Raw genomic sequence first — 461,373 nt, 5'->3', positions numbered from 1 at the left:
CAGAGTGATTTTTACAGCACCGCGAATGGCCGTTTCCTCAACGATCTGGTGCGTGATGCGCAGGATGCAGAGAAGGTCGCACTTCTGTATAAGGTGTGGCGTCAGCGCCTGAGCTACCGCGTGGTGCGCACCGCCGAAGAGAGCAAAATTGCCCTTTCCGATCGTCCAGAGCATGCGGTTTCGCTGCCGTTTATCAGTGACGATCTGGCTACGGCAATCACCCAGGAAGGGCTGGAAATGGCGCTGACTCAGCCGCTTCAGCGTATTCTGGAGCAGGTGCAACTGGCGCTTGAGAACGGCAACGTGAAGCCGGACGTAATTTACCTGACTGGCGGTAGCGCCCGTTCGCCGCTGATCAAGAAAGCGCTGGCGGAACAGCTGCCGGGGATCCCGATTGCCGGCGGCGACGACTTTGGCTCCGTTACGGCAGGGCTGGCGCGCTGGGCGCAGGTGGTGTTTAGCTAATGGGGTTGTGCCGGGTGGCGGCTTCGCCTTACCCGGCCTACAAGATCCTCCAACCGTAGGCCGGGTAAGCGCAGCGCCACCCGGCGAAGGCGAAACAGCGCGCCACACTCAGACAATTCCCGACAGTCTTCCATATTTCCTCCATTTTTTCGCTGTGTTAGCTGACTAAACTAGTATCATTCCCCGAAAGAGTTTCAGGATGAGAACGTATAACGATGAAAGGCAGTAACAAATCCCGCTGGGCAATCGCCGTTGGTCTGATTGTGGTGGTCCTGGCCGCCGCCTGGTACTGGCACAGCCAGTCCGCGAACTCCACGGCACCTGCTGGCGCTAATAGCCCCTCACAACGCTCAACGGGCGGCGGGCGCCACGCTATGCGCGGCGGTGCGCTGGCACCGGTGCAGGCGGCAACGGCGGTGAATAAAGCGGTGCCTCGTTATCTCTCCGGGCTGGGAACCATCACCGCCGCCAACACCGTGACGGTACGTAGCCGCGTGGACGGTCAGTTGATGGCCATCCATTTCCAGGAAGGTCAGCAGGTAAAAGCCGGCGATCTGCTGGCGGAAATCGATCCAAGCCAGTTTAAGGTGGCCCTGGCGCAGGCGCAGGGGCAGCTCGCGAAAGACAAAGCCACCCTCGCCAATGCCCGCCGCGATTTAGCCCGCTATCAGCAGCTGGTAAAAACCAACCTCGTGTCGCGCCAGGAGCTGGACACCCAGCAGTCCCTGGTCAGTGAATCTCAGGGCACCATCAAGGCCGACGAAGCCGCGGTCGCCAGCGCCCAGCTCCAGCTCGACTGGAGCCGGATCACCGCGCCGATTGACGGCCGCGTGGGCCTGAAACAGGTTGATATCGGGAACCAAATCTCCAGCGGCGATACCACGGGCATCGTGGTGATCACCCAGACGCACCCTATCGATCTCGTCTTTACCCTGCCGGAAAGCGACATTGCGACGGTGATACAGGCGCAGAAGGCCGGAAAAGCGCTGGTGGTTGAAGCCTGGGATCGCACCAACAAGCAGAAGCTGAGCGAAGGTTCGCTGTTGAGCCTGGATAACCAGATCGACACCACCACCGGCACCATCAAGCTAAAAGCACGCTTCAACAATCAGGACGATGCCCTGTTCCCGAATCAGTTCGTCAACGCGCGAATGCTGGTCGCGACCGAAGAAAACGCGGTGGTGATCCCGACGGCGGCCCTGCAAATGGGCAGTGAAGGCAACTTTGTCTGGGTGCTGAACAGCGAAAACAAGGTCAGCAAACACCTGGTGAAAACCGGCATCCAGGACAGCCAGACGGTGGTGATCAGCGCCGGGCTGTCCGCTGGCGACCGCGTCGTGACCGACGGTATTGACCGTCTGACCGAAGGGGCGCAGGTCGAGGTGGTGGAAGCACAGGATACAGGAGCAAAAGCCTGATGCAGGTGATGCCGCCGAGCTCTACAGGTGGGCCATCACGCCTGTTTATCTTACGTCCGGTTGCGACGACCCTGTTGATGGTGGCGATCCTGCTGGCCGGGATCATTGGCTACCGTTTTCTGCCCGTGTCGGCGCTGCCGGAAGTGGACTACCCGACCATTCAGGTTGTCACCCTCTATCCGGGCGCCAGTCCGGATGTGGTGACGTCCGCCATCACCGCCCCGCTGGAGCGTCAGTTTGGCCAGATGTCTGGCCTGAAGCAAATGTCGTCCCAGAGCTCCGGTGGCGCTTCGGTCGTCACGCTTCAGTTCCAGCTCACGCTGTCGCTGGACGTCGCTGAGCAGGAGGTGCAGGCCGCGATTAACGCCGCCACAAACCTGCTGCCGTCTGACCTGCCGAATCCACCTGTTTACAGCAAGGTCAACCCGGCGGATCCGCCGATCATGACCCTTGCCGTCACCTCCTCCGCCATGCCGATGACCCAGGTGGAAGACATGGTTGAAACCCGCGTGGCGCAGAAGATTTCGCAGGTGACCGGCGTGGGGCTGGTGACGCTGGCGGGCGGTCAACGCCCCGCCGTGCGCGTCAAACTGAATGCCCAGGCCATTGCCGCGCTGGGGTTAACCAGCGAAACCATCCGCACCGCCATCAGCAGCGCCAACGTCAACTCAGCGAAGGGTTCGCTGGACGGCCCGACCCGCGCGGTCACGCTCTCCGCCAACGACCAGATGCAGTCCGCCGATGAGTACCGTCAGCTGATCATTGCCTACCAGAACGGCGCGCCGATCCGCCTGGGCGACGTGGCAACCGTTGAACAAGGCGCGGAAAACAGCTGGCTCGGGGCGTGGGCCAATAAGCAGCAGGCGATTGTCATGAACGTTCAGCGCCAGCCGGGCGCGAACATTATTGATACCGCCGACAGCATTCGCACCATGCTGCCGCAGCTGGTGGAAAGCCTGCCAAAATCGGTCAGCGTGAAAGTGCTCTCTGACCGCACCACGAATATTCGCGCGTCAGTGACCGACACCCAGTTCGAGCTGATGCTGGCGATTGCGCTGGTGGTGATGATCATCTACCTGTTCCTGCGCAACGTCCCGGCAACCATCATTCCCGCCGTCGCCGTGCCGCTCTCGCTGGTCGGAACGTTCGCGGTGATGGTGTTCCTCGACTTCTCGATTAACAACCTGACGCTGATGGCGCTCACCATCGCCACCGGGTTTGTGGTGGACGACGCCATCGTGGTAATCGAGAACATCTCGCGCTATATCGAAAAAGGTGAAAAGCCGTTAGCCGCCGCGCTGAAGGGCGCGGGGGAGATCGGCTTTACCATTATCTCGCTCACCTTCTCGCTGATTGCGGTGCTGATCCCGCTGCTGTTTATGGGCGATATCGTCGGGCGGCTATTCCGCGAGTTTGCCGTGACGCTGGCGGTCGCCATTCTGATCTCTGCCGTGGTGTCGCTGACGCTGACGCCGATGATGTGCGCCCGCATGCTGAGCCACGAGTCCCTGCGCAAGCAAAACCGCTTCTCGCGCGCCTCCGAGCGGATGTTCGAGCGCATTATCGCCGCCTACGGCCGCGTGCTGGCGAAAGTGCTGAACCATCCGTGGGCAACGCTCGGCGTGGCGCTCGGCACCCTGGCGCTCAGCGTCATGCTGTGGATTTTCATTCCGAAAGGCTTCTTCCCGATTCAGGACAACGGCATTATTCAGGGCACGCTTCAGGCGCCGCAGACGGTCTCCTTCGCCAACATGGCGCAGCGCCAGCAGCAGGTGTCTGAGATCATCATGAAAGATCCGGCCGTGGAAAGCCTGACTGCCTACGTGGGCGTGGACGGCACCAACCCGTCGCTCAACAGCGCGCGCCTGCAAATTAACCTTAAACCGCTCGATGACCGCGACGATCGCGTTAACGCGGTGATTGAACGCCTGCAAAGCGCGGTGGCGCGCGTGCCGGGCATTGAGCTGTATCTGCAACCGATCCAGGATTTAACCATTGATACGCAGGTGAGCCGCACGCAGTACCAGTTTACGCTCCAGGCCACCTCGCTTGAGGCACTGAGCACCTGGGTGCCGCAGCTGGTGGACAAGCTGAAAGCACTGCCGCAGGTTTCTGACGTCAGCAGCGACTGGCAGGATAAAGGGCTGGCGGCGTACGTGAACGTCAACCGCGATACCGCCAGCCGTCTGGGCATTACCATGTCCGACGTGGATAACGCCCTGTATAACGCCTTTGGCCAGCGCCTGATCTCCACCATCTATACCCAGGCCAACCAGTATCGCGTGGTGCTGGAACATAACACCGAAAACACGCCCGGGCTGGCCGCGCTGGACACGGTGCGCCTGACCAGCAAAGACGGCGGGATTGTGCCGCTCAGCGCCATTGCCAGCGTGGAAGAGCGCCACACCCCACTGTCGATTAACCATCTCGATCAGTTCCCGTCCACCACCATTTCGTTCAACGTGCCGGACGGGTATTCCCTGGGCGAAGCGGTGGAGGCCATTCTGGGCGCGGAGAAAGAACTCAGCTTCCCGTCCGATATTCAGACCCAGTTCCAGGGCAGTACGCTGGCGTTCCAGGCCGCGCTGGGCAGCACCGTCTGGCTGATTGTCGCGGCGGTGGTGGCGATGTATATCGTGCTTGGCGTGCTGTATGAAAGCTTTATCCATCCGATCACCATCCTCTCCACCCTGCCGACAGCGGGCGTGGGGGCGTTGCTGGCGCTGATGCTGGCGGGGAGCGAGCTGGACGTCATTGCGATCATCGGCATCATCCTGCTTATCGGCATTGTGAAGAAAAACGCCATCATGATGATCGACTTTGCGCTGGCCGCCGAGCGCGAGCAGGGTATGGCGCCGCGCGAGGCCATTTACCAGGCCTGTCTGCTGCGTTTTCGTCCGATCCTGATGACCACCCTCGCCGCCCTGCTGGGCGCGCTGCCGCTGATGCTGAGCACCGGCGTGGGGGCCGAACTGCGCCGTCCGCTGGGCATCGGGATGGTGGGCGGCCTGCTGGTGAGCCAGGTGCTGACGCTGTTTACCACGCCGGTTATCTACCTGCTGTTTGACCGTCTGGCCCTGTGGACGAAAAGCCGCTTCCCGAAACGTGAAGAGGAGGCGTAAGTGAAGTTTTTCGCCCTCTTCATTTACCGTCCGGTGGCGACGATTTTACTCTCCGTCGCTATTACCCTGTGCGGCGTGCTGGGCTTCCGGCTGCTGCCGGTGGCCCCGCTGCCGCAGGTCGATTTCCCGGTGATCATGGTCAGCGCCTCGCTGCCGGGTGCCTCGCCGGAAACCATGGCGTCATCGGTGGCGACGCCGCTTGAGCGCTCGCTTGGGCGAATTGCCGGGGTTAACGAGATGACCTCCAGCAGTTCGCTGGGCAGCACGCGCATCATTCTGGAATTTAACTTCGACCGGGACATCAACGGCGCGGCGCGTGACGTGCAGGCCGCGATAAACGCCGCCCAAAGCCTGCTGCCAAGCGGCATGCCGAGCCGTCCAACCTACCGTAAGGCTAACCCATCCGACGCGCCGATCATGATCCTGACGCTCACGTCAGAGACCTACTCCCAGGGCGAGCTGTACGATTTTGCCTCCACCCAGCTGGCGCAAACCATCGCCCAGATTGACGGCGTGGGCGACGTGGACGTCGGCGGCAGCTCCCTGCCCGCCGTGCGCGTGGGGCTGAATCCGCAGGCGCTGTTTAACCAGGGCGTATCGCTGGACGACGTGCGTTCCGCCATCAGCAACGCCAACGTGCGTAAGCCGCAGGGCGCGATTGAGGACAACAGCCACCGCTGGCAGATCCAGACCAACGACGAGCTGAAAACCGCCGCCGAGTATCAGCCGTTGATTATTCACTACAACAACGGTGCGGCGGTGCGCCTGAGCGACGTCGCCAGCGTCACCGATTCGGTGCAGGACGTGCGTAACGCCGGGATGACTAACGCCAAACCGGCGATTTTGCTGATGATCCGCAAACTGCCGGAAGCCAACATCATCCAGACGGTGAACAGCATCCGCGCGCGCCTGCCGGAGCTTCAGGAAACGATTCCGGCGGCCATCGACCTCCAGATTGCGCAGGACCGCTCCCCTACCATTCGCGCCTCGCTTGAGGAGGTAGAGCAAACGCTGATTATCTCCGTCGCGCTGGTGATCCTGGTGGTGTTCCTGTTCCTGCGCTCGGGGCGCGCCACGCTGATCCCGGCGGTGGCGGTTCCGGTATCGCTGATAGGCACCTTTGCCGCCATGTACCTGTGTGGGTTTAGTCTTAACAACCTGTCGCTGATGGCGCTGACGATTGCCACCGGGTTTGTAGTGGATGACGCCATCGTGGTGCTGGAGAATATCTCGCGCCATCTGGAAGCGGGCATGAAGCCGCTCCAGGCGGCGCTTCAGGGGACGCGCGAAGTGGGCTTCACGGTCCTGTCCATGAGCCTGTCGCTGGTGGCGGTGTTCCTGCCGCTGCTGCTGATGGGCGGCCTGCCGGGGCGACTGCTGCGCGAATTTGCCGTCACGCTTTCCGTCGCCATCGGTATCTCCCTGGTGATTTCGCTGACGCTGACGCCGATGATGTGCGGCTGGATGCTAAAGCGCAGCCAACCGCACTCGCAGCCGCGCAGGAAAGGCTTTGGCCGCGTCCTGATAGCGATGCAGTCAGGCTATGGCAAATCGCTGAAATGGGTGCTGAACCACTCGCGTCTTGTCGGGCTGGTGCTGATCGGCACCATCGTCCTCAACGTCTGGATGTATATCACCATCCCGAAAACCTTCTTCCCGGAGCAGGATACCGGCGTGCTGATGGGCGGTATTCAGGCGGACCAGAGTATTTCGTTCCAGGCGATGCGGGGCAAACTGCAAGACTTTATGAAAATCATCCGGGAAGATCCGGCCGTGGATAACGTCACCGGCTTTACCGGCGGCTCGCGCGTTAACAGCGGGATGATGTTTATTACCCTTAAGCCGCGCGGTGAACGTCACGAAACGGCGCAGCAGATCATTGACCGCCTGCGGCTGAAGCTTGCCAAAGAGCCGGGGGCAAATCTGTTTTTGATGGCCGTTCAGGATATCCGCGTCGGCGGACGACAGGCTAACGCCAGCTATCAGTACACCCTGCTCTCAGATGACTTAGCCGCCCTGCGCGAGTGGGAGCCTAAGATCCGTAAAGCGCTGGCCGCGCTGCCGCAGCTGGCGGACGTGAACTCCGACAGCCAGAATAACGGCGCGGAGATGGCGCTCACCTACGATCGCGAAACCATGTCCCGCCTGGGCATTAACGTTGAAGCGGCCAACAGCCTGCTTAACAACGCCTTCGGGCAGCGTGAAGTCTCCACCATCTATCAGCCGATGAACCAGTACAAGGTGGTGATGGAAGTTGATCCGCGCTACACCCAGGACATCAGCGCGCTGGACAAGATGTTTGTGATCAATAATGACGGCAAGGCGATCCCCCTGTCGTACTTCGCCAGCTGGCAGCCGTCGAACGCGCCGCTGTCGGTGAACCACCAGGGGCTTTCCGCCGCCTCGACCGTGTCGTTTAACCTGCCAACCGGCTCGTCGCTGTCTGAGGCCAGCGACGCCATCAACCGCGCCATGACCCAGCTCGGGGTGCCCTCCTCCGTGCGCGGCAGCTTTGCCGGTACGGCGCAGGTGTTCCAGGACACCATGAACTCGCAGGTCATTTTGATCCTGGCGGCTATTGCCACGGTTTATATCGTGCTGGGCGTGCTGTACGAAAGCTATGTGCACCCGTTGACCATTCTCTCCACGCTGCCTTCTGCGGGCGTGGGGGCGCTGCTGGCGCTGGAGCTGTTCGGTGCCCCGTTCAGCCTAATCGCGCTCATCGGGATCATGCTATTAATAGGTATTGTGAAGAAAAACGCGATTATGATGGTCGACTTTGCCCTGGACGCCCAGCGTAACGGCAACCTGACGCCGGACGAGGCGATATTCCAGGCCTGTCTGCTGCGTTTTCGCCCGATCATGATGACCACGCTGGCCGCGCTGTTCGGTGCGCTACCGCTGGTCATATCCGGTGGTGACGGCTCTGAACTGCGCCAGCCGCTGGGGATCACGATTGTCGGCGGCCTGGTGATGAGCCAGCTGCTGACGCTCTACACCACGCCGGTAGTCTATCTGTTCTTTGACCGACTGCGGCTGCGTTTTTCGCGTAAAAAGAGAACCACGGTGACCGAGTAAATGACCGACCTACCCAGTAACGTTCGCTGGCAATTGTGGATCGTCGCGTTCGGCTTCTTTATGCAGTCGCTGGACACGACCATCGTGAACACCGCCCTCCCCTCGATGGCGAAAAGCCTGGGGGAGAGCCCGCTGCACATGCATATGGTGATTGTCGCCTACGTGCTGACGGTCGCCGTGATGCTGCCCGCCAGCGGCTGGCTGGCGGATAAAGTCGGTGTGCGAAACATCTTCTTCACCGCCATTGTGCTGTTTACCACCGGGTCGCTGTTTTGCGCCCAGGCCAATACCCTCGACCAGCTGGTGATGGCGCGCGTGCTACAGGGCGTCGGCGGCGCGATGATGGTGCCCGTCGGGCGGTTAACGGTGATGAAAATTGTTCCGCGCGCGCAGTATATGGCGGCGATGACCTTCGTCACCTTGCCCGGTCAGGTCGGCCCGCTGCTTGGCCCGGCGCTGGGCGGTATTCTGGTGGAGTATGCCTCCTGGCACTGGATCTTCCTGATCAACCTGCCGGTCGGTATTATCGGCGCGATTGCCACCCTGACGCTGATGCCGAACTATAAAATGCAGACCCGGCGCTTTGATTTCGTTGGCTTTATCCTGCTGGCGGCTGGCATGGCGACGCTCACCCTGGCCCTCGACGGGCAAAAAGGGTTGGGGATCTCCTCCCTGTCGCTCGCCCTGCTGGTGGCGCTGGGGATCACCGCGATTCTCTGGTATCTGTGGCATGCCAGAGGCAACGCTAACGCGCTGTTCAGCCTGAATCTGTTCAGGAATCCCACCTACCGTCTTGGTCTCTTCGGCAGCTTTGCCGGACGCATCGGCAGCGGCATGTTGCCGTTTATGACGCCGGTATTTTTACAGATTGGGATGGGCTTCTCGCCGTTCCACGCCGGGCTGATGATGATCCCGATGGTGCTCGGCAGCATGGGGATGAAGCGTATTGTGGTGCAGGTGGTGAACCGCTTTGGCTATCGACGGGTGCTGGTGGCCGCCACGATCGGGCTGGCGTTGGTTTGTCTGCTGTTTATGGCCGTGGCGCTGCTGGGCTGGTACTACATCCTGCCGCTGGTGCTGTTCTGCCAGGGGATCATCAACTCCATGCGCTTCTCGTCGATGAACACCCTGACGCTAAAAGATCTGCCGGACGAGCTGGCGAGCAGCGGTAACAGCCTGCTGTCGATGATCATGCAGCTCTCCATGAGCGTGGGGGTCACGGTCGCCGGATTGCTGCTCGGCATGTACGGGCAGCACCATCTCAGCGCCGACACCCCCGTCGCGCATCAGGTATTTTTATACACTTACCTCAGCATGGCGGTAATTATCGCCCTGCCCGCTTTTATCTTTGTCAGAGTACCGAATGACACGACCAAAAACGTCGTGATCCGACGCGGCAAAAGGAGTGCACCATGAAATTCTGGCGTCCGGGGATCACCGGTAAGCTTTTTGTGGCGATTTTCGCCACCTGTATCGTTCTGCTGATTACCATGCACTGGGCGGTGCGGGTCAGCTTTGAGCGCGGCTTTATTGACTACATTAAGCACGGTAACGAACAGCGACTACAGGGCTTAAGCGACGCGCTGGGCGAACAGTATAGCCTGCACGGTAACTGGCGTTTTCTGCGCAATAACGATCGCTTTGTGTTTCAAATCCTGCGCTCGCTGGAGCACGATAATGACGACGACCGCCCGGGGCCGGGCATGCCGCCGCACGGCTGGCGCACCCAGTTCTGGGTGATAGATCAGGAGATGCGCGTGCTCGTTGGCCCACGCTCTCCGGTACCGCCGGACGGTACAAAGCGCGCCATCACCTCGAACGGCGCGACGGTGGGCTGGGTTATCGCCTCGCCGGTCGAGCGGCTGACGCGCAACACCGACATCAACTTTGACCGCCAGCAGCGTCAGACCAGCTGGCTGATTGTCGCGCTTTCTACCCTGCTTGCGGCGCTCGCCACCTTCCCGCTGGCGCGCGGCCTGCTGGCGCCGGTTAAGCGCCTGGTGGAAGGCACGCACAAGCTGGCGGCGGGTGATTTCTCGACCCGCGTGGACACCCGCAGCCAGGATGAACTGGGCAAGCTGGCGCAGGACTTCAACCAGCTCGCCAGCACGCTGGAAAAAAACCAGCAGATGCGCCGCGATTTTATGGCCGACATTTCGCACGAGCTGCGCACCCCGCTGGCGGTGCTGCGCGGCGAGCTGGAGGCGATTCAGGACGGCGTGCGGCAGTTCACCCCCGAATCCGTGGCCTCGCTACAGGCGGAAGTCGGCACGCTGACCAAGCTGGTGGACGATCTGCATCAGCTTTCCATGTCCGACGAAGGCGCCCTGGCCTACCAGAAAGCCCCAGTCGACGTGATTAATATCCTTGAAGTTGTGACCGGCGCATTCCGCGAACGCTTCGCCAGCCGTGACCTGAAAATCAACCTCTCGCTGCCGGACAGCGCGGTGGTATTTGGCGACAGAGATCGCCTGATGCAGCTGTTCAATAATCTGCTGGAGAACAGCCTCCGCTACACCGACGGCGGCGGCGCGCTGCATATCTCCGGCAGGCAGGAAAACGGGCGCTTTGCCCTGACCTTTGCGGACTCCGCCCCTGGCGTGAAAGATGCGCAGCTGGAAAAACTGTTCGAGCGCTTCTATCGCACCGAAGGTTCACGCAACCGCGCCAGCGGCGGCTCCGGCCTTGGCCTGGCGATTTGCGTTAACATTGTGGAGGCCCACGGCGGCACCATCCGCGCCGCCCATTCGCCTTTTGGCGGGGTTAGCATTACAGTAGAGTTACCTCTGGAACGGGATTTATCGAGGGAAGCATGACCGAGTTACCGATTGACGACAACACACCGCGTATTTTGATCGTGGAAGACGAGCCTAAACTTGGGCAACTGCTGATCGACTATTTGCGCGCTGCGAGCTACGCGCCAACGCTTATCAGCCACGGCGACCAGGTGCTGCCCTACGTGCGCCAGACGCCGCCGGATCTGATCCTGCTGGATCTGATGCTGCCGGGTACCGACGGCCTGACCCTGTGCCGGGAAATTCGTCGTTTCTCCGATGTGCCCATCGTGATGGTGACGGCCAAAATCGAAGAGATCGACCGTCTGCTGGGGCTCGAAATCGGCGCCGACGATTACATCTGCAAGCCTTACAGCCCGCGGGAGGTGGTCGCTCGGGTGAAAACCATCCTCCGCCGCTGTAAGCCGCAGCGTGAATTGCAGGTGCTGGATGCGCAAAGCCCGCTGATCGTCGATGAAAGCCGCTTCCAGGCGAGCTGGCGCAGCAAACTATTGGATCTCACCCCAGCGGAGTTCCGCCTGTTGAAAACGCTCTCCCACGAGCCGGGAAAAGTGTTTTCCCGCGAGCAGCTGCTCAACCATCTGTATGACGATTACCGCGTGGTGACCGACCGCACCATCGACAGCCACATCAAAAACCTGCGCCGCAAGCTGGAGGCGCTGGACGCCGACCAGTCGTTTATTCGCGCGGTGTACGGCGTGGGTTATCGCTGGGAAGCGGATGCGTGCAGGATTGCCTGAATAACCCTCCCTCACCCTGCCCTCTCCCCAAAGGGGAGAGGGTTAGGGTGAGGGGCAAAGCTTTACCTCTCTTCCCCGCAGCGCTACAATGCCCGCCCTTAAAGTGGGGGATCTCCCCTTACCGCTGCACCAGGTGCACGCGGATCTGACCTGTCATCAGAACGAGAACAAACATGTTTAAACCGGAACTCCTTTCCCCGGCGGGAACGCTGCAAAATATGCGTTACGCTTTCGCCTATGGTGCCGACGCCGTTTACGCGGGCCAGCCGCGCTACTCGCTGCGCGTGCGTAACAACGAATTCAACCACGAGAATCTTCAGCTCGGCATCAATGAAGCGCATGCCCTGGGCAAAAAATTCTACGTGGTGGTGAACATCGCGCCGCACAACGCCAAGCTGAAAACGTTCATTCGCGACCTGAAGCCGGTCGTGGAGATGGGGCCGGACGCGCTGATCATGTCGGACCCGGGTTTAATCATGCTGGTTCGGGAGAACTTCCCGGAGATGGACATTCACCTCTCGGTGCAGGCTAACGCCGTCAACTGGGCAACGGTGAAATTCTGGAAACAGATGGGGCTGACCCGCGTCATTCTGTCCCGCGAGCTGTCCCTCGAAGAGATCGAAGAGATCCGCACCCAGGTGCCGGATATGGAGATCGAAATCTTCGTTCACGGCGCGCTGTGCATGGCCTACTCCGGCCGCTGCCTGCTCTCTGGCTACATCAACAAGCGTGACCCGAACCAGGGCACCTGCACCAACGCCTGCCGCTGGGAATATAACGTTCAGGAAGGCAAAGAAGATGACATCGGCAATATCGTGCACAAACACGAGCCGATCCCGGTCACCAACGTTGAGCCAACGCTGGGTATCGGCGCGCCTACCGACAGCGTGTTTATGATCGAAGAAGCCAAACGTCCGGGCGAATACATGACCGCCTTCGAAGACGAGCATGGCACCTACATCATGAACTCCAAAGATCTGCGCGCCATCGCACACGTCGAGCGTTTAACCCAGATGGGCGTACACTCCCTGAAAATCGAAGGCCGCACCAAGTCTTACTACTACTGCGCCCGTACCGCACAGGTGTATCGCAAAGCCATCGACGATGCCGCCGCCGGCAAACCGTTCGACACCAGCCTGCTGGAAACGCTGGAAGGTCTGGCGCATCGCGGCTATACCGAAGGTTTCCTGCGCCGTCACACCCACGACGACTACCAGAACTACGAGCATGGCTACTCGATTTCCGAACGCCAGCAGTTTGTAGGCGACTTCACCGGCGAACGTAAAGGTCCGCTGGCCGCCGTCGCCGTAAAAAACAAATTCACTAAAGGCGACAGCCTGGAGCTGATGACGCCTCAGGGCAACATGAACTTCCGCCTCGAGCACCTGGAAAACAAAAAAGGTGAGGCGATAGAGGTCGCACCTGGCGACGGCCATGTGGTCTGGCTGCCGGTTCCTGAAGAGGTAGAACTGGAGTTTGCGCTGCTGATGCGTAATTTTGAAGGTGAAAATACCCGAAATCCACACGGCAAATAGTCAATCAACGGGATTTTTTCACGCTGGGATAATTCTTAGAATCGGATCACATACCGCTTCGTTCAATACGGGTATTATCCCCCCGCTGAAAAACATAACCCATAAATGCTAGCTGTACCAGGAACCACCTCCTTAGCCTGCGTAATCTCCCTTACGCGGGCTTATTTTTTGCCTTTCATCCTGTTCTTACCCGCTTTTTCCTTCTCTGGGATACACTCTTTCTATAGTTAAAAAAGGGAGCAACCCGGATGGCATCCTATCCAGACAGTTTATTAATTCTCAATGGCAAAAGTGCAGGCAACGATCTGTTGCGCCAGGCGATCACCGAATTGCGTGAAGATGGCGCGCGCATTCACGTGCGGGTGACCTTTGAAAAAGGCGATGCGGCACGCTATATCGACGAAGGCATCAGGTTAGGTGCTGAGACCATCATTTCAGGCGGCGGTGACGGAACAATCAACGAGATCGCTGGCGCGCTTATTGACCTCAACACAGCACATCGCCCGGTGATGGGCATTTTACCGCTCGGTACCGCCAATGATTTTGCCACCAGCGCCGGCATACCTGAGGATTTAGGCAAAGCGCTGCAACTGGCTATCCTCGGGAAAGCGACCGCCGTCGACATTGCGCAGGTGAATGAAAGAACCTGCTTTATCAACATGGCAACGGGCGGTTTCGGCACGCGGATCACCAGCGAAACGCCGGAGAAGCTGAAAGCCGCGCTGGGCGGCGTCTCGTACCTCATTCACGGCCTGATGCGCATGGACACCCTCAAGCCCGACAGCTGTGAAATCCACGGTGAGAACTTCCACTGGCAGGGCGACGCGCTGGTGATTGGTATCGGCAACGGACGTCAGGCAGGCGGCGGACAGCAGCTTTGCCCGGAAGCCCTGATTAATGATGGTCAGCTACAGTTGCGCATTTTTACTGGCGACGGGCTGCTGCCCGCGCTGTTTACGACGCTGACGCAGCCAGAGGAGAGCCCCAATATTATCGCCGGGAAATCCGCGTGGTTTGAAGTGATCGCCCCACACGGCATGACCTTTAACCTTGATGGCGAACCGCTGAGCGGAGAGAAATTCCGCATCGAAGTGGTTCCGGGCGCGTTGCAGTGCCGATTACCGCCGGATTGTCAGCTCTTGCGCTGATGGTTTGCCGGGTGGCGGCTACGCCTTACCCGGCCTACAGGACCGATCGCGTAGCCGCCACCCGGCTACCTAATACACCGCCACCTCCCGCGCCATCTCGCGGGAATACTGCTGTGAGGCATTGACCAGCATCCGCGTATAGTCGGTTTTGGCCTGCCCGGCGACCAGTTCGTCCACCGTCAGGCTTTCAAGGATTTTGCCATACTGCATTACCGCCACCTTCTGACACAGATGGGCAATCACGCCCAGATCGTGGGTGACCATCAGGTAGGTCAGGTTCGACTCACGCTGAAGTTCCGCCAGCAGGTTGAGGATTTCCGCCTGAACCGAGACGTCCAGCGCCGAGGTAGGTTCATCCAGCAGCAGCACCTGCGGCTCCAGAATCAGCGCCCTGGCAATCGCCACGCGCTGGCGCTGCCCGCCGGAAAGCTGGTGCGGATAGCGATCGCGAAACGCCCGGCTAAGCCCAACTTTATCCAGCAGGGCGTGAACGCGCCGCTCCCGATTTTTTATGCGGTGAATGTGCAGCGGCTCTTCCAGAATATCGCCGATGGTGTGACGCGGATGCAAAGAGCCGTACGGATCCTGAAATACCATCTGCACCCGGCGGCAGCGTTCCTGGCTGATACGTTTTCCCAGCCGCTTGCCGTTAATCGCCAGCTCGCCCTCCCAGTGGGTAAACAGCCCGGCAAGGCATTTCAGCACCGTGGTTTTGCCCGAACCGGACTCCCCCACCAGGCCGTAAATCTCGCCGTCCCTCACGCTGATATTCACATCGTCCAGCACCTGATTACGCTTCTCGCCCTCGCCAAACGTCAGGTTAAGGTGTTGTATCTCGATCATCTCTGCTCCTTACTCGTTGAGCCAGCTGGCCTGACGCTGTAATACCGGCAGCGTCGGTCGGCGATGGTTGATTTCCGGTAGCGCGCTGATGAGCCCCTGGGTGTAGGGATGCCTGGCGTTGTGCAGATCCTTCGCGGCAATCGACTCCACCACCCGTCCGGCGTACATCACCAGCACCCGGTCGCAGAAGCTGCGCACCAGGTTGATGTCGTGGCTGATAAAGATCAGCCCCAGACCACGGGACTGCACCAGGTCGTCGAGCAGGCCCAGCACCTGCAAACGCACCGACACGTCCAGCGCCGAAGTCGGCTCGTCGGCAATGACCAGCTCCGGATCGGCGATCAGCATCATGGCGATCATGATGCGTTGCCCCTGCCCGCCGGAAATCTCGTGCGGACAGAGGTGATACACCCGCTCCGGCTGGCGAATGCGCACCACGTCGAGCATCTCCAGCACTCTGGCTTTGGCTTCCGCCTTGCGCCCCGGATGATGGGTCAGCCAGGCTTCGGCAATTTGGTCGCCCACGCACACCACCGGGTTAAGGGAGTATTTCGGGTCCTGCATGATCATCGAGATGCGCTTGCCGCGAATGCCGCGCATCTGCGCCTCGCTGACGGCCTGTAAATCGACATCGCCAAACTGCATCCGCGCGGCGCGGATCTGCGCTTTGGCCGGATGCAGGCGTAGCAGCGCCCGCCCGACGGTGGATTTACCGGAACCGGATTCACCGACAATCGCCAGCTTTTCGCGTCCGAGCTGGAAAGAGACGCCGCGCACCGCGTGGGTGACCGCGTCGCCGTTGATAAAATCGACGTGGAGATCGCGCACGTCGAGCATCGGGTTATTCGCTACGAGGATCGAGGATGTCACGCAGGCCATCTCCTAAGAAGTTGAACGCCAGACTGTTGATCAGGATCGCCAGCCCCGGAATAGTCACCACCCACCAGCACTCCATCATGTAGGTACGACCGCTGGAGATCATCGCTCCCCACTCCGGCTCCGGCGGCTGTGCGCCAAGGCCAAGAAAGCCCAGCCCGGCGGCGGTGAGAATGATCCCCGCCATGTTCATGGTGATGCGGATAATCACTGACGGCAGGCACAGCGGGACGATGTGACGCCACAGTACGCGCACCGGGGAAGCACCCTGAAGCCGCACGGCGGAGATAAAATCGGCCTGGCGCAGAGAGAGAGTTTCGGCGCGCGCCAGACGGGCAATCGGCGGCCAGGCGGTGAGCGTAATCGCAATCACCACGTGCTCCAGCCCCGGCCCGAGCGCCGCGACAAACGCCAGCGCCAGCACCAGGCTCGGGAAGGAGATAAAGATATCGGTGACGCGCATCAGCACCGCGTCCACCCTGCCGCCGAAGTAGCCTGCGGTGACGCCCAGCAGCAGCCCCAGCGGGCCAACGGTCACGGAGACCAGCAGCACGATGTAGAGCGTGATGCGCGCGCCGTACACCAGCCGGCTGAAGATGTCCCGGCCAAACTCGTCGGTGCCGAACCAGTGCAGTGCGTTCGGGGCGACCAGCGCGTTATTGAGGTCCTGCACCAGCGGGTTGTACGGCGCGATCAGCGGGGCAAACGCCGCCACAATCAGCAGCAGCAGGATAATCCCGCCGCCGATGGCGGTGAGCGGATTGCGCGCCATCTTGCCGATGAAGCCCGCGGCGCGGCCCAGCGTGCGTCTGATACGCTGGCGGCGTTCGGATGGCCCGGTCCCCAGCGGCGAATCCAGAGAAACGGTCATGATTTCGTCCTCGGGTCAAAGAGTTGATACAGCATGTCGGAGAGCAGGTTCAGCATCACGAAGATGACCCCCACCAGCAGCACGCAGCCCATGACCGCGTTCATATCCCCGAGCAGCAGGCTGCCGGTGAGATACGAACCGAAGCCCGGCCAGGAGAAGACGGTTTCAATCAGCACCGCCCCCTCCAGCAGCGAGCCGTAGGCCAGCGCCACTACCGTCAGGAGCTGCACGAGAATGTTGCGAAACGCGTGATTCCAGATCACCTGACGTTCAGTTAAGCCCTTCACCCGGGCAGTGATAATGAACTCCTGCGACAGCTGCGCCAGCATGAAGCTGCGGGTCATGCGGCTGATATAGGCCAGCGAGTGGAAGCCAAGCAGCGACGCGGGCAAAACCAGATGGTTAATGGCGTTCCAGAACACCGCGCCGTTCCCGGCCAGCAGCGCATCCACCGTCATCAGTCCGGTGCGGCGTGGGACTACCCCCTCCAGTCCGAGATCCAGACGTCCCGCGCCTCCCACCCAGCCAAGCCAGGCGTAGAACAGCAGCAGCCCCATCATCCCGACCCAGAAAATCGGCGTGGAATAACCCGCCAGACTGATGATGCGCACCACGTAGTCGGAAACGCTGTTGCGCCGCGCCGCCGCCAGTACGCCCAGCGGAATGCCCAGACCCGCACCGACGATAATCGCCATCGTCGCCAGCTCGAGCGTCGCCGGGAAGACGCGCAGAATATCGGCAGTTACCGGTTTACCCGTCAGCAGGGCATTGCCCAGATCGCCGTGCAGCAGGTTATTGAGGTAAATACCGAACTGAGCCAGCAGCGACCGGTCGAATCCCAGCTGGTGATAGACCTGCTGATAGGTGCTGTGGTCGGCATCCGGTCCGACAATCGCCAGCACCGGATCGACGGGCATTACGCGGCCGATGAAAAAGGTCAGCAGCAGAAGGCCGAACAGCGTCACCACCACCTGCGTTAACCGCTTTGAGAAGCGCCGGGTCCGTGAGCCGGGCGCGAGAATTGCCACACTCATTTGTCACCTCCGGTTTTGTAGACCTCACGCAGGAAGGTGGTGGCCGACGGGTGCGACTGGAAGTTCTTCACCTCGTTACGCACCACCACCGAATCGACCATCTGTGACAGGGGGATCATCGCCGGGATCAGCGCGTCGTAGCGGACCTGGATCTGCTGGTAGTCGGCGATCTGTTTTTCCGGATCGCGCTCCAGCAGGGCCTTGTCGATCATTTCGTTGAGCGGCTTGTCGTAGAAGCTGGTACGCCAGCCCTGGAAGTTGGTCAGACGGGCTTCATCGCTGTTGTCCGGGTTATAGACCAACGCCCGCAGGCTGGAGTGCGGATGGGGTTCGACGCCGCTACCGCCGCGCCCCACCAGCATGTCGAACTTGCGCTCGCGCATTGCGCCGTAAATCTGGTTCCCGGTGCCGGTGATGATTTTGGCGTTGATGCCCGCCTGCATCAGCGTCGACTGCACGGCGATGGCGATATTGAGGAACGGCTGATCCGCCAGCACCCGCAGGGTGGTGTCAAACCCGTCCGGGTAGCCCGCCTCCGCCAGCAGCTTTCTGGCGCGCGGGATATCGAGCCTATAGCCCGGGTCCGGCAGCGTGGACGGCATACCCGCCTTGATCGGGCGCTGGTGCAGCACGCCGTAGCCCGGCATCAGCGCGCTGTTGATGCCCTGATAGTCAATCAGATAGCGCACCGCTTCGCGCACCTTCGGGTTAGCGAAATGGGCCTCTTTCATGCTCATCGCCACGTAGTAGACCGTGCCTTTCTGCACGGCTTCGACGGTGAGCTGCGGGTCTTTGCGCAGGGCGTTAATGTCCGCCACCGCCATGTTGTTGGCAACGTCGAGGTCGCCTTTCTCAATCATCAGGCGCAGGGTTTGTGACTCCTGGAAATGACGCAGCACCACCCGGCTCATTTTGGGTTCTTCCCGCCAGTATTGCGGGTTGCGCTGCATGCGCAGCACATCCTTCGCCTGCCAGGTTTCCAGCATAAACGGGCCGGAACCCGCTTCGTTGATGGTAAGCCAGCGGTTGCCCCAGTCGTTATTCACCGCGTGCTGCTGCACCGTTTTGCTGTCGAGCACGCCGAGGTTGCCGAGCGCGCCGAGGGAGTAGATCACCAGCTGCGGATCGTTAGGCTTAGGCAGAACAATTTGCACCGTGTAGGCATCGGGGGCGCTGATTTGGCTGTCGATGTTTTGCTTAGAAAATCCATACGACTTCCACACCGAGGCCTGGGCAAGGTTGAGGTGCAGCAGACGGCGCATCGACCAGACCACATCCTCCGCCGTGAGCGGGTTGCCAGAGTGGAATTTAACGTCGTCACGCAGGTGAAAGGTCAGGGTTTTACGGTCCGGCGAAATATCCCAGGACGTCGCCAGCGCGGGCCTGACGTTGGTGAGCGCGTTCGGGTCCAGCTCCACCAGCGAGTCGTAGAGATTGACCACAATGCCGACCACTTCGTTACCGGTCATTGCCGCCGGATCGAGGGTCAGCAGGTTATTCATGTTCATGCCGATGATGAGCTGGTCGGGCGGCGTTTTCGCGTACGCCGCACCGCTCCCCATCATCAGCGAGAGCGCGAGCAAGCACGCCCCGGCTAAGGGAGATCGTTTCATGTATATATCGCCTGTAGGGTACGTTTTTATCTGTCAGTCGTGGCTGACGGTATTGGCTTCGATATATGCAAAATTAATGTCTTCGCCCAGTCCCGGGCGGGTCGGCAGACTGACCATGCCGTTTTCGTCCATCGGGTCCACCAGGCTGTTGAGGTACGCCGCCGGTTGGTCGTAGTCGAGGAACGGGTGCAGCAGGCCGCGCTCGTACCAGCGGCAGTTTTTGATGGCGCCAATCACCGCCAGGCTGGCCGCGCCGTTGCCGTGTATTTCGCAGTCCATGCCAAAAGATTCCGCCAGGTTCGCCACCTTCAGCGTTGGGGAAATGCCGCCCACGCCGTTCGACCCTGCGCGCAGGATGTCGCAGGCCCCGGCTTTGATCCAGTCAGCACGGCTGTGGTGCTTTCCGCCCAGGCTTTCCGGCCCGATAACCGGAATCGAGAGGTTCTCCGCCAGCCACGCGTAGGAGGCCATGCTCTCCTCTTCCATCGGCTCTTCAAACCAGGCGAAGTCAAGCTTTTCCAGCGCTTTGCCGATGTACAGCGCCTCGGTACGGCTGTACCAGTGGTAGCCGTCAATCATCAGGTCAATGTCCGGGCCAACCGCTTCACGCACGGCGGCACAGGCTTTGACGTCCATCTTTGGATTGGGGGCGAAAGAGACCGGCGGCATCCAGGTGTGCAGCTTGATGGCCTTGTAACCGCGCGCCACCAGCTTTTCGGCAAAGCTGGCGTACTCCTCCGGCGTGGATAATCCGCCCGGCAGATCGTCGCCGCACATGGTGCTGCCATAGGCCGGCACCTTATCGCGATAGCCGCCAAGCAGTTTCCAGACCGGCAGGTTGAGCTTACGGCCAATCAGATCCCACAGCGCCTGTTCAACGAAGCCCAGCGCACGCTCGGTCAGCTGATGCGCGCTTCCCCGCTGCCAGTGTGCCAGATCCTGCCAGATGCGTTCCCGGTTGAATGCGTCCTGCCCCACCAGCACTTTGCGAAAGAAGGTATTGACCACAAAGGGGCGCACCACTTCCGGCGGCGCGAACGAATATCCGCGGGTGCCCTCTTCTGCCGTGATGGTCAGCATTGCCATTTTGGCCATGCTCTCCGGCCCAGGATGCGAATGCCCCGCGGCGTCAGAGACCCGACGCGTCGGGTACTGAAAAACGGTGACGTTTACAGATTCAATTTTCATTATCGGTCCTTAAGTCCGGCGATAAGCCCAGAAGCAGAAAATGACAAAGGGGTTTTATGATTTTAAAAATGCGTTTCAGTATGTAATTTAAGCATAAAAAATCAGCACGTCCTCGGACAAAACGCGTTAAGGAGAGGCTATTTTTTGGGCATATGCACAGTCGGACGTGACAATTTTCACAAAAGCGCGGGGAAATGTGAGGTTGATCGGGAGACGTTATTTGAAGGTAAGCGCAGAAGCAGGAATATGCTGACCGGCAACAACCCGCGGAAACTTCTGCGCTTACAAATCAGTCAACTAACCCGCTTCCGGGGCTGGAACGGCAAGCGTTTCCAGCAGCGCATGCATAGACGCATACCGGCCACTGGCATTGTTAAAGCTGGCATGATGGCACGCTGGCGAGACGATGAGGGTTTTGAGCCCCGCACTAAGGGCGGCACGGTAGCCGCTCTGGCTGTCCTCAATCACTATGCACTGCGAGGCCGTCAGGCCTAATTTTCGCAGCGCCGAGAGATAGACGGCAGGGTGCGGTTTTCCGTAGCGTTCATCGTCGGCGCTGCAAATGACCTCAAAATAGTGACCCATCCTGAGTTTCTTAAGCACCGCATGCACGATTTCATGCGACGAAGAGGTGGCAAGTGCAATCCGGTAACCTGCCTCACGAAAATACGACATCACGTCGTAGATGCCCTCTATCGCTTTGCCTTCCCGGCCAATCAGTTCGATGATGCGCAGACGAATGGCTGCTTCAATCATTTCAGGATCGGCCTCAAGTTTGCAGTATTCGCACCAGGTCCGGGCAATCTCATCCAGCCGCTTGCCTTTCGTCAGTGACTCACACTCTTCGTCGCTGACCTCAGCACGCCAGCCTGCCAGAGCTGCTTTTTGCGCCTGACGCCACAGGCCTTCGGAGTCAATGATGACGCCATCCATGTCAAAAATTACCGCCTTAACATCCATCATACGTCTCCGTGAATGGCCCGACGCTGCCGTCAGGCCTTAATAAATTACGAAATTCCGACCGTTTCACCCTTGCAGGTTTCCTGACGAACAAACCCAGGCTGTTCAACCCGAATAAACGGACACAGGATAAAGGCCACGACATACAGCGCCGTGTAGGCAATGACCACGCCGAGCGTGCTGAACCAGGGCAGCAGCACCACGGCAATCGCCGGCGCAAGGAAGTTAGACAGGCCGGCTGACAGGTTATACACCGAAATCGCCGCCCCCTTGTGCCGCGGCTCCAGCGCCGGGAACACCGCCGCCATCGGTACGAAGGCCGCCACAAAAATCCCCAGCGCGATAGCCGGCACCAGTGCCATGGCAAAGTTATGCCCGAAGTGCTGCGGAATGTAGTAAAACGCCAGGCTCGAAAGCGCCATCCCGATGCAGCCAAACCAGCGCACCACCCGCATCCAGCCCATTTTTTCCGCCACCACGCCCCAGAAGACGTTCGAGAAGATGGTGGTGAAGAAGAATACTGCCCAGACCTGAAGCCACTCGGAGGTGGTGAAGCCCAGTTCGTCAACAAACATCATCGGCATGATGACGGCAAACCCGAACAGGGAGAGGGTGTTGATGATACGCACCATGCTGGAGAGCAGAATACTGCGGTTGGTGTAGAGCAGCGTCGCCGCACGGCCCAGCTCGGCGAATTTTTCCCGGGTGGAGAGAGTCTGCATATGCCGTGGCGTTTCCACCTTACGCATAGAGACCAGCGCAATGATCCCGCCGGTTACGCAAAACGCCAGTGCCAGCCACAGGGTGCCCATCTCCCCGATGTGCGGAATGGTAAAGCTAGGAATGTAGCTGCCGAACACGCCGATGCCGATAGAGTAAACCGCCCAGAACCAGCCCAGCGCCGCGCTGGTACTGTCACTGCGAACGTTATGCACAATGGCGACGATAAAGGCATAGAGGAACAGCGGATAGGCCAAGCCGCGGATCCCGTAGAACAGCAGAATTAATGCGTAATTTGCCTGACCCAGACCAAAAACGAGAAACAGGACGTGGAAAACGCACCACAGGACGAAGCCAATCAGCATGGTTTTTTGCGGGGTGATGATTTCAGCCACCACGCCGGAAATCCATGCGGAGAGCGCCGCCGCGAGACCGTAAAGCGTGAAGGCGAAAGAGGCTTCAGCAGGCGTGAAGCCCAGCGCCTTAATATAGTGCGACAGGAATGCCAGCTCGAAACCATCGCCCGTCATAAAGACCGCGATAGCGATATACCCCCAGACCAGACTCAGGGGTAATCCCAGCCATTGTTTGTTATTTAACGACATATTGACCTCGTTTTTAGGGTACAGGGAACCGCTCCGGCAGCATCGCCGGAGGGTCTTTGCCACAGAATTATGGGTTTCGGTAGTTCAGGTCGTTTTGGTAAAGCGCGTTAAACTGCTGGTAACGCGTCATCAGCGCACGGTGGCGCGCCGGATCGCTGCGCCAGGTTTTATAGACTTCAGGTTTTTCGCACACGGAAGCCAGCGGCTTACCGGCTGCGAGACAGGCCAGCCGTGCAGCCCCCAGCGCACCGCCGGTTTCGCCGCCCTTATGCGTCACCACCGGCATCGCCAGAATATCGGCCAGCAGCTGGGCCCAGAAGGGGCTCCGCGCCCCGCCGCCGACGAGGGAGCACTGTTCAATCTGCGTGCCGCTCTCCTGCAACACGCGAAGGCCATCGGCAATACCGAAGCTGACGCCTTCCAGCACCGCATACCCCATCAGCGCACGCTGGCTGGAGTGCGTTAGCCCCCAGAACATGCCCCGTGCACAGGGATCGTTATGCGGCGTACGTTCCCCGGAAAGGTAGGGCAGGAACATCGGCGCGCTCGCTTTCTCCGCATCGCTTAGCTGGGCGATCTCCTCAAGCAATGCCAGCTCCGTGACGCCCACCAGACGGCAAAACCACTGTAGACAACTGGCGGCGCTTAACATCACGCTCATCTGATGCCACAGGTTTGGCAGCACGTGACAGAACGCGTGCACGGCAGACTGGGGCGCCGGACGGTAGGCATCCGTGACCACAAACAGCACGCCGGAGGTTCCCAGCGAAATAAACGCATCGCCCGGCGAAACGGCCCCAACCCCTATCGCGCTGACGGCGTTATCTCCCCCGCCGCCGGCAACGATAACCGAGGGGTTCAGACCCCACCGCTGCGCTACCGCAGGTTCGAGTAGCGCCGAGACCTCACACCCTTCCACCAGCGCAGGCATGGCGGCACGCGACAGCCCACATTTTTCCAGCAGTGCATCCGACCAGTCTCGTTTTCCCACATCCAGCCACAGCGTCCCTGCCGAGTCCGACATATCAGAGATTTTTTTTCCGGTCATTTTGAAGCGCAGATAATCCTTCGGCAGCAGCACGGTGGCGAGACGGCTGAAGTTCTGCGGCTCATGACGGCGCACCCAGAGCAGCTTTGGTGCCGTAAACCCCGGCATTGCCAGGTTCCCCGCCACCTGGTGCAGCTCGGGCGCCATCTCTTCCAGCTCTGCGCACTCCTGCGCGCAGCGGGTGTCATTCCACAGGATGGCCGGACGCAGGGGTTCACCCGCGGCATCCAGCAGTACCGCACCGTGCATCTGTCCGGAAAGGCCAATGGCTTTTATCGCCTGCCAGTGGTGGCCGCACTTCTCCCGGAGGGTGGCAATCAGGTATTCGGTTGCCTCCCACCAGGCTTCCGGCGATTGTTCAGACCAGTGCGGCTTCGGACGCTGTATCGTCAGCGGCGCGCTATGGGTGGCGACAACGCCGTTGTTTTCGTCAATGACCAGCGCCTTTACTTCTGATGTGCCAAGATCGATGCCCAGATACATACCCACCTCTCACTTAATCAGCGCGTAGACGTCAGCGATTTTTTCACGCAGAAGCGCGGCAAAATCTTCCCGGCCGGTCAGATCGCCAAACAGGGCGGTATCGCTGGCATATCGGGCTATCGGATCGTCCGATTCGAACATCGCATGTACCGCAGAGGCGTTGAGGATACCGTCCTGGTATTCATATGGCAGCTTGCCGTGATGCCACTGCTCCATATAGACGTAGAACAGCGCAGGCAGCATAGCGGTAGCGTCAGGACGTACGCCGCGCTGGTAACATTCACGCAGCGTTGGGGCTATCATCGCCGGGATCTTCGAGAACCCGTCGGCCGCGACGCGCTGGTTGGTGTCCTGAATCCAGGGGTTGGTAAAACGCTTAAGCACCACGTCGCGGTAGGCTGGCAGATCGATGCCATTATCTCCCAGGCAGGGAATGACATCTTCCGTCACGTAGCGGTCGGCAATCTTGTAGATAAATTCTGTCAGCGTGCTTTCATGGATATACTGCTGCCCGACCAGAGTACCCGCCCAGGCGATACAGCTATGGGAGGCATTGAGGATGCGGATCTTCGCCTCTTCATAAGGGATGACGGATCCCACCAGCTCCACGCCCACCGTTTCCAGCGCGGGACGAACGTCGCGGAAATTGTCTTCAACCACCCACTGAATAAAGCGTTCCCCCATAACCGGGGCGTTATCGTCTATGCCCGTCCGGGCCTTAATGCGCGCCGGGAGATCGGCCGCCGGACGCGGTGTGATGCGATCCACCATGGTATTCGGACAGGTCGCATTAGCGCTCAGCCAGTCGATGACCCTCTGTTTGCCGCTGAGGGTTAAGAATTCAATCAACCCGTCGTGGAAGCGCTCGCCGTTATGCCGCACGTTGTCACAGTTAAGCAAGGTTACCGGACCCGCTCCGTTCGCCATACGCGCTTCGAGGATGCGGGCAATTGTCCCGTAGATGGTTTTACAGCCGCCCTTAATATCGCTCGCCAGATCGGCATTGGCCACATCCAGCCTGTGGCTGGTATCCAGATAGTAGCCCCCCTCCGTCACGGTAAACGCGATGACCCGAGTCTGCGGGTTCGCCCCTTCGGCAATCAGCGGCTGCAAATCCGCCTGCCACGGGATCAGCGTCTGAATCGAGGCGATCTCTTCATAGTCTCTCTCGCCTTCCGGGCTGACGGTCTCCAGTACATATCGCCCCTTCTGCGCGGCCAGCGCCTGCACCACATGTTCAGCATCGTTGCGTATGTTGCCCGCAGCGATGTGCCAGCGCGTATCGCCGCCGGCAATCAGGCGGTGCAGATACCACGCCTGATGCGCACGATGAAAAGACCCCAGCCCAATATGTAGCCATGTGTATTTCTCGGTCATTGTTCTGTTCTCCAGTGAGGTTATGGCTGAACTGTAGATGATCATTTGATTAAAATAAGAGCTACAGATCACAAAAGAACAAATGACCATTCAAATAACAAATGACCAATAAAGAGCAAACCGCTTGCCTCAGCGCGGAGCACCCGCCAGAATGACAGACAATTGTTGTGGGTGTTGACCGCCCTCAACCCCACTCTTGAGGCAGGGAAACGTGAGCAAAGAAGATGACATCAGGCTCGATCAAAAAGTGCGGGCGGCATGGATGTATTACATCGCCGGGCTTAATCAAAGCGAAATTGCCAGCCAGCTCGGCACATCAAGACCGGTGGTGCAGCGGCTGATTGCCGCCGCGAAAGAGGAAGGCATTGTCTCGATTGGGCTTCATCACCCTGTCGCTAACTGCCTCGATTATGCGCAACTTCTCGCGGAAAAATATCACCTGACCCACTGCAACATTGTGCCCGTCTACCGCAATGAAAGCGCGCTGGATAGCGTGACGTTTGGCTGTTATCAGCTGATGGCCCGCTACCTGCAAGGTGATAAACCCACGGTTGTCGGAATTGGCTCCGGACTGACGCTAAAAAAAACCATCAAGCGTATCGATTTTGACAGCCACAACACCCGCTGTGTCGCCCTGATCAGCGCCATGAACGAGCACGGGCAATGTAACTATTACGATGATGTGCCGTTGCTGCTGGCGCGTAAAATTCAGGGAAAATATTACCAGTGGCCGGCGCCGCGCTATGCTCAGTCCAGCGAGGAGCATGAGATGTGGTGCTCAAACCGCCTGTTCCGTAACGTCTGCGCCGTGGCGGATGCAGCCGATGTGATTTTTGTCGGCATCGGGGCGCTGGGCAGGCAGAGCCCTATCTTCAAAGACGGGTTTATCGATGAGGCACAGCTGGAAGAGCTGACCCAGCGCGGTGGCGTTGGCGAAATACTCGGACGCTTTATCGATGCCGACGGCAAGGTCATCGACAGCCAGATTAATTGCTTTATTACCAGCTACGATATTCGCCAGAGCCAGTGTCCACGTATTGCGGCCGCCTGCGGCGAGGATAAACGCCCGGCGATCCTTGCCGCCCTCAAAGGCGGCTGGGTAAACGGTCTGGTGACGGATGAACAGACCGCGCGCTGGCTGCTGACGCGTCAGGGCTAGGCCGTGACGCTCTGGCTGCCAATCAGTTCCGGTGGGATCTCAATACGCCTGACCGAGGTATCACCGGAATCGAGAATTTCAAATACCTTCTCCAGCATCGCCGGGACGTCCTGGCGCACCATGTCGATATCATGTCCCAGCAGAGAGACAAATGGGTCCCAGTCAAAACAACCCATCGGCGGCTGATTTTGGCCGGTCTGCCCGTATTGGGCCAGCCAACGTACCACCCCCTCCAGCGAAATGGTCGAATTGACAAACAGCCCCTTTAGCGCCGTCGATGGCGACGGGAAGGTGGCTCTGAGCTGCTCCTCCACGCGCGATGACGAGTACCCGGTGACCAGCAGCTGCTGTTCCGGAACGGTCAGCCCATGGGCCTGATGGGCATCAAGGAACCCGCGCAGGCGCTCTGTGGTGTTGTTATCACTCCGGCGTCCGCCAACGAAGGTCAGCGGAGCCAGCGAACCAAACCGTTTAAAGCTGCTGGCGAGGATCCGCTCTGTCAGCATCTTCGCGCCGCCGTAGTTATCCGAAATGATAGAGGGCGCCAGGGTACCCGGCAGATCAAGATTTAGCGTAGGTACGCCCGCCTGATGACAGAGTTCAGCAATTTTGTCCGGGTGTGTCGCCCCCGTGGCAATGACCCAGTCAACCTGCCAGGAGAGCATGGCACGGGCGGCATCCAGCTCGAGTTCCGGCTGTCGGCGTGTGCAGGTAATAATCGGCAACAGCCCTCTGGCACGCGCCATCTCTTCGAATTTTTCCGCTATAGAGCCGAAATAGCGGTTGTCATATTTCGGCACAATCATGCCGATAACGTTCGATTTCTTGCTGCGCAGCAGGCTTGCCTGACGGTTAACCGCGTAGCCCTGCTCTTGTGCAATGCGGGTTACCTTCTCTGCCAGGCTGGCGCTGATGCGGCGTTTCTTCCAGTTGCCATTCAAAATAGCACTCACCGCGCTGGCAGAAACGCCGGTGAGTTCCGCCAGATCGTAAATGGTCGTTTTCTTCGTTTTCTCAACGCGCGTCACAAAATCGCCTCTTCATTTTGAATGTCTCTTGCTGGAGAAATAAGCAAGTGCTAGATCTGCTTCATCGATTGAGCAGTTTGCTTCACGCGTCAGTCAGAACCCCCGTTCTTCACGCGAAAGCAGACACACCCTAAAAATCATCTCTGCATAAAGGATTATAAAATGAATCACTCTGTCCCCTCCATGAATAGTTCCCTTCAGGGCAAAGTCGCTGCTATCACTGGCGCCGCCTCAGGTATTGGCCTGGAGTGTGCAAAAACGCTGCTCGGCGCTGGCGCTAAGGTGGTGTTAATCGACCGGGAAGGCGAAAAGCTTCAGCGCCTTGTCGCCGAGCTGGGCGAGAACGCGTTTGCCCTGCAAATCGATCTGTTCAAACCCGAGCAAGTCGACGCGATGCTGAGCGACATTGTCGGCCTCGCCGGCGGCCTGGATATTTTTCACGCCAATGCAGGCGCCTACATCGGCGGGCCGGTTGCTGAAGGCGACCCGGACGTCTGGGATCGCGTACTGAACCTGAATATCAACGCCGCCTTCCGCTGCGTTCGCGCCGTACTGCCGCATATGATTGCGCAGAAGTCAGGCGATATTATCTTCACCAGCTCCATTGCGGGCGTGGTGCCGGTTATCTGGGAGCCGATCTACACCGCGTCCAAATTTGCCGTTCAGGCGTTCGTGCATACCACCCGTCGTCAGGTCGCGGAACATGGCGTACGCGTCGGAGCCGTTCTGCCTGGGCCGGTAGTGACGGCTCTGCTCGACGACTGGCCGCAGGCCAAAATGGATGAAGCGCTGGCAAACGGCAGCCTGATGCAGCCGATTGAAGTCGCAGAATCGGTGTTGTTCATGGTGACCCGTTCGAAGAACGTTACCGTCCGGGATCTGGTGATTCTGCCTAACAGCGTCGATCTTTAAGGGCCGTAAGGATGAAGAGTACACCAGAAACCGTTATCGGCGTAGACGTCGGCTCCGGCAGCGTTCGCGCGGGCATTTTCGATCTCAGCGGCAGGCTGCTTTCCCACGCGACGCAGAAAATTGCCACCGTGCACCGCAGCGGAAGCCGCGTGGAGCAGTCCAGCGCCGAGATCTGGCAGGCCGTTTGCCGCTGCATCCGCGAGGCGCTGGCGCGCTCCGGGACGACTCCGCAGAGCGTTGCCGGCATCGGGTTTGACGCCACCTGCTCGCTGGTGGTGTTGGACAACAATGGCGAACCGCTGGCGGTCAGCCCTGACGGTGAAGCGGAAAACAATATCATCGTCTGGATGGATCACCGTGCGACAGACCAGGCGGAGCGCATCAACGCCACCCATCATCCGGTGCTGGACTACGTTGGCGGGAAAATATCGCCCGAAATGGAGACGCCCAAGCTGCTGTGGCTGAAAGAAAACCACCGAGAGGTCTACGATCGCGCCTGGCAATTTTTCGATTTGGCCGATTTCCTGACCTGGCGCGCGACCGGCGATGTCACCCGTTCCATCTGTACCGTAACCTGTAAATGGACGTGGCTGGCCCATGAGAATCGCTGGGACCCGGACTATTTCCGCACCGTTGGCCTGGACGAGCTGGCCGGAGAAGATTTTGTCCGCATAGGGCAGCATATTGCCGCCCCCGGCACCCCTTGCGGCGAGGGCTTAACGGAGCAGGCCGCGCGTGAGATGGGCTTGCTGCCAGGCACGCCGGTGGCGGTAGGGTTAATTGATGCCCACGCTGGCGGCATCGGGACGTTGGGCGTTGGCGGCGGCGCGCTGAACAATCTTGCGTATGTCTTTGGCACCTCATCGTGCACCATGACCAGCGCCGAGAGCGCCGTTTTTGTGCCCGGCGTTTGGGGGCCTTATTTTAGCGCGATGGTACCTGGACTGTGGCTGATTGAGGGCGGACAAAGCGCCGCGGGTGCCGCTATCGATCGGTTATTAAGTTTCCATCCTGCCGCACCGCAAGCGCGCCAGCTGGCACAGGAGTCAGACCTGCCGCTGCCGGTTTACCTGGCGGACAGGCTTTTACAGACCTTCGCCACCGCCTCAGAGGCGGTGAACCTGGCAGCAGGACTGCACGTGGTACCCGAATTTCTGGGTAACCGCGCGCCCTTTGCCGATCCCCATGCGCGGGCCACGATCTGCGGGCTGGGCATGGAGAACGATATCAATAACCTGATCGCACTGTATGTGGCCGGTCTGTGTGGTATCGGTTACGGTTTGCGACAAATCATTGACGCCCAGCGTGAATGCGGCGTACAGACCGAAAATATCGTTATCAGCGGCGGCGCGGGCCAGCACCCTTTCGTTCGCCAGCTGCTGGCAGATACCTGCGGGCTGCCGGTGTTAGCGACCCAATGCAGCGAACCGGTATTACTGGGTTCGGCCATTCTCGGGGCGGTGGCGGGAAATATAGCGCCTTCAGTGACCGATGCCATGAAACAATTTACCCACGTGGATAAATATTTCTATCCGCAAGCGAACTTTCAGTCCCTTCATCTGCGTCGATACGAGGCTTATAAGCAGTTACAACAAACTGCGACAGTAATCAGAGAATAAATACACGTCAGTATATTTAGAGAAAAAGACAATAAGAAAACTCACGCCGGAATATTTCCGGTGTGGGCTTACCTGTACGCTACAAACGAGGTCAATATGTCCGAAATAAATAAACAGTGGCTGGGATTGCCGCTGAACCTGCTATGGGGATATCTGGCGATCGCGGTCTTTATGACGGGTGACGGTTTCGAGCTGGCATTCCTGTCGCACTATATTAAATCACTGGGCTTCACGCCTGCTGAAGCCTCTTTCGCCTTCACGCTTTACGGTCTCGCGGCGGCGCTCTCCGCGTGGATCTCCGGCGTGGTGGCTGAAATCATCACCCCGCAAAAAACCATGCTGATTGGCTTCGTCCTGTGGTGCGTTTTCCACGTCCTGTTTCTCGTTTTTGGTCTGGGTCAGGCAAATTACGCATTAATTCTGCTGTTCTATGGGATCCGCGGTCTGGCCTACCCGTTATTTTTGTACGCCTTCATCGTGGTCATTATTCATAATGTGCGTAGCGATAAATCCAGCTCGGCGCTGGGCTGGTACTGGGCGGTTTATTCCGTAGGTATTGGCGTGGCGGGCAGTTATATTCCGAGCTTTACCATTCCGCACATCGGGGAGATGGGCACCCTGTGGCTGGCACTGGCGTTTTGTCTGGCGGGGGGAGTCATCGCCATGGTATCCCTGCGCAGCGTCAAAACCCCAACGCACATGCATAATCTCTCCACCCGGGAAAAATTCGCCGAGCTGGGCCGTGCGGCGACGCTGCTCTACACCAACCGCAGTATTCTGCTCTCCAGCATGGTGCGTATCATCAACACCCTCTCCCTGTTCGGGTTTGCCGTCATCATGCCGATGATGTTTGTTGACGAACTGGGCTTCACCACCTCCGAGTGGCTTCAGGTCTGGGCGGTATTCTTCTTCACCACCATCTTCTCGAACGTCTTCTGGGGCGTGGTGGCGGAAAAAATGGGCTGGATGCGGGTGGTGCGCTGGTTTGGCTGCATCGGGATGGCGCTCTCGAGCCTGGCGTTTTACTACATTCCGCAGCACTTCGGGCATAACTTTGCCATGGCACTGGTGCCGGCCATCGCGCTGGGGATTTTTGTGGCGGCCTTCGTACCGATGGCGGCGGTGTTCCCGGCGCTGGAGCCGCGGCACAAGGGGGCGGCGATTTCGGTGTATAACCTGTCAGCCGGTCTGTCAAACTTCCTTGCGCCGGCGATTGCCGTGGTGCTGCTGCCCTGGTTCAGCACGCTCGGCGTGGTCATCGCCTATACGGTGCTTTATCTGCTGGCTTTTGTTCTGTGTGCCTTTATCCGCGTCACGCAGCCGGGCTTAGAAAAAGCAAATAGCAGCAAGAGAGGGATGGCGGGTCTGCTGAATACTCCTCATCCTGAAACGCTGAAGGAGTAAGCGAGAGAACTTTCCTGCCGGGTCACGCTTATCCCGGCAGGAAGATGCGTGCGATTAGGCAATCGTCACTTTATTGTCCAGATAGACATCCTGAACCGCATTAATCAGCTTCACGCCGTCGGCCATGGATTTTTTAAACGCTTTGCGGCCCAGGATCAGCCCCATTCCGCCGGCGCGTTTGTTAATCACCGCCGTGCGCACCGCGTCGGTCAGATCGGTTTCACCGCCTGCTGCACCGCCGGAGTTAATCAGCCCGGCGCGGCCCATGTAGCAGTTAGCCAGCTGGTAGCGCACCAGATCGATAGGGTTGTCGCTGGTCAGCTTGCTGTAGACGCGGTCGTCGGTATAGCCAAAGTTCACCGCTTTATACCCGCCGTTATTCTCGGCCATTTTCTGTTTCACGATGTCCGCGCCGATGGTTGCCGCCAGGTGATTTGCCTGACCGGTCAGATCCGCTGATACGTGGTAATCCACGCCGTCTTTCTTAAACGCGTTGTTACGCAGATAGGCCCACAATACGGTCACCATCCCCAGCTCGTGCGCGCGCTCAAACGCGGCAGAGATCTCTTCTATCTGCCGACGCGACTGCTCAGAGCCAAAATAGATAGTCGCCCCGACCGCTACCGCACCCATGTTGAACGCCTGTTCGACGCTGGCGTACAGTGTCTGGTCGTATTCGGTTGGGTAGCTCAGGGTTTCGTTGTGATTCAGCTTGACGAGGAACGGAATGCGGTGAGCATAGCGGCGGGAAACGGAGGCCAGCACGCCATAGGTCGATGCCACACAGTTACAGCCCGCTTCAATCGCCAGCTCGACAATGTTTTTCGGGTCAAAGTAGAGCGGGTTAGCAGCAAACGACGCTCCCGCCGAGTGCTCTACGCCCTGGTCAACGGGCAGAATGGAGAGATACCCGGTCCCGCCCAGACGACCGGTATTGTAAAGCGTCTGCATGTTTCGCAGTACGGCAGGCGGACGGTTGTTGTCGACCATGACGCGGTCTACGTAATCATGGCCAGGCAGATAAAGCTGATCGGCTGGAATGGTCATACAACGATGCTGTAAAAGGCTGTCGGCGTCTTTGCCAAGCAGTTGCGCAATATCAGTCATAGTGATGCTCCCGTAAGTCCGACATGATGTCGGAGCGTGTGATCCAAGCCCACGTTTTTGCAGGCAGACTAAGCCTGGTACCGACTTAACCTATTTTCCACCATTTGCAACTTTTTTAAGCACAATCTGCTGGCTCGTTTCGTGTACAACATTTTTGTTACACTGATCAAACAATCGCCTTAAAGGTATTTAAAAGGTATTATCACATGGTATGTTACATGCGTACCTCTGACATGCAGGATTAAAAAATGAAAACGAAAGTCCAACTGTCATTCATGATGTTCGTTGAATGGTTTATCTGGGGCGCATGGTTTGTGCCGCTGTGGCTGTGGCTGAGTAAGAGCGGGTTTACCGCCGGGGAAATTGGCTGGTCGTACGCCTGTACCGCGATTGCCGCGATCCTCTCTCCCATCCTGGTCGGCTCGCTGACGGACCGTTTCTTCGCCGCCCAGAAAGTGCTGGCCGTGCTGATGTTCGCTGGCGCGATTCTGATGTATTTCGCAGCACAGCAAACCCAGTTCAGCACCTTCTTCCCGCTGCTGCTGGCCTACTCCCTGACCTATATGCCGACCATCGCGCTGACCAACAGCATCGCCTTCGCGAACGTCGATGACGTGGAGGCTGATTTCCCGCGCATCCGCGTGATGGGCACCATCGGCTGGATTGCCTCCGGCCTGGCGTGCGGCTTCCTGCCGCAGATGATGGGCTATAGCGACATCTCTGACACCAATATCCCGCTGCTGATGACCGCTGCCAGCTCCCTTCTGCTTGGCGTCTTCGCGCTGTTCCTGCCGAATACCCCGCCGAAGAGTACCGGCAAGCTGGATTTCAAAGTGATGCTGGGGCTGGATGCGCTGATCCTGCTGCGCGATAAAAACTTCCTGGTGTTCTTCTTCTGCTCGTTCCTGTTCGCCATGCCGCTGGCCTTCTACTATATCTTTGCCAACGGCTATCTCACCGAAGTGGGGATGAAAAACGCCACCGGCTGGATGACCCTCGGCCAGTTCTCTGAAATCTTCTTCATGCTCGCTCTGCCATTCTTTACCAAACGCTTTGGTATTAAGAAGGTCTTGCTGCTGGGCCTGATCACCGCCGCCATTCGCTACGGTTTCTTTGTTTACGGCGGCGCCGAGCAATACTTCACCTACGCCCTGCTGTTCCTCGGTATTCTGCTGCACGGCGTAAGCTATGACTTCTATTACGTCACCGCGTACATCTACGTGGATAAAAAAGCGCCAGTGCACATGCGCAACGCGGCGCAGGGCTTGATCACGCTGTGCTGTCAGGGCTTTGGTAGCCTGCTGGGTTACCGTCTCGGCGGCGTGATGATGGAAAAAATGTTCGCATATAAAGAGCCGGTGAATGGGCTGACCTTCAACTGGGCCGGAATGTGGACGTTTGGTGCAATCATGATTGTGGTGATTGCCGTACTGTTTATGCTGTTTTTCCGCGAATCGGATAAAGAGATCACCGCAATTGAGGTGGTTGATGGCGATACCGCGCTGACACGAGGGGAAGTTAAATGAAACAAGACCGTATTCTCGGTGCTCTTTACGGGCAGGCGTTAGGGGATGCGATGGGGATGCCGTCGGAGCTGTGGCCGCGTAAGAGGGTGAAAGCACACTTCGGCTGGATCGACCGTTTCTTACCCGGCCCGGCTGAGAATAATGCCGCCTGTTACTTTAAGCAGGCCGAATTTACGGATGATACGTCGATGGCGCTGTGCCTGGCCGACGCGATTATCGAATGCGACGGGGAAATTAACCCTGACGTTATCGGTAAGCATATTCTGGACTGGGCGCTGGATTTTGACGCGTTCAATAAGAATGTGCTCGGCCCGACCTCCAAAATTGCCCTGAACGCCATCCGTGACGGCAAGCCGGTAAGCCAGCTGGAAAACAACGGCGTCACCAACGGGGCGGCGATGCGCGCCTCCCCGCTGGGATGCCTCCTGCCAGCCACGCGTCTGGCGCACTTTGTGGAACAGGTTGCGTTAGCCTCCAGCCCGACCCATAAATCGGATCTCGCCATCGCCGGTGCGGTGGTAATCGCCTGGGCGGTTTCACGCGCTATCGACGGCGAACGCTGGCATCACATCGCCGATGCCCTGCCGGGTATTGCCCATGCGGCGCAGGAGGCGAACACGACCACCTTCAGCGCATCGCTTTCCGCTCGTATTGAGCTGGCCCTGAAAACCGTGCGCGAAGCCAACGGTACCGAGTCCGCCAGCGAGCAGATCTATCAGCTTATTGGCGCGGGCACGAGCACCCTTGAGTCCGTTCCGGCGGCGATTGCGATGGTCGAACTCGCGGGTACCGATCCGAACCGCTGCGCGGTGTTATGCGCCAACCTGGGCGGTGATACTGACACTATCGGCGCGATGGCAACGGCCATCTGCGGCGCGCTGCACGGTGTACAGGCCATTGATCCGGCACTCAAAAACGAACTTGATGCCGTAAACCGGCTCGATTTCAGCCACTACTGCGAAAAACTGCTGCACTTCCGGGAGCAAAGGGAGGGCGTATGAGTGCTTTTGCCCGCCGTCTCGAAACCCTTCACGCCACGCGCCCCGTAACGGTACTCGGCGCGGCGGTCATCGACGTGATTGCCGACGCCTACGCCCTGCCCTGGCGCGGGTGTGATATCGAGCTGAAGCAACAGGGAGTGAATATTGGCGGCTGCGCGCTGAATATCGCCATCGCCCTGAAGCGGCTCGGCATTGCTGCGCAAAACGCCCTTCCCGTCGGCCACGGCGTGTGGGCCGATATTATCCGTAACGCCATGGCGAAGCAGGATCTGCACAGCGCCGTGGAAGCGGAAACGGGCGATAACGGCTGGTGCCTGGCGCTGGTGGAGCCTGACGGTGAACGGACCTTTATGTCGTTTAGCGGCGTGGAGAACCAGTGGCAGCAGCGCTGGCTGGACGGGTTAAGCGTGCCGGCAGGGAGCCTGATCTCTTTGTCCGGCTACCAGCTGGCGTCCCCCAGCGGTGAGCTGCTGACGGCCTGGCTGGAAAGTCTTCAGGATGCGACGCTCTTTATCGATTTCGGTCCGCGCATCGCGGATATTCCCGACCCGCTGATGGCGCGGATCATGGCCTGCAAACCAATCGTCTCGCTCAATCGTCAGGAGGCGGAACTTGCCGCCGAATGGCTTGGCGTAAACGTGGAAGAGCTCGGCCCACGGTGGCAGCAGAGGTTTGGCGCTGCGCTGATCGTACGCCATGATAAAGACGGGGCGGTCTGGTACGACGGTGACGCTTCCGGACACGTTCCGGCGTTTCCTGCTACCGTGGTCGATACCATCGGCGCGGGTGACAGCCATGCGGGAGGTACCCTTGCCGGGCTGGCCGCGGGATGGTCACTGCCAGAGGCGGTGCAGCTTGGCAATGCCGTAGCCGCCTGGGTAGTCAGCCATCGCGGTGGCGACTGCGCCCCCACGCGCGAGGTCCTACTCCTCGCACACAAAGACGTATAGGTCGCTGCGGCAGTAGCTGATGCTGTACTCAATTGGCCGGTGCTGTTGATCGAGCGCGACTTGCTTGATCACCAGCACCGGTATCTTATCGTCCATCTTGATATGCGCCTGAAACTCGCTGTCCGGCATCCGGGCGCTGACGCGGGAACGGGTGCGCTGCGGAAAGATATTCTGGCTGCGGAAGTAATCGTAAAGCGAGACGCCGATGTCGTCCGGATTGGGGATTAATCCTACCGGTACCCAGGACTCCTCTATTGATACCGCATCGTCATCCACGTAGCGGATGCGCTTAAGCAGAAATACATCGCTGTCCGGCGTAAGGGAAAGGTGGCGGGCGATCTCCTCCGGACATTTCACGACGCGTTTATTAACCCACAGCGTGTTGGGCGTTTTGCCCCGCAGCACCACCTGCTGAGAAAACCCGCGCGCCTCTTTTAGCGAATATTCAAAGATATTGTTGATTTGCGTACCGTATCCACGCGCGCGGGTGACGACGCCGGCCTCTTCCAGCGCCTGCATCGCTTTACGCACAGTAATGCGCGACACACCGGCCAGCTGGCTCAGATCGCGCTCGCCAGGCAAAATATTACCGTGCGCGAGCACGCCGCTGCGTACCGCGTTTTTAACCGTTTCGGCAAATTTCAGGTACAACGGCGTGTTGTCCGGTGCGGCAATTCGTTCCTTGAGTTGAGCAATTAACCGGGTATGCGCTTGTTCCATCTCTGTTTTTCTCTGGCATAAGGTTTTATGCCAGTATACGGCTTACCACCATGCATGAAAATGGTGAACCGGCCCAATACCGTGACCCACTTCCAGAGAATCGGCTTTTGCCAGCGCGCACGAGAGCCAGATCTTCGCCTCCTGCACCGTATCCGCCCAGTTCGCGTTTCGGGGACGCAGCGCCGCCAGCGCCGCCGAGAGCGTACATCCCGTGCCGTGGGTGTTTTTGGTCTGTACCCGCGGGGCGGTGAAACGTTGAGCGCCATCGCGGGTGAAGAGCCAGTCCGGGCTTTCTGCATCATCAAGATGACCGCCTTTCATCAGCACCGCGCTGCATCCCATCGCCAGCAGCGCATTGCCCTGCTCTTTCATCTCACGTTCGTTTTGCGCGTGTGACGCATCCAGCAGCGCGGCGGCTTCAGGGAGGTTTGGCGTGATCAGCGCCACCTGCGGCAGCAGCTTTTTACGCAGGGTGTCGACGGCAGAGGCGGAGAGCAACGGATCGCCGCTTTTGGCCAGCATCACGGTATCGAGCACCACGTTTTTTATCTGATAACGTTTGAGACGTTCAGCGACCGCTTCAACAATGTCCGCCTCTGCTAGCATGCCGATTTTGGTGGTGTCGATGCGTACATCGCTGAATACCGAATCCAGCTGTGCGGCGACAAAATCCGGCTCAATACGATATACCGACTGTACACCGCGCGTGTTTTGCGCCACCAGCGCGGTGATAACCGAGCATCCGTAAGCGCCGAGCGCAGAGAAGGTTTTCAGGTCTGCCTGGATCCCCGCTCCGCCGCTGGGATCGGTTCCCGCAATAGTCAGGGCATTAATGCGTGTCATACCAGCTCCTCCAGCGCGTAAAGCGCATCCAGAAACGCCGGGGCAAAGCTGCCGGGGCCGCGGCTGTGAGTCAGTGCAGCTGACCCTGCGCGCTTCATAAAGCCGCAGGCTGCCGTCGCATTATCAAGCCTGTCGCCAGGCAGCGAGCAGCAGGCGGCGACGACCGCCGAGAGCGCACAGCCTGTTCCCACCACGCGGGTCATCAGCGGGTCGCCGCCCGCGACCGTACGGGTTCGCTGACCATCAGTGATGTGATCCACTTCTCCCGTGACGACCACAACGGCGTGGGTCTGACGGGCGAGCGTCTGCGCAGCGGTCAACGCGCTCGCCGCCGTATCGGTGGAATCCACCCCGCGCCCGCCCGCACTCATTCCGGCAAGGGCAAGGATTTCGGAGGCGTTTCCACGAATGGCCGCAGGTTTAAGGGACAATATTTGCTGGCAAAAGCGGGTGCGGTACGCCAGCGCGCCAACCGCAACCGGATCCAGAACCCAGGGCGTACCCGCGGCTACCGCGCTCTCAATGGCCCGACGCATCGACTGGGCGCGCGGCGCGGTGAGTGTACCCACGTTGATGAGCAGGGCATCGGCAAGCGCGGCAAACTGTTCCGCTTCCTCGGCTTCGATCACCATTGCCGGGGAAGCGCCCAGCGCGAGCAGAACGTTGGCGGTGAAGGTCTGCACGACATCGTTGGTCATACAGTGCGTGAGCGGGGAACGGGTTCGGAATTGATGTAAAACGTGTGAGTCGAGCAGGTCAGGCTGCATGGTTTCGCTCCTGCCGTGCGTGAAGAAGCGATGACCGGGTAGGCATCTGACTTCCCTACGCTGGCATTATCCAGATCAGGTAATACGGGTATTTCTCAGCCTTCACAAAGAAGGGCACCCCGAGTCAAATTACTTATAAAACAGCTATTTACGAAATAGCAATTCGTAGTCATGTAGTGTAACCGGGGGGTAGCCCGGGTGCAAGGGGTTTTGGGCTGTCCGTTAATCCCCTGTAACGAACAATAAACGACAAGATATTAACTACCCTCTATATGTATACATTATTGTTCAGTTAATTATCCCGCCAGATTTGTTAAGAACACATGAAAAATATTATTTACTCACTGTGCTGAGAAATATTATTTTTATCCATAATGACGCACCGGGAGTGCTTTTATAAGACAGCCCACCTTCTTTCGTATGAAATAAACCCACATATTAATGTAAACATTTATTTTGCAGAATTTTATCTCTGTCAAACACTTAATTTAACTCTCTCATTTACCACCTCATTTTCACCTTAATGTTTACATTAATAACAACCGCAAAATGACTTTTACGCCGTCGGAACTATTCATAATATTTATGACTTAGATCAACATCATTGGTTTGCGTTTAATTGATAGTTTACTCGCGTTACTAAATAAGATTTAGACAACGTTCACCCGTTTTTTAAATCCACAAAACAAAGCGATTCAGCTTCAGTATTTTTCGACAATTAATGATGTGAGCTTTTCAAATGAAATCTATGAATAAAACCTTTATTGCTATTTTTGTAATGGGCGTTGTCTTAGCGGGTACAATGAGCCAGGCTGAAGCCGCGAATACGGTTTGGGACGATCGGCAAATCACTAATATTGTAAATGACCATCAGGATCAGATTACACAAAACAACGCTGATAGCATTAACCGTGATATCGCAACGGATAACCGCTTAACGCAGGTTAATGACGACCTTCAGTCCACAAAACCAGGCGTGTTAGTCGTGGATAAAATGGCTAACGACGCACATCAGAAAGCGTTGCTTGTCGATACCGCCAGTCTGAAAAGTGAGACGGCCCTACAGGGTGTAGCGACTAACGGCACAGCCATTATCAACCTTCAACACGTCGATAATATTCAGGATAGCCGCCTTACTGCTCTCGAAAATGCACCTAAACCCATCAACGGTACAGATGGAGCGAAAGGTGATAAAGGGTGATACTGGCGCACAAGGCATTGCGGGAAGAAATGGGCGCGACGGTGTAGACGGTCATAACGGTAAAGATGGTGTGACAACCACCATAACACAACGATAGCTGGATACGGCTACCCAGGCGAAGGTCGCTAAAAATAGCCTGGCTGTTACCGCCGCCACGCAGGATCTGCAAGCCACCAGGCAGACATTACTGGCAATGAATACTAACACCAGCCAGCAATTTAAATCTCTGCGTGATGAAGTGGACAATAATAAGAAGCAGGCCAATGCCGGTATTTCAGGGGCGATGGCGGGTTTGCCACAAGTGCAAACCAATCAACGCGTCATGTTCTCTGCTGGCGGCGCGACTTACAACGGCGAGAGCGCGCTTGCTGTCGGTGCATCCGTTAACTTTAATTCCCATGTCATCGCGAAAGTGAGCTTCTCAGATGATACCGCGAATAATATGGGCGCTTCGGTTGGGATTGGAATGGGCTTTTAAAGCGTAAAACAATCATCGGGACAAATATAAAGCCTCATTTTAGCGGATGAGCATTTCGTTGATACAAAAAGATGTCTAAATATATTTTTATTTCGGTAGCCCTGTATCTGATGCTGATTTCGGTCGGGATCTGGATCGGCGTGATGTATGTCTCCTGGTATTTGTGTCGTTTTTAAGGCGGTAAAATGAAAAAAGTAATGATGTTCGTTATAGGTACTGCGGTGCTTGCAGGTTGTGTCTCGCCGGCGCACGCCATAAACGCCCATTATCGCGCTCAATTAGAGCGTTCGGGATGCACGCAAATGAGCGCTGGCGATGGCTCTTGTGATATCAGCAAAACCAAAGCGGAAAACGCGGCACAACACGAACCAACGACATCCGTTCACGATCCCCTGCGTGAAGCCTCGTTCTCGTCGGATACGGTTAACGCCACGCTTTCTAACGGCTTTTTTAGCGCCACCGTTAACGGCAAGAAAGCCAGCGTTAAACGCCTGAATGCGAATTTCTATGAGATCCGTGGTAATGGTTTTGTGATATCGCTAAGCCTGGATGAAAACGGTATTACGGACGCGTCGTGGAATAAAACGAAGGGACGCGAACACGGTATTTTACGCGTTAGCCAGAAATAAACAGCGTAAGGAGGCTCACTGCCTCCTTTTCACCTGACAATCGCACGATTTGTCACACTCTTTTGTCTGATTTTACAATGCGGATAAATCATACGTAAGCTACTGTTTTTATTTAGCATAAAGTGCAATCCCCCCCATACAAACGGCGATCTTCCCTGCCCTGTGCCCTGTGTCACAAAACAGTAAGCAAATTAACCATTGAGCCCGGTGACAAAAGGCTCTATATTGGCGGCGTTTTTTTCAGGCCCCATCTGTTTTTTAACTTTTTATTCAATCGTTGCTCATAACGAAGCGGCGGTTGTAGGAGTGATATGATGACGGATAAAGTCCGTATTGACACCGTAGATGCCCACAAAAGCAACGAAACCTATCTGGCCCGTCAGGCCGAATTTGAATCTAACGTCAGGAGTTATCCGCGCAAATTGCCTTTAGCGATTACGAAAGCAGAAGGCGTGTGGATCACCGATGCAGATAATAAAGAATACCTTGACTGTTTAGCAGGCGCAGGCACCCTCGCGCTTGGACACAATCATCCTGATGTGCTGAAAAGCATCCAAAATGTCATTACCAGCGGCTTGCCGTTACATACCCTGGATCTGACTACGCCGTTGAAAGACGCGTTTTCAGAATACCTGCTCTCTCTGTTGCCTGGTCAGGGCAAAGAGTACTGCCTGCAATTCACTGGCCCGTCCGGGGCTGATGCCGTTGAAGCGGCGCTGAAGCTGGCGAAAAAAGTGACCGGTCGTAGCGGTATCATCAGTTTCTCTGGTGGTTACCACGGTATGACCCACGGCGCACTGTCCGTCACCGGCAACCTGTCTCCGAAAGAAGCGGTTGACGGTATGATGCCAGAAGTCCAGTTCATGCCTTACCCACACGAGTACCGTTGCCCACTGGGTATCGGTGGTGAAGCGGGCGTGAAGGCGCTGACCTACTACTTCGAAAATCTGATTAACGACGTCGAAAGCGGCGTGCGTAAACCTGCCGCGGTGATCCTCGAAGCCGTTCAGGGTGAAGGTGGCGTGAACCCGGCGCCTGTTGAGTGGTTGCAGCGCATCCGTAAAGTCACTCAGGAACACGGTATCCTGCTGATCCTCGACGAAGTCCAGGCTGGCTTTGCCCGTACCGGTAAATTCTTTGCCTTCGAACACGCTGGCATTGAGCCAGACATCATCGTGATGTCTAAAGCAGTCGGTGGCGGTCTGCCGCTGGCCGTGCTCGGTATCAAAAAGCAGTTCGATGCATGGGCGCCAGGTCACCATACCGGTACTTTCCGCGGCAACCAGCTGGCGATGGCTACCGGTCTGACCACGCTGAAGATCCTGAAAGACCAGAACATCGCGGGCAAAGTAGCTGCACAGGGCGAATGGCTGAAAGGCCAGCTGAAAGAGATGGCGAAACGCTATCCGGTGATCGGCCACGTTCGCGGTCTGGGCATGATGATCGGTATTGAAATCGTTAAGCCACATGAAGCCGCCGATCACATGGGTTGCTTCCCGGGCGATGGCGAGCTGTCTGCACTGATCCAGAAGAAATGCTTCGAAGCCGGCCTGATTCTGGAGCGTGGCGGCCGTAACGGTATCGTTCTGCGTCTGCTGCCTTCTCTGCTGATCAGCGATGACGAGCTGAAAGTCTTCCTGGATAAATTCGAGCAGGCACTGCTTGCTGCGGGCGTTAGCCCGGCGTAACCGGAGTTGTTGAATACGATGTCTGATTCAAACCCAATTTTGTTCTCCTCTGCGCAGAGCATTGAAGCTTACCAGCAGGTGATTGAACAAAGCACTCAGGCTGTGATGCAGTGGCTGAAACAGCCTGAGATGTACCAGGGCAAAACGGTCGCGGAGCTGCGCGACCGTATTAAGCTGGATTTCAACCCGAAAGGGCTGGGCAACGAAGCGGCGATCGAACGCGCCGTGGAGTTCTTCCTGAAAGACAGTTTGTCCGTTCATCACCCGCAGTGCGTGGCGCACCTGCACTGCCCAAGCCTGGTGGTTAGCCAGGCGGCGGAAGTGCTGATCAACGCCACTAACCAGAGTATGGACTCCTGGGATCAAAGCCCGTCCGCAACCATCATTGAGATCAAACTGATCGAATGGCTGCGTACCCGCGTGGGTTATCAGGCTGGCGACGCAGGCGTCTTCACCAGCGGCGGCACCCAGAGTAACCTGATGGGGCTGATGCTGGCGCGTGACGCGTTCTTTGCGCGTCAGGGCCACTCGGTTCAGCAGGACGGTCTGACAGGCGATCTGCGTAAGATCCGCGTGCTGTGTTCGGAAAATGCCCACTTCTCCGTGCAGAAAAACATGGCGCTGATGGGTCTGGGCTACCAGTCCGTGGTGCAGGTGAAAACTGACGAATTCTCCCGCATGGATCTCACCGATCTGGCGGCGAAAATCGAACAGTGCAACGCGAACGGCGAGCAGATCCTGGCGATTGTGGCCACGGCCGGTACGACCGATGCGGGTGCTATCGATCCGCTGCGTGCTATTGCTGAGCTGGCTGCGAAACAGAATATCTGGGTGCACGTTGATGCGGCCTGGGGCGGCGCGCTGCTGATGTCTGAGCAGTATCGTCACTACCTGGACGGTATCGAGCTGGTGGATTCCGTCACCCTGGACTTCCACAAGCAGTTCTTCCAGACCATCAGCTGCGGTGCGTTCCTGCTGAAAGAAGCGCGTCACTATGAACTGATGCGCTATCAGGCGGCCTATCTGAACTCTGAGTTCGATGAAGAAGCTGGTGTACCTAACCTGGTCTCCAAATCTCTGCAAACCACGCGCCGTTTCGACGCGCTGAAACTGTGGATGAGCCTGGAAGCGCTGGGTCAGGAACAATACGCGGCAATCATCGATCACGGCGTGACGCTGGCACAGCAGGTTGCGGCTTACGTGAAAGAGCAGTCTGCTCTGGAACTGGTGATGCAACCCCAGCTGGCAAGCGTGCTGTTCCGATTCCGTCCGCAGGCGCAGATGGATGACGCCGGTATTGCCCTGCTGAACCAGAAAATTGGCGATGCGCTGCTGGAGTCTGGCCGTGCAAACGTCGGTGTGACCGAGCATAACGGTATCACCTGCCTGAAGCTGACCCTGCTGAACCCAACCGTGACGCTGGAGGACGTAAAAATCCTGCTGTCCCTGGTTGAGCGTACCGCGCAGGAAGTGATGGCGAAGTAATACTTATCCCTCTCCCACCCGGGAGAGGGATTGTTTTTCCCGCGCTAACGCCTTTCCCCTTTTTTCCTCGAAGCATAACCGTATTCATACTGGCTGTACCCCGAGCTGTAATACAGCGCTGCGGATTTAACAATATCGTTGAGGATTGTGCCGCTGACCTTCACGCCGACGTGCTGTAACCGTTTAACGGTATTCTCCATCTCTTTCACGCTGGTTTTATCGAAACGGGCAACCATTAGCGTTGTTCCGGCTGCTCTGGCGACCAGCGCGGCATCGGTGACGGCCAGGACCGGCGGAGTATCAATGATGACAATGTCATATTGCTCGTTAACCCAGGACATGACGGAAAGGAATCGTTCGCTTAACAGCAATTCTAACGGGCGCAGGGGGTCCGGGCCGCAGGTGATGACGTCAATTCACCCTTTTTCAGCATGCTGAATGACCTCCGCTAAGTCGCGTTTCCCTTCGAGCAGGCAGGACAATCCGTGGCGGTTCTCCAGACCAAAAATATTATGAACATAGCCCTGGCGCATATCCGCATCAATAAACAGCACCCGCTGACCGCTCTGCCCGGCGATGGCCGCCAGATTCGTCGCCACCAGCGTTTTTCCGCAGTCCTGCGTGGGGCCAGAAATCATCACAATGCGGTTCTCAGCCTCCATCATGGTGAAATGCAGACTGGTCCGCAGCCCGCGTACTGCTTCAACAAACATATCAGCAGGGCGATCGACGGGCAGGAAAGGCACATCCGAGGTTTTGTGTTTCCAGCGACGAGAAAACGGATTTTTTCTGCGCAACTGCGTTTTACTCCACAGCCACTGTGAACGTGGCAACGTAGCCAGAACCGGCATCCCCTGCGCTTCCAGCTGTTCGGAAAGCGTGATCCCACGTTTGAACGCCTGACGTACCAGCACGGTCCCCATTGAGAGCATTAGCCCGAACAGCGCGCCAAGAACGATGATTAACGCTTTACGCGGCTTTATCGGGTCCGGCAGCGTAACAGCCTCATCAATGATCCTCACGTTTCCGACAGCGCTGGAGCGGGAAATATTCAGCTCCTGCTGGCGCGTCAATAGCTGTAAATAAATCGTGCGACCCGACTCAACATCGCGGCTCAGGCGTAAAATCTCCTGCTGCGTGGAGGGCATAGCTGACACACGGTTATTGAGACGCTCCCGTTCCCGCTCAAGGGTCTGTCTCTTTTCATGCAATGCACGATAGGTAGGGTGACTCTTTTTAAAGAGCTGGGAGATCTCTGCCTCCCGGAACGTCAGCTCATTTAGCTGATTCTCAACGTTAACAACCTGATCCAGGACAGATTTTGCCTCCAGAGACAGGTCCACCGAGTCTCGCTGCGCCCGGTAGGCATTCAGCCGCGCTTCTGCCTGATCAAGGTCCGCGCTGATTTTCGGCAACTGCGCCTGTAAAAAATCCAGACTACGAGAATCCTGAGCCTCCTGGCGCGCGATATTTTGCTGGAGATAATTTTCAGCAATTGCATTCAGCACCCGGGCGATGCTGTCAGGATCTTCGCCCGTCAGGGTTAAGGTCACGATACCGCTCTGTTTCTCCGATTCCGCAACCGTGAGACGCTTCTTCAGCGCGTTGATCGTCTCAAGCCGCGTCAACGACTTAAGCGAAAATTGCGTGCCTGGCATCGCCTCAATCGACGTCACCAGCAGAACGATCCCTTGCGTAACCAGCGTTTTCCCAACCTGGCCGTCGGCCTCAATGTTTTCGCCCGTCAGGTGATATTTTCCCGCTTCCTGTACGGTCAGCGTGAGCTCTTGCGCTTTGCCTTCCACCTGCGGGATCTGGAGTTCGCCTAACGTGATTTTGCCCTGCTCACGCCCTTGCAGACGCTGCCAGAGACGCCCCACCACAGGCAAAACGCGCTGCTTTGCCTGCTGTGTCAGAGCTAATTTGTCAACGGTCTCGCCGAGGATCATGCGTGATTTCAGCAGTAAAATTTCAGGGGCAACATCCGGCGACACATCGGTGCCCAGCTGGCTCAAACCTTTGAGCAGGTTGTTATTCTGTTTGTTTTCAATTTGCACCATGGCATCCGCCTGATAAACAGGTGGCGCAATCCAGGCATAGAGACCGGCGCACAGGATGAACAGGAACGTCACGCACAGAATCATCGTGCGGTGGTCGATCATCTCGACGAGCAAACGAACGAGATCGACTTCATGTTGTTGGGGTGCCGCTGCACCATAATTGTCTGTTGTGTAAGACGACATTAATGCTTCATTCCTTTCTGACCTAAACGACGTGCCCATTCCTGACTGGCTTTACCCAATAGCCCAAACACATATTCAAACGCTTCCCGGCTTTGACGGTAGGGATCGGGGATCTCCTGCGGCTCCAGCCATTGCCCAAAAAGCAGCGACTTTCCTCGAATCTCCGGCGCCATGGCCGCAATGAAGCGAAGATGTTCCGGCTCCATAACCAGGATAAGATCGGATCCCTGCATCAAATTGCGTGTCAGCCTGCGCGCCACATGACCGTCGAGGGAAATCCCATGCCGCCAGGCTACGTCCTGGGCGCTGTCATCCGCCGGGCACCCTTCAAGCCCGAATATGCCCGCCGAGGCGATATATCTGTCGGGCAGGTGCTGGCGTAAAAGCCGCTCCCCAATCGGAGAACGGCAGACATTTCCGGTGCAAACCACGAGTATTGATTTGAACATTATTGCGGCCACGATCTGATGTAACGAACCGTTTCGGTAAGGTCATGCACCCCGCTGATGGTCGGAACAAGCTGTGATATCACGCGATTCCAGCGGGACAGTGGTGCAGTGGTGACATAGACAATGTCATAGGGCTCAAGCTGAAACTCGGTGCCTAACACCATGGCTGATGCGTCCTGAGCATTGAGCTGGTAGAGGTTGGCAATTTTTTCTGAACGCTCGCTTTTCGGCAGCGAACGAATGACAAAAATTCCGGTGGCATCGGCCATATTCTGGTTCAGCCCACCGGCATTGCCCAGCGCTTCGGCCAGGGTCATGCCGCTGCGATCCATTTTCAGCGTGCTCTGTTTAACGACCTCGCCCATGACGAACACTTTCAGCGCATCGTTACGGGGGACAAACAGAATATCGCCGGGATAGAGCAGCTTATTTTGCGTGAGATCGCCATGCTGCATCAGCGCATATAGCGAGAGGCGCGTGTCCTTCCCATTATGCGTCAGCACGACATTGCGCCAGTCCGCGTCGGCAGAGAGCCCCCCAGCGGCGTTCACGGCATCCATGACCGTTAACGGGATATTGGTAATAGCCTGCTGCCCTGACTTCACCACCTCGCCCGTCACATAGGCTTTTTGTGAGCGAAAAGAGGCGACGCTGCATCCACCTGCGGGCTTTCAATAACATTGTTCAGCCGGGCCGTGATCTCCTCGCGTACCCGTGCGACCGTTTTGCCAGCCACCGGCAATTTACCGACATAGGGATAGAAAAGTGTGCCGTCGGCATTGACCCAGTTACCGGTGTCACTGGCGCTACGATACTGCCCTGCCGGGGTTGTCAGTTCAGGGTGATCCCAGACGGTGACGGTCAGAATATCCCCAACGCCGATACGGTATTCCCAGTTTTTGACCTGTTCATCCAGATTAGGATTTGCCTGAGATTTCAAAACCGATGGCCGCAATTTTTCAATTAACGAAGGCGTAAGAGGATAAACATCAATCCGTTTCTCAAGACGATCATTTGCATCTTCTGCGGCAATTATCTTTTTCCCAGCGAGATCGAGATGCTGGCCAGGGTAAAATACGCAGCCAGATAAGGGGGTAATAATTAAAAATAATATCGATACAACTGTTGTGTTTTTCATTTATTACATAATATCTTTTATAGTAGTGATTATCGTATACAGGATAAAACAGTAACATTTCACTCAAGCACAAGTTGCTGTTATTCAATGAATTAACAGAACCACAAAGAGTATTTATAAAACCACACGACATTCCTTTGGACAGACTTTTACAGCCCTGCATTGTCTTAATCAGGCATTCGGAAAGAGGGTTTCAGGCAATCTTAAATGTTCTATTTGTTGAATGCATGCCTGAATCTTAGTAAATTTGCCTTGAAAATGTTTTTTCAGAATTAATTAATAAACCAATAATTATGTTATCTGTATAAGCTCATATTTATTCGTCGAAGTAATAATTAATGACGGTTGCGACTACACAAAACCGTGCACTTTTGTTACATTTTTTGCAAACTCACCCTGTGAGGATACTTAAAATGAACTGTCTGCCATCCGTTAGCGGATCTGCACACAAAAAGTATCAGTAACGATATGACTGGAGAAAAAATGGCTAAGCGTAAATTGTTGCTTCTGGGTGTATTACTGTCACTGGCGGGGGCCGCGCACGCTGCACCGCAAACATCGACAGCGCCTTCCGGCATCAAGGCCTATGAAGAGCAAGAGTTTATTGCCGATTTTACGAAGTTTAAAATCGGCGACACCGCGCCCGCGCAGTATCAGACGCCTGAGTACACCATCAAACAGTACCAGCTGCGTAACCTTCCCGCGCCCGATGCCGGCACACACTGGACCTACATGGGTGAGAATTATGTTCTGATTGGCGATGCCGATGGCAAAATCTACAAAGCCTATAACGGAGATATTTTCTATCACCGCTGATACGATCCTAATCCGTCCGTGGCAGGAGAGCGATCGCCCTTTCCTGCGCACGCTCTTCCTTCACGCCCGACGTGAAGCCTGGCCGTGGATGGACAGTTCTGCGTGGCAGCTTGAAGATTTTGACGCGGCAACCCTGGACGAAGGGATTTGGGTGGCGGAGCAGGATGGGCACCGACTTGGCTTTGCCTCAGTCTCGACGAACGATAATTTTCTGCACAACCTGTTTGTCGATCCGAACTATCAGAGCCTGGGCGTCGGACATGTGTTGCTTGAACACGTGCAGAAGACGTTTACCAGCACGGGTTCACTCAAGTGTCTGGTGAAGAATGAGCGGGCGGTTGCGTTTTACCAGCGCCACGGCTGGCACATTGAGGCGACGGGAGATTCTCCGGACGGAGAGTATTATTTGATGCACTATCGGCTTGGGTAAAGTCAGGTGGCGCTACGCTTACCTGACCTACAAAATCGAGGTAGGCCGGGTAAGGCGAAGCCGCCACCCGGCACTAACGCGCAGAGGCGTTACACCGCGCGGAAGGCGATTTCACCCGGAATGACTTCGCCCTGCCAGTAAAGCTGCGCCGCAACGCGCCCCGCCAGCTGACGATAGATTTCCGTGAATTCGCTATCCGGACGGCTGACCACCGTCGGCTTACCGCTATCCAGATCTTCACGCAGTGTGATATGCAGCGGCAGTTGCCCCAGCAGTTGCGTGTGGTATTGCGCCGCCAGCTTTTCGGCGCCACCGGTACCAAAGATAGGCTCATGGTGCCCGCAGTTGCTGCAAATGTGCATGCTCATGTTCTCGACGATACCCAGTACCGGCACCTCCACCTTCTCGAACATGACGATGCCTTTTTTGGCGTCGATCAGCGCGATATCCTGCGGCGTGGTGACCACGACGGCGCCGGTAACCGGAATGTTCTGCGCCAGCGTCAGCTGGATATCACCGGTGCCCGGCGGCATGTCCAGTACCAGATAATCGAGGTCAGGCCACATTGTCTCCTGCAACATTTGCAGCAGCGCCTTGCTGGCCATCGGGCCACGCCAGACCATTGCGTTATCGTCCGTGACCAGGTAACCAATGGAGTTGGTCGCCAGACCGTGCGCCACGATTGGCGCCATGTGGGTGCCGTCCGGCGAGGTTGGACGCTGGTTTTCCGCCCCCAGCATGTTTGGAATGGACGGGCCGTAGATATCCGCATCCAGAATGCCGACTTTCGCCCCTTCAGCCGCCAGCGCAAGCGCCAGGTTCACGGCGGTCGACGATTTACCCACCCCGCCCTTGCCCGAGCTGACGGCGATGATGTTCTTCACGCCGTTAACGCCCGGCTGATTTTTCACGCGCTTGAGCGTGGCGATGCTGTGGCTTAGCTTCCAGTCAATTGCTTTTGCGCCGGTAATGCGCAGCAGCTCAGAGCTGGTTTGCTCTTTCAGGGCATCAAAGGCGCTGGTCCAGACGAACGGCATCTGTAGCTCAATGTGCAGCGTATCGTCCAGCCATGCGACGTGATGAAGCGCTTTCAGCGTCGTGAGATTGTGCTTCAGGGTTGGATGCTGAAAATTAGCCAGCGTCCCGGCGACCATTGCTCGTAAGGCTTCCGGTGATTTGGCCTGGGATTGAGAACTCATCCCGACTCCTTTGTTCTTGTGAATAAGACCTTAGACAAACAAGTTTACCTGAAAGGCCGCGGTTTGTGCTTACTTAATAATGCCCCTTTTGGTAATATCGAAAACCCTTTTCACAGTTAAAAGAAGTAATGCCTACTATGACTCAAGTCGCGAAAAAAATTCTGGTAACGTGCGCCCTGCCGTACGCCAACGGCTCAATCCACCTCGGCCACATGCTGGAGCATATCCAGGCTGATGTCTGGGTCCGTTACCAGCGAATGCGCGGCCACGAGGTGAACTTCATCTGTGCGGACGATGCCCACGGCACGCCGATCATGCTGAAAGCGCAGCAGCTGGGCATTTCCCCGGAACAGATGATCGCCGAAATGAGTCAGGAGCATCAGACCGATTTTGCTGGCTTTGACATCAGCTATGACAACTATCACTCCACGCACAGCGACGAAAACCGCGAGCTGTCAGAGCTGATCTACACCCGTCTGAAAGAGAACGGTTTCATTAAAAACCGCACCATCTCTCAGCTGTACGATCCGGAAAAAGGCATGTTCCTGCCGGACCGTTTCGTCAAAGGCACCTGTCCGAAATGTAAATCCCCGGACCAGTACGGCGATAACTGCGAAGTGTGCGGCGCAACCTACAGCCCGACCGAGCTTATCGAACCGAAGTCCGTGGTCTCCGGCGCGACGCCGGTAATGCGTGACTCCGAGCACTTCTTCTTCGACCTGCCGTCGTTCAGCGAAATGCTGAAGGCGTGGACCCGAAGCGGTGCGTTGCAGGAGCAGGTCGCGAACAAAATGCAGGAGTGGTTCGAATCCGGGCTGCAACAGTGGGATATCTCCCGCGATGCGCCCTACTTTGGCTTCGAAATCCCGAACGCGCCGGGCAAATATTTTTACGTCTGGCTTGATGCGCCGATTGGCTACATGGGGTCGTTCAAGAATCTGTGTGACAAGCGCGGCGACACCGTAAGCTTCGACGAATACTGGAAGAAAGATTCCGATGCCGAGCTGTATCACTTCATCGGTAAAGACATCGTTTACTTCCACAGCCTGTTCTGGCCAGCAATGCTGGAAGGCAGCAACTTCCGCAAGCCGACCAACCTGTTCGTACATGGCTACGTAACGGTGAACGGCGCGAAGATGTCTAAATCTCGCGGGACGTTTATTAAGGCCAGCACCTGGCTGAACCACTTTGACGCGGACAGCCTGCGCTACTACTACACCGCGAAGCTCTCTTCCCGCATCGACGATATCGACCTGAATCTGGAAGATTTCGTACAGCGCGTGAACGCGGACATCGTCAACAAGGTGGTGAACCTGGCGTCCCGTAACGCAGGTTTTATCGCCAAACGCTTTGACGGCGTGCTTTCTGCCGAACTGGCCGATCCTGAGCTGTATAAAACCTTCACCGACGCCGCCGCTGCGGTTGCCGAAGCCTGGGAAAGCCGTGAATTCGGTAAAGCCATTCGCGAAATCATGGCGCTGGCAGACGTGGCCAACCGCTATGTGGACGAGCAGGCGCCGTGGGTGGTGGCGAAACAGGAAGGCCGCGACGCCGACTTGCAGGCGATCTGCACCATGGGTTTGAACATGTTCCGCGTGCTGATGACCTGGCTGAAGCCGGTTCTGCCGCAGCTGGCAGCCCGCGCGGAAGCATTCCTGAACACCGAACTGACCTGGGATGCCATCCAGCAGCCGCTGCTCGGCCACAAGGTGAACACCTTCAAGGCGCTGTATAACCGCATCGAGATGAAGCAGGTTGACGCGCTGGTGGAAGCATCCAAAGAAGAGGTGAAAGCGGCTGCCGCACCGGTGACCGGCCCGCTGGCGGACGATCCGATTCAGGAGACCATCACCTTTGATGATTTCGCCAAAGTCGACCTGCGCGTGGCGCTGATCGAAAACGCGGAGTTCGTGGAAGGTTCTGACAAACTGCTGCGTCTGACCCTGGATCTGGGCGGCGAGAAGCGTAACGTCTTCTCCGGCATTCGTTCCGCGTATCCCGATCCGCAGGTGCTGATTGGTCGTCAGACCGTGATGGTGGCAAACCTGGCGCCGCGCAAAATGCGCTTCGGCATCTCTGAGGGGATGGTGATGGCCGCAGGCCCGGGCGGGAAAGATATCTTCCTTTTAAGCCCTGACGAAGGCGCGAAGCCGGGTCAGCAGGTGAAGTAATAAAAAAGCCGGATGAGAATCCGGCTTTTTTTTGCCCGGCGGCGCTACGCTTGCACGGGCCTACGGGTTTTGTAGGCCGGGTCAGGCGAAGCCGCCACCCGGCTAAAATTACCCCTTCTGGTTATGCACCCGCTGCGTCAACCCACGCAGGAAATAACGCAGAAACTGATCCCCACACTCGCGGTAATTCTTATGATCCGGGGCGCGCATCATGGCAGTGATTTCCGGCATCGACACGCGAAATTTCTGCTCGGTCATGATCGCCAGAATGTCGTCAGTTTTCAGGGAGAAAGCAATACGCAGCTTTTTCAGCACCGTGTTGTTATTCACCCGACGCTCCAGCGCCAGCTCAGGCGCAGATTCATCTTTGCCGCGCTTGTCGTAGATCAGGCCATTCAGAAAGCCCGACAGAATAATGTCCGGGCAGCGAACAAAACCTTCTTCATCTTCTTTAGTCATCCAGGTGTCGAACCCGGCGGACGTGGATTCCATGTCGGAGAGCGCAAGAATGCGCACCATGTCATTATTGTTCGCTTTCAGGGTGTAGCGCAGGCTACGAAGAATATCGTTACTTAGCATAGAGCCTTCGAATGTCGATGATGCAATGGCGCGCAGTGTACCAGTTTTACAGCCCTATCGCCTCTTTCAAACTTTTCAGGTAGCGACGACTGACGGGAACGGTTTGCCCGGCACGTAACACCAGCTCGGCCTGGCCGTTATCTTCCAGACGGATCTCTTTCAGGTGCGCCATGTTCACCAGATACTGACGATGGCAGCGGATTAGCGGCGTGCGGCTCTCCAGCGTGCGCAGGGTCAGCTCGGTAAAGCCTTCGTTACCTTCAGCGCTGGTGACGTATACCCCGCTCAGACGGCTGCTGACAAAGGCAACGTCGTCCATTTGCAGGAGGTAAATCCGGCTGTGCCCGGTACAGGGTATAAACTTCAGGGGCTGCTGATGCTCCGGCAGCAGCGTCACGTCCTGCACGGTACGCTCCTGATGCAGGCGGGTCAGGGTCTTTTCAAGGCGTTTCTCTTCAATCGGCTTCAGCAGATAATCAAATGCGTGCTCTTCAAACGCCTTTACCGCGTACTCATCAAAGGCCGTCAGAAAGACGATATAGGGACGGTGCTCCGGGTCGAGCATGCCGACCATCTCCAGCCCGCTGATGCGCGGCATCTGAATATCGAGGAACAGCACGTCCGGGCGCAGTTTATGCACCGCACCGATGCCTTCAATCGCATTGGCACATTCCGCCACAACCTCGATATCACTCTGCTCCTGCAACAGAACACGCAGGTTTTCCCGTGCTAACGGCTCATCATCGACAATCAGCACTCTTAACATGCGTTCTCCTCCAGCGGCAATCGTAAAGTAATTCGGGTATAGCGGTCTGGCTCACAGGCGACGGTGATACCGCAGTCGTCACCAAAATGCGCGCGCAGGCGTTTATCCACCAGGCTCATGCCCAGACCGCCTGACGCGGAAGCTTCATATAGCCCCGCGTTGTCTTCAATATCCAGCACCAGATGGTGGTTAAAACGGGAAGCGGAAATCATAATCTCTCCACTTCCCAGCAGCTGCGACGTCCCATGCTTAATGGCATTTTCTACAATCGGTTGCAGGGTAAAGGCCGGAAGATGCTGATACGCCAGATCGTCCGGGACGGATAACGACACCTGTAAACGTGACTGGAAGCGCGCTTTTTCAATTTGCAGATAGGCGTTTACATGCTCAATCTCGTCCGCGAGGGTGACGATCTCCGAGGGTCGCTTCAGATTTTTGCGGAAAAAGGTCGAGAGAAATTGCACCAGCTGCGCGGCCTGATCGCTGTCGCGGCGGATCACCGCCTTCAGCGTGTTGAGCGCGTTAAACAGGAAATGCGGGTTCACCTGAGCGTGCAGGAGCTTAATTTCTGACTGCGTCAGCAGCGCTTTTTGCCGTTCATACTGCCCCGCCAGGATTTGCGCCGAAAGCAGCTGGGCGATCCCCTCCCCCAGCGTGCGGTTGATGGAGCTGAACAGGCGGTTTTTGGCTTCGTAAAGCTTAATAGTGCCCATGACGCGCTGGTTTTCACCCCGCAGGGGAATGACCAGCGTAGAGCCGAGTTTGCACTGCGGATGCAGGGAACAGCGGTACGGCACTTCATTTCCGTCGGCATACACCACTTCACCCGTTTCAATAGCGCGCAGGGTATAGGCCGAGGAGATCGGTTTGCCCGGCAGATGGTGGTCGTCGCCGGTACCGGTAAACGCCAGCAGCTTCTCGCGATCGGTAATCGCCACGGCTCCGATATCCAGCTCTTTATACAGCACCTGCGCCACCTTCATGCTGTTCTCCTCGTTGAATCCCTGCCGCAGGATCCCTTCCGTCGACGCCGCAACTTTTAAGGCGGTGGCAGAAAATGCCGAGGTGTATTTTTCGAACATGGCGCGTTTGTCGAGCAGAATGCGCATAAACAGCGCCGCACCTACGGTATTGGTGACCATCATCGGTGCGGCAATGCTGCTGACCAGATGTAACGCATCGTCAAACGGGCGCGCGATCAGCAGGATGATCGCCATCTGCGCCATTTCCGCCACGAAGGTAATCGCCCCTGCGGTAAAGGGACTGAACACTTTATCCGGGCGACCGCGCTTAATCATATAGCTGTGGACGAGACCACCGAGCAGCCCTTCGACGATGGTGGAGATCATGCAGCTCAGCGCCGTCATACCGCCCATCGAATAGCGGTGCAGGCCGCCGGTTAACCCCACCAGACCGCCGACAACCGGGCCTCCGAGCAGCCCGCCCATTACCGCGCCGATGGCGCGCGTATTGGCGATGGAATCTTCGATATGGAGACCAAACCAGGTCCCCATAATGCAGAATATGGAAAATACGACGTAGCAGAGGAATTTGTGCGGCAGACGGACGGTGACCTGCATCAGCGGGATAAACAGGCGCGTTTTGCTCATCAACCAGGCGATGACAAGGAACACGCACATCTGCTGAAGCAACAGCAGCACCAGATTAAACTCGTACATACTCACAAACCGCACATTCTAAAAACGCGTAACATACACTGATAGCGGTTAACTTTCTTTGAAACGTGCCAAAAAAGCGATAAATCGTGTCCGCCATCACACCTTTTGCCGGAGATAACCTGTCTTTCGTATAATTTGTACAAAAAAGAATCAAATCTTCCTGGTTCCGCAAAGTGGGTCTACAGTTAAGCTGGGGACGCGCAAGCCTGGGGGCGAAAATGGCGCTTTACACAATAGGTGAAGTGGCACTCCTGTGTGATATCAATCCCGTTACGCTACGGGCGTGGCAGCGACGGTATGGATTGCTTAAGCCGCAAAGAACGGACGGCGGGCACCGCCTGTTTAACGATGCGGATATTGACCGGATCCGCGAGATCAAAAGCTGGATCGACAATGGCGTACAGGTCGGCAAGGTAAAATCGCTTCTGAGCCAGGACGATCCAGATACGCAACTTCTCTGGCGCGAGCAGCAGGAAACGCTGCTGAGGCTGTTGCAGAGTGGCAATTTGCAGCGTTTGCGCGGCTGGATCAAAGAACAGGGTCGAGACTACCCGGCGCAAACCTTGATCACCCATCTTTTTATTCCCCTACGGCGTCGGCTTCAGTATCAGCAAACCACCTTACAGGCACTGCTCAGCATGCTTGATGGCGTGCTGATTAACTATATTTCCGTCTGTCTTGCCTCAGCGCGGAATAAAAACAGCAAAGATGCGCTGGTGATCGGCTGGAACGTACACGATACCACCCGGCTGTGGCTCGAAGCCTGGATTGCCACCCAGCAGGGCTGGCGCGTTGACGTGCTTGCCCACTCCCTGGCCCAGCTCAGACCGGAACTGTTTGAGGGACAGACGCTGCTGGTCTGGTGCGGCGAAGTCCCCTCCGCTTCCCAGCAGCAGCTCCTGACGGAATGGCGCGAACATGGTTATCCCGTTTACTCGCTGGGGCCAAATGCGTCGTAACGGCATTTAATGGTTCATTAACAGCTGCGCTTCACCGTATAATTGTTCCGTTAACAACAGGAGCACATGATGAAGGCAACGAAACTGGCCGTAATTACCCTCTTTGCACTGATGGCCATCAGCGGTATCGGTGGCGTTATGCTTGCAGGTTATTCATTTATTGTTCGCGGCGGTGTTGGCTGAGGTATCCGGCCAGGCGTTCAAACAGGCGATCCACCACAATCGCCGCCAGCGCAACCAGAACCGCCCCCTGAATAATGTAAGCCGTATTAAACCCGCTTAACCCGATAATGATCGGCGTTCCCAGCGTATTGGCTCCGACCGTCGAGGCGATGGTTGCCGTACCAATGTTGATAATCACGGACGTTCGCACGCCGGCGATAATCACCGGTGCGGCCAGCGGCAGTTCGACCTTCACCAGCCGCTGCCAGGCGCTCATCCCCATCCCTTCCGCTACGCTCAGCACCGATGCAGGCACCGCCGCAATCCCCGCCAGCGTCCCTTGCAGAATGGGCAACACGCCGTACAAAATCAGCGCAATGATGGCAGGCTCCTGCCCAAAACCGATCGCCGGCACGGCAATCGCCAGCACGGCCACCGGCGGGAAGGTCTGCCCCGTTGCGGCGATGGTCTCCACCAGCGGACGAAACTCCCTGCCCGCGGGTCTCGTCACCGCAATCCCGGCGCCTGTGCCCAGCACGATGGCAATCACGCTTGACACCGCCACCAGCCAGAAGTGCGCCAGGGTGAGATTAACAAAGCTCTCCTGCTGGTACACCGGGCGCGGCAGCCCGGGAATAAGCGCATTAAACAGCGCCGCGCTGTGCGGCATCAGGTAGAGTAAGGCGATAAACAGCCCTGTCAGCCAGAGTAACGGATCACGGACCCACTTCACGCGTCACCTCCCCCGCCAGCAGATCGCGAAAATGGATCGTCCCGCATGGCGTCCCCTGCCCGTCCGCAACGGGTAACACCTCGCACTGCCGGGCGACAAACGCCGACAGGGCATCGCGCAGGCTCATCCCATCGTGCAGCGGTTCACCACCGATTTGCGCATCCTGCGGACGCAGATAGTCCCTGACGGTGCGCAGCGAGAGCAGCCTGACGCCAAGCTCGCTGCGGCCAAAAAATTCACGCACAAAATCATTCGCTGGCGAGGTTAACAGCTCAAGCGGCGTACCCTGCTGGACGACTTCGCCGTGATCCATCAGTATCAGACGATCGGCCAGCCGCAGCGCTTCGTCGATATCATGCGTCACCAGCACGATGGTGCGCCCTAGAATACGGTGGATGCGACTCATCTCCGCCTGAAGTGCGCCGCGGGTGACCGGATCCAGCGCGCCGAAGGGCTCATCCATCAGCAGCACCTGCGGGTTAGCGGCCAGCGCGCGCGCCACCCCGACCCGCTGCTGCTGTCCGCCGGAAAGCTGGTGCGGATAGCGGTCGCGAAGCGACGCGTCCAGGCCCAGCAGCGCCATCAGCTCGTCGACACGCTCATTGATCTTCCCCCGGGACCATTTTTCCAGCTGTAGCACGGTGGCAATGTTCTGGGCCACCGTCCAGTGGGGAAACAGGCCGATGGACTGAATGGCGTAGCCCATACGCCGCCGCAGTTCCAGCACCGGCAGGCTGCGGATCTCCTCTCCGGCAAAGCGAATCGTCCCGCTGTCATGTTCCACCAGCCGGTTGATCATCTTCAGCGTCGTCGATTTTCCCGACCCCGACGTCCCGATCAATACCGAGAACGCCCCCTCGGCAAAATGCAGATTGAGGTGGCTTGCCGCCGGACGGCCCGCAAAGGTTTTACTCACATCATGAAATTCAATCATTGGCTCTTCTCCTGAGCAGCGCGAGCCACAGGGCAAACAATGCATCCAGTACGACCGCCAGCGCAATCGTCGGCACAACGCCCAGCAGCACCAGATCCAGCGCGCTGCTGAGCAGCCCCTGGAAGACCAGTGCCCCAAAGCCGCCCGCCCCGATCAGCGCGGCAATCACCGCCATCCCCACGGTTTGCACCGTCACCACCCGCAGGCTGCGAACCAGCAGCGGAAGCGCAAGCGGCAGCTGTATTTTCCAGAAACACTGGCGCGCACTCATCCCCATCGCATGGGCGCTTTCCAGCACGTCAGGCGGAACCTGGCTTAACCCCGCCACCACGCCGCGCACCAGCGGCAGCAGCGCATACAGCACAAGGGCGATAAGGGCAGGCGTCAGCCCGGTTCCGGCAATGCCTGCCGCGGCCAACGCAGGGAAGGATTTCACCAGACCGGCCAGGGGGGCAATCAGCAGGCCAAACAGGGCAACGGAGGGGATGGTCTGAATAACGTTGAGCACGGTAAAGACGGCACCCTGGCGGCTGGGATGCCGGTAGCACCCGATGCCCAGCGGCACGCCCAGCAGCAGCGCCGGGATCAGCGTCCCGAACAGGATCGTCAGATGTTGCGCCAGCGCGTTGTCAAACACCTCCTGGCGGTTGGCGTACTCTTTTAACAGCGAGAGTTGATTCAGATCGCCGCTGAAGAGGATCAGCAGAGGGATAACCCAGAATTGCGCGTTCAGCAGCCAGCGCCAGACGGGTAGCGGTGTGAGACGGCGAATGGCATCGCTACAGACCAGCAGACAAAGTGCCAGCCACAGCCACAGCCCGCTGCCAATCGACGTGCGCGCCAGCGGGCTTTCAACCGAGGCCATCTGCGTTGCCGCCTGTCCCGCGCTCCAGAACAGCACGATAAACAGTGCTTCGCTGAGCAGAAGCGTCAGCCAAAGGGCGGCTCGCCCTGGCCAGAAGGCTAAGGCTACAGTACTCGCCAGCGCCGCGCCCAGCAGTAGCGGCGTAAATGACCAGATCTGCCAGAGCGCGCGCGGTTCGCCCGACACCAGACGGTTTGGCGCGACATTTACAAAGGGTAACGCGACCGCCGCAATGGCCACACAGGCCAACAGCAGCAGGACGCGGTTATGACATTTTATTGGCACAGCCTTGTCCCGTTACTTCACAAGCCCTTGTTGTTTCAGGAAGTCGGCAGCCACCTTTTTGGCATCCAGCCCCTCAACGGCAATGCTGGCATTCAGCTGTTGCAGCGTTTTCGCATCCAGTTTTTCAAACACCGGTTTGAGCCATTCCGCAATATCCGGGTAGGCTTTCAGCACCGCCTCGCGCACGACCGGGGTTGGAGCGTAAATGGGCTGAACGCCTTTCGGGTCGGTCAGGGTTTGCAGACCAAGCGCCGCGACCGGGCCGTCGGTGCCGTAGGCCATCGCCGCGTTGACGCCGGAGGTTTGCTGCGCCGCCGCCTTAATGGTCACCGCCGTGTCGCCGCCCGCCAGCGAGAGCAGCTGAGACTGATCGAGCTTGAAATCATAGGCTTTTTCAAACGCTGGCAGGGCATCAGCGCGCTCGATAAACTCTGCCGAGGCCGCGAGCTTAAACTCGCCCTTCTCTTTCAGGTAGCGGCTGAGATCGTCAAGCGAGGTGAGCTTGCCTTTCTCGGCAATATCTTTACGCACCGCGATGGTCCAGGTGTTGTTGGCCGGTGCCGGCGTAAGCCAGACCAGCTTATTTTTTTCCGCGTCCAGCTTTTTGACTTTTTCGTACCCGGCTTTGGCATTTTTCCAGGCCGGATCGTTTTCATCCTTGAAGAAGAATGCCCCGTTGCCGGTGTATTCCGGGTAGATATCCAGCTCGCCGGACGTGATGGCACCGCGTACGACAGGTGTGGTGCCAAGCTGTACTTTATTGACCGTTTTCACGCCGTGGCTTTCGAGTACCTGCAAAATGATATTGCCGAGCAACGCGCCCTCGGTATCAATTTTGGAACCCACCTTAACCGGCTCTGCGGCCTGTAGCGGCAGGCTTAGCGCCGCCAGAAGCACCGCCGATCCTGTTATCCCCTTAATAATCGTCATTCTGCTTTCCTCATTATTTTGTGGCCTTTTTCATAGGCTTGAGACAAAAGCGTAGCTTAAAACAGCGAATTTAACCGTTTTTCGTACAAGATGAGAGGCATCCCCCGCCAGGCGGGGGATGGGGAGGAAGGTAAGATTATTGCAGCTCGAATTCGGCTTTGTTCACGCGGGCGGAATCCACGCCAATGAAGACGTTGAATTTGCCAGGCTCGGCATCGTATTTCATCTGCTGGTTCCAGAACTTCAGCGCATTCACGTCAATCGGGAAGCTGACCGTTCTGGTTTCGCCCGGTTTCAGGTTGACCTTCTCGAAGCCGCGCAGCTGTTTCACCGGACGGCTCATGGAGGCCGTGACATCCTGAATGTACATCTGGATCACCGTCGCGCCTTCGCGTTTGCCGCTGTTGGTCACCTCCACGCTGGCGGTCACTTTGCCGTCATGCTTCATCGTAGGCGCTGACATTTTCACGTCAGAGACCTTAAAGGTGGTGTAGCTCAGGCCATAGCCAAACGGATACAGCGGGCCGTTCGCCTCATCGAAATAACGAGACGTGTACTTGTTCGGCTTGTCGGCGTTATACGGACGACCGGTGTTCAGGTGGCTGTAGTAAACCGGGATCTGCCCGACGGAGCGCGGGAAGGACATCGGCAGCTTGCCGGACGGGTTGTAATCGCCAAACAGCACGTCGGCAATGGCGTTACCGCCTTCGGTACCGGCGAACCAGGTTTCCAGAATGGCGTCAGCCTGCTGGTCTTCTTTCACCAGCGCCAGCGGACGCCCGTTCATCAGCACCAGCACCAGCGGCTTGCCGGTGGCTTTCAGGGCCGCGATCAGATCGCGCTGGCTTTGCGGGATGGTAATGTCGGTACGGCTGGAGGCTTCGTGCGCCATCCCCTGCGCTTCACCCACCACCGCGACCACCACGTCGGACTGCTTCGCGGCGTTCACCGCTTCGTCGATCATCTCTTTCGGCGTGCGCGGATCCACCTTCACCGCTTCCTCGTACTGGTTGAGGAAGGTCACGATGTCTTTATCGTTGGTGACGTTCGCGCCTTTGGCGTAAACCACTTTTGCATTATCACCCACGGCGCTCTTAATGCCGGTCAGCACGGTAACGGACTGATCCGCCACGCCTGCGGCGGACCAGCTGCCCATGACGTCGCGCTTGCTGTCGGCCAGCGGACCAACCACGGCAATGGTGCCGGATTTTTTCAGCGGCAGCGTGTCGAGACGGTTTTTCAGCAGCACCAGGCTTTCGCGCGCTACTTCCCGGGCTTCCTTACGGTGCAGACGGCTTTCGGCGTTAGTGTCCGCCGGGTCTGAATCCTTCGGCCCCAGATGGCTGTAAGGATCGTTAAACAGCCCCATGTCATATTTCACGTTCAGCACGTGGCGAGCGGCGTCGTCCAGCTCTGCCATCGTCACTTTGCCGCTCTTCACCAGCCCCGGCAGGTATTTGCTGTAGTACTCGTCGCTCATGCTCATGTTGATGCCGGACTTGAGCGCCACGCGTACCGCGTCTTCCGGATCGGACGCCGTGCCGTGTTTAATCAGCTCTTTAATCGCGCCGTGGTCAGAGACGGTAATGCCCTTAAAGCCCCACTGGTCGCGCAACACGTCTTTCAGCAGCCACGAATCGGAGGTGGCAGGCGTGCCGTTGAGAGAGTTCAGCGCTACCATCACCGCGCCGCTCCCCGCGTCCAGCCCTGCCTTGTATGGCGGCATGTAGTCGTTAAACAGGCGCTGTGGGCTCATGTCGACGGTGTTGTACTCTTTACCGCCCTCCACCGCGCCATAGGCAGCGAAGTGCTTGACGCTGGTCATGACCGAGTAACGATCTGCCGGGCTTTTGCCCTGCATCGCTTCCACCATGGTTTTGCCCATCGTGGCGGTTAAATACGTGTCTTCACCGAAGCCCTCCGAAGCGCGGCCCCAGCGCGGATCGCGGGAGACGTCAACCATCGGCGCCCAGGTCATATTCAGGCCGTCGTCTGCGGCTTCATATGCCGAAACGCGCCCGACGGTTTTCACCGCATCAAGATTAAAAGAGGAGGCTAAGCCGAGGCTAATCGGGAAGACGGTACGCTGGCCGTGCACCACGTCATAAGCGAAGAACAGTGGAATTTTCAGGCGGCTCAGCTCCATCACCTGATCCTGCATCTTGCGGATATCCTGGCGGGTAACGGTGTTAAAAATGGCCCCTACCTGCCCGTCTTTGATCATCTCGCGAATGGCTTCTTTCGGGTTATCCGGACCGACGCTGATCAGGCGCAGCTGGCCGATTTTCTCATCGACCGTCATCTTTTTGAGTAAATCCGTGACAAAGGCGTCGCGGGCTTCGGGCGTGAGCGGGTGATTACCAAACAAATCCTCTGCCAGCGCAGGTTGCAGCGCCAGGCTGACGGCGACACCTACAGAACATAGCCATTTCATGTTGTTATTCTCTCTCATCAATAACCGCGGGAAGCACCCGGCCAGACCGTGCGAAAAGCGCAGTGTGCCATAAAGCCTGAAAACCTTGCAGGGTTATTCTCTGATTTTTCTCATGAATACCCGACCGCTCAACGGCTAATCGCGCTATGCTTTACAGCGAGAAATTTGCCCCACCACAAGGAGTGGAAGATGTCTTCTGTTCGAACTGACGATAACACTACATTTATTAACGAACTGTCTCGCCTGGTTGGTCACTCTCACCTGCTTACCGACCCGGCCAAAACCGCCCGCTATCGGAAGGGCTTTCGCTCCGGCCAGGGCGACGCGCTGGCGGTAGTCTTCCCCGGTACGTTGCTCGAACTGTGGCGCGTGCTCAGCGCCTGCGTTGCGGCAGACAAGATTATTTTAATGCAGGCTGCGAATACCGGCCTGACCGAAGGCTCCACGCCGAACGGCAACGATTACGATCGTGACATCGTGATTATCAGCACCCTGCGCCTCGACAAACTGCACCTGCTGGACAAGGGCGAACAGGTGCTCGCCTTCCCCGGCACCACGCTTTACTCGCTGGAAAAAGCGCTTAAGCCGCTGGGACGCGAACCGCACTCGGTGATCGGCTCATCGTGCATTGGCGCCTCGGTGATCGGCGGGATCTGCAATAACTCCGGCGGCTCGCTGGTGCAGCGCGGCCCGGCTTACACGGAAATGTCGCTGTTCGCCCGTATCGATGAAAACGGCAAGCTGACGCTGGTTAACCATCTGGGGATCGATCTGGGCGTAACGCCAGAGCAGATCCTCAGCAAACTCGACGATGACCGCGTAAAGGACGAAGACGTTCAGCACGATGGCCGTCACGCGCATGACCACGATTACATCACCCGCGTGCGCGATATCAATGCCGATACGCCGGCGCGCTATAACGCCGATCCGGATCGCCTGTTTGAATCCTCCGGCTGCGCGGGCAAGCTGGCCGTTTTTGCGGTGCGCCTCGATACCTTCCCGGCAGAGAAAAAGCAGCAGGTGTTTTACATCGGCACCAATCAGCCGGAGGTGCTGACGGAGATCCGTCGTCATATTCTGGCCGAGTTCACTCACCTGCCGGTGGCAGGCGAGTATATGCACCGGGACATTTACGACATCGCAGAGCGCTACGGCAAAGATACCTTCCTGATGATCGACAAGCTCGGCACCGACAAAATGCCATTCTTCTTCACTATGAAGGGCCGCACCGACGCGATGCTGGAGAAAGTATCGTTGTTCAAACCGCACTTCACCGACCGCTTTATGCAGAAGCTGGGTAACGTCTTCCCGGCGCATTTACCGGAGCGGATGAAGACCTGGCGCGACAAGTATGAGCACCATCTGCTGCTGAAAATGGCCGGGGACGGAATTGCCGAAGCGCAGAGCTGGCTCACCGAATTCTTCAAAACCGCCGACGGGGATTTCTTTGCCTGTACGCCGGAAGAAGGCAGCAAAGCCTTCCTGCACCGCTTCGCCGCGGCGGGTGCTGCCATCCGTTATCAGGCGGTGCATTCCGAAGAGGTGGAGGATATTCTGGCGCTGGATATCGCCCTGCGTCGCAACGATACCGAGTGGTTTGAACATCTGCCGCCGGAGATCGACAGCAAGCTGGTGCATAAGCTCTATTACGGCCACTTTATGTGCTATGTCTTCCATCAGGATTACATCGTCAAAAAAGGGGTTGATGCACACGCGCTGAAAGAACAGATGCTGGCGCTGCTGCACGAGCGTGGCGCGCAATATCCTGCCGAGCACAACGTAGGACACCTGTACAAAGCGCCGGAGACGCTTAAACAGTTTTATCGCAAAAATGACCCTACAAACAGTATGAACCCGGGCATTGGTAAGACAACGCGGAAGAAATACTGGAAAGAGAGTGCCGAAACAGAGGAACACGATACGCAAGCCTCTGATGAACTCTTATAGCCAAATTTAAGAGATTGTTAAGCCCTCCTCAAACGTACTAGAGTATCTGCCTGTTGCCAGAGAAACGTTTCTCTGGCTTTCCAAACAAGGAGCGGGCAGAACATGTCGGCTGTAGAAATTTTCCCCGAAACTGAAATCGAGGTGCGCGACGCCCTTCCTGACGATGCGCATGCCATCTCGGCGATATACGCCTGGCATGTGCTTCATGGCCGTGCGTCCTTCGAGGAAGTTCCTCCCACCGTCGATGAGATGCTTCAGCGGATGAAGAGCGTGACCGACAGCGGTTTACCGTGGCTGGTTGCGCTGTATCGCGGCATTGTTGTCGGCTACTGCTACGCCACGTTTTATCGTCCACGCCAGGCCTACCGGTACACCCTTGAGGAATCCATCTATGTGGATGCCAGCACTACCGGGCGCGGGTTTGGCTCGGCCTTACTCCAGGCACTGATCGCCCGTTGTGAACAAGGACCCTGGCGGCAGATGATTGCCGTGGTTGGTGACGGAAACAATAATGCGGGATCGTTACGGCTGCATAAAAAACATGGCTTCGAGGTTGTCGGTCAACTGCGCAGCGTGGGGTATAAGAAGGGGGACTGGCGGGATACGTTGATCATGCAGCGTCCACTCAACGATGGTGACTGGACGCTGCCGGAGTAGGCGCTTTCGCCCGGTGGCGCTTCGCTTACCGGGCCTACGTATCGGGGCCGCTTTAGGGCCGTAGGCCGGGTAAGGCGAAGCCGCCACCCGGCACAGACAGGCGGCTCAGTCGTTCTGCGCCGTCGCCATCTGTTCCGCTTTCTGCTTTTTATACGCCAGCGCTGAAGCCGGCACCGGCTGCACTTTCCCGGTTTCAATCCAGGTGCGCAGGCGGCTGGCGTCCGCAAAGTGGGTATATTTGCCGAAGGCATCCATCACCACCAGCGCCACTGGCTTACCGTTAAACACGGTGCGCATCACCAGGCAGTGCCCTGCCGCATTAGTGAATCCGGTCTTGGTTAACTGAATATTCCAGTTATCGCGATACACCAGATGGTTAGTGTTGCGGAACGGCAGCGTATACGCCGGGTTCGAGAATGTCGCCATCTCCTCACGCGTGGTACTGAGCTGACCGATCAGCGGGTATTGCTTACTGGCGATCAGCAGCTTGGTTAAATCACGCGCCGTCGAGACGTTATGAATCGACAGACCGGTTGGCTCTACGAAATGGGTATTTTTCATCCCCAGCGCTTTGGCTTTGGCGTTCATCGCGCGGATAAACGCGTCGTAACCACCAGGATAATGGTGGGCAAGGCTTGCCGCCGCGCGGTTCTCAGAGGACATCAGCGCCAGCAGCAGCATATTTTTACGGCTGATTTCACTGTTCAGACGCACGCGAGAGTAGATCCCTTTCATCTCTGGCGTGTGGCTGATATCCACCTTCAGCTTTTCGTCCAGCGGCAGTCGTGCATCAAGCACCACCATCGCGGTCATGACTTTGGTTATGGAAGCGATCGGGCGCACCAGATCCGGATGACTGGCGTAGATCACCTTGTTGGTATTCAGGTCAACGATCATCGCGCTGCCGGACGCAATCTGGGGTTGCGCAGCAGCGGTGGCGACTGCGGTCGTTTTGGCGATGGCTGGCGCGGTAGCGGAGACGCCCAGCAGCAGCGCAAGACTAAGGAGTGACACTCGAAATTTCAGCATGATGAGACTTCTGATAATAATTCACGCACGTTATGACGTACACCGCCTGTGTCAACGGATAAACACAGGCTGGCTTCGGCATCATAGCGGTCACCGTGCGTTGTCGCCAGCGGAGAATCATAACCAGATGCTGCATTGCTGGCATTTACGCCAGCAATGCAGGGAACTTAAAAGAGACGGTATCCATAACCCCAAAGAATAACTGTCAGGGCCAGTAGCGCCTCAAGGACCAGTACGCCGATGGCAAGCGTAGAGCTGGAGAAGCTCAGGCCCTCTTCTTTATTGATATTGAGGAAGGTTGGCACCCCTACATACAGCAGATAACCGGTGTAAAAGAGGGCAACCGTACCGATCAGCGCGCACAGCCAGACCAGTGGATAGAGCGCGACAATACCGCTCAAAAACAGCGGGGTCGCGACGTATCCGGCGAAGACCATACAGTGTGCCAGCGACGGGCGCTGCGGATAGTTGCGCGCCATCCAGTGGATGACCCGCCCCATCACCGCCACCCCGGCCAGCATCAGGCCATAAAACAGAATGGCCAGGTACAGTCCGGTAAACCAGGAAAGCTGAACCACGGTGCCGTCACCAAAGTTCCAGCCTATCTGCGTAGTACCAATAAACGCGCAGACCACCGGCACCGCTGCCATCAGCAGGACATGGTGGGTATAGTGATGCGCGACCGTTTCGTTCTCGTTACGGATCACCTGCATTTCACGATCGGGATGGGAGAAAAGTCCCCAGACATGGTTCATAACGCCCCCTTGTTGTCGGCCCGTCAGCGATAGCTTAAGTATAATGCAGGCTTTAGATTATTTTATGTACAGTGGGAAATTTCCGTTGATTGCCGCGCGGTTGATGGATGGGGTATATGATTAACGCAGGCACAGTAAGGGAGATGACGTTTACGTAATGGATATCAACGGTCTTATTGAACAATATGGATACGCCGCGCTGGTGATCGGCAGCGTCGCGGAAGGCGAAACCATCACGCTGCTGGGCGGGGTGGCCGCACATCAGGGATTGCTGAAATTCTCGCTGGTGGTCGCCGCCGTCGCGTTGGGCGGTATGATTGGCGATCAGCTGCTCTACTTTCTGGGGCTGCGCTTTGGCCCGACGCTTTTGCAACGTTTTGCTAAGCATCAAAAGAAAATTCGCCGTGCTCAGCGGCTTATCCAGCGACGTCCCTGGCTGTTTGTGATTGGTACCCGCTTTATGTACGGCTTTCGCATCATCGGGCCAATACTGATTGGCGCGAGCCGCTTACCGCCGAAAATCTTCCTGCCGCTGAACATTCTCGGGGCGATTGCCTGGGCACTGATTTTCACCACGCTTGGCTACGTGGGTGGCGAAGTAATAGGTCCGTGGCTGCATAATCTCGATCAGCATCTTAAACACTGGGCCTGGTTGATCCTGGTTGTTGCGGTGGTGATTGTGGTACGGCTGTGGCTCAAGCATCGCGAAAAGCGGCGGGATGAAGAGTGAGTGCGGCCTGATGCCCTCACCCCGGCCCTCTCCCACAGGGAGAGGGGGTTTTTAGTTCCCTCTCCCACAGGGAGAGGGTTAGGGTGAGGGGAACCTATCCCTCCGGCTTAAACTGCGGATTCGCCAGCATAAAACCGCCGTCGACGATAAACGACTGCCCGGTGGTGTAGCTGGCGTCGCTGTCACACAGCCACGCCACCAGGCTGGCAATTTCTTTGGTATGCCCTGGCCGTGCCAGCGGGATTTCCGGCATTGCGCCTTCTTTCACTTCGCTGTCGTCCATATCATTCATCGGCGTGGCGATCGCTCCGGGCGCAACGGCGTTCACCAGAATCTTATGTTTAACCAGCTCCAGCGCCATCGACTTTGTTAACCCGCCCAGCGCATGTTTGGCCGCCGTATAGGCGCTGGCGTCCGGCAATGGCGTATGTTCATGCACCGAGGTGATATTCACGATCCGCCCCCCTTCCCCCTGCTTCACCATCTGACGCGCCGCGATTTGCGAGCAGAGAAACGCGCCGTCCACGTCAACGGTGAATATGTGCCGCCAGTCGTCAAACGACAGGTCCAGAAATGGCGCTTTCTTCATCGCCCCGGCATTGTTAACCAGCACATCCAGCCGCCCGAAACGCGTAATCAGGGTTTCAATGGCCTTTGCGCCTTCCGGCAAATTGCTTAAGTCGAGATGAATGGCCTCGGCACGCTGCCCGCGCGCTTCAATTTCACGGCAGGTTGCCAGCGCCCCTTTCTCATCTGAATGCCAGGTTACTCCGACATCAAACCCGCGTTCGGCCAGCATCAGGGCCGTCGTTTTGCCAATTCCTGAATCCGATGCGGTAACAATTGCGACTCGCGTCATACTCACCTCCTGATAATCTGCAAAGAGGTAAGTATAGATAATGCGCAATGTTAGCCGTGATGATATCCGCCACCCAGCGCGGAGGTGAGCTGGAGCGTGGCATCCACGTACTGACCTTTCAGCATCAACCCGGTAATACGCTCTTTGAGCGCCGGAATTTTTGCTTCACTCACCCGGGAGCCGGCAATGATCCCGGCGCTGAAGCGCGCCTGTGCCAGCGCAACGACGCGCGCCGCATCTTTTTCGATCTGCTGCTGGTGCTGATTTTTGGCGGTCAGCGTTTCCACTTCGCTGGCCGTCCGGGCAACCTGGTTTACGGCATCTACCACGGCCTTGTTGTAGTTCGCCACGGAGAGGTTGTTTTGCGCCTGGGCGATATCCAGGTTCGCATTCAACCGACCGCTGTCAAAAATTGGCAGCGTCAGCCCGGCGGTTACGCCCATTTGCTGCGCAGATGAGCGGAACAGGTCACTCAGGTGCAATGCATCCTGCTGCAAGAATGCCATCAAATTGATGTCAGGGTAGAACGCGGCTCTGGCGGCATCCACTTCGCTCATGGATGCTTCGATATACCAGTGCGCCTCCTGCAAATCCGGGCGCCGAGCCAGCAGTTCATAACCGAGCGTTGATGGCAACGACGCCTCTGCGTCAGGTAAGGCATGCCGGGCGAGCGTGACTGAAGGGGTATGGGTCAACGCATTCAGACGCGCCTCAATGACCTTCATTTTGCCGTGCACGTCAGCGAGCTGTTCATCGGTTTTGCTGGCATTAATATCCGTTTCAACGCCTTCCACCGAGGAGGTAATGCCGTGCTGATAAAGCTCACGATCGGCACCGATGATATTTTCCTGCTCCCGTTTGATTTGCGCGAGTACGTCACCCACCGCGGCCTCGGTCTGCCAGTCCCAGTACAGCCGCGCGACGCTGCTGGCGAGCAGCTGGCGGGTCTGCTCCAGCTCCGCTTTTTGCGCATTCACCTGACCGATGCGGGCCTCAATTTGGGCGCGGTTTTTACCCCATAAATCCAGATCCCAACCCGCCGTCAGACCAAAGGTGCCGTTGGTGTACCAGGGGCCGGTTGTCCCCGCCGCCGGGTCGGTCAGCGCAAATGGCCCCATCAGCCCCTCTGCCGACATTTTTTGCCGTTCAACATCTGCGGAAAAATCCAGCTGTGGACCCTCAGCAGCGACAGCGGCTTTCGCCTGTGCTTCCGCCAGGGTGATACGCTGACGGGCAATTTGCATATCCGGCGCATCCGCCAGCGCTTTGTCGATCAGCGCGTTGAGCTGGGGGTCGTTAAAGTCTTTCCACCATTCGCTTTTTGGCCAGTCGGCATGACGCAGTTGGGTATTTACAGCTGCGGCGGCGGCTTGCGTTTTTACTGGAGACACCGTGGCATGTTCCGGCGCGCAGGCGGCCAGCATAAAAACAAGAGGAGCACTCAGAGATAAAGTAAGAGAACGTTTCATTACGCCATGAACTCAAAAAAATAAAGGCGCAACTTACGCTTACTGACGTTCCGTTTTTTAGTAACGCGTGGCAATCCGCATATTGTTATACATTTTCATATCCGGAAATTTATTCTCCAAGACAATGATTTAATTTCATGTATTCATGCTAATTATGAATTGGCTGCTACACTTACTTCGACAGACATACGCAGGAGAGGCGAATGAAAATATTGTTGTGGGTTATTTTGATTATATTTCTGATAGGGCTGCTGGTGGTAACCGGCGTATTTAAGATGATTTTCTGATTCTGTTGCCCGGCTCCGCGCCGGGCAAACACTTCACACTTCGCTCAGGATTTTGACTGGATCACCCGGGCAATATCCGCAGACGTCTGTAGGGTACGGATCTCCTGAAATAATCCCAGCGCGTCGTCGTACTCTTTACGCAAATAACTCAGCCACTGCTTAATGCGCGCGACGTGATACAAGCCGGTATCGCCCTGCTTTTCCAGCCGCGTGTATTTTTGCAGTAGTTTCACCACATCCGCCCACGGCATCCGCGGCTCATTATATTTCACCACCCGGCTGAGGTTCGGCACGTTCAGCGCACCGCGGCCAATCATCACGGCATTACAGCCGGTCTCTTTGAGGCAGGCCTGCGCGCTCTCATAATCCCAGATTTCGCCGTTGGCAATCACCGGGATCGTAAGCCGTTTGCGGATCTCGCCAATCGCCTGCCAGTTAATGCGCTCGGCTTTATAACCATCCTCTTTGGTTCGCCCGTGCACCACCAGCTCGGTGGCGCCCGCCTGCTGCACCGCGTCAGCAATTTCAAACTGCTTATCGCCGCTGTCCCATCCCAGACGCACTTTGACCGTCACCGGCAGATGCGATGGAACCGCCTCACGCATGGCCTTTGCGCCGCGATAAATCAGCTCCGGATCTTTAAGTAGCGTCGCCCCCCCGCCGCTGCCGTTGACCAGCTTTGACGGACAGCCGCAGTTAAGATCGACGCCGTACGAACCAAGCGCTACCGCGCGGGCGGCGTTTTCAGCCAGCCACTCAGGATACTGGCCGAGCAGCTGGACGCGCACCAGCGTACCGGACGGAGTGCGGCTCTGACGATGCAGTTCCGGGCAGAGACGATAAAATGATTTTTCTGGCAGCAACATATCGACCACGCGCAGAAACTCCGTCACGCAGAGATCGTAATCGTTCACCTCGGTAAGCAGCTCGCGCACGAGAGAGTCGAGCACACCTTCCATCGGGGCCAGTAAAACACGCATTCTGAGTACCTGTGAAAAAAGACGCGCTATAGTAGCTGCTCTCTATGTATGTTGAAAGCCCGGCGTTCCATTGCGGAATGTCTGGTATGCCCAAAATTCATGATGTGATCCGTGGCACATTTTCAGGTTTAATTGTATGATGAATACGTCTCAGCAAGGACTTTCACCATGAGCAAATCACTGAATACTATCTGGCAATACCTTCGCGCCTTCGTCCTCATTTATGCCTGCCTGTACGCCGGCATTTTTATCGCTTCGCTGCTGCCGATTACGATACCCGGCAGCATTATCGGCATGCTGATCCTGTTTGTGCTACTGGCATTACAGGTGCTGCCCGCGAAATGGGTTAATCCAGGGTGCTTCGTTCTCATTCGCTATATGGCCCTGCTTTTTGTGCCTATCGGCGTTGGGGTGATGCAGTATTACGATGTGCTTAAAGCGCAGTTCGGCCCGATTGTGGTCTCCTGCGCCATCAGTACGCTGGTGGTATTCCTGGTCGTCAGCTGGAGTTCACACATTGTGCATGGCGAACGCAAGGTCGTCGGGGAGAAAACAAAAAAATGATGGCGAATATCTGGTGGTCCCTGCCGTTAACCCTGGTGGTGTTCTTTGCTGCGCGTAAGCTTGCGGTGCGTTTCAAAATGCCGTTGCTCAATCCGCTGCTGGTCGCCATGGTGGTGATTATTCCTTTTCTGCTGCTCACCGGCATTCCTTATGAGCGTTACTTCGCCGGGAGCAAGATCCTCAACGATTTGTTGCAGCCTGCCGTGGTGGCGCTGGCGTTTCCTTTATATGAGCAACTGCATCAGATCCGCGCGCGCTGGAAATCCATCATTACCATCTGCTTTGTGGGTAGCCTTGTTGCGATGATCACCGGTACCTCGGTGGCCTTATTGATGGGCGCGTCGCCGCAGATCGCCGCCTCTATCCTGCCTAAATCCGTCACCACGCCGATTGCCATGGCCGTGGGCGGCAGCATCGGGGGCATTCCGGCCATCAGCGCCGTGTGCGTGATTTTTGTCGGTATCCTGGGCGCGGTGTTTGGTCATACGCTGCTGAATATCATGAAAATTCGGACCAAAGCGGCACGCGGTCTGGCGATGGGTACCGCCTCGCACGCGCTGGGCACCGCACGCTGCGCGGAACTGGATTATCAGGAAGGGGCATTCAGCTCGCTGGCGCTGGTCATCTGCGGGATTATCACTTCCCTGGTCGCGCCGTTTATCTTCCCGATTATTCTGGCAGTCATGGGCTAAAATTTGCGATGCGTCGCGCAATTTTCATTTTCATTTCATAAGTTGCACACATAATGAGATTTGGATCACATATAAAGGCCGTACGGCTCCGTACACTACCGATCCATTAACCTTGATGAGGCAACGTCATGCATCCACGTTTTCAAGCTGCTTTCTCTCAGCTTGCAGAGAATTTGCAATCAGCCCTGGCTCCGGTTCTGGCGGATGCGCATTTCCCCGCCCTGCTGACGGCAGATCAGGTCACGGCCCTTAAACAGGCAACGGGGCTGGACGAAGACGCGCTGGCTTTCGCCCTGCTGCCCCTGGCGGCTGCCTGCGCCCGCGCTGACCTTTCCCATTTTAACGTAGGCGCAATTGCGCGCGGCGTGAGCGGAACCTGGTACTTCGGCGGAAACATGGAGTTTCTTGGTGCGACCATGCAGCAAACCGTCCACGCGGAGCAGAGCGCCATCAGTCACGCCTGGCTGCGCGGCGAAAAAGCCCTGCGCGCCATCACCGTCAACTATACCCCTTGCGGCCACTGCCGCCAGTTTATGAATGAGCTGAACAGCGGTCTTGAACTGCGTATCAACCTGCCAGGACGCGCACCGCATACGCTGGGTGATTACCTGCCGGATGCTTTCGGCCCGAAAGATCTTGAGATCAAAACCCTGCTGATGGACGAGCAGGACCACGGTTATGCGCTCTCGGGAGATGAGCTGAGCGAAGCGGCCATTGCCGCCGCCAATAAAAGCCACACGCCCTACAGCAAATCTCCAAGCGGCGTCGCCCTTCAGTGCCGCGACGGCCGCATCTTCACCGGCAGCTATGCAGAGAACGCCGCATTTAACCCGACGCTGCCTCCGCTCCAGGGTGCCCTGAACCTGCTGAGCCTGAACGGGTATGACTACCCGGATATTCAGCGCGCAATCCTGGCTGAAAAGGCCGATGCGCCGCTGATCCAGTGGGACGCGACCGCAGCCACGCTGAAAGCGCTGGGCTGTTCAACCATCGACCGCGTGCTGCTGGCATAATCTGTTCGGCGGGCAGAGTTGCCCGCCAGTCTGACGAAAAACCCCTCAGTTGAATCGCTGTTTCTTGCGCTAACCAGGCGGGTACAGTAGCCTGAGGGAAATTTCATCATCGGTACGAGCCATCTGCATGTTAAAGCGCGTGTTTTACAGCCTGTCTGTCCTGGTCGGCATACTGCTGTTGATCGTGCTGGGTCTCGACCGCTGGATGAGCTGGAAAACAGCCCCCTACATTTTTGATGACCTACAGGATCTCCCCTACCGTCAGGTTGGTGTGGTGCTTGGCACCGCCAAGTATTACCGCACTGGCGTCATAAATCAGTATTACCGGTATCGTATTCAGGGCGCGCTGAACGCCTATAACAGCGGCAAGGTGAACTATCTGCTGCTGAGCGGCGATAACGCGCTGCAAAGCTATAACGAGCCGGTGACGATGCGCAAAGATCTGATTGCCGCAGGCGTCGACCCAGCCGATATCGTGCTCGACTACGCCGGATTCCGCACGCTTGATTCCATCGTGCGTACCCGCAAGGTGTTCGACACCAATGATTTCATCATCATTACCCAGCGTTTCCACTGCGAGCGGGCGCTGTTTATCGCCCTGCATATGGGCATTCAGGCGCAGTGTTATGCGGTGCCATCGCCAAAGGATATGCTGAGCGTGCGCGTACGTGAGTTTGGCGCTCGTTTTGGCGCGCTGGCTGACCTGTACTTATTCAAACGTGAACCGCGCTTTTTAGGCCCGCTGGTGCCGATCCCAACGATGCACGAAGTGCCGGAGAATGCACAGGGTTACCCGGCGGTAACGCCAGAGCAGTTGCTGGAAATTCAGAAGAAGTAATAACTTTTGTCGGGTGGCGGCTTCGCCTTACCCGACCTACGATCGCGATTTTGTAGGCCCGGTAAGCGTCGCGCCACCGGGCAAAAAAAGGCCCGCTACGTGAGCGGGCCTTTTCATTCTGAAGATCTTACTTCTTACGCGCGTACTTCAGTGAATCCAGCGCAACCGCGAAGATGATGATGGCGCCCTTGATGATGTACTGCCAGTAGGGGTTCACGCCGATGTAGGTCAGGCCGTAGTTGATAACGGTGAAGATGATCACACCGGTCACCACGCCCAGCACGGTCCCCACGCCGCCGCTGAAGGAGACGCCGCCAACCACGCAGGCTGCAATCGCATCCAGTTCGTACATAAAGCCGAGGTTGTTGGTTGCAGAGCCGATACGGCCCGCTTCCAGCATCCCGCCGAAGGCGTAGAAGACCCCGGACAGGGCGTAAATCATCAGCAGGTTCAGAGCCACGTTGACCCCGGATACTTTCGCCGCTTCAGGGTTACCGCCGATAGCAAAGATGTTTTTACCGAAGCGGGTTTTGTTCCACAGGATCCAGACGAACGCCACCGCAATCAGCGCATAGAAGGTGATGTAGGAGAGACGGAAGCTGCCCAGCGCAACAAACCCCTGCGTGAAGGTCGAGAAGCCGCTGTCGAAGCCAGAGATTGGAGACGCGCCGACGAAATCGTAGTACAGGGAGTTGATACCATAAACGATGATCATCGTGCCAAGCGTGGTGATGAATGGCGTAACGTTCAGGTAAGCAATGATGATGCCGTTAATCAGGCCAATTACCGCGCCGATGGCGCACACGATCAGGATCACCACGAAAATCGGCATGGTCGCCATCTCCGGGAACACCTTGTTGGCGTTTTCCATCGACTGCAACAGGGTTGCCGCAATGACCGCCGCCAGACCCACCTGGCGCCCTGCCGAAAGGTCAGTCCCCTGGGTAACGATAAGTCCCGCCACGCCAAGCGCGATAATAATACGTACGGAAGACTGGGTCAGAATGTTACTCAAGTTCAGCAGACTTAAGAACGTAGGGTCCTGGAAAATAATAATCGCCAGCAAGACTAAAAGAACAACGTAAATACCGCCTTCTTTCAGATAAGTGAGAAAACTTTTTTTATTTAACGCACTCATGAGGAGCCCCTGATCTTAAAGGTGCAAAGACGCAAGACGCAAAATTTCGTTTTGCGTTGTCGTTTTGGTTTCAACAATACCGGCAACGAGACCATTGCTCATAACCAGAATACGGTCTGTGATCCCTAACAATTCCGGCATTTCGGAAGAAATAATAATGATCCCTTTATCTTTTTTCGCCAGCTCGGCGATCAGCTGGTAAATCTCAAATTTTGCACCCACGTCGATACCGCGCGTAGGTTCATCCAGCATCAGAATTTCAGGCTGGGTTAATAGCCAGCGACCAATAATGACTTTCTGCTGGTTCCCTCCCGAGAGTGAGCCAATTTGCGTGCGGTGGCCCGGCGTTTTCACGCGCATGGAGTCAATCACCCACTGGGTATCGCTCTTCATGCGGGAATTATCCAGCAGCCCGACTTTATTTTTATAATTGCGAATATTAGAAATTAACGAGTTAAAGTTAATATCCAGATAAGCGTAAATACCGGTGGAACGACGCTCTTCCGTCACCAGCGCAAAGCCATTATTAATGGCTTCGTTGGCGTTGTGGTTGTTGATCTTCTTACCGTGCAGCGTAATGGTGCCTTCGGCTTTCTCACGGATACCAAACAGGGTTTCCACGATATCGGTGCGCTTGGCGCCCACCAGCCCTGCGATGCCAAGGATCTCCCCCTTGTGCAGATCGAAAGAGACATCGCGGATAGACGGCTGACGCAGCGAGGTCAGGTTACGCACCTCCAGAATCACTTCGCCTGGCTTGTTTTCTTTATCCGGGAAACGCTGGTTCAGAGAACGGCCAACCATCATGGCAATGATCTTGTCCATATCCAGCCCTTCCAGCGGCTGGGTGGCGATCCACTGGCCGTCGCGCAGGATGGTGATTTCATCGCACAGCTGGAAGATCTCTTCCATTTTATGTGAGATATAGACAATGCCGCAGCCGCGATCTTTCAGCTTACGAATAATGGTAAAAAGATGGTTAACCTCTTTTTCCGTTAATGACGATGTCGGTTCATCCATGATCACGATTTTCGCATCATAGGAGAACGCTTTGGCAATTTCGATCATCTGCATCTGGGAAACGGATAATGTCCCGACGCGTGCGCGCGGGTCGATATCAATATCCAGCTCATCAAAAATGGCTTTGGTGTCGCGATACATTTTATCCTGATCAACAAAGACACCTTTGGTTGGATAACGACCCAACCACATATTATCCATAACTGAACGTTGCAGAACCAGGTTTAATTCCTGGTGTACCATCGAGATACCGTTCTCCAGCGCTTCTTTCGCTGAATGGAAGTCGATCTCTTTTCCCTGAAAAAGAATGCTGCCAGAATCTTTTTGATAGATCCCAAAGAGGCATTTTAATAATGTTGATTTACCCGCACCGTTTTCACCCATTAACGCATGAATAGAGTGTGGACGAACTTTTAAATTAACATTATCGAGCGCCTTAACACCGGGGAATGACTTGTTGACACCGGTCATTTCCAACAAGTATTCACCGGACGATTGAGTAGTTGTGCTGACCATAATTATACCTTGTTGGCCTCGCATATCGCGTTATAAAAGGGCGCAACGAATTGCGCCCAGTGAAGACAATGCAGATAACTTATTTACCGATAAACTCAGCCAGGTTGGACTGGTCTACGCCCACGTAAGGAACGCGAACGATTTTGTTGTCAATTTTCCAGTTAGTCCCGTCAGCGGCGCCTTTACCGTCGGCCAGGTTTTTCGCCAGATCGAAGGTGGCTTTCGCCTGGTTGTTGGCATCGTTCAGCACGGTACCGGCCATAGCGCCAGATTTCACCAGCGCCAGCGCTTCTGGCAGGGCATCCACACCGAATACAGGAATGGCGGATTTGTTGTGGGCTTTCAGCGCTTCTACCGCACCCATTGCCATCGCATCGTTGTTGGCGATGACCACTTCAATTTTGTTGGCGTTCGGACCAGACAGCCACGCGTCCATCTTATCTTTCGCCTGAGCGGTGTCCCACATTGCGGTGTCTAACGCCAGCTGCTGGGTTTTCAGGCCCTTGTCGTTCAGCTCTTTAATAACGTAGGTGGTACGTGCTTCAGCATCCGGATGGCCCGGTTCGCCTTTCAGCAGAACGAACTGAATCTGACCATCTTTGTTCAGATCCCAGTTCGGGTTCGCCGCCCAGTGTTTCGCAATCAGATCGCCCTGGATAATCCCGGACTCTTTGGAGTCGGTACCCACGTAATACGCTTTATCGTAGCTGTCCAGCGCCTTACGGGAAGGTTCTTTGTTGAAGAAGACAATTGGCACGTTCTGGCCGCGCGCTTTCTCGATCACCGTGCCTGCCGCCGCCGGGTCAACCAGGTTGATAGCCAGCGCTTTCACGCCTTTTGCCAGAAGAACGTCAATCTGATCGTTCTGTTTGGACTGGTCATTCTGGGAGTCATTCATCAGCAGCTGCACGTCTGGCGCTGATTTAGCATCTTTTTCAATTGCTTTACGCACAACGGACATGAAGTTGTCGTCGTATTTATAGATAGTCACGCCAATACGGGTATCCGCTGCGTGCGCTGCTGCGCCAAAAAGCATGCTTGCCATGACAGCAGACAGAGTCAACACCTTCTTATTCATGGTATCTCCGGTTTTTTTTATGCAGGGTAGTTCTTGTGAAAAACGGTCGGCGGGCAGATGTTAATAAAACGTTACTGATCGCCGAAGTTCACTTATAAAATGTCCAGCTTCCGTGTTCGGTAACGCTCCAGAAATGCGTTTTATTCGTTGTTTGAGGCATGCTGGTAACGGTAAAAGTGAATAATCACCGTTACATTGTGTTTCAGCCCCTAAAACGCTGACATCATAGACAGCGGCTTGTTAAGATACTGTGAATTTACTCACAGATTGAAAACGGTTACATCACGTGATGTTATCAGTTAGTGATCGGAGCCACAGTTTGTCGGATAGCGACCGAATGGCGGCGAACTAAAGTCGGCATAAAACAATGCGTTGCGTCAGGATCTAACAGCCCTGCCGCCCCCTGTAACGCCAGCTCTGTCGCCAGTTTCGCCATCGACGCAATGGGGTAACGCACCGTTGTCAGCTGCGGATCGGTGTAACGGGCAATCGGGATATCGTCAAAGCCGATCAGCGATAAATGCTGTGGCACCGCAATGCCGTTGTCTTTCAGCGCGGTAAGCGCACCTGCCGCCATGCTGTCGTTATAGGCAAACACGGCCGTCAGCTGAAGATTACGCCCCAGCAGTTCCACCATTGCCGCTTCACCGCCCTGCATGTCCGGCGAACCGGTACCTACCCAGCTTTCCAGCGGCGCAATGCCCTGCTCTTTCAGGGCGTTTTGCCAGCCCTCGCGGCGCATCATGTCGTCTTCAATACCGTGGCTGGAGGCCAGATAACCAATGCGCTGATGGCCGTTGCTGATGAGCATCCGCGTCGCCATCATCGCGCCGCTGATGTTATCCAGACCGACGCAGCGGTGCGCGTAGCCGGGGACGATACGATTGATCAGCACCATGCCGGGGATTTGCTCCATAAACCCGGCCAGCTCTTCATCGCTCAGGGCTTTAGAGTGCACAATCAGGGCGTTACAGCGCTGGCGGATCAGTACCTCAATGGCATAACGCTCTTTTTCAGCCTCGTGATAGCTGTTGCCAATCAACACATATTTCTGGTGCTGCTGGGCAACGACGTCCACCGCTTTGACCAGCGCGCCGAAGAAGGCGTCCGACACGTCCATCACCACTACGCCAATGGTATCGCTGACCTGCGTCGCCAGCGCCTGGGCATTAGCGTTTGGCCGGTACCCCAGTTGGGTCACGGCTTTCATTACGGTTTCACGCGTTTCAGGGCTGACCAGCGCACTGTTGTTCAGCACGCGGGAGACAGTAGCAACAGAAACACCCGCCTGGCGGGCGACGTCACGAATGGTGATCATATTCACCACCCTTTAAAGGATTGCAGCAACTCACAGACACCCCCTGTGTTTAGCAAGGTGGCTATTCTGGCAGCGAGAGAGAGGAGACTACGTGAAGAAGCTCACACAGATGAAAACGCTTACATCCGTTTTGTTAATGATTGTGATCCAGATCGTTATCTGGATGTATTACGCAATGACACGCCCGAAGCACGGACGGTTAACCGTCGCCATGCCCATTCCAGCGGCCCCTGGCGGAAAAAACGCAGCCAGATAACCGAAAACACCACGTTAACAATCCAGACCGGAATAACAAACGCCAGCAGCGTCAGGCGGTCGAATTTCATAAACAGGCCGAATCGGTAGAAAAGCGTGGTGCATATCAGCGTTTGCAGGATGTAATTGCTTAACGCCATCCGCCCAACGCAGGCCACCGCACTGACGATCCACAGGCGGGAAAGCTGGGGCCAGAAGCCGTAGATCAGCGCCGCATAGCCAATAGTCTGGAACGGCGCGCTCAGTTCGCGCGGCACCTGCAACAGGAATGCACACCAGCGGTAATCCCACTGAAGATGCCACTGCATCATCACCGCCGGGAGGTTGATGATCACGCCGAGCAGCACCAGCCCTGCTCCCGTACGACGATAGTGTCGCAGGCTAAATTCCCCTTTCAGCCAGCCGGTGCGCATCAGGGCTGCGCCCATCAGCATCATCCCCGCCAGTTGCCAGCCGTATTGCGCGCCCAGCGCCAGCAGATTATCGCCGAGCATATCGGCCCGGTTGCCTATCGCTTCCATGCCGCCTTTCAGCTTCCAGAACTGCTCATATTGCAGGTTGGCCGCATCCGGGATCCATGAACGACTGGTGGAAGCATCGGCAATCATGCCAAGCAGCAATAACACGGTCAGTCCCATGACATAGAGCATCACGCCGGTATTAAACAGGCTTTTCACACCGGGCGCGTCGCGGATCAGCCGCCAGCAAATCAGCCCCACCAGACCATACGCGAGCAGAATATCGCCGTCCCAGAACAGCAGCCCGTGAATAAAACCGAGGATAACCAGCAGCGTTAAACGCGACTGGATCCAGCGCGTACCGCGTTTAAGGAGAAGCTGAAGTCCCGCGCCAAACAGAAGCGCAAAGAGGGTCAGGAATTTAACCTGTGCAAAGAGATCGAGGATTGCCCACGTCCAGGCGTCGCTGCGCGTGATGTCGCCATACCACGCAGGATTCAGATAAGCGGCCTTCGGCAGACCGAAGGCGCTGATATTCAGCAGCAGGATACCGAGAATGGCGACGCCGCGAACAAAATCGAGCGTGACGTTTCGCTCCATGGTCCCTGCCCTGTCTGATTAGTTGTGGTGACGCACGGCGCGCAGGAACTCCTGGCGGGTGTTCTGGCTCGATTTGAACAGGCCACCCAGCGAAGTGGTGGTGGTTGCGCTGGTTGCATCACGCACGCCGCGCGCTTTCACGCAGTAGTGCACCGCGTCGATAGACACTGCCACGTTGTTAGTACCCAACAGAGTTTGCAGTGCGGTCAGGATCTGCTGCGTCAGACGCTCCTGCACCTGCGGACGCTGGGCAAAGAACTGCACGATGCGGTTGATCTTGGACAGGCCAATGACCGTATCTTTTGGAATATAGGCCACCGTCGCTTTACCATCGATGGTCACAAAGTGATGCTCGCAGGTGCTGGTCAGCGTGATATCGCGTACCGTCACCATCTCATCGACCTTCATCTTATTTTCAATGACGGTGATTTTCGGGAAGTTCGCGTAATCCAGGCCGGAGAAAATTTCGTCGACGTACATCTTCGCGATGCGGTGCGGCGTCTCCATCAGGCTGTCGTCGCTCAGATCGAGATTCAGCAGTTGCATGATCTCCGTCATATGGCCGGCGATCAGACTCTTGCGGGTATCATTGTCCAGCTCCTGCACGGGCGGGCGCAGTGGCGTTTCAAGACCGCGCGCAACCAGCGCTTCATGGACAAGGGCTGCTTCTTTACTGAGTGATGACATTCTTTTCTCCTGCAGGTGTGGCGTCTTTTGCCCTCGTTGTGGCAAAAGTGTGCGCTCATTGTGCGTGAGGCGACGCACATAATCCAGTATTCACGACGATAATTATTGCAATTGCTGTTGCCTTTCAGCCTGACGGTTCCAGACTAACGCTCCGCCAACGAACAGCGCGATCCCCGCCAGCCCCAGCGCAGGTTCCAGCCGATGCGTGAGCCAGGTCGACAGTGCCGACGTGACCGGACCCACCAGCTGACCAATGGCATACCCGGTGGTGAGCAGTCCCGCCATATAACGCGTGTGGTCTGGCGCCAGCTCGCGACCGTACAAAAGAGAGAGCTGCACGGCGCAGAGGAACCCGCCGCCCACCAGCAGCCCACCCGTCAGCAAGCCGCCTATGCCCGGCAGCAGCCAGGCCGCCAGCACGCCAATCCCCTGTAACCACAGAACAATCGCCAGCCTGCGGTTAGCGCTTGATGTATGCCGCAGGGCAATGCTGAGCGCAATTCCCACCACCGAGGCGGCGCCAAATATCGGCCAGACAAACTGGGCAAACAGGCTGCCGGGAAAACGCACCGCCGCCATTTGCGATAAAAAGGTCGCCGGGAGGATATAGCCGAACCCTGCCAGGCTGTAGCTCCAGACCAGACGCTTGAGATCTGCGGTCAGCAGCAGCGGTTCAGGCGCGGTACCGGGCCGATGGAGCTGCCCGGACCGCGGCAGGTAGCGCGCCACCAGCACAATCAGCACCAGCGCCAGTACGCCGTAGATTTGCCATGCCGCCCCGGCGGACAAGGATTTCGCCTGAATATAGACCGCCAGCAGGCCGCTCAGGGCGATGCCGGCCCCGGGTCCGGCAAAGACGGCCGCACTGAGTCCCGGTTTGCCCAGCTGCCCCAGCCGCTCGTTGGTCCAGGCGGCAATCAGCACCATCGACCAGCCGCTCATGCAGCCGATCACAAAGCGCAGCAGACCGTGAACAACGGCATTATCTGCCGCCGCGGAGAGCAGCGTTAGCGCCACCGCACCGGTGATGCCAAGCCAGAGACGCGTTTCAACGAAGCGATGGGCGCGCATGGCATCCCATGCCCCCACCAGATAGCCCAGATAGTTCATTGCCGCCACCAGCCCCGCGCTGGTAAGCGTGAGTTGCCCGGCGGCTATCATCAGCGGCACCTGAGGCGTGAAGGCGAAGCGCCCTATCCCCATCGCCACGACCAGAACCACAAATCCGCTGAGCGCGATACGCAGCGCCATGATCGCTCCAATTGTTAAAGAAAAGTAAATTTATGATGCAACATCTCGCCGTCCTGCGAAAGTGAAAGTTGCTCACAGGTCAATGAAAACTCTGTATTATGCGTTTTATGAATCGTCTTACCTTTAAGGAGCCCTGCATGGAACTGCTCGAAGAGCATCGTTGTTTTAAAGGTCGACAGCAGCGCTGGCGGCACGACTCCACCACGCTGAATTGTGCTATGACGTTCAGCATTTTCCTGCCCCCTGCGGACAATCCACCGGTGCTGTACTGGCTTTCAGGCCTGACCTGCAACGACGAAAACTTCACCACCAAAGCGGGTGCCCAGCGTATTGCCGCCGAACTGGGCATTGCGCTGGTGATGCCAGATACCAGCCCGCGTGGCGATGACGTGGCCGACGATGCCGGATACGATTTGGGTAAAGGCGCCGGGTTCTATCTCAACGCCACGGAACAACCGTGGGCGAGCCATTACCGCATGTATGACTACATTCGCGATGAACTGCCTGCCCTGGTGCACTCTCAGTTCGCGGTCAGCGAGCGCTGCGCGATAAGCGGACATTCGATGGGGGGCCACGGGGCGCTGATAATGGCGCTGAAAAATCCGGGGAAATACACCAGCGTGTCCGCATTTGCGCCGATTGTGAACCCAACGCAGGTGCCGTGGGGGCAAAAAGCCTTTACGCACTATCTGGGTGAAGATGCAGAAAAATGGCAGGAATGGGACAGCTGCGCGTTGATGCTGGCGAGCGATTCGGTGAATGCGATCCCAATGCTTATCGATCAGGGCGATGCGGATCAGTTCCTCGCCGGACAACTACAGCCTGCGGTGCTGGCGGAAGCCGCGCGCCAGAAGGACTGGCCGCTAACGCTGCGCATTCAGCCGGGATACGACCACAGCTATTACTTCATGGCGTCCTTTATTGAGGATCATCTCCGCTTCCATGCGGAGCATCTGTTCAGATAAGTTCCGCCTTTTGCCCGGTAGCGCCTCCTGCCTACCGGGTCTTCCCCTCCCCCTCTTTACATACTTCTATCCGCTTGAATCCAGCCTGATTTCTGTCGCCGACACCCAAACACAAATGATTTCAATTATCATTTGTGTTTACAATTCTACATTCTTTTGTACAATTCCAGGCTCTTCTCCATCTCAAAGAGTTCTTACAAGACAAAAACATACAGTTCTCAGGGTTATCCCGATGGAGTTTTATTCATTTTTATACGGAATGTACAAATGACAATACCGCGCATTAAGCTCCTGGCCGTCGCCATTGGCGCTGCCACATGTTCCCCCTTCGTTCACGCAGCCGATCAGGACACCGTTGTCGTCACCGCGACGGGTTTTGAACAAAAAATCCAGAATGCCCCCGCCTCCATCTCTGTGATTTCAAAACAGCAGATTGAAGATAAAGCCTACCGTGATGTTACCGATGCCCTGAGAGACGTCCCGGGCGTTGTCGTCACTGGCGGCGGGAGCAGCAGTGATATCAGTATTCGCGGCATGGCCTCTCAGTACACCCTGTTCCTGGTGAACGGCAAACGCGTCAGTACGCGAAGCACCCGCCCCAACAGCGACAACTCGGGTATTGAACAAGGCTGGCTGCCGCCGCTGGAGTCCATTGAGCGCATCGAGGTCATCCGCGGCCCGATGTCCTCGCTTTACGGCTCCGATGCTATGGGTGGCGTAATTAACGTCATTACCAAAAAAGTCTCGAACACTAAAGCCTGGACCGGTTCGTTGCATGGCGATGCGACCTTCCAGGAAAACAATGATTCCGGCGATATCTTCCAGACCAACGCCTACGCTTCTGGTCCCCTGATCGACGGACTGCTGGGCGCAAAAGTGACGGGGCTGTTGTCACGCCGCGCAGAAGATAAAATCGTGAACGGCTATAACGAGCAGAAAATGCGTAACGGTGGCATTACGCTGAACTTCACGCCGGACGAGAAGAACGATTTCGACCTCGACTTTGCTCGCGAGCTTCAGGACAGAAACAGCACCCCGGGGATGTCGAAAGCGGCTGAAACCTGCCGGGGAACAACCTGTACGCCAAATACCAAAAGCGACTCGCGCTATGAGCACACGACCTACTCCTTAACGCACAGCGGGTATTACGACGACTTCAATACCACCAGCTATATCCAGCAGGAAGAGACCAATAATCCAGGTCGCAAAATGCGCTCCTATAACACCACCTTCAACAACCAGAACCAGATTTTCCTCGGCGATCATACGTTGACCCTCGGCGGGCAGTATCGTTATGAGAAACTGCGCGACAAGGGTAATCAGCTGGAAGCTGCTGACGGCCTGAACAAACTGACGCGCTGGAGCTGGGCCCTGTTTGCCGAAGATGAATGGGCAATGACGGAAAGCTTTACGTTGACCGGCGGCCTGCGTATGGACAAAGACCAAAACTACGGTACTAACTGGACGCCGCGCGGTTACGGCGTATGGCACCTGGCCGATCAGTGGACGTTAAAAGGCGGGGTTTCGGCTGGCTATCGTGCGCCGGATCTGCGTCAGTCGTCTGCCAGCTGGGGCCAGGTAACGGGTGGCGGCCGTCTTGACGGTATCATCGTTGGCAACCCGGATCTGAAACCAGAGAAGAGCCTGAGCGAAGAGCTCGCCCTGCTCTGGGATAACAACGATAACCTGAATGCCGGCGTAACGCTGTTTAATACCGACTTCAAGGACAAGATTACGGAAGTTCGCCGCTGTAACAGCAGCGCCGATCCCGCCTGTACGATTGGCGATCACAGCTATGATTTCGTCAGCGATCGCGTCAACGTGGACAAAGCCAACATGCGCGGTGTGGAGTCCTCCTTCGGGTGGAAAATCACGCGCGATGTGAACTGGACTGCAAACTACACCTATACGGAGTCTGAGCAGAAGAGCGGCCAGTTCTCCGGCAAGCCACTGAACAAAATGCCGAAACACATGTTCAACACCACCCTGGACTGGCAGGCGACGCCAGATGTCGGATTCTGGAGCCGTCTGAACCTGCGCGGTAAAACGTCTGAGTACCTGAGCCGCACGTCAATGTCCCAGGGTACGCCGTCCTACACTCAGGTTGATGTCGGTATGCGCTACAACGCCAACAAAAACCTGCTGGTTACTGCCGGTGTGTATAACGTGCTCGATAAGCAGATTGATTACGATACGTATGACACCGTGCTGGATGGCCGTCGCTATACCGTCGGCATGACCTACAGCTTCTGATCTGCCCATAAAAAAGCCCGCTCAACTGAGCGGGCTAAAAGAGAGGAAGTGCGGTTATTGTTTAAATCGTTCCGGGAAATCCATTTCACTGTAGCGAACGAAGCGTGTTCCTTTCGTCAGTTTGTAGCCAAACCAGATGATCAGGAACAGCGGAATGCCAATATAGGTGGCCGTGACGGCGCCCCAGTCAATGGTGTCCGCAAGGAAGGCCTCATAGTTCTGACCCAGGGTAATAATCAGGCACAGAACGAAGGCGAAGATCGGCCCCAGCGGGAAGAACCCTGACCGGTACGGCAGATTATTCAGATCATGACCCTGCTTGACGTACCCGCGACGGAAACGGTAGTGGCTGATGGCAATGCCCAGCCAGGCAATGAAGCCCGTCATACCAGAGGTGTTAAGCAGCCACAGGTAGACCGTCTGATTGCCGAACATGGAGGTCAGGAAACAGAGACCCGCAATCACCGTGGTCGCATACAGCGCGTTGCGCGGCACGCCACCGCGAGACAGTTTCGAGAAAATACGCGGCGCTTTACCGTCGCAGGCCAGGGTGTAGAGCATGCGGGTGGAGGCGTACATCCCGGAGTTACCCGCAGACAGTACCGCCGTCAGGATCACCGCGTTCATCACCGCCGCGGCAGAGAGCAGACCCGCGTGCTGGAAGACTAGCGTGAACGGGCTGACGCTGATGTCTTTCACATCATTACGCAGCAGGCTTGGGTCGGTATACGGAATGATCAGGCTGATAATCAGGATCGCGAACACATAGAACAGCAGGATACGCCAGAACACCTGACGCACCGCGCGCGGAATGTTCTTCTCCGGGTTTTCGGATTCACCGGCCGCGATACCAATCAGCTCGGTACCCTGGAAGGAGAAGCCGACAATCATCGCCACGCCAATCATCGCCGAGAAGCCCCCGGCAAACGGCGCATCGCCTATAGTCCAGTTACTCCAGCCCGCCGGTTCAGCCCCTTTGAAAATACCAACGATCATCGCCACACCGACGACGATAAAGATGATGACGGTTGCCACTTTAATCAAAGAGAACCAGTATTCCGCTTCGCCAAAGCCGCGCACGGAGATGTAGTTCAGCAGGAAGATGACCGCCAGGAACAGGGCGCTCCAGATCCAGCCTGGCGTGTCCGGGAACCACCAGGTCATCACCAGCTGTGCGGCGACGAGGTCAACGGCGATGGTCACCGCCCAGTTGTACCAGTAGTTCCAGCCCAGCGCGAAGCCGAAGCCTTCCTCAACGTATTTTTGTCCGTAGGTCGAAAAGGAACCAGACACCGGCATGTATGCCGCCAGTTCACCCAGGCTGGTCATCAGGAAGTAGACCATCAGGCCAATCAGGATATAAGAGAATAGTGCCCCACCCGGGCCGGCTGCCGAAATTGTTGCGCCAGAGGCAACGAAAAGACCCGTACCGATGGAGCCGCCAATGGCGATCATCGTCAGGTGACGCGCCTTAAGTGCGCGACGTAGCGCGGGCGCTTCTGTGGTTTTAGTTTCTGAAACCATGTGAAAATGCTGTCCATTCAATAAATGAGGCGCGATTGTAGCAGACGATCTGCGTTGCTTCCGGCAGAAATGCTCAGTTATAAGAGAGCTTCATGACTCGGCCAGGATTATAAGTAAAGCATAAAAATGTGGGGTGATAAGCGCACATAGCCCCGGTAAGCGAAGCGCCACCGGGGAACGTTAAATGGCGCAGTAGCGCAGAAAACGCTGGAGCGAGCTGGAAAGGTGTTTCTGACGATGATGGATGCACCACAGCGTGCGCACCAGCTTCGGCAGCGGAACGGGGATCTCAACCAGAGAGCCGGTCTCCAGCTGTTCGGCAATCACCCGTCGGGAAAGACAGCTAATGCCCAGGCCATGACGCACCGCATGCTTAATCGCCTCGGAGTTACCTAACTCCATCCCTAACTGGAACTGCGGCAGATGGGACAGCAGCAGATAATCGACAATCTCACGCGTGCCGGAGCCCTGCTCTCGCAAGATCCACTGCGCCTGCGCCAGACGCTCCAGCGTCACCTCGCCCTGGAGTAAAGAAGAGGCCGGGGAGGCAAACACCACCAGCTCATCCTCCAGCCAGGGTTCCGCAATGATATCCACGTTGTGGCACGGCCCTTCGATAAGCCCGATGTCCACGCGGAAATCGATCACCGCGTTGATCACATCCTGGCTGTTGCCGACGCTCATTTCCAGCGGCAGGGTCGGAAAATCCCGGCGGTAGCGGGCAATCACTTCCGGCAGGATGTAGTTACCGATCGTGCTGCTGGCGTAGACGCGAATAGCGCCGTTGTCCTCGCGGAACAGCTGTTCGATCTCCGTTGCCTGCTCCAGCAAGGCCAGGGCACGCGGGTACAGCAGGCGGCCATGCTCGTTCACCACCAGCCGCTTTCCTACCCTGTCGAAAAGCTGAACGCCCAGTTGCCCTTCAAGATCGGTCAAGGCCGCGCTAACGGCGGACTGCGAGAGCGCCAGCATTTGTGACGCCTGGGTTGTCGAGCCGCTTTTCAGCACCTCGGCAAAAACTTCCAGCTGACGCAATGTAATGTGCATGGTTGCTTACCACTTATAAAGATTGATTATAAATATATAATCAATTTTATTTTTAAGCCAGAGCGCCGTAACCTTTAGCCAGACAAAGGAGAAGGTTATGTCAGAAATCACCTTACAACATCATCGTACAGTGTGGCACTTCGTGCCGGGTCTCGCGCTCAGCGCCGTGGTGACCGGCGTGGCTTTATGGGGCGGGAGTATACCGGCGGTTGCCGGCGCAGGGTTCAGCGCCCTGACGCTGGCCATTCTGCTTGGCATGGTGGTCGGGAATACCGTTTACCCGCACATCTGGAAATCCTGCGACGGCGGGGTAATCTTTGCTAAACAGCATTTGCTGCGCCTCGGGATTATTCTTTACGGTTTCCGCCTCACCTTTTCGCAGATTGCGGACGTTGGCGTCAGCGGGATTGCCATTGACGTCCTGACCCTTTCGAGCACTTTTTTACTGGCGTGCTTTATCGGCCAGAAGATCTTTGGGCTGGACAAACAGACCAGCTGGCTGATCGGTGCGGGTAGCAGCATCTGCGGCGCGGCGGCGGTACTGGCAACAGAACCCGTCGTTAAAGCCGAAGCCAGTAAAGTCACGGTTGCCGTCGCGACGGTAGTTATCTTCGGTACGCTGGCGATCTTCCTGTATCCGGCCATGTATCCGCTGGTGGCGCACTGGTTTAGTCCGGAAACCTACGGCATTTATATCGGCTCAACCATGCACGAAGTGGCGCAGGTGGTGGCGGCAGGTCACGCCATTAACCCGGAAGCGGAAAACGCGGCGGTCATCGCCAAAATGCTGCGCGTGATGATGCTGGCCCCGTTCCTGATTTTCCTCGCGGCGCGGGTTAAACAGCTTGCTCCGGCAGGCGGCAGCGAGAAAAGCAAAATCACCATTCCGTGGTTTGCGATCCTGTTCATCGTGGTCGCTGTCTTCAACTCTTTCCACCTGCTGCCAAAAGCAATGGTGGATATGCTGGTGACGCTGGATACGGTCCTGCTGGCGATGGCGATGGCGGCGCTGGGCGTCACCACACACGTCAGCGCGCTGAAAAAAGCCGGCGCGAAACCGCTGCTGATGGCGCTTGTGCTGTTCATCTGGCTAATCGTTGGCGGTGGTGCGATTAACCTTGCGGTACACAGCCTGTTGGCATAAACCATCTCGTCCTTCTCCTGTTAACCCGCTATCATAGGCATTTCGGGTTAACAGGAGTCTTTTTATGAAATATGTTGGAGCGCACGTCAGCGCTGCCGGTGGCCTTGCGAATGCCGCCATTCGCGCCGCCGAAATCGAGGCGACCGCTTTCGCCCTGTTCACCAAAAACCAGCGCCAGTGGCGCGCCGCAGCGCTCACCGCTGAAGTGATTGATGATTTCAAAGCCGCCTGTGAGAAATACCACTACGGGCCTGGCCAAATCCTTCCCCACGACAGCTACCTCATTAACCTCGGTCACCCGGTTGCCGAGGCGCTGGAAAAATCCCGCGAAGCGTTCCTGGATGAGGTTCAGCGCTGTGAACAGCTGGGGCTGACGCTGCTGAACTTCCATCCCGGCAGCCATCTGATGCAGATTGACGAAGACGCCTGTCTGGCGCGCATCGCCGAGTCCATCAACATGACGCTGGATAAAACCCAGGGCGTGACGGCGGTGATTGAGAATACTGCCGGTCAGGGCAGCAACCTCGGCTTTAAGTTTGAGCATCTGGCGGCGATCATCGACGGCGTGGAAGATAAATCCCGCGTGGGGGTGTGCATCGATACCTGTCACGCCTTTGCCGCCGGCTATGACCTGCGCACAACCGAGGCCACGAAAAATACCTTCGAGGAGTTCGAGCGTATTGTCGGTTTTAAATACCTTCGCGGTATGCACTTAAACGATGCGAAAAGCGCGTTCGGCAGCCGCGTTGACCGCCACCACAGCCTGGGCGAAGGCAACATCGGCCATGATGCGTTCCGCTTTATCATGCAGGACGCCCGCTTCGACGGTATTCCGATGGTGCTCGAAACCATTAACCCGGATATCTGGGCGGAAGAGATTGCCTGGCTGAAGGCGCAGCAAACCGCTGAACAGGCGGCATAAAAAAAGCCGGGCTGCTTACGCACCCGGCTTTTTTTGTAGGTCGGGTAAGGCGAAGCCGCCACCCGACACCGCTTTTAGGCTGCTTTTGCGACCACTTCCGCTTCCGGGCGCTTCAGCACCGCGTAAGACAGGCCTGCCACCAGCGTACCGGCAACAATCGCCAGCAGATAACCCAGCACCGGCGTGATGGCGCCAGGGATGAGCAGGACGAACAGACCGCCGTGCGGCGCCATCAGTTTCGCACCTACCGCCATGGAGATAGCTCCCGTCACCGCACCACCCACGATACAGCACGGCAGAACACGCATTGGATCGCGTGCCGCAAACGGGATTGCGCCTTCGGTGATGAAGCACAGGCCCAGCACTAGCGCCGCTTTACCGCCTTCCTGCTGCGCTTTATCGAACTTACGGCGGGCAATAATCGTCGCCAGACCGAGCGCCAGCGGAGGCACCATACCGGCCGCCATGATCGCCGCCATCGGCGCGTAGGTCTGGGTACTCAGCAGGCCAACGCCAAACGCATATGCCGCTTTGTTCACCGGACCACCCATGTCGGTACACATCATACCGCCGAGGATTGCGCCCAGCAGCACCGCGTTCGCCGTCCCCATGGTTTGCAGCCAGTGGGTCAGACCTTCCAGAATGCCCGCGACCGGCTTACCAATCAGGTAAATCATCGCCAGACCGACCACCAGGCTGGAAATCAGCGGGATGATCAGGATAGGTTTCAGCGCCTCCATACTCTGCGGTAGCTTCAGCTTCGAGCTGATCAGCTTCGCCACATAACCGGCGAGGAAACCGGCAATGATACCGCCGATAAAGCCAGAACCGGTGCTCACGGCGAGCATACCGCCGATAAGACCCGGCGTCAGACCCGGACGGTCAGCAATGGAGAAGGCGATAAAGCCCGCCAGCACCGGCACCATCAGCGCAAACGCGGAGCCGCCGCCAATCTGCATCAACGCAGCCGCCAGCGTGCCCGGCTCTTTAAACGCCTCGATACCAAAGGCGAAGGAGAGCGCAATGCACAGGCCGCCCGCCACTACCATCGGCAGCATGTAAGACACGCCCGTTAACAGGTGACGATAGGCACCGGCAGACTCTTTCTTGCCTTCGGTCGGCGTTTTTGCCGCACCGGTTGCCTGATACGGTTTGGCTTCTGCCAGCGCCTTATCAAACTCCTGCGCGGTCTTCTTCAGCGCCAGGCCGGTAGAGGTACGGTACATCGGCTTGCCGGCAAACTTCGCCAGATCCACTTCGATATCCGCCGCCACAATCACCAGATCGGCTTCCGCCACCTCTTCCGGCGTGATGGCATTGCCCGCACCAACAGAGCCGCGGGTTTCAACCTTCACCCACCAGCCACGTTTTTTCGCTTCGGTTTCAATGGCTTCAGCCGCCATAAAGGTGTGCGCCACGCCTGTCGGACAGGCCGTTACCGCAACAATGCGTTTCGGCCCAGCGGCGGCAACCGGCGCCGCCTCAACAGGTGCGCTGTAAACCGTCGCATGACCTTTTGCTTCGCTCAGAAACAGTTCAGGGTGTGCCACCGCGCGATTAATATCACCCAGCCACACTTTTTTACCGTTCAGGGCGCTGTCCGCGGGGATTTTGTCGCCCAGAACAATCGCCATTTCAGCATCACCCGGGTTATCAATGATATCCAGGTGCGCTTTTTGTGCCGCCGCGCCCAGCAGGGTCTTCGCCATATAGGCACGAGCCTGTCCGAGACCGGAGTCAATGATCAGCAGCGTTTTCATTATTCCTCTCCTGCTGTTAGTTAAAAGGTTTTAAGTCAACGCGCGCCATCATCGCGGCTAACTGGGTACGATCGGTAATACCGACATTGCTCTGGCTCACGGCCAGGGCCGCAACGGCGGTAGCAAGACGTAAGGTATGTTCACTGGATTCGCGCATCAGCAGACCGTAGATCAGGCCGCCAACCATCGAATCCCCGGCACCCACGGTGCTGACCACCTCCATTGAAGGCGGTTTGGCAATCCATTCCCCGGAGGCGTTAACCCACAGGGCACCTTCTGCACCCAACGAAATCACCACGTGAGCGATACCCTGCTCGCGCAGCGCATGGGCAGCGTCAATCACATCCTTTAATTCTGGCAGCTTACGGCCCGCCCAGATCTCCAGTTCGCGGCGGTTAGGCTTAACCAGCCATGGCGAGGCTTTCAGACCGGCGACCAGCGCGTCGCGGCTGCTGTCGAAAATAATGCACGGGCACTGGCTGCGCAGGCGCGTCATCCAGTCGGTGAACGCTTCCGGGCTGACGCCGGACGGCAGACTGCCGCTGACGCACACCATGTCAAACTGGCCCAGCCAGCTCAGGGAATCGGCAACAAAGCGCTCCCAGTCAGCCGGGGTCACTTCGAAGCCGGAGAAGTTCAGATCGGTCACTTCACCGTCTTTCTCGGTCAGCTTAACGTTGATGCGGGTACGGCCTTGCACAACCTGAAAACGGTTAGCGATGCCCAGTTCACTGAACAACTGCTGAAAACCGTCCTGGTTGTCTTTACCGAGGAAGCCGCCAACGGTGACGTCGATGCCGAGATCTTTCAGCACCTTCGCCACGTTAATCCCTTTTCCTGCGGCATGCAGGCCGGTCGTCCGCACCAGGTTGACTTCGCCACGCTCAATTTCCGGGCAGAAACCCACCAGATCGTAAGCCGGGTTCAGCGTAATGGTCGCAACACGTCTGCTCATTATGCGCCCTCCCCCAGACCGGCCGCGATGGCGTCGCCAATCGCTTTCAGCGCCTGTTCAGCATCCTCCCCCTGCGCGGTAAAGCGCAGACGATGGCCTTTCTTCACGCCCAGCGCGACAACTTTCATCAGGCTGCGCCCGTTGGCTGGTTTACCCGAACCGTCCAGATTGGTCACGGTGATCTCACTTGCAAATTGTTTAATGGTATTCACCAGCATGGTGCCCGGACGGGCATGCAGGCCGTGTTCGTTACGCACCACGTACTCTGCGCTCAGCAGGTCATCCGTCAGCGCATCGTCGCTGGTCAGCAGGGCCAGCACCGTCGCCGCGTCTGCGTTCAGCAGTTTTTCAGCTTTATTGTTCAGCAGCAGTTCGCCCAGACGCTTCAGCACGGATACCGGCTGATCGTCCGCCATGGCGACCGTTACCAGCATCGCGGCGCGTTCGCCGTCTGTCTCAAAGGCAACCGCAGCACGGCTGACCGCGATAGCGCTACGCAGGTTGCCTTCAGCACTGTCGTTCAGCCAGATGCCCTGACCCAGGTTTAATGGCTTATCATTGATGGCGCACGTCACAAAAGTGGTATCTGCCGCTCCCACTTCTTTCAGGCGGGCCGCGTTCAGCGCCTGGAGCGTCAGCAAATCGGACGCAACGACGTCCAGCGTCAGGGTTTCATTATCCAGCTTCAGCGCTTCGCTCTGTTTTTCGCCCATCAGCAGGGCACGCAGCTCTTCAGCAGTGGTGGCGGATTTAAGCTGTTCCGCGACGGCATCATCGCTCAGCACGTGCGTCAGCTGACGCAGCAGGCCCAGGTGTTCGTCACCGCTGGCCGCGATGCCAATCGCCACATAAGCCACCTGCCCCTCGCCCCACAGCACGCCCTGCGGGAACTGGAAGACCTGCACGCCGGTTTTCAGCACCTGATCGCGGGTGTCCGTGGTGCCGTGCGGAATTGCAATACCGTTACCGAGGAAGGTGGAGGTCTGCTGTTCACGCGCCAGCATGCCGTTGACGTAGCCGTCAGCCACGTTGCCAGCCTGCACGAGCGCAGCGGCGACCTGGCGAATAGCCTCTTCTTTATTCCCGGCCTGTTCGCCCGGGTGAATATCCTGAACAGATAACTGGAACATGATTCTCCTCTCCTGCTGAAATTGAATCGTTTCAGCTTAACTGAGAAACCAGGCGCTAACCTGCTTCTTCAGGACAGGCAAGATAGCGCTGAAACGTTTCAAGAAGTCTTGTCTTTTCTACAAAAGGTTGCAAGAAAAGTTACATTTCTTGTTGCAGAATTTAGAAGTGCAGCACATTTCTTCTTCAGTCGGGAGGTTTTTGCTGATGTTCAGCAAACAGGTTCAGCACGCTTCAGCGAAACGGCGATAAACTGAAATGCTATTTTGATTTATTGTGGCAATCTTGATTTTGCCCTCTGTTTATTTAATGACAGGCGGCGTAAACTCCGCCTCTCTCTGTTACTCGCAAAGACTGAACATGCATAACACCCCCGCTGCCGCCTCACCAAAGCCTTTTGATTTGACGTCAACGGCGTTTTTGATCGTTGCTTTTCTCACCGGTATTGCCGGTGCGTTACAAACGCCTACGCTGAGCCTGTTTCTGACCAACGAAGTTCACGCCCGCCCGGCGATGGTTGGCTTCTTCTTCACCGGGAGCGCCATCATCGGCATTTTCGTCAGCCAGTTTCTAGCCGGGCGTTCAGACCGCAAAGGCGATCGCAAAAGCCTGATCGTTTTTTGCTGCCTGCTCGGGGTGTTTGCCTGCCTGCTGTTTGCCTGGAACCGTAACTACTTCATTCTGCTGTTCGTGGGCGTCTTCCTGAGCAGTTTCGGCTCGACCGCCAACCCGCAGATGTTCGCCCTTGCCCGCGAGCATGCCGACCGCACCGGGCGAGAAGCGGTGATGTTCAGCTCGATACTGCGCGCGCAGGTGTCGCTGGCCTGGGTGATTGGCCCCCCGCTCGCCTACGCGCTGGCGATGGGTTTTGGCTTTACGGTGATGTACCTCAGCGCAGCCGTGGCCTTCGTGGTATGCGGCGCAATGGTCTGGTTCTTTCTGCCCTCCATGCGCAAAGAGCCGAAAGTGGCGACCGGTACGCTGGAAGCTCCGCGACGTAACCGGCGCGACGCGCTGCTGTTATTCATTATCTGTACGCTAATGTGGGGAACCAACAGCCTCTATATCATTAATATGCCGCTGTTTATTATTGATGAGTTGCATCTGCCGGAGAAGCTGGCCGGGATCATGATGGGAACCGCCGCGGGGCTTGAGATCCCCACCATGCTGATTGCGGGCTATTACGCGAAGCGCTTCGGCAAGCGCTTTTTGATGCGCGTCGCCGCCGTAGCCGGGCTGCTGTTTTATGTCGGTATGCTGACGGTTCATACGCCAGCCCTGCTTCTTGCTTTACAGCTGCTGAACGCCATTTACATCGGTATCCTGGCCGGTATCGGCATGCTCTACTTCCAGGATCTGATGCCGGGTCAGGCTGGCTCTGCCACCACCCTTTATACTAATACCACCCGCGTGGGCTGGATTATTGCAGGCTCACTGGCGGGCGTTGTGGCTGAAATCTGGAACTATCATACGGTGTTCTGGATTGCGCTGGTGATGTGCGTCCTGACGCTGAGCTGCCTGACGCGAATCAAAGACGTTTAAGGCGCGGTGAGCGCTTCCAGCTCAAGCAGATAAGTGATGGCCTGCTGGCGCGTACTGCCGCACATTTCGGCGGTTGGCTGGAGCCCGGAGCACACCTTCGGGCGCAGGGGCGAGCCAAAGATCATGCACAGGTTAGTGTCAGAGAGCTGAACGCAGCGGGTATTGGCAGGCTTGCCCTCCGGCATGCCTGGAATGGGACTTGAGATGGACGGTGCGGTACAGCACGCGCCACAGTCGGAACGACAATCCATACATGCTCTCTGTTGGTGGCAGATGCCCGCGCAGTCGGGCATTGCGCGCACAGTAACACCTTTTATGTATTGATAGCAAAACCCACGAATTCCGCTTGCCTGAAAGGCCGCGCGCGAGTAATTTGGCGCGATATTTTTTACCTCCCGTAAACAGGATTACTGCAATGCCAAGAGCGAACGAAATTAAGAAAGGTATGGTACTGAATTACAACGGCAAACTGCTGATTGTGAAAGATATCGACATTCAGGCACCCAGCGCCCGCGGCGCAGCAACGCTGTACAAAATGCGTTTCTCCGATGTCCGCACCGGCCTGAAAGTGGAAGAACGTTTTAAAGGCGACGATATCGTTGATACCGTGACCCTCACCCGTCGCTACGTTGATTTCTCCTACATCGACGGCAACGAATACGTGTTCATGGATAAAGAAGATTACACCCCGTATATCTTCACCAAAGATCAGATCGAAGAAGAGCTGCTGTTTATTCCTGAAGGTGGGATGCCGGACATGCAGGTGCTGACCTGGGATGGCGTGCTGCTGGCGCTGGAGCTGCCGCAGACCGTTGATCTGGAAATTGTTGAAACGGCGCCGGGCATCAAAGGCGCGTCTGCAAGTGCGCGTAACAAACCGGCTACCCTGACTACCGGTCTGGTCGTACAGGTGCCAGAGTACCTGTCAGCGGGCGAGAAAATCCGTATCCATATCGAAGAAAAACGCTATATGGGTCGTGCTGACTGATTGCGGCGTTTGCCGGGTGGCGGCTGCGCCTTACCCGGCCTACAAAAACACAAAAACCGGCCTCAGAGCCGGTTTTTCGTAGGCCCGGTAAGCGTAGCGCCACCGGGCGATCAGGCTTAAAGAAGTTCAGGATACTTCGTCATTTTCAGCGCCAGCTCGATACCGCGCACTTCCGCCATCCCTTTCAGACGGCCAATCGCCGAATACCCTGGATTCGTTTTCTTGCGCAGATCGTCCAGCATCTGGTGCCCGTGATCCGGACGGAACGGGATAGGACGCACATCCCCCGCCTGCTTACGACGTACCTCTTCAGAGAGAATGGCATCCACCACCGCAACCATGTTCACGTCGCCGCCAAGATGGGCTGCTTCGTGGAAGGTTTTCGGGTTCTCTTCACGGCAGGTTGCACGCAGGTGGGTGAAATGAATGCGATCGCCGAAGGTTTCGATCATCCGCACCAGATCGTTATCCGCCCGCACGCCATACGAGCCCGTACACATGGTAAAGCCGTTGTAGATGCTGTCCACCGTCTCTTTCAGCCACTGCATATCTTCAATGGTCGACACGATACGCGGCAGGCCAAGAATAGGACGCGGTGGATCGTCCGGATGAACCGCCAGCCGCACGCCGACTTCTTCTGCCACCGGCACGATAGCGCGCAGGAAGTGCGCCATGTTTTCACGCAGCTGGTTTTTATCGATATCGCCATATTCCGCCAGGCGCGCGCGGAACTGATCGAGGGTATAACCCTCTTCCGCACCGGGCAGGCCCGCGATGATATTGCGAACCAGCTTCTCAATGTCCGCTTCACCGGCGGCATTGAACCACGCCAGCGCCTGCTGCTGCTCTTCGGCGGTGTAGTCTGCTTCCGCCCCCGGACGCTTCAGAATGTGCAGTTCGAAAGCCGCAAAAGCGATTTGATCGAAACGCAGCGCCTTCGAACCATCGGCCATTTCATATTCCAGGTCGGTACGCGTCCAGTCCAGGATCGGCATAAAGTTGTAGCAGACGGTATCAATACCACAGGCTGCCAGGTTACGAATGCTCTGCTGATAATTCGCAATCCAGGTATCACACTCACCGGAGTGGGTTTTGATATCTTCGTGAACCGGAATACTTTCCACAACAGACCAGGTTAACCCCTTCTCTGCCAGCTGAGCCTGACGCTTTTGGATTTCCTCTACCGGCCACACTTGACCGTTCGGAATATGATGCAGCGCCGTGACCACACCCGTTGCGCCAGCCTGACGCACATCATCAAGAGAAACCGGATCGTTCGGCCCGTACCAACGCCAGGTTTGTTCCATTGCCCCACCCTCTCAAGTTGTTATACCAATATGTGTTACTTCAATGACGACTACCATACATGTTTAATCGAAGTGGTCAATACAGCACGCGACATTGATTGATCAAACTCACATAACAGGGATATTTACGGCTTACCAATTTAATTTGTTGTCATATAACTTTACACTGGCATTGTTAATTAATGGTTAATCAGGTGTGTATTACATGAAGACTATTGCCTCCACCGCGCTTCCTGCTCATGTCCAGCAGCCCCGCTACGATCGCGAGCAGTTACGCTCCCGCATCGTCCATTTCGGTTTTGGCGCGTTCCACCGGGCGCATCAGGCGTTGTTAACAAACCGGGTACTGAATGCCAAAGGAGGCGACTGGGGAATTTGTGAGATTAGCCTCTTTAGCGGCGATGTCCTTATGGGCCAGCTCCGGGCGCAGGATCATCTGTTTACCGTGCTGGAGAAAGGTGCCGAAGGCAATCAGCCCATTATTATCGGTGCGGTAAAAGAGTGCCTGAACGCCAAACTCGACTCGCTGGCAGCCATTATTGAGAAATTCTGCGAACCGCAGGTGGCAATTGTCTCCCTCACCATTACCGAAAAAGGCTACTGTATCGATCCGGCGACGGGAAAACTGGATATGCGGAACAGCCGCATCCTGCACGATCTTGAGCACCCGTCTGAGCCGCATTCCGCACCGGGTATTCTGGTTGAAGCCCTTCATCGCCGCCGCGAGCGGGGCCTGCCGGCGTTTACCGTGCTCTCCTGCGACAATATTCCCGACAACGGCCATGTGGTGAAAAATGCCGTTCTCGGCATGGCCGGAAAGCGTTCCGCAGAGCTGGCCGCATGGATCGAGGCGCACGTGAGCTTCCCTGGTACCATGGTCGACCGAATCGTGCCCGCCGCCACCGACGCCTCACTCGCGGAAATCACCCAGGAACTTGGCGTTGAGGATCCCTGCGCCATCAGCTGTGAACCGTTCATTCAGTGGGTAGTGGAAGATAACTTTGTCGCCGGGCGTCCGGAGTGGGAGGTGGCAGGCGTACAGATGGTTGAGGATGTCCTGCCCTGGGAGCAGATGAAGCTGCGGATGCTGAACGGCAGTCACTCCTTCCTCGCGTATCTGGGCTACCTTGCCGGCTACGCGCACATAAATGAATGTATGCAGGACGACAGTTTCCGCGAGGCGGCCGGCAGGCTGATGCTGAATGAGCAGGCCCCTACGCTGCGCATCACCAACGTTGATCTGACAGCCTATGCTGACAGCCTGCTTGACCGCTTCGCCAACCCGGCCCTACAGCATCGTACATGGCAAATCGCCATGGACGGCAGCCAGAAGCTGCCTCAGCGCATGCTGGATGGGATCCGCGTGCATCTTGAGCGTAACACCGCCTGGCCATTACTGGCGCTGGGGGTGGCGGGCTGGATGCGCTACGTCAGCGGTACGGACGAACAGGGCAACGCCATTGACGTACGCGATCCGCTGAGCGACAAGTTTCAGGCCATTGTCGCTACCAGCAGCGACGCAGAACGCGTTAGCGCCCTGCTGACGCTAAATGAAATCTTTGGCGACGACCTGCCGCAAAACCCTGTCTTTGTCGAGGCAATCACCAGCGCGTACCAGCGCCTCGTCCGGCTCGGCGCGCGCCAGGCCGTTATCGAAACGTTAAAAATTTAGCGATTATTGCGTTTAAGGCGAACGGTTTTGTGCTCCGTTCGCCCTCCCTCTTCTCAATGCCCGATTTTTTCGTCAGGATGATAGATAGTTGTTACTACATCACAATTATTTATCGGAGCGCACGTGACCAAAACCAACCTGATCACCGGTTTTCTCGGCAGCGGTAAAACTACGTCCATTCTGCATTTGCTGGCCAATAAAGACCCGGCGGAAAAGTGGGCCGTGCTGGTCAACGAATTTGGCGAAGTGGGGATCGACGGCGCGTTGCTCGCCGACAGCGGCGCGATGGTGAAAGAGATCCCGGGCGGGTGTATGTGCTGCGTGAATGGTCTGCCGATGCAGGTCGGGCTGAATACGCTGCTGCGTCAGGGCAAGCCGGACCGTCTGCTGATTGAGCCCACCGGGCTGGGGCATCCTAAGCAAATCCTTGATTTACTGACCGCCCCGGTATACGAGCCGTGGCTTGAGCTGCGTGCGACGCTTTGCCTGCTCGACCCCCGCCAGCTGCTGGATGAAAAAGCGATCAATAATGACAATTTCCGCGACCAGCTCGCCTCGGCAGATATTATCGTGGCGAATAAATCCGATCGCGCGACGGCTGAGAGTCAGGCCGCGTTCCAGTCCTGGTGGCAGCAGGCTGGCGGTGGACGTCAGTATGTGCAGACGACCCAGGGCAACATTGATGGCGCCCTGCTCGACCTTCCCCGCCTCAACCAGACGCAACTGCCTGCCAGCGCTGAGCATTCGCATAGTCACGGCGCGAAGCAAGGCCTGGCTGCACTGAGCCTGCCGGAGCATCAGCGCTGGCGTCGCAACCTGAACAGCGGCCAGGGGCATCAGGCCTGCGGGTGGATCTTCGATGCCGATACGGTTTTCGACACCATTGGTATACTGGAATGGGCGAGACTCGCGCCGGTTGAGCGGGTAAAAGGGATCATGCGCACTCCGGATGGTCTGGTGCGCATTAACCGTCAGGGCGAGGATTTCTTTATTGAAACCCAGAACGTCGCGCCACCCGACAGCCGGATAGAGTTAATTAGTGCGGTTAATACCGACTGGAATGCCCTCCAGTCAAGCCTGTTGAAGCTTCGTTTAAGTTTGGGCGGCTAACGTTGCCCCTGATTTCACACATTGCTGAAGACTATGACGACTCGACTTCCTGCTATTTTATTGCTCAACGCTGCCGGCCTGGCGATCTTTTTCTCCTGGTATATCCCGGCGGATCACGGTTTCTGGTTCCCGCTGGATTCCGGGCTGTTCCACTTCTTTAACCAGGCGCTGGCGAAGAGTGAAGCCTTCCTGTGGCTGGTGGCGATCACCAACAACCGCGCGTTTGACGGCTGTTCGCTGCTGGCAATGGGCTGTCTGATGCTCTCCTTCTGGCTGAAGGAAGACAAAACGGGTCGTCGCCGTATTCTGATTATCGGCCTGGTGATGCTGCTGACGGCCGTGATTATCAACCAGCTGGCGCAGCATCTGATGCCGGTTAAACGCGCCAGTCCTTCGCTCTTTTTCCCGAATATTAACCGCGTCAGCGAGCTGCTTCATATTCCAACCAAAGATGCCTCGAAGGACAGTTTCCCGGGCGACCACGGTATGATGCTGCTGATTTTTGCAGGCTTCATGCTGCGCTATTTTGGTAAAAAAGCCTTCACCATCGCCCTGGTTATTGTGGTGGTATTTGCATTCCCGCGGGTGATGATTGGCGCTCACTGGCTGACAGATATCGCCGTAGGCTCCCTCACGGCGGTGTTAATTGGTTTACCGTGGGTGCTGATGACCCCCCTGAGCGATCGCATAATAGACATTTTTGATCGCTATCTTCCTGGCAAATTTAAACAAGCTGGAAACAAATAAATAACGAAAATTAACACCATTCATCAGGGATCGTTTTCGATCCCTGCGTCACTTCTTTTCGGCGTCATTCAACGCTGTCATCATCCCGTCATACAATTCGTGATAAAAATGAAGCAATTGCAGGGATTACCGATATGAATGGCGGCATTTTGAGCAATTCCGCGCTGTAACTTTGTGTATCACATTTTCTTATAAAAAAACGGACTTTTTTGCTCGCAATACCCCGTGCAATCGGTTAACCTCGAACTCGTTTTGCCCCACTGAGATAATTATTATCATGGTGAATAATTTTGTGCGTTGAGCCACAGTTTTCACCATAAAGAATTGTCTCATTGTGAACAGATTATTAGTCTCGTCACGGTTGGCATTTTTATAACGATATTTTCGTTAAGGACTTCAAGGGAAAACAAACAAAATGGTCAAATCTCAACCAATCTTGAGATATATCTTGCGGGGGATCCCGGCGATTGCAGTGGCGGTTCTGCTTTCGGCATGTAGTACGACGAACACCGCGAAGAATATGCATCCTGAGACGCGTGTTGTGGGAATGGAAGATTCCTCTTCACTGCAAGCCTCTCAGGATGAATTTGAAAATATGGTACGTAATCTCGACGTTAAGTCGCGTATTATGGATCAGTATGCTGACTGGAAAGGCGTGCGTTACCGTCTGGGCGGCAGCACCAAGAAAGGCATCGATTGTTCCGCGTTCGTACAGCGTACGTTCCGTGAGCAGTTTGGGTTAGACCTTCCGCGTTCTACTTATGAACAGCAGGAAATGGGTAAATCCATTTCGCGCACTAAACTGCGCACGGGCGATTTAGTCCTGTTCAGAGCGGGTTCAACCGGTCGACACGTTGGCATCTATATCGGTAACGATCAGTTTGTCCATGCTTCCACCAGCAGTGGTGTGACGATTTCCAGCATGAACGAACCTTACTGGAAGAAGCGCTACAACGAAGCTCGCCGCGTTCTGAGCCGTAGTTAATATTGCTGTCGTATCGTTGGTTATCCCTTGGCTGGCGATACGATAAAAAAAGCACTGCTCCGGCAGTGTTTTTTTTTGCCCGTTACACTGATAACTATCCAGCGGCATTTCAGGAATCACGACATCTATGTTTACCCGCTACTTCTCCAGCAACCGCAAGATTCTGTTTCTCAGTTTCCTTACGGGGTTATTCACTGCCCTGCTCCTGGGAGCATTACAGTTTTACTGGAGTTATCACAAGCGAGACGTCAGATTCGATACCCTTATTACCGATTTAAGCGTCTACATGGAGAGCTATTTCGATGAGCTCAAAATGTCGATTGATACACTCCAGCCACTCACGCTAAACAGCTGCGAGGAAGTGAGTGCCGCCCTGACCTCCCGGGCGGCCTTTAGCATCAATGTGCGCGCCTTTTTGCTGGTCAGGGATAAAAACGCCTACTGCTCTTCCGCCACCGGCCCGATGAATGTCCCTCTGGAAGCGCTTATTCCTGAACTGCACATCAATAAACAGGTTGATATGGCGCTCCTGCCGGGCACTCCCATGCTGCCGGACAAGCCCGCGATTGCCATCTGGTATCGCAACCCACTGGTGAAGGACGGCGGTGTATTTACCTCCGTTAATCTTAACCTGACTCCTTATCTCCTCTACACCTCAAGGCAGGATGAGTTTGCCGGTATTTCCATCATTATTGGCGATTATGCGTTATCAACCCATTCCGGAACGCTGGTCCCTGCACGTGATTTGCCTGATATCCCGGTCCGTACCGCCACGCTGAAAAATGTGCCTCTGACCATCCATGTTTATGCGGAAGCCTGGACGACCGATGATGTGCTGTACGCCCTGTTTTTCGGCCTGGTCTGCGGTATCGCGGCGGGCCTGTTGAATTTCTATATTCTTACTATCCGTCTTAATCCGGGGAAAGAGATCCTAACGGCCATCAAACGCGACCAGTTTTACGTGGTCTATCAACCCGTCGTGGATGCGCAGTCGCTCAAAATGACCGGGCTGGAAGTCCTGATGCGCTGGAAGCATCCGGTGATGGGAGAAATTCCACCGGATGCCTTTATTAATTTCGCTGAAGCGCAGAAGCTGATTGTCCCACTGACGCTGCATCTTTTTGACCTGATTATCCGCGATGCCCCTGTCCTGCAAACGGTGCTCCCGCCTGGGGCCAAGTTTGGGATCAACATAGCGCCCGGGCATCTGCATGCGGAAAGCTTTAAAGAGGATATGCGCGCGTTTGCCGCCGCCCTTCCACCCGATCACTTCCAGATTGTGCTGGAAATAACCGAGCGCGATATGATCAACCACCGCGAGGCTAATCAGCTGTTCGAATGGCTGCACGAAGAAGGTTTTGAAATTGCCATCGATGATTTTGGCACCGGCCACAGCGCGCTGATCTATCTGGAACGCTTTACGATGGATTACCTGAAAATTGACCGTGGCTTCGTGAATGCCATCGGGACTGAAACCGTCACCTCGCCAGTGCTTGACGCGGTGCTGACGCTGGCAGAACGCCTGAATATGTTAACCGTTGCCGAGGGTGTTGAAACGCCGGAGCAGGCGGCGTGGCTGCGCGAGCATGGCGTGAACTATCTTCAGGGCTACTGGATCGGCCGCCCGATGCCGCTGGAGCAGTTCAGGACGTGGCAACCCGACATCACGCTCGGGGAATAATTTCACAATCACGGCGCTGTCCCTTATTATTCTGTTCAACCGAGCCTGCCTGTGAACAAAGGGATCCGCCGCACTATGATTATGCGCGTTGTGTTGACGCTATTGGCGCTGGTGAGCCTGTCGAGCCAGGCGCAGACCATCAAAGAGAGCACGGCCTTTGCCGTCATTGGCGAGCCGAAGTACGCGGTTAACTTTAACCACTACGATTACGTTAACCCCGCCGCCCCGAAAGGCGGAAACGTGACGCTTTCCGCCACGGGAACGTTTGACAACTTTAACCGCTTTGCCCTGCGCGGCGTGGCGGCAGCGCGTACCGAATCCCTCTATGACACGCTGTTCGTCACCTCCGACGACGAGCCCGGCAGCTATTATCCCCTGGTTGCTGAGAACGTGCGTTACGCCGATGATTTCAGCTGGGCAGAAATCGCGATTAATCCGCGGGCGCGTTTTCACGACGGTACGCCGGTTAGCGCCCGTGACGTGGCATTCACCTTTCATAAATTTATGACCGAAGGCGTGCCGCAGTTTCGTCTGGTGTACAAGGGCACCACGGTGAAAGCCATCGCCCCGCTGACCGTGCGAATCGAACTCCCTGAGCCGAACAAAGAGAATATGCTGAGCCTGTTCTCCCTGCCCGTCATGCCCGAATCCTTCTGGAAAAATCATAAGCTGAGCGATCCCCTCTCTACCCCGCCGCTGGCCGGAGGGCCGTATCGCATTACCGACTGGCGAATGGGCCAGTACGTGATCTATTCCCGGGTGAAAGATTACTGGGCAGCCACGCTGCCGGTAAACCGGGGCCGCTGGAACTTCGATACAATCCGCTACGACTACTACCTGGATGATAACGTGGCCTTCGAGGCATTTAAGGCGGGCGCGTTTGATTTACGTGTCGAGAACAGCGCCAAAAATTGGGCGACCCGCTATATCGGAAAAAATTTCGCGAAAGGCTATATCGTTAAAGACGAACACAAAAACGAATCCGCGCAGGACACGCGCTGGCTGGCGTTTAATATTCAGCGCCCGGTTTTTTCCGATCGTCGGGTGCGTGAAGCCATTACCCTGGCGTTTGATTTCGAATGGATGAACAAAGCGCTGTTTTACGGAGCCTACAGCCGGGCGAACAGCTATTTCCAGAATACTGAATATGCCGCCCGTGATTATCCCCACGCGGACGAGCTGGTTTTGCTGGCGCCAATGAAAGCGGAGCTCCCGCCGGAGGTGTTCACCCGCGTATTTGAACCGCCCAAATCCGACGGAAACGGGTTCGACCGGGACAACCTGCTGAAAGCCAGCAACCTGCTGGATGATGCTGGCTGGGTGCTGAAAAATCGGCAACGGGTTAATGTGCAAACCGGTAAACCGCTCAGCTTCGAACTGCTGATTGCCTCCGGCGCAAACGATCAGTGGGTGCTGCCATTTAAGAAGAACCTTGCCCGGCTTGGCGTCACCATGAATATCCGCCAGGTCGATATGGCCCAGTTAACCAACCGCAAGCGCAGTCGCGATTACGACATGATGCAGACCCTGTGGGCCGCGCAGCCGTGGCCGAGTTCAGATCTGCAAATCTCCTGGGCATCGGGGTATATCGACTCCTCCTACAACGCCCCGGGCGTAAAGAGCCCGGTGATAGATGCGCTGATTGCAAAAATTGTCGCCGCTCAGGGCGATAAGAACAAGCTTCTGCCGCTTGGCCGCGCGCTCGATCGGGTCTTAACCTGGAACTATTACATGCTGCCGATGTGGTATATGGGCGAAGATCGCGTGGCCCGCTGGGATAAATTCTCCCTGCCTGCCGTTCGCCCGGTCTACACCCTCGGCTTTGACACCTGGTGGTATGACGTGAATAAAGCCGCAAAACTGCCCGCAGAGCGGCGTTAAGGAGTGACGATGGGCGCTTATCTTATCCGCCGGCTGCTGTTAGTGATCCCGACGCTGTGGGCCATCATTACCATTAACTTTTTTATCGTCCAGATCGCCCCCGGCGGTCCGGTGGACCAGGCAATTGCGGCTATAGAATTTGGTCACGCTGGCGGCATGCCGGGCGGCGGCGGTGAAGGAATGGGGGCCAGCCATGCCCGGACGGGCGTGGGCAACATCAGCGAAAGCCACTACCGGGGCGGTCGCGGACTGGATCCGGAGGTGATCGCCGAGATCACCCATCGCTATGGTTTTGACAAGCCGCTGCACGAGCGTTATTTCAGGATGCTCTGGGATTATGTCCGTTTCGATTTTGGCGACAGCCTGTTTCGCAGCGCCTCGGTGTTAACCCTGATCAAACAAAGCCTGCCGGTTTCCATCACGCTCGGACTGTGGGGGACGCTGATTATTTATCTGGTCTCCATTCCGCTGGGGATCCGAAAAGCGGTCTACAACGGTAGCCGTTTCGATATCTGGAGCAGCACATTCATTATCATCGGCTACGCTATCCCGGCGTTTCTGTTTGCCGTGCTGCTGATTGTCTTTTTCGCCGGCGGCAGTTATTTCGACCTCTTCCCGCTGCGCGGGCTGGTCTCTGCGGATTTCAGCACCCTGCCGTGGTATCAGAAAATCACCGATTACTTCTGGCACATCACGCTTCCGGTGCTGGCGACGGTCATCGGCGGTTTTGCGGCGCTTACGATGCTGACCAAAAACGCCTTTCTTGATGAGATCCGCAAACAGTACGTCGTCACCGCGCGCGCCAAGGGTGTCGGTGAAAGGCAGATCATGTGGAAGCACGTTTTTCGTAACGCCATGCTGCTGGTGATTGCCGGTTTCCCCGCCACGTTCATCAGTATGTTTTTTACCGGCTCGCTGCTGATAGAGGTGATGTTCTCGCTCAACGGATTAGGGCTGCTGGGCTATGAGGCCACCGTCTCCCGTGATTATCCGGTGATGTTTGGCACGCTCTACATTTTCACCCTGATCGGCCTGCTGCTGAACATCATCAGCGATATCAGCTATACGCTGGTCGATCCCCGTATCGATTTTGAGGGCCGCTGATGTCGCGTTTAAGCCCCGTCAATCAGGCCCGCTGGGCGCGTTTTCGCCACAACCGTCGCGGCTACTGGTCGCTGTGGATCTTCGCCGTCCTGTTCGCCTTAAGTATGTGTTCGGAACTGATTGCCAACGATAAACCCCTGCTGGTGCATTTCAAAGACCGCTGGTATGTGCCGGTGCTGACCACCTACAGCGAAAGCGATTTTGGCGGCCCGTTTGCGACGCCAGCCGAGTACCAGGATCCCTGGTTACGTGAACAGATAGCGCAGCACGGCTGGGCTATCTGGGCACCGATTCGTTTTGGCGCGAACAGTATTAACTTCGCCACGTCCACCCCCTTCCCTTCGCCGCCTTCCGCGCAAAACTGGCTGGGAACGGACGCCAACGGCGGCGATGTGCTGGCGCGCATTCTCTATGGCACCCGCATCTCGCTCCTGTTTGGGCTACTGCTGACGCTCTTTAGCAGCGTAATGGGCGTTGTGGCGGGCGCCGTGCAGGGCTATTACGGGGGTAAAATAGATTTATGGGGACAGCGCGTGATTGAAGTCTGGTCCGGTATGCCGACGCTGTTTCTGATTATCCTGCTGTCCAGCGTGGTACAGCCTGGCTTCTGGTGGCTGCTCGGGATCACCGTCCTGTTCGGCTGGATGGCGCTGGTCGGCGTGGTGCGCGCGGAGTTTCTGCGTACGCGGAATTACGACTATATTCGCGCTGCGCAGGCGTTAGGCGTGAGCGATGGCGCAATCATCTTCCGTCACATGCTTCCCAATGCGGTGGTGGCGACCCTCACCTTCCTGCCGTTTATTTTGTGCAGCTCCATTACCACCCTGACGTCGCTTGATTTTCTTGGTTTCGGTTTGCCGCTGGGCTCACCGTCCCTTGGCGAACTGCTGTTGCAGGGCAAAAACAATCTCCAGGCCCCCTGGCTGGGCATCGCCGCATTCCTCTCCGTGGCGGTGCTGCTTTCCCTGCTGATTTTTATTGGCGAAGCCGTGCGCGATGCCTTCGATCCCAACAAGGCGGTATGACATGACCCGGCCTCTTCTGAGCATAGAGAATCTGTCGATTGCGTTTTCAAAACAGGGCGAATCACGCACGGTGGTGACGGACTTATCGTTGCAGATCCAGCGCGGAGAGACGCTGGCGCTGGTCGGGGAATCCGGCTCCGGTAAGAGCGTTTCGGCGCTGTCGGTGCTGCGCCTGCTCCCTTCCCCGCCGGTCAGCTATCCGCAGGGGGATATTCTGTTCCATGGACAATCGCTGCTGAACGCTGACGAGCAAACCCTGCGCGGCATTCGTGGCAACACCATCGCCATGATTTTTCAGGAGCCGATGGTGTCGCTCAACCCACTGCATACGCTGGAAAAACAGCTCTATGAAGTGCTGTCACTTCATCGGGGAATGCGTAAAGAGGCAGCGCGGGGTGAAATTCTGGACTGCCTTGAACGCACCGGTATCCGTAATGCGGCGAAACGGCTGAACGATTTCCCGCACCAGCTTTCCGGCGGCGAGCGCCAGCGCGTGATGATTGCAATGGCCCTGCTCACGCGCCCCGAACTGCTGATTGCCGATGAACCTACTACCGCGCTGGACGTCACGGTACAGGCACAAATTCTGCAACTGCTGCGCGAACTGCGCGACGAGCTGAACATGAGCCTGCTGTTTATTACGCACAACCTGAGCATCGTGAAAAAGCTCGCTGACACGGTGGCCGTGATGCAAAACGGCCGCTGCGTGGAACAGAACCGGGCATCCGCCCTGCTGAGCGCGCCTCAGCACCCGTATACACAGCGCCTGCTCGATAGCGAACCCGCTGGCGACCCGGTTCCGCTTAACGCTGACAGCGCGCCGTTGCTGAGGGTTGAGGGGCTGTCGGTGTCATTCCCGATCCGCAAAGGCATTTTGCGTCGCGTGGTCGATCACAATCATGTTCTGAAAGACATGAGCTTCGCTCTGCGTCCGGGCGAATCGCTTGGGCTTGTGGGCGAGTCCGGTTCAGGCAAAAGCACCACCGGCCTGGCGCTGCTGCGCCTGATCGCCTCTCAGGGAAGCATTGTTTTTGACGGCATGCCGCTGCAAAACCTGAATCGCCGGATGATGCTTCCCGTGCGTCCGCGGATGCAGGTGGTATTTCAGGATCCAAACTCTTCGCTTAACCCGCGCCTGAGCGTATTACAGATTATTGAAGAGGGCCTGCGCGTCCACCAGCCGACAATGACGGCGCAACAGCGTGAAATCGACGTGATGCGGGTGATGGCGGAAGTGGGTTTAGATCCCGAGACCCGGCACCGGTATCCGGCTGAGTTTTCCGGCGGACAGCGCCAGCGTATAGCGATTGCCCGCGCGCTGATCCTGAAACCGGAGCTGATCGTGCTGGACGAGCCAACCTCTTCCCTGGACCGCACCGTGCAGGCGCAAATTCTGGCGCTGCTGAAGGGGCTACAGGAAAAACATCGGCTGGCCTATATCTTTATCAGCCACGATTTACAGGTGGTGCGTGCGCTTTGCCATCAGGTGGTGGTATTGCGGCAGGGAGAAGTCGTTGAGCAGGGAGAGTGCCAGCGCGTATTCACCGCGCCGACGCAGGATTACACGCGCCAGCTATTGTCCGCTGACTAGCACTCAGAAAGGATATTGACCGGAGAACGGCTCGGCAATGGCCACGCCGAAGTTTTTCAGACGACAGGTGGCGGCAAACTCATCCTGGCTGTTAACAAACAGGCACGGCTCACCTTCGCATTCCAGCACGGAGCTGTCCACTTCGATGTCCGTCAGCGCCTGGCTGAGACGTTCCATGACCGGCCACGCATTTTCATCGCTCGGGCTGAGCAGTTTGAGGGCCACCAGACAATTATCCTCCCCGGCAACGCTTTGCGGAATCGGTTCAACTTTCGAACCTGCAAAACCCGTCGACCAGCGATAGCTCTGGGGCAAGCGATGGACAATGGAGAGTTGTAATGTATTCACGTTCAGATCCCCGGAAGCAAATTTACTTCACAATTTATTTACATTTATAGTAACACATCATCGCCAACCTGCACTGTTTAGCGGATTTTATAGGCGTTGCAGGCTCGCGTCGGCGCTATATGTACCCGTTTCTGCGATCTAACTCAACCTTTTTAAATACAATGATGTGACTTTTTACATAAATAGATTTTACATAAAAGAAACAAACACAGGGTAAACGAACGGAGGGTTGGTTGATATGGGTCAACAAAAAGGCCCGTCACGGGCCTTAAGTGGTCATTTATGCGCCGTCTTTCGCGGCCGGCTGGCGTAAAGATAGAAGAGAATGGAGCAGGTCGCGCAGAGGGCAATCGCCCACAGCATCGGCCAGGCGGTATTAAACGTCGCCGTCGAGAGCAGCGCCCCGACTATCGCGCCAATTCCGAAACGGAACGTTCCTGCCAGCGACGAGGCGGTGCCCGCCATATGCGGAAATTCGTCGAGGATCACCGCCATCGCGTTGGATGAAACCATCGACACGCAGCCGACAAACGCCGCCACGCCCACCACCAGCGCCCAGAAACCGACGCCCAGCAACGCGCTCAATACCAGCCAGATAGCCATCACGAACTGGATCCACAGCCCGGCGCGGAACATATTCAGCGCCCCAACCCGCCGGACAAAGCGGCTGTTGATAATGGTCATCACAAACAGGAACACAATATTCAGCGCGAAGTAGTAACCAAAATGCTGGGGTGACACATGGTTCAGTTCGATGTACACAAACGGCCCCGCGCTCAGGAACGAGAACATTCCGGCAAAGCTGAAGCCGCTGGCCAGCATATAGCTGAGCACACGCTTATGGCGAAACAGCGAGGCAAAGTTGCCAAGCGTGGTGCGAATGTGGAACTTCTGACGTCGCTCGACCGGCAGCGTTTCATCGATAAAGACGAAGATCATCACCGAGGCCAGCAGCGCGGCAATCGCCAGGATCCAGAAAATCGCATGCCAGCTGAACCACACCAGGACCGCCCCGCCCACCATGGGGGCGACCAGCGGCGCAATTGTCGTGACCAGCATGACGAACGACATCATGCGTGAGAACTCTTCCTTCGGGTAGACGTCGCGCATCAGCGCGTTAATCACCACGCTTGCCGCAGCCGCCGCCAGGCCATGGAAGAAGCGCATCACAATCAGCTGATCGATACTCTGCGCCAGCGCGCAGGCCACCGCCGCCGCGGCAAATATCAATGTCCCGCCCAGGATAACCGGTTTACGCCCCAGGCTGTCGGCCATTGGGCCATAAAAGAGCTGACCGAGGGCAAAACCAAGAATGTAGGTGCTGAGCGTCATCTGCGCGCTGCCTGCCGGTACGCCAAACTGAGCGGAAATCACCGGCAGCGCGGGCAGATACATATCGATAGACAGCGGCATCAGCATGGCCAGCAGGCCAAGGATAAATACAATTTTAAACGACGAGTGTGGCCTGGTGGTCACAGGGTTCTCCTGAATTTAGCGTGAAGGCAGCCCGACGCTGGCAATCTCTTCTTCCGTCAGCGGGCGATATTCCCCTGGGGCCAGGTCTGGATCGAGTTCAATCGCGCCGATACGTTCACGATGCAGCCCCACAACGTGGTTGCCCACGGCGGCAAACATCCGCTTCACCTGATGGTAGCGGCCTTCACTGATGGTCAGACGGACGTCCGTGGGGGTGAGGATTTCCAGCACCGCCGGTTTGGTCAGATCCTTCTCATTATGCAGCTGAACGCCTTTCGCGAATTGCTCTGCCGTGTCATCCGAGACCGGAGACTCAAGCATCACCCGATAGGTTTTCTCACAGTGATGGCGCGGGGAGGTGATGCGGTGCGACCACTGGCCGTCATCGGTCATCAGCACCAGGCCGGTGGTATCGATATCCAGTCGCCCTGCCGCATGCAGCTTGTGCGCCACAGGTTCGTCGAGGAAATAGAGCACCGTCGGGTGATCCGGATCGTCCGTTGAACAGACGTAACCTTCCGGTTTGTTGAGCATGAAGTAGCGCGGGCCATTCTGCTGGGTCAGCGGGTTGCCGTCATACTCCACCTGGTGCTCAGGCTGGAGTTTAAAAGCGCTGTCTTTCACAATGTCGCCGTCCACGGTTACGCGGCTGGCGCGAATTTCACGCCCGGCAATAGCGCGGCTTACGCCGAGTTGCTGAGCGATAAACTTATCAAGTCGCATGAAATCTTTTTAGCCTTAATGGTGCTGGAAGTCGGACTACGCGTCCGAAAAAGAAGCAGTCAGAAACAGTTCAGTATAATGGTCTGGTTGCGCCACTCAAGGGAAAAAGTTTCGTGGCATACTATATGCGAGTTAACTGAATAGAGAAGCCATGACGTTCACATTACGCCCCTATCAGCAGGAAGCCGTTGATGCCACCCTCGCCTGGTTTCGCAAGCATCGGGAGCCCGCCGCCATCGTTCTCCCGACCGGAGCCGGTAAAAGCCTGGTGATTGCCGAACTGGCGCGCCTGGCCCGCGGACGCGTGCTGGTGCTGGCGCACGTCAAAGAGCTGGTGGCGCAAAACCACGCCAAATATTGCGCGCTCGGCCTGGAGGCCGACATTTTTGCCGCCGGACTGAAGCGCAAAGAGAGCCACGGAAAAGTGGTGTTTGGCAGCGTACAATCCGTTGCGCGCAACCTGGAACTGTTTCGCAGCGAGTTTTCCCTGCTGATTGTCGATGAGTGTCACCGCATCAGCGATGACGACGACAGCCAGTATCAGCAAATCCTCACTCATCTGAAAAAGGTGAATCCTCACCTCCGTCTGCTTGGCCTCACCGCCACGCCGTTTCGTCTGGGCAAGGGCTGGATTTATCAGTTTCATTATCACGGCATGGTGCGTGGCGATGAAAAGGCCCTGTTCCGCGACTGTATCTATGAGCTTCCGCTGCGCTACATGATCAAGCACGGCTACCTGACGCCGCCGGAGCGGCTGGATATGCCCGTCGTGCAGTACGATTTCAGCCGCTTACAGGCGCAGAGCAACGGGCTGTTCAGCGAGGCAGATCTTAACCATGAGCTGAAAAAACAGAAGCGGATCACGCCGCATATCATCAGCCAGATTGAAGAGTTCGCACAAACGCGCAAAGGGGTGATGATTTTTGCTGCCACTGTCGAACACGCGCGCGAAATTACGGGGCTGCTGCCCGCCGACGACGCGGCGTTAATTACCGGTGAAATCCCCGGCCCGGAGCGCGACAGCCTGATTGAGGACTTCAAAGCTCAGCGGTTCCGCTATCTGGTGAATGTCTCCGTACTAACCACCGGCTTTGACGCCCCGCACGTCGACCTGATTGCGATTCTTCGCCCGACGGAATCCGTCAGCCTGTATCAGCAGATTGTTGGCCGCGGGCTGCGTCTGGCGCCGGGCAAAACCGACTGTCTGATCCTTGATTACGCCGGTAACCCGCACGATCTCTTTTCGCCGGAAGTCGGCACGCCAAAAGGCAAGAGCGACAACGTGCCCGTTCAGGTTTTTTGCCCTGCCTGCGGGTTTGCCAACACCTTCTGGGGGAAAACCACCGCCGACGGCACGCTGATCGAACATTTTGGCCGCCGCTGTCAGGGCTGGTTTGAAGACGATGAAGGCCATCGCGAACAGTGTGACTTCCGCTTCCGCTTCAAAAACTGCCCGCAGTGCAATGCCGAAAACGACATTGCCGCCCGCCGCTGTCGGGAGTGCGACACGGTCCTGGTCGACCCGGACGACATGCTGAAAGCGGCGCTGAAGCTGAAAGATGCGCTGGTGCTGCGCTGTTCCGGCATGGCCTTACAGCCCGGCGCGGATGAAAAAGGCGAGTGGCTAAAAATTACCTACTACGACGAGGATGGCGCAGACGTCAGCGAGCGGTTCCGGGTCCAGACGCCCGCCCAGCGCACCGCGTTCGAGCAGCTCTTTATCCGCCCGCATACCCGCACGCCTGGCGTGCCGCTGCGCTGGATAACCGTGGCCGATATCGTGCGCCAGCAGGCGTTACTGCGCCATCCTGATTTTGTTGTCGCCCGTAAAAAAGGGCAGTTCTGGCAGGTGCGTGAGAAGGTCTTTGACTATGAAGGACGCTTTCGCCGGGCAAACGAATTGCGCGGTTAACGGGACTTTTCGTTGATGCGCGAGCCATTTGAGTATAAAATGCCGCCCGCTTCACATCCGTGAGGCAGAACACTCACCTGCTGCTGGGTCGCCTGTAGTAGGGTTTTAAATACAGAGAGAAATCAATGTTCACTATCGAAGCAGAAGTACGTAACGTGCAGGGTAAGGGTGCGAGCCGCCGCCTGCGTACCGCAAACAAGTTCCCGGCTATCGTTTACGGTGGCGAAGCTGCTCCAGTTGCTATTGAACTGGATCACGACAAAGTATGGAACATGCAGAACAAAGCTGAATTCTACAGCGAAGTTCTGACCATCGTTGTTGACGGTAAAGAAGAAAAAGTGAAAGTTCAGGCTGTTCAGCGTCACGCGTTCAAGCCAAAACTGACTCACATCGACTTCGTTCGCGCGTAATCGCAAACCTGTCGAGAAAAACCCCGCGTTTGCGGGGTTTTTTTATGGCTGTTACTTACCGCCTGAAGTGCGACGCTGAAGCTGGTCGCGCAGATTCGGCGGTGTGCCTTTAATGGTCAGCGTGTCGGTGGCCGGGTCCCAGAAGATACGTTCCCCGAGCAGCATGGCATCAAAGTTAATGGTTAACCCACCGCCGCTACCGGCAAATTTCGTCAGCTGACGCAGCGTACTGCGATCCGCCGGGAAGCTCTCTTCCAGCTCATAGCCTTTTTCCGCAGTAAATTCCTGGAAGCTGACTTCGCTGACGCCTGCCAGCTCTTTGGACAGCGACTCCAGCTCAATCTCTTCTCCAGCCTGTAGCTGCTCGTTGCAGTAGCTGTAAACCTGCTGACGCACGGTCTGACGCTCAGATTTATCAAGCTGCGCCTCAGCCGTAAAGTCATCCACCGCCTGGAGGAGACCTTTGTTCTGCGCTTTGGCATTCAGCCCTTCGCTGGCGCCGAGGAAGTCCATAAAGAAATCCGCCACTTTGCGGCCCACGCGGCCTTTAAGGAAGGTCAGATAGCGCGTTGATTCCGGGTTGGTTTCCCATTCGGTTAAATCGATACGCGCCACAATATCCGCATGGTTGATATCCAGGTAGTGCGTTGAGCTGATATCCAGCTGCTCGTTCACGCGCATACTGCTTAAGTTATTCAGCACGGTGACCAGCAGATACTCTACCGCCAGATAGCGGTAGTGGCAGAACAGGACGATACCGCCATCGGCGAAGGGATATTTCGCCAGCTCGTCACGCAGACGGCCAGTAGCAGCGCGGCTGAATGCCAGGAAATCCTCTTCGCCCTGACGTTGCAGGCGCAGGCTATCCGCCAGTTCGCTCTCTTCGCTGAACAAGCCATAGGCTTTATTTTTCGCGCTGTAGACGCGATGCAACTCCGCCATCATCTCGACAACGGTAGGCGTTGGTTCCAGTAACGAATCGCGCAGCACCACTTCAAGGGTTTGCTCATCACGCTTGATAAGCTGGTGCAAGGCAATCTGGTTGATTTCCAGACTCATGATAAACTCTCCTTTTAGACCGGGCGGTATTCAACCACCACCAACGCATGTGTGCAACAGAAGATAAAAAAGGGGAAAAAAAGCTGTTGCTACGGTAATATGTCGCCCTTCTCTCAACAAACTGATTTTGATTTATGCCACAACATTCCCGCTACAGTGACGAACACGTTGAACAATTGCTCAGTGAGCTGGTCAACGTACTGGAAAAACATAAAACGCCAACCGATCTCTCCCTGATGGTTTTGGGAAATATGGTTACCAACCTGATCAATACCAGCGTTGCTCCGGCTCAGCGTCAGGCGATCGCCAAATCTTTCGCCCAGGCTTTGCAGTCCTCCGTTAGCGACGACCAGGCACACTAAGGGAAACGAACAACAGTTTATGGTGACGAATCGTCAGCGCTACCGTGAAAAAGTCTCCCAGATGGTCAGCTGGGGGCACTGGTTTGCCCTGTTCAACATTCTGTTGGCGATGGTGCTCGGCTGCCGTTATCTGTTTGTGGCGGACTGGCCAACCACGTTAACCGGGCGCATCTACTCGTGGATGAGCCTTGTTGGTCACTTTAGCTTTCTGGTCTTCGCCACCTATCTGCTGATCCTGTTCCCACTGACATTTATCGTCATGTCGCAGCGGCTGATGCGCTTCCTGTCCGCCATTCTTGCGACGGCGGGCATGACGCTGTTGCTGATCGACAGCGAAGTCTTTACCCGCTTCCACCTGCACCTGAATCCTGTTGTCTGGGAGCTGGTGATTAACCCGGATCAGAACGAGACCGCGCGCGACTGGCAGCTGATGTTTATCAGCGTGCCGATTATCCTGCTGATCGAAATGCTGTTCGCCACGTGGAGCTGGCAAAAACTCCGCAGTCTGACCCGACGCCGCCATTATGCGAAGCCCGTCGCGGCGCTCTTTTTCGCCTCATTTATCGGTTCGCACCTGATGTATATCTGGGCAGATGCGAACTTCTACCGCCCGATTACCATGCAGCGCGCAAATCTGCCGCTCTCCTATCCGATGACGGCGCGTCGTTTCCTCGAAAAACACGGCCTGCTGGACGCGCAGGAGTATCAGCGTCGTCTGGTCGAACAGGGTAATCCGGAAGCGGTCAGCGTGCAGTATCCCCTGAGCGATCTGAAATATCGCGACATGGGCCGCGGTCAGAACGTGCTGCTGATTACCGTCGATGGCCTGAACTATTCCCGCTATGAGAAGCAGATGCCAGCGCTGGCTGAATTCGCTGAGAACAACATCGTATTCACTCAGCATATGAGCTCCGGTAATTCGACCGACGCGGGTATTTTCGGCCTGTTCTACGGCATTTCACCGAGCTATATGGACGGCGTGCTGTCGGCCCGTATTCCGGCGGCATTGATTACCGGGCTTAATCAGCAGGGCTACCAGCTGGGGCTGTTCGCCTCTGATGGTTTCAACAGCTCGCTGTACCGCCAGGCGCTGCTGTCTGATTTCTCACTGCCCGCCGCGCAGAGCCAGTCTGACGATCGGACCGCTGACCAGTGGATAGACTGGCTGAAGCGCTATGCGCAGGAAGATAACCGCTGGTTCTCCTGGGTTGCGTTTAACGGCACAACGCTTGATGACAGCAATCAGAAAGGCTTCGCGCGCCGCTATAGCCGTGCGGCGGGCGATGTCGATGCGCAGATCGGCCGCGTGCTGACCGCCCTGCGCGACGCGGGCAAGCTGGATAATACGGTCGTGATTATCACGGCGGGGCATGGCGTGCCGCTCGGCGACGAGGCGAAGGGCATGGAGTGGTCGCGTCCGAACCTGCATGTTCCCCTGGTGATCCACTGGCCGGGCACTCCCGCGCAGCGCATCAACATGCTCACCGACCATAAAGACGTCATGACCACGTTAATGCAACGGCTGCTGCACGTCAGCACACCGGCAATTGAGTACTCGCAGGGACAAGACCTCTTTAGTGCCACGCGGCGTCATAACTGGGTCACGGCTGCTGGCGGAAACACGCTGGTGGTGACCACGCCAACGTTGTCCCTGGTGCTGAACAGCAATGGCAATTACCAGACGTATAACCTCGAAGGTGAGAAGCTGAAAGACCAGAAGCCGCAGCTCAGTTTGCTGTTGCAGGTGCTGACAGACGAGAAGCGCTTTATCGCTAACTGATTATTTATGAATCAGTTAGCGTTGCTTGCCCCTTGCATTCAAAAAGGAATCGAGTAGTATTCCTTTTATGCGTCGGCACGTAGCGCAGCCTGGTAGCGCACCGTCATGGGGTGTCGGGGGTCGGAGGTTCAAATCCTCTCGTGCCGACCAAAACTACACAAAAAACCAGCCGCTTATGGCTGGTTTTTTATTGCCTGTCTCCGCATGCGCAATGCTTAGTGTTTTTCACGCCCACCGAGAAAGAAAATCCCCAGCGGAATCGCCAGCAGGACGGTGAACACCAGGCTGTAAACAAAGATCATCGCCGATTGCAGGACAAACATGCTGGTTGTCCAGGCAGAGAGCGGGATGTTGTACTGCTCAATCACACCGACAATGGTTGCTCGCCCCACGCATGCAGCAGCAATCATAAACACAACCAGTAACGCCAGCAGGAACTTGCGGCCTTCAGGTGTCTTCAGTTTTTCCCGTACCATCTCCCCTCCCTTTACAGATGAATAACAATAATTAACGCGTAAAATAACACGATTGCCGCATCGACTCCAACACAGCATTAAACACCAATAAATGAACATAAAAGCAGTGCATTACTCCGTTTAAAATGAAAATATGAGTAAATTGCGCCAACTATTCACGTGCTATATGTTAGTCTTTCCAGGATCGTTTTAACAAAAAGGAATGACAGTGAAAAACGCACCTAAATTTGCCATCGCCCTCATCGCCGCTGCGTGCGCCAGCACCAGTGTTTTCGCCAGCGAAACCCGGAAAGAGCAGCCGCTGGAAAAAGTTGCTCCGTATCCGCAAGCGGACAAAGGGATGAAGCGCCAGGTTATTCAGCTCCCGGCTCAGCAGGATGAAGCAAATTTCAAAGTTGAGCTGTTAATCGGCCAGACGCTGGAAGTGGACTGCAACCAGCATCGCCTGGGCGGCCAGCTGGAAAGCAAAACGCTGGAAGGCTGGGGCTATGACTACTATGTCTTCGACAAAGTAACCTCGCCAGTCTCCACCATGATGGCGTGCCCGGACGGCAAGAAAGAGAAGAAATTTATTACCGCGTATCTGGGTGATAACAGTCTGCTGCGCTATAACAGCAAGCTGCCGATCGTCGTATACACGCCGGAAAACGTGGATGTGAAATATCGCGTATGGAAGGCGGATGAGACGGTAGGACAAGCGGTAGTTCGTTAAAAATAAGTCGGGTGGCGCTCTCGCTTACCCGACCAGGAAAGGGTGCGTTCTGGTGCCCTCACCCCAGCCCTCTCCCTCAAGGGAGAGGGGGCCGTCTTTGTGGGGAACCCTCAGCCCACCGGGAGAGGGAGAAAACACTAAAAACGGTAACGGATGTTACCGTTTTGCGTTTACCTTACAGCGCGATATCCGCTACCGGCTTGCTTTCCGCCTGAGGCTTCAGCTCTGCCTTTGGCGCAGAATCCGCAGCCTGCGGTTTGACGTATTGTAGTTGCAGAACGCGGCTGGTGTATTCCAGCTCTTGTTCCGTGGCTTCAACGTTACCGTTCAGCTTCGTACCGTAGGATGGAATAATGGTTTTCAGCTTCGCCTGCCATTCCGGGCTGGATACTTTATCCTTAAACACTTTTTCCATCAGGTGCAGCATGATTGGCGCAGCGGTAGACGCCCCCGGAGATGCCCCCAGCAGCGCGGCAATGGTGCCATCCTTATCGCTTACCACTTCGGTACCCAGGCGCAGCACGCCGCCCTCTTTCGGATCGCGTTTGATAATCTGCACGCGCTGACCCGCCTGCCACAGACGCCAGTCTTCTTTCTTCGCCTGCGGATAGTACTCTTTCAGCGCCTCGAAGCGTTCTTCATCAGAGAGCATCACCTGGCTAATCAGGTATTTCACCAGATCGAAGTTATCCAGCCCCACGTCCATCATTGGCTTAACGTTTGACGTCGTGGTCGCGCTCAGCAGATCCCACAGGGAACCGTTTTTCAGGAATTTGGTGGAGAATGTGGCGAACGGCCCGAACAGCACTACGCGCTTACCGTCCAGCATGCGGGTGTCGATATGCGGAACGGACATCGGTGGTGCGCCCACAGAGGCCTGACCGTACACTTTAGCCAGATGACGGTTAACCACTTCCGGGTTTTCCGACACCAGGAACTGGCCGCCGACCGGGAAGCCCGCGTAGTCGTCCGCTTCCGGAATACCGGACTCCTGCAACAGTTTCAGCGCCGCGCCGCCCGCACCAATAAACACGAACTTCGCCTTAATCACATGCTCGGCTTCGTTGTTTTTCAGATCGGCAACGGTCACGCTCCAGCTATTATCCGCGTTGCGCTTGAAACCACGCACTTCGGAGCTGAGTTGCAGGTTAAAGTTCTCTTTTTTCTTCAGAGAGGACACCAGCTGACGGGTGATTTCACCGTAGTTAACGTCAGTACCAATTTCAGTGCGGGTCGCCGCTACTTTCTGGTTCGGATCGCGGCCTTCCATGACCAGCGGCGCCCACTCTTTGATTTGAGCGTGATCTTCAGAGTATTTCATCCCGCGGAAAAGCGTGCTCTGTTGCAGGGCAGCGTAGCGCGCGCGCAGGAAGTTGACGTTTTGATCGCCCCACACAAAGCTCATGTGCGGTACGGTGTTGATGAAGGAGTGCGGATTGTGCAACACACCGCTGTTCACCTGGTGAGACCAGAACTGACGTGAGATCTGGAACGCTTCGTTGATCTCTACCGCCTTCTCGATACTAATGGAACCGTCCTTTTTCTGCGGCGTATAGTTCAGTTCCATGAGTGCCGAGTGCCCCGTCCCGGCGTTGTTCCAGCCGTTAGAGCTTTCCTGTGCCACGCCATCGAGGCGCTCGACCATGGTCATGGACCAGTTCGGCTCTAATTCCTGAAGATACGTTCCCAGCGTGGCGCTCATGATGCCGCCACCAATTAAAAGGACATCCGTTTCCTGCTCTTTTGGTGCGTCAGCCTTCGCCGCCAGCGAGACGACGTTCAGCCCCACGGCCAGAGAAAAGAGCACGGCAGTCATTTTTTTCATCATTTATGCCTTAGTTGAATAGTGCTTGATGCGTGGAAATTACAGGTGAAACACGCTGCGGTGGCACGGTAGCAACTTTTAAATATTGTTTAAAGGTTACGAAATTATTGTAATTGTGAAATTTAATGATGGATTGTTTGTAGGGATTTGGCAGACAGGCTGGCACCCGACGATTTTCCTGGCTATCATGCTGCACTTTGTGATCGCGCGCACGGAAGCCTGCCCCTACCAGCGAATTGTTATGTCATTACCCCACTCGTCTGTACCTCAAGAAGGCCATGTCGCCACTGTTTTACGTTCGCCTCACCGTCTGATGCGCGAAACCCTGGCCGGTGTGATTACCGCGCTGGCGCTGATCCCGGAAGTGATTTCGTTTTCCGTGGTCGCGGGCGTGGATCCGAAAGTGAGCCTTATCGCCTCCGTGGTGCTCTGTTTCGCCCTTTCCCTGCTCGGCGGGCGTCCGGCCATGGTGACGGCGGCGGCAGGTTCCGTCGCGCTGGTGATTGGGCCGATGGTCCATCAACACGGCGTACAGTACATTCTGCCCGCGGTGGTGATGGCAGGCGTGATTCAGATCCTGTTCGGCGCGCTGGGTATGGCGCGGCTGATGCGCTTTATTCCCCAGTCGGTGATGACCGGGTTTGTTAACGCCCTTGGCATTTTGATTTTCTTTGCCCAGGTGCCCCATTTCTGGAGCCGAAGCCCGCTGATTGTGGGCCTGTTCGTGCTGACGCTGCTGATTGTGCTCTGGGTGCCACGCTATATCAAAAGCGTGCCCTCCCCGCTGATTGCCATTGTGCTGCTGACTTTGTTCACCGTCACCAGCGGGCAAATCCTGCCGACGGTAGGGGATGAAGGTTCCATGGGCGGCGGTTTGCCGGGCTTTACGCAACTGCTGGTGCCGCTCAATCTGGAAACCCTGAGCATCATCTGGCCGTGCGCGCTAAGTATCGCTTTCGTTGGCCTGCTGGAATCCTTGTTGACGGCAAAACTGGTGGACGAGCTGACCGCTACCCCCTCCAGTAAGCGCCGCGAGAGCATCGGACTGGGCGTGGGCAATATTATGGCCGGGTTCTACGGCGGCATTGCGGGCTGCGCGATGATTGGGCAGACCATCGTTAACGTGGAGATGGGGAAAGGCAGAAGCCGTATCTCCACCCTTGCGGCGGGCATCGTATTGCTGGTGCTGGTTACGGCGCTCAGCGAGGTGATGGCCAAAATTCCGATGGCGGTACTGGCGGGAATTATGGCCATTGTGGCCGTCAAGACCTTTAGCTGGCATAGCGTTCAGCCCGGAACGCTGAAAAACGCGCCGGTGGCTGAAACCGTCGTGATGCTGGTGACGGTTGTGGCAACGGTTTTCACCGGCAACCTGGCGATTGGCGTGCTGGGCGGGATTGTGATGATGTTCATCCTCCCTGCCCGACTTAAGCAAAAAGCGCTGGCTACAGAAGAAAAATCGTCGCCAGTCCAAGAAAAATAAAGAAACCGCCGGTATCGGTAATGGCGGTGATCATCACGCTCGACCCCACCGCGGGGTCGCGCCCCAGCCGGGTCATGGTCAACGGGATAATCACGCCCATCATCGCCGCCACCAGCAGGTTCAGCACCATCGCCAGCATCATGACCCCGCCCAGCGCCATATCATCATACAGCCACCAAGTAATGCCGCCCATGATGCCGCCCCAGACCAGGCCATTAATCAGCGCAACGCCCATCTCCCTGAAAATCAGCCACGAGAAATTACCCGGCTGTATGTTTTCCAGCGCCAGGGCGCGAACGATCATGGTGATAGTCTGGTTACCGGTGTTCCCGCCGATCCCCGCCACAATCGGCATCAGCGACGCCAGGGCCACCAGCTGGGAAATGGTATGTTCGAAGCCGTCAATAACGCGGGACGCCACGAACGCGGTGCATAAATTGATGGCGAGCCACGCCCAGCGCGTTTTGACGGCCTTGCCGACGGAGGCATGAACGTCATCTTCGGCACTGATCCCGCCAAGGGCACGCAGGTCGTTATCGGTCTCTTCATAGACCACGTCAACGATCTCATCGATGGTCAGACGCCCCATCAGCTTGCCCACCGAATCCACCACCGCCGCGCTCACCAGGTCATCACGTTCGAAGGTACGCGCCGCTTTTTCGGCATCGTCTTCCGGCGAGAAGACCATCGGCTCGGTTTCCATGACCTCACTCACCCGCTGCTGGGTGCTGTTCAGCAGGATCGTTTTCAGCTCCAGCTCCCCGAGCAGGGTTTTATCCCGCGAGGTGACGAACAGTTTATCGGTGTTGTCCGGCATACTGCCCAGGCGACGAAGATAGCGCTGCACCGTACCCAGGGTGACGTCCGGGCGCACGGTGATGACGCCAAACTCCATGATCGCGCCGACGCTGTTTTTCTCGTAGTGCATCACCTGACGCACGCGCGCCCGCTCTTCAGCAGGCAGGGAAGCCAGCAGGCGTCCGGTCAGGTTGCGCGGAAGATGCTGAACGAGGTAAATCTGCTCATCGATATCCAGCGTTTGCAGGGCGTCAAGGATGTCCCGGTCGCTCATCTCATCGATAAGGTCATCCCAGACGTTTTCCGAGGCTTCAAGCAATACCTGACCGCGCTCGTGATCCTGCACCAGCCGCCACAGGGCGTGGCGCTCCTCGGAAGGCAATGCCTCCAGGGTGTCCGCCAGGTCCGGGGGCGGTAAATGTGCAACCAGCGCACCTACCTCAGCAATATCGTCGGCCAGCGTGCCGACATCATATTGCTCAGCCAGGGTTAGCTTACCCAATAACGTTGACGTGACCGCTTTATCGGTCGTCAGGAGCCAGATGAGCCGCGCACGCTCCTGGTCACGCTGCCTGGCGCTGTTTTTCTTTAATACCGACATCAATCATAAATCCATTAAATGAGTTGGCGTTAAGCATAGCGCGGGGATATGTAAATAAGAATAAACGGCGGGTCGGGATGGAGAAAAAAACGGCATATATGAAAAATTAGTGTGCCGGGCGCCACCCGGCACAATTGCAATCAGGCCGTACGCGCCACCGCGTCCCGTGACGCCGCATCGCGCTCATCGCCGGTCAGCTCGCTCAGCTTGCCGTCGCGCATCTCCAGCAGACGGTCGGCGTGAATGAAGTAGTGATCGTCATGGCTGATGGCAAAAATGGTTTTTCCCATCGCCTGCATCAGCGGCAGCAGGACCTGATAAAACTCGCGACGGAAGTGCGGGTCCTGATCGGCGGCCCACTCATCCAGCAGGATGATGTCACGCTCCTCGGCCAGGGCCAGCAGCAACGCCACGCGCTTCTTCTGCCCTTTCGACAGCTTCAGATTCAGGATTTTGCCATCCTGGAGCTCCAGCTTGTGCGACATTTGCAGGTGCGCAAGCCACTTCTCCACCAGCGCCGGATCCGCCTGCTGCCCTTCCGGTCCCAGCAGCCGGTCGAACAGCCAGACGTCGGTAAATACCGCCGAGAAGAGCTTGCGGTAGTCCTCCGGTTTCTCCGCGCTCAGCGCTTTACCATCCAGCAAAATTTCACCCGCCTGCGGCTGGTAGAGGCCCGTCAGCAGCATCGCCAGCGTAGATTTGCCGCTGCCGTTGCCGCCGATAAGGAACAGCAGTTCGCCGCGGTGAATGGTCAGGTTTATCGGCCCTACGGAGAAGGCGTTATCCTGATAGCGGAAGGTAACGTTACGCAGCTCCAGCGTTTGCCAGTTCGGGAAGGCCTGCGGGCGCGGGAACTCAGCCTTAAACGGCGCAAGGTCGAATTTCTTCAGCTTGTTGAAGGCCACCTGAGCACTCAGCAGCGTTGGCAGTGCGCCAACGGCCGAGAGCAGCGGCGTGCGTAAAAACAGCAGCGTCAGGGAGTACGTTGCCGCCACGTTGGTATCCGCCCACCCCAGGCTGTTCGCCATCCAGAATACCAGGCCAATCGCGCCCAGCATCATGATGTTGGACCAGTTCACGGCGCTCAGGTGGAACGTATCGGCTCGAATAATGTGATGACGATATTCGTGCGCATCCGGGATATAGAGGTGGTTGAAGATATGCTCGGCGCGCTCGCGGTTCAGCGTCAGCTCTTTGCGCCCTTCCAGCACCGTCTGGTAATCGTTATAGAGCTTGTCTTCCGTTTCGCGCAGCACCGCCATGTGCTTATAAACGCGTGATACCAGCAGGAACCCGCCCCAGATGGTAATAACAATCCACAGCGCAGTCACCGCCAGCATCTTGCTGGAGAGCCAGGCGAGATAGGCTGCCGAGCCAAAGGTCAGGATGATCCCCTGCACCAGCTCCGGCAGGCGCACAAAGGCGATGGTAATGGCGCGCACATCGCTGGTCAGCCCCGCCAGCAGAGAGGCACTTCCCAGCTGTTCGATGCGTTCCACCTGAGTATCAAGGATCCGTTTGATGAACTCGCTGCGCAGACGGAAAACGAAATGGTGGCCGAGGGCGGTCAGCGCCAGCTGTGACCCGAGCGTGACTGCCATCAGCAGCAGCAGTAAACCCAGAAATTCCGGCAGGACGGAGAGTGACGTGTCGACCATTTCGATCAAACGCACGTTAATGAAGGCAATCAGGCCGATCCCCAGCGCCGCGCTGGCAAGGCTTAACGCCATCACCGCGATAAAAGGCCAGCGATACTGCCGCCAGACAAGAAGAAGTAGTTGCATGCAGAGCAATCCGGACAAGAAAAATCAGCCAGCAGTGTAAACTGCCTTTCACACACATCAAGAATAATTCTTATTTTTATTCTCTGTATGCCGCCTGACGGAACGTGAGGTTGTAGCGAAATGCCCCCGCCACCGGGTGATCGCCAGGTTTAAGCGGCTGAATACCGTGGTAAAAAAGCCGTGATTCACCGCCCCAGACCACCACATCACCATGCTCCAGCATCAGCCGTTTGAGCGGGTCGTTGCGCCGCAGGCCGCCAAACTGAAAGACAGCGGGCAGCCCAAGGGATACCGAGACGATCGGCGCGCGCAGGTCCGGCTCGTCCTTATCCTGATGCAAGGAGAGCTTTGCCCCAACGGCATAGCGGTTGATAAGACAGGCATCGGGTCGAAAATCAGGATAACCGGCCGCCACGGCGGCGTCATGACACAGCGCCTGAAACGCCTCCGGCATCGGCGGCCACGGCTGATCCGTCAGCGGATCGTTCGCGGCATATACATAGCCCCGCTCATTCGTCGCCCATCCCAGTTCGCCGCAGTTGGTCATCGCCACGGACATGGTATACCCGCCCGGCGTAACCATATGGCGAAACGGTGAACAAGCGGTAACGGCATCAATACCGTCGAACAGCGCCGCCGCGCGGGAAAGCGCGAAGCGTCTCAGGATCGTCGCCCCCGGCGCGAGCGGCTCGTGCCAGGGTTCAGCATCAGCAAAAAGATCGAGCATTATCCCTCCGGGTTGTTCGCCTCACGTTTCAACAATAGCATCTTACGCGCTGCGCCCCAGCGATAACCCGACAGCGCACCGTCGTTACGCACCACGCGGTGACAGGGGATGACTATCGCCAGTTTGTTGGCACCGCAGGCCCCCGCCACGGCACGTACGGCATTGGGTTTACCAATGGCCTTCGCCACCTGCTGATAGCTTGCCGTTTCACCGCAGGGGATATCCCGCAGCGCCTGCCAGACCTGCTGCTGGAAGGCGGTACCACGGATATCCAGCGGCAGCATCAGCGGCGTCGCGCGGCTGTCGACAGAGGCAATAACCTGCCGAACACGCCCGGCAAACGCGCCTTCCATCGGTTCACGGACGGCAAGCGGAAACAGTGACAGCAGCTCAGCCGTCAGCCCGGCGTCGTCATCACCAAGCAGTATTGCGCAGATCCCGCGCTCGCTTTCCGCCACCAGACAGCGGCCCAGCGAGCAGTCACTGATGGCATAGCGGACCGCAGCCTCTCCGTTGCGGTACTGTTTTGCCGTCATGCCCAGCGCGCCGTTGGCTTTACGGTAGTAGCTGCTGCCGTCCGGAAAGCCAGCGGCCAGTACGGCGTCGGTGATTTTACCGCCCTGTGCAAGCAGGGTGCGCAGGCGTTGTTCACGCGCGGCCTGCTGCCATGCTTTCGGCGTCATGCCGGTGACGGATTTAAACAAGCGGTGGAAATGGAACGGACTCATGGCAACCTGCTGCGCCAGTGCCTCCAGGTTCAGCGCGGCATCCTGTTCAAGCAGTCGACAGGCCAGTGCAATGTTGGCCTTTTTCTGCGCCATAGGGTCGACCTGGTCCGGCCTACAGCGCTTACAGGGGCGGAAACCCGCCTGCGCGGCCTGGTGAGCATCAGGATAAAAGCAGACATTTTTACGCAGCGCGTGGCGGGCGCGGCAGGACGGACGACAATAAATGCCGGTCGTCTGCACGGCAAAGACAAACTGGTTATCCGCACGCGGATCGCGGGCCAGTACGGCCTGCCAGCGATCCTCATCGGTAAGATAGGTTGTGTTTTTCATTATCGGCTCCTCTTACAAGCATACGCTCAGCTTGCCTGAACGCCACCGAACAAAAACCCGCAACCTTGCTTTTTAATTTTTTTCGCTCACCAGGAAGCTATTGAACTGCGGCGAACTCCAGGTTTTAAATCCGTCAGCCTCTTTGGTGATCATATAGACGGCCAGCCCTTCCTGACGCACCACCTCTTTGGCCTTCTCCGTGCCGAGCACCATCAATCCGGTATCCCAGGCATCCGCTTCCAGCGCGGTTGGGGCTATCACCGTCACGGACACCAGGTTGTGGATAATCGGGCGTCCGGTTTGCGGATCAATCACGTGCGAGATACGTTTGCCATCCAGCTCGTAATAGTTGCGGTAGCTTCCGGAGGTGCTTATACCGTGCCCGTTGATGTCGACAATCGCCTGCACCGCGTTCTGCTGATCGGTTGGTTTTTGGATGGCCACTCGCCACGGCCTGCCGCTGGCGTTCATGCCCCGGCTGACGAGCGCGCCCCCGACGGAAACCAGATAACGCGGAATGCCTTCCTGCGCCATCAGGGCCGCGAGATGATCCGCAGCATACCCCTCGCCTACCGTGGAGAGATCCACAAACAGGTCGGGAATATCTTTTTGCAGGTATTGCTGACCGTACTGGGAGATCACCGCCAGATGCTGTAACCCTGTACGGGCGCGGGCGTCGTCGATGGCGGCTTGATCGGGTGTAGTCACCGGCTGCTTGTTGGGGCCAAATCCCCACAGGTTCACCAGCGGCCCCACGGTCACATCCATTGCGCCGTTGGTTTTGTAGCCCACGCGCATCGATTCCGTGACGATATCGGCCATCGCTTCGCTCACCGGCCACAGCGAGGTGCTGCTGGAGCGATTGAAACGCATCAGCGCTGAGTCATTTTTATAGGTAGAGAGTAGCTGATCGTCGGCATCCAGCTGCGCCTGAATTTTACCGCGTAATTCTTCAGCGCGGGATTTATCAATATCCATCACGCTGACGCGCCAGAAGGTCCCCATGGTTTTCCCTTCCAGCACCGTCGCGGCGGGTGCGTCGATTTTTGCGGGCTGTGTGGAAGAGTCACACGCGGTCAGGAGTAAAAAAGTCGCCAGAACGCTGGCGCGTAAAAAAGTCATATCCATTGGTTTTTATCCTCATGCCAGGGCGGCAAGAGTACACTAAAACAGCGTATTTGTAAGACCCTAAAAAAGCATGAAAAAAGGGGCCTGTTGGCCCCTTTGTCGCTGTATGAGCAATTAGAACTGGTAAACCAGACCCAGCGCGACGATATCGTCAGTACCGATACCTGCTGCGCGAGTGAAGTCGTTCTCATCAACCAGGTTGATTTTGTAATCAACGTAGGTGGACATGTTTTTGTTGAAGTAGTAAGTCGCGCCAACATCAACATATTTCAGCAGATCCTGGTCGCCGTAGCCGTTTTCCAGGTCCTTACCTTTAGATTGCAGGTACGCCACGGATGGACGCAGACCGAAGTCGAACTGATACTGCGCAACCACTTCGAAGTTCTGCGCTTTGTTAGCCCAGCCCAGGTCGCCCGCACGGGTCGCGTTGTAAGTCTGAGTATACTGTGCAGCCAGGTAGATGTTGTTCGCGTCGTATTTCAGACCACCGGTATAGGTCTCTGCACGATCGCCTTCACCGTAGTAGCCCGCAGCGTTCTGGTCAGCAGTACGTTTAGAACTGGTGACTGCCGTACCGATAGCGAAGCCTTCGCCCAGATCGTAGGTCAGAGAGCCGCCGTAGCCATCACCGTTCTGACGCAGCGCGTCACGACCGTTGTTGGTCTGGCCTTCGCCGCTTGCGCTGCCGTTTTTACCCTGGTACTGCAACGCGAAGTTCAGACCATCAACCAGACCGAAGAAGTCCTGGTTACGGTAGGTCGCGAAGCCGTTACCACGCTGCTGCATGAAGTTGTCAGAACCGTAGGTATCGCCGCCGAATTCCGGCAGAACGTCGGTCCAGGAAGTCACATCGTAAACAACGCCGTAGTTACGACCGTAGTCGAATGAACCCGCATCAGCGAATTTCAGACCTGCGAACGCCACACGCGTCCATGAGTTGTTTTCGTTCTCACCAGAGTTACCCTGGATCTGGTATTCCCACTGGCCGTAACCGGTCAGCTGGTCGTTAACCTGAGTTTCGCCTTTGAAGCCCAGACGCATGTAGGTCTGGTCGCCGTCTGCACTGTCGTCATCAGAGAAATAGTGCAGACCATCCACTTTACCGTACAGATCTAATTTGTTGCCGTCTTTGTTATAAATTTCAGCCGCATTTGCTGCGCCTGCCACCAGCAGAGCTGGTACCAGGAGGGACAGTACTTTAACTTTCATTTTATTAACCCTCTGTTATATGCCTTATTATTTACCACTGCTTACTGATCAACCCTCTTAACCAGTCGGCAAGTTCATTCTCCTCAAAAATGCAGAATAATCCAACAGGAATATGATACGAAAACTTTGAAGATGTTTCACTTTACCATCAACATGTTTCAATTTGTAAATTTGAAGGAACTTTTACAGAGCATAAATAGTTTAAAAATATAGCACGGATAATCAAAACAAAAATATATTCTATTTAATACAAGTAATTAGCTTAAAAAACGGTACAGCACTGAATGACAAAAAAATTCCCTTCAACACCACTAAAATAACTCTCGCTATCATCATTAACTTTATTTATTACCGTCATTCAGTTCTGAATGTCTGTTTATCCCTAATTGAACCGGATGCTTCGCATTCGGTTTTTTTTTACCTTTCTTTACGTCAGCCTACATTTTATGTGCTATCCCTCAGAAATGATAACGACTATTAACTAAATCCAGCATCCGGCTTTCGCTGAATTCTTTTTTATGCTATTGAAATTAATTTCTTGTTTATTCGTGCTATTTTCCTGCCGGTGCGATCGCGTATTTATACATTTCACGGGGTTTTGTACACCTTTCATCCGGGGACGTTGAAGCCGCTTACCCGGATAAAAAGTCAAGGTCATACCGTTAACGACGCTGGAAATTCAGTTATTACCCTTTATACTGCCCTCTCCCATTACCGCGCGGCCATTACGGGTTAAACACATCGATGAGTCAGACTGAAACTACCGCCCCGAGCAAATTCTCCCTTCTACCGGGCAGCATCACCCGTTTCTTTCTTCTGTTGATCGTTGTGCTGTTAGTCACAATGGGGGTGATGGTTCAGAGCGCCGTTAATACCTGGCTTAAAGATAAAAGCTATCAAATCGTCGATATCACCCATGCGGTGCACAAGCGCATTGATACGTGGCGCTATGCGACCTGGCAAATCTACGACAATATCGCTGCCGCGCCTGCCACCTCGTCAGGCGAAGGGTTGCAGGAAACGCGCCTTAAGCAGGATGTGTATTACCTTGAAAAACCGCAGCGCAAGACGGAAGCCCTGATTTTCGGCTCGCACGACAGCGCAACGCTTGAGATGACGCAGCGGATCTCCTCCTATCTGGACACCCTGTGGGGCGCCGAGACCGTACCGTGGTCAATGTATTACCTGAACGGTCAGGACAACAGCATGATCCTGATCTCGACCCTGCCGCTTAAGGATCTTTCGTCCGGCTTTAAAGAGACCACCGTTGGCAGTATTGTGGATTCCCGTCGGGCAGAAATGCTGCAACAGGCCAACGCGCTGGACGAGCGAGAAAGTTTCTCGTCACTACGCCGTCTTGCCTGGCAGAATGGCCACTACTTTACGCTGCGAACCACTTTTAACCAGCCGGGCCATCTGGCGACCGTGGTTGCCTTCGACCTGCCGATTAACGATCTCATCCCACCGGATATGCCGCTGGACAGTTTCCGTCTGGAGCCAGACAACAGCACCCAAAATATGCGCACGCCGTCGGATAAAGAAGGCGCGGACAGCGTAGCGATCTCCTTTAATGGCTCAAAGATTGAGATTGCCTCATCGCTCAACTCAACCGGTATGCGTCTGGTGTGGCAGGTGCCTTTTGGCACCCTGATGCTTGATACTCTGCAAAACATTCTGCTGCCGCTGTTGCTGAATATTGGCCTGCTGGCGCTGGCGCTGTTTGGCTACAGCACCTTCCGTTTCCAGTCGGGCCGCCAGAGCGACTCGACGTCGGTATCAGCCGGGACCAGCAACGAGTTGCGCATTCTTCGTGCCCTGAATGAAGAGATTATTTCTGTGCTACCGCTTGGGGTGCTCGTTCACGACCAGGAGGCTAACCGCACGGTAATGAGCAATAAAATTGCCGATCACCTTCTGCCGCATCTTAACCTGCAAAATATTACGGCCATGGCGGACCAGCACCAGGGCGTTATTCAGGCCACCGTCAATAATGAACTGTATGAGATCCGCCAGTTCCGCAGTCAGGTCGCCTCGCGCACGCAAATCTTCATCATTCGCGATCAGGATCGCGAAGTGCTGGTGAATAAAAAGCTCAAGCAGGCGCAAAGGCTGTACGAGAAAAACCAACATGGCCGCGCGGCGTTTATGCAAAATATTGGCGATGCCTTTAAACAACCGTTGAAGTCACTCGCCACGCAGATTGCTGATCTGAGCACGCCGGAAAGCCGACAGCTAAGCAGCCAGGCCGATTCACTGGTTCGTCTGGTGGACGAAATCCAGCTTGCGAACATGCTGGAAAATGATATCTGGAAAGGCACCCCTACGCTCTTCTCTATCCAGGACCTGATTGATGAGGTGGTGCCGGAAGTCCTGCCGGTGATCAAGCGCAAGGGACTCCAGCTGCTGATCAACAACCATTTACCGGCCAACGACGAACGTCACGGCGATCGCGATGCCCTGCGTCGCATCCTGATGATGTTGATACAGTATGCCGTCACCACGACGCAGATCGGCAAGATCACCCTTGAAGTCAGCACCGATGAGTCCACCGACGATCGTCTGACGTTCCGCATTCTGGATACGGGCGAAGGCGTCACAGTGAGCGAAATTGATAACCTGCACTTCCCGTTCCTGAACGATACCCAGCGCGACCACTACGGCAAGGCGAATGCCCTCACCTTCTGGCTCTGCGATCAGCTGGCGCGTAAGCTGGGCGGTCATCTGAACATCAAGGCGCGCGAATCCCTCGGCACCCGCTACTCTTTACACGTGAAAATGGCGGCGAATCCCCAGGAAGAGGATGAAGAGCGTCTACTGGACGATGTGGTGGTGATGGTGGATGTGACCTCCAGTGAGATCCGTAATATCGTCGTTCGTCAGCTGGAAAACTGGGGGGCGTCCTGCATTACCCCGGACGAAAGGCTCGCGAGTCAAGAATTTGATCTATTTTTAACTGATAATCCGTCTAATCTTACTGCCTCAGGCTTGCTTTTAAGCGATGATGAGCCAGGCGTGCGGAAAATCGGCCCTGGGCAGCTGCGCGTCAACTTTAATATGAGCAATGCAATGCAGGAAGCTGTATTACAACTGATTGAAGAGAATCTGGCGCAGGAAGAGATCCTGGAGTCACCGTTAGGCGGCGATGAAAATGCCGAACTCCATGCCAGCGGATATTATTCGCTCTTCGTTGATACAGTACCAGATGATGTTAAGCGGTTGTATACTGAGTCCGCTGCGCAGGATTTTGCAGCGCTGGCACAGACAGCACACCGGCTTAAAGGGGTGTTTGCCATGCTTAATCTGGTTCCCGGCAAGCAGTTATGTGAAACGCTGGAACATCTAATTCGTGAGAAAGATGCCTCTGGCATTGAAAAATACATCAGCGACATTGACGCTTACGTCAAGAGCTTGCTGTAGCAAGGTAGCCTTATACATGAACAATATGAACGTAATTATTGCCGATGACCATCCGATTGTACTGTTCGGTATTCGCAAATCACTTGAACAGATCGAGTGGGTGAATGTAGTCGGTGAATTTGAAGATTCCACAGCCCTCATTAACAATCTGCCTAAACTTGATGCGCACGTGCTCATTACCGATCTCTCCATGCCTGGAGATAAGTACGGTGATGGGATCACGCTCATCAAATACATTAAACGCCACTTCCCGGACATTTCGATCATTGTTCTGACCATGAACAATAACCCGGCGATCCTGAGCGCCGTTCTGGATCTCGATATTGAAGGGATTGTGCTGAAACAAGGCGCACCTACCGATCTGCCAAAAGCGCTGGCGGCGCTACAGAAAGGGAAGAAATTCACTCCTGAGAGCGTCTCACGCCTGCTTGAAAAAATCAGCGCGGGTGGTTATGGCGACAAGCGTCTCTCGCCTAAAGAGAGTGAAGTTCTGCGTCTGTTCGCTGAAGGTTTCCTGGTCACTGAAATCGCCAAAAAGCTGAACCGCAGTATTAAAACCATCAGTAGCCAGAAAAAATCCGCGATGATGAAGCTGGGTGTGGATAACGATATCGCCCTGCTGAACTATCTCTCTTCCGTGACGCTGAGCGCAACGGACAAAGATTGATCTTCGCTGTCTACGCCGGGTGGCGCTCGCGCTTACCCGGCCTACAGCCGCCGGAGAAATAAAAAAGGCCCTTTCGGGCCTTTTTTATTGTCTCGCTTTTCGTACCCGCTCCGCATACACGGATAGCGTCTGCTTCAGTACATCCAGCGTGACCGGCTTCGACAGGCAGCTGTCCATTCCCGACTCCAGACAGCGCTGCTTTTCCTCCGCCAGCGCGTTGGCTGTCACCCCTACCACCGGCAGCGTCAGCCCCAGCTGTCGGATACGCTGCGTCAGACGATAGCCGTCCATGTTAGGCATGTTCACATCGCTGAGCACAATATCAATATGGTTCTTACTTAAGACATTCAGGGCATCCACGCCATCATTGGCCGTTTTACACTGATAGCCCAGAGAGCCAAGCTGATCTGCGAGCAGACGACGGTTAATTGGATGATCGTCGACGACCAGAATCATCATATCGTCGTTCACCGACGCCAGTTCATCAGGGGAAGCCAGCACGGTCGCGCCGTCGCTGTCCTCAAGCTGCACGCTGTAAATACGCGCCAGCAAGCCCAGCAGCTCGTGCGGTGTCGCCACGCTGTGCACCCATACCCCAGGCGAACGCTCAAGCGGAATACCGATATGACGGCGGCAGAACATCACTACGCCGCGCCCCGCCCACGCCTGCTCCGGCTCAACGTCGGTGATCAGCATGTCATCCGCGTCCGGCGTCTGGCCTTCGTAGCGTGAAACCCGCACGCCGCTGCTGGTCAGCATCGAGGTCAGGAAATCATGTAAGGAGGCGTTGTGCACCGCCAGCCAGCAGTGCTTATCGCTCAGCCCGTCGACGGTGGTTTTCGCCGGATAGTGCGCCGAATAGAGCGGAATACGAATGGTGAACTGGCTGCCCATGCCTGGCTCTGTATCGACGGAGATATCTCCATCCATCATACTGATAAGCTTCTCGCAAATCGCCAGACCTAGCCCGGTCCCCTGGAAATTACGCTGGACGCCGGTTCCCACCTGGAAGAACGGATCGAACAGGCGAACGACCTCTTTCGCCGGAATGCCAACACCCGTGTCGCGCACGCGAATGGTCAGGTACTCCCCTGCCCGACAGACGTGCAGCACAATACAGCCGATATCGGTGAATTTGATGGCGTTGCTCAGCAGGTTTGAGATGACCTGTTGCAGACGCATCGGATCGCCATGCAGCGTCAGCGGCACATCCGGCTCGATAAAGCAGTACAGCCCAAGCTGTTTACGCACCACCAGCGGCAGGTAGTTAGCGCAGATATGGTTCATCACTTCGCGCGGGGAGAACTCGCGCGGCTCTATTTTCAACTGCTCGGATTCAATTTTAGAGAAGTCGAGAATATCGCTGATGATTTTCAGCAGCAGGCTGGACGAGTTGTTCATGGCCGTCACCAGCCGGTCGACCCCTTTCGGCAGCTCTTTGGTCTGGAGCAGATCGAGGTTACCGATAATGCCGTACAGCGGCGTACGCAGCTCATGGCTGACGGTCGCGAGGAACATCGATTTCGACTGACTGGCCTGCTCCGCCGCCTGCGCCATATCCTGCAACGACTCTTCCATTTTCACGCGCGCAGAGACGTCCACCAGCACGCAAATGGCCACGTTTTCATTGCGGTAGCGAGAATGGACGAAGCTGATTTGCAGGTTGGTGTGGGTGCTGGTCAGCACATCCACAAAGTTAACCTGCTGACCGCAGATGATCTGCGTTAACCGCTGGCGGTCTTCATGCGTGAGCATGTTCAGGTAGTTATGGGCAAGCTCGTTACTGAGGATATTTGTCCCGTCCTGAGTACGCAGGATGCAGATCCCTACCGGCGCCGAGGCGACAATTTTACGGTTAAACTGCTCATGCTCTTCCAGACGCTGAGCATCCGCTTCTGCCGGAATAAAGATCCGCCGCTCATACATTCTCGCCAGCATAAACAGCGCGACGCCTACCGCGATGTTCAGCAAAATGGCGTTAAGGATCAGGATGCGAATGCGCTCCAGGACCTTGTCCACCGGCAGCGAGTAGACAATGCTCAGCGACGATGGCGGTAAACTTTTCTTCAGCACCAGCTCGCGGAACCCGGAGGTATAGCCAAACCATGACCGCTCCTGCATCCAGCTGGGTTCCACCTTCAGGCGGTTTTCAGGCCCGGTAAGGGAGATGAGCGGATGGCCGTTTTCATCCAGAATGGTCACGCCCATCGGCAGACTGCCCGGTGTGAAGAAGTTTTCCATGCGGATGGTTTGTTCAATCCCCAGCAGCGCTTGCAGGCGGTTTCCGAGGTAAACCGGAGTCAGGGCATAGAAATAGCCGACGCCCATGCGCGGCCCCTGGCTTATCCAGAAGATGTTGTTCCCGCGCTCTTCCTGAGGCGCATTGCGGTATTTCACTATACGCTCATGCAGGCTTTTCAGCGCGTCTTCGCGTTCGACGGGCATATCCCGCAGGCCGAAATCCGCCATGCAGAGATTTTCGTTGCCAATCAGGTAGACGCGGTTCAGATCGTAGGCGGCCGAGAAATTATCGCGCCAGTAGCGCATAAACCATGAGAGGGACTCCAGTGAACCACGCCAGGCTTTGCTCATGGCGGAACAATCGGAGTCCGGGAAGAGCGGTTCGAAATCAGGTACTTCGGTTTTTTCATCCCGACCGCGGATAGCAAGAATGCCGTTCTCCGCCGTGAGTCGATTCTCAGCAATATACTTAAGCTCTTTCATCACGTCAGACGTGCGCTGGATATAGCGCTGAGCCTGATCCGAGCTTAAGTTAAACTCCTGGCGGATCTCCGCTTCTTTCTGGTGTAACGCGTTAACGATGTAAAACACCGAGAGCAGTGCCACCAGCAACCATAGCAGTAGCGCAAGCGCCCGAAACAGATAGCGAGAGACTTTTAACGTGGTACGAAAGGAGACGAGGTATTTCAAAGGGGCGAGGCTCCGCCGTCGGGGTCAAAAAGAATGTGGTTAAGGTAGCGGTAAACGCGGCTTGTCGCAACGTTCACTTGTCTGCTTGCGCAAAACAAAAGGGCCGGAAACCGGCCCTTTATGCGTCAGGAGACGTTACTCGTCAGCGTCATCCGCTACTTCATCATCGGTGTCCGCTTCCGGGGCGATTTCATCATCCCCTTCCGCAACGCTGCCGTCGATAGAGTCGAGCTCTTCGTCATCCACCGGCTCAGCAACGCGTTGCAGACCGACGACGTTTTCATCTTCCGCAGTGCGGATGAGGATAACGCCCTGGGTGTTACGACCCACCACGCTGATCTCAGACACGCGGGTACGCACCAGCGTACCGGCATCGGTGATCATCATGATCTGGTCCGCGTCGTCCACCTGCACCGCGCCAACAACGGAACCGTTGCGCTCGGTCACTTTGATGGAGATAACGCCCTGCGTGCCGCGTGACTTGGTCGGGTATTCGCTTTCCGCCGTACGTTTACCGTAGCCGTTCTGGGTGACGGTCAGGATTGCGCCTTCGCCACGAGGAACGATCAGGGAAACCACGCTGTCTTCACCCGCCAGCTTGATACCACGCACGCCGGTCGCCGTACGACCCATTGCGCGCACGGCGTTCTCTTTAAAGCGCACCACTTTACCGGCGGCAGAGAACAGCATGACTTCATCAGAACCGGAGGTCAGATCCACGCCGATCAGCTCATCGCCTTCGTTCAGGTTCACCGCGATGATCCCGGCAGAACGTGGACGGCTGAACTCGGTCAGCGCGGTTTTCTTCACGGTACCGCTCGCGGTCGCCATAAAGACGTTCACGCCCTCTTCGTACTCGCGTACCGGCAGAATGGCGGTGATACGTTCGTTCGCTTCCAGCGGCAGCAGGTTGACGATTGGTCGACCCCGCGCGCCACGGCTCGCTTCCGGCAGCTGATAGACTTTCATCCAGTACAGACGGCCCCGGCTGGAGAAGCAGAGGATCGTGTCGTGGGTGTTGGCCACCAGCAGACGGTCAATGAAGTCTTCTTCTTTAATACGCGCCGCAGATTTGCCTTTACCGCCACGACGCTGTGCTTCGTAGTCGGTCAACGGCTGATACTTCACGTAGCCCTGGTGAGACAGCGTCACTACCACGTCTTCGCGGTTGATCAGATCTTCAATGTTGATATCAGAGCTATTGGCTGTGATTTCGGTGCGACGCTCGTCGCCGAACTGATCGCGAACCAGTTCCAGCTCTTCACGGATCACTTCCATCAGGCGCTCTGCGCTACCCAGGATATGCAGCAGCTCGGCAATCTGCTCCAGCAGCTCTTTGTACTCGTCGAGCAGTTTTTCATGCTCAAGGCCGGTCAGTTTCTGCAAACGCAGATCCAGAATCGCCTGGGCCTGCTGTTCAGTCAGGTAGTACTGGCCGTCACGCACGCCGAATTCCGGTTCCAGCCACTCAGGACGCGCAGCGTCATCACCGGCACGTTCCAGCATTGCCGCCACGTTGCCCAGATCCCATGGACGCGCAACCAGCGACGCCTTCGCTTCTGCCGGCGTCGGCGCACGGCGGATCAGCTCGATGATCGGGTCGATGTTCGCCAGCGCAACGGCCAGTGCTTCAAGGATATGGGCACGGTCGCGCGCTTTGCGCAGTTCGAAGATGGTACGACGGGTCACCACTTCACGGCGGTGACGCACGAACGCGCTCAGGATCTCTTTCAGGTTCATGATCTTCGGCTGGCCATGGTGCAGCGCAACCATGTTGATACCGAAGGAGACCTGAAGCTGAGTCTGGGAGTAAAGGTTGTTCAGCACAACTTCACCCACCGCGTCGCGCTTGATTTCAATCACGATGCGCATACCGTCTTTATCAGACTCGTCACGCAGCGCGCTGATGCCTTCAACGCGTTTTTCTTTTACCAGCTCGGCGATTTTTTCAATCAGTCGCGCTTTGTTCACCTGATACGGGATCTCGTGAACAATAATGGTTTCACGGCCGGTTTTAGCGTCCGCTTCCACTTCGGCGCGGGCACGGATGTAAATCTTGCCGCGACCGGTGCGGTACGCTTCTTCAATACCGCGACGGCCATTGATGATTGCCGCCGTCGGGAAGTCCGGGCCCGGGATGTGTTCCATCAGCCCTTCAATGCTGATGTCTTCATCGTCAATGTAGGCCAGGCAGCCGTTGATCACTTCCGTGATATTGTGCGGTGGAATGTTGGTTGCCATACCGACGGCGATACCGGACGAACCGTTCACCAGCAGGTTTGGGATCTTCGTTGGCATAACGTCAGGAATTTTTTCCGTGCCGTCGTAGTTATCAACGAAATCAACCGTCTCTTTTTCCAGGTCAGCCATCAGCTCATGGGCAATCTTCGCCAGACGGATTTCCGTATAACGCATTGCCGCGGCGGAGTCGCCGTCGATAGAACCAAAGTTACCCTGACCATCTACCAGCATGTAACGCAGCGAGAAGGGCTGCGCCATACGGACAATGGTGTCGTACACCGCGGAATCACCATGAGGATGGTATTTACCGATTACGTCACCAACGACACGGGCAGATTTTTTGTAGGCTTTATTCCAGTCATTGCCCAATACGTTCATGGCGTATAGTACGCGACGGTGTACCGGCTTCAGGCCATCGCGGACGTCCGGCAGCGCACGGCCAACAATGACCGACATCGCATAGTCCAGATAGGAGCTTTTCAGCTCTTCCTCGATGTTAACCGGTGTAATTTCTCTCGCAAGGTCGCTCATCTAACCGCTATCCCTCTACTGTATCCCGGATTCAAAGGTCGCAAATTATAACACAGCCGCGGTGATACAGGTAAACCTATACGCTTTATTCACAGGGATTGCCTGATATACTCATTTGTCTTGCTAAATAAGGAGTAAAAGCGCCCATGAATGCCGAAAAATCCCCGGTGGCTCACAACGTTGACCACGAAGAGATTGCCAAATTTGAAGCGGTGGCGTCCCGCTGGTGGGATCTCGAAGGTGAGTTCAAACCTCTGCATCGTATTAACCCGCTGCGTCTGGGCTATATCGCGGAGCGTTCCGGCGGTCTGTTCGGTAAGAAAGTGCTCGACGTCGGCTGCGGCGGCGGCATCCTGGCGGAAAGTATGGCGCGTGAAGGGGCCACCGTCACCGGTCTGGACATGGGCTTCGAACCTCTACAGGTTGCGCGTCTTCATGCGCTGGAGTCCGGGGTACAGGTAGAATATGTCCAGGAAACCGTGGAAGAGCACGCGGCAAAACATGCGCACCAGTATGACGTGGTGACCTGCATGGAGATGCTGGAGCACGTTCCCGATCCGCAGTCGGTGGTCAGCGCCTGTGCAAAACTGGTGAAACCGGGTGGACAGGTCTTCTTCTCGACCATCAACCGCAACGGCAAAGCCTGGCTGATGGCCGTGGTAGGCGCGGAATACGTGCTGCGCATGGTGCCGAAAGGGACGCACGACGTGAAGAAGTTCATCAAGCCTGCCGAACTGCTGGGCTGGGTTGACCAGACATGGCTTAAGGAGCAGCACATGACGGGCCTGCACTACAATCCGCTGACGGATAAATTCAAACTTGCCCCGGGCGTGGATGTTAACTATATGTTGCACACAACCGCCAAAAACGACTAACGTCATCCGTTATTCTTATAATGATTGCGCGACATCATGTTGCGCAATTCTGACCTCCCGTTGAAGAAATCAGCACTCGATCAAATTTTGAATTTTTTTTCTTAATTATTGACATCTCTTCCAGGCCTTACGGCACGAGGACTTAGCCTTTTTTACCCTTTCACAACCTCAATTTAACGTCAAAATCAACCCTTGTGCTGAAAAGATTCGATACTAGAATACTCACCATATAGCGTTCTTCTTATCGCAAAACCCCTATATGTAGTATTTATCCACAGAGTTAGTCACAAGACGGTTCTGTGGATAAGCGGGGGATATTTTTTTATTTCACGGACAGGTAAAAACCCACATGAATCAGAGTCTGCTGGTGACAAAGCGCGACGGTACCACCGAGCGTATCAATCTGGACAAAATCCATCGAGTTCTCGACTGGGCAGCAGAAGGACTGAACAACGTATCTATCTCCCAGGTTGAACTGCGTTCTCACATTCAGTTCTACGACGGCATCAAAACGTCTGATATCCACGAAACCATTATCAAAGCCGCGGCAGATCTGATCTCCCGCGACGCACCGGATTATCAGTACCTCGCTGCGCGTCTGGCGATTTTCCACCTGCGTAAAAAAGCCTACGGCCAGTTTGAGCCGCCGAAGCTTTACGATCACGTGGTGAAAATGGTTGAGCTGGGCAAATACGACACGCATCTGCTGGAAGACTATACGGAAGAAGAGTTCGAGCAGATGAACGGGTTTATCGATCACTGGCGCGACATGAACTTCTCCTACGCGGCGGTGAAGCAGCTCGAAGGCAAATACCTGGTTCAGAACCGTGTGACGGGCGAAATCTACGAGAGCGCCCAGTTCCTCTATATTCTGGTGGCCGCCTGCCTGTTCTCTAATTACCCGCGTGAAACCCGTCTGGACTACGTGAAGCGTTTCTACGATGCGGTCTCTACGTTCAAGATTTCTCTGCCTACGCCAATCATGTCTGGCGTGCGTACCCCTACCCGTCAGTTCAGCTCCTGCGTACTGATCGAGTGTGGTGACAGCCTGGATTCTATCAACGCGACCTCCAGCGCCATCGTGAAATACGTCTCCCAGCGTGCCGGTATCGGCATCAACGCCGGCCGTATCCGTGCACTGGGCAGCCCGATCCGCGGCGGTGAAGCGTTCCACACCGGCTGTATTCCGTTCTACAAGCACTTCCAGACGGCAGTAAAATCCTGCTCTCAGGGCGGCGTGCGTGGTGGTGCAGCGACCCTGTTCTACCCGATGTGGCACCTGGAAGTGGAAAGCCTGCTGGTTCTGAAAAACAACCGCGGCGTGGAAGGCAACCGCGTGCGTCACATGGACTACGGCGTGCAGATCAACAAGCTGATGTACACCCGTCTGCTGAAAGGGGAAGACATCACCCTGTTCAGCCCGTCCGACGTCCCGGGTCTGTACGACGCCTTCTTCGCCGATCAGGACGAATTCGAGCGTCTGTACACCAAATATGAAAAAGACGACAGCATCCGCAAGCAGCGCGTGAAAGCGGTCGATCTGTTCTCCCTGATGATGCAGGAACGTGCTTCTACCGGCCGTATCTACATCCAGAACGTTGACCACTGCAACACCCACAGCCCGTTCGATCCGGTGGTTGCCCCAGTGCGCCAGTCCAACCTGTGCCTGGAGATCGCCCTGCCGACCAAACCGCTGGAAGACGTGAACGACGAAAACGGTGAAATCGCGCTCTGTACGCTGTCCGCGTTCAACCTGGGTGCGATTAAGAGCCTGGACGAACTGGAAGAGCTGGCGGTGCTGGCGGTTCGTGCGCTCGACGCCCTGCTGGACTACCAGGATTACCCAATCCCGGCGGCAAAACGCGGCGCAATGGGCCGTCGCACTTTAGGTATCGGCGTGATCAACTTCGCCTACTGGCTGGCGAAAAACGGCAAGCGTTACTCCGACGGCAGCGCCAACAATCTGACGCACCAGACGTTCGAAGCGATTCAGTACTACCTGATGAAAGCCTCTAACGAGCTGGCGAAAGAGCAAGGCGCGTGCCCGTGGTTCAACGAAACCACCTACGCGAAAGGCATTCTGCCGATCGACACCTACAAAAAAGACCTGGATGCGATCGTCAGCGAGCCGCTGCACCTCGACTGGGAAGGCCTGCGCGAGTCCATTAAAACTCACGGCCTGCGTAACTCCACGCTCTCTGCCCTGATGCCGTCCGAGACCTCTTCGCAGATCTCCAACGCCACCAACGGTATTGAGCCACCGCGTGGCCACGTCAGCATCAAAGCGTCGAAAGACGGCGTGCTGCGTCAGGTGGTGCCGGATTACGAAACGCTGGGTGACAACTACGAGCTGCTGTGGGAAATGCCAAACAACGACGGCTATCTGCAACTGGTGGGTATCATGCAGAAGTTTATCGACCAGTCGATCTCTGCCAATACCAACTACGACCCAACGCGCTTCCCGTCTGGCAAGGTTCCGATGCAGCAACTGCTGAAGGACCTGCTCACCGCCTACAAATTTGGCGTGAAAACGCTGTACTATCACAACACCCGTGATGGTGCGGAAGACGCCCAGGACGACCTGGTGCCGTCAATTCAGGACGATGGCTGCGAAAGCGGCGCATGTAAGATCTAAGCACTTCGCCGGGTGGCGCTACGCTTACCCGGCCTACGGTTTTGTAGGCCCGGCAAACGCAGTGCCGCCGGGCAATAAAATCTCAACAGGACTCACCGCAATGGCATATACCACCTTTTCACAGACGAAAAACGACCAGCTCAAAGAGCCGATGTTCTTCGGCCAGCCGGTCAACGTGGCACGCTACGATCAGCAAAAATATGACATCTTCGAAAAGCTGATTGAAAAGCAACTCTCCTTCTTCTGGCGTCCGGAAGAAGTTGACGTTTCCCGCGACCGTATCGATTTCCAGGCGCTGCCGGAACACGAAAAGCACATCTTCCTCAGCAACCTGAAGTACCAGACGCTGCTGGACTCCATTCAGGGCCGTAGTCCGAACGTGGCGCTGCTGCCGCTGATCTCGATTCCTGAGCTGGAAACCTGGGTAGAAACCTGGGCGTTCTCCGAGACGATCCACTCCCGCTCTTACACCCACATCATCCGCAACATCGTGAACGATCCGGCGGTGGTGTTTGACGATATCGTCACCAACGAGCAGATCCAGAAGCGCGCGGAAGGCATTGCGCACTACTACGACGAGCTGATCGAGATGACCAGCTACTGGCATCTGCTGGGCGAAGGCACGCATAACGTGAACGGCAAAACCATTACCGTAAACCTGCTGGCCCTGAAAAAGCAGCTGTACCTGTGCCTGATGAGCGTTAACGCGCTGGAAGCGATCCGCTTCTACGTGAGCTTCGCCTGCTCCTTCGCCTTTGCCGAGCGCAAGCTGATGGAAGGCAACGCCAAAATCATCCGCCTGATCGCCCGTGACGAAGCCCTGCATCTGACCGGGACTCAGCACATGCTGAACCTGCTGCGCAGCGGCGCGGACGACCCGGAAATGGCTGCGATTGCCGAAGAGTGCAAGCAGGAATGCTACGATCTGTTCGTGCTGGCCGCCCAGCAGGAGAAAGAGTGGGCAGACTACCTGTTCCGCGACGGCTCCATGATTGGCCTGAACAAAGACATTCTGTGCCAGTACGTGGAGTACATCACTAACATCCGCATGCAGGCTGTGGGTCTCGATCTGCCATTCCAGACGCGCTCTAACCCGATTCCGTGGATCAACACCTGGCTGGTGTCCGATAACGTGCAGGTTGCGCCGCAGGAAGTGGAAGTGAGTTCTTATCTGGTCGGTCAGATTGATTCTGAAGTCAACACCGACGACCTGAGCGATTTCCAGCTCTGATGAGCCGCGTAACGCTGAGCCTTTCTGGTACAGAGGTGTTGTGCCAGGAAGAGCACCCTTCTCTGCTGGTGGCGCTTGAAGCGCATCAGGTAGAAGTAGAGTACCAGTGTCGTGAAGGCTACTGCGGCTCCTGCCGCTGCCGTCTGGTCGCAGGCCAGGTAGACTGGCTGACCGAACCGCTGGCCTTTATCAGTGAAGGGGAGATTTTGCCCTGCTGCTGCCGGGCAAAAGGCGATATTGAGATCGAGATGTAATTATGTCGGGTGGCGCTTCGCTGACCCGACCTACAAAACCGCAGTTCGTAGGCCGGGTAAGGCGCAGCCGCCACCCGGCAATTTCAGCGTTTATCCTTCAAAAAGCTCACCGCTTTATCCGGGAAATCCGTAAACACCCCGTCCACATCCGCCTGGTTATACAGTACGTCGTAAAGCTGATTCACGTCCGTCGCATACTCCGGCAGCTGGTCTGCGCGTACGGTATACGGATGCACCTGCATCTTGCTCGCATGCGCCTCTTTCACCATCGCCGTCAGCTTCACGTGACCCGGCGTTGAGCCTTCCGCCACCAGCATGTGGTAATCCGGCCCGATGCCGTCGGCGTACTGCGCAATCTGCTTCATCGCGCCCGGCTTAAACATCCAGTCGTAGGTGTAGTTCACCCACTTCCCGTCCGGCTGTTTTTCCTGGGTTTCATTCCAGTCGGTATACGCAATCAGCTGCACCAGATTGAGATCCATCCCCATTTTCGGCTCCAGCTCGGTTTTGATGCGCTTCAGTTCCGCGGCGTCGAAACATTGCAGGAAAACCTTATCCTGCTTGCTGGTGTAGCCGTACTTTTTCAGTACCTCCAGCGTCTTCGCGGCAATGTCCTTCCCTTCCTGATGGTGGAACCACGGCGCTTTGATTTCCGGGTAGATACCGATATTTTTTCCTGTCGAGTGGTTCAGCCCCTGAACAAACTCGATCTCCTCTTCGAAGGTGTGAATACGGAAGTCAGACTTGCCCATCGGGAAACGTCCCGGATAGACCTGTACCTTCTTACCGTTTTCAATCTCGAAGCCCTCGGTAAACTTCAGCGAGCGGATCTCCGCCAGCGTGAAGTCGATGGCGTAGTAGCGACCATCTTTACGGGCGCGATCCGGGAAACGTTCCGCCACGTCCGTCACGCGGTCAAGATAGTGGTCATGCAGAACGACCAGCTGGTCGTCCTTCGTCATCACCAGATCCTGCTCCAGATAATCCGCGCCCTGGGCATAGGCCATCGCTTTTGCCGGCAGCGTATGCTCCGGCAGATAACCGCTGGCGCCACGGTGGGCGATCACGATCTTATCCGCCGCCAGCGCGGAGCCTGTCATCAGGCCCGCCAGCAGCAGACCTGTCGCTAACTGAGTTAATTTCATCGCAATGCTCCTTATTGACGACGCGCCAGCACTTCGGCGTGGTGACGTTTTTCACCAATCATCACAACAACCAACAGCAGAACAGCCAGCACGCTGCCGCCAATCATCACCATAAAGCCGCCGTCCCAGCCGAAGAAGTCGACGGTGTAACCGACGATGGCGCTTGCCGCCACTGAACCGCCGAGGTAGCCAAACAGACCGGTAAAGCCTGCCGCCGTGCCTGCCGCTTTCTTCGGCGCCAGCTCCAGGGCATGCAGACCAATCAGCATAACCGGACCATAAATCAGGAAGCCGATGACGATCATACAGGCCATATCCACACCCGGATTCCCCGGCGGGTTGAGCCAGTAAACGACCGTCGCGATGGTGACCAGCGTCATAAAGAACACGCCCGTCGCCCCACGGTTGCCCTTAAACACTTTGTCCGACATCCAGCCACAGATCAGCGTGCCGGGAATGCCCGCGTATTCATACAGGAAATAGGCCCAGGAGGATTTATCCAGCGCGAAGTGCTTCACCTCTTTCAGGTAGGTTGGCGACCAGTCGAGGATGCCGTAGCGCAGCAGGTAGACAAATACGTTTGCCACCGCGATGTACCACAGCAGCTTGTTCGGCAGCACGTACTTCATGAAGATCTGCTTTGCCGTCAGCTCTTCTTCGTGCTTCTCGCTGTAATCATCCGGGTAGTCGTTTTTGTACTCTTCAATCGGCGGCAGGCCGCAGGACTGTGGGGTGTCGCGCATCAGAGCGAAGGCGATAATCGCCACCAGAATGGCGCCAAAGGCTGGCATATAGAGCGCGGCATGCCAGTCGTTGAACCAGGCCATCCCCAGCAGGAACAGCAGCGGTGGAAGCCCGCCCCCGACGTTATGCGCACAGTTCCAGACCGAAACAATTCCACCACGCTCTTTCTGTGACCACCAGTGAACCATGGTGCGTCCGCATGGCGGCCACCCCATCCCCTGGAACCAGCCGCAGAGGAACAGCAGCACGAACATGATGGCAATGCTGGAGGTCGCCCACGGCACAAAGCCCATGAACAGCATCACCGCTGCCGCGAGGATCAGACCGGCGGGCAGGAACACGCGCGGATTCGAACGATCCGACACCGACCCCATAATAAACTTCGAAAAACCGTACGCGATGGAGATCCCCGACAGCGCAAATCCCAGATCGCCGCGAGAGAAGCCCTGCTCCACCAGGTACGGCATGGCGAGCGCAAAGTTTTTACGTACCAGATAGTACGCCGCATACCCGAAGAAGATCCCGAGGAAGATTTGCCAACGCAGACGGCGGTAGAGAGGATCAATCTCTGCCTCTGGCAGTCGCGCCCGATGTGGCGCAGGTTTAAAGATACTGAGCATAACAGCCTCCGTGGCCTTTCAAAAAATGACCGGGCATCTCGCGCCCGGCTACAGAGGCGGCGATGTTAAGAAATCACGGTGAATGTTACTGTGAATCAACGCACAGATTGTTACAGAAATATGACAGAATGCGCAAAAAAGCGCATGAAATCACGTTTCACTTTCGAATTTCGCGCGTTTATGTTCGAAATCAAACAAACCACACGATCAATGTGGCTAAATGCTAAAAAACGAACATAGAGGAAAGGCAATGACAATTCACGATCCACGCTTCAGCGATGTGATTATCATTGGCGGTGGCGCGACGGGTGCCGGCATCGCACGCGACTGCGCCCTGCGGGGATTGAGCGTCACGCTTCTGGAACGCCACGATATCGCCACCGGCGCGACGGGACGTAATCACGGTCTGTTGCACAGCGGCGCCCGCTATGCGGTCACTGACGCTGAGTCAGCACGCGAGTGTATCGCTGAAAACCAGATCCTCAGGCGCATCGCCCGCCACTGCGTTGAACCGACCAACGGTCTTTTTATCACCCTTCCAGAAGATGACCTCGGCTTTCAGCAAACCTTTATCACCGCCTGCACGGCGGCAGGCATTCAGGCCGAGGCGATCGATCCTGCGCAGGCGCGCCGTCTTGAACCCTCGGTAAACCCGGCGTTACTGGGCGCGGTAAAAGTACCGGACGGAACCGTTGATCCTTTCCGCCTGACCGCCGCCAATATGCTCGACGCGCGGGAACATGGCGCCCAGATCCTGACCGGGCATCACGTCACCGGGCTTATTCGTGAAGGTAATAGCGTGCGCGGGGTGCGCGTGTTTGATGTGCAGTACAACGAACACCGCGAGCTGTATGCCGCCGTCGTGGTCAACGCGGCGGGGATCTGGGGCCAGCGCATCGCGGAATACGCGGACCTGTCGGTGCGCATGTTCCCGGCGAAAGGCTCGCTGCTGATCCTCGACCACCGCATCAATAACCATGTCATCAACCGCTGCCGTAAACCGTCTGACGCCGATATCCTCGTGCCGGGGGACACCATTTCGTTAATCGGCACGACCTCAATGCATGTGGACTACAGCGAAATTGATTACAACCGCGTCACCGCTGAAGAGGTGGATATCCTGCTGCGCGAAGGGGAAAAGCTGGCCCCGGTGATGGCGCAGACGCGTATTCTGCGTGCCTACGCGGGCGTGCGTCCCCTTGTCGCCAGCGATAACGATCCGAGCGGGCGTAACGTCAGCCGCGGCATCGTGCTGCTCGATCACGCCGAACGTGACGGCATGGACGGGTTTATCACCATTACCGGCGGCAAGCTGATGACCTACCGGCTGATGGCCCAGTGGGCCACCGATGCCGTCTGCCGTAAGCTCGGCAACACCGCACCGTGCGTGACGGCGGAACAGGCTCTGCCCGGCTCGCAGCAATCGACAGAAAAAACGCTGCACAAAATCATTTCACTCCCTGCCCCGCTTCGCGGTTCAGCGATTTACCGTCACGGCGACCGCACCCCAACCTGGCTCGGTGAAGGGCGACTCAGCCGCAGCCTGGTGTGCGAATGCGAAGCCGTGACCGCAGGCGAGGTGCAGTATGCCGTGGAAAACCTGACGGTGAACAACCTGCTCGATTTACGCCGCCGCACGCGCGTCGGGATGGGCACCTGTCAGGGGGAGCTGTGCGCCTGCCGTGCCGCCGGGCTGCTGCAACGTTTTCACGCCACCACGTCAACCCAGTCGCTTGCCCAGCTCAGCGATTTTTTAAACGAGCGCTGGAAAGGCATTCAGCCCGTCGCCTGGGGCGATGCCCTGCGCGAAAGCGAGTTTACCCGCTGGGTCTATCAGGGGCTTTGCGGTCTGGAGAAGGAGCACAACCATGAAATTTGATACCGTGATTGTGGGTGGGGGACTGGCGGGCCTGCTGTGCGGCCTCAAACTGACGCAGCGGAGTCTGCGCTGCGCCATTGTCACTCGCGGTCAGAGTGCCCTGCACTTCTCTTCCGGCTCGCTGGATTTACTGGGCGCGCTATCGTTCGCCGATCTGCCGCCTGAACATCCCTACCGCCTGGCGGGCGCAGAGAATATGGCCCGCTTTGCCTGCGAAACCGAACACCTGCTCACCACCTGCGGCGCACGCATGCAGGGTGACGCCGAGCAAAATCATCAGCGCGTCACGCCGCTCGGCACCCTGCGCGCCGCCTGGCTTAGCCCGGAAGAGGTGCCTGTCGCCCCCATCGCTGCCGAGCGCGTGCGGGTGGTGGGGATCAGCGGCTTCCTCGATTTCCAGCCGCATCTGGCCGCCGCGTCTCTCAGACAGCAGGGTGTTCAGGTGGATACGGCGGAGATTGATCTCCCCGAACTCGACGTGCTGCGCGAAAACCCCAGCGAGTTTCGTGCGGTGAACATTGCCCGCCTGCTGGATAATGAAAGTTACTGGCCGCAGCTGTACGCGGCGCTTCAACCGCTCGGCGAGACCTGCGACGCCCTGTTTATGCCCGCCTGTTTTGGCTTAACGGACAACCGGCTCTGGCGCTGGCTCTCGGCGCGCCTGCCCTGTACGCTCGGTTTACTGCCGACGCTCCCCCCTTCCGTGCCCGGCATTCGTCTGCACACCCAGCTTCAGCGTCAGTTTGTTGCCCAGGGTGGCGTCTGGATGGCAGGCGACGAGGTGAAAAAAATCACCCTGGCTGAGGGCGCGGTAAGCGAAATCTGGACCCGCAACCACGGCGACATCCCGCTTCGCGCACGCTTTACGGTGCTGGCAAGCGGCAGTTTCTTCAGTAACGGTCTGCTGAGCAGCCGGGATGGCGTGCGTGAGGCGATCCTCGGTCTGGACGTCCGGCAAAGCGCTTCCCGCGCGGACTGGTATCAAAGCGATTTCTTCACCCCGCAGCCCTGGCAGCAGTTCGGCGTGATCGTCGACAGCCAACTGCGCCCGCGGCTGGGCGGGGAACCGGTTGAAAATCTTTACGCCATCGGCTCGGTTCTGGGCGGGTACGATCCCGTGGCGCAGGGCTGCGGTGGCGGCGTCTGCGCCGTCACTGCGCTGCATGTCGCGGAGCAGATTCTCCAGCGCAGGGAGGGAGCACAATGAACGACACCCGATTTGAAAGCTGTATCAAATGCACGGTCTGCACCACGGTTTGCCCGGTCAGCGGCGTCGATCCGCGCTATCCCGGCCCGAAACAGGCCGGTCCCGACGGGGAGCGTCTGCGCCTGAAGGATGGCGCGCTGTACGACGAGGCGCTGAAATATTGCATCAACTGTAAACGCTGCGAAGTGGCCTGCCCGTCAGATGTGAAAATCGGCGATATCATCCAGCGCGCCCGCGCCCGCTACAGTACGCAAAAACCGACGCTGCGTGACGCGATACTGAGCCACACCGATCTGATGGGCAGCCTCTCAACGCCTTTCGCGCCGGTCGTCAATGCCGCCACCGCCCTGAAGCCGGTGCGCAGGCTGCTGGATGCGACGCTCAAAATCGACCACCACCGCAGCCTGCCGAAATATTCTCACGGCACCTTCCGCCGCTGGTTTAAATCCGTGGCGGCAGAACAGGCGCAGTTCACTGAGCAGGTCGCCTTCTTCCACGGCTGCTACGTGAACTACAACCATCCGCAGCTGGGAAAAGACCTGCTGAAAGTCCTGAACGCCATGGGAACGGGCGTTCAGCTGCTGAACAAAGAAAAGTGCTGCGGCGTTCCGCTGATTGCCAACGGCTTCATCGACAAAGCGCGCAAGCAGGCGAGCAGCAACGTCACCTCTTTACGCGAGGCGATCGTCGACAAAGGGATACCGGTACTGGCGACGTCTTCAACCTGTACCTTCACGCTGCGCGATGAATATCCGCATCTGCTGGATGTGGATAACACCGGCCTGCGCGAGCACATTGAGCTGGCGACCCGTTTTCTCTGGCGCAAACTGGACAGCGGTCAGACGTTACCGCTGGGCAAATTGCCGCTGAAGGTGGTGTATCACACGCCATGTCATATGGAGAAGATGGGCTGGTCGATCTATACGCTTGAGCTGCTGCGGCTGATCCCCGGGCTGGAGCTGACGGTGCTGGACTCACGCTGCTGCGGCATCGCAGGCACGTACGGCTTCAAGCGTGAAAACTACCCAACGTCACAGGCCATTGGCGCGCCGCTGTTCCGGCAGATTGAAGAGAGCGGCGCAGATATCGTGGTGACGGACTGCGAAACCTGCAAGTGGCAGATCGAGATGTCCACCAGCAAACGCTGTGAACATCCCATTACCTTGCTGGCAAAAGCGCTGGCGTAACCGTTGCCGGGGACTCTGCCCCGGCACACTTTCACTCTACGAACAGCGATTCGACGACGTTGATCCAGCCGTGCTCGCTGGCGACCTCTTTCCCGTTCAGCCAGCGGCGCAGCATGTTCAGTGCCATCATCGCGCACATCTCCTGACGCACGGCCAGGCTGTGGCGGGTAATGCTCATCCTGACCCGCAGGGCGTGCGTCCCTTCCGGCGTTGCAAGGGCAAAGTTGAGATGCTCCTCATCCAGCCCGCCCACAAACAGCGCCAGCCCGGCGAAATGCTTCACTCTGCGCTCGGACGCCCAGCGCGCGGTCTGCGCCAGCGTCTCCTGCTGGAACGGCACCACTTCACTGGCCAGCAGCGGCGCACCCGCCCGGGTAAGCTGAAGCGCCAGAAGCCCACCGGTAAACTGCTCGCTTAACGTCACGCTCAGCTGGCGGGACTGCAAATGCGCTGCGATCTGCGCCGGCAGCCCTTCCGTTCCTTCGAAAATCAGGCTTTCCCCGGCGACGCGCTGCACTTCCGGCCACAGCGCCAGCATGCCGGCTTTCTCTGACGCCGGTCCGGTCAGCTTCAGTTCAATAATCGGCATGGAGGAGCGATAGCCCATCGACACGCCAGGAGGCAGTTGCAGGTGATCGAGGCTCTGGGCCAGATCGCTTTCCGAGCGACCAAAGGTGGTCAGACGCAGGCACAGCGGCGGTTCAGGCAGCGTAAAGCGCGCGCGCAGGCGCGGCAGGATCTGCTGCTCGACCATCACTTTAAATTCCGACGGCACGCCCGGGGTGAAGAACATCAGGCAGCGGTTCAGCTGAACGGCAAACCCGCAGGCGGTGCCGACCGGGTTATCAATCAGTTCCGCGCTGGCGGGAATTTCAGCCTGCTTGCGGTTGCTGGGGGCCATCACGCGGCCACGCCCGGAGAAAAAGCGCTCCATCTGTGCCAGCCACGCCTCGTGCAGAACCAGGCCTTCGCCTTTGGCCGTGGCGGCGGCCAGCGCGCTGAGATCGTCGCTGGTGGGTCCCAGCCCGCCGTTCACAATCAGCACGTCGCAGCGTTCGCTGCGCTCGCGCAGAACGTTGACCAGCGACTCAAGATTGTCACCTACGGTGTTGCGGCGCGTTAACGGTAATCCTTGCTCAAAGAAGAGATCGGCGAGCCAGGCGGCATTGGTATCAATGATTTGCCCATGCAGCACTTCGTCGCCAGTGGATAACATTTCCACATTTATCATTGTGTTCTCCCATTTCAATGGTCAAAACACTATAGCGCAATCGAGGACCGGGGGAAGAGAGAAACTGGCGCGACTGAACGCCGCGCCGAGAGGATTAGAAACCGGCGCTCACGCCGACGTACGGACCGTCTGCCAGGGCGTTGTCGCGGTTGCCGTCTTTACCGGCCAGGTTCAGATAGCGATAGCCCGCTTCGATGGTGATCGGACGCATGATGGTCCAGCGCGCGCCGGCATTAGCTTCCTGATAGCTGTCGATACCGCTGGAGAGGGAATCCGGGGAGTAGTAGTACTCACCGAACAGGCCAAAGCTGTCGCCAATTTTCCACTGCAAGCCGCCGCCCACTGCCGCCGCGTAGCCTTCGTCGCCGTCGTTCGGGTTGGTGTAAATGCCTTTACCGCCGACGGTCGCCAGGAAGGGACCCAACGGCACGTTGAAGCCGAGGCCCAGGCTTGCCGCATCCCCATCGTCGTCGTTGTGCGTCCAGCCGCCGGTCATTGCCAGGCCTGCGCTATCCGTGCCAAGACCAAAGCCCAGATGGGTATAATCTTGTCCCGCCGAGCCGTTGAAGGAAATTGCGTTTGCCGCTGCTGAAACAAACATCAGGCCGCTTAAGCCCATTAATGCCACTTTTTTCATTGTCGTGATCCCGCACAATTTATTCAGAGATGTCCAAAAACCGCGAGATTTTAACCTGACTGCCTGTGTGATCAATGGACTCCGCGTGCGGCGGGCAATTAGTTTGTAACGATTTGATAATATCGGCATTTATACCAGCATCAGAAAGCGCATTTTCACGCTCAGCCCACCCAGATTTTCACTGGGCATCAGCTGAAGATGGCTGCGGTGCAGGCGGGCAATATCGTTAGCCAGCGCCAGGCCAATGCCGGACCCGGCGGCATCGCCCACGTTATCCAGCCGATGAAACGGCAGCATGGCCTGGGAGATCTGGTCTTCAGCAATGCCCGGTCCGCTGTCCTCCACGCTCAGCTCAACGGCATCGTTAGCCGTGCGCAGGTACACCGTCACGACGCCCTGCTCCGGTGTGTATTTGATTGCGTTCTCCAGCAGGTTGGCGCAAAGTTCGCCCAGCAACACGTCATCCCCCTCAATCATTACCGACTGCTGTACGCCGTCATAACCGAGATCGATACCCTTGCTGCGCGCCTGCGCCAGCCGGGAAAAGCAGCAGTTTTGCACCACCTGTACCAGATCGACAGGCGCAAACTGTCGCTCCCCCTGCTCTTTTCGCTTCACCGCCGAAAGCTGCAACAGCCTTTCCGTCAGCACGATGGTGTTATCCAGCGTGACGTTCATCGCCCGTAAGCTCTCCTGCCACAGCGCCGGATCGTTACGCGTCAGGGCAACCGATACCTGGGTTTTCAGCACCGCCAGCGGCGTTTTGAGCTGGTGTGAGGCGTCGGCGTTAAAGCGCGCCTGCCGCGAAAGTACGCCGCGCAACCTGTCGATATAGCGGTTAAATGCCACAATCAGCAGCCGCGTTTCCGACCAGGGCAGCAGCTCCGGCAGCGGAGCCAGCAGCCCGGGCTCACGGCGCACCATCAGGGACGAGAGCTGCCGCATCGGGCGCAGCACACGACGCAGCAGCCACGCGGTCAGGACCAGCGTAAGCAGCACCAGCAGCCCCTGCGACACGAGCGAGGAAAACAGCAGCTGAGTGGCCAGATAGCGCCGCGACTGCAACGTTTCGGCGACGTAGATCTCCGCCATCCCGAACACACTGTCCTCGTTAACCGGCTGGAGCAGCTTCGCCACGCGGATCGCCTGCCCGCGATACTCGGTATGATAAAACCACGCCAGCGCCGGATAGTGTGTAGTGCGCGACGTGGAGGGAGGCATATTCGGCAGATCGTCGTAGCCGGAGATCGTCCGCCCGTCAGGGTCCACGACCTTGTAATAGAGGCGATCGTTCATGTTCAGCTCGAAGCTGTCGAGCACGACCCAGGGCACGTTCACCTGGAGCTTGCCGTTGTGCACCACCAGCCGCTCTGACACCGTGCGCGCCGAGGATAACAGCGTGCGGTCATAGGCCTGCGTCGCCGCCTGTAACGCGCTAACGTAGCTGTTAAAGGCTGACAGCCCCCATAACAGCAGCAGCGGCAAACCCAGAAAAAGCAAAAGTTGCAGGTAAAGCGACTGCGGCTTAACCCACCTCATCGCCGCACTCCAGCACGTAGCCCAGCCCCCGGAGGGTAATGATCCGCACCCCGCTGCCGGTCAGCTTCTTACGCAGGCGGTGAATATAGAGATCGATGCTCTCGGGGCTGACGTCGTCGTTCAGGCTGAATACCTGGTCGAAAAGCTGTTGCCGGGAGACGGGACGGGTCCGGCGGTGCATCAGCACCTTCAGCAAAGAGAGTTCGCGCGGCGTGAGGGAAAGGGGTTCATCGCGCAGCAGAAAAAAGCCTTCATCATCGTACTCCAGCTCTCCCAGCCGCTGGCGCTCCTGGGTTCGTCCTTCGCTGCGGCGCAGCAGCGCGCGCAGGCGGGCATCAAGCTCCTCCAGCTCGAACGGTTTCGGCAGGTAGTCATCCGCCCCGGCATTCAGCCCCTTCACCCTGTCTGCCACGTTGCTGCGGGCGGTAAGAAACAGCACCGGCAGCGTCTGCCCGCGCTTTCTCAGGCGATGCACCACCTCCAGCCCGTCGAAGCCGGGCATGCCGATATCAAGGATCGCGACGGCATAGTTTTCTCCCTGCAAAAGATGATCGGCCGCCCGTCCATCGTTGACGCAATCCACGGCAAATCCGTTTTGTACCAGCGCTTTTTCCAGCCAGTGAGCCAGCTCACGATTATCTTCCGCCAGTAAGAGACGCATATCACATCCTGTAAAGTTGGTGTCGCAGTGAAAGGGAAATGAAAGGTTATTGTTTTAACAATCACGCAACGGAACCGCTACAAGGTGGTTCACATAATCAGAAAAAATACACCCGTACCCGTACTCCCGGTTCTCCGGCGTGAGGATAAACGATGAAAAAACAATTACTTTCTACCCTTGCTGCAAGCGTATTGCTGTTGAGTGCCTCTGTCGTCCAGGCGCAGGACGCGCCATCCCGTACCGAATGTATCGCCCCGGCCAAACCCGGCGGCGGCTTCGACCTGACCTGTAAGCTGATTCAGGTCAGCCTGCTGGAGACGAAGGCCATCGAGAAACCGATGCGCGTCACCTACATGCCCGGCGGCGTGGGCGCGGTAGCCTATAACGCCATCGTCGCGCAGCGCCCTGCCGAAGCGGGCACCGTGGTGGCCTTCTCCGGCGGTTCGCTGCTAAACCTGTCGCAGGGGAAATTTGGTCGTTATGACGTGAATGACGTGCGCTGGCTCGCCACCGTAGGCACCGATTACGGCATGATCGCCGTGCGCGCGGACTCCCCGTGGAAATCCCTGAAAGATCTGCTGACCGCCATGGAAAAAGATCCGAACAGCGTGGTCATTGGCGCGGGCGCCTCTATCGGCAGCCAGGACTGGATGAAAGCCGCGCTGCTGGCGCAGCAGGCCAAAGTGGATCCGCACAAGATGCGTTACGTGGCCTTTGAAGGCGGCGGCGAGCCGGTGACGGCGCTGATGGGCAATCACGTCCAGGCGGTATCGGGCGATCTCAGCGAAATGGTGCCCTACCTGAGCGGGGATAAGATCCGCGTGCTGGCGGTCTTCTCGGAAAACCGTCTGCCGGGCCAGCTGGCAGACGTCCCAACCGCTAAAGAGCAGGGTTATAACCTGGTCTGGCCGATCATCCGCGGCTTCTTCGTCGGGCCAAAAGTGACCGACGCCGAGTACCAGTGGTGGGTGGATACCTTCGCAAAACTTCAGCAAACCGAGGAGTTCAAAAAACAGCGCGATCTGCGCGGGCTGTTTGAGTTCAACCTGAACGGCAAGCAGCTGGACGAGTATGTCAAAAAACAGGTGAATGACTACCGCGAACAGGCGAAAGCCTTTGGTCTGGCGAAATAACCGGAGGCGCTATGAGCGATCGCATTTTTGCCGGGATATGGCTGCTGCTCTGCATTGGCGGCATGTTCGTCGCCTGGCAGATCCACAGCGAATACAGCTATGAACCCGTGGGGCCACGCCCCTTCCCCGTCGGCATAGTCGGCCTGATGCTGCTCTGCTCGGTGGCGCTGCTGCTGCGCCATCCGGATACCGTGGAGTGGCCGCCACGCCGTACGCTGCAACGTCTGCTGGTAATGGTAATTGTCCTGCTGATGTATGCGTGGGGCTTTGAGTGGCTCGGCTTCCCGATTGCCACCGCCCTGCTGACGATGGTGATTGGCATACTGTTTAACGCCTCGCTGCCTGCGGCGGGGATCTCCGGGGTCGTACTGGGCATTTTACTCTGGTACGCCTTCGACCGCCTGCTGGACGTGACCCTGCCGCTCGGCGCATGGTTTAACTAACGGAGCACGCTATGGATACCTGGATCTATCTCTCTCAGGGGTTCGCGGTAGCGATGACCCCGGAAAACCTGGTGATCGCCCTGATCGGCTGTTTCGTCGGGACCATCGTCGGCCTGCTGCCGGGCCTTGGCCCTATCAACGGCGTGGCGATTTTACTGCCGCTGGCCTTTGCGCTACACCTGCCTGCGGAATCGGCGCTGATCCTGCTGGCGACGGTTTATATCGGCTGCGAATACGGGGGGCGTATTTCCTCGATTCTGCTTAACGTGCCCGGCGATGCCGCCGCCATTATGACCGCGCTGGATGGCTACCCGATGGCGCAGCAGGGGCGCGGCGGCGTGGCGCTCTCTATTTCTGCCGTCAGCTCGTTCTTTGGCTCCATGATCGCCATTGGCGGCATCATCCTCTTCGCCCCGGCGCTGGCCCAGTGGTCGCTGGCGTTTGGTCCGGCCGAGTATTTTGCCCTGATGGTGTTCGCCATCGCCTGTCTCGGCAGCATGATGGCGCAGAATCCGCTGAAGTCGTTTTTGTCTGCGTTGATTGGCCTCAGTCTGGCCACCGTCGGCGTGGATGCCAACACCGGGGTTTATCGTTTTACCTTCGACAGCGTTCATCTCTCCGACGGCGTGCAGTTTATCGTCGTGGTGATTGGTCTGTTCTCTGTCTCAGAAATCTTACTGATGCTGGAGCATACCAGCAGCGGGCAGACGCTGGTGCGTAAAACCGGACGTATGCTCTTTAATGCCAAAGAGGGGGCGCAGTGTATTGGCGCCACCCTGCGTTCGTCGGTGATCGGTTTCTTCGTCGGCATTCTGCCCGGCGCGGGGGCGACTATCGCCAGCGCTATCACCTACATGACCGAGAAAAAGCTGAGCGGTAACAGCGACAGCTTCGGCAAAGGCGATATCCGCGGCGTGGCGGCGCCGGAGGCGGCGAATAACGCCTCGGCCTGCGGCTCGTTTATCCCGATGCTGACCCTCGGCGTGCCGGGCTCCGGCACCACGGCGGTAATGATGGGCGCGCTGACGCTCTATAACATCACCCCGGGTCCGGCGATGTTTACCGAGCAGCCCGATATCGTCTGGGGTTTGATTGCCGCCCTGCTGATCGCCAACGTGATGTTGCTGGTAATGAACATCCCGCTGATCGGCCTGTTCACCCGCATGCTGACCATTCCCCTGTGGTTCCTGGTCCCGGCCATCGCCGCCGTCTCTGCGGTTGGGGTGTACGCGGTGCACAGCACCACCTTCGACCTGGTGTTGATGGTGCTGCTCGGCGTGCTGGGCTACATTCTGCGCAAGATGCACTTCCCGATGTCGCCGCTGATTTTAGGGTTTGTGCTGGGGGAAATGCTGGAGCAGAACCTGCGCCGCGCCCTCTCCATCAGCAATGGCAACATGGGGATCCTGTGGGAGAGCAGCGTGACGAAGATCCTGCTGGCAATGGCGATTATGGTGATTGTCGTGCCGCCGGTGCTGCGCTGGGTCCGCCGACGCCAGCACAAACCGCAGCCGGATATCGGCTGATTAGCCCCTCAACAGGGCATTGACCCACTGCTTTAACGCCTGGCGGGAGATTTTAATCCCGCCATTTTTCAGTTCTGACGGCAGCGCCAGCCAGTGTACCGGCTGCTCAAAGCGCGCCAGCCTGCCCTGAACCCACTCCGGCAGCAGCGTGATATCCGTGCCCGGCTCGCATTCCACTACCGCCACCGGACGTTGCCCGTACTCGGCATCATCCAGCGGAACGACAAACGCCTGGCTTACCTGCGGATGCGTGGCGATAACGCGCTCCAGCGCTTCGGGCTGGATCCCTTCTCCACCGCTGAAAAAGAGATTGTCCATTCGGCCCAGAATGGTCAGGCGTCCGTCATGCCACTCGCCGCGATCGCGGGTGGCAAACCAGCCCTGCTCATTGACCAGCGGCAATAATGCGCCATCTCGCCAGTAGCCCGCCGCCATGCTTTCCGCCCGGAGCCAGACTTCACCGTTCACCACCTGAACGTCTCTGCCCGGCAGCGCGCTGCCCACGTCCGGCGCGCCGTCGGCCTCTTTGGCGCAGACGGTGGAGGCGAACTCGGTCAGACCGTAGCCGCAGAACGTACGGATCCCCTGCTCGCGCGCCTGTTCGGTCAGCGCAACGGGGATTTCCGCCCCGCCGAGCAGCACGGCTTTCAGCGCGACGGGATGGTGTGAATTAAGCAGCCGCCACAGCTGCGTTGGCACCAGCGAGGCGTGGGTACAGCCCTGTAGCGCCTGCTCCAGCGGCTGTTTTTCACGCACGGTGAGACGGCCTCCGCCCTGCAACCAGCGCCACAAAATCCCCTGACCGGAGACGTGAAATAGCGGCAGAGAGAGCAGCCAGTCATCGCTACCGCCGTAAGGCATCAGCGCCAGCACGCCCTTTGCGCTGGCAAGGTGGGCGGCACAGGTGTGCACCGCCGCTTTCGGCAAGCCGGTGGAGCCAGAGGTGAGCGTCATTGAGGCCAGCCGTTCTGCCCGCCACGTCACGCCGCCCTGCCCCTCGCCCTCTCTTAATACTAGACCGGGCAGACCGTCATACTCACCGTTAAGCACCAGCGCAAAGCGCAGGGTCATCTGCGGCAGGAGGACGTCCAGCAGCGGACGGGGAAGCTGAGGGTTCACCGGCAAAATGCGGGCGCCGCACTGAAGCAGCGCCAGCCAGGCCAGCAGGGTCTGCGGGTGGTTGTGGGCGAGCAGCATGACGCCGTCACCGTCCGTAACGCCCTGAGACTGAAAACCGGCTGCGAGACGATCGATACGCTTGCCCAGCTGAGACCAGCTGAGCGTTACATCGTCTAAACGCAGCGCGGGTTTATTGGCACTCCGGGTGCGCCAGTGCCGCCACGGCCAGTCGGTAAAACTCATCGCAGTGGCTCCAGCGCCCCGACGTCGAGGCACGGCAAGGTGCTGCCAGGCCACTGACGAATCAACTGGGCCTGCATCAGGTTTAGCGTATCGAGACCGGGAACGGTGTCCGGCGTTAACCATACAGCGATGCGCGCCAGCTGCGTCAGGCCGAGGCTGGATTCGATGGATGAACTGATCACCGCCGTCAGCCCTGCGGCATGGGCCGCCGCAACCTGCTCGCGCACCTTGTCGAGGCTGCCGGTCAGCGTTGGCTTAATCACCACTGCCCTGACGCCCGGCTCGGCGGCAAACGCGAAATCGGCTTCGCGCAGGCTCTCATCCCAGGCAATGGCAATGCCGGTTTCCCGGGCAAAGGCGCGCGAATCGTCGCGCGTTTTGCACGGCTCTTCGAGAAACGCGATGCGGCTGCGGTACGCCGGGTTGACGTACTTCGCAAACTGTTGCGCCCTGAGCGGCGTCCAGGCGCGGTTGGCGTCCAGGCGCAGGTGCAGATCGGGAATGGCCTCCAGTAACAGATTAACCACCATTCCGTCGCGCACTGCTTCGTACAGGCCAACCTTTATTTTCGCCACCTTCTCGCCAGGCATCGCGGAAAGGAGCGCGAAAAGTTCATCCGGATCGCCGGTACAGAGCGGCGCGGCGCAATAGTTCGCCGCGTCCGGTAAACTGCCGTCCAGCTCTGCCAGCGCACAGCTGATGCCGAACGCGGCGGAAGGAACGTCCGGCAGCGCCGGATATGCTCCCTCACGCCATTCGTACGTCCAGGCCATCAGCGCAGCCTGCGCCTCGTCCAGCGTTTCCAGGCTAAAACCCGGAAGCGGGGCGATTTCGCCCCACCCTTCCCGCTCGCCCTGCCGGAGATGCACGCAAAAGCCGTCACGGGTTTTTAACCGCCGTTCACGCAGCACCACGCCCGCGTCCATCGGTATCTGCCAGCGGTAAACCTGCGCGCAACGCATTACGGGTTCCGTTTGTATTTGCTGAAGTCCGGCTGGCGTTTTTCGTTGAACGCGTTGCGCCCTTCCTGACCCTCTTCGGTCATATAGAACAGCATGGTGGCGTTACCTGCCAGCTCCTGAAGGCCCGCCTGACCGTCACAGTCGGCGTTGAGGGCCGCTTTCAGGCAGCGCAGCGCCATTGGGCTGTTTTGCAGCATTTCGCGACACCAGCGCACGGTCTCTTTTTCCAGATCGGCGATCGGCACCACGGTGTTAACCAGCCCCATATCCAGCGCTTCCTGGGCGTTGTACTGACGGCACAGGAACCAGATTTCGCGGGCTTTTTTCTGACCGACAATGCGCGCCATATAGGACGCGCCCCAGCCGCCGTCGAAAGAGCCGACTTTCGGGCCAGTCTGACCGAAAATGGCATTTTCCGCCGCGATCGTCAGGTCACACATCATGTGCAGCACGTGACCGCCGCCGATGGAATACCCTGCCACCATCGCGACCACCGGTTTTGGACAGGTGCGGATCTGGCGCTGGAAATCCAGCACGTTCAGGTGGTGCGTGCCCGCATCATCCTGGTATCCGCCGTAGTCACCGCGGACTTTCTGATCGCCGCCGGAGCAGAAGGCTTTCTCCCCTTCCCCGGTGAGGATGATGACGCCGATAGTGTCATCGTAGCGGGCATCCGCCAGCGCCTGGATCATCTCTTTTACGGTCAGTGGACGAAACGCGTTGCGCACCTGTGGACGGTTGATGGTGATTTTGGCGATACCATCGGCGGATTTGTGGTAACGAATGTCGGTGTAGCCTTCGGAGCAGTCCTGCCATTCAACCGGCGCGTAAAGCATGTGTTCATCAGGATAGATCATAGCGTGTCCTTTGTTCGATAACGCAGTATCTGAGCCAGACTCGCGGCAACCGCGTCCGGGTTGTCCCGGTGGGCGTTGTGTCCGGCGTGAGGGATAGCATGACGCGTGGCGTTAAGTTCAGCGGCGATAGCTGCAAACTTCCCGTCACGTTCGCCATAGAGATAGTCAAAAGAAAAATCACGCGCGATGAGCGCGGGACGTAAATCAGGCTGAACGGCAAGCGAGGTGGCCTCCAGCATCTCTGCCAGCCTCGGGCCGTTGTTCCGGCTGCGCAGCGCGATCAGCGCCCTGCGCTGATCATCCGTAAGTGAGGCAAAGACCGGCTGTTGATACCAGTCGGCAAAGACGGCCTCCAGCGGCTCACTGCGAAACCGTGACGCCCAGCGGCGGTCAGAGATCAGCCGGGCCTGGCGCGCATCGGCGTCTTGCAGGCCCGGGTGTCCACCTTCCACAATCACCCCGTCTAACCCCGCAGGATGCTGGCAGGCATGGAACATCGCAATGCGGCCGCCGAGGGAGTACCCCACGAGCCAGTATCTTAGTATGTTGTAACTAACAAGGGTATGCGAGAGCAATTCACTTACCTCTGCAAACCCCGTCACGCCCGTATCCGCTGAACCACCGTGCCCAGGCAGGTCAAGGTAGAGCCGGGGGTAGTCATGCAGCGACGCCCCGACAGCCTGCCACTCGCGACAGTCGCCGGAAAAACCGTGCAGGAAAACCAGCCAGGGGTAGCCTGGTTTTCCTGGCTGGGAGAGGCCTGCGAGGATCACAGGTGACTCACCTGCGCAAGCAGATGTTGCAGCTTCTGCGCGCCGTCAGCATCGTTTACCACCAGCTCAATCAGCGTCGCGCCAGGCTGCCGCCAGGCGGTGTTCAGCGCCGTCTCCAGCGCGTCCCAGTTTTCCGGGCGATGGTACTTGAGGCTGAACATGGCGGCGGCGTGTTCGAACTGCACGTTTTGCGGCATCAGATAGAAGCGCTCACGCTCGCTTTGCGGCGTCGGCAGCAACGAGAAAATCTGCCCGCCGTTATTGTTCACAACAATCAGCACGAACGGGGCCGACGCCCGACGCAGGAGCGCCAGCGCGTTGAGATCGTAGAGGGCTGAGAGATCCCCCACAATCGCCAGCGTGGATTTCGCGCTGGCCCGCTGTACGCCAGCGGCAGTGGAGATCAGGCCGTCAATGCCGCTCGCGCCCCGGTTGCTGTACACCGGATAACCCGCCGGCAGCTGCGAAAAGGCGTCAATCAGGCGCACCACCAGGCTGTTACCGACAAAAAGTTGTCCCTGCTCGGGAAGATATTTGCGGATACGGTGCGCCAGCCCGGCTTCACTGAACGCCTCGCACTGCGTTTTGGTGAGTTCCCACGCCTGACGTGACAGCGCCGGGATCTCCACCGCCCAGGGTTTGCGTTTTTCCGCCGGATGCAATTCCAGCCAGCTGTCAATGTTGCTCACCAGGCGGCGGCCGCGATGGTGCGCCGGGTCAAGGCGTCCTTCGAGCGGATCCACCAGCCAGTACTCTTCTGGGGTACAGGTGGCCTGCCACTGGAGCAGACGCTTCCCCGTCAGGCTCGATCCCAGCTGGACGACAATCTGCGCCTGCGCCAGCTCGGTAACCGCTTTCGCGTTACCCAGCCAGAGGTCGGCGCAGGGCAGCGGCTGGCCCGTCTGGGAAAGCACGTCACCAATCAGCGGCCAGCCAAGCGTTTGTGCCCACTCCGCCGCCAGCTTGCCTTCCGCCGCACTCATCCGCCCGGCAATCACCACGCCGCGCTTCTGGCGCCAGAAGAACCAGTCGCGCTGTTTTGCGCTTTCCAGATGCGTCTGCTCGCGCAGCCAGGGTTTTTCGCTCTCCCACCAGTCTCCCAGCTGCTGTTGCCAGACGAGGCCAGTATCGTTCATTTCACCGTACAGCGGCTCGGCAAACGGGCAGTTAATGTGCAGCCCGCCGCTGCGCAGTGCGTTCATGGCGTGGTCGAGGGTTGAGACCAGCCAGCTGGCGGGAATATCCTGGGTGGGGCGCGGCAACGAGACCGTCTGTGAAGGATGCGAGGCAAAAATGCCAGGCTGACGAATCGCCTGGTTAGCGCCGCAGTCAATAAGTTCCGGGGGACGGTCGGCAGTGAGTAAAATCAGCTTTTCGCCGGTTAATCCCGCTTCTATCAGCGCCGGATAGAGGTTCGCCACCGCCGTGCCGGAGGTGACTATCACCGCCACGGGCGCTTTGCTGACTTTCGCCAGCCCGAGCGCCAGATGGCCCAGACCCCGCTCATCAAAATGGGTGTGGTGAATAAAAGCCCGGTTTTCCGCGGCAGCAAGGGTGAGCGGCGTGGAGCGAGAGCCCGGGGCAATACACACATGCCTGACACCATGACGGGTCAGGGCTTCAAGGATCACCGCCGCCCAGCGTCGGTTAAAAGAACTTACTGACATGAGATTGTCCAGTATCAAGAATGCGACACAGTATAAATAATAGAAAAAGTCAGAATTTTGATATGAATCGGGATTGCACGAATCAGTATTAATCCCTTAGGAGAAGGGAACGCAGCCCGGCGGCCTTGTTTTCGATCTCCTGCCACTCCTGCTCCGGATCGGAGCCGCTGACGATGCCCGCCCCCGCATAAAGACGCAGCGCAGCGTCGTGAACGCGGGCGGAGCGTAATGCCACACAGAATTCGCTTTGATCGCGCGATAAATAGCCCGCCGACCCGGCGTACCACTCCCGGTCAAACGGCTCCACTTTCGCAATAAATTCTCGCGCCGCCTGTCGCGGCAGCCCGGCCACCGCCGCCGTCGGTTGCAGAATATGCAGGCACTGCTCGTCGTCAGGCTGTTTAAGTTCGGTCCAGATACAGCGACGTAAATGCTGCACCTTGCGCAGACGCAGCACCTGCGCAGGCAGGATCTCCAGCGTCCGGGTATGGTGCTGAAGACGCTGGCAGATATCTTCCACCACCAGCATATTTTCCCGCTGATTTTTGTCGTCGTTCATCAGCCAGTCGCCCAGACGCTGAGCCTGCTTATCGTCAGAATGGCTGGCGACGGTGCCTGCCAGCGCTTCAGTGCGCAGCAGCGTGCCGCGTCGCCGCCACAGGCGTTCAGGCGTCGAGCCGAGGAACGCGTTGCTGGCGTCAAAGACCATACAAAAATGATAGCAGTTGAGGTTTAGCGCGCGGCTGGCAGCCATCAGCGCGATGGCGTTCACGGGCTGCTGGCAATGCACGTCTGTAGCACGTGCGAGGACCACTTTCTCAAAATCGCCGCGAGCAAGGGTATCCGTCGCCTGACGAATCAACGCCAGCCATTCCGGTTTTTCTGGATGATGGGTTTCCTGCACAATCTGCACGGACAACGGGCGGATCGGCGCGGCGTCGCGCAGGTTATCGACAAAATACAGCGCTTCACGGGCATCTTCCCGCAGCGACGTTTCGCTCCACAGTTGCAGACGCAGCGTGGCGACCCCGGCAGACCGTCGCCAGAGAAGACGCGGTAAAAACAGCTTGCCCTGCGCCGGGTTGAAGGCGTTCAGGCCGCAGATACGGGTGTCATTGGCTACGTCGTGGGTGTGCAAAAACCATGAGGCCGAAGCCAGAGAATCAAACTGGGCGAGGCTTCCGAGCGCGGCAAGTTCTTCATCGCCGCTGCGCTGTTGCCAGTAAAACTGAGGATAGCATCGCTGCACGCCCAGCCAGGCCAGCGGATCGAAGGCGTCGTTTAACGGGAAAGAGACATCGAAATGGCGTAAACCGGGTGTAGCTGGCAATGCTTGCGCAAGCTGAGTACGCAGGCTTTGCAGCGCGAGGAAAATCGAGTGCACGCGAACCTCTCCCTGTTAAAGCCTTATATTATACGGGGTACTGACGATAAATAGCAGTACCCACGTGTAGGGAGTGGTTTACCGGCTTAACGACGGGCTAACAGCAGACCCAGCACCAGCCCTACGGCCGCACCGACCCCAATGCCCTGCCACGGTTTTTCATGCACATAATCGTCGGCACGATAAACCGCCTGCTTGGCGCGGTAGTAGTAATTGTCGGATGCGTTACTGACGCGGTTTTTCACGTCATGCAGCGCCTGCTCGGCGCGGGCTTTGAGCTCAATGTACTTCTGATCGGCAGGATCGCCTGAAGAGCGCAGCACTTCTTCCAGCGTTTCGCTTAGCAGTGTCAGGTCGTCGTCGACTCGGGTATCCCAGGATTGAAATGACATATTTTTCTCCATGTTAGTACACCAGTCCGGTAACTATAGACAACGTATTGCTATTGCGCCTGTTTCGCTTCGCGTGCCATGCCGATGTGTGGGATGCCGTCTTCGTCGTAAATGTCCGTGACCGGGGTAAAACCAAAATGGCCATAGAATGATTGCAAATGCGCCTGCGCGCCCAGGTATAACGCCTTGTCCGGCCACTGTTTCTGGCATGCGTCCAGCGTTTTTTCCATCAGCTGATAGCCCAGCTTTTCACCGCGCGCGCGGCCGCTGATAATGACGCGGCCAATGACGACAGGGTCAAAATCCTCTTCGCTTTTCAGAATCCTCGCATACGCCACCAGCTCGTTATCGCGCCAGCCAAGGATGTGCCGGTTCTCGCCGACCAGGTCATCGCCGTCGATATCCTGATACGGGCAGGTTTGTTCAACCACAAAAACTTCGCAGCGCAGCTTGAGCAGGGCGTAGAGTGAATGCACGGACAGTTCGCTGTGGTGTAGATCTTGCCACTGGATCATGTGTTTCTCCTTCCTGGGGTTCATCACGTTATACTAAACCCCTTCCCATTCGGCAAAGGGCTGATTGCGTTATGGAACTGATTTTTCTGGGTACGTCCGCCGGGGTGCCAACCCGCTCACGAAACGTGACGGCGATTCTGCTGGATCTTAAGCATCCTACCCGCGGTGGGCTGTGGCTGTTTGACTGCGGTGAGGGTACGCAGCATCAGCTGCTGCATACCTCCTACCACCCGGGGAAAGTGGATAAAATATTTATCACCCATCTGCACGGCGACCATCTGTTTGGCCTGCCGGGCCTGCTGTGCAGCCGTTCGATGGCCGGTAACGCTAACCCGCTGACCATTTATGGCCCCGCGGGTATTCAGGAATTCGTTGAAACCACGCTGCGCCTGAGCGGCTCGTGGACCGATTATCCGCTGGAGGTGTTAGAGATCGGCGAGGGTCTGGTGTTCGATGACGGAGATTACCTGGTGCGCGCTTACCCGCTTAACCATCCGGTGGAATGCTACGGCTATCGCGTTGAGGAGCATGACAAGCCCGGGGCGCTGAACGCCGCCGCGTTGCAGGCCGATGGGGTGAAACCAGGCCCGCTGTTCCAGCGTCTGAAGCACGGCGAGACCGTCACGCTGGAAGACGGGCGCGTCATCAACGGTCAGGATTACCTCGCCCCGCCGCAGCCGGGCAAAAAACTGGCTATTTTTGGGGATACCGCCCCCTGCCCTTCGGCGCTCAGGCTTGCCAGGGGTGTAGATGTGATGGTGCATGAGGCGACGCTGGAAGCGGCGATGGAAGAAAAAGCCAACAGCCGGGGGCACAGCTCTACGCGTCAGGCGGCGCAGCTGGCACGTGAGGCTGGCGTCCGGAAACTGATTGTCACTCACGTCAGCTCACGCTATGACGTCCGCGGCGCTGAAAGCCTGCTGGCAGAGTGCCGGGAAGTATTTCCGGCATGCGAGCTGGCGGAAGATTTTGCTCAGGTCAGCGTTTAGTCCTTCATTTTTCCCTCAGCGTGCCGATAACGATTAAAAGGCCAGCATTTCTCTTGAGGGTAGAATGGATAATTTCCAGAAAGATATTGATGACAGGGCGAACCTGACCCTGTCCAACCGTTTTGAACTGTTGCTGTTCCGTCTTGGCACCTCTCTGAACGAAAATAAATCCGAGCTGTTCGGCATCAACGTGTTCAAATTGCGCGAAATTGTGCCGATGCCGACCTTCACCAAACCGGCGGGAATGAAGTCTCCGCTGATGGGGATGGTGAACATTCGCGACCAGGTGATCCCGGTGATCGATCTGGCCGCCGTCGCCGGCTGCAAGCCAGCCACCGGGCTGAACATCCTGCTGATCACCGAATATGCCCGCAGCGTGCAGGCGTTTGCCGTAGAATCGGTGGAAAACATCATGCGTCTGGACTGGAAGCAGGTGCACGCCGCGGAAACCGCCGTCAGCGGTCGCTACATCACCAGCATTGCCTGTCTGGACGAGAAGACCGATACCAACGATCTGGCGATGGTGCTGGACGTGGAGCAGATCCTGTACGACATCACCCCGGCGAACCACGATCTGCACGCCACCCATCTGGAAACCACCAAATTTAACATCAAGCCTGGCTCTGTCGCGATTGTTGCAGAAGATTCAAAAGTAGCGCGCTCAATGCTGGAGAAGGGATTGCAGGCGATGGAGATCCCGGCCCAGCTGCATATCACCGGCAAAGACGCGTGGGAGAAAATCACTCAGCTGGCCGCGCAGGCACAGGCCGAGGGCGTTCCCGTTACCGATAAGATTGCCCTGGTATTAACCGACCTCGAAATGCCGGAGATGGACGGATTTACGCTGACGCGAAAAATCAAATCCGACCCGGTACTGAAAGATATTCCGGTGGTGATCCACTCGTCTCTTTCCGGCAACGCGAACGAAGATCATATTCGCAAAGTGAAGGCGGACGGCTATGTGGCGAAGTTTGAGCTGAACGAGCTGTCGTCGGTGATTGAAGAGGTGCTGGACCGCTCGATGAAGAAGATTGACGGGCCGTTGATTAGCCGCAAGCAGCTGGCTTAGTCGGGTGGCGCTACGCTTACCCGACCTACAAAACCCGTAGGCCCTGCAAGCGTAGCGCCGCTGGGCATGTTTTACTCTGTGCGGGCTGGTGCCCTCACCCCGGCCCTCTCCCACGGGGAGAGGGAGAAAACAATAAAAAACCCGCCGAGGCGGGTTTTTTGTTTTTACATCAGCGGCATCGCGCGCTGCACGATATCAATCAGCGGCTGCGGATAGATACCGAAGATCAGCACCAGCAGCGCGGAGATCAGCACCACAATGCCCCCCGCGCTATACTGCCAGTTGGACGGCGCATCGCGGTTGAGCTGCTGAGGCGCGCTCAGGTACAGGCTCACGGCAACGCGCAGGTAGTAGTAGAGACCAATCGCGGAGCCGATAACGACACCCGCCGTCAGCCACCACAGACCCGCCTGCACACCGACGGCCAGCACGTAGAACTTACCGATAAAGCCCAGCGTCATCGGGATACCCGCCAGAGAGAGCATCATCACGGTCATTACCGCAGACAGAATCGGACGGTGCCAGAACAGACCACGGTAGGAGAACAGGGAATCCGCATCCGGGCCACGGTACGGGCTGGACATCAGGCTCACCACGCCGAACGCGCCGAGGCTGCTAAACAGGTAACCGGCCAGATAGACGCCCACAGTTTCCATCGACATCTCACCGCTTTGCAGCGCAATCAGCGCCACCAGCAGGTAACCCAGATGGGAGATAGAGGAGTAGCCCAGCAGACGCTTGATGTTGGTCTGGCTCAGCGCCATCAGGTTACCGAAGATGATGGACACGAACGCGATAATGCCCAGCACCACGCGGACCGCTTCGCTGTCACCCACCGGGGCGTACAGGAACAGACGCATGACCACACCGAAGATAGCGATTTTGCTCGCCGTCGCCAGGAAGGTCGAGACTGGTGCAGGGGCACCCTGGTATACGTCTGGCGTCCACAGGTGGAACGGAACCAGTGAGAGTTTAAAGCCAAGGCCAACAATCATCATGCCCAGACCCGCCAGCAGCAGCGGCTCATGCATCATGCCGTCGCCAAGGCTCTTACCGAGCGCCATGAAGGAGAGATTACCCGTCTGTGCGTACAGCAGCGCGATACCAAACAGCAGGAACGACGACGCGGCAGCAGACAGGATCGTGTACTTGATTGCCGCTTCCAGAGAGCGCTTCTGGCGGAAAGCGTAACCAATCAGGCCGAACAGCGGGAGTGAGATCAGCTCAATACCGAGGAACAGCGCGGCCAGGTGGTTCGCGTTCGCCAGCAGAATACCGCCCAGTGCGGCAATCAGTACCAGCAGGTAAAACTCTTCTTTGTTGTCGTTGTAACCTTCGAGCCACGGGTACGCAAAGGTACAGGTTGCCAGGCTCGCCAGCAGCACCAGACCGGTGTAGAGCATGGCGTAACCGTCAACGCGCATCAGCGGCGTGACGTCCATCGCTCCCGCCTGGCCAACAAACCAGAGGGAAACTAACGCAGCGTTCAGACCCAGAACGGACAGGGTCGCATTCAGGAAGTGATTGCGTCGCCACGCAATGGAGAGCATCACAACCACCACCGTCAATCCGACGATCAGCAGCGGTAGCAGCGCGATCAGTTGTTGTGGAGTTATTGTCATGGCGAATTACGGCCTTGTAGTAGAAGCAGAATTAACAAACCACTGCTGGATGTTACCCATCGCGGAGTGCGAGGTATCCAGAATCGGCTGCGGATAGAAGCCCAACAGCACCAGCAGTACGACCAGCAGCAGGATGATGAACAGCTCACGCAGCGACATCCCCGGCAGTTCTTGTGCAGCAATTTCACTCTTCGCTTTACCGAAGTAAGCGCGGTGCAGCATCGCCAGCGAGTACACGGAGGCAAATACCAGACCAAAGGTGGAGATGATGGTGATCGTCGGTACCACGTTGAAGCTGCCGAACAGGATCATAAACTCGCCGACGAAGTTACCGGTACCCGGCATACCCAGAGTCGCCACCGCGAAGAACATGGAGAGCGCCGGCAGCCATTTCATTTTGCCCCACAGGCCGCCCATCATACGCATGTCGCGGGTATGCAGACGTTCGTACAGCTGACCACACAGGATGAAGAGACCGGCAGCAGACAGGCCGTGCGCAATCATCTGGATCACCGCCCCCTGGTACGCCAGCTGGCTGCCGGTGTAGATGGCAATCAGCACGAAGCCCATGTGGGAAACGGAGGTGTAAGCAATCAGACGTTTGATGTCGTACTGCGTGAAGGCCATCCATGCACCGTAGAAGATACCGATCACGCCAAGCCACATGGCAATCGGCGCGAACTCTGCGGAGGCGTTCGGGAACAGCGGCAGGGAGAAACGCAGCAGACCGTAGGCCGCCGTTTTCAGCAAGATACCCGCCAGGTCAACGGAACCCGCCGTCGGCGCCTGAGAGTGCGCGTCCGGCAGCCAGCCGTGCAGCGGTACGACCGGCATTTTCACCGCGAAGGCGATGAAGAAGCCGAGCATCAGCAGGTATTCCACACCGTGAGACATCGGGGTCTTCAGCAGGTCTTCGTAGTTGAAGGTCCACACGCCGGTCGCATTGTAATGCACAAATACCAGCGCCAGGATGGCAATCAACATCACCAGACCACTCGCCTGGGTGTAGATGAAGAACTTGGTGGCCGCCGTGATACGCGTTTTACCGTCGGATGCCTTGTGGCCCCACAGCGCGATCAGGAAGTACATCGGCACCAGCATCATCTCCCAGAAGAAGAAGAACAGGAACATGTCGATGGCCAGGAACACGCCGATCACGCCGCCCAGGATCCACATCAGGTTCAGGTGGAAGAAGCCCTGGTATTTTTCGATTTCTCGCCAGGAGCAGAGTACCGCCAGAACGCCGAGCAGACCGGTCAGCACGACCATCAGCAGCGACAGACCGTCAATCGCGAGGTGGATCGTGATACCGAAACGTGGGATCCACGGCAGAATGAACTCAGACTGCCACTGCGGAAGGCCCGCAGACTGGGTCAGTGAGTAGCCACCCTGCAACCACAGTTGCAGGCCAAGCGCGAGCGTCAACCCCATGGTGATCAGCGCGATCCAGCGCGGCATCTTCACGCCAAAGCGTTCGGTCTGCCAGCACAGGAAGCCGCCGATGAAGGGAATTAATATTAGCCAGGGTAGTAACATGGCGATTTACATTCCTTTTTAAGGCCCCCAGCAGGGGCCTGATTTTCAACGAATTCGAATAAAATTCACGTTTGAGTGCGGGGCCTTTTGCCCGGTGGCGCTTCGCTTACCGGGCCTACGGTCCGTAGACAATCCCCGCTAACTCAAAATCAACGCAACACCATCAGCAGCGCCAGTATGACAACCGCACCGATGCTCATGGACGCCACATACCAGCGCAGATAACCGTTCTCGCTGAACAGCAGGCCTTTACCTGCAAAGCGAGAGAGGATCGCCGGGATATTCATCAGGCTGTTCAGTGGATCGCGCTTCAGCAGCCACGCAATGCCCAGGAACGGCTTCACGAAGATCATGTCGTACAGCCAGTCGAAGCCCCATGCGTTGTACCACCAGGTGCCCAGCAGACGGCCCGGCGCGCTGTTGGCAACGGCTGTCACCAGCGTGCGTTTACCCAGCCACAGCCATGCGGCAATCAGGATGCCCGCGATAGCCACTACGCCGGAGGTGATTTCAAGCGTCAGAACGCGACCGTGCTCAAGCTCGGTTGTCGCCGGCAGTACGCCCTGCAACGGTGGCACAATCATCGCGCCAACGAAGGTGGACAGGACCAGCAGCACAATCAGCGGCAGGTGGTGGGTAATCCCCTTCCCTGCGTGAGCGTGAATTTGTTCTTTACCGTGGAAGACGATGAAAATCATACGGAAGGTGTACAGGGAGGTCATAAACGCACCGACCAGACCCGCAACCATCAGATTGATATGACCATTCGCCATGGCGCCCGCCAGGATTTCGTCCTTACTGAAGAAGCCCGCGGTGATCAGCGGCAGTGCCGCCAGCGCCGCGCCGCCTACCAGGAAGCAGACATAAACCAGCGGGATGGACTTACGCAGTCCGCCCATTTTGAAGATGTTCTGCTCGTGGTGGCAGGCCAGAATCACCGAACCGGATGAGAGGAACAGCAGCGCTTTAAAGAACGCGTGCGTCATCAGGTGGAAAATGGCCGCGTCCCACGCCTGAACGCCCAGCGCCAGGAACATGTAACCAATCTGGCTCATGGTGGAGTACGCGAGCACGCGCTTGATGTCGGTCTGCACCAGCGCGGCAAAGCCAGCCAGCACCAGCGTAACCGCACCGACGATACCCACCAGATGCAGAATTTCCGGGGTCATCAGGAACAGGCCATGGGTACGCGCAATCAGGTAGACACCGGCGGTAACCATGGTCGCGGCGTGGATCAGCGCGGAGACAGGGGTTGGACCCGCCATCGCGTCGGCCAGCCATGTCTGCAACGGCAGCTGCGCGGATTTACCCACAGCGCCACCCAGCAGCATCAGCGTTGCCCACCACAGCATGTTGTTGCCTGCTTCGAAGTGCGCCGGCGCCAGTTCCACCATTTCGCGGAAGTTCAGCGTGCCCAGTTCGTTGTAGAGAATGAACAGCGCGAAAGCGAGGAACACGTCACCCACGCGGGTCACGACGAACGCTTTCATGGCCGCTGCGCCATTCTTCGGATCGGTGTAGTAGAAACCGATCAGCAGGTAAGAACACAGACCCACGCCTTCCCAGCCCAGATACATCAGCAGCAGGTTATCGGCCAGCACCAGAACCACCATGCTGGCGATAAACAGGTTGGTGTAGGCGAAGAAGCGGGAGTATCCCTCTTCACCGCGCATGTACCAGGAGGCGAACATGTGGATCAGGAAGCCGACGCCGGTGACCACGGAGAGCATGGTCAGAGACAGACCATCCAGCACCAGGTTGAAACCGATGTTGAAGTTACCGACCGACATCCAGTTCCACAGCGGTACGCTGTAGGCCTGACGTCCATTGTTAAAGAAGTCGATACCCGCATACGCTGTGACCAGCGCAGCCAGGCCGATAGAGCCAATGCCCACGGTGGCAGACAGATTCTCAGACCAGCGGCCGCGAGAAAACGCCAGCAGCACGAAGCCAATCAGCGGAAAAATAATGGTTAAGGCAAGCATGTTCATCCACGCAACTCACTTACTGAATCGATGTTCAGGTTCTGGCGGCGACGATGGAGCTGTAGCAACAGCGCCAGGCCAATACTCGCTTCAGCAGCCGCGAGGCTGATGGCGAGAATGTACATCACCTGACCATCGGTCTGGCCCCAGTAGCTACCGGCGACCACAAAGGCCAGCGCGGAAGCGTTGATCATGATTTCCAGACCGATCAGCATAAACAGCAGATTGCGGCGGATAACCAGACCGGTTAAGCCCAGAACGAATAAAATTGCAGCGAGGATCAGTCCATGTGTTAAGGGGATCATGCGCGTTCCTCCGTTTTTCTTTTCGCGCGGTCGTCAGTGCGGTTGCTCAGCACCTCGCCGACACGCTCTTCGCGGCCAACGTGGAAGGCCACAACCAGACCCGCCAGCAGCAGCATTGAGGCCAGCTCAACCGCCAGAACGTACGGACCAAACAGGGTGATACCCACGGCTTTCGCGCTGATTGGCGTCCCGTCGATACCCTGGTCGTTGACGCCCAGAATGGCGTAAACAATCACCGCCAGCATGATGGCCGACAAAATTGCCGGACCAATCCACACCTGCGGTTTTAACCACTGACGTTCCTGCTCAATTTCAGAGCCGCCCAGGTTCAGCATCATCACCACGAACACAAACAGCACCATGATGGCCCCGGCGTAGACGATGATTTCCAGCGCACCGGCGAAGTGCGCGCCCAGCGCAAAGAACACCCCGGAAATAGCCAGCAGCGAGATGATCAAATACAGCAGCGCATGCACCGGATTGGTGTGCGTGATCACTCGCAGCGTAGCCAGGATGGCGATAAGGCCACAGATATAAAAAGCGAATTCCATTGCCCTCTCCTTACGGTAACAGGCTCTTGACGTCGATAGGCTTAGCTTCGTTCTCTGCTTCGCCTTTATCTTTGCCGTCGATTGCCATACCCGCCATCCGGTAGAAGTTATATTCCGGGTATTTGCCCGGACCGGAAATCAGCAGATCCTCTTTCTCGTACACCAGATCCTGACGCTTGTACTCACCCAGCTCGAAGTCTGGAGTCAGCTGAATCGCCGTGGTTGGGCACGCTTCTTCACACAGACCGCAGAAAATGCAGCGTGAGAAGTTGATGCGGAAGAACTCAGGGTACCAGCGGCCGTCTACCGTCTCTGCTTTTTGCAGAGAGATACAGCCCACCGGACACGCTACCGCACACAGGTTACAGGCAACGCAACGCTCGGAACCGTCCGGGTCGCGCGTCAGCACGATACGTCCACGGTAGCGCGGCGGCAGATATACCGGCTCTTCCGGGTACATCCGGGTTTCGCGTTTGGCAAACGCATGCAGGCCGATCATCCAGATACTGCGTACCTGGGTGCCGAAACCTACCAATAATTCTTTTAAGGTCATGATCTCAAAGCCCCTTATGGCTGCTGCCAGAGAATGACAGCCGCCGTTACCAACAAGTTGACGAGCGTCAGCGGCAGGCACACTTTCCAGCCGAAGGACATTACCTGGTCATAACGCGGACGCGGTAACGCTGCGCGAATCAAAATGAACATCATCATGAAGAACGCGGTTTTCAGCGCGAACCAGATGAACGGCGGTAAGAACGGGCCATGCCAGCCACCAAAGAACAGCGTTACCATCAACGCGGAAATGGTGACGATACCGATGTACTCGCCCACAAAGAACAGACCGAACTTCATACCGGAATATTCAATGTGGTAACCGTCGGCCAGTTCCTGTTCGGCTTCTGGCTGGTCAAACGGGTGACGGTGACACACCGCCACGCCCGCGATGGCAAAGGTAATAAACCCAAAGAACTGCGGGATAACGTTCCAGATGTCGGCCTGGTTGTTGACGATGTCGGTCATGTTAAATGAACCGGCCTGCGCCACCACGCCCATCAGAGAGAGACCCAGGAACACTTCGTAGCTCAGCGTCTGCGCGGAAGCACGCATCGCACCCAGCAGCGAGTATTTGTTGTTACTGGACCAGCCTGCGAACAGCACCGCGTAAACCGCGAGGCCTGCCATCATCAGGAAGAACAGAATGCCGATGTTCAGGTCAGCCACCACCCAGGTCGGGCTGACCGGAACGATAGCAAACGCCAGCAGCAGCGAGGTGAAGGCGATCATCGGCGCCAGCGTAAAGATCACGCGGTCCGAGAAGCGCGGAACCCAGTCCTCTTTAAAGAACATCTTGATCATGTCCGCGACCAGCTGGAGTGAACCACCCCAGCCCACGCGGTTCGGTCCGTAACGGTTCTGGAACAGACCGAGCAAACGACGTTCACCAAAGCTCATGAACGCGCCGCAGGTGACGACCACCAGCAGAATCACAACCGCTTTCAGAATGCTCAGCAGGATGTCGATAAGATCCGGCGTTAACCAACTCATGCTTTTGCCTCCTGAAGGTTATCAAGATGCGCACCCGCCAGGACCGGCGCGATGCCAGGCATACCCATCGGCAGACCCACCTGCCCTGCTGACAGGCGTTCAGAAATAATCAGCGGCAGGCTGATTGTCTGGCCGTCGTAGCTAAAGGCAATGTTCGCACCCGCGTTAACGCCAAGCTTCGCGGCATCCGCCGGGTTGAGCTTGATGTACGGCTGCGGCATACGCTGCTGGAATACCGGAGAACGCTGGGACATTTCGTCGCTACCGAACAGATGGTAGTACGGTGCAATACGCCAGTGACCTTCCTGCGCCTGGAAGCTCGCCGGAACGGTGGTGAAGAAGTCCAGACCGGTTTCGGAGGCTTCAATCAGACGCACGCCCGGATCGCCGTGGCGCAGGTGACCGCCCACTTCAGCCTGGAACTTGTTCCATGCCTGCGGGGAGTTCCAGCCCGGTGCCCATGCAAACGGGATTTGCGAACGCGGCGCAGACGGCTGGTTGTTCCCTTCCATCGAGAAGGCAAACATGGTGTCTTTATCCTGCGGCTGACGCGGTTCGTGCACGCTGATGTTGGCGCGCATCGCGGTACGACCGCTGTAGCGGTGCGGCTCACGCGCCAGTTTCTGGCCGCGAATGCGGAAGCTTGCGTCAGGCGCGGCGTCTTTAATGCCCGCCAGCTGAGGCAGTTTCTCAACAACCGCGTCAATAACGTGGTCGAGCTGCGTCCAGTCCACTTCACGGCTCTGCACGGTGCTGTGCAGAGAGTGCAGCCAGCGCCAGCTTTCCAGCATCACGGTGTTGCTGTCGTAGTAGGCCGGGTCATAAACCTGGAAGAAACGCTGGGCGCGGCCTTCGTTGTTGATCACCGTCCCGTCGCTTTCTGCGAAGCTTGCCGCAGAGAGCACCAGGTGCGCTTTGTCCATGATCGCGGTGCGCTGATGGTCGATAACCATCACCAGCGGCGCTCTGGAGAGCGCGGCGTCAACGCGAGCGGCAGAAGCATGGCGATGCAGGTCGTTTTCCAGCACCACAACGGCGTCAGCGGCACCGGATTCCAGTTCGCTTAACGCGTCTTCCAGCGAGCCGCCGCCAATCATACCCAGACCGATGCTGTTCACCGCACGGGCAATCATAGTCACACCGACGTCAGCGCCGCGGCCCTTCAGGGCTTTGGCAACGTTCGCTGCGGCCTGAATGATTTCAGCGCTACCGGCGTTGGTACCGGAAATAATCAGAGGTTTCTTCGCCCCCGCCAGTGCCTGAACAATCACATCGACCTTGTTTTGCAGGTCGCGATCCAGTTCAACGGCCGGCGAGTTGCTGTCCAGCGCGTGGGCAATGGCAAAGCCGAGACGCGCCTGATCTTCAACCGGCGCGCAGTAGGTCCACGCGGCGATATCGTCCAGACGAGTGTTATCAACGTTAGTCACAAACAGAGGATGCTTCGCGCGCTGACCGATGTTGAGAATGGCCGCAATTTGCCAGTCAGCCACTTTTTGCGCCGCTGCCATTTCACGTGCTTTACCTTTCACCGCCTGACGAACCGCCAGAGCCGCGCGTGCGCCGGTCTGCGTCAGGTCTTCACCCAGCACCAGAACCGCATCATAGGATTCGATTTCGCGCAGCGCAGGCGTATGAATGCCGCCTTCACGCAGCACTTTCAGCACCAGCTGGAGACGTTCCTGCTCGCCCTGGGCGATACCGGTGTAGAAGTTTTCCGCCCCAACCAGCTCGCGCAGCGCGAAGTTGCTTTCGATGCTGGCGCGCGGGGAGCCGATGCCGATCACTTTCTTCGACTGACGCAGAATATCCGCCGCGCCCTGCATCGCCTGCTCGGCGTTGAGGGTAATGACGTCATCGCCACGGCGCTGTACCGGCTGACGCGGACGGTCTTTCAGGTTCACATAGCCATAGCCGAAACGACCGCGGTCGCAGAGGAAGTAGTGGTTAACGGTACCGTTGTAACGGTTTTCGATACGACGCAGTTCGCCGTAACGTTCACCCGGGCTGGTGTTACAGCCGAGGGAGCACTGCTGGCAGATGCTTGGCGCAAACTGCATGTCCCATTTACGGTTGTAACGTTCAGAGTGGGTTTTATCCGTGAATACGCCAGTCGGACAGATTTCTACCAGGTTACCGGAGAATTCGCTTTCCAGCGTACCGTCTTCCGGACGACCGAAGTAGACGTTGTCATGCGCGCCATATACGCCCAGATCCTGTCCGTCTGCATAATCTTTGTAGTAACGCACGCAGCGGTAGCAGGCGATGCAGCGGTTCATTTCGTGAGAGATGAACGGCCCCAGATCCTGGTTACGGTGGGTACGCTTGGTAAAGCGATAGCGACGGAAGCTGTGACCGGTCATGACGGTCATATCCTGAAGGTGGCAGTTACCGCCCTCCTCACACACCGGACAGTCGTGCGGGTGGTTGGTCATCAACCACTCCACCACGCTTTCACGGAACTGTTTGGCTTCTTCGTCATCAATCGAAATAAAGGTGCCTTCGGCGGCTGGCGTCATACAGGACATCACCAGGCGACCACGCGTGTCTTCCGCGTTTTGATATTGCTTCACCGCACACTGGCGGCAAGCACCGACGCTGCCCAGCGCCGGATGCCAGCAAAAGTACGGAATATCGAGGCCAAGAGACAGACAAGCTTCCAGCAGGTTGTCCGCCCCGTTGACTTCGTATTCTTTGCCGTCTACATGAATCGTAGCCATTAGCATGCTTCCAGTTGGCTCGGCCGAAACCGAGCGTTAATCAAAATTCTGTTTTTACCAGCGCGCTTTCAGCAGGTTCGGCTGAATACCATTGATCGAATGGGTATTGCTGAACGGCTGCTTGATGCCTGCTTCGAATTCGTCGCGGAAATATTTAATCGCGCTTTGCAGCGGCTCGACGGCGCCCGGTGCGTGGGCACAGAAGGTTTTACCCGGCCCTAAGAATCGACACAGTTGCTCAAGTGTCTCGATATCGCCAGGCTGGCCTTCGCCACGTTCGATAGCACGCAGGATCTTCACGCTCCACGGCAGACCATCACGGCACGGTGTACACCAGCCGCAGGACTCGCGGGCGAAGAACTCTTCCAGGTTACGCACCAGGGATACCATGCCGATCTCATGGTCGACGGCCATCGCCAGCGCCGTACCCAGACGGCTGCCTGCTTTACCAATGCTTTCGAACTCCATTGGCAGGTCAAGGTGGGCTTCGGTCAGGAAGTCCGTCCCTGCCCCACCCGGCTGCCAGGCTTTGAATTTCAGGCCATCGCGCATGCCGCCGGCGTAGTCTTCAAGAATTTCGCGTGCGGTGGTGCCGAACGGCAGCTCCCAGACGCCAGGGTTCTTCACGCGACCGGAGAAGCCCATCAGCTTGGTACCGGCATCTTTGCTTGAGGAGATGCCCTGATACCACTCCACGCCGTTCGCGAGGATCGCCGGGACGTTGCACAGGGTTTCGACGTTGTTGACGCAGGTCGGTTTACCCCACACGCCGGAGCTTGCCGGGAACGGTGGCTTGGAGCGCGGGTTCGCGCGGCGGCCTTCCAGGGAGTTAATCAGCGCGGTTTCTTCACCGCAGATATAACGCCCGGCACCGGTGTGCACGAACAGCTCGAAGTCAAACCCGGTGCCCAGGATGTTTTTACCCAGCAGACCGGCTTCAGTGGCTTCGGCAATCGCGCGACGCAGGTTTTCAGCCGCTTCGATGTATTCACCGCGCAGGAAGATATAGCCACGGTACGCTTTCAGCGCGAACGCGGAGATCAGCATGCCTTCAACCAGCAGGTGCGGCAGCTGTTCCATCAGCAGGCGGTCTTTATAGGTACCCGGCTCCATTTCATCGGCGTTACACAGCAGGTAACGGATGTTCATGGATTCGTCTTTCGGCATCAGGCTCCACTTCAGACCGGTGGAGAAGCCCGCGCCCCCGCGGCCTTTCAGGCCAGACTCTTTCACCGCGTTAACGATGTCGTCCGGCGCCATGCCGCCGAGGGCTTTACGCGCGCCGGCATAGCCGTTTTTGCTCTGATATTCGTCGAGCCAGACCGGCTGTTTGTCATCACGCAGACGCCAGGTCAGCGGATGCGTCTCAGCAGTACGAATTACAGTTTTCATTTGTACTGCTCCAGCAGGTCAGGAATCGCTTCCGGCGTCAGATGGCTGTGAGTGTCCTCATCAATCATCATGGTCGGCCCCTTGTCGCAGTTACCCAGGCAGCAGGTTGGCAGCAGAGTAAAGCGTCCGTCGAAGGTGGTCTGGCCCGGCTTGATATTGAGTTTCTTCTCAATCGCAGCCTGAATGCCCTGATAACCGGTGATGTGGCAGACCACGCTGTCACAGTAGCGGATCACATGGCGGCCTACCGGCTGACGGAAGATCTGGCTGTAGAACGTGGCTACGCCTTCTACGTCACTCGCCGGAATACCCAGCACTTTTGCGATCTCGTAGATCGCCCCATCCGGCACCCAACCACGCTGTTTCTGTACGATTTTCAGCGCTTCAATGGACGCCGCACGTGGGTCTTCGTAGTGGTGCATCTCGTGCTCAATGGCGGCACGCTCTGCTTCACTCAGCTCAAAAGCCTCGGTTTGTGGTTGTTGATTCTCGTGCATAATTAGCGGTCCACATCTGACATAACAAAATCGATACTACCCAGATACACAATCAGGTCGGAGACCAGACTGCCGCGAATGGCGGCCGGGATCTGCTGCAAGTGCGCGAAGCTTGGCGTACGCACGCGGGTGCGGTAGCTCATGGTGCTGCCGTCGCTGGTGAGGTAGTAGCTGTTGATACCCTTGGTCGCTTCAATCATCTGGAAGGATTCCTGTGCCGGCATGACCGGGCCCCAGGAAACTTGCAGGAAGTGGGTGATCAGGGTTTCGATATGTTGCAGCGTGCGCTCTTTCGGTGGCGGCGTCGTCAGCGGGTGATCCGCCTTGAACGGGCCTTCCGGCATGTTGTTGAGGCACTGCTCAAGGATGCGCAGGCTCTGGCGCAGCTCTTCCACTTTCAGCATCACGCGGGTATAGCAGTCGGATACGCCGCCGCCAACCGGGACTTCAAAGTCGAAGTTCTCGTAACCAGAGTAAGGACGGGCTTTACGCACGTCGAAATCAATACCCGTCGCACGCAGACCTGCACCTGTGGTTCCCCACTCCAGCGCTTCTTTCGCGCCGTAGGCAGCAACGCCCTGAGAACGGCCTTTCAGGATGGAGTTACGCAGCGCGGCTTTCTCGTAAGACGCCAGACGTTTCGGCATCCAGTCGAGGAATTCACGCAGCAGGCGGTCCCAGCCGCGCGGCAGATCGTGCGCCACACCGCCGATGCGGAACCAGGCCGGGTGCATACGGAAACCGGTAATCGCTTCCACCAGATCGTAGATTTTCTGACGGTCGGTAAAGGCGAAGAAGACCGGCGTCATCGCGCCGACGTCCTGAATGAACGTGGAGATGTACAGCAGGTGGCTGTTAATACGGAACAGTTCAGACAGCATCACACGAATCACGTTAACGCGATCCGGGACGGTGATGCCTGCCAGCTTCTCAACGGCCAGCACGTATGGCATTTCGTTCACGCAGCCGCCGAGGTATTCGATACGGTCGGTGTACGGAATGTAGCTGTGCCAGGACTGACGCTCGCCCATCTTCTCGGCACCACGGTGGTGATAGCCGATGTCAGGCACGCAGTCGACAATCTCTTCGCCGTCAAGCTGAAGAATAATACGGAATGCACCGTGCGCAGACGGGTGGTTTGGACCGAGGTTGAGGAACATGAAGTCCTCGTTTTCGGTGCCGCGCTTCATGCCCCAGTCTTCCGGCTTGAAGGTCAGCGCTTCCATCTCCAGATCCTGCTTGGCTTTGGTCAGCTCAAACGGGTCGAATTCGGTGGCGCGTGCCGGGTAGTCTTTACGCAGCGGGTGGCCGGTCCAGGTCTGCGGCATCATGATGCGCGTCAGATGCGGGTGACCGTCGAAGGTCATGCCGAACATTTCCCAGGTTTCACGCTCGTACCAGTTGGCGTTCGGGAAAAGTTTGGTGATCGTCGGCAGATGCATGTCGTTTTCAGACAATGCCACCTTGAGCATGATATCCGTGTTGCGGTCTATTGAGATCAGGTGGTAGAAAACGGAAAAATCCGCAGCAGGGAGACCCTGGCGGTGCGTTCTCAGACGTTCGTCCATGCCGTGTAAGTCAAACAGCATGACGTAAGGTTTTGGCAATTTCTTGAGGAAATCGACAACTTCCAGTAATTGCTCACGCTTCACCCAAACAACGGGTACCCCGGTGCGGGTGGCCTGAACAGTAAAGGCATCCGGCCCAAAACGGTTGCGCAGTTCGCCAATGACGGGGTCATCGAGATGATCCCGGGTCTGCCAGGCGGCTTCTTGCGCGGTTAAGTCGGTCATATTGTTCACCATTGCAAATGGTCCGTGGTGACTGTTAAGCCTGGCTTCGCGCTATTTGAGTAGTGATATGCGAAGGTGTTCTCCAGGCCCACAGGCGCAAATTAAATTTCGTCAGGCGTACGCAGGTTGGTGACGGCAATACGTTCACCACGTTTACGCTCGCGCTCAGACTGCATGTTCGCGCGATAAACACCCTGATCGCCAACAACCCATGAAAGCGGGCGGCGTTCTTTACCAATTGACTCCTGGAGCAGCATCAGCGCCTGCATATAGGCCTCTGGACGCGGCGGGCAGCCCGGGATGTACACATCCACCGGAATGAACTTATCAACGCCCTGCACAACGGAATAAATGTCGTACATACCGCCGGAGTTTGCACATGCGCCCATGGAGATAACCCATTTTGGCTCCAGCATCTGGTCATAAAGACGCTGAATAACCGGTGCCATCTTGGTAAAGCAGGTCCCGGCCACCACCATCAGGTCAGCCTGACGTGGAGAAGCACGCAGTACCTCGGCCCCAAAACGCGCAACGTCATGCACCGCAGTGAATGACGTCACCATTTCAACGTAGCAGCAAGAAAGGCCAAAGTTGTATGGCCAGATGGAGTTCTTACGACCCCAGTTGACCATGTCGTGCATGGCATGTTCGAGCTTGCCCATGTACACGCTTTTGTTGACTTCTTGCTCCAGGGGGTCGGTTACGATCTCCTGTTTTTGCAGGGGGTAACGGTCATTCTCACCGTTAGGATCTATGCGGGTGAGCGTATAATCCATCTTATTGCCTCGCTGTTACTGCTGACGATTAGAGATACTGTTTTCCGGGTTGATGTGTTCACGGCGTGAACGCACAGGTGTCCAGTCCAGCGCGCCAATACGCACCAGATAAACCAGACCGGCCAGTAACACTAAAATGAAAATTGCGGCCTCGACAAAGCCCACCCAACCACTTTCGCGAATGGAGGTAGACCACGCGAAGAGGTAAAGCGCTTCCACGTCAAAAATGACGAAGAACATGGCTACCAAGTAGAACTTGGCAGACAGGCGTAAGCGAGCGGTACCTACTGAATCAATACCTGATTCGAAAGGTGTGTTTTTGTGCCTTGCGCGGGCGCGACCGCCCAGGAACCAGCCGCCGACTAACATCAGGCAGCACAGGCCAATGGCTACAATAAGAAAGATTGCGAATGCCCAGTGATGAGCGATGACTTCTGTGGATGTTGACATACTCATTGCTTACTCATCAAAAGTGATACCGACGACACTGCTCTTGCTGGCAGATGGGCATCACATCGATTCATGGGGAGGAACAAAATAACCTTACACTAACTGTCAGAAATGAGACATAGACAGCAAAATGATGGGGTTTTTTACTCCTTTCTATAACCTTTTGTCAACTTTAACAAAGGTTTCTTCACATTAAATTACAACGTGCGATTCTCATTAACATTTGGTGCCCTTTAACCCTGGTGGGTACATGACTTTCCGTCAAATGCATCTTGTTGAATCGTGTCCGTTTTGGAAGTAAAAAAAATAACCCTCCTATTTTGACAGGATTTGCCAACGATTCCTCCCCCCAAATGGGAGTATTTTCTTGATCTGAGACACGCTTTTGTTAATTCAATCAAAAAAACAGCAACATATTTCCTGTTTTTTTAACATCGGCGGGGTATGAGGTAAGTTAGAACAGGTATTGTTTACATCTTAACCAAAAACATTTTCTGCATTGATAAATAAGCGTTATTTGCTTTATCCCTGCTCCGTTCACGGTTATGAATAGCAAAAAAAACCACTCGCAGGAAAAAATCATGCGAGTGGCTCTTTTTTGCACTTACATTTTGTTACGAGAATTTTGAGGGAATGATCACTCAAAATCCCCTTCCACGATCAGGGAGTCGTCCCCACCTTCGGGAGTAACAGGCGCGTACTGCCATGGATTGTGGTAGTTTTCCATTGCCTCGAACACCACTTTTGCCAGCTCGTTGTTGCTGGCGGCGTTATGGCACAGCAGGTACTCCGTATCCGGCAACGACGGGAGTCCCTCGGATTGACCCAGCACACGCAGATCGGGGCTCATCATCTCCACCGGACGGGCCGTTACGCCAAGCCCGGCCTTCACCGCCGCTCGCACTGCGGGCAAGGTTGACGCCACGTACGCCAGGCGCCATGGAATACTGGCTTCGTTGAGCGCAGCCAGCACCATATCGCGGAACGGACTCGGATCGTCCAGCAGGACCAGGGGTATCGGCTCACCTTTCTGCAATACATACTCCGCGGCACAGTACCAGTGCGTTGGAGAAGTACGCAGCGTCAGGCTGTCAAACTGGCCAGGTCGATGCGTGGTGACCACCAGGTCAACCTCGTTTTCTTTCAGCATCTCAACCATGAAGGCATTGCGTTTAACGCTAACGTCCAGGGCAAGCTTCGGATAAACCGAGCTAATTCGGTTGAGAAGGAAGGGTAAAATGGTATCTGCTGATTCATCTGACGCCCCTAATGTTAACACTCCCTGAAGGTTGCTAAACATTAATGACATACAGGCTTCATCATTAAAGCGCAGTATCTTTCTGGCATAACCCAGAAGCTGAATACCATGTTCTGTTAAAAGCTTATTACGTCCATGACGCGCAAAAAGCTCTTTACCAACCAGTTGTTCCAGCCGCTGCATTTGCTGACTCACGGCGGACTGGGTACGGCAAACGGCGGCAGCAGCTGCTGCAAAAGTGTTGAGATCGGCGACCGCAACAAACGTTCTCAGCAGATCGAGGTCGAGATTCATTATCGGACGATTTGCATTTATCATATCTTTTCACTTTCAGGTTGCTCGTGCGGAGCTGCCCGGGTTGAAGCTGTGTGTAACAGTTAAGCAATTCCTTCTGAAGAGTTTCCCTCGCATCCCGGCCCGGCAGACTGCCTGACAGATAGTTATTGTACTGCGGTATATCACCAGTCAGAAATCACGTTTCATGACGTTATTTTTATTCTCTTGCGTCCAGGATATTTCGTTGTTTGCAGGTCGATGTTAATACCATAAAGAGTAAGACATGTTTTCTGCCATCTATATCGCAGCGTTGGCAACGTAGCAAGATGTGACTTACCCAATCAGCCAGAGATAATTTTAACAATAACAATCGATTAATACAGGAAAGCAGTATCCGATATACGTAACAGGCCTATCGCTATGCTGCATTCCCGAAACACATCTTAACCCAAATCCACTATATTTATAAGTCTTATTGCAATATTAAGGATTTAACGCCAATGATAAGCAACTACACTCTTTTTATTAAAATTAACGAAAGTTGCATTTTCGTCGTTAATAATAAATAAAGTTTAATTTAGATTCAGGCCATTCATTAATAACCCTTAACATTAATTTCACATGAGTAACTTTTAACCTGGCTTTGCTAATATGGCAATCGGTATCTCAGCATTCAGGTTTTACGAATGGTCACTCAGGGGGACTAATGCATCAGCCAGAATCGTCTTTTTATTTATTCCAGAATAATATTCATCTTTATATGAAATTTTTAGCACAAACAACCCAACACCCCTCTTTATCACGATAAATTCAGGCGCAAAATCACTCCGTCGTTAGAGTAAGCGATCACCGCGGCATTGCCCGGTTGGACGAAATCTTCTTCTGTGCGCCCTTCAAAACGAAGCGCGGTGGGAGTACATTGTTCCGTGCTCACTTCCACGGCAGGAAGTTGCAATAATAGCGAAAAGGTTAAAGGTTCATGTCCCCTATCGAAAAATCCAGCAAGCTCGACAACGTCTGTTACGACATCCGTGGCCCGGTACTCAAAGAGGCAAAACGCCTTGAAGAGGAAGGCAATAAGGTTCTGAAACTCAACATCGGCAACCCCGCGCCATTTGGTTTTGAAGCGCCGGATGAGATCCTGGTGGATGTGATCCGTAACCTGCCCACTGCACAAGGCTACTGCGATTCAAAAGGGCTTTATTCCGCCCGTAAAGCCATCATGCAGCACTATCAGGCTCGCGGTATGCGCGACGTCACCGTTGAAGATATCTACATTGGCAACGGTGTCTCGGAGCTGATCGTTCAGGCGATGCAGGCGCTCCTGAACAGCGGCGATGAAATGCTGGTTCCTGCCCCGGATTATCCGCTGTGGACAGCTGCGGTGTCCCTGTCCAGCGGTAAAGCGGTGCACTACCTGTGCGACGAATCCTCTGACTGGTTCCCGGATCTGGATGATATTCGCGCCAAAATTACCCCGCGCACCCGGGGTATCGTGATCATTAACCCGAATAACCCGACGGGTGCGGTCTATTCAAAAGAGCTGCTGATGGAGATCGTCGAGATCGCCCGCCAGCACAACCTGATCATCTTTGCCGACGAGATTTACGACAAGATCCTGTACGACGCGGCGCAGCACCACTCTATCGCCGCGCTGGCACCCGATCTGCTGACGGTCACCTTTAACGGACTGTCTAAAACTTACCGCGTTGCCGGTTTCCGTCAGGGCTGGATGGTACTGAACGGTCCGAAAAAACATGCGAAAGGCTACATTGAAGGGCTGGAGATGCTGGCATCCATGCGTCTGTGCGCCAACGTACCGGCGCAACATGCGATCCAGACGGCGCTCGGTGGTTATCAGAGCATCAGCGAGTTCATCGTGCCTGGCGGCCGCCTGTATGAACAGCGCAACCGCGCATGGGAATTGATTAATGATATTCCGGGCGTCTCCTGCGTGAAGCCTAACGGCGCGCTGTACATGTTCCCGAAAATCGACGCGAAGCGCTTCAATATTCACGACGACCAGAAAATGGTGCTCGACTTCCTGTTGCAGGAAAAAGTGCTACTGGTTCAGGGGACGGCGTTTAACTGGCCGTGGCCGGATCACGTGCGTATCGTCACCTTGCCGCGCGAAGACGATCTCGAGATGGCCATCAGCCGCTTCGGGCGCTTCCTCTCCGGGTACCATCAGTAACGCTGACTTTTCGCCGGGTAGCGCTGCGCTTACCCGGCCTGCAACATCCGCAAATTTGCAACTTCCCTCCCCTCCCCGCACAATGAAGTCTGTCGCAGTGAAGACATAAGGTAACCTATGAGTCAGAGTCATTTCTTTGCCCACCTCTCCCGCCTGAAACTCATCAACCGCTGGCCGCTGATGCGCAATGTGCGTACTGAAAATGTGTCTGAGCACAGTTTGCAGGTTGCCATGGTCGCGCACGCGCTGGCCGCGATTAAAAACCGCAAATTCAACGGGCAGGTGAATGCCGAACGTATCGCCCTGCTGGCGATGTATCACGATGCATCGGAAGTGCTGACCGGGGATCTGCCTACGCCGGTGAAATATTTCAACTCGCAGATTGCCCAGGAATATAAGGCCATTGAGAAGATTGCCCAGCAGAAGCTGATCGACATGGTGCCTGAAGAGCTGCGCGATATCTTCGGGCCGCTGATCGATGAGCATCAGTATACGGAAGAGGAGAAATCCCTGGTTAAGCAGGCCGATGCGCTGTGCGCCTACCTGAAGTGTCTGGAAGAGTTATCCGCCGGGAATAACGAATTTTTACTGGCAAAAACGCGTCTGGAAAAAACGCTGGAATCCCGTCGCAGCGAAGAGATGGACTACTTTATGCGCGTGTTTGTGCCGAGCTTCCATTTGTCGCTGGATGAGATTAGCCAGGATTCGCCACTCTGATTTTCGCCCAGCGGCGCTGCGCTTGCAGGGCCTACGGGGTTGTAGGCCGGGTAAGGCGTAGCCGCCACCCGGCAAAATGCTCAGAACGGAAACAGGACCGGTATCAATACCACGCACACCACCATCACAAGCACGGTGAACGGCACACCCAGCTTCACGAAATCTCTGAACCTATAATTCCCGGGCCCCAGCACCAGCGTATTGACCGGGGAAGAGACCGGCGTCATAAATGCCGCGGACGCCGCCATCGCAACCATCATCGCAAACGGATACGGCGAAACGCCCATCGATTTTGCCATCGCCAGCGCAATGGGCGCCATCAGCACCGCCGTTGCGGTATTGGAGATGAACAAACCGATGGTGGCACACATGACGAACAGGCAAACCATCATCAGGTACGGACCATATCCCCCGCCCGCGTCCATTAAGCCTTTCACGATCAAATCCACCCCGCCGGTTTTCTGTAGCGCCAGGGCGAAGGGCATCATCCCGACGATGAGAATGATGCTCGGCCAGTGAATCGCTTTGTAAGCGCTTTCGGCGTCAATACAGCGGAATTTGCCCATTAACAGACAGGCGATTATCGCCGCCACCGGGTTAGGGATCTCGTCCGTCAGCATCAGCGCGACCATCAATACCAGGCAAAAAATCGCATGGGGCGCCTGGCTGTGCGCCGGTGATGCATCGTTCTCTTCAATCGGCATATTCAGCACCACAAAATCGCGGCCTTTCTGCCCGAGCTGGCTAATCAGTTTCCAGTTGCCGACCACGAGGAAGATATCCCCCAGCAGGATCGGCTCATCCACCACCGCCCCTTCAAGGGCTACGCCATCGCGCTTCAGGCCCACCACGTTGAGGCCATAGCGGGTACGAAAGCCGATTTCACGCACGGTTTTGCCCAATAACTCCGATTCCGGGATCAGCGACACCTCGGCCATTCCCACATCCAGCGCCTGGTCAGAGAAATACTCGCCGCGCAGGACCATCGGCTCCAGCAGCTGCTCGCTACAAAACTCCCGCAGATCCACGTCTGCGGTGGACATATCAATCAGCAGGACGTCACGCGCGCGAAACTCTGACACCCCGTTCACGTTAACGATCACCCGACGAAAACGACGCCAGCGCTCAACCCCGATGACGTTCGCGCCATAGCGTTCACGTAGCTTAAGGTCATCCAGCCGCTGCCCCACCATAGGCGATCCCGGGCGGATAGCCAGACGTCGGGCACGCCCGGTCAGACGATACTCTTTAATCAGATCGCGGAAAGAGCGCCGCTTCCAGCCCTCTTTGGCTTTATCCTGCTTCTCCCCTTTCAGCGCGAAACGGGTCAATAGCATATAGATAATGCCCATCACCAGTACCACCAGCCCGATCGGCGTAACGCTGAAAAAGCTAAACCCCTCAAGCCCCTCACGGATCAGTTCGCTGTTCACGACGAGGTTCGGCGGCGTCGCGACCAGCGTCATCATGCCGCTGATGAGCCCGGCGAAGCTCAACGGCATCATCAGCCGCGACGGGGAGATCTGCATCCTCATGCAGACGCTCAGCACGACCGGAATAAAGATGGCCACGACGCCCGTAGAGCTCATAAACGCGCCCAGCCCGGCGACCGTCAGCATCAGGTAAATCAGCATTTTGGTTTCGCTGCTGCCCGCCACCTTAACCAACCACGACCCCATCATCGTCGCCACGCCGGTGCGTACCAGCCCGTCGCCAATAATAAACAGGGCGGCAATCAAAATAACGTTGGGATCGCTAAACCCGGAAAAGGCTTCCGGCAGGGAAAGGGTACCGCTCAGAATGAATGCGACAATCACAAACAGGGCGACGGCATCCATGCGCACCTTGCCCGTGGCAAAAAGAATGATGGCGATTAACAGCAGGCTCAGGACCCAAATCAGTTCACCGTTCACAACATGTCCTTGTCAGTGGAGGAGAAGCAATTCTGCCATAAAAAAGCCCCGGTAATGCGGGGCTATATCATGGGATTACATTTTTAGCGAGACGGTTACAACTCCGTCTGACGCCTTCGAGACGTCGATGGCGGTCAGGGTGTTAAGCACAAAATCCGCCTCCTCCAGCCGGGGGGAACCCGCCGGGACGTTAACGGCAATGACGTGGCTTCCGGCGTTCAGCCCGGCCAGCACGCCTGCCGCCGCGTCTTCCACCACCACGCACTCCGCTGGCGCAAGGCCAAGCAGTTCAGCGCCGAGCAGAAACGCATCCGGTTCAGGCTTGCCGCGCTTCACGCGCTCAGCGGTAATGAATACGTCCGGCGTCGGTAAACCTGCCGCCTTATGACGGGCATGCGCGACGGGAACCGAGCCGGAGGTGACGATAGCCCACGGGATCTGCGCTTCATTCAGGTGCTCAAGCAGTTCACGCGCACCGGGCAGCGCGGTGATGCCTTCGGTATCGGTAGCTTCAATCTGCTCAAGATAGCGGAACTCCGCCTGAATCTCTTCCTCAGAACGTCCCGCAAGGAAGTGCCGCAATGAGGTAATGGCCTGTTTGCCATGGATGAAATTCAGTACGTCCTGATGGTCGATGTCGTGCCGGTCGGCCCAGTGGCACCACGAGCGCTCCACCACCGGTAGCGAATCCACCAGCGTACCGTCCAGATCAAACAGAAAACCTTTACACTGCACACGCACCTCCGTCAGGCATTAATGATTTGTTGAATTTCGTTGCTGCTTAAATGGTACTGACGCGGACAGGCGTGCCACGCGCTCAGCATACGTTGATACTTATCCCACATCGGGGTCTGGGCGTTGAAGCCGTGCGTACCCGCATCAAAATGGGTGTAACGCCCTTCGGTATTCACCATAAAGCGTACATAGCTCAGATAGCGCGCTTCCGTCGCAGCATCAAAGCCCAGGAACGTCACGCGGCGCTCGTCAATGGTCTGCTGGTCCTTCAGATTGGTCCAGGACACATGCAGCGCATGGTACATCTCCATGATGTCGATAACGATACGGCAGGTTTCCTCTTTCAGTTCGCCAAATTCGCGATCCAGTTCGCGCATCTGCAAGCCAAAACCACGTTCAACAATGGTTTGCAGGCGGCTGTAGCGTGCAGCGTTATCGGGATCAAGCATAGTCATCATCTTGTACTGGTTAGACAAAATCAGACGTTGAGCATGGGTCATTTCCATCTTTCGACTCCTGTAGCGCATTGCACTGTAAAAAAAAGACACGGTAACTGATTGTTACTGTGCCTTCTTTTGGTCGTCGTTTCGATGATCAATCACAAGTCATCGAGGAATGTTTTATCAAGCTGTTTAAACGCACGCTTGAGGGTATCCGCCAGCGCCTGATAGTCTGGCTTGCCTTCAACCGGTGCCAGCGCCTGGCCCGCCTCCTCCAGTTTTCCACGCACTTCATAAAACCAGTGTAAAACAGAAGGCGGAAGTGGCGTGACGGAACGTTTGCCTAACCACCATAGCCCCTGCATCGGCAGGCTTAACGCAAAAAGCGCCGTCGCGACGGCAGGGCCAAGCTGTCCACCTAACGCTATCTGCCAGCACAGGGTAAAAACGGCAATCGGGGGCATAAAGCGAATCGCATAGCGCGTGGCGCGAATAGTGCGATTTTCAATAAACATGGGCGCGAGGCGCTTTTCCATCGGCCATGTCTTTGCGTAATGCTGTCCCCGACGAAACAGACTAAAAAAGTTCACGGACGGGATTTCGGGTGTCGACATGGCTGTACCTCAACTTCACATATAAAAATTAAAATTTTCGTGCAAAACCACAACAGGCTATGACAACGTTCAAAATATTTTGTCATCGCTACCCCGTATCGGGTATCCTGTGCCAGCCTGATAGGGCCGTAGACGATAAGCGTTAACTCGTCAAATTATCGCATATTATGCCATTGTCTGAAAAATGTTCAAAATGGCTTAAAATCATAGGTATTTCTTCCATCCTGCCAGAATGTTTGTTTGGCATGATGTTAATCATAAATGTCTGGGTCAGCATGCGTTACGCTTTTAGACTCACTGACGTTTTTTTAGCCACGTATCAATAATAGGTACTTCCATGTCGAGTAAGTTAGTACTGGTTCTGAACTGCGGTAGCTCCTCACTGAAATTCGCCATCATCGATGCGCTCAACGGTGACGAGTACCTCTCTGGTTTGGCCGAATGTTTCCATCTGCCTGAAGCACGTATCAAGTGGAAGATGGACGGCAGCAAACAAGAAGCGGCTTTAGGTGCAGGCGCCGCTCACAGTGAAGCGCTGAACTTTATCGTTAACACTATTCTGGCACAAAAACCAGAACTGTCTGCTCAGCTGACCGCAATTGGTCACCGTATCGTCCACGGCGGCGAAAAATACACCAGTTCCGTGGTAATCGACGACTCCGTGATCCAGGGTATCAAAGACTCTGCGTCTTTCGCACCGCTGCATAACCCGGCGCACCTGATCGGTATCGCTGAAGCACTGAAATCCTTCCCGAGTCTGAAAGACAAAAACGTGGCCGTGTTCGATACCGCGTTCCATCAGACCATGCCGGAAGAGTCTTACCTCTATGCCCTGCCATACAGCCTGTACAAAGAGCACGGCGTCCGTCGTTACGGCGCACACGGCACCAGCCACTTCTATGTGACTCAGGAAGCCGCAAAAGTGCTGAACAAGCCGGTTGAAGAAGTCAACATTATCACCTGCCACCTGGGCAACGGTGGTTCTGTTTCCGCTATCCGCAACGGTAAGTGTGTTGACACCTCTATGGGTCTGACCCCGCTGGAAGGTCTGGTGATGGGTACCCGTTCCGGTGATATCGACCCGGCGATCATCTTCCACCTGCACGACACCCTGGGCATGAGCGTTGACGACATCAACAAAATGCTGACCAAAGAGTCTGGCCTGCTGGGCCTGACCGAGGTCACCAGCGACTGCCGTTACGTTGAAGACAACTACGCAGAAAAAGCTGACGCTAAACGTGCAATGGACGTTTATTGCCACCGTCTGGCGAAGTACATCGGTTCTTACACCGCGCTGATGGAAGGCCGTCTGGATGCTGTTATCTTCACCGGCGGTATCGGTGAGAACGCGGCAATGGTACGTGAACTGTCCCTGGGCAAACTGGGCGTTCTGGGCTTCGAAGTTGATCATGAGCGTAACCTGGCTGCCCGCTTCGGCAAGTCTGGCTTCATCAACAAAGAAGGCACCCGCCCTGCTATCGTTATCCCAACTAACGAAGAGCTGGTCATCGCGCAAGACGCGCACCGCCTGACTGCCTGATTCCACACCGCCAGCAATGCTGGCGGTGCTGTTTTGTAACCCGCCCAACGCGGCGGTAACGAAAGAGGATAAACCGTGTCCCGTACTATTATGCTGATCCCTACCGGAACCAGCGTCGGCCTGACCAGCGTCAGCCTCGGCGTGATCCGCGCTATGGAACGCAAAGGCGTTCGTCTGAGCGTCTTTAAGCCTATCGCCCAGCCACGTGCCGGTGGCGATGCGCCAGACCAGACCACCACCATCGTTCGCAAGAACTCCAATCTGCCAGCGGCTGAACCGCTGAAGATGAGCCACGTTGAATCTCTGCTCTCCAGCAACCAGAAAGACGTGCTGATGGAAGAGATCATTGCCAACTACCACGCAAACGCGCAGGACGCGGAAGTGGTGCTGGTTGAAGGCCTGGTCCCGACCCGTAAACACCAGTTTGCCCAGTCTCTGAACTTTGAAATCGCGAAAACCCTGAACGCAGAGATCGTTTTCGTGATGTCTCAGGGCACGGATACCCCAGAGCAGCTGAAAGAGCGTATCGAACTGACGCGCAGCAGCTTCGGCGGTGCGAAAAACACCAGCATCACCGGCGTGATTGTTAACAAGCTGAACGCGCCAGTAGATGAGCAGGGCCGTACGCGTCCTGACCTGTCCGAAATTTTTGACGACTCTTCCAAAGCGAAAGTCATCAAAGTTGACCCGGCTAAGTTGCAGGATTCCAGCCCGCTGCCTGTTCTGGGCGCGGTGCCATGGAGCTTCGATCTGATTGCCACCCGTGCAATCGATATGGCGCGTCACCTGAACGCCACCGTGATCAACGAAGGCGATATCAACACCCGCCGCGTGAAGTCCGTAACTTTCTGCGCACGTAGCATTCCACACATGCTGGAGCACTTCCGTGCAGGTTCCCTGCTGGTAACCTCCGCAGACCGTCCGGACGTGCTGGTTGCAGCCTGTCTGGCCGCGATGAACGGCGTGGAGATCGGCGCGATCCTGCTGACCGGCGCCTACGAGATGGACCCACGCGTAAGCAAGCTGTGCGAACGTGCGTTCGCCACTGGCCTGCCAGTCTTCATGGTGAACACTAACACCTGGCAGACCTCCCTGAGCCTGCAAAGCTTCAACCTCGAAGTGCCGGTTGATGACCACGAGCGTATCGAGAAAGTTCAGGAATACGTTGCGGGCTACATCAACGCAGACTGGATCGAATCCCTGACGGCGACCTCCGAGCGCAGCCGTCGTCTATCTCCTCCAGCCTTCCGTTACCAGCTGACCGAGCTGGCGCGTAAAGCGGGCAAACGCGTGGTTCTGCCAGAAGGCGACGAACCACGTACCGTTAAAGCGGCAGCCATCTGTGCAGAGCGCGGTATCGCGACCTGTGTGCTGCTGGGTAACCCGGATGAGATCAACCGCGTTGCGGCGTCTCAGGGCGTTGAGCTCGGCGCGGGCATCGAAATCGTTGATCCTGACGTGGTCCGCGAAAGCTACGTTGCCCGTCTGGTTGAGCTGCGTAAGAACAAAGGCATGACCGAAGCCGTTGCGCGCGAGCAGCTGGAAGACAACGTGGTGCTGGGTACGCTGATGCTGGAGCAGGACGAAGTTGACGGTCTGGTTTCCGGTGCGGTTCACACCACCGCAAATACCATCCGTCCACCGTTGCAGCTGATCAAAACTGCACCGGGCAGCTCTCTGGTCTCCTCCGTGTTCTTCATGCTGCTGCCTGAACAGGTTTACGTTTACGGCGACTGCGCGATCAACCCGGACCCAACCGCAGAGCAGCTGGCAGAAATCGCTATCCAGTCTGCGGACTCCGCGATTGCCTTCGGTATCGAACCACGCGTCGCGATGCTCTCCTACTCCACCGGCACCTCTGGTGCAGGTAGTGACGTAGAGAAAGTCCGTGAAGCGACCCGCATTGCACAGGAAAAACGTCCGGATCTGATGATCGACGGCCCGCTCCAGTACGATGCCGCGGTAATGGCTGACGTGGCGAAATCCAAAGCGCCGAACTCGCCGGTTGCAGGTCGCGCTACCGTGTTCATCTTCCCGGATCTGAACACCGGTAACACCACCTATAAAGCGGTACAGCGTTCAGCAGACCTGATCTCCATCGGGCCAATGCTGCAAGGCATGCGCAAACCTGTGAACGACCTGTCCCGTGGTGCGCTGGTTGACGATATCGTCTACACCATCGCGCTGACCGCGATCCAGTCTTCGCAGCAGCAGTAATTGTAAGGTCTTGCCGGATGTCGCTTCGCTTATCCGGCCTACAGGACCGTAGGCCCGGTAAGCGCGAGCGCCACCGGGCAACAAAAAGGCGACCACAAATGGTCGCCTTTTTTATTACAGCAGCTCCCGCGCCGCCGACACAATGTCATGTGCCGTCAGGCCATACTCCTTCTGCAAGAAGTCCTGCGTACCCACCTGACCATACCGTTCCTTCACCCCCACCCGCCGCATAGGCACCGGACAGGTTTCCACCAGCACTTCCGCCACCGCCGACCCCAGCCCGTTGTGAATGCTGTGATTTTCGCAGGTCACAATACGCCCGGTTTTCTCGGCATAGTTTTTCACCAGCATCCGATCGATGGGCTTCAGGGTAAACATGTCGATGACCGCTGCGCTTACCCCCTCCTGCTCCAGCTGGCGCGCCGCCTCCAGCGCTTCCGCCACCATAATGCCGTTAGCAATCAGGGTAATATCGGTTCCCTCGCGCAGCACGTTGCCCTTGCCGATGGTGAAGGTTGACCCCGGGGCATACACGCTCGGCGCCTGTTTACGGATGGTCCTTACCCAGTAAAAGCCTTCCAGGTCGATGAGCTGACGCAGCACATCTTCGAACATCACCGCATCGGTCACCTCCAGCACCACTGAATGCGCCAGACCGCGCACGATGCCCATATCCTCAAACGACATATGCGTCCCGCCGTTGTGACAGGCCGTCACGCCCGCATCCGAGGCAATCACCTTCACGTTATTGCGCTGGTAGTCCAGGGACATAAACAGCTGGTCAAAGCAGCGACGGCTGGCAAAAGCGGTAAAGGTATGAACGAACGGCTTACGTCCGGTGAGCGACAGCCCGGCGGCCGTCCCAATCACGTTGGCCTCCATAATGCCGCAGTTGATGACGTGCTGTGGGTAATCACGCGCTACGCCGTCCATCGCCATCGAACTCATCAGATCCGCTTCGAGCGCAATGATCTCGCTCCCGGCCTCAATCTGTTTTGCCACAAAACCCGCGTAGACCTTACGCATCTCAACGGCATCTTTCTGTCCTGTCGGTGCAACCTTAATCATGTGAAGCCTCCAGTTGGCGAATCGTCTCGTTAAGCGCCGCTTTGCTCTCCTCGGTTAATCGCAGGTGATGCGAGTTGCTGAGCTGTTCAAGGTATGGCACCCCCTGCCCTTTAATGCTGTCGAGGATCACCACCCGCGGACGCGCATCAGCCTCAGGGATCGGCGCGGTCACCTCCAGCAGCGCCGGAATGTCATCCCCTTTCACCGTCACCACGTCAAAACCAAAGGCGCGGAATTTGCCTTCCAGGTCGAAGGCGCTGATGATTTCGTCCAGCTCGCCGTCGAGCTGCTGTTTGTTCCAGTCCACGAATACCGTCAGGTTGTTCAGTCGATGGTGAGCAATAAACTGGAAGGCTTCCCAGCACTGCCCTTCATTCAGTTCTCCGTCGCCAACGATGCAAAACACCCGGTTTGGCCTTCCTGCCAGCTTGTGCGACAGCGCCATGCCGCCAGCGATGGAGATCCCCTGTCCCAGTGATCCGGTGGTGGCATCCACGCCGCGTGTTTTCAGGCGATCCGGGTGACTTGGCAGACGCGTCCCGTTCTGGTTCAGCGTGCTCAGCTCTTCAATCGGGAAGTAGCCCTTAATCGCCAGCGTGCTGTACAGCGCCGGCCCCGCATGGCCTTTCGACAGCACAAAGTAATCGCGCTCTGGCCAGTCCGGATCGGCCGGGTCAATTTTCATTACCGCGCCGTACAGAACGGCCAGCGTTTCAACGACTGACATACTGCCGCCGTAGTGCCCAAAACCCAGCTGCGTAAGGGATTTCAGCGTCTCAATGCGGATCTGACGCGCCAGTTCGGTTATTTCATTCTCATTCATGATTTGGCTCCGGGGTTTTCCTGCGCGTTACCGCTGGCAGGTTTGTTTTTAGCGAAGACGTTGTAGGCCACCAGCAGCGCGAACAACACAACAACCAGTCCGGTGATGGCAAGCGGCGACAGGAAGCGTGCCAGGTTGCCCAGCACAATCCCGACCGCACCAAAATCAGCGTCCGAGAAGGTCGTATTCGCAAAGCCAATTGCGCCCAGAACAGGCAGCAGCAGGACCGGGAGGAAGGTGATCAGCAGGCCGTTAGCAAAGGCGCCAATCATTGCCCCGCGGCGTCCACCGGTGGCGTTACCGAACACGCCCGCCGTTGCGCCGGTGAAGAAGTGCGGCACAACGCCCGGGAGGATCAGCACCCAGCTAAACTGACCGCAGATGAACAAGCCCACAATCCCGCCGAGGAAGCTAAACAGGAAGCCAATCAGCACCGCGTTTGGCGCATACGGGTAGACCACCGGGCAGTCCAGCGCAGGCCGCGCATTGGGCACCAGTTTTTCCGAGAAGCCGGTAAAGGCCGGGACGATTTCCGCCAGAATCAGGCGCACGCCCTGCAAGATGATGAACACGCCTGCCGCGAAGGTGATGGCCATAATGATGGCGTACACCAGGTAGTTTTGGCCGCCGCTGAAGGTGGCCTCCACGTACTCACGTCCGGCGCTCACCGCCATGATCAGGTAGATAATCATCATGGTCAGGGAGATGGAGATTGAACTGTCACGCAGGAAGCTAAGGTTCTTCGGCAGGTTCATCTCTTCGGTGGAGCGCGAGCCTTTCCCGACCTTGCTGCCAATCCAGCCGGACAGCACGTAGCCCAGCGTGCCGAAATGACCGAAGGCGATCTCATCGTTGCCGGTAATACGCTTCATATAGCGCTGCGCAATCGCCGGGAAGAAGGCCATAATCAGGCCGAGGATCAACGAACCGGTAAAGACCAGCCCGACCCCCTCGAAGCCTGCAACCGTCAGGATCACGCCGATCATGCATGCCATGTAGAAGGTGTGATGCCCGGTGAGGAAGATGTATTTCAGGCGGGTAAAGCGCGCAACAATAATATTCGCCACCATCCCGAAGGCCATAATGAGCGCGGTGGAAGCGCCATATTTTTCCAGGGCAATCGAGACAATAGCTTCATTGTTGGGAATAATGCCCTGAATATTAAAGGCGTGCTCAAACATACCGCCGAGCGGATTTAAAGAGCCCACCAGCACAGTTGCGCCGCCGCCCAGTACAATAAAGCCGAGAATGGTTTTAATTGTGCCTTTTACCACATCCGAAAAGGCTTTTTTCTGCGCCACAAGACCAATCAGAGCAATTAACCCGACCAGCACTGAAGGGACTTTTAAAATATCAACAACGAAATTCAGCGTTTCAAGGATAAACATATCCACCTCGCCTTATCAGGATTATTGTCTTTCGAACCAGGCGCGCAGCTGCGCTTCGAGTTCGTTGATATCGATGATATTGTTGATTACCACCAGCTGGCTTTCCGGCACGCTGGCGCTGGCGGCAATGTCTTTCGCCATTACAAACAGGTCCGCCGCGCCCGGCGTGGCCGAGGAGAGATCGGAGTGTTCAACCTCGGCCTCAATTTCCAGTTTTTTGAGCACCTTTTTAATATTCATTTCGACCATAAAACTGCTGCCCAGGCCGGAGCCGCAAATAGCCATGATTTTCATTGTTATCCCCTTTTTTGAGTAGAGTACGTCCCATCACGCTGACGCGTAATGTTGAGATGAATCGGATTAAATAATTAAATCAGAAGCGATCGATAACGGTTTTTATCTCCTCCAGCGTATTCGCCCGATGTAATTCAGCCATATCTTCGTCGCTGGAAAATAATTCCGCTAAGGCTGAGATCATTTCGATATGGCTATGCTTGTCCGGCGCCGCCAGCATCACAATCACATCGACGGGGTCAAACTCACCGGCACCAAAAGAGACGCCCTGTTTTAGTTTTAATAATGACAGGCCAAGTCCTTTCGCCCCTTCTTCCGGTCGCGCATGTGGCATTGCCAGCCCTGGAGCCAGCACATAGTAGGGACCTAACGTCTGGTGCTGCTCGATGATAGCCGTGACATATTCCGGCGCAATGACCTGCAAATCCAGCAGCGGTTTCGCGCACAGTTCCAGCGCCTGGGGCCAGCTTTCAACGCTATCCTGTAGGATGATGGTTGTATCATATATCCACTTTTTGAGCATTTTTCACTCCCGCTAAAGACCAGACATGGGCAAACTCTATTCAACCCATCAATCAATGACTGCGATCGCGATCACAAAGATAGCGCTACCAACGACTAACATGCAGAACTGTGATAGCGCTATCAAATTGCTATCATGGTGCGAAATCACAGCAAAAAAAGGGATTTAAGGCGTATACTGCCTGTCACGTAAAATGAAGGATGAAACTGAATCGCGTCCTGTCAGCAGGAAGATGTATGTCTTTAACCCGAAAACGGCGCAGTACCGGAAAAGTAACGCTCGCGGATGTCGCACAGCTTGCCGGCGTAGGCACGATGACTGTTTCCCGTGCCCTCCGCACGCCCGAACAGGTTTCCGATAAACTGCGTGAAAAAATTGAAGCCGCGGTGCAGGAGCTGGGTTATATGCCCAATCTTGCCGCCAGCGCACTGGCATCGGCGTCGTCATGGACGATCGCGATGGTAGTTCCCAATCTTTCCGAAGCTGGCTGTTCCGAGATGTTCGCCGGGCTACAGCAGGTGCTCCAGCCAGCCGGATATCAGATCATGCTGGCGGAATCTCAGCATCGTCTTGAACAGGAAGAGAAACTGCTCGAAACGCTGCTGGCCTCGAATATCGCCGCGGCGATACTGCTCAGCGTCGAGCACTCCGATACCGTACGCCACTGGCTGAAAAACGCCTCTATCCCGGTGATGGAAATGGGTGCAATGCGTGCCGATCCGATTGATATGAATATCGGGATTGATAACGTCGCCGCCATGTATGAACTTACCGAGATGGTGATTCAGCGTGGCTACCAGAATATCGGCCTGCTGTGCGCTAACCAGGAGCAGTGGATTTTTCAGCAGCATTTGCAGGGCTGGTACAAGGCGATGCTGCGCCACCACCTGTCGCCGAACAGAGTGATTAATGCCGCCATGCCGCCGAACTTCTCCACCGGCGCGGCACAACTGCCAGAGTTCCTGCTGGCGTGGCCGGAACTGGATGCGCTGGTGTGCGTATCAGATGAACTGGCCTGCGGCGCGCTGTATGAGTGCCAGCGTCGACGCATCAAAGTGCCGGACGATTTAGCGGTCGTGGGCTTTGGTGACAGCGACGTCAGCCGCGTCTGTCAGCCGCCGCTGACAACGATGGCAGTACCGCATCGCAAGATTGGGATTGAAGCCGGGAAAGCGTTACTGGAACGTCTGAATGACGGAGACTGGCGCGATCATAAACCCATCGCGTCCAGCCTGTGTATGCGGGAAAGCTGTTAAGGCTTACTCAGCCTCTTCCTCTTTTTCCGCCTTATTTTCCGGTTTAGCGGATTCGTTTTTGGCGTTGCGGGTCATCCACAGCGCCAGTGCTTTAAGGGAATCTGGCGTGAACTCGTCGCAACGCGCGGTGATCTCTTCCGGCGTCATCCAGCACACTTCGCTCACTTCCTCTTCCTGCAATGCGAAAGGTCCGTGGGAAACGCAGCTAAACAGCCCGCCCCAGACGCGACAATGTTCATCTTCGAAATAAAATTGCCCGTGCTCGGCAAACGGCACGCCAGCGATACCTAACTCTTCTTCCGCTTCACGACGCGCGGAATCCAGCAATACTTCATCGGCCTGCACAACGCCACCTGCTGTGGCATCCAGCATACCAGGAAGAAAATCTTTGGTGTCGGTGCGACGCTGGACCAGAATCTTGCCCATGCCATCATGAACAACGATGTACGTCGCGCGGTGACGCAGACGCTCCGCACGCATTTGTTCGCGGCTGGCCTGCGCGATCACTTCATTCTCTTCGCTGACAATGTCAACCCACTCAGTACTTGCCAAATGATTCTGCTCCACCATCGGGAAACCTTCTCGTCTAAGCGCTCTTTCGGCGCGTTTGCAGTTGTGGTGTAACTTACGGATTAATCGCTATCTGCGCAATAACTTGCTGATCATTAAGTGCGATAACGCTTAATGTCCCGTCTTCATACATGCCGTAGCTTGCCGGATTGCCGCCTTTAGGAATGCTGACAGACCCGGGATTAAAGTGATAAAACGCCCCGCGTTTTTCCGCCACCGGAATATGAGTATGACCATAAACCAGGACATCGCCAGCGGCGAGTGACGGCAGGTTATCCGGGCCGAACAGGTGCCCGTGGGTCAGGAACAAACGGCTGTTTTCCATCAACACCTGTTGCCAGGGAGCGGTGATGGGAAAATGCAGCAGCATCTGGTCAACTTCGCTGTCACAGTTGCCGCGAACGGCGATAATGCGCGAGGCAAAATGATTAAGTTTTTCCGCCACCTGCGCGGGAGCGTAGCCTTCCGGCAACGCATTGCGTGGGCCGTGGTTTAACACGTCGCCCAGGATCACCAGCCATTGCGCTCCGCTTTGGGCGAACAGAGAAAGCACGCGTTCGGTCGCGGGCAGCGATCCATGAATATCCGACGCAAACATCAGTTTCATCAGTTACTCCTCAGGAATTCAGACTGCCCCTATCATACCTCAAGCGCCCCGTCTTATCAGCCCGCGCGCTTAGCAGAGAGTGCCAGATAGCGCTGTACCGACGCGCGTTGCCACTGGAATGTGGCGTAATCCACCAGCAGCTGTGGGACGTCATCGCCATTGAGGATCAAGCGATTGAGCATCAGCGCCAGATCGGTGTCGGCAATACACCACTCGCCAAACAGGTTGGGGTTACCCTGCGCCAGCAGCGATGAGGCAGTTTCGATCAGCTTCCGGGCGCTGGATAAGCCTTCCTCGCTGAGGGCGGGCTTTTTGACGCCAGCGAACACCACGTCCGTAGAGCGTTCTGTGCGAATCGGCACCAGGTCGCTACGCAGCCATGCCTGGATCTGGCGAGCGCGGGCGCGCTTTTGCAGATCGTGAGGATAGATGCGTTCCCACTCTGGCGGGGCAAAGCGGTCCTCAAGATACTCGTCAATCGCCGAGGATTCACTCAACTCAAAACCGTCGATCTCCAGCACAGGGACTCGGCGAGTGAGCGCGTAGCCCTGCCACTGGGGCTTCAGATGTTCGCCGCTGTCCAGGTCGACGGTTTTCAGACTAAAAGTAAGCCCCTTTTCTGCCAGCGCCACATAAACGCTCATGACATAAGGAGAAAAAAAGTTCGCATCGGACCACAACGTTATTACAGGCTGGCTCATAACATCCTCATCGGCTGATCGGTTTTCACTCAACATATAATCTCTTTGCCTCGCTGTCACTTGATGAAAACTCACGATTTACAACAAGCACCTATACTGATTTTTTATGGCAACACTATTCGCACTGACAGGAGTTGAGAATGATAGATCTCTATTATGCCCCCACCCCTAATGGCCATAAGATCACCCTCTTTCTCGAAGAAGCCGAAGTGGACTACCGGATCATTCGCGTGGATATCAGTAAAGGCGACCAGTTCCGCCCCGTTTTTCTGGCCATATCGCCCAACAATAAAATTCCGGCCATCATTGATAACCTGCCTTCTGACGGCGGCAAACCGTTAAGCCTGTTTGAGTCTGGAGAGATTTTGCTCTATCTGGCAGAGAAAACCGGCAAGCTCCTGAGCGGTGAGTTGCGCGAGCGTCATCACACGCTGCAATGGTTATTCTGGCAGTCGAGCGGCCTGGGGCCAATGCTGGGGCAGAATCACCACTTTACCGCCTATGCGCCGCAGACGATCCCTTACGCCATTGAGCGATATCAGGTCGAAACCCAGCGCCTGTACGGGGTCCTGAACCGTCGGCTGGAAAAATCACCGTGGCTGGGAGGTGAGCATTACAGCATTGCAGATATCGCCTGCTGGCCGTGGATTAACACCCATGAACGCCACCGGATCGATCTGGCCACTTATCCGGCAGTGAACAACTGGTTTGAGCGCATCCGGACGCGCCCGGCCACCGAACGCGCCATGCAAAAAATCCATCAGATTTGAGCCTGCGCCCCGTTGGGTGCAGGTGTTTTCCTCATGTATGATGAGGTGAAAATACTGACACGGAGAAGACCTGCAATGTCCCAGCATGACGCTATTATTCGTATAAAAAACTTACGCTTACGCACGTTCATTGGTATCAAAGAGGAGGAGATCGCGAATCGCCAGGATATCGTGGTGAATGTAGTGATCCACTACCCGGCAGACAAGGCGCGTGCCAGCGAGGACATCAATGACGCGCTGAACTATCGCACGATCACCAAAAGCATCATCCAGTACGTTGAGAACAACCGTTTTGCGCTACTGGAAAAATTAACTCAGGATGTGCTCGACATCGCACGCGAACACCACTGGGTCACTTATGCTGAAGTGGAGATCGATAAACTTCACGCCCTGCGCTACGCCGACTCCGTCTCCATGACGTTAAGCTGGCAGCGCCAGGCGTAAACCTGGAGGTTGTATGAAGATCCTGCTCACCGGCGGTACGGGCCTGATTGGTCGCCATCTCATTCCACGTTTGCAGGCGTTGCATCACGACATTACCGTGGTCACGCGCAGCCCGGAGAAAGCGCGCCAGGTGCTGGGCGCCGGCGTTGAGATCTGGAAAGGCCTGGCGGAAAGGCAGGATCTGAACGGCTTTGACGCCGTCATCAACCTTGCTGGCGAACCTATCGCCGATAAACGCTGGAGCGAAGAGCAAAAACAGCGTTTATGCAGCAGCCGCTGGAACATGACCGAAAGGCTGGTTGAGCTGATTCGCAACAGCGAGACGCCGCCTTCGGTGCTGATTTCAGGCTCTGCTACAGGCTACTATGGCGATCTCGGTGAAGTGGTGGTGACAGAAGAGGAGCCGCCGCACAACGAGTTTACCCATAAACTCTGCGCCCAGTGGGAGCGCATCGCCTGCGCGGCGCAAAGCGATCGTACCCGCGTCTGCCTGCTGCGCACCGGCGTGGTACTTGCGCCGAAGGGCGGTATTCTCGGTAAAATGCTGCCGCCGTTTAAAATGGGGCTTGGCGGGCCCATCGGCAACGGTCGTCAGTATCTGGCGTGGATCCATATCGACGATATGGTCAACGGCATTCTCTGGCTGCTGGATAACGATCTGCGCGGGCCATTTAACATGGTATCCCCTTACCCCGTACGTAATGAACAATTTGCTCACGCCCTGGGGCATGCCCTGCATCGCCCGGCGGTGCTGCGTGTGCCTGCAACGGCGATTCGTCTGTTGATGGGTGAGTCTTCGGTGCTGGTGCTGGGCGGGCAACGCGCGCTGCCAAAACGGCTGGAAGCGGCCGGGTTCACGTTCCGCTGGTATGACCTGGAAGAGGCGCTGGGGGATGTGGTGCAGTGAATATGTTAGAGTTATACGCCATGTCTGGATGAGATGGCGTAACTATGGCAACCATTACCACAACCCGGCTTCACCTCACCCCTTTCGAACCTTCTGACTGGGCGTTCTTCCGCTCTCTGCGTGAAGACCCCGCCATCATGCGCTATATGGCCGCTATCACGCCGGAAAAAGAGACGCGCCGCGTATTTGCCGCGCGCCTGATGGCGGAGCATGTCTTTGTGGTCCGTCTGCATAACGACGTTACGCCGCTCGGGGATATCGGCCTGCAAATCAGTGCGGCGAACCGTGAAGAGGCGGATATTGGCTACACGGTTGTGACTGCCGCGCAGGGAAAAGGCATTGCCAGCGAGGCGCTGCACGCGGTGTGCGAGTATGCATTTAACCAGACGGGCGTGAAGGCGATAAACGCGTACGTGCTGGCAGATAACGTTGGGTCGGTGCGGGTCCTTGAGAAAGCGGGTTTTGTGCGCACGCAGGTGCTGGAGAAGGCGTACGAGATTAACGGCGTACGGTATGACGACTGGGTGTATCGGCTGGAGTGTTGAATGCCGGGCGGCACTGCGTTTGCCCGGCCTACGGGTTTTGTAGGCCCGGTAAGCGAAGCGCCACCGGGCAATTGGGCGGCTCTGCGGCCTGATGCCCTCACCCCGGCCCTCTCCCACAGGGAGAGGGAGAAAGGCCAAACCTACTTCAACGAGCCTTTCAGGAACTGCTGCAACCGCGTGCTTTGCGGGTTCGCCAGCACCTCATTCGGATGACCCTGCTCTTCAATTTTCCCCTGATGCAGGAAGATAACGTGGTTAGAAACGTTACGGGCGAAGCCCATCTCGTGCGTCACCACCACCATCGTTTTGCCCTCTTCCGCCAGCTTTTGCATGATGCGCAGCACTTCGCCAACGAGTTCAGGATCCAGCGCGGAAGTCGGTTCGTCAAACAGCAACACTTCCGGCTCCATCGCCAGCGCACGGGCGATGGAAACACGCTGCTGCTGCCCCCCTGACAGGTGCACCGGATATTTGATCTGCTGCCGCTCGTCGATACCCACTTTCGCCAGGTATTTGACCGCACGCTCGCGGGCTTCCTGCTTGCTTAAGCCGAGCACCTGAACCGGCGCTTCCATCACGTTCTCCAGCACCGTCATGTGGCTCCAGAGGTTGAAGTGCTGGAACACCATCGTCAGGCGTGTACGCAGCAGGCGCAGCTGGTTTTTATCCGCCACTTTAAGCTGGCCGTCTTTATCACGGACCATGTTGATGTTCTGTCCGCTCACCACAATCGATCCTTCGCTCGGCTTTTCGAGGAAGTTGATGCAGCGCAGGAAGGTACTTTTACCCGAACCTGATGAGCCGATAATACTGATCACGTCGCCCGCGTTAGCCTCCAGCGACACCCCTTTCAGCACTTCATGTTCGCCGTAGCGCTTGTGCAAATCAATTACGTTTAATTTGTTCTCAGCCATCATAAATTCTCAGTGCGTCGACGGTTTTATATGCTGCAACCAGCGTTTTTCAGCCTTACGGAACAGACTGATCAGGACGTAAGAAATGATCAAATAGAGCACTGCCGCAATGCCAAACGCCGTAAACGGCTGGTAGGTGGCAGAGTTAATATCGCGGGCAATCTTTAACAGATCAGGTACCGTGGCGGTAAACGCCAGTGCCGTCGAATGCAGCATTAAAATCACTTCGTTGCTGTAGGCCGGCAGCGCAATACGCAGCGCCGAAGGCAGAATAATACAGCGGTAGAGCTTCACGGACGAGAAGCCGTACGCGCGCGCCGCCTCGATCTCACCGTGCGGCACAGAACGGATGGCCCCGGCGAAGATCTCGGTGGTATATGCGCAGGTATTGAGGGTCAGCGCCAGCACCGTACAGTTCAGACCGCTGCGGAAGAACGCGTTCAGCATCTCGGTGCCTTTCACGATCTCCAGCGTGTACATCCCGGAATAGAACACCAGCAGCTGCACGTACAGCGGAGTACCGCGAAACACGTAGGTGAACAGCCAGATAGGGAACTGGATAAATTTATTGTTCGACACGCGGCCAATGGCAAGAAACACCGCCAGAATGCCGCCCATTACCACCGAGGAGATCAGCAGCCACAGCGTGATCGCCACGCCAGTAAAGCGGTAGCCATCCGTCCACAGCAGGGATTTCCAGTACTCCTGAATAATCTCAATCACAGGTCAGCCCTCTTCACACCCACGGAGTAGCGACGTTCGAGCAGAAGCAGCACACCATTGGAGACGGTCGTAAAGACCAGATAAATTACGCCGCAGACCACCGCAAAATAGAACGGTTCCCAGGTGCTTTTACCCGCCAGCTGCGTGGCCTTCACCACATCTTCCAGACCCAGCAGGGAGACCAGCGCCGTTGCCTTGAGAATAACCTGCCAGTTGTTACCGATGCCCGGCAGCGCGTAGCGCATCATGGCCGGGAACATGATCCGGCGAAACGTTTGTGAGGAGGTAAAACCGTAGGCGGTTGCCGCTTCAATATGCCCTTTCGGCACGGCCATGTAAGCGCCGCGGAAAGTCTCAGTGAAATAGGCACCGTAGATAAAACCAAGGGTAATAATACCGGCCACCATCGGGTCGATATCGATCTGCTCCATGCCGATGGCATCCGTCACGCCGTTAAGTGCGATTTGCAGGCCGTAAAAGATCAGCAGCATCAGCACCAGGTCAGGCACGCCGCGAATCAGCGTGGTATAGCCTTCAAATATCAGCGCCAGCGGTCTGTTGGCGGATAATTTTGCCCCCGCGCCCGCCAGGCCTATCAGCACCGCCAGCACCACGGAGCTGATAGCCAGCTCAAGGGTGACAAGCGCGCCCTGTAAAATAACGCCAGAAAATCCGTACAGCATACCGCGTGCCCTGTCGTCTCGTGAGTGGTGGAACCGTGTCTTTTCCCCTCCCGCAACGGGAGGGGCCGCACGTTATCAGACGGGGCGATTAGCCGCCGTAAACGTTAAAATCGAAGTACTTTTTCGCCAGCTTGTCATAGGTGCCGTCCGCACGCATCTCGGCGAACGCTTTGTTCAGGGCTTCACGCAGTTCGTTGTCTTCTTTACGCAGGCCCATACCGGTACCGACGCCAAAGAGTTTTTCGTCCTTAATGGACGGACCGCCGAACTTGTAATCTTTACCCACAGGCTGTTTCAGGAAGCCTTCGCTTGCCGCCACTTCATCCTGGAATGCCGCGTCAATGCGGCCTGCCGTGAGGTCTGCGTAGATGTTTTCCTGGCCCTGGTAAGAGACAATTTCAATCCCCTTTGGCGCCCAGTGCTCGTTGCCGTAGGTTTCCTGCGTCGTACCCTGCAACACGCCCACGCGTTTGCCTTTCAGAGATTCAAGGGTTGGCTGAATGTCAGAGGATTTGGCCACCACCAGACGGGAATCTGCCGCGTAGAGTTTGTCCGTAAAGGCAATCTCCTGCTGACGTTTCTCTGTGATGGACAGGGAGGACATGATCACGTCAATTTTCTTCGCTTTCAGGGACGGGATCAGCGCATCCAGCGGGTTTTCAACGTAGGTACATTGCGCTTTAATGCGTTTGCACAGCTCGTTAGCCAGATCGATGTCAAAACCGACCAGTTCCCCCTTCGCATTCTTCGATTCGAAAGGTGCATAGGTTGGGTCAGTTCCAATACGAATTTTCTGCGGAATTGCTGCGAATGCCGCGGTGGCGCTGGAAAAAGCCAGTACCAGAGAAAGTGACAACACCAGTTTTTTCATATCTGTCCTCAACAAACTGTCTTAATACGAGATTTTTACGACGACGGGGTGTTGTTAATGTGCCATTAATCCCCTCATTCAGGCAAAGATTAATGCCTTTGAACGGGAATTTTTGCATTTTAAATGCTTAACTATGCACACAGCGATCCAGTATGGTGCATGTGTTGCACCACACTGGAACATAACCCCGTTAAGATGCACCACTTCAGTGCATCTTATTCAGGCATTAATCACCGTAGACGTTGAAATCGAAGTATTTCTTCGCCAGTTTGTCGTAGGTACCGTCTTTACGCAGCTCATTAAACGCTTTGTCGAAGGCGGCTTTCAGCTCGGTATCATCCTTACGCAGGCCAATACCGGTACCGTCGCCAAAGTATTTTTTGTCTTTTACCGACGGGCCGGCAAAGGCGTACTCTTTACCCGCAGGCTGTTTCAGGAAGCCTTCGCTCGCGGCGACTTCATCCTGAAACGCGGCATCCAGACGGCCTGCCGCCAGGTCAGAGTAGATTAGATCCTGGTTCTGGTAAGCCACAACATCGACGCCCTTCTCGCGCCAGTTAGCATTGGCGTAACCTTCCTGGGTCGAGCCCTGAAGCACGCCAACATGTTTGCCTTTCAGCGAGTCGATGGTCGGCTGGATTGGCGAGCCTTTCGCGGCAATCAGACGTGAGTCGGCAGCGTAGAGCTTCTCAGAGAAGGCGATCTCCTGCTGACGTTTTTCCGTGATGGAGAGAGAAGAGATAATGGCATCAATTTTCTTGGCTTTCAGCGACGGGATCAGCGCGTCAAAGTCACTGCCCACCCATGTGCATTTCACTTCCATGCGTTTGCACATCTCATTTCCCAGATCGATATCAAACCCCACGAAGTCGCCTTTCGCATCCTTGGAGGAGAATGGCGCGTAGGTTGCGTCTGTACCGATACGAACTGTCTGTGGAAGCGCTGCATAGCTACTTGCTGCTGCACTCAAGCCCACGAGCAAAGACAGAGCCAGAACCGTCTTCTTCATACATTTACCCTCAAGAACCGTGATTTTATTATGGTTTATGTTGTGTGTTGTGTTGCAGGCTGTTCTTGCAGGTCTTATGCCACATTGTCGTCGGGTTAAAACTACGACGTTAAATATGTTAATAAAACGTTGCGATACGGCCTTAATGGTGAAAGATAGCAGGTCTGCCGAACGAACCGGAAAGAGAAAAAGGGAAAAAGCGAATTAAATGTCGAGGATATGATCGCGGTTGCAGTTTTGCCCTGAAACAGGGCAAATTGTCTTTTCATGCACCTTGTTTGTGCACAGCTTCACGCCCCCTGCCAGCGGGTAAAGAGATCTTCCGGCAGGTCGATATCGAACTGATCCAGTACGCGGTTAACGGTCTGGTTGATGACATCGTCCAGCGTTTGCGGACGATGATAGAACGCGGGGACCGGCGGCATAATCACGGCCCCCAGTTCGGCTGCCTGCGTCATTAAACGCAGATGTCCCAGGTGCAGCGGCGTTTCCCGCACGCAAAGCACCAGAGGACGACGCTCTTTCAGCACCACATCCGCTGCACGCGTCACCAGCGTGTCGGTATAGCTGTTTACAATGCCGGAAAGGGTTTTAATCGAACAGGGCAAAATAACCATGCCGGCCGTTTTAAACGAGCCCGAAGAGATGCTGGCGGCGATATCGCGGGCATCGTGGACAACGTCAGCCAGGGCCTGAACGTCGCGCAGGGAGAGATCGGTTTCAAGAGAGAGGGTCTGACGCGCCGCCTGGCTCATCACCAGATGGGTTTCTACGCCTGCAACGTCACGCAGCACCTGTAAAAGCCGGACGCCATAAATCGCGCCGCTGGCACCGCTGATCCCTACAATGAGTCGTTTCATGATTTTCGCCCTTGCTGATTTCAGGGCAGACTGTGCAGGATTTTACGGGGAGTTGCAAGTGAGGGCGAGCGCCCTCACCTGCATACGCATCAACCTTCGTTGTGCATCTCTAAGCTTTCGAGATCGTTTTGCAGCTGGACGGCTTTCGCATCGTCGTTACGCAGCGAATCCAGATAGTCGAGATACTGCTGGTCAACGTCTTTCGTTACGTAGATCCCATTGAATACCGAGCATTCGAACTGCTGAATATCCGGGTTCTCGGCGCGCACCGCGTCGATCAGATCGTTCAGATCCTGGAAAATCAGGCCGTCGGCACCGATGATCTGCCGAATTTCGTCTACTTCACGACCGTGAGCAATCAGCTCGTTAGCGGTTGGCATATCAATGCCATACACGTTCGGGAAGCGAATTTCCGGCGCTGCGGAGGCGAGATACACTTTCTTCGCCCCGGCCTCACGCGCCATCTCGATGATCTGCTCAGACGTCGTGCCGCGCACAATGGAGTCGTCCACCAGCAGCACGTTCTTGTCGCGGAACTCGGCACGGTTAGCGTTCAGCTTACGACGTACGGACTTACGACGCAGCTGCTGGCCCGGCATGATAAAGGTGCGGCCCACGTAGCGGTTTTTTACGAAGCCCTGACGGTACGGCTTGTCCAGAATACGGGCAATTTCCAGCGCGATATCACAGGAGGTTTCAGGGATTGGGATCACGACATCAATGTCGAGATCGTCCCACTCGCGGGCAATCTTCTCGCCCAGCTTCGTCCCCATGTTGACGCGCGCGCTGTAAACGGAAATCTTGTCGATGAACGAGTCCGGACGCGCGAAGTAAACGTATTCGAACAGGCACGGGTTGCTCACCGGGTTGTCGGCGCACTGACGGGTAAACAGCTGGCCCTTCTCAGTGATGTAGACCGCTTCGCCTGGCGCGACATCACGCAGGAATTCGAAGCCCAGAGTGTCCAGCGCCACGCTTTCGGAGGCAACCATGTACTCGGAACGGCCATCGCCGAGGTCACGTTTGCCGAGCACCAGCGGGCGAATGCCATTTGGATCGCGGAAGGCCACCATGCCGTGACCGATGATCATCGCCACGCAAGCGTACGCGCCACGGATCAGGCGGTTAGTCGCGGCAACGGCGGCAAAAATGTTGTCTGCTTCCAGCGGATAATGGCGGAAGTTATCCAGTTCGCTGGCAAAGATATTGAGCAGGATTTCAGAATCAGAGGTGGTGTTAATGTGGCGACGTTTCTCTTCGAACAGCTTTTTACGCAGCTCGTGGGCATTGGTCAGATTGCCATTGTGGGCAAGCGTGATGCCATACGGGGAGTTAACGTAAAAAGGCTGAGCCTCAGAGGCGCTGGAACTGCCAGCAGTAGGATAACGAACGTGACCGATCCCCATATTACCTTGCAGACGCTGCATATGGCGGGCTTCAAACACATCGTTTACCAGGCCATTCGCCTTGCGTAAACGGAAGCAGTTGTTTGCATCAATGGTGATGATACCCGCAGCATCCTGCCCACGGTGCTGAAGCACCGTTAACGCGTCATAAATCGACTGGTTTACCGGCATGAAACCGGCGATACCGACAATACCGCACATTCGTCTTTTCCTCGTTAAGCCACATCTCAGGGTTTATGCCCTGGGCAAGAAACTCGACGAGCTTTGCAGATAGTCAAAGAACCATCTGATAATGAAGCTGAACTCCGGAATGAGCTGCGATTTTTGCCAGTCTTCACTTTTGGAGAACCCGGTAAAGGTATCCAGGAAGAACAGGATCGCGGCCACAATGAGCACGCCTCGCAACGCGCCGAAACAGATGCCGAGTACCCTGTCCGTTCCTGACAGACCGGTTTTCTCGACCAGCTGACCTATCACGTAATTGACGATAGCGCCGACAATCAGCGTCGCGATAAACAGCACCGCGATGGCGATTCCGTTTCGGACCAGTTCATCTTCAAAGCCCGTGAACCAGACAGACAGGTAAGTGTAGTAATGACTGGCAACAAAGAAAGCACAACCCCAGGTTACCAGCGATAACGCTTCACGAACAAAGCCACGGATCAGGCTAACCAGACAGGAAAAACCAATCACCGCAATGATGGCGTAATCAATCCAGACCATATGTGTCCCACGATTAAACGCCCTGTCATCCAGTTCGGGGCGAATTCTAACAGAAAAAGAAAACGTTTGCGTAGGGATTTCCTTCCCACGCGTAAATAAAAAAGGCGCTGAAAAAATGCTCAACGCCACCGCACCGTTGACGTTTCTGTGAACGTCTGCCTCCCCCTCACCCCGGCCCTCTCCCCTTTGGGGAGAGGGTTAGGGTGAGGGGGTAATTTCTATCAGTTTGCGCTGTAGTTCATCACCACACCGCTCAGGCCGGAGATTTGCTTCAGCTCGCCAAGCGAACCTTTGAGCTTATCTTTAGACGCATCCGGCCCCACGAGGATACGGGTAATTTTACCCTGTACCGGCGTGGTGGGTGAAGTATAAACACGGTATCCCGCGCCGCGCAGTTTACTCACGATCTCATTGACCTTATCTGCATTTTTCAACGCACCGAGCTGAACGACATAGGCTTTACCCGTAGGGGCGGCCTCCTGCTGGGTCTGTTTGGCCGGTGGCGGCGTTTCCGTTGCCGCAGCCAGCTGCTCGTCGGCTTTGTCACGCTGCGGTTTAGGCTGCGTTTTCTCTACCGGCTTCGGTTTTTCAACCGGTTTGGGTTGCTCTACCGGTACAGGATCGATTTCAACGTTGTTATTCGCGGCCAGACGCGACGGATCAAGAGACGGCGCGGCTGCATCACCTGCGCGCACCTCTTCCGCTGCGCCTTCTGGCGGCTGGGCAGGCAGCGCCTGCGTTGCCGCTGGCAGCATATCGGGCTCGTCGCGATCGCCCGGTTTGGGTACCAGCGGAATGGCCGCAAATTCATCCTGGTAATGCTTTTTTTGCCCGTCGAGCAGTCCCGGGAGAATAATCACCCCGAGCGCGACCAGCACAATGGTTCCTGTTAAACGGTTCTGAAACTTACTCGCCACCGGTTCTCCCCGCGTCCATCACTTCCATGACATGTGCCACCGTGTGGAATGACCCACACACCAGCACGGTATCTTCTGGTTTAGCCTCCGCCATCGCGGCACGCCAGGCCGAAACCACACTGCTGTAGATTTCGCCTTTGCCGAGATGTTCCATCAACTGCTCAGCAGTCGCGCCGCGCGGCCCTTCCAGAGGAGCACAATACCAGCTATCGACCACACTCTCCATGCAGGCCAGCGTGCCGCCGATATCTTTATCATGAAGCATACCGATAACCGCCAGCACGCGCCCGGTTTTTGGTAACGATTTGAGACGTCCTGCGAGGTACGCCGCCGCATGCGGGTTATGTGCAACATCCAGAATCAGACGCGGTGACTCACTCACAATCTGAAAACGTCCCGGTAACAGTGCGTTCTGAATGCCGTCGCGGATTGCCTGCTCGCTTACCGCTAATCCGCTGGCGCGCAGGGCTGCCAGCGCAGTCGCCGCGTTAGGCTGTGGCACCTGCGGCAGGGGCAGATTCTCCAGCACGCCCTGCGCATCGCTGAAGCGCCAGCCTTTGTCCTGCACCTCATACTGCCAGTCCACGCCGCGACGCAGCAGACGAGCGCCCTTCTCTTTCGCTACCTCAGCAATGGTATGCGGCATGTCCGGTTCGCCTACCACGGCAGGCTTATTGGCCCGGAAAATACCGGCCTTCTCACGGCCAATGCTCTCGCGGTCCGGGCCCAGCCAGTCGGTGTGATCCAGCGCGATGCTGGTGACGACGGCGACATCCGCATCCACCATATTGGTGGCATCCAGACGCCCGCCCAACCCCACTTCCAGGATCACCACATCCAGCTGCGCCTGCTTAAACAGCCACAGCGCCGACAGGGTGCCGTATTCGAAATAGGTTAATGAGGTTTCGCCGCGCGCAGCTTCGATAGCGGCAAACGACGCCGTATGGGCGGATTCCGCCAGCTCGGTGTTTTGCACGCGCACGCGCTCGGTATAGCGCACCAGATGCGGCGAGCTGTAAACGCCAACCTTGTACCCCGCCGCCATCAGGACAGATTCCAGCGTGCGGCAGGTGGTGCCTTTACCGTTAGTGCCGGCCACGGTAAATACGAAAGGCGCGGGTTTCAACACGTCAAGACGCGCGGCAACCTGGCTTACGCGCTCAAGGCCCATGTCGATAGTTTTACTGTGCAGGTTTTCCAGATAAGAAAGCCACGCGGCCAGGGGCGACGTGGCTTGAGGAATGCTTTTATTTTCCATGATGCCCGGTTGTCATTAACGGTTTAGAAAGCAAAAGGGCAGCGCCATTCGGCCCTGCCCTTTTCAGTTATCAGGCCTCGGGTTCCTGATCCGGTACCACCACGCCTTCGCGCGGCTCGTCCGGGTTCGGCGCCGGCAGATTCATCAGCTTCGCCAGGACGCTTGCCAGTTTCAGGCGCATTTCCGGACGGCGGACGATCATGTCGATGGCGCCCTTCTCAATGAGGAACTCACTGCGCTGGAAGCCCGGCGGCAGTTTCTCACGTACGGTCTGCTCGATAACGCGAGGACCCGCAAAGCCGATCAGCGCTTTTGGCTCAGCGATGTTCAGGTCGCCCAGCATCGCGAAGCTTGCAGAAACGCCGCCCATGGTTGGATCGGTCAGTACCGAGATGTACGGCAGACCGCGCTCCTGCATTTTCGCCAGCGCCGCAGAGGTTTTCGCCATCTGCATCAGGGACATCAGCGCTTCCTGCATACGTGCGCCACCGGAGGCGGAGAAGCAGATCAGCGGGCAGTTGTCTTCCAGCGCCTGCTCAACGGCACGCACGAAGCGCGCGCCAACCACAGAGCCCATTGAGCCGCCCATAAAGGAGAACTCAAACGCGGCAGCAACCACCGGCATCTCGTGCAGGGTGCCTTTCATGACGATCAGCGCGTCTTTCTCGCCGGTCTCTTTCTGTGCAGAGGCCAGACGATCTTTGTATTTTTTGGAGTCGCGGAACTTAAGCACATCTTTTGGCTCCAGTTCGCTGCCCAGTTCTACCAGAGAACCTTCGTCCAGCAGGCTATGCAGGCGGTTGCGCGCCGACATACGCATATGGTGGTCACACTTCGGACACACCTCAAGATTGCGTTCCAGCTCTGCGCGATACAGAACCTGGCCGCAGCTATCACACTTCGTCCATACCCCTTCAGGAATGCTCGCTTTACGCGTTGGGGTAATGTTGCTTTTAATTCGTTCAATCCAGCTCATTGATAACCTTTCTGCCTGAACCTGGTCGTATGCCAGTTTTGCTGTAAGAGGCGAATAATGCCATTTTTGCCTCCAACAGACCATGAATGTTGCACATTAAAACATAACAGCCCGAAACTTTGGATAAAAAAGTGGTCGAACCGCCAGCGTGCATTTACTTCGCTTGCTTTGCCGCCGCGCGTTTGTGACGGATAATTTCGATGACGCCAGGCAGTACGGAAAGCACAATAATCGCTACAATCAGTAACTTAAGGTTTTCCTGAACCACCGGCAGATCGCCAAACAGGTAGCCTGCATAGGTGAACAGCAGCACCCACAGCAGCGCGCCCACCACGTTATACATGGCAAAATGACGATAGGACATGTGACCCATTCCCGCCACAAACGGTGCAAATGTACGCACAATAGGCACAAAACGGGCAAGGATAATGGTCTTACCGCCATGGCGCTCATAGAACGCATGGGTCTTATCTAAATAACTGCGGCGGAAAATCTTCGAGTCCGGATTACTGAACAACCGCTCGCCAAACACCCGCCCGATGGTGTAATTGACCGCATCACCAACAATCGCGGCGATGATCATCAGGACCACCATCAGATGGACATTCAGGTCATTTGTTGGCAGTGCGGATAACGCGCCCGCCACGAACAGCAGTGAATCTCCCGGCAGGAACGGCGTAACCACAAGGCCGGTTTCACAGAACAGAATGAGGAACAGAATGGCGTACACCCAGACGCCGTACTGCGCGACCAGCTCCGCCAGGTGAACATCAATATGCAGGATGAAATCAATCAGAAAACGTATTACGTCCATATTGTCTAAGCCCTAATTGCACCTTTGTTTAGTCCGCTAAAAACAGCGGGCCCATTGGCGGTTTTGGCAGGTCGAACCGGTCCGGATAATCCACCGAAACCAGATACAGCCCTTCCGCTTTCGCCGTTGCTGCCGCAAGCGTTCTGTCCTTCGCTGCCAGCAGTTCTGCAATCCAGCTCTCCGGCTGGTGTCCGGCGCCCACTTCCATCAGGCTGCCTACAATATTCCGCACCATATGATGTACAAAGGCATTGGCTTTGATATCCACCACCACATACGCGCCATAACGACTGACGTTAATGTGCATGACGTTACGCCACGGCGTACGGGACTGACACTGCACCGCACGAAACGACGTAAAATCATTCTCTCCAATCAGATACTGCGCCGCACGCTGCATACGTTCTGCATCCAGCGGTTCATAAAAATGCGTCACGCCCTGGCTTAACACCGCCGGGCGCAGGCGCTGGTTATAGATGACATAACGGTAGCGCCGCGCCGTCGCGCTGAAACGCGCGTGAAAATCATCCGGCACAGCTTTCACCCAACGTACGGCAATGTCACCAGGCAAATTCGCATTTACACCCAGCGTCCAGGCCGCGTCTTTGCGCACGGCGGTGGTGTCAAAATGCACCACCTGCCCCGTGCCGTGAACGCCGGCATCGGTGCGGCCCGCACAGAAGACGCTTATCGGTTCGTTCGCCACCTGAGAGAGCGCTTTCTCCAGCTTCTCCTGGACGCTGCGCACCTCATTCTGCCGCTGCCAGCCATAGTATTTACTGCCATCGTATTCAATGCCGAGGGCAATTCTGTGGACCGGCTTTTGTTCCACATCTGACATCAGTACAGATACTCCTGCACCAGTTTTTCCGCGATTTTGACCGCCATCAGCGCGCCGCCAAAACGCACGTTGTCGGCAACGGACCAGAACTGCACCTGCTCCGGCATACCGTAATCGTTACGCACGCAGCCCACAGAGAGATGCGCGCTGCCGGTGGCGTCGCCCACCTGCGTCGGGAATTCGCTCTCTTCGGACAGGACAATGTCCTCACCGCGGCCAAACGCGTCGCGGGCTTCTTCAGCCGCCAGCGGACGCAGGGCTTCAAACCCGACCATCTGCGCGTGGCCGTAAAAGACCGGAGACTGCACGACATTCGCGGAGATCATCAGCCCGTCATCCTGCAAAATTTTGCGTGCTTCATCGACGATACGACGCTCTTCCCGCACCGAACCTTCACGATCCGGCAGCAGCGGCAGCATGTTGAACGCCAGCTGGCGGCCAAAGAAATCATCTTCGTCGATCGGGATACCGTTCAGCAGCTTCGCGCTCTGCCCTGCCAGTGCGTCTACGGCTTTTTTACCGTTAGCGGAGGCTGAAAGCAGGCTGGTCACGGAAATACGCGACAGGCCACCGTCGTCGATCAGCGGCTTCAGCGCGGTCAGCAGCTGGCTGGTGAGGCTGTTCGGTACTGCAATGATGTTGCGGTTGCGGTAGTCAGCCAGCACAAACGGGTTGACGTCCGGCACCACCAGCGGCACATCCGGCTCCAGGGAGAACAGGCCGCTCAGGTCGATCACCAGACAGCCTGAATTTGTCGCTTCTTCAATGTAAGACGCCGTGGCTTCCGCACCTGCGGCAAAAAACGCCAGCTGAGCCTGCGTCCAGTCAAACGCGGCGGCATCCTGCACCATCACGGATTTGCCGCCGAAACGCAGATGTTCTCCTGCGCTGTCGGTACGCGCCAGTGCGTAAATCTCACCCACCGGGAACTGACGCTCAGCAAGGGTTTCAAGCAGGGCTTCGCCCACGGCGCCAGTGGCACCCAAAATGGCAATGTTCCAGCCTTCAGACATGGTGGTTTACTCCAGAAATAAAAAGCGTCCCTGCCGGAGCATCCGACAGGGAGCATTAAGAAGACATTAACGTGCCGGGTGGTGAACGGCGTTAAATCCCAGTTTATGCAGCAGCCCCGCCGCTGACGCGTCATCGCACATGACATACAGGGAAGACCACTCGCGGCGCTCAAGGTAATTTTTGCGCAGCTTGTCAAACTCACCCGGAATACCCGCCACTTTACGCAGCAGCGCGTCATCGCGGCGCACATCATACACCAAATGCACCAGTCTTTTCAGCGTTGCCTCATCCAGCGGGCCATGAAGGGTAATGCGGCCGAATTCCGGGGCGGGCAGCAGCGTATCCAGCGCCACCTGCTGCGGATGGCCGATAAAGGCGCTGTAAGCCTCAAACACCTGGGTTGTGCCACGCGCTTTGCCTTCAAGGGTATAACCCGCAATATGCGCGGTACCCACGTCCACCTTATTCAGCAAGGCGACGTTGAGATCCGGCTCGGGTTCCCAGACGTCCAGCACGACGCTAAGCTCTTGTCCTTCGTCGAGACATGCCAGCAGCGCCGCGTTATCCACCACCGGTCCCCGGCAGGCATTTATCAGAATAGTGCCAGCCTTCAGACGGCGGATCAGCTTTTCGTCGGCCAGGTGCAGAGTCTTGTACGGCCCCTCTTTAAAGAGCGGCGTATGGAAGGTGATGACGTCGCACTCGTCGACCAGCTCATCCAGCGTGCGGAAGTCGCCTTCATCGCCGTTATCCTTACGCGGCGGATCGCACAGCAGGGTGCGGATACCCCAGGCTTCCAGACGCTTTTGCAGACGTCCGCCCACGTTGCCCACCCCCACAATCCCGACGGTGCGGTCTTTCAGCGCAAAACCATCGCGCTCGGCCAGCATCAATAGTGAGGAGAAAACATATTCCACGACGGCAATGGCGTTACAGCCTGGCGCCGCGGAAAAACCAATCCCCGCCTGCTTAAGCCACTGGTCATCCACATGATCGGTCCCGGCCGTTGCCGTCCCGACAAATTTAACCCCTTTGCCGGTGAGCAGTGCCTCATTTACTTTGGTCACCGAGCGCACCATCAGGGCGTCTGCATCGTCCAGTTCGCTGACCGGAATCGGGCGACCAGGGACAGCCTTAACCTCACCCAGGCGGCTGAACAGCTCACGGGCGTAAGGCATATTTTCATCAACGAGGATTTTCACGTCTGAGTACCTGTTTGAGAGGAAGTAAACCTGCCAAGTGTGCCATAATCTCGCCGCCGGGCATATATCTCCGCCCGGTTACGCAGAGTTTGACTTTAAGGATTTTTGACGATGCAGCCCATTTCAGGTACGCCTCCGCGCCCTCCGGGTGAAGGCCCCGTAACGCCCAACACGCCAGGCGAACAACCGCTCTCCACGCAGCAACGCACCGTACTGGAGCGTCTGATCACGCGTCTTATTGCGTTAACCTCACAGCAAAACGCAGAGGTATGGGCCGGCGTTAAGCACGATTTGGGCGTCAGAAACGATGCGCCGCTACAGTCGCGCCATTTCCCTGCCGCCGAACAAAACCTTAACCAGCGTCTTACCAGCGCACAGCAGCAACATACTACCCGCCAGATTATCTCGCAGCTGACCGAGCTATTGGGCCAGGGGAATAATCGCCAGGCGGTGAGTGATTTTATCCGTCAACAGTACGGTCATACCGCCCTGAGCCAGCTTTCTCCGGAACAGCTGAAAACCGTGTTGACCCTGCTGCAAAGCAATCAGCTTTCTATCCCGCAGCCGCAACAGCGCCCGTCTACAGAGCGGCCATTGCAGCCTGCGGAGCATAATACGCTCAAGCAGATGGTCACTAAGCTGGCTGCCGCTACCGGCGAACCCACAAAGCTTATCTGGCAATCCATGCTGGAACTTTCCGGTATGAAAGCGGGCGAGATGATCCCGGCAAAACAGTTTACCCATCTGGTCACCTGGCTCCAGGCGCGTCAGACGCTCAGCACCCAGAGCGCCCCGACCCTGCACAGCGTACAGGCGGCGCTGAAACAACCGCTGGAACCGCACGAGTTCGATATGATTCGGGATTACGCTCAGCAGAGCTGGCAGGCTACGCCGCAAACGGTGCTGACCACCGCGCAGGTGCAGGATGTGCTCAATCAGATCTTCATTCGCCGCGCCGAGCGGGAAGGCGGCGTGCCGGAGGTAAGAAACATTCAGCCGATCTACAGCCCGCTGTTTGCCCCCGTAGTTGATACGTTCAAAACGCTTTCTGCCCGTCCGGGATTGATGTTTATCGCGTTGGTGATTGCGCTGGCGATTTTCTGGCTGGTTGCTTAAAACTGCCGGGTGGCGGCTACGCCTTACCCGGCCTACGGTTCGCGCGGTTGTAGGCCCGGTAAGCGAAGCGCCACCGGGCAAAAAACTACGACCTGCGAAACGCCACCAGCGTCACCACAATTCCCACCACCGCTGACACCGCACCGGCCAGGAAGACGGAAGGATAGCCAAACGACGTTGCAAGCAGCCCCGCGAGCGGCCCGGTGATGCCGTATGAGATATCCTGAAACGCCGCATAGCCGCCCAGCGCCGTGCCGCGCACCTGCGGAGCGACGCGCTTCACCACTTCAACGCCCAGCGCCGGGAAGATCAGCGAGCAGCCGCAGCCGGTTAACGCCGCACCCAGCAGCGCAACGGATGCAGAGGGCGCCTGCCAGAGCAGTACCAGACCCATGGTCTCAATGACAAGTGACGCCACGGCCACCTTCACGCCGCCAAAGCGATCCGGCATCCAGCCAAACAGCACGCGCATCAATACAAACGCGCCGCCAAAGGCCGTCAGCGTAAAGCCCGCCATCGCCCAGCCGCGGCTCATGAAATAGAGGGAGACAAAGGTACCAATAACCGCGAAGCCCACCCCCTGAAGCGCCAGCCCAAGCCCCGGCTGCCAGATTTGCCCCACCACGCTCCACAGCGAAGGACGCTCGCCTTTATGGGCGGGCACCTTACGTACCGAACCGTTAAACGCCCACGCCAGCAGCGGCAATACCATGGTGGTGCCTGCCAGCGCCGCAAAACCAAACTGGCTGTGGATCAGCAGCCCCAGTGGAGCGCCTGCCGCCAGCGCGCCGTAAATCGCCATTCCGTTCCAGGACATCACTTTTCCGGAACGCGCAGGCCCCACCAGCCCCATTCCCCAGGTCAGGGTGCCGGTCAGCAGCTGGCTTTCGCCAAAGCCGAGGATCAGGCGCCCTGCCACCAGCAGCGCGAATTTATACGCTGCATCTATCGGCAACAGCGCCGCCAGCAGCCAGGCTCCCCCCGCCAGCCCGCAGGCAAACATGCCCTGCAACGCCGAGCGTTTTGCGCCGTGCTGATCCGCCAGGCGACCGGCGTAGCCCCGGGTTAATACCGTCGCTAAAAACTGAATGCCCACCGCAATACCGACCATGGTGTTGCCATAGCCCAGCTCCTGGTGAACGAACAAGGGGATCACCGGCAGCGGCAGGCCAACTGTCATATAGGTCAGAAACACCGCAAAGGCGATGCGGAAAAGGGAAAGGTTCCCGGAAGGAGCGCTCTTCTCAGGGGTAACAGCCTTCATGCATAACTCCGTGTTCAGGCATAAAAAAGGGAGCCGCGCGGCTCCCTTCTACTATACCTTCAAACGCTTACGCTTTCAGCTTACGCATCACCAGCGTGGCGTTGGTGCCGCCGAAACCGAAGCTGTTGGACATAACGGTCGTCAGCTCACGTTCGGTGGTTTCGGTCACGATGTTCAGGCCAGCCGCCTGCTCGTCCATCTCTTCGATGTTGATGCTTGGCGCGATAAAGCCGTTTTCCAGCATCAGCAGAGAGTAGATCGCTTCCTGCACGCCCGCCGCTCCCAGAGAGTGACCGGTCATGGCTTTGGTTGCAGAGATAGCCGGGCTGTTGTCGCCGAACACTTCACGGATCGCACCCAGCTCTTTCACGTCGCCTACCGGAGTAGAAGTACCGTGGGAGTTCAGGTAGTCGATTGGGGTGTCAACGCCGTGCATCGCCATCTTCATGCAGCGCACCGCGCCTTCACCGGATGGAGCAACCATGTCAGCGCCGTCAGACGTTGCGCCGTAGCCCACGATCTCAGCATAGATGTGCGCGCCACGCGCCAGCGCGTGTTCCAGCTCTTCAACCACAACCATACCGCCGCCGCCAGCGATAACAAAACCGTCGCGGTGTGCGTCATAAGTACGGGACGCTTTGTCTGGCGTTTCGTTGTATTTGGTGGACAGTGCGCCCATTGCGTCAAACTCACAGGCCATTTCCCAGCCCAGCTCTTCGCCGCCGCCAGCAAATACGATGTCCTGTTTGCCCAGCTGGATCTGCTCAACCGCATTACCGATACAGTGTGCGGAGGTCGCACATGCGGAGCTGATGGAGTAGTTCACACCGTGGATTTTGAACGGCGTTGCCAGGCACGCGGAAACCGCTGACCCCATGGCTTTGGTCACAACGTATGGACCGACCGCTTTCAGGCCGCGCGGGCTGCGCATGGCGTCAGCACCGAACACCTGAGCTTTAGAGGAACCGCCGGAGCCTGCAATCAGGCCCACGCGTGGGTTGTTCTGGTAAGCGTCTTCGCTCAGACCAGAATCCTTGATCGCTTCCTGCATGGAAAGATAGGCGTAGATAGAGGCATCGTTCATGAAACGAACCACTTTACGGTCAATTAAACCGGTGGTGTCCAGTTTAACGTTACCCCATACGTGGCTACGCATTCCAGAATCTTTAAACTCTTCAGAGAAAGTGATCCCGGAGCGTCCTTCACGCAGAGATGCCAGGACTTCCTGCTGGTTATTACCGATGCTGGAAACGATGCCCAGGCCAGTAATCACTGCACGTTTCATTCAATACCTCTGTAAGTCGCACTATAAAAAGTTTCGAGTCGCACAATAGCGTACACTTGTACGCCGAACAAGTCCGATCAGCCATTTTCTGTGGAAATTTGCACCGATGGGCTCACATCGCTAAGATCGTGCCACTGCCTGTCGGACGAGTAACTTACGTGAAACAAAACGCCATACAACCTGCCAACCTCGAATTCAACGCTGAGGGTACACCTGTTTCCCGAGATTTTGATGACGTCTACTTTTCTAATGATAACGGACTGGAAGAGACGCGCTATGTCTTCCTCGAAGGAAATCATCTCAGCACCCGCTTCCCTGAGCATCCGCGCAGCCTGTTTGTCGTAGCGGAGAGCGGTTTCGGCACCGGGCTGAATTTTCTGACCCTCTGGCAGGCGTTCGACCAGTTTCGCGCTGCCCACCCCGAGGCTACCTTACAAAGATTACATTTCATCAGTTTCGAAAAATTTCCGCTTACCGCGCACGATCTGCGGCTTGCCCATCAGCGCTGGCCGGAGCTTACCCACTGGGCGGAACAGCTTCAGGCCCAGTGGCCTCCGGCTATCGGCGGCTGCCATCGTCTGATTCTGGACGACGGACGCGTCACCCTCGACCTGTGGCTGGGCGACATTAACGACCTGACCGATAAGCTCGATGACTCAATGAATCAGAAGGTGGACGCCTGGTTCCTGGATGGTTTTGCGCCCGCCAAAAACCCGGACATGTGGAGCCCGCACCTGTTCAGCGCCATGGCACGTCTGGCGCGCCCGGGCGCGACGCTTGCTACCTTCACCTCGGCGGGATTTGTTCGCCGTGGGTTGCAGGAGGCGGGGTTTACCATGCGGAAAACCAAAGGCTTTGGCCGCAAACGCGACATGCTGGTCGGGGTGATGGAACAGGATCTGGCGATCCCGGCGCAGGCCCCCTGGTTTGCCCGTCGCGCCAGCACCTCGCGTGAGGTCGCCATTGTGGGCGGGGGTATCGCCAGCGCCCTGCTCTCGCTGGCGCTGCTGCACCGTGGCTGGCAGGTGACGCTCTACTGCGCTGACGAGGCGCCGGCGACGGGCGCATCAGGCAACCGTCAGGGCGCGCTTTATCCCTTATTAAGTTCACACGATCCGGCACTGTTCCAGTTCTTCCCGGCGGCGTTTACGTTTGCTCGCCGCCTTTACGATAGCCTGCCGGTTGCGTTCGACCACAACTGGTGCGGCGTGACGCAGCTCGGCTGGGACGAGAAGAGCCAGCAGAAAATCACACAAATGCTGTCGCTGGGTCTGCCGGAGGCCATCGCCCATGCCGTCACGGCGCAGCAGGTTGCAGAGACCGCTGGCGTCGACACCGGCTGCGGGGGTATTCAGTATCCACTCGGCGGCTGGCTGTGTCCGGCTGAACTGACTTCTGCGGCGATAGCCCTCGGGCAGTCGCGTGGGTTGACAGTGCATTATGCCCATAAGGTTCAATCGCTAAGCCGCACTGCGCACTGGAATTTGCGTTTCGCTAACGGCAAAGAGGCGCAGCATGCCAGCGTTGTGCTGGCCAACGGGCATCATATCAGCCAGTTTACCCAGACAGCGTCATTGCCGGTTTATCCGGTCGGCGGCCAGGTAAGCCATATTCCTGCCGCCCCCCAACTGAGCAAACTGCGTCAGGTGCTGTGTTACGACGGCTACCTGACGCCGCAAAACCCGTCCAACGGCCATCACTGCATCGGTGCCAGCTACCATCGCGGTGAAACAGATATGCAGTACAGCGAAGCGGATCAGCAGCAAAACCGCCAGCGCCTGCTCGACTGTTTCCCGGATGCGTCGTGGGCAAAAGAGGTGAATGTCGGTGAGGGTCAGGCGCGCTGCGGCGTACGCTGCGCGACCCGCGATCACCTGCCGATGGCGGGAAACGTGCCGGACTATGACGCCACGCTTGAAGTCTATCAGGATCTTGCTGACAACAAAGAAACGGCGGTAAGTGCTCCCGTTCACCCCGAGCTGTTTATGCTGGGTGGCTTAGGCTCGCGGGGATTATGCTCCGCGCCGCTGCTGGCTGAAGCGTTAGCCGCGCAAATGAGCGACGAGCCGGTTCCGCTGGACAGGGTTACGCTCGCGGGGCTGAATCCAAACCGACTGTGGGTGCGGAAATTGCTGAAGGGGAAAATGGTCAAGTAGGGTGCGGTCTGGTACCCTCACCCCGGCCCTCTCCCTGTGGGAGAGGGCGGTGATACACTTACTTCGCTTTCGCCTGCTGGAACAAATTGTCCCACATGCCCAGCACTAAAGACTGGTCGCGCGGAGAGAGTTCCCCGGCCAGAATGGCTTTTTCCAGGCTGCGAGTGACTTCCGCGTGAACGGCGTCGGCAGAGTGATCGTCCCCGGCTTCCAGCGCGGCTACCGCCAGCGTCAGGTGACCACGCAGATAACCGCTGGCGAACAGCTCATCATCACTGGCGTGTTCCACCATGTCATCAATTAACGCCAGAATGCGTGATTCAAATTCTGCGATCATCTTCTTTCCTCTGTTAAAGATCTTCCGGCCAAGGGAAGCATTCCGCCGTGATCTCCGGCGTGTGGTAATAATTCTGTAAAGCCTCGATCAAGCGTGCCGGACGTGCCGGGATGCCTTTCTCAAGATATTCCATCACCTGCGCATGAACGCGGCGCTGGAAGACGATACGGTCTGGCTCGAAGTCGCCTTCGAGATTGTCACAGCTTACGTTGAACGGGAAACCCGCCGCTACGCAGAACAGCCATTCGAGCGCCTGAGGTTTCACCTCCACATCTTCGAACTGCCCCTGGGTGGCGGCGTCGCGCCCGTCCGGGCAGTACCAGTAACCAAAGTCCACCAGCTCGCGACGCGCTTTCCCGGCGATACACCAGTGCGAAATTTCGTGCAAACCGCTGGCGTAAAAGCCGTGGGCAAAGATGATGCGGTTATACGGAACCTCGTCATCAGCTGGAAGATAGATCGGTTCGTCGTCGCCTTTAATCAGACGGGTATTAAAATCATCAGCGAAACAGCTATCGAAGATCTCAATCAGCTGTTCGTAGTTATGCGTACTGTTCATTAGTTCATCCCCAACCAGGTGAGGATCTCCTGTCCATGGCTGTCATAAAGAAGTTTGGCGCTCATCACCGCCGAGACGACAACAATCATCGGGCGGATCAGCTTTTGTCCTTTGCTTAATACCAGACGCGAGCCTGCGCGCGCGCCCAAAAACTGCCCTGCCATCATCACAAACCCGGTTGCCCATATAACCTTGCCGCCAATGATAAACAGCAGCAGACCGCCAACGTTGGAGGTCGCGTTGAGGACTTTGGCGTGGGCGGTGGATTTGGCGAGGTTGAATCCGGCCAGCGTCACGAATGCCAGCGCATAAAACGAACCTGCCCCCGGGCCAAAGAAGCCATCGTAAAAACCGACGCAGCCACCGGCAATCAGCGCAAACGGCAGGCCGTGAAGACGACGCTGTCGATCTTCTTCCCCGAGCTTTGGCATCAGCAGGAAATAGAGGCCGATACAGATAACCAGCAGCGGCAGGATCTGGCGCAGAATGTCGGACTGTACGTGCTGGACCAGCAGCGCACCCGCCGTTGAGCCAATAAACGTCATCAGGATATTGAGCTTCTGATCGGCGAGATTCACCACTTTGCGCCGGATAAAATAGAGCGACGAGGAGAGCGAACCGCCACACGCCTGGAGTTTGTTGGTGGCAAGCGCCTGGGCAGGGCTCATGCCTGCCGCCAGCAGCGCCGGAACGGTGAGCAACCCGCCGCCGCCCGCCAGGGCATCGATAAATCCGGCTAACATCGCAACAAAAAAGAGCACTGCCAGCAGCAGCGGTGACACCATGAACAGATCGACGAAATTATCCATTAAAGTACATGCTCATCCAGTAGCGCCTGGCAGGAAGGCGGCAACGGAGGCGGTGTCTTCTTCTCAGGCTTAGAGGTTCCAGGCTTGGCCGGTTCAAACCAGCTTTGCAGTTCGTAACCACAACCATCGCCAGGCGGTGGCAGCGGCTGATCTTCACATTCCAGGCTGTTCGCCGGACAGCGCAGGCGAACATGCATATGCGCCCGGTGCTGGAACCACGGGCGCACTTTACGCAACCAGTCGCGATCCGTTCCCGCATCCAGGCAAAGCTGCTGCTTGATGGCCGGATTAACAAAGATCCGCGTGACGTCGTTATCCTCTGCCGCCAGCTTAATCATGCTGGAAATTTCCGGCGACCAGCGCGAGGCGACGACCCGTTTACCGTCGGCCGAGACCAGATCCAGCGCCTGCGGTTTCAGCAGCTGCGCTGAGCTCCAGCGCGTTTTCGGCAATTGCAGGAAGATATCCACATCCAGTCCGGTCTGGTGGCTGGCGTGACCGCCGTTGAAGCGACCACCGGCAGGCATCCCCATATCGCCAATCAGCACCGTCCCCAGCCCCAGGTTATGCACCTGGTTGCCAAGACGCTGAATAAACAGCAGCAGGTCAGGATGGCCGAAATAACGGCGCTGATCGGTACGCATCACCTGATAAGTATCCGACTGCAACGGCAGCGCCTGCGCACCGACGATACACCCGTTGGAGAAAGCGCCAATGGACTGCGCACTCCCCGCTACCGGGTGGGTGATTTTCTGCCACGGCGTAGCGGCCAGGCTTGCTCCACTGGCCAGCAGCGCCAGCAGAGCGATTGCGGTTTTTTTCATAGTTACCAGCGTGGAATGGTGGTCGTCACATCCGCATTCTGCGCGCGCTGGCGCAGGAAGTGATCCATCAGCACGATTGCCAGCATCGCTTCTGCGATCGGCACCGCGCGGATCCCCACGCACGGATCGTGACGCCCTTTGGTGATCATCTCAACTTCATCGCCAGCGCGGTTAATCGTGTGGCCCGGGACGGTAATGCTGGACGTTGGTTTCAGCGCAATATTGGCAATAATTTGCTGCCCGCTGCTGATGCCACCCAGAATGCCGCCCGCATGGTTGCTCTGGAAACCCGCCTTCGTGATTTCGTCGCGGTTCTGGCTGCCGCGAAGCTTGACCACGTCAAAACCGTCGCCGATTTCAACGCCTTTCACCGCGTTGATGCTCATCAGCGCGTGGGCGATGTCGGCGTCAAGGCGGTCAAATACCGGCTCGCCCCAGCCAGCCGGCACGCCGTCGGCCACCACGGTGACTTTCGCACCAATGGAGTCGCCCTCTTTTTTCAGGCCACGCATCAGCTCATCCAGCGCGTCCAGCTTGTCGGCATCGGCGCAGAAGAACGGGTTGAGCTCTACTTGATCCCAGTCTTTGATTGCCAGCGGAATGTCGCCCATCTGGGACAGACAGCCGCGGATAACGATGCCGAATTTCTGCTGGAGATATTTTTTGGCAATTGCCCCTGCCGCCACGCGCATCGCGGTTTCACGCGCGGAAGAACGTCCGCCGCCGCGATAGTCGCGAAAGCCATATTTTTGTTCGTAGGTATAGTCGGCGTGACCAGGACGGAAAACGTCCTTGATAGCACCATAGTCCTGAGAACGCTGATCGGTGTTTTCGATCAGCAGACCAATGCTGGTCCCGGTGGTGCGGCCTTCAAAGACGCCAGAGAGAATTTTAACCTGGTCCGGCTCGCGACGCTGCGTGGTGTAGCGAGAGGTACCCGGGCGACGACGGTCAAGGTCATGCTGTAAATCGGCTTCGGTCAGTTCGATGCCTGGCGGGACGCCATCAACGATACAACCCAGTGCCAGACCGTGCGACTCGCCAAAGGTGGTCACACGGAATACCTGTCCAATACTGTTTCCTGCCATCACGGCTCCGATGTTGTTGTTTGTGTTTGAGCGTTGTGAAACGGGCCGAAGCCCGCTGGATTAATCTTTGTAAATGCTGAAGTATTCGCGTGCATCAAGCAGTTGCGCCTTGGTCAGCATAAAGACGCCGTCACCGCCGTTGTCGAACTCAAGCCAGGTGAACGGCACATCCGGGTACTGCTCTATCAGATGTACCATGCTGTTGCCTACTTCACAAATCAGAACGCCGTCGTCGGTCAGATAATCCGGCGCGCACGCCAGGATGCGGCGGGTCAGCTTCAGCCCGTCAGAACCTGACGCCAGGCCCAGCTCCGGCTCGTGACGATACTCGTTCGGCAGGTCGGACATATCTTCTGCATCCACGTACGGCGGATTGGTGACGATCAGGTCGTATTGCAGCGTCGGCAGGTCGCGGAACAGGTCAGAGCGGATAGGCGTGACGTGATGAATCAGCCCGTGCTCTTCAATGTTGTGTTCGGTGACGGCCAGCGCGTCGGTGGAGATATCGACGGCGTCCACTTCCGCTTCCGGGAAGGCGTACGCGCAGGCAATGGCGATGCAGCCGCTGCCGGTGCACATATCAAGAATGTGCTGCGGCTGATGGTTAATCAGGCCGTCAAAATGGTTGTTGATCAGCTCGCCAATCGGCGAACGCGGCACCAGCACGCGCTCATCAACGTAGAATTCGTGGCCGCAGAACCAGGCTTTGTTGGTCAGGTAAGCCACCGGAATGCGCTCGTTTACGCGACGGATCACGCGCTCAACGATGCGGTGTTTTTCACTGGAGGTCAGGCGCGCGGTGCGCATGTCTTCCGGAATATCCAGCGGCAGGTAGAGAGACGGCAGCACCAGCTGCACGGCCTCATCCCACGGATTGTCGGTACCATGTCCGTACCAGATATTGGCGGCGCTGAAGCGGCTAACCGACCAGCGCAACATGTCCTGTATGGTATGCAGCTCGTTTACTGCTTCATCGACAAAAATTTTATCCACTCTTTCCTCCAGGGCATGCTCGCATAATTTTCGGCGGCTAGTTTGCCATGAAGACGGCGATAAATCAGCAATGACGCGTACCGCTTGAGGTTAAAAAATGCGTTTAGTCGGGTACACTATCGGAAATACGAGATGAGAATGACGAATGAAAAAGAAAACATCGCTCAGCGAGGAGGATCAGGCTCTATTCCGCCAGCTGATGACCGGGACGCGTCAAATCACGCACGACACCATTGTCCATCGCCCGCAGCGTAAAAAAGTCAGCGAGGTACCGGTCAAACGGTTGCTCCAGGAGCAGGCCGATAACAGCCACTATTTTTCAGATGAGTTTCAGCCGCTGCTAAATACGCAGGGTGCGGTGAAATACGTGCGCGAAGACGTCAGCCATTTTGAACTGAAAAAATTACGCCGGGGAGATTATTCGCCGGAGCTGTTCCTCGATCTGCATGGGTTGACCCAGATGCAGGCGAAACAGGAGCTGGGGGCGTTGATCGCGGCATGTCGTCGCGAGCATGTTTTTTGCGCCTGCGTGATGCACGGCCACGGCAAACATATTCTTAAGCAACAGACACCGCTGTGGCTGGCTCAGCATCCACATGTGATGGCTTTTCATCAGGCGCCAAAAGAGTACGGCGGAGATGCCGCATTGCTGGTATTGATTGAGGTGGAGGAGTGGCAGCCGCCAGAATTGCCCTGACAGGATGGCGGGAGGCACGCTGCACCCCGCCATATCGCACGTCACGTCAGATGGCTTTTGCCATCTTCAGGTTGCACGGACTCATTTGCCAGTTAAAGACCCCTTTGCCGGTTTCGTCGAGGGTGACGTTGGCAATGGCGGACGTTGTGAACATCGGTGGCGTTTCGCCCGGGCACAGCTCAGATACCAGATAGCCGACCAGCGGCAGGTGGGAAATGACCAGTGCGGAAGCGACGCCTTCATTGCACAGCGCCTGAAGGTAAGCACTGACAAGGCCAACATCGCCACACGGCGTGAGTTCAGGGAGAACATCCACACTGGATGGCAGGTTCATACACTCCCCTACCACATCCAGCGTCTGTTCTGCCCGCAGGAACGGACTCACCAGAACGCGTTCAATGTCCACTTTTTGACCTTTAAGCCATGTCGCCATCTGACGGGATTCGTCGCAGCCACAGACGGTTAAAGGACGTACTGAGTCACTGGCGGCATCGAGTGCCGCGTCGCCGTGACGCATGATAAAAACTTGCATATTGCACCGCTTTTGTTAACCAGAATCACCGGCGTTAACTACCCGCGATTAATGCTCTGAGGTAGAAAACCCGATGGCCGGGCATTGTGCCTGATCCATTCGGTGAATGAAACGCTGTTTTTTACCTCAATGGCGTAAGTATAGTCAATCTCTGTTTACAATTTCGCCAGAACAGGTTCCATCACCTCAGGATTTACCCTTCTTTGACTTCAGTTTACGCAATCAGTTTCCCTTGCGGGCCAGAATGTCTGACCCCGTTCCGCCATCTGCAATAATTCGTCACAAGGTGTAAACCGTGGACCATATTGCGAGGCCAGACGTTGCAGGATCGCAACCACTTCACCCGCCCCGAGGGTATCCATATACCGGAACGGACCGCCAAGGAATGGCGGAAAACCGATACCAAACACGGCGCCGATATCGCCGTCGCGCGCGCTTTTGATCACCTGCTCACCAAAGCAGCGCGCCGCTTCATTGAGCATCATCATCACGCAGCGCTCAGCACACTGAACCGCCGACAGTTTTCCCTGACCCGTGACAGGAATAAGCGCATAAACCGAAGGGTCGACCTGTTTCTTGCTTTTACGCCCTTTCACGGCGTAAAGATAGAAACCGCGTTCATTTTTTCTGCCTTTGCGATCGTCCTTCAAAATTGCAGAAACAAAGTTTGCAGGCGGCGCAAAACGATCGCCATAAGCCGCTTCCAGCACAGGGATAATTTTAGTCCCCGTATCAATTCCTACCTCATCCAAAAGTTGGATTGGGCCGACGGGGAAGCCAAACTTCACCAGGGCGTCATCGACGTGCTCAATTTTCTCCCCTTCCGTCAGCAACCGCATCGCTTCGTTAATGTACGGCGCCAGAATGCGGTTGACGTAGAAGCCGGCTTTGTCCGCGATCACAATCGGGGTTTTGCCCTGTTTTTTCGCCAGCTTCACCACGGTGGCAATAGTTTGCGGGCTGGTTGTGGCATGTGGAATAACCTCCACCAGCGGCATTTTTTCGACAGGGCTGAAATAGTGCAGCCCTATCACCTGCTCCGGGCGCACGGCTTTCGCCGCGATGTCGCCGATCGGCAAAGACGAGGTGTTTGACGCGAAAATAGTGTGCGGCGCGCAATGCTGTTCAACGTCCGCCACCATCTGCTGCTTAAGGGCGAGATCTTCGAACACGGCTTCAATCACCAGATCGCGGTGTGCAAACCCACTGTAGTCGGTGGCGCCAGTGATCATCGCGAGGGTTTTATCACGCTCACTGGCCTTGATATGGCGGCGCTTCACTTTGCGATCAAGGTTCTGCCAGCTGTACTGCAACGCGTGGTTGATACCCTTTGGGTTGATATCTTTGATACGTACGGGCAATTTGCCTTTGCTGGCGGTGACAAATGCGATGCCGCCGCCCATCAGCCCACCACCCAGAACGCCAACGGCGCGCAGCGGAGCCGGTTCAGCTTCACTGCCCGGATCTTTTTTAACCTCCGTGCTGGCAAAGAAAATGCCGCGCAGCGCCTGCGACTGCGGCGTCATCGCCAGCTCGCCAAAGGCTTTCGCTTCCGCAGCATAACCGCTGCTGCTGCCCTGCGATAAACCGGTTTCAATCACCTTCAGAATGCGCGTCGCTGCCGGATAGTTCCCTTTGGTTTTTTGCTCGGTTTTTTTACCCACCATATTGAACAGCAGCGTACGCCCCAGCGGCCCGGCGAGGATACGCTCGCGCACCGGCAGAGGGCGTTTCGCCTGACGACCTTTCAGCGCCCGCTCAACGGCGGCCTCAAGCAAGATGGCGTGCGGAACGACCTCATCAACCAGACCCGCCTTTAACGCCTGACGGGCGCGCAGCTGTTTACCGGTTAAAATCATCTCCAGCGCCGTACTGACGCCCACCAGACGCGGCAGGCGCTGCGTGCCACCTGAACCGGGCAGCAATCCAAGCTGTACCTCCGGCAGTCCGAGTACGGTTTTCGCATCGTCGGTACAAATGCGGCTGTGACAGGCCAGCGCCAGCTCAAGCCCACCGCCCAGGCAGGCCCCGTGGATCGCAGCGACAACGGGTATCGACAGCGCATGGATCTCCGCCATTACCTGCTGCCCCTGACGCGCCAGGTCTTCTGCTTCCTGAGCGCTTTTCGCCCGGGCAATCATGTTGATATCGGCCCCGGCAATAAAGTTATCCGGCTTTGCCGAGATAAATACCAGGCCACGTATCGCTTTGTTTTCGCGGATCTGTCTGAGCATCGCACGCACCTGAACGCCGAACTCGGCCTTCAGGGTGTTCATCTTTTCGTCGGGTACATCAATGGTGATAACAGCCACGTTATCAAGGCGAACAGCCAGATTAAATGCAGATGTCGTTTCCATTATTCAGCCTCCAGAACCATTGCTGCACCCAGGCCACCCGCCGCACAGGCGGTAACGAGACCAAAACCGCCGCCGCGGCGACGCAGCTCGTGCAAAGTCTGAGTTATCATTCTCGCGCCGGTCGCCGCAAATGGATGGCCGTAGGCGATGGATCCGCCAAGCACGTTAAACTTACTCTGATCCACTTCGCCGGTCGCGTGGGCGCGGCCCAGTACATCGCGCGCGAAGCGCTCGCTTGCCAGCAGCTGAATGTTTGCCAGGGTTTGTGCGGCAAAGGCTTCGTGCATATCGATCAGGGTTAAGTCAGCCAGCGTCAACCCCGCACGCTCCAGCGCCAGCGGCGTGGACCAGGCCGGACCGAGCAGCATGTCCTGCCAGACATCAATGGCGGTAAAGGCGTAGCTACGCAAATAGCCCAGCGGTGTTATGCCAAGCTCTTTCGCCCGGGATTCCGTCATCAGGATCACGGCGGCGGCACCGTCCGTCAGTGGCGTACTGTTGGCCGCCGTAACGGTGCCATGTTTACGATCAAACGCCGGGCGCAGTTTTGCGTAATCCTCCAGCGTCGAGGTGCCACGGATATTGTTATCTTCCACCAGCGGTTCGCGGAAAGGCGGGATGTAAGCCGTCATCACCTCGTCGGCAAGTTTGCCTTCCGACCACGCCTTCGCAGCGAGCTGATGCGAGCGATGCGCCAGTGCATCCTGCTGTTCGCGGGTAATACCGTAGGTTTTTGCCATCTGCTCGGCAGTGTCGCCCATACGCAGGCCGGTGGAGTATTCAGCAACGGCAGGTGGCACGGGCATGAGGTCGCGCAGACGTAAACGCGAGAAGAGTTTGAGCTTCGCACCGGTGGTCCGGGCTTTGTTGGCATCCACGAGGATGCGGGCCAGCTGTTTGCTAACACCGATGGGCAGCACGGATGAGGAATCCGCGCCGCCGGCGATCCCCGCGCGAATGGTCCCCGCCATCAGGCTTTCCGCCACGTTCGCCACCGCCTGGAAACTGGTGGCGCAGGCGCGGCTGACGCTGTATGCGTCGGTGTGAACATTCATGCCGGTGCCCAGCACGATTTCACGTGCGATATTGGGCGCTTCCGGCATTTGCACCACCTGGCCGAAAACCAGTTGCTCAATAACCTCTGGCGGGATCTCGCTGCGAGCAAGCATCTCCCCCACCACCATTTTTCCCAGATCGACAGCCGGTATACCGTGAAACGCGGTTGCCTGACGCGCAAACGGCGTACGTAACCCGCTGACAATGGCAATGCGGTCACCGTGTCGGGTGATAAGCGGTAATGCCTGACTCATAACACTCCCCTGTAAAAAAATTTTGCGCACACATTAAGTGGTCTGACCTGATAATAGTCTTAACTATTTTTTTACATTGAGCCAATCGGGGAAGCGAAAAATTGCGAGCTAAGGCACAGAGAAGAAAAAGAAAATGCCCCTGCATGGCAGAGGCATTTGTGAGATTTGTTGCCGGGTTGCGGCGTTGCCTTACCCGGCCTACACGATCGTAGGCCCGTGCAAAAAGTATTAACGCAGGCCCAGCTGGAAGATCAGCGTTTCTGCTTCGCAGGCGAACACAAAGTCGATATCCAGCCGCACGCCGCCTTCCACTTCCGTGAAGGTGGATTTGATTTCACACGGATCGGATTCGACTTCACGCGCGCGCTGGCTCAGCGCGGCCAGCGTCTCTTCCGCTTCAGCGCGGTTAGGGAATACGCGGCTGTAAGAGGCGGTGCAATCGGTGTTGTCCATAATGGTGCCAACATCCATACAGCAGCAAACCGGGGTTTCATCAGCACTGCATTTACTCATAGCTCAATTTCCTCTGTATTCGCGCAGGGCGCGAGATAAACACGATGCGTCTATTTTACGCCCCCGGACGAGCCCCCTCCAGCCGTTAATGGCGCAAAATCGGATAAGTGAGCAATATCACACTAAAAAATGATCTTAAACAAAATTCTCCTTTTCAGGGGAATCGCACTGGTCACAATTTTGCCAACCAGATCTCGTTTCAAGAAACATATCTGAAAATATTAATAAACAAACTTGCAACATCCCAGCTGGTCAGACCTATACTCTCGCCACTGGTCTGATTTGTAAGTCATACCTCAGACCCTACACTTCGCGCTCCTGTTACGGTATGTAACAATTATTGAATAAAAATAACTCAATGAGGTTATGGTCATGAGCCAGAAAACCCTGTTCAAACAAACTGCTTTAGCAGTTGCAGTGGCAATCGTCTCAACGTCCGCCTGGTCAGCGGGCTTCCAGTTAAACGAATTTTCTTCCTCTGGCCTTGGCCGTGCGTATTCCGGGGAAGGTGCGATTGCCGATGACGCAGGCAACGCGAGTCGTAACCCGGCACTGATCATGATGTTTGATCGCCCTACCTTCTCTGCCGGTGCGGTTTACATCGATCCTGATGTCAATATTTCTGGCAAATCTCAGTTCACCGGCGCAGATCTGAAGGCGGATAACATTGCGCCGACCGCGTGGGTGCCTAACCTGCACTTTGTTGCGCCAATCAATGAACAGTTTGGTTGGGGTGCCTCTGTCACCTCTAACTATGGCCTGGCAACGGAGTTCAATAACAACTATCCGGCCGGGGAATACGGCGGTAAAACCGACCTGACGACCCTGAACCTCAACCTGAGCGGCGCATATCGTCTGAACGATAACTGGAGCTTTGGTCTGGGCTTTGATGCTGTCTACGCCGATGCAAAAATCGAGCGTTACTCCGGGGAGCAAACTGCTGCACTGCCGAAAAACAGCAATAAAATTGCCAGCCTGAAAGGTGATGAATGGGGTTACGGCTGGAACGCCGGTATCCTGTATGAACTGGATAAAAACAACCGCTGGGGTCTGACCTATCGCTCAGAAGTGAAAATTGATTTCGATGGCGATTACAAAAGCGGCATCCTGAGCCCAGTCAACGGTATGGTCCCAGGCGCGGGCACCACCATTCCATGGGGTACCTCGAATCAAACCGTACCGGGTTCACTGTCGCTGCATCTGCCAGAAATGTGGGAAGTGTCAGGTTATAACCGCGTTGCGCCGCAGTGGGCAATTCACTACAGCCTCGCGTATACCAGCTGGAGCCAGTTCGAGGAGCTTAAAGCCACCGGCAGCAACGGCCAGACGCTGTTCTATAAAGACGAAAGCTTCCACGATGCTTACCGTATCGCGCTTGGTACGACCTATTATATGGATGACAACTGGACGTTCCGTACCGGCGTGGCATTTGATGACAGCCCGGTACCGGCCGATAAACGTTCTATCTCCATTCCGGATCAGGACCGTTTCTGGGTGAGTGCGGGGGCAACCTACGCGTTCAACGAGAATGCCTCTATCGACGCGGGCGTGTCGTACATGCATGGCCAGAAGGTGACCTTCCAGGAAGGCCCGTACGAGTTTTCCTCTGAAGGTAAAGCCTGGCTGTTTGGTACCAACTTCAACTACGCGTTCTAATCCCAACACGATTAAAAAAGGTGAGCATTGCTCACCTTTTTTTTATTCCGAATCGATATCTTTTAATTCGTTCTCGATGGCTTTCGCGTTCGGATTATCTTCCGGCTTCAGCTTACCGCCGTTGGCAATAAAGTCATGGTTCTGGAAGTAGGCCTCGCGGACCATGATGTACGGATCGGAAGACTGACGCAGCAGACCATCAGAATCCAGCAGTTGCGCACGCGTTTCAATTCCTTCCACGGTCCATTTACCAATCGACAGCGGCCAGGTGAGCCATGACAGTACAGGATACAGCGTATCCACCATGTCGCCGCCATCATCACGCACGGTAAAGCTGCCGTAGAATGGCAGGTGCACATACGGACCATAACCTACGCCATAGTGACCCAGCGTGCTGCCGAAACGGTGCGGCTGTTCACGCTGTAATTTCGGGTTCGCCATGCCCGCGACATCAATTAAGCCGCCCATACCCAGCAGGGAGTTCAGGAAGAAGCGGGTGAAATGCACCATCCCCTGATACGGGTCGCCCTGGAGGAAGTAGTTCACCATAACCGCTGGCTCTTCCAGGTTACTGGTAAAGTTGCTCAGCCCGTTACGCGCCGGCTGCGGAACATAGTCACGCCATGCCACGGCAACCGGACGAACCAGATATGGATCCAGCACATTATAGTTAAAGCTGTACATTGAACGGTTAAATCCTTCGAGAGGATCGGAGCGTCCCGTTTGCTCGCCAGAGCTGGCGCAGCCCACAAGCATTGTTACGCCCAGCGCAAGCGCCGACAGCCGAAGCTTCATAAATTTCTCCCTGTTCAATATGGCTATCGTTGAATGCCATCTGTGACGGAGCCTGAGATGCTCCGCCTGAAACGTGCAAGTGATTGTAACAGCACGCTTACCGATGTCTACGAGGACAATGACGACCCGCTCGCGTCATCACGCTAATTTCAGCATAGCCTGTCTTTCGGAATTCGTTTCGCTGGCAATTTTATATTGGCTTTGAAAGAGATGTCTCACCTTTATTGCCATTTTCAGCAATTTAAGAGCATCCCCACGGGGAAAGCGCTAAAAGCCGCTACGCTTAAATGAGCAATTACCCCGAAGGAGCTGTTATGAAAGACATTAGCGAAGAGAAAATTGGTGAAAGCAAAGAGGAACATGAGATTGAAAGCGAGGAGAAAGACCGGGGAGAAGAGATAGAAGTCGATGAAGATCGCCTGCCGTCGCGCGCCATGGCTATTCATGAGCATATTCGCCAGGACGGGGAAAAAGAGATGGAGCGCGACGCGATGGCCCTGCTGTGGTCAGCCATTGCAGCCGGTCTGTCGATGGGTGCCTCTCTGCTCGCCAAAGGGATATTTCACGTTCAGCTGGAAGGCGTACCGGGCGGGTTTTTGCTGGAAAATTTAGGCTACACGTTCGGCTTTATTATCGTCATTATGGCGCGACAGCAGCTTTTTACGGAGAATACCGTCACTGCCGTACTGCCCGTCATGCAAAATCCGACCCTCGGTAATTTCGGTTTACTGATGCGCCTGTGGAGCGTCGTGCTGCTGGGGAACCTGATCGGTACGGGCATAGCCGCCTGGGCGTTCGAGTATATGCCAATATTTGATGAACCGACCCGCGACGCATTTGTGAAAATTGGCATGGATGTGATGAAAAACACGCCGGTTGAAATGTTCTCTAATGCCATAATTTCCGGCTGGATCATCGCCACTATGGTCTGGATGTTCCCGTCAGCGGGCAGCGCGAAAATCGTGGTGATTATCCTGATGACCTGGCTTATCGCACTCGCCGATACCACGCACATTGTTGTCGGAACCGTGGAGATCCTTTATCTGGTATTTAACGGCACACTCCACTGGAGCGACTTTTTCTGGCCGTTCGCCCTGCCAACCCTCGCAGGCAACATTTGTGGCGGGACCTTTATCTTTGCGCTGCTGAGCCATGCGCAAATCCGTAACGACATGTCCAACAAGCGTAAGGCCGAGCTTAAGGCTCAGGAAAAAAAGGATAAAACTGCCGAAAAATCGGCGTGAACGGTGACTCTTTGACCAGTCAGGCGGCAATGCGCTTAACGAAAAGTGTAAATAACGCTATACTCTTGCCGCTTCGTCCCCTTAGTTAAATGGATATAACGAGCCCCTCCTAAGGGCTAGTTGCAGGTTCGATTCCTGCAGGGGACACTTCTGTCTTTCCTTACGCCCCCTTCCAAAGCTCCACGCAGTTTCGGCCACGCCGTTTCGCGCCGTATAAGGCTTCATCCGCCGCCTGAATCAATCGCTCGTAATCGGGATGCCCGTTGAACATCGCAACGCCTATCGAGAGGGAGAGCGGGATAATATCGCCGGTTGGGGAGTTAACCTTGATTTTTTCCACCCGCCTGCGGATACGCTCGGCAATTCGCAGCGCGTCCACCTCTGAGATTTCCGTTAGCACAATCAGAAATTCATCGCCGCCGTAGCGAAAAACGTAATCACAGGTTCGCACGTTGTCGTAGAACGCGCCGGAGACTTTTCGCAGGATCTCGTCCCCGGTATTGTGCCCCCAGGTATCGTTGATTTGTTTAAATTTGTCGACGTCAATCAGCAGCGTCGAGAGCTTTGTTCCCGCCCGGGTGGCGTGCAGGATTTCGCGTTTGAAGATGGTTGGCAGAAAACGGCGATTCAACAGGCGGGTCAGGACATCAACCCCCACCTCGTGTCGCGACACTTCGTCAAACAGTTCGCGCAAAAGCGTGATGATTTGCGAGAGGGTATTACGCATTCGCTGCAAGAATTTATCCCGCTGCGCTTTATTACTCAGACCCTGCCCTGCAAGACGGACCTCGTTAAAAAGGTCATCGAATTCCTGAATCAGACGAGAGATATGACCGGCCTCAGCGATGCCGCTGAAATAGTGCCGACCTTTATGGCTAAACCACAGTCCAAATTCAGACTGCCCCAGCGGCAGACTGTTGCCGATACTGGAATTAAGCGTGATCTTATACAGAAGCACCATTTCCCATGACAGCAGCGCCGCGGTCTGTCTCTCCTTCTCCTCTTCTGCGTTCTCCATTAAGGAAAAGATGCGATAATTTTCGTCCTCTTTCGCCGCATTGTTCTCGCTAAATACATAGGCCCGCGACATCACTTCCATGGCCAGATCGATACTGTTTATCGCGTAGTGATAAATATGCAGCTTCACCTCAGGCGAATGGGCGCTGGTAGTAATGACAGGTAACAGCAGCTTTTTCAGAACACGGAAGCCCATTTCAACTAAATCAACCGAAATACCAATACGGGCATGAACATCCGCAGCGCGCTGCTGCGCCCGCATCTGCTCTTCAACCTGATCCACACGGCATGAGAGCACATCAATAAGCCAGCGACGAAGCGCCTCCTGAAGCTGCCTCTCCACCTGTTCGGTTGTCAGGAATTCAGCTGCCGATGGATCTGCCAGCACAACACGATAGAATTCAGCGACCAGGGGAGTTGCGTTGTCTCTGGCAAGCTCAGTCGCAAGCCGATGCACATCGGGATCGGTTTCATTAATCAGCTTCACCCACTCTTCTTTCACCGTTTGCAGGTAGGTTTCCATGGTCTGCACCTTCAGGAGACATGCGGGAACGCAGATTTAACAATAGCAAAATCAAACCACTCCGCAATTGCCGCTTTTTTAAACAAAAACGAGTGATGGCTCATAATGTATAACGGTGCTACATTATGCCGCCCACCCAAGTCAGCAATGGCCAGGCAACGTCGTAAAGAACGGTAAAGCCTGCAACCATGACCTCGTCCTACGGTCTCAATGGCACGTGGTATCGCGAAGTCTGCGCTACCTTCACAGGCTTCACATAGGTTCCACTATTTTGTCTCAATCCAAATTTCAGCGGGCGTTTCTGCACCCGCGCTACTGGTTTACATGGTTCGGCCTTGGCGTGCTTTGGCTGCTGGTTCAACTTCCATATCCCGTGATCCGTTTCCTGGGTTCTAAGCTCGGCAGCGCATCGCGTTACTTTCTTAAGCGTCGTGAATCCATTGCCCGAAAAAATCTCGAACTTTGCTTTCCGCATTACAATGCCCAGCAGCGCGAAACGCTGATTGCGGAAAACTTTAAATCTATCGGTATGGCGCTGCTTGAAACCGGTATGGCCTGGTTCTGGCCAGACGAGCGTGTCCGTAAATGGTTTGACGTGGAAGGCCTGGATAACCTGAAACGTGCTCAGATGCAAAACCGCGGCGTGATGGTTGTGGGTGTGCATTTTATGTCGCTTGAGCTGGGCGGCCGCGTTATGGGTCTTTGTCAGCCAATGATGGCAACCTATCGCCCGCATAACAGCGCGCTGATGGAATGGGTACAAACGCGGGGCCGCATGCGTTCAAATAAGGCGATGATCAGCCGTAACAATCTCCGCGGTATGGTTGGCGCCCTGAAAAAAGGGGAAGCCGTCTGGTTTGCCCCGGACCAGGACTACGGTCCTAAAGGCAGCAGTTTTGCTCCTTTCTTTGCGGTTAAAGATGTCGCTACGACGAACGGTACCTTTGTGATTTCACGTCTCTCAGGCGCCGCGATGTTGACGGTGACCATGGTCAGAAAAGCGGATAAGTCAGGCTATCGTCTGCATATCTCCCCAGAGATGGCGAACTATCCTGAAGATGAGAGTGAAGCCGCGACCTTTATCAATAAGGTGATTGAGTTTGAGATTATGCGTGCACCTGAGCAGTATCTGTGGATGCACCGCCGCTTTAAAACCCGTCCCCTGGGCGAAGCCTCACTCTATATCTGACCCCTTTCGAAGGTTAGTTTCGCTAAGAAACTAACCTTTTCAAACACCTGTAATCGCAGTGCGTAACGGCTTTTTTCGACCGTCGCTCAACAGGCATTTATTGCGTACCGAAATCAAACTGTCGCCGTTCCACGACACTCGTAAGTGTAGGAAAGTATTTAAAAAAATGCCTCTTGTCACTCCTGAAATTTAGGCGTACATTAGCGCCGTCTGGCGACAGGAAAGCACAGAATTCAGAGCTGAAGTTAGCGACGTCACGGGATAATTCCGATTTCCCCTTTCGCATGATTTCAACTCTCTATACTCAGTTGGACTCTGTTTTTTTAATGCGTACCGGAAGATACGCGGAGCGATGAAACGTGAAATATTTCTTTATGGGCATTTCGGTTATTGTTTTAGTTTGGGCCGGAACGTTTGCTCTGATGATCTAGTTAAGAAAATGCAGTCAAAAAAACAGGCGCCGTTGGCGCCTGTTTTTTTTGTTGTCCGTTACGACTCGGGTTGTTCCGCAACGCTCTTCGCTGCAAGCAGGCCATCCGCGCGGAACATGCTTTTAATGCCCCGCACTGCCTGACGGATACGGTCGCTGTTTTCAATCAGCGCGAAACGCACATGCGTGTCACCGTAGTCACCAAAGCCAATGCCTGGAGAGACGCAAACCTTCGCGTCCTGAAGCAGTTTTTTAGCAAATTCCAGAGAACCCATCGCCGCATACGGCTCAGGGATTTTCGCCCAGACGTACATAGAGGCTTTAGGCATTTCCACCATCCAGCCTGCTTCATGAAGCCCTTTTACCAGCACATCTCGGCGGCGTTTATACTGAGCGGCAATATCGAGCACGCATTGCTGATCCCCTTCCAGCGCCGCGATGGCCGCGACCTGTAACGGCGTAAAGGTGCCATAGTCATGGTAGCTTTTAATACGCGCCAGGGCGCTCACCAGCGTTTTGTTTCCCACCATAAAACCAATTCGCCAGCCCGCCATGTTGTAGCTTTTCGACAGGGTGAAAAACTCAACCGCCACATCACGGGCACCCGGTACCTGCATAATTGACGGCGCTTTCCAGCCATCATAAACGATATCGGCGTAGGCGAGATCGTGTACCACCAGCACGTCGTAACGCTTAGCCAGCGCGACCACTTTCTCGAAGAATTCAAGTTCAACGCATTGTGCTGTTGGGTTTGACGGGAAACCGAGGATCATCATTTTCGGCTTCGGATAGCTTTCACGAATCGCCCGTTCCAGCTCGTTAAAGAAGTCGACGCCTTCCACCAGCGGGACAGAACGCACCTGCGCGCCAGCGATCACCGCCCCATAGATGTGAATCGGGTAGCTTGGATTCGGCACCAGTACGGTATCGCCGTGATCCAGCGTCGCCAGCATCAGGTGGGCCAGCCCCTCTTTGGAGCCAATGGTCACAATCGCTTCACTTTCAGGATCGATATCGACCTGATAACGATCCTGATACCAGCGGGAGATCGCCCGACGTAAGCGTGGAATGCCGCGTGAGGTGGAATACCCATGGGTATCAGGACGCTGCGCAACCGTGCAGAGTTTCTCAACGATATGCGGCGGCGTTGGGCCGTCAGGGTTACCCATACTGAAATCGATAATGTCTTCGCCGCGCCGACGCGCAGCCATTTTCAGTTCAGCAGTGATATTGAAAACATAAGGGGGGAGACGATCGATACGCGTAAAACGGCGTTCAGGACTGAATTCAGCCATAGATTCCTCAGAGTCACGTTAGCGCCCGGACCGTCCGAGCGACGCTGCCACCCGTGTGGCGTGCTTAGAAAATAACCTGAAGAAAAAGACGCTGTCGAGAGGATAACGGCAAAACAATATTTTGCGCTAAAACGGGAATGTGATTGCAGTGAAAAGCGGAACTCTTATCGCGAACAGGCAGTTTTAAGCGCTACGATTTAACACAATATTTTCAGTATCGTTACCTGACGTTTCTCCCCAAACGGAAAAGCACCGGCTTTCAGTCAAAAGCCAGCAATCCCCTTTGAGAATTATGGTTTTTCCCCATTTGATAAATCTGATGGATAGCTGGTCATCAGGCCCTATGTTTTCTATCATAGATTTTTCCCGTTTTCCCAGGCCTGACCGTGCACGAAATCTTCAATATGCTCCTGGCGGTGTTCGACCGCGCGGCATTAATGCTGATCTGTCTCTTTTTCCTTATCCGCATCCGCTTGTTCCGCGAACTGTTGCATAAATCTGCCCATTCGCCAAAAGAGCTGCTGGCCGTCACGTTTATCTTTTCGATGTTTGCCCTGTTCAGCACCTGGTCCGGGGTGCCGGTAGAAGGCTCGCTGGTGAACGTGCGCATCATCGCCGTCATGTCGGGCGGGATCCTCTTTGGTCCCTGGGTTGGGATTATCACAGGCATCATCGCCGGCACCCATCGATACCTGATTGATATTGGCGGCGTGACGGCAGTCCCCTGCTTTATCACCAGCATTATTGCCGGGCTGCTCTCGGGCTGGATTAACCGCAAAATCCCGAAAAAGCAGCACTGGCGTGCAGGGATTATCGCGGGGATGGTCTGCGAAACGCTGACCATGATCCTGGTCATCGTCTGGGCGCCAACCGTTGCGCTGGGTCTGGATATCGTCTCGAAGATCGGTATTCCTATGATCCTCGGGAGCGTCTGTATCGGTTTTATCGTGCTGCTGGTGCAAAGCGTGGAGGGCGAAAAAGAGGCCAGCGCCGCGCGTCAGGCCAAGCTGGCGCTGGATATCGCCAACAAGACGCTGCCGCTTTTCCGACACGTTAACGCCGAATCTTTACGTCAGGTTTGCGATATCATCCGCCGTGATATTCACGCCGATGCGGTCGCCATCACCAATATTGACCACGTGCTGGCTTACGTTGGCGTCGGGGAGCACAATTATCGCGACAGCGACGATACCATCAGCCCGACCACCAGACAGGCGATTAACTACGGAAAAATCATCATTAAAAACAATGATGAAGCCCACCGGACGCCAGAGATCCACTCAATGCTGGTGATCCCGCTGTGGGAAAAAGGCGTGGTCACGGGGACGCTGAAAATTTACTACTGCCATGCGCACCAAATCACCTCCTCGCTCCAGGAGATGGCGATTGGCCTGTCGCAGATTATCTCCACTCAACTTGAGGTTTCGCGTGCAGAGCAGCTGCGCGAGATGGCAAATAAGGCAGAGCTGCGCGCCCTGCAAAGCAAGATCAATCCCCATTTCCTGTTTAACGCGCTGAACGCTATCTCCTCTTCCATCCGTCTGAATCCGGATACCGCGCGGCAGCTGATATTTAATCTGTCGCGCTATCTGCGCTACAACATTGAGCTAAATGACGACGAGCAGATCGACATCAAAAAAGAGCTGTATCAAATCAAGGATTACATCGCCATCGAGCAGGCACGCTTTGGCGATAAGCTCACGGTCATTTACGATATTGATGAAGAGGTCAGTTGCGTGATCCCAAGCCTGCTGATCCAGCCTCTGGTGGAAAACGCCATTGTTCACGGTATTCAGCCGTGTAAAGGCAAAGGCGTAGTAACGATTAGCGTGACGGAAAGCGGTAACCGCGTGCGCATCGCCGTGCGCGATACCGGGCACGGCATCGATCCGAAAGTCATCGAGCGCGTCAAATCAAACGAAATGCCGGGCAACAAGATCGGACTGCTGAATGTGCATCACCGGGTCAAACTGCTGTACGGTGACGGGCTGCATATTCACCGTCTTGAGCCGGGCACCGAAATTGCCTTTTATGTTCCGAATGAGCGAACGCCCGTGAATGCCCCGATATCCTTGTTGCCGTAGGCCGGAGTAACAGATGAAAGTCATCATCGTAGAAGATGAATTTCTGGCTCAACAGGAGTTGAGCTGGCTTATCAAAACCCACAGCCAAATGGAGATTGTTGGCTGTTTTGAGGATGGTCTGGACGTGCTGAAATTTTTACAGCATAACCGGGTCGACGCGATATTCCTCGATATTAATATTCCGTCGCTGGACGGCGTCCTGCTGGCGCAAAATATCAATCAATTCGCCCACAAGCCGTTTATTGTGTTTGTCACCGCGTGGAAAGAGCATGCCGTGGAAGCCTTCGAGCTTGAGGCGTTTGACTATATTCTGAAGCCGTACCAGGAGTCGCGTATTATCAGCATGCTGCATAAGCTGGAAGCCGCGTGGCAGCAGCAAGCATTACCCGCCAGTGCCAGCCCGGTAGCGCGGGAAAACGACACGATTAATCTGGTGAAGGACGAACGGATCATCGTCACGCCTGTCGACGATATTTACTATGCCGAAGCGCATGAAAAAATGACGTTTGTCTATACGCGGCGTGAATCCTACGTCATGGCGATGAACATCACCGAATTCTGCAATAAACTCCCGGCCGCTCACTTCTTCCGCTGCCACCGCTCGTTCTGCGTCAACCTGAACAAGATCCGCGAAATCGAACCCTGGTTTAATAACACCTATATTTTGCGGCTGAAGGATCTGGATTTTCAGGTGCCGGTAAGCCGCAGCAGGGTGAAAGAGTTCCGCCAGCTCATGCACCTGTAGCGCGTTCCCTCTCCCGCAGGAGAGGGGAATGAGCATCAGAGGATCTGACCCAGTACCTGACGCAGATGCGCCCCGGAGCCCAGTAAGCCTGGGTTGTCGTGGACAATCAGGTAAACAGGAATGTCCTGGACATAGCTCCTGAAGCGGCCTTTGTCTTCGAAGCCGCCACGGAAGCCGGAGGCGGTAAAGAAATCGAGGAAGCGCGGCACGATCCCGCCCGCAATATAGACCCCGCCAAAGGTGCCAAGGTTCAGAGCCAGGTTGCCGCCGAAACGCCCCATGATGACGCAGAACAGCGACAAAGCACGGCGGCAGTCAATACAGCTGTCGGCCAGCGCGCGTTCGGTCACATCTTTAGGTTGCAGATTTTCCGGCAGACGACCGTCTGATTTTACAATCGCCCGATACAGGTTCACCAGGCCCGGGCCAGAAAGCACCCGCTCGGCCGACACGTGCCCAATCTCGGCGCGTAACTCCTCTAGAATAATGCCCTCTTCTTCGCTGTTCGGCGCAAAATCCACGTGACCGCCCTCGCCCGGCAGGCTGACCCAGCGTTTGTCGACGTGGACCAGGTGCGCCACCCCCAGGCCGGTGCCTGCGCCGTAAACGGCAATCGGTTTGCCTTCAACCGGGGCCGTACCGCCGAACTGAATCAGATGCTCTGGTTTAAGCATTGGGATAGCCATGGAAACCGCAGTGAAGTCGTTGATAATTTCAAGGTGCGAGAAGCCGAGGTTTTTCCGCATTTCGGCAATTGAGAAGGCCCACGTATGGTTGGTCATCGCCACCCAGTCGCCGGTGATCGGACAGGCGATAGCGATACAACCGTCTTCAACGCTCACTTTATGCTCTTCCAGATAGACGCGAACCACCGCTTCCAGGCTTGGGTAATCCAGCCCTGAATAGGTTTTCGCCTGAGAAATTTCACCGCTGTTCACATCGCACAGGGCAAGGCGCGCGTTGGTGCCGCCTACATCACCTACCAAAGCATACTTTGTCATTCTTCTACTGCTCCGCTAAAGTCAGAATAAATCTTTGGGACACTGTAAATTCAAGGCGTGATAACAACAACGACCAGAAGGTGACTGCCCATGGATTATCGATCTTCGTCACATTATAACTTTACCGTTTCAGCACCTTTTGCACTATTGCCACAATGCTGATTGTGCAAAGTAACGTTAAGCCGTTTTGTACAAGGAAATCATCATGCTCCATCCGCGAGCCAGAACCATGCTGTTATTGGCTGTCCCGGCGCTGATTATTGGCGTGGCGTCGAGCCTGGTGCTCATCGTCGTCATGAAAGTGGCGGCGGTGCTGCAAACAATTTTATGGACCGCGCTTCCGGTAAAACTCGGCATCAGCATTGACTCGCCGGGCTGGATCATGATGATGCTGACCCTGACCGGGATTGCCGTAGGGCTGGTGATCCGCTATAGCCCGGGTCATGCCGGGCCGGACCCGGCACTGGAACCCTTGATTGGCGCTCCTGTCTCTCCCTCTGCTCTGCCGGGGCTTATTATCGCGCTGATTATCGGTCTTGCGGGCGGCGTAAGCCTCGGGCCTGAACATCCCATTATGGCGGTTAATATCGCGCTGGCGGTCTTTCTGGGGGCGCGTCTTTTTCCGCGCGTTGGCGCGCTGGACTGGACGATCCTGGCGTCAGCAGGCACCATCGGGGCGCTGTTTGGCACTCCGGTCGCGGCTGCGCTCATTTTTTCGCAAACCCTCAGCAGTGATCATGAAGTACCGCTGTGGGATAAACTCTTCGCGCCGCTAATGGCCGCCGCTGCGGGAGCCCTCACCACCAGCCTGTTTTTCCATCCCCATTTTTCACTCACCATCCCCCACTACGGCCAGATGCAACTCACCGATATTTTCAGCGGTGCCGTCGTCGTCGCGATCGCCATTGCGCTGGGGATGGTCGCGGTGTGGTGTCTCCCTCGCCTGCATCGCCTGATGCACAGGCTGAAGCATCCGGTGCTGATTCTGGGCATGGGGGGGTTTATTCTGGGCGTTTTAGGCGCCATCGGCGGGACGGTTACGCTGTTTAAGGGGCTGGACGAGATGCAGCAGCTGGCCTTCAGCCAGGTCTTTAGCGTCTCCGATTATCTGCTGTTCGCGCTGGTAAAACTGGCGGCGCTGGTGGTCGCTGCGGCCTGTGGTTTCCGGGGAGGTCGTATCTTCCCGGCGGTATTTGTTGGCGTCGCGCTGGGGCTAATGCTGCATGAGCATGTCGACGCTGTCCCTGCGGCGATTACCGTCTCCTGCTCCATTCTGGGACTGGTACTGGTGGTCACGCGCGATGCGTGGCTGAGCCTGTTTATGGCGGCCGTTGTCGTGCCGGATACCACGCTTCTGCCGCTGCTCTGTATCGTGATGTTGCCCGCCTGGCTCCTGCTGGCGGGCAAACCGATGCTGATGGCATGGCGAAACGACAGGTAATCAGGCGTTATTGCGCGCCTCCAGCGCTTTGGTCAGCGCGCTCAGCAGCGGCGGAATGTCGGCTTTCGGCAGCATCACCTCGATCAGCGAAAGCCGCTCATGGTGTGCCACTTTATCCAGCACCTCCGCCAGCGCTTCCGCTTCGCTGACGCGCCAGCACTCTGCCTGAGGCGCCAGACTCAGCGCCTGCGGGATCTGCGTCCAGTTCCAGAGGGCAATATCGTTATAGCGCTGCTCCGGCCCGTGGATGGCCCTTTCCACCGTGTATCCTTCGTTGTTAAGCACCAGAATAATCGGGCGCTGCTTGTCGCGCAGCATCGATCCCAGCTCCTGAATGGTCAACTGCGCGGCGCCGTCACCCGTCAGGACAATCACGCGTCGGTTCGGACACGCCGTTTGCGCGCCAAACGCCGCCGCCAGCGTGTAGCCAATCGATCCCCACAGCGGCTGGACGATAAAGTTCACGTCCGCCGGTAAACGCAGATCGATAGCGCCGAAAGCAGACGTTCCCTGGTCAGCCAGAATAATGTCTCCGGGGCGGATAAACGTTTGCAGGGTACGCCAGAAGCTCTCCTGAGTCAGCGCCCCTTCGATAGTCGGGAACGAAAAGCCGCTGTGATCCAATGGCGCTCGCGTATCACGAACATAGGTTTTACACAGCGCTGTCAGCGTTTCAATGGCCTCCCTCATCGGGATACCCGTAAACCAGACGTCGCCGACGCGGGACGCGTGTGGCTGAACCTCTATCGTCTGGTCTGGCGTCAGCTGGTGGGTAAACCCGGCAGTGAGCGTATCGGTAAAGCGCGTGCCAATACACAGCACCGTATCAGCCCCCTCGATGGCCTCTTTGACCGGCGCGGCGCTCGCCGATCCGCTGTAGGTGCCGTAAAAACCGCTCTGTCGTTCGTCAAAAATGCCCTTGCCCATCAGCATGGTGGCGTGTGCCATCGGCACCTCTTTCACCCACGTCTGAAGGGCCGTGCGCAGACCATGGCGGAGTACGAGGAAGTCCGCTAACAGCGCGGTGCGTTTGCTCGTGGACAAGCGCTTTTCGGCAGCCTCACGAAACGCCTGCAAGCAGGCTGAATCAGCCGGTGCGGGGTTAACATTGAGAGCGCTTACAGGGGGCGTAGCGGCTTTTTTCGCCACATCAGCGGGCAGCATCAGGTAGCCCGGACGGCGCTCCCGCAGCATAGTGGTCAGGACTCTGTCAATTTCATAGCAGGCGTTTTGTTCGGTAAGCACCGCCTGTGCAACGGTGATGCGTTCGCTCATATGATAGAAATGGCGGAACTCGCCGTCGCCCAACGTATGGTGCAATAACTCTCCTCGCTGCTGCGCCGCCATACCCGGGGCCCCCACAATATGGAGGACGGGAACATGTTCGGCAAAGCTGCCCGCCACACCGTTCATGGCGCTTAACTCCCCAACGCCGAATGTCGTCAGGAGCGCGGCAAAGCCCTTACAGCGGGCATAGCCGTCTGCGGCGTAAGACGCGTTCAGTTCATTGGCACAGCCCACCCAGCAGATGTCCGGGCTGTCTATTACGTGATCGAGAAATTGCAGGTTATAGTCGCCTGGCACGCCAAACAGATGATCGGCACCACAATCTGTTAGTCGGTCCAGCAGGTAATCGGCGACGCAATAGGGGGTACGCATATTATAAGTGTCCTTCTGACGTTGACCTCACTCTGAGTATTAAATAAGCGTGAAGCGTGTCCAGAATTGGCGACAATCAGGGTCTGGAAAGAATGCTTTACGAAAAAAGCTGAGCTATGCTCATTTTCTTCAGGTTAGTGTAAACGTATACACTGATGTTTCTTTCCAGCGCCAGAGGTCTCGCCAATGGGTTATCAGCCTGACAAAAATCGTTATCAGACAATGCAATATCGCCGCTGTGGGCAAAGCGGCCTTAAGCTTCCCGCCATCTCGCTGGGGCTTTGGCATAATTTTGGCGACGCGACGTTACTCGAAAACAGCCGTCAACTTTTACAGCGTGCTTTCGATTTGGGTATTACGCATTTTGACCTTGCCAATAATTACGGCCCGCCTCCTGGTTCGGCCGAACGTAATTTCGGGCGCATTTTGCAGGAGGATTTCCTGCCCTGGCGCGATGAGCTAATCATCTCCACCAAAGCGGGCTACACCATGTGGGACGGGCCTTACGGCGACTGGGGCTCACGTAAATATCTGATCGCCAGCCTGGACCAGAGCCTCAGGCGTATGGGGCTGGAGTATGTCGATATTTTCTATCACCACCGCCCGGATCCACAAACGCCGCTACGTGAAACCATGAAAGCGCTTGAACATGTGGTGCGTCAGGGCAAGGCGCTGTACATCGGTCTGTCCAACTACCCGGCAGAAGTGGCAAGGCAGGCGATTGAAATACTGGAGGATCTGGGCACGCCATGTCTGATCCACCAGCCGAAGTACTCCATGTTTGAACGTGCGCCTGAAGAGGGGTTGCTGGACGTGTTGCAGCATAAAGGGGTGGGATGTATCCCCTTCTCCCCCCTGGCGGGCGGACAGTTGACCGATCGCTATCTGAACGGTATCCCGGCGGATTCTCGCGCAGCAAGCGGCAGTAAGTTCCTTAACCCGGAGCAGATCACCGACAAAAAGCTGGAAAAGGTACGCAAGCTGAATGCGCTGGCGGAAAACCGGGGGCAAAAGCTATCGCAAATGGCACTGGCCTGGATCCTGCGCCACGATGCGGTGACATCCGTGCTCATCGGCGCAAGCAAGACCGGACAAATTGAAGATGCAGCAGGCGTGCTTGAAAATTGTCGGTTCACGGCAGAAGAGCTGAAGACGATAGATACGATCCTGTCCAGTTCAGATTAAAAACACTTTTAGCAAAAAGTGCTCTCGTTCCTGATTTAGGAGTTGAGGCGATGAAACGAATGTTTACCAACTCGTAAAATTGCGTTAACAGGTCGCACAGCGGCCCCGATCGTGAAGGAGAAGAGTATGTTCAGGTCACTGATTCTTGCAGCGGTATTACTGGCTTCGGCCCCGCTGGTCGCCAGTGCGGGCGAAATCACCCTGTTGCCATCGATTAAATTACAAATTGGCGATCGTGATGACTACGGCAGATACTGGGACGGTGGCTACTGGCGCGACCGTGACTACTGGCACCGCCATTATGAATGGCGTCAAAACCGCTGGTGGAAACACGATAACGGCTATCACCGTGGCTGGGATAAGCGTAAGGCTTACGAACGCGGCTACCGTGAAGGCTGGAACGATCGTGACGACCGCCGTGGCGGCTGGGGTCATGGAAAAGGCAGAGGCCACGGTCACGGCCATCACCATTAACAACAAAAAGGAGCCTTCCGGCTCCTTTTTCTTTTACAGGCCTGCGGCTGTGCCTATCAGCAACCACAAGTTTAACGCCACCACCACGACCACAATGGCCCACCCGGCGCGCTTCACCCACGTCGAATTCACCAGTTCGCCCATCAGCGATTTATTACTGGTGAAGATCAGCAGCGGCACCAGCGCCAGCGCAATTCCGAAACTCAACAATACCTGACTCATCACCAGAATGCGGGTCGGATCCAGCCCCATCAGGATCACAACAAAGGATGGCAGCATCGTGACCGAGCGGCGAACCCACAGCGGAATATGGAAACGTACGAACCCCTGCATCACCACCTGCCCGGCCAGTGTCCCCACAACCGTAGATGAAAGACCCGCAGCAACCAGGCTTAAACCAAAAATAGTGGCAGCGGCATGGCTCAGTAGCGGCTCCAGCGTCAGGTAAGCCTGGTCAAGATCGGCAACCCCGGTATGCCCGTTAAAGTGGAACGCGGCGGCGGCGGTCGCCATCATCGCCAGATTCACAAATCCGGCAATGGTCATCGCGATAGCCACATCCCATTTCGAGGCGGAGTAGCGCTCTTTACTCGTCCCGCCATGCAGATTCTGGGTTAATGAAGAGTGCAGATAAATGACGTGCGGCATAATGGTCGCCCCCAGCACCCCGGCAGCCAGAAAAACGGCTTCAGAAGTGGGTAACGACGGGATCACCATCCCTTTCGTCAGCTGCGCCAGATTCGGCTGGGAGAAAATCAGCTCAACAATATAGGCGGCAGCGACAAACAGCAGCAGGCCGCCGATGACTTTCTCCAGCGGTTTTTGTCCCCGCCGCTGGAGCATCAGAATCAGGAAAGTGGCGATACCGGTCAGCACGGCCCCCTGAAGCAGGGAGACGCCCAGGATAAGCTTGAAGCCGATCGCCGCCCCGATAAACTCGGCGAGATCGGTGGCCATGGCGATAATTTCCGCCTGAACCCAGTAAAACCAAACCGCCGGACGTGGATAATGATCGCGGATTTGCTCCGCCAGGTTTTTTCCGGTAGCAATACCCAGCTTCGCGGAGAGCATCTGAATCAGCATCGCCATCAGGTTGGCCCAGACCACAACCCACAGCAGTTTATAGCCGAAACTGGCCCCGGCCTGAATGTTGGTCGCAAAATTACCCGGATCGATGTAGCCAATCGCGGCAATGAATGCCGGTCCCATTAATGCGAACCGCAGCTTGCGTGCCGCTCTGCCGCTGCTACTCTCTACGCGACTATTCGTCATTTCTGCCTCTGGAAATATAGCCTTTGCTATGTTTTATGCTATCAAAATGAGAATGATTATCAAGTTCATTTGTAATGGTTAACATGATTTCTCTGATAGCCAGGAACGATAGACAGGCAGGTGGAGCAAGGTCACAGAATGTGAAAATGCGCAGACATTTGTGAAGCGTAGCACACAAACTTAACTTTTCACTCATTTACCTAACATAACAAAAATGTATTGTTGATCACTATTTTTGAGACTCGTCACAGGATGTAACTATAGTGTGGGCTTGATCTCGTTTTCTTTGTGCTTGTTACATAGAATGTGCACGGAAATTAAACCTGCCTCATATTTGGAGCAAATATGGACCGCGTCCTTCATTTTGTCCTGGCACTCGTTGTCGTTACTGCACTTGCATTGCTGGTCAGCACAGACCGCAAAAAAATTCGTATCCGCTATGTTGTCCAACTGCTGGTCATTGAAGTTTTACTTGCGTGGTTCTTCCTGAACTCCAACGTAGGCCTGGGCTTCGTGAAAGGCTTCTCCGAAATGTTCGAAAAACTGCTCGGATTTGCCAACGAAGGGACAAACTTCGTCTTTGGCAGCATGAACGATCAGGGTCTGGCCTTCTTCTTCCTGAAGGTGCTCTGCCCTATCGTCTTCATTTCTGCCCTGATCGGTATCCTTCAGCACATCCGCGTTCTGCCGGTGGTTATCCGTGCGATCGGCTTCCTGTTATCGAAAGTTAACGGCATGGGCAAACTGGAATCCTTTAACGCAGTCAGCTCGCTGATTCTCGGTCAGTCTGAGAACTTCATTGCGTATAAAGATATTCTCGGCAAGATGTCCCGTAACCGCATGTACACCATGGCGGCAACCGCAATGTCTACCGTTTCCATGTCTATCGTGGGCGCGTATATGACCATGCTGGAACCAAAATACGTAGTTGCGGCGCTGGTTCTGAACATGTTCAGCACCTTTATCGTGCTTTCGCTGATTAACCCGTACCGCGTGGATGCCAGCGAAGAGAACATTCAGATGTCAAACCTGCACGAGGGACAGAGCTTCTTCGAAATGCTGGGTGAATACATTCTGGCGGGTTTCAAGGTTGCAATTATCGTCGCCGCGATGCTGATTGGCTTTATCGCGCTGATCGCTGCGCTGAACGCCCTGTTTGCGGCCGTACTCGGTATCTCCTTCCAGGGCATTCTGGGCTACATCTTCTACCCGATTGCCTGGGTGATGGGCGTGCCCGCTCACGAAGCGTTGCAGGTGGGCAGTATCATGGCAACGAAACTGGTTTCCAATGAGTTCGTGGCGATGATGGATCTCCAGAAGATTGCCAGCACACTCTCCCCTCGTGCGGAAGGGATCCTGTCCGTCTTCCTGGTCTCCTTCGCGAACTTCTCTTCCATCGGTATTATCGCTGGTGCGATTAAAGGCCTGAACGAAGAGCAAGGTAACGTCGTTTCTCGCTTTGGCCTGAAGCTGGTTTACGGTTCAACACTGGTGAGCGTCCTGTCTGCCTCTATCGCAGCACTGGTTCTGTAATTCATACCGCGTAATAAAAACCGGGAGTCCTCGCTTCCGGTTTTTTTATGCCTCCAGCGCCGTCAGGGGCAGTGGTTTACCAATCAAATAGCCCTGCAAATAGTCCACGCCGAATCGCAGCAACATCTCGCGTTGTTCAGCCGATTCCACATATTCAGCCACCACACAAAGCGATTTCGTTTTGGCCATGTTGCAAATGGACTGCACGATCATCGCATCCATGCTGTCGGTGCAGATATCTTTCACGAAGCAGCCATCGATCTTAATGATATCGGCCTCCAGCCGCTTCAGGCGCTCAAAGTTGGCATAGCCGGTACCAAAGTCATCAATAGCAATCCGGAAGCCGTAATCCCGCAGCTGCTGGATATTGTTGATGCTGCTTCCCGAGTCAGAGAAAGCCTGTTCCTCGGTGATCTCAATGACGATATCTTGCGGCGCAATGGTGTAGCGTTCAAAAAGCGCGATGATCTCAGCCGCTATCTCATTTTGCATCAGCGTCAGCGGCATCAGATTAACGGAGAACCGCGTTCCGGCCCGTTCGGACGGATGGCTGCGCATCCACATCAGCAATTTTTCCACCACGTTCAGGTCAAATCGGTGGCTCAGGTTAAACTGAGCAATCAGCGGAATAAAGCGATCAGGCGTGATGATCTCACCCTCGCTTTCAAGCCTTGAGAGGATTTCAAAGTACCCTTCCCCACGCGCGTTATGGATTGGCTGGGCGTAAAGGTGAAGCCCACCGATATCAAGGGCGCGTTTTATGCGGGCCAGCATCAGCACTCTGTCCGTCGTCTGACCGGAGACATCATCCAGACTGTTGGTTAACGCCAGGACGTTGTGCCCGGCACAGGACTGCTCGGAGAGCCAGCTCAGCTGACCCAGCGTGTGATGCAGGCTTTCTCCATCCGGCACTTCACCCCAGGAGGCGCCAAACTCGATGTCGAGCTCAGTCTTGTTCCAGATAATCTTACGGCTGTTCAGATGATCAACCATATATTGCAGACGTTCAGCCGTGCCCGGACCCAGCAAGACCACTACCAGCTCACTGCCCGGCAACTGGAAGAGCTTCTCGTCTTTTTGCAATAACGGTTGCAGCGACGCGGTTATCATCTTTTTACAATGTACACGCATGAGGATGCCGTAGTGACGGCTCAGGAATTCGAGATTATCCAGGCGCAGGCAGCAGACTTTGGCCTCGGGATGGTGCTGTAAAAACACTTCCAGCGCACGAATGTTAGGCAGACCGGTGAGCGGATCGGTAAGCGCCCTCTCCTGCCACCCCTGTTTCAGCCATTCACTTTTCTGATAGATCCGCGACATGTAAAGCAGGCAGATGGCGAAAGAGATTAGCACCGACAGGATAAAGGAGAGCGAGTGGCCCGATTCAACGCCATTAAGAAAATTATAATTATAGGTCAACAGCATGAGCGCCGAGGCCGCCCAGAATAAAGAGATGAGCGCATAGCTCAGACGACCAATCCCCAGGGTGAAAAGAATGAAAACGATTGGCATCAAATAACCCGCAATAAACTGCGACTCAAAAGGCGCGCATAAAATAGCGATCATCGAGATCAACAGCATCAGCCACACAACGATAAATAACGCTTTTTTGTGACAAAAGAGGGGCTTCACGCTTCGCCGCCAGAATGTTCGGGCATAGCGAGGATTAATAATCATTCTTAACGGATAATAGAACATCATGGTGAAAATCAGGGCGGCACAAATCAGACTCTGAATATCGATAACGTTATAAATTGCAGAGCCTTCGCCGAAATATGAGGAGATTGTCACCGGGAAATCAAATAAATATCCCGCCAGATACATCGATAATTTGATGCCCACAGGCACCATAAATCCGAGCCAGAAAATACGTATGCCAATGTACTTATTAGGTATGCTGTGTCGCCAGCGCTTGCCCAGCACCAGACGGATGACGCCACAGGCGGCGAAGACGGTAAACGTCTGACAACATAATAATATGGCAGATTGTAGTGGTGCTAAATCAAGATTATAAATATTAGTAATACTAAAACTTAACAGCAAAGGAATGATTGCCCGCCGTCCAAATAACAACACGATGGCGAGCATGGCACTTAAGGGCAACCACGCCAGATAAACATCATTTTCGCTGACGATGGCCCGTGGAGAGATATAACGAGAAAAGGGAATCGCAATCAGGCTTAGCGCCAGGGCAACCATAAATATCTTTACATTATTGTAAATTTTTCTATTCATTAATCCGGATAATCTATTTTACCATCGTCTCATTGACCGCATGGATAATAGGTTTATTAATAACACGAATCAAGTTCAGGTCTATTTATAGACTTGTTTATTGATTTGGATTGAGGTGAGGTGTAGAAAACGACGTTAATTGCAACAAAAACAGTCTAAAATATTTTACAAGATATAAAAAAACCCCCGTCTTGCGACGAGGGTTTAAATTTTGGTGGAGCTAAGCGGGATCGAACCGCTGACCTCTTGCATGCCATGCAAGCGCTCTCCCAGCTGAGCTATAGCCCCACATGTTACTTTACCTACCGCACTCTGTTGGGTTCAGAGTTTGGTGGAGCTAAGCGGGATCGAACCGCTGACCTCCTGCATGCCATGCAGGCGCTCTCCCAGCTGAGCTATAGCCCCGTCGTAAAGCTGTCATGTTGACGGGCGGCATAATATGAATTCCGCCGCAGAGTGTCAACGGCAAATTCAGCCTCCGCCTTTCAATCGCCGAAAAATCATGCAAATGAATCACTTTGCGAGCCTGCTCGCAGCCAGGAGTTAAGCTTGTCACGTTTTCACGTAAAACGGTGCTATAAAATGAACCACTAATTAACCCCACAGATATTCAGGAAATTGTATGATCAAGGAACGAATGACGCCAGAAGAGTTAGCCCTGCTCACTGGTTATAGCCGACAGACCATCAATAAATGGGTACGCAAAGAGGGTTGGATTACATCGCCAAAGCCAGGCGTTCAGGGTGGCAAAGCGCGTCTGGTACACGTCAATGAAAAAGTGCGCGACTTTATTCGCAGCGCGCGCAGGGCAACAGAGACGCCGGAACTGCCAGATAAGACGTACCACGAGGGCTCGCTTCATGCCCTGCTCCTGACGCTGGCGAATGAAATGACGCCGGAAGAGCAAAAGCAGATGACATCGCTGTTACTGCGGGAAGGGATTACCGGCTTGTTACAACGTTTAGGGATTCGCGACCAACGCTGATATGAAAAGATTACGCAGCAAAATGACCACGGAAGAGCTGGCGGACAGTCTGGGCGTAGCCCGACAAACCGTTAATCGCTGGATACGACAGAAAGGATGGAAAACGGAGGGTATCAACGGTGTAAAAGGCGGAAGAGCGAGGGTGATATGTATTGATGCGCACGTTAAGGAGCACATCATTAGTCTTCCCGCCATTCGTAACCGTCGGGCTGTTTACCATGTGGCGGAAAGCCCTTCCCACTACGGCGTGGCAACCTCATCCAGCCTGCTTCCACAAATTATCGACTCGCTGGAAAACATGACGACTGTCGAACAGGAACGTTTGCACAAGTTGCTCGCTCGTGAAGGGTTGCAGGGTTTTCTCACGCGTCTTGGTATTGCTGAATAACAGGCATAAAAAACGGCAGGTTACCCTGCCGTTTTTTGTATTACACGAGTATTACTGCTGGCTTTCACGCTCAGCAATAAAGCCCAGCGCTTTGTTGATACGCGCAACGCTACGTGATTTGCCGATGGCATGAACGGTCACGTCCAGCGCCGGAGACTGGCCTGCCCCCGTCACCGCAACGCGCAGCGGCATACCGACTTTACCCATGCCAATTTCCAGCTCATCAGCGGTAGCCTGAATCGCGTGGTGAACATTTTCCGCAGTCCATTCGGTAATGGCTTCGAGTTTATCACGCACCACTTCCAGCGGCTGACGCGCAACCGGACGCAGGTGTTTCTTGGCCGCGTCGGCGTCGAAAGCGTCAAACTCTTCATAGAAGTAACGGCAGCTTTCAGCAATTTCTTTCAGCGTTTTGCAACGCTCGCCAAGCAGCTTCACCAGATCCGCCAGTTCAGGGCCCGTACGGGTATCGATGTTTGCCTGTTCAATGTGCCATTGCAGATAAGTCGCCACATATTCTGGCTGCATGGTATTGATGTAGTGATGGTTCAGCCACAGCAGTTTGTCAGTGTTGAACGCGCTGGCTGATTTGCTGACCGAGTTCAGAGAGAACAGCTCGATCATCTCTTCGCGGCAGAAGATCTCCTGGTCACCATGAGCCCAGCCCAGACGCACCAGGTAGTTCAGCAGCGCTTCCGGCAGATAGCCGTCATCACGGTACTGCATCACGCTCACCGCGCCATGACGTTTGGACAGCTTTTTACCGTCGTCACCGTTGATCATTGATACGTGCGCATACACCGGTACAGGCGCGTTCAGCGCTTTCAGAATGTTGATCTGACGCGGGGTGTTATTGATATGGTCTTCACCACGGATCACGTGAGTGATTTCCATATCCCAGTCGTCCACTACTACGCAGAAATTATAGGTTGGCGATCCGTCAGTACGACGAATGATAAGGTCATCCAGCTCCTGGTTGCTAAATTCGATCGGGCCGCGGATCTGGTCATCAAAGATAACAGAGCCATCCTGTGGGTTAGCAAAACGCACTACGCAAGGCTCATCCGCAGCATGCTCGCTGTGGTCATGGCGGCAACGACCGTCATAACGCGGTTTTTCGCCTTTTGCCATTTGCTCTTCGCGCAGCGCATCCAGACGCTCCCTGGAGCAGTAGCACTTATAGGCCGTGCCTGCCACCAGCATCTCGTCAATTACGGCGTTATAGCGGTCAAAACGTTTGGTCTGGAAGTATGGGCCTTCGTCCCACGCCAGATTCAGCCAGTTCATCCCATCCATAATGGCTTCAATTGCTTCCGGCGTTGAGCGCTCCAGATCGGTGTCTTCAATACGCAGCACAAACTCACCGTTGTTGTGACGTGCGAAAAGCCAGGAGTAGAGAGCGGTACGTGCACCACCGACATGCAGATAGCCTGTCGGGCTCGGCGCGAAGCGAGTTTTGATTTTCATGAAATGGCCTTACGTTATAAAGATGCCGGTAATCGGCAAATTCCGGGAAGAAAACAATGGGCAATATTCTATCACTGTGGGCCGATTCCTCAATGTCGATCACTTTATCCGGTTCGAGATTGCTGTTTTTGTTTATAAATCATGCGCCACAGTCCGTTTTGCGATCGTTTTGACTAATTTTACGACGAACGAATAAAAACTTTAGAAAATGCGTTGACTCATTTTCAACTCTCCCTATAATGCGACTCCACACAGCGGGGGTGATTAGCTCAGTTGGTAGAGCATCTCCTTTACACGGAGGGGGTCGGCGGTTCGAGCCCGTCATCACCCACCATCTACTTCGGTAGACTCGCAGTGTAGATAAGCATTGAGATTGGGCGATTAGCTCAGTTGGTAGAGCATCTCCTTTACACGGAGGGGGTCGGCGGTTCGAGCCCGTCATCGCCCACCATTCTCACCTTATCGCAGCAGTTCCGAAATGGGCGATTAGCTCAGTTGGTAGAGCATCTCCTTTACACGGAGGGGGTCGGCGGTTCGAGCCCGTCATCGCCCACCATTTCGGGTCGTTAGCTCAGTTGGTAGAGCAGTTGACTTTTAATCAATTGGTCGCAGGTTCGAATCCTGCACGACCCACCAATGTAAAAAAGCGCCCTAAAGGCGCTTTTTTGCTATCTGCGATATAGCACATCCCCATTGCAGCCAGATCGCTTGTTTTACTCAAGCTCACGCCTTCTTTGCCGATACCTCTATTTTATGGCGAAAAGGATCTCAATATGACAACTCTTAAGCCCGTTTCTCTGTCGGCGATGGAAATCGGCAGCGTAGATAACAGCTCCGGCGGAAACGACATTGCTTCTCAAATCACCCGTCTGACCAAACAGATAACGAAAGTCACTCAGCAGCTCAAAGAAGTGGCCATGGGTGATGCCACAGCAGAAGAGAAGCAAAAGCAGCAGGAATTACTCGAATCTCAGCTGGCTATGTTGCAGGCACAACTGGCGCAATTGCAGCGTCAGCAGGCAGAAGAGGCGATGCCAAAACAGGAAAAAGGTCAGGCAGTCGCGGAAGGCATCAATAAGCCCTCCGCGGAGCATCAGATTAATATCTACATCTGATTATTGGTTTCGTTAAAAAGTGGATCGCGTGTGCGGGCCTCCATCAAACGTTCGGCCTGCATACGCACCACATCCCAGCAGGCATGCGCCGCGCCGGAAAGTGACCTGTTTTTACGGCGTACCAGCATCAGCTGGCGTTCGACACAGGGTACGAAACGCTTCACCGTTAAACGACTCCCCTGCGGCAGTGGCAGCGCCAGCGCCGGCAGAACGCTGATGCCAATCCCCGCTTCGACCATCGGGAAGAGCGTGGCAGGATGCCCAATCTCCTGCACAATGGTTGCCTTAACGCCCTGCGCGGCCAGAGCGGCATCTATCAGCGGACGGCTGCCTGATGCATAATCCTGTAACACCAGGTTTGCCCCCTGCAAGGCCTGCCAGGCCACGTGTGGCAGCGATGCCAGCGGATCATCATCGCGGCAGAGCAATAAAAAGGGCTCCGAGAGCACCACTTCACATTCCAGGTCGCTTACCGCTCCGGGATCAATAACGATGCCAAAATCCACATCCCCCTGACGGATACTCTCCAGAACCCACTGCTGCGGCCTGTCATGCAAAACAAAATCGATATCCGGATAGCGGTGATTACTTTCAGCGATGCACTGGGGAATAAGATGCGCCGAAATCGTCTGGCTCGCCGCCACTCTCACGGTGCCGGAAAGCTGTTGTCCGAGCCGGCCGACATCCCTGAGCGTACTGTGCAGTTCATCCAGCAGCCTCTCCAGACGCATTGCCAGCTGCTGTCCCGCTTCGGTGAGTACCACTTCTCGCGTCGTACGGTCGAGCAGCTTCACTCCCGTTTGCGTTTCAAGCTCCTTAACGCTATGGCTCACCGCCGACTGGCTGAGGCCAATGATCTCCCCTGCCCGGCTAAAGCTGCGGGCCTGCGCGACGGTGACGAAAACGCGAAGCTGACGTAACGAATAATTCATCTGTTTAATTCATGAATGGATGCAATAAATCAATTTTATTTCTCAAAGGGAAGAAAGCACAATAGCGGCATCTGTTTTCAGGAGTGATTATGAAACTTTTTCGTATCCTTGATCCGTTTACGCTGACCCTGATTGGTGTCGTCTTGCTGGCCTCGTTCTTCCCGGCGCGGGGCAGTTTCGTTCCGGTTATTGAAGGACTGACCACGGCAGCCATTGCCCTGCTGTTCTTTATGCATGGCGCCAAACTCTCCCGGGAAGCCATTATTGCAGGCGGTAGCCACTGGCGACTGCACCTGTGGGTAATGTGCAGCACCTTTATCCTTTTCCCGGTTCTGGGCGTGCTGTTCGCCTGGTGGGCGCCGGTGAATGTCGATCCGGCGCTGTATACCGGTTTCCTTTATCTGTGCATTTTACCGGCCACCGTGCAGTCTGCTATTGCCTTTACCTCGCTGGCGGGCGGTAACGTCGCGGCGGCGGTCTGTTCTGCTTCTGCTTCCAGCCTGCTGGGGATCTTTGTTTCACCGCTGCTGGTCGGTCTGCTGATGAACATGCACGGGGCGGAAGGCAATCTGGAGCAGGTGGGTAAAATTTGTCTGCAACTGCTGCTGCCGTTTGTGCTCGGACACTTATCCCGTCCCTGGATTGGGGCGTTTGTGGCGAAACATAAAAAATGGATCGGGAAAACGGACCAAAGCTCAATTCTGCTGGTGGTTTACACGGCCTTCAGCGAAGCCGTGGTGAACGGTATCTGGCACAGGGTGGGCGCTGGATCGCTGCTGTTTATTGTGGTGGTAAGCATCGTTTTGCTGGCCATTGTCATCGCGGTTAACGTCTTTGTGGCCCGCAAATGCGGCTTCAACAAGGCCGATGAAATCACCATTGTATTTTGCGGATCGAAAAAGAGCCTGGCCAACGGGATCCCGATGGCCAATATTCTGTTCCCGACGTCCGTCATTGGGATGATGGTGTTGCCGCTGATGATTTTCCATCAGATCCAGCTGATGGTGTGTGCGGTACTGGCGCGGCGTTACAAGGCGCAGACTGAAAAGCTGGCGCAGGAAGAGACCCGCGCCGCGAAAGTTTAAGGACGTTTCAGGGGCTGAACCAGCTGGGTCAGCCCCTCCGTTTTGATCAGTAACGTGATAGCCATCAGCTCGCCCAGACGCCCGGCGGGGAACTCATCCTTACGGGCAAACCACAGCAGATACTCTTCCGGTAGATCAATCAGCCTGCGACCCTTATATTTACCGAACGGCATCTCCGTATTGGCGATCTCAACGAGCTGCTCTTTTTCCACGTCACTCTCCTAACAGGCGCATCATTTCCGCTTCGTCGATTACCTCGATGCCAAGCTCCTGCGCTTTTGCCAGCTTCGAACCGGCCGCTTCCCCGGCAATCACCAGGTCGGTTTTCTTCGATACGCTGCCCGCCACTTTTGCCCCCAACGCCACCAGGCGCGCTTTCGCGTCATCGCGCGAGAGCTGGCTCAGGCTGCCGGTCAGCACCACCGTTTTACCGGCAAACGGGCTGTCGATCTCTTCGGCATTAACCACTACCGGTGCAGGCCAGTGAATGCCCTGTTCCAGTAATTTACCGATCACTTCACGGTTGCTCTCTTCGGCGAAGAAGTTGAAAACGTGGGTAGCGACCACAATGCCGACATCAGGGACTTTCTGTAGCTCGTCGATGGTGGCTTTCTCCAGCGCGTCCAGCGTGCCGAAATACGCCGCCAGCCCTGCCGCCGTCGCCTCTCCGACTTCACGAATGCCAAGCGCGTAAAGGAAACGGGCAAAGGTGGTGTTTTTGGCCGCCTCGAGCGCGTTAACGATGTTCTGGGCAGATTTCGGCCCCATACGATCAAGACCGGTCAGCTTACCTGCCGTCAGGGTAAAGAGGTCCGCTGGCGTATGGACGTACTCTTTCTCAACTAACTGGTCGATAATCTTGTCACCCATTCCGTCGACGTCCATCGCCCGGCGGGAGACAAAGTGCTTCAGGGACTCTTTACGCTGCGCGCCGCAGATTAACCCGCCCGTACAGCGCGTTACCGCTTCACCTTCCACGCGCTCAACGTCCGAACCACATACCGGACAGTGGGCTGGAAACTCGATGGCACGGGTATCGGCAGGACGTTCAGACTCAACAACGTTAACCACCTGTGGGATCACGTCGCCCGCGCGGCGAATCACCACTTTGTCACCAATGCGCAGGCCCAGGCGGGCAATTTCATCGGCGTTATGCAGCGTGGCGTTACTTACCAGCACGCCAGCCACCTGCACAGGCTCCAGACGCGCCACAGGCGTAATCGCCCCCGTACGCCCTACCTGAAACTCCACGTCGCGAACGAAGGTCATCTGCTCCTGCGCCGGGAACTTAAAGGCCACCGCCCAGCGCGGCGCACGGGCCACAAATCCTAACTGTTCCTGCAACGCCAGCGAGTTAACCTTGATCACCACGCCATCAATATCAAACCCGAGCGTGGGACGATCCTCTTCAACCTTGTGATAGAACGCCAGCACCGCCTCCGGAGAGTCGCAGAGCTGCACGCGGTTGCTAACCGGTAACCCCCACTCTTTGAACTGCATTAAACGACCCAGGTGAGTATCTGGCAGGTCACCGCCTTCCAGGATCCCGACGCCGTAGCAGAAGAAAGTAAGCGGTCGCTTCGCGGTGATTCGTGGATCGAGCTGACGCAGCGAACCTGCCGCCGCGTTACGCGGGTTTGCAAACACTTTCCCACCGGTACGACGCGCTTCTTCGTTGATCTTCTCGAAGCCCGCCTGCGGAAGGAACACTTCCCCGCGCACTTCCAGCCGGGCGGGAATGTTATCGCCACGCAGTTTCAGCGGGATCGCACGAATAGTGCGCACATTAGTGGTGATGTCTTCCCCGGTAGTGCCGTCGCCGCGCGTTGCGGCACGCACCATCACGCCGTTCTCATAAAGAATGCTAACGGCCAGACCATCCAGCTTTAGCTCGCAGCACCAGCTCAGATTGTCGATGCTCTTCAGGCGATCCTGCACACGCTTGTTGAAAGCCAGAAAACTCTCTTCATCAAACACGTTATCCAGCGACAGCATCGGCACTTCATGGCGCACCTGGCTGAAAGCGCCCAGCGGTTCCGCGCCGACGCGCTGCGTTGGGGAATCGGGCGTAATCAGTTCGGGGTGCTGCGCTTCCAGCTCGCGCAGTTCACGCATCAGGCGGTCATATTCCGCATCCGGCACTTCCGGTGCGTCCATAACATGATAGAGATATTCATGATGGCGAAGCGTGGTTCGCAGTTCAGTAAGTTGTTGTTCGATTGAGTCCATATCGCACCATCAATGAGAAAAACCCCCGACAGGCGGGGGTTGAGGAGGAGGTGAAGTTAACGCGACGATTACGCGTTCGCTTCCTTAACTTCGCGGATGCGGTCCTGATACTCGCGCAGTTTCTGCGGCGTCATCATTCGACGCTGATCGTCGAGCACCACACCGCCCACTTCGTCGGCGATGTGCTGAGCGGACTGTAGCATCAGCTTAAAGTTTTGCAGCTCGTCACCGTAGGACGGCACCTGCATAAAGATCGTAACCCCCGGCGTGACGAAATCACCGGTCATTTCCGGGTCAAACGTGCCTGGATTGACCATATTGGCCAGGCTAAACAGCGCCGGACCGCTACCGTCAGGACTCAGGTGGCGATGGAAAATATTCATGTCGCCGAACTTGAAGCCTGCCTGTTGGATGCTGTTAAGCAGCACGTCACCGTTCAGATGGGTGCCATGATGAGCAGCCACGTTCATGATGATCACTGCTTCTTTACGCTGCGGCTTTTCAACAACCGGTTCTGGCTCTGCGACCGGCTCTGGCTCAACGCGCGGAGCGGGCTGTGGCGCAGGCGGTTCAGGCTGCGGCTGCGGTTGTTGTACCGGCTGCGGCTGCTGAACAGGCTGTGGCTGATGCACTGGCTGTGCAGGCTGTTGCACAGGTTGCGGCTGTACAGGCTGTGGCGCAACGGGCTGCTGTTGCACAGGCTGCTGCGGCGGATGACGAACAGGTTCTTCCACTGGCGGCGGCGCTGGCTGGCGCGGCTGGGCAGAAGCATACGGTGGTTGATACTGGTGCTGCGGAGCGCGGGGGGCTTCATGCTCTCCATGCGCTGCGCCGGGCGCAGTATTGACCCGATGAACACGAACTTCACCCACGCCGTCGTCGTCAGGACCGTCGATGTCGTCTTCAACGTCATCGTCGTCACGACTGGACTTCATGCGCTTCAGTGGACGATCGCGAAACATAGAGGAACGCTCTTTACGGCTGGTCCAGAAACCATGTACCAGTAAAGCGATTATGGCGATCGCGCCAACAATGATTAATATCAGACGCAAATCCTGCATCATTATATTCTCTGTTGTTCTAACACCTTGCCACCACGGCAAACATTTACTCACTAAGAGTATTTGCCGTTTACGTCAAGTGCAAGTGTATGCAGAGCATTCACAGCATAAAGATGAACTAAATCGTGCTTTTTGCTGGTTTTTCGAACATTTCCGAACTGGTCATTGGCCCGTAACTGGATAATATAGGCGGGCAATTCCACTGGTTGTGTAAAAAGGAGTACAGCCTGGTATGGTTTCAACATCTTCTTCTGCCCCACGCAGCGGGGTCTGGTACTTTTCTCAGGGCTGGAAACTGGTCTCCCTGCCGGGCATTCGACGCTTCGTTATTTTGCCGTTACTGATCAACATTATTCTGATGGGCGGGGCCTTCTGGTGGCTGTTCACCAGACTGGAAAGCTGGATCCCTTCCCTGATGAGCTATGTGCCGGACTGGTTACAGTGGCTAGACTACCTGCTCTGGCCGATTGCGGTTATCTCTGTGCTGCTGGTTTTCGGTTATTTCTTTTCGACGATAGCAAACTGGATAGCCGCGCCGTTCAACGGTCTGCTGGCCGAACAGCTGGAAGCGCGCCTTACCGGTGCGACGCCACCTGACACGGGCGTACTCGGGATCGTGAAAGATCTCCCCCGCATCATGAAGCGTGAATGGCAGAAGTTCGCCTGGTACCTGCCGCGGGCGATTGTGCTGCTTATTCTTTATTTTGTACCCGGGATTGGCCAGACGGTCGCGCCCGTGCTGTGGTTCCTGTTCAGCGCCTGGATGCTTGCTATCCAGTACTGTGATTATCCGTTCGATAACCACAAAGTGCCGTTTAAAGAGATGCGCACTGCCCTGCGCACTCAGAAGGTTGCCAACATGCAGTTTGGCGCGCTGACCAGCCTGTTCACCATGATCCCTTTCCTGAATTTGTTCATCATGCCCGTTGCCGTTTGCGGCGCGACGGCGATGTGGGTGGACTGCTACCGTGCTAAGCACGCGTTATGGAAGTAATGCAAAAATGTGTAAAAGAGGGGTGGCTTATGCCGCCCCTTATTCCATACTGATCCCCATTATTTCCTTGCAGCATATAGATATGCGATTTCCTTACTTCCCCATACCTGTTCAACAGGTATGCTGGGTCGGTATCCCAATTTCATACAGTTAAGGACAGGCCATGAGTAAGATTTATGAAGACAACTCGCTGACTATCGGTCATACGCCCCTGGTTCGACTGAACCGTATCGGTAATGGACGCATTCTGGCGAAGGTCGAATCTCGTAACCCAAGCTTCAGCGTTAAATGCCGTATCGGTGCGAATATGATTTGGGATGCTGAAAAGCGTGGCGTGCTGAAACCTGGCGTTGAGCTGGTTGAACCCACCAGCGGCAATACCGGTATCGCTCTGGCCTATGTTGCGGCGGCGCGCGGCTATAAGCTGACGCTGACTATGCCTGAAACCATGAGCATTGAGCGTCGTAAGCTGCTGAAAGCGCTGGGTGCGAACCTGGTCCTGACCGAAGGCGCAAAAGGCATGAAGGGCGCGATTCAGAAGGCCGAAGAAATTGTTGCCAGCGATCCGGCAAAGTATCTGCTGCTCCAGCAGTTCAGCAACCCGGCCAACCCGGAAATTCATGAGAAAACCACCGGCCCGGAAATCTGGGAAGATACCGACGGTCAGGTTGATGTGTTTATCTCCGGCGTAGGCACCGGCGGTACGCTGACCGGTGTGTCTCGCTATATTAAAGGCACGAAAGGTAAAAAAGATCTGATTACCGTTGCCGTTGAGCCAACCGACTCACCGGTTATCGCTCAGGCGCTGGCAGGCGAAGAGATCAAACCTGGCCCACACAAAATCCAGGGTATCGGCGCTGGCTTTATTCCAGGCAACCTAGATCTGAAGCTGATCGATAAAGTCGTCGCCATTACCAATGAAGAAGCCATCTCCACGGCGCGTCGCCTGATGGACGAGGAAGGCATTCTGGCGGGTATCTCTTCCGGTGCGGCGGTTGCGGCAGCCCTCAAACTGCTGGAAGATGAAACCTTTACCAATAAGAACATTGTGGTTATCCTACCGTCTTCGGGTGAGCGTTACTTAAGCACAGCACTGTTTGCCGATCTCTTCACAGAGAAAGAACTGCAACAGTGATGCCAGCATGTTAAAAACGCGTAAAAAAGCACCTTTTCAGGTGCTTTTTTGTGGCCTGCTTCAAAGTTTTACCCCTCCTGGCATTGCTTCACCCCGTTGGGTCTGGTATTTAAACCAGCAATTATTTTGATGCGCGAAATTAATCGGTGAACGAAATAGCGCTGCTGAATCGATTTTATGATTTGGTTCAAGTCTTGCTTTCACTGCATAATGTTTAATGACGATTGAAACGTCAGCGCTAACTATACAGGCTAAAGTTAAGTCGCCAGGCTAGACTTTAGTTCCACAACACTAAACCTATAAGTTGGGGAAATACAATGTTCCAGCAAGAAGTTACCATTACCGCTCCGAACGGTCTGCACACCCGCCCTGCTGCTCAGTTTGTTAAAGAAGCGAAAGGCTTCACTTCTGAAATCACTGTGACTTCCAACGGCAAAAGCGCTAGCGCAAAAAGCCTGTTCAAGCTGCAAACTCTGGGCCTGACTCAGGGTACCGTTGTTACCATCTCCGCTGAAGGTGAAGACGAGCAGAAAGCAGTTGAGCATCTGGTTAAGCTGATGGCTGAACTCGAGTAAGTTTACCGGGTTCTTTTCAATATCAGTCACAAGTAAGGTAGGGTTATGATTTCAGGCATTTTAGCATCCCCGGGTATCGCTTTCGGCAAAGCATTGCTGCTGAAAGAAGACGAAATCGTCATTGACCGGAAAAAAATTTCTGCCGACAAGGTTGATCAGGAAGTTGAACGTTTTCTGAGCGGTCGTGCCAAGGCATCTGCGCAACTGGAAGCGATTAAAACTAAAGCTGGCGAAACTTTCGGTGAAGAAAAAGAAGCCATCTTCGAAGGGCACATTATGCTGCTCGAAGATGAGGAGCTGGAGCAGGAAATCATAGCCCTGATTAAAGATAAAGGCATGACGGCCGACGCGGCTGCGCATGAAGTTATCGAAGGTCAGGCATCTGCCCTGGAAGAGCTGGACGATGAATACCTGAAAGAACGTGCGGCTGACGTACGTGACATCGGTAAGCGCCTGCTGCGCAACATCCTGGGTCTGGCCATCATCGATCTGAGCGCGATTCAGGACGAAGTCATCCTGGTTGCCGCTGACCTGACCCCGTCTGAAACCGCACAGCTGAACCTGAACAAGGTGCTGGGTTTCATTACTGATGCAGGTGGACGTACCTCCCACACCTCAATCATGGCGCGTTCTCTGGAGCTGCCAGCCATTGTGGGTACCGGTAGCGTTACCTCCAAGGTTAAAAACGACGACTATCTGATTCTGGATGCCGTAAACAATGTGGTTTACGTCAACCCAACTAACGATGTGATCGAGCAGCTGCGTTCCGTTCAGGAGCAGGTTGCTACCGAGAAAGCGGAACTCGCTAAACTGAAAGATCTGCCAGCTATCACGCTGGACGGCCATCAGGTTGAAGTGTGCGCTAACATCGGTACCGTACGTGACGTTGACGGCGCTGAGCGCAACGGCGCGGAAGGTGTGGGTCTGTATCGTACTGAATTCCTGTTCATGGATCGCGACGCTCTGCCAACGGAAGAAGAGCAGTTTGCAGCGTACAAAGCGGTTGCGGAAGCGTGCGGCTCGCAGGCTGTAATCGTCCGTACCATGGACATCGGTGGCGACAAAGAGCTGCCGTACATGAACTTCCCGAAAGAAGAGAACCCGTTCCTGGGCTGGCGTGCCGTGCGTATCGCCATGGATCGCAAAGAGATCCTGCGTGACCAGGTTCGCGCTATTCTGCGTGCCTCCGCTTTCGGTAAACTGCGCATCATGTTCCCGATGATCATCTCTGTTGAAGAAGTGCGTGCACTGAAGAAAGAGATCGAAATCTACAAACAGGAACTGCGCGACGAAGGTAAAGCATTTGACGAATCCATTGAGATCGGCGTGATGGTGGAAACACCGGCAGCCGCGACCATTGCGCGTCATTTAGCCAAAGAAGTTGATTTCTTTAGTATCGGTACCAATGATTTAACGCAGTACACCCTGGCAGTTGACCGTGGTAATGATATGATTTCACATCTCTACCAGCCAATGTCACCGTCCGTACTGAATTTGATCAAGCAAGTTATTGATGCTTCTCATGCAGAAGGTAAATGGACTGGCATGTGTGGTGAGCTTGCAGGCGACGAACGTGCTACACTTCTGTTGCTGGGTATGGGTCTGGACGAATTCTCTATGAGCGCCATTTCCATCCCGCGCATTAAGAAGATTATCCGTAACACGAACTTCGAAGATGCGAAGGTGTTAGCAGAGCAGGCTCTTGCTCAACCGACAACGGACGAGTTAATGACGCTGGTTAACAAGTTCATTGAAGAAAAAACAATCTGCTAATCCACGAGATGCGGCCCAATTTACTGCTTAGGAGAAGATCATGGGTTTGTTCGATAAACTGAAATCTCTGGTTTCTGATGACAAGAAAGACTCCGGAACTATTGAGATTGTTGCTCCGCTCTCCGGCGAGATCGTCAACATCGAAGACGTGCCGGATGTAGTGTTTGCTGAGAAAATCGTTGGTGATGGCATTGCTATCAAACCAACTGGCAACAAAATGGTTGCTCCAGTTGACGGCACCATCGGTAAAATTTTTGAAACCAACCATGCGTTCTCTATCGAATCCGATAGCGGTATCGAACTGTTCGTTCACTTCGGTATCGACACCGTTGAACTGAAAGGCGAAGGCTTCAAGCGTATCGCAGAAGAAGGCCAGCGCGTTAAAGTTGGCGACCCGGTAATTGAATTCGATCTGCCGCTGCTGGAAGAAAAAGCGAAGTCTACTCTGACTCCGGTTGTTATCTCCAACATGGACGAAATCAAAGAACTGATCAAACTGTCTGGCAGCGTCACCGTGGGTGAAACCCCGGTTATCCGCATCAAGAAGTAATTCTTGCCGCACAGAAAAATGGCGCCTTCGGGCGCCATTTTTGTTTATGCCGGCAGGATAAGCTCGTCATAGCCTTTCGACTGCGTATAGATCATAACGTCAGTCACCCGATCGCCCGCCATGCGAATGGCATCGGCAACGGTTTTCCCTCCCACAATGCCGCTGACCAGCTCCGAACAGAACAGATCGCCCGTTCCTTTCAGATCCGTCTCTACGCGCGGGTGCGCGCTTACGGTAACACCTTCTTCGCTCACCAGCACAACGTGGATATTCTGCGGATCGTCAGACACTGGCGCACTGGTGATCGCTACCCATTTCAGCGAGTCGGACAGCAGCCCCTGCGCGGCGGCAATGGCGCTCTCCGGCGTACGGCACGGTTTGCCGCTCAGCACTTCCAGTTCATACACGTTGGGCGTAATGCCCTGGGCCAGCGGGAGCAGATGCTCACGGTAGGCTTCAGGAATATCCGGCTTCACGTACATCCCGCTATCGATATCCCCAATTACCGGGTCGACCAGCACCAGCAGATCGGGATGTTGCACTTTGATTGCCTTCAGCCACTGCGCCAGCAGCGCGATCTGGCTGGCGCTGCCCATATAGCCGGTGGTGACCGCTTTAAGCTCGCGCAGGATCTCGCGCTCTTCCAGCGCCTTAAGGTAGCCGCTGAACCACTCGTCCGGGATCACCCCGCCGTAGAAGGTGTCGTAGTGCGGCGTATTGCTGAACAGCACCGTTGGCACGGCGGTAACGTTCAGCCGGTGGGTTCGAATATTCGGCACCGCGATGCTGTTTCCCACGCTGCCGTACACCACCTGCGACTGTACGGCGACAATATCGGTTTGCTGCGCCCGGGTGTTATCCCGGAATAAAATCATCTCCATGACGCTTAAATCCCCGCCCCCTGCGAATAACTCTCTTCACCAAAGACGCCGGTAGACAGATAACGGTCGCCGCGATCGCAAATAATCGCTACGACCACCGCCCCCGGCGTGGACTCAGCCACCCGGATCGCACCCGCTACGGCACCGCCAGAGCTGACGCCGCAGAAGATACCTTCACGCACGGCCAGCTCACGCATGGTATTTTCCGCCTCGCGCTGATGAATATCCAGCACCTGGTCCACAAGCTGCGCATTAAAGATGCCCGGCATATACTCCGCCGGCCAGCGGCGGATGCCCGGAATGCTGCTCCCCTCTTCCGGTTGCAGGCCGACAATCGTCACCGGCTTCTCCTGTTCGCGCAGAAAGCGTGACACACCGGTGATCGTGCCCGTGGTCCCCATGCTGGAGACAAAGTGGGTGATGCGCCCGTCGGTTTGCTGCCAGATTTCCGGGCCGGTGGTGGTGTAGTGCGCGTACGGGTTGTCCGGGTTGTTGAACTGGTCGAGAAGCTTGCCTTCCCCGCGCTCCGCCATCGCTAACGCTAAATCTCGCGCCCCTTCCATCCCCTGCTCTTTGCTCACCAGAATCAGCTCGGCTCCATAGGCGCGCATGGCGGCCCGGCGCTCCTGGCTCATGTTATCCGGCATCAGCAGCTTCATGCGGTAGCCTTTCAGGGCGGCAATCATTGCCAGCGCGATACCGGTATTTCCGCTGGTGGCCTCAATGAGCACGTCGCATGGCTTAATTTCACCGCGCTTCTCGGCCTGGACAATCATCGACAGTGCCGCCCGGTCTTTCACCGACCCCGCCGGGTTATTGCCTTCGAGTTTGACCCAGATTTCGCTGCCGTTATCAGGCCCCATGCGCTGAAGTTTGACCAGAGGGGTGTTGCCAATGGTGTGTTCGAGTGTATTCACGATTTTTACTCAATAAAAAAGCCGGGTGGCGCTTAGCTTACCCGGCCTACAAGACGCAGTGATAACTGTAGGCCCGGTCAGCGCAGCGCCACCGGGCGATAAACATACTAATAACCTATCAGGCTGACTCCGCCAGAGCAATATCCTCGCGCGTCTCAATGCGCTCGTTGCCATGATAAATGCGCGCGTGTTGCAGCCCGACAAACAGGCGCTCCCCCCGGTACGGCGGCACGTCGTCACGCATAACCACGGTCAACGGCTCGGTGTACCAGCCCAGGGGCTGTACCACTAATTGGGTGTAGTGCCCTTTAGGGCTAGCTTCCAGCACCTGCACCGGAAGCGGTGAATCCAGGCTGGTACGGCGGCTGACGTCCACTTCCCACGGACGCAGGAACAGATCCACCGGCCCCTGATGCGCGGAGGTATACCCCAGCGGCCAGCGGTGCGCGCCAACGTGGAACTGACCGCCGCGAATGGTGCCCTGAAGGCGGTTTACTTCCCCCATAAACTCCAGCACAAAGCGGGTCGCCGGTTCACGCCAGAGCTGCTCTGGCTCGTCAACCTGCTCAATGTTGCCCTGACTCATTACCACCACGCGATCGGCCACTTCCATCGCCTCTTCCTGATCGTGGGTCACGAAAACGCTGGTGAACTGGAGTTCCTCATGCAGCTGACGCAGCCAGCGGCGCAGCTCTTTTCGCACCTGTGCATCCAGCGCGCCAAACGGTTCGTCCAGCAGCAGGATTTGCGGTTCAACGGCTAACGCACGCGCCAGCGCCACGCGCTGCTTCTGCCCGCCGGAAAGTTGAGCCGGGAAGCGGTCCGCCAGATGCGCAAGCTGCACCATCTCCAGCAGTTTGGTCACTTTCGCTTTGATGGCGGCGGCATCTGGACGTTCACGACGCGGCAGCACGGTCAGGCCAAACGCGATGTTGTCGAATACCGTCATGTGGCGGAACAGCGCATAATGCTGAAATACAAAGCCCACTTTACGGTCGCGGGCGTGCAGGCGGCTAACGTCCGTACCGTGGAAGCGAATATGTCCGCTGGTCTGGTGTTCAAGCCCGGCGATAATGCGCAACAGCGTGGTTTTACCGGAGCCAGACGGCCCCAGCAGCGCCACCATTTGTCCGGAAGGGATATCCAGCGAGATATCATTCAGCACCTGGGTGCGACCAAAAGACTTCTTAATATTGGCAATCTCAATGCTCATGATTTCCCTCCTGATGCTGACGTTTTTCCTGATTCTCTAAACGCCACTGCACCACACTCTTCAAAAACAGGGTCAAAATCGCCATCAGCGTCAGCAACGCTGCGGCAGTAAAGGAACCGACGGTGTTGTAGTCCTGTTCCAGTAATTCAATCTGTAACGGCAGCGACAGGGTTTCGCCGCGAATCGAGCCGGATACCACCGACACCGCGCCAAACTCACCGATCGCACGGGCGTTGGTCAGCACCACGCCGTAAAGCAGTGCCCAGCGGATATTAGGCAGCGTGACGCGGCGGAACATCTGCCAGCCGGAAGCGCCGAGCAGCACCGCGGCTTCATCTTCATGGCTGCCCTGGCTGAGCATCACCGGCACCAGCTCGCGCACCACGAACGGACAGGTGACAAAGACGGTCACCAGCACCATTCCCGGCCAGGCGAACATGATTTGCAGGTCGTGTTCATCCAGCCAGCCGCCCAGCGGGCCATTGGAGCCGTAGAAGAGCAGATAAACCAGACCCGCCACCACCGGAGACACCGCAAACGGGATATCCAGCAGGGTCAGCAGCAGCTGACGCCCCGGGAAGTTAAAGCGCGTTACCAGCCAGGCCAGCAATACGCCAAACACCAGATTCACCGGGACGGTGATCAGGGCAATCATCACCGTCAGCCAGATGGCGTGGAGCATGTCCGGATCGGCCAGGTTTTGCAGCGCGGGCATAATCCCTTTGCTGAAGGCCTGCACGAAGATGTACACCATCGGCACGACGAGAATGAATGCGGAGACCAGCACGCCGGTACCAATCAGAAACCATTTGCCCCAGTTGATGCGGGGCGCGTCATAGCGCTTCAATTGCGTAACTTCCGCCATCAGTGACCTACCACACGTCGACCAAAGCGACTTTGCAGAGTGTTAATCGAAAACAGTAGCAGCAGCGACGCGGCAAGGATCACCGAGGCAATCGCGCTCGCCGCCGGATAATCAAACTCCTGCAAACGGACAAAAATCATCAGCGAGGTCACTTCGGTTTTCCACGCGATGTTCCCGGCGATAAAAATGACCGCGCCAAATTCACCGAGGCTGCGGGTAAAGGAAAGCGCCACCCCCGCCAGCAAGGCCGGAGAAAGTTCCGGCAGCACAACCTTACGGAAACTCTGCCAGCGCGTGGCGCCCAGAGTTTCCGCGGCCTCTTCGTATTCGGGGCCTAACTCTTCCAGCACCGGCTGCACGGTACGCACCACAAACGGGATGCTGGTAAAGGCCATCGCCACCGCGATACCGATCCAGGTATAGGTCACTTTAATATCAAACTTCGCCAGCCATTCGCCGTAAAAGCCGTTCACGGAGAACAGCGACGCCAGCGTCAAACCGGCCACCGCCGTCGGCAGGGCAAACGGCAGATCCATCAGGGCGTCGAGCAGCGTGCGGCCCGGGAAGCGATAGCGGGTTAAGATCCATGCCATCAGCAGGCCAAACACGCCGTTAAAAATCGAGGCCACGAACGCAGACAGCAGCGTGACCTTGTAAGCCGCCACCACCTGCGGGTTGGTGACCACTTCCCAGTACTGGGACCAGCTCATCTCAGCGAGCTGCATCACCAGAGCGCTGAGCGGTAACAATAAAATCAGACAGACGAACAGCAGGCTGGTCCCGAGGCTTAAGGTAAAACCCGGCAGCACACGTCTTGTTGATCCTGCAAACATTACTTACGCCCCGCCGCCAGCAATTTGTCTAACTCACCGCCGCTGGCAAAATGCGTTTTCATCACCTCAGGCCAGGCGCCGAAATGATCTTCCACGCGGAACAGCTCGGTCTGCGGGAATTTGTCTTTCAGCTTGTTCATCACGTCCGGATTATTAACGCGGTAGTAATAGTCAGTAATCACCGTCTGCGCCTGCGGGCTGTACAGATAGTTGAGATAGGCTTTTGCCGCTTTCTCAGTGCCGTTGGCTTTGACGTTTTTATCCACCCACGCCACCGGGAACTCGGCCAGAACGTTAGTTTTCGGGATAACCACTTCGAAGCCCTGCGCTTCGTACTGTTTACGAATATTGTTCACTTCGGATTCAAAGCTGATCAGCACATCGCCCAGCCCGCGCTCGGCGAAAGTGGTGGTTGCGCCCCGGCCGCCGGTGTCAAACACTTCGACGTTTTTCAGGAACTGGGTCATAAACTGTTCGGTTTTCGCTTTATCGTCACCGTCAGCTTTGTCCGCCGCGCCCCACGCCGCCAGATAGGTATAACGCGCGTTGCCGGAGGTTTTCGGATTCGGGAAAATCAGCTTGACGTCAGAACGCACCAGGTCGTTCCAGTCGTGAATGTTTTTCGGGTTGCCCTTGCGCACCAGGAAGCCCATGGTGGAATAGAACGGCGAACTGTTGTTCGGCAGGCGGCTTTGCCAGTCCGCCGGGATCAGCTTGCCTTTGTCGTGCAGGATCTGCACGTCCGTGACCTGGTTGTAGGTCACCACATCCGCTTTCAGCCCCTGCAAAATGGCCAGCGCCTGCTTGGATGAGCCAGCGTGCGACTGTTTGATGGTCAGCTTGTCGCCGTTGTTCTCTTTCGCCCACTGCTGTTCAAATGCGGGATTAAGGGCGGCAAACAGCTCGCGCGAAACATCATAAGAACTGTTCAGCAACTCGGTTGCCTGCGCCTGCGCCACCAGCAGTAAACCTGCCAGTGCCAGCGATCCTTTTTTCAGTACAGTAACGGCCATTGCGCACCCTTATAAATGTGATGACTATCTTATAGTCATAATATTTATAACGGAGTCTAAAGGAGTAACGGTTTTATATACCGTTTGGTGATTTAGAAGCAGAAAAGGGAATAAGGGGTGCGGGAGAAATTGCCGGGTGGCGCTAACGCTTACCCGGCCTACGAATGGAGAGCGATTTACAGCGCCAGCAGGCGCTCAACGGACGGCGCAAAGTAGTAGCCGCCGGTCACCGGACGGGTGAAGCGCAGCATGGCGTCACGCTTGCCGTCGGTATCGCCAAACATGCTCAGCAGCTGCTGTTCGATGTTGTAGAGGCGCGCACAGTAAGCGCAGAAGTACAGGCCGTGCGTACCGCTCGCGGTGCCGTACGGCAAGCTCTGGCGAATAATCTTCAGCCCCTTACCGTCTTCTTTAAGGTCAACGCGGGTCAGGTGGGACGTGACCGGACGCGCATCGCCGTCAATCTCTTCATTGGCGTCTTTGGTGCGGCCAATCATCATCTCCTGGTCATGCACGCTCATGCGGTTAAGCTGCCTGAGGTTATGCTCCCAGCGCTGGACGAACACGTAGCTGCCGCCTGCGTCCACGCCATCCTTGATTACAGCCACCTCGCGACGCGTCTCTTCCCCGGCCGGGTTTTCGGTGCCGTCGACGAAGCCGCTCAAATCGCGCTCTTCCACCCAGCGGAAACCGTGGATCTCTTCCTGCACGTCGATGCTGTCACCAAAGGCCTCAATCGCTGCCTGAGCGACGGAGAAATTCACGTCATGGCGCAGGGAGAGGATATGGATCAGGACGTCATACTGGGTGGCGGGCGCAAGACCTTTGCCATAAGGAATAAAGTCTTTCAGCTCTTCTGCGCCTTCGCCGCCGCTCAGCTGACGCCAGACGGTGTTGCCAAAGGCAACCACCGCGCCCAGATGGGCTTCGGGGAATTTGGCCTGAAAGGTGGCCAGTTTATCAACGAAAATTTTGCTGGCCGCGCGCAGGGCATCCACGTCCCCTTTGACGTTGGCTTCAATCCAAATCGCCGCGCGGCAATGTTCTGGCAAAATGCCACTCTGAACCTGAGACATCGCTCCTCCTGAAAAAAAGATGCCACGACAGCGTGGCATTGATGGCGGCTATTATACCTGGATTTCAGCGAGGCGGCTTGCTCAGGCGCAAATTACTGCTTCCAGATAATTTTGCTCACTTTCCACTTTTTCAGGGTGTCGTCAGAGGGCATTAACCCTTCCGGACCGTTCCAGCTGCCGCTGAATACATAGCTAATGTGCTGGCTGCCGTCGGCCTTACACTCGACCGCCACGCTATCATCCGACGGCACGCTGGCGCAGTGGCCAAACGCTTTCTGGTAGAGCTCGCCAAACGGCGTACCTACCTTCACGCCACCTGAGGTCGGGATCTCTTCATCCATCACCGCAATGCGGTTGACCGTACCTTTATCGCCGTTGATGACCATCGCCACCTTGTCGTCTTTCAACGCTTCGAAATAGCGCACGATGTTGCCGTTCTCGGTTTTCATGCCGCTGCGCAGGCGATAATCACTGCCGATGGCCTCCTGAATGGCATCCTGATCCAGCGCCGTCGACGCGGTGATTTTGCCCACGCCCTGCTCGGTCACTTCCGTTGAGGAGCCAAACCAGTTCCACGGATAGGCCGCAGACCAGTTGATGGATGAGAGCGTGGAACAGCCGGTTAACGCCAGCGGGAGAGCGCATAAAAGTAAACGCAGCGATTTCATTGAGACGTCCTTACGTAGTAAATCAACGCTTGTTGGAGTGCAGTATCGGCAAAAAGTGCCGTTTTAATCTGACTCTTGCGTAAAACAGGCGCGTAAACGGGGATTCGTGACCAGCCACAGCAGCGCGACAATATCCGCCACCACCAGCGCAATCCCGATACCGGAAAGCGGCTCGCCGTACAGCCAGAGTACGGGTTGCCAGGCCAGGAGCACAACCTGCGCCAGAATCAACAGCCAGCGAAGCGCGCGCCAGAAGCGCGGGAGGAACTGCCGCCGACCGCTGCACAGGAACGCCAGCACCGCCGGTACACCGGGTAGTAACCCCAGCCAGAACGCATCGTGATCGGGATAAAAGAGATTCAGTAGCGTATCGCCCTGCCCGCGCGACGCGCCAGCCATCACGAATAGCACCCAGGTGCGGGCCTGCAACAGCAGAACGCACCAGAACAAAAAAGGCAGACGCAGACGACCGTGAACATCATAGTCGCCAGGGTGGAACTCAGTACTCTTCATCTTCGATCAGGCGCTTACCCAGCGTCAGTACATCCGCGTGCTCGTAGCCCAGACGTTCATACATGCCCAGCACCACGTCGTTATCTTCCCGCACCATAATCTGGATTTTCGGGCAGCCACGGGCGATCAGCTTCTTTTCCAGACGGTTAAGCAGCGCGTTGGCGATGCCGCGCGCGCGGTATTCCGGGTGCACGCCCAGATAGTAGGCCGACCCGCGGTGGCCGTCGTACCCGCCCATTACCGTCCCGACCACCTCGCCGTTGACCTCAGCGACCAGAAACAGACTGACGTCGTGATTCACCTTCCGTTCGATGTCCATTTCCGGATCGTTCCACGGACGCAGCAGATCGCAGCGCTCCCAAAGGGTGATCACCTCTTCGAAATCTTCCTGGCGAAAAACGCGTATCTCCATGGTATTAACCGCCTTTTCGGGTTTAAAAACAGTGATTATGGCGTGAACAGGGCATTTAGCCAATAACCGGGGAAAAACTCGCCAAAATTTGGCATAATGTCACTTTGTCACGTATTGAAATGAAAAGTAAAACAATTCTCAATAAGGAATGTCGTCACGCAAAACGCGATACGATATAACACCAGGACCCCAATTTTTACAATTCAGGCCGCATGAGCACATTCAAACCATTAAAAGCACTCACATCGCGTCGTCAGGTTCTCAAAGCGGGGCTGGCGGCCTTAACGTTAACGGGCATCGCAAAGCAGGCTCAGGCAAAAGAAGAGAGCTCGCTTAAAACCAGTAACGGACACAGCAAGCCGAAAACCAAAAAAGCTGGCGCAAAGCGTCTGGTCATGCTCGATCCGGGCCACGGCGGGATCGACACCGGCGCCATTGGCCGAAACGGGTCGAAAGAAAAACACGTCGTGCTGGCAATTGCAAAAAATGTGCGCGCAATTTTACGCAGCAACGGCATTGACGCCCGCCTGACGCGCACGGGCGACACGTTTATCCCGCTGTACGATCGCGTGGAGATTGCCCATAAGCACGGCGCCGACCTGTTTATGTCCATTCACGCGGATGGCTTCACAAACCCTTCCGCCGCAGGCGCCTCGGTGTTCGCCCTCTCCAACCGTGGCGCCAGTAGCGCCATGGCGAAATACCTCTCCGATCGCGAAAACCGGGCGGATGAGGTGGCCGGGAAAAAAGCCACCGACAAAGACCATCTGTTGCAGCAGGTTCTGTTTGATCTGGTACAGACCGATACCATCAAAAACAGCCTGACGCTCGGCTCGCATATCCTTAAACGGATTAAGCCCGTGCACCGTCTGCACAGTAAAAGCACCGAGCAGGCCGCGTTTGTGGTGCTGAAGTCCCCGTCCATTCCGTCCGTGCTGGTTGAAACCTCGTTCATAACCAACCCGGAAGAGGAGCGTTTACTCGGCACCACGGCGTTTCGTCAGAAGATCGCGAACGCTATCGCCTCCGGGGTCATCAGTTATTTCAACTGGTTCGATAATCAAAAAGCGCACTCCAGGAAACGTTGATGAAACCGAATGCACAGCTGGTCAAAACTTTCCTGATGCAGCTACAGGACGCGATTTGCCAGAAACTGGCCGCCGCAGACGGCGGTGAATTCCAGGAAGACACCTGGCAGCGCGAAGCGGGCGGCGGCGGGCGCAGCCGCGTGCTGCGTAACGGTGGCATTTTTGAACAGGCCGGGGTCAACTTCTCCCACGTCCACGGTGATGCAATGCCGGCGTCCGCCACGGCGCATCGGCCTGAACTGGCGGGCCGCAGCTTCGAGGCGATGGGCGTCTCGCTGGTGGTGCATCCGCATAACCCGTTTGTGCCAACCAGCCACGCCAACGTGCGCTTTTTCATCGCGGAAAAACCGGGAGCCGATCCGGTCTGGTGGTTTGGCGGCGGTTTCGACTTAACGCCTTACTATGGCTTCGAAGAGGACGCCGTGCACTGGCACACCACCGCGCGCGACCTCTGTCTGCCGTTTGGCGAAGACGTTTACCCGAAATACAAAAAGTGGTGCGATGATTATTTCTATCTGAAGCATCGCGACGAGCAGCGCGGCATCGGCGGGCTGTTCTTTGACGATCTCAACACGCCGGATTTTGATACCGCGTTCAGCTTTATGCGCGCGGTGGGTGAAGGCTTTACCGACGCCTATCTGCCGATTGTCGAACGCCGCAAAAACACCGACTACGGCGTTCGCGAGCGTGAGTTCCAGCTGTACCGCCGCGGGCGCTACGTGGAGTTTAATCTGGTATGGGATCGCGGGACGCTGTTTGGCCTGCAAACCGGTGGGCGCACGGAGTCCATTCTGATGTCGATGCCGCCGCTGGTGCGCTGGGAATACAGCTTTGAACCCAAAGAAGGCAGCCCGGAGGCTGCCTTGCGTGAGTTTATTCGGGTTCGGGACTGGGTGTAACTGCCGGATGACGCTGGGCTTATCCGGCCTACGAGTCCCGTAGGTCGGGTAAGCGAACGCGCCACCCGACATAAAGCGCTTACAGCGGCTGCGTCTGTGCCTCAACCACCGCCAGCGCCACCATGTTGACGATACGACGCACGGAGGCAATCGGCGTTAACACATGTACCGGTTTTGACACCCCCATCAGCACTGGCCCTACGGTCACCCCTTCAGAACTCGACACGCGCAGCAGGTTGTAGCTGATACGCGCCGCTTCTACGTTCGGCATGATCAGCACGTTCGCCGAGCCTTTCAGCGGGCTGTCCGGCATACGTTCATTACGAATGGTCTCCACCAGCGCGGCGTCGCCGTGCATCTCGCCGTCGATCATCAGCTCCGGCGCACGCTCGCGCACCAGGTCCAGCGTCTGGCGCATTTTGCACGCCGCCGCGGATTTGGATGACCCGAAGTTAGAGTGCGACAGCAGCGCCACTTTCGGCTCGATACCAAAGCGGCGCACGGTTTCCGCCGCCATCACGGTGATTTCCGCCAGTTCGTCCGGGGAAGGATCGTCGTTGACGTAGGTATCGGCGATAAAGGTGTTACCGCTTGGCAGCAGCAGCGCGTTCATTGCGCCGGCAGTATGGACACCCTCGCGATAGCCGAAGATCTCCTGCACCACGCTGAAATGCTCATGGTACTCGCCGATGGTGCCGCAGATCAGCGCATCCGCCTCACCGCGGTGAACCATGATCGCGCCGATCACCGTGGTGTTGCTGATCACCGCCCGCTGCGCCTGCTCCTGGGTGATCCCGCGACGCTTCATGATCGAATAGTATTCGTTCCAGTACTCTTTGAAGCGCGGATCGGATTCGTTATTGACGATCTCAAAGTCGACGCCCGGCTTAATTTGCAGGCCCAGCTTCTGGATACGCATCTCGATCACGCTCGGACGACCAATCAGGATCGGTTTCGCCAGCCCTAAGGTGATCAGCTCCTGCGTGGCGTGCAGCACGCGCGCCTCTTCCCCTTCCGCCAGCACCACGCGCTTCGCGTCAGCGCGCGCCTGGGAGAAGATCGGCTTCATAAACAGGTTGGTTTTGTAGACGAACTCGGTGAGTTTATCGACGTAGGCATCGAAATCTTCAATCGGCCGCGTCGCCACGCCTGAGTCCATCGCCGCTTTGGCCACCGCTGGCGCGATCTTCACGATCAGACGCGGGTCAAATGGTTTAGGGATAATGTAGTCCGGGCCGAAGCTCAGATCCTGATCGCCGTAGGCGGAGGCCACCACTTCGCTCTGCTCGGCGTGCGCCAGCTCTGCGATAGCATGAACGGCGGCAAGCTTCATCTCTTCGTTGATTGCCGTAGCGCCAACGTCCAGCGCACCGCGGAAGATGAACGGGAAGCAGAGCACGTTGTTCACCTGGTTCGGGTAGTCCGAACGTCCGGTACAGATGATCGCGTCTTCACGCACTGCCTTCGCCAGCGGCGGCAGAATTTCCGGCTCCGGGTTCGCCAGGGCCAGGATCATTGGCGCGCGCGCCATCTTCTGCACCATTTCCTGGGTCAGTACTTTCGGGCCTGAACAGCCGAGGAAAATGTCGGCACCTTCAATGACGTCTTCTAGCGTGCGCTTGCCGTCGTCTTCCACCGCATAGGCCGCCTTGGTTTCAGCCATGTTTGGCTCGCGGTCTTTGTAAATCACGCCTTTGGAGTCGCAGACCACGATGTTGTGTTTCTGCATGCCCAGCGCCACCAGCAGGTTCATACAAGCGATGGCCGCGGCGCCAGCGCCGGAGACCACCATGCGCACGTCGGAGAGGTTTTTCTCCACCACACGCAGACCGTTCAGAATGGCGGCGGTACTGATAATCGCCGTGCCGTGCTGGTCGTCATGGAACACGGGAATGTTCATACGCTCGCGCAGCTTCTGCTCGATATAGAAACATTCCGGCGCTTTGATGTCTTCCAGGTTGATGCCGCCGAAGGTCGGCTCCAGCGCCGCCACCACGTTGATGAATTTATCCGGGTCCAGTTCGTCCACTTCGATATCGAAGACGTCGATACCGGCAAATTTCTTAAACAGAACGCCCTTCCCTTCCATCACCGGCTTACCGGCCAGCGCGCCAATGTTCCCTAACCCCAGTACCGCCGTACCGTTAGAGATAACGGCCACCAGGTTGCCACGGGCGGTGTATTTGTACGCTGCCAGCGGATCTTTTTCGATTTCAAGGCACGGGGCAGCTACGCCTGGCGAGTAGGCCAGCGCCAGATCGCGCTGGGTCGCCAGCGGTTTGGTCGGGGATACCTGGATTTTACCCGGAACAGGAAACTCGTGAAAATCGAGAGCGCTTTGTTTTAACTGATCATCCATCTTGTTATTCCTTTCACGTTTCGGTCAAAAAGGGTGATGTTGACGTTCCTATGCACACCCTGGTGTGCCGCATAGTATCGCCGCAGGCAGGCTCCTAAACTTTGAAGGCTGCCAAACTCTCACCATTGCAGAATAAAAATTGTTATCAATTTATAACAGCCATGTTACCCGTCTCAGACAGCAATGCCTCCCCCGTCTGCTATGCTTTTTTGTTAAGTCCATCATGATTTTCTCAGAAGTGTGACCTGACGCACTCGACTAACTCTTTTATTTCCAAGGAGTAATTATGAACCAGCTAGACGGCATCAAACAATTTACCACCGTGGTTGCAGACAGCGGCGACATCGAATCGATTCGTCACTACCAGCCTGAAGACGCGACCACCAACCCCTCGCTGCTGCTCAAGGCGGCCGGTCTTGCGCACTTTAGTCATCTGATTGATGACGCCCTTGCCTACGGCAAACAGCGCGGGAAAACGCAGGAGCAGCAGGTCGCCGAAGCCAGTGACAAGCTGGCGGTCAATATCGGTGCGGAAATTCTTAAAAGCATACCGGGACGCGTCTCCACCGAAGTGGATGCCCGCCTCTCATTCGACCAGGAAAAGAGCATTAGCAAGGCTCGCCGCCTGGTGGAACTCTACCAGGAGCAGGGGATCGATAAATCACGCATCCTGATCAAGCTTGCCTCCACCTGGGAAGGCATCCGCGCGGCGGAAGTGCTGGAGAAAGAGGGGATCAACTGTAACCTGACGCTGCTGTTCTCCTTCGCCCAGGCGCGTGCCTGCGCCGAAGCGGGCGTGTTCCTGATTTCACCGTTTGTCGGACGTATCTACGACTGGTATCAGGCGAAACAGCCGATGGATCCGTATGTGGTGGACGAAGATCCCGGCGTGAAATCGGTGCGTAATATCTACGATTATTACAAGCAGCACCGCTACGAGACCATCGTGATGGGGGCCAGCTTCCGCCGCACCGAGCAGATCCTCGCGCTCGCGGGCTGCGACCGGCTGACCATCTCCCCAGACCTGCTGAAGAAGCTTCAGGAGAGTGAAGAGACGGTGATCCGCAAGCTGGTGCCAACCTCCACCGTTCTGCCAAAACCAAAACCCATGACCGAAGCGGAATTCCGCTGGGAGCACAATCAGGATCCAATGGCCGTGGAAAAACTGGCGGACGGCATCCGTCAGTTCGCCGTCGACCAGCGCAAACTCGAAGATCTTCTCGCCGCCAAACTTTAACCTTGCCACGGAGTGAACTATGTCCCGTAAAGAGCTCGCCAACGCCATTCGCGCCCTCAGCATGGATGCCGTACAAAAAGCCAATTCCGGCCACCCTGGCGCCCCCATGGGTATGGCTGATATCGCCGAAGTGCTGTGGAACGACTTCCTGAAGCACAACCCTACCGATCCGACCTGGTACGACCGCGACCGTTTTATTCTTTCCAACGGGCACGCCTCGATGCTGCTCTACAGCCTGCTGCACCTTTCCGGCTACGATCTGCCGCTTGAGGAATTAAAAAACTTCCGCCAGCTGCACTCCAAAACGCCGGGCCACCCGGAGATCGGCTATACGCCGGGCGTTGAAACCACTACCGGCCCGCTGGGCCAGGGGCTGGCGAATGCGGTTGGCCTGGCGATTGCCGAACGTACGCTGGCCGCGCAGTTCAACCAGCCCGACCACGAGATTGTCGATCACTATACCTATGTCTTTATGGGCGACGGCTGTCTGATGGAGGGAATCTCTCACGAGGTCTGTTCTCTGGCGGGCACCCTGGGGCTGGGCAAGCTGATTGGCTTCTACGATCACAACGGTATCTCCATTGACGGGGAAACCGAGGGCTGGTTTACCGACGATACGGCGAAACGCTTTGAAGCCTATCACTGGCACGTGGTGCACGAGATCGACGGTCACGATCCAGAGGCGGTGAAAAAAGCGATTCAGGAAGCGCAGAGCGTGAAGGACAAACCGTCCCTGATCATCTGCCGCACCACCATCGGCTTCGGCTCGCCGAACAAAGCGGGCAAAGAGGAGGCGCACGGCGCGGCGCTGGGTGAAGAGGAAGTGGCGCTGACCCGCCAGAAACTGGGCTGGAAACACCCGGCCTTTGAGATCCCAAAAGAGATCTACAAGGCCTGGGATGCTCGCGAAACAGGTGAAAAAGCGCAGCAGGCCTGGAACGAGAAGTTTGCCGCCTACAAAAAAGCGTATCCGGAGCTGGCGGCTGAGTTTACCCGCCGCATGAGCGGCGGCCTGCCGGAAGACTGGGAAGAGAAAACTCAGGCGCTGATTGAAAACCTGCAATCCAACCCGGCGAAAATTGCCACCCGTAAGGCATCACAAAACACCCTGAACGCGATTGGCCCAATCCTGCCCGAACTGCTGGGCGGCTCGGCGGATCTGGCGCCAAGTAACCTTACCATCTGGTCCGGCTCTAAATCCCTGAAGGAGGACATTGCCGGGAACTACATCCACTACGGCGTGCGCGAGTTTGGGATGACCGCCATTGCCAACGGCATCGCCCACCATGGCGGCTTCGTGCCGTACACCGCCACCTTCCTGATGTTTGTCGAATATGCCCGTAACGCGGCGCGTATGGCGGCCCTGATGAAGGCGCGGCAAATCATGGTGTACACCCACGACTCTATCGGGCTGGGTGAAGATGGGCCGACGCACCAGGCGGTAGAGCAGCTGGCGAGCCTGCGCTTAACGCCAAACTTCAGCACCTGGCGTCCTTGCGATCAGGTGGAAGCGGCAGTGGGCTGGAAGCTGGCCGTAGAGCGTCATAACGGACCCACGGCGCTGATCCTGTCGCGCCAGAACCTGGCGCAGATCGAGCGCACGCCGGAGCAGGTGAAAAATATCGCCCGCGGCGGGTACATCCTGAAAGACAGCGGCGGCAAGCCAGACGTGATCCTGATCGCCACCGGTTCCGAGGTGGAAATCACGGTAAAAGCGGCGGAGAAACTGACCGCCGAGGGTCACGCGGTGCGCGTGGTTTCACTCCCTTCAACGGATATCTTTGATGCTCAGGATGAGGCGTACCGCGAATCGGTGCTGCCTTCAAACGTCGCGGCGCGCGTGGCGGTTGAAGCTGGCATTGCCGACTACTGGTACAAATACGTGGGCCTGAAAGGGGCAATTGTCGGGATGCATGGTTACGGTGAATCCGCTCCGGCCGATAAGCTGTTCCCATATTTCGGCTTTACCGTTGAGAACGTGGTGGAGAAGGCGCTAAGCGTGCTGTAGTGCTTTTGCCGGGTGACGCTGTCGTTTACCCGGCCTGCGGTTCGAGGCTTTGTAGGCCGGGTAAGGCGTAGCCGCCACCCGGCTTTTTCACACCACTCTTACCCCTGCCGCCATCACCCGCTCCGGCGTTAATAACACACTTTCTCGGGCGTCATCGGTTTCCGCGCAGAGCAACATGCATTCAGATGTTTCACCGCGCATTTTAGCCTTTGCCAGGTTACACAACACCACCACCGTTTTGCCCATCAGCTCCTCTTCCCGGTAATACGGCACCAGGCTGGTGACGGTTTGCAACGTTCTGTCTCCCACCTCTATCTGCGCAATATAGAGCTTGTCCGCATTGGCGTGACGTTTAACGTCAACAATCTTCCCCACGCGGAGCTCGAGCTTTGCAAAATCATCGTATGCTACCGTTTCCACTTTTGCCTCCTTGGTAAAATTTTACTAAATAATAACACGGTAACTGGCGAGGGCAACAGGGATGTTATTTACTAAAAATTAATGCATGTCCGAACGCATCCTTTACAATAAGCTATCTCGTGGGGAATAAGGACAAACATGGCAACGCTGAAAGACATCGCGACGGAAGCTGGCGTCTCGCTGGCAACGGTATCCCGGGTTTTAAACGATGACCCGACGCTGAATGTGAAAGAAGAGACGAAACACCGCATTCTGGAGATTGCCGAGAAGCTGGAATACAAAAGCACGACCTCCCGTAAAATGCAGTCTGTCGCTGCCGGTCAGCAACATATTCTGGCGCTCTACAGCTACCAGCAGGAACTGGAGATCAACGACCCTTACTATCTTGCCATTCGCCACGGCATTGAGACGCAGTGCGAAAAACTGGGGGTCGAACTGAGTAACTGCTACGCTAATGCCACCCTGCCGGAGCTGAAAAAGCTCACCGGGGTGTTGATTGTAGGCAAACCCTCCCCTGCGCTTCGACGTGCGGCAATGTCGTTGACCGACAACGTCTGTTTTATCGACTTTCACGAGCCAGGCAGCGAGTACGATTCTGTCGATATTGACCTTTCGCGCATCAGCAAGCAGATCGTGGATTTCTTTATTGCTCAGGGAGTTAAGCGGATTGGCTTTATCGGCGGCGAAGATGAGCCAGGCAAGGCTGATATTCGGGAAGCCGCCTTCGTGGAGTACGGGCTCCTGAAAGGGGTGGTATCGGAACAGGACATCTGGCGCGGCGGTTTTTCCAGTTCGTCCGGTTATGAACTGGCAAAAATCATGCTGGCACAACAGTGCTGGCCTTCCGCCTTGTTCGTGGCCTCCGATTCCATCGCCATCGGGGTGTTACGCGCCATCCACGAAAAAGGGCTGGCGATCCCGGAAGATATTTCACTGATCAGCGTGAACGACATTCCAACCGCCCGCTTTACCTTCCCGCCTCTTTCCACCGTGCGCATTCACTCTGAAATGATGGGCAGCCAGGGCGTTAATCTGCTGCTGGAAAAGGCCCGAGATGGCCGCGCGCTACCGCTTCAGGTCTTTGTCCCGAGCGTACTGAAGCTGCGCGGCACCACCCGCTGATTTCCACCTGTTAACTCTCCCGCCGGGCACGCCCGGCTTTTTTAATTTCGTGATCGAGTTAAAGCAAATCGGTTTTACTGATTTTATTTAGTAAAATATTTACTAAAATCTCCAGCAATGATGTTTTACCCCTACAGGGAGATCACATGAATCGCTGGGAAAATATTCAACTCACGCATGAAAACCGGCTCCCGCCGCGTGCGTACTTCTTCTCTTATGACACCGTTTCCCGGGCGCGCACGTTTGCGCGTGAAGCCAGCAGCCACTTTCTGTCGCTAAGCGGAAAGTGGAACTTTCGCTTCTTCACGAACCCGCTGCTTGTCCCGGAAAACTTTACCTCAGAATACATGGCCGACTGGGGCGATATTACCGTGCCGGGCATGTGGCATATGGAAGGTCACGGTCAGTTGCAGTACACCGACGAAGGCTTTCCTTTCCCAGTGGACGTACCATGGGTGCCGTCAGACAACCCGACCGGGGCATACCAGCGCTGGTTTACGCTTTCTGAAAGCTGGCAAGAGAAACAGACCCTTATCAAGTTTGACGGCGTCGAAACCTATTTCGAAGTCTACGTGAATGGCCGCTATATAGGCTTTAGCAAAGGCAGCCGACTGTCTGCCGAGTTTGATATCAGCGATGCGGTACACAGCGGGCAAAACCTGTTGTGCGTGCGGGTTATGCAGTGGGCAGATTCCACCTACATTGAGGATCAGGACATGTGGTGGACGGCGGGGATATTCCGCGACGTCTACCTGCTGGGAAAATCACTCACGCATGTCCGCGATTTCACGGTTAAAACCACCTTCGACGAGGCATACCGGGATGCCACCCTCTTCTGTCAGCTTGAGCTGGAAAACCTTGCAGCACGCCCTGGCTGTGTTCAACTGGATTATACCCTGTACGACGGCGAGACAGTGCTGCACAAGGGAACAACCGACAACCTGACCGTCAGCGAGCGTGCGGAAACCGCCTTCAGCATTGAGGTGAGGCAACCCCGCCAGTGGTCCGCTGAATCGCCGGATCTTTATCATCTGGTCATGACTTTAAAAGATAACCATGGCCAGACGCTGGAAATCATCCCGCAGCGCATCGGGTTTCGGGATATCAAGGTGAAAGACGGCCTGTTCTACGTTAACAACCGTTATCTGAAGCTGCACGGCGTCAATCGTCATGACAACGATCATCTGAGGGGCCGCGCGGTGGGGATGGATCGCGTGGAGCGCGACCTGATCCTGATGAAGCAGCACAATATCAACTCGGTACGTACCGCCCACTACCCGAACGACCCGCGCTTTTACGAGCTTTGCGACCTGTACGGCCTGTTTGTAATGGCTGAAACGGATGTGGAGTCTCACGGCTTCGCCAACGTCGGCGACCTGAGCCGCATTACGGACGATCCGGTCTGGGAGCCGGTCTACGTTGAGCGTATCGAACGCCATATTCACGCGCAGAAAAATCATCCGTCGATCATCATCTGGTCGCTCGGAAATGAGTCCGGCTACGGCTGTAACATCCGCGCGATGGCCCGTGCGGCAAAAGCGCTGGATGATACTCGCCTGCTTCACTACGAAGAAGATCGCGACGCCGAGGTGGTGGACATTATCTCCACCATGTATACCCGCGTACCGCTGATGAATCTGTTTGGCGAATACCCGCACGCCAAACCGCGCATTATCTGCGAATACGCCCATGCGATGGGCAACGGTCCCGGCGGGTTGACCGAGTATCAGAACGTATTCGATCGCCACGACTGCATTCAGGGGCATTATGTCTGGGAGTGGTGCGACCACGGTATTCAGAAAACAGACGCCAGCGGCAATATCTGGTACGCCTATGGCGGCGACTTCGGTGATTACCCCAATAATTACAACTTCTGCCTCGACGGGCTGATCTACTCCGATCAAACGCCCGGGCAAGGTTTGCGTGAGTACAAGCAGGTGATCGCCCCGGTCAAACTGCGCTGGCAAAACGGTGAGCTGCACGTTGATAACCGCTTATGGTTCACCAGCCTGGATGATTACACCCTGCTCACGGAGGTGCGTGCGGAAGGTGAAACGCTGCACAGCGAGCCACTGAACATCACCGGGTTGGCCCCCAACAGCTCCCGCAGCGTCAGCCTGCACGTGCCGGAACTGGACGAGCGCGAAGCATTCCTGACTGTACGTATTATCAAAAACAGTCCCACGCGCTACAGCGAGGTCGGGCACGAGATCGCGGTGTATCAGTTCCCGTTAAAAGGCCGCACGGCACGCCCGACACCGTTTATCAACACCAGTGCCACTCCGCTGCGTCTGGAGGAAGATCGCCTGAGCTGCACCGTGACCGGGCATAACTTCCGCGCGACCTTCTCTAAAGTATCGGGAAAACTCAGCGCCTGGCAGGTGAACGGTGAGGAATACCTTACCCGTGAGCCGAAGATTAACTTCTTCAAGCCCATGATTGATAACCATAAGCAGGAGTATGAAGGGCTGTGGCAGCCGTATCATTTCCAGATCATGCAGGAGCATCTGCGCGGTTTCGAGGTTGAGCAGCATAACGATGCGATCATCGTCACCACCCGTACCCTGATTGCCCCGCCAGTGTTTGATTTTGGCATGCGCTGTACCTATCGCTGGCGCATCGCCGCCGACGGGCAGATCAACGTTGAGCTATGCGGTGAGCGCTACGGCGAGTACCCACACATTATTCCGTGCATCGGCTTTACGCTTGGCATCAACGGCGGTTTCGATCAGGTGAGCTACTACGGGCGAGGGCCGGGTGAAAACTATCCGGACAGCCAGCAGGCCAGCACCATCGACCTGTGGCACACCACGGTTGATAAGATGTTTGAAAATTATCCGTTCCCGCAAAACAACGGCAACCGTCAGCAGGTGCGCTGGGCCTCCCTCGCGGATCGTCATGGCAGCGGCGTGCTGGTCGTACCGCAACAGCCTCTCCACTTCAGCGCCTGGCACTACACGGCTGAGAACATTCACGCCGCACAGCACTGCAACGAACTGCGCCGCTGCGATGACATTACGCTTAATCTTGACCACCAGGTGCTGGGCTTAGGCTCCAATTCCTGGGGAAGTGAGGTACTGGAGAGCTGGCGCGTCTGGTTCAGTCCGTTCCGCTACGGCTTCACATTGCTCCCGCTCAATGGCGGCCGCATCGCCTCGATGGCGCTGGCACGCCAGCAATTCGGCACCGGTTTCTTCTCCATGGATTTGCACAGCGAGGCAGACAAATGATCGTTCTTGAGAGCCTGGAACAGTTTCAACAGCATTACCGCACGGGTCGCAAATGGCAGCGCTGCTCAGAAGCCATTAACAATATCGATAATATCTCGCCCGGCGTAGCCCATTCGATTGGCGATTCGCTGGCCTACCGTGTGACCAATGATGCCAGCACCGACGCGCTGTTTGTCGGGCATCGCCGCTATTTCGAGGTGCATTACTACCTTCAGGGCGCGCAGAAAATTGAATATGCCGCCAAAGATGCGCTTCAGACAGTGGAGTGTTACCGCGATGAGACCGATCGAGAATACCTGAAAGGCATGGGTACCACCGAACAGGTGCGCGAGGGGCAGATCGTAATTTGTGAGAACCATGAGGCGTATCGCTTTATCAGCGAGGAGCCGGTCAAAAAAGTCATTCTCAATGTGACCATCGAAGACGGTTATTTCCATAACAAATAAAAAAACGAGCGGTGCCAATGAAGCACCGCTAGCCTCTTACCCGGAGAAACGTTATGTCTGAAACCACCAAACGCAATACCATCGGCAAATTCGGCCTGCTGTCGCTGACCTTTGCCGCCGTGTTTAGTTTTAACAACGTGATCAATAATAATATCGAACTCGGACTTGCCTCCGCGCCGATGTTCTTTTTAGCAACCCTGTTCTATTTTATCCCGTTCTGCTTAATTATCGCTGAGTTTGTCTCGTTGAATAAAAACTCAGAAGCTGGAGTTTATGCCTGGGTAAAAAGTTCACTCGGCGGGCGCTGGGCATTTATTACCGCTTATACATACTGGTTCGTGAATTTATTCTTCTTCACCTCGTTATTACCGCGCGTCATTGCCTATGCCTCTTATGCCTTTCTTGGCTATGAGTACATTCTCACACCATTTGCCACAACGGTGCTAAGTATGGTGCTGTTCGCCTTCTCAACGTGGGTCTCCACCAACGGGGCGAAGATGCTGGGGCCAATTACGTCTGTAACCTCCACGCTGATGCTGCTGCTGACGCTCTCTTACATTCTGCTGGCGGGCGCGGCGCTAATGGGTGGGGTGCAGCCCGCTGATCCGATTACCGTCGACGCGATGATCCCGCATTTTAACTGGGCATTCCTCGGCATTACCACCTGGATATTTATGGCTGCCGGGGGCGCGGAATCCGTCGCGGTGTACGTAAACGATGTGAAAGGCGGTTCGAAATCTTTCGTTAAAGTGATCATCCTGGCGGGGATCTTTATCGGCGTGCTGTACTCCATCTCCTCGGTACTGATCAACGTCTTTATCAGCAGCAAAGCGTTGAAGTTTACCGGGGGTTCGGTGCAGGTGTTCCACGGTCTGGCGGTGTGGTTTGGCCTGCCGGAAGTGTTGATGAACCGTTTCGTCGGTCTGGTTTCCTTTACCGCCATGTTCGGTTCCCTGCTGATGTGGACGGCGACGCCGGTCAAAATCTTTTTCTCGGAGATCCCGACCGGCATTTTTGGTCCGAAAACCGTGGCGCTGAACGAAAACGGCGTACCGGCGCGCGCGGCCTGGATCCAGTATTTGATTGTGATCCCACTGATGATTATCCCGACCATGGGCTCCAGTACCGCGCAGGAGCTGATGAACACCGTCATCAATATGACCGCTGCGGCCTCCATGTTACCGCCGCTGTTTATTATGCTGGCCTACCTCAACCTGCGTCGTAAGCTCGATCACCTGCCGCGCGATTTCAGGATGGGTTCACGAACCACGGGTATAACCATAGTGTCGATGCTGATTGTTATTTTCGCCATTGGTTTTGTGGCATCCACTTTCCCTACCGGTGCCAATATTCTGACGATTATTTTCTATAACGTCGGTGGCATTGTTTTATTCCTCGGATTTGCCTGGTGGAAATACAGCAAATACGTAAACGGATTATCAAAAGAACAACAAAAAATTGAAGCATCACCTGCCTCGAATATTAACTGAAATAAAAGGCATGGATTTTATCTCATTGGGATGAGTTTATGAAAATTAAACAAAAAACATTTTGGGCACTCGCTGCCCTCTCTTTCTGCTGCCCTGCTATTGCCGCAGAAGATGCCCGGCCCGCTGAACATGACGATACCAAAACACCGGCAATAACCTCCCCGTCATTTCGTTTTTATGGCGAGATGGGCGTCGGTGGGTATATGGATTTAGAAGGTCAGGATAAACATAAATACAGCGACGGCACTTATATTGAGGGCGGTCTGGAGATAAAACAGGGGAACTGGTTCGGCCTGATTTACGGCGAAGGCTGGACCGTACAGGCGGATCATCAGGGCAACGCCTGGGTGCCCGATCACAGCTGGGGCGGGTTTGAAGGTGGGATTAACCGCTTCTACGGCGGTTACAAAACCGATAACAGCACCGAGATCATGCTCAGCCTGCGCCAGGACTCGTCTCTCGATGACCTGCAATGGTGGGGCGATTTTACGCCGGATCTGGGTTATGTGATCCCCAACACCCGCGACATCTTGTACGCACTAAAGGTGCAAAACCTCTCCGGCAACCTGCGCTATAGCGTCACCGCCACGCCAGCGGGTCACCATGACGAAAGCAAGGCCTGGCTGCACTTCGGCAAATACGATCGTTATGACGACAAATATACCTATCCGGCAATGGCGAATGGCTATATTCAGTACGACATCATGAAAGATGTCACCTGGATGAACGGTCTTGAAATTACCGACGGTACAGGCCAGCTCTTTTTAACAGGCGTTTTGACACCCAACCTGGCGGCACGCGCGTGGCATCATACCGGACGGGCAGATGGACAGAACGTCTCCGGCACGGAGAGCGGATTTATGGTCAGCGCCATGGTGGAAGCCCTGAAAGGCGTTTATCTCTCCACTGCTTACAGCTACGCGAAACATCGTCCGGACGATGCGGCTGAAAAAACTACCTCGTTTATGCAGTTCGGGATCTGGTACGAGTACGGCGGCGGGCGTTTTGCCACCGCTGCCGACAGCCGCTTCTATATGAAAAATGCCTCCGGCGACCCGAGCGATCAGGTCTTCCTGATGCAATACTTCTACTGGTAAAAAGGATCTACCACCATGAAATACGTCCTCACGCCGCTGGCCTGCGCGCTGGCGCTCAGTTTTTCGGCTCACGCCGCCACCGCAACTGACTTCAAAAACGTCATCAACCGTACCGGCGCGCCGCTCTTCATGCAGGATTTCGACTACGACGACCACCAGCGGTTTAATCCCTTTTTTGATATGGGTGCCTGGCATGGGCATTTGCTGCCGGACGGGCCGCAGACCCAGGGCGGATTTCCCGGCGTAGCGCTGCTCACCGAAGAGTACATCAACTTTATGGCGACGAATTTTGATCGCCTGTCCGTGTACCAGAACGGCAAAAAAGTGGATTTCACCCTTGAAGCCTACAGCCTCCCTGGCGCGTTGGTGCAGAAACTGAGCGCCAGGGATGTTCAGATCGTGATGACGCTGCGCTTTGCTTCTGCGCGTACTTCGCTGCTTGAAACCCGTATTACCAGCAAAACGCCGCTGGAGCTGGTGTGGGACGGCGAGCTGCTGGAAAAACTGGAGGCCAAAGAGGGCAAGCCGCGTTCGGATAAAACCATCGACAGCGCATATCCTGATTATCAGCGTAAAATTGTAGCCACGCGCGACGGCCTGAAGGTGACCTTCGGCAAGGTACGCTCCACCTGGGATCTGCTCACCTCCGGCAGTTCCGAATATCAGTTACACCGCTCTCTTCCTGCCGAGACCACCGTTGACGGACATCGCTTTACCAGCCGGGCACAGATTTCCGACAGCACCACGCTGTACACTACCTACTCCCATCTGCTGAACGCCGATGACGTCGCGCGTGAACAGCCGCAGATCCGCGACATTCTGGCGCGTCCGGCCTACTTTATGGCCGCCTCGCAAGCGCGCTGGGAGAGGTATTTACAACAAGGGTTAACCAACCCGCACGCGACTCCAGAACAAACGCGCGTGGCGGTGAAAGCCATCGAGACGTTGAACGGTAACTGGCGTTCGCCAGGCGGCGCGGTGCGTTTTAACACGGTGACGCCCTCCGTAACCGGACGCTGGTTCTCCGGCAACCAGACCTGGCCGTGGGACACCTGGAAACAGGCATTTGCCATGGCGCATTTCAACCCGGAGATCGCCAAAGAGAACATCCGCGCGGTCTTCTCCTGGCAGATCAAACCCGACGATCCGGTGCGCCCGCAGGATGCCGGATTTGTGCCGGATTTAATCGCCTGGAACCTGAGCCCGGAACGAGGCGGCGACGGCGGTAACTGGAACGAGCGTAACACCAAGCCGAGCCTGGCGGCATGGTCGGTGATGGAGGTGTATAACACCACGCAGGATAAAGCCTGGCTTGCCGAGATGTATCCAAAACTGGTTGCCTATCACGACTGGTGGCTGCGTAACCGCGATCATAACGGCAACGGCGTGCCGGAGTACGGTGCGACGCGTGATAAGGCCCATAACACCGCTACCGGCGAGATGCTGTTCACGGTGAAAAAAGGTGATAAAGAAGAGTCGCTTTCCGGCCTGAATAACTACGCACGGATAATCGATAACGGCCAGTACGACAGCCTGGAGATCCCCGCGCAGGTGGCCGCCTCGTGGGAGTCCGGGCGCGATGATGCCGCCGTATTCGGATTTATCGATAAAGCGCAGCTGGATAAGTACGTTGAAAACGGCGGGAAACGCAGCGACTGGACGGTTAAATTTGCCGAAAACAGGAGTAAAAAAGGCGATCTGTTAGGGTATTCCTTATTACAGGAGTCCGTTGACCAGGCAAGCTATATGTACAGCGACAATCACTATCTGGCGCAGATGGCGAGCCTGCTGGGTAAAGAGCAGGAGGCCAGCCACTATCGCCAGCTGGCAGATAAGCTCGCAACCTATATCAACACCTGCATGTTCGATGCGAAAAGCGGGTTTTACTATGACATTCGTATCGAGGATAAGCCGCTGGCGAACGGCTGTGCGGGCAAACCTATCGTCGAGCGTGGTAAAGGGCCGGAAGGCTGGTCTCCGCTGTTTAACGGTGCCGCGACGCAGGAACATGCGGATGCCGTGGTCAAGGTGATGCTGGATCCGAAGGAGTTCAATACCTGGGTACCGCTCGGCACCGCCGCGCTGACAAACCCGGCGTTCGGCGCAGACATATACTGGCGCGGCCGGGTCTGGGTCGATCAGTTCTGGTTTGGACTAAAAGGCATGGAACGTTACGGCTATCGTGAGCAGGCGCAAACCCTCGCCGAAACCTTCTTTAAGCATGCGAAAGGGTTAACCTCGGACGGCCCGATTCAGGAGAACTATAACCCCCTGACCGGAGCACAGCAGGGCGCACCTAACTTCTCCTGGAGCGCGGCGCATTTGTATATGCTGTATAACGACTTTTTCCGTAAGAGCGATCGGTGATGCCCTCGTGCCCGGTGGCGGCTACGCCTTACCGGGCCTACGGTTCTAAAAAGTAGGCCGGGTAAGCGACAGCGCCACCCGGCAAAACCCTACCTTGTGATCCACAGCGTGGGCCAGGCATCTGCCCCATTCCAGTTATCACAGCTTGGCTCTTCCGCGTAGCGTACCAGGCGGAAGCGCTGGCCGTTAAAACGCCAGCGGGTCTGGATCCCACAGTCGCCAATCCCGCGTCCCAGCGCCAGCGTGGTCAGCTCGCGCGTTTTTTCGTCGAAGCTGGCATTCATCAGCTCCATGTCGCTACTCTGGCTGGAAGGGGTAAACGGCAGGCGCAATCTCACGCTCCTGGCCGAAAATGGTTTTTTACGCGACACCAGCCACGCCAGGTCGACGGTGTTGTACGCCCCTGCCTCACAGCTGATGATCATCAGCGCTTTGTCATCGGTCAGCGCGGTCACGCGCACTTCACGCCGGTTCGGATCGAGAGAGCACTGGCTGTGGTTCATGCGCCAGGTACCGTAATCCAGCAGATCGTTGAGTTCGTTATGCGTCAGCGGCGTTGGCGTGGGGTTCACCACCGCCACCTTTTTTAATGCCGGCGCAGGCGGCACGCTTAGCGGTGGACTATCCCCTTTTTTAATCCACGCCGTTTCACTTCCGACGCGTTTTTGCTGGGCATCGATAAACAGCAGCGCCGCTTTCAGACCGGCCAGAGAAATTGTCTGCTTCCCCCCGCGCAGGGTCAGCGCCTGCCCTTCCTGAATGGTTTTCAGAAACGTGGTGATGGTGGCCGTATCGTCTGTTTTAAGATGCCAGGGGGCTAACTGCCAGTGTTGCGACGTGAGTTTAAGCGGCACATTGTCGAGCAGCAGGCGCGGGGCGATGTCAGGCTCTTTCACCGGAGGCGCCGAAAGCCCGCCGAGATCGATGCGCAGGCTGGCGTCCGTTTTTGCCCCCGCACTGCGGCTCAGCGTCATGACCAGACCGCGATGCTCGCCGGTATTGCGCGCTACGCAGAAGTTCTGGTTATTGCAGGTCACCTGCCAGTCTGAAAAAGACTGCTGCGCAGGCGCAGCCCACACCAAAGGCGCGGGAAGCACGCAAATGAAGAAGAGAAGATAAACGCAGTAGCGCATGAACGGCACAGCCCCGGAAACGAATAGGTCAATCTGGGGCGTATCTTCGTGCCCTGGGCGGGCTGGCTCAATCGGATTTATCGGATAGATTTATCTGAAATACAACTTATCGCGCTTCCGCCGCCGCATTCATCAGCCCGCTGGTTTGCAGATACTGCAACAGGATCACCGCTTTACCGTCGCGGATCTCGCCGCGTTTCACCATGTCGACAGCCTGAGCGAAAGGCATTTCCAGCACTTCAATGTCTTCATCGTCCACGCCGCCGCCCCGGTGCGTGCGCTGAGCATCGGTATATTCCGCAATGAAGAAGTGAACCAGCTCGGTAACCCCGCCAGGGGACATAAACAGCTCAAAGACTTTCTGCACCGCACCCACTTCAAAACCCGTCTCCTCAATGGCTTCTTTGCGGATACACACTTCCGGCTCATCGTCATCAAGCAGACCTGCACAGGTTTCAATCAGACGTCCGTCCGCGTTGCCATTGACCCATGTCGCGATGCGAAACTGGCGGATCAGCACCACGCTTTGCTTTTCACGGTTATACAGCAGGATGGTTGCACCATTGCCCCGGTCGTAGACTTCGCGTTTATGGCGAATGACGTCCCCGTTCTTACGGGTGAGATCGTAAGTGATGTTACGCAGGACAAAGTAATTTTCAGAAAGGATTTTGTCTTTAATAACGGTAATGTTCAGGGACATACGGGCTCCACGGCAATATGAGTCTGTTTATACTACGCCGTGAAGCCCGCTTTGTCGCCCGTCTGCATTAATGCAAGTTGCGCGGCGGCACGCCAAGCCAGTCCATGATCCCCTGCGCGGCATGGCGCCCTTCCGCCATCGCGGTGACCACCAGATCCGCACCGCGTACCGCATCACCGCCAGCAAAAATCTGCGGATTCGAGGTCTGGTAGCGATAACGGCTCTCCACGGAGGCCCTGATGCGCCCCCAGTCGTCGGTGTCGACGCCCTGCGCCTGAAGCCACGGCATGGCGTGCGGATTAAAACCAAACGCCATGATCACCGCATCCGCTGGCATGACAAACTCACTGCCCGCCACCGGGACAGGACGCCGCCGCCCCTGCGCATCCGGCTCGCCCAGCCTGGTGCGCAGCATCCGGATACCGTTAACCTTCCCGTCGGTATCCAGCGTGAGCTCAACCGGCTGGACATTAAATTCAAACGCTGCGCCCTCTTCTTTCGCGTTTTTAACCTCTTTCTTTGAGCCCGGCATGTTGGCCTCGTCCCGCCGATAGGCGCAGGTTACTTTCGCCGCACCATGCCGCAGCGCGGTGCGCACGCAGTCCATCGCCGTATCGCCCCCGCCGAGCACCACCACGTTTAAACCCTGTGTGTCGATAAACGGTTCGTCTGCGGCAGGATCAAGGCCCATCACGTTCCGCGTGTTTGCCACTAAAAACGGCAGCGCGTCGTACACGCCCGGCGCGTCTTCGTGAGGGATACCCGCTTTCATGGAACGATAGGTCCCTACGCCGATGAACAGGGCATCGTAGTCGTTTTGCAGTTGGGCCATCGACACGTCTTTTCCCACCTCGCAGTTCAGCTCGAAGCGGATGCCCATCGCGCTGAATATCTCTCTGCGCCGCGCTAACAGGGATTTATCCAGCTTGAAGGCCGGAATACCAAAGGTCAGCAATCCGCCGATTTCCGGATGGCGGTCGTAGACCGTCACGCCGACGCCGCTGCGCACCAGCACGTCGGCGCAGGCCAGCCCTGCCGGACCGGCGCCGATGATGGCGACGCGCTTACCGACCGGCTTAACGTGGCTGACGTCCGGCGTCCAGCCCATCGCCAGCGCCCGATCCGAGATATACCGTTCGATATTACCGATGGTTACTGCCCCTGACGCATCCCGCAGGGTGCAGGCGCCTTCACATAATCGATCCTGTGGGCAGACGCGGCCGGTAATTTCCGGTAAACAGTTAGTCTGGTGTGAAAGCTCAGCCGCACCGACGATATCCCCCGCCCCGATCCGCTGAATCCACTGGGGAATGTGGTTATGCAGCGGGCAGGTCCACTCGCAAATGCTATGCTCGCCACATTTCAGGCACCGGGATGCCTCACGCTGCGCCTGTTCCGGGCGAAACGGCAGGTAGATCTCGTTAAAATGGTATGCGCGTGCTTCGGGGCTGAGCTTATCCGGCTCACCGCGCGCCGGGGTGTTTTGCATCTGTTGCCGTTTGGTTTGCGGAGGGGCTGACTGAACCGCCTCGCTGTGCCACGGCAGCGCGTCCAGCCTTGCGCTGCGCTGTCGGCGCTGCTTAACCAGCTTATCCAGTACGGCTGGGGTGGCGAGCGTAAGCACCTCCGCCGGGCAGTTTTCCACGCAGGCCGGGCCTTGCGGCCTTTCCAGGCAGAGGTCGCATTTGTGCGCCGAGGCCTTTACGCTGTCGTTTTCCAGCGGGGCGATCAGCATGTCCATCGTGCCAAACGGACAGGCCACCACGCAGGCTTTACAGCCAATGCATTTTTGTTGATTGACCTGTACGCTGTCGCTGTGTTGCGTGATGGCTCCGTTCGGGCAGCTTTGCGCGCAGGGCGCGTTTTCACAGTGGTGGCAGGTCACGGGGCTTTTTCGCAAGCCTGAGGTAAGGACCGTAATGCGGGGATGAAAATGGCGCTCGCTCAGCGCGTGCTGCTCCCCGTTGTGCGCCATCACACAGGCAACTTCGCAGGCGCGACAACCGATACACTGTTGAGCGTTGGCCATAATAAAACGATTCATAACAACACCTGTTTTTGGTTCAATAACCTTATTCTTTCTATTGTTATCGTATTTACCCACAGCGGCATGGCGACGCAATGTTCAAATGCCCAGGAAGCCGAACTATTTCCAGTGAACCTGTGGCAGATCAATTTAATTCAGGAAGCTGATGAGTGACCGTTAAACGCCCCGTATCGGGAAGCCTGGCTCGGGCTTTCTTTTCGATGATTGTCTTGTCCGTTCTGATCAGCGCCATTGCGCTGGTCACACTCGCCAGCAGCCAGCGCGACGCCGAGGCGATTAACATCGCCGGCTCGCTGCGTATGCAGAGCTACCGCCTGGGCTACGAAATGCAGCGCGCCGGCCCATCGCTGGCAGAGCACCGCGCGGTCTGGCAAAAAACGCTGAGCGCGCCTGCGTTGCAGAAGCTAAACCGCTGGTATGTGCCAGAGGACGTCAAACAGCGTTACCAGCAGTTGCACCTTGGCTGGCAGGAGATGGACACGCGCATCGCCAGCGGCGATACCGGGTGGTATCAGAACCACATTGAGGATTTCGTGGGCCGGATAGATTCCTTTGTGCTGGCGCTACAGCACTACACCGAACATAAAATTCAGCTGGTGATTTTCATGTCGCTGACGGGTGGCCTGGGCATCCTGCTGCTGGCGGTGGTGACCCTGCGGCGCATCCGCCGTCAGGTTGTGCTGCCGCTGAATAATCTGGTGGCGGCGAGCGAGCGTATCGAACAGGGGCAATTCGACACTCCCGCGCCGGATACTACGCTTCCCAACGAGCTGGGCCAGCTTTCCCGCGCCTTCAACCATATGTCGGCGGAATTACACACCCTGTACCGTTCACTTGAGCGCTCCGTTGCTGAAAAAACCCGCCACCTGAATGAAGCGCATCAGCAGCTCGAAATGCTGTTTAAATGCTCACAGGCGTTGAATACCGGGCAGATAGACAGCCACTGTTTCCGGCATATTTTGCAGATTGTGCATGACTATACGCAGATGAATTACCTGCAATTGCGCACCAGTGACGACTGGCAGCTTTACGAAGGACAGGAGTCCCCGGGCGAGAAAATGCACAATTTACCGGTGTTAATGCAGGACACCCTGTACGGCGAACTGCGCTGGCAAAGCGCGACCGGGGATGTTCCGCTGCCGCTCATGGAAAGCGTGGCGACGATGCTGGGCCGGGGGCTCTATTTCAATCAGGCGCAGAAACATTATCAGCAGCTGCTGCTGATGGAGGAGCGCGCCACCATCGCGCGCGAGCTGCATGATTCGCTGGCGCAGGTGCTCTCCTATTTGCGTATTCAGCTTACGCTGCTGAAGCATGCCGTGCCGGGCGACAATGCTCCGGCGCAGACCATCATTACGGACTTCTCCCGCGAGCTGAATAATGCCTGGCATCAGCTACGCGAGCTGCTCACCACCTTCCGCCTGACGCTCAATCACGCCAATCTTCCTGCCGCGCTACAGGAGTCTCTCGACGGGTTGCAAAGCCAGACCCGCGCGAAGCTGGTGCTCGACTGCCGTCTCTCATCGCTGGCGCTGGACGCACAAAAACAGGTGCACCTCTTACAGATTGTGCGTGAGGCAGTGCTGAATGCGATTAAACATGCCGACGCGAGCGAGATTGTGGTCAGCTGCGTCACCACCGCGGACGGCACTCACACGGTCACGATCCGCGACAACGGCATTGGTATCGGCGACGCCAGCGAACCGCCGGGGCATTACGGGCTGAATATCATGCGCGAACGCGCGGGACGGCTCGGCGGGACATTACACTTTTCTCAGCCGCCACAGGGCGGGACACAGGTCAGCGTAACGTTCCAGACGCCTGCGGCCCAGGCTGAAAAATAGCGAGAAAGAAGGCGCGCTGAAAAAAGCGCATGATAATTTACATTATCTCCTTTATTTCTCCACGTTTGACCTGGGCCTTACCGCTAAAGTTAGGCGGGCAATAAACAATAATGACGTGCAGCAAAACGAGGTCACACTTTAATGGCGAATTTTTTCATCGATCGCCCCATTTTTGCCTGGGTGCTTGCAATCCTGTTGTGTCTGACGGGTGTCCTGGCGATTACGTCCCTTCCTGTTGAGCAATACCCTGACCTCGCGCCCCCCAACGTGCGTATCACGGCGAACTACCCTGGCGCCTCGGCACAGACGCTGGAAAATACCGTCACCCAGGTTATCGAGCAGAACATGACGGGTCTCGATAACCTGATGTACATGTCCTCACAGAGCAGCGCCACGGGCCAGGCGACGGTAACCCTGAGCTTTACGGCGGGCACGGATCCGGATGAAGCGGTGCAGCAGGTGCAAAACCAGCTGCAATCGGCCCTGCGTAAACTGCCTCAGGCGGTGCAGAACCAGGGGGTGACCGTGCGTAAAACCGGTGACACCAATATTTTGACCATCGCGTTTGTTTCAACCGATGGCTCAATGGATAAGCAGGACATAGCGGACTACGTCGCCAGTAATATTCAGGACCCGCTCAGCCGTATCAACGGCGTGGGTGATATCGACGCCTACGGCTCGCAGTACTCCATGCGTATCTGGCTGGATCCCAACAAGCTGAACAGCGTGCAGATGACCGCCAAAGATGTCACCGACGCTATCGAATCGCAGAACGCCCAGATTGCCGTGGGGCAGCTCGGCGGTACGCCGTCCGTGGACAACCAGGCGCTTAACGCCACCATCAACTCCCAGTCGCTGCTCCAGACACCTGAACAGTTCCGCAATATCACGCTACGCGTGAATCAGGACGGTTCGGAAGTGCGTCTGGGGGATGTCGCCACCGTGGAGATGGGGGCGGAAAAATATGACTACCTGAGCCGCTTCAACGGCAATGCCGCGTCCGGGCTGGGGGTGAAACTGGCCTCCGGCGCCAACGAAATGGCGACCGCGCAGCGGGTGCTAGAGCGTCTGGATGAGCTGTCGCATTTCTTCCCGCACGGACTGGAGTACAAAGTCGCCTACGAAACCACCTCGTTCGTAAAAGCCTCCATCGAAGATGTGGTGAAAACCCTGCTCGAAGCTATCGCGCTGGTGTTCCTTGTGATGTACCTGTTCCTGCAAAACTTCCGCGCTACGCTGATCCCCACTATTGCGGTGCCGGTGGTGCTGCTGGGTACCTTTGCGGTGCTGTATGCCTTCGGTTACAGCATCAACACCCTGACCATGTTCGCCATGGTGCTGGCCATCGGTCTGCTGGTGGATGATGCCATCGTGGTGGTGGAAAACGTTGAGCGCATCATGAGCGAGGAAGGGCTTTCGCCCCGCGAGGCCACGCGCAAATCGATGGGACAGATTCAGGGCGCGCTGGTCGGTATCGCCATGGTGCTGTCGGCGGTATTTATCCCGATGGCGTTTTTTGGCGGCACCACGGGCGCGATTTATCGCCAGTTCTCGATCACCATCGTCTCTGCAATGGTGCTCTCCGTACTGGTGGCGATGATCCTTACCCCTGCCCTGTGCGCGACGCTGCTGAAACCGCTGCATAAGGGCGAACACCACGGTCAAAAAGGCTTCTTCGGCTGGTTTAACCGCATGTTTAACCGCAATGCGGCGCGCTATGAAGCGGGCGTGGGTAAAGTACTGCACCGCAGCGTGCGCTGGATGGTGGTTTATGTCCTGCTGCTCGGCGGCATGGTCTTTCTGTTCCTGCGGCTGCCAACCTCGTTCCTGCCGCTGGAAGATCGCGGCATGTTTATCACCTCCGTACAGTTACCCAGCGGCTCGACCCAGCAGCAGACCCTGAAAGTGGTGCAGAAGGTTGAGAACTACTTCCATACTCAGGAGAAAGATAACGTGGTCTCCGTCTTCTCCACCGTCGGCTCTGGCCCTGGCGGTAACGGGCAGAACGTGGCGCGTATGTTTGTGCGCCTGAAAGACTGGGACCAGCGCGACAGCGATACCGGCTCCTCCTTTGCCATCATTGAGCGTGCAACCAAAGCGTTCAACAAAATCAAGGAAGCGCGCGTTTTCGCCAGCAGCCCGCCCGCCATCAGCGGCCTGGGCAGCTCAGCCGGGTTTGATATGGAGCTTCAGGATCACGCGGGTGCCGGGCATGACGCGTTGATGGCTGCTCGCGACAAGCTGCTGGAGCTGGCCGGGAAAGATCCGCAGCTTACCCGCGTTCGTCATAACGGTCTGGATGACAGCCCTCAGCTACAGGTGGATATTGACCAGCGTAAAGCGCAGGCGCTGGGCGTCTCCATCGACGACATTAACGACACCCTGCAAACGGCATGGGGCTCAAGCTACGTGAATGACTTTATGGATCGCGGCCGCGTGAAGAAGGTCTATGTTCAGTCTGCCGCCAAATACCGCATGCTGCCGGACGATATCAACCGCTGGTATGTGCGCAATAACACCGGCGGCATGGTGCCGTTCTCGGCATTTGCGACGTCACGCTGGGAGACCGGTTCACCGCGTCTGGAGCGTTACAACGGCTATTCGGCGCTGGAGATTGTTGGTGAAGCCGCGCCGGGCGTCAGTACCGGTACCGCAATGGACATTATGGAAAAACTGGTTCAGCAGTTACCGACCGGCTTTGGCCTGGAGTGGACGGCGATGTCCTACCAGGAACGGCTTTCCGGCGCTCAGGCGCCTGCCCTGTATGCCCTTTCGCTGCTGGTAGTGTTCCTCTGTCTGGCGGCGCTGTATGAAAGCTGGTCAGTGCCGTTCTCGGTGATGCTGGTGGTGCCTCTCGGGGTCATCGGAGCGCTGCTGGCAACCTGGATGCGCGGCCTGGAAAATGATGTCTATTTCCAGGTCGGACTCCTCACCGTAATCGGATTGTCGGCGAAAAACGCCATTCTGATCGTCGAATTTGCCAATGAGATGAATGCCAAAGGTCACGAACTGATGGCCGCCACGCTGCACGCCTGTCGTCAGCGCCTGCGCCCGATCCTGATGACTTCTCTGGCGTTTGTGTTTGGCGTCCTGCCGATGGCCACCAGCTCCGGCGCAGGCTCCAGCAGCCAGCACGCGGTGGGAACGGGCGTTATGGGGGGAATGATTTCGGCGACGATTCTGGCTATCTATTTCGTACCGCTGTTCTTTGTGCTGGTACGCCGTCGTTTCCCGCTGAAGGATAAGCCGGAATAACACGTTGAAATAAAAAAGGCGGCTTTACAGGCCGCCTTTTTATTGTGTGATTCTTTCACACTATGGTTATTTTAGTTAATTAAGTGCTCTTGCATTTCTTACCGGAAATTCATTTACGAAGCATGCCTTCGATAAAATCTTTCCAGTTCCCCAGTTCACGTTCAATCATAACAACCTCTCTTATTATTATGTGCATTCTACGAAAACGTATCATCATTGTGAAGCCACTTTAACCGTTTGCTGTGATTGAGCCCCGCTGTGCTGGTAGGTTTAGGATCACTATGAGCGTTGTCGGGTAAATTTTATGTGACCTACAGCAATATTTTGAAATAGTCGGAAAAATGACAGCATTTTTAATTTCCCCCTGAGTTTATTGGCAATTTAAACAGGGTGGACAACTATGCTTAAAAGATGAAAGACTATTCAGCTTACAGCTGTTCGTTGAATTATGGAGAATTGTAAATCCCGAAAAATTCCGAATGTGTTATATTCCACTTAAGGATATATCTTCGAAAATATTGAACATTTAATCCACAAAAGAACAAAAGGATTCACTATGGTTGTGATGTACGGCATTAAGAATTGCGACACGATTAAAAAAGCCCGCCGCTGGCTGGAAGCACACAACATCGACTATCGCTTCCACGATTACCGTGCCGACGGGCTTGACCCCGCGTTTCTCCATTCCGCCATCAACGAACTGGGATGGGAAGCGCTACTGAATACCCGCGGGACCACCTGGCGAAAACTGGATGAATCTCTCCGGGCCACGATCAACGACGCCGACAGCGCAGCCAAACTGATGCTTGAAATGCCGGCAATCATCAAACGCCCATTGCTCTGCAAGCCAGGTCAGCCTATGCTGCTGGGTTTCAGTGAAACCCTTTATTCAGATTTATTCGTTGAGGTGTAGTCTATGTCATGCCCGGTCATTGAGCTGACTCAGCAGCTTATTCGCCGTCCTTCCCTTAGCCCGGACGACGCAGGTTGTCAGGCATTAATGATTGAGCGCCTGCGTGCGATCGGTTTTACCGTGGAGCACATGGATTTTGGCGATACGCAGAACTTCTGGGCATGGCGCGGTCAGGGGGAGACGCTGGCGTTTGCCGGTCATACCGACGTAGTTCCCGCGGGGGACGCAGACCGCTGGATCAACCCGCCTTTTGAGCCGACCATCCGCGACGGCATGCTTTTCGGACGCGGCGCTGCGGACATGAAAGGTTCTCTGGCTGCGATGGTCGTGGCGGCAGAGCGTTTCGTCGCCCAGCATCCGAACCATAAAAACCGTCTTGCGTTTTTGATTACCTCCGATGAAGAAGCCAGCGCCCACAACGGCACCGTGAAGGTCGTTGAGGCCCTGATGGCGCGCAATGAACGTCTGGACTACTGTCTGGTGGGCGAACCGTCCAGCACCGAAGTGGTGGGCGATGTGGTGAAAAATGGCCGCCGTGGATCCCTGACCTGTAATTTGACTATTCATGGCGTGCAGGGCCACGTTGCCTATCCGCACCTGGCGGATAACCCGGTACACCGCGCCGCGCCGATGCTGAACGAACTGGTAGGCATTGAATGGGATAAAGGCAACGAATTTTTCCCGCCAACCAGCATGCAGATAGCCAACATCAAGGCCGGCACCGGCAGCAACAACGTCATTCCCGGCGATCTCTTCGTCCAGTTTAACTTCCGCTTCAGCACCGAACTGACCGACGAGATGATCAAAGCGCGCGTGATTGCGCTGCTCGAGAAATATCAGCTGCGCTATACCCTCGACTGGTGGCTGTCTGGCCAGCCGTTCCTGACGCAGCGCGGTAAACTGGTGGATGCGGTGGTGAACGCCATTGCGCACTATAATGAAATTAAGCCACAGCTGCTGACAACGGGCGGCACGTCTGACGGACGCTTTATCGCCCGCATGGGCGCACAGGTTGTCGAACTGGGTCCGGTTAACGCGACGATTCACAAAATCAATGAATGCGTGAACGCTGCCGATTTACAACTGCTGGCCCGCATGTATCAACGTATTATGGAGCAGCTCGTCGCCTGACGGGTGCTTAAAGAGGATTAGCGAATGGACTGGCTTTCAAAGTACTGGTGGATTCTGGTGTTGGTATTTCTGGTAGGCGTGCTGCTTAACGTGATTAAAGATCTCAAGCGCGTTGACCACAAAAAGTTCCTTGCCAACAAACCGGATCTTCCGCCGCACCGTGATTTTAACGACAAGTGGGACGATGAAGACGACTGGCCGAAGAAGGACCAGAAGAAGTAATCGCTCTGTTTCCCCTCTCCCTAAAGAGAGGGGGACACCTCACATAAACTCGACGATATCATCGTCATTCGGCTTACCGCCGCTGAGCGCTTCATCAAAGTAATGTTTCGGTACGGTATAACGCAGATGATCGAGCGCGAACTGCATGCTGCGATCGTCAATGGCATGCCCCAGATCGTCTACGATATCCAGCGTCACATCTCCGCCCTCGCGCATCAGCGTCTCCTGGGCAGCAACCGCATGCGAAAGCTCAATTACCCGGTCTTCCCCCCCATGAATGAGATGGATCGTGGTCTGCGTGGTCGCGCTTTGCGGTAACGTCGCAAAACGCCCGTTAAAGGCAATCACGCGGGACACCAGTCCGGGCTGCGCTTTTACGCTTTCCAGCGACATGATTGAGCCCTGAGAGAAGCCAATCAGCGCCGTTGCGTCGGCGCCTACGCCGCTCTGCTGCTGCCAGTAACGCACGGTATCGATAAAGGCTGGCATAGCGGCATCAATACGCGCCTGACGATTCTCCTCCGTCACGCCCTCGACGGAAAACCACTGCCGCCCGTCCGGACCGCACGGCTCCACGCCGCCGATGCTGACGATCAGCGCGTGTGGGAAAACGGGTGCAAACCAGCTGCCAATCTGTCCCATATTGACGGCATTGTCGCCCACGCCATGAAACAGAAGCAGTAGCTGTTTAGCAGGTGTATCCGGGCTTTGCACAACAAAATGGTCATGTTTCATGGCGATCTCCTTAATTGATAAGCAGGATTTTACGCCTCTGCGGGGTAATGACCATGCCACTTTACTGAAGAACTCATTGAAAAAATTGCCATTGCAAAATGTCGGCTTTCAGCTGCTGGCTACGGGAGTAATCAAGCCTTTCAAGCGCGTGAGCGGTTTCCTCGCGTAGCTTCGCCAGCAACGCTTTGCGCCCGAAATCGTGCGTATTCCCTTCCATTTTCCCCCGCAGTGCCGGGAGCGGCATGTCCACGGCTAACAACAACCGCGTCAGCGCCGCAACCGAAGTTGAAAACGCCCGGTGAGCAAAGGCAAACCCCGTCAGCTCCAGCCAGTCGTCACTATTAAGGGTAGCTTCCCATGCATCCGTCACCGGGATCTTTTCGCCATTCCAGGCCGACAGGACGCGCATATCACGACATAACCGCTGATGCGCCTGTTCGCAGAGCTGATGCCCCGCCTCGCTCAGCGGCAGCAACGCCATCGCCGTATAGCACCCGCTGCTGGCTTCCCGGTGGCTGCCCATTCGCACCAGCACAAACCCGCACTGCCGCCAGAAACGCCACAGCTCGTCGGTATAGCCAAAGCTGACCGAGAGATAATCTTCTCCGCTGGCACTGCGGATCAGCCGCTGGCCGATGCCTTCCCGCTGGCGATGGGGATGAACCGCAATGCGGCTGACGCGTCGGCCTTTCAGCGTCGCCGCGAGCGGCGAGCCGCCGTGCGCTGCCAGCGACTGCGCCACCAGATTTCCACGCGGCCGACGAAAGCCCGCCCAGACTGCGCGGCTAAGTTCAGGGGGTAATCCCCCCTCCTCCACCAGCCAGAGCGCGCCCGCGATCTCCGCGCCCGCCTGAGCAACAGCAAAGTGCTGGCCGGGGGCGTCCATCATCCGGCGTAAATCGAGGGGTGACGTCCGGTAGTGCGCGGCACACAGCAGTTCATACACGCCTGCCCCGCGCGCCGGATCGCTCTCCCACATCCCGGGCTCCAGCGACGTTAAACGTACCTCGCCTTCCGGTTTGCGATCGATAAGCGCATCGTCGAACAGCAGCGCGTTCGCCACTATCCGCTCAAGGGGACATCCGGCAGCCCAGCGAACTGGCGTGGATAAGGTATAACGCCGCAGCCCGCTAAACCGGGCGCAGAACTTCAGCAGGAATCCCCTGCCCGTGCCTTCATAACCCTGCACCGTGGTGGTCAGCAACACGCGGGGAAAGCGCGACGCCAGCTTCTCCAGCAGCGGGCCGGGGATGGCGGCCGCCTCATCGACAATCAGCCAGTCAGCTTCTGTTGTGGAGGCCAGCAGCGCATCCGGGGCCATAAAGTGAAAATGTTCCCCGGCGAAACGCGCGATGACATCCGTCGCCCCTTTTGCCGGTGCCGTCACGACTGCACTCCCCTGAATGCCGTTGAGCAACATGCCCGCCAGGGCGGACTTTCCGCGTCCGCGCGGTGCCGTCACGGCGGCCACGCCCGCAGGCATGGTCAGAAGAGCGTCGAGGATCTCAGCTTGCTCGCGCTGCGGTTCACCGCTGGCAGGCTGCCAGGCGGGTAAATCTGACGTAACGGGAAGGCACAGAGGACGATGTTGATGCCAGACGATGGCATCTGAATCGGCGGCAAGCGTCCGGCAAAAGTGGTGAACAAAGTGCGGGGTGGCGATCGGCTCGGCGCTGTCGCTCCAGCGTAGAGAATCCGCGTCGGGCCTGTTAGCCCAGACGGAGAACGGCGGCACCAGCAGCATCAGAAGGCTTCCGGCGCGCAGGGTCCCGCTGAGGGCGGCGAAGGCCGAGACGTCAAACCCGCGACGCGCGTCAAAAACGGCGTGCAGGTATTCACGTCCCAGCAGGCCGCTGATGGTCTTAGAGGGGTTTTCCTCCAGCCACAGCCAGTCTCCTGGTAACGTATCGCGCAGAATGGTCGCCTGGCTCAACGTCCACGCTTCATCGCCGCTGAGCACCACCAGCCGGCGGTGCCCGGTACGCTGAAGCTGGTTGACCAGCTGTTCAAACCCCAACATCACATAGCTTTGCCGAAGGTATTACACTGCGACGGGTTGCCGCTGTCGAAGCCACGCTTAAACCAACTGTAGCGCTGCTCTGAGGTGCCATGGGTAAAGCTGTCCGGCACAACGCGCCCCTGGCTCTGCTGCTGCAAGCGATCGTCACCAATCGCCTGTGCGGCATTCAGGGCCTCTTCCAGATCGCCTGTTTCCAGCACGCCCTGCTGCTGCATGCTGTGTCCCCAGACGCCAGCGAAGCAGTCGGCCTGAAGCTCCATGCGTACGGACAGACGATTCACCTCCGCCTGAGAAGCATTCTGCTGCATCTGACGCACTTTAGGCTCAATGCCGAGGAGCTTCTGCACGTGGTGGCCGACTTCATGCGCGATCACGTAGCCCTGGGCAAAATCGCCGTCGGCGCCCAGCTTGCTTTTCATGTCGTCATAGAAGGAGAGATCGATATAGACGGTGCTGTCCGCCGGGCAGTAGAACGGCCCCATAACGGACTGCCCGGTGCCGCAGCCGGTGCGGGTTGCGCCCCGGTACATCACCAGTTTTGGCGGCTGATAAGTCCGCCCCATTTTCTCGAACTGCTGACCCCAGGTATCTTCGGTCGTCGCGAGAATAACGGAAGTAAATTTCGCCGCTTCATCTTCATTCGGGCTGATGGAGCGCTGAGAATACTGCTGCTGTTGCCCGGTTTCACCGGTCATCAAACCGGTCAGGTCGACGCCGTAGTAGCCCGCCACCAGCACGACGACCAGCAGAATAATGCCGCCCTTGCCGCTGGGTAACCGGAAACCTGGCCCGCCCATAGACGGACCACCGCCACCACTGCTGCGTCTGTCTTCTACGTTGTCACTTTCACGACGCCCTTGCCAGCGCATAAACACCTCGAACTATTCCATTTATAATAGCTATGATCGTAGGCGGTTAATGAAAGGATTACCATAGTAAACAAGGATAAGACGCCAAAGGATGCCAACATCCTTTGGCAAATGCGCAGTTTAGTCGAGCTTAACGCCTAAACGGTGAGCAACCGCTTCGTACGCTTCGACCACGCCACCCAGACTCTGGCGGAAACGGTCTTTGTCCATTTTATCCAGCGTCTCTTTGTCCCACAGGCGGCTGCCGTCCGGCGAGAATTCGTCGCCCAGCACCACTTCGCCCTTGTACAGACCGAACTCCAGCTTGAAGTCGACCAGGATCAGGCCCGCGTCATCAAACAGCTTTTTCAGCACGTCATTGGCTTTGTAGGTCAGTTCCTGCATGCGCGCCAGGTTCTCTTTGCTTACCCAGCCGAAGGTTTCGCAGTAGGATTCGTTGACCATCGGGTCATGCATGGCGTCGTTTTTCAGGAACAGATCGAACAGCGGTGGATTCAGTTCGATACCCTCTTCAATGCCCAGACGCTTCACCAGGGAGCCTGCGGCACGGTTACGGATCACGCACTCAACCGGCACCATATCCAGTTTTTTTACCAGACATTCCGTATCGGACAGCAACGCTTCCATCTGAGTCGGGATACCGGCTTCGGCCAGTTTGGTCATAATGAAGTGGTTGAACTTGTTGTTCACCATGCCCTTACGATCGAACTGCTCAATGCGTGCGCCGTCTCCTGCTGACGTATCATTGCGGAATTCGAGCACCAACAGATCCGGGTTTTCCGTGCTGTATACGGTTTTCGCTTTGCCACGATACAACTCAGCTTGCTTCTGCATCTTCATTACTCCTGGTGTGATGATTTGTATTCAAAACTGGCCATATTATGCCACGCACACGTTTGCGTAGCACGAAAATAAAAAGGGCTGGATTAACCAGCCCTCACTATTATTTGCTGAATGCGGCCTGGAAGGCAGCGACCAGCGCATCGTTCTGCGCCTGGGTCAGCGTGTGTCCTTTCGGATCGATAAATTGCAGGCTGCTGCGGTTATCGAGGTCGCCAACCTGGATTTTGTAGTCACCGGAAGGCAGCTGTGGATCGCTTGCCCCCAGCTCCTGCCAGGCGCTATCAGACAGCGGCTTATAGGTCGCTGTGATGCTGCCCGTTGAACGGGTGCTGTCGGTCACCTTCATGCCCACTTTTTCAAGCGTTGCTGGCAGGCGCTGCCAGGTCTGGTTAAACGGCGCACGCACCACCAGCATTGGCAGGCCGGTATCGTCTGCACCGCTCTGCACATCAAACGTTGAACCGTTACGGTTCTGCGCGGCGTTTGCGGCATCGGTAGCGTTCTTATCCAGACCAGCGGCAATCACGTTCAGCATTTCAGTGCTGTAGCGCTGCATGGCGGCCGGATCGGCAACCGGTTTACCTGCCTGCTCAAGATTCAACAGCTTGACGGTAACCGCCTGCTGATAACCCTGCGGCTTAACGGAGACTTGATAACGACCACGATACTGCTGGTCTTCATCGAGACGGTTCCACTCAATCCAGTCGGTGGTTAAAGTCTGGCTGGCGTCGTCGCGTTTATCAATCGTATAGTTTTTCGACTGAATAACGCTCACAACCTGCGGCCACAGCGTGGTACCGCGTGCGCTTTCCACCAGCAGAGAGGCCGTATCACCGGTAAACTGCGTGCGCGCGCCACTCACCAGCGCCAGAGGCTGAGCCGGCGGACGAATATCAAGCGCTTTACCCACCAGGCCACTGCCGTTGGTAACCGGAATATTATAATCACCGTTCTGGATCGGCAGGATCATGCCGGCAGGCGCGTGAAGTTCAGCAAGCGGCGGCGCATCCAGATAGGATTCATCACCGCTCACCTGGCGCTTGTAGCGCGAGTCTGAACTACAGGCAGCGAGGAGCATAACAAGCGAAACACCCGCAACCTTCGCCAGGCGCGACTTCTGTACTGAATAAGCCATCAAATCTCCCTAAACTTTACAGCAAACCGGCATGCTTCAGCGCGCCAGCGACAATTTCACGACCGTGGTCGGTAATCGGTGTCATTGGCAGACGCAGCGTGTCGGTTGCTACAAGCCCCAACTCCTTACATGCCCATTTCACTGGGATCGGATTGGGTTCGACAAATAATTTATTGTGCAACGGCATCAAACGCTGATTAATCACGCGAGCTTCATCAAAGTGACCGGCTGCGGCCAGTTTGCACATGTCAGCCATATCACGCGCCGCCACGTTCGCCGTAACGGAAATCACGCCATTACCACCGAGCTGCATAAAGTCCAGCGCGGTCGCATCATCACCGCTCAACAGGATAAAGTCGTCTGAAACCAGCTCTTTGATCTGATGAACGCGGCTTAAGTTCCCTGTCGCCTCTTTAATCCCGATAATATTTTTTACTTTCGAGAGACGGCCAACGGTTTCCGGCAGCATATCGCAACCGGTACGGGACGGCACATTATACAGAATTTGTGGCAAGTCAGTATGTTCAGCGATGGCTTTGAAATGCTGGAACAAACCTTCCTGAGTAGGACGGTTGTAATAAGGGGTCACCGTCAGGCAGCCGACAATGCCGCTGTCGTTAAAACGCTGAGTCAGGCTAATCGCTTCTGCCGTTGCGTTTGCGCCCGTCCCCGCGATGACCGGAATACGCCCGTCCGCCAGTTCCAGGGTCAGCATCACAACGTCGCCGTGCTCTTCGTGGCTCAGCGTAGCGGATTCACCGGTAGTCCCTACCGAAACGATCGCCGAGGTTCCATTGGCGACATGGTAATCAATGAGCTTCTTCATGCTTGACCGGCAGACATTACCTTTTTCATCCATCGGTGTAACAAGCGCGACAATACTTCCCGTGAACATGAGCCATCCTCTGTGCGAACAAGAGCCTCAATGTTACGTTTGGAACTGTAATAAAAGCAAGCGACCTGAGGCTCTCAGGCGGTTGTATGCATGTTTTTTTTATGCTTTCCTTAGGAAGACTTAACCACGCAAAGGAAGAACAGGTTTGACAACCTCATCACAACATTACCTGGTTATCACTGCGCTGGGTGCTGACAGGCCGGGTATCGTGAATACCATCACTCGCCACGTGAGCAGCTGCGGCTGCAACATCGAAGATAGCCGGCTGGCTATGCTTGGCGAAGAGTTCACGTTCATCATGCTGCTTTCCGGAACATGGAATGCCATTACCCTCATTGAATCTACCCTGCCGCTGAAAGGCGCAGAGCTGGATTTACTGATTGTGATGAAGCGCACCACCGCGCGCCCGCGTCCGGCTCTGCCTGCCACGGTCTGGGTACAGGTTGAAGTGCCTGATTCACCTCATCTGATTGAACGTTTTACGGCGCTGTTTGACAGCCATCAGATGAACATTGCCGAACTGGTTTCCCGCACGCAGCCGGGCGATGAAAACGCAATCCCGACGCTGTTTATTCAAATTACCGCACACAGCCCTGCCTCGCAGGATGCGTCAAATATCGAGCAAGCGTTCAAAGCCCTCTGTACAGAATTACATGCGCAAGGCAGTATAAGCGTCGTCGATTATTCGCAGCACGAACAGGATGGAGTTGAGTAATGAACCCACTGAAAGCCGGTGATATCGCACCGAAATTTAGCTTACCGGATCAAGACGGCGAGCAAGTAAATTTGACCGACTTCCAGGGACAGCGTGTTCTGGTCTATTTCTACCCGAAAGCCATGACCCCGGGCTGTACCGTACAGGCCTGCGGTCTACGCGACAACATGGATGAGTTGAAAAAGGTCGGTGTGGAAGTGCTGGGCATCAGCACCGATAAGCCAGAGAAGCTGTCACGCTTTGCGGAAAAAGAGCTGCTGAACTTCACGCTGCTTTCCGATGAAGACCACCAGGTTTGCGAGCAGTTTGGCGTCTGGGGTGAGAAGTCCTTTATGGGCAAAACGTACGACGGTATTCACCGCATCAGCTTCCTGATTGACGCTGACGGTAAAGTTGAGCACGTGTTTGATGATTTCAAAACCAGCAACCACCACGACGTAGTGTTGAAGTGGCTGAAAGAGAACGCGTGATAATTTTAGTGCCGGGTGGCGCTGCGCTTACCCGGCCTACAAGGTAAATGCAAAACGGTAGCATGCGCTACCGTTTTTAGTGTTTGCCCCCTCTCCCCGCGGGAGAGGGTTGGGGTGAGGGCATCAGCCCGCACTAAATCTACTTCTCTTCCACCGCTGGCACATCCGGCCACGCGTGGACCACGGCTTTAATCAGCGTCGCCAGCGGAATGGCGAAGAATACCCCCCAGAATCCCCACAGCCCGCCGAAAATCACCACTGAAAGGATAATCACCAGCGGATGCAGGTTAACTGCTTCTGAGAACAGCACCGGTACCAGCAGGTTCCCGTCCAGTCCCTGAATAATCAGGTATACGGCGAAACAGCTCCAGAACTCCGTACCCAAACCAAACTGGAACAGCGCCACCCCCACAACCGGAATGGTCACCACAAACGCGCCGATATACGGGATCAGAACCGAGAATCCGACCAGCACCGCCAGCAGCAGCGAGTAGTTCAGTCCGAAGATCACGAAGCCAATCCAGGTCGCCACGCCCACCACAATCATCTCCAGCACTTTGCCGCGAATGTAGTTGGTGATCTGCTGGTTCATCTCCTGCCAGACCTGACCGGCGAGACCGCGATTGCGCGGCAGCACGCGGCGTACCGCGTTCAGCATCTGCTCTTTATCTTTGACCAGGAAGAACACCATTAGCGGCACGAGAACAAGGTAAACCGCCAGCGTCAGCAGGCCTACCAGCGAGGCCAGAGAGTATTTCACCACCGAGTCACCCATGGTCATGATGCGGGCGCGCATGTTTTCGGCCATCGCATCGATGATCCCGGCGTCCATCAGCGCAGGATAGCGGCGCGGCAGCGTGGCGGCAAAATCAGACAGTTTATTCAGCATGCCGGGCATATCGCGGATCAGGTAGATCCCCTGTTGCCAGGCGATGGGCATCACCACGAAGGACATCAGCAGCAGAATGCCGACAAACAGCACCAGAACAATGCTGGTCGCCCAGCGGCGGGAACAGCCGATATGTTCCAGACGCGCGGTGGGCCACTCCAGCAGATACGCCAGCACAATTGCCACCAGTAGCGGTGCCAGCAGGCCACTAAAGAAGAACAGGATACCGAATCCGGCAACCAGAATGACCAGCAAAGCAATGGCTTCCGGGTCGCTAAACCGACGCCGATACCACTGCATTAACATTTCGAGCATACAACCCTTCCCTGAATCGAATGGCGGGAGTGAGACGGTGAATTGTATCTAACTGTCACAAAAAAGACTTTCCTTTTTGTTTCACTGTCAGGTTTCGCAAAACCCTGATGAATGGGATTTTCTTCATCTCTTAACACGGCTACACTCGCAGAGCAGCGGAGATGAACGTTATGCGGGTTCATCGGTCAAATTAGCACATCCAACATACAGGACAGTGGTTATGTTCAGGCAGTTGAGAAAAACACTGGTTGCGACACTGATTGCCGCCGTGACGGTGGGTCAGGTGTTGCCCGCTTTCGCTGACTCGTCCGATTCATTGCCGGACATGGGCACCACGGCAGGAAGCACGCTCTCCATCGGGCAGGAGATGCAGATGGGTGATTATTACGTACGCCAGTTGCGCGGCAGTGCTCCGCTGATTAACGACCCTTTGCTGGTGCAATACATTAACGGCCTGGGGATGCGTCTGGTGGCGCACGCCGACTCGGTAAAAACGCCCTTCCACTTCTATTTAATCAATAACGACGAAATCAACGCCTTCGCCTTCTTTGGCGGGAACGTGGTACTGCATTCGGCGTTGTTCCGTTATTCCGATAACGAAAGCCAGCTGGCGTCCGTCATGGCGCACGAAATTTCGCACGTCACCCAGCGCCATCTGGCGCGTGCGATGGAAGATCAGAAGCGTAACGCCCCGCTAACCTGGGTGGGCGCGCTGGGCTCTATTCTGCTGGCGATGGCCAGCCCGCAGGCCGGGATGGCGGCGCTTACCGGGACGCTGGCGGGGACGCGTCAGGGGATGATCAGCTTTACCCAGCAGAATGAGCAGGAAGCAGACCGCATCGGCATTCAGGTTTTACAGCGTTCCGGCTTTGACCCGCAGGCCATGCCGAGCTTCCTGGAAAAGCTGCTCGACCAGGCACGCTACTCGTCGCGTCCCCCTGAAATTCTGTTGACCCACCCGCTGCCGGAAAGCCGCCTCTCGGATGCGCGTAACCGTGCCAACCAGATGCGTCCGGTCGTGGTGCAGTCTTCGCAGGATTTCTACATGGCCAAAGTGAGAACGCTTGGCATGTACAACTCCGGACGTAATCAGCTCACCAGCGATCTGCTGGACGCGCTGGCGAAAGGCAACGTGCGCGAGAAAAACGCGGCGCAGTATGGTCAGGCGCTCCAGGCGATGGAGGCCAGCAAATACGATGAAGCGCGAAAAGCGCTACAGCCGCTGCTGGCGGCGGCGCCTGACAATCCGTGGTATCTCGACCTCGCCACCGATATCGATCTGGGGCAGAAAAAAGCGACCGATGCGATTAATCGCCTGAAAGGGGCGAAAGATCTTCGTAACAATCCGGTATTGCAGCTTAACCTGGCGAACGCCTACCTACAGGGCGGCCAGCCCGGCGAGGCGGTGACCATTCTGAACCGCTACACCTTTAACAATAAAGATGACCAGAACGGCTGGGAGCTGCTCGCCCAGGCCCAGGGGCAACTGGGTAACCGCGATCAGGAGCTGGCCGCGCGTGCGGAAGGTCTGGCGCTGGCGGGTCGTCTCGATCAGGCCATTTCCCTGCTGAGCAGCGCCAGCTCGCAGGTGAAGCTTGGCAGCCTGCAACAGGCCCGCTACGATGCGCGAATCGACCAGCTGCGCGGCCTGCAACAACGCTTTAAGCCGTACGAGAAGATGTAATAAAGGAGAAGTCATGACAGACGCGGTAAAAATTTACCATAACCCTCGCTGCTCCAAGAGCCGAGACACCCTCAGCCTGCTGAAGTCTAACGGCATCGAACCGGAAGTGGTGCTGTACCTGGAGACGCCGCCGGACGCGCAGACTATCCGCCAGCTGCTGAAGATGCTGAACATGGGCAGCGCACGCGACCTGATGCGTCAGAAAGAAGATCTGTATAAGTCGCTCAATCTGAACGATACCAGTCTCACTGAAGATCGGCTGATTCAGGCGATGGTCGACAATCCAAAGCTGATTGAGCGCCCGATTGTAGTGGCAAATGGCAAGGCGCGTATCGGCCGTCCGCCGGAAGACGTGCTCGAGATCGTCTAATCGTTACGCCGCAGCGCTTCCAGAAACGCCTGCGGCGTACGCTCTCCCAGCTTTTTCTGCGCTTTTCCCCGGTTGTAAAACTCACACAATTGGATCAACAGCTCTCCCATCGGTTCACTGTTCACCCGCGGAATGATTTCGCGTAACGGCACGGTGACCTGAAGGGCGAGATAATACTGTGAATGCACTTTTACGGTGACGTTATGCTCCGGCAAGTTCACTTCCAGCCCAAAAGTCTCAACAGATTGAATATCAGCCGGACAGGCAGCCAGCACCTCGTTCGTCCAGCGGGTCAGCAACTGCGGCGATACGCCAGCATAAAGCCGGGCGTAACACCAGCCGCTGACGGGTTCACGCGCCCAGAGCAGGTGTTGCTCGCCACCGTCGTCCATATGCAGCGACAGCGGCTGATGATGCAGAAACAGCTTCTGCGGCATGATACCGGCCTTCAGCGCCTTTTTGCCCTGCAACGACGCCCCCTTTTGTTTTACCGAAGCTGGTTTGAGGTAGCGGTTCAGGGTCGCGCGGGAAACGGCGATCCCGAGTCCGTCATTCACCAGCAGCAGCAGTTCATCCAGCGGTGCCCCGGTGATATCCCGCAGGGCATTTATCAGTGCCGCCTGCTCTTGTCTCAGCGCTTTGTGTATCACTTTTGGCGTTGTGTGGTTATCCGAAACCTGGTCGCGGTTGCGCCAGCGCCTGACGGTGGTGACCGAGATCCCCAGCTCAACGGCAAGTTCCCTGTCGCTTTTATCTGACTGCTGAAGATAACGACGGATACGCGGTGTGGTGGTGGCGTTGGCATGCAGTTTGATTTCCATCGCGTCTCTCTCCGGAACTAATCTTATGAGATTTATATCAGAGCAGCGAATGCTTTGTGACCGATTTCACCTTTCGCTCGCCACGCTTCACTGATAATCCACAGACATAACATAAACAACACCTCTCAATCTTGTACGGAGTTCACAATGAACAATGTTCTGGGATTTCTTGAAGCAAAACTGATGCCGCTGGCGGCGAAAACGGCCCAGCAGCGTCATCTTGGGGCCATTCGCGGCGCCTACGTGTCATTCATGCCGTTTATCATCGTCGGCTCTATTCTGCTGGTGATCTCCTCCTTCCCGAATCAGGCCTATCAGCAGTTTATGTCTCAGGCCTTTGGTGAGAGCTGGAGTGCAATTATAGAGATCCCGTTTAACGCGGTGTTCTCAACCATGTCGCTGTTTATCAGCTTCCTGGTGGCCTACCGCCTGGCTGAGCATTATGGTGAGGACCGCATCTCCTGCGGCATCCTGGCGCTGGTCGCGTTTCTGATCCTGACGCCCTTTATCAAAGTGGCGGAAAACGGCGGCATTACCGTGATGCCGGTGGAGTGGATTGGCAGCAAAGGGCTGTTCGTGGCGATGATCGGTTCCCTGCTGTGGACGGAACTGTTCTGCTGGCTGAAGCGCAAAAAGCTGGTCATCAAAATGCCGGACGGCGTGCCTCCGGCGGTGCAGGAGTCATTCGCGGCCCTGATCCCGGCCCTGCTGGTAATGATTCTGGTGCTGCTTATCCGCATCATCTTTGAAAACACCCACTACCACACCATCCACCAGTTTATTTATGAAGTGGTTGCCACCCCGGTACGCCACTACGGCACCTCTTATTTCGGGGCGCTGATGACCGTATTCAGCATCACCATTCTGTGGTCAGTGGGCATTAACTCCGGTTCGATGATCAACGGGATTATTCGCCCGCTGTGGATGGAGAACCAGACCGACAACATCGCCGCGATCCAGGCGGGAACGACGCCGCCGCACATCATCACCGAACAGTTTTTTGACATGATCTGGATGGGCGGCGCGGGCGCCACGCTGTCGCTGGTGATTGCGATGCTGATTTTCGCCCGCAGCAAAAACATGCGCGAAGTAGCGCGCCTCGGTGCGGGCGCGTCGGTGTTTAACATCAACGAACCGATCCTGTTTGGCCTGCCGGTGATCATGAACCCGATCATGCTCATCCCGTTCAATCTGGTGCCGCTGGTGCTGGTCACCGTGCAGTATGCGGCGATGAAAATTGGTGCGGTCGCCGTCACTACCGGGGTGTTTATCCCCTGGACGCTGCCGCCGGTTATCAGCGGCTTTATCGTCACCGGGCACCTGAGCGGCAGCGTGATGCAGCTGATCAACCTGCTGATTGGCGCCATGCTGTACCTGCCTTTCATGCGTATCCTGGATAAACAGTACCGCGCCGCGGAGCTGACTACCGCTACGCAAACCGACACCACCCTTGCAAAACAGGAGTAAAGCATGTGGGGAATTATCGCAACCTGGCGAATGGCGCTTGAAGGCGTCACGGAATCTGCGTCTGCGCTGGCTGCGGGCAAACCTGTCGCTCCGGCGGTGGTGGATGCCGTCGCCGCCGTCGAGGACTTTCCGTTTTATAAATCCGTCGGCTACGGCGGGCTGCCGACCGAGAACGGCGAGGTAGAGCTGGACGCGGCCTATATGGACGGCGACACGCTGGCGTTCGGCGCCGTGGGCAATCTGGTGGATATCGCCAACCCGGTACGCGTGGCGCACGCGCTCAGCCGCCAGCGCTATAACAGCCTGCTGGTCGGCCAGGGCGCGCGCGAATGGGCGCTGAGCCAGGGCTTTGCCGACAAAACCATGCTCACGGATCGCGCCATGCAACACTACCGTAAGCGCTGCCGCGAAACGCTGGATAAGGGGTTAAGCCCCTACGACGGACATGACACCGTCGGTATCATCGGCCTCGATAAACAGGGATCGATGAGCGTCGCCACTTCCACCAGCGGCCTGTTTATGAAAAAACGCGGTCGCCTCGGTGACTCACCCATCATCGGCTCCGGCTTTTACTGCGACAGCGAAACCGGCGCGGCCACCGCCACGGGCGTCGGTGAAGATCTGATGAAGGGCTGTACCAGCTACGAAATCGTTCGCCGGATGGCGCAAGGGATGACGCCGCAGCAGGCGGCGGATTCGGTGGTGTTCGAACTGGAAGACAAGCTGATGTCGCGCTTCGGTCGCGCGGGCGATGTCTCCGTGGTGTGCATGAACAGCAAAGGAGAATTTGGCGCCGCAACCAACATCAAAACCTTCTCGTTTGTGGTGGCGACGGCTCGCCAGCCCCTCACCGTTTTCCGTACTGAACGCCTGCGGGAGAAAACGCACTATCACGCGGTAGATGAGGAGTGGATGCAGGCCTATGCCGCGCGGATCCGCGCACCGATTGAGGAGTCATGATGATCACATACCAGTTTATCAACGCGCTTTCAGACGCGAAGCCGCAAAGCCATTTGATTGCGCGCGCTGACAGTTCCCTGATACCGGAAAGCGCTCTTGTCGCTGAAATGCGCCAGCAGAGCACCGTCGCGGACGCGCGCTTTGGCTGCGCGCCGTTTGCCCGCATCACCCTGTTTCCGGATGCGCTCTGGCATGACGCCCTGACCGAAGGGTTGCTCACCGCCCTGCGACCGCTGCTTGCCGCCCCCGCCAGCGCCGAACTCGTGCTGGACGTGACGGATATTGACGATGTGGTGCTGGCGCAGGTACTGCGTTTTCTCTTTAATCAGGCGCACAGGCTCAGTGACCTGAAGCTGAAGAAGACGGACGTAGTGCTGCGTCTTACCTGCATCACTGCCCTCTGCCTGCCGGAACAGCAGGCGAAGCTGGAGACGACCTTCCGCCAGCAGCAGGCCATTGCGCTCGGCATGGTTGCGGCGCGACGTCTGGCGGATATGCCGTCCGACCGCTGCACGCCGCAGTTTGTGGTGGATGAGGCGCAAAAACTGTGTGCCGCCAGCCCTGCCCTGCGCTGCGAGGTGTTGGATGAAACGCAAATCGTTGAGCAAGGGCTTGGGTTGCTGCACGCCGTCGGCAAAGGGGCGACCTGCCCACCGCGCCTGCTGGCTATTCACTATAACGGCGTGTCTGATGGCCCGGTGCGCTGCTACGTGGGAAAAGGCATTACCTTTGACACCGGCGGCCTGTGGCTGAAGGAAGGCGCGGGCATGTACACCATGAAATATGACATGTGCGGCGCGGCTAACGTGCTCGGGCTGATGCTGACCGTTGCGGAGCTGAAATTACCCGTGCGCATCATGGGCGTGCTGGCGCTGGCGGAAAACGCCATCGGCCCCGACGCCATGCAGCCCGGCACGGTGGCGACGGCCTGCAACGGCACCACCGTTGAAATCAACAATACCGATGCCGAGGGCCGGCTGGTACTGGCAGACGCTATCGCCTGGGCGAGTCAGCGCCATCCGCAGGCGCACTATATCATTGATATGGCGACCTTAACCGGAGCGGTGGTGAAAGCGCTGGGGTATGAGCTGAGCGGGCTGATGACCCAGGATGAGCCGTTGCGTCAGGCACTGACGCTCGCGGGCAAACGAAGCGGCGACGAGGTGTGGTCCCTGCCGCTGGATGCGCGGCTGAGAAAGCAGACCGACAGCGCCATTGCCGATCTATGCAACACGCCGACCAACAATGCGGCGATCAGCGCCTCGGCGGCGTGGCTGCTGCATCACTTCTGCCCGCCGACCATTCCGTGGGCGCATCTGGATATCAGCGGGACGGCGCTGTGGCGTGAGAACGGCAGAAGCGTGGCATCGGGAAGACCGATTCCGCTGCTGGTGGAGCACTTGTTGGGGGATCTTTAGCCGGGTGGCGGCTGCGCCTTACCCGGCCTACAAGGTATGACGGGTTTTCGTAGGCCCGGTAAGCGCAGCGCCACCGGGCAAAAAACTCAAAGCTTAAGAATATCTTTTACAAACGGAATGGTCAGCTTGCGCTGGGCGGTAATGGAGGCGCGATCGAGCTGATCGAGCGTGTCAAACAGCGTGCGCATTTCCCTGTCCAGGCGTTTAAGCAGGAACCGACCCACGTCTTCCGGCAGTTCAAATCCGCGCAGTCTGGCGCGCAACTGAAGTGCCTGGAGTTTGTCTTCATCCGACAGCGGTTGCAGCTTGTAGATTTGTCCCCAGTCCAGACGAGACGCCAGATCCGGCAGCCCCAGATTGAGCTGACGCGGCGGACGATCGCCAGTGATCAGCAGCCGGGTTTTGCCCGACTCCAGAATGCGGTTGTAGAGGTTAAAGATCGCCATTTCCCACGGTTCGTCCCCCGCCACGCATTCGATATTATCGATGCAGACCAGGGAGAGATGTTCCATGCCCTCCAGCACCTCAGGCACAAACCAGGTGCGTTTATCCAGCGGCACATAGCCTACCGCGTCACCGCGCGCCGAAAGCTCCGCACAGGCGGCATGCAGCAGGTGGCTGCGTCCCGCGCCTTCGCGTGACCAGATATAGATGTATCCGCTGTGTTCCTGGCGCAGCACGTTTTGCAGTGCAGCCAGTAAAGAGGGGTTATCACCCGGCCAGAAACTCGCGAAAGTTTCGTCGTCAGGGAGATAAAGTGGCAGAGAGAGCTGTGCCGGTCCGTTCAGAAATACCTCAACCAGAGATCTTACATAAAATCGGAATGGAGTTTAACACGGAACCTGCAAGGAGAGAACCGGGCGATCCTTCGCCCGGCATGACGATCAATGTGGCGCTTTTTCGCTGTCGTCCGCGTCCAGCACTACCTCTTCCGGGCGGATCACCGAGATCAGCTTGAAAATCAGGCTCAGGCCGACGCCGACGATGGTCGCCAGCGCCATCCCCTTCAGCTCTGCCGCACCGATGTGCACCTTCGCGCCGCTCACGCCGATAATCAGGATAACGGAGGTCAGGATCAGGTTCTGCGCCTTGCTGTAATCCACTTTGGATTCAATCAGCACGCGAATACCGGAGGCACCGATCACCCCGTACAGCAGCAGGGAAACGCCGCCCATCACCGGAACCGGGATAATCTGGATCGCCGCCGCCAGTTTACCAACGCAGGAGAGCAGAATGGCGATGATCGCCGCGCCGCCGATAACCCAGGTGCTGTAGACGCGGGTGATCGCCATTACGCCGATATTCTCACCGTAAGTCGTGTTTGGCGTGGAGCCGAAGAAACCAGAGATGATGGTGGAGAAACCGTTGGCAAACATGGAGCGATGCAGGCCCGGGTCGCGGATCAGGTCGCGCTTCACGATGTTCGCCGTCACCACCAGGTGGCCGACGTGCTCAGCAATCACCACCAGCGCGGCAGGCAGAATAGTGAAAATGGCGAACCATTCAAAGCGCGGGGTGTAGAAGGTTGGCAGCGCGAACCAGTGCGCCTCGGCAATCGGGGTGGTATCCACAACGCCCATCACGAAGGAGAGCGCGTAACCCGCCAGCACGCCGATCAGGATCGGGATAATCGCCATAAAGCCGCGGAAGAGGACGGAACCGAAAACCGTCACGCCCAGCGTCACCAGCGAAATAATAATGGTTGTAGAATCCGGTGACTGACCGTCCGCAGGCAGCAGCCCGGCCATGTTCGCCGCCACGCCCGCCAGCTCCAGGCCGATGACGGCAACGATGGCCCCCATTGCCGCAGGCGGGAACATCACGTCCAGCCAGCCGGTACCGGCTTTCTTCACGATGAAGGAGACCAGGCAGAACAGCACGCCGCACATGATAAAGCCGCCCAGCGCGACCTCATAACCCAGCGGCAGCAACAGCAGAACCGGGGAGATAAACGCGAAGCTCGACCCGAGATAGGCCGGGATTTTGCCTTTACAGATGAAGAGGTAAAGTAGCGTACCGATGCCGTTAAACAGCAGCACGGTAGCCGGGTTAATGTGAAACAGGATTGGCACCAGCACGGTTGCGCCAAACATGGCGAACAGGTGCTGCAAACTAAGCGGGATTGTCTGTAAAAGCGGCGGTCTTTCACTCACCCCGATAGCACGGCGCGTCATAGTGTTTTCCTCTGAGTGTCATTGTTGGTTTTTATTCAAAAAAAAGCCGACTATCAAAGTCGGCTTCTTTATCGTTATTCGATTATTTAGTACCAAAAATCTTATCGCCGGCATCGCCGAGCCCCGGGATGATGTACCCGTGCTCGTTCAGTCCCTGGTCGACAGACGCGGTATAGAGTTCAACGTCCGGGTGCGCTTTTTCCAGCGCCGCGATACCTTCCGGCGCCGCAACCAGCACCAGCACTTTGATGCTGCTGCATCCCGCTTTTTTCAGCAGGTCGATGGTGGCGATCATCGAACCGCCGGTCGCCAGCATCGGGTCAACCACCAGCGCCATACGCTCGTCGATGTTAGAGACCAGCTTCTGGAAGTACGGGACCGGCTCAAGCGTCTCTTCGTTACGGTAGATACCCACCACGCTGATACGCGCGCTTGGGACGTGCTCCAGCACGCCTTCCATCATACCCAGACCCGCACGCAGGATTGGCACCACGGTAATTTTTTTACCTTTGATCTGCTCAACCTGTACCGGGCCGTTCCAGCCTTCGATGGTCACTTTTTCCGTTTCCAGATCAGAGGTCGCTTCGTAGGTCAGCAGGCTACCCACTTCAGAAGCCAGTTCGCGAAAACGCTTCGTGCTGATGTCATGCTCACGCATCAGGCCCAACTTGTGTTTAACGAGTGGGTGTTTCACTTCCACAATCTTCATTCTCTTTCTCCTCTGAGGTGGCATCCGCAAAAAAATCGCGGGATTATACCGCTTTTTTCGGATTGCGCCATACCCATCTTGCTTGACGTGCATCAATCAAAAACAAAAAAGCCGGAGGCTGGGCTCCGGCTTGGGTGCGGGATTCTGCCGGGTGGCGCTAACGCTTACCCGGCCTACACATCCCGTAGGCCCGGTAAGCGCAGCGCCACCGGGCAATTATAGCTGCTCTCCGTTGCTGGCAATCACCTGCTTATACCAGTCGAACGATTTCTTCTTGCTGCGGTTCAGCGTGCCGTTACCTTCGTTATCTTTATCGACAAAGATAAAGCCGTAGCGTTTTTTCATCTCGCCGGTGCCGGCAGAGACCAGGTCGATACAGCCCCACGGGGTATAGCCCATCAGGTCTACGCCATCCTCCACCACCGCTTTTTTCATCTCGCGGATATGCGCGGAAAGGTAGTCGATGCGGTACTGGTCGTTCACCGTGCCGTCGCTCTCCTGCACGTCGATCGCGCCAAAGCCGTTCTCAACGATAAACAGCGGCAGCTGGTAGTGATCCCAGAACCAGTTGAGGGAGTAGCGAAGCCCCACCGGGTCAATCTGCCAGCCCCAGTCCGATTTCTGCACGTACGGGTTAGAGACCAGGCTCTTGCTCTCGTCGTAGTCCAGCTGCGGGTTGTCCGCCGTCGCTTTGGTGGCGAAAGACATGTAGTAGCTGAACCCGATGTAATCCACGCAGCCCTGCGTCAGCGCCACTTTATCTTCTTCGGTGATATCCAGCGCGAAGCCGCGACGTTCAAAGTAGTTGAGCAGATGCTGCGGATACTTGCCGCGCACGTGAACGTCGGTGAACCAGTAGCGACGATGCATGGCGTTCATCGCCATCATCATATCGTCCGGGGCACAGGTCAGCGGATAGATGGGGCACATGGCAATCATGCAGCCGATTTGCAGCGACGGGTTGATCTCGCGCCCCGCCTTCACCGCCAGGGCACTGGCCACCAGCTCATAGTGCGCCGCCTGGAACATCACCGGCTCGCGATCTTCTCCCGGCGCATATTTCAGCCCGGAGTTGGTAAACGGCGCAAAGTCTTCGTGGAAGTTGGCCTGGTTGTTGATCTCGTTAAAGGTCATCCAGTACTTCACTTTATGCTGGTAGCGCTCAAAAACGACCTTCGCGAAGCGAACAAAGAAGTCGATCAGCTTACGGTTGCGCCAGCCGCCGTATTCCGTCACCAGGTGGAAAGGCATCTCGAAGTGGGAAAGCGTGATCACCGGCTCGATGCCGTGCTTCAGGCACTCGTCAAAAAGATCGTCATAGAATTTGAGTCCCGCTTCGTTCGGCTCCAGCTCGTCGCCTTTCGGGAAGATACGCGTCCAGGCGATGGAGGTGCGGAAGCATTTGAACCCCATCTCGGCAAAGAGTTTGATGTCTTCTTTATAGCGGTGATAAAAGTCGATGGCTTCGTGGTTTGGGTAATTTTTCCCCTCCAGCACGCCGTTGGTGATTTCACGCGGTACCCCGTGGGCGCCTGCCGTCATGACATCGGCAACGCTCACGCCCTTGCCGCCCTCTTTCCAGCCGCCTTCGAGCTGGTGCGCCGCAACGGCCCCACCCCACAGAAAACCTGCTTTAAATCCTGACATTCGCTATCCCTCATTCTGCGTTATTTTCTGCAAAAACAGTTACAGAAACCGGTTTCAGTTTGATGATGTGCAAAGGGGATAGCCGTTGCAAGCAGATCGCCGAAACCGGTTTCATTTTCGTGAACAGAGTCAAGTTTGTTGCCCTGGACAGCCCGCACAGAAAAAAAGATCCTCGCGCCGAGAATAGGCTCGCAAACGTTTGCCTGGACTGTTAGAATTGCGCCGATTTTTCTTACTAGCTATGCAATCGCGTGGGGATTTAAGCCGTGACCAACAAAACTTCTCTCAGCTACAAAGATGCCGGTGTTGATATTGACGCAGGTAATGCGCTGGTTGACCGAATCAAAGGTGTGGTGAAAAAAACCCGCCGCCCGGAAGTGATGGGTGGCCTGGGTGGATTCGGCGCACTGTGCGCGCTGCCGCAAAAATATCGTGAACCTGTGCTGGTCTCGGGTACGGATGGTGTCGGTACAAAACTGCGCCTGGCGATGGATCTTAAGCGTCACGATACGATTGGTATCGATCTGGTGGCGATGTGCGTCAACGACCTGGTGGTACAGGGCGCCGAGCCGCTGTTCTTCCTCGATTACTACGCGACCGGCAAGCTGGACGTGGATACCGCAGCCAGCGTCATTAACGGTATCGCCGAAGGCTGCCTGCAATCCGGCTGTGCGCTGGTCGGCGGTGAAACCGCGGAAATGCCTGGCATGTATCACGGGGAAGATTATGACGTCGCAGGCTTCTGCGTCGGCGTGGTAGAAAAATCAGAAATTATCGACGGCAGCAAAGTGGCTGACGGCGATGTGCTGGTTGCGCTGGCCTCCAGCGGTCCGCACTCCAACGGCTACTCTCTGGTGCGTAAAATCCTCGAAGTGAGCGGTTGCGACCCGCTGACCACCGAGCTGGACGGCAAACCGCTGGCCGATCACCTGCTGGCCCCGACGCGCATCTACGTGAAAAACGTGCTGGAGCTGATTGAGAACGTTGACGTGCACGCCATCGCTCACCTCACTGGCGGCGGCTTCTGGGAAAACATTCCGCGCGTGCTGCCGGACAATACCCAGGCGGTGATCGACGCATCCTCATGGCAGTGGCCGTCCGTCTTCAACTGGCTGCAAACCGCAGGCAACGTGAGCTCTCACGAAATGTACCGCACCTTTAACTGCGGCGTGGGCATGGTTATCGCCCTGCCCGCCAGCGAAGCGGATAAAGCGGTTAAACTGCTGACAGAAAAAGGTGAAAACGCGTGGAAAATCGGTACGATTAAAGCTTCCGATTCCGAACAGCGTGTGGTCATTGAATGAAAAACATCGTGGTGCTCATTTCCGGCAACGGAAGCAATTTGCAGGCAATCATAGACGCCTGCAAACAGAAGAAAATCAATGGCACCATTCGGGCAGTATTCAGCAACAAGGCCGATGCATTCGGCCTTGAGCGCGCGCGGGAAGCGAACATTCCTGCGCACGCGCTGGAAGCCAGCCAGTTCGCCGGGCGTGAAGCCTTTGACCGTGAGCTGGTGCAGGAGATTGACGCCTACGCACCTGACGTGGTGGTGCTGGCAGGCTACATGCGCATCCTGAGCCCGGCTTTTGTTGCACACTACGCCGGACGACTGCTCAATATCCACCCTTCCCTGCTGCCAAAATACCCCGGTCTGCACACCCATCGTCAGGTGCTGGAGAACGGCGATGAGGAGCATGGTACCTCCGTGCATTTCGTCACCGACGAGCTGGACGGCGGTCCGGTCATTTTGCAGGCAAAAGTACCGGTCTTTGACGGCGACAACGAAGACGACGTGACCGAACGTGTGCAGACGCAGGAACACGCCATTTATCCGCTGGTGGTAAGCTGGTTTGTCGATGGACGTCTGGAGATGCGCAACGGCGCAGCCTGGCTGGACGGCGTGAAGTTGCCCCCGCAGGGTTATGCGGCTGAAGAGTAGTCTGTTTGAATTGCCCGGCGGCGCTTCGCTTGCACGGGCCTACGGTCCCGTAGGTCGTGGTAAGCGCAGCGCCACCCGACACCCCCTCCCCCAACCCTCTAAATTCCCCAACAAAAAAATAACTGTCATACTTTTCTGGCACTGTTGGACATATCGTGGAAATGCTCGCCATAATAAGGACGAGACGGATTTACCACGTCCTGTGATTGAACTGGAGTGTGAGCTGTAATGGGTCAGGAAAAGTTATACATCGAGAAAGAGCTAAGCTGGTTAGCATTCAACGAACGTGTACTTCAGGAAGCGGCCGATAAAAGCAACCCGCTGATTGAACGTATGCGTTTTTTAGGCATCTATTCCAACAATCTGGATGAGTTCTACAAGGTTCGCTTCGCCGAACTGAAACGCCGAATCATCATCAGCGAAGAACAGGGCTTGAACTCCCACTCCCGGCATCTGCTTGGAAAAATCCAGTCTCGCGTCATGAAAGCCGATCAGGAATTTGATGGCCTCTATAACGAGCTGCTGCTGGAAATGGCACGCAACCAAATCTTCCTGATCAACGAACGCCAGCTCTCCGCGAATCAGCAAAACTGGCTGCGCCACTATTTCAAACATTATCTGCGCCAGCATATCACCCCGATTCTGATCAACCGTGAAACCGATCTGGTGCAGTTCCTGAAAGATGATTACACCTATCTGGCGGTAGAAATCATTCGGGGTGAGACCATTAACTACGCGCTGCTGGAAATACCGTCTGATAAAGTCCCACGCTTTGTAAACCTGCCGCCGGAAACCCCGCGCCGGCGTAAGCCGATGATCCTGCTGGATAACATCCTGCGCTACTGCCTGGACGATATCTTCAAAGGCTTCTTCGATTACGACGCGCTCAACGCCTACTCGATGAAGATGACCCGTGACGCCGAGTACGATCTGGTGCATGAGATGGAGGCCAGCCTGATGGAGTTGATGTCTTCCAGCCTCAAGCAGCGCCTGACGGCGGAGCCGGTGCGGTTTGTCTATCAACGCGATATGCCGGACGCGATGGTGGAGATGCTGCGCGATAAGCTGACCATCTCCCGCTACGACTCCATTATCCCCGGTGGGCGTTACCACAACTTTAAAGATTTCATTGGCTTCCCGAACGTCGGCAAGGCCAATCTGGTGAACAAACCGCTGCCGCGCCTGCGCCATATCTGGTTCGATAAGTTCCGCAACGGGTTCGACGCCATCCGCGAACGGGATGTGCTGCTCTACTATCCGTATCACACCTTTGAACACGTGCTGGAATTGCTGCGTCAGGCCTCGTTCGATCCGAACGTGCTGGCGATCAAAATCAACATTTATCGCGTGGCGAAAGATTCCCGTATCATCGATGCGATGATCCACGCGGCGCACAACGGCAAGAAAGTGACCGTGGTGGTTGAGCTCCAGGCTCGCTTCGACGAGGAGGCCAACATCCACTGGGCGCGCCGACTGACGGAAGCGGGCGTACACGTCATCTTCTCCGCGCCAGGGCTGAAAATTCACGCCAAGCTGTTCCTGATCTCCCGTAAAGAGGGCGACGACGTGGTGCGCTACGCCCATATCGGTACCGGGAACTTTAACGAGAAAACCGCGAGAATCTACACCGACTATTCGCTGCTGACTGCCGATGCCCGCATCACCAACGAAGTGCGTCGGGTGTTCAACTTCATTGAGAACCCGTACCGCCCGGTGAGCTTCGATTATCTGCTGGTGTCACCGCAGAACTCACGGCGCCTGCTGTACGATATGATCGATAAAGAGATTGCCAATGCGCAGAACGGCTTGTCGTCCGGCATCACGCTGAAGCTCAACAATCTGGTGGACAAAGGGCTGGTGGACCGCCTGTACGCGGCCTCCAGCTCCGGCGTTCCGGTAAATCTGCTCATTCGCGGCATGTGCTCGCTCATTCCGGAACTGGAAGGCATCAGCGACAATATCCGCGTGATCAGCATTGTGGATCGCTATCTTGAACACGATCGCGTCTATATTTTCGATAACGCCGGTGATAAGCGCGTATACCTCTCGTCCGCCGACTGGATGACGCGTAACATTGATTACCGTATTGAAGTGGCGGCACCGCTGCTGGATCCTCGCCTGAAGCAGCGTATCCTGGACATTATCGAGATCCTGTTCAGCGATACGGTGAAAGCACGTTATATCGACAAAGAACTCAGTAATCGCTATGTACCGCGCGGCAACCGCCGTAAAGTGCGCTCGCAGCTGGCGATTTACGATTACATTAAATCACTTGAGCAATCCGATTAACCTATGCCAATAAACGATAATACCCCACGCCCGCAGGAGTTCGCCGCGGTCGATCTTGGCTCAAACAGTTTCCATATGGTCATCGCCCGCGAGGTGGATGGCGCGATGCAGATCATCGGTCGTCTGAAGCAGCGTGTGCATCTGGCCGATGGTCTCGACGCGCGTAACATGCTGAGCGAAGAGGCCATGGAGCGCGGGCTGAACTGTCTGTCGCTGTTCGCAGAACGTTTGCAAGGCTTTTCGCCGTCCAGCGTCTGCATCGTCGGGACGCATACGCTACGCCAGGCGCTGAACGCGCCGGAGTTTCTTAAGCGCGCGGAAAAGGTTATCCCCTACCCGATAGAGATCATCTCCGGTAACGAAGAAGCGCGCCTGATTTTTATGGGCGTGGAGCATACGCAGCCGGAAAAAGGCCGCAAGCTGGTGATTGATATCGGCGGTGGTTCCACGGAACTGGTGATTGGCGAAGACTTCGAGCCGCGTCTGGTGGAAAGCCGCCGTATGGGCTGCGTCAGCTTCGCGCAGATGTATTTCCCGGGCGGCGTCATCACCCGCGAAAACTTCCAGCGCGCGCGCATGGCCGCCGTACAAAAACTCGAAAATCTGGCCTGGCAATACCGTATTCAGGGCTGGAACGTGGCGCTGGGCGCATCGGGTTCGATTAAAGCGGCCCATGAAGTGCTGCTGGCAATGGGTGAAAAAGACGGGTTTATTACGCCTGAGCGCCTGGTGAAACTCACCGAAGAGGTGCTTAAGCATAAGAGCTTCGACGCCCTGAGTTTGCCGGGTCTGTCCGACGAACGTAAAGCCGTGTTCGTACCGGGGCTGGCGATCCTCTGCGGCGTGTTTGACGCGCTGGCGATCAAAGAGCTGCGCCTCTCTGACGGCGCCCTGCGTGAAGGCGTACTGTATGAGATGGAAGGCCGTTTCCGTCATCAGGATATTCGCAGCCGCACCGCGCAGAGCCTGGCCAACCAGTACAACATCGACCGCGAACAGGCGAAACGGGTGCTCGAAACCACGGTTCAGATGTACGAGCAGTGGGAGGAGCAGAATCCGAAGCTGGCGCATCCGCAGCTGGCCGCGCTGTTGAAATGGGCCGCCATGTTGCACGAGGTGGGGCTGAACATTAACCACAGCGGAATGCATCGCCATTCAGCCTATATTCTGCAAAACAGCGATCTGCCTGGTTTCAACCAGGAGCAGCAAACCATGATGGCGACGCTGGTGCGCTATCACCGCAAAGCCATCAAGCTCGACGATCTGCCGCGCTTTACGTTATTTAAGAAAAAGCAGTTCCTGCCGCTCATTCAGCTGTTGCGCCTGGGCGTGTTGCTCAATAATCAGCGACAGGCAACCACCACGCCGCCGACGCTGAAGCTAAAAACGGATGACTATCACTGGACGCTGAGCTTCCCGCACGACTGGTTTAGCCAGAACGCGCTGGTGCTGCTGGATCTGGAAAAAGAGCAGCAGTACTGGGAAGCGGTCACCGGCTGGCTGTTGAAGATTGAAGAAGAGAGTTCTGAGGCGGCAGCGTAACGGCTCAGGCGCTCTCCTGAGAAGGCTGCGTGTTGAGCAACGTATCAAGCTCAGCCGGCAACCCAATCAAATAGCCCTGCACATAATCGATACCTAGCGCGTGCACCGCGCTACGTATCTCTTCCGTTTCCACATATTCCGCCACCACCAGCATTTTCTTCATCCGGGCCAGATGGCAAATGGAAGCCACAATCTGGTAATCCAGGCTGTTGCTGACAATATTGCGAATAAAACCGCCATCGATTTTGAGAATGTCTGCGTCCACGCTTTTTAACCGCGCATAGCTGGCGTAGCCCGTGCCAAAATCATCAATGGCGATCCGGATGCCCATTTTTTGTAATTTCCTGAGGGTCGACGCCGCCAGATCCGCATGACCAAAGGCGCTGCTTTCGGTCACTTCAAAGATCAGTTGCCATGCTTCAACGGCGTATTTGGCTAACAGGCGGCTCACTTCAAGCGGGAACTGCGCCCTGTAGGCGGTAGAAGGTGCGAGGTTGATCGCAAAGCGCTGGCCCGGCAAACGCTGGCGGTGCTGTGCCAGAAAACTCAACGTACGCTCCAGTACCCATAAATCAACACGCGACGATAACCCAAACTCCTGTGCAATGGGCAGGAACTGCTCGGGAAAGATCAGCGCCCCGTTATCATCACGCATTCGCAGCAGCACCTCGTGATAACAATCACCGCGCAGCCCGCGAACGGGCTGAACCAGCAGGGTAAAAGCGTCCTGCTCCAGCGCGGCCTGCAAACGACTCATCATCGCGACCTTATCTTTCAGGCTACGCTGCAAATGAACAGCCCCGCGCTGCTGAAGATTTTCCGGGTGGTTGGTAGAAAGGGAGAGATCGGCCACGATGCCCAGTTCCCCCAGCACCAGATAGAGATGATTGACGGGTGAGCGTACATAGCAATAGCTCACGCCGACCTGAGGCTGTACCGGCATACCATCCCAGATAAAAACAAACTGCTTGATATGCTCGTCCAGCGTTTCAATGCGCTGTTGATGCGACTCCGCCTCCAGACGCACCGCCATGTCATACCCCGTGAGGTGATAGACTCGCTCATTGGGCTGAAGGGTACCGTTTATCCATTGCGCCAGCTGCTGTTTATACTGGATCCGCAGCATCACGCCGTAATTGCGTCCCAGCACCTCCAGCTCGGGCACGCGCAGTAAACAGAGCGCTGACCACGGATGACTGGCCAGCTCGCGCGACAGCGCCCGCAGGTTGGGCATATGCACCACCGGATCGAGAAAAGCCTGACTGCGGGAGCGAATATTGATGGCCCGCTGGCGTGTCGCCAGCATCGACATGTACGTCACAACGAAGGAAAAGACCAGATAGCTGGATGAGGTGATCGCCAGCTGAATGCCATAACCCTCTTGCACCGGAATGTAGTGATAAAAAAAGTGAATCGACACCAGCAGGACCGGCGTCCAGATGAGTGACATCAGCTTGTAGCCAAAGCGCATCGCCCCCCAGAGCATCACGGGCATCAGCAGGGACAAGGTGTAGTTGGTACTGAAAATGGAACTGTTTGCATTCATGGGCAGCAGCAGCATGACCAGCAACCCGCCCAGGGCTATAAACCACACCACAAACTCAAAGGCCGTCACCTTTTTGTCTATTTGCGCGCGGAGCTGGGACATCAGTCCCTTGATATAGCGCGGATGACGTATCAGGCGGATCAGCAGGTAGCTTAGCGGCACGCCCGTCAGCCCGCTCACCAGCAGCCCCTGATAGTTAATAAGGGTCCGAATATTGAGGGGATTCAGTCCTGCGAGGCTCTGGCGGCTCTCATAGACGCCGAGATAGACCGCAAACTGAAACAGCAGCAGAAATAGCGTTGCCGGGCAAAACACCTGCCAGAAAATACGCTGCCCCATCAGGCGTATGTCACCGTAAGCGGTCATATTGCGCCGGGGCGCAAACACGCGATAACCGCCCCAGCTGAGCACCAGAGGAACGATAAAATGCAGAATGCCGGCCATGGCTTCAAATAACCCAACGGAGGGGTAATAACGTAAAAACAGCGACACCACCACCCCGGGGAGGGCTTCCAGGCCAAAGAATAACATCAGCGTCAGCAAAAAGGAGAGCGGGAGATAATAGAGCGCAACGATACCGTCGCCCAACTGCGTTAAGGTATTAGCCACACTAAGCACCGGGAGTAACACGACGGGTAAAATAAGAGGAAGTGCCCACCAGCGGTCTTTATTTTGCTTCAGGATGTGGTGAATATTCATAGATGCTCGTTTACAACCCTTGCGCTCCAGAGGGTAAATGAAGACAGGCATCCAACCTGACGTACACGTTGCCTGGAAAATTCCTGGCAAGCACAGTGGAGGAGGGATTTTAAATATCAACGACGGGATGCGGTTGACCTAAATCAAATTAATTTATCTGAATAAACCTTTCTTACGTTTTTTTTGAATATTTTTCCTGTAATTATCAATGCGATAAATAAAAGCGTTGTTTTTAATAACATAAATTAATGTAAGCATTGACGCTATTTTACATTTCGCCGAATTGACCCTGACTTGCGGCTGTGCCTTAATAGCCGTATCGCCCAAAAGGGTATACTCAGGAAAAGAAAGTGAGTCAGGCTACGCGTATGCGAAAACGACATCGATTTAACACCCGGATGACCCGCATCATACTGCTTATCAGTTTCCTGTTTTTCTTTGGCCGCTTTGTTTATTCCTCCATTGGCGCCTGGTATCACCATCAGGACAAAATTCAGTCGCAGCAATCAGGTCTTGTGGTGGATTCGCCCGAGCGCTAAAGCGTGTTCGCTCCCGGAAGACAAACTGTATCGCACTGTATCCCGAGCGCTACGCTGACAAACCGGTACAAAACGCCCGCAAAAGCAAACATCCCCGATACATAAAAATGGTCTTCTGTATCCCTCGCCATAATAAACTGATGAGGAGAGACACAGATGATTCGTCGATATTTCCTGCTTCCTGTATTTGCGCTGACGTCCTTTGCTGGCGCAATGGCCGCACCGTTGCATGGCCTGAGCGCCGCTGATGTCAACGGTCCAGCCGCCGTCGCCCCGCCTGAACACCCCCAGCCGCCAGCAAAACTGATTGTCGATCCGCCGCTGGCGGGACCGCTAAGTAAAGGTGCGGTCTTTATTCAGTACCGTGTCGAAAACCTGCGCATTGAACCTGTATTTGGACCCGACGCGCTGAAAGTCACTCCGCGTATCGGCCATATTCACGTTGTGGTGGATGACGCGCCCTGGCACTGGGCTGATACCAGCGGCGAGCCGGTGATCCTGGTCGGGCTGCCCGCAGGAAAGCACAAGGTGACGATCGTCGTTGCCGACCCGACGCATAAACCCATCGACCATAAAACCGTTGAATTCACCGTGCCGCCACACGCCGCGGTTCATCACTTTTAAGGAGCCTGTTATGAAAGCATTGTCTGTATTAACAGCGATGGTGCTGGCGGTTTCCACCAGCGCGCTGGCAGAGACGAAAGCCAGCGTAGTGCTGGTGCACGGGGCGTTTGCCGACGGCAGCAGCTGGAATAAGGTGATTACCCGGCTGCAAAAACACCATACCGAGGTCATTGCGGTACAACTTCCGCTCACGTCTCTGAAAGATGATGTCGCCACCACGCAGCGTGCTATCGCCCGGGCTCATGGGGATGTGGTGCTGGTCGGTCACTCCTGGGGCGGGACGGTAATCAGCGAGGCGGGAAACAATGCCCGCGTGAAGTCACTGGTTTACGTTGCCGCTTTTGCGCCGGATTCCGGCCAGTCGACGGCAGCTCTGGCAAATAGCTTCCCTGCTCCGCCAGGGAGCGCCAGCCTCGCTAAAACCACAGAGGGGTATTTATATCTGCCGATAAAAGCGGTCAGCGAGAATTTCGCCCCTGACGTGAAGGACGTTGAGCGCAGCGTGATTGCCGCGACGCAGAGCCCCATTAAGGCCGATGCGTTTGGGGAGAAAATCGCGCATGCCGCCTGGCATGACAAACCGAGCTGGTATGTGGTCAGCAAAAATGACCGGATGATCAATCCTGAGCTAGAGCGCGCAATGGCGAAGAAAATCAACGCCAACACCACGGAGGTAGCGGCAAGCCATGTATCGATGGTCAGCCAGCCGGACGTCATTACCCGTACGATTGAACAGGCGTTATCGGGTCAACAGTGATAAAAAAGCCCGCATGATGAACGGTCCGACTTCGGGCCACGCCATCCTGCGGGCTTTATGCACTTCCGGCTCCTGCAACGGGGTTATGTGCGGTTTTGTCACAAACGCACCTTCCCCCTCGCTGAACCATCAGAAGCTGTACGTCACCTTCAAACTTCCCACAGGAGACGTTTTTCGCTGAACAATGGGGCTATCGCCAGCCTCTCCCGTCAGCTGCGTAACGCCAGCTGCGGCAAGCAGGCTCCAGCGGGAGGTAAGCTTATGGGTCCAGTCCAGGTTCAGCGAATACGCATATATTCCCGATCCGGCATCGTGTCGGGCAAAACCCGATGCGGCCGACTGGGCGGCATTCACCCCGTAGTAGGTTTGCACATACTTACTGGATCCCCAGCTACCGGTCAGCGCCAGCGTTAACGCATTTTTCGGAGATGTATAGAGCGGGCTGGCAATGCCGAAATGCACAGCTTCACCATTGTCTCTCTCAGAAACCGGGACCTCTGCCTGCAACTGCACGGTCAGCCAGTCAGTCACCCTGTATCCCAGCCCTGGCACAACGATAGCTGAGCCTTTAATGTCACCCATTCCTCGCAGGTCGTCGCTGCCGGAGGCGATCGAATCGCTGCTTACGTCGCGATCCTTACGTCCAGCGCGATAGCTCAGCGCTGCGTTGTAGTCCAGGTTACCAAAGCTGTTGCCGTAGCCGATCCCCCGCGTGGTGCTGACAAAAAAACCATTGGCCATCGCGTAATCAACCACCTGAGCCGCAGAGACCCGGCTCTTGTCCGAACCGGAATAGCGTGGCGCAACATCCACGCCGCCTCCCAGGGTTAACACGTTGCCCTGAGGCTGATCTGCCGCCAGGGTCGGGGTAGCCAGTAACGCCAGGACGGCCCCCGGCAAGATGCTTTTCATGCTGCGACGGATGCGTGAACGGGGGAAACTATTACGCAGTGTGATGTTTCTCATTAAAGAAGCCCTTTGGATTCAGATGATTGCGATACAAGCGGTGTTAAACGCCAGAGCGCTCATTCTGAATACTCACCCTAAGGTTCTTATGAGCCGTAAATGAAGAAATGCTGAAGCACGTGAAGGTTCTGTAAACCCTGAAGAATTCCTGTTACCGTTTTTTCTTCAGTTGTTCTTCATGCACTGTTGATACAGTTACCAATGTGAAAATTCTACTAATTGAAGACGACCTGGATCTCGGCAATGGCGTGCGTATCGCCCTTGCAGATCAAGGATTTGATGTCATATGGGTACGCCGCAAAGAGGATGCGCTGCATCAGCTTGGGATCTGCGTGCCGGAACTTATTTTGCTCGACCTGGGGCTGCCCGATGGCGATGGCATGAGCCTGATGACGCGCCTGCGTCAACAGCTTAAGGGCGTCCCTGTCATCATCCTGACGGCGCGAGGCACGCTACAGGACCGCCTGTGCGGGCTGGATGCAGGTGCAGACGATTATCTGGTCAAACCTTTTGTTCTCGCCGAACTGCTGGCGCGCGTGAGAGCCCTTGCGCGGCGCAGTTACGGTTTTGAAAATGAGGCAATAGAAATTCGCGGTTTGTCGCTTCATATTCCGACGCGTCGCGTAACGGTGAGCGCACGCCACGTTGAGCTGACGGCAAGCGAATATGCGCTGCTTGAAACGTTAATGCTGCGCGCCGATCGCGTGCTTACGCGACGGTATCTGGAAGAAAGGATATTTGGCACGAAAGAAAACCTCAGCAACGCGCTTGACGTGCATATGGGTAACCTGCGGCGAAAAATTGGCGATGGCTTTGTGCGAACGGTAAGAGGCGTTGGGTATGTCATCGATACCGTACCCGTTCAGAAGGCAGCAGGTTGATGCGTAATTTTTGGCACCACCTCCGGCTTCCCACGCTGGTCAGGCGAATGCTGGTCGCCCAGATGCTGCTGCTTACGTTGCTCTGGTGTCTCTTTTTAACCTTCATTTTGCTGGAAGACCTGCGTAGCCCTCCCATACTGACGGGCAGTGAGACTTATGAAACCCTGTTTTCCCTGGTAGAGAGCATGGACGATCGTCCGCAGGCGCGTGATGCTGTGCTGGCAGCGTTCAGCAAGGCGCTGCGGGAGGGCTATGGCGGCGGCGAAGATCCGGAGCTGTCCATCAACCTCATTGTTCGCAAGAATAACGAGATTATTTTTTCTTCGGATGGTGCGCCAACGGGGGTAAAAAATAGCCGTCTGGGGGTCATGCAGCATGTCCAGAGTGAGGACCATACATGGACGAGCCGTACCCTCAAATCCGCGCACTCCGACGTGGAAGTCACCCTTTTTACCCCTGCCGGTAGCTGGAATTTCTTTATCTATCTGAACTCGCGCGGCTACTACGTCATGCCGCTGATGATATGCATCCCTTTTCTTCTGTTCCCCGCGTGGCTGTCCATCCGCATCGCGATGCGCCCCTGGAACAAGGTGGTGAATGAAATTTCATTGCGCACGCCGGACGATCTCTCGCCTTTAAAAGCCGTCCCCAGACACAGGGAGCTTCGCCAGACAGTCGACGCGATTAATGACTTTCTGGCCAGGGTGCGGGAAAGCGCCGAAAGGGAAAGAATGTTTATTGCCGATGCCGCACACGAACTGCGTACGCCTCTGGCCGCGATGCGGATCAACGTCGAGGCGTTGCAGTCCTGGGTCATCAGCGAAAGCCAGCAGGAGCTGCTTGCGGGCATTGTTCGCAGCAATAGCCGTGCTGCGCGTCTCGTCAATCAGCTTCTGCTGATGATGCACAGCGAAGCGCACATCAGCACGGTGATGTCGCCTGTGCCGCTGACGACGCTTATTCAGGAGCGAATGGCTGCCCTGGAACCGCTGGCGTCCGGGCGCAGAATTGAGTTTGAATTCATCGCCGATGATGAAATCCATATCACAGGCATTCGGGAACGTCTGGTATCGCTGATCGACAATTTAATTGAGAATGCCGTGAAGTACAGCCCTGAGGGTGGACGCATTGAGGTACAACTGCAATCGCGTGATAAGTCCGCTCAGCTGCGCGTCTCAGACGCGGGTCCCGGCATTCCGGTTGAATTGCGGGAGCGTGTGTTCGACAGGTTCTTCCGCGATCCTAATCAGACCCAAAGCGGGAGCGGACTGGGGCTTGCCATCGTCAAAGCCGTTACGCAACAACACAACGGCAGGGTCAATCTGAGTACGTCAGCCGAAGGCGGTCTTATGGTGACCGTTGATTTCCCGAATCCGGCGTTCGCATGAACGTAAACGCGGCGCTACACGTCCTGACATGTGTCAGCGCAGCGTTACTTCACGTATGCCGCAGATTGCTTCAATAAAATTACCGTATTTGTTATATTGTTACTTACTGATTATTCACCTCTGCGGTGCCAAAAAGAACAAGATTCACCGCAACCCAGGACAGAAAAATGTTAGATTACCGCTTCCCGACAGCTTTGCAGATGGTTCTCAGCGTAGCGATGGCGGAGCAATCGGGTGAACGTTCGACGAGTGCAATCCTGGCTTACGGCCTGGAAGCGAATCCGAGCTTTATCCGCAAATTAATGGTTCCTCTCGCCCGCGACGGCATTATCGTCTCCACGCTTGGCCGCAACGGCTCTATTCACCTTGGCCGCCCGGCGGAAGAGATTACCCTGCGTGATATCTACCTTTCCGTCACTGAAGATAAAAAGCTGTGGGCGTCCCGTCCTGACGTCCCGGCCCGCTGCGTGGTCAGCGCCAACGCCTGCTGGTACTTCAAATCAATCGCTGATGAAGCGGAGCAGGCTTCGTTAGCGGTTTTAGCGCGCCATACCGTCGCCAGCGCGCTGGAAGAGGTGAAAAAAGCCGATACCAGCGGGTGCGATCCGGTGCCGGAACTCTGCACACAGCATAAAAAAGCGCCCTAATCCTGACAGACTGCGAAAAAAAAGCCGCCTTCATTGTGAAGGCGGCTTTTTGCTATCTGCTACGTCCTACGCAGGCAACACCTCTCTTTCCGCTTTACCGCGCGTCACGAACTTACGCAGCGTCACGTAAAAGACCGGCGTCAGGAACAGACCAAACAGCGTCACACCCAGCATCCCGGCGAACACGGTGATCCCGGTGACGCCGCGCACTTCTGCCCCTGCCCCGTGACCAAGGATCAGTGGAATGGTCCCGGCAATAAAGGCGATAGAGGTCATTACAATCGGGCGTAGACGCAGGCGGCACGCTTCCAGCGCGGCCTCCATAATGCCTTTGCCCTGAATTTCCAGCTCGCGGGCAAACTCCACTATAAGAATCGCGTTTTTACAGGCCAGCCCCATCAGTACCACCAGCCCTACCTGCACGAAGACGTTGTTATCGCCCCCGGTCAGCCAGACGCCGAACAGCGCGGAGAGCATCGTCATCGGCACGATGAGGATCACCGCCAGGGGCAGCGTCCAGCTTTCATACAGCGCCGCCAGCACCAGGAACGCCAGCAGCACCGCGACCGGGAAGACGATCAGCGCCGTGTTGCCCTGGGTGGCCTGCTGGAAGCTCAGGTCCGTCCATTCAATATTCATCCCGTTCGGCAGGATCTGCTTAGACATACCGTCCAGTTGCGTCATCGCCTGCGCGGAAGAGAGCACGCGCGGGTCAGCATCGCCAATCAGATCCGCCGCCGGGTAGCCGTTGTAGCGGATCACCGGGTCCGGACCGTAGGTGGTCGTGATTTTCACCATACTGCCAATCGGCACCATTTCACCCTGACTATTACGGGTGCGTAAATTCGCGATATCTTCCACGCTGTCGCGGAACTGCCCGTCGGCCTGTGCCATTACGCGCCAGGTGCGACCGAACTGGTTGAAGTCATTCACATAAGACGAGCCCAGATAGGTTTGCAGCGTCCCGAAGAGATCGGTGAGCGACACGCCCTGCGCTTTCGCCTTATCACGGTCAACCTGTACATCCAGCTGCGGAACGTTTGCCTGGTAGGTTGAGATAGGGAAATGCATCCCCGGCGTCTGCATAATCGCCCCGGACATGGTGTTCACCGCGTTTTGCAGCGCGCCATAGCCCAGACCAGCACGATCCTGAATGTACAGCGAATAGCCCGATCCCTGGCCCAGACCTAAAATCGGCGGCGGCAGAATCGAGAAGCCAAAGCCCTGCTGGATTTGCGCGATTTTCGCGTTGATCTCCGCGTTTATTTCCGCCGCAGTATGTTTACGCTGGTCGAAAGGCTTCAGGCCAAAGAAGACCGTCCCGGTGTTCGGCGTATTGGTGAACTGGAGCGCATTCAGGCCAGGAAACGCGACCGCATAATCCACGCCTTCGGTATTCATCCCGATTTCGCTCATTTTGCGGATCACCGCATCGGTGCGCGCCAGCGACGAGCCTTCCGGCATTTTCACGCCGCCGATCAGGTACAGCTTATCCTGCGTCGGAATAAACCCGCCGGGAACGGCTTTAAACATCACGCCCGCAGCGCAAAGCAGCAGCAAATAAACCACGAACACTGCCCCGCGTCGGCCGAGCGTTTTGCCCACCAGCCCCTGATAGCCAGTCGAGCTGCGGTGGAAAAAGCGGTTAAACGGACGGAAAATCCAGCCGAACAGACGATCGATAAGCCGGGTCGGGAAATCTTTCGGGGCGCCATGCGGCTTCAACAGCAGCGCGGCCAGCGCTGGCGAGAGCGTCAGCGAGTTGATCGCGGAGATCACCGTGGAAATGGCTATCGTTACCGCAAACTGCTTGTAGAACTGACCGGTCACGCCGGAGAGGAACGCCATCGGAACGAACACCGCACACAGCACCAGCGCAATGGCAATAATCGGTCCGGACACTTCACGCATCGCCTGATGCGCTGCCGCAAGTGGGGCGAGCCCCTCTTCGATATTTCGTTCGACGTTTTCCACCACCACGATGGCATCGTCCACCACGATACCAATCGCCAGCACCAGCCCGAACAGGCTCAGGGTATTCAGCGAAAAGCCCAGCAGGTAGAGAATACTGAACGTGCCCACTACCGATACCGGCACCGCAATCAGCGGGATTATCGACGCGCGCCAGGTTTGCAGGAACAGGATCACCACCAGCACGACCAGCACCACCGCTTCCAGCAGCGTTTGCACCACCGCGCGGATCGAGTCGCGTACAAACACCGTCGGGTCGTAAGGCGCCGCCCATTTCATATCGTCCGGGAATCGTGTGGACAGTTCGTCCATTTTGGCGCGTACCGCGTTAGACAGATCGATGGCGTTTGCCCCCGGCGACTGGAAGATACCAATCCCGACCGCGTCTTTATTGTTCAACTGGGAGCGCAGCGCGTAGCTGCCGGACCCCATCTCGACACGCGCCACGTCGCGCAGTCGGACGACCGTACCATCCTGCGTGGTTTTCAGGACAATGTTGCCGAACTCGTCTTCGGTATGCAGGCGGCCCTGGGCGTTAATGGAGATCAGGAAATCGCTCTCTTTCGGCAGCGGCTCGGCGCCAAGCTGCCCGGCGGACACCTGCACGTTCTGCTCCTGCATCGCCGTGACCACGTCCGAAGCGGTCAGCCCGCGGGCCGCGACCTTGTTCGGGTCCAGCCAGACGCGCATCGCGTATTCACCCGAGCCGAAAATCTGAATCTGCCCCACGCCGGGCAGACGCGCCAGCTCGTCCTTCACCTTCAGCGTGGCGTAGTTACGCATATACAGTGAATCGTACTTACCGCCAGGCGAAAACAGATGCACCACCAGCGTCAGCGTTGGCGACTGTTTCTGAGTCGTGATGCCCAGACGCCGCACGTCTTCCGGCAGACGCGCTTCGGCCTGCGCGACGCGGTTTTGCACCTGAACCTGCGCCTGATCCGGGTCGGTGCCCGGACGGAAGGTGACGGTAGTCACCAGCACGCCGTCGGAGCCCGCGACGGATTTCATGTACATCATGTTCTCAACGCCGTTGATCGCCTCTTCCAGCGGCGTCGCCACGGTCTCGGCAATCACTTTCGGGTTGGCGCCCGGGTACTCGGCGCGCACCTGCACGCTTGGCGGCACGACGTCAGGGTATTCGCTCACCGGCAGCAGCGGGATGGCGATTAATCCTGTGATAAAAATCAGAATCGACAGTACGGCGGCAAAAATCGGCCTGTCGATGAAAAAACGGGAAAAGTCCATGGATTGGATTCTCAGGTAAGGGATCAGTTGAGGGCGGCGCTGGCGGTCATGGCAACGGTTTTCGCGTTAACCGGCATACCCGGCATAAACACTTTTTGTAAACCATCGACGATGACTTTATCCCCGGGATTCAGCCCCTGCTGTACGATACGTAAACCGTCGGCCAGACGCCCGGGCGTAATGTCGCGGCGCTGCGCTTTCCCGTCTTTATCCACGATATAGACATATTTACGATCCTGATCGGTCAGCACCGCCTTATCGTCAACAAGCGTGGCTTTAAATTCCGCACTGCCCGGCAGACGCACGCGGGCAAAGAGTCCAGGCGTGAACTGACGCTGTGAGTTATCCAGCAGCGCGCGCATGCGGATCGTTCCGGTACCCGGTGTGAGCTGGTTATCCAGGAAATCCACTTTGCCCTGATGGGGATAGCCCTCCTCGCCCGTCAGGCCAATCTCCACCGGCAGCGCCGCATGATCGCCGGACACCCGCTGCCCGCTGCGGGCCAGGTTCTGATAGTGAAGGTAGGTTGACTCGTCCACGTCGAAGTAGACATAAACCGTTTTCTGCGAGACCAGGGTGGTGAGCACGCTGGCGCTGTCGCCCGCCGTCACCAGGTTACCGCTGGTGATCAGCGCCCGGCTGGCGCGACCGTCGATAGGCGCGGTCACTTTGGTGAAGTCGAGGTTAAGTTGCGCAGCGTCTACCGCCGCCTGCGCGGCGCGAATATCGGCCTGCGCCTGGGTAGCGGCGGAACGGCGCTGCTCCCACTCTTCGCGGGACACCACGTTGGTATTGACTAATTTATCGGTACGGTTAGCCTCGCTTCGCGCCAGACTGGCCTGCGTTTTGGCTCTCGCCAGGTTCGCCTGCGCCTGTTCCAGCGCGGCGCGATAGGTTCGGTCATCAATCGTGAACAGCACCTCGCCTTTTTTCACCTCCTGGCCGTCGGTGTAATTCACTTTCTCAATGTAGCCGGAGACGCGCGGACGCAGCTGAACGCTTTCCACCGCTTCAATGCGACCGTTAAAGCTGTCCCACTGGCTAATGGATTTCACCACCACGTCAGCAGCGCTGACAACGGGCGCTTGCGGCGCGGCATTTTGCGCGACGCTGTCATCGCACCCGACGAGAAGCGCGGAGAGTAAAACCACCCCCATCGCGCTCAGATGAAAGTTACCCCAGGTTTTTTGCAGGCTCATTATTTTTATTCCGGTTATTGTAGCCGCCGGGCAAGACGCAGCGGGAGGCGCCGCGCCACTTCCTTTGTCCGGTAGCTGGCTGAAGGCCATTTGTGTCGTTCATCGCCACAAAACTGTAACAGTTGCGAATACACTATCGCGGCGATTGTAGGAAGGCGCTTAATTAAGTGCAAGAATAATTGTTGCACTTTATGTGCTATTTGCGGCGAAGATAAATCACGCGTTTTGAGAAGGGATTTAAATGCAACAATAAAACTTGCAATTAATGTAAAAACGGGTCACCTTTAAGTGCAACAAACAAAGATGCTTTTTAATGCGTGGCGTAGGGGGAAGCAAAATGAACACGGGTGCATTCATTCACGATTTACTCGACTGGATCGACAACAACCTCGATAGCCGTCTGGACATTGAAACCGTCTCCAGGCGAGCCGGCTATTCGAAATGGCACCTCCAGCGGCTTTTCAAAGAACATACCGGCTCCCCTCTCGCCGAATATATTCGCGCGCAAAAGCTGCAAAAATCGGTTGAGCGCCTGGCCCACAGCGATGAACCGATTCTGAACGTGGCGATCGCGCTGGGCTTTGACTCTCAGCAGTCCTTCAACCGCAGCTTTAAGCGTCAGTATGGTCAGGCACCCGGCGCATGGCGACGCAGTATCGGCTGCCGTGAATCGCGGCAGATGAGCCAGTAGTTCACCGCCGGGCCGGATATCGGCCAAAAAGAAAAACCCTCTGTAAACAGAGGGTTTTATCAGTCTTACCTGCTTATAACTTCGCAGGAAAGGTTATGGGCTTACTCCCACTCGATCGTCGCCGGTGGCTTGCCGCTGATGTCATACACCACGCGGGAAATGCCGTTCACTTCGTTGATGATGCGGTTAGACACGCGGCCTAAGAAGTCATACGGCAGGTGCGCCCAGTGCGCGGTCATGAAGTCGATGGTTTCCACCGCACGCAGGGAGACTACCCAGTCGTACTTACGGCCATCGCCCATCACGCCGACCGAGCGAACCGGCAGGAACACGGTGAACGCCTGGCTCACTTTGTTGTACAGGTCAGCTTTGTGCAGCTCTTCGATGAAGATCGCGTCCGCGCGACGCAGCAGGTCGCAGTACTCTTTCTTCACTTCGCCCAGCACGCGTACGCCGAGACCCGGGCCCGGGAACGGGTGACGGTAGAGCATGTCGTACGGCAGACCCAGTTCCAGGCCAATCTTACGCACTTCGTCTTTGAACAGCTCACGCAGTGGCTCAACCAGGCCCATCTTCATCTCTTTCGGCAGGCCGCCCACGTTGTGGTGAGATTTGATGACGTGTGCTTTACCGGTAGCGGAGGCCGCTGACTCGATCACGTCAGGGTAGATGGTGCCCTGCGCCAGCCATTTCACATCTTCCAGCTTCAGCGCTTCTTCGTCGAACACTTCCACGAACACGCGACCGATGATTTTACGTTTCGCTTCCGGATCGTTCTCGCCTTTCAGCGCGTCCAGGAAGCGCTGCTCGCCTTCCACGTGAACGATGTTCAGACCGAAGTGGTCGCCAAACATGTCCATAACCTGCTGGGCTTCGTTCAGACGCAGCAGACCGTTGTCCACGAAGACGCAGGTCAGGTTTTTACCGATGGCGCGGTGCAGCAGCATCGCGGTTACGGAGGAGTCCACGCCGCCGGAGAGGCCGAGGATCACTTTGTCATCACCAACCTGCTGGCGGATACGCTCCACGGCATCGTCGATGATTTTTGCCGGGGTCCACAGGGCTTCACACTGGCAGATGTCACGCACGAAGCGCTCCAGCATGCGCATACCCTGACGGGTGTGGGTCACTTCCGGGTGGAACTGCACGCCGTAGAAACGTTTTTCTTCGTTCGCCATGATGGCGAACGGGCAGCTTTCAGTGCTGGCAACGGTCACGAAGTCAGACGGGATAGCGGTGACTTTGTCGCCGTGGCTCATCCACACGTCCAGCAACGGTTTGCCGTCTGCGGTCAGGGAGTCTTCGATACCGCGAACCAGCGCGCTGTCGGTGACGACTTCAACCTGTGCGTAGCCGAACTCACGCTCGTTAGAGCCTTCTACGTGGCCGCCCAGCTGCATCGCCATGGTCTGCATGCCGTAGCAAACGCCGAACACCGGTACGCCCGCTTCGAACACGTACTGCGGCGCACGCGGGCTGTTCTCTTCGGTGGTGCTTTCCGGGCCGCCGGACAGGATGATACCGCTTGGATTGAACTCGCGAATCTGTGCTTCCGTGACATCCCACGCCCACAGCTCACAGTAAACGCCCAGCTCACGCACGCGGCGCGCCACCAGCTGAGTGTACTGAGAACCAAAGTCCAGGATGAGAATGCGATGTTTATGAATGTTTTCCGTCATTGACGCTAATTCCGAGGCAAGTGAAACAAAACAAAGCGCCCGGCATTGAGCCGGGCGCGGAAATTTATCAGGAGCCCAGACGGTAGTTCGGGGACTCTTTGGTGATCGTCACGTCGTGAACGTGGCTCTCCTGGATACCCGCACCGCTGATGCGTACGAATTCCGCTTTGGTACGCAGCAGGTCAATGGTACCACAGCCGGTCAGACCCATACAGGAGCGCAGGCCGCCCATCTGCTGGTGAATGATCTCTTTCAGTCGGCCTTTATACGCCACACGGCCTTCAATACCTTCCGGCACCAGTTTGTCTGCGGCGTTATCGGTCTGGAAGTAACGGTCAGAGGAACCTTTAGACATCGCGCCCAGGGAGCCCATACCGCGGTAGGATTTATAAGAACGCCCCTGGTAGAGTTCGATTTCACCCGGGGATTCTTCGGTACCGGCCAGCATGGAGCCCACCATCACGGCTGCGGCACCTGCGGCGATCGCTTTGGCGATGTCGCCAGAGAAACGGATACCGCCGTCCGCGATGACCGGAATACCGGTACCTTCCAGCGCTTCAACCGCGTCAGAAACCGCCGTGATCTGCGGCACGCCTACGCCGGTGACGATACGAGTGGTACAGATAGAGCCAGGGCCGATACCCACTTTCACCGCGCTGCAACCCGCTTCCGCCAGCGCGCGAGCGCCTGCGCCGGTTGCTACGTTACCGCCGATGATCTGGAGATCCGGGTATTTAGCACGGGTTTCACGAATACGTTGCAGAACGCCTTCGGAGTGGCCGTGGGAGGAGTCAATCAGCAGCACGTCAACGCCCGCAGCAACCAGCGCGTCAACGCGCTCTTCGTTACCCGCACCTGCGCCAACCGCAGCGCCGACGCGCAGACGGCCATGCTCGTCTTTACAGGCGTTCGGTTTACGTTCTGCTTTCTGGAAATCTTTAACGGTGATCATGCCGCGCAGGTGGAAGTTCGCGTCCACTACCAGCGCTTTCTCAACGCGTTTTTCGTGCATTTTCGCCAGCACCACGTCGCGGGTTTCGCCTTCACGCACGGTCACCAGACGCTCTTTTGGCGTCATGTAGACGCTGACAGGCTGGTTCAGGTCAGTCACGAAACGCACGTCACGACCGGTAATGATACCCACCAGTTCGTTGTCTTCAGTGACTACCGGATAGCCTGCGAAGCCGTTACGTTCGGTCAGGGCTTTCACTTCGTGCAGCGTGGTGGTTGGCAGAACGGTCTGAGGATCGGACACGATACCGGATTCATGCTTCTTCACGCGGCGAACTTCTTCCGCCTGACGCTCGATAGACATGTTTTTGTGGATAAAGCCAATGCCGCCTTCCTGTGCCAGGGCGATAGCCAGACGCGCTTCAGTCACGGTGTCCATTGCTGCGGAGAGCATAGGAATGTTCAGACGAATGGTTTTCGTCAACTGCGTGCTGAGGTCGGCAGTATTCGGCAGAACGGTGGAGTGAGCGGGAACGAGGAGGACGTCGTCAAACGTCAGTGCTTCTTTAGCGATACGTAGCATGGGCAATATCTCTGACCTGGGTGGTTAAATATTGCCGTGGCATTATACAGAGCGTAACCGATTGCATCCACACTTTTTTGAAAAAAATGCTTGCGCTCACCTCTCAGCAGGTTACTATCGACTGAATAACTTGCTGATTTAGAATTTGATCCCGCTCACATGTTATCCTCTCAATCCCCCTCAATTTATACTGTCAGCCGCCTTAATCAGACGGTACGTTTGCTGCTTGAGCAGGAAATGGGACAGGTCTGGATCAGCGGTGAAATCTCTAACTTCACGCAGCCTGCTTCCGGTCACTGGTACTTTACGCTGAAAGACGACACCGCTCAGGTGCGCTGCGCGATGTTCCGCAACAGCAACCGTCGCGTGACGTTCCGTCCTCAGCATGGCCAGCAGGTTCTGGTTCGCGCCAACATTACCCTGTATGAGCCGCGCGGCGATTATCAGATTATCGTCGAGAGCATGCAGCCCGCGGGCGAAGGCTTGCTGCAACAGAAGTACGAGCAGCTCAAAGCCATGCTTTCGGCTGAGGGATTGTTCGACCAGCAGTTTAAAAAGCCCCTGCCCTCACCCGCTCACTGCGTTGGGGTCATTACCTCGAAAACCGGTGCGGCCCTGCACGATATTTTGCACGTTCTGAAGCGCCGTGACCCTTCCCTGCCCGTCATTATTTACCCAACTGCCGTTCAGGGTGACGATGCGCCGGGGCAGATCGTGCGCGCGATTGAACTGGCAAATGCCCGTCAGGAGTGTGATGTATTAATCGTTGGGCGCGGCGGCGGCTCGCTGGAAGACCTTTGGAGCTTTAACGACGAGCGCGTGGCGCGGGCAATCTTTGCCAGCCTTATCCCGGTGGTAAGTGCCGTCGGTCACGAAACGGATGTGACGATAGCGGATTTTGTCGCGGATTTACGCGCGCCCACGCCGTCCGCGGCGGCAGAGGTAGTCAGCCGTAACCAGCTGGAGCTGCTGCGTCAGATCCAGAACGGGCAGCAGCGCCTGGAGATGGCGATGGACTACTTCCTCGCCAACCGTACCCGCCGCTTTACCCAGCTTCACCATCGTCTGCAACAGCAGCATCCGCAATTGCGTCTGGCGCGTCAGCAAACCGTGCTGGAACGTCTGCGTCAGCGGATGAACTTCGCGCTGGATAACCAGCTTAAGCGGGCGGTATCTCGCCAGCAGCGCGTCACGCAGCGTCTGAACCAGCAAAACCCGCAGCCGAAGATTTATCGCGCACAAACGCGTATCCAGCAGCTTGAGTTCCGCCTCGCGGAAAATATCCGCTCACGCCTGAGCACCACGCGCGAGCGTTTCGGCAATGCGGTCACCCATCTGGAAGCCGTCAGCCCGCTCTCCACGCTGGCTCGCGGCTATAGTGTGACCACCGCGACGGACGGCAAAGTGCTGAAACAAACGAAACAGGTTAAAGCCGGGGATGTGCTCACCACCCGGCTTTCTGACGGCTGGGTCGAGAGTGAGGTGAAAGAGATCAAACCGGTGAAAAAAACGCGCCAGCGTAAAAGCGGATAAATCTTCGCCGGTTACAAACTATACTGCTGCTATTGCCTTTTTTAATAAGGAGAGCAGCATGCCCCATTTTCATAGCGTCATCCCTCCGTATATTCTTCGCCGTATTATCGAAAGCGGTTCTGAGCCGCAGCAGCGCTGCGCCCGTCAGACCTTAACCCACGTCCAGACGCTGATGGCCCATATGCCGGGCAAACCCGCCGCGCCGCATGTGAATAAAGCCGGTCAGCTTGAGCGTGACATCTACGATGCGAAACAGACCCAGGAGCTGCCGGGTAACCAGGTGCGCTATGAAGGCCAGCCCTCCAACGGCGATGTGGCGGTGGATGAAGCGTACGATTATCTGGGTATCACCCATGATTTCTTCTGGAAAGAATATCAGCGCGATTCGCTCGATAACAAAGGGCTGATCCTCACCGGCACCGTGCACTATGGCCGGGAATATCAGAACGCCTTCTGGAACGGCCAGCAGATGGTCTTTGGCGACGGTGACGGAGAAATCTTCAACCGCTTCACCATTGCCATCGACGTGGTGGCGCATGAGCTGAGCCACGGCGTGACCGAGACCGAAGCCGGACTGATCTATTTTGAACAGTCGGGCGCGCTGAACGAGTCGCTGTCAGACGTGTTTGGCTCGCTGGTGAAGCAATACCATCTTAAGCAAACCGCCGATAAAGCAGACTGGCTGATTGGCGAGGGTCTGCTGGCGGAGGGTATCAACGGGAAAGGGCTACGTTCCATGTCTGAACCCGGTACCGCCTACGACGATCCGCTGCTCGGCAAAGACCCGCAGCCCGCGCACATGAAAGACTTCATCAAAACGCGCGAGGATAACGGCGGCGTGCATCTTAACTCCGGCATCCCCAACCGCGCGTTTTACCTGGCCGCAACGGCGATCGGTGGCTACGCCTGGGAAAAAGCGGGTTATGCCTGGTACGACACGGTTTGCGATCGCAACCTGGCGCAGGATGCGGATTTTGATGCCTTTGCAAAACTGACGATCGCGCACGGCGAGAAACGCTCCGGTAGCGACGTTGGGGCGGCCATTAAACAAGCCTGGGAACAGGTGGGAGTACTGTAAATGCAGGTTCCGGAACTGACGGATGACGCCGTGGTTGAGCTGGCCCGGGAAGGCGGCGTCGCCTTTATCCCTAAGCTGAGCGGCCAGCGCACCATTGCGCTCTCCTCGCTTAATGAGGCCCAGCGCCAGCGCCTGGTGAGCATTCTTGAGCAGGCTTTCCCGCGCGGCCAGCCGCCCGGGCAAGCCTCTTCCCCCGGCAGCGGTGACCAGCGCTATTTCCGCATCCAGATTATCTGGACCGGCCAAAATCAGGCGCACTACGCCGATATCATCGTGCTGGTACCCGAGCAGGAAGCACCCGAGTCGCTGGTGGAACTGTGGCAGAAAGGTGAAGGCTGCGTGTGCGATTAACCTTCAGCCCGAACAAACTCCACGCGTTTTTTAGAGATAAGACCGTGGCCGTTCTGGCAAAAATAGTCCACCGCACCGCAGGCTTTTAGTACCTGGAGTGGCTGATGACACTCCGGGCAGCGGGCTTCGAGCGCGATATCTTTATTACAATTTTCGCAGTGCGCTACCCCGTTCAGGGGCTCCAGCGGTGTCTGGCAATCCGGGCAGGTAATCGTCATGGTGACTCCTTCAAAGCGTTCAGGTCTGCGATAATTTTACCACGTCGCGTTCAGTGCGGGCCACGCAACTGTTGCTGTAAGGTCAGCAGCAGCGTCACCTCCTCGACCCTGCGGCGCGTCGTGCGGCTCACCTGGTGCGGATCCCGTTCAAAGAGACTTTTTGCTCCCAGAATATGCTCCGCAAGGCAATGCTCGTAGATCGTACCGGGAATATGCCAGCGCTGAATTTCTTTACCCTTAATCAGCTCCAGCACATCTTCTGCGCCGCGTCGGTCGTGGCTGACGATGCGCCCGTCGCGCAAATGGAAGCGTAATCCCTTTTGCCCGCCCGCTGGCCCCGCGTATTTGTTAAGCCAGATGTCCACCGGCACGCCGCTGATGCTTCCCTGCAAATGCGCCTCGCCTTCCGCCGTGGTCAGATCGCCCGTTGCGATTTCGCGGCCCAGGCGGTCTTTTGCTGTCACCACCTGCAACGTCATATCGTCACTGCCGCCCAGGTAAAGCACCGTTTCACGCAGCATCGCCAGCACGTGCGTACCGATATCCAGAATCACACCATCTGGATGGCGAAGCGTTCGCGCGTCTGGCTCGCCGGTGGCGAAGTTGAGCGCAATGGGCTCTCCTTCGGCGTTATACCCGCTTGGCTCCTGCAAAAAGCCTTCGATTTTGACGATGTCAGAAATATGAGCGACCAGTGATTGCTTTACGCTATCGAGACGCGCCATCCAGTGATCGAGCGCCAGCACGCGGTCGGCGGCTCCCGGTTGAGCCAGCAGCGCTTTCAGTTTTTCAATTTGGGGCAGCGTGGCGACAATCGGTTTTTCTACCACAATACGCGACGCGGGTGAGGCCAGCGCCTGCTCAAGTACCTCGAGGTGGTACAGGGAGGAAGTGGTGATAAACAGGGTATCCAGCGGGTGGGAAAGAAGTTCACCGAGCGACGCGCAACGTGTGACCCCTTCAGGCTGCTTCTCGGGATGAATATCAAAACCTAAACAGCGCGGAGTATCAGGAAAAAGATTTCGTATTGCCGGTAAGTAAGCCGTTTCAACCACAGCACCAAGCCCAACAAACCCTAACAGCATGTTCTTACCTCGTTAAGTCAATTGCCGGGGCATAACGCCACCCCGGCAAGGTCGAGGTTTATCAGGCGTTAGCGGCCGGTTTAGTCTGCGCATTTTCCAGCATGCGGCGCACCGGAACAATGAGGACGATCAGCACCGCAGCACAAATCAGCAGCGCAATGGAGCAACGGGCAAAGAGGTCTGGCAGCATATCCAGCTGGTCGGCCTTCACGTGACCACCAATCAGCCCCGCAGCCAGGTTACCCAGCGCACTGGCGCAGAACCACAGGCCCATCATCTGGCCGCGCATTCTCTCCGGCGCCAGCAGGGTCATGGTCGCCAGACCAATCGGACTCAGGCACAGTTCCCCGAGCGTCAGCATCAGGATACTGCCCACCAGCCAGAACGGAGAAACCCCTGCCCCACCGTTGCTCAGCACGTTCTGCGCCGCCAGCATCATCAGGCCAAAGCCCGCCGCCGCGCACAGAATACCGATCACGAACTTGGTGATGCTGCTCGGACGAATGTTTTTGCTCGCCAGCTTCGGCCATGCCCAGCTAAATACCGGGGCCAGCAGAATGATGAACAGGGCATTGATCGACTGGAACCACACCGCCGGGATCTCAAAATCACCGATCATGCGGTTAGTGTAGTCGTTGGCGAACAGGTTGAAGGAGGTTGGCTTCTGCTCGAACGCGGACCAGAAGAACGCGGCGGAGACCAGCAGAATAAAGCACACCAGCAGCCTTGCGCGCTCTTTGCGATTCAGCCCGGCGAAGATGAACAGATAGATGAAGTAGAGCGCGACGGAGGCGGCAATCACATACACCAACACGCTGGCGACCGCGACCGGATTAATCACAATCACGCCCTGGGCAATCAACGTTACGATGAGTGCAACACCCACAGCCAGCGCCAGCAGCCAGGCACCCACGCCGTTACGTTTCACTACCGGACTGTTCCAGGTGGAGTCCAGACCGACTTCACTGTCGTAGCGCTTCATGGCCGGAACGGCAAACACGCGGAAGATAATCAGGGCGACCAGCATCCCGATACCACCGATACCAAAGCCCCAGTGCCAGCCGTGGGTTTTAATCAGCCAGCCGGAAATCAGAGGGGCAATGAACGAGCCCATGTTGATGCCCATATAGAACAGCGAGAAACCGCCGTCACGACGCGCATCGCCTTTTTTATACAGGGTGCCGACCATGACCGAGATACAGGTCTTGAACAGGCCGGAGCCGAGCACGATAAACATCAGGCCGATGAAGAACAGGTTGTCGCCCATGATGGCCGACAGGGCGATCGACAGGTGCCCGAGCGCAATCAAAATCGAACCGTACCAGACGGCCCGCTGCTGGCCGAGCCAGTTATCCGCCAGCCAGCCGCCCGGCAGCGCAGCGAGGTACATGGTGCCGGCAAAGATGCCGACAATCGCCGAGGCGTTTTCACGCGCCAGGCCCATCCCGCCGTCATAGACGGTGGCGGCCATAAACAGAATCAGTAGCGGGCGAATACCGTAAAACGAAAAACGCTCCCACATCTCGGTGAAGAACAGCGAACCGAGCGGATAAGGATGGCCGAAGAAGGTTCGGCTCTCTTTTTGATTAACAGAGGATTGCATAATTCTCCCGAAAAGGTATGTGTCGTGCTTGTAAACACCAGCATGTACGCCGAACGGTTACGTATCCGATCGATTTTTTACATGCGGCGAAATGTTGGTTAACCATTTGATAACCAGGCGCTAGTTTTGTCTAGTACCGAACCCTGGACTTTAAGACGAAAATTCGATGATTGTCTACTTTCTTAGATATAAACATGGTTAAAAGCGAATAGTGATTGACATCACACAGGGAAGGCAGGCCTTTTGAATGGGCGAAAAAAACCCGCGACAGGCGCGGGTTTTAGTGAGTTCGGTAAGAATTATTTGCTTTTCTTAATGTGCTTAATCAAACGCTTACGCTTACGCATCTGGTTCGGCGTCAGGGTGTTGCGTTTATTCGCAAACGGGTTCTCCCCTTCCTTGAACTGAATACGGATAGGCGTACCCATCACGTCCAGCGACTTGCGGAAGTAGTTCATCAGGTAGCGTTTGTAGGAGTCCGGCAGATCCTTCACCTGGTTACCGTGGATCACCACGATAGGCGGGTTATACCCCCCGGCGTGAGCATATTTCAGCTTCACGCGACGACCGCGCACCAGCGGCGGTTGGTGGTCTTCAGCAGCCATGTTCATGATACGGGTCAGCATCGCCGTGCTCTGACGGCGGGTAGAGCTGTCATAGGCTTCACGAACGGATTCGAACAGGTTGCCAACACCACTCCCGTGCAGGGCAGAGATGAAGTGAACGCGGGCAAAGTCGATAAAGCCCAGACGGAAGTCCAGCGTCTCTTTCACCTGCTCGCGCACTTCATTGCTCAGGCCGTCCCACTTGTTGACGACGATAACCAGTGAGCGCCCACTATTGAGGATAAAGCCAAGCAGAGAGAGATCCTGATCGGAGATACCTTCACGTGCGTCGATGACCAGCAGCACCACGTTGGCGTCTTCAATCGCCTGAAGGGTTTTGATCACCGAGAATTTTTCTACCACATCGGTGATTTTCCCGCGCTTACGCACCCCTGCGGTGTCGATAAGTACGTACTCACGTTCATCGCGCTGCATTGGAATGTAAATGCTGTCACGCGTTGTGCCTGGCATATCGTAAACCACCACGCGCTCTTCACCGAGAATACGGTTAGTAAGCGTAGACTTACCTACGTTTGGGCGACCCACGATAGCCAGCTTGATAGGCAGATCCTGCGGGTTGAAGTCGTCTTCCGGCTCTTCCTCGCCTTCCTCTCCGGCTTCAAACTGCGCCCAGTATTCAGCGTCCTCGTCCACCTCTTCCGGCGGGTTTACTTCATCAACCCACGGCAGCAGCACGGTTTCCAGCAGGCTGGTGACGCCACGACCATGCGAGGCCGCGATAGGATAAATATCGCCCAGACCTAAAGACCAGAAATCCGCAACAGCCTGATCGGCATCGATGCCGTCAGTTTTGTTCGCCACCAGGAAGGTAGGCTTTTCGCGTGAACGCAGATGTTTAGCAATAGCAGAATCCGCGGGCATCAGGCCAGCGCGAGCATCCACCATAAACAGAACCACATCCGCTTCTTCGATAGCCAGCAGAGATTGCTCTGCCATGCGGGTTTCTACGCCGTCTTCCGTACCGTCAATACCCCCGGTATCGATACAGATGAACTCGCGTCCTTCCACCTCTGCACGACCGTACTTACGGTCACGCGTCAGCCCCGGGAAATCCGCAACCAGCGCATCACGGGTGCGTGTTAAACGGTTAAAAAGAGTGGATTTTCCAACGTTAGGGCGCCCGACAAGCGCGACCACAGGTACCATGTTTGAAGCCTCATAAAATTCAAAATAACGTCGCTTTCGCAGCGTTTTTAAAAATGTCAAAACGGCTCCTGAGTGAACAGGAGCCGTTTAGTATACTACAACCGCCGTGTAATTAACGCGTGATCGCGTACAGCGTGCCGTCTTTTGCCTGAATCAGCAGTTTGCCGTCAGCCACAACGGGCTCCGTCAGGAAGCCTGAGCTATCCACTTTCTGCTGTGCCACGAAGCGACCATTCTCTGGATCGATCCAGTGCATATAGCCTTCGCTGTCGCCCACCACCAGGCTGCCGTTATACAGTGCCGGTGCTGTCAGCAGACGGTGCAGCAGATCGCTCTGCGTCCACAGCGTCACGCCACCTTCGGTGCTCAGCGCCAGCAGACGGTCGTTCTGATCCACCATATAAATACGGTTGCCGTCGACGATGAAATCGTTCACGGAACCCAGCTCACGTTTCCACATGATCTGGCCGCTACGCAGGTCCAGCGCCGTCAGGTTGCCGTTGTACGCCAGCGCGTAAACCACACCGTCGACGATAACTGGCGTGGTGTCCACGTCACTCAGACGGTCAATTTCAGTTGAACCGGTCGCCTGGGAAATACGCTGCTGCCAGATCATCTGGCCCTGCTGCATCAGTACCGCGCTGACACGGCCGTTGTCACCGCCCACAATGGCGGCGCCAAAGGCGGTCGCCGGAGCAGATTCACCACGCAGAGACAGCGCTGGCATATCCAGGTTAACCGTCCATTTTACCAGACCATCGGCTTCGTTCAGCGCCTGCAACTGGCCGTTGCTGGTATGGATCAGCACCAGGCCGTCGCTGACAACCGGACGCGACAAGGATTCACCGGCAACGGTGGTCTGCCATGCAACCGAACCGTCGCTGGCATTCAGCGCGTAAACCTGCGCTTTTTCGCTGCCCACATACACGTGACCGCCAGCAACGGTCAGGCCGCCAGAAAGCAGTGCAGGTTTACGGGAGAACCAGCCGTCTTTTTCCGCCAGGTTAATGGACCACACTTCTTTTCCGTCATCAGCGTTCAGCGCTTTAACGGTGCCTTTGCGATCGGCCGCATAGACAACGCCGTCAGCAAATGCCGGGTGCAGGTTGGAATAAAAATCGCCAATACCATCACCCACGGAGGTGTCCCAGGCGGTGGATGGGGTGAACTGGTTTTCAACCGTCGGCAGCGGGGACATTTTAACAACGTCTTCTTCGCCACTGAACAGTGAACAACCACTCAATAACGTAACAGAAAGCAGTCCTGGCAGAAGTAATTTACGCAATTGCATTGGGTCCCTCTCAGACGGACAAATTATTTATTTTCATCTGCATCATTTCGCTCAGCGCAGGTGAAGCTTTACTATCCACGCCAGCTTGCCACGCTTTACGCGCGCCCGCTTTATCACCTTTACTCAGCAGTGCTTCACCGCGAAGATCGGCAACAATAGCGGCAAAGCCTTCGCCTTTGATGGTATCAAGCGTTTTCAGCGCGTCGTCGGCTTTTTTCTGCTGAACCTGGATACGCGCCAGACGCAGATTGATCACCGCTTTCAGATTTTCGTCACTGGCAGCAGCAAGCCCCTGAGACAGTTGCGCAGCGGCTTTGTCCAGTTCGTTTTTATCAACATACTGCTGAGCCACTTCCAGCGCAGCCAGGGCGCCGTAGGTGTTTTTGTTGTCAGCGGCAAATTTCTCCGCAGCTGTCAGCGTTTGCGGCTGATCGGCACGGATTGCGCTAACGGTATTTTCGTAGTTCAGGGACGAACCGCGAGCAGAGTCAGCCTGATGATTGTTCCAGTAACGCCAGCCTACCAGCGCACCAACACCTAAAATAACCCCTACAACCAGTGCCTTGCCGTTTTCAGCAAAGAAGCGCTTAACCGCATCAACCTGGTCGTGTTCGTTCTCGTAAATTTCCACGCAGTCCTTCTCCTTAGCCCAATAGAGTGCGCAAGTGCGCCGCAACGCCATCCTGCGTTACCGTAGTTTGCTCACCAGAGCGCAGGTCTTTGACTACCACTTCGCCGTTGGCCACTTCGGACTCACCCAGCACCAGTGCGATACTTGCGCCCCACTTATCGGCACGAGCAAACTGTTTTTTAAAGTTGCCGCCGCCGTGGTTGGTCATCAGCTTAACGTCCGGCAGCGCATCGCGCACGCGTTCGGCAAGCTGCATCGCCGCAGACTGCGTATCCGCACCTGAGGCCACCAGGTATATATCGACAACAGGATCGGCTTTAAATTCCGGATTAACTGCCTGAACCAGCAAAACAAGTCGCTCAAGGCCCATCGCGAAGCCTACAGCCGGTGCTGCGCGACCACCCAGTTGTTCGACCAGACCGTCATAACGACCGCCGGCACAGACGGTGCCCTGCGAACCGAGGCTGGTGGTGACCCACTCAAATACGGTGCGGTTGTAGTAGTCCAGACCGCGCACCAGACGCTGGTTAACGGTATAAGCAATGCCCGCCGCTTCAAGCAGCTTGCACAGGCCGGCAAAGTGTTCGCGGGAATCCTCATCCAGGTAGTCACCCAGCGCTGGCGCATCGTTCAGCAGCGCCTGTACGTCAGGATTTTTGGAATCGAGTACGCGCAGCGGGTTGCTGTACATACGACGCTTACAGTCTTCGTCGAGCTTCTCTTTGTGCTGTTCCAGGAACGCCACCAGCGCATCGCGATAGTTCGCACGCGCTTCCAGAGAACCGATAGAGTTCAGCTCCAGGGAAACGTGCTCAGAAATACCGAGCGCACGCCACCAGCGGGCAGTAAGCATAATCAGTTCGGCATCAATATCTGGTCCTTGCAGACCAAACACTTCCACGCCAAGCTGGTTGAACTGACGGTAGCGGCCTTTTTGCGGACGTTCGTGGCGGAACATCGGGCCGATATACCACAGGCGCTGCTCCTGATTGTACAGGAGACCATGTTCGATGCCGGCGCGTACGCAACCCGCCGTCCCCTCAGGACGCAGAGTCAGGCTGTCGCCGTTGCGGTCCTCAAAGGTGTACATCTCTTTTTCAACCACGTCGGTTACTTCGCCGATCGCGCGTTTGAATAACGGGGTCTGCTCTACAATCGGCAAACGAATTTCGCTGTAACCGTAGCTGCCGAGCACCTGCTTCAGTGTGCCTTCAATGCGCTGCCAGATGGCGGTTTCGCCAGGCAGATAATCGTTCATGCCGCGGATGGCTTGAATGTTTTTTGCCACGTTTATTCTCTTTCTATATACAAAAAAGAACCCAAAGAATGGGTTCAATCATACATGGGAAGCAGCCTGCTTCCCATCACGTTATTTTTCAACCTGCTGAACGCTGATGCGCTTCGCTTCGTCCATCATCGTCGCTTTCGCGCGAATCCGGGCTTCGAGCTGGTCGATCATATCACTATTATCCAGACGATCTTTACGAACGCCATCTTCATAGAGACCACTTTTCTTGTTACCGCCGGTCACGCCCAGCGTGGACACCAGCGCTTCACCCGGACCGTTCACCACGCAGCCGATGATGGAAACGTCCATCGGGGTGATGATGTCTTCCAGGCGCTGCTCCAGAGCATTCACGGTGCCGATCACGTCAAACTCCTGACGTGAACAGGTTGGGCAGGCAATGAAGTTGATCCCACGCGCGCGGATACGCAGTGATTTCAGGATGTCGAAACCGACTTTGATCTCTTCCACCGGATCGGCGGCCAGGGAGACGCGTAACGTGTCGCCGATGCCTTCAGAGAGCAGCAGGCCGAGACCAATCGCCGATTTTACCGAACCGCTGCGCAGACCGCCCGCCTCGGTGATCCCAAGGTGGAGCGGCTGATCGATCTGTTTTGCCAGCAGACGATACGATTCAACGGCCAGGAAGACGTCAGACGCTTTCACGCTCACTTTAAACTGATCGAAGTTAAGGCGATCCAGATGATCGACGTGACGCATTGCGGATTCGAGCAGCGCCTGCGGCGTCGGCTCACCGTACTTTTCCTGGAGATCTTTTTCCAGAGAGCCAGCGTTCACGCCGATACGGATTGGAATGTTTTTGTCGCGGGCGCAGTCAACCACCATGCGAATGCGCTCTTCGTTGCCGATGTTGCCTGGGTTAATACGCAGGCAATCGACACCATATTCAGCGACTTTCAGCGCGATACGGTAATCGAAGTGAATATCGGCAACCAGCGGAACGCTCACCTGCTGCTTGATCAGTTTGAACGCCTCGGCGGCATCCATGGTCGGTACAGAGACGCGAACAATGTCCGCGCCTACGCGTTCTAATGCTTTGATTTGATTGACCGTCGCTTCTACATCCGTAGTACGCGTATTGGTCATCGACTGGACGGCGATAGGCGCCCCATCGCCGACTGGCACGTTCCCAACGTAAATCCGTTTCGATTTTCTACGTTGAATAGGAGCCTGGTTATGCATGTAAAATCTCCCGCATTGCCCGTCTGTTACTGTGCTGCTGATTGTTCGGCATTAACGGTAAGACGCGCAACCTGGTTAGTTCTGATAAAGCGGCTCAGATCGACAGGTTTTCCTTGATACTGGATCTGTACCGCTGCCGGTGCGCCGATTTTAAGCTTGTAAGGTGCCTGGCCCGTTAGATTTAACGTGCCATCTTTACGTTGCAGGCCGCTGAACAGCTTTTTACCTGTCGCATCAGTCACTTCCAGCCAGCAATCCGCCGTGAAATTCATCACCAGCGCATTCGGGTCAACGGCAGGTGCCGCCGTACCCGCCGGGTCAGTTGGCAGTGACGCCGCGGTGTTATCTGCCGGTGCCGTTGCCGCAGGGGCGGTATCAACATTGGCCTGTGAAGGTGATACGACCGCGTTCTGATCCTGGGTCTGGGTGGCTGGTGCGGTATTCGCCGTCGCTTCTGGCGTCGTCGCTGGCTCGGTTGCAGGCGTGCTGCTTGCTGCCGCCTGAGGTTCGCTGGAGGTCGCAGCTCCTTCGGTGCTCAGCGGCACGCTTTGCGCGCCGTTATTACCAGACTGATTGAGCTCAGCGGAGGACTGATCGGCCATCGTCGTGATCTCTTCCTGCTGCGCTTTGTGGTTTTGCCACCACCATGCGCCCGTCAGGCCGACAACCACGAACAGGACCAGCCAGGTAAAGCTCATCAGCCAGCCATCGCGTTTTTTACGACGTTTACCCAGAGAGAAGCTCTGCATCGGCGCAACTTTTGCCGCACGCACAGGCGCCTGCTTCTCCATCATCGGCAGTAATTCGTCTTCAGGGATATGAACCAGTTTGGCGTAAGAACGGATATAACCGCGCAGAAACGTTGAAGCCAGATCGGCGGGTGCCTTATCTTCTTCAATATCGCGAACGGTGGAAACCTTCAGGCACAGGCGTTCTGCAACGGCTTGCTGGCTGAGTCCGAGTTGTTCACGGGCGTTGCGAAGACGAACGCCAGTGGAGAGTGCTGCATTTTGATCGTGAGTGGCTTCAGTATTCATTCGCTACAACTACTGGTACGTGAAAATAAGGGTTCAGGTGCCGGTGAGTCACAATGCCACCCGCACCGCGAAACTTTAGGTCAGTTAACCTGGAACAAACAGTATAAGACTGTCGGGCCGCAGATGACAGCGCTGGCAGGCCTTCACGCTAAACTGTTGCTACGTCGTTACATACTGCCCGAAAGTCGTATGAAACGCACCGTAATTATTAATCAGTCATAATGATTGTGACTGAATATTCAGTAAATTAATGCTTCACGGCGCAAAAAACGCGCCGTGTCTGCATAATAATCAAACGGTTTTGACCGCGATTGACTCACCCTGCATGCGCTTACGCAGCGTACGTTTGGTACGGTCAATAACGTCACCCGCCAGCTGACCACAGGCTGCGTCGATATCATCGCCACGCGTTTTACGAACGATAGTGGTGAAACCATACTCCATCAGCACTTTTGAGAAGCGATCGATACGGCTGTTCGAGCTACGGCCATACGGCGCGCCCGGGAACGGGTTCCATGGGATCAGGTTGATCTTACATGGCGTATCTTTCAGCAGTTCAGCCAGCTCATGTGCATGTTCGGTACCGTCGTTAACATGATCCAGCATCACGTATTCAATGGTCACGCGGCCCTGGTTCGCGTTGGATTTCTCCAGGTAACGGCGTACGCCAGCCAGGAAGGTTTCGATATTGTACTTTTTGTTGATCGGCACAATTTCGTCACGGATGGCGTCGTTTGGCGCGTGAAGGGAGATGGCCAGCGCAACGTCAATCATGTCGCCCAGTTTGTCCAGCGCAGGCACAACGCCGGAAGTAGAGAGCGTAACGCGGCGCTTGGACAGACCAAAACCGAAATCGTCGAGCATGATTTCCATCGCCGGAACGACGTTGGTCAGGTTGAGCAGCGGTTCACCCATCCCCATCATCACCACGTTGGTGATTGGACGTGTACCGGTGACTTTCGCCGCGCCCACGATTTTCGCGGCACGCCAGACCTGGCCGATGATTTCCGACACGCGCAGGTTACGGTTAAAGCCCTGCTGCGCCGTAGAGCAGAATTTGCACTCCAGCGCACAGCCCACCTGAGAAGAGACGCACAGCGTGGCGCGATCGTCTTCCGGGATATACACGGTTTCAACGCGCTGATCGCCAACGGCAATGGCCCACTTGATGGTGCCATCTGAAGAGCGCTGCTCTTCCACCACTTCCGGTGCGCGGATTTCCGCCACTTCTTTAAGCTTATTGCGCAGCACTTTGTTGATGTCCGTCATGTCATCAAAGTTGTCGCTGCAATAGTGGTACATCCATTTCATGACCTGATCGGCACGAAATGGCTTCTCGCCCATCTCTTTAAAGAACTCGCGCATCTGCTGACGGTTCAGGTCCAGCAGGTTAATTTTTCCATTTTTATTGGGAACCGCAGGAATGGCGACTTCGGAGGTATTCACTAATTCAGACATAATTTTTTCCGGCCTCGTTGTTACACGTTGTGGCCCTTGGTGGGTTGAAAAGAAACGCCCCGGTAAGCAGTCTGCTCGTCCGGGGCGTTGCATTGTACAAAGTCTGGCGCAGGGATGCCACGTTTGCACGCGGCATTTACGAAATTATTAGCGAGTGCGCGGGCACACTTCGCCTTCAGCGAAGAAGAATGCGATTTCGCGCGCAGCAGATTCAACAGAGTCGGAACCGTGGGTGCCGTTCTCGGTGAAGCTGTCTGCATAGTCGGCGCGCAGAGTACCTGCCAGCGCGTTGTCCGGGTTGGTTGCACCCAGCAGATCGCGGTGACGCTGTACCGCGTTTTCGCCTTCCAGTACGGATACCACGATTGGGCCAGAGGTCATGAACTCGACCAGACCATCAAAGAATGGGCGACCTTCGTGCTCAGCGTAAAAACCGCGAGCCTGCTCAACGGTCAGGTGCAGCATTTTGGTGCCAACGATCTTAAACCCTGCTGATTCAAAGCGAGCGAAGATGCTGCCAATAACGTTTTTTGCCACCGCGTTTGGTTTGATGATGGAAAAAGTACGTTCAATAGCCATTGATAACCTCTGTAAAATGTTCTGTTGTTTTTGCATACCTGAGTATGGTGTGGCGCGGATTATAAAGAGCAATAGCGCCATTGCCTATGGTTATGCATAACATTTTTTTAAAATGAGACGAAGATTAGCAACAGCTCGTATTTCGCATACCGTGTTGATGATGAAAACAGAGCGGACACTGCTTTTCATCAGACGTAAATGACCAGAAATGACGGTGGCACGTCAGGCAAACGGCTTCATATGCCGGTATGGTCACGCTTTTCGCTGTTCCTTCTGTTTGCGTCACGTTTATCGCCGCATGCTGGCATACCGCTTCGCAGCCGCCGCACCCCGTACAGCGTCCGGTTTCCACGACCAGTTCAGCGTTCTCAAACCGAATCGCGTTTTCCGTACAACTCCGCCAGCACGCGCCGCACAGTACGCAGGATTCGGTATCGAGAGTTATCTCTGCCTCGCTAAACGCAGAAAACGCCCTGCGCAGTTCACGCTGACCGGGCACGACGCTACAGGCCTGGACATCCTCTCGGGGAACGTGCATCAGCACACGCCGGGCGGTATTAACCTCGTTGACGGGTATATATTTAAACGCCCACGCCGCTTCACCGCGTCGGCGAAGCGCCAGATTCAGCCGGGCAATCGCCAGCAACCAGTCAGGATTCTGCTCCGCGTCGATACTGATAAAACGAACGTGGTACTGCGCGTGCCACAGCAGAAGCTCATTCACCCCTGGCGCACGGTCAGTAAACGGCCCAACAAGCATATCGCCACACAGAAAGCGTTTTCGCGGCGTGATGCCGGTGATGGCCTCAGCGGGGCAGACGAACAGGCAGTCACCGCATTCAATACAGCGGCTGTCATTAACCGAGACGCTTGAGTCGGTAAAAGAAAAAGCCTGCACAGGACAGACGTCCGCGCAGGCGAGGCAGGAAGCGTGGCGAAAACGGCGACGGACGCACGCATGCGTCACGTCCATCGCCGGGGCAAAGGTCAATCCGCCCATCAGCCAATACTGAAGAAAACGAAGCGCAGCATCAGCTCACCGACAATCAGCAATGCGCTTCCCAGCAGCATGGGAGATCGCGCCGCTTTCAGACCGCCCGCAGCAAAGCACAGCATACCCGCAACGGATACGCACCAGCTCAGCAGATGAACGGTTCGCAGTTGCTCCAGCATCTGTAGCGGTGCGTGAGGGAACGTCACCACGGTGTTGTCCATAGCCGTAATATCTGCCAGCCAGACGGGCTGCATCACCAGACGCACAAGCACCAGCAGCGTGATAATGACAACCGCCGCACGCACGGTAGTCTGGGAACGCGTCCCAACGGCCATGCAGGCTGAGCCGATAATCCCCACCGAACCGAAAAACAGCACCAGCGTGTTAACGTGCTGCCATGTCACCACGGATGCGTGCATGTAGATCTGCGCCATGCAGAACACGTCGACTAAACCAACCAGACCTGCCACAACCAACAGTGGCTTCCAGCCTGGCTTTTTGACAAACATCAGCAGCGTTGCGAAGCCAAGCGCCGCAAGATAAAGACTGGCAAAGATAATCTCACGACTCAGCCAGGAGCTGGATACGTGGCGCAGCGCGTTAAGAGCATTAAGCGGATAGCCCATGTGCAGCGCGGAGGCGAGCAGCCCCAGACTCGCCAGCACAAACGCTCCGGCTGCCGGCAGCAGCGCGCTGCGTTGCGTGCTTCCGAACGCCAGCCACAGCGTAACGCCAACCGATCCTTGCAGGAACAACGTAAAAATCAGCAGTGGTAACTCATGCATGACGTTTCCCCTCTTTCTCTGCGCCCTGATGCGCTTTGATCACCAGGTTTGGTTTGGTGATGGAGGAATCAGGCAGGCCTTTCACATCACAGACCGCACCATACTTCGCCCGCAGTTCATCAATCGGCCCGAATTTAATCGCTTCGAGTGGACAGGTTGCCACACAGACGGGCTGCTCTCCCTTCGCCTGGAGATCCACGCAGAAATCACATTTGGACATCTGCCCGGTCTGCTCGTTGAGCTGTGGCGCGCCGTAAGGGCAAGACCATGCGCAGTAGCCGCAGCCGACACACTTATCAGTATCAACGCGCACAATGCCGTCCCCCGGACGCTTATGCATCGCGGTGGTTGGACAGTTTTTGGTGCAGACAGGATCTGCGCAGTGGTTACAGGAAATAGAGAGCGTGTAGGCAAAAACGTTGTTGCTGACGCCGCCCTGCCCGGTCGGGATAAAACTCCCGCCGTTGACTTCATAAACGCGACGGAAACGACGTCCGACCTCAATGTTGTTTTTATCTTTGCACGCCACCTGGCATGCCTTGCAGCCCGAGCAGCGAGAAGAGTCGATATAAAAACCCAGCTGTTTGTCGCTCACCGGTGCGTAATGTTTAAACTGACTCATGCTTTAGCTACCTCCACCAGCATGGTTTGATGGGAATTCCCTTTCGCAAGCGCGGTAATACGGGCGGAACTGAGCACGTTTGCGCAGCCGCCTTTATCGATACCCTGCGCGTCCGGCTGCCACCAGGCGCCTGCCTGCATGGCCACCACGCCTGGAATGATGCGCGGCGTGACCTCCGCCGGGATCTCACAAATGCCGCGCGCGTTATGAATACGCACGGTATCCCCCTGCGCAATGCCGCGCTTTTGCGCATCCTGCGGGTTGATCCACAGCTTTTGCTGCTGCGCCTCAATTAACCACGGGTTGGCGTACTGGGTGGAGTTAGCGCGGTTTTTCCCTTTCCAGGTGATCAGCTGGAGCGGGAAGGTTTTGACCAGCTCGTCTTCCGGCCCTTCATGGGCAGGCACGTAGTGCGACAGCGCCGGGATTTCCGGGTGCTGCATGTCGTACAGACGCTTCGAGAAGATCTCAATTTTTCCGGACGGGGTCGGGAACGGATGATTCTGCGGATCGCGAATGTTGTCTTCAAAGGCAACGTACGGCGCGCTTTTGAAAAGATGCTGACGCGTCTTCTGTAGCGTCGCGAAGTCCGGCAGGTTTTCATCCGGCATGGACAGCCGCGTCTGCTCCCAGATGTGCTCAATCCACGCTTTTTCGTCACGGCCCTCGCTGAACGCTGGCTCGACGCCAAGCTTAGCAGCGACTTCCCGCAGCCAGTCGTAGTCTGAACGGCGTTCAAATTCAGGTTCAATCAGCTTTTCTGACAGGATCAGATAGCTTGCCGTGCCCCAGGTTTCGCCGATATTCCAGCGTTCCATGAAGCTGGTTTCCGGCAAAAGCAGGTCGGCGTATCTGGCGCTCGGCGTCATAAACAGATCGCTTGCGACGATAAACTCGATTTTCGACTCGTCTTCCAGGACACGGGTTGCCTGATGAAGATCCGGGTTCTGGTTAGCCAGATAATTGCCCGCCAGCGAGAACAGGATGCGGATATTGCTGTCCAGCTTCTCAGCATCCTTCAGGCCATCTTCCGCGGTTACCTTAGAAGCATCATCCGCGGCCTGCACCCAGTTCATGACCGAAATTTTGGCGTTGACCGGGTTGTCCGGCATCTCTGGCCCGGCCGCAAATTTGCGGTTTGCGCAGCCGCCATAGCCTGCTGCCCAGCCGCCTTTCACCCCGACGTTACCCGTTAGCGTGGCCAGTATCGTCGAGCCGCGCGCGGTGCGCTCGCCGCAGTTGTGACGCTGCGGTCCCCAGCCCTGGATCAGCGCGGCGGGTTTGGTGGTTGCGTAGTCACGCGCCAGCTGACGAATAGTTTGTGCAGGCACGTGGGTGATTTTCTCTGCCCACTCAGGCGTTTTCGCCACGCCATCCTTTGCACCGCTCAGATAAGCCATCAGGGATTCATTGGCCGGAACGCCCTCTGGCATGGCGTCTTCGTCAAAGCCCAGGGTGTAGCGTTGAATAAAGTCGCGATCGTGCAGATTCTCCGTGACGATCACATACATCATCGCGTCCATCAGGGCGTTGTCTGTTGTGGGAAGCAGCGGGATCCACTGGTCGGCAAGGGAGGAAACCGTATCGGAATAGCGCGGGTCGACAACAATGAAGCGCGTGCCGTTTTGCTTCATCTTCTGGTAGAAGTGGTTGCTGTGCCCAAAGATGGTTTCCGTCGGGTTATGCCCCCAGAGAATGACCAGTTTGGTGTCCAGCAGCGTGTCCAGAGAGCTGCCGCTGGCGGCGGTGCCATAGGTATACGGCGTTGCCGCCGCCGTGTTACCCATACTGACCGAGTGATAGCTTTCGAGATAGCCGCCGGTTAAGTTGAGCAGACGACGAACCATTTTATCACCGGAAAAGGTCCCGCCGGACACCGCGGTGCCCACATGAACATAGCGTGACGCAGCACCGTATTTTTGCGTAATAGTTTTTAATTGATTCGCAATAAGGGTGGTGGCTTCATCCCAGGTAATACGCTCGAATTTTCCTTCGCCACGTTTACCTACACGTTTCATTGGATATTTCAGTCGATCGGGGTGATAAACAAATTTCCGATAAGCCCGACCACGAACGCAGGCGCGCATTACTGGCATCTGCGGATCCAGCGCGTTATCCGGACGCGTTGAAATTCGGGTCACAACGCCATCACTGACGTGAGCACGAATATCACATTTGCCGCCGCAGTCAAACGTACTACAGGTTTGCACCACTTTTTCTTCAGGCGTAGCGTCTGAAACCGCCGCGCCCTGTGCCTGTACTTTGCCGGTTTTGACGACAAACGGCAGGGCGGCGAGCGCCGACCCTGCCTGAATAAACTGACGCCGGGATATGGAGGGAATAAGCCTTTCTCCCTGATGTTTATTTTTTTTCATTGCTCGTTCCTTCAAATAAAAACGCATTCTCGTTTTTTTTCAGGAACGAATATTGATAATTATCAAGCTAACTCTTGAGGGGTAATACTTAGCGATCTAATTCAAAATTCACTGTCGCCGTTTGTCCTGTTTCATCTAATACAATTAATTGATATTTACCCGGCAAATATAATTGCAGTGAATAATTCTTCTGATGCCCGTCCAGCGGTTCGCCATTCAAAAACCACCATCGTTGTCCCTCCCCGCCGCTGGTTGAAACGTTAAGGGTCATATTTTTCTCACCCGGAAGACGTTTAATTACCGCCCCTTCTCTGACGCCTGACAACATCATCGGCGCCGCATTATGGTTATCCAGCGGAGGGCAAATAGCTGAACGGGCGGGAAGACGAGCAGCCCGTTTTTCAGCAGCAGGCAGCCAGGGCTCCAGCGGTAGCGGCCAGACATCCAGCACTTTCTCTGTCGCATCAGGACAATCCGCCGCAACGCGTTTGCCTTCTTTATCCAGCCAGACCGGGAAACGGATCCCGCGAATACCTTCCTGTTCCGGCAGCAACAGCGTAGGCGGTTCACTGCCTTCCAGCAGCCAGGTTGACAGCCGACGCCGACAGTTTTCGCTCCCTTCAGGCAGGGACTGGCCCCCCGGCCAGCAAATCACGCCCCGTCCTACGCTTGCAGGACGCGGATCGCGCGGCAGGCGCGCTTCATCCACCATCGAGCGGGACTGAAGCATGTTATTGACCTGATTCAGGAGCGGTACCGCGCTGGCGAAACCAAACTGCCCGGCAACGGGCGTGCCGTCCGGGCGTCCGGTCCAGATTCCAATGACATACCGGGCATTCAGGCCGATGGCCCAGGCATCCCGGTAGCCATAGCTGGTGCCCGTTTTCCACGCCAGCGGCGCAACCTGGGGCAGCGCACTGTCCGGCAGGGGCTGTGCTTCATTAGCGAGAATGCGTCGAATGATCCACGCCGCCCCCTGCGACAGCAGCGGACGTTCGATCAGCGGATCGCCCGGCTGTAAACGCAGCCGGCCCGCCTTACCCTGACGCGCAAAGGCGCTATAGGCGGCAGCGATATCAGCCAGGCGTGCGCCTGCGCCCCCCAGGATCAGAGAGAGGTTGGGCTGTGCCCCCGCAGGCAGAATGAGCGGTAATCCCGCGTTGCTCAGCATTCCGGCAAAACGTTTTGGGCCGTACGCTTCCAGAACCTGCACCGCAGGCAGGTTGAGGGAACGCACCAGGGCTTCGCTCATACTGACCGGCCCATGGAAGCCGCTGTCAAAGTTGCCGGGACGATAATCCCCCGTTTTTCTTGGCACATCCTGCAATAACGAAGCGGGATGGATCAGACCATCGTCCAGCGCCATGCCATAGATGAATGGCTTGAGGACCGATCCCGGCGATCGGATCGCATTGACCATATCCACGTGGCTGAAACGGCTGTCATCATTGATATCTACCGAGCCTACCCAGCCACGCACTTTCATGGATGTATGATCCACGACGATCATCGCCAGCGAACTGCGGGCAGGCAGGCGTGATTTCCAGTTCATTGCCAGCTCTTCAAGCTGTCGTTGCAAAGCTGCATCCAGCGTGGTGACTATTTTTGTGTCACGACTTTTACTCAGCATCATGCGGGAAAAGAGCGGCGCCAGCTGCGGCATCTGCCGGGGAGCCAGCCAGACCGGCTCTTCACGGGACTCTTTCACCTGCTTCTCAGACCAGACACCCTGAGTCAGCATACGGTCGAGCACTTTGTTCCGCGCCGCTTCGGCACGTTTCGGCCAGCGATCCGGGCGCAGACGACTGGGTGCCTGCGGCAGCACTGCCAGCAGCGCCGCGTCGGAATAGCTCAGCTGAGACGGCGGTTTGCCAAGGTAAGTCCAGCTTGCCGCGCCCACGCCCTGCAACGTGCCGCCAAACGGGGCACGGTTGAGATACAGCGTCAGGATTTCACGCTTGGAGAGATGCCACTCCAGCTGCATCGCCCGCCACAGCTGACGGATTTTGCCGCCAAAGGTACGCGGATGCGGATCCAGCAGGCGCGCCACCTGCATGGTAAGCGTGCTCCCGCCGGAAACCACTCTCCCGGAGGTGAGATCCTGCCAGGCGGCACGCAGTACAGAAAGCGGATTGACGCCCGGGTGATCCCAGAACCAGCGATCTTCATACTGGATCAGCGCCTCAAGATAGCGTGGGGAAACCTCTTCAATGGTAACCGGATAGCGCCAGATGCCTTCGCTGTCGGCAAAACGCCACAGCGGAACACCCTGCTCATCCACCACCACTCGCGCTGGGTTGACCTCTTTCAGGGGCAACGGCCACACGCGGTCAGCGACGACAATCAGCCCCCCTGAAACGAGAAGCGCTCCCGCCAGCCACAGCCAGCGGGAGCGAATCAGGCGTGCTATCCGCATCTTACGGAACAACGATCAGCGGGCCACTGGCCGCCCCCGTTGCCCGCCACTGCGGAACGTACATGGACTCGACCATCGGAACAGGCACCTGGTAGGTTCCCGGCGTAACGGCACGGGCCAGGTAAACCAGCGTGACCGGCTGACCTTCATTGACCGGCACCGCGGCCACAAAGCGATCGTCGCGGAATTCCATGTGCTGAATATCAGACTGTTGCATCTGATTCAGCAGGTTTTGCACTTCACTGCCGCTGTCCTGCAAGCTGGCGCTGCTGCTCGCCAGATTCTGGTTTTCCAGCTCCAGACCTGCCGGGAGCAGATCCACCACCAGCGCATCCGGCACGTTCTGGCTGGCCTTCACCTCCAGCCACACCAGAACCAGCTCACCGCTCTTCAGAGAAGAGAGCGACTTGCTGCTGCCGTCTGTCGCCAGGATATGACGTTCAATCTGCAAGACATTAGAGGATGGCTGAGGCGCGTACTCCGGATAGCCAGTCGTGTCCAGTCGTACCCACAGCGGCGTAGTGCCGGTATTCGTCACCTGCAAGGCATCAAGCTGGTCGCCGTTCAGGTTTTCTACCTGCGCTTTATCACTGCTCTGGGTCTGTTCAGAGAGGCTGGTCGTTGCCGTCCACGCGCCTGACAAGGTTTGCAGTGAACGTCCGGCCATGAACAGCGCATTGCTCTCCTGGGTAGACAGCCAGCGCTGGCTGAACGCGTCTTCAGATAACGCGTTCAGCAGCCTGTTTTGCGCATCCGGCAGCAGCTTGTACTCTTCCAGCAGGGAGAGCATCAGGGCATTATCACGCAGCTGGCTGCCGTAATCCGCCATCCAGTTTCGGCTGTCGTTACGGGGAGTTTTGAGAGCCAGATCCAGCGCCTGCTGGCTGCGCGGTGCATCCCCCATCAGTTTGAGTGCCATGCCCAGCTGCATCAACGGAAGCCCGGAAGCAGCCTGAGCGTGGCGCTCCCAGATTTCACGCAGCGCACCGAGCGGCGCTTTTTGCTGACGAGCCAGCACCAGCGAAGCGTACGCCTGAACAGCAAATTTGCTGGCCTGGGTGTCGTCGCTGTAGCGGATGGACATCATCCCCGGATCCTGTAAATAGCGCAGCAGTCGGCTGTTGGCGTTATTCACTGCCTCGGCAGGCACGCTGTAACCCTGCTCCCCTGCCCGCACCAGGAAGTCCGTGACATAGGCGGTCAGCCAGTACTCTTCCGGGCCGTTTTTATCCCACAAGGCAAAACCGCCATCGTCACGCTGCATTTGCAGCAGACGGGAGATCCCGATATCAATGGCCGCACGGCGTTTATCGTCGGTATCGCCTTTAATACCCAGTGCCTTAAGTTGTGCCGCGTTGGTGAAAAGCGACGGGAACAGGCCGCTGGTGGTCTGCTCAAGACATCCGTATGGATAGGCCTGAAGTTCACGAATGTAGCGCGCCAGATTTAAAGGTGGTTTACCGCTGAGCAACAGCTGCCCCTGTAGCGTGGCAGGCGAGAAACCGTTGATATGCTGTGCTGGTGCACTCCAGGATTCGCCAGGGTTCAGCATCGTGCCCGTATTCACCGTTTGCGCCGGGAATGCGGGACGCACGCCAATTTTCCAGCTCTTCTGCTGCGGCGCAAACGTCTCACCAGGGAGCTGAAGCCCCGACACCTGAGCAGTCACTTCACCATCACCATAGCCTTCCAGGGCGCGCACCGGAATAAACAGGGTGCTACGTGCGCCAGGCGGCAGCTTAACCGGCTCTGGCTGAGCACCTTCGAGCGACAACTTACCGGTTGCGGTTAACGCAATGTTCAGCGTTTGCGGCTGGTCCGTCAGGTTAGTCAGGTCCAGCGTCAGGCGAGAGGTATCGCCACTTGCGAGGAATCGCGGCGTATTAAGCTCGGTGATAATCGGAGCCGCCACAATGATTTTGCTTTCGCTGCTGCCGAAATCGTCTTCCGTCCAGCCCTGCGCCATCAGACGCAGTTCGCCGTTGAAATCGCCAATCGGCAGCGTGATGGTGCCTTCGCCGTTGGCATCAAGCGTAACCGGCTGCGCCTGCTGGGCAATTATGGTGACATGGTTCACCGGTGGCTTACCGCCGCGTTTCAGTTCATCGCCGTCTCCGCCAAAGCGCAGTGCGGCCAGACGTCCCTGACCTTCAATCACCTGGCCGTAAACATCATAGATGTCCGCGCCATAGCGCTTCTGACCGAAGAAAGCTTCCCACGGATCCGGCGTGACGTAGTCGGTAATGTTCAGCACGCCGCTATCGACAGCCGAGACCAGTACGTTCACCTTCTGTGGCACAGTCCCCTCTTTTACGCTGGCTTTCACTTTCACAGAAAGCGTCTGGTTCGGACGCATTTTTTGCGGGTTATCCAGTGCGATGTTCAGGCGACGATTTTCGTCCCCCATTGGCAGATGCAGCAGGCCAACCGCCCGTTTTGGCGTGGCGGATTTGGATTTATCGCCAGGACGAACCACCAGCGTGCTGAGGTAGAGATCGTGACGTTTCCAGTCCTTATCCACCGGAATGGCGAGATCCAGACCGTTTGCTGGCACGTCGATCTCTTTCCACCACAGCGGTCCTTCGCTGGATTCGATCATTGCATAGCCCTTGCCTGCGGCCGGCGCTGCAATATGCAGGTTGATGGTATCGCCTGGCTGATAGGATGGCTTGTCCAGTTTCAGCGTCACACGATCCGGGCGAGCAGCGCCCGTGCCATCGCTGTTATCCTGCCAGCTGTACCCCGCCCAGAAGCGCACGCTGCTGACCATGTCATCAGGGGCTTTCACTTCCAGACGGTATGAGCCCCACTCCACCGGGAAGGTGACTTTACCGGTTTCATCGGCCTTGAGGTTTAGCTCCTGCTCGCCCTCAACCAGATCTTTTTGATCAAACTGGGACTGCCAGCCCTCACTCTCGGACCAGTTCCAGAAGTAGTCGCGACGCTCACGGATCAGACGCACCTGCAAACCAGATACCGCTTTTTTCGTCCCGCTGGCATCGGCATAGACGATGTCAAAGCTGGCGTTGCCGTTTTCATCGACAATCGGCTGATTGACGGTGGTATCGGTACGGTAGTCGTAAACGGCCTTGCTGGCGAACTGTGGGCGGATCCCCGGAAGTTCAGCCGCAGGCCAGATAGCCTGCTCGGCGCGTCGCGTTACCGGACGCCCACCTGATTCCAGCAGGCTGGCCTGCAAAATCAGTTGCAGCGGCGAGTGCGCCTCTTTCCACTGGCTTTCGGTGGTAACCTGCCCACGCCCCTGTTCGTCCAGCGTAAGCTGCACTTCATCCAGGCTGCGGCTCAGGTTCTCCTCGGCAATATCACCGAACTGGAAGCCAGGCAGCGTAGGCACCGCGTCACGTAGCGGACGCAGGAAAAGCTGGCCTTGCAGAGAATTACCGTTAGCCGGCGCGCCATACAGGTAATAGCCAGCAACGTTAAAGTCGACATTATCCTGCGGGGAAACTGGCGTTTTTTGCCCGGTCAGATTCAGCGCCATACGCTCAGGCATAAAATCTTCGACGTGGAAATCCCACATGCGCTGCTGGTTATCGCCCGTATTCGCGCGAATATGCCACATGCCGGTCTGGGCGCCGCTATCGAGCGGATAGTTGAAGCGATAAAGGCCGTTCTCAGGTTGCACAACGACCGTACGCGCCACCTGTCCGTCCGGGCGCAGCACGTCAAGTTTTACCGGCTGATCGGGAAGCGGTTTGCCATCGCTGTCGCGAAGCAGGCCGTTCAGGATCACCGTTTCACCCGGACGATAGAGATCGCGCGGGCCAAACATAAAGAACTGTTTGCTGTAACCCGGGTTACCGGCGATATCAAACTCCGCCAGATCCAGCGCCGGAAGTTTGAGGTCGAGAAGCGTCGTCTGGCCATCTTTACTGGCCAGGATCAGCGCGGCTTCTTTATCGGTTTGCAGTTTCGCATGACCATCGGCGTCGCTGTTCGCCTCGGCCAGGGTCTGCCCTTTATCGTTCAGAAGGGTAATGGCCACACCTGACTGCGCCGCACCGTTTTCAAGACTCTGGGTGAAGATGTCCAGGCGGTTATGATAACGGTGAGCGGACAGCCCAATATCACTTAAGGTAAAGAGCGTCGCGGCGTTACTGTAGTTATAGTGACCAGCCTGATTCATCACGGCGATATAGACGCCAGACTGCTGGAGCGGCTTAATATCTTTGAGCGGCAGGAGCAGTTTTTCACGCGTATTGCGCGCCGGGTTGAGGTCGAAACGGCCGGTGTAGACCAGTTCCGCCATCTTCAGCAGGTTGTCAGATTCCCAGTTGGTCAGCGAGTTACGGTACTCCCACTGGCTGACAAACGAGGCCAGCGACTCCGGCTTCACGCGATAGAAGTTCACATCCACATTGTTGACGTTGAGCGCCATCACCGGCAACCCTTCCACCACCTTACCCGGCAGCAGCGATCCGCGGCTGGCGAATCCGACCGTCGGTTCAACATCCCGGGTGGTGATCGCTTTTTCATAGTCGATGCCGAATGTCGCTTTGTTCAGCGCCAGCAAATTACGTTCGACGGTGACGACCAGATTACGATTCGGCTCCAGATGGCGCAGGCGCAGCTCTTTCAGATTGGGGGCCAGTTCCCAGGCGCCGTCCACTTTGCCGCTTTTTTTATCCACCACATGCACCGTTTTCGCAAAATCCTGGCTGGGATCCAGCGGTACAGAGAAGGTCAGAACCAGCGTCGCAGCGCCGTCGAGTTGCACTTCAGAGGCATCCAGCAGCGTCAACGCCTTGCCCTGACTCTGCGCGGCCAGCTTAGCCAGCTTTTCAGGATCCGGTTTTGCCGGGGTTTTCTGTTCTGATGCAGTAGACGCTGCGGGGGCAGCGGCCTGAGGTTTGTCGTCGCTGTTATCACAGCCGACAAGCGTAAAGGTGGTGAGCAGCGCGAGAGAGATCGCAGCTAAGCGAAACGGTTTCATCCTGTGTCCCTGGCCTGAGGGGCCTGTTGGTCATCGTCCGGATAAGTATTATCCGCAAGTTTCGTTAATACAAAAAGTCCAATTTTATAATCTGGAAAGCACCTCGCAGAATGGCATCACGCAGCCAAACCGTGATGGAACGGCGATCACAGCGCATAACGTAACATGTTACCTTTCGCGTCATTTGTTTTTAAAACAAGAAGATAGCTGGATAAGCTCGCATCAGGCCTGCTAGTTTTATGACCATGACGCACCCCGAGTGCGCGGTTCAATAAGAGAGAAAGCCATGAAACGAGCCGTGAACGCCCTACAAAATTTCGGAAAATCATTGTACGGACCTGTACTTATCTTACCCATCGTCGGCCTGTTTATCGCCTTCGGGAATGTACTGGGTAACGGCAATCTGGCCGAGTACCTGCCGTTTCTCGGCCACCCGCTGATCCAGAGTGTCGGCCAGCTGATCGCCAAATCTGCCGTGTCGGTGCTGGTCAACCTGGCGCTGGTGTTTGCCGTCGGGATCCCCATTGGACTGGCAACACGAGACAAAGGCTACGCGGCGTTGATTGGGCTGGTGACCTTTATCGTATTCATTAACGCGATGAACGTGACGTTACAGCTTCAGGGAGAACTGGCCCCTGCGGAACAGATGAAAGCCGCCGGACAAAGCATGGTGCTGGGCGTCCAGGTGCTGGAGATGGGCGTTTTCGCCGGGATCCTGACCGGGGCGCTCTCCGGTTATCTGTACAACAAATATTCCGGTGTCCAGTTTAACGGCGCGATGGCGATTTACTCCGGTCACTGCTTTGTCGCGATTGTGATGCTGCCTGTCTCTATGCTGCTCGGCGTGGTCATGAGCGAACTCTGGCCGTACGCACAGCATGGAATAAGCGCTCTGGCGCTGGCGATCAAAGGGTCCGGTCCGTTTGGCGTGGCGATCTACGGTTTCCTTGAACGCATTCTGGTGCCGACGGGCCTGCATCATCTGGTCTATACGCCGTTCCTGTATACCGAACTGGGCGGTACGCAGGAGGTGTGTGGCGCAACCTATCAGGGCGCGCGCAATATCTACTTCGCCGAGATGGCCTGCCCGGACGTGAAGCAGCTCAGCAGTACCGTGGTGTGGGATGCGCGCGGCATCAGCAAGATGTTCGGCCTTCCTGCCGCCGCGCTGGCGATGTACATGACCGCGAAGCCAGAGCGTAAAGCGATTGCGAAAGCGATTCTGATCCCGGCGGCGCTGACCTCGCTGCTGGTCGGCGTAACCGAGCCGATTGAATTCTCCTTCCTGTTCGTCGCCCCGCTGCTGTTCGTGGTGCATGCGGTGCTGACCGGCATCGGCATGATGCTGTTCTCGCTGTTTGGCGTTCACGCCATCGGCGCCAACGGGATTATCGATTTCATCCTCTACAACCTGCCGCTCGGCACGGAGAAGTCCAACTGGCCCATGTACATCGTGGTCGGGCTGATCATGTTCGCCCTTTATTTCGTGGTATTCCGCTTCCTGATCCTGCGCTTCAACATGAAAACGCCGGGGCGTGAAGATGAGGACCAGGAGACACGCCTTTACAGCAAGCAGGAGTACCAGGCGAAGGGCAATAACGACGAGCTGGGCGAATCCATCGTGGTGGGTCTGGGCGGTCGGGAAAATATAGAGGTAGTGGATAACTGCTACACCCGCTTACGCGTCACGGTGAAGGACGTCGCTATCATCGATGAACCGCGCCTGAAAGCGACCGGCGCGAAAGGGATAATCAAACAAGGTAACAACGTTCAGGTGGTCTACGGGCTGCATGTCAAAAAAATGCGAGAAGCCGTTGAGACGTTTCTCTGAAAGGAGCTAAAGATGTTTACACCCCCATTTATTCTGTCGATTGCCGGCGGCGGTAGCACCTACACGCCAGGTATTGTGAAAAGCCTGATGGTACGTCTGCATAATTTCCCTCTGGCAGAGATCCGCCTGTATGACATTGACGAGGCGCGCCAGAACACCATTGCGCCCGTGGTGGAGAAGGTTATTCGCGACCACAGCCAGAGCATCAAATTCACCGTCACCAGCGACCCAGAAGTGGCCTTCAGCGGCGCGCATTTTGTTTTTGCCCAGATGCGCGTCGGACAGTACAAAATGCGCGAGCAGGATGAAAAGATCCCGCTGCGCCACGGGGTGGTCGGCCAGGAAACCTGCGGACCCGGCGGGCTGGCATATGGCCTGCGTACTATCCTGCCGATGGTAGAGCTGATCGATCGGGTGGAACGCTACGCGCACGAAAAGGCGTGGATCGTGAACTACTCCAACCCGGCGGCGATTGTCGCTGAGGGCGTGCGTCGCCTGCGCCCCAACGCACGCGTGCTGAACATCTGCGATATGCCGGTTGCCGCGATGCGCAATATGGGCGCCATTCTGGGCGTGGATCGCCATAAACTGGAGGTGGACTATTTTGGCCTCAACCATTTCGGCTGGTTTACCCGCGTGCGGGTGGACGGCGAGGACAAGCTGCCGGAGCTGCGTAAACATATCGCGAAGTTTGGCCTGCTGACGGAAGATGCCGCGAAAACCGACCCGCAGCACTCGGATCCGTCGTGGGTGAAAACCTGGCGCAACATCAAGCCGATTATGGATAACTTCCCGGAGTACCTGCCGAACCCGTATCTACAGTACTACCTGATGCCAAACCAGATTGTGGAGCATCAGAACCCTGACTATACCCGCGCCAACGAAGTGATGAACGGGCGTGAGAAAAAGCTGTTTGCCGCCGCCGAAGAGTACCAGCGCACCGGAATTTTACCGGACGCCTTCCACGTAGGTGTTCACGGCGAATTTATCGTCGATGTCGCCTGCTCACTGGCGTTCAACCTGCGCCAACGCCATCTGGTGATGGTGGAAAACCGCGGGGCGATTACCAACCTGCCGTACGATGCGGTGGTGGAGGTGCCTGCCTATATCACCTCCGAAGGGCCGGAGCCTGTCCGCGTGGGTCAGGTACCGCTGTTCCACCAGACGCTCCTGCAACAGCAGCTGGCCTCTGAACAGCTGCTGGTTGAGGCAACCATCGAAGGCAGCTACGAGAAAGCGTTGCAGGCGTTCACTCTGAACCGCACCGTGCCGACCATGGAGCACGCGAAAGCGATTCTGGATGAGATGATCGAAGCCAACCGCGACTACTGGCCTGCGCTGCAAAAGGCCTGGCAGGACGGTGAAGCGGTGAAAAAATAGGGGCTTGCTCGCGAGTTGAACGTGGTTAGCTTGTCGGTGTCAGAAAAAACACCGACAATCCTTTTTTACGGAAAAGAATGGAGGCAACCATGTCCACCTCATATTTTGTCGCTGCCGACTGGCTGATTGAGCACGGCGACGACCCGGAAGTTCAGATTATCGACGCGCGCATGGCCCCTCCGGGCCAGGAGCATCGTGACGTTCCCGCTGAATACCGTGCAGGGCACCTGCCTGGCGCGGTATTTTTTGATATCGAAGCCCTCTCCGATCACACCTCTCCCCTGCCGCACATGCTGCCTCGCCCGGAAGCGTTTTCCGTGGCGATGCGCGAGCTGGGCATCAGCAAAGATAAACATCTTGTTGTTTACGATGAAGGTAATCTGTTTTCCGCGCCGCGAGCGTGGTGGATGCTGAAAAACTTCGGCGTGGAAAAGGTATCGATTCTGGCGGGCGGACTTGCAGGCTGGAAGCGCGACGAACTACCGCTTCAGCAGGGTGACGTCACGCTGCCGGAAGGGGAATTTGATGCCACGTTTGACGCTTACGTGGTCAAGCGCCTGACCGACGTGCTGGTCGTGAGCCACGAAAACACGGCGCAAATCGTCGATGCGCGTCCCGCTCCACGTTTCAACGCAGAAGCGGACGAGCCGCGACCGGGACTGAAACGAGGACATATCCCGGGGGCGCTGAACGTGCCGTGGGGCGATCTGGTGTTTGAAGGCGAGCTGAAAACCACCGATGAATTGCGTGCCATTTTTGAACGTCAGGGCGTGGATTTGCATCGTCCGGTTATTGCCAGCTGCGGCTCCGGCGTGACGGCCTGCGTGGTGATCCTGGCGCTGGCAACCCTTGGCGCGAATGACGTGACTCTGTACGACGGCGCCTGGAGTGAATGGGGTGCACGGGACGATCTGCCGGTTGAACCGGCGAAATAATGGATAACCGCCTGGCAACGCTGTTAACGCGCGGATCGTCGCTGACCCGCGCGGAGTATCGCGTCCTCGCCCACCTCACTGAGCATCCATTGCTGGTGGGCAACATCACGGTGCGCGAGCTGGCGCAGGCGACATTTGTCTCTACCGCGACGATTATGCGGCTGTGTCAGAAGCTGGGGTTTAGCGGCTTTAGCGAGTTTATCTGGCACTGCAAGCAGCTGCTTTCTGACACGCCGCATATCACCGTACAGCCTGAGCAACATGCGGAAATGCCCGGGCTTTTTACCCGGTTCGTTGCCAACTATCAGCAGACCTTCCAGTGGGTCACTCAGGACAAACGCCAGCAGTTTGCCAGCCTGCTGCGCCAGAAAGAGAGCTTCTTTCTCTACGGCGCCGGGTTTTCGTACCTTTTTGCCGAGTACCTGACCAAGAAGTTGCAGGTGCTGGGAAAAACGGCGTTCATCTCCGGGCCGGGAGACAGCCGGAATATTTTTCTCAGCAACGCCGCGCGCTATCAGGTGTTTATTGCCGTTTCACGCAGCGGCGAAACGGAGCAGGTACTGGATAAAGCGCGGATCGCCAAAAACGTCGGCATGACGATCGTCGCGTTTACCCGCGCGTCGGCCAATACGCTGGCGGGTATGGCGGACGTGCATTTTGCCCTCTATGACGAAGCGGTACATTTCGCCGCCGAAGCCGCAGGGGTAACGTCGTTTGAGTCGAATCTGGTGCTGCTGATGGATTTACTGCTGCTGGAAGCAACGGGGTGAAGGTCACCCCGCCGTAATCAGATAATGCGGTTGGTCTTGAGATCGCGCAGGAAGCCGCCCCAGCGACGCTCGTAGAACGGGGTGATGTGCTCGGTAATAAAGTGGCTGATCCCCTTCTCACCTTTCTTCACCTGACAGATATCAATCGGCTCATCGCCCGGCAGGGTGTCGGTTGCCACGCTTCCCGCTGCCTGGATGATCTCGTCGATATCGCCGTCGGCCTCAATCCCTATCAGCAGAACAGGTTTTTCGTCAGCGCTCTCTTTGATGGAGCAGAGGAACGCGCGTTTTACCGGCTTGATAGTTTTAAACAGCGTGGTCAGGGAGTCAATCATCTGCGCGGGCGGCTCGGCCACTTCAGACAGCAGCAGCGTTTCGCCCCCTTCCAGCACCTCCTGAGTGCTGAGCGGGTTGCCCTCGTCACCAATCAGGTGGCTGATTTCGCGCGGAGTAAACTCTTTCCCGGTCGGCAGTTTGGCGTTGAGGAACAGCGTCTGCCCCAGGGTCATTTCGAACAACGTGCGCACCGGCATCACCACGAACGCCTGTTCGTCTTCTACCGCTTCCTGCAAGGCCTCGAGCGAAGTAAAGAACGGGATCACCGAGGTGCCGTCGTCTTTCTCCCAGTGCAGCAGATCCAGCGCGCTGTCTTCGACAACCTGCTCCCCTTCCGCCGCGGTGCCCGGCACCCAGACGGTGGATTCCAGCAGCGTGCGGAAAAATGCCGGACGGTGGGCGGGTTCGGTCGCCGCCTGCTCCAGCAGGGTTTCTAATTCGTTTTTGGTTTCTGACATAGTTTGGCTACTTCAAAAAACGCCGGGTGGCGCTTCGCTGACCCGGCCTACAAAACCGTAGGCCCGTGCAAGCGCAGCGCCGCCGGGCAATACGATGACTCCGAAGGCGCGCGTAAGCGTAGCGCTACCCGGCAAAAAAGATCACTCAGCCGTCAGCAGGTTCGCCACGGTACGCACGCCCAGACCGGTCGCACCCGCAGACCACTGCTCAACCGCCGCTTTACGGTAGGTTGCGGAGCAGTCAATGTGCAGCCAGCCTTCATGGTAGTTCTCAACGAAGTGAGACAGGAAGCCTGCTGCGGTGCTTGCCCCCGCCGGGTACGCCGCGCTCGCGGTGTTGTTCAGCTCGGCGAAGTTAGACGGCAGCTGGCTGCGGTGGAACTCGGCCAACGGCAGACGCCAGAACGGTTCGTTTTCCGCCGCCGCGCTGGCCAGCAGGCGAGCGGCCAGCTTGTCGTCGAAGCTGAACAGGGCGTGATAGTCGTTACCCAGCGCCGTTTTCGCCGCGCCGGTCAGGGTTGCCATGTCGATAATCAGCTCCGGCTTCTGCGCAGAGGCGTCGATCAGGCCATCGGCCAGCACCAGACGGCCTTCGGCGTCGGTGTTCATCACCTCAACGTTTTTACCGTTGCGGTAGCGAATGATGTCGCCCAGCTTGAAGGCGTTGCCGCTCACCATGTTGTCCGCGCAGCACAGGTAGAGCTTCACGCGCTTGTTCAGGCCACGGGTGATGGCGAACGCCAGCGCGCCGGTAATGGTGGCCGCACCGCCCATGTCGGACTTCATGGAATCCATGAACGCGCTCTGCTTCAGGCTGTAGCCGCCGGTGTCGAAAGTGATGCCTTTTCCGACCAGACAGGCAAAGACCGGCGCTTCTTTATCGCCGGTTGGGTTGTAATCCAGCGCCAGCAGGACCGGAGGACGCTCGGAGCCACGGCCCACGGTGTGAATGCCCATGTAGTTTTGCTCGCGCAGGTCTTCACCTTTGGTGATGCGGTAAGACATCTTGTCGCCCGCCACGCCGCACAGCAGGTCGACGGCGCGCTGCGCCAGCTGCTCAGGGCCTAACTCTTCCGCCGGGGCGTTGATGGTGTCGCGCACCCAGTCGATGATTTGCAGGCGGCTTTCCAGCTCTTTCTGACCGGCTTCGTCGAGGTTCGCCCACTCGATTTTGCGGGTGCCTTTCGGCCCTTTGTAGCCTGCCCAGAACGCCCAGCTGCGGTCGGTGTCCCAGCCTTCGCCTTCCAGCGACACATGCTTAATGCCAAGGCCGTCAATTTTACGCGCGGCGCGCTGGATCAGGCCCAAATCATCATTGCCCGTCAGATGCAGGGTAATACCGTCGTTGTTGATGCTGTAGGTGGCTTTTTCGCCCCAGCGTGCGTCGGCTGGCTGCGTGGAGAGCGTAATCTTCATCGCTTCGGTCATTTTATTTATCCTTATTAGCAACTAGCAAACGGGCCGCCTGAAGGCAGCCCGTTTATGTTATCTATTCTGCTTCATCTAACCAGACTAACAGAATCGCCTCCAGAATTTTTTCATTGGATGCGTTTGGATCGTCGTCAAAATCTTCCAGATCGCAAATCCACTGATGCATATCGGTGAATCGTACGGTCTTCGGATCGAGATCCGGGTTCGCGTCGTAGAGCGCCTCGCCGATTTCACGGCTGTCTGTCCACTTCAGTCCCATATCAATGCTCGCGTGCGTGGTTGATGGTGTAACGTGGGAACTCCACGACCAGATCTTCATCGGTCACCGCGGCCTGACAGCTTAAGCGGCTGTCGGGCTCCAGACCCCATGCTTTGTCCAGCATGTCGTCTTCGTCTTCGGTGCTCTCTGCAAGAGAGTCGAAACCTTCACGCACGATGCAGTGGCACGTTGTGCAGGCACAGGATTTTTCACAGGCGTGTTCCACTTCGATACCTGCACGCAGGGCTACATCGAGAATGGTTTCACCGGTCTTCGCTTCCAGAACAGCGCCATCCGGACAGAGGTCCGCATGAGGCAAAATTACAATTTTTGGCATATTAAACCTCGTCCACGGACTGGCCTTTCAGCGCGACGCGGACAGATTTGTCCATGCGGCGAGCAGCGAAGTCCTGGGTTTGTTTATCAACGTTTTTAATGGCTTCTTCTATTGCGTCAGCGTCATTGCCTTCGGCGACTGCGCTTAAGCGCGCGGCAGCGTCGTCAATCACCTGGCGCTCAGCGGCGCTTAACAGCGCGGCATCGGCAGCGAGCGCGCCGTTCAGGCTTTCCAGCACGCGTGCGGCTTCCACTTTTTGTTCGGCCAGCATACGCGCCTTCACATCCTGCTCGGCGTAACTCATTGAGTCCTGAATCATGGAGGCGATTTCGCCATCGGTCAGGCCGTAGGACGGCTTCACCTGGATGGACGATTCCACGCCGGTCGATTTTTCCATCGCCGTGACGCTCAGCAGACCGTCCGCATCCACCTGGAAGGTAACGCGAATATGCGCCCCTCCCGCCGGCAGCGCCGGAATGCCGCGCAGCGCAAAGCGCGCCAGAGAGCGGCAGTCCTGCACCAGCTCGCGCTCGCCCTGCATCACGTGGATGGACATCGCAGTCTGGCCGTCTTTGAAGGTAGTAAACTCCTGCGCGCGCGCCACCGGAATGGTGGTGTTACGCGGAATGACTTTCTCCACCAGGCCGCCCATGGTTTCTAAACCCAGAGACAGCGGGATGACGTCCAGCAGCAGCATTTCGCTGTCCGGCTTGTTGCCGACCAGGATATCGGCCTGGATAGCGGCGCCCACGGCAACCACTTTGTCCGGGTCGATAGAGGTCAGCGGCGTGCGGCCAAAGAATTCGCCCACGCGCTCGCGCACCAGCGGCACGCGGGTTGAGCCGCCAACCATGACCACTTCCAGCACCTCGCTGGCCTCCACGCCCGCATCTTTCAATGCGCGACGGCAGGCCAGCAGGGTACGCTTAACCAGAGGCGCGATCAGTTCGCTGAACTGATTGCGGGTGATCTCACCCTGCCAGCCCGCAACGTTAACCGTGACCGATTGCGCGTCGCTCAGGGCGATTTTGGCGTCGATGGCCGCATCCAGCAGTTCACGCTGTACGCGCGCATCGCTGCGATCGCTGATGCCCGCCTGCTCGCGGATGTAGTCTGCCAGCAGATGGTCGAAGTCATCGCCGCCGAGCGCGGAATCCCCGCCGGTCGCCAGCACTTCGAACACGCCGCGGCTCAGGCGCAGGATTGAGATATCAAACGTCCCGCCGCCGAGATCGTAAACCGCAATCACCCCTTCCTGACCGGAATCGAGGCCGTAGGCAATGGCCGCCGCCGTCGGTTCGTTCAGCAGACGCAGCACATGCAGGCCCGCCAGACGCGCGGCGTCTTTGGTGCCCTGACGCTGTGCATCGTCGAAGTAGGCCGGAACGGTGATTACCACGCCGTCGAGATCGCCGCCGAGCGTCGCCGTGGCGCGCGCCGCCAGCGCTTTGAGGATGTCAGCGGAAACGCGAATCGGGTTCAGCAGACCGGCAGACGTCGCGATCATCGGCAGGCCGTTTTCACTGGCCTGTAGCTGATACGGCAGATGCGGGTAACGGGTCTGGATATCAGCCAGCGAGCGGCCCATCATGCGCTTAACCGAGCTGATGGTATTGGCCGGATCGCGCGCGGCGTTAGCGCGGGCATCAAACCCGACCGCGTGACCCTGCTGCTGGTAGTGGACCACGGAAGGCAGCAGATGGCGGCCCTGCTCGTCAGCCAGCGTTTCCGCCTGGCCGCTGCGCACGGTCGCCACGAGGGAATTGGTGGTGCCCAGGTCAATACCGACCGCCAGACGACGCTGGTGCGGTGCGGCGCTTAAGCCTGGCTCACTAATTTGTAATAAGGCCATAATTGCTTCCGAAATTAAAAATCGAGCAGCTTTTCTTCGAGTTGTTCAGCACTGCTTCGCAGTTTATCGAGAAAACGGAGTTTGCGCACAGTGTCTGCCGCCACGTCCCAGGTCTCGTTGTTCAGTTGCTCCACCATCTGCTGATGGCGGGTATCGAACATGCCCTTTACGCGCGTGATAAAGCTTTCCAGGCGTGCTTCGTCTTTAGCCTGTTCAATTTCATCCAGCTCTTCGCGCAGCTCCAGCTGTTCCATCAGAAAGGCGGTGTCGCGCACGGTATGCTGTTCGCTCGCCAGATCGAAACCGTGGAGCGAGAGCAGATATTCTGCACGCGCCAGCGGATGACGTAGCGTTTGCCAGGCCTGGTTGATGGTTGCGGAGTGTGATACCGCAGCCAGCTGCTCTGCCTGCGTCCCGCTGGCGAATTTATCCGGATGGTACTGACGCTGGAGATCCTGAAAACGGACCGTCAGCGCCTGGAGATCGATCGGGTATTGAGCGGGTAGTCCGAAGAGAGTGAAGTAATCCATAACAATCTCAGGGGTAGCCTGTTAGAACAAACCCCACGCGTAGCAAAGCCACGGTGGGGTTTCGGATGACGCGCGGTTAAACGTGGAAGCTTTCGCCGCAACCACACTCGTCTTTGACGTTCGGGTTCGTGAATTTGAACCCTTCGTTCAGGCCTTCTTTTACGAAGTCCAGCTGAGTGCCGTTGAGAAATTGCAGGCTTTTGCCATCGACCACCACCTTCACGCCTTTGTCTTCAAACACGGTGTCATCAGACGCCGGTTCATCAACAAACTCCAGTACGTAAGCCATACCAGAACAGCCGGAGGTACGTACGCCCAGTCGCAGGCCAAAGCCTTTACCACGGTTCGCCAGAAAAGAGCTTACTCGCGCGGCAGCGCTGTCGCTAAGGGTAATCGACATACTCAAACCTCAATTATTTTGCTTCACGTTTGCTTTTGTAATCCGCAATGGCGGCTTTGATCGCGTCTTCTGCCAGAATTGAGCAGTGAATTTTCACCGGCGGCAGTTCGAGTTCTTCAGCAATATCCGTGTTCTTGATTGCCTGTGCTTCGTCCAGAGACTTGCCCTTCACCCATTCGGTGACCAGGGAGCTGGAAGCGATAGCAGAACCGCAGCCGTAGGTCTTGAAGCGCGCGTCTTCAATGATACCTTCATTGTTGACTTTAATCTGCAACTTCATCACGTCGCCACACGCTGGCGCGCCAACCATACCGCTACCGACAGATTCATCGCTGTTGTCAAAAGAGCCAACGTTGCGCGGGTTCTCGTAATGATCGATAACTTTTTCGCTGTATGCCATGATTGAATTCTCCTTATGTACCGATTAGTGATGTGACCATTCAATGCTGTTCAGATCCACGCCCTGCTTGAACATTTCCCACAGTGGAGAAAGGTCGCGCAGACGGCCAATGGAGTTACGAACCAGTTTGATGGTGTAGTCAATCTCTTCTTCGGTAGTAAAACGACCTAAAGAGAAACGGATAGAGCTGTGTGCCAGTTCGTCAGTCATACCCAGCGCGCGCAGCACGTAGGATGGCTCCAGGCTTGCAGACGTACAGGCAGAACCGGAAGAAACCGCCAGGTCTTTCAGCGCCATGATCAGCGATTCACCTTCAACATAGTTGAAGCTGACGTTGAGGATGTTTGGCGCGCCCTGCTCGAGATCGCCGTTCAGATACACTTCTTCCATATCTTTCACGCCGTCCCACAGACGGTTACGCAGCGTACGCAGGCGTGCCATCTCGGTTTCCATCTCTTCTTTCGCGATGCGATACGCTTCGCCCATGCCCACGATCTGGTGAACAGGCAGCGTACCGGAACGCATGCCGCGCTCGTGACCACCGCCGTGCATCTGTGCTTCGATGCGGATACGTGGCTTACGACGAACGTACAGCGCGCCGATACCTTTCGGACCATAGATTTTGTGACCGGAGAAGGACATCAGGTCCACTTTCAGCTGGCTCAGGTCGATAGGCAGTTTGCCCACGCTCTGGGTCGCATCCACGTGGTAGATGATGCCGCGCGCACGGCACATTTCGCCGATGGTCGCGATGTCCTGCACAACGCCGATTTCGTTGTTAACGTGCATGATGGAAACCAGGATGGTGTCATCGCGCATGGCCGCTTCGAGCTCTTTCAGGTCGATGATCCCGTTGCTCTGCGGCGCCAGGTAAGTCACTTCGAACCCTTCACGCTCCAGCTGACGGCAGGTGTCCAGCACGGCTTTGTGTTCGGTTTTGCTGGTGATGATGTGCTTGCCTTTTTTCTGATAAAAGTTGGCTGCACCTTTGATCGCCAGGTTGTCGGATTCGGTCGCGCCGGAGGTGAAAACAATTTCACGCGGGTCGGCACCGACCAGGTCAGCAATCTGATTACGGGCGATATCAACCGCCTCTTCAGCATGCCAGCCAAAACGGTGAGAACGGGAAGCTGGGTTACCAAAGTTTCCGTCCAGGGTCAGACACTGCATCATTTTCTCGGCAACACGCGGGTCCACCGGCGTGGTTGCGGAGTAATCGAGATAAATCGGTAATTTCATTGCTCTATAAACTCCGTACATCGCTTCAATGCAAGGAATCAGGCAACCGGCTGGATGTACGACCGAGTACGCGGGGTGTGACCACCCCGGCCTGATTCTGAATACTTATCTTTTTAATTACGCGCGCAGTTTAACGTCGATGGCGTCCTGCGAACGGGTGCTGCGCTGTGATTCATGGCTTTGCTGACGACCCGACACGTCCAGAACTTCCTGGTTATTCACCAGTTCACCCAGGGTGATGTTGTTCAGGAAGCCGGTCAGACGGTCGCTCAGATCGCGCCACAGCGCGTGGGTCAGGCACTTATCGCCGCCCTGGCAGCCGCCTTTACCCTGGCAACGGGTCGCGTCGACGGATTCGTCAACGGCGCTAATCACTTCGCCAACCGCAATACTGCCCGCGTCTTTACCCAGCAGATAACCGCCGCCCGGGCCACGAACGCTGGACACCAGTCCATTTTTACGCAGTCTGGAGAACAGCTGTTCCAGGTAAGAGAGGGAGATCCCTTGTCGTTCAGAAATATCAGCCAACGGAACCGGGCCCGCTTCGGAGTTGAGCGCAACGTCCAGCATCGCGGTCACGGCATAACGCCCTTTAGATGTCAGTCTCATGTCTTACTTAACCTCAAACTCGCCCCTGCCCGGGGTTTTTTATTGTAAAATGGGGGTATTGCATAGCAGGGCCAAGTCTGACATTCCTGACTAAATTGGTCAACTATTTACTTGACTGTTTTAGTCAGGTATTTAACCTTCTGTGCCGTTTTTTTTGCCCGGCGGCGCTGCGCTTGCAGGGGCCTACGGGCTTTGTAGGTCGGGTAAGCGCAGCGCCACCCGGCGAACAGACGACACTATTCCTTATTCTTCTGCTCAATCGACGCCAGAATCCCGCGCAGGATGTTCAGCTCCTGGCTTTCCGGGCGCGCGCGGGTGAACATACGGCGCAGCTTATTCATCACCTGGCCCGGGTGGCCTTCACGGATAAAGCCGGTTGAGAGCAGCGTCTGCTCCAGATGACCGTAGAAGCGCTCGAGGTCGTCCACCAGCGGGTAGGCCGTCTCTTCTTTAGGTTCCACCGGTTTCTCCTGCGTTGCCAGCCATGCCATGCGCACTTCGTAGGCGATCACCTGCACCGCCATCGCCAGATTCAGCGAGCTGTATTCCGGATTGGCGGCAATCGCCACGTGATAGTGGCACTTCTGTAATTCCTCGTTGGTCAGGCCAACACGTTCACGGCCAAACACCAGCGCAACCGGCGCCTGTTCCGCTTCTGAGATGCTTTTCAGGCCGCATTCGCGCGGGTCCAGCATCGGCCAGGGCAGCGTACGGGAGCGCGCGCTGGTCCCCACCACCAGGCTGCAACCGGCCAGGGCTTCATCCAGGGTGTCCACGATCTGCGCATTCCCGATCACGTCGCTGGCGCCGGCCGCCAGAGCAATAGCCTGAGAGTCTGGTTTCACCAGCGGATTCACCAGCCACAGGTTCGTTAAGCCCATGGTTTTCATAGCGCGGGCCACAGAGCCCATGTTGCCGGTGTGCGATGTTTCGACCAGCACGATTCGAATGTTTTGCAGCATAATTTTTAAATGTCTGGATTCAGTGTCTGAAGAATATTCGGGCATATTATCATAAACGAGAGACATAATCCGATCCCGCTGCTATACTCTGCGCCGATTTTCCTGTTCTTTAACATCCAGTGAGAGAGACCGATGCATCCGATGCTGACCATCGCCGTGCGCGCAGCGCGCAAGGCGGGTAATGTAATTGCCAAACACTACGAAACCCCAGACTCCGTAGAAACCAGCCAGAAAGGCAGCAATGATTTCGTGACGAACGTAGATAAAGCCGCAGAAGCGATTATTATCGAAACGATCCGCAAATCTTACCCGCAGCACACCATCATCACCGAAGAAAGCGGTGAACATGAAGGTACCGATCAGGATGTTCAATGGGTTATCGATCCACTGGATGGCACCACCAACTTCGTCAAACGCCTGCCACACTTCTCTGTGTCTATCGCAGTACGCATTAAAGGCCGTACTGAAGTCGCCGTTGTTTACGATCCAATGCGTAACGAACTGTTCACCGCGACCCGCGGTCAGGGCGCGCAGCTGAACGGCTACCGTCTGCGTTGCAGCAATGCACGCGATCTGGACGGCACGATTCTGGCGACCGGCTTCCCTTTCAAGGCGAAGCAGCACGCAACCACTTATATGAATATCCTGGGCAAGCTGTTCACCGAATGCGCGGACTTCCGTCGCACTGGCTCTGCTGCACTGGATCTGGCCTACGTGGCGACCGGCCGCGTTGACGGTTACTTCGAGCTGTCTCTGAAGCCGTGGGACTTTGCGGCGGGCGAGCTGATCGCTCGTGAAGCTGGCGCGATTGTTTGCGACTTCACCGGCGGCCATAACTATATGTCTACCGGCAACATCGTTGCAGGTAACCCGCGCGTTGTTAAAGCCATGCTGGCAAACATGCGTGATGAACTGAGCGATGCGCTGAAGCGTTAATTCAGTCTGTTAAGCCCGGTGGCGCTACGTTTACCGGGCTTACAACACGCCTCAGGTAAGGCTAGAAAGGCCGCAACCCCCTTCCCACCGGCACCGCGCTTATCCACATCGTGACCGCAGCCACCAGCAGAATCACCCCGCCCGCCAGCGCCAGCGTCGTCCAGCCAACCTGTCGCCACAATACCGGCGTTTTATTGCCGCTGAGTTTTACCGCCAGCTGACGGAAGCTGTGCACCAGCAGGGCTAACGAAGAGATCGTCAGAGACGTTCCCGCCGCCATCGCCAGCGCCGAGAGCATGCCCCAGCCAAATACGCCTGTCACTTTGCTGAACAACAGCACCATGATTGCGCCCGAGCATGGACGCATCCCCATTGAGAGAACAATCATCAGGCGCGCACGCCAGTCCTCACTGTTCTGTAATTGTTCCTGCGTCGGCAGATGCTGATGCCCGCACCCGCAGTTTTCATGGTGAACGTGATGCGGTGTAAAGGATTTGAATTTTGGTTTTCGCAGCAACGCGCGCAATTTTTTCAGCGCCCGCCAGCAGAGGATCAGCCCCAGCACGCCTACCAGCGCGTAACTCCCCTTCTCCAGCCAGAAGCTGCTCATATGCAGCTGGCGGGCCGGCAGCTGTAGCAGCGAAAGGACGACCACGACCAGCGCAATCGCCACACCGCCCTGAAGTAAAGAAGAAGCCAGCGTCAGGCCGATACTCGATTTCAGCTTCGACGGATGCGTGGCAAGCCAGGTCGTGATGACGATTTTGCCGTGCCCCGGTCCCAGGGCATGCAGCACGCCATAGATAAAGCTGAACGCCAGAAGAGCGCCGCCCGCTTTGGTCGGATTTTCCGCCACGGCTTTCAGCAGACCGCTCATCTGCTGATTAACTTCCCGCTGCCAGAGGATGCTTTTCATCATCACCTGCGGCCATGCCTGCCACAGCCAGAGCGCGCCGCCAACCGCTAACAACAAAAAGAGCGCCAGAGGCCAGAGGTGCAGCCAGCGACGCGGCTTACTGACGGGAGAGGAGATCACTGACATTGTAACGTCACCTCCTGCGCAAACTGTTTACCTAACTCCATGTCTTCGGGGGGCGCATCCTCTTTATCAAGAGAAACGGCAAAGTTCAGCATCTCTTCGCTGGGTTTCGGGGTGTGCACGGCAATTTTGCAGCTTTTTTGCAGCGCGTCCGGCAGCCGTACGTCGCTGTCATTGTCATAGCGCATATCGACATAGTAGGTTGGGTCAAACGTGGAAAACCTGTACTTCTGCCCGGCCAGGGGTTGAGGGTGCGCCAGCGGAAGTATAAAGGTCAGCACCGCCTGATGTCCGTCGCGGGTCATACCGTACACCGTGGGACGGTTGAGAAATTTCACCTTTTGTCCGTTGTGCCAGAACTCGGTGAAGTAGTGCTGACCCAGCACGTTGGCCATCACTTCCGCCGCCAGCTTTTTCCAGATCTCATCGCCGGGCTTTGCGTTTCCGGCATCGTACAGCAGGTCGGCGGAGGTGATTTCATCCATCGTCCAGCGCATTTTCAGGCCGCTGAGCTGCGTGCCGTCCGTCACCAGTTCGGTTTTCAGGCTGATAAAACTGTGAGGATGTGCGCCGGCGGCACAAGTGAAAACCGCCAAAAATAACGCTACCGCGCTTTGTTTAACTATTTGCATCTGTTCCTCACGTCAAAAATTCTGTGATGTTCGCCAGCAATCCTGAGTGAAAGGCCTGCCGGTGCGCTTTTCAGCGCCCATCCTTTAGCTATTCTTATCAAACATTCACACTGGATACCCGACAGATGATGACGACGCTTGAAATTCCATCTGTGCTTTCCAGTTCGCAGCGCCGCTGCCAGGTGCTTTTGATGCTTTACCTGCCCGATGCTGCCATCACCGCACAGAGCATAATCGCTGCCAACGGCGTGGACGACGTCATGGCACGGCAAGATATAGCCGAGACGCGCGATGAAATCCAGCGCTATCATCGGCTTGATATTGTCACGCACCATGATGGCTGCTACCGAATTGAGGGTTCCGCCCTGAATCAACGTTTGTGCCTGCTGCACTGGCTGCGCAGGGCGCTTCGGCTCTGTCCACATTTTGTCGCCCAACAGTTTACCCCTGCCTTAAAAACCGCGCTTAAACAGCACGGCATTGCCCGCCCGCTTTATGACGATGCGAACCTTCGGGCGCTTATCAACTTTTGTGCGCGCAAGCTTCAGCGCCAGTTTGAGTCCCGCGACGTACAGTTTTTACAGCTTTATCTGCAATATTGTCTGATTCAGCATCATCTGGGCAATACGCCAGAGTTTTCGCCCGTTCAGCGCAGCTGGACGCAGTCCCGAGGGGAATACTTTACGGCGCAGGAAATTGTCCGCCACTGGAAACGGCGCGTCCCGCAGGGAACGCACAGCGATGAACAGCTGTTCCTGGCACTGCTGTTTATGATGCTTCGCACACCCGACCCGGTGATGGATAAACACCAGCAGGATCAGCGCCTGCGTCGCGCCATCGTGCGTATGATTGCCCGTTTCCGGGCGCAAACCGGGATGAACTTCAGCGATGAGCAAGGGCTGACCGATCAGCTTTATATTCATCTGGCTCAGGCGCTGGACCGCTCCTTATTTGACATCGGCATCGACAACAGCCTGCCGGAAGAGATCCACCGTTTATACCCCCGGCTGCTGCGCACCACTAAAGAGGCGCTGTTTGAGCTGGAAGCCGAATTTGGTCTGCGATTCTCCGGTGAAGAGATGGCTCTGGTGGCGGTGATTTTTGGTGCCTGGCTGATGCAGGAGACCGACCTGCATGAAAAACAGGTGGTCCTGTTAACGGGGGAAGATAAAGCCTGCGAAGCGTTAATTGAGCAGCAGCTTCGCGAGCTGACGCTGCTGCCGCTCAATATTCGTTATCTTAGCCTGGAGGCGTTTAAGAAGGAGGGCGCCCCCCGCGAGGCGGCGCTGGTCATTACGCCTTATCCAACCGCCCTGCCGCTGTTCTCGCCGCCGCTCATTCATGCCGTTGAGGCCCTGAACACGCAGCAGCAGGAACATATTCGCGTTATGCTCGAATCATAGTTACGAGCGAGCAGCCACCTTTGGGCGGATGACGATGGCAGGTAAAGCGACCAGCGCCATCACCCAGAACACACTGTGCCCCAGGTGCTGATAGAGGAAACCGGCAAATACGGTCATCACCGCAATACTGCCGCCCATCGCCACCGCTGAATAGACCGCCTGAAGACGAATAACGTCCCCACCCTCTCGCGCCGCGATGTAGCGCATCGCCGCCAGATGGCACACGGTGAAGGTTCCGCAGTGCAGAATTTGCGCCACAATCAGCCACGGCAGCTCAGTCGTCCAGCCCATGATGCCCCAGCGCACCACGCCGCAAACGGCGGAAAGCAGCAGCAGGTCACGCGCCCCGAAACGACGGAAAAGTTTTTGGCTCAGCGCGAAGATAATGACCTCCGCCACCACGCCGAGCGACCACAGGTAGCCTACCGCAGAAGCCGAGTAGCCCGCCCCCTGCCAGTAGATGGCGCTGAAGCCGTAATAGGCCGCATGTGCCCCCTGGAGCAGACAGACGCAGGCCAGGAAACGCCAGCTTTGCGCCACCAGCGAGCGCCAGGCGGGCCAGCCGGCGCTCTCCTGATGGCGGCTTTCGCCCTGCGGCATTACCGACGGACGCAGCAACATACCGAGCAGCATCGAGGCGATGCCGAGCGTTAACAGCGCCAGAATGGCACGATAGTCATAGAGGCTGACCAGCTTCCCGACCAGCGCAGAGCCGATCACGAAGGCAATCGATCCCCACAGGCGCACGCGGCCATAGTCCATGGTGATCTGCTTTTGCCAGGTGTTCGCCAGGGCATCCGTCAGCGGCACCAGCGGGGAGAAGAACAGATTAAAGCCAACCATTACCACCATCAGCCAGGCAAACTGATGGCTGACCCAGAAGCAGGCCGCAAAGACCAGCGTCAGCAGGGCCAGAATTCGCACCGCTTTAATCAGTAAGGAGGGATCGCTGACGCGGGGCGCAATCAGCAGGCTACCCAGGAAACGTGCCACCAGCCCCGCGCCCAGCAGGATGCCAATGGTCTCAGGCGTCAGACCAATTCCCTTGAGCCAGACGCTCCAGAAAGGCAAAAAAATACCGTAACTAAAGAAATAGGTGAAATAGCTGAGCGCCAGCCAGCGCGTGGAATGCAAGACCATGAATCCCTCCCGAAATGGAGGCGATAGTCTGGCGTTAATCCCTGACTTTAGCAAGTCGTTAGCGCGCTATAAATTAACGATAAATTAACATCATGGACAGCCGGTCGGCGTATGGCGAGAGCGGCAAAATTGTATTACGTTTAAAGAACATCGCCTGAAGAGGTCGTTTGCCATGAACAGCTTACGTTATTTCGATTTCGGCTCCTCTCGTTCTTTCCTGCTTTTAATTGCCCGCATTGCTATTGTGGTCCTGTTTATTATTTTCGGTTATCCCAAGCTGACGGGGTTTAGCGGCACCGTTCAGTATATGACGTCGCTCGGCGCCCCCATGCCCATGCTGGCCGCCATTGTTGCGGTGGTGATGGAAGTCCCCGCCGCGATTCTGATCGTGCTGGGCTTTTTCACCCGCCCCCTCGCGGTGATCTTTGTCTTCTATACGCTGGGAACAGCGGTGATTGGTCACCACTACTGGGATATGACGGGCGATGCGGTTCTGCCAAATATGATTAACTTCTACAAAAATGTGAGTATCGCTGGCGGCTTTATTTTGCTGGCGATTACCGGGCCGGGGGCCATCTCCCTCGACCGACGTTAGCCCATAAAAAAAGGCCGCATGAGCGGCCTTTTTCAGTTCTGCGACGCAGAGAATTATGCGTACACCGGGAAGCGTGCGCAGATGTCCAGAACTTTACCTTTAACGCGCTCGATAACCGCGTCGTCATTGATGTTGTCCAGAACGTCACACATCCAGCCCGCCAGCTCTTTCACTTCCGCTTCTTTAAAGCCACGGCGAGTTACGGCCGGAGAACCGATACGGATACCGGAAGTCACGAACGGGCTCTTCGGATCGTTTGGCACGCTGTTTTTGTTGACGGTAATGTTGGCGCGGCCGAGGGCTGCGTCAGCTTCTTTACCGGTCAGGTTCTTATCAACCAGGTCCAGCAGGAACAGGTGGTTTTCAGTCCCGCCAGAGACCACTTTGTAGCCACGGTTCAGGAACACTTCCACCATCGCTTTGGCGTTTTTAGCAACCTGCTGCTGATAAACCTTGAACTCTGGCTCCATCGCTTCTTTCAGCGCGACGGCTTTCGCGGCGATAACGTGCATCAGCGGGCCGCCCTGGGCGCTTGGGAACACGGCGGAGTTCAGCTTTTTGTACAGCTCTTCGTCACCGCCTTTCGCCAGGATCAGGCCACCGCGTGGACCCGCCAGGGTTTTGTGGGTGGTGGTGGTCACAACGTGCGCATGTGGAACCGGGTTCGGGTAAACGCCTGCCGCAATCAGACCGGCAACGTGCGCCATGTCGACGAACAGGTACGCGCCGATGCTGTCAGCGATTTCACGCATTTTGGCCCAGTCAACGATGCCGGAGTAAGCAGAGAAGCCACCGATGATCATCTTCGGCTTGTGCTCTTTGGCCTGCTTCGCCATGTCCTCGTAGTCAATTTTTCCGGACTCATCAATACCGTAAGGGATGATGTTGTACAGTTTGCCAGAGAAGTTAACCGGGGAGCCGTGAGTCAGGTGGCCGCCCTGCGCCAGGTTCATACCCAGAACGGTATCGCCCGGCTGCAACAGCGCGGTGTAAACAGCGAAGTTAGCCTGAGAGCCAGAGTGCGGCTGGACGTTCGCGTAGTCAGCGCCAAAGAGTTCTTTCGCACGGTCAATCGCCAGCTGCTCAACGATATCAACGTATTCGCAACCGCCGTAGTAGCGCTTGCCCGGATAACCTTCAGCATATTTGTTGGTCAGCTGAGAACCCTGCGCCTGCATCACGCGCGGGCTAGTGTAGTTTTCGGAGGCGATCAGTTCGATGTGCTCTTCCTGACGTACTTTTTCCTGCTCCATAGCCTGCCACAGTTCGGCATCATAATCGGCAATGTTCATTTCACGCTTTAACATCCGCATCTCCTGACTCAGCTAACAAGTAAATTTTTGGCCTGAAAAGGCAGTCCTGTTGGACGACGGGCAACAGTATAACTGAATAGTTCTGCGATAACAGGTCTTGACAAACGATTTTACGCAAACGTTTACCTCCACACCACGCAAGGGTTTGAGCAATAAAGCTCTCGCCATTTTCAACGGATTTCTTTTCAGCTTTGTGATGCATATTTTTCACGATGCAAAGAACCATTTACATTGCAGGGGTATTTTTATAAGATGCATCTAAAATACATCATTAAAGTAACATCAGAAGGAAGCTGCTATGCTCGACGCCCAAACCATCGCTACCGTGAAAGCCACAATCCCCCTGCTGGTTGAAACGGGTCCTAAACTGACCGCCCATTTCTACGATCGCATGTTCGCGCATAACCCGGAGCTCAAAGAGATTTTCAACATGAGCAACCAGCGTAACGGCGATCAGCGCGAAGCGCTGTTTAACGCTATTGCCGCCTATGCCAGCAACATCGAAAACCTGCCGGCTCTGCTGCCTGCGGTGGAAAAAATCGCCCAGAAGCACACCAGCTTCCAGATCAAACCTGAGCAGTACAACATCGTCGGCAGTCACCTGCTGGCAACCCTGGACGAAATGTTCAGCCCGGGCCAGGAAGTACTGGATGCCTGGGGTAAGGCCTATGGCGTGCTGGCAAACGTATTCATCAACCGTGAAGCGCAGATCTACAGTGAAAACGCCAGCAAGAATGGCGGCTGGGAAGGCACGCGCGCCTTCCGCATCGTTGAGAAAACCCCGCGCAGCGCACTGATCACCAGCTTTGAGTTTGAGCCAGTGGACGGTCAGCCGGTTGCCGATTACCAGCCGGGCCAGTATCTGGGCGTCTGGCTGAAGCCTGAAGGCTTCCCGCACCAGGAGATTCGCCAGTACTCCCTGACCCGCAAGCCAGACGGCAAAGGCTATCGCATTGCGGTTAAACGTGAGGAAGGCGGTCAGGTATCCAACTGGCTGCATAACGAAGCCAGCGTGGGCGACGTGGTCCATCTGGCGGCACCGGCGGGCGATTTCTTTATGGCCGTTGAAACGAATACCCCGGTGACGTTGATCTCCGCAGGCGTAGGTCAGACGCCAATGCTGGCGATGCTGGATACGCTGGCGAAAGCAAACCACAGCGCGCAGGTTAACTGGTTCCACGCGGCGGAGAACGGTGATGTGCACGCCTTTGCGGATGAAGTCAAAGCGCTCGGAGCGACCCTGCCGCGTTTCACCGCGCATACCTGGTATCGCCTGCCGACGGAGGCAGACCGCGCAGCGGCTCGTTTCGACAGCGAAGGCCTGATGAATTTAGGGCAGCATGAAGGGGCGTTCAGCGCACCGGGGATGCAGTTCTACGTTTGTGGGCCAGTAGCGTTTATGCAGTATGCCGCGAAGCAGCTGGTAGACCTGGGCGTGAATAAAGACAACATTCATTACGAATGTTTCGGCCCGCATAAAGTGCTGTAATCGCCCGGCGGCGCTGCGCTTGCACGGGCCTACGAAGGGTTTTGTAGGCCGGGTACGCGCAGCGCCACCCGGCAAGAATGTTAAATCGCCGCGTCGTCTTCTTCGCCGGTACGGATACGGATCACGCGCGCCACGTCAAAGACGAAGATTTTCCCGTCGCCAATTTTACCGGTCTGCGCCGTGCGGATGATGGTATCCACACAGGTATCGACGATATCATCGCTCACCACGATCTCGATTTTCACTTTCGGCAGAAAGTCCACCATGTACTCTGCGCCACGGTATAGCTCGGTGTGGCCCTTCTGACGACCAAAACCTTTCACTTCAGTTACGGTCATCCCGGTGATGCCTACTTCTGCCAGCGCTTCACGTACATCATCCAGTTTGAAAGGTTTAATAATCGCATCAATCTTTTTCATGGTGGGTCCTTAAACTCTTGCCAGTAAGCAGCCTCGTAATCGGTTGCTCACAGTATCATATTCAGGCGAATTTTGCGGTATTACTCTTTAAAATCGTTCGCTTCCAGCTCGTGACGTGAGAGCAATTTATAAAACTCGGTACGGTTACGCCCGGCCATGCGCGCCGCGTGGGTCACGTTGCCTTTGGTGATTTGCAGCAGCTTACGCAGATAGTTCAGCTCGAACTGGTTTCGCGCTTCCGCAAACGTCGGTAAGGCCGTGTTTTCCCCCTCGAGCGCCTGCTCCACCAGCGCATCGCTGATCACCGGCGATGACGTCAGCGCCACGCACTGCTCAATCACGTTCACCAGCTGGCGTACGTTGCCCGGCCAGCTTGCGGTCATCAGGCGTTTCATCGCATCGGTGGAGAACGCGCGCACGAATGGTTTGTGGCGGTCAGCGGCCTGGCGCAAAAGGTGATTTGCCAGCAGTGGGATATCTTCCGCACGCTCGGCCAGCGCCGGGATTTTCAGGTTGACGACATTCAGTCGATAGTAAAGATCTTCACGGAACTCGTTGCGCGCCATCACCTTGGGTAAATCGCGATGGGTAGCGGAAATAATACGCACGTTGATATCGATATCGCGGTTGCTGCCAAGCGGACGCACTTTTCGCTCCTGCAACACGCGCAGCAGTTTGACCTGCAACGGCGCGGGCATATCGCCAATTTCATCAAGAAACAGCGTGCCCCCCTCAGCCGCCTGGAACAGCCCTTCACGGCTGCTCACCGCTCCGGTAAAGGCGCCGCGGGCATGGCCGAAGAGCTCAGACTCAAGCAGCTGTTCCGGCAGCGCGCCACAGTTGATGGCAATAAAGGCATTTTTACTGCGCGGGCTGGCGTTGTGGATCGCCTGGGCCAGGATCTCTTTCCCGGTCCCGCTCTGGCCGTTGATCAGCACGCTAACGTCGGATTGCGCCACCATCCGCGCCTGTTCCAGCAGGCGCAGCATCACAGGGCTACGCGTCACGATGGATTCACGCCAGGCGTCGTCGCCGGATGGCGCCGCATGCTCAAGGGCGCTGTCGATTGCTTTATAGAGGGCGTCTTTATCCACTGGTTTGGTGAGGAAGCTGAATACCCCCTGCTGCGTCGCGGCCACCGCATCAGGAATAGATCCGTGAGCGGTGAGGATAATCACCGGCATCCCGGGCTGCTGCTTCTGGATCTCCGTGAACAGTTGCAGGCCATCCATTTCATCCATGCGCAAATCACTGATCACCAGATCGATTTTCTCGCGGCTGAGCACTTTCAGCCCCTCCTGCCCGCTTTCAGCGGTGACCACGCTGTAGCCTTCGCTGACCAGACGCATTCCCAGCAGCTTTAACAGCCCGGGATCGTCATCCACCAGTAACAGATGGGCAGGTTTACGGCTTGTCATGGCTTCACATCCTCTTGTTTCGGCGTCTCACTGTCTGGCGTCGTGGCAGAGTTGCCTTTCGACCCATCGGGCAGATAGCTGCCTGCCGGCTTACGCGTCGAGAGCTGTCTTTCGATATCGGTCAGATTTTCGAGCTTGCGGGTGGTGGTTTCCAGCTGCTCGCGCAGCGACTCCTGCTGCTGGCGAAGCGCATCAAGCTCGCTGTCGCTCGACTGCTGCAATTTGCTGTAGCGGAAACGCTCTTCAGACAGCTGTAATTGCAGGGTTTGTCCATCCCGCCAGAGCTGATAGACCGGGCGCACCTGCGGGGGAATATTGATCACGTAAGTATCCAGCCGCGTCACGTTGGCGCGGCGTTCGACAGGCGTGATTCTGGCATCCGCCATCACGATCCCACGTTTAAACGCGTCCTGCCAGGTATCGTCCACCAGCATCGCCGCCTGGGCACGGGCCTCGGCGGGCGCCAGCCGCTGGGCGCAGTCTATTCCGCGCAGCCAGAACAGCGGATTGGATTCAACATCACGCCCCGACAGGTTCCAGATATCATCGCAACGTGTTGAAAGGAAATCGGCCAGCTGTTTTTGCGGCCATTTATCTTCCTGTTTGTGGCTAATTGCACTTTTCGGCGCATGGGTTACACAGCCGGCCAGCAGTAAGCAGGGCAGGCTCAGGCGCACATTTTTGCTGGAAAACACCGCGCGCAGTGCGCGGTAAAAGACGTGTGACATACTCACCAGGTTGTTATTCATTTCATTGATTTTTCCGGCTCAAGAGGCAGTTCGATACGAAAACAGACATCGGCGCGTTCATCACTCACGATGTTAAGCTCACCCTGCATGCGTCGTATGCAGTCGCGGGCAATACTCAGCCCCAGACCACTTCCTTTTACCGCACCTTTTCGCTGATGACTCCCCTGGAAGAAGGGCTCAAAGATCATCGTTTTTTCATCATCCGGAATCGGGCTTCCCGTATTCGCTACGTCAATAAATACCCGCGAACCGTTGTTATTGCTTCTGATATAAATGGTACCGGATTCAGTACCATAGTGCACCGTATTGGAATAAAGATTATCCAGTACGCTCATTAACAGCATCGGCTCTGCCAGGCAGGAAGGCGCATTGAGATCCACCTGGGTATGCATCATTTTAGCTCTTGCTGGCAGGCTATGGGCGGAGATCACCATGTCCACCAACGGTTCAATCTCAACGCTTTCAAGCACCACAGCACCATCCGCCAGCTTGCGGTTATAGTCCAGCAGTTGTTCAATAAGTTTTTGTAAATTGCGGCTACTGGCATCCAGAATCGCCACGATCTCTTTTTGCTCAGGGGTTAACGGCCCCGCTACTTCGTCTGCCAGCAGCTCCGTGCCTTCACGCATACTGGCCAGCGGTGTTTTGAGTTCGTGTGAGATATGGCGCAGGAACTGATGACGCTGCGATTCCAGCCACGCCAGGCGTTCAGAAAGCCAGATGATACGCTGACCGACCGAGCGCAGCTCGCGCGGGCCTTTAAAAACAACCGTATCCCCGAGAGATTTGCCCTCCCCCAGGCGGTTAATCATCCGCTGGATCCCCTTTACGGGGCCGATAATCATGCGGGTAAAGAGCAGTACCAGCCCAAGGCTGACGAGGAACAGCACCAGCGCCTGCCAGCCGAAGAACTGGCCGCGCTCGGCAATCTCCTGCTGGAGTTGCTGGCCACGGGAAAAGATAACCGTACGGGTGGACTGCACCATCTCCGTATTGGCGTTCGCGAAGGCTTCAAGTCGGGCGGCGGCGGCGGCATCAGGACCGCTGTTTTTGCACTGGAGCTGCGCCAGATCGTTCAGATCCTGACGCAGCGCCTGATAGAGTTTGTCATCCGGCAAGACCCCGGCATGGGCATCCAGCATTTCGCTGTAGCGTTTACGCTGGTTCTGATAGACCCTCTCCAGCGTGCGGTCGTCCAGCACGCAGTACTGGCGATAGCTACGCTCCATCTCCAGCGCGGCGTTGGTCATTGCCTCGCTACGGCGGGCATCAATAAGCGTGGTGCGGTTAGTCAGGGCCGCCTGGGCACTTAACGCATTCAGGCTTTGCCATGCCTGCCACGCCAGAACCAGCAAAGGTAGCAGGATCAGCAGGAAGGCCATCATAACGAGCTGTCGCAGGGAGCGAGGGAAAGCGGGCCAGCGTTTCAACACATTACTCTCATCATCCGGGTTTGAGGAGAGCGTAACTGAGTCTGCCCTTCAGATACAACAAAGCCGGGTAAAAACCCGGCTTTGTCATGGAATAAGGCGGTGCCTAACTCGACGTTTCGCCCTGGCCTGATAAAGCATTGCAATAATCAGTAGTTGGACGGCAGGCACCTTTTTGTGCGTCATTCGAAGTTTATGTAGCACGTCCCGAAGGGGCTGACATAAGAAGGTGAATGAGCCACTGGTTACTATTATGCAACGCGCGTGCCAGATTGCAAAAATTGATACTATCCTTATGATTAATAATAGTTTTATTATTAAAATGCATTGATTGTCAGGTGAATGATTTCCAGGCTAAGTGTCGCTATTAAGCAACACCTTAACGGGAACCCGTCCTGATATATATAAATCAATAAGTTAAATGTCTCTTATTGGAGACACTCAACCCAGAGGATTGTCGCGATTTTGCGACAGGTACAAAAAAGCCCGGTGGCGCTCGCGCTTACCGGGCCTACAGTCAGGGCGTTGAAACTTAACCCAGTTGTTTACGCGCGTTGCGGAAAATGCGCATCCACGGGCTGTCCTCGCCCCAGTTTTCCGGGTGCCAGGAGTTGCTAACGGTACGGAAGACACGCTCCGGGTGCGGCATCATGATCGTCACCCGACCGCTTTCGCTGGTGACGGCGGTAATGCCATTTGCCGAACCGTTCGGGTTAGCCGGATAGGTTTCGGTGACCTTGCCGAAGTTATCAACAAAGCGCAGCGCCACCAGTCCTTTGCTTTCAAGCTGAGCCAGGTGCGCCGCATCACGCACTTCAACCTGACCTTCACCGTGCGAAACCGCGATTGGCATCTGTGAACCGACCATTCCCTGCAACAGCAGAGACGGGCTTTGGGTCACTTCTACCAGGCTGAAGCGCGCTTCGAAGCGGTCAGACTGGTTACGCACAAAGCGCGGCCAGGCTTCGCTGCCCGGGATCAGCTCGCGCAGGTTAGACATCATCTGACAGCCGTTACACACGCCCAGCGCCAGCGTCTGCGGACGGTGGAAGAAGGTTTCGAACTCGTCACGCACGCGGCTGTTGAACAGAATAGACTTCGCCCAGCCTTCGCCCGCGCCCAGCACGTCGCCGTAGGAGAACCCCCCGCAGGCGACCAGCGCCTGGAAATCATCGAGCCCGGTACGTCCGGCCAGCAGGTCGCTCATGTGGACGTCGATGGCGTCAAAGCCCGCCCGGTGGAAGGCCGCCGCCATCTCAACGTGGGAGTTAACGCCCTGCTCGCGCAGCACGGCTACTTTCGGACGCGCACCGGTCGCAATGTACGGCGCGGCAATGTCTTCGTTAATGTCGAAGCTGAGCTTCACGTTCAGGCCAGGATCCTGGTCATTCGCTTTCGCGTTGTGTTCCTGATCGGCACATTCCGGGTTGTCACGCAGGCGCTGCATCTGCCAGGTGGTTTCTGCCCACCACATACGCAGCGTGGTGCGGCTTTCGCTGAACACGGCGTGACCGTCGGCTTCAATGACGAAGCGGTCGCCCTGAACGGCTTTACCCAGATAGTGCACGCAGTCTGCCAGACCGTGCTGCGCCAGAATGGCTTCCACCGCGTCGCGATCTGCGGCGCGTACCTGAATGACCGCGCCCAGCTCTTCGTTAAACAGCGCCGCCAGGCGGTCTTCGCCAAGCGTTGCAATGTTCGCTTCAACGCCGCAGTGACCGGTGAAGGCCATCTCTGCCAGGGTCACCAGCAGACCGCCGTCGGAACGGTCGTGGTAGGCCAGCAGCTTACGCTGCGCCACCAGCGCCTGAATTGCGTCGTAGAAGCCTTTCAGCTGGGCGACGTCGCGCACGTCGGCTGGCTTATCGCCGAGCTGGCGGTAAACCTGCGCCAGCGCGGTGGCGCCCAGTGCGTTATGGCCTTTGCCGAGGTCAATCAACAGCAGGGCGTTATCTTCAGTGGAAAGCTGCGGCGTAACGGTATGACGCACGTCTTCCACGCGCGCAAACGCGGTGATCACCAGCGACAGCGGAGAGGTCATCTCGCGCTGCTCGTTACCTTCCTGCCAGCGGGTTTTCATCGACATGGAATCTTTACCCACCGGAATGGTCAGGCCGAGCGCAGGACACAGCTCTTCACCCACCGCTTTCACCGCTTCGTACAGGCCGGCATCTTCGCCCGGGTGACCGGCAGCGGCCATCCAGTTCGCGGAAAGTTTGATGCGTTTGATATCGCCAATCTGCGTCGCGGCGATGTTGGTCAGCGCTTCACCGACCGCCAGACGGGCAGAAGCGGCGAAGTCCAGCAGCGCCACTGGTGTGCGTTCGCCCAGCGCCATCGCTTCGCCGTAGTAGCTGTCGAGGCTCGCGGTGGTCACGGCGCAGTTAGCGACCGGGATCTGCCACGGGCCGACCATCTGATCGCGCGACACCATACCGGTCACGGTACGGTCGCCGATGGTGACCAGGAAGGTTTTCTCTGCCACGGCAGGCAGGTGCAGCACGCGGTTAACCGCTTCTGCCACGGTGATGCCCTGGCGATCCAGCGCTTTGCCCGTCGCTTTACGAGTCTGCACGTCGCGGGTCATCTTCGGCGTTTTGCCGAGCAGCACGTCCAGCGGCAGATCGATCGGCTGGTTGTCAAAGTGGGTGTCGCTTAAGGAAAGGTGCTGCTCTTCGGTCGCTTCACCGATGACCGCATACGGCGCGCGCTCGCGGCGGCACAGCTCGTCAAACAGCGGCAGCTGATCGGCGGCAACCGCCAGCACGTAGCGCTCCTGGGATTCGTTACACCAGATTTCCAGCGGGCTCATGCCCGGCTCATCGCTCAGGATATCGCGCAGGTTGAAGCGTCCGCCGCGACCGCCGTCGCTCACCAGCTCAGGCATAGCGTTGGACAGGCCGCCCGCGCCCACGTCGTGGATGAACAGAATCGGGTTGGCGTCGCCGAGCTGCCAGCAGCGGTCGATCACTTCCTGACAACGGCGCTCCATTTCCGGGTTGTCGCGCTGCACGGACGCGAAGTCGAGATCCGCATCAGACTGGCCGGAAGCCATAGACGAGGCTGCCCCGCCGCCCAGACCGATGTTCATTGCCGGGCCGCCGAGCACGATCAGCTTCGCGCCGACGACGATCTCGCCTTTCTGCACGTGATCGGCGCGAATGTTGCCAATCCCGCCCGCCAGCATGATCGGTTTGTGGTAGCCGCGCAGCTCTTCGCCGTTGTGGCTGTCCACTTTCTCTTCGTAGGTACGGAAGTAACCGTTCAGCGCCGGACGACCAAATTCGTTGTTGAACGCCGCGCCGCCCAGCGGGCCTTCGGTCATGATATCCAGCGCGGTGACAATGCGCTCTGGCTTGCCGAAGTCTTCTTCCCACGGCTGCTCAAAGCCCGGAATACGCAGGTTGGAAACGGAGAAACCGACCAGACCCGCTTTGGGTTTCGCGCCGCGACCGGTCGCACCTTCGTCACGGATTTCACCGCCGGAGCCGGTCGCTGCACCCGGCCACGGGGAGATCGCCGTCGGGTGGTTGTGGGTTTCCACTTTCATCAGGATATGCGCAGGCTCCTGGTGGAAGTCATAGCGCCCCGCTTCGCGGTCGGCGAAGAAGCGGCCCACCTCGGAACCTTCCATCACCGCGGCGTTGTCTTTATAGGCAGACAGCACGTGGTCAGGGGTTTGCTCCATGGTGTTTTTGATCATTTTGAACAGCGACTTCGGCTGCTGTTCGCCGTCGATAATCCAGTCGGCGTTGAAAATCTTGTGGCGGCAGTGCTCGGAGTTGGCCTGCGCGAACATATACAGTTCGATGTCGTTCGGGTTGCGATTCAGCTTAACGAATGCATCCTGAAGGTAGTCGATTTCATCTTCTGCGAGCGCCAGACCAAGACGCAGGTTTGCGTCGATCAGCGCCTGACGCCCCTGCCCCAGCAAATCCACGCTCTGTACCGGCGCAGGCTGATGGTGGGAGAACAGTTTCTGCGCATCATCCAGAGAATCAAACACGCTCTCCATCATGCGGTCGTGCAGCTCTGCGGCAACCACCTGCCACTGCGCGTCGCTCAGGGTTGACGCTTCCACATAGTACGCCACACCGCGCTCCAGACGGTTAATCTGGCTCAGGCCGCAGTTGTGAGCGATGTCGGTGGCTTTGGAAGACCAGGGGGAGATGGTGCCAGGGCGTGGCGTGGCGAGGATTAATTTGCCGGTCGGCGTATGGCTGCTCAGGCTTGGGCCATATTTAAGCAGGCGTTCCAGCTGTACGCGCTCCTCTGCATTCAGGGGGGCGTTCAGGTCAGCAAAATGGACATACTCAGCGTAAATATTGCTTACCGGAAGGTCGGCCGCCTGAAAACGTGCCAGCAGTTTGTTAATACGGAAGGCAGACAGTGCAGGCGAACCACGCAGAATTTCCATCATAAGTCTCTCGTCTTCGAAGCGCCGGGGCGCTTACAGTGTGCGCAAGGGGGGAAAACGGGCGTCATTATAGAGAATCCTGAGCGCCGACGAAACCGTTTGCGTCGAAATAAAATCATCCTTTATGTTTAACAATAGATGTGACCTGTCTCTCTAATTGGTTGCCAACTGGCGCTACTTTGCGCAAAATGCCGCTCAATCAATGGCAAACTCTACTCTTAACATGACTACAGCACACTGAGGCAACCGGCGTCGCAGAGAATTAACTAATTGAAAAAATTAAAGATTAATTATCTGCTCATCGGCATTGTTACGTTGCTGCTGGCAGTGGCCCTCTGGCCGTCTATCCCCTGGTTCGGCAAGGCCGAAAACCGTATCGCCGCCATTCAGGAGCGGGGGGAGTTGCGCGTCAGTACCCTCTCATCCCCGCTTATTTACGACGATATCAACGGTAAAACCATCGGTCTTGATTACGAACTGGCACAGCTGTTTGCGGACTATCTGGGCGTGAAGCTGAAAGTTACCGTGCGGCAGAACATCAACCAGCTGTTTGATGATTTGGACCATGACCGTGCCGATATTCTCGCCGCAGGTCTGGTGTACAACAGCGAACGCAGCAAAAACTATCAGCCGGGCCCGACCTATTACTCCGTGTCGCAGCAGGTGGTTTATCGTGTGGGTAGCCTGCGCCCGCGCTCACTGGCCGACGTCACCGACCAGCAATTGACCATTGCGCCAGGCCATGTGGTGATTGACGATCTGCGGGCGTTGAAAGAGAAAAAATACCCGAACCTCAGCTGGACGGTCGATCCTAAACTCGGCACGACCGAATTGCTGGAGCAGGTAAAAGATAAAAAGCTGGCCTATACCATTGCTGATTCGGTGGCGATCAGCCTTTTCCAGCGCGTTCATCCTGAAATTGCCGTGGCGCTGGATGTGACCGACGAACAGCCGGTGACCTGGTTTACCCAGCTGGACGACGATCAAACCGTCTCTGCGGCTATGCTCGATTTCTTTAATTCCATCAATGAAGACGGCACCCTGGCGCGCCTGGAAGAGAAATATCTCGGTCACGGAGACGATTTTGATTACGTTGACACCCGCACCTTCCTGCGCGCGGTGGACAGCGTGCTGCCGGATCTGCAACCGCTGTTTGAGAAGTACGCCCAGGAGATTGACTGGAAGCTGCTGGCGGCGATTTCCTACCAGGAATCGCACTGGGATGCTCAGGCCACCTCCCCCACGGGCGTGCGCGGGTTGATGATGCTGACCAAAAATACCGCCCAGAGCCTCGGCATCAGCGACCGGACCGATGCGGAACAGAGCATCAGCGGCGGCGCGCAGTATTTACAGGATATGATGGCGAAAGTGCCGGAGACGGTCCCGGAAGGGGAGCGGATCTGGTTTGCGCTGGCCGCCTATAACATGGGTTATGCGCACATGCTCGACGCGCGGGCGCTGACGGCGAAAACCAAAGGTAACCCGGACAGCTGGTCAGATGTAAAACAGCGCCTGCCGCTGCTTAGCCAGAAACAGTGGTACCAGAAGCTGACGTACGGCTATGCGCGCGGGCATGAAGCGTATGCCTACGTGGAAAATATTCGTAAGTACCAGATAAGCCTGGTGGGATATCTGCTGGAGAAAGAAAAAGAGGCGGCCGAGGCGCAACAGCTGGCTGAAAGCTATCCGGTGGTCGCACCGGACGAGCTTAATCATCCTGCGGTTTCAATTCTGCCTTTTGTTGCTTTTTCTGCTGCCGACGCATTCGAAAAAAGTCACTTAACAGACCCGAACATTCTGGTGCAAGTACCCCGCCGATAGTTTTCACCTGGTGGTTCATCCCCGGATGCCCAAGTACGTCCATCAGTGAACCAGCAGCGCCCGTCTTTTCATCCCGCGCGCCAAACACCAGCGTACCGATTCGGCTGTGCACCATCGCCCCGGAGCACATTACGCACGGCTCAAGGGTGACATACAGGGTGGTATCAAGCAGACGATAGTTTTGCAGCACCAGTCCGCCCTGACGCAGCGCCATAATTTCAGCATGCGCGGTAGGATCGTGACGGCCAATCGGACGGTTCCACCCTTCCCCAATCACCTGGTTGTTATGAACCAGCACCGCGCCCACGGGCACTTCGCCCTCGTCCCAGGCGCGTTGAGCCAGCGCCAGCGCGTGACGCATCCAGTATTCATGATTGTGTTCAGGGTTGGACAAGGGTTGATACTCCAGTCGAAAAGCGGGCGGCATTATACACAGCCGGTACAGATAAGACTATTCGAGTTGCTGAAGTTCGCCCAGAGGCGTGACGCGCCAGCGATGCTGGCAAAAATAGAGCAGCGGGTTGTCCTGCTTGCTGTCGCTGTAGCCGCTGTACAGACGCAGCGGCGTACCGATGCGTTTCTCCAGCTGCACCACTTTTTCATGTCCGAGGCAGCGCATAGTCAGCACCCAGCCGCCGTAGCCGCGCGCGATTTGTGTCGCGATAAGATTCACGCGCGGCAGCCAGGGCGTATCAAAATAGACATGCTCCACCAGCGTCTGCGGGGAGCCGGTAATCAGCCAGATATCGGCATCGTTGGCGTCGAGATAGCTGGTCAGGCGCGCCTGTACCACGGGAAACGCGGCGACGTGGCCGCGAAACCAGTGCGCAAAATCCTGTTCGAGCTGCTTAAGGCGCGCTTCGCTATGACCAAACGTGCATCCCCAGAGCAGCAGGCTCATCGGCCAGCGCGCTGCACGGCCTTTCACCAGCAGCGCGATACCAATAACGGGTAACAGGGGTAATACCAGCAACGCGTTAAGGGGCTGGCGCCGCAGCAGGTAGCGCATAAAGGTGCCGAACATATCCTGCTGATGCAGCGTTCCATCAAGATCAAAAAAGACAACGCGACGCTCGTGACTGGCCAAACCTTACTCCTCTGGGTCGTTGAATCCTAACAGCCAGGTAAACAGGAACCCGGCGATCACCGCTACCAGATAGCCTAACAGATAGAGCATCACTTTTCCGGTCACGATGGTTAATGCCAGCGGTAAACCGGAGATCCCGAAGGTAATGACGGTCGCCACTTTCCAGTAGCTGATTAACGCCCCGCCCACCGCGCCACCGAGGCAGGCGGCCAGGAACGGCTTACCCAGCGGCAAGGTCACGCCGAAAATCAACGGTTCGCCGATACCGAGTAACCCGACCGGCAGCGCCCCTTTAATGACCTTTTTCAGACGCGCGTTGCGGGTTTTCATCAGCACCGCGATGGCCGCGCCGACCTGCCCAACGCCCGCCATCGACAGGATCGGCAGCAGTGCGTTATAGCCGTGCGCCTGTACCAGTTCGACGTGGATCGGCACCAGCCCCTGATGCAGACCGGTCAGCACTAACGGCAGGAAGGTCCCGGACAGCACGGCCCCCACCAGCAGCCCGCCGCGATCGATCGCCAGAGACGCGCCGTGGGCGATGGCTTCAGAGATCGCGCCGCCTAACGGTTGCAGCGCCACAATCGCCACGCTCCCGGTAATCAATGTGGTCAGCAGCGGGTTGAGGATCAGCTCAATCGAGCCTGGCAGCAACGCGCGCAGCTTTTTCTCGATCCAGCACATCAGAATGACCACCAGCAGCACGGCAATCACCCCACCGCGGCCTGGCTGAAGCGCCTCGCCAAACAGCGTAATCTGCGCCAGCTGCGGGCTGGAGAGGATACCCGCCATTACGCCGCCCATCGCCAGCGAGCCGCCGAACACTTTGGCCGTGTTTACCCCCACCAGAATGTTCATGATGGCAAACACCGCGCTGCCGAAAATCGCCAGAATACCCAGCAGGTTCGGATACTGGGTGGCGAAATTCCCGACAATATCCGGACGCTTGAGGATATTGATAATCCCGGTGATCAGCCCCGATGCGATAAACGCCGGGATCAGAGGAATAAAGACGTTTGCCAGCTGGCGCAGCGCATCGCTCATGGGGGCTTTGTATTTGGCTTTCGCCTGCGCTTTGGTGCGTTCCGCGTCGTCAAAGGCGGGAGCCGTTTCACTGCCCGTCATCAGGGCGCGCATGGCATCAACCACCTGCGCCGCTTTGCCCGGACCGACAATCAGCTGGTGCTGTTGCCCCTGTTTAACGTACCCGCTCACGCCGGGGAGCTGCTTCAGGCGCGTTAAATCAAGCTTTTCGTCGTTGTGCACCTCGACGCGTACACGCGTCATGCAGTTTTCCAGACGCTGAATATTTTTTTCCCCACCGATCCCAAGCAGGATGTCGCTGGCGAGCGCTGCTGTTTTGTCCATACACGCCTCTTATTGGTGTTCTAATGCCGCCCGTAAAAACCCGTGATGGGCTTCGAGCCTGGCTCTGGCCGCGGCTGCATCCAGCCCGGTTAATATCATCAGAATGGCGGGTTTGACGTCGTAATCGGTCTGTTTGAGTACCGCTTCCGCCTCTTCCCGACCTGCCCCTGTCGCCTCTATCACCATGCGGCAGGCTCTGTCCACCAACTTGACGTTGGTGGCCTGCATATCCACCATCAGGTTTTGGTAGACCTTGCCGAATTTCACCATCGCGCCGGTGGAGATCATATTGAGCACCAGCTTCTGCGCGGTTCCCGATTTCAGGCGCGTGGAGCCGGTGAGCGCTTCCGGCCCGACGACCGGAGAGATGGCAATGGCGGCCACCTGCGCAATCGGCGAACCCGGGTTACAAGAGATGGCCACCGTGGTACATCCCGTCTGTCTGGCGTATTCCAGCCCACCAATGACGTACGGCGTACGACCAGAAGCCGCCAGCCCGACGACCAGATCCTGCGCGGTCAGGTTCAGCGCCCTGAGATCGTCTTCCCCAAGCTGTTTATTGTCTTCTGCCCCTTCCACCGCTTTCAGCAGCGCGCCGGGGCCACCGGCAATCAGGCCAACGACCAGACCGTGCGGAACGCCAAAGGTCGGGGGACATTCTGAGGCATCCAGCACACCGAGTCGCCCACTGGTACCCGCCCCCATGTAAATAATGCGTCCTCCTGCTTTCAGAGAGTCGGCAGCGGCGTCTACGGCTTTCGCCACCTCGGGCAATGTCTCTTTGACTGCCAGCGCGACGAGGGTATCCTGTTGATTAAAGCGGTTTACCAGCTCCAGCGTGGACAGTGCATCAAGATCCATGGTTTGCGGGTTACGCGTTTCAGAAACAAGAGAGCCTAGATTCATGTTATTTACCTCTGGAATTTTTAATTCATAATAAACGCACTATAATGGAATATAAAATTCATTCAGGCGAGCAAAATTCGTATTTGCGCGGGTAATCACATTTTCGCCAGGAGACCGTATGAACTGTTTAATTCGTATTCGCCAGCGCTACGCAGGGTTTGCCCAGAGTGACAAAAAGCTGGCGGATTATTTACTTTCCCAGCCCGATCGCGCGCGACACCTCAGCTCCCAGCAGCTGGCAGGCGAAGCCGGGGTGAGCCAGTCGAGCGTGGTGAAATTTGCCCAGAAGATAGGCTATAAAGGCTTTCCGGCGCTAAAACTGGCGATCAGTGAAGCACTGGTAAGCAACCCTAATCCGCAGTCAATGCCGGTGCATAACCAGATCCGCGGCGACGATCCGATGCGTCTGGTCGGCGAAAAGCTGATCAAAGAGAACGTGGCGGCAATGCATGCCACGCTGGATGTGAACACGGAAGAGAAGCTGCTGGAAAGCGTAGCCATGCTTCGCGACGCGCGGCGTATTGTATTGACCGGGATCGGCGCCTCCGGACTGGTTGCGCGTAACTTTGGCTGGAAGCTGACAAAAATCGGCTATAACGCCATCGTTGAACAGGATATGCACGCGCTGCTGGCGACCGTGCAGGCCATGGATCCTGACGATTTACTGCTGGCCATCTCCTATTCCGGCGAGCGTCGTGAAATTAATATGGCTACCGACGAAGCCCTGCGCGTAGGAGGAAAAATTCTGGCGATTACTGGCTTCAGCCCGAATGCGCTCCAGCAACGGGCCACCCGCTGTCTGTATACCATTGCCGAGGAACAGGCCACTCGCAGTGCGGCGATTTCGTCGACGAGTGCGCAGATGATGCTGACGGACCTGCTGTTTATGGCGCTGGTTCAGCAGGATCTGGAGCGTGCGCCAGAGCGTATTCGTCACAGCGAAGAGCTGGTAAAAAAACTGGTCTGAACAACGAATGAGCGTATAATGCCCGCCCTGTTTGTGATGTTTCTGAGAATTTCCTGATGGCGCTGTTAATCACCAAAAAATGCATCAACTGCGATATGTGCGAACCCGAATGCCCGAACGAGGCGATTTCGATGGGCGACAGCATTTATGAGATTAACAGCGACCGCTGCACCGAATGCATCGGCCACTATGAGACGCCGACCTGCCAGAAGGTGTGCCCCATTCCCAATACGATCTTAAAAGATCCGGCACACGTCGAGAACGAAGAACAGCTGTGGGATAAGTTTGTCCTGATGCACCATGCGGACAAAATTTAACTCTCGATGATCACCGTCGCACAGGCGTAGTGGCGTTCATCGGCAAGCGTTACGTGCATGTGCGCCACGCCCAGCTTTTCCGCCAGCTTAAGCGCCTCGCCCCATAAACGCAGACGTGGCTTACCCAGCTCATCGTTAAACACTTCAAACTGGTTAAACGCCAGGCCGTTACGAATGCCCGTGCCGAACGCTTTCGCCGCCGCCTCTTTTACCGCGAAACGCTTTGCCAGAAAGCGCACCGGCTGTTGATGCGCCTCCCAGATAGCCCATTCGTTATCGCTCAGCACGCGTCTTGCGAGGCGATCGCCGCTCCGGGCGATCACCGCTTCAATGCGGGCTATTTCAACGATGTCGGTGCCTAAGCCCAGAATAGCCATTACTGACGCGCTTCCAGCATCAGGCGCTTCATCTCGGAAACCGCTTCTTTAAGACCGCTCATCACCGCGCGGCCAATGATGGCGTGGCCGATGTTCAGCTCGTGCATTTCCGGCAGGGCAGCGATGGCTTTTACGTTGTGATAGGTCAGGCCGTGACCGGCGTTAACCTTCAGTCCCAGGCTCGCGGCGTAGGTTGCCGCTTTGGCGATTCGCTCCAGCTCTTTCGCCTGCGCTGCATCGTTTTCGGCATCGGCATAGCAGCCGGTGTGAATTTCAATATACGGCGCCCCCACGTCGGCAGCGGCTTTAATCTGGGTGAAATCGGCGTCGATAAACAGAGAAACCAGGATACCGGCATCCGCCAGGCGTTTGCAGGCATCGCGCATTTTGTCGAGCTGCCCGGCCACATCCAGACCGCCTTCGGTGGTCACTTCCTGACGCTTTTCCGGCACCAGGCAGCAAAAATGCGGTTTGGTCTCGCAGGCAATCGCCAGCATCTCTTCGGTGACCGCCATCTCCAGATTCATGCGGGTGTCCAGCGTCTGACGCAGGATGCGCACGTCCCGGTCGGTGATGTGGCGACGATCTTCACGCAGGTGAACGGTAATGCCGTCGGCGCCAGCCTGCTCAGCGATAAACGCCGCCTGAACCGGATCGGGATACGCGGTACCGCGTGCATTACGTAACGTGGCGATGTGATCGATGTTGACGCCTAACAGTAATTCAGCCATGACAATCCTCGGTATTTTTGTTCATTTACCTTCTCCCTCCCCCTCCGGGAGAGGGCTGGGGTGAGGGGTAAAACATTAGCGTTTCGGCATAAACTGCCTGAATAATTCGCGGCTCTTTAAAGGTTTGCCCCCAAGATACGGCTTGAGCGCAATTCGGGTAAAGCGTTTTGCCGCACGCAGGGTGTCGGCGTCCGGGAACTCGCGTTCATACAGTGCTCTGAGCTGGTGCCCGGTAAAGGTGCTGTTATCGACGACGACACTGGCAATAAAGCCCTTTTCCTCACGATAGCGATAGGTCATGGTATCTTCTACCTCGTCGCCGCTTCCCGCACAGTGCAGAAAATCAACGCCGTAACCAAGGTGCCCGAGCAGCGCCAGTTCGAAACGACGCAGAACAGGCTCAGGGGTGCCGGTTGCGCCAGCAAGTGCCTGAATACAGTGCAGGTAATCAAAGAAAAGTTCAGAGAAGCGGGTCTCATGTTCAAGAACCCGTGAGATGAGTTCGTTAACATACAAACCGCTGTAGAGCGTGATACCAGAAAGAGGAAGCGCCAGGGAGACGGCTTCAGCACTGCGCAGGGTTTTGACTTCCCCTCGCCCGCCAAAGCGGACCAGCAGCGGGGTGAAAGGCTGCAAGGCACCTTTCAGATTAGAACGTCTGGAACGTGCGCCTTTGGCAACAAGGCGCACGCGACCGGACTCTTCCGTGAAGACGTCCAGCATCAGGCTGGTTTCGCTCCAGGGACGACTATGCAGGACAAAGGCGCGCTGCCATCCATCCATATGCTCGTCGTCTTAAGTTACTGATCTTCGCCGTAACCGAGGCTGCGCAGCGCACGCTCATCATCGGCCCAGCCTGATTTCACTTTCACCCACAGTTCCAGGTGAACCGGTGCTTCAAACATGTCCTGCATGTCTTTACGGGCTTCGATTCCGATAGTTTTGATCTTGGCGCCTTTATTGCCGATCACCATCTTCTTCTGCCCTTCACGCTCAACGAGGATCAGACCGTTAATATCGTAGCCGCCACGCTCGTTGCTCTGGAAACGCTCGATCTCCACCGTCACAGAGTACGGCAGTTCAGCGCCCAGGAAACGCATCAGCTTCTCACGGATGATTTCAGACGCCATAAAACGCTGAGAGCGATCGGTGATGTAGTCTTCCGGGAAGTGATGAGTCGCTTCCGGCAGATGCTTGCGCACGATACCCGCGATGGTATCAACGTTCAGACCCGTTTCCGCAGACAGCGGGACGATGTCCAGGAAGTTCATCTGGCTGCCCAGCCATTGCAGGTGCGGCAGCAGATCGGCTTTTTCCTGCACGTTGTCCACTTTATTGACTGCGAGGATCACCGGCGTTTTGCCGTCGCGCAGCTTGTTCAGGACCATTTCGTCGTCCGGCGTCCAGCGGGTGCCTTCCACAACGAAAATCACCAGCTCTACGTCGCCAATGGAGCTGCTCGCCGCCTTGTTCATCAGACGGTTGATGGCGCGCTTCTCTTCCATGTGCAGGCCCGGTGTATCGACGTAGATCGCCTGATACGCGCCTTCAGTATGGATACCGACGATGCGGTGACGCGTGGTCTGCGCCTTACGCGAGGTGATAGAAATCTTCTGCCCAAGCAGATTATTCAGCAGGGTGGATTTGCCAACGTTCGGACGTCCGACGATGGCAATAAATCCGCAATAGGTTTTGTCGATGCTCATTCCAGCTCCAGCATTTTTAACGCCTGTTCGGCGGCAGCCTGTTCAGCCTTACGACGGCTTGAACCCGTGCCGACCACCGGTTCACTCAGGCCACTGACCTGGCAATGGATGGTAAATTCCTGATCGTGGGCTTCGCCACGCACCTGCACCACCAGATAGGATGGCAGCGGCAGATGACGACCCTGCAAATATTCTTGCAGACGCGTTTTAGGATCTTTTTGTTTATCGCCCGGGCTGATTTCGTCCAGGCGGGTCTGATACCAGTTAAGGATCAGCTTTTCTACGGTCTGGATATCGCTGTCCAGGAACACGCCACCGATCAATGCCTCGACCGTATCGGCAAGGATGGATTCACGACGGAAACCACCACTTTTCAGCTCACCTGGCCCCAGACGCAGGCATTCACCCAGCTCAAATTCGCGTGCGATTTCAGCGAGGGTATTGCCGCGCACCAGCGTGGCGCGCATGCGGCTCATATCACCTTCGTCCACACGCGGAAAACGATGATAAAGCGCATTTGCAATCACGAAACTTAAAATAGAGTCACCTAAAAACTCGAGACGCTCATTATGTTTGCTGCTGGCACTGCGATGGGTTAATGCCTGTTGCAACAACTCCTGATGATGAAAAGTGTAGCCCAGCTTCCGTTGAAGCCGATTAATTACGATGGGGTTCATGCGATACCAATAAATGAATGCGTCAAAAATGCAGCACACGAAACCGACCTGAGAAAACCAACGCGGTTTCGTGTGCCGTGGCACCCTTGCAGGGCCAACCTTAAACTTCGGGGGAATATTCTATACACAACGACAGGGGATGTCGTTAGTTCAAAGAGATTTATCGCTGAAATAATTCACGTAGCGGCGAATAAAAGCCGCTACGTGTTATTTTTGGCGAAAATTAATGAATTCCGCCAATACGATTCAGGCGAACGCCGGTCGGCCACTCGCCTTCCTGCTTCTCAAAACTCATCCAGATAGCGGTTGCTTTACCGACCAGATTCGCTTCCGGCACAAAGCCCCAGTAACGGCTGTCCGCAGAGTTATCACGGTTGTCACCCATCATGAAGTAGTGTCCCGGCGGCACAATCCAGGTCGCCAGCTGTTGGCCTGGCTGCTGGTAGTACATTGCCAGCTGATCCTGTGCGATGGGCACGGTCAGAATGCGGTGAGTAACATCGCCCAGCGTCTCTTTGCGTTCAACCAGACGAATGCCATTCTCTTTGGTTTCACCTTTTGGCACCTGGAAGAATCCGCTGGTCGCTTCACCGCCGTTACGGCGGGCGAAGGTCTGCACAAAATCAGCTGGCTCAACGTTGGAGTAAGTGACTGGCAGCGCATTTTCACATGCGGTGCCAGAGCTACAGCCTGGCTGAATGGTCACCTCTTTCGCCACCGGATCGTAGGTCACTTTATCGCCCGGCAGACCTACCGCGCGTTTAATATAATCCAGCCGCGGGTCTTCCGGATATTTAAACACCACGATGTCGCCACGTTTCGGATGACCCGTTTCGATCAGCGTTTTCTGATAGATCGGATCTTTGATGCCATAGGCAAACTTCTCAACCAGAATGAAATCACCGATCAGCAGCGTTGGCATCATCGATCCTGACGGGATCTGGAACGGTTCATAGATAAATGAACGCACCACCAGCACAATCGCCAGCACCGGGAATACCGATGCCCCTGTTTCCAGCCAGCCCGGTTTTGGGCCGACTTTTTTCAGGGTTTTCGCGTCCAGCGCATCGCCCGTGGCTGCCTGCGCGGCAGCCTGACGTTCACGGCGTTTTGGGGCGAAGATAAACTTATCGAGGCACCACAACAGACCTGTCACCAGGGTAGCGATGACCAGGATCAGGGCAAACATGTTCGCCATGCCAACTCCTTAAGGTTATTTACCGTTACCGTCTTTACCAACATGAAGGATGGCAAGGAATGCTTCCTGCGGCAGCTCAACGTTACCGACCTGCTTCATACGCTTCTTACCTTCTTTCTGCTTCTGCAACAGCTTTTTCTTACGGCTGACGTCGCCGCCGTAGCACTTAGCCAGAACGTTTTTACGCAGCTGCTTCACGGTTGAACGGGCAATGATGTGGTTACCGATGGCCGCCTGAATCGCAATGTCAAACTGCTGACGCGGGATCAGATCTTTCATCTTCTCAACCAGCTCACGACCACGGTACGGTGCGTTATCGTTGTGGGTGATCAGCGCCAGCGCATCCACACGCTCACCGTTGATCAGCACGTCCACACGAACCATGTTCGAGGCCTGGAAGCGTTTGAAGTTGTAGTCCAGCGACGCATAGCCACGGGAGGTAGACTTCAGACGGTCGAAGAAGTCGAGCACCACTTCTGCCATCGGAATTTCATAGGTCAGCGCCACCTGGTTACCGTGGTAAACCATGTTGGTCTGCACGCCACGCTTCTCAATACACAGGGTGATCACGTTACCGAGGAACTCCTGCGGCAGCAGCATGTGACACTCTGCGATAGGCTCGCGCAGTTCCTGAATATTATTCAGCGGTGGGAGCTTGGACGGGCTGTCGACGTAGATCACCTCTTTCGAGGTGGTTTCTACTTCGTAGACAACCGTCGGGGCGGTGGTGATTAGATCCAGATCGTATTCACGCTCCAGACGTTCCTGAATGATCTCCATGTGCAGCAGACCGAGGAAGCCACAGCGGAAGCCAAAGCCCAGCGCCGTTGAGCTTTCTGGCTCGTAGAACAGGGAGGCATCGTTGAGGCTCAGCTTTCCGAGCGCATCGCGGAAGTTTTCGTAATCGTCAGAGCTGACCGGGAACAGACCCGCATAAACCTGCGGTTTCACCTTTTTGAAGCCTGGCAGCGCTTTATCTGCCGGGTTACGTGCACCGGTCAGGGTATCGCCCACCGGCGCGCCGAGGATGTCTTTAATTGCACAGACCAGCCAGCCCACTTCGCCGCATTTCAGTTCGGTACGGTCAACCTGTTTTGGCGTGAAGATGCCCAGACGGTCAGCGTTGTAGACCTGGCCGGTGCTCATGACCTTGATTTTGTCGCCTTTACGCATGGTGCCGTTTTTAATACGCACCAGCGAGACAACGCCGAGGTAGTTATCAAACCAGGAGTCGATGATCAGCGCCTGTAGCGGCGCATCCGGGTCGCCTTCCGGCGGCGGAATATCACGCACCAGACGTTCCAGTACGTCCGGAACACCGACACCGGTTTTCGCCGAGCAGCGCACTGCATCGGTCGCATCAATACCGACGATGTCTTCAATCTCTTCCGCTACGCGCTCAGGATCGGCGGCTGGCAGGTCGATTTTATTCAGAACCGGCACCACTTCAAGATCCATTTCCATGGCGGTGTAGCAGTTTGCCAGCGTCTGGGCCTCTACGCCCTGCCCGGCATCCACCACCAGCAGCGCGCCTTCGCAGGCCGCCAGCGAGCGTGACACTTCATAAGAGAAGTCAACGTGCCCTGGGGTGTCGATAAAGTTCAGCTGATAGGTTTCACCATCGGAAGCTTTATAGTCGAGCGTCACGCTCTGCGCTTTGATGGTAATACCGCGTTCGCGTTCCAGGTCCATGGAGTCCAGAACCTGGGCTGCCATTTCACGATCAGACAGGCCACCGCAAATCTGGATAATACGGTCAGACAGCGTCGACTTACCGTGGTCAATGTGAGCAATGATGGAGAAATTTCTTATGTTTTTCATATGTATGGATTTATTTACTCGCTATGCGGATTAAATCTTCTTGATGGACACAGCGGTGGACACTCCACAGTAACTACCCCATCAACGACTGGCATGCATATTACACTGTAGCGCCCAAATCGTCAGCATACGATCTCCTGTTCATTGAGTGATAACGAGTGCCTACAGTTAAGCAATGTAAATTAAATTGTTGGGCAGTCATCATCACCCAGCGCGCGGTTGATGAAGAACGTCACTCTACCAAGCACCTCCCCCCTTCCAGAGCAGCACCTTCGATCGCTTCGCCATCATCTGTCATGAGTGACAGCCCCATCAGATTGGCAAACTGTGTGTGGCAGTCGCACAGAATCAACAACACATCACCTGGCGTCTTCTTCATTACAGGTTCGATTACCGCAAAGCCTGTATCAGTTTCGAAGCTCGCTCTGCAACTCTTACTATCGCCCCATCACCGGCCAGTCGCCGCCCGTTTTGCATACGACAGGCGGCAGTTTACTTTACTCGTTCTATTGAGAATAATGCGTGTATTACTCAGCTTTTTTTATCTTCTTTTTCTGCCTCGTAAATTGCTCTTATACTTCAATTTCCACTCATTGTTCCGTAGACAGCCAATAGAGCAGTCAAGTAATCCTATTTTGTAAACAAGCTTGGTAACCTGAGTCTGTCGCAGACCCAGTAAGTTTTAAGCCTATTTTCAAGAATCATTGAGGGGCGGTACTAGTTGAGATACCGAGTGGTTTATAAATTACGTTTTGAGTTAGCTTTTAACTTTCACAACTGAAAACTCGCAAATCCATTTCAACATACTTATATACTTCTACTTGTAAAGTATTGGACCAGACGTTGACATTCTCAATAACAATCAAGAGATTCTTGCTTCAACGGAAGTTGAATTAACCTTCCTCCACAAGCAGAAACGACATGCCCTGCCGCTTAAAATTCATCATATACTACATTATCACTGAACCCCCTTACAAGGGTTTACTCTCCCGGCGAATAACTTCACCACCCAGCCATTCTTGTTTGTATATCAACTGCCTGACAAATTCGTATCTCATACTCAGAGTGTTATCGTTCTTGTCAGATACAGAATCCATCAAGTTCACAACCTCAACAACTGCGTGATTTTTACAAATTGCCGTGGTTGCTTTATGGATATTATCGAGTCTTATCCTTGCTGCCTTTGATTTTACTCTGTCAATTTTACCTTTGGTTTTTAGCCAATTTTGGCTGTGTTTCTTTCTTCTGGTCAGTGTTTTATTAAGACGGATTAATTTTTTCTTTTCTTCCGCTTGGTAAGTGTTATCACCGCCGCCCCCAGATGACAGATGAACGCTATCCACATTATTAAGTACAATTGTAGATTTGATATCAGAGGGGTGTATTGGATCAGGGACTGTTTGCTCTGTATTAAAACTGATATACCACTTCCCCTGATTCAGGGAAATAGTTGCGTTTTTTAAATCACCAATGATTTCACGACTCTTGCGATACTTTACCCAGCCGACTTTAGGAAGAGATACCAATTTTTTTTCTTGATCTACTCTAACCCTTTGGCATGGTATACGGAAAGAATCATGCCGACCTTTCTTTTTAAACTTTGGATATTGTGATTTGCCGGTAAAAAAGTTTCTGAATGCTCTGTCTAAATCTCTTAACGATTGCTGTAAACACTGAGAAGGGGCTTCTTTCAACCAAGAAAGGCTCTCTTCATTCTTCCATTCAACCAATTCAGAAGCCAGATGAATGTAGCCTATGAATTTTTTACCAGAACGGTAATTCTCGTTAAGAAGAGCAAGGCCTTTGTTGTAAACAAAACGACAGGAGCCAGCAAAGGCCAAAAAGTCTGATAACTGACCTTTGTTAGGTTCAAGCAAAAATTTGAATGCCTGTTTTTTAATCACAACTGGACCTGTGTAAACGGAGCGAAACTGGTTAAATGCTAAATCATCGTGCGAGCGTTGATTAAAGGATTTGACTACTTTTAACGACCTTATTCAACCAATAAAAAGCCCCACATATATGGGGCTTTGACACTTAATTTGAAATTAGCCTTGCAGCAGAGACAGAACCTGCTGAGGAACCTGGTTAGCTTTGGACAGCACGGAGTTACCAGCCTGCTGGATGATCTGCGCTTTGGACATGTTGGACACTTCGGTCGCATAGTCCGCATCCTGAATACGGGACTGCGCTTCAGACAGGTTGGTAGTGGTGTTGTTCAGGTTGGTTACTGCAGAAACCAGACGGTTTTGTACAGCACCCAGGGAAGAACGGAATTTGTCGATCTGGCTGATTGCATCGTCCAGCGCTTTCAGTGGATCGGCAGTAGAGGTGGAAGCGGTGGTAGCTTCGGTGGTCAACTTACCATCAGCAGTTTCATAAATGGTACCGCCAGTGCTGTTGGTGATAGCACCGTTCTTCTGTTCAAAGTAGGTCACATCTTTTGTCGGCTCGCTGGAAAGCGCACCGTCGTCAACATAAACATCGTCATTGGCAGCATCTTTAACAACACCTGCGGTAACGGTGTGAGTGGCTGTACCTGTACCACCCAGATCAAGGGTGAAGTTTGCACCTTTAGTCAGGTTGGCCATGCCTTCAGCACTTACATGTGCATTGGTGATATTAACAGTGTCAACTTTAGCCAGGCTGGTGAAGTCAGCGCTGCCAGTAGTGCTATAAACAGTGTTCTGACTGGTACCTGATGCGACGGTCATAGTCGCTGTTTTACCATTAGCAATTAATGCGTCTAATGTTGCAGCTGTATTCCCCGCTGCAGTAGCAGTGAAGCCACCAGTTGTTGCATCAAGATAAAGCGCACTACCGTCAGCCGCAGTGATATTACCATTATTAGCAACCATAATATCGGTTGCCGCGCCACCGTCGATGCTCACTTTGGCAGCAAATGCGCCATCCGCCAGAATCTGGGCATTTGTTGAAGTCTGACTGCCGGCACCTTCTGAACTCACAGACATCCCGGAAGCAGCACCGGACGTAAGAGTGATTTTAGTCTTAACACCAACAGGAACTGCGCCAGTCGAGTCGCTGTTTGAAATTAATCCGTCCCAAGTTGCAGCAGCATCGCCACCCGCATTGGTTTTCGTCAGGTTACCTTGCTTATCTAAATACAGCGTCGCGTTATCATCTGCCGCAGTGATTTTACCATCCTGGGAGATGTTAACTTTCTGATCTTTACCACCGATCGTAACCGTTGCCTGAGAAGAATCCCCTGTATTTGGGTTAATAATGCTTAGTGTCTTTGCTGAATCTGCGCCTGTCGCATCGAAGCTGTATGATTTGCTTGCCGCGTCATATTTGTAACCTGCGGTTGCAGCCACACCGAACGCATTTGCGCCGCCGCCAGTGATAACGGATTTATCTGAGATATTTGCTAATAAATCAGAAGCTGATGCCTTACTGTTAGCAATGGTGTTCTTATAATCAGTCACACCATTCGCATCTGTAGTGCCTTTAGTAAAACCAGCTAATTTCAGATCGTCAGCTGTTGCTTTGGTATTCGCTACTTCACCTTTACCGTTAACGTTAAATCCAGTCAGGTTTAAAGTAGAGGAATCAATTTTTTTCAGGTCAATTGTGATGGTTTCACCATCGTTCGCACCAACCTGAATTTTCATGGAACCGTCTTTTGCCAGCACGTTCACGCCGTTGAACTGGGTCTGGCCGGATACGCGGTCAATTTCGTCCAGACGGGATTTGATTTCGTCCTGGATTGAGTTCAGATCGGATTCAGAGTTAGTACCAGTAGAAGACTGAACAGTCAGCTCACGGATACGCTGTAAGTTGTTGTTGATTTCAGACAATGCGCCTTCAGTGGTCTGTGCAACGGAGATACCGTCGTTGGCGTTACGCGCAGCCTGAGTCAGACCTTTGATGTTAGAGGTGAAGCGGTTGGCAATCGCCTGGCCAGCAGCATCATCTTTTGCGCTGTTGATACGCAGACCGGAAGACAGACGCTCAATGGCAGTAGACATTGAAGACTGGTTTTTGTTGATGTTGTTCTGAGTGAGCAACGAGAGGCTGTTGGTATTGATGACTTGTGCCATGATAGTAATTCCTATTTGACTGAACTTAAATTAAGTTTACGGCTTCCACCATTTGGCTCCTGCGCCGCTATGTTCACTATCGGCAACGTACTCTGGACCTTTAGAAGAAAAAGTGAAAAACCATCCCCATCTGCTTTCAGGCATCAAACGAAAGATAGTTGTTTACTTTTAATACAATGTGATAAGTTCGTTTTAACGCCCCCTAAACCACCATGATAAAGCTAAACAATTCAATATGTTGAGCATCATAAATAAACTATCTCGTTTGACAAACTGGCTACCTCTTATAAACCTCTAATCTCTTCATTTCTCAGCACTCAACAAGCGAGCATAACCCGATGTTCCGATGGTAAGACCTATCCAAGGCGCAAATGCTTAGCTATCTCATCGGATGGCACCTTGTTTTATCTGTCTTTTTTAGTAGGTGTATGTAAGATGGTTTTACATTACAGTCATTCTCTGTCTAATACATGATCAGGAGATTTGTTCAGTGAATGTTTCTGCCCGTTTTGTTATACTATTAAATCTTGCATGCGCTGCTTTATTATTTACTCTACTCAATGCCAGGTTTGATTTATTCTGATCAGGATCTCATTTTACTTACTCGAAATCCCTCCTAAGATTCATGCATGTACATATCTTACATCCAATCGAGTAGTAAATCGAAAATCATCAGGGAGAATAATGACTTGATAAAGGACGTGATCATTGACCATCGTCCTAACTTTCCATAAACAGGTGGGTATTTAGTGTATGAACCCTCGTCCAACTAGTTCCTTCCGATTACCCTTAAAGCACTTTTCATGGTGATGTTTTTCCTTGTTACATATTTGGATGCTTGTTTTAAGGCATTATTCATTGCTATTACAGTCACAGGCCTAGCTAACCCTTTAACTCGATTTGATCTACTCTGGAAAACATAAATATCAGAAGGATTGCAATCCTTTCTGTACGCAATTAACTTAGAAAGCAATAAATTTAATCTAATTGTTCGTGGCTCAAACTTTGGAGTTCCAGCCAAGTGCAGCATGTCATCTTCGATATCGGAATATCTAATAGTAATCACCCTGCTGCCTTCAGCACGGAGAGAAAACAATGTTAGCCATAAGTCTGCCCAAGTTGATGAGATTTTAGACAATTCAAAGTGAATAGCCCTAAACTCTTCAGGTGTAATAGAATCTGTTTTTGCCATGAATACCCCCAATGCTCAACCCAACCGCTTACCAAAATTTCAACAACTTTATTACATCATTTCAATACTTTATTACGAAAATTGGATTAAATGTTCAATATTTTTTTCCTCTACCCCTACCGCGCCGGAAATTTTTTATACAAGGTGCACACCGCAACGTCGTAAATAATCGCCACCTGCTTTCTGTCCATTCCGTTTGCGATCAGCCTGCCAGCCTGCGCCCATTGCTCAGGGGTTAACTTCGGCCTTCTGCCGCCTATGCGCCCTTTCTCCCGGGCTGCCGCCAGTCCTGCCCGGGTGCGTTCCACGATTAACTCCCTCTCCATCTCGGCCAGGGCTGACATGATGTGGAATATGAAACGCCCCATTGGGCTGGAAGTGTCGATGCTGTCCGTAAGGCTTTTGAAGTGGATGCCGCGCTGCCGGAGTTCGTCGACCAGCAGTACCAGATTTCGCATGCTTCGCCCGAGGCGATCCAGCTTCCACACTACCAGCGTATCGCCCTCACTCAGCGTTCGAAGAAGCTTTTTAAGCGCTGGCCGGTTCGCTACCGTCCCGCTCATTTTTTCCTCAAAAACCTGTTCACATCCTGCGCGTTCGAGAGCTTGTCGCTGAAGATCTGTGTTTTGGTCATTTGTTGACACCCTTACGTAGCCAATTAGCATGTTTTTCACCCAATATTTTCTGCAAAAAATCAGGTGAAGTTATCGGCATGGATGCCGCAGGGCAATCTATAAAACGTCGGTTTGGTAGACAGCAATGGTTACGTGCCTGTGTCACTGGGAGGTACGGGTAGCAACAGGGGGGCCGCAATTGGTGTCAACATCGATGGAACCTTATCTTCTACTGGCTGGTTTAATGATATTTCAACCAACCCTTCCACAATAGGTTCTGCCCGAATAACTGATGATAATGTATGGCGGAGCTATATTTCTGTTCGCCATCGGAACGGTTCTAATGCGGCCTCAGGAGGAGATAGTGCGAATTACGGATTTATGCTGGTCGATGAAGCAATGTCAGCTCAGTCAGCCGCAAATATCACAATTCGTAAACAGGCAGGCGGTACGTGGCTTTCACCTGTCAAATTATATTCAACGGGTAATACGACTAAAGCAAGTGATGGCACCCTAAAGGCGGCCTCACCTGTTGCTCGCATTGTTAATTCTCAGGAACAGAACCAGCGCACGGATATATCCGAGGATGGTTTTGCATGGTGCGGCTGCGGTACTGCGAACACCGAAGCTGAAGGAATCAAAATTTCCCGGGTCGATGTTGGTGTTTATGTGCTGAGAGGTTCGGCAGGCCTGGCGTCAGAGGGATGGCAGTTACTGCCGCCAATGGACCCAGGCGGCATGGGAGAGCTTGGGATTGTTGAAGCAGAGCAGGCAGAAAGCGGTGGGCTGACTATCCGCCTGTTTAAGCGAAAATACATGCTGAGCGATGAAGGGGAGATCGTCAAAACAAAAGGGGAACCGATGGACGTGCCGGTGAACAGCTGGATCGATGTTCGCTTGGATATGCCTGATGATTCTGCCTTTAATCAGATGATCAATCAGAAACTTCAGCCATAGCTGCACGCTGATTCCAGATACTGTTTTGCGGCATCTCTACACGGACACTGACAAACTGATCGGCCGGAATATCGGCCGGTTCGCCATCCACGAAACCTTCCCGTGAGTTCCTCGCAAATATCGGTGCTGACGGGTATTCCCGGTGGAATGTTTTCACGAGCACTGATCCGTCGGCATTAACCTCATAGTCAAGCCAGATTAGGGCCTGCCCATTACGATCTTTAGGGATATCGAAGCCACCATCAATCCCACCCCACGCCGCATCTGAATTCATACCCATGCAGCCCTCGATCAGATACTCTCCGGCTTTCATGCGAGTTACGGTACAGCCCTCTGATTCGTTATTAGTTTCAAACGAACCGTCTGCATACAGTTTAACTACTGGGGAAGCTGCTTTTAACGTGCCGTCACTAGCTCTGGTAGTGTTACCAGTGTCATAAACTCGTAACCATGGAAGGAATGAGGCGCTTTCTCTTGCCCTCCACCACATACCCTGGTTTCCTCGTCCCCCAAGCTGAAAGCAGTAGGATGAATCGGAACTATGAGCACAGTTTATCCCCATAAACACAGCAGTAGCTGGCTGGTTTGCATCGAAGGTGGCAAGCTGCCACATCTGCGCGAGGACTTCATCGGCACCGCCAAGCGTGCGCGCAATGGAGGCTTTCTGCTGTTGTGCAATAGCCTGGGCAACTGAAGTTTTCTGAAGGAGTTGATAACCAATTTGTTCAGCGGATTTTTTGCTGTAACCCGCCCTGATAGCTGCTTGTGTGGCGTTACCATCCTTTAGGTATTCCGCAACAAATAAGCGTTGCTGAGCAGTAAGTCCATCATCATCCATCAGCTCATTTGCGCTTTGTTCTTTCTGCGCAATGCGCACTTTTTTCTGCGCAGATTTTTGCGCAGTTTGCGCAGAAGTTTTTTTGATATATCGACGGGCGGTAGCGTAGTTCAGTCCCTGCGCTTCACACCATTCCTTTGGTGATACGCCGGTTGCGGCATGTTCGGACAGGAACCGTTGCTGAAGCTCTCCCCAGTCCGGTTTTGCCATTATTCACTCCAATAAAAAAAGCCACCAGCGAGTGCCAGTGGCTTGAATGTGGTAATCAGAAATGGGTTCGAACCGTTGGGACAAACAATATTAAGCGCTCACCCGCTGGATTAAAGTAGCATCACGCTTCGTCTGGCCGATATGAACTCCTGTATCACTCTACTGACGTATAGAACCAAGCATGCCCCATCCTACTGCTACGCGCCAGTCTCGCTGCTTTCAACCAATCAGAGCATCATAAGCCTCGATAATTTCTTTCCTGCTCACGTATCTGTCGGCTGCCACCAATATGGCTCCACTTTCGCCTTTCAGAAAAGTTGAAAAAAAAATCACCACATCCAAACACCTCACCTCATCATTAGCATACAGATAAAGAATCTTGCTCCGATAACTTCGAATTTTCAGCAACTTAGCAGGCTCATCATCAGCAAAAATCAATAGCTGTGCCATAAAATCTCCTTCTACACATAATTCCTTACAAGAGAAGATTGTTAGTCCCATGAACACTCAATCACATTGACGAATCTTTTGCCTGTGATTTACGTTACCTTTAATATCCCAAAAGTCTTTTTTAACTCATACACCTGAATTCAATTCTGAAAGAAGTGAAAATGGCAGCAAACAAATCACCAGGAGTTTAAGTTTATTTAATTAGTTATAGTGCAGAATGCTTAACCCTGTATATAGAGTTCGCTTCTTCGCACTTTTCTTTCAAGTATATGAACCGGGTGGATACTTCACTGTTTGAGCAGTTCGTCACAATGCAGTAACCCTCTACCCACGCCTTTTCATCCTTTTCGGCAAACAAACTTTCGAAAATGGCAACCCAAGTGCTGTTAGGCATGCGTTCCAGTTCAAAATACTTCATTGTCCCTCCCTCACGAAGGGTTCTGTACTCATCCAATCCTAAGATTTTCATACTGCATCTCACGGTCTTTTTAATGTTATGATTTCTAGCATCATATCCAGGCTTTTCCTACCCCAAAATCCATGGGACTCTGCATTTTATCATCATTAGCAACCAGCAGATGAGCTTTGTAATAGATGAAGAATGCGCATAAGAAAGCCATAGCTATTCATGTGACATGCCTGTCCTCAGTATTGGATTTAGGTTACCTTCTGGATAAAAACTTACCCATCAACATTAAAAATACAACGATTCCAACAGGCACTCCAACAATAGGTGTAGCGAACGCGCTTACTCCCACGGCGGCAACCATACCTCCCAAAGTACTAAACATGATGGGTATGATTAACATAATGATAGCCTGGGGTATTCCTGCCTTCCAGAGGAGTAACACCATAATGACAACAAAGAACACCATGAGAAAAGGCATTGTTTGCCCCCTTAATTAAACACACTCTCTATATAACGACCATTTGGAAAATTTATTTAGTTATCTTTCAATTAAGGCCTACTTGCAGTTCGCCTGCCACGCTTTGTTATGCGCCAGGATGTCGCGCTTCGTCTGCCTGTCCAGTACATCCCAGTCGTGCGCTGTGCAGTAGATGGGTTTAACCCAGTCGCAAGACGTATCGGCTACCTCAACCCTTACGGGTCCAGTTGTCCCGCAGCTCGCGATCAACATCGTCGTCAGACATATGGTTAACAGTCTGCTGTACATTGCTGGCCTCTTTCGTTGCTTCTACCCGGCGTTCGGCTGCTGCGACCGTTGCCGCTGCGTTATCTTTGGTGCGCTGCTGGTCGGCTTTCGCTTCAGCTTTGCTGGTGCCGCGAATATGGCCCAGGCCAAAAGCGCCTGCAATGGCGGAAATCACCAGTGCGGCCAGCCCGATTATCGTTTCGATACCCACTCTCACCTCACACCAAAACTGATTTCGCCAGATTAAACAGCGCACGGCGTTTATCCAGCCCGTTGCGGCCGCCATTGATTAACAGTGTCACGCGCTCAATGTCGCCGGAATGAAGAAGGCAACCGCGGGAGGCATAGAACCATGCGGCAGAGCGCGCGGCGTATTCATCCTTTTCAAGCAGCTCCGGATGAGTAACAAGGTCCAGTTTCAACGCCTGGCCACAACTGCGATAGTTGCTCAGGCCGGTAATCTGTTTCAGCCCACGACCGCGATATTTCCAGCCATCACCAGCGACCTGATTGCCAAGGTGTTCTTTTCCCCACTCACCGCCGTAAACCAGATTAGCGATCGCTTTCTGATTAGCCGAGTGCTCTGCCGTTCTGCCTAGTGCGGCGGCCTGCTGTGGAGTGATGCGGCGGCTGCCGAACGTCGGCACTAAGTTTTCTGCCGGATAATTAAGATTTTCCACCACACGGGTAAATCTGGAGCTTTCATGCCCCATCTGGGCAATAAACATGGCCTGGTCAAGCGGTGCGGTGATGCCGTATTCCTTCATGGCGGCGTCGATATGCGGAAACCAGCGCGCAGCTAATCCGGCGCTGATACCAGCCGCCTTCTGAAATTGTGATTGGTTCATTAGTACCTCAGATGATCAACCAGACGTGCAACGTTGCCTTTGACGGCCACCAGCACGGAAAGGAATATGATATTGGCCGCAATGGTGGCCCATGATGAATGCGGGTAGATCCCACACAGGTACGCCAGCGGTACAGCGCTGTAAGTGACGGTAATCAGCCAGGCTAAACGCGAAATCCATGGCCGATGCCGCGAATCACCACGGCGATAAAACATCAGAGTAATCACAACTCCGGCGCAGAGCAGCGCGTTGATAGTTGCTGTTGGGTCATTTAGTGCCACCTGAACCTCCCCGGCGCGTTATCAGCGCCACCAGCGAGCCGATGTCCTGCTTGTTCAGGAACGTAAGGATTTGAACGGCTAACGCAGAAGCTATTACGGCACCGATAGCATCCAGAGGCTTCTCGGTGTACCCCGTCCAGGATGTGAGTTTTGAACCCAACAGCCCCGAACAAAGAATGCCGACGATATACGACACGAAGAAGTATGCCAGGCGACGTAACACACTCAGGTCAGCCGCTGTCGCTATGTAGAATACTGCGCCTGCAAATGCTCCAAAAACAACACCGTAATCAGTTCCGGTCAATAGACCGTAAACACTGGCTCCAGTCAAAGCTAAACCGGCCAGCCCTGTGCCGGAAAATGGATCGGACATAGGTCTCCCCTCATATAGCTGTGTATCCTCTCAGTAATGAGGGGAATAAAAAAAGCCCGCACGGGAGCGGGCAACGAATGCAGATATTTATTTTTTTCAATTTCAGAACGAAGATTATCGGCAGTATTGGGAAAGACTTTAGACAATAAAAACCCGGCGCGGTGGCCGGGCAGAAAGTTTATAATTCTGGCTTCATACGGCCAAAAACTTTTTCAATGCCGGCCTCATACTCCTCTTTGTTGTCGCTCATTGCTGCAACGCCAAGAAGTTTGCCGATGTGTTGTCGTAAGGCCTTGACGCCAATTTCAGAAAGGAAGAGGTGTAACTTATCTGATTGCTTTCCATTCTCATCCCTACTGGCGCGAATTTGCTCTAATATCTTCCCCTTACTCTTAGCCAGTGGGACGTAAATTTGCATATTAGTCAACTGTCCAAAGCGGATCGGCCTGCCTTTTTCCGGACGATTAAGTCCATATAACCGATACCATTCCTCATACAACTCGTCGGGAAACTCTTTCTCATATTGGCGGGCTTCCTCTCGTACAAATGCCTTAAAAGCATCGATTACCTCTTGAACTTCAGGTCGATAACCGGCCAATGCATAGGCTACGCCTTTTATACCTGATTTAGCGGAAGCATTTATTAGTTTTTGAGCTGTATCGGCAGCAGGGATTCTAGACGGTGGCAGAGCATCGGCACTTTTTGCATCTATCAGCGCCTTTCCGATATCAACGATCACATCAATATCAAACCCATGAGCGTTATTGATGTTTTTGGACTGCCCACTATATTGAAAATTAATAGGATTTTCAATTTTCGCTATTAAACTTGGACCACCAAACTCCTTCATGTAACCAGCGCTTAGTAGTTTATCGACATCCCTTGCGAAGTTGCCGATACCTAAAAGTCGAGCAAGTCCAGCCTTAGTAACTACTGCGGTTTTCGATTCATCACTTAAGACATAACACTCAGCATCTATTCCAAATTCATCTTTGAAATTACCCATATGGGTGGCTTTGTGAATTTTATCCCTCCACCTTGCAGCAGCAGCCTTTTTGGCAATGTCAGAACGCTGCTCTTTAGTAAGAGACTTCGCCCTGGCAACCCCGCCCTTAGCTTTACCCTTTGGATCTTTCTTATCGCCTGACATATGCAAGCACCTTTCTGTAAAACATGCTTGCATAATAAACAGCAACCAAAACACATAGCAAGCATTTTTCACTATTTTATGCTTGCATAGTCAAGAGCATATAAAAGGCCGACGGATGGTAGCCTTCAGTAAACGAATGTTGTAGTGCTTAATGGTCCACCATCGAGGATTCGAACCTTGAACCACAGAGGTAGAAGCTCCGTGCACTGTCCAGTGGAAAAAAAAGACCAGCATTGGGTTGCTGGTCATGGGTCATGCAGTTGTCTCTGCGAAGCGGGTGTCTCCCCACCCAGTATTTTCAGTATCGAGAGCATTATCGAATGCCACTTTAACTATAGCATCGCGGTAAAAAATCGCTTTGCCATATTCCTATGGCTCACACTCGGAAGGTTCTGTGACCCATCGTGTAACTCATGACGCGGATATGGCAAAGGCACGCCGGATCACGACCAGAAATTTTAATTAAATAGCTTGCGAATGGTGCCGATAACCTGATCACCAAATGATGATGTGTCATCTTTAAGCGTACCAGTCATAAATGGATAACGAGGAAAACCATTAATGCATAAAAAATTGAAGTTAGCAGGAGCATTTTTATTAGCTATTTCTTCTCTTCCTGCATACACAGCTGACAAAATTGACGGTTGGATCTTTCTGACAAATACAAACAATTTCAACTTCTATGGTAAGGAACGTTCATTGACTGAAAACAAAGGTATTCGGTCAATAATCATACAAGAAGTTCCAATTTCCAAGAACTCCAGTGCGAAAATTCTCTACTCTCATTTCACCATTCCTTCTAAAGCATGCAAAAATGAGTTTGGTGAAATAACAATGTATGAAATGAGCGGAAAAGTTGCTGGAAAATATGATTATGTTAAAGGTGGCTCAAGTGCAGCCGCTTACATAGCTGATCTTGTCTGTGGAAATTAATGAATTAGCTACAAAAACCCGCACTAAAGCGGGTTTAATTTCATTTGGTCGCAATAATCAACTGTGGAAATCATACAGGACATTTTTATGCAAAGTCAACCCTAACATGCAAAAATGCGTCGTCATTTGCTTCGATCATATTATTAAGTTGTTGCCTTCTCGAATTCGACAGCCGCTTGACATTCCCACTTGCGCAGCGTGTCCACAAGCATTTCAAAGAGTGGTTTCCAGTTACGCGACCATGATGACTGATGAAGGTCAGGGAGTCGCTTCAGAATGACGCGATATACCGTCGCCGAGGAGATAGCAGAGAAGCCAATACCAGAGCAACGTTCACACGTTTTGAAAACTGGTACGCCACGTTCCTTCGTTGCTTTACGGTCCACCACTTCACCTATGCCGCCGCAACGACAACGGGCGCTTATCGTTCCCTTGCCTTCGCAAACATCACAGACCGCCGGTACAACCTCTGTTACCTCTGTCCACAGCTCCCAGTCAGACGGACGAACGGCACGGGAGCGGCTGGCCCAGTATGGCGCTTTACCCCAAGGGTACGAAACCTTGCGGGTGACCTGCTCTTTAGTGGTCCGGCCGGTACCACAACAGCTGTGACACATCACGCTGGTAGCCGCCGAACAGGAATACTCCACGAAAGCAAACTGCGCCAGCGTCAACATGCAGGCTCCGAGCTTATCGCCAGCGGCTTTGCGGACATTTTTAGGGGCGTTTTTAATGGCAAACTGCGCCAGCGCCTGAACTGCGAGTTGTTCATCTGTTTTGCTAATGCCGGCTTTGCCGAAGAAAGCAGCCAGGCCGAAGCGCGCACGGCTGCTGGTGGTGCCAATGGCCGCCATAACATCAGTGCCGGTGAGACGATCCGGAGAGGTTCCCTTTACATCTTCGCTGATATGCATTCCCTGAGGACTAAAATGTTTAAGTGCTGCTTCCAGTTTCATGTGCCCCTCTGCTTTGATTCAATTCTGATGTAATTACGGAAGATGCGGTAATCCACCAGCACCGATCCCCGGTAGCGGTAAATCCGAAGGCGCTGCCAGCGCGCGCGGAGTATTTCAAGCGTTTCTGGCTTCATCTGGCCTCCTCGATGATGATTTGCCCGGTTTCTCCCCAGATTTTGGTAACCCGTCCGTCCCAGACATGGCTATCTTCGTCAAACACTGCATCCAGCAGAGCTTTTTCCAGATTGTCTTTGTCAGGCTTTTGTTGATGAGGACGGCCGACATATTGCGCCCGCTTTGTCCTACTCCAGCTCTTTGGCATGGGGATAACGAACGTGACGTGATATCCGGACTCTGGCAGGTGGATGCCCAGCAACCGGACCTGTTCTTTGTACGCCCAGTACACTGCTGTTGCTGGCCGTTTATGCCATCGGTCGCGCTGAGTCATTCGGGGTTTGCCAATCGGCGTAATTTCGTAAATTTTCATGCGGGCACCACCAGCCCGCGGCGGGCAACTTCAATCACTGTCAGAACAATCGCGCGGTCCATAAGTTGCCGACGCTCGTCCCGGTTCAGCTTATTCCCGTTATCAATGCTGTCATGACAGCAAACGCAGAGCGCAGCTGTCGCACAGTCATCGGTTTTTAATCCCATGCCTTTCCCTTCGTTTCGGTGTGCCACCTGCGTCCCCCATGCTCCACAAAGAACACAACGCTCGATCTGCCCGACGGCGGCGAGCCATTTTTTGCTGCGATAAATAGCCATGCTCACCCCCATATCCGGTTTTGCCACCGGCGATTTATACGCGGTGGTTTACTGCCTTCAGGCAGCCGGGCGCTGACGGTCCAGGTGAGATAATCTGAGTTCAGGTTGCGCTCTACCTTCACGCCGCGGCGTTGGTATTCCGCCATGAGTTCTTCGGCCTGCTGGGTTGTGCAATCGGTATGATGGAACCAGGTCTTCTTCATACCCGTCACCCCGCGAAGCTCATGAGTTGCGCAGCGGCATTCTCCGCCTCGCGCTGGTCCCTGAATGCTTTGGATAATATCCAGCGCCAGAGGACATCAAGCGCGGCCTTGTACAGCTGCTGGAACTCAATTTCGTCCATGTTGGCGAATGAAATACTGCGTGGGTGCTTCTGAAGTGTGCCATCCGGAAGTTTGATAGCGTCGTAATGCCCGGCCTGAATAGTCACCCAGGCGCGGTATGCATCGAAGGATTTACAGAGGCTGATCCCGTTTGTTACGCGGCGGCTCGCAACCTGCTCAAGATAGTGCTCAGCGGCATCGAGCAGTGCGCCTTCGTTTCCGCCATAGGTAGCCAGGAATTTAGCGTAGCCGGTAACCAGCTTGCGCTCGTTGGAGGAGATTGCGCCGCCGGTAGGCTCCCAGTATTCGAAGCCCAGATTCAGCAGAGCGAAGAAGCGGCGATGAAAGGCAGGATTGCGTACCTGTTTGAAGTCGGCCACCAGCACGGCGCCGAGCTTGATTTTTGATTGCAGCAAATCGCTGGTCTCCGGCGTAGCCGGGATCAGGATCCCTGAGGACTGCTTAATGAGTTGTAACTGCGCCATGGTGTTCACTCCGTGGCGCATCGCGGTCAGGTTGCTGGTTGTTCAGGCCAGCTCAAGAATTATGATTGCGTACGTAGTGACAAGTCAATTTTTAGAAGCCATTTCCCTTACAACTTCCATAATGGTTTCTTTGGACCAGTAACGATCATCCCTACTTAGTTTTCTGTGAGTTATGCAGCTATCTTTGGTGGAAATTATATAGCGCTCTTCCGCCACCAACTTGAAGGACAGCAACTCCCTTCCTTTCCCATCGGTTATCCCAGAAGGCGCATTCACCACCACGGCGACACTGCGCACCTTTATCGATGAGTACAACAACGGCCTGCCTGTACTGCTGAGCGCAGACGATATCAAAAGATTTCTTGAAGAGCATAACGCCACGCTGCCCGCTCAGGTGCCGCTGGGCGCTAGCCTGGAAGAAACAGCGCAGAACTATATGACGCTGCCAGCTAACTTCCAGCGTATCGATGCAGACCAGAAGCAGACGGCAACGGCAATGAAAGCCTGCATCAAAGAGTACAACGCCACCCTGCCGACGCCGGTTAAAACTAGCGGCAGCCGTGACGCGCTGCTCGAGCAGTTAGCGATCATCAACCCTGACATGGTGGCGCAGGAAGCGCAGAAGCCACAGCCGCTGAAAGTATCTGGCACTAAGGCCGATCTGATTCAGGCCGTGAAGACAGTCAAACCAGATGCCGTGTTTGCCGACGAGCTGCTGGATGCCTGGCGCGATAACCCGGAGGGGAAAGTGCTGGTTACCCGCCAGCAGCTGGGCACCGCACTGAATATTCAAAAAGCGCTTCTGGCTCACCCGACCGCCAGCATGCTGCTGACCCACCCGAGCCGTGCCGTCGAGGTGAGTTACTTCGGCTTTGACGAGGAGACGGGCCTGGAAGTTCGTGTGCGCCCGGACCTCGAGATCGACCTGGACGGTGTGCGTATCGGCGCAGACCTGAAAACTATCAGCATGTGGAACGTAAAGCAGGAAAGCCTGCGCGCCAGACTGCACCGGGAAATCATTGACCGCGACTATCACCTGAGCGCAGCCATGTACTGCGAAACCGCGGCGCTGGACCAGTTCTTCTGGATTTTCGTCAACAAAGACGAGAACTACCACTGGATCGCCATCATCGAGGCATCCGCTGAACTGCTGGAGCTGGGCATGCTCGAGTACCGCAAAGCGATGCGCGCTATCGCAACCGGATTCGACACAGGTGAATGGCCAGCACCAATCACTGCCGACTACACCGACGAACTGAACGACTTCGACCTGCGCCGCCTCGAAGCGCTGCGTACTCAGGCATAAGGGGGATATATGCAAAATACCAACGTTACCGTTGCTGATCAGAACACCGTTATTAATTCCAACGTGGCACTGTTCGATTCCCAATACCTTAACGCCATCAGCACTTTTGCGCAGATTATGGCTCAGGGCACCGCGACAGTTCCTAAGCATCTTCAGGGCAATCAGGCCGATTGCATGGCCGTAGCGATGCAGGCAGCACAATGGCAGATGAATCCCTTTGCTGTAGCACAGAAGACGCACCTGATTAATGGTGTGCTCGGGTACGAAGCGCAGTTGGTCAATGCCGTCATTTCGCGTAGCGGCGTGCTTGCCAGCCGCTTTGAATATGAGTGGTACGGGCCATGGGAAAAAGTTGTTGGAAAATTCCATATTCGTAAAGGCGAAAAAGGCGAGTACCGGGTCCCTGGCTGGACCCTGGCTGACGAAGCCGGGATCGGCATTATTATCCGCGCAACCCTGAAGGGTGAAGATCAGCCGAGAGAACTCGATTTACTGCTGGCTCAGGCTCGCACCCGTAACTCAACGCTCTGGGCTGACGACCCGCGCCAGCAGCTTGCATATCTCGCAGTGAAGCGCTGGGCCCGCCTGTTCTGCCCGGATGTGATTCTGGGCGTTTATACCCCGGACGAGCTGGATGATCGGCGTGAAGAACGGGAGGTAAACCCTGCCCCTGTGCAGCACATAAGTTTGACTGAAATTACTGATGACAACTTATCTACCACACAGAACGCGCAGCAGTCCTCAGTAAATATCGACACTTTGGCTGATGAATACCGTAAACGGATTGATTCTGCTGAAACTCTGGACGATGCCACTACCGTCGGAAACGACATCAATGCTTCTAAATCCGTACTGGGTGCAGCATTGCACACCGAACTGAAAAACAAAGCTACGCGCCGGTACCACTTTGTGAATGCGAAAAACAAAGTTGATACAGCTATCAAAGCACTTCCAAAACCGGGAGTGGAAGGTGCGGGAGAACGCTTCGAGGAAGTTGAAAAGATGCTCTTGGCGGCTAAACGGCACTTGGGTGATGAATTGCACGATAAGTACCGCATCACCCTCGATGATATGAAACCGGAATATGTGGCCTAAGGGAGGCGGGAGGGTTCGCCCTCCCGGTAACGATATGACGAAAATTATCGAACGCGGAATGATTTTTAACGGTGAGATGGTGCGGGCGATCCTCGATGGACGGAAGACGCAGACGCGGCGGATCATCAAGCCGCAGCCAGAGGGAACATTAAGCGGAAGTTTATCCGGTATGTGGTTAAGCAGGCCTCTTAACGGACTGTTGTTGCCGAAAATTGAAGATATCGCAATCCATTGCCCGTTCGGTGTCGTCGGTGATCGCATCTGGGTGCGGGAGACGTGGGCAGAGGCTGGAGCAAGCGCGCCGGATCTGAAACTTTATCGCGCGAATTACCCTGCGCATGTTCCAACTCATTACGAGAACGTGCCGCCGGCAGAGGATGTCCGCTGGACACCCAGCATCCACATGCCGCGCTGGGCCAGCCGTATTCTGCTGGAGATCACCGATGTACGGGTCGAGCAGCTGAACGATATCAGTGAGGAAGACGCACGTTCGGAGGGAATTTCTGGCTCCTCGGCACGTGACGTTAAAGAGGCTTACGCAGCGTTATGGCGGTCTATCTACGGTTCTGACAGCTGGCGCGCTAACCCATGGGTCTATGTGATCAAGTTTAAGCGTATCGAAGGAGATGGCCATGCGACTGATTAACCGAGGTAACCAGCAATCCCCGTTAGCGCGTCAGGCATGCGACATCGCGCTGGCAGCCCACCAGCAAAGATACGGCGACTATGGGCGCAGCAAGATGAAAGAGACGTATACGGTGAAGGTTGAAGGCGTGAAGGTCTGGGTGGAGGTGGTGAACCGCAAGGCGAGCTATGTGGCCACGGCAATGACAGGCATGCGCCGCTTGCGTGCCCTTCCCGGCCAGGCGTCCTGATAAAGAATTATCAAACGGCCCCGGTTGGGGCCCTTGGAGAACGAAGATGAGCAAAGCAACGAATAAATTTGAGCTGATGAGCACTAAAGACATCTGCGGGCAGCTGTGTATTTCCTCACGTACGCTCGAACGCTACAGGAAAAGAGCCCCAAACGAGAACCCTTTCCCTGAGCCAGATTGCGCTTACATGGGTGGACCCAATAAATGGCTCAGAACCAAAGTCACCGCCTGGCAGATTAAAGAGATGTCACGATCAACCCGTAAGCCGATGTCTCACCTGAACCTAACCCGTGATGATAAAGGCCGTCTCACCCGACCTGACGCGGCGTGAACTCCAGAATGTCGGGCTCGACGATGCTCATAAGTCGGGCCCACCACTTACCATATGCCACTCTCATTTCCTCAACATAGGTGTGCTTGTCGTACACTGACCACACACCAGGCAGTTTGTGGCCAAGCATTATTTCGGCGATATGCGGCTCGGTTAGCTCTGAGAAATTCGTTCGCGCAGTCCTGCGCAGATCATGAATAGTAAAGTGTGGGACCTGCTCGTTATAGGCCTTGAGCATGAACTTAACCAGGTTACTGCTGATGCTCATATGGAAGCCTTCACTCATCGGCTTGTCTTCATATTTTGAAAAAACAAAGCGTCCTGGCGCCAGCTCAATGGCCCGTTTTATCAGCGGGAGCATTTCCGGGATGATAGGTCGAATTATCGGTTTCTTTGTCTTCCGCCCTGTCTTGTGGTTTTCCCATGGAACAGTCCAGATCCCTTCTTCAAAATCAAAGTGTGCGACTTCAGCCTGCCGGAGTTCGCCAACCCTGCACGCCCATATCAGAGACAATTTATAGAGGATCTTGTTTCGCTCAATGAGGCGGGAATCCTCAATGGCTCGCCAGACAATCGCCAGTTCTTTACGGTCCAGGGTTCGCTCACCCATTTGTTTCTGGATGCCGAAATCACGCCCAGACATTTCTGACAGCGGGTTAACTTCCAGCAGTTGCCGTTTCACTGCCCAGGAATAACACTGTCGGCCGTTGCTGATCACGCGCCGGGTGATCTCGCTGTAACCCTGGGCCAATCTGTCCAGGACAGTGAGCCAGTTGTGTAGCGTGAGCTGATGCGCAGGGTATTTCCCGAGCTTGGGGAAAACGTGCAGTTCAAACGAGCGGAGGACCTGCCCGGCTGATTCTTTCTGAATGCAGACCATTGAGTGCCATTCACGGAACAGCTCTTCGAAGGTGTACTGGCTGTTAATCTTGGCTTTATCGAGGCTTTGCCTGATCCGAGGGTTTTCGCCACGGGCAAGAATAGCTGCCCACTTTGCGACTTCATCGCGCGCGGCTTTTAATCCGAACTCCGGATAGCTGCCGATCGTCATCTTGTCCTGTTTGCCCAGGAAGCGGAATCGGTAGAAAAAAGTAACGGCCCCCTTTTTGGAGATGCGTACCCACAGACCATCACGGTCTGCCTTTTCTTCAACTTTGTCTCGTTCGCGCCCAAGGCACGACTTTAGATAACTATCTGAAATAGCCATGATTTGTCCCTGCGTGTGTCCATCAGAACGGGAGGTTATGTGTCCATCATAGAATATGGACGCACTGGTGGACACAAAAACCATGACTTATGATGTCGTAGGTTGACTGTACATGCAAACAGTATAATTTTTGGAAAGGCTGATTTGATGGGGATCTTGAGGCGTTTTTGTCGGAGGTTTGCGGAGGCTGGCGGGGTATCAATTATCGATGTGAGCAATGATCGAAAAGTTACGTATGTTCTTCATATAGTTAAATAATTATGCCTTACGAATTCCTGGAGGCCGCTGTTCTTAGCCTGACGTTTTTCAGTGCGAAAACGCAGCATTCTACACTACATCCTCGTCAGCTGGAAATGCACTTAGAGCCAGGTATAGCGCGAAGAGACGGCGTTTTCTTTATTGCGATGTAAATAATAATAAAGCCCGGCAGATTACCGGGCCTCAGAAGAGAGCGTCTCAACACGAAGTTGGTCGGGTGCCAGTGCAACGCTGAGGATAACGGGCTGCCACGCTTCCCGGGCGGCAAGCCTTGGGGAAACGCCTTTAGCAAGCCAGAACCCGCCCACGCCGCCCAAAGCGGCCCCGCACATGGCGGCCAAATCTGTGCCGAACAGCATCTGGAAAACCCCGCCCATCACGAACAGACCTGCCAGCGGAGAAAGGTAAACCAGCATGGCGGAAGTGAGCAGGCTACCTTCAGCGATGCCCAGCTCCACTTTTTGCCCTGCCACCAGCGGCTGATCGCTCGGCACAGCAATAGTGTGCGACGTTTGCGGCCCCAGCTTATTCAACACGCGGCTGCCGCAACCGGCTCGCGAAGCGCAGCTGCTGCATGATGCTTTAACGTCACAGCTGACAAGCGCTACGCCATCCTGCCAGGATACGACCGTGGCCCACTCTTTAATCATTGCGCAGCCCTGAATTTAATGCTGTCTGAAATACGTTTTGCCGTTGGCGGCGGTAATTCACCGACAATGGTAATTTCCGCATTATCGCGCACCGTCGTGCTGACCGTCCGGCGACCGGTACGGAGCATCTGTTCGGAACTGTTCGCCGTAGCGCGATTGATATTCACCGAGAAGCTAAACAGCCCATCGGAATAGAGTCGCGACTCAACTGGTGTTTCGATGGTTGGGAGCTGGCGACGGCTGCTGGAAACTTCGCTGAACCCTTGCGGGATCCAGGATGGTACCCAGTTAAAATAGACAGAATCGCCGGCAGGCACGGAAAGCAAAGGCGGCAGGCTGGCTTTGGCCAGATTCTGCATGCTGTTGCCAACCTGACTGTTCACATCGAAGGAGATCACGCGGAACTGCTCCAGCGTCTCACCGTCGCGATCGAGCAGATCAACGCGCATCGGCAGCTTCGTCTCTGCGTCAATCCAGACGATATAGCTGTAACGTGTCCCATCCCGCGCAACAACGCGGATCACTTCGCACAGCCTGTCGGCAATACGCGTTCGCCCCACCGAGATAAAATCATAGTAGGGGGCGAGACGTTTAAAATCGGTGTAAATGAGCGACGGCAGGGAGTCAACGATGTAGTCACCATTGAGCGTAAACGGCTCAAGGCCAGGCTCGAAATAGCTGATTTCGTTCCCACGCTGGACCACTTCCCGACGCGGGCCATCCATCTGTAAAAGCTGGGCGAGCGGCTGGTTATCAAGGCGGGCGTGGCGATAGCGTAACGATTCGACACCCTGCTTATTGATGCTGATAAATGCCAACTCGTAATTGAGTGACTGGCTGGCCAGATTCATTTGCTGCAACAACGCCCCGGATGAAACATCAGCCGAGGCGTTAGCAGAGAAGAACAGGCTACCCGCCATCAAAGACATGGCGAACCAAAGTTGCTTCATTACTGCGATTGCGTTCCTAAAGTTTGGTTTCCTGGCACCTGCACAGCAGCCTGCTGGGTTTGGGCCTGCTCAAACTGAAGCTGCTCGGAGTGCAGACGGCGCTGCAACTCGTAATCCTGCAACATCGCATTAATGCGACGGCGCTGCTCCTGTACCTGCTGTTGTTGTCCGCCGCTTGCGGAGGCATCTGCCGGTACGCCCAGGCTAACCGGGCTGGCTTTACCCATCATCGGCAGCGTATTGAACACTGGCGCTTCAGGCTGCTGATTGGCTTCAGACTGAGTATTATAGTGCTGGACCCCAACGATAACTGCAAGCGATACGCACGCAGCGACCCCCATTTGGGTGAGCTGGCTGGCCCATGGACGCACCTTGTGCCAGAACGGCATTTTCTGCCATTGGTGAGGTGCAGGCTGCGCTTCAGGAATCAGCGGCGTGGTCTGATGAACAGGTTCGTTCTCAATGGCCGCCATAACGCGTGCTGAGATATCGAAATGGAGAACCTCGCTGGTATCACCGCGCAGAGAGTCGCGGATAAGATGATAGCTCTCCCAGGTCTGTTGCATTTCGGGAGAATGAGACAACTCATCGAGCAGCTCATTATCCAGCGTTTCACCATCCATTAAAGCGGAAAGTTTTTCTTTCTGCATGCCTAATACCTTTTCCAGTATCCCGCTATCGTCAACGCCTGATAAGCGGTTGAACTTTATTATCAATGGCTTCTCGCGCACGGAAAATTCGTGAACGAACCGTGCCGACCGGACAATCCATGATGGCGGCTATCTCTTCATAGCTTAGGCCATCCAGCTCCCGTAACGTAATTGCCATGCGTAAATCTTCCGGGAGCGACTCGATCGTGCGAAAAACGATTTGTCTCAGTTCTTCTGACAACATTAAGTTCTCAGGGTTCGAAATTTCTTTCAGCGCGCCACCACTTTCGAAGTTTTCTGCGTCGATAGCGTCAACGTCACTAGAAGGCGGACGACGGCCCTGAGCAACCAAATAATTCTTAGCCGTATTGACTGCAATACGATACAGCCAGGTATAAAAAGCACTATCCCCCCGGAATGAATCCAGCGCGCGATAGGCCTTAATAAAAGACTCTTGCACCACATCAGGAACATCGCCTGACGGTACATAGCGGGAAACCAGACTCGCTACCTTATGCTGGTAGCGCACCACCAGTAGGTTAAAAGCTTTCTGATCTCCCTTCTGGACCCGTTCAACCAGGACCTGGTCCGTTAACTGCTCGCTCATCCGAGGTAATGTCTCCCCAAACCAAATTCCACGCGTTATCGAAACGCCACTCTAACAACATTGCACTTTGAGCAAGCACCGAATTAGAGTGTCTGTTCTTCAATAAGTTCCGTAACGCCTTTGTTTTTGTTCATCGCGCCGCAGACCGTTCATTTTCTCTCATTATAAGTCTGTTCACGATACGCACCCGCTTTCTGACAAGAATCATCAACTTTATCGTCAGAAGAGTAACGCAACACAGGCTTTATTTCACCACAAAATCTGAAGCTAACGATCTGCTTCGCAAAATATTTCCGGCCATTTAGCGCAGATTTAACTTCTGGCCTTCCGTTTAGTCATTGCAACACACAACAAAAAAAACGTGCGATATCTCGCATCACAATGCTATTCTCCCCACACCATGTTTAGTAAATTAAACAAACATCATGAACACGACGCCTGAACTTCATTGTGATGTACTGATCATCGGCAGCGGTGCTGCCGGCCTATCCCTCGCACTGCGCCTGGCGGAACATCAGAACGTAATCGTGCTGAGTAAAGGGCCGATGAGCGAAGGTTCCACCTTCTATGCACAAGGCGGTATTGCCGCCGTGTTTGATGAAACGGATAGTATAGCCTCGCACGTAGAAGACACCCTGATTGCCGGCGCCGGGATCGTGGATGAGCATGCGGCAGAGTTTGTCGCCAGCAATGCCCGCCACTGCGTGCAATGGCTTATCGATCAGGGCGTGCTGTTTGATACGCATGTTCAGCCTAATGGTGAAGAGAGCTATCACCTGACCCGTGAAGGCGGGCACAGCCACCGCCGTATTCTGCACGCTGCTGATGCAACCGGAAAAGCGGTTGAAACCACGCTGGTCAGCAAAGCCCTCAGCCATCCTAATATTCGGGTGCTGGAGCGCAGCAACGCCGTCGACCTGATTATTTCCGATAAGATTGGCCTGCCCGGCACGCGCCGTGTTGTCGGCGCATGGGTGTGGAATCGGAATAAAGAGAAGGTGGAAACCTGCCAGGCAAAAGCCGTTGTGCTGGCGACTGGCGGCGCCTCCAAGGTTTACCAGTACACGACTAACCCGGATATCGCCTCCGGAGACGGTATCGCCATGGCCTGGCGCGCAGGCTGCCGCGTGGCGAATATGGAGTTTAATCAATTCCATCCTACCGCCCTGTTCCACCCGCAGGCACGTAACTTCCTGTTAACTGAAGCGTTGCGCGGCGAAGGCGCGTATCTGAAGCGTCCGGACGGTTCCCGGTTTATGCCGGACTTCGACCCCCGAGGTGAACTTGCCCCGCGGGATATCGTGGCCCGCGCCATTGACCACGAGATGAAGCGGCTTGGCGTCGACTGTATGTATCTGGACATTAGCCATAAACCGGAAGACTTTATTCGCCAGCACTTCCCGATGATTTATGAAAAGCTGCTGAGTCTGGGTATTGATTTAACCCGCGATCCGGTGCCGATTGTACCTGCCGCACACTATACCTGTGGCGGGGTGATGGTTGACGATCATGGTCGTACCGACGTGGATGGTTTGTATGCGATCGGCGAGGTCAGCTACACCGGCCTGCATGGTGCGAATCGCATGGCCTCAAACTCGCTGCTGGAGTGTCTGGTGTATGGGTGGTCGGCTGCGGAAGATATTACCAAACGCATGCCCTATGCACGTCCGACAACACACTTGCCGGCATGGGATGAAAGTCGGGTAGAAAACCCGGACGAACTGGTGGTTATCCAGCATAACTGGCACGAGCTGCGGCTTTTCATGTGGGATTATGTCGGGATTGTACGCACAACGAAGCGTCTGGAACGCGCGTTACGCCGCATCATGATGTTGCAGCAGGAAATTGATGAATATTACGCCAACTTCCGCGTTTCTAATAATCTGCTGGAGCTGCGCAACCTTGTGCAGGTTGCCGAGCTGATTGTGCGCTGTGCGATGATGCGCAAAGAGAGCCGTGGCCTGCATTATACGCTGGACTATCCCGAACCGCTTGAAATGTCCGGCCCGTCGGTGTTGACGCCGCAGGTTCACATAAACAGATAAAAGGCCTGGGTCAGTGCAGTGTAATCTTCGGAATAACGCTGGTCTGGCCCACGAATGACCATCCTGTCGATAAAGCATTCCCCCTCTTTCGGCGAGAGCGCCAGCAACACGCGGTGCGGTAAGCGTCCTTCCGTATCCGAAATATCGGTACGAAGACGCAGATTCCAGCCGATCCCCCGTGCGATCTCAATGAAGGTATTACCCGTGCTTTCAGGCAAGACCACGCAGAAAAATCCCTCTTCCGAGATGAGCTCCGCCGCACTGGTCAGTAGCGCCTTGTGATCGAGCGAGCCGGTGTAACGTGCCTGCTCGCGTTCTGGCGTTCCACATTCCACGCCTGGCGTGAAATACGGCGGATTACTGACAATCAAATCGTAACGCGCGGTTTGCTCCGACGCCCAGGTCAGGACATCGGCGCATTCTACCCTGATGCGATCTGCCCACGGAGAGTCGGCAGCGTTTTCACTTGCCTGCCGAGCCGCCTGAGGATCAAGCTCAACGGCGTCGATCGTGACGTGTTCTTCCGTTCGCTGCGCGAGCATCAGCGCCTGAAGTCCGCTGCCCGTACCAATATCCAGAATGCGTTTTACACCTGCGACAGGCGCCCATGCACCCAGTAAAATACCGTCTGTGCCGACTTTCATCGCACAACGATCGTGCGCCACAAAAAACTGTTTAAACGTAAAACCATCGCGGCGCAACTGCGCTTTGAGTTGAGACATGTCAGGGCAACCTTCTGAGTGAAACTGGAGTAGCATAGGGGAAAGCGAAGTGGTCGAAAAGCGATATCCATACAAACAGATGAAGATTACAGCCGTAACGTCTATAATCAGCGCCCCACACAGAGGTAGAACATGACTGTAACGACTTTTTCCGAACTTGAACTCGATGAAAGCCTGCTCAATGCCCTTGAGAGCAAAGGCTTTACACGCCCGACCGCCATTCAGGCCGCGGCCATTCCGCCTGCGCTTGAGGGCCGCGATGTGCTCGGTTCTGCGCCAACCGGCACGGGGAAGACAGCAGCCTACTTGCTGCCTGTGTTGCAGCATTTGCTCGACTTTCCGCGTAAAAAATCAGGCCCGCCGCGCATTTTGATCCTGACCCCGACCCGTGAACTGGCGATGCAGGTTGCCGAACACGCGCGTGAGCTGGCGGCGAACACCCATCTGGATATCGCGACCATCACCGGCGGCGTAGCGTATATGAACCACGCCGAAGTGTTCAGCGAAAACCAGGATATCGTTGTCGCGACGACGGGCCGTCTGCTGCAATACATAAAAGAAGAGAACTTCGACTGCCGCGCGGTGGAAACGCTGATTCTCGATGAAGCTGACCGCATGCTGGACATGGGCTTTGCCCAGGATATCGAACACATCGCGGGTGAAACGCGCTGGCGTAATCAGACAATGCTGTTCTCGGCAACCCTTGAAGGGGATGCCATTAAAGATTTCGCCGAACGTCTGCTGGAAGATCCGGTGGAAGTGTCCGCTACGCCATCGACCCGTGAGCGTAAGAAGATCCACCAGTGGTACTACCGCGCAGATAACCTTGAGCATAAGGTTGAGTTGTTGAAACACCTGCTGAAGCAGGAAGAGGCAACCCGTACCATCGTCTTCGTACGCAAACGTGAGCGCGTGCATGAGCTGGCAGAAATGCTGCGCAACGCCGGCATTAACAACTGCTATCTCGAAGGTGAAATGGCGCAGGTTAAGCGAACCGAAGGGATTAAGCGCCTGACCGATGGCCGCGTGAATGTGCTGGTTGCCACCGATGTTGCCGCGCGTGGGATCGACATCCCGGACGTGAGCCACGTAATCAACTTTGATATGCCGCGCAGCGGTGATACTTACCTGCACCGTATTGGTCGTACCGGCCGTGCGGGCCGCAAAGGTATTGCTATCTCTCTGGTAGAAGCGCACGACCATTTGCTGCTACAGAAAATTGGCCGCTACGTTGAGGAGCCGCTGAAAGCTCGCGTGATTGACGGGCTTCGTCCGACCACACGTGCGCCGAGTGAAAAAATGACGGGTAAACCGTCCAAGAAAGCGCTCGCGAAACGTGCTGAGAGAAAAGAGAAAGAAAAAGAGAAGCCGCGCGTTAAACAGCGCCACCGCGATACCAAAAATATTGGTAAGCGCCGTAAGCCAAGTTCTGCTGCGCCAGAGACAAAAACTGAAGAGTAAAAAAAAAGCCGGGACATTCCCGGCTTTTTTATTCCACCCCCGAAGCTGAACTTTACAGGCTTTCAGTAAAGGTACGCGCGATAACGTCGCGCTGCTGTTCCGGGGTCAGAGAGTTGAAACGCACCGCATAGCCAGACACACGGATGGTCAGCTGCGGGTATTTTTCCGGGTGCTCAACGGCATCCATCAGCGTTTCGCGACGCAGGACGTTAACGTTCAGGTGCTGACCGCCTTCCACGCGTACTTCTGGTTGCACTTGCATTGGAATTTCACGGTATTCAATTTCGCCCAGTTTGCTCACCGGAACGATTTCGTCTTCCGCAAAACCTGCTTTCGCTACTACACAGCGCGCTTCGTTTTTCTCGCTGTCCAGCAGCCAGAAAGAGTTCAGCAGATCGTCATTTGCAGCTTTAGTAATCTGGATACCTGTAATCATGTGTTGCCTCCCTTAGGCTACATTAACTGATGCTGGCCTTTTGCGGCCAATTGGTAAAACCATTGTTTGTTGTGTGTATATATAACATTCAGACCCGGGTGATTTATTGATTAAAATCAACAAAACCACCAACCACACAAAGAGTGTGGTCTGTATTTTTTGTTTTAGATCAATTTTAAAGGTTTACCAATTCGACTTATCCTGCCTGGTTTTCAACATAAATTGAGTCACTTAGCCTGGTTTTCCGCGGGTAATTTTGCTCATTGGGGTTTAACAGGTAAGCTAGACACAGAATGAGATTCGCAGGAGAGCGAGATGACAACACCTTTAACCTGGCATGACGTGCTGGCAGAAGAGAAGCAGCAGCCCTATTTTATTAACACCCTCAGTACCGTTGCGGCTGAACGGCAGGCCGGCCAGACAATTTATCCGCCGCAGAAAGATGTGTTTAACGCCTTCCGCTACACCGAACTGAGCGATGTAAAGGTGGTTATCCTGGGGCAGGATCCATACCACGGCCCCGGGCAGGCTCACGGACTGGCATTTTCCGTGCGTCCGGGCGTAGCCATCCCCCCTTCTCTGCTGAATATGTATAAAGAGCTGGAAGGAACGATTCCGGGTTTTACCCGCCCTAATCACGGTTATCTGGAAAGCTGGGCGCGCCAGGGCGTGCTGTTGCTGAATACCGTATTAACCGTCCGGGCGGGTCAGGCACACTCCCACGCCAGTCTGGGATGGGAAACCTTTACCGATAAGGTTATCAGCCTGATCAATGAGCATCGTGAAGGCGTCGTGTTTTTACTCTGGGGATCGCACGCACAAAAGAAAGGGGCGATTATCGATCGTCAGCGTCATCACGTGCTGAAGGCACCGCACCCGTCGCCGCTGTCTGCGCATCGCGGTTTCTTTGGCAGTAATCATTTTGTTCTGACGAATGAGTGGCTGGAAAAGCGCGGCGAAAAGCCGATTGACTGGATGCCTGTGTTACCGGCAGAGAGCGAGTAGGGTTTGAATGTGCCGGGTCAGGCCCGGCACATAAAAGGCTTATGCCTTGTTCTGACGCCACCATTCCGCCAGCAGCACGCCGGTCGCAACGGATACGTTCAGGCTTTCAACGTTGCCAGTGCCGTCGATAGAGACGCTCAGGTCAGCGCTGGAGAGTGCCGCATCAGACAGACCATCACGCTCCTGACCTAACACCAGCACCATTTTGCGCGGCAGCGTCGCTTTAAACAGCGGCGTAGCGGCACGGCTTGAGGTGGTGACAATGGTGTAGCCCGCTTTACGGAATTGCTCCAGGGCTTCCAGCACGCTGTCGCCGGTGATCGGCTGAACGTGCTCTGCACCGCCTTCCGCGGTACGAATCGCCGCACCGGATTCCAGCAGCGCGGCATCCTGCAACAGAACGCCTTTCACGCCAAAGTGCGCGCAGCTACGCATCATAGCGCCCAGGTTATGCGGGTTACCCACATCTTCCAGCGCCAGCACGCAGTCATCGGCATCCGCCTGGCTAACCCACTGCTGCACGGTAGTGCCGTTACGTTTTTTGATCAGGAAGCAGACGCCGCCGTGGTGTTCTGTACCGGACGCTTTTGTCAGCTCGGCATCGTCAACCACGTGGTAGGCTTTGCGGTTCGCCGCCATCCAGCGCAGCGCTTCTTTGAAGCGCGGGGTCACGCTCTGAATAAACCATGCACGAACGATACACTCCGGGCGGCTCTGGAACAGGGCCTGACAGGCGTTCTCACCGTAGACACGGGTCTCTTCCGCACGCTGACGACGCAACACTTCCGGATCGATAAAGCTTTTTCCGCTGATACCGCCGTGATCGGCTTTTTCGGTCGCCTCTTCACCGGGCGCGCGAGAAACGGTACGCCATGGCGATCCACCGTCACGGACAACATCATCGCGTTTGCGATCGTCACGCTTACGGTCATCACGTTTGCGGTCATCGCCGCGGTTATTTCTGTCATCGCGGGCGGGGCGACGGCCACCGTCTGCACGAGAAGACGCCGGACGCCCGCCACCTTTTCCGGTACGCGGATTTTGGGTGCGTTTATCAGAGTCATCATCACTGCGGACATACATCACTTTGACCTTGCCGCTTTTGTTTTTCATTTCGTCGTTCATGCTTTTCTCCACCAGCGCTGCGCGAAGCGCGCAGATTACCCGATGTGCAAGCTCATAGCCATAATTTCGTACAAAAGCCTGTGACTATTGTTCCCATTGAATAAAACGCATTGTCGTTTCATACAAGCTCACTGATAATATGTAACATATCAGAAACATTATCGGCGTTCTGCCGTTGTTCCACGGCTCTATCAGAGGTTAGTTATGAATACCGTATGTGCCAACTGTCAGGCTTTAAACCGCATTCCGGACGATCGGATGGATGACGGTGCGAAATGCGGGCGTTGTGGCCACGAATTATTTGATGGCGATGTCATTAACGCGACGGGTGCTACGCTGGACAAACTCCTCAAGGACGATCTGCCTGTTGTGGTCGATTTCTGGGCGCCGTGGTGCGGCCCCTGCCGTAACTTTGCGCCCATCTTCGAAGACGTGGCTGAAGAGCGCAGCGGGAAAATGCGTTTTGTCAAAGTGAATACCGAAGCGGAACGTGAACTCAGCGCCCGTTTTCGCATTCGCAGCATTCCAACCATTATGATTTTCAAAAATGGTGAAGTGATCGACATGCTCAATGGCGCAGTACCGAAAGCGCCTTTCGACAGCTGGTTAAACGAATCCCTGTAACATTCGCGGGGCATATCTTGTGCCCCGTTCTCTCCTCTGCGAAAATGGGGTTTTTCCTGCCTTTTCGCCCATGACTGATAACGCTGTACTCCAATTACGCGCCGAGCGCCTTGCGCGCGCCACCCGCCCTTTTCTGGCCCGAGGCAATCGTATTCGCCGCTGCCAGCGCTGCCTTTTACCGCTGAAAGTGTGTCTGTGCGAAACGCTTGTACCGAGCGAGGCGAAAAGCCGCTTTTGTCTGGTCATGTTCGATACCGAACCGATGAAGCCCAGCAACACGGGGCGTTTGATCGCCGATATTCTGCCTAACACCGCAGCGTTTCAGTGGTCGCGCACTGAGCCACCTAAGGCTCTGCTCGACCTGGTGGCAAGCCCGGACTATCAGCCTATGGTCGTTTTCCCGGCATCATATGCAGGCGAACAACGTCAGGTGCTTACGGCGCCACCATCTGGTAAGCCGCCGCTGTTTATTATGCTCGACGGCACCTGGACCGAAGCGAGAAAGATGTTTCGCAAAAGCCCTTATCTTGATGCGCTGCCGGTGATTTCCGTCGATCTGTCGCGCGTCTCGGCCTATCGCTTACGTGAAGCGCATGCCGACGGTCAATATTGCACCGCTGAAGTCGCTATTGCGCTACTGGATCTGGCGGGCGATACCCAGGCGGCCGGCGCGCTGGGCTCCCACTTCTCCTGCTTCCGCGAACGTTATCTTGCGGGAAAAACCGTTCATAAGGGTAGCGTCACAGCAACTGAGGCAGAAAGCGTTTAAAATCATCAGGTCGCTTGCATTCACAGGAGGCCTGCATGAGCCAGAGAGGGTTAGAAGCGCTACTCCGTCCGAAATCCATTGCTGTTATTGGCGCCTCGATGAAACCGGACCGCGCAGGGTATCTGATGATGCGTAACCTGCTGGCTGGCGGGTTTAACGGCCCGGTCATGCCCGTTACGCCCGCTTATAAGGCGGTACAGGGGGTGCTGGCGTGGCCGGATGTGCAGAGCCTGCCTTTCGTTCCCGACCTCGCCGTGCTCTGTACGCATGCGAAACGAAACCTCGAACTGCTTGAGTCGCTCGGTCAGAAAGGCTGTAAAACCTGCATTATTCTTTCCTCGCCTCCTGAACAGCAGCCCGAACTGCTGGCCTGCGCCAGCCGCTACCAGATGCGCATTCTTGGTCCAAACAGCCTCGGCCTGCTTGCGCCCTGGCAAGGGCTAAATGCCAGTTTTTCCCCGGTTCCGATCCGTAAAGGCAAACTGGCCTTTATTTCGCAGTCGGCTGCGGTATCCAATACCATCCTCGACTGGGCGCAGCAGCGTGAGATGGGATTTTCCTATTTCATCGCTTTGGGTGACAGCCTGGACATTGACGTCGATGAGCTGCTGGATTTCCTGGCGCGTGACAGCAAAACCAGCGCTATCCTGCTCTATCTTGAACACCTGAGTGACGCCCGTCGTTTTGTGTCGGCGTCGCGTAGCGCATCGCGAAATAAACCGATACTGGTCATCAAAAGTGGGCGCAGCCCCGCGGCTCAGCGCCTGCTACATTCCCGTTCCGGGATGGATCCCGCATGGGATGCAGCGATCCAGCGCGCTGGTTTACTGCGGGTACAGGATACGCACGAGCTTTTTTCCGCCGTCGAAACGTTAAGCCACATGCGCCCCCTGCGCGGTGAAAAACTGATGATTGTCAGCAACGGTGCCGCTCCCGCCGCCCTGGCGCTGGACGAACTCTGGCTACGCAACGGCAAGCTGGCTACGCTGGGTGAAGAGACGCTCCAGCGCCTGCGGGACGCGTTACCGGGAAGCGTTGTTCCCGATAATCCCCTCGATTTGCGCGATGATGCCAGCAGCGATCGTTACATTAAGGCGATCACGATTTTGCTCGATAGCCAGGACTTTGATGCGCTGATGATTATCCATTCGCCCAGCGCGGTTGCGCCAGGCAGCGAAAGTGCGCGAGCGCTGATTGAGGCAGTCCGAAACCATCCCCGCGGCAAATACGTTACCCTGCTGACCAACTGGTGCGGCGAGTTCTCCTCCCAGGAGGCACGGCGTCTGTTTAGTGAAGCCGGGTTGCCAACCTACCGTACCCCGGAGGGCACCATTACCGCGTTTATGCATATGGTTGAATACCGCCGCAACCAGAAGCAGCTGCGTGAAACGCCTGCCCTGCCGGGCAATCTCACCGCAAATTCAGTGGATGTGCACAGGCTTTTGCAGCAGGCCATCGAAGAGGGCGCCACTTCTCTTGATACACATGAGGTGCAACCCATTCTTGGCAGCTATGGGATGCAAACCCTGCCCACCTGGATTGCCGGCGACAGCGCTGAGGCGGTACATATCGCTGAGCAGATTGGTTATCCGGTCGCGCTGAAGCTGCGCTCTCCCGATATTCCACACAAATCGGATGTGCAGGGCGTCATGCTGTATCTGCGCACCGCGACAGAAGTACAACAGGCCGCGGATGCCATTATCGATCGCGTAAAAATGACGTGGCCACAGGCCCGGATCCACGGCCTGCTGGTGCAGAGCATGGCCAACCGTGCAGGTGCGCAGGAGCTACGCGTGGTTGTCGAACACGATCCGGTTTTTGGTCCGCTCATTATGCTGGGTGAAGGCGGCGTTGAGTGGCGGCCAGAAGAACAGGCGGTTGTCGCGCTTCCTCCTCTAAACATGAACCTGGCGCGTTATTTGATTATTCAGGCCATCAAAAGCAAAAAAATCCGCGGGAGAAGCGCTCTGCGGCCGCTTGATATCGCCGGGTTAAGCCAGTTTCTGGTGAAGGTCTCCAACCTCATTGTTGACTGTGCGGAGATCCGGCGCCTGGATATCCACCCCCTTCTTGCCTCCGGAAATGAATTTACCGCGCTGGACGTGACGCTGGATATTGCGCCCTTTATCGGTGATCGGGAAAGCCGTCTCGCCATTCGTCCTTATCCTCTTCATCTGGAAGAGTGGGTGGAGATGAAAAATGGGGAACGGGCGCTGTTTCGCCCTATCCTGCCGGAAGACGAGCCGCTGCTGCGGGCGTTCATCTCGCAGGTGACGAAGGAAGATTTGTACTATCGCTATTTCAGCGAAATCAATGAATTTACCCACGACGATTTAGCCAATATGACCCAGATCGACTACGATCGAGAAATGGCGATTGTGGCGGTCCGCCGTTCCGGAGCGGGAGAGGAGATCCTCGGCGTGACGCGTGCCATTTCCGACCCGGATAATGTGGATGCGGAGTTTGCCGTACTGGTGCGTTCCGATCTTAAGGGTTTGGGGTTGGGCAGACGGCTGCTCGAAAAACTCATTGGTTATACGCGCGATCACGGATTGTCACGCCTGAATGGCATTACTATGCCAAACAATCGGGGTATGGTGACCCTGGCGCGGAAGCTCGGTTTTGACGTTGATATCCAGCTGGATGAAGGCATTGTCTCTCTGTCCCTCAGCCTGATTTCGACGGATAAACAAGAGTAAGCTGCTGGAAATGTTACCCACTTTTCGCGGCACTGGGGTATCATTGTCCGCTTATGTTGTTTGCCTGGTACAGACAACCCTTCAATGAACAGAGAAGAAACGCACTGTGATGTTGTCAAAATTTAAGCGTAATAAACATCAACAACACCTTGCTCAACTACCGAAGATTTCTCAGTCAGTTGATGATGTAGAGTTCTTTTATGCTCCCGCTCATTTCCGGGAGACGCTTCTTGAAAAGATTGCCAGCGCTACGCGACGTATTTGTATTGTGGCGCTCTATCTTGAACAAGATGAAGGTGGGCGTGCGATCCTGAACGCGCTCTATGAAGCGAAACGTCAGCGTCCGGAACTGGATGTTCGCGTGCTGGTTGACTGGCACCGCGCTCAGCGCGGCCGTATTGGTGCGGCTGCCTCGAATACCAATGCTGACTGGTATTGCCGCACGGCCCAGGAAAATCCGGGTATTGATATCCCGGTGTATGGCGTACCGGTGAATACCCGTGAAGCGCTTGGCGTTCTTCATTTTAAAGGATTTATCATTGATGACAGCGTCCTTTATAGCGGTGCCAGCCTGAATGATGTGTATCTCCATCAGCTCGATAAATACCGTTACGATCGCTACCATCTGATCCGCAATCCGCAGATGGCCGACATCATGTTCAACTGGGTTGATAAAAACCTGGTTCATGGCCGGGGTGTGCACCGTCTTGACGATCCTCATCGTCCAAAAAGCCCGGAAATCAAAAACGACGTTCGCTCCTTCCGCCAGGAACTGCGCGATGCGGTTTATCGTTTTCAGGGGGATGCCAGTAATGAAGAACTGTCCGTTACGCCTCTGGTAGGCCTGGGAAAATCCAGCCTGCTGAACAAGACCATCTTCCATTTGATGCCGTGCGCGGAGCATAAGCTCACCATCTGCACCCCGTACTTCAACCTTCCCGCCGTTCTGGTGCGTAATATCATTCAGCTGCTGCGTGATGGTAAAAAGGTGGAAATTATTGTCGGGGATAAAACGGCAAATGACTTTTTCATTCCGGAAGATCAACCTTTCAAGATCATCGGCGCACTGCCTTATCTCTATGAGATTAACCTGCGCCGCTTCCTGAGCCGTTTACAGTACTATGTGAACACGGACCAGCTGGTTGTGCGTCTCTGGAAAGATGAAGACAACAGCTATCACCTCAAAGGAATGTGGGTGGATGATGAGTGGATGCTGCTGACCGGTAATAATCTCAACCCACGCGCCTGGCGTCTGGATCTGGAAAACGCCATCCTTATTCACGATCCTCAGCATGCGTTAGCCGCGAAACGCGATCGTGAGCTGGAGCTTATACGCACGCATACTACAGTGGTTCGTCATTATCGCGATCTGCAAAGCATCGCTGATTATCCGGTGAAAGTTCGCAAGCTGATTCGCCGTCTACGTCGGATCCGTATCGACCGCCTCATCAGCCGCATTCTGTAATACACGAGCCCTGTCATCGACGGGGCTTTTTTATGGAGTCTGTTAATGCGTACGCCTTTCCTGATAATCCCTCTTTTCCTGACCGGTTGCAGCCATATGGCTAATGATAACTGGTCGGGTCAGGATAAAGCTCAACACTTTCTGGCGTCTGCAATGTTGTCCGCTGCGGGTAATGAATATGCGCTGCACCAGGGTTATAGCCGGGATCGAAGTGCCACAATGGGGCTGATGTTCTCCATCAGCCTGGGGGCATCAAAAGAACTTTGGGATAGCCGCCCCTCGGGAAGCGGCTGGAGCTGGAAAGATTTTGCCTGGGACGTAGCCGGGGCAACAACCGGCTACGCCGTCTGGCAGATGGCGCATTATTAAAGGCGGATCCCTTTTCCTTTACGATGCAGCATCAGGGAGACAATAAACGCCAGCGCCCCCATGATGGTGACATACCAGAAAAAGGTCGATTCACTGCCCCATGACTTAAGGGATAGCGCGACATACTCTGCCGAACCGCCGAACAGGGCGTTAGCGACCGCATAAGAGAGGCCTACGCCCAGCGCCCTCACCTGTGCGGGAAACATTTCTGCTTTCAAAATGCCACTGATTGCCGTGTAAAAACTAATAATAATAAGTGCCACCATAATCAAAGCGAAAGCGGCATACGGAGAGGTTGTATGCTGTAGCGCCGTCAAAAGCGGAACAGTCCCCAGGGTGAGCATGCCACCAAAGATCAGCATGGAGGTGCGGCGACCTATTTTGTCCGACAGCGCGCCAACAATCGGCTGGATGAGCATAAAGACCAGTAACGCCACCGTCATGACGACACTCGCAACGTTAGCATGCATGCCCGTGGTGTTGACCAGATATTTTTGCATATAGGTGGTGAAGGTATAGAAGCTTAGCGAGCCTGCGGCGGTAAAGCCTAATACCATCAAAAACGCTTTGCGGTTTCGCCACAGCCCTTTCATCGAACCGGCTTCTTTCAGCGCCCTGACCTCCTGCTGGGAGGTTTCATCAAGCTGACGGCGTAACCACAGCGCCACAACCGCCAGGGCAGCCCCCAGGGCAAACGGGATGCGCCAGCCCCAGGCGCGTAAATCTTCATCGCTAAGGATTTGTTGAAGGATCACCACAACCAGTAACGCCAGCAGCTGACCGCCAATGAGGGTTACATACTGGAATGATGCATAGAAACCTTTGCGCCCTTCAACAGCTACTTCGCTCATGTATGTCGCGCTGGTGCCATATTCGCCACCCACTGACAGCCCCTGGAACAGGCGTGCCAGCAGCAACAACGCCGGTGCCCATGTTCCGATAGTGTCATATCCGGGAAGGCAGGCAATCACCAGCGAGCCGACGCACATCATGCACACGGAGATGAGCATGGATGTCTTGCGCCCTTTCCTGTCCGCGATCCTGCCGAACAGCCATCCGCCAATGGGACGCATCAGGAACCCGGCGGCAAAAACGCCTGCGGTTTGCAGAAGCTGCGTTGTGGTGTTCCCTGACGGGAAGAAGATATGTGCAAAGTAGAGTGAACAAAATGAATAGACGTAAAAATCAAACCACTCTACAAGGTTCCCCGATGAAGCTCCAACGATTGCCCAAACCCGACGGCGAGTATCCTTGCCTGCTAAACTTGTGTTATCCGTATCTGCACTGGCTACGGTTTCTGTCATTTTAAAATCCCCTGTCTCACATTGCGGGCCATTGCCCACAAACAGTAAAACCGGATTTAAAACGAATCGTTAGGTAAATAAAATGTTTCCAATATGTTTCATTGGATTTTGTGAACTCGATCAGGTATCGAATTATTAGCGGACGTAGTAATTATCCCCACGCTTGCTGGTGAGCCTTTTTTCGCTGCAAATAATCTTCATCAGCACGAATTTTATCCCACCACGTTTTGAACACCGCAGCGGCTTCTGCTTTTACTGGATCGTGATCGAGGGGTTTGACCTGGCGATTCTCATCATACTTTTTTCCGCCTTTATGATTGGCGTATCGTCGGGCACGGGTGTATCCCATCTGAATGAATTTACGCGCCATATCCATACCTACAAAATCGTTATTCCTGCGGTACTCTTCAAAGAGGGCGTAGATCTCTTCTGCCGAACGCGCTGCGACTTCAGCATTTTTATAACGCCAGTGCGGCAGGATTTCGCTTTTATAAGGCTCGACCATCAATACGCCCTGCTCACCCCGGCCAACCTGATACCGTTCGGGATGTTCGCGAAAATTAATATTGGCAAAATCTTGTTGATAATCAAAGGGACGAGTCAAAGCGGCACCATTGTTAAAATTGTTTTAACAATTGTAGGCCGGATAAGGGGAAGCCACCATCCGGCATGTTTTCCACGTACAAAGCAAAAAACCCCGCACCTTACGGTACGGGGTTCTTCTTAATTGATGCCTGGCAGTTCCCTACTCTCACATGGGGAGACCCCACACTACCATCGGCGCTACGGCGTTTCACTTCTGAGTTCGGCATGGGGTCAGGTGGGACCACCGCGCTAAAGCCGCCAGGCAAAT

At 56.0% G+C, this 461,373-nt stretch carries 406 protein-coding genes, 8 tRNA genes, 1 rRNA gene, 3 pseudogenes and 1 riboswitch (1 of these 419 running past the window's edge); of the genes and pseudogenes, 167 read left to right on the top strand and 251 right to left on the bottom strand.

Annotation, left to right across the window (positions count from 1 at the left end):
- From yegD to yegS, 9 genes are all read left to right on the top strand, one after another.
- Positions 1-465 carry the 3' end of a molecular chaperone gene (yegD, locus tag SK54_RS09865; RefSeq protein ID WP_017383266.1) on the top strand. The gene continues 888 nt to the left of window position 1, outside the view, so the window shows 465 of its 1,353 coding nt (coding positions 889-1,353); its start codon lies off the left edge, out of view; it ends in the stop codon at positions 463-465.
- Positions 466-680: 215 nt separating this feature from the next.
- Positions 681-1,883, top strand: coding sequence for an MdtA/MuxA family multidrug efflux RND transporter periplasmic adaptor subunit (locus SK54_RS09860; RefSeq protein ID WP_017693081.1), 1,203 nt, complete (start codon positions 681-683; stop codon positions 1,881-1,883).
- On the top strand, positions 1,883-5,005 hold the full coding sequence (locus tag SK54_RS09855) for an MdtB/MuxB family multidrug efflux RND transporter permease subunit (protein ID WP_017383264.1): 3,123 nt from the start codon (positions 1,883-1,885) through the stop codon (positions 5,003-5,005). Before SK54_RS09860 ends, SK54_RS09855 begins: the two co-directional genes overlap by 1 nt.
- Positions 5,006-8,083 carry a multidrug efflux RND transporter permease subunit MdtC gene (gene mdtC / locus SK54_RS09850; protein ID WP_048247105.1) on the top strand — a complete coding sequence of 1,026 codons (3,078 nt, stop codon included), beginning with the start codon at positions 5,006-5,008 and terminating at the stop codon, positions 8,081-8,083.
- The gene (locus tag SK54_RS09845) at positions 8,084-9,499 is read left to right on the top strand and encodes an MFS transporter (RefSeq protein WP_048247104.1); all 1,416 of its coding nucleotides are present in this window, start codon (positions 8,084-8,086) and stop codon (positions 9,497-9,499) included.
- Positions 9,496-10,899, top strand: a complete 1,404-nt coding sequence (gene baeS, locus SK54_RS09840) for an envelope stress sensor histidine kinase BaeS (RefSeq protein WP_015572365.1) — start codon at positions 9,496-9,498, stop codon at positions 10,897-10,899. The genes SK54_RS09845 and baeS overlap by 4 nt, the downstream gene beginning before the upstream one ends.
- Positions 10,896-11,618: an envelope stress response regulator BaeR gene (gene baeR, locus SK54_RS09835; RefSeq protein ID WP_015572364.1), complete on the top strand. Its 723-nt coding sequence runs from the start codon at positions 10,896-10,898 to the stop codon at positions 11,616-11,618. The genes baeS and baeR overlap by 4 nt, the downstream gene beginning before the upstream one ends.
- A 173-nt stretch (positions 11,619-11,791) precedes the next feature.
- A complete protein-coding gene (yegQ, locus tag SK54_RS09830; protein WP_017383261.1) occupies positions 11,792-13,153 on the top strand; it encodes a prephenate-dependent tRNA uridine(34) hydroxylase TrhP in 1,362 nt (453 codons plus the stop codon).
- Positions 13,154-13,401: 248 nt separating this feature from the next.
- Positions 13,402-14,301: a lipid kinase YegS gene (gene yegS / locus SK54_RS09825; RefSeq protein ID WP_015572360.1), complete on the top strand. Its 900-nt coding sequence runs from the start codon at positions 13,402-13,404 to the stop codon at positions 14,299-14,301.
- Positions 14,302-14,370: 69 nt separating this feature from the next.
- Here yegS and SK54_RS09820 read toward each other — a convergent pair whose 3' ends face one another.
- From SK54_RS09820 to dalD, 10 genes are all read right to left on the bottom strand, one after another.
- On the bottom strand, positions 14,371-15,144 hold the full coding sequence (locus SK54_RS09820) for an ABC transporter ATP-binding protein (protein WP_047726975.1): 774 nt from the start codon (positions 15,142-15,144) through the stop codon (positions 14,371-14,373).
- Between the two features lie 9 nt (positions 15,145-15,153).
- A complete protein-coding gene (locus SK54_RS09815) occupies positions 15,154-16,014 on the bottom strand; it encodes an ABC transporter ATP-binding protein (RefSeq protein ID WP_023295029.1) in 861 nt (286 codons plus the stop codon).
- A complete protein-coding gene (locus SK54_RS09810; RefSeq protein WP_040117861.1) occupies positions 15,986-16,891 on the bottom strand; it encodes an ABC transporter permease in 906 nt (301 codons plus the stop codon). Before SK54_RS09810 ends, SK54_RS09815 begins: the two co-directional genes overlap by 29 nt.
- Positions 16,888-17,925, bottom strand: coding sequence for an ABC transporter permease (locus SK54_RS09805; RefSeq protein ID WP_017693076.1), 1,038 nt, complete (start codon positions 17,923-17,925; stop codon positions 16,888-16,890). The genes SK54_RS09810 and SK54_RS09805 overlap by 4 nt, the downstream gene beginning before the upstream one ends.
- Complete coding sequence (locus SK54_RS09800) at positions 17,922-19,538, bottom strand: ABC transporter substrate-binding protein (protein WP_048247100.1); 1,617 nt, start codon at positions 19,536-19,538, stop codon at positions 17,922-17,924. Before SK54_RS09800 ends, SK54_RS09805 begins: the two co-directional genes overlap by 4 nt.
- Positions 19,539-19,571: 33 nt before the next feature.
- Entirely contained in the window at positions 19,572-20,726 is a 1,155-nt protein-coding gene (locus tag SK54_RS09795; protein WP_015572356.1) for a mandelate racemase family protein, read from the bottom strand.
- Between the two features lie 297 nt (positions 20,727-21,023).
- Positions 21,024-21,689, bottom strand: coding sequence for an HAD family hydrolase (locus SK54_RS09790; protein ID WP_015572355.1), 666 nt, complete (start codon positions 21,687-21,689; stop codon positions 21,024-21,026).
- A 44-nt stretch (positions 21,690-21,733) separates the two neighbouring features.
- Positions 21,734-23,011 (bottom strand): RbtT/DalT/CsbX family MFS transporter, encoded by a 1,278-nt coding sequence (locus SK54_RS09785; RefSeq protein WP_017693074.1) that lies wholly within the window; start codon positions 23,009-23,011, stop codon positions 21,734-21,736.
- 67 nt (positions 23,012-23,078) lie between these two features.
- The gene (xylB, locus tag SK54_RS09780) at positions 23,079-24,542 is read right to left on the bottom strand and encodes a xylulokinase (protein ID WP_015572354.1); all 1,464 of its coding nucleotides are present in this window, start codon (positions 24,540-24,542) and stop codon (positions 23,079-23,081) included.
- Between the two features lie 9 nt (positions 24,543-24,551).
- Entirely contained in the window at positions 24,552-25,919 is a 1,368-nt protein-coding gene (gene dalD / locus SK54_RS09775; RefSeq protein ID WP_032104897.1) for a D-arabinitol 4-dehydrogenase, read from the bottom strand.
- Positions 25,920-26,130: 211 nt separating this feature from the next.
- Here dalD and SK54_RS09770 point away from each other — a divergent pair, with 211 nt between their 5' ends.
- Entirely contained in the window at positions 26,131-27,078 is a 948-nt protein-coding gene (locus tag SK54_RS09770) for a sugar-binding transcriptional regulator (RefSeq protein ID WP_048247099.1), read from the top strand.
- Here the strand turns inward: SK54_RS09770 and SK54_RS09765 are convergent.
- Positions 27,075-28,106 (bottom strand): LacI family DNA-binding transcriptional regulator, encoded by a 1,032-nt coding sequence (locus SK54_RS09765; protein ID WP_048247098.1) that lies wholly within the window; start codon positions 28,104-28,106, stop codon positions 27,075-27,077. The two genes, SK54_RS09770 and SK54_RS09765, sit on opposite strands and share 4 nt — an antisense overlap.
- Positions 28,107-28,268: 162 nt before the next feature.
- Here SK54_RS09765 and SK54_RS09760 point away from each other — a divergent pair, with 162 nt between their 5' ends.
- The 3 genes from SK54_RS09760 to SK54_RS09750 all read left to right on the top strand — a co-directional run bounded on the left by SK54_RS09760 (position 28,269) and on the right by SK54_RS09750 (position 32,041).
- The gene (locus tag SK54_RS09760) at positions 28,269-29,018 is read left to right on the top strand and encodes an SDR family oxidoreductase (protein WP_017693070.1); all 750 of its coding nucleotides are present in this window, start codon (positions 28,269-28,271) and stop codon (positions 29,016-29,018) included.
- A gap of 11 nt (positions 29,019-29,029) precedes the next feature.
- Complete coding sequence (locus SK54_RS09755; protein ID WP_048247096.1) at positions 29,030-30,637, top strand: FGGY-family carbohydrate kinase; 1,608 nt, start codon at positions 29,030-29,032, stop codon at positions 30,635-30,637.
- Positions 30,638-30,733: 96 nt separating this feature from the next.
- Positions 30,734-32,041 (top strand): RbtT/DalT/CsbX family MFS transporter, encoded by a 1,308-nt coding sequence (locus SK54_RS09750; RefSeq protein ID WP_023304097.1) that lies wholly within the window; start codon positions 30,734-30,736, stop codon positions 32,039-32,041.
- A 54-nt stretch (positions 32,042-32,095) separates the two neighbouring features.
- On the opposite strand, the gene fbaB is transcribed toward SK54_RS09750, so the two are convergent.
- Complete coding sequence (gene fbaB / locus SK54_RS09745; RefSeq protein ID WP_015572352.1) at positions 32,096-33,148, bottom strand: class I fructose-bisphosphate aldolase; 1,053 nt, start codon at positions 33,146-33,148, stop codon at positions 32,096-32,098.
- Between the two features lie 248 nt (positions 33,149-33,396).
- Here fbaB and SK54_RS09740 point away from each other — a divergent pair, with 248 nt between their 5' ends.
- The 3 genes from SK54_RS09740 to SK54_RS09730 are packed head-to-tail and all read left to right on the top strand — an operon-like array spanning position 33,397 to position 36,625.
- Positions 33,397-34,674 (top strand): nucleoside permease, encoded by a 1,278-nt coding sequence (locus SK54_RS09740; protein WP_003859236.1) that lies wholly within the window; start codon positions 33,397-33,399, stop codon positions 34,672-34,674.
- Positions 34,671-35,675 carry an ADP-ribosylglycohydrolase family protein gene (locus tag SK54_RS09735; RefSeq protein ID WP_048247095.1) on the top strand — a complete coding sequence of 335 codons (1,005 nt, stop codon included), beginning with the start codon at positions 34,671-34,673 and terminating at the stop codon, positions 35,673-35,675. Before SK54_RS09740 ends, SK54_RS09735 begins: the two co-directional genes overlap by 4 nt.
- Positions 35,672-36,625, top strand: a complete 954-nt coding sequence (locus SK54_RS09730) for a PfkB family carbohydrate kinase (RefSeq protein WP_039270379.1) — start codon at positions 35,672-35,674, stop codon at positions 36,623-36,625. The genes SK54_RS09735 and SK54_RS09730 overlap by 4 nt, the downstream gene beginning before the upstream one ends.
- Here SK54_RS09730 and SK54_RS09725 read toward each other — a convergent pair.
- From SK54_RS09725 to thiM, 3 genes are read right to left on the bottom strand one after another with little or no spacing between them, the layout of a single operon-like run.
- Positions 36,599-37,345 carry a GntR family transcriptional regulator gene (locus SK54_RS09725; protein ID WP_048247094.1) on the bottom strand — a complete coding sequence of 249 codons (747 nt, stop codon included), beginning with the start codon at positions 37,343-37,345 and terminating at the stop codon, positions 36,599-36,601. The genes SK54_RS09730 and SK54_RS09725 overlap by 27 nt on opposite strands.
- Positions 37,346-37,387: 42 nt before the next feature.
- Complete coding sequence (thiD, locus tag SK54_RS09720) at positions 37,388-38,188, bottom strand: bifunctional hydroxymethylpyrimidine kinase/phosphomethylpyrimidine kinase (RefSeq protein ID WP_017383356.1); 801 nt, start codon at positions 38,186-38,188, stop codon at positions 37,388-37,390.
- Positions 38,185-38,955, bottom strand: coding sequence for a hydroxyethylthiazole kinase (gene thiM, locus SK54_RS09715; protein WP_017693063.1), 771 nt, complete (start codon positions 38,953-38,955; stop codon positions 38,185-38,187). The genes thiD and thiM overlap by 4 nt, the downstream gene beginning before the upstream one ends.
- Before the next feature lie 35 nt (positions 38,956-38,990).
- A riboswitch (TPP riboswitch) is annotated at positions 38,991-39,087 on the bottom strand.
- A 616-nt stretch (positions 39,088-39,703) separates the two neighbouring features.
- Between thiM and SK54_RS09710 the strand changes: the two genes are divergently transcribed.
- From SK54_RS09710 to SK54_RS09690, 5 genes are all read left to right on the top strand, one after another.
- On the top strand, positions 39,704-40,156 hold the full coding sequence (locus SK54_RS09710) for a hypothetical protein (RefSeq protein WP_032654239.1): 453 nt from the start codon (positions 39,704-39,706) through the stop codon (positions 40,154-40,156).
- A gap of 193 nt (positions 40,157-40,349) precedes the next feature.
- Positions 40,350-40,634, top strand: coding sequence for a YadA C-terminal domain-containing protein (locus SK54_RS09705; protein WP_032654241.1), 285 nt, complete (start codon positions 40,350-40,352; stop codon positions 40,632-40,634).
- Between the two features lie 185 nt (positions 40,635-40,819).
- Positions 40,820-41,263, top strand: coding sequence for a hypothetical protein (locus tag SK54_RS09700; RefSeq protein WP_048247093.1), 444 nt, complete (start codon positions 40,820-40,822; stop codon positions 41,261-41,263).
- Positions 41,264-41,574: 311 nt separating this feature from the next.
- Positions 41,575-42,951, top strand: a complete 1,377-nt coding sequence (locus SK54_RS09695; protein WP_015572345.1) for a diaminobutyrate--2-oxoglutarate transaminase — start codon at positions 41,575-41,577, stop codon at positions 42,949-42,951.
- 18 nt (positions 42,952-42,969) lie between these two features.
- Complete coding sequence (locus tag SK54_RS09690) at positions 42,970-44,436, top strand: pyridoxal phosphate-dependent decarboxylase family protein (RefSeq protein WP_048247090.1); 1,467 nt, start codon at positions 42,970-42,972, stop codon at positions 44,434-44,436.
- 44 nt (positions 44,437-44,480) lie between these two features.
- Here SK54_RS09690 and SK54_RS09685 read toward each other — a convergent pair.
- The 3 genes and pseudogenes from SK54_RS09685 to SK54_RS09675 form a co-directional block, all read right to left on the bottom strand.
- A pseudogene (locus SK54_RS09685) lies at positions 44,481-46,679 on the bottom strand (polysaccharide biosynthesis tyrosine autokinase).
- Positions 46,679-47,128 carry an arsenate reductase/protein-tyrosine-phosphatase family protein gene (locus SK54_RS09680; protein WP_017383364.1) on the bottom strand — a complete coding sequence of 150 codons (450 nt, stop codon included), beginning with the start codon at positions 47,126-47,128 and terminating at the stop codon, positions 46,679-46,681. Before SK54_RS09680 ends, SK54_RS09685 begins: the two are co-directional and overlap by 1 nt.
- Positions 47,128-48,266 (bottom strand): annotated as a pseudogene (locus SK54_RS09675) (polysaccharide export protein). The gene SK54_RS09680 and the pseudogene SK54_RS09675 overlap by 1 nt, the downstream one beginning before the upstream one ends.
- Positions 48,267-48,749: 483 nt before the next feature.
- Between SK54_RS09675 and SK54_RS09670 the strand changes: the two are divergent.
- Together SK54_RS09670 and SK54_RS09665 are read left to right on the top strand one after the other, a co-directional pair.
- Positions 48,750-49,082, top strand: a complete 333-nt coding sequence (locus SK54_RS09670; RefSeq protein ID WP_017383366.1) for an RcnB family protein — start codon at positions 48,750-48,752, stop codon at positions 49,080-49,082.
- Positions 49,033-49,512 carry a GNAT family N-acetyltransferase gene (locus SK54_RS09665; RefSeq protein ID WP_032619327.1) on the top strand — a complete coding sequence of 160 codons (480 nt, stop codon included), beginning with the start codon at positions 49,033-49,035 and terminating at the stop codon, positions 49,510-49,512. Before SK54_RS09670 ends, SK54_RS09665 begins: the two co-directional genes overlap by 50 nt.
- 89 nt (positions 49,513-49,601) lie before the next feature.
- Here the strand turns inward: SK54_RS09665 and apbC are convergent, their stop codons facing one another.
- Positions 49,602-50,711, bottom strand: a complete 1,110-nt coding sequence (apbC, locus tag SK54_RS09660; RefSeq protein ID WP_017383367.1) for an iron-sulfur cluster carrier protein ApbC — start codon at positions 50,709-50,711, stop codon at positions 49,602-49,604.
- 137 nt (positions 50,712-50,848) lie between these two features.
- On the opposite strand from apbC, the gene metG reads away from it, so the two are divergent.
- Entirely contained in the window at positions 50,849-52,882 is a 2,034-nt protein-coding gene (metG, locus tag SK54_RS09655; protein ID WP_017383368.1) for a methionine--tRNA ligase, read from the top strand.
- A 108-nt stretch (positions 52,883-52,990) separates the two neighbouring features.
- Here metG and SK54_RS09650 read toward each other — a convergent pair whose 3' ends face one another.
- Genes SK54_RS09650 through SK54_RS09640 form a run of 3 tightly spaced genes read right to left on the bottom strand, consistent with a single transcriptional unit; the run spans position 52,991 to position 55,906 of the window.
- Positions 52,991-53,461 carry a YehS family protein gene (locus tag SK54_RS09650; protein ID WP_015572337.1) on the bottom strand — a complete coding sequence of 157 codons (471 nt, stop codon included), beginning with the start codon at positions 53,459-53,461 and terminating at the stop codon, positions 52,991-52,993.
- 46 nt (positions 53,462-53,507) lie between these two features.
- Positions 53,508-54,227 (bottom strand): two-component system response regulator BtsR, encoded by a 720-nt coding sequence (gene btsR / locus SK54_RS09645; RefSeq protein WP_045327809.1) that lies wholly within the window; start codon positions 54,225-54,227, stop codon positions 53,508-53,510.
- A complete protein-coding gene (locus tag SK54_RS09640; RefSeq protein ID WP_017383370.1) occupies positions 54,221-55,906 on the bottom strand; it encodes a sensor histidine kinase in 1,686 nt (561 codons plus the stop codon). Before SK54_RS09640 ends, btsR begins: the two co-directional genes overlap by 7 nt.
- Positions 55,907-56,124: 218 nt before the next feature.
- Here SK54_RS09640 and mlrA point away from each other — a divergent pair, with 218 nt between their 5' ends.
- Positions 56,125-56,865, top strand: coding sequence for an HTH-type transcriptional regulator MlrA (gene mlrA / locus SK54_RS09635; RefSeq protein ID WP_065118215.1), 741 nt, complete (start codon positions 56,125-56,127; stop codon positions 56,863-56,865).
- A gap of 69 nt (positions 56,866-56,934) precedes the next feature.
- Positions 56,935-57,048, top strand: a complete 114-nt coding sequence (locus tag SK54_RS21900; protein ID WP_017383372.1) for a protein YohO — start codon at positions 56,935-56,937, stop codon at positions 57,046-57,048.
- On the opposite strand, the gene SK54_RS09630 is transcribed toward SK54_RS21900, so the two are convergent.
- The 5 genes from SK54_RS09630 to bglX form a co-directional block, all read right to left on the bottom strand.
- Positions 57,023-57,760, bottom strand: coding sequence for an ABC transporter permease (locus SK54_RS09630; protein ID WP_017383373.1), 738 nt, complete (start codon positions 57,758-57,760; stop codon positions 57,023-57,025). The genes SK54_RS21900 and SK54_RS09630 overlap by 26 nt on opposite strands.
- A complete protein-coding gene (locus SK54_RS09625; protein WP_015572334.1) occupies positions 57,744-58,694 on the bottom strand; it encodes an ABC transporter ATP-binding protein in 951 nt (316 codons plus the stop codon). Before SK54_RS09625 ends, SK54_RS09630 begins: the two co-directional genes overlap by 17 nt.
- Positions 58,687-59,844 (bottom strand): ABC transporter permease, encoded by a 1,158-nt coding sequence (locus SK54_RS09620; protein WP_017383374.1) that lies wholly within the window; start codon positions 59,842-59,844, stop codon positions 58,687-58,689. Before SK54_RS09620 ends, SK54_RS09625 begins: the two co-directional genes overlap by 8 nt.
- 12 nt (positions 59,845-59,856) lie before the next feature.
- Positions 59,857-60,774 (bottom strand): glycine betaine ABC transporter substrate-binding protein OsmF, encoded by a 918-nt coding sequence (locus tag SK54_RS09615; RefSeq protein WP_015572333.1) that lies wholly within the window; start codon positions 60,772-60,774, stop codon positions 59,857-59,859.
- Positions 60,775-60,910: 136 nt separating this feature from the next.
- Positions 60,911-63,208 carry a beta-glucosidase BglX gene (gene bglX / locus SK54_RS09610; protein ID WP_017383376.1) on the bottom strand — a complete coding sequence of 766 codons (2,298 nt, stop codon included), beginning with the start codon at positions 63,206-63,208 and terminating at the stop codon, positions 60,911-60,913.
- A 189-nt stretch (positions 63,209-63,397) separates the two neighbouring features.
- Here bglX and dld point away from each other — a divergent pair, with 189 nt between their 5' ends.
- Complete coding sequence (gene dld, locus SK54_RS09605; RefSeq protein WP_048247087.1) at positions 63,398-65,155, top strand: D-lactate dehydrogenase; 1,758 nt, start codon at positions 63,398-63,400, stop codon at positions 65,153-65,155.
- Positions 65,156-65,257: 102 nt separating this feature from the next.
- Positions 65,258-65,812: a GNAT family N-acetyltransferase gene (locus tag SK54_RS09600; protein WP_017693051.1), complete on the top strand. Its 555-nt coding sequence runs from the start codon at positions 65,258-65,260 to the stop codon at positions 65,810-65,812.
- A 105-nt stretch (positions 65,813-65,917) separates the two neighbouring features.
- On the opposite strand, the gene pbpG is transcribed toward SK54_RS09600, so the two are convergent.
- Together pbpG and SK54_RS09590 are read right to left on the bottom strand one after the other, a co-directional pair.
- Positions 65,918-66,841 (bottom strand): D-alanyl-D-alanine endopeptidase, encoded by a 924-nt coding sequence (pbpG, locus tag SK54_RS09595; protein WP_015572329.1) that lies wholly within the window; start codon positions 66,839-66,841, stop codon positions 65,918-65,920.
- A 167-nt stretch (positions 66,842-67,008) separates the two neighbouring features.
- Positions 67,009-67,596, bottom strand: coding sequence for a Yip1 family protein (locus SK54_RS09590; RefSeq protein ID WP_003859296.1), 588 nt, complete (start codon positions 67,594-67,596; stop codon positions 67,009-67,011).
- A 157-nt stretch (positions 67,597-67,753) separates the two neighbouring features.
- On the opposite strand from SK54_RS09590, the gene SK54_RS09585 reads away from it, so the two are divergent.
- Positions 67,754-68,326: a DedA family protein gene (locus SK54_RS09585; protein ID WP_015572327.1), complete on the top strand. Its 573-nt coding sequence runs from the start codon at positions 67,754-67,756 to the stop codon at positions 68,324-68,326.
- Between the two features lie 94 nt (positions 68,327-68,420).
- On the opposite strand, the gene SK54_RS09580 is transcribed toward SK54_RS09585, so the two are convergent.
- The 3 genes from SK54_RS09580 to dusC all read right to left on the bottom strand — a co-directional run bounded on the left by SK54_RS09580 (position 68,421) and on the right by dusC (position 71,921).
- Positions 68,421-69,185 carry an SDR family oxidoreductase gene (locus tag SK54_RS09580; protein WP_075550053.1) on the bottom strand — a complete coding sequence of 255 codons (765 nt, stop codon included), beginning with the start codon at positions 69,183-69,185 and terminating at the stop codon, positions 68,421-68,423.
- Between the two features lie 50 nt (positions 69,186-69,235).
- Positions 69,236-70,654 (bottom strand): multidrug resistance outer membrane protein MdtQ, encoded by a 1,419-nt coding sequence (mdtQ, locus tag SK54_RS09575; RefSeq protein ID WP_032648905.1) that lies wholly within the window; start codon positions 70,652-70,654, stop codon positions 69,236-69,238.
- Between the two features lie 331 nt (positions 70,655-70,985).
- Positions 70,986-71,921: a tRNA dihydrouridine(16) synthase DusC gene (dusC, locus tag SK54_RS09570; protein ID WP_003859306.1), complete on the bottom strand. Its 936-nt coding sequence runs from the start codon at positions 71,919-71,921 to the stop codon at positions 70,986-70,988.
- 168 nt (positions 71,922-72,089) lie between these two features.
- On the opposite strand from dusC, the gene SK54_RS09565 reads away from it, so the two are divergent.
- From SK54_RS09565 to sanA, 4 genes are all read left to right on the top strand, one after another.
- Entirely contained in the window at positions 72,090-72,485 is a 396-nt protein-coding gene (locus tag SK54_RS09565; protein ID WP_003859308.1) for a CidA/LrgA family protein, read from the top strand.
- Complete coding sequence (locus SK54_RS09560) at positions 72,482-73,177, top strand: CidB/LrgB family autolysis modulator (RefSeq protein WP_015572322.1); 696 nt, start codon at positions 72,482-72,484, stop codon at positions 73,175-73,177. Before SK54_RS09565 ends, SK54_RS09560 begins: the two co-directional genes overlap by 4 nt.
- Before the next feature lie 128 nt (positions 73,178-73,305).
- On the top strand, positions 73,306-74,190 hold the full coding sequence (cdd, locus tag SK54_RS09555) for a cytidine deaminase (protein ID WP_017383380.1): 885 nt from the start codon (positions 73,306-73,308) through the stop codon (positions 74,188-74,190).
- 127 nt (positions 74,191-74,317) lie between these two features.
- Positions 74,318-75,028: an outer membrane permeability protein SanA gene (sanA, locus tag SK54_RS09550; RefSeq protein ID WP_017383381.1), complete on the top strand. Its 711-nt coding sequence runs from the start codon at positions 74,318-74,320 to the stop codon at positions 75,026-75,028.
- Between the two features lie 127 nt (positions 75,029-75,155).
- Here the strand turns inward: sanA and mglC are convergent, their stop codons facing one another.
- The 7 genes from mglC to SK54_RS09515 form a co-directional block, all read right to left on the bottom strand.
- Positions 75,156-76,166, bottom strand: a complete 1,011-nt coding sequence (mglC, locus tag SK54_RS09545; protein ID WP_003859318.1) for a galactose/methyl galactoside ABC transporter permease MglC — start codon at positions 76,164-76,166, stop codon at positions 75,156-75,158.
- Between the two features lie 15 nt (positions 76,167-76,181).
- On the bottom strand, positions 76,182-77,702 hold the full coding sequence (gene mglA, locus SK54_RS09540) for a galactose/methyl galactoside ABC transporter ATP-binding protein MglA (protein WP_003859320.1): 1,521 nt from the start codon (positions 77,700-77,702) through the stop codon (positions 76,182-76,184).
- Positions 77,703-77,781: 79 nt separating this feature from the next.
- The gene (mglB, locus tag SK54_RS09535; RefSeq protein WP_017383382.1) at positions 77,782-78,780 is read right to left on the bottom strand and encodes a galactose/glucose ABC transporter substrate-binding protein MglB; all 999 of its coding nucleotides are present in this window, start codon (positions 78,778-78,780) and stop codon (positions 77,782-77,784) included.
- A 295-nt stretch (positions 78,781-79,075) separates the two neighbouring features.
- Complete coding sequence (galS, locus tag SK54_RS09530) at positions 79,076-80,098, bottom strand: HTH-type transcriptional regulator GalS (RefSeq protein ID WP_003859324.1); 1,023 nt, start codon at positions 80,096-80,098, stop codon at positions 79,076-79,078.
- Positions 80,099-80,253: 155 nt separating this feature from the next.
- Positions 80,254-81,411, bottom strand: coding sequence for a DUF418 domain-containing protein YeiB (gene yeiB / locus SK54_RS09525; protein ID WP_048247085.1), 1,158 nt, complete (start codon positions 81,409-81,411; stop codon positions 80,254-80,256).
- Between the two features lie 18 nt (positions 81,412-81,429).
- Positions 81,430-82,098 (bottom strand): GTP cyclohydrolase I FolE, encoded by a 669-nt coding sequence (folE, locus tag SK54_RS09520; protein WP_015572317.1) that lies wholly within the window; start codon positions 82,096-82,098, stop codon positions 81,430-81,432.
- 102 nt (positions 82,099-82,200) lie between these two features.
- Entirely contained in the window at positions 82,201-83,349 is a 1,149-nt protein-coding gene (locus tag SK54_RS09515) for a YbfB/YjiJ family MFS transporter (protein WP_017383385.1), read from the bottom strand.
- Between the two features lie 137 nt (positions 83,350-83,486).
- On the opposite strand from SK54_RS09515, the gene fghA reads away from it, so the two are divergent.
- Both fghA and SK54_RS09505 read left to right on the top strand, forming a co-directional pair.
- Positions 83,487-84,314 carry an S-formylglutathione hydrolase gene (fghA, locus tag SK54_RS09510; RefSeq protein ID WP_048247084.1) on the top strand — a complete coding sequence of 276 codons (828 nt, stop codon included), beginning with the start codon at positions 83,487-83,489 and terminating at the stop codon, positions 84,312-84,314.
- A 267-nt stretch (positions 84,315-84,581) separates the two neighbouring features.
- The gene (locus tag SK54_RS09505; protein WP_015572315.1) at positions 84,582-86,567 is read left to right on the top strand and encodes a ligand-gated channel protein; all 1,986 of its coding nucleotides are present in this window, start codon (positions 84,582-84,584) and stop codon (positions 86,565-86,567) included.
- A gap of 54 nt (positions 86,568-86,621) precedes the next feature.
- Here SK54_RS09505 and SK54_RS09500 read toward each other — a convergent pair whose 3' ends face one another.
- Together SK54_RS09500 and yieE are read right to left on the bottom strand one after the other, a co-directional pair.
- Positions 86,622-88,091 carry an amino acid permease gene (locus SK54_RS09500; protein ID WP_006811308.1) on the bottom strand — a complete coding sequence of 490 codons (1,470 nt, stop codon included), beginning with the start codon at positions 88,089-88,091 and terminating at the stop codon, positions 86,622-86,624.
- A gap of 180 nt (positions 88,092-88,271) precedes the next feature.
- The gene (gene yieE, locus SK54_RS09495; protein WP_017383387.1) at positions 88,272-89,138 is read right to left on the bottom strand and encodes a DNA-binding transcriptional regulator YeiE; all 867 of its coding nucleotides are present in this window, start codon (positions 89,136-89,138) and stop codon (positions 88,272-88,274) included.
- 97 nt (positions 89,139-89,235) lie between these two features.
- Here yieE and SK54_RS09490 point away from each other — a divergent pair, with 97 nt between their 5' ends.
- Together SK54_RS09490 and nfo are read left to right on the top strand one after the other, a co-directional pair.
- Complete coding sequence (locus SK54_RS09490; protein WP_017383388.1) at positions 89,236-90,282, top strand: YeiH family protein; 1,047 nt, start codon at positions 89,236-89,238, stop codon at positions 90,280-90,282.
- A gap of 64 nt (positions 90,283-90,346) precedes the next feature.
- Positions 90,347-91,204, top strand: a complete 858-nt coding sequence (gene nfo / locus SK54_RS09485) for a deoxyribonuclease IV (RefSeq protein ID WP_017693043.1) — start codon at positions 90,347-90,349, stop codon at positions 91,202-91,204.
- A gap of 74 nt (positions 91,205-91,278) precedes the next feature.
- On the opposite strand, the gene fruA is transcribed toward nfo, so the two are convergent.
- The 3 genes from fruA to fruB are packed head-to-tail and all read right to left on the bottom strand — an operon-like array spanning position 91,279 to position 95,049.
- Complete coding sequence (fruA, locus tag SK54_RS09480; RefSeq protein ID WP_032103241.1) at positions 91,279-92,964, bottom strand: PTS fructose transporter subunit IIBC; 1,686 nt, start codon at positions 92,962-92,964, stop codon at positions 91,279-91,281.
- 16 nt (positions 92,965-92,980) lie between these two features.
- Positions 92,981-93,919 carry a 1-phosphofructokinase gene (gene fruK, locus SK54_RS09475; RefSeq protein WP_006811313.1) on the bottom strand — a complete coding sequence of 313 codons (939 nt, stop codon included), beginning with the start codon at positions 93,917-93,919 and terminating at the stop codon, positions 92,981-92,983.
- Positions 93,919-95,049, bottom strand: a complete 1,131-nt coding sequence (gene fruB / locus SK54_RS09470) for a fused PTS fructose transporter subunit IIA/HPr protein (protein ID WP_048247082.1) — start codon at positions 95,047-95,049, stop codon at positions 93,919-93,921. Before fruB ends, fruK begins: the two co-directional genes overlap by 1 nt.
- Positions 95,050-95,407: 358 nt before the next feature.
- On the opposite strand from fruB, the gene setB reads away from it, so the two are divergent.
- Entirely contained in the window at positions 95,408-96,589 is a 1,182-nt protein-coding gene (gene setB / locus SK54_RS09465; protein ID WP_015572310.1) for a sugar efflux transporter SetB, read from the top strand.
- Here the strand turns inward: setB and SK54_RS09460 are convergent.
- Positions 96,586-96,840, bottom strand: a complete 255-nt coding sequence (locus SK54_RS09460) for a YkgJ family cysteine cluster protein (protein WP_003859353.1) — start codon at positions 96,838-96,840, stop codon at positions 96,586-96,588. The two genes, setB and SK54_RS09460, sit on opposite strands and share 4 nt — an antisense overlap.
- A gap of 164 nt (positions 96,841-97,004) precedes the next feature.
- Here SK54_RS09460 and yeiP point away from each other — a divergent pair, with 164 nt between their 5' ends.
- Positions 97,005-97,577 carry an elongation factor P-like protein YeiP gene (gene yeiP / locus SK54_RS09455; protein WP_003859355.1) on the top strand — a complete coding sequence of 191 codons (573 nt, stop codon included), beginning with the start codon at positions 97,005-97,007 and terminating at the stop codon, positions 97,575-97,577.
- A gap of 116 nt (positions 97,578-97,693) precedes the next feature.
- Here yeiP and uxuA read toward each other — a convergent pair whose 3' ends face one another.
- Positions 97,694-98,884 (bottom strand): mannonate dehydratase, encoded by a 1,191-nt coding sequence (uxuA, locus tag SK54_RS09450; RefSeq protein WP_017383391.1) that lies wholly within the window; start codon positions 98,882-98,884, stop codon positions 97,694-97,696.
- Between the two features lie 205 nt (positions 98,885-99,089).
- Between uxuA and SK54_RS09445 the strand changes: the two genes are divergently transcribed.
- The 9 genes from SK54_RS09445 to yejF all read left to right on the top strand — a co-directional run bounded on the left by SK54_RS09445 (position 99,090) and on the right by yejF (position 110,680).
- Positions 99,090-100,556 carry a mannitol dehydrogenase family protein gene (locus SK54_RS09445; RefSeq protein WP_048247080.1) on the top strand — a complete coding sequence of 489 codons (1,467 nt, stop codon included), beginning with the start codon at positions 99,090-99,092 and terminating at the stop codon, positions 100,554-100,556.
- Positions 100,557-100,679: 123 nt separating this feature from the next.
- Positions 100,680-101,666, top strand: coding sequence for a CobW family GTP-binding protein (locus SK54_RS09440; RefSeq protein ID WP_017383393.1), 987 nt, complete (start codon positions 100,680-100,682; stop codon positions 101,664-101,666).
- A gap of 33 nt (positions 101,667-101,699) precedes the next feature.
- A complete protein-coding gene (locus SK54_RS09435; RefSeq protein WP_032103237.1) occupies positions 101,700-102,413 on the top strand; it encodes a phosphatase PAP2 family protein in 714 nt (237 codons plus the stop codon).
- Positions 102,414-102,828: 415 nt separating this feature from the next.
- Entirely contained in the window at positions 102,829-103,398 is a 570-nt protein-coding gene (mepS, locus tag SK54_RS09430; RefSeq protein ID WP_003859364.1) for a bifunctional murein DD-endopeptidase/murein LD-carboxypeptidase, read from the top strand.
- A gap of 127 nt (positions 103,399-103,525) precedes the next feature.
- Positions 103,526-105,079, top strand: coding sequence for a cyclic di-GMP phosphodiesterase (locus tag SK54_RS09425; RefSeq protein ID WP_033487356.1), 1,554 nt, complete (start codon positions 103,526-103,528; stop codon positions 105,077-105,079).
- Between the two features lie 75 nt (positions 105,080-105,154).
- Positions 105,155-106,960: an extracellular solute-binding protein gene (locus SK54_RS09420; RefSeq protein ID WP_017383396.1), complete on the top strand. Its 1,806-nt coding sequence runs from the start codon at positions 105,155-105,157 to the stop codon at positions 106,958-106,960.
- A 9-nt stretch (positions 106,961-106,969) separates the two neighbouring features.
- Positions 106,970-108,064, top strand: a complete 1,095-nt coding sequence (locus SK54_RS09415) for a microcin C ABC transporter permease YejB (RefSeq protein WP_048247078.1) — start codon at positions 106,970-106,972, stop codon at positions 108,062-108,064.
- Complete coding sequence (locus SK54_RS09410; protein WP_015572302.1) at positions 108,064-109,089, top strand: microcin C ABC transporter permease; 1,026 nt, start codon at positions 108,064-108,066, stop codon at positions 109,087-109,089. Before SK54_RS09415 ends, SK54_RS09410 begins: the two co-directional genes overlap by 1 nt.
- Position 109,090: 1 nt before the next feature.
- A complete protein-coding gene (gene yejF, locus SK54_RS09405) occupies positions 109,091-110,680 on the top strand; it encodes a microcin C ABC transporter ATP-binding protein YejF (RefSeq protein ID WP_045910719.1) in 1,590 nt (529 codons plus the stop codon).
- A 3-nt stretch (positions 110,681-110,683) separates the two neighbouring features.
- On the opposite strand, the gene SK54_RS09400 is transcribed toward yejF, so the two are convergent.
- The 3 genes from SK54_RS09400 to rsuA all read right to left on the bottom strand — a co-directional run bounded on the left by SK54_RS09400 (position 110,684) and on the right by rsuA (position 113,227).
- Complete coding sequence (locus SK54_RS09400; protein WP_003859372.1) at positions 110,684-111,028, bottom strand: YejG family protein; 345 nt, start codon at positions 111,026-111,028, stop codon at positions 110,684-110,686.
- A gap of 276 nt (positions 111,029-111,304) precedes the next feature.
- A complete protein-coding gene (locus SK54_RS09395; RefSeq protein ID WP_017383400.1) occupies positions 111,305-112,504 on the bottom strand; it encodes a Bcr/CflA family multidrug efflux MFS transporter in 1,200 nt (399 codons plus the stop codon).
- A gap of 15 nt (positions 112,505-112,519) precedes the next feature.
- Entirely contained in the window at positions 112,520-113,227 is a 708-nt protein-coding gene (gene rsuA / locus SK54_RS09390) for a 16S rRNA pseudouridine(516) synthase RsuA (protein WP_017383401.1), read from the bottom strand.
- A 151-nt stretch (positions 113,228-113,378) separates the two neighbouring features.
- On the opposite strand from rsuA, the gene SK54_RS09385 reads away from it, so the two are divergent.
- The gene (locus SK54_RS09385) at positions 113,379-115,139 is read left to right on the top strand and encodes a DEAD/DEAH box helicase (RefSeq protein ID WP_048247075.1); all 1,761 of its coding nucleotides are present in this window, start codon (positions 113,379-113,381) and stop codon (positions 115,137-115,139) included.
- Between the two features lie 125 nt (positions 115,140-115,264).
- Positions 115,265-115,549 carry a 50S ribosomal protein L25 gene (rplY, locus tag SK54_RS09380; protein ID WP_015572298.1) on the top strand — a complete coding sequence of 95 codons (285 nt, stop codon included), beginning with the start codon at positions 115,265-115,267 and terminating at the stop codon, positions 115,547-115,549.
- A gap of 51 nt (positions 115,550-115,600) precedes the next feature.
- Here rplY and yejK read toward each other — a convergent pair whose 3' ends face one another.
- Positions 115,601-116,608, bottom strand: coding sequence for a nucleoid-associated protein YejK (gene yejK, locus SK54_RS09375; RefSeq protein WP_017693031.1), 1,008 nt, complete (start codon positions 116,606-116,608; stop codon positions 115,601-115,603).
- Between the two features lie 134 nt (positions 116,609-116,742).
- Between yejK and SK54_RS09370 the strand changes: the two genes are divergently transcribed.
- From SK54_RS09370 to SK54_RS09360, 3 genes are all read left to right on the top strand, one after another.
- Positions 116,743-116,970 (top strand): YejL family protein, encoded by a 228-nt coding sequence (locus tag SK54_RS09370; RefSeq protein ID WP_001135586.1) that lies wholly within the window; start codon positions 116,743-116,745, stop codon positions 116,968-116,970.
- 19 nt (positions 116,971-116,989) lie between these two features.
- On the top strand, positions 116,990-118,750 hold the full coding sequence (yejM, locus tag SK54_RS09365; protein WP_017383404.1) for an LPS biosynthesis-modulating metalloenzyme YejM: 1,761 nt from the start codon (positions 116,990-116,992) through the stop codon (positions 118,748-118,750).
- Positions 118,751-118,823: 73 nt separating this feature from the next.
- A tRNA-Pro gene (locus tag SK54_RS09360) sits at positions 118,824-118,900 on the top strand.
- 65 nt (positions 118,901-118,965) lie between these two features.
- Here SK54_RS09360 and SK54_RS09355 read toward each other — a convergent pair.
- Entirely contained in the window at positions 118,966-119,226 is a 261-nt protein-coding gene (locus SK54_RS09355) for a DUF2534 family protein (RefSeq protein ID WP_006811332.1), read from the bottom strand.
- A gap of 202 nt (positions 119,227-119,428) precedes the next feature.
- Here SK54_RS09355 and eco point away from each other — a divergent pair, with 202 nt between their 5' ends.
- The gene (gene eco, locus SK54_RS09350; RefSeq protein ID WP_045141700.1) at positions 119,429-119,938 is read left to right on the top strand and encodes a serine protease inhibitor ecotin; all 510 of its coding nucleotides are present in this window, start codon (positions 119,429-119,431) and stop codon (positions 119,936-119,938) included.
- A gap of 175 nt (positions 119,939-120,113) precedes the next feature.
- Here the strand turns inward: eco and mqo are convergent, their stop codons facing one another.
- Positions 120,114-121,763: a malate dehydrogenase (quinone) gene (mqo, locus tag SK54_RS09345; RefSeq protein WP_048247073.1), complete on the bottom strand. Its 1,650-nt coding sequence runs from the start codon at positions 121,761-121,763 to the stop codon at positions 120,114-120,116.
- A gap of 187 nt (positions 121,764-121,950) precedes the next feature.
- Here mqo and SK54_RS09340 point away from each other — a divergent pair, with 187 nt between their 5' ends.
- Positions 121,951-123,246, top strand: coding sequence for a SulP family inorganic anion transporter (locus SK54_RS09340; RefSeq protein WP_032650078.1), 1,296 nt, complete (start codon positions 121,951-121,953; stop codon positions 123,244-123,246).
- Here the strand turns inward: SK54_RS09340 and mgtE are convergent.
- From mgtE to SK54_RS09310, 6 genes are all read right to left on the bottom strand, one after another.
- Positions 123,209-124,645 (bottom strand): magnesium transporter, encoded by a 1,437-nt coding sequence (gene mgtE / locus SK54_RS09335; protein WP_006811337.1) that lies wholly within the window; start codon positions 124,643-124,645, stop codon positions 123,209-123,211. The genes SK54_RS09340 and mgtE overlap by 38 nt on opposite strands.
- Before the next feature lie 140 nt (positions 124,646-124,785).
- The gene (locus tag SK54_RS09330) at positions 124,786-126,429 is read right to left on the bottom strand and encodes a multidrug ABC transporter permease/ATP-binding protein (RefSeq protein WP_017383408.1); all 1,644 of its coding nucleotides are present in this window, start codon (positions 126,427-126,429) and stop codon (positions 124,786-124,788) included.
- A gap of 76 nt (positions 126,430-126,505) precedes the next feature.
- Positions 126,506-127,156, bottom strand: a complete 651-nt coding sequence (alkB, locus tag SK54_RS09325) for a DNA oxidative demethylase AlkB (protein ID WP_003859395.1) — start codon at positions 127,154-127,156, stop codon at positions 126,506-126,508.
- Positions 127,156-128,214, bottom strand: a complete 1,059-nt coding sequence (gene ada / locus SK54_RS09320) for a bifunctional DNA-binding transcriptional regulator/O6-methylguanine-DNA methyltransferase Ada (protein WP_032619314.1) — start codon at positions 128,212-128,214, stop codon at positions 127,156-127,158. Before ada ends, alkB begins: the two co-directional genes overlap by 1 nt.
- Before the next feature lie 72 nt (positions 128,215-128,286).
- Positions 128,287-129,342, bottom strand: coding sequence for an FAD:protein FMN transferase ApbE (gene apbE, locus SK54_RS09315; RefSeq protein ID WP_032104974.1), 1,056 nt, complete (start codon positions 129,340-129,342; stop codon positions 128,287-128,289).
- Positions 129,343-129,456: 114 nt separating this feature from the next.
- Positions 129,457-130,551: a porin OmpC gene (locus SK54_RS09310; protein WP_023304135.1), complete on the bottom strand. Its 1,095-nt coding sequence runs from the start codon at positions 130,549-130,551 to the stop codon at positions 129,457-129,459.
- 744 nt (positions 130,552-131,295) lie between these two features.
- On the opposite strand from SK54_RS09310, the gene rcsD reads away from it, so the two are divergent.
- Both rcsD and rcsB read left to right on the top strand, forming a co-directional pair.
- Positions 131,296-133,968, top strand: a complete 2,673-nt coding sequence (gene rcsD, locus SK54_RS09305) for a phosphotransferase RcsD (protein ID WP_017383411.1) — start codon at positions 131,296-131,298, stop codon at positions 133,966-133,968.
- A 16-nt stretch (positions 133,969-133,984) separates the two neighbouring features.
- A complete protein-coding gene (gene rcsB / locus SK54_RS09300; protein ID WP_003859405.1) occupies positions 133,985-134,635 on the top strand; it encodes a response regulator transcription factor RcsB in 651 nt (216 codons plus the stop codon).
- A gap of 84 nt (positions 134,636-134,719) precedes the next feature.
- Here rcsB and rcsC read toward each other — a convergent pair whose 3' ends face one another.
- Positions 134,720-137,566, bottom strand: coding sequence for a two-component system sensor histidine kinase RcsC (gene rcsC / locus SK54_RS09295; protein WP_017693023.1), 2,847 nt, complete (start codon positions 137,564-137,566; stop codon positions 134,720-134,722).
- 135 nt (positions 137,567-137,701) lie between these two features.
- On the bottom strand, positions 137,702-140,338 hold the full coding sequence (gene gyrA, locus SK54_RS09290) for a DNA topoisomerase (ATP-hydrolyzing) subunit A (RefSeq protein ID WP_017693022.1): 2,637 nt from the start codon (positions 140,336-140,338) through the stop codon (positions 137,702-137,704).
- A 146-nt stretch (positions 140,339-140,484) separates the two neighbouring features.
- Here gyrA and ubiG point away from each other — a divergent pair, with 146 nt between their 5' ends.
- The 4 genes from ubiG (at position 140,485) to yfaE (ending at position 145,333) form a co-directional block, all read left to right on the top strand.
- Complete coding sequence (gene ubiG, locus SK54_RS09285; protein WP_006811346.1) at positions 140,485-141,213, top strand: bifunctional 2-polyprenyl-6-hydroxyphenol methylase/3-demethylubiquinol 3-O-methyltransferase UbiG; 729 nt, start codon at positions 140,485-140,487, stop codon at positions 141,211-141,213.
- 349 nt (positions 141,214-141,562) lie between these two features.
- A complete protein-coding gene (gene nrdA / locus SK54_RS09280) occupies positions 141,563-143,848 on the top strand; it encodes a class 1a ribonucleoside-diphosphate reductase subunit alpha (protein ID WP_023295072.1) in 2,286 nt (761 codons plus the stop codon).
- Positions 143,849-143,948: 100 nt separating this feature from the next.
- Positions 143,949-145,079 (top strand): class Ia ribonucleoside-diphosphate reductase subunit beta, encoded by a 1,131-nt coding sequence (gene nrdB / locus SK54_RS09275; protein ID WP_048247942.1) that lies wholly within the window; start codon positions 143,949-143,951, stop codon positions 145,077-145,079.
- On the top strand, positions 145,079-145,333 hold the full coding sequence (gene yfaE / locus SK54_RS09270) for a class I ribonucleotide reductase maintenance protein YfaE (protein ID WP_003859419.1): 255 nt from the start codon (positions 145,079-145,081) through the stop codon (positions 145,331-145,333). Before nrdB ends, yfaE begins: the two co-directional genes overlap by 1 nt.
- Positions 145,334-145,416: 83 nt before the next feature.
- On the opposite strand, the gene glpQ is transcribed toward yfaE, so the two are convergent.
- Positions 145,417-146,478: a glycerophosphodiester phosphodiesterase gene (glpQ, locus tag SK54_RS09265; protein WP_023304137.1), complete on the bottom strand. Its 1,062-nt coding sequence runs from the start codon at positions 146,476-146,478 to the stop codon at positions 145,417-145,419.
- An 11-nt stretch (positions 146,479-146,489) separates the two neighbouring features.
- Positions 146,490-147,842 (bottom strand): glycerol-3-phosphate transporter, encoded by a 1,353-nt coding sequence (gene glpT / locus SK54_RS09260; RefSeq protein WP_003859423.1) that lies wholly within the window; start codon positions 147,840-147,842, stop codon positions 146,490-146,492.
- 250 nt (positions 147,843-148,092) lie between these two features.
- On the opposite strand from glpT, the gene glpA reads away from it, so the two are divergent.
- Genes glpA through glpC form a run of 3 tightly spaced genes read left to right on the top strand, consistent with a single transcriptional unit; the run spans position 148,093 to position 152,115 of the window.
- Entirely contained in the window at positions 148,093-149,721 is a 1,629-nt protein-coding gene (glpA, locus tag SK54_RS09255) for an anaerobic glycerol-3-phosphate dehydrogenase subunit A (protein ID WP_045347862.1), read from the top strand.
- Positions 149,711-150,928, top strand: coding sequence for a glycerol-3-phosphate dehydrogenase subunit GlpB (glpB, locus tag SK54_RS09250; RefSeq protein ID WP_048247071.1), 1,218 nt, complete (start codon positions 149,711-149,713; stop codon positions 150,926-150,928). Before glpA ends, glpB begins: the two co-directional genes overlap by 11 nt.
- Positions 150,925-152,115, top strand: a complete 1,191-nt coding sequence (gene glpC / locus SK54_RS09245) for an anaerobic glycerol-3-phosphate dehydrogenase subunit GlpC (RefSeq protein ID WP_015572283.1) — start codon at positions 150,925-150,927, stop codon at positions 152,113-152,115. The genes glpB and glpC overlap by 4 nt, the downstream gene beginning before the upstream one ends.
- 31 nt (positions 152,116-152,146) lie before the next feature.
- Here glpC and SK54_RS09240 read toward each other — a convergent pair whose 3' ends face one another.
- The 4 genes from SK54_RS09240 to tctD all read right to left on the bottom strand — a co-directional run bounded on the left by SK54_RS09240 (position 152,147) and on the right by tctD (position 156,183).
- On the bottom strand, positions 152,147-153,346 hold the full coding sequence (locus SK54_RS09240; RefSeq protein ID WP_048247069.1) for a nicotinamide mononucleotide deamidase-related protein YfaY: 1,200 nt from the start codon (positions 153,344-153,346) through the stop codon (positions 152,147-152,149).
- A gap of 94 nt (positions 153,347-153,440) precedes the next feature.
- Positions 153,441-153,983: a YfaZ family outer membrane protein gene (locus SK54_RS09235; RefSeq protein ID WP_003859436.1), complete on the bottom strand. Its 543-nt coding sequence runs from the start codon at positions 153,981-153,983 to the stop codon at positions 153,441-153,443.
- 129 nt (positions 153,984-154,112) lie between these two features.
- The gene (locus SK54_RS09230) at positions 154,113-155,522 is read right to left on the bottom strand and encodes a sensor histidine kinase (protein ID WP_045343810.1); all 1,410 of its coding nucleotides are present in this window, start codon (positions 155,520-155,522) and stop codon (positions 154,113-154,115) included.
- Positions 155,509-156,183 (bottom strand): transcriptional regulator TctD, encoded by a 675-nt coding sequence (gene tctD / locus SK54_RS09225; RefSeq protein WP_006811361.1) that lies wholly within the window; start codon positions 156,181-156,183, stop codon positions 155,509-155,511. The genes SK54_RS09230 and tctD overlap by 14 nt, the downstream gene beginning before the upstream one ends.
- Before the next feature lie 152 nt (positions 156,184-156,335).
- Between tctD and SK54_RS09220 the strand changes: the two genes are divergently transcribed.
- Genes SK54_RS09220 through SK54_RS09210 form a run of 3 tightly spaced genes read left to right on the top strand, consistent with a single transcriptional unit; the run spans position 156,336 to position 159,285 of the window.
- Positions 156,336-157,316 (top strand): Bug family tripartite tricarboxylate transporter substrate binding protein, encoded by a 981-nt coding sequence (locus tag SK54_RS09220; protein ID WP_006811363.1) that lies wholly within the window; start codon positions 156,336-156,338, stop codon positions 157,314-157,316.
- Positions 157,317-157,327: 11 nt separating this feature from the next.
- On the top strand, positions 157,328-157,759 hold the full coding sequence (locus SK54_RS09215; protein ID WP_003859443.1) for a tripartite tricarboxylate transporter TctB family protein: 432 nt from the start codon (positions 157,328-157,330) through the stop codon (positions 157,757-157,759).
- Between the two features lie 11 nt (positions 157,760-157,770).
- Positions 157,771-159,285, top strand: coding sequence for a tripartite tricarboxylate transporter permease (locus SK54_RS09210; RefSeq protein ID WP_006811365.1), 1,515 nt, complete (start codon positions 157,771-157,773; stop codon positions 159,283-159,285).
- Here SK54_RS09210 and menE read toward each other — a convergent pair whose 3' ends face one another.
- From menE to SK54_RS09170, 8 genes are all read right to left on the bottom strand, one after another.
- Positions 159,286-160,647 carry an o-succinylbenzoate--CoA ligase gene (gene menE / locus SK54_RS09205; RefSeq protein WP_048247067.1) on the bottom strand — a complete coding sequence of 454 codons (1,362 nt, stop codon included), beginning with the start codon at positions 160,645-160,647 and terminating at the stop codon, positions 159,286-159,288.
- Positions 160,644-161,609 (bottom strand): o-succinylbenzoate synthase, encoded by a 966-nt coding sequence (gene menC, locus SK54_RS09200; RefSeq protein WP_048247065.1) that lies wholly within the window; start codon positions 161,607-161,609, stop codon positions 160,644-160,646. Before menC ends, menE begins: the two co-directional genes overlap by 4 nt.
- On the bottom strand, positions 161,609-162,466 hold the full coding sequence (menB, locus tag SK54_RS09195) for a 1,4-dihydroxy-2-naphthoyl-CoA synthase (protein ID WP_003859452.1): 858 nt from the start codon (positions 162,464-162,466) through the stop codon (positions 161,609-161,611). The genes menC and menB overlap by 1 nt, the downstream gene beginning before the upstream one ends.
- Complete coding sequence (gene menH / locus SK54_RS09190) at positions 162,463-163,239, bottom strand: 2-succinyl-6-hydroxy-2,4-cyclohexadiene-1-carboxylate synthase (RefSeq protein ID WP_048247063.1); 777 nt, start codon at positions 163,237-163,239, stop codon at positions 162,463-162,465. The genes menB and menH overlap by 4 nt, the downstream gene beginning before the upstream one ends.
- Positions 163,236-164,906, bottom strand: coding sequence for a 2-succinyl-5-enolpyruvyl-6-hydroxy-3-cyclohexene-1-carboxylic-acid synthase (gene menD, locus SK54_RS09185; RefSeq protein ID WP_017693008.1), 1,671 nt, complete (start codon positions 164,904-164,906; stop codon positions 163,236-163,238). The genes menH and menD overlap by 4 nt, the downstream gene beginning before the upstream one ends.
- 88 nt (positions 164,907-164,994) lie before the next feature.
- Positions 164,995-166,290 carry an isochorismate synthase MenF gene (menF, locus tag SK54_RS09180; RefSeq protein WP_048247061.1) on the bottom strand — a complete coding sequence of 432 codons (1,296 nt, stop codon included), beginning with the start codon at positions 166,288-166,290 and terminating at the stop codon, positions 164,995-164,997.
- An 86-nt stretch (positions 166,291-166,376) separates the two neighbouring features.
- A complete protein-coding gene (gene elaB / locus SK54_RS09175) occupies positions 166,377-166,682 on the bottom strand; it encodes a stress response protein ElaB (RefSeq protein WP_017693006.1) in 306 nt (101 codons plus the stop codon).
- 50 nt (positions 166,683-166,732) lie between these two features.
- Positions 166,733-167,197 (bottom strand): GNAT family N-acetyltransferase, encoded by a 465-nt coding sequence (locus SK54_RS09170; protein ID WP_048247059.1) that lies wholly within the window; start codon positions 167,195-167,197, stop codon positions 166,733-166,735.
- Positions 167,198-167,268: 71 nt separating this feature from the next.
- Here SK54_RS09170 and rbn point away from each other — a divergent pair, with 71 nt between their 5' ends.
- Together rbn and SK54_RS09160 are read left to right on the top strand one after the other, a co-directional pair.
- Positions 167,269-168,186 (top strand): ribonuclease BN, encoded by a 918-nt coding sequence (rbn, locus tag SK54_RS09165; protein ID WP_015572275.1) that lies wholly within the window; start codon positions 167,269-167,271, stop codon positions 168,184-168,186.
- A gap of 64 nt (positions 168,187-168,250) precedes the next feature.
- A complete protein-coding gene (locus tag SK54_RS09160; RefSeq protein ID WP_023304150.1) occupies positions 168,251-169,255 on the top strand; it encodes a chemotaxis protein in 1,005 nt (334 codons plus the stop codon).
- A 164-nt stretch (positions 169,256-169,419) separates the two neighbouring features.
- Here SK54_RS09160 and nuoN read toward each other — a convergent pair whose 3' ends face one another.
- From nuoN to lrhA, 14 genes are all read right to left on the bottom strand, one after another.
- On the bottom strand, positions 169,420-170,877 hold the full coding sequence (gene nuoN / locus SK54_RS09155) for an NADH-quinone oxidoreductase subunit NuoN (RefSeq protein ID WP_015572273.1): 1,458 nt from the start codon (positions 170,875-170,877) through the stop codon (positions 169,420-169,422).
- A 6-nt stretch (positions 170,878-170,883) separates the two neighbouring features.
- A complete protein-coding gene (nuoM, locus tag SK54_RS09150) occupies positions 170,884-172,413 on the bottom strand; it encodes an NADH-quinone oxidoreductase subunit M (protein WP_017383429.1) in 1,530 nt (509 codons plus the stop codon).
- A 149-nt stretch (positions 172,414-172,562) separates the two neighbouring features.
- On the bottom strand, positions 172,563-174,404 hold the full coding sequence (gene nuoL / locus SK54_RS09145; RefSeq protein ID WP_015572272.1) for an NADH-quinone oxidoreductase subunit L: 1,842 nt from the start codon (positions 174,402-174,404) through the stop codon (positions 172,563-172,565).
- The gene (gene nuoK, locus SK54_RS09140) at positions 174,401-174,703 is read right to left on the bottom strand and encodes an NADH-quinone oxidoreductase subunit NuoK (RefSeq protein ID WP_003861496.1); all 303 of its coding nucleotides are present in this window, start codon (positions 174,701-174,703) and stop codon (positions 174,401-174,403) included. Before nuoK ends, nuoL begins: the two co-directional genes overlap by 4 nt.
- A complete protein-coding gene (gene nuoJ / locus SK54_RS09135) occupies positions 174,700-175,254 on the bottom strand; it encodes an NADH-quinone oxidoreductase subunit J (RefSeq protein WP_003861493.1) in 555 nt (184 codons plus the stop codon). Before nuoJ ends, nuoK begins: the two co-directional genes overlap by 4 nt.
- Before the next feature lie 10 nt (positions 175,255-175,264).
- Positions 175,265-175,807 carry an NADH-quinone oxidoreductase subunit NuoI gene (gene nuoI / locus SK54_RS09130; protein ID WP_003861491.1) on the bottom strand — a complete coding sequence of 181 codons (543 nt, stop codon included), beginning with the start codon at positions 175,805-175,807 and terminating at the stop codon, positions 175,265-175,267.
- Between the two features lie 14 nt (positions 175,808-175,821).
- Positions 175,822-176,799 (bottom strand): NADH-quinone oxidoreductase subunit NuoH, encoded by a 978-nt coding sequence (gene nuoH / locus SK54_RS09125; RefSeq protein WP_003861490.1) that lies wholly within the window; start codon positions 176,797-176,799, stop codon positions 175,822-175,824.
- Positions 176,796-179,519 carry an NADH-quinone oxidoreductase subunit NuoG gene (gene nuoG / locus SK54_RS09120; RefSeq protein WP_003861488.1) on the bottom strand — a complete coding sequence of 908 codons (2,724 nt, stop codon included), beginning with the start codon at positions 179,517-179,519 and terminating at the stop codon, positions 176,796-176,798. The genes nuoH and nuoG overlap by 4 nt, the downstream gene beginning before the upstream one ends.
- A gap of 54 nt (positions 179,520-179,573) precedes the next feature.
- Complete coding sequence (gene nuoF / locus SK54_RS09115; protein ID WP_003861487.1) at positions 179,574-180,911, bottom strand: NADH-quinone oxidoreductase subunit NuoF; 1,338 nt, start codon at positions 180,909-180,911, stop codon at positions 179,574-179,576.
- Complete coding sequence (gene nuoE / locus SK54_RS09110; RefSeq protein WP_006176513.1) at positions 180,908-181,408, bottom strand: NADH-quinone oxidoreductase subunit NuoE; 501 nt, start codon at positions 181,406-181,408, stop codon at positions 180,908-180,910. Before nuoE ends, nuoF begins: the two co-directional genes overlap by 4 nt.
- A 2-nt stretch (positions 181,409-181,410) precedes the next feature.
- Positions 181,411-183,213 carry an NADH-quinone oxidoreductase subunit C/D gene (gene nuoC / locus SK54_RS09105; protein WP_003861484.1) on the bottom strand — a complete coding sequence of 601 codons (1,803 nt, stop codon included), beginning with the start codon at positions 183,211-183,213 and terminating at the stop codon, positions 181,411-181,413.
- A gap of 89 nt (positions 183,214-183,302) precedes the next feature.
- Positions 183,303-183,977: an NADH-quinone oxidoreductase subunit NuoB gene (nuoB, locus tag SK54_RS09100; protein WP_003861482.1), complete on the bottom strand. Its 675-nt coding sequence runs from the start codon at positions 183,975-183,977 to the stop codon at positions 183,303-183,305.
- A 15-nt stretch (positions 183,978-183,992) separates the two neighbouring features.
- Positions 183,993-184,433, bottom strand: coding sequence for an NADH-quinone oxidoreductase subunit NuoA (gene nuoA / locus SK54_RS09095; protein WP_003861475.1), 441 nt, complete (start codon positions 184,431-184,433; stop codon positions 183,993-183,995).
- 631 nt (positions 184,434-185,064) lie between these two features.
- Complete coding sequence (lrhA, locus tag SK54_RS09090) at positions 185,065-186,003, bottom strand: transcriptional regulator LrhA (protein ID WP_032102733.1); 939 nt, start codon at positions 186,001-186,003, stop codon at positions 185,065-185,067.
- A gap of 937 nt (positions 186,004-186,940) precedes the next feature.
- Between lrhA and alaA the strand changes: the two genes are divergently transcribed.
- Entirely contained in the window at positions 186,941-188,155 is a 1,215-nt protein-coding gene (gene alaA, locus SK54_RS09085; RefSeq protein WP_003861471.1) for an alanine transaminase AlaA, read from the top strand.
- Positions 188,156-188,272: 117 nt separating this feature from the next.
- Positions 188,273-188,872: a 5'-deoxynucleotidase gene (gene yfbR, locus SK54_RS09080; RefSeq protein ID WP_003861468.1), complete on the top strand. Its 600-nt coding sequence runs from the start codon at positions 188,273-188,275 to the stop codon at positions 188,870-188,872.
- Between the two features lie 80 nt (positions 188,873-188,952).
- On the opposite strand, the gene SK54_RS09075 is transcribed toward yfbR, so the two are convergent.
- From SK54_RS09075 to yfbV, 4 genes are all read right to left on the bottom strand, one after another.
- A complete protein-coding gene (locus SK54_RS09075; RefSeq protein WP_048247057.1) occupies positions 188,953-190,785 on the bottom strand; it encodes an SLC13 family permease in 1,833 nt (610 codons plus the stop codon).
- A gap of 75 nt (positions 190,786-190,860) precedes the next feature.
- The gene (locus tag SK54_RS09070; protein WP_045343814.1) at positions 190,861-191,520 is read right to left on the bottom strand and encodes a sugar phosphatase; all 660 of its coding nucleotides are present in this window, start codon (positions 191,518-191,520) and stop codon (positions 190,861-190,863) included.
- Positions 191,521-191,531: 11 nt separating this feature from the next.
- Positions 191,532-192,026, bottom strand: coding sequence for a YfbU family protein (locus tag SK54_RS09065; RefSeq protein ID WP_003861461.1), 495 nt, complete (start codon positions 192,024-192,026; stop codon positions 191,532-191,534).
- Between the two features lie 92 nt (positions 192,027-192,118).
- Positions 192,119-192,574, bottom strand: coding sequence for a terminus macrodomain insulation protein YfbV (gene yfbV / locus SK54_RS09060; protein WP_017383434.1), 456 nt, complete (start codon positions 192,572-192,574; stop codon positions 192,119-192,121).
- Positions 192,575-192,911: 337 nt separating this feature from the next.
- On the opposite strand from yfbV, the gene ackA reads away from it, so the two are divergent.
- Together ackA and pta are read left to right on the top strand one after the other, a co-directional pair.
- The gene (gene ackA / locus SK54_RS09055) at positions 192,912-194,114 is read left to right on the top strand and encodes an acetate kinase (protein ID WP_015572267.1); all 1,203 of its coding nucleotides are present in this window, start codon (positions 192,912-192,914) and stop codon (positions 194,112-194,114) included.
- 75 nt (positions 194,115-194,189) lie between these two features.
- Positions 194,190-196,331, top strand: a complete 2,142-nt coding sequence (gene pta, locus SK54_RS09050; protein WP_017383435.1) for a phosphate acetyltransferase — start codon at positions 194,190-194,192, stop codon at positions 196,329-196,331.
- Positions 196,332-196,445: 114 nt separating this feature from the next.
- On the opposite strand, the gene SK54_RS09045 is transcribed toward pta, so the two are convergent.
- From SK54_RS09045 to SK54_RS09025, 5 genes are all read right to left on the bottom strand, one after another.
- Positions 196,446-197,399 carry a transketolase family protein gene (locus tag SK54_RS09045; RefSeq protein WP_015572265.1) on the bottom strand — a complete coding sequence of 318 codons (954 nt, stop codon included), beginning with the start codon at positions 197,397-197,399 and terminating at the stop codon, positions 196,446-196,448.
- The gene (locus tag SK54_RS09040) at positions 197,392-198,222 is read right to left on the bottom strand and encodes a transketolase (protein WP_045327761.1); all 831 of its coding nucleotides are present in this window, start codon (positions 198,220-198,222) and stop codon (positions 197,392-197,394) included. Before SK54_RS09040 ends, SK54_RS09045 begins: the two co-directional genes overlap by 8 nt.
- Entirely contained in the window at positions 198,219-199,610 is a 1,392-nt protein-coding gene (locus SK54_RS09035) for a PTS ascorbate transporter subunit IIC (protein WP_017383437.1), read from the bottom strand. Before SK54_RS09035 ends, SK54_RS09040 begins: the two co-directional genes overlap by 4 nt.
- Positions 199,611-199,631: 21 nt before the next feature.
- On the bottom strand, positions 199,632-199,904 hold the full coding sequence (locus SK54_RS09030) for a PTS sugar transporter subunit IIB (RefSeq protein ID WP_003861447.1): 273 nt from the start codon (positions 199,902-199,904) through the stop codon (positions 199,632-199,634).
- A gap of 79 nt (positions 199,905-199,983) precedes the next feature.
- A complete protein-coding gene (locus SK54_RS09025) occupies positions 199,984-200,427 on the bottom strand; it encodes a PTS sugar transporter subunit IIA (protein ID WP_017383438.1) in 444 nt (147 codons plus the stop codon).
- A gap of 236 nt (positions 200,428-200,663) precedes the next feature.
- Here SK54_RS09025 and SK54_RS09020 point away from each other — a divergent pair, with 236 nt between their 5' ends.
- A complete protein-coding gene (locus tag SK54_RS09020; protein ID WP_017692998.1) occupies positions 200,664-201,683 on the top strand; it encodes a LacI family DNA-binding transcriptional regulator in 1,020 nt (339 codons plus the stop codon).
- Between the two features lie 3 nt (positions 201,684-201,686).
- On the opposite strand, the gene yfcD is transcribed toward SK54_RS09020, so the two are convergent.
- Genes yfcD through yfcF form a run of 3 tightly spaced genes read right to left on the bottom strand, consistent with a single transcriptional unit; the run spans position 201,687 to position 203,561 of the window.
- Positions 201,687-202,253, bottom strand: coding sequence for an NUDIX hydrolase YfcD (gene yfcD / locus SK54_RS09015; protein WP_006811396.1), 567 nt, complete (start codon positions 202,251-202,253; stop codon positions 201,687-201,689).
- Between the two features lie 55 nt (positions 202,254-202,308).
- The gene (yfcE, locus tag SK54_RS09010) at positions 202,309-202,860 is read right to left on the bottom strand and encodes a phosphodiesterase (protein ID WP_017692997.1); all 552 of its coding nucleotides are present in this window, start codon (positions 202,858-202,860) and stop codon (positions 202,309-202,311) included.
- A 56-nt stretch (positions 202,861-202,916) separates the two neighbouring features.
- Entirely contained in the window at positions 202,917-203,561 is a 645-nt protein-coding gene (yfcF, locus tag SK54_RS09005) for a glutathione transferase (RefSeq protein ID WP_017692996.1), read from the bottom strand.
- Between the two features lie 140 nt (positions 203,562-203,701).
- On the opposite strand from yfcF, the gene yfcG reads away from it, so the two are divergent.
- The 4 genes from yfcG to SK54_RS08985 all read left to right on the top strand — a co-directional run bounded on the left by yfcG (position 203,702) and on the right by SK54_RS08985 (position 206,227).
- On the top strand, positions 203,702-204,331 hold the full coding sequence (gene yfcG, locus SK54_RS09000; RefSeq protein ID WP_003861434.1) for a GSH-dependent disulfide bond oxidoreductase: 630 nt from the start codon (positions 203,702-203,704) through the stop codon (positions 204,329-204,331).
- Between the two features lie 75 nt (positions 204,332-204,406).
- Positions 204,407-204,775, top strand: coding sequence for a dihydroneopterin triphosphate 2'-epimerase (folX, locus tag SK54_RS08995; protein ID WP_003861432.1), 369 nt, complete (start codon positions 204,407-204,409; stop codon positions 204,773-204,775).
- A 13-nt stretch (positions 204,776-204,788) separates the two neighbouring features.
- On the top strand, positions 204,789-205,682 hold the full coding sequence (locus SK54_RS08990; RefSeq protein ID WP_048247055.1) for a TIGR01777 family oxidoreductase: 894 nt from the start codon (positions 204,789-204,791) through the stop codon (positions 205,680-205,682).
- Between the two features lie 44 nt (positions 205,683-205,726).
- The gene (locus tag SK54_RS08985) at positions 205,727-206,227 is read left to right on the top strand and encodes a GNAT family N-acetyltransferase (RefSeq protein ID WP_045341051.1); all 501 of its coding nucleotides are present in this window, start codon (positions 205,727-205,729) and stop codon (positions 206,225-206,227) included.
- A gap of 140 nt (positions 206,228-206,367) precedes the next feature.
- On the opposite strand, the gene hisP is transcribed toward SK54_RS08985, so the two are convergent.
- The 15 genes from hisP to pdxB form a co-directional block, all read right to left on the bottom strand.
- Positions 206,368-207,141 carry a histidine ABC transporter ATP-binding protein HisP gene (gene hisP, locus SK54_RS08980; protein ID WP_048247053.1) on the bottom strand — a complete coding sequence of 258 codons (774 nt, stop codon included), beginning with the start codon at positions 207,139-207,141 and terminating at the stop codon, positions 206,368-206,370.
- A gap of 9 nt (positions 207,142-207,150) precedes the next feature.
- Complete coding sequence (locus tag SK54_RS08975; protein ID WP_003861424.1) at positions 207,151-207,864, bottom strand: ABC transporter permease; 714 nt, start codon at positions 207,862-207,864, stop codon at positions 207,151-207,153.
- Complete coding sequence (locus SK54_RS08970; protein ID WP_015572256.1) at positions 207,861-208,547, bottom strand: histidine ABC transporter permease HisQ; 687 nt, start codon at positions 208,545-208,547, stop codon at positions 207,861-207,863. Before SK54_RS08970 ends, SK54_RS08975 begins: the two co-directional genes overlap by 4 nt.
- A gap of 88 nt (positions 208,548-208,635) precedes the next feature.
- Positions 208,636-209,418 (bottom strand): histidine ABC transporter substrate-binding protein HisJ, encoded by a 783-nt coding sequence (hisJ, locus tag SK54_RS08965; RefSeq protein WP_003861421.1) that lies wholly within the window; start codon positions 209,416-209,418, stop codon positions 208,636-208,638.
- Between the two features lie 226 nt (positions 209,419-209,644).
- On the bottom strand, positions 209,645-210,427 hold the full coding sequence (gene argT / locus SK54_RS08960; RefSeq protein ID WP_015572255.1) for a lysine/arginine/ornithine ABC transporter substrate-binding protein ArgT: 783 nt from the start codon (positions 210,425-210,427) through the stop codon (positions 209,645-209,647).
- Positions 210,428-210,717: 290 nt separating this feature from the next.
- A complete protein-coding gene (locus tag SK54_RS08955; RefSeq protein ID WP_015572254.1) occupies positions 210,718-211,287 on the bottom strand; it encodes a UbiX family flavin prenyltransferase in 570 nt (189 codons plus the stop codon).
- 89 nt (positions 211,288-211,376) lie between these two features.
- The gene (purF, locus tag SK54_RS08950; RefSeq protein ID WP_006811407.1) at positions 211,377-212,894 is read right to left on the bottom strand and encodes an amidophosphoribosyltransferase; all 1,518 of its coding nucleotides are present in this window, start codon (positions 212,892-212,894) and stop codon (positions 211,377-211,379) included.
- Between the two features lie 33 nt (positions 212,895-212,927).
- Entirely contained in the window at positions 212,928-213,416 is a 489-nt protein-coding gene (gene cvpA, locus SK54_RS08945) for a colicin V production protein (RefSeq protein WP_000262116.1), read from the bottom strand.
- 221 nt (positions 213,417-213,637) lie between these two features.
- On the bottom strand, positions 213,638-214,333 hold the full coding sequence (dedD, locus tag SK54_RS08940) for a cell division protein DedD (RefSeq protein WP_017383444.1): 696 nt from the start codon (positions 214,331-214,333) through the stop codon (positions 213,638-213,640).
- Positions 214,323-215,591, bottom strand: coding sequence for a bifunctional tetrahydrofolate synthase/dihydrofolate synthase (folC, locus tag SK54_RS08935; RefSeq protein WP_023295092.1), 1,269 nt, complete (start codon positions 215,589-215,591; stop codon positions 214,323-214,325). The genes dedD and folC overlap by 11 nt, the downstream gene beginning before the upstream one ends.
- A 70-nt stretch (positions 215,592-215,661) precedes the next feature.
- Positions 215,662-216,567, bottom strand: a complete 906-nt coding sequence (accD, locus tag SK54_RS08930) for an acetyl-CoA carboxylase, carboxyltransferase subunit beta (protein ID WP_014884667.1) — start codon at positions 216,565-216,567, stop codon at positions 215,662-215,664.
- A gap of 154 nt (positions 216,568-216,721) precedes the next feature.
- The gene (locus SK54_RS08925; RefSeq protein ID WP_003861406.1) at positions 216,722-217,381 is read right to left on the bottom strand and encodes a DedA family protein; all 660 of its coding nucleotides are present in this window, start codon (positions 217,379-217,381) and stop codon (positions 216,722-216,724) included.
- Between the two features lie 28 nt (positions 217,382-217,409).
- Positions 217,410-218,222 carry a tRNA pseudouridine(38-40) synthase TruA gene (truA, locus tag SK54_RS08920; RefSeq protein WP_048247051.1) on the bottom strand — a complete coding sequence of 271 codons (813 nt, stop codon included), beginning with the start codon at positions 218,220-218,222 and terminating at the stop codon, positions 217,410-217,412.
- The gene (locus SK54_RS08915; protein WP_015572252.1) at positions 218,222-219,235 is read right to left on the bottom strand and encodes an aspartate-semialdehyde dehydrogenase; all 1,014 of its coding nucleotides are present in this window, start codon (positions 219,233-219,235) and stop codon (positions 218,222-218,224) included. Before SK54_RS08915 ends, truA begins: the two co-directional genes overlap by 1 nt.
- Before the next feature lie 66 nt (positions 219,236-219,301).
- Positions 219,302-220,438 carry a 4-phosphoerythronate dehydrogenase PdxB gene (pdxB, locus tag SK54_RS08910; RefSeq protein ID WP_017692991.1) on the bottom strand — a complete coding sequence of 379 codons (1,137 nt, stop codon included), beginning with the start codon at positions 220,436-220,438 and terminating at the stop codon, positions 219,302-219,304.
- 111 nt (positions 220,439-220,549) lie between these two features.
- Here pdxB and flk point away from each other — a divergent pair, with 111 nt between their 5' ends.
- Positions 220,550-221,554, top strand: a complete 1,005-nt coding sequence (gene flk, locus SK54_RS08905; protein ID WP_045333685.1) for a flagella biosynthesis regulator Flk — start codon at positions 220,550-220,552, stop codon at positions 221,552-221,554.
- Between the two features lie 85 nt (positions 221,555-221,639).
- On the opposite strand, the gene SK54_RS08900 is transcribed toward flk, so the two are convergent.
- Both SK54_RS08900 and fabB read right to left on the bottom strand, forming a co-directional pair.
- Positions 221,640-222,818, bottom strand: a complete 1,179-nt coding sequence (locus tag SK54_RS08900) for an MFS transporter (protein ID WP_039270236.1) — start codon at positions 222,816-222,818, stop codon at positions 221,640-221,642.
- A gap of 67 nt (positions 222,819-222,885) precedes the next feature.
- Complete coding sequence (fabB, locus tag SK54_RS08895) at positions 222,886-224,103, bottom strand: beta-ketoacyl-ACP synthase I (protein ID WP_017383449.1); 1,218 nt, start codon at positions 224,101-224,103, stop codon at positions 222,886-222,888.
- Between the two features lie 158 nt (positions 224,104-224,261).
- Between fabB and mnmC the strand changes: the two genes are divergently transcribed.
- Positions 224,262-226,259 (top strand): bifunctional tRNA (5-methylaminomethyl-2-thiouridine)(34)-methyltransferase MnmC2/FAD-dependent 5-carboxymethylaminomethyl-2-thiouridine(34) oxidoreductase MnmC1, encoded by a 1,998-nt coding sequence (mnmC, locus tag SK54_RS08890; protein WP_017383450.1) that lies wholly within the window; start codon positions 224,262-224,264, stop codon positions 226,257-226,259.
- A 58-nt stretch (positions 226,260-226,317) separates the two neighbouring features.
- Here the strand turns inward: mnmC and SK54_RS08885 are convergent, their stop codons facing one another.
- From SK54_RS08885 to prmB, 6 genes are read right to left on the bottom strand one after another with little or no spacing between them, the layout of a single operon-like run.
- Positions 226,318-226,596, bottom strand: coding sequence for a YfcL family protein (locus SK54_RS08885; RefSeq protein WP_017383451.1), 279 nt, complete (start codon positions 226,594-226,596; stop codon positions 226,318-226,320).
- 13 nt (positions 226,597-226,609) lie between these two features.
- Complete coding sequence (locus tag SK54_RS08880; RefSeq protein ID WP_003861390.1) at positions 226,610-227,155, bottom strand: elongation factor P hydroxylase; 546 nt, start codon at positions 227,153-227,155, stop codon at positions 226,610-226,612.
- The gene (locus SK54_RS08875; RefSeq protein WP_003861386.1) at positions 227,155-227,964 is read right to left on the bottom strand and encodes a sulfite exporter TauE/SafE family protein; all 810 of its coding nucleotides are present in this window, start codon (positions 227,962-227,964) and stop codon (positions 227,155-227,157) included. The genes SK54_RS08880 and SK54_RS08875 overlap by 1 nt, the downstream gene beginning before the upstream one ends.
- A complete protein-coding gene (mepA, locus tag SK54_RS08870; protein ID WP_015572248.1) occupies positions 227,964-228,788 on the bottom strand; it encodes a penicillin-insensitive murein endopeptidase in 825 nt (274 codons plus the stop codon). Before mepA ends, SK54_RS08875 begins: the two co-directional genes overlap by 1 nt.
- Positions 228,789-228,790: 2 nt before the next feature.
- Positions 228,791-229,876 carry a chorismate synthase gene (gene aroC, locus SK54_RS08865; RefSeq protein ID WP_015572247.1) on the bottom strand — a complete coding sequence of 362 codons (1,086 nt, stop codon included), beginning with the start codon at positions 229,874-229,876 and terminating at the stop codon, positions 228,791-228,793.
- Positions 229,877-229,936: 60 nt separating this feature from the next.
- Positions 229,937-230,869, bottom strand: coding sequence for a 50S ribosomal protein L3 N(5)-glutamine methyltransferase (gene prmB, locus SK54_RS08860; RefSeq protein ID WP_003861381.1), 933 nt, complete (start codon positions 230,867-230,869; stop codon positions 229,937-229,939).
- Between the two features lie 145 nt (positions 230,870-231,014).
- Between prmB and smrB the strand changes: the two genes are divergently transcribed.
- Positions 231,015-231,566: an endonuclease SmrB gene (smrB, locus tag SK54_RS08855; protein ID WP_015572246.1), complete on the top strand. Its 552-nt coding sequence runs from the start codon at positions 231,015-231,017 to the stop codon at positions 231,564-231,566.
- A 46-nt stretch (positions 231,567-231,612) separates the two neighbouring features.
- Here the strand turns inward: smrB and sixA are convergent, their stop codons facing one another.
- From sixA to SK54_RS08835, 4 genes are all read right to left on the bottom strand, one after another.
- Positions 231,613-232,098 (bottom strand): phosphohistidine phosphatase SixA, encoded by a 486-nt coding sequence (gene sixA, locus SK54_RS08850; protein ID WP_003861375.1) that lies wholly within the window; start codon positions 232,096-232,098, stop codon positions 231,613-231,615.
- Between the two features lie 209 nt (positions 232,099-232,307).
- A complete protein-coding gene (gene fadJ / locus SK54_RS08845) occupies positions 232,308-234,455 on the bottom strand; it encodes a fatty acid oxidation complex subunit alpha FadJ (RefSeq protein WP_048219712.1) in 2,148 nt (715 codons plus the stop codon).
- Positions 234,455-235,765, bottom strand: a complete 1,311-nt coding sequence (gene fadI, locus SK54_RS08840) for an acetyl-CoA C-acyltransferase FadI (protein WP_017692982.1) — start codon at positions 235,763-235,765, stop codon at positions 234,455-234,457. Before fadI ends, fadJ begins: the two co-directional genes overlap by 1 nt.
- A gap of 228 nt (positions 235,766-235,993) precedes the next feature.
- Positions 235,994-236,278: a YfcZ/YiiS family protein gene (locus SK54_RS08835; protein WP_017383455.1), complete on the bottom strand. Its 285-nt coding sequence runs from the start codon at positions 236,276-236,278 to the stop codon at positions 235,994-235,996.
- A 372-nt stretch (positions 236,279-236,650) separates the two neighbouring features.
- Between SK54_RS08835 and fadL the strand changes: the two genes are divergently transcribed.
- Positions 236,651-237,934 (top strand): long-chain fatty acid transporter FadL, encoded by a 1,284-nt coding sequence (gene fadL / locus SK54_RS08830; RefSeq protein WP_017383456.1) that lies wholly within the window; start codon positions 236,651-236,653, stop codon positions 237,932-237,934.
- Between the two features lie 42 nt (positions 237,935-237,976).
- Here fadL and mlaA read toward each other — a convergent pair whose 3' ends face one another.
- A complete protein-coding gene (mlaA, locus tag SK54_RS08825) occupies positions 237,977-238,729 on the bottom strand; it encodes a phospholipid-binding lipoprotein MlaA (protein WP_003861365.1) in 753 nt (250 codons plus the stop codon).
- Between the two features lie 314 nt (positions 238,730-239,043).
- Here mlaA and SK54_RS08820 point away from each other — a divergent pair, with 314 nt between their 5' ends.
- Together SK54_RS08820 and SK54_RS08815 are read left to right on the top strand one after the other, a co-directional pair.
- Entirely contained in the window at positions 239,044-239,973 is a 930-nt protein-coding gene (locus SK54_RS08820; RefSeq protein WP_017383457.1) for a formate/nitrite transporter family protein, read from the top strand.
- A 75-nt stretch (positions 239,974-240,048) separates the two neighbouring features.
- A tRNA-Arg gene (locus SK54_RS08815) sits at positions 240,049-240,120 on the top strand.
- A gap of 13 nt (positions 240,121-240,133) precedes the next feature.
- Here the strand turns inward: SK54_RS08815 and SK54_RS08810 are convergent.
- On the bottom strand, positions 240,134-241,513 hold the full coding sequence (locus tag SK54_RS08810) for a diguanylate cyclase (RefSeq protein WP_048247047.1): 1,380 nt from the start codon (positions 241,511-241,513) through the stop codon (positions 240,134-240,136).
- A gap of 268 nt (positions 241,514-241,781) precedes the next feature.
- On the opposite strand from SK54_RS08810, the gene lpxP reads away from it, so the two are divergent.
- Both lpxP and ypdK read left to right on the top strand, forming a co-directional pair.
- Positions 241,782-242,702: a kdo(2)-lipid IV(A) palmitoleoyltransferase gene (gene lpxP / locus SK54_RS08805; RefSeq protein ID WP_026080619.1), complete on the top strand. Its 921-nt coding sequence runs from the start codon at positions 241,782-241,784 to the stop codon at positions 242,700-242,702.
- Positions 242,703-243,061: 359 nt separating this feature from the next.
- Positions 243,062-243,133 carry a membrane protein YpdK gene (gene ypdK / locus SK54_RS22495; protein ID WP_099458937.1) on the top strand — a complete coding sequence of 24 codons (72 nt, stop codon included), beginning with the start codon at positions 243,062-243,064 and terminating at the stop codon, positions 243,131-243,133.
- A gap of 58 nt (positions 243,134-243,191) precedes the next feature.
- Here ypdK and alaC read toward each other — a convergent pair whose 3' ends face one another.
- Positions 243,192-244,427: an alanine transaminase gene (gene alaC, locus SK54_RS08795; protein WP_017383460.1), complete on the bottom strand. Its 1,236-nt coding sequence runs from the start codon at positions 244,425-244,427 to the stop codon at positions 243,192-243,194.
- A gap of 386 nt (positions 244,428-244,813) precedes the next feature.
- Between alaC and SK54_RS08790 the strand changes: the two genes are divergently transcribed.
- Positions 244,814-246,511: a sensor histidine kinase gene (locus tag SK54_RS08790; protein WP_032619300.1), complete on the top strand. Its 1,698-nt coding sequence runs from the start codon at positions 244,814-244,816 to the stop codon at positions 246,509-246,511.
- 13 nt (positions 246,512-246,524) lie between these two features.
- Complete coding sequence (locus SK54_RS08785) at positions 246,525-247,256, top strand: LytR/AlgR family response regulator transcription factor (protein WP_015572237.1); 732 nt, start codon at positions 246,525-246,527, stop codon at positions 247,254-247,256.
- A 35-nt stretch (positions 247,257-247,291) separates the two neighbouring features.
- Here SK54_RS08785 and glk read toward each other — a convergent pair whose 3' ends face one another.
- Positions 247,292-248,257, bottom strand: coding sequence for a glucokinase (gene glk / locus SK54_RS08780; RefSeq protein WP_003861352.1), 966 nt, complete (start codon positions 248,255-248,257; stop codon positions 247,292-247,294).
- A gap of 205 nt (positions 248,258-248,462) precedes the next feature.
- Here glk and SK54_RS08775 point away from each other — a divergent pair, with 205 nt between their 5' ends.
- Positions 248,463-249,698: an ion channel protein gene (locus SK54_RS08775; RefSeq protein WP_032673265.1), complete on the top strand. Its 1,236-nt coding sequence runs from the start codon at positions 248,463-248,465 to the stop codon at positions 249,696-249,698.
- On the opposite strand, the gene ipdC is transcribed toward SK54_RS08775, so the two are convergent.
- A complete protein-coding gene (gene ipdC, locus SK54_RS08770; protein WP_047729273.1) occupies positions 249,699-251,357 on the bottom strand; it encodes an indolepyruvate decarboxylase in 1,659 nt (552 codons plus the stop codon).
- 186 nt (positions 251,358-251,543) lie between these two features.
- Between ipdC and mgrA the strand changes: the two genes are divergently transcribed.
- Positions 251,544-252,542 carry an L-glyceraldehyde 3-phosphate reductase gene (gene mgrA / locus SK54_RS08765; RefSeq protein WP_047729271.1) on the top strand — a complete coding sequence of 333 codons (999 nt, stop codon included), beginning with the start codon at positions 251,544-251,546 and terminating at the stop codon, positions 252,540-252,542.
- Between the two features lie 126 nt (positions 252,543-252,668).
- Entirely contained in the window at positions 252,669-253,016 is a 348-nt protein-coding gene (locus SK54_RS08760; RefSeq protein ID WP_015572233.1) for a DUF2502 domain-containing protein, read from the top strand.
- 33 nt (positions 253,017-253,049) lie between these two features.
- Here SK54_RS08760 and SK54_RS08755 read toward each other — a convergent pair whose 3' ends face one another.
- Positions 253,050-254,288 carry an Nramp family divalent metal transporter gene (locus SK54_RS08755; RefSeq protein ID WP_017692975.1) on the bottom strand — a complete coding sequence of 413 codons (1,239 nt, stop codon included), beginning with the start codon at positions 254,286-254,288 and terminating at the stop codon, positions 253,050-253,052.
- 345 nt (positions 254,289-254,633) lie between these two features.
- On the opposite strand from SK54_RS08755, the gene nupC reads away from it, so the two are divergent.
- On the top strand, positions 254,634-255,821 hold the full coding sequence (gene nupC / locus SK54_RS08750; protein WP_006811440.1) for a nucleoside permease NupC: 1,188 nt from the start codon (positions 254,634-254,636) through the stop codon (positions 255,819-255,821).
- A gap of 45 nt (positions 255,822-255,866) precedes the next feature.
- On the opposite strand, the gene SK54_RS08745 is transcribed toward nupC, so the two are convergent.
- From SK54_RS08745 to SK54_RS08735, 3 genes are all read right to left on the bottom strand, one after another.
- Complete coding sequence (locus tag SK54_RS08745; RefSeq protein WP_048247043.1) at positions 255,867-258,056, bottom strand: sensor domain-containing phosphodiesterase; 2,190 nt, start codon at positions 258,054-258,056, stop codon at positions 255,867-255,869.
- Positions 258,057-258,268: 212 nt separating this feature from the next.
- A tRNA-Ala gene (locus SK54_RS08740) sits at positions 258,269-258,344 on the bottom strand.
- A gap of 41 nt (positions 258,345-258,385) precedes the next feature.
- A tRNA-Ala gene (locus tag SK54_RS08735) sits at positions 258,386-258,461 on the bottom strand.
- 217 nt (positions 258,462-258,678) lie between these two features.
- Here SK54_RS08735 and SK54_RS08730 point away from each other — a divergent pair.
- On the top strand, positions 258,679-259,041 hold the full coding sequence (locus SK54_RS08730) for a YfeC-like transcriptional regulator (RefSeq protein WP_017383468.1): 363 nt from the start codon (positions 258,679-258,681) through the stop codon (positions 259,039-259,041).
- 1 nt (position 259,042) lies between these two features.
- The gene (locus tag SK54_RS08725) at positions 259,043-259,429 is read left to right on the top strand and encodes a YfeC-like transcriptional regulator (RefSeq protein WP_017383469.1); all 387 of its coding nucleotides are present in this window, start codon (positions 259,043-259,045) and stop codon (positions 259,427-259,429) included.
- 51 nt (positions 259,430-259,480) lie between these two features.
- Here the strand turns inward: SK54_RS08725 and gltX are convergent, their stop codons facing one another.
- Complete coding sequence (gene gltX, locus SK54_RS08720; RefSeq protein ID WP_048247041.1) at positions 259,481-260,896, bottom strand: glutamate--tRNA ligase; 1,416 nt, start codon at positions 260,894-260,896, stop codon at positions 259,481-259,483.
- A gap of 258 nt (positions 260,897-261,154) precedes the next feature.
- Between gltX and SK54_RS08710 the strand changes: the two genes are divergently transcribed.
- The 5 genes from SK54_RS08710 (at position 261,155) to SK54_RS08690 (ending at position 262,011) form a co-directional block, all read left to right on the top strand.
- Positions 261,155-261,230: transfer RNA gene (locus SK54_RS08710), tRNA-Val, on the top strand.
- Positions 261,231-261,271: 41 nt separating this feature from the next.
- Positions 261,272-261,347: transfer RNA gene (locus SK54_RS08705), tRNA-Val, on the top strand.
- 29 nt (positions 261,348-261,376) lie between these two features.
- A tRNA-Val gene (locus SK54_RS08700) sits at positions 261,377-261,452 on the top strand.
- A 4-nt stretch (positions 261,453-261,456) separates the two neighbouring features.
- Positions 261,457-261,532 (top strand) — tRNA-Lys (locus SK54_RS08695).
- A 137-nt stretch (positions 261,533-261,669) separates the two neighbouring features.
- Complete coding sequence (locus SK54_RS08690; RefSeq protein ID WP_017383471.1) at positions 261,670-262,011, top strand: FlxA-like family protein; 342 nt, start codon at positions 261,670-261,672, stop codon at positions 262,009-262,011.
- Here SK54_RS08690 and SK54_RS08685 read toward each other — a convergent pair.
- The gene (locus SK54_RS08685) at positions 262,002-262,943 is read right to left on the bottom strand and encodes a LysR family transcriptional regulator (RefSeq protein ID WP_032649001.1); all 942 of its coding nucleotides are present in this window, start codon (positions 262,941-262,943) and stop codon (positions 262,002-262,004) included. The genes SK54_RS08690 and SK54_RS08685 overlap by 10 nt on opposite strands.
- An 89-nt stretch (positions 262,944-263,032) precedes the next feature.
- On the opposite strand from SK54_RS08685, the gene SK54_RS08680 reads away from it, so the two are divergent.
- Positions 263,033-264,028, top strand: a complete 996-nt coding sequence (locus SK54_RS08680) for a bile acid:sodium symporter family protein (RefSeq protein WP_015572227.1) — start codon at positions 263,033-263,035, stop codon at positions 264,026-264,028.
- On the opposite strand, the gene SK54_RS08675 is transcribed toward SK54_RS08680, so the two are convergent.
- From SK54_RS08675 to zipA, 3 genes are all read right to left on the bottom strand, one after another.
- Positions 264,025-264,240, bottom strand: coding sequence for a DUF3820 family protein (locus tag SK54_RS08675; protein WP_003861328.1), 216 nt, complete (start codon positions 264,238-264,240; stop codon positions 264,025-264,027). The two genes, SK54_RS08680 and SK54_RS08675, sit on opposite strands and share 4 nt — an antisense overlap.
- Position 264,241: 1 nt before the next feature.
- Positions 264,242-266,257: an NAD-dependent DNA ligase LigA gene (gene ligA, locus SK54_RS08670; RefSeq protein WP_017383473.1), complete on the bottom strand. Its 2,016-nt coding sequence runs from the start codon at positions 266,255-266,257 to the stop codon at positions 264,242-264,244.
- A gap of 68 nt (positions 266,258-266,325) precedes the next feature.
- The gene (zipA, locus tag SK54_RS08665; RefSeq protein WP_015572226.1) at positions 266,326-267,321 is read right to left on the bottom strand and encodes a cell division protein ZipA; all 996 of its coding nucleotides are present in this window, start codon (positions 267,319-267,321) and stop codon (positions 266,326-266,328) included.
- 229 nt (positions 267,322-267,550) lie between these two features.
- Here zipA and cysZ point away from each other — a divergent pair, with 229 nt between their 5' ends.
- From cysZ to crr, 5 genes are all read left to right on the top strand, one after another.
- On the top strand, positions 267,551-268,312 hold the full coding sequence (gene cysZ / locus SK54_RS08660; RefSeq protein WP_006811452.1) for a sulfate transporter CysZ: 762 nt from the start codon (positions 267,551-267,553) through the stop codon (positions 268,310-268,312).
- A 163-nt stretch (positions 268,313-268,475) separates the two neighbouring features.
- Positions 268,476-269,447: a cysteine synthase A gene (gene cysK, locus SK54_RS08655; RefSeq protein WP_006811453.1), complete on the top strand. Its 972-nt coding sequence runs from the start codon at positions 268,476-268,478 to the stop codon at positions 269,445-269,447.
- 317 nt (positions 269,448-269,764) lie between these two features.
- Positions 269,765-270,022 (top strand): phosphocarrier protein Hpr, encoded by a 258-nt coding sequence (ptsH, locus tag SK54_RS08650; protein ID WP_000487600.1) that lies wholly within the window; start codon positions 269,765-269,767, stop codon positions 270,020-270,022.
- Between the two features lie 45 nt (positions 270,023-270,067).
- Positions 270,068-271,795, top strand: coding sequence for a phosphoenolpyruvate-protein phosphotransferase PtsI (ptsI, locus tag SK54_RS08645; protein WP_048247039.1), 1,728 nt, complete (start codon positions 270,068-270,070; stop codon positions 271,793-271,795).
- Between the two features lie 40 nt (positions 271,796-271,835).
- On the top strand, positions 271,836-272,345 hold the full coding sequence (crr, locus tag SK54_RS08640) for a PTS glucose transporter subunit IIA (protein WP_003861316.1): 510 nt from the start codon (positions 271,836-271,838) through the stop codon (positions 272,343-272,345).
- A 44-nt stretch (positions 272,346-272,389) separates the two neighbouring features.
- Here crr and pdxK read toward each other — a convergent pair whose 3' ends face one another.
- The 10 genes from pdxK to SK54_RS08590 all read right to left on the bottom strand — a co-directional run bounded on the left by pdxK (position 272,390) and on the right by SK54_RS08590 (position 280,736).
- Positions 272,390-273,226 carry a pyridoxine/pyridoxal/pyridoxamine kinase gene (gene pdxK, locus SK54_RS08635; protein ID WP_015572224.1) on the bottom strand — a complete coding sequence of 279 codons (837 nt, stop codon included), beginning with the start codon at positions 273,224-273,226 and terminating at the stop codon, positions 272,390-272,392.
- Between the two features lie 5 nt (positions 273,227-273,231).
- Entirely contained in the window at positions 273,232-274,143 is a 912-nt protein-coding gene (gene cysM / locus SK54_RS08630) for a cysteine synthase CysM (RefSeq protein ID WP_047636832.1), read from the bottom strand.
- Between the two features lie 118 nt (positions 274,144-274,261).
- Positions 274,262-275,356, bottom strand: coding sequence for a sulfate/thiosulfate ABC transporter ATP-binding protein CysA (gene cysA / locus SK54_RS08625; protein WP_017692966.1), 1,095 nt, complete (start codon positions 275,354-275,356; stop codon positions 274,262-274,264).
- The gene (cysW, locus tag SK54_RS08620; RefSeq protein ID WP_003861305.1) at positions 275,346-276,221 is read right to left on the bottom strand and encodes a sulfate/thiosulfate ABC transporter permease CysW; all 876 of its coding nucleotides are present in this window, start codon (positions 276,219-276,221) and stop codon (positions 275,346-275,348) included. The genes cysA and cysW overlap by 11 nt, the downstream gene beginning before the upstream one ends.
- A complete protein-coding gene (gene cysT, locus SK54_RS08615; protein WP_017383478.1) occupies positions 276,221-277,054 on the bottom strand; it encodes a sulfate/thiosulfate ABC transporter permease CysT in 834 nt (277 codons plus the stop codon). Before cysT ends, cysW begins: the two co-directional genes overlap by 1 nt.
- Positions 277,054-278,067, bottom strand: coding sequence for a sulfate ABC transporter substrate-binding protein (locus tag SK54_RS08610; protein WP_047717141.1), 1,014 nt, complete (start codon positions 278,065-278,067; stop codon positions 277,054-277,056). The genes cysT and SK54_RS08610 overlap by 1 nt, the downstream gene beginning before the upstream one ends.
- 176 nt (positions 278,068-278,243) lie before the next feature.
- Positions 278,244-279,143, bottom strand: a complete 900-nt coding sequence (locus SK54_RS08605) for a Dyp-type peroxidase (protein WP_015572221.1) — start codon at positions 279,141-279,143, stop codon at positions 278,244-278,246.
- 92 nt (positions 279,144-279,235) lie between these two features.
- Positions 279,236-279,811: an RpoE-regulated lipoprotein gene (locus SK54_RS08600; RefSeq protein ID WP_040117923.1), complete on the bottom strand. Its 576-nt coding sequence runs from the start codon at positions 279,809-279,811 to the stop codon at positions 279,236-279,238.
- A 63-nt stretch (positions 279,812-279,874) separates the two neighbouring features.
- Entirely contained in the window at positions 279,875-280,324 is a 450-nt protein-coding gene (locus SK54_RS08595; RefSeq protein WP_045344321.1) for a DUF2919 domain-containing protein, read from the bottom strand.
- Positions 280,311-280,736, bottom strand: a complete 426-nt coding sequence (locus SK54_RS08590) for a GNAT family acetyltransferase (RefSeq protein ID WP_003861292.1) — start codon at positions 280,734-280,736, stop codon at positions 280,311-280,313. Before SK54_RS08590 ends, SK54_RS08595 begins: the two co-directional genes overlap by 14 nt.
- A gap of 212 nt (positions 280,737-280,948) precedes the next feature.
- Here SK54_RS08590 and amiA point away from each other — a divergent pair, with 212 nt between their 5' ends.
- Both amiA and hemF read left to right on the top strand, forming a co-directional pair.
- Entirely contained in the window at positions 280,949-281,824 is an 876-nt protein-coding gene (gene amiA, locus SK54_RS08585; protein WP_015572219.1) for an N-acetylmuramoyl-L-alanine amidase AmiA, read from the top strand.
- On the top strand, positions 281,824-282,723 hold the full coding sequence (gene hemF, locus SK54_RS08580) for an oxygen-dependent coproporphyrinogen oxidase (protein WP_017692961.1): 900 nt from the start codon (positions 281,824-281,826) through the stop codon (positions 282,721-282,723). Before amiA ends, hemF begins: the two co-directional genes overlap by 1 nt.
- Before the next feature lie 79 nt (positions 282,724-282,802).
- Here hemF and maeB read toward each other — a convergent pair whose 3' ends face one another.
- The gene (maeB, locus tag SK54_RS08575) at positions 282,803-285,082 is read right to left on the bottom strand and encodes an NADP-dependent oxaloacetate-decarboxylating malate dehydrogenase (RefSeq protein ID WP_017692960.1); all 2,280 of its coding nucleotides are present in this window, start codon (positions 285,080-285,082) and stop codon (positions 282,803-282,805) included.
- A gap of 286 nt (positions 285,083-285,368) precedes the next feature.
- Here maeB and tal point away from each other — a divergent pair, with 286 nt between their 5' ends.
- Both tal and tkt read left to right on the top strand, forming a co-directional pair.
- Entirely contained in the window at positions 285,369-286,319 is a 951-nt protein-coding gene (gene tal / locus SK54_RS08570) for a transaldolase (protein ID WP_015572217.1), read from the top strand.
- 19 nt (positions 286,320-286,338) lie between these two features.
- Positions 286,339-288,327: a transketolase gene (tkt, locus tag SK54_RS08565; RefSeq protein ID WP_015572216.1), complete on the top strand. Its 1,989-nt coding sequence runs from the start codon at positions 286,339-286,341 to the stop codon at positions 288,325-288,327.
- Positions 288,328-288,414: 87 nt separating this feature from the next.
- Here the strand turns inward: tkt and SK54_RS08560 are convergent, their stop codons facing one another.
- A complete protein-coding gene (locus tag SK54_RS08560; RefSeq protein WP_017692958.1) occupies positions 288,415-288,747 on the bottom strand; it encodes a tRNA-binding protein in 333 nt (110 codons plus the stop codon).
- A gap of 138 nt (positions 288,748-288,885) precedes the next feature.
- On the opposite strand from SK54_RS08560, the gene ebgR reads away from it, so the two are divergent.
- The 6 genes from ebgR to ygjK all read left to right on the top strand — a co-directional run bounded on the left by ebgR (position 288,886) and on the right by ygjK (position 298,499).
- Positions 288,886-289,869, top strand: coding sequence for a transcriptional regulator EbgR (gene ebgR / locus SK54_RS08555; RefSeq protein WP_015572215.1), 984 nt, complete (start codon positions 288,886-288,888; stop codon positions 289,867-289,869).
- 146 nt (positions 289,870-290,015) lie between these two features.
- Positions 290,016-293,099: a beta-galactosidase subunit alpha gene (gene ebgA / locus SK54_RS08550; RefSeq protein ID WP_048247037.1), complete on the top strand. Its 3,084-nt coding sequence runs from the start codon at positions 290,016-290,018 to the stop codon at positions 293,097-293,099.
- Entirely contained in the window at positions 293,096-293,545 is a 450-nt protein-coding gene (locus SK54_RS08545) for a beta-galactosidase subunit beta (protein ID WP_017692956.1), read from the top strand. The genes ebgA and SK54_RS08545 overlap by 4 nt, the downstream gene beginning before the upstream one ends.
- Positions 293,546-293,598: 53 nt before the next feature.
- Complete coding sequence (locus tag SK54_RS08540; RefSeq protein ID WP_015572212.1) at positions 293,599-295,035, top strand: amino acid permease; 1,437 nt, start codon at positions 293,599-293,601, stop codon at positions 295,033-295,035.
- A gap of 38 nt (positions 295,036-295,073) precedes the next feature.
- A complete protein-coding gene (ygjJ, locus tag SK54_RS08535; RefSeq protein WP_017692955.1) occupies positions 295,074-296,132 on the top strand; it encodes a protein YgjJ in 1,059 nt (352 codons plus the stop codon).
- A 15-nt stretch (positions 296,133-296,147) separates the two neighbouring features.
- Complete coding sequence (gene ygjK / locus SK54_RS08530; protein ID WP_017692954.1) at positions 296,148-298,499, top strand: alpha-glucosidase; 2,352 nt, start codon at positions 296,148-296,150, stop codon at positions 298,497-298,499.
- A gap of 89 nt (positions 298,500-298,588) precedes the next feature.
- On the opposite strand, the gene SK54_RS08525 is transcribed toward ygjK, so the two are convergent.
- From SK54_RS08525 to aegA, 3 genes are all read right to left on the bottom strand, one after another.
- Positions 298,589-299,632 (bottom strand): DUF1176 domain-containing protein, encoded by a 1,044-nt coding sequence (locus SK54_RS08525; protein ID WP_017692953.1) that lies wholly within the window; start codon positions 299,630-299,632, stop codon positions 298,589-298,591.
- Between the two features lie 106 nt (positions 299,633-299,738).
- On the bottom strand, positions 299,739-300,332 hold the full coding sequence (nudK, locus tag SK54_RS08520) for a GDP-mannose pyrophosphatase NudK (RefSeq protein ID WP_017692952.1): 594 nt from the start codon (positions 300,330-300,332) through the stop codon (positions 299,739-299,741).
- Between the two features lie 67 nt (positions 300,333-300,399).
- Positions 300,400-302,376, bottom strand: coding sequence for a formate-dependent uric acid utilization protein AegA (gene aegA / locus SK54_RS08515; protein ID WP_071591734.1), 1,977 nt, complete (start codon positions 302,374-302,376; stop codon positions 300,400-300,402).
- Positions 302,377-302,528: 152 nt separating this feature from the next.
- On the opposite strand from aegA, the gene narQ reads away from it, so the two are divergent.
- Together narQ and acrD are read left to right on the top strand one after the other, a co-directional pair.
- A complete protein-coding gene (gene narQ, locus SK54_RS08505) occupies positions 302,529-304,223 on the top strand; it encodes a nitrate/nitrite two-component system sensor histidine kinase NarQ (protein WP_017692951.1) in 1,695 nt (564 codons plus the stop codon).
- Between the two features lie 141 nt (positions 304,224-304,364).
- On the top strand, positions 304,365-307,478 hold the full coding sequence (acrD, locus tag SK54_RS08500) for a multidrug efflux RND transporter permease AcrD (RefSeq protein WP_017383494.1): 3,114 nt from the start codon (positions 304,365-304,367) through the stop codon (positions 307,476-307,478).
- Positions 307,479-307,587: 109 nt separating this feature from the next.
- Here acrD and ypfM read toward each other — a convergent pair whose 3' ends face one another.
- Positions 307,588-307,647 carry a protein YpfM gene (ypfM, locus tag SK54_RS22490; protein ID WP_015572204.1) on the bottom strand — a complete coding sequence of 20 codons (60 nt, stop codon included), beginning with the start codon at positions 307,645-307,647 and terminating at the stop codon, positions 307,588-307,590.
- A gap of 387 nt (positions 307,648-308,034) precedes the next feature.
- On the opposite strand from ypfM, the gene SK54_RS08495 reads away from it, so the two are divergent.
- The 3 genes from SK54_RS08495 to SK54_RS08485 are packed head-to-tail and all read left to right on the top strand — an operon-like array spanning position 308,035 to position 309,744.
- Entirely contained in the window at positions 308,035-308,391 is a 357-nt protein-coding gene (locus SK54_RS08495; RefSeq protein WP_015572203.1) for an ArsC family reductase, read from the top strand.
- A gap of 3 nt (positions 308,392-308,394) precedes the next feature.
- A complete protein-coding gene (dapE, locus tag SK54_RS08490) occupies positions 308,395-309,522 on the top strand; it encodes a succinyl-diaminopimelate desuccinylase (RefSeq protein ID WP_017383496.1) in 1,128 nt (375 codons plus the stop codon).
- 24 nt (positions 309,523-309,546) lie between these two features.
- On the top strand, positions 309,547-309,744 hold the full coding sequence (locus SK54_RS08485) for a YpfN family protein (RefSeq protein ID WP_000383991.1): 198 nt from the start codon (positions 309,547-309,549) through the stop codon (positions 309,742-309,744).
- Positions 309,745-309,783: 39 nt separating this feature from the next.
- Here SK54_RS08485 and ypfH read toward each other — a convergent pair whose 3' ends face one another.
- From ypfH to dapA, 6 genes are all read right to left on the bottom strand, one after another.
- Positions 309,784-310,479 carry an esterase gene (gene ypfH, locus SK54_RS08480; protein ID WP_023295120.1) on the bottom strand — a complete coding sequence of 232 codons (696 nt, stop codon included), beginning with the start codon at positions 310,477-310,479 and terminating at the stop codon, positions 309,784-309,786.
- Between the two features lie 73 nt (positions 310,480-310,552).
- On the bottom strand, positions 310,553-312,499 hold the full coding sequence (locus SK54_RS08475; RefSeq protein WP_048247035.1) for a tRNA(Met) cytidine acetyltransferase TmcA: 1,947 nt from the start codon (positions 312,497-312,499) through the stop codon (positions 310,553-310,555).
- The gene (locus SK54_RS08470; protein WP_001303362.1) at positions 312,499-313,368 is read right to left on the bottom strand and encodes a KPN_02809 family neutral zinc metallopeptidase; all 870 of its coding nucleotides are present in this window, start codon (positions 313,366-313,368) and stop codon (positions 312,499-312,501) included. Before SK54_RS08470 ends, SK54_RS08475 begins: the two co-directional genes overlap by 1 nt.
- A gap of 120 nt (positions 313,369-313,488) precedes the next feature.
- On the bottom strand, positions 313,489-314,202 hold the full coding sequence (gene purC, locus SK54_RS08465) for a phosphoribosylaminoimidazolesuccinocarboxamide synthase (protein ID WP_001171626.1): 714 nt from the start codon (positions 314,200-314,202) through the stop codon (positions 313,489-313,491).
- A 109-nt stretch (positions 314,203-314,311) separates the two neighbouring features.
- Positions 314,312-315,346, bottom strand: coding sequence for an outer membrane protein assembly factor BamC (gene bamC / locus SK54_RS08460; RefSeq protein ID WP_006811481.1), 1,035 nt, complete (start codon positions 315,344-315,346; stop codon positions 314,312-314,314).
- Positions 315,347-315,362: 16 nt separating this feature from the next.
- Positions 315,363-316,241 (bottom strand): 4-hydroxy-tetrahydrodipicolinate synthase, encoded by an 879-nt coding sequence (dapA, locus tag SK54_RS08455; protein ID WP_003860542.1) that lies wholly within the window; start codon positions 316,239-316,241, stop codon positions 315,363-315,365.
- A gap of 145 nt (positions 316,242-316,386) precedes the next feature.
- Between dapA and SK54_RS08450 the strand changes: the two genes are divergently transcribed.
- Both SK54_RS08450 and bcp read left to right on the top strand, forming a co-directional pair.
- A complete protein-coding gene (locus tag SK54_RS08450; RefSeq protein WP_000213743.1) occupies positions 316,387-316,956 on the top strand; it encodes a glycine cleavage system transcriptional repressor in 570 nt (189 codons plus the stop codon).
- The gene (gene bcp, locus SK54_RS08445; RefSeq protein ID WP_015572198.1) at positions 316,956-317,426 is read left to right on the top strand and encodes a thioredoxin-dependent thiol peroxidase; all 471 of its coding nucleotides are present in this window, start codon (positions 316,956-316,958) and stop codon (positions 317,424-317,426) included. Before SK54_RS08450 ends, bcp begins: the two co-directional genes overlap by 1 nt.
- Before the next feature lie 139 nt (positions 317,427-317,565).
- Here bcp and SK54_RS08440 read toward each other — a convergent pair whose 3' ends face one another.
- Positions 317,566-318,630 carry an AI-2E family transporter gene (locus SK54_RS08440; protein ID WP_003860546.1) on the bottom strand — a complete coding sequence of 355 codons (1,065 nt, stop codon included), beginning with the start codon at positions 318,628-318,630 and terminating at the stop codon, positions 317,566-317,568.
- A gap of 220 nt (positions 318,631-318,850) precedes the next feature.
- On the opposite strand from SK54_RS08440, the gene bepA reads away from it, so the two are divergent.
- Both bepA and arsC read left to right on the top strand, forming a co-directional pair.
- A complete protein-coding gene (gene bepA / locus SK54_RS08435; protein WP_015572197.1) occupies positions 318,851-320,314 on the top strand; it encodes a beta-barrel assembly-enhancing protease in 1,464 nt (487 codons plus the stop codon).
- A gap of 13 nt (positions 320,315-320,327) precedes the next feature.
- A complete protein-coding gene (gene arsC, locus SK54_RS08430) occupies positions 320,328-320,684 on the top strand; it encodes an arsenate reductase (glutaredoxin) (RefSeq protein WP_017383503.1) in 357 nt (118 codons plus the stop codon).
- On the opposite strand, the gene SK54_RS08425 is transcribed toward arsC, so the two are convergent.
- A complete protein-coding gene (locus SK54_RS08425) occupies positions 320,681-321,505 on the bottom strand; it encodes a homeodomain-like domain protein (RefSeq protein ID WP_032619280.1) in 825 nt (274 codons plus the stop codon). The genes arsC and SK54_RS08425 overlap by 4 nt on opposite strands.
- Before the next feature lie 147 nt (positions 321,506-321,652).
- Between SK54_RS08425 and celB the strand changes: the two genes are divergently transcribed.
- Genes celB through SK54_RS08410 form a run of 3 tightly spaced genes read left to right on the top strand, consistent with a single transcriptional unit; the run spans position 321,653 to position 325,350 of the window.
- Complete coding sequence (celB, locus tag SK54_RS08420) at positions 321,653-322,972, top strand: PTS cellobiose transporter subunit IIC (RefSeq protein ID WP_032619279.1); 1,320 nt, start codon at positions 321,653-321,655, stop codon at positions 322,970-322,972.
- 3 nt (positions 322,973-322,975) lie between these two features.
- Positions 322,976-323,932: a N(4)-(beta-N-acetylglucosaminyl)-L-asparaginase gene (locus SK54_RS08415; RefSeq protein WP_032619278.1), complete on the top strand. Its 957-nt coding sequence runs from the start codon at positions 322,976-322,978 to the stop codon at positions 323,930-323,932.
- Positions 323,932-325,350, top strand: coding sequence for a leucyl aminopeptidase family protein (locus SK54_RS08410; protein WP_048247033.1), 1,419 nt, complete (start codon positions 323,932-323,934; stop codon positions 325,348-325,350). Before SK54_RS08415 ends, SK54_RS08410 begins: the two co-directional genes overlap by 1 nt.
- Before the next feature lie 86 nt (positions 325,351-325,436).
- On the opposite strand, the gene SK54_RS08405 is transcribed toward SK54_RS08410, so the two are convergent.
- The 4 genes from SK54_RS08405 to SK54_RS08390 form a co-directional block, all read right to left on the bottom strand.
- Entirely contained in the window at positions 325,437-326,138 is a 702-nt protein-coding gene (locus SK54_RS08405) for a DnaA inactivator Hda (protein ID WP_211482948.1), read from the bottom strand.
- Between the two features lie 96 nt (positions 326,139-326,234).
- Positions 326,235-327,524 (bottom strand): uracil permease, encoded by a 1,290-nt coding sequence (uraA, locus tag SK54_RS08400; protein ID WP_047636797.1) that lies wholly within the window; start codon positions 327,522-327,524, stop codon positions 326,235-326,237.
- A gap of 82 nt (positions 327,525-327,606) precedes the next feature.
- Complete coding sequence (upp, locus tag SK54_RS08395) at positions 327,607-328,233, bottom strand: uracil phosphoribosyltransferase (protein WP_003860560.1); 627 nt, start codon at positions 328,231-328,233, stop codon at positions 327,607-327,609.
- Positions 328,234-328,449: 216 nt separating this feature from the next.
- Positions 328,450-329,880: a 6-phospho-beta-glucosidase gene (locus SK54_RS08390; RefSeq protein WP_023295128.1), complete on the bottom strand. Its 1,431-nt coding sequence runs from the start codon at positions 329,878-329,880 to the stop codon at positions 328,450-328,452.
- 266 nt (positions 329,881-330,146) lie between these two features.
- Between SK54_RS08390 and purM the strand changes: the two genes are divergently transcribed.
- The 4 genes from purM (at position 330,147) to ppx (ending at position 335,653) form a co-directional block, all read left to right on the top strand.
- Complete coding sequence (purM, locus tag SK54_RS08385; protein WP_017383509.1) at positions 330,147-331,184, top strand: phosphoribosylformylglycinamidine cyclo-ligase; 1,038 nt, start codon at positions 330,147-330,149, stop codon at positions 331,182-331,184.
- On the top strand, positions 331,181-331,822 hold the full coding sequence (gene purN / locus SK54_RS08380; RefSeq protein ID WP_006811493.1) for a phosphoribosylglycinamide formyltransferase: 642 nt from the start codon (positions 331,181-331,183) through the stop codon (positions 331,820-331,822). The genes purM and purN overlap by 4 nt, the downstream gene beginning before the upstream one ends.
- 228 nt (positions 331,823-332,050) lie before the next feature.
- Positions 332,051-334,111 (top strand): polyphosphate kinase 1, encoded by a 2,061-nt coding sequence (gene ppk1 / locus SK54_RS08375; RefSeq protein WP_017692942.1) that lies wholly within the window; start codon positions 332,051-332,053, stop codon positions 334,109-334,111.
- A 3-nt stretch (positions 334,112-334,114) separates the two neighbouring features.
- Complete coding sequence (ppx, locus tag SK54_RS08370) at positions 334,115-335,653, top strand: exopolyphosphatase (RefSeq protein WP_003860570.1); 1,539 nt, start codon at positions 334,115-334,117, stop codon at positions 335,651-335,653.
- 4 nt (positions 335,654-335,657) lie between these two features.
- Here the strand turns inward: ppx and SK54_RS08365 are convergent, their stop codons facing one another.
- Complete coding sequence (locus SK54_RS08365; RefSeq protein WP_032619274.1) at positions 335,658-337,898, bottom strand: EAL domain-containing protein; 2,241 nt, start codon at positions 337,896-337,898, stop codon at positions 335,658-335,660.
- A 368-nt stretch (positions 337,899-338,266) separates the two neighbouring features.
- On the opposite strand from SK54_RS08365, the gene SK54_RS21870 reads away from it, so the two are divergent.
- From SK54_RS21870 to SK54_RS08350, 3 genes are all read left to right on the top strand, one after another.
- On the top strand, positions 338,267-338,437 hold the full coding sequence (locus tag SK54_RS21870; RefSeq protein WP_017383512.1) for a YfgG family protein: 171 nt from the start codon (positions 338,267-338,269) through the stop codon (positions 338,435-338,437).
- A 156-nt stretch (positions 338,438-338,593) separates the two neighbouring features.
- On the top strand, positions 338,594-339,061 hold the full coding sequence (locus SK54_RS08355; RefSeq protein WP_040117934.1) for a DUF6130 family protein: 468 nt from the start codon (positions 338,594-338,596) through the stop codon (positions 339,059-339,061).
- Positions 339,062-339,071: 10 nt separating this feature from the next.
- Positions 339,072-339,818 carry an alpha/beta fold hydrolase gene (locus SK54_RS08350; protein ID WP_023304200.1) on the top strand — a complete coding sequence of 249 codons (747 nt, stop codon included), beginning with the start codon at positions 339,072-339,074 and terminating at the stop codon, positions 339,816-339,818.
- Positions 339,819-339,947: 129 nt separating this feature from the next.
- On the opposite strand, the gene SK54_RS08345 is transcribed toward SK54_RS08350, so the two are convergent.
- A complete protein-coding gene (locus tag SK54_RS08345; protein ID WP_023304201.1) occupies positions 339,948-340,784 on the bottom strand; it encodes a MipA/OmpV family protein in 837 nt (278 codons plus the stop codon).
- Between the two features lie 203 nt (positions 340,785-340,987).
- On the opposite strand from SK54_RS08345, the gene SK54_RS08340 reads away from it, so the two are divergent.
- The 3 genes from SK54_RS08340 (at position 340,988) to SK54_RS08330 (ending at position 343,700) form a co-directional block, all read left to right on the top strand.
- Entirely contained in the window at positions 340,988-341,665 is a 678-nt protein-coding gene (locus tag SK54_RS08340; RefSeq protein ID WP_017383516.1) for a response regulator, read from the top strand.
- Positions 341,665-343,053, top strand: a complete 1,389-nt coding sequence (locus tag SK54_RS08335) for a sensor histidine kinase (protein ID WP_023304202.1) — start codon at positions 341,665-341,667, stop codon at positions 343,051-343,053. The genes SK54_RS08340 and SK54_RS08335 overlap by 1 nt, the downstream gene beginning before the upstream one ends.
- A 167-nt stretch (positions 343,054-343,220) precedes the next feature.
- The gene (locus tag SK54_RS08330; RefSeq protein WP_003860591.1) at positions 343,221-343,700 is read left to right on the top strand and encodes an RrF2 family transcriptional regulator; all 480 of its coding nucleotides are present in this window, start codon (positions 343,221-343,223) and stop codon (positions 343,698-343,700) included.
- Positions 343,701-343,766: 66 nt separating this feature from the next.
- Here SK54_RS08330 and oqxB read toward each other — a convergent pair whose 3' ends face one another.
- Together oqxB and SK54_RS08320 are read right to left on the bottom strand one after the other, a co-directional pair.
- On the bottom strand, positions 343,767-346,919 hold the full coding sequence (oqxB, locus tag SK54_RS08325; RefSeq protein ID WP_017692935.1) for a multidrug efflux RND transporter permease subunit OqxB: 3,153 nt from the start codon (positions 346,917-346,919) through the stop codon (positions 343,767-343,769).
- A gap of 23 nt (positions 346,920-346,942) precedes the next feature.
- Positions 346,943-348,118 (bottom strand): efflux RND transporter periplasmic adaptor subunit, encoded by a 1,176-nt coding sequence (locus SK54_RS08320; protein WP_023295135.1) that lies wholly within the window; start codon positions 348,116-348,118, stop codon positions 346,943-346,945.
- A 337-nt stretch (positions 348,119-348,455) separates the two neighbouring features.
- Between SK54_RS08320 and SK54_RS08315 the strand changes: the two genes are divergently transcribed.
- Complete coding sequence (locus tag SK54_RS08315; protein WP_015572178.1) at positions 348,456-348,809, top strand: helix-turn-helix domain-containing protein; 354 nt, start codon at positions 348,456-348,458, stop codon at positions 348,807-348,809.
- A gap of 101 nt (positions 348,810-348,910) precedes the next feature.
- On the opposite strand, the gene guaA is transcribed toward SK54_RS08315, so the two are convergent.
- Both guaA and guaB read right to left on the bottom strand, forming a co-directional pair.
- On the bottom strand, positions 348,911-350,488 hold the full coding sequence (guaA, locus tag SK54_RS08310; RefSeq protein WP_006811514.1) for a glutamine-hydrolyzing GMP synthase: 1,578 nt from the start codon (positions 350,486-350,488) through the stop codon (positions 348,911-348,913).
- Positions 350,489-350,555: 67 nt separating this feature from the next.
- Positions 350,556-352,022 (bottom strand): IMP dehydrogenase, encoded by a 1,467-nt coding sequence (gene guaB / locus SK54_RS08305; protein WP_003860601.1) that lies wholly within the window; start codon positions 352,020-352,022, stop codon positions 350,556-350,558.
- A gap of 159 nt (positions 352,023-352,181) precedes the next feature.
- Between guaB and xseA the strand changes: the two genes are divergently transcribed.
- The 3 genes from xseA to SK54_RS08290 are packed head-to-tail and all read left to right on the top strand — an operon-like array spanning position 352,182 to position 354,984.
- Positions 352,182-353,555 carry an exodeoxyribonuclease VII large subunit gene (xseA, locus tag SK54_RS08300; protein WP_032654466.1) on the top strand — a complete coding sequence of 458 codons (1,374 nt, stop codon included), beginning with the start codon at positions 352,182-352,184 and terminating at the stop codon, positions 353,553-353,555.
- Between the two features lie 58 nt (positions 353,556-353,613).
- Positions 353,614-354,633: a M4 family metallopeptidase gene (locus SK54_RS08295; protein ID WP_048247031.1), complete on the top strand. Its 1,020-nt coding sequence runs from the start codon at positions 353,614-353,616 to the stop codon at positions 354,631-354,633.
- Positions 354,634-354,984: a protealysin inhibitor emfourin gene (locus SK54_RS08290; RefSeq protein ID WP_006811517.1), complete on the top strand. Its 351-nt coding sequence runs from the start codon at positions 354,634-354,636 to the stop codon at positions 354,982-354,984.
- Here SK54_RS08290 and SK54_RS08285 read toward each other — a convergent pair.
- The 17 genes from SK54_RS08285 to SK54_RS08205 all read right to left on the bottom strand — a co-directional run bounded on the left by SK54_RS08285 (position 354,981) and on the right by SK54_RS08205 (position 379,292).
- Complete coding sequence (locus SK54_RS08285) at positions 354,981-355,202, bottom strand: zinc ribbon domain-containing protein (protein WP_017692930.1); 222 nt, start codon at positions 355,200-355,202, stop codon at positions 354,981-354,983. The genes SK54_RS08290 and SK54_RS08285 overlap by 4 nt on opposite strands.
- A gap of 50 nt (positions 355,203-355,252) precedes the next feature.
- The gene (locus SK54_RS08280; RefSeq protein ID WP_023304207.1) at positions 355,253-356,287 is read right to left on the bottom strand and encodes a Gfo/Idh/MocA family oxidoreductase; all 1,035 of its coding nucleotides are present in this window, start codon (positions 356,285-356,287) and stop codon (positions 355,253-355,255) included.
- A 61-nt stretch (positions 356,288-356,348) separates the two neighbouring features.
- On the bottom strand, positions 356,349-357,890 hold the full coding sequence (locus SK54_RS08275) for a peptide MFS transporter (RefSeq protein ID WP_047719320.1): 1,542 nt from the start codon (positions 357,888-357,890) through the stop codon (positions 356,349-356,351).
- A 299-nt stretch (positions 357,891-358,189) separates the two neighbouring features.
- The gene (gene der, locus SK54_RS08270; RefSeq protein ID WP_022648998.1) at positions 358,190-359,662 is read right to left on the bottom strand and encodes a ribosome biogenesis GTPase Der; all 1,473 of its coding nucleotides are present in this window, start codon (positions 359,660-359,662) and stop codon (positions 358,190-358,192) included.
- A 112-nt stretch (positions 359,663-359,774) separates the two neighbouring features.
- Entirely contained in the window at positions 359,775-360,953 is a 1,179-nt protein-coding gene (gene bamB, locus SK54_RS08265; protein ID WP_017383525.1) for an outer membrane protein assembly factor BamB, read from the bottom strand.
- 10 nt (positions 360,954-360,963) lie between these two features.
- Entirely contained in the window at positions 360,964-361,584 is a 621-nt protein-coding gene (locus tag SK54_RS08260) for a YfgM family protein (protein WP_017383526.1), read from the bottom strand.
- Positions 361,585-361,597: 13 nt separating this feature from the next.
- Positions 361,598-362,872, bottom strand: a complete 1,275-nt coding sequence (gene hisS, locus SK54_RS08255; protein ID WP_022649001.1) for a histidine--tRNA ligase — start codon at positions 362,870-362,872, stop codon at positions 361,598-361,600.
- 81 nt (positions 362,873-362,953) lie between these two features.
- Positions 362,954-364,072, bottom strand: coding sequence for a flavodoxin-dependent (E)-4-hydroxy-3-methylbut-2-enyl-diphosphate synthase (gene ispG, locus SK54_RS08250; protein WP_017383528.1), 1,119 nt, complete (start codon positions 364,070-364,072; stop codon positions 362,954-362,956).
- A 26-nt stretch (positions 364,073-364,098) separates the two neighbouring features.
- Complete coding sequence (gene rodZ / locus SK54_RS08245) at positions 364,099-365,109, bottom strand: cytoskeleton protein RodZ (RefSeq protein WP_023304209.1); 1,011 nt, start codon at positions 365,107-365,109, stop codon at positions 364,099-364,101.
- Between the two features lie 291 nt (positions 365,110-365,400).
- The gene (locus tag SK54_RS08240; protein WP_003860623.1) at positions 365,401-366,567 is read right to left on the bottom strand and encodes a dual-specificity RNA methyltransferase RlmN; all 1,167 of its coding nucleotides are present in this window, start codon (positions 366,565-366,567) and stop codon (positions 365,401-365,403) included.
- 147 nt (positions 366,568-366,714) lie between these two features.
- Entirely contained in the window at positions 366,715-367,146 is a 432-nt protein-coding gene (ndk, locus tag SK54_RS08235) for a nucleoside-diphosphate kinase (protein ID WP_003860625.1), read from the bottom strand.
- A gap of 124 nt (positions 367,147-367,270) precedes the next feature.
- The gene (locus SK54_RS08230) at positions 367,271-368,146 is read right to left on the bottom strand and encodes a 4Fe-4S binding protein (RefSeq protein ID WP_017383529.1); all 876 of its coding nucleotides are present in this window, start codon (positions 368,144-368,146) and stop codon (positions 367,271-367,273) included.
- Positions 368,146-368,925 (bottom strand): dimethyl sulfoxide reductase anchor subunit family protein, encoded by a 780-nt coding sequence (locus tag SK54_RS08225; RefSeq protein ID WP_032103986.1) that lies wholly within the window; start codon positions 368,923-368,925, stop codon positions 368,146-368,148. Before SK54_RS08225 ends, SK54_RS08230 begins: the two co-directional genes overlap by 1 nt.
- On the bottom strand, positions 368,918-369,547 hold the full coding sequence (locus SK54_RS08220; RefSeq protein WP_048247029.1) for a DMSO/selenate family reductase complex B subunit: 630 nt from the start codon (positions 369,545-369,547) through the stop codon (positions 368,918-368,920). Before SK54_RS08220 ends, SK54_RS08225 begins: the two co-directional genes overlap by 8 nt.
- Positions 369,544-371,922, bottom strand: a complete 2,379-nt coding sequence (locus SK54_RS08215; protein WP_048247027.1) for a DMSO/selenate family reductase complex A subunit — start codon at positions 371,920-371,922, stop codon at positions 369,544-369,546. The genes SK54_RS08220 and SK54_RS08215 overlap by 4 nt, the downstream gene beginning before the upstream one ends.
- An 88-nt stretch (positions 371,923-372,010) precedes the next feature.
- Complete coding sequence (pbpC, locus tag SK54_RS08210; RefSeq protein WP_017692922.1) at positions 372,011-374,338, bottom strand: peptidoglycan glycosyltransferase PbpC; 2,328 nt, start codon at positions 374,336-374,338, stop codon at positions 372,011-372,013.
- 1 nt (position 374,339) lies between these two features.
- Complete coding sequence (locus tag SK54_RS08205) at positions 374,340-379,292, bottom strand: alpha-2-macroglobulin family protein (RefSeq protein WP_048229809.1); 4,953 nt, start codon at positions 379,290-379,292, stop codon at positions 374,340-374,342.
- A gap of 286 nt (positions 379,293-379,578) precedes the next feature.
- On the opposite strand from SK54_RS08205, the gene SK54_RS08200 reads away from it, so the two are divergent.
- From SK54_RS08200 to SK54_RS08185, 4 genes are all read left to right on the top strand, one after another.
- A complete protein-coding gene (locus SK54_RS08200) occupies positions 379,579-381,123 on the top strand; it encodes a PTS transporter subunit EIIC (protein WP_017692920.1) in 1,545 nt (514 codons plus the stop codon).
- A 12-nt stretch (positions 381,124-381,135) separates the two neighbouring features.
- The gene (locus SK54_RS08195; RefSeq protein ID WP_048247025.1) at positions 381,136-382,503 is read left to right on the top strand and encodes a 6-phospho-alpha-glucosidase; all 1,368 of its coding nucleotides are present in this window, start codon (positions 381,136-381,138) and stop codon (positions 382,501-382,503) included.
- Positions 382,504-382,592: 89 nt separating this feature from the next.
- Entirely contained in the window at positions 382,593-383,438 is an 846-nt protein-coding gene (sseA, locus tag SK54_RS08190) for a 3-mercaptopyruvate sulfurtransferase (protein ID WP_039272090.1), read from the top strand.
- Positions 383,438-384,208, top strand: a complete 771-nt coding sequence (locus SK54_RS08185; RefSeq protein ID WP_017692918.1) for a MurR/RpiR family transcriptional regulator — start codon at positions 383,438-383,440, stop codon at positions 384,206-384,208. Before sseA ends, SK54_RS08185 begins: the two co-directional genes overlap by 1 nt.
- Before the next feature lie 17 nt (positions 384,209-384,225).
- Here SK54_RS08185 and sseB read toward each other — a convergent pair whose 3' ends face one another.
- From sseB to trmJ, 11 genes are all read right to left on the bottom strand, one after another.
- On the bottom strand, positions 384,226-385,002 hold the full coding sequence (gene sseB, locus SK54_RS08180; protein ID WP_023325069.1) for an enhanced serine sensitivity protein SseB: 777 nt from the start codon (positions 385,000-385,002) through the stop codon (positions 384,226-384,228).
- A 141-nt stretch (positions 385,003-385,143) separates the two neighbouring features.
- Positions 385,144-386,430, bottom strand: a complete 1,287-nt coding sequence (pepB, locus tag SK54_RS08175; RefSeq protein ID WP_047736714.1) for an aminopeptidase PepB — start codon at positions 386,428-386,430, stop codon at positions 385,144-385,146.
- 61 nt (positions 386,431-386,491) lie between these two features.
- Positions 386,492-386,692 carry a Fe-S cluster assembly protein IscX gene (iscX, locus tag SK54_RS08170; RefSeq protein ID WP_003860650.1) on the bottom strand — a complete coding sequence of 67 codons (201 nt, stop codon included), beginning with the start codon at positions 386,690-386,692 and terminating at the stop codon, positions 386,492-386,494.
- Position 386,693: 1 nt separating this feature from the next.
- The gene (gene fdx, locus SK54_RS08165) at positions 386,694-387,029 is read right to left on the bottom strand and encodes an ISC system 2Fe-2S type ferredoxin (protein ID WP_003860652.1); all 336 of its coding nucleotides are present in this window, start codon (positions 387,027-387,029) and stop codon (positions 386,694-386,696) included.
- A gap of 1 nt (position 387,030) precedes the next feature.
- The gene (gene hscA / locus SK54_RS08160; RefSeq protein ID WP_015572159.1) at positions 387,031-388,881 is read right to left on the bottom strand and encodes a Fe-S protein assembly chaperone HscA; all 1,851 of its coding nucleotides are present in this window, start codon (positions 388,879-388,881) and stop codon (positions 387,031-387,033) included.
- Positions 388,882-388,895: 14 nt separating this feature from the next.
- The gene (hscB, locus tag SK54_RS08155) at positions 388,896-389,411 is read right to left on the bottom strand and encodes a co-chaperone HscB (RefSeq protein WP_003860657.1); all 516 of its coding nucleotides are present in this window, start codon (positions 389,409-389,411) and stop codon (positions 388,896-388,898) included.
- A 76-nt stretch (positions 389,412-389,487) separates the two neighbouring features.
- Complete coding sequence (iscA, locus tag SK54_RS08150) at positions 389,488-389,811, bottom strand: iron-sulfur cluster assembly protein IscA (protein ID WP_003860659.1); 324 nt, start codon at positions 389,809-389,811, stop codon at positions 389,488-389,490.
- Between the two features lie 13 nt (positions 389,812-389,824).
- Positions 389,825-390,211, bottom strand: a complete 387-nt coding sequence (gene iscU / locus SK54_RS08145; protein ID WP_003860661.1) for a Fe-S cluster assembly scaffold IscU — start codon at positions 390,209-390,211, stop codon at positions 389,825-389,827.
- Positions 390,212-390,235: 24 nt separating this feature from the next.
- On the bottom strand, positions 390,236-391,450 hold the full coding sequence (gene iscS, locus SK54_RS08140; protein WP_003860663.1) for a cysteine desulfurase: 1,215 nt from the start codon (positions 391,448-391,450) through the stop codon (positions 390,236-390,238).
- Between the two features lie 117 nt (positions 391,451-391,567).
- Entirely contained in the window at positions 391,568-392,059 is a 492-nt protein-coding gene (gene iscR / locus SK54_RS08135) for a Fe-S cluster assembly transcriptional regulator IscR (RefSeq protein ID WP_015572158.1), read from the bottom strand.
- 236 nt (positions 392,060-392,295) lie between these two features.
- Positions 392,296-393,021 (bottom strand): tRNA (cytosine(32)/uridine(32)-2'-O)-methyltransferase TrmJ, encoded by a 726-nt coding sequence (gene trmJ, locus SK54_RS08130; protein ID WP_015572157.1) that lies wholly within the window; start codon positions 393,019-393,021, stop codon positions 392,296-392,298.
- 132 nt (positions 393,022-393,153) lie between these two features.
- Between trmJ and suhB the strand changes: the two genes are divergently transcribed.
- The gene (suhB, locus tag SK54_RS08125; RefSeq protein ID WP_003860668.1) at positions 393,154-393,957 is read left to right on the top strand and encodes an inositol-1-monophosphatase; all 804 of its coding nucleotides are present in this window, start codon (positions 393,154-393,156) and stop codon (positions 393,955-393,957) included.
- Positions 393,958-394,018: 61 nt separating this feature from the next.
- On the opposite strand, the gene SK54_RS08120 is transcribed toward suhB, so the two are convergent.
- Both SK54_RS08120 and SK54_RS08115 read right to left on the bottom strand, forming a co-directional pair.
- Positions 394,019-394,999, bottom strand: a complete 981-nt coding sequence (locus tag SK54_RS08120; protein ID WP_048247022.1) for a nickel/cobalt transporter — start codon at positions 394,997-394,999, stop codon at positions 394,019-394,021.
- Positions 394,990-395,628, bottom strand: coding sequence for a DUF1007 family protein (locus SK54_RS08115; protein WP_017692913.1), 639 nt, complete (start codon positions 395,626-395,628; stop codon positions 394,990-394,992). The genes SK54_RS08120 and SK54_RS08115 overlap by 10 nt, the downstream gene beginning before the upstream one ends.
- Positions 395,629-395,753: 125 nt before the next feature.
- Here SK54_RS08115 and csiE point away from each other — a divergent pair, with 125 nt between their 5' ends.
- Entirely contained in the window at positions 395,754-397,031 is a 1,278-nt protein-coding gene (gene csiE / locus SK54_RS08110; RefSeq protein ID WP_015572154.1) for a stationary phase inducible protein CsiE, read from the top strand.
- Here the strand turns inward: csiE and SK54_RS08105 are convergent, their stop codons facing one another.
- Positions 397,032-398,171, bottom strand: coding sequence for a 3-phenylpropionate MFS transporter (locus SK54_RS08105; RefSeq protein WP_032649103.1), 1,140 nt, complete (start codon positions 398,169-398,171; stop codon positions 397,032-397,034).
- Between the two features lie 172 nt (positions 398,172-398,343).
- On the opposite strand from SK54_RS08105, the gene SK54_RS08100 reads away from it, so the two are divergent.
- Positions 398,344-398,766: a DoxX family protein gene (locus SK54_RS08100; protein WP_032649105.1), complete on the top strand. Its 423-nt coding sequence runs from the start codon at positions 398,344-398,346 to the stop codon at positions 398,764-398,766.
- A gap of 53 nt (positions 398,767-398,819) precedes the next feature.
- Here SK54_RS08100 and glyA read toward each other — a convergent pair whose 3' ends face one another.
- Complete coding sequence (glyA, locus tag SK54_RS08095) at positions 398,820-400,073, bottom strand: serine hydroxymethyltransferase (RefSeq protein ID WP_003860678.1); 1,254 nt, start codon at positions 400,071-400,073, stop codon at positions 398,820-398,822.
- A gap of 304 nt (positions 400,074-400,377) precedes the next feature.
- Here glyA and hmpA point away from each other — a divergent pair, with 304 nt between their 5' ends.
- On the top strand, positions 400,378-401,568 hold the full coding sequence (hmpA, locus tag SK54_RS08085) for an NO-inducible flavohemoprotein (protein ID WP_017383546.1): 1,191 nt from the start codon (positions 400,378-400,380) through the stop codon (positions 401,566-401,568).
- Between the two features lie 80 nt (positions 401,569-401,648).
- Here hmpA and glnB read toward each other — a convergent pair whose 3' ends face one another.
- The 5 genes from glnB to purL all read right to left on the bottom strand — a co-directional run bounded on the left by glnB (position 401,649) and on the right by purL (position 410,004).
- Positions 401,649-401,987, bottom strand: coding sequence for a nitrogen regulatory protein P-II (glnB, locus tag SK54_RS08080; RefSeq protein WP_003860685.1), 339 nt, complete (start codon positions 401,985-401,987; stop codon positions 401,649-401,651).
- 80 nt (positions 401,988-402,067) lie between these two features.
- Positions 402,068-403,405 (bottom strand): two-component system response regulator GlrR, encoded by a 1,338-nt coding sequence (glrR, locus tag SK54_RS08075; RefSeq protein WP_015572150.1) that lies wholly within the window; start codon positions 403,403-403,405, stop codon positions 402,068-402,070.
- Positions 403,402-404,154, bottom strand: coding sequence for a two-component system QseEF-associated lipoprotein QseG (qseG, locus tag SK54_RS08070; RefSeq protein WP_015572149.1), 753 nt, complete (start codon positions 404,152-404,154; stop codon positions 403,402-403,404). Before qseG ends, glrR begins: the two co-directional genes overlap by 4 nt.
- Positions 404,151-405,584, bottom strand: a complete 1,434-nt coding sequence (gene qseE, locus SK54_RS08065) for a two component system sensor histidine kinase QseE/GlrK (RefSeq protein ID WP_181007820.1) — start codon at positions 405,582-405,584, stop codon at positions 404,151-404,153. The genes qseG and qseE overlap by 4 nt, the downstream gene beginning before the upstream one ends.
- A 532-nt stretch (positions 405,585-406,116) precedes the next feature.
- A complete protein-coding gene (gene purL / locus SK54_RS08060; RefSeq protein WP_048247014.1) occupies positions 406,117-410,004 on the bottom strand; it encodes a phosphoribosylformylglycinamidine synthase in 3,888 nt (1,295 codons plus the stop codon).
- A gap of 267 nt (positions 410,005-410,271) precedes the next feature.
- Here purL and mltF point away from each other — a divergent pair, with 267 nt between their 5' ends.
- A complete protein-coding gene (gene mltF, locus SK54_RS08055; RefSeq protein WP_048247012.1) occupies positions 410,272-411,822 on the top strand; it encodes a membrane-bound lytic murein transglycosylase MltF in 1,551 nt (516 codons plus the stop codon).
- Here the strand turns inward: mltF and tadA are convergent.
- The 4 genes from tadA to murQ are packed head-to-tail and all read right to left on the bottom strand — an operon-like array spanning position 411,710 to position 415,183.
- Positions 411,710-412,249, bottom strand: coding sequence for a tRNA adenosine(34) deaminase TadA (gene tadA / locus SK54_RS08050; RefSeq protein ID WP_023295164.1), 540 nt, complete (start codon positions 412,247-412,249; stop codon positions 411,710-411,712). The two genes, mltF and tadA, sit on opposite strands and share 113 nt — an antisense overlap.
- Positions 412,250-412,273: 24 nt before the next feature.
- Entirely contained in the window at positions 412,274-412,909 is a 636-nt protein-coding gene (yfhb, locus tag SK54_RS08045; protein ID WP_017383550.1) for a phosphatidylglycerophosphatase C, read from the bottom strand.
- Positions 412,910-412,912: 3 nt separating this feature from the next.
- Positions 412,913-414,277, bottom strand: a complete 1,365-nt coding sequence (locus SK54_RS08040) for a PTS transporter subunit EIIC (protein WP_015572146.1) — start codon at positions 414,275-414,277, stop codon at positions 412,913-412,915.
- Positions 414,278-414,286: 9 nt separating this feature from the next.
- Positions 414,287-415,183, bottom strand: coding sequence for an N-acetylmuramic acid 6-phosphate etherase (gene murQ, locus SK54_RS08035; RefSeq protein WP_017692906.1), 897 nt, complete (start codon positions 415,181-415,183; stop codon positions 414,287-414,289).
- 118 nt (positions 415,184-415,301) lie between these two features.
- Here murQ and SK54_RS08030 point away from each other — a divergent pair, with 118 nt between their 5' ends.
- The gene (locus SK54_RS08030; protein WP_003860702.1) at positions 415,302-416,150 is read left to right on the top strand and encodes a MurR/RpiR family transcriptional regulator; all 849 of its coding nucleotides are present in this window, start codon (positions 415,302-415,304) and stop codon (positions 416,148-416,150) included.
- Between the two features lie 56 nt (positions 416,151-416,206).
- Positions 416,207-416,467, top strand: coding sequence for a YfhL family 4Fe-4S dicluster ferredoxin (locus SK54_RS08025; protein WP_003860704.1), 261 nt, complete (start codon positions 416,207-416,209; stop codon positions 416,465-416,467).
- Here the strand turns inward: SK54_RS08025 and acpS are convergent.
- The 11 genes from acpS to SK54_RS07975 form a co-directional block, all read right to left on the bottom strand.
- Positions 416,464-416,844 carry a holo-ACP synthase gene (acpS, locus tag SK54_RS08020; protein ID WP_015572144.1) on the bottom strand — a complete coding sequence of 127 codons (381 nt, stop codon included), beginning with the start codon at positions 416,842-416,844 and terminating at the stop codon, positions 416,464-416,466. The two genes, SK54_RS08025 and acpS, sit on opposite strands and share 4 nt — an antisense overlap.
- Positions 416,844-417,575, bottom strand: a complete 732-nt coding sequence (pdxJ, locus tag SK54_RS08015; RefSeq protein WP_015572143.1) for a pyridoxine 5'-phosphate synthase — start codon at positions 417,573-417,575, stop codon at positions 416,844-416,846. Before pdxJ ends, acpS begins: the two co-directional genes overlap by 1 nt.
- A gap of 75 nt (positions 417,576-417,650) precedes the next feature.
- Positions 417,651-418,358, bottom strand: a complete 708-nt coding sequence (gene recO / locus SK54_RS08010; RefSeq protein WP_048247010.1) for a DNA repair protein RecO — start codon at positions 418,356-418,358, stop codon at positions 417,651-417,653.
- Positions 418,359-418,375: 17 nt separating this feature from the next.
- Positions 418,376-419,281 (bottom strand): GTPase Era, encoded by a 906-nt coding sequence (era, locus tag SK54_RS08005; RefSeq protein ID WP_003860709.1) that lies wholly within the window; start codon positions 419,279-419,281, stop codon positions 418,376-418,378.
- Positions 419,278-419,958, bottom strand: a complete 681-nt coding sequence (gene rnc / locus SK54_RS08000) for a ribonuclease III (protein WP_003860711.1) — start codon at positions 419,956-419,958, stop codon at positions 419,278-419,280. Before rnc ends, era begins: the two co-directional genes overlap by 4 nt.
- Positions 419,959-420,181: 223 nt before the next feature.
- The gene (lepB, locus tag SK54_RS07995; RefSeq protein WP_006811565.1) at positions 420,182-421,156 is read right to left on the bottom strand and encodes a signal peptidase I; all 975 of its coding nucleotides are present in this window, start codon (positions 421,154-421,156) and stop codon (positions 420,182-420,184) included.
- Between the two features lie 15 nt (positions 421,157-421,171).
- Complete coding sequence (gene lepA / locus SK54_RS07990; protein ID WP_003860714.1) at positions 421,172-422,977, bottom strand: translation elongation factor 4; 1,806 nt, start codon at positions 422,975-422,977, stop codon at positions 421,172-421,174.
- 971 nt (positions 422,978-423,948) lie between these two features.
- Positions 423,949-424,881 carry an RNA-guided endonuclease InsQ/TnpB family protein gene (locus SK54_RS07985; protein WP_048247008.1) on the bottom strand — a complete coding sequence of 311 codons (933 nt, stop codon included), beginning with the start codon at positions 424,879-424,881 and terminating at the stop codon, positions 423,949-423,951.
- A gap of 144 nt (positions 424,882-425,025) precedes the next feature.
- Positions 425,026-427,038: a flagellin N-terminal helical domain-containing protein gene (locus SK54_RS07980; RefSeq protein WP_032659794.1), complete on the bottom strand. Its 2,013-nt coding sequence runs from the start codon at positions 427,036-427,038 to the stop codon at positions 425,026-425,028.
- 769 nt (positions 427,039-427,807) lie between these two features.
- On the bottom strand, positions 427,808-428,230 hold the full coding sequence (locus SK54_RS22485) for a hypothetical protein (protein ID WP_006811569.1): 423 nt from the start codon (positions 428,228-428,230) through the stop codon (positions 427,808-427,810).
- A 116-nt stretch (positions 428,231-428,346) separates the two neighbouring features.
- Positions 428,347-428,895, bottom strand: coding sequence for a recombinase family protein (locus SK54_RS07975; protein WP_006811570.1), 549 nt, complete (start codon positions 428,893-428,895; stop codon positions 428,347-428,349).
- 102 nt (positions 428,896-428,997) lie between these two features.
- Between SK54_RS07975 and SK54_RS07970 the strand changes: the two genes are divergently transcribed.
- Positions 428,998-429,801 (top strand): phage tail fiber protein, encoded by an 804-nt coding sequence (locus tag SK54_RS07970; protein WP_223832639.1) that lies wholly within the window; start codon positions 428,998-429,000, stop codon positions 429,799-429,801.
- On the opposite strand, the gene SK54_RS22735 is transcribed toward SK54_RS07970, so the two are convergent.
- The 7 genes from SK54_RS22735 to SK54_RS07920 form a co-directional block, all read right to left on the bottom strand.
- Positions 429,779-430,849 carry a terminase small subunit gene (locus SK54_RS22735; RefSeq protein WP_255354931.1) on the bottom strand — a complete coding sequence of 357 codons (1,071 nt, stop codon included), beginning with the start codon at positions 430,847-430,849 and terminating at the stop codon, positions 429,779-429,781. The genes SK54_RS07970 and SK54_RS22735 overlap by 23 nt on opposite strands.
- Positions 430,850-431,068: 219 nt before the next feature.
- Positions 431,069-431,299 carry a hypothetical protein gene (locus SK54_RS07955; RefSeq protein WP_003859853.1) on the bottom strand — a complete coding sequence of 77 codons (231 nt, stop codon included), beginning with the start codon at positions 431,297-431,299 and terminating at the stop codon, positions 431,069-431,071.
- A gap of 1,095 nt (positions 431,300-432,394) precedes the next feature.
- Positions 432,395-432,664 (bottom strand): hypothetical protein, encoded by a 270-nt coding sequence (locus SK54_RS07940; RefSeq protein WP_023314673.1) that lies wholly within the window; start codon positions 432,662-432,664, stop codon positions 432,395-432,397.
- Between the two features lie 7 nt (positions 432,665-432,671).
- Positions 432,672-433,301 carry a glycoside hydrolase family 19 protein gene (locus tag SK54_RS07935; RefSeq protein WP_045911873.1) on the bottom strand — a complete coding sequence of 210 codons (630 nt, stop codon included), beginning with the start codon at positions 433,299-433,301 and terminating at the stop codon, positions 432,672-432,674.
- Positions 433,301-433,582 carry a phage holin family protein gene (locus tag SK54_RS07930; RefSeq protein ID WP_072052510.1) on the bottom strand — a complete coding sequence of 94 codons (282 nt, stop codon included), beginning with the start codon at positions 433,580-433,582 and terminating at the stop codon, positions 433,301-433,303. Before SK54_RS07930 ends, SK54_RS07935 begins: the two co-directional genes overlap by 1 nt.
- A complete protein-coding gene (locus SK54_RS07925; RefSeq protein ID WP_015570936.1) occupies positions 433,569-433,955 on the bottom strand; it encodes a phage holin family protein in 387 nt (128 codons plus the stop codon). The genes SK54_RS07930 and SK54_RS07925 overlap by 14 nt, the downstream gene beginning before the upstream one ends.
- Positions 433,956-434,133: 178 nt before the next feature.
- The gene (locus tag SK54_RS07920; protein WP_047736739.1) at positions 434,134-435,105 is read right to left on the bottom strand and encodes a P63C domain-containing protein; all 972 of its coding nucleotides are present in this window, start codon (positions 435,103-435,105) and stop codon (positions 434,134-434,136) included.
- A 561-nt stretch (positions 435,106-435,666) separates the two neighbouring features.
- On the opposite strand from SK54_RS07920, the gene SK54_RS07915 reads away from it, so the two are divergent.
- Complete coding sequence (locus tag SK54_RS07915; RefSeq protein WP_006811580.1) at positions 435,667-436,038, top strand: hypothetical protein; 372 nt, start codon at positions 435,667-435,669, stop codon at positions 436,036-436,038.
- A 143-nt stretch (positions 436,039-436,181) separates the two neighbouring features.
- On the opposite strand, the gene SK54_RS07910 is transcribed toward SK54_RS07915, so the two are convergent.
- Genes SK54_RS07910 through SK54_RS07885 form a run of 6 tightly spaced genes read right to left on the bottom strand, consistent with a single transcriptional unit; the run spans position 436,182 to position 438,567 of the window.
- Positions 436,182-436,994, bottom strand: a complete 813-nt coding sequence (locus SK54_RS07910; RefSeq protein ID WP_048247006.1) for an antitermination protein — start codon at positions 436,992-436,994, stop codon at positions 436,182-436,184.
- Complete coding sequence (locus SK54_RS22480) at positions 436,991-437,128, bottom strand: YlcG family protein (RefSeq protein WP_017692888.1); 138 nt, start codon at positions 437,126-437,128, stop codon at positions 436,991-436,993. Before SK54_RS22480 ends, SK54_RS07910 begins: the two co-directional genes overlap by 4 nt.
- Positions 437,125-437,481, bottom strand: a complete 357-nt coding sequence (locus SK54_RS07900) for a RusA family crossover junction endodeoxyribonuclease (protein WP_045343112.1) — start codon at positions 437,479-437,481, stop codon at positions 437,125-437,127. Before SK54_RS07900 ends, SK54_RS22480 begins: the two co-directional genes overlap by 4 nt.
- The gene (locus SK54_RS07895) at positions 437,478-437,759 is read right to left on the bottom strand and encodes a hypothetical protein (RefSeq protein ID WP_017692886.1); all 282 of its coding nucleotides are present in this window, start codon (positions 437,757-437,759) and stop codon (positions 437,478-437,480) included. The genes SK54_RS07900 and SK54_RS07895 overlap by 4 nt, the downstream gene beginning before the upstream one ends.
- Positions 437,760-437,761: 2 nt before the next feature.
- On the bottom strand, positions 437,762-437,962 hold the full coding sequence (locus SK54_RS07890) for a hypothetical protein (protein WP_045911882.1): 201 nt from the start codon (positions 437,960-437,962) through the stop codon (positions 437,762-437,764).
- 5 nt (positions 437,963-437,967) lie between these two features.
- Positions 437,968-438,567 (bottom strand): DUF1367 family protein, encoded by a 600-nt coding sequence (locus SK54_RS07885; RefSeq protein ID WP_045911876.1) that lies wholly within the window; start codon positions 438,565-438,567, stop codon positions 437,968-437,970.
- A 253-nt stretch (positions 438,568-438,820) separates the two neighbouring features.
- On the opposite strand from SK54_RS07885, the pseudogene SK54_RS07880 reads away from it, so the two are divergent.
- The 5 genes and pseudogenes from SK54_RS07880 to xis form a co-directional block, all read left to right on the top strand.
- Positions 438,821-439,873, top strand: a pseudogene (locus SK54_RS07880) (PD-(D/E)XK nuclease-like domain-containing protein); the annotation flags it as partial.
- Between the two features lie 9 nt (positions 439,874-439,882).
- A complete protein-coding gene (locus SK54_RS07875) occupies positions 439,883-440,968 on the top strand; it encodes a RecT family recombinase (RefSeq protein WP_022651666.1) in 1,086 nt (361 codons plus the stop codon).
- 34 nt (positions 440,969-441,002) lie between these two features.
- A complete protein-coding gene (locus SK54_RS07870; protein WP_032635810.1) occupies positions 441,003-441,614 on the top strand; it encodes an ASCH domain-containing protein in 612 nt (203 codons plus the stop codon).
- Entirely contained in the window at positions 441,601-441,843 is a 243-nt protein-coding gene (locus SK54_RS07865) for a DUF4060 family protein (RefSeq protein WP_017692869.1), read from the top strand. The genes SK54_RS07870 and SK54_RS07865 overlap by 14 nt, the downstream gene beginning before the upstream one ends.
- 46 nt (positions 441,844-441,889) lie before the next feature.
- Positions 441,890-442,174 (top strand): excisionase Xis, encoded by a 285-nt coding sequence (gene xis / locus SK54_RS21845; RefSeq protein ID WP_022651668.1) that lies wholly within the window; start codon positions 441,890-441,892, stop codon positions 442,172-442,174.
- Here xis and SK54_RS07860 read toward each other — a convergent pair.
- From SK54_RS07860 to rpoE, 5 genes are all read right to left on the bottom strand, one after another.
- Entirely contained in the window at positions 442,152-443,381 is a 1,230-nt protein-coding gene (locus tag SK54_RS07860; protein ID WP_006811608.1) for a tyrosine-type recombinase/integrase, read from the bottom strand. The genes xis and SK54_RS07860 overlap by 23 nt on opposite strands.
- Before the next feature lie 431 nt (positions 443,382-443,812).
- Positions 443,813-444,289, bottom strand: coding sequence for a SoxR-reducing system protein RseC (rseC, locus tag SK54_RS07855; protein WP_006811609.1), 477 nt, complete (start codon positions 444,287-444,289; stop codon positions 443,813-443,815).
- On the bottom strand, positions 444,286-445,239 hold the full coding sequence (gene rseB, locus SK54_RS07850) for a sigma-E factor regulatory protein RseB (RefSeq protein WP_023304255.1): 954 nt from the start codon (positions 445,237-445,239) through the stop codon (positions 444,286-444,288). Before rseB ends, rseC begins: the two co-directional genes overlap by 4 nt.
- A complete protein-coding gene (rseA, locus tag SK54_RS07845; RefSeq protein ID WP_015572138.1) occupies positions 445,239-445,889 on the bottom strand; it encodes an anti-sigma-E factor RseA in 651 nt (216 codons plus the stop codon). Before rseA ends, rseB begins: the two co-directional genes overlap by 1 nt.
- Positions 445,890-445,920: 31 nt before the next feature.
- Positions 445,921-446,496: an RNA polymerase sigma factor RpoE gene (gene rpoE, locus SK54_RS07840; protein WP_006176728.1), complete on the bottom strand. Its 576-nt coding sequence runs from the start codon at positions 446,494-446,496 to the stop codon at positions 445,921-445,923.
- Between the two features lie 425 nt (positions 446,497-446,921).
- Here rpoE and nadB point away from each other — a divergent pair, with 425 nt between their 5' ends.
- Positions 446,922-448,541 carry an L-aspartate oxidase gene (nadB, locus tag SK54_RS07835; RefSeq protein WP_017692868.1) on the top strand — a complete coding sequence of 540 codons (1,620 nt, stop codon included), beginning with the start codon at positions 446,922-446,924 and terminating at the stop codon, positions 448,539-448,541.
- On the opposite strand, the gene SK54_RS07830 is transcribed toward nadB, so the two are convergent.
- Positions 448,526-449,263 carry a tRNA(1)(Val) (adenine(37)-N(6))-methyltransferase TrmN gene (locus tag SK54_RS07830; RefSeq protein ID WP_015572137.1) on the bottom strand — a complete coding sequence of 246 codons (738 nt, stop codon included), beginning with the start codon at positions 449,261-449,263 and terminating at the stop codon, positions 448,526-448,528. The two genes, nadB and SK54_RS07830, sit on opposite strands and share 16 nt — an antisense overlap.
- A gap of 132 nt (positions 449,264-449,395) precedes the next feature.
- Between SK54_RS07830 and srmB the strand changes: the two genes are divergently transcribed.
- Positions 449,396-450,724: an ATP-dependent RNA helicase SrmB gene (srmB, locus tag SK54_RS07825; protein ID WP_017383554.1), complete on the top strand. Its 1,329-nt coding sequence runs from the start codon at positions 449,396-449,398 to the stop codon at positions 450,722-450,724.
- Positions 450,725-450,776: 52 nt separating this feature from the next.
- Here the strand turns inward: srmB and grcA are convergent, their stop codons facing one another.
- Positions 450,777-451,160, bottom strand: coding sequence for an autonomous glycyl radical cofactor GrcA (grcA, locus tag SK54_RS07820; protein ID WP_003860727.1), 384 nt, complete (start codon positions 451,158-451,160; stop codon positions 450,777-450,779).
- 315 nt (positions 451,161-451,475) lie between these two features.
- Here grcA and ung point away from each other — a divergent pair, with 315 nt between their 5' ends.
- The gene (gene ung, locus SK54_RS07815) at positions 451,476-452,165 is read left to right on the top strand and encodes a uracil-DNA glycosylase (RefSeq protein WP_003860729.1); all 690 of its coding nucleotides are present in this window, start codon (positions 451,476-451,478) and stop codon (positions 452,163-452,165) included.
- 39 nt (positions 452,166-452,204) lie between these two features.
- Here the strand turns inward: ung and SK54_RS07810 are convergent, their stop codons facing one another.
- Positions 452,205-453,290, bottom strand: coding sequence for a tRNA/rRNA methyltransferase (locus SK54_RS07810; RefSeq protein WP_017383555.1), 1,086 nt, complete (start codon positions 453,288-453,290; stop codon positions 452,205-452,207).
- A gap of 204 nt (positions 453,291-453,494) precedes the next feature.
- On the opposite strand from SK54_RS07810, the gene trxC reads away from it, so the two are divergent.
- The 5 genes from trxC (at position 453,495) to SK54_RS07785 (ending at position 459,216) form a co-directional block, all read left to right on the top strand.
- A complete protein-coding gene (trxC, locus tag SK54_RS07805; RefSeq protein ID WP_003860733.1) occupies positions 453,495-453,914 on the top strand; it encodes a thioredoxin TrxC in 420 nt (139 codons plus the stop codon).
- A gap of 70 nt (positions 453,915-453,984) precedes the next feature.
- Positions 453,985-454,683: a tRNA-uridine aminocarboxypropyltransferase gene (gene tapT, locus SK54_RS07800; RefSeq protein WP_017692866.1), complete on the top strand. Its 699-nt coding sequence runs from the start codon at positions 453,985-453,987 to the stop codon at positions 454,681-454,683.
- A 35-nt stretch (positions 454,684-454,718) separates the two neighbouring features.
- Positions 454,719-457,382 carry a bifunctional acetate--CoA ligase family protein/GNAT family N-acetyltransferase gene (gene pat, locus SK54_RS07795; protein WP_048247002.1) on the top strand — a complete coding sequence of 888 codons (2,664 nt, stop codon included), beginning with the start codon at positions 454,719-454,721 and terminating at the stop codon, positions 457,380-457,382.
- Between the two features lie 109 nt (positions 457,383-457,491).
- Complete coding sequence (gene pssA, locus SK54_RS07790) at positions 457,492-458,847, top strand: CDP-diacylglycerol--serine O-phosphatidyltransferase (RefSeq protein WP_026094276.1); 1,356 nt, start codon at positions 457,492-457,494, stop codon at positions 458,845-458,847.
- Between the two features lie 45 nt (positions 458,848-458,892).
- A complete protein-coding gene (locus SK54_RS07785; RefSeq protein ID WP_003860739.1) occupies positions 458,893-459,216 on the top strand; it encodes a YfiM family lipoprotein in 324 nt (107 codons plus the stop codon).
- On the opposite strand, the gene SK54_RS07780 is transcribed toward SK54_RS07785, so the two are convergent.
- From SK54_RS07780 to rrf, 3 genes are all read right to left on the bottom strand, one after another.
- Positions 459,213-460,520, bottom strand: coding sequence for an MFS family transporter (locus tag SK54_RS07780; protein WP_017383558.1), 1,308 nt, complete (start codon positions 460,518-460,520; stop codon positions 459,213-459,215). The two genes, SK54_RS07785 and SK54_RS07780, sit on opposite strands and share 4 nt — an antisense overlap.
- A 151-nt stretch (positions 460,521-460,671) precedes the next feature.
- Positions 460,672-461,124 (bottom strand): DUF4385 domain-containing protein, encoded by a 453-nt coding sequence (locus SK54_RS07775; RefSeq protein WP_017692863.1) that lies wholly within the window; start codon positions 461,122-461,124, stop codon positions 460,672-460,674.
- Positions 461,125-461,252: 128 nt separating this feature from the next.
- A 5S ribosomal RNA gene (gene rrf, locus SK54_RS07770) occupies positions 461,253-461,368 on the bottom strand.
- Positions 461,369-461,373 lie beyond the last annotated feature (5 nt).

The organism is Enterobacter sp. MGH120 (assembly GCF_001037725.1).
GTDB lineage: Bacteria > Pseudomonadota > Gammaproteobacteria > Enterobacterales > Enterobacteriaceae > Enterobacter > Enterobacter hormaechei_C.
Note: the sequence above shows the minus strand (reverse complement) of the source record. Positions and strands in the feature narration are given on the sequence as shown.

Coding starts and splice junctions, on each gene's coding strand:
- SK54_RS09215 (WP_003859443.1), top strand. CDS start 157,328: ATGAGCGATCGCATTTTTGCCGGGATATGGCTGCTGCTCTGCATTGGC.
- SK54_RS09760 (WP_017693070.1), top strand. CDS start 28,269: ATGAATCACTCTGTCCCCTCCATGAATAGTTCCCTTCAGGGCAAAGTC.
- nuoN (WP_015572273.1), bottom strand. CDS start 170,877: ATGACAATAACTCCACAACAACTGATCGCGCTGCTACCGCTGCTGATC.
- SK54_RS09410 (WP_015572302.1), top strand. CDS start 108,064: ATGTCGCGTTTAAGCCCCGTCAATCAGGCCCGCTGGGCGCGTTTTCGC.
- SK54_RS09505 (WP_015572315.1), top strand. CDS start 84,582: ATGACAATACCGCGCATTAAGCTCCTGGCCGTCGCCATTGGCGCTGCC.
- cvpA (WP_000262116.1), bottom strand. CDS start 213,416: ATGGTCTGGATTGATTACGCCATCATTGCGGTGATTGGTTTTTCCTGT.
- murQ (WP_017692906.1), bottom strand. CDS start 415,183: ATGAATCTAGGCTCTCTTGTTTCTGAAACGCGTAACCCGCAAACCATG.
- apbC (WP_017383367.1), bottom strand. CDS start 50,711: ATGAGTTCTCAATCCCAGGCCAAATCACCGGAAGCCTTACGAGCAATG.
- SK54_RS08875 (WP_003861386.1), bottom strand. CDS start 227,964: ATGGATAATTTCGTCGATCTGTTCATGGTGTCACCGCTGCTGCTGGCA.
- mlaA (WP_003861365.1), bottom strand. CDS start 238,729: ATGAAGCTTCGGCTGTCGGCGCTTGCGCTGGGCGTAACAATGCTTGTG.
- cysA (WP_017692966.1), bottom strand. CDS start 275,356: ATGAGCATTGAGATTGCCAATATTAAGAAGTCTTTTGGTCGCACCCAG.
- uraA (WP_047636797.1), bottom strand. CDS start 327,524: ATGACGCGCCGTGCTATCGGGGTGAGTGAAAGACCGCCGCTTTTACAG.
- glpQ (WP_023304137.1), bottom strand. CDS start 146,478: ATGAAATTAACTCAGTTAGCGACAGGTCTGCTGCTGGCGGGCCTGATG.
- yfcF (WP_017692996.1), bottom strand. CDS start 203,561: ATGAGCCAGCCTGTAATAACGTTGTGGTCCGATGCGAACTTTTTTTCT.
- ada (WP_032619314.1), bottom strand. CDS start 128,214: ATGAAAAACACAACCTATCTTACCGATGAGGATCGCTGGCAGGCCGTA.
- cysZ (WP_006811452.1), top strand. CDS start 267,551: ATGGTTTCAACATCTTCTTCTGCCCCACGCAGCGGGGTCTGGTACTTT.
- uxuA (WP_017383391.1), bottom strand. CDS start 98,884: ATGGAACAAACCTGGCGTTGGTACGGGCCGAACGATCCGGTTTCTCTT.
- SK54_RS09340 (WP_032650078.1), top strand. CDS start 121,951: ATGCTGCACTTTGTGATCGCGCGCACGGAAGCCTGCCCCTACCAGCGA.
- SK54_RS08240 (WP_003860623.1), bottom strand. CDS start 366,567: ATGTCTGAATTAGTGAATACCTCCGAAGTCGCCATTCCTGCGGTTCCC.
- SK54_RS08390 (WP_023295128.1), bottom strand. CDS start 329,880: ATGTCAGGATTTAAAGCAGGTTTTCTGTGGGGTGGGGCCGTTGCGGCG.
- nuoE (WP_006176513.1), bottom strand. CDS start 181,408: ATGCACGAGAATCAACAACCACAAACCGAGGCTTTTGAGCTGAGTGAA.
- ebgA (WP_048247037.1), top strand. CDS start 290,016: ATGAATCGCTGGGAAAATATTCAACTCACGCATGAAAACCGGCTCCCG.
- tal (WP_015572217.1), top strand. CDS start 285,369: ATGAACCAGCTAGACGGCATCAAACAATTTACCACCGTGGTTGCAGAC.
- SK54_RS09795 (WP_015572356.1), bottom strand. CDS start 20,726: ATGAAAATTGAATCTGTAAACGTCACCGTTTTTCAGTACCCGACGCGT.
- SK54_RS09805 (WP_017693076.1), bottom strand. CDS start 17,925: ATGAGTGTGGCAATTCTCGCGCCCGGCTCACGGACCCGGCGCTTCTCA.
- SK54_RS09625 (WP_015572334.1), bottom strand. CDS start 58,694: ATGATTGAATTTCATGATGTGAGTAAAACCTTTGCGGGCCGTCCGGCG.
- glrR (WP_015572150.1), bottom strand. CDS start 403,405: ATGACAAGCCGTAAACCTGCCCATCTGTTACTGGTGGATGACGATCCC.
- alaC (WP_017383460.1), bottom strand. CDS start 244,427: ATGGCTGAATTCAGTCCTGAACGCCGTTTTACGCGTATCGATCGTCTC.
- SK54_RS08230 (WP_017383529.1), bottom strand. CDS start 368,146: ATGGGCGGATTGACCTTTGCCCCGGCGATGGACGTGACGCATGCGTGC.
- SK54_RS08835 (WP_017383455.1), bottom strand. CDS start 236,278: ATGAGTAAATGCAGTGCTGATGAAACCCCGGTTTGCTGCTGTATGGAT.
- ipdC (WP_047729273.1), bottom strand. CDS start 251,357: ATGCGTACCCCCTATTGCGTCGCCGATTACCTGCTGGACCGACTAACA.
- SK54_RS07895 (WP_017692886.1), bottom strand. CDS start 437,759: ATGGCTATTTATCGCAGCAAAAAATGGCTCGCCGCCGTCGGGCAGATC.
- SK54_RS08810 (WP_048247047.1), bottom strand. CDS start 241,513: ATGGAAACCTACCTGCAAACGGTGAAAGAAGAGTGGGTGAAGCTGATT.
- SK54_RS08755 (WP_017692975.1), bottom strand. CDS start 254,288: ATGACGAATAGTCGCGTAGAGAGTAGCAGCGGCAGAGCGGCACGCAAG.
- SK54_RS08495 (WP_015572203.1), top strand. CDS start 308,035: ATGGTTGTGATGTACGGCATTAAGAATTGCGACACGATTAAAAAAGCC.
- ackA (WP_015572267.1), top strand. CDS start 192,912: ATGTCGAGTAAGTTAGTACTGGTTCTGAACTGCGGTAGCTCCTCACTG.
- yegQ (WP_017383261.1), top strand. CDS start 11,792: ATGTTTAAACCGGAACTCCTTTCCCCGGCGGGAACGCTGCAAAATATG.
- SK54_RS08335 (WP_023304202.1), top strand. CDS start 341,665: ATGCGTAATTTTTGGCACCACCTCCGGCTTCCCACGCTGGTCAGGCGA.
- hemF (WP_017692961.1), top strand. CDS start 281,824: ATGAAACCGAATGCACAGCTGGTCAAAACTTTCCTGATGCAGCTACAG.
- bglX (WP_017383376.1), bottom strand. CDS start 63,208: ATGAAATGGCTATGTTCTGTAGGTGTCGCCGTCAGCCTGGCGCTGCAA.
- xseA (WP_032654466.1), top strand. CDS start 352,182: ATGTTATCCTCTCAATCCCCCTCAATTTATACTGTCAGCCGCCTTAAT.
- gyrA (WP_017693022.1), bottom strand. CDS start 140,338: ATGAGCGACCTTGCGAGAGAAATTACACCGGTTAACATCGAGGAAGAG.
- SK54_RS08590 (WP_003861292.1), bottom strand. CDS start 280,736: ATGGAGATACGCGTTTTTCGCCAGGAAGATTTCGAAGAGGTGATCACC.
- SK54_RS08330 (WP_003860591.1), top strand. CDS start 343,221: ATGTTAGATTACCGCTTCCCGACAGCTTTGCAGATGGTTCTCAGCGTA.
- mepA (WP_015572248.1), bottom strand. CDS start 228,788: ATGAAAAAAACCGCAATCGCTCTGCTGGCGCTGCTGGCCAGTGGAGCA.
- yfbR (WP_003861468.1), top strand. CDS start 188,273: ATGAGTCAGAGTCATTTCTTTGCCCACCTCTCCCGCCTGAAACTCATC.
- SK54_RS09420 (WP_017383396.1), top strand. CDS start 105,155: ATGATTATGCGCGTTGTGTTGACGCTATTGGCGCTGGTGAGCCTGTCG.
- trmJ (WP_015572157.1), bottom strand. CDS start 393,021: ATGCTGCAAAACATTCGAATCGTGCTGGTCGAAACATCGCACACCGGC.
- SK54_RS09235 (WP_003859436.1), bottom strand. CDS start 153,983: ATGAAAAAAGTGGCATTAATGGGCTTAAGCGGCCTGATGTTTGTTTCA.
- glk (WP_003861352.1), bottom strand. CDS start 248,257: ATGACAAAGTATGCTTTGGTAGGTGATGTAGGCGGCACCAACGCGCGC.
- metG (WP_017383368.1), top strand. CDS start 50,849: ATGACTCAAGTCGCGAAAAAAATTCTGGTAACGTGCGCCCTGCCGTAC.
- nrdB (WP_048247942.1), top strand. CDS start 143,949: ATGGCATATACCACCTTTTCACAGACGAAAAACGACCAGCTCAAAGAG.
- ebgR (WP_015572215.1), top strand. CDS start 288,886: ATGGCAACGCTGAAAGACATCGCGACGGAAGCTGGCGTCTCGCTGGCA.
- SK54_RS07900 (WP_045343112.1), bottom strand. CDS start 437,481: ATGAAAATTTACGAAATTACGCCGATTGGCAAACCCCGAATGACTCAG.
- SK54_RS09240 (WP_048247069.1), bottom strand. CDS start 153,346: ATGATAAATGTGGAAATGTTATCCACTGGCGACGAAGTGCTGCATGGG.
- SK54_RS09220 (WP_006811363.1), top strand. CDS start 156,336: ATGAAAAAACAATTACTTTCTACCCTTGCTGCAAGCGTATTGCTGTTG.
- SK54_RS09415 (WP_048247078.1), top strand. CDS start 106,970: ATGGGCGCTTATCTTATCCGCCGGCTGCTGTTAGTGATCCCGACGCTG.
- SK54_RS09785 (WP_017693074.1), bottom strand. CDS start 23,011: ATGTCGTTAAATAACAAACAATGGCTGGGATTACCCCTGAGTCTGGTC.
- sseA (WP_039272090.1), top strand. CDS start 382,593: ATGTCCACCTCATATTTTGTCGCTGCCGACTGGCTGATTGAGCACGGC.
- folC (WP_023295092.1), bottom strand. CDS start 215,591: ATGGAAAATAAAAGCATTCCTCAAGCCACGTCGCCCCTGGCCGCGTGG.
- SK54_RS07975 (WP_006811570.1), bottom strand. CDS start 428,895: ATGCTAATTGGCTACGTAAGGGTGTCAACAAATGACCAAAACACAGAT.
- amiA (WP_015572219.1), top strand. CDS start 280,949: ATGAGCACATTCAAACCATTAAAAGCACTCACATCGCGTCGTCAGGTT.
- glpT (WP_003859423.1), bottom strand. CDS start 147,842: ATGCTCAGTATCTTTAAACCTGCGCCACATCGGGCGCGACTGCCAGAG.
- SK54_RS09435 (WP_032103237.1), top strand. CDS start 101,700: ATGACGACTCGACTTCCTGCTATTTTATTGCTCAACGCTGCCGGCCTG.
- SK54_RS09020 (WP_017692998.1), top strand. CDS start 200,664: ATGTCTTTAACCCGAAAACGGCGCAGTACCGGAAAAGTAACGCTCGCG.
- SK54_RS08425 (WP_032619280.1), bottom strand. CDS start 321,505: ATGGAAATCAAACTGCATGCCAACGCCACCACCACACCGCGTATCCGT.
- nuoA (WP_003861475.1), bottom strand. CDS start 184,433: ATGAGTATGTCAACATCCACAGAAGTCATCGCTCATCACTGGGCATTC.
- maeB (WP_017692960.1), bottom strand. CDS start 285,082: ATGGATGATCAGTTAAAACAAAGCGCTCTCGATTTTCACGAGTTTCCT.
- SK54_RS09750 (WP_023304097.1), top strand. CDS start 30,734: ATGTCCGAAATAAATAAACAGTGGCTGGGATTGCCGCTGAACCTGCTA.
- fadI (WP_017692982.1), bottom strand. CDS start 235,765: ATGAGTCAGGCATTACCGCTTATCACCCGACACGGTGACCGCATTGCC.
- setB (WP_015572310.1), top strand. CDS start 95,408: ATGCATAACACCCCCGCTGCCGCCTCACCAAAGCCTTTTGATTTGACG.
- nuoG (WP_003861488.1), bottom strand. CDS start 179,519: ATGGCTACGATTCATGTAGACGGCAAAGAATACGAAGTCAACGGGGCG.
- SK54_RS08365 (WP_032619274.1), bottom strand. CDS start 337,898: ATGAATATTCACCACATCCTGAAGCAAAATAAAGACCGCTGGTGGGCA.
- SK54_RS08730 (WP_017383468.1), top strand. CDS start 258,679: ATGATCAAGGAACGAATGACGCCAGAAGAGTTAGCCCTGCTCACTGGT.
- SK54_RS07875 (WP_022651666.1), top strand. CDS start 439,883: ATGCAAAATACCAACGTTACCGTTGCTGATCAGAACACCGTTATTAAT.
- pbpC (WP_017692922.1), bottom strand. CDS start 374,338: ATGCGGATAGCACGCCTGATTCGCTCCCGCTGGCTGTGGCTGGCGGGA.
- yeiP (WP_003859355.1), top strand. CDS start 97,005: ATGCCAAGAGCGAACGAAATTAAGAAAGGTATGGTACTGAATTACAAC.
- SK54_RS09665 (WP_032619327.1), top strand. CDS start 49,033: ATGGCAAAATCTACAAAGCCTATAACGGAGATATTTTCTATCACCGCT.
- dapE (WP_017383496.1), top strand. CDS start 308,395: ATGTCATGCCCGGTCATTGAGCTGACTCAGCAGCTTATTCGCCGTCCT.
- SK54_RS07810 (WP_017383555.1), bottom strand. CDS start 453,290: ATGAACGACGAAATGAAAAACAAAAGCGGCAAGGTCAAAGTGATGTAT.
- SK54_RS09025 (WP_017383438.1), bottom strand. CDS start 200,427: ATGCTCAAAAAGTGGATATATGATACAACCATCATCCTACAGGATAGC.
- nuoK (WP_003861496.1), bottom strand. CDS start 174,703: ATGATCCCCTTAACACATGGACTGATCCTCGCTGCAATTTTATTCGTT.
- SK54_RS09810 (WP_040117861.1), bottom strand. CDS start 16,891: ATGACCGTTTCTCTGGATTCGCCGCTGGGGACCGGGCCATCCGAACGC.
- SK54_RS09640 (WP_017383370.1), bottom strand. CDS start 55,906: ATGTACGAGTTTAATCTGGTGCTGCTGTTGCTTCAGCAGATGTGCGTG.
- mglB (WP_017383382.1), bottom strand. CDS start 78,780: ATGAATAAGAAGGTGTTGACTCTGTCTGCTGTCATGGCAAGCATGCTT.
- fadJ (WP_048219712.1), bottom strand. CDS start 234,455: ATGGAAACGACATCTGCATTTAATCTGGCTGTTCGCCTTGATAACGTG.
- guaA (WP_006811514.1), bottom strand. CDS start 350,488: ATGACGGAAAACATTCATAAACATCGCATTCTCATCCTGGACTTTGGT.
- cysW (WP_003861305.1), bottom strand. CDS start 276,221: ATGGCGGAAGTTACGCAATTGAAGCGCTATGACGCGCCCCGCATCAAC.
- iscR (WP_015572158.1), bottom strand. CDS start 392,059: ATGAGACTGACATCTAAAGGGCGTTATGCCGTGACCGCGATGCTGGAC.
- rseB (WP_023304255.1), bottom strand. CDS start 445,239: ATGAAGCAACTTTGGTTCGCCATGTCTTTGATGGCGGGTAGCCTGTTC.
- SK54_RS09310 (WP_023304135.1), bottom strand. CDS start 130,551: ATGAAAGTTAAAGTACTGTCCCTCCTGGTACCAGCTCTGCTGGTGGCA.
- glpC (WP_015572283.1), top strand. CDS start 150,925: ATGAACGACACCCGATTTGAAAGCTGTATCAAATGCACGGTCTGCACC.
- fruK (WP_006811313.1), bottom strand. CDS start 93,919: ATGAGCAGACGTGTTGCGACCATTACGCTGAACCCGGCTTACGATCTG.
- flk (WP_045333685.1), top strand. CDS start 220,550: ATGCAGCCCATTTCAGGTACGCCTCCGCGCCCTCCGGGTGAAGGCCCC.
- fghA (WP_048247084.1), top strand. CDS start 83,487: ATGGAACTGCTCGAAGAGCATCGTTGTTTTAAAGGTCGACAGCAGCGC.
- ptsI (WP_048247039.1), top strand. CDS start 270,068: ATGATTTCAGGCATTTTAGCATCCCCGGGTATCGCTTTCGGCAAAGCA.
- ppx (WP_003860570.1), top strand. CDS start 334,115: ATGCCAATAAACGATAATACCCCACGCCCGCAGGAGTTCGCCGCGGTC.
- trxC (WP_003860733.1), top strand. CDS start 453,495: ATGAATACCGTATGTGCCAACTGTCAGGCTTTAAACCGCATTCCGGAC.
- nuoB (WP_003861482.1), bottom strand. CDS start 183,977: ATGGATTATACGCTCACCCGCATAGATCCTAACGGTGAGAATGACCGT.
- SK54_RS08725 (WP_017383469.1), top strand. CDS start 259,043: ATGAAAAGATTACGCAGCAAAATGACCACGGAAGAGCTGGCGGACAGT.
- SK54_RS09230 (WP_045343810.1), bottom strand. CDS start 155,522: ATGAGGTGGGTTAAGCCGCAGTCGCTTTACCTGCAACTTTTGCTTTTT.
- thiM (WP_017693063.1), bottom strand. CDS start 38,955: ATGCAGCCTGACCTGCTCGACTCACACGTTTTACATCAATTCCGAACC.
- SK54_RS22485 (WP_006811569.1), bottom strand. CDS start 428,230: ATGGCAAAAACAGATTCTATTACACCTGAAGAGTTTAGGGCTATTCAC.
- glnB (WP_003860685.1), bottom strand. CDS start 401,987: ATGAAAAAGATTGATGCGATTATTAAACCTTTCAAACTGGATGATGTA.
- SK54_RS09030 (WP_003861447.1), bottom strand. CDS start 199,904: ATGAAAATCATGGCTATTTGCGGCTCCGGCCTGGGCAGCAGTTTTATG.
- guaB (WP_003860601.1), bottom strand. CDS start 352,022: ATGCTACGTATCGCTAAAGAAGCACTGACGTTTGACGACGTCCTCCTC.
- SK54_RS08745 (WP_048247043.1), bottom strand. CDS start 258,056: ATGAATAGAAAAATTTACAATAATGTAAAGATATTTATGGTTGCCCTG.
- SK54_RS09160 (WP_023304150.1), top strand. CDS start 168,251: ATGGATAATTTCCAGAAAGATATTGATGACAGGGCGAACCTGACCCTG.
- nuoF (WP_003861487.1), bottom strand. CDS start 180,911: ATGAAAACTGTAATTCGTACTGCTGAGACGCATCCGCTGACCTGGCGT.
- ndk (WP_003860625.1), bottom strand. CDS start 367,146: ATGGCTATTGAACGTACTTTTTCCATCATCAAACCAAACGCGGTGGCA.
- yfcE (WP_017692997.1), bottom strand. CDS start 202,860: ATGAAACTGATGTTTGCGTCGGATATTCATGGATCGCTGCCCGCGACC.
- SK54_RS08785 (WP_015572237.1), top strand. CDS start 246,525: ATGAAAGTCATCATCGTAGAAGATGAATTTCTGGCTCAACAGGAGTTG.
- baeS (WP_015572365.1), top strand. CDS start 9,496: ATGAAATTCTGGCGTCCGGGGATCACCGGTAAGCTTTTTGTGGCGATT.
- SK54_RS09740 (WP_003859236.1), top strand. CDS start 33,397: ATGAAAACGAAAGTCCAACTGTCATTCATGATGTTCGTTGAATGGTTT.
- SK54_RS08900 (WP_039270236.1), bottom strand. CDS start 222,818: ATGAAGGCTGTTACCCCTGAGAAGAGCGCTCCTTCCGGGAACCTTTCC.
- SK54_RS09860 (WP_017693081.1), top strand. CDS start 681: ATGAAAGGCAGTAACAAATCCCGCTGGGCAATCGCCGTTGGTCTGATT.
- SK54_RS09725 (WP_048247094.1), bottom strand. CDS start 37,345: ATGGAACAAGCGCATACCCGGTTAATTGCTCAACTCAAGGAACGAATT.
- SK54_RS08350 (WP_023304200.1), top strand. CDS start 339,072: ATGAAAGCATTGTCTGTATTAACAGCGATGGTGCTGGCGGTTTCCACC.
- SK54_RS08030 (WP_003860702.1), top strand. CDS start 415,302: ATGAACTGTTTAATTCGTATTCGCCAGCGCTACGCAGGGTTTGCCCAG.
- SK54_RS09210 (WP_006811365.1), top strand. CDS start 157,771: ATGGATACCTGGATCTATCTCTCTCAGGGGTTCGCGGTAGCGATGACC.
- SK54_RS08410 (WP_048247033.1), top strand. CDS start 323,932: ATGATCACATACCAGTTTATCAACGCGCTTTCAGACGCGAAGCCGCAA.
- yeiB (WP_048247085.1), bottom strand. CDS start 81,411: ATGGAGCGAAACGTCACGCTCGATTTTGTTCGCGGCGTCGCCATTCTC.
- nuoC (WP_003861484.1), bottom strand. CDS start 183,213: ATGGTGAACAATATGACCGACTTAACCGCGCAAGAAGCCGCCTGGCAG.
- era (WP_003860709.1), bottom strand. CDS start 419,281: ATGAGCATCGACAAAACCTATTGCGGATTTATTGCCATCGTCGGACGT.
- SK54_RS08025 (WP_003860704.1), top strand. CDS start 416,207: ATGGCGCTGTTAATCACCAAAAAATGCATCAACTGCGATATGTGCGAA.
- btsR (WP_045327809.1), bottom strand. CDS start 54,227: ATGTTAAGAGTGCTGATTGTCGATGATGAGCCGTTAGCACGGGAAAAC.
- thiD (WP_017383356.1), bottom strand. CDS start 38,188: ATGACACGCATTAATGCCCTGACTATTGCGGGAACCGATCCCAGCGGC.
- bamC (WP_006811481.1), bottom strand. CDS start 315,346: ATGGCTTATTCAGTACAGAAGTCGCGCCTGGCGAAGGTTGCGGGTGTT.
- SK54_RS22480 (WP_017692888.1), bottom strand. CDS start 437,128: ATGAAGCCAGAAACGCTTGAAATACTCCGCGCGCGCTGGCAGCGCCTT.
- dusC (WP_003859306.1), bottom strand. CDS start 71,921: ATGCGTGTTTTACTGGCCCCGATGGAAGGTGTGCTCGACTCTCTCGTG.
- lepB (WP_006811565.1), bottom strand. CDS start 421,156: ATGGCGAACATGTTTGCCCTGATCCTGGTCATCGCTACCCTGGTGACA.
- rpoE (WP_006176728.1), bottom strand. CDS start 446,496: ATGAGCGAGCAGTTAACGGACCAGGTCCTGGTTGAACGGGTCCAGAAG.
- SK54_RS08120 (WP_048247022.1), bottom strand. CDS start 394,999: ATGTCAGTGATCTCCTCTCCCGTCAGTAAGCCGCGTCGCTGGCTGCAC.
- oqxB (WP_017692935.1), bottom strand. CDS start 346,919: ATGGACTTTTCCCGTTTTTTCATCGACAGGCCGATTTTTGCCGCCGTA.
- SK54_RS08595 (WP_045344321.1), bottom strand. CDS start 280,324: ATGAAGAGTACTGAGTTCCACCCTGGCGACTATGATGTTCACGGTCGT.
- der (WP_022648998.1), bottom strand. CDS start 359,662: ATGGTACCTGTGGTCGCGCTTGTCGGGCGCCCTAACGTTGGAAAATCC.
- pbpG (WP_015572329.1), bottom strand. CDS start 66,841: ATGCTGAAATTTCGAGTGTCACTCCTTAGTCTTGCGCTGCTGCTGGGC.
- tapT (WP_017692866.1), top strand. CDS start 453,985: ATGACTGATAACGCTGTACTCCAATTACGCGCCGAGCGCCTTGCGCGC.
- SK54_RS08295 (WP_048247031.1), top strand. CDS start 353,614: ATGCCCCATTTTCATAGCGTCATCCCTCCGTATATTCTTCGCCGTATT.
- nuoM (WP_017383429.1), bottom strand. CDS start 172,413: ATGTTACTACCCTGGCTAATATTAATTCCCTTCATCGGCGGCTTCCTG.
- mgtE (WP_006811337.1), bottom strand. CDS start 124,645: ATGTCGGTATTAAAGAAAAACAGCGCCAGGCAGCGTGACCAGGAGCGT.
- srmB (WP_017383554.1), top strand. CDS start 449,396: ATGACTGTAACGACTTTTTCCGAACTTGAACTCGATGAAAGCCTGCTC.
- SK54_RS09590 (WP_003859296.1), bottom strand. CDS start 67,596: ATGAACCATGTCTGGGGACTTTTCTCCCATCCCGATCGTGAAATGCAG.
- SK54_RS08345 (WP_023304201.1), bottom strand. CDS start 340,784: ATGAGAAACATCACACTGCGTAATAGTTTCCCCCGTTCACGCATCCGT.
- nupC (WP_006811440.1), top strand. CDS start 254,634: ATGGACCGCGTCCTTCATTTTGTCCTGGCACTCGTTGTCGTTACTGCA.
- SK54_RS08775 (WP_032673265.1), top strand. CDS start 248,463: ATGCTCCATCCGCGAGCCAGAACCATGCTGTTATTGGCTGTCCCGGCG.
- ubiG (WP_006811346.1), top strand. CDS start 140,485: ATGAATGCCGAAAAATCCCCGGTGGCTCACAACGTTGACCACGAAGAG.
- tadA (WP_023295164.1), bottom strand. CDS start 412,249: ATGCCGCCCGCTTTTCGACTGGAGTATCAACCCTTGTCCAACCCTGAA.
- ypfH (WP_023295120.1), bottom strand. CDS start 310,479: ATGAAACATGACCATTTTGTTGTGCAAAGCCCGGATACACCTGCTAAA.
- SK54_RS08475 (WP_048247035.1), bottom strand. CDS start 312,499: ATGTTGGGGTTTGAACAGCTGGTCAACCAGCTTCAGCGTACCGGGCAC.
- SK54_RS08955 (WP_015572254.1), bottom strand. CDS start 211,287: ATGAAACGACTCATTGTAGGGATCAGCGGTGCCAGCGGCGCGATTTAT.
- folE (WP_015572317.1), bottom strand. CDS start 82,098: ATGTCATCACTCAGTAAAGAAGCAGCCCTTGTCCATGAAGCGCTGGTT.
- fruB (WP_048247082.1), bottom strand. CDS start 95,049: ATGTTCCAGTTATCTGTTCAGGATATTCACCCGGGCGAACAGGCCGGG.
- SK54_RS09615 (WP_015572333.1), bottom strand. CDS start 60,774: ATGACGATTATTAAGGGGATAACAGGATCGGCGGTGCTTCTGGCGGCG.
- SK54_RS07785 (WP_003860739.1), top strand. CDS start 458,893: ATGCGTACGCCTTTCCTGATAATCCCTCTTTTCCTGACCGGTTGCAGC.
- SK54_RS08470 (WP_001303362.1), bottom strand. CDS start 313,368: ATGCGCTGGCAAGGGCGTCGTGAAAGTGACAACGTAGAAGACAGACGC.
- SK54_RS08880 (WP_003861390.1), bottom strand. CDS start 227,155: ATGAACAGTACGCATAACTACGAACAGCTGATTGAGATCTTCGATAGC.
- SK54_RS07865 (WP_017692869.1), top strand. CDS start 441,601: ATGCGACTGATTAACCGAGGTAACCAGCAATCCCCGTTAGCGCGTCAG.
- acpS (WP_015572144.1), bottom strand. CDS start 416,844: ATGGCTATTCTGGGCTTAGGCACCGACATCGTTGAAATAGCCCGCATT.
- ispG (WP_017383528.1), bottom strand. CDS start 364,072: ATGCATAACCAGGCTCCTATTCAACGTAGAAAATCGAAACGGATTTAC.
- suhB (WP_003860668.1), top strand. CDS start 393,154: ATGCATCCGATGCTGACCATCGCCGTGCGCGCAGCGCGCAAGGCGGGT.
- tkt (WP_015572216.1), top strand. CDS start 286,339: ATGTCCCGTAAAGAGCTCGCCAACGCCATTCGCGCCCTCAGCATGGAT.
- iscU (WP_003860661.1), bottom strand. CDS start 390,211: ATGGCATACAGCGAAAAAGTTATCGATCATTACGAGAACCCGCGCAAC.
- mdtQ (WP_032648905.1), bottom strand. CDS start 70,654: ATGAAACGTTCTCTTACTTTATCTCTGAGTGCTCCTCTTGTTTTTATG.
- elaB (WP_017693006.1), bottom strand. CDS start 166,682: ATGTCATTTCAATCCTGGGATACCCGAGTCGACGACGACCTGACACTG.
- SK54_RS09500 (WP_006811308.1), bottom strand. CDS start 88,091: ATGGTTTCAGAAACTAAAACCACAGAAGCGCCCGCGCTACGTCGCGCA.
- SK54_RS07920 (WP_047736739.1), bottom strand. CDS start 435,105: ATGTCAGGCGATAAGAAAGATCCAAAGGGTAAAGCTAAGGGCGGGGTT.
- nuoL (WP_015572272.1), bottom strand. CDS start 174,404: ATGAACATGCTTGCCTTAACCATTATTTTTCCGCTGATTGGCTTCGTG.
- SK54_RS08315 (WP_015572178.1), top strand. CDS start 348,456: ATGAACACGGGTGCATTCATTCACGATTTACTCGACTGGATCGACAAC.
- SK54_RS08540 (WP_015572212.1), top strand. CDS start 293,599: ATGTCTGAAACCACCAAACGCAATACCATCGGCAAATTCGGCCTGCTG.
- purN (WP_006811493.1), top strand. CDS start 331,181: ATGAAAAACATCGTGGTGCTCATTTCCGGCAACGGAAGCAATTTGCAG.
- recO (WP_048247010.1), bottom strand. CDS start 418,358: ATGGATGGATGGCAGCGCGCCTTTGTCCTGCATAGTCGTCCCTGGAGC.
- SK54_RS09735 (WP_048247095.1), top strand. CDS start 34,671: ATGAAACAAGACCGTATTCTCGGTGCTCTTTACGGGCAGGCGTTAGGG.
- hscA (WP_015572159.1), bottom strand. CDS start 388,881: ATGGCCTTATTACAAATTAGTGAGCCAGGCTTAAGCGCCGCACCGCAC.
- yejK (WP_017693031.1), bottom strand. CDS start 116,608: ATGAGTCTGGAAATCAACCAGATTGCCTTGCACCAGCTTATCAAGCGT.
- SK54_RS09370 (WP_001135586.1), top strand. CDS start 116,743: ATGCCACAACATTCCCGCTACAGTGACGAACACGTTGAACAATTGCTC.
- dalD (WP_032104897.1), bottom strand. CDS start 25,919: ATGACCGAGAAATACACATGGCTACATATTGGGCTGGGGTCTTTTCAT.
- nfo (WP_017693043.1), top strand. CDS start 90,347: ATGAAATATGTTGGAGCGCACGTCAGCGCTGCCGGTGGCCTTGCGAAT.
- yfcD (WP_006811396.1), bottom strand. CDS start 202,253: ATGGTGGAGCAGAATCATTTGGCAAGTACTGAGTGGGTTGACATTGTC.
- yfcG (WP_003861434.1), top strand. CDS start 203,702: ATGATAGATCTCTATTATGCCCCCACCCCTAATGGCCATAAGATCACC.
- fdx (WP_003860652.1), bottom strand. CDS start 387,029: ATGCCAAAAATTGTAATTTTGCCTCATGCGGACCTCTGTCCGGATGGC.
- ygjJ (WP_017692955.1), top strand. CDS start 295,074: ATGAAAATTAAACAAAAAACATTTTGGGCACTCGCTGCCCTCTCTTTC.
- SK54_RS07780 (WP_017383558.1), bottom strand. CDS start 460,520: ATGACAGAAACCGTAGCCAGTGCAGATACGGATAACACAAGTTTAGCA.
- smrB (WP_015572246.1), top strand. CDS start 231,015: ATGAAAAAGAAAACATCGCTCAGCGAGGAGGATCAGGCTCTATTCCGC.
- SK54_RS08320 (WP_023295135.1), bottom strand. CDS start 348,118: ATGAGCCTGCAAAAAACCTGGGGTAACTTTCATCTGAGCGCGATGGGG.
- SK54_RS08600 (WP_040117923.1), bottom strand. CDS start 279,811: ATGAAATCGCTGCGTTTACTTTTATGCGCTCTCCCGCTGGCGTTAACC.
- yfbV (WP_017383434.1), bottom strand. CDS start 192,574: ATGTCGACACCCGAAATCCCGTCCGTGAACTTTTTTAGTCTGTTTCGT.
- SK54_RS09170 (WP_048247059.1), bottom strand. CDS start 167,197: ATGATCCAGTGGCAAGATCTACACCACAGCGAACTGTCCGTGCATTCA.
- cysT (WP_017383478.1), bottom strand. CDS start 277,054: ATGTTTGCAGGATCAACAAGACGTGTGCTGCCGGGTTTTACCTTAAGC.
- yegS (WP_015572360.1), top strand. CDS start 13,402: ATGGCATCCTATCCAGACAGTTTATTAATTCTCAATGGCAAAAGTGCA.
- SK54_RS07955 (WP_003859853.1), bottom strand. CDS start 431,299: ATGGCACAGCTATTGATTTTTGCTGATGATGAGCCTGCTAAGTTGCTG.
- upp (WP_003860560.1), bottom strand. CDS start 328,233: ATGAAGATTGTGGAAGTGAAACACCCACTCGTTAAACACAAGTTGGGC.
- fabB (WP_017383449.1), bottom strand. CDS start 224,103: ATGAAACGTGCAGTGATTACTGGCCTGGGCATCGTTTCCAGCATCGGT.
- SK54_RS07885 (WP_045911876.1), bottom strand. CDS start 438,567: ATGGCGCAGTTACAACTCATTAAGCAGTCCTCAGGGATCCTGATCCCG.
- SK54_RS09820 (WP_047726975.1), bottom strand. CDS start 15,144: ATGATCGAGATACAACACCTTAACCTGACGTTTGGCGAGGGCGAGAAG.
- iscX (WP_003860650.1), bottom strand. CDS start 386,692: ATGGGACTGAAGTGGACAGACAGCCGTGAAATCGGCGAGGCGCTCTAC.
- SK54_RS08215 (WP_048247027.1), bottom strand. CDS start 371,922: ATGAAAAAAAATAAACATCAGGGAGAAAGGCTTATTCCCTCCATATCC.
- SK54_RS09705 (WP_032654241.1), top strand. CDS start 40,350: ATGAATACTAACACCAGCCAGCAATTTAAATCTCTGCGTGATGAAGTG.
- SK54_RS08915 (WP_015572252.1), bottom strand. CDS start 219,235: ATGTCTGAAGGCTGGAACATTGCCATTTTGGGTGCCACTGGCGCCGTG.
- tctD (WP_006811361.1), bottom strand. CDS start 156,183: ATGCGTCTCTTACTGGCGGAAGATAATCGTGAGCTGGCTCACTGGCTG.
- SK54_RS08690 (WP_017383471.1), top strand. CDS start 261,670: ATGACAACTCTTAAGCCCGTTTCTCTGTCGGCGATGGAAATCGGCAGC.
- ygjK (WP_017692954.1), top strand. CDS start 296,148: ATGAAATACGTCCTCACGCCGCTGGCCTGCGCGCTGGCGCTCAGTTTT.
- SK54_RS07910 (WP_048247006.1), bottom strand. CDS start 436,994: ATGAAACTGGAAGCAGCACTTAAACATTTTAGTCCTCAGGGAATGCAT.
- SK54_RS09385 (WP_048247075.1), top strand. CDS start 113,379: ATGACGTTCACATTACGCCCCTATCAGCAGGAAGCCGTTGATGCCACC.
- SK54_RS09585 (WP_015572327.1), top strand. CDS start 67,754: ATGGATATCAACGGTCTTATTGAACAATATGGATACGCCGCGCTGGTG.
- lepA (WP_003860714.1), bottom strand. CDS start 422,977: ATGAAAAACATAAGAAATTTCTCCATCATTGCTCACATTGACCACGGT.
- SK54_RS08280 (WP_023304207.1), bottom strand. CDS start 356,287: ATGCTGTTAGGGTTTGTTGGGCTTGGTGCTGTGGTTGAAACGGCTTAC.
- SK54_RS08680 (WP_015572227.1), top strand. CDS start 263,033: ATGAAACTTTTTCGTATCCTTGATCCGTTTACGCTGACCCTGATTGGT.
- xis (WP_022651668.1), top strand. CDS start 441,890: ATGAGCAAAGCAACGAATAAATTTGAGCTGATGAGCACTAAAGACATC.
- SK54_RS09460 (WP_003859353.1), bottom strand. CDS start 96,840: ATGGATTGTCGTTCCGACTGTGGCGCGTGCTGTACCGCACCGTCCATC.
- SK54_RS08205 (WP_048229809.1), bottom strand. CDS start 379,292: ATGAAACCGTTTCGCTTAGCTGCGATCTCTCTCGCGCTGCTCACCACC.
- SK54_RS08290 (WP_006811517.1), top strand. CDS start 354,634: ATGCAGGTTCCGGAACTGACGGATGACGCCGTGGTTGAGCTGGCCCGG.
- nudK (WP_017692952.1), bottom strand. CDS start 300,332: ATGTCCCTGAACATTACCGTTATTAAAGACAAAATCCTTTCTGAAAAT.
- SK54_RS07980 (WP_032659794.1), bottom strand. CDS start 427,038: ATGGCACAAGTCATCAATACCAACAGCCTCTCGTTGCTCACTCAGAAC.
- rbn (WP_015572275.1), top strand. CDS start 167,269: ATGGAACTGATTTTTCTGGGTACGTCCGCCGGGGTGCCAACCCGCTCA.
- nuoJ (WP_003861493.1), bottom strand. CDS start 175,254: ATGGAATTCGCTTTTTATATCTGTGGCCTTATCGCCATCCTGGCTACG.
- mlrA (WP_065118215.1), top strand. CDS start 56,125: ATGGCGCTTTACACAATAGGTGAAGTGGCACTCCTGTGTGATATCAAT.
- galS (WP_003859324.1), bottom strand. CDS start 80,098: ATGATCACCATTCGTGACGTCGCCCGCCAGGCGGGTGTTTCTGTTGCT.
- glyA (WP_003860678.1), bottom strand. CDS start 400,073: ATGTTAAAGCGTGAAATGAACATTGCCGATTATGATGCCGAACTGTGG.
- SK54_RS09800 (WP_048247100.1), bottom strand. CDS start 19,538: ATGAAACGATCTCCCTTAGCCGGGGCGTGCTTGCTCGCGCTCTCGCTG.
- SK54_RS07890 (WP_045911882.1), bottom strand. CDS start 437,962: ATGAAGAAGACCTGGTTCCATCATACCGATTGCACAACCCAGCAGGCC.
- yejM (WP_017383404.1), top strand. CDS start 116,990: ATGGTGACGAATCGTCAGCGCTACCGTGAAAAAGTCTCCCAGATGGTC.
- nuoH (WP_003861490.1), bottom strand. CDS start 176,799: ATGAGTTGGTTAACGCCGGATCTTATCGACATCCTGCTGAGCATTCTG.
- rseA (WP_015572138.1), bottom strand. CDS start 445,889: ATGCAGAAAGAAAAACTTTCCGCTTTAATGGATGGTGAAACGCTGGAT.
- ptsH (WP_000487600.1), top strand. CDS start 269,765: ATGTTCCAGCAAGAAGTTACCATTACCGCTCCGAACGGTCTGCACACC.
- yejF (WP_045910719.1), top strand. CDS start 109,091: ATGACCCGGCCTCTTCTGAGCATAGAGAATCTGTCGATTGCGTTTTCA.
- SK54_RS09035 (WP_017383437.1), bottom strand. CDS start 199,610: ATGTTTATCCTTGAAACGCTGAATTTCGTTGTTGATATTTTAAAAGTC.
- xylB (WP_015572354.1), bottom strand. CDS start 24,542: ATGTATCTGGGCATCGATCTTGGCACATCAGAAGTAAAGGCGCTGGTC.
- glpB (WP_048247071.1), top strand. CDS start 149,711: ATGAAATTTGATACCGTGATTGTGGGTGGGGGACTGGCGGGCCTGCTG.
- nadB (WP_017692868.1), top strand. CDS start 446,922: ATGAACACGACGCCTGAACTTCATTGTGATGTACTGATCATCGGCAGC.
- qseG (WP_015572149.1), bottom strand. CDS start 404,154: ATGAATAACAACCTGGTGAGTATGTCACACGTCTTTTACCGCGCACTG.
- mglC (WP_003859318.1), bottom strand. CDS start 76,166: ATGAGTGCGTTAAATAAAAAAAGTTTTCTCACTTATCTGAAAGAAGGC.
- rodZ (WP_023304209.1), bottom strand. CDS start 365,109: ATGAATACTGAAGCCACTCACGATCAAAATGCAGCACTCTCCACTGGC.
- mglA (WP_003859320.1), bottom strand. CDS start 77,702: ATGGTCAGCACAACTACTCAATCGTCCGGTGAATACTTGTTGGAAATG.
- menD (WP_017693008.1), bottom strand. CDS start 164,906: ATGTCAGTAAGTTCTTTTAACCGACGCTGGGCGGCGGTGATCCTTGAA.
- SK54_RS09650 (WP_015572337.1), bottom strand. CDS start 53,461: ATGCTAAGTAACGATATTCTTCGTAGCCTGCGCTACACCCTGAAAGCG.
- SK54_RS09580 (WP_075550053.1), bottom strand. CDS start 69,185: ATGACGCGAGTCGCAATTGTTACCGCATCGGATTCAGGAATTGGCAAA.
- fadL (WP_017383456.1), top strand. CDS start 236,651: ATGAGCCAGAAAACCCTGTTCAAACAAACTGCTTTAGCAGTTGCAGTG.
- fbaB (WP_015572352.1), bottom strand. CDS start 33,148: ATGACTGATATTGCGCAACTGCTTGGCAAAGACGCCGACAGCCTTTTA.
- aroC (WP_015572247.1), bottom strand. CDS start 229,876: ATGGCAGGAAACAGTATTGGACAGGTATTCCGTGTGACCACCTTTGGC.
- pat (WP_048247002.1), top strand. CDS start 454,719: ATGAGCCAGAGAGGGTTAGAAGCGCTACTCCGTCCGAAATCCATTGCT.
- accD (WP_014884667.1), bottom strand. CDS start 216,567: ATGAGCTGGATTGAACGAATTAAAAGCAACATTACCCCAACGCGTAAA.
- rsuA (WP_017383401.1), bottom strand. CDS start 113,227: ATGCGACTTGATAAGTTTATCGCTCAGCAACTCGGCGTAAGCCGCGCT.
- rnc (WP_003860711.1), bottom strand. CDS start 419,958: ATGAACCCCATCGTAATTAATCGGCTTCAACGGAAGCTGGGCTACACT.
- SK54_RS07870 (WP_032635810.1), top strand. CDS start 441,003: ATGACGAAAATTATCGAACGCGGAATGATTTTTAACGGTGAGATGGTG.
- SK54_RS09710 (WP_032654239.1), top strand. CDS start 39,704: ATGAATAAAACCTTTATTGCTATTTTTGTAATGGGCGTTGTCTTAGCG.
- rplY (WP_015572298.1), top strand. CDS start 115,265: ATGTTCACTATCGAAGCAGAAGTACGTAACGTGCAGGGTAAGGGTGCG.
- SK54_RS07830 (WP_015572137.1), bottom strand. CDS start 449,263: ATGTCTCAACTCAAAGCGCAGTTGCGCCGCGATGGTTTTACGTTTAAA.
- sanA (WP_017383381.1), top strand. CDS start 74,318: ATGTTAAAGCGCGTGTTTTACAGCCTGTCTGTCCTGGTCGGCATACTG.
- dapA (WP_003860542.1), bottom strand. CDS start 316,241: ATGTTCACGGGAAGTATTGTCGCGCTTGTTACACCGATGGATGAAAAA.
- apbE (WP_032104974.1), bottom strand. CDS start 129,342: ATGGATATGACTTTTTTACGCGCCAGCGTTCTGGCGACTTTTTTACTC.
- SK54_RS08525 (WP_017692953.1), bottom strand. CDS start 299,632: ATGCGCTACTGCGTTTATCTTCTCTTCTTCATTTGCGTGCTTCCCGCG.
- sseB (WP_023325069.1), bottom strand. CDS start 385,002: ATGTCAGAAACCAAAAACGAATTAGAAACCCTGCTGGAGCAGGCGGCG.
- SK54_RS08225 (WP_032103986.1), bottom strand. CDS start 368,925: ATGCATGAGTTACCACTGCTGATTTTTACGTTGTTCCTGCAAGGATCG.
- SK54_RS08885 (WP_017383451.1), bottom strand. CDS start 226,596: ATGATCGCAGAATTTGAATCACGCATTCTGGCGTTAATTGATGACATG.
- acrD (WP_017383494.1), top strand. CDS start 304,365: ATGGCGAATTTTTTCATCGATCGCCCCATTTTTGCCTGGGTGCTTGCA.
- SK54_RS08105 (WP_032649103.1), bottom strand. CDS start 398,171: ATGGTCTTGCATTCCACGCGCTGGCTGGCGCTCAGCTATTTCACCTAT.
- purC (WP_001171626.1), bottom strand. CDS start 314,202: ATGCAGAAGCAAGCTGAGTTGTATCGTGGCAAAGCGAAAACCGTATAC.
- SK54_RS21900 (WP_017383372.1), top strand. CDS start 56,935: ATGAAGGCAACGAAACTGGCCGTAATTACCCTCTTTGCACTGATGGCC.
- glpA (WP_045347862.1), top strand. CDS start 148,093: ATGACAATTCACGATCCACGCTTCAGCGATGTGATTATCATTGGCGGT.
- SK54_RS08440 (WP_003860546.1), bottom strand. CDS start 318,630: ATGCTCGAAATGTTAATGCAGTGGTATCGGCGTCGGTTTAGCGACCCG.
- ligA (WP_017383473.1), bottom strand. CDS start 266,257: ATGGACTCAATCGAACAACAACTTACTGAACTGCGAACCACGCTTCGC.
- yfaE (WP_003859419.1), top strand. CDS start 145,079: ATGAGCCGCGTAACGCTGAGCCTTTCTGGTACAGAGGTGTTGTGCCAG.
- SK54_RS08545 (WP_017692956.1), top strand. CDS start 293,096: ATGATCGTTCTTGAGAGCCTGGAACAGTTTCAACAGCATTACCGCACG.
- purL (WP_048247014.1), bottom strand. CDS start 410,004: ATGATGGAAATTCTGCGTGGTTCGCCTGCACTGTCTGCCTTCCGTATT.
- bepA (WP_015572197.1), top strand. CDS start 318,851: ATGTTCAGGCAGTTGAGAAAAACACTGGTTGCGACACTGATTGCCGCC.
- SK54_RS08485 (WP_000383991.1), top strand. CDS start 309,547: ATGGACTGGCTTTCAAAGTACTGGTGGATTCTGGTGTTGGTATTTCTG.
- SK54_RS07860 (WP_006811608.1), bottom strand. CDS start 443,381: ATGGCTATTTCAGATAGTTATCTAAAGTCGTGCCTTGGGCGCGAACGA.
- SK54_RS09425 (WP_033487356.1), top strand. CDS start 103,526: ATGTTTACCCGCTACTTCTCCAGCAACCGCAAGATTCTGTTTCTCAGT.
- iscS (WP_003860663.1), bottom strand. CDS start 391,450: ATGAAATTACCGATTTATCTCGATTACTCCGCAACCACGCCGGTGGAC.
- cdd (WP_017383380.1), top strand. CDS start 73,306: ATGCATCCACGTTTTCAAGCTGCTTTCTCTCAGCTTGCAGAGAATTTG.
- SK54_RS07925 (WP_015570936.1), bottom strand. CDS start 433,955: ATGTCCGATCCATTTTCCGGCACAGGGCTGGCCGGTTTAGCTTTGACT.
- celB (WP_032619279.1), top strand. CDS start 321,653: ATGAACAATGTTCTGGGATTTCTTGAAGCAAAACTGATGCCGCTGGCG.
- SK54_RS09330 (WP_017383408.1), bottom strand. CDS start 126,429: ATGCAACTACTTCTTCTTGTCTGGCGGCAGTATCGCTGGCCTTTTATC.
- SK54_RS22735 (WP_255354931.1), bottom strand. CDS start 430,849: ATGGCAAAACCGGACTGGGGAGAGCTTCAGCAACGGTTCCTGTCCGAA.
- SK54_RS08820 (WP_017383457.1), top strand. CDS start 239,044: ATGAAAGACATTAGCGAAGAGAAAATTGGTGAAAGCAAAGAGGAACAT.
- eco (WP_045141700.1), top strand. CDS start 119,429: ATGACAGTGAAAAACGCACCTAAATTTGCCATCGCCCTCATCGCCGCT.
- nuoI (WP_003861491.1), bottom strand. CDS start 175,807: ATGACCTTAAAAGAATTATTGGTAGGTTTCGGCACCCAGGTACGCAGT.
- SK54_RS08685 (WP_032649001.1), bottom strand. CDS start 262,943: ATGAATTATTCGTTACGTCAGCTTCGCGTTTTCGTCACCGTCGCGCAG.
- SK54_RS09730 (WP_039270379.1), top strand. CDS start 35,672: ATGAGTGCTTTTGCCCGCCGTCTCGAAACCCTTCACGCCACGCGCCCC.
- truA (WP_048247051.1), bottom strand. CDS start 218,222: ATGTCAGATGTGGAACAAAAGCCGGTCCACAGAATTGCCCTCGGCATT.
- rseC (WP_006811609.1), bottom strand. CDS start 444,289: ATGATTAAAGAGTGGGCCACGGTCGTATCCTGGCAGGATGGCGTAGCG.
- SK54_RS08185 (WP_017692918.1), top strand. CDS start 383,438: ATGGATAACCGCCTGGCAACGCTGTTAACGCGCGGATCGTCGCTGACC.
- pdxJ (WP_015572143.1), bottom strand. CDS start 417,575: ATGGCTGAATTACTGTTAGGCGTCAACATCGATCACATCGCCACGTTA.
- SK54_RS09695 (WP_015572345.1), top strand. CDS start 41,575: ATGATGACGGATAAAGTCCGTATTGACACCGTAGATGCCCACAAAAGC.
- hisP (WP_048247053.1), bottom strand. CDS start 207,141: ATGGCTGAGAACAAATTAAACGTAATTGATTTGCACAAGCGCTACGGC.
- SK54_RS07915 (WP_006811580.1), top strand. CDS start 435,667: ATGCATAAAAAATTGAAGTTAGCAGGAGCATTTTTATTAGCTATTTCT.
- SK54_RS09565 (WP_003859308.1), top strand. CDS start 72,090: ATGAGCAAATCACTGAATACTATCTGGCAATACCTTCGCGCCTTCGTC.
- SK54_RS08355 (WP_040117934.1), top strand. CDS start 338,594: ATGATTCGTCGATATTTCCTGCTTCCTGTATTTGCGCTGACGTCCTTT.
- nrdA (WP_023295072.1), top strand. CDS start 141,563: ATGAATCAGAGTCTGCTGGTGACAAAGCGCGACGGTACCACCGAGCGT.
- SK54_RS09845 (WP_048247104.1), top strand. CDS start 8,084: ATGACCGACCTACCCAGTAACGTTCGCTGGCAATTGTGGATCGTCGCG.
- crr (WP_003861316.1), top strand. CDS start 271,836: ATGGGTTTGTTCGATAAACTGAAATCTCTGGTTTCTGATGACAAGAAA.
- SK54_RS21870 (WP_017383512.1), top strand. CDS start 338,267: ATGCGAAAACGACATCGATTTAACACCCGGATGACCCGCATCATACTG.
- grcA (WP_003860727.1), bottom strand. CDS start 451,160: ATGATTACAGGTATCCAGATTACTAAAGCTGCAAATGACGATCTGCTG.
- SK54_RS08605 (WP_015572221.1), bottom strand. CDS start 279,143: ATGTCTCAGGTTCAGAGTGGCATTTTGCCAGAACATTGCCGCGCGGCG.
- SK54_RS09600 (WP_017693051.1), top strand. CDS start 65,258: ATGTCGGCTGTAGAAATTTTCCCCGAAACTGAAATCGAGGTGCGCGAC.
- fruA (WP_032103241.1), bottom strand. CDS start 92,964: ATGAAAACGCTGCTGATCATTGACTCCGGTCTCGGACAGGCTCGTGCC.
- SK54_RS09690 (WP_048247090.1), top strand. CDS start 42,970: ATGTCTGATTCAAACCCAATTTTGTTCTCCTCTGCGCAGAGCATTGAA.
- SK54_RS08925 (WP_003861406.1), bottom strand. CDS start 217,381: ATGGACGTAATACGTTTTCTGATTGATTTCATCCTGCATATTGATGTT.
- SK54_RS08760 (WP_015572233.1), top strand. CDS start 252,669: ATGTTCAGGTCACTGATTCTTGCAGCGGTATTACTGGCTTCGGCCCCG.
- alaA (WP_003861471.1), top strand. CDS start 186,941: ATGTCCCCTATCGAAAAATCCAGCAAGCTCGACAACGTCTGTTACGAC.
- rcsD (WP_017383411.1), top strand. CDS start 131,296: ATGAGTCAGACTGAAACTACCGCCCCGAGCAAATTCTCCCTTCTACCG.
- dld (WP_048247087.1), top strand. CDS start 63,398: ATGTCTTCTGTTCGAACTGACGATAACACTACATTTATTAACGAACTG.
- SK54_RS09560 (WP_015572322.1), top strand. CDS start 72,482: ATGATGGCGAATATCTGGTGGTCCCTGCCGTTAACCCTGGTGGTGTTC.
- bamB (WP_017383525.1), bottom strand. CDS start 360,953: ATGCAATTGCGTAAATTACTTCTGCCAGGACTGCTTTCTGTTACGTTA.
- SK54_RS08415 (WP_032619278.1), top strand. CDS start 322,976: ATGTGGGGAATTATCGCAACCTGGCGAATGGCGCTTGAAGGCGTCACG.
- SK54_RS09680 (WP_017383364.1), bottom strand. CDS start 47,128: ATGTTCAAATCAATACTCGTGGTTTGCACCGGAAATGTCTGCCGTTCT.
- menB (WP_003859452.1), bottom strand. CDS start 162,466: ATGATCTATCCTGATGAACACATGCTTTACGCGCCGGTTGAATGGCAG.
- aegA (WP_071591734.1), bottom strand. CDS start 302,376: ATGAATCGTTTTATTATGGCCAACGCTCAACAGTGTATCGGTTGTCGC.
- menE (WP_048247067.1), bottom strand. CDS start 160,647: ATGAGTTTTACCGACTGGCCGTGGCGGCACTGGCGCACCCGGAGTGCC.
- SK54_RS08275 (WP_047719320.1), bottom strand. CDS start 357,890: ATGCAATCCTCTGTTAATCAAAAAGAGAGCCGAACCTTCTTCGGCCAT.
- gltX (WP_048247041.1), bottom strand. CDS start 260,896: ATGAAAATCAAAACTCGCTTCGCGCCGAGCCCGACAGGCTATCTGCAT.
- SK54_RS09045 (WP_015572265.1), bottom strand. CDS start 197,399: ATGATTAAGGTTGCACCGACAGGACAGAAAGATGCCGTTGAGATGCGT.
- baeR (WP_015572364.1), top strand. CDS start 10,896: ATGACCGAGTTACCGATTGACGACAACACACCGCGTATTTTGATCGTG.
- zipA (WP_015572226.1), bottom strand. CDS start 267,321: ATGATGCAGGATTTGCGTCTGATATTAATCATTGTTGGCGCGATCGCC.
- SK54_RS08285 (WP_017692930.1), bottom strand. CDS start 355,202: ATGACGATTACCTGCCCGGATTGCCAGACACCGCTGGAGCCCCTGAAC.
- SK54_RS08195 (WP_048247025.1), top strand. CDS start 381,136: ATGTTTACACCCCCATTTATTCTGTCGATTGCCGGCGGCGGTAGCACC.
- SK54_RS08610 (WP_047717141.1), bottom strand. CDS start 278,067: ATGGCCGTTACTGTACTGAAAAAAGGATCGCTGGCACTGGCAGGTTTA.
- mqo (WP_048247073.1), bottom strand. CDS start 121,763: ATGAAAAAAATGACTGCCGTGCTCTTTTCTCTGGCCGTGGGGCTGAAC.
- lrhA (WP_032102733.1), bottom strand. CDS start 186,003: ATGATAAATGCAAATCGTCCGATAATGAATCTCGACCTCGATCTGCTG.
- hmpA (WP_017383546.1), top strand. CDS start 400,378: ATGCTCGACGCCCAAACCATCGCTACCGTGAAAGCCACAATCCCCCTG.
- SK54_RS09855 (WP_017383264.1), top strand. CDS start 1,883: ATGCAGGTGATGCCGCCGAGCTCTACAGGTGGGCCATCACGCCTGTTT.
- SK54_RS08040 (WP_015572146.1), bottom strand. CDS start 414,277: ATGGACAAAACAGCAGCGCTCGCCAGCGACATCCTGCTTGGGATCGGT.
- iscA (WP_003860659.1), bottom strand. CDS start 389,811: ATGTCGATTACCCTTAGCGACAGCGCTGCCGCGCGAGTAAGCTCTTTT.
- purF (WP_006811407.1), bottom strand. CDS start 212,894: ATGTGCGGTATTGTCGGTATCGCCGGTTTCATGCCGGTAAACCAGTCG.
- alkB (WP_003859395.1), bottom strand. CDS start 127,156: ATGCTCGATCTTTTTGCTGATGCTGAACCCTGGCACGAGCCGCTCGCG.
- SK54_RS09065 (WP_003861461.1), bottom strand. CDS start 192,026: ATGGAAATGACCCATGCTCAACGTCTGATTTTGTCTAACCAGTACAAG.
- rcsB (WP_003859405.1), top strand. CDS start 133,985: ATGAACAATATGAACGTAATTATTGCCGATGACCATCCGATTGTACTG.
- yieE (WP_017383387.1), bottom strand. CDS start 89,138: ATGCACATTACATTGCGTCAGCTGGAAGTTTTTGCCGAGGTGCTGAAA.
- SK54_RS08970 (WP_015572256.1), bottom strand. CDS start 208,547: ATGCTGTACGGATTTTCTGGCGTTATTTTACAGGGCGCGCTTGTCACC.
- SK54_RS09355 (WP_006811332.1), bottom strand. CDS start 119,226: ATGGTACGGGAAAAACTGAAGACACCTGAAGGCCGCAAGTTCCTGCTG.
- bcp (WP_015572198.1), top strand. CDS start 316,956: ATGAACCCACTGAAAGCCGGTGATATCGCACCGAAATTTAGCTTACCG.
- SK54_RS09700 (WP_048247093.1), top strand. CDS start 40,820: ATGAAAAAAGTAATGATGTTCGTTATAGGTACTGCGGTGCTTGCAGGT.
- SK54_RS09515 (WP_017383385.1), bottom strand. CDS start 83,349: ATGGCGCTGCGTATCGCGCTCAGCGGATTTGTGGTTCTGGTCGTGGCG.
- SK54_RS08990 (WP_048247055.1), top strand. CDS start 204,789: ATGAAGATCCTGCTCACCGGCGGTACGGGCCTGATTGGTCGCCATCTC.
- SK54_RS09490 (WP_017383388.1), top strand. CDS start 89,236: ATGTCAGAAATCACCTTACAACATCATCGTACAGTGTGGCACTTCGTG.
- sixA (WP_003861375.1), bottom strand. CDS start 232,098: ATGCAAGTTTTTATCATGCGTCACGGCGACGCGGCACTCGATGCCGCC.
- SK54_RS08220 (WP_048247029.1), bottom strand. CDS start 369,547: ATGAGTCAGTTTAAACATTACGCACCGGTGAGCGACAAACAGCTGGGT.
- pdxK (WP_015572224.1), bottom strand. CDS start 273,226: ATGGAGATGATTTTATTCCGGGATAACACCCGGGCGCAGCAAACCGAT.
- SK54_RS08985 (WP_045341051.1), top strand. CDS start 205,727: ATGGCAACCATTACCACAACCCGGCTTCACCTCACCCCTTTCGAACCT.
- SK54_RS07935 (WP_045911873.1), bottom strand. CDS start 433,301: ATGAACCAATCACAATTTCAGAAGGCGGCTGGTATCAGCGCCGGATTA.
- SK54_RS09755 (WP_048247096.1), top strand. CDS start 29,030: ATGAAGAGTACACCAGAAACCGTTATCGGCGTAGACGTCGGCTCCGGC.
- SK54_RS09040 (WP_045327761.1), bottom strand. CDS start 198,222: ATGAATGAGAATGAAATAACCGAACTGGCGCGTCAGATCCGCATTGAG.
- arsC (WP_017383503.1), top strand. CDS start 320,328: ATGACAGACGCGGTAAAAATTTACCATAACCCTCGCTGCTCCAAGAGC.
- ppk1 (WP_017692942.1), top strand. CDS start 332,051: ATGGGTCAGGAAAAGTTATACATCGAGAAAGAGCTAAGCTGGTTAGCA.
- menC (WP_048247065.1), bottom strand. CDS start 161,609: ATGCGTTGCGCGCAGGTTTACCGCTGGCAGATACCGATGGACGCGGGC.
- SK54_RS08100 (WP_032649105.1), top strand. CDS start 398,344: ATGAACAGCTTACGTTATTTCGATTTCGGCTCCTCTCGTTCTTTCCTG.
- mgrA (WP_047729271.1), top strand. CDS start 251,544: ATGGGTTATCAGCCTGACAAAAATCGTTATCAGACAATGCAATATCGC.
- mepS (WP_003859364.1), top strand. CDS start 102,829: ATGGTCAAATCTCAACCAATCTTGAGATATATCTTGCGGGGGATCCCG.
- ung (WP_003860729.1), top strand. CDS start 451,476: ATGACAACACCTTTAACCTGGCATGACGTGCTGGCAGAAGAGAAGCAG.
- hisJ (WP_003861421.1), bottom strand. CDS start 209,418: ATGAAAAAACTGGTGTTGTCACTTTCTCTGGTACTGGCTTTTTCCAGC.
- pssA (WP_026094276.1), top strand. CDS start 457,492: ATGTTGTCAAAATTTAAGCGTAATAAACATCAACAACACCTTGCTCAA.
- SK54_RS09790 (WP_015572355.1), bottom strand. CDS start 21,689: ATGATGGATGTTAAGGCGGTAATTTTTGACATGGATGGCGTCATCATT.
- SK54_RS09445 (WP_048247080.1), top strand. CDS start 99,090: ATGAAGACTATTGCCTCCACCGCGCTTCCTGCTCATGTCCAGCAGCCC.
- argT (WP_015572255.1), bottom strand. CDS start 210,427: ATGAAGAAGACGGTTCTGGCTCTGTCTTTGCTCGTGGGCTTGAGTGCA.
- pepB (WP_047736714.1), bottom strand. CDS start 386,430: ATGACCGAAGCGATGAAGATTACGCTCTCCACGCAGCCAGCCGACGCA.
- folX (WP_003861432.1), top strand. CDS start 204,407: ATGTCCCAGCATGACGCTATTATTCGTATAAAAAACTTACGCTTACGC.
- SK54_RS09670 (WP_017383366.1), top strand. CDS start 48,750: ATGGCTAAGCGTAAATTGTTGCTTCTGGGTGTATTACTGTCACTGGCG.
- SK54_RS08115 (WP_017692913.1), bottom strand. CDS start 395,628: ATGCAAATAGTTAAACAAAGCGCGGTAGCGTTATTTTTGGCGGTTTTC.
- cysK (WP_006811453.1), top strand. CDS start 268,476: ATGAGTAAGATTTATGAAGACAACTCGCTGACTATCGGTCATACGCCC.
- SK54_RS08200 (WP_017692920.1), top strand. CDS start 379,579: ATGAAACGAGCCGTGAACGCCCTACAAAATTTCGGAAAATCATTGTAC.
- hscB (WP_003860657.1), bottom strand. CDS start 389,411: ATGGATTACTTCACTCTCTTCGGACTACCCGCTCAATACCCGATCGAT.
- csiE (WP_015572154.1), top strand. CDS start 395,754: ATGATGACGACGCTTGAAATTCCATCTGTGCTTTCCAGTTCGCAGCGC.